The 461,373-nt window shown below is 57.7% G+C and carries 356 protein-coding genes, 2 tRNA genes, 1 other RNA gene, 15 pseudogenes and 1 riboswitch (2 of these 375 only partly in view); of the genes and pseudogenes, 140 read left to right on the top strand and 234 right to left on the bottom strand.

The genetic code is table 11. The features are described from left to right. Positions 1-218, bottom strand: partial view of a cupin domain-containing protein gene (locus BDD14_RS22755; RefSeq protein WP_130421504.1) — the beginning only. It extends 238 nt beyond the left edge of the window; the window shows 218 of its 456 coding nt (coding positions 1-218); the start codon lies at positions 216-218; the stop codon falls past the left edge of the window. 390 nt (positions 219-608) lie between these two features. On the opposite strand from BDD14_RS22755, the gene BDD14_RS22750 reads away from it, so the two are divergent. The 4 genes from BDD14_RS22750 to BDD14_RS22735 all read left to right on the top strand — a co-directional run bounded on the left by BDD14_RS22750 (position 609) and on the right by BDD14_RS22735 (position 4,153). Then, positions 609-1,472: a TatD family hydrolase gene (locus tag BDD14_RS22750; protein WP_130421502.1), complete on the top strand. Its 864-nt coding sequence runs from the start codon at positions 609-611 to the stop codon at positions 1,470-1,472. A 37-nt stretch (positions 1,473-1,509) separates the two neighbouring features. Further along, positions 1,510-2,010: a YajQ family cyclic di-GMP-binding protein gene (locus BDD14_RS22745; RefSeq protein ID WP_130421500.1), complete on the top strand. Its 501-nt coding sequence runs from the start codon at positions 1,510-1,512 to the stop codon at positions 2,008-2,010. A gap of 90 nt (positions 2,011-2,100) precedes the next feature. Further along, a complete protein-coding gene (locus tag BDD14_RS22740) occupies positions 2,101-3,102 on the top strand; it encodes a polyprenyl synthetase family protein (RefSeq protein WP_130421498.1) in 1,002 nt (333 codons plus the stop codon). A gap of 25 nt (positions 3,103-3,127) precedes the next feature. Then, positions 3,128-4,153 (top strand): VWA domain-containing protein, encoded by a 1,026-nt coding sequence (locus tag BDD14_RS22735; protein WP_165420204.1) that lies wholly within the window; start codon positions 3,128-3,130, stop codon positions 4,151-4,153. A 23-nt stretch (positions 4,154-4,176) separates the two neighbouring features. On the opposite strand, the gene xseB is transcribed toward BDD14_RS22735, so the two are convergent. Next, complete coding sequence (gene xseB, locus BDD14_RS22730; RefSeq protein WP_130421494.1) at positions 4,177-4,443, bottom strand: exodeoxyribonuclease VII small subunit; 267 nt, start codon at positions 4,441-4,443, stop codon at positions 4,177-4,179. Continuing rightward, the gene (locus tag BDD14_RS22725; RefSeq protein ID WP_130421492.1) at positions 4,444-6,366 is read right to left on the bottom strand and encodes a bifunctional homocysteine S-methyltransferase/methylenetetrahydrofolate reductase; all 1,923 of its coding nucleotides are present in this window, start codon (positions 6,364-6,366) and stop codon (positions 4,444-4,446) included. Positions 6,367-6,522: 156 nt separating this feature from the next. On the opposite strand from BDD14_RS22725, the gene BDD14_RS22720 reads away from it, so the two are divergent. Next, on the top strand, positions 6,523-7,986 hold the full coding sequence (locus tag BDD14_RS22720) for a hypothetical protein (protein ID WP_242618138.1): 1,464 nt from the start codon (positions 6,523-6,525) through the stop codon (positions 7,984-7,986). A gap of 79 nt (positions 7,987-8,065) precedes the next feature. Continuing rightward, a complete protein-coding gene (gene bshB1 / locus BDD14_RS22715; RefSeq protein WP_130421490.1) occupies positions 8,066-8,782 on the top strand; it encodes a bacillithiol biosynthesis deacetylase BshB1 in 717 nt (238 codons plus the stop codon). A 19-nt stretch (positions 8,783-8,801) separates the two neighbouring features. Here the strand turns inward: bshB1 and BDD14_RS22710 are convergent, their stop codons facing one another. From BDD14_RS22710 to dcd, 7 genes are all read right to left on the bottom strand, one after another. After that, positions 8,802-10,031 carry a GGDEF domain-containing protein gene (locus BDD14_RS22710; RefSeq protein ID WP_130421488.1) on the bottom strand — a complete coding sequence of 410 codons (1,230 nt, stop codon included), beginning with the start codon at positions 10,029-10,031 and terminating at the stop codon, positions 8,802-8,804. Positions 10,032-10,210: 179 nt separating this feature from the next. After that, a complete protein-coding gene (locus tag BDD14_RS22705; RefSeq protein ID WP_130421486.1) occupies positions 10,211-10,849 on the bottom strand; it encodes a hypothetical protein in 639 nt (212 codons plus the stop codon). Between the two features lie 14 nt (positions 10,850-10,863). Further along, the gene (lpxD, locus tag BDD14_RS22700; protein ID WP_130421484.1) at positions 10,864-11,817 is read right to left on the bottom strand and encodes a UDP-3-O-(3-hydroxymyristoyl)glucosamine N-acyltransferase; all 954 of its coding nucleotides are present in this window, start codon (positions 11,815-11,817) and stop codon (positions 10,864-10,866) included. A 1-nt stretch (position 11,818) separates the two neighbouring features. Continuing rightward, complete coding sequence (locus tag BDD14_RS22695; protein ID WP_130423517.1) at positions 11,819-12,682, bottom strand: lysophospholipid acyltransferase family protein; 864 nt, start codon at positions 12,680-12,682, stop codon at positions 11,819-11,821. 173 nt (positions 12,683-12,855) lie between these two features. Beyond that, on the bottom strand, positions 12,856-13,557 hold the full coding sequence (locus tag BDD14_RS22690; protein ID WP_130421482.1) for a lipid-binding SYLF domain-containing protein: 702 nt from the start codon (positions 13,555-13,557) through the stop codon (positions 12,856-12,858). 292 nt (positions 13,558-13,849) lie between these two features. Further along, entirely contained in the window at positions 13,850-14,494 is a 645-nt protein-coding gene (locus BDD14_RS22685) for a response regulator transcription factor (protein ID WP_242618137.1), read from the bottom strand. A gap of 97 nt (positions 14,495-14,591) precedes the next feature. After that, entirely contained in the window at positions 14,592-15,146 is a 555-nt protein-coding gene (dcd, locus tag BDD14_RS22680) for a dCTP deaminase (RefSeq protein ID WP_130421478.1), read from the bottom strand. Between the two features lie 258 nt (positions 15,147-15,404). Here dcd and BDD14_RS22675 point away from each other — a divergent pair, with 258 nt between their 5' ends. Beyond that, the gene (locus tag BDD14_RS22675; RefSeq protein WP_022844174.1) at positions 15,405-15,674 is read left to right on the top strand and encodes an HU family DNA-binding protein; all 270 of its coding nucleotides are present in this window, start codon (positions 15,405-15,407) and stop codon (positions 15,672-15,674) included. 145 nt (positions 15,675-15,819) lie between these two features. On the opposite strand, the gene priA is transcribed toward BDD14_RS22675, so the two are convergent. Continuing rightward, on the bottom strand, positions 15,820-18,312 hold the full coding sequence (gene priA / locus BDD14_RS22670) for a replication restart helicase PriA (RefSeq protein ID WP_130423515.1): 2,493 nt from the start codon (positions 18,310-18,312) through the stop codon (positions 15,820-15,822). A 56-nt stretch (positions 18,313-18,368) separates the two neighbouring features. Here priA and BDD14_RS22665 point away from each other — a divergent pair, with 56 nt between their 5' ends. Next, entirely contained in the window at positions 18,369-19,832 is a 1,464-nt protein-coding gene (locus BDD14_RS22665) for a serine hydrolase (protein ID WP_130421476.1), read from the top strand. 42 nt (positions 19,833-19,874) lie between these two features. Here the strand turns inward: BDD14_RS22665 and BDD14_RS22660 are convergent, their stop codons facing one another. Further along, a complete protein-coding gene (locus BDD14_RS22660; RefSeq protein ID WP_130421474.1) occupies positions 19,875-21,278 on the bottom strand; it encodes an esterase-like activity of phytase family protein in 1,404 nt (467 codons plus the stop codon). 146 nt (positions 21,279-21,424) lie between these two features. After that, entirely contained in the window at positions 21,425-21,949 is a 525-nt protein-coding gene (locus BDD14_RS22655; RefSeq protein ID WP_130421472.1) for a cupin domain-containing protein, read from the bottom strand. Here BDD14_RS22655 and BDD14_RS22650 point away from each other — a divergent pair. After that, positions 21,948-22,715, top strand: a complete 768-nt coding sequence (locus BDD14_RS22650) for a ribonuclease T2 family protein (protein WP_130421470.1) — start codon at positions 21,948-21,950, stop codon at positions 22,713-22,715. The genes BDD14_RS22655 and BDD14_RS22650 overlap by 2 nt on opposite strands. An 80-nt stretch (positions 22,716-22,795) precedes the next feature. After that, the gene (locus BDD14_RS22645; RefSeq protein ID WP_130421468.1) at positions 22,796-23,140 is read left to right on the top strand and encodes a PadR family transcriptional regulator; all 345 of its coding nucleotides are present in this window, start codon (positions 22,796-22,798) and stop codon (positions 23,138-23,140) included. A 422-nt stretch (positions 23,141-23,562) separates the two neighbouring features. Here BDD14_RS22645 and BDD14_RS22640 read toward each other — a convergent pair whose 3' ends face one another. The 10 genes from BDD14_RS22640 to BDD14_RS22595 form a co-directional block, all read right to left on the bottom strand. Continuing rightward, complete coding sequence (locus BDD14_RS22640) at positions 23,563-24,465, bottom strand: uracil-DNA glycosylase (RefSeq protein ID WP_130421466.1); 903 nt, start codon at positions 24,463-24,465, stop codon at positions 23,563-23,565. Between the two features lie 36 nt (positions 24,466-24,501). Further along, the gene (gene rpoZ / locus BDD14_RS22635) at positions 24,502-24,699 is read right to left on the bottom strand and encodes a DNA-directed RNA polymerase subunit omega (protein ID WP_130421464.1); all 198 of its coding nucleotides are present in this window, start codon (positions 24,697-24,699) and stop codon (positions 24,502-24,504) included. A gap of 80 nt (positions 24,700-24,779) precedes the next feature. Next, a complete protein-coding gene (gene gmk / locus BDD14_RS22630) occupies positions 24,780-25,436 on the bottom strand; it encodes a guanylate kinase (RefSeq protein WP_130421462.1) in 657 nt (218 codons plus the stop codon). 51 nt (positions 25,437-25,487) lie between these two features. Then, positions 25,488-26,393, bottom strand: coding sequence for a YicC/YloC family endoribonuclease (locus BDD14_RS22625; RefSeq protein WP_130421460.1), 906 nt, complete (start codon positions 26,391-26,393; stop codon positions 25,488-25,490). After that, entirely contained in the window at positions 26,390-28,267 is a 1,878-nt protein-coding gene (locus tag BDD14_RS22620) for an ABC transporter ATP-binding protein (RefSeq protein ID WP_165420203.1), read from the bottom strand. Before BDD14_RS22620 ends, BDD14_RS22625 begins: the two co-directional genes overlap by 4 nt. Positions 28,268-28,337: 70 nt before the next feature. Continuing rightward, positions 28,338-29,231 carry an RNase adapter RapZ gene (gene rapZ / locus BDD14_RS22615; RefSeq protein ID WP_130421458.1) on the bottom strand — a complete coding sequence of 298 codons (894 nt, stop codon included), beginning with the start codon at positions 29,229-29,231 and terminating at the stop codon, positions 28,338-28,340. Between the two features lie 43 nt (positions 29,232-29,274). Then, on the bottom strand, positions 29,275-29,910 hold the full coding sequence (hpf, locus tag BDD14_RS22610) for a ribosome hibernation-promoting factor, HPF/YfiA family (protein WP_130421456.1): 636 nt from the start codon (positions 29,908-29,910) through the stop codon (positions 29,275-29,277). 36 nt (positions 29,911-29,946) lie between these two features. Then, positions 29,947-31,650 (bottom strand): RNA polymerase factor sigma-54, encoded by a 1,704-nt coding sequence (gene rpoN, locus BDD14_RS22605; protein WP_130421454.1) that lies wholly within the window; start codon positions 31,648-31,650, stop codon positions 29,947-29,949. Positions 31,651-31,862: 212 nt separating this feature from the next. Then, positions 31,863-32,591 (bottom strand): LPS export ABC transporter ATP-binding protein, encoded by a 729-nt coding sequence (gene lptB / locus BDD14_RS22600; RefSeq protein ID WP_130421452.1) that lies wholly within the window; start codon positions 32,589-32,591, stop codon positions 31,863-31,865. Continuing rightward, positions 32,588-35,083 (bottom strand): LptA/OstA family protein, encoded by a 2,496-nt coding sequence (locus BDD14_RS22595; protein ID WP_130421450.1) that lies wholly within the window; start codon positions 35,081-35,083, stop codon positions 32,588-32,590. Before BDD14_RS22595 ends, lptB begins: the two co-directional genes overlap by 4 nt. A gap of 82 nt (positions 35,084-35,165) precedes the next feature. On the opposite strand from BDD14_RS22595, the gene BDD14_RS22590 reads away from it, so the two are divergent. Next, positions 35,166-35,819, top strand: a complete 654-nt coding sequence (locus BDD14_RS22590; RefSeq protein ID WP_130421448.1) for a hypothetical protein — start codon at positions 35,166-35,168, stop codon at positions 35,817-35,819. 43 nt (positions 35,820-35,862) lie between these two features. On the opposite strand, the gene glyS is transcribed toward BDD14_RS22590, so the two are convergent. Further along, positions 35,863-37,962 carry a glycine--tRNA ligase subunit beta gene (gene glyS / locus BDD14_RS22585; protein WP_130421446.1) on the bottom strand — a complete coding sequence of 700 codons (2,100 nt, stop codon included), beginning with the start codon at positions 37,960-37,962 and terminating at the stop codon, positions 35,863-35,865. 172 nt (positions 37,963-38,134) lie between these two features. Further along, positions 38,135-39,100, bottom strand: a complete 966-nt coding sequence (locus BDD14_RS22580) for a glycine--tRNA ligase subunit alpha (RefSeq protein WP_130421444.1) — start codon at positions 39,098-39,100, stop codon at positions 38,135-38,137. A 925-nt stretch (positions 39,101-40,025) separates the two neighbouring features. On the opposite strand from BDD14_RS22580, the gene BDD14_RS22575 reads away from it, so the two are divergent. The 3 genes from BDD14_RS22575 to ssrA all read left to right on the top strand — a co-directional run bounded on the left by BDD14_RS22575 (position 40,026) and on the right by ssrA (position 41,381). After that, on the top strand, positions 40,026-40,463 hold the full coding sequence (locus tag BDD14_RS22575; protein ID WP_130421442.1) for a CYCXC family (seleno)protein: 438 nt from the start codon (positions 40,026-40,028) through the stop codon (positions 40,461-40,463). Positions 40,464-40,507: 44 nt separating this feature from the next. After that, entirely contained in the window at positions 40,508-40,927 is a 420-nt protein-coding gene (locus tag BDD14_RS22570) for an EamA family transporter (RefSeq protein WP_130421440.1), read from the top strand. 101 nt (positions 40,928-41,028) lie between these two features. Beyond that, positions 41,029-41,381, top strand: a transfer-messenger RNA (tmRNA) gene (gene ssrA, locus BDD14_RS22565). Between the two features lie 430 nt (positions 41,382-41,811). On the opposite strand, the gene BDD14_RS22560 is transcribed toward ssrA, so the two are convergent. The 10 genes from BDD14_RS22560 to BDD14_RS22510 form a co-directional block, all read right to left on the bottom strand. Beyond that, positions 41,812-42,903: a hypothetical protein gene (locus tag BDD14_RS22560; protein WP_130421438.1), complete on the bottom strand. Its 1,092-nt coding sequence runs from the start codon at positions 42,901-42,903 to the stop codon at positions 41,812-41,814. Between the two features lie 834 nt (positions 42,904-43,737). Next, a complete protein-coding gene (locus BDD14_RS22550; protein ID WP_278045530.1) occupies positions 43,738-44,736 on the bottom strand; it encodes a radical SAM protein in 999 nt (332 codons plus the stop codon). 13 nt (positions 44,737-44,749) lie between these two features. Next, positions 44,750-46,714 (bottom strand): methyltransferase domain-containing protein, encoded by a 1,965-nt coding sequence (locus BDD14_RS22545; RefSeq protein WP_130421436.1) that lies wholly within the window; start codon positions 46,712-46,714, stop codon positions 44,750-44,752. Then, entirely contained in the window at positions 46,711-48,180 is a 1,470-nt protein-coding gene (locus tag BDD14_RS22540) for a B12-binding domain-containing radical SAM protein (protein ID WP_130421434.1), read from the bottom strand. The genes BDD14_RS22545 and BDD14_RS22540 overlap by 4 nt, the downstream gene beginning before the upstream one ends. Beyond that, positions 48,177-49,175, bottom strand: a complete 999-nt coding sequence (locus BDD14_RS22535) for a class I SAM-dependent methyltransferase (protein ID WP_242618135.1) — start codon at positions 49,173-49,175, stop codon at positions 48,177-48,179. The genes BDD14_RS22540 and BDD14_RS22535 overlap by 4 nt, the downstream gene beginning before the upstream one ends. 2 nt (positions 49,176-49,177) lie before the next feature. Beyond that, the gene (locus tag BDD14_RS22530; RefSeq protein WP_165420202.1) at positions 49,178-50,011 is read right to left on the bottom strand and encodes a class I SAM-dependent methyltransferase; all 834 of its coding nucleotides are present in this window, start codon (positions 50,009-50,011) and stop codon (positions 49,178-49,180) included. A 2-nt stretch (positions 50,012-50,013) separates the two neighbouring features. Further along, on the bottom strand, positions 50,014-51,423 hold the full coding sequence (locus tag BDD14_RS22525) for a B12-binding domain-containing radical SAM protein (RefSeq protein ID WP_130421428.1): 1,410 nt from the start codon (positions 51,421-51,423) through the stop codon (positions 50,014-50,016). Next, a complete protein-coding gene (locus BDD14_RS22520) occupies positions 51,423-52,922 on the bottom strand; it encodes a B12-binding domain-containing radical SAM protein (protein WP_165420201.1) in 1,500 nt (499 codons plus the stop codon). Before BDD14_RS22520 ends, BDD14_RS22525 begins: the two co-directional genes overlap by 1 nt. Before the next feature lie 24 nt (positions 52,923-52,946). Then, positions 52,947-54,446, bottom strand: a complete 1,500-nt coding sequence (locus BDD14_RS22515) for a B12-binding domain-containing radical SAM protein (protein ID WP_130421426.1) — start codon at positions 54,444-54,446, stop codon at positions 52,947-52,949. Beyond that, complete coding sequence (locus tag BDD14_RS22510) at positions 54,440-55,963, bottom strand: B12-binding domain-containing radical SAM protein (protein WP_130421424.1); 1,524 nt, start codon at positions 55,961-55,963, stop codon at positions 54,440-54,442. Before BDD14_RS22510 ends, BDD14_RS22515 begins: the two co-directional genes overlap by 7 nt. A 467-nt stretch (positions 55,964-56,430) precedes the next feature. Here BDD14_RS22510 and BDD14_RS22505 point away from each other — a divergent pair, with 467 nt between their 5' ends. Beyond that, a complete protein-coding gene (locus BDD14_RS22505; RefSeq protein ID WP_130421422.1) occupies positions 56,431-57,042 on the top strand; it encodes an IS6 family transposase in 612 nt (203 codons plus the stop codon). 622 nt (positions 57,043-57,664) lie between these two features. On the opposite strand, the gene BDD14_RS22500 is transcribed toward BDD14_RS22505, so the two are convergent. After that, entirely contained in the window at positions 57,665-60,151 is a 2,487-nt protein-coding gene (locus BDD14_RS22500; protein WP_242618134.1) for a TonB-dependent receptor, read from the bottom strand. Between the two features lie 149 nt (positions 60,152-60,300). Between BDD14_RS22500 and BDD14_RS22495 the strand changes: the two genes are divergently transcribed. After that, on the top strand, positions 60,301-60,789 hold the full coding sequence (locus tag BDD14_RS22495; protein ID WP_242618133.1) for a metal-dependent transcriptional regulator: 489 nt from the start codon (positions 60,301-60,303) through the stop codon (positions 60,787-60,789). 238 nt (positions 60,790-61,027) lie between these two features. Here the strand turns inward: BDD14_RS22495 and BDD14_RS22490 are convergent, their stop codons facing one another. The 3 genes from BDD14_RS22490 to BDD14_RS22480 form a co-directional block, all read right to left on the bottom strand. Then, a complete protein-coding gene (locus BDD14_RS22490; RefSeq protein ID WP_130421416.1) occupies positions 61,028-61,390 on the bottom strand; it encodes a hypothetical protein in 363 nt (120 codons plus the stop codon). Positions 61,391-61,527: 137 nt separating this feature from the next. Then, positions 61,528-62,148: a tyrosine-type recombinase/integrase gene (locus BDD14_RS22485; protein WP_207231801.1), complete on the bottom strand. Its 621-nt coding sequence runs from the start codon at positions 62,146-62,148 to the stop codon at positions 61,528-61,530. Between the two features lie 218 nt (positions 62,149-62,366). Continuing rightward, the gene (locus BDD14_RS22480; protein ID WP_130421414.1) at positions 62,367-63,281 is read right to left on the bottom strand and encodes a retropepsin-like aspartic protease; all 915 of its coding nucleotides are present in this window, start codon (positions 63,279-63,281) and stop codon (positions 62,367-62,369) included. Between the two features lie 125 nt (positions 63,282-63,406). Here BDD14_RS22480 and BDD14_RS22475 point away from each other — a divergent pair, with 125 nt between their 5' ends. After that, positions 63,407-65,644 (top strand): winged helix-turn-helix domain-containing protein, encoded by a 2,238-nt coding sequence (locus tag BDD14_RS22475; RefSeq protein ID WP_165420200.1) that lies wholly within the window; start codon positions 63,407-63,409, stop codon positions 65,642-65,644. Positions 65,645-66,047: 403 nt separating this feature from the next. Here the strand turns inward: BDD14_RS22475 and BDD14_RS22470 are convergent, their stop codons facing one another. Next, positions 66,048-66,326 carry a hypothetical protein gene (locus BDD14_RS22470; protein ID WP_130421410.1) on the bottom strand — a complete coding sequence of 93 codons (279 nt, stop codon included), beginning with the start codon at positions 66,324-66,326 and terminating at the stop codon, positions 66,048-66,050. Between the two features lie 720 nt (positions 66,327-67,046). On the opposite strand from BDD14_RS22470, the gene BDD14_RS22465 reads away from it, so the two are divergent. Further along, entirely contained in the window at positions 67,047-68,051 is a 1,005-nt protein-coding gene (locus tag BDD14_RS22465) for a LysR family transcriptional regulator (protein WP_130421408.1), read from the top strand. Positions 68,052-68,106: 55 nt separating this feature from the next. Beyond that, on the top strand, positions 68,107-69,138 hold the full coding sequence (locus BDD14_RS22460) for an NAD(P)/FAD-dependent oxidoreductase (RefSeq protein WP_130421406.1): 1,032 nt from the start codon (positions 68,107-68,109) through the stop codon (positions 69,136-69,138). On the opposite strand, the gene qhpE is transcribed toward BDD14_RS22460, so the two are convergent. The 6 genes from qhpE to peaA are packed head-to-tail and all read right to left on the bottom strand — an operon-like array spanning position 69,133 to position 76,304. Further along, the gene (gene qhpE / locus BDD14_RS22455; protein ID WP_130421404.1) at positions 69,133-69,816 is read right to left on the bottom strand and encodes a subtilisin-like serine protease QhpE; all 684 of its coding nucleotides are present in this window, start codon (positions 69,814-69,816) and stop codon (positions 69,133-69,135) included. The two genes, BDD14_RS22460 and qhpE, sit on opposite strands and share 6 nt — an antisense overlap. Then, entirely contained in the window at positions 69,813-71,618 is a 1,806-nt protein-coding gene (locus BDD14_RS22450) for an ABC transporter ATP-binding protein (protein WP_130421402.1), read from the bottom strand. The genes qhpE and BDD14_RS22450 overlap by 4 nt, the downstream gene beginning before the upstream one ends. 19 nt (positions 71,619-71,637) lie before the next feature. Then, positions 71,638-72,762, bottom strand: a complete 1,125-nt coding sequence (locus tag BDD14_RS22445; RefSeq protein WP_130421400.1) for a YncE family protein — start codon at positions 72,760-72,762, stop codon at positions 71,638-71,640. A 16-nt stretch (positions 72,763-72,778) separates the two neighbouring features. Beyond that, complete coding sequence (gene qhpC, locus BDD14_RS22440) at positions 72,779-73,114, bottom strand: quinohemoprotein amine dehydrogenase subunit gamma (protein ID WP_130421398.1); 336 nt, start codon at positions 73,112-73,114, stop codon at positions 72,779-72,781. Further along, entirely contained in the window at positions 73,111-74,538 is a 1,428-nt protein-coding gene (gene peaB / locus BDD14_RS22435) for a quinohemoprotein amine dehydrogenase maturation protein (protein ID WP_130421396.1), read from the bottom strand. Before peaB ends, qhpC begins: the two co-directional genes overlap by 4 nt. Continuing rightward, positions 74,535-76,304, bottom strand: coding sequence for a quinohemoprotein amine dehydrogenase subunit alpha (gene peaA / locus BDD14_RS22430; protein WP_130421394.1), 1,770 nt, complete (start codon positions 76,302-76,304; stop codon positions 74,535-74,537). The genes peaB and peaA overlap by 4 nt, the downstream gene beginning before the upstream one ends. Before the next feature lie 596 nt (positions 76,305-76,900). On the opposite strand from peaA, the gene BDD14_RS22425 reads away from it, so the two are divergent. Next, on the top strand, positions 76,901-80,320 hold the full coding sequence (locus BDD14_RS22425) for a TonB-dependent receptor (RefSeq protein ID WP_130421392.1): 3,420 nt from the start codon (positions 76,901-76,903) through the stop codon (positions 80,318-80,320). A 976-nt stretch (positions 80,321-81,296) separates the two neighbouring features. Here the strand turns inward: BDD14_RS22425 and BDD14_RS34640 are convergent. The 7 genes and pseudogenes from BDD14_RS34640 to BDD14_RS22390 form a co-directional block, all read right to left on the bottom strand. Further along, a complete protein-coding gene (locus BDD14_RS34640) occupies positions 81,297-81,458 on the bottom strand; it encodes an FAD-linked oxidase C-terminal domain-containing protein (protein WP_423201813.1) in 162 nt (53 codons plus the stop codon). 511 nt (positions 81,459-81,969) lie between these two features. After that, the gene (locus tag BDD14_RS34635; RefSeq protein WP_130421388.1) at positions 81,970-82,137 is read right to left on the bottom strand and encodes an FAD-binding protein; all 168 of its coding nucleotides are present in this window, start codon (positions 82,135-82,137) and stop codon (positions 81,970-81,972) included. Positions 82,138-82,433: 296 nt separating this feature from the next. Beyond that, a pseudogene (locus tag BDD14_RS34030) lies at positions 82,434-82,773 on the bottom strand (hypothetical protein). 209 nt (positions 82,774-82,982) lie between these two features. Continuing rightward, positions 82,983-83,270, bottom strand: a complete 288-nt coding sequence (locus tag BDD14_RS34025; protein WP_341273331.1) for a hypothetical protein — start codon at positions 83,268-83,270, stop codon at positions 82,983-82,985. 495 nt (positions 83,271-83,765) lie between these two features. Continuing rightward, the gene (locus tag BDD14_RS22400; RefSeq protein ID WP_242618132.1) at positions 83,766-87,026 is read right to left on the bottom strand and encodes a TonB-dependent receptor; all 3,261 of its coding nucleotides are present in this window, start codon (positions 87,024-87,026) and stop codon (positions 83,766-83,768) included. Between the two features lie 412 nt (positions 87,027-87,438). Further along, on the bottom strand, positions 87,439-88,950 hold the full coding sequence (locus BDD14_RS22395) for a glycosyl hydrolase family 39 (protein ID WP_130421386.1): 1,512 nt from the start codon (positions 88,948-88,950) through the stop codon (positions 87,439-87,441). A 146-nt stretch (positions 88,951-89,096) separates the two neighbouring features. Further along, entirely contained in the window at positions 89,097-90,533 is a 1,437-nt protein-coding gene (locus BDD14_RS22390; RefSeq protein ID WP_130421384.1) for an arabinose isomerase, read from the bottom strand. 255 nt (positions 90,534-90,788) lie between these two features. On the opposite strand from BDD14_RS22390, the gene BDD14_RS22385 reads away from it, so the two are divergent. Beyond that, the gene (locus BDD14_RS22385; RefSeq protein WP_130421382.1) at positions 90,789-91,967 is read left to right on the top strand and encodes a substrate-binding domain-containing protein; all 1,179 of its coding nucleotides are present in this window, start codon (positions 90,789-90,791) and stop codon (positions 91,965-91,967) included. Positions 91,968-92,127: 160 nt separating this feature from the next. Here BDD14_RS22385 and BDD14_RS33180 read toward each other — a convergent pair. From BDD14_RS33180 to BDD14_RS22370, 4 genes and pseudogenes are all read right to left on the bottom strand, one after another. Continuing rightward, positions 92,128-92,322, bottom strand: a pseudogene (locus tag BDD14_RS33180) (IS5-like element ISCARN85 family transposase); the annotation flags it as partial. 1,045 nt (positions 92,323-93,367) lie between these two features. Continuing rightward, entirely contained in the window at positions 93,368-96,178 is a 2,811-nt protein-coding gene (locus tag BDD14_RS22380) for a UPF0182 family protein (protein WP_242618131.1), read from the bottom strand. Positions 96,179-96,319: 141 nt separating this feature from the next. Beyond that, on the bottom strand, positions 96,320-97,015 hold the full coding sequence (locus BDD14_RS22375) for a response regulator transcription factor (RefSeq protein ID WP_130421380.1): 696 nt from the start codon (positions 97,013-97,015) through the stop codon (positions 96,320-96,322). A gap of 3 nt (positions 97,016-97,018) precedes the next feature. Continuing rightward, positions 97,019-98,461 (bottom strand): sensor histidine kinase, encoded by a 1,443-nt coding sequence (locus tag BDD14_RS22370; protein ID WP_130421378.1) that lies wholly within the window; start codon positions 98,459-98,461, stop codon positions 97,019-97,021. Between the two features lie 136 nt (positions 98,462-98,597). On the opposite strand from BDD14_RS22370, the gene BDD14_RS22365 reads away from it, so the two are divergent. From BDD14_RS22365 to BDD14_RS22355, 3 genes and pseudogenes are all read left to right on the top strand, one after another. After that, entirely contained in the window at positions 98,598-102,149 is a 3,552-nt protein-coding gene (locus BDD14_RS22365; protein WP_242618130.1) for a TonB-dependent receptor, read from the top strand. 946 nt (positions 102,150-103,095) lie between these two features. Next, positions 103,096-104,092, top strand: a pseudogene (locus tag BDD14_RS22360) (IS110 family RNA-guided transposase). A gap of 380 nt (positions 104,093-104,472) precedes the next feature. Then, positions 104,473-105,625: pseudogene (locus BDD14_RS22355) on the top strand (IS30 family transposase). Positions 105,626-106,225: 600 nt separating this feature from the next. Here BDD14_RS22355 and BDD14_RS22350 read toward each other — a convergent pair. From BDD14_RS22350 to BDD14_RS22325, 7 genes and pseudogenes are all read right to left on the bottom strand, one after another. Beyond that, a complete protein-coding gene (locus BDD14_RS22350) occupies positions 106,226-106,540 on the bottom strand; it encodes a sensor histidine kinase (RefSeq protein ID WP_130421374.1) in 315 nt (104 codons plus the stop codon). A 350-nt stretch (positions 106,541-106,890) separates the two neighbouring features. After that, positions 106,891-107,586 (bottom strand): two-component regulator propeller domain-containing protein, encoded by a 696-nt coding sequence (locus BDD14_RS34630; protein WP_423201812.1) that lies wholly within the window; start codon positions 107,584-107,586, stop codon positions 106,891-106,893. Continuing rightward, positions 107,502-108,251: a two-component regulator propeller domain-containing protein gene (locus BDD14_RS22340; protein ID WP_165420198.1), complete on the bottom strand. Its 750-nt coding sequence runs from the start codon at positions 108,249-108,251 to the stop codon at positions 107,502-107,504. Before BDD14_RS22340 ends, BDD14_RS34630 begins: the two co-directional genes overlap by 85 nt. A gap of 69 nt (positions 108,252-108,320) precedes the next feature. Then, positions 108,321-108,509 (bottom strand): annotated as a pseudogene (locus BDD14_RS34625) (hypothetical protein); the annotation flags it as partial. Between the two features lie 463 nt (positions 108,510-108,972). After that, a complete protein-coding gene (locus BDD14_RS22335; RefSeq protein ID WP_130421370.1) occupies positions 108,973-109,602 on the bottom strand; it encodes a response regulator in 630 nt (209 codons plus the stop codon). A gap of 264 nt (positions 109,603-109,866) precedes the next feature. After that, positions 109,867-112,074 carry a xanthine dehydrogenase family protein molybdopterin-binding subunit gene (locus BDD14_RS22330; RefSeq protein ID WP_165420197.1) on the bottom strand — a complete coding sequence of 736 codons (2,208 nt, stop codon included), beginning with the start codon at positions 112,072-112,074 and terminating at the stop codon, positions 109,867-109,869. Beyond that, complete coding sequence (locus BDD14_RS22325; protein ID WP_130421366.1) at positions 112,071-112,535, bottom strand: (2Fe-2S)-binding protein; 465 nt, start codon at positions 112,533-112,535, stop codon at positions 112,071-112,073. Before BDD14_RS22325 ends, BDD14_RS22330 begins: the two co-directional genes overlap by 4 nt. 247 nt (positions 112,536-112,782) lie before the next feature. Between BDD14_RS22325 and BDD14_RS22320 the strand changes: the two genes are divergently transcribed. The 4 genes from BDD14_RS22320 (at position 112,783) to BDD14_RS34620 (ending at position 115,299) form a co-directional block, all read left to right on the top strand. Then, the gene (locus BDD14_RS22320; protein ID WP_130421364.1) at positions 112,783-113,916 is read left to right on the top strand and encodes a sensor histidine kinase; all 1,134 of its coding nucleotides are present in this window, start codon (positions 112,783-112,785) and stop codon (positions 113,914-113,916) included. Continuing rightward, positions 113,913-114,689 carry a LytR/AlgR family response regulator transcription factor gene (locus BDD14_RS22315; protein WP_130421362.1) on the top strand — a complete coding sequence of 259 codons (777 nt, stop codon included), beginning with the start codon at positions 113,913-113,915 and terminating at the stop codon, positions 114,687-114,689. Before BDD14_RS22320 ends, BDD14_RS22315 begins: the two co-directional genes overlap by 4 nt. Before the next feature lie 77 nt (positions 114,690-114,766). Then, the gene (locus BDD14_RS22310; RefSeq protein ID WP_130421360.1) at positions 114,767-114,931 is read left to right on the top strand and encodes a transposase; all 165 of its coding nucleotides are present in this window, start codon (positions 114,767-114,769) and stop codon (positions 114,929-114,931) included. Then, entirely contained in the window at positions 114,862-115,299 is a 438-nt protein-coding gene (locus BDD14_RS34620) for a hypothetical protein (protein ID WP_207231799.1), read from the top strand. Before BDD14_RS22310 ends, BDD14_RS34620 begins: the two co-directional genes overlap by 70 nt. Here the strand turns inward: BDD14_RS34620 and BDD14_RS22300 are convergent. Further along, positions 115,265-115,894 carry a recombinase family protein gene (locus tag BDD14_RS22300; RefSeq protein WP_130421358.1) on the bottom strand — a complete coding sequence of 210 codons (630 nt, stop codon included), beginning with the start codon at positions 115,892-115,894 and terminating at the stop codon, positions 115,265-115,267. The genes BDD14_RS34620 and BDD14_RS22300 overlap by 35 nt on opposite strands. A 164-nt stretch (positions 115,895-116,058) precedes the next feature. Here BDD14_RS22300 and BDD14_RS22295 point away from each other — a divergent pair, with 164 nt between their 5' ends. Continuing rightward, a complete protein-coding gene (locus BDD14_RS22295) occupies positions 116,059-116,286 on the top strand; it encodes a hypothetical protein (protein ID WP_130421356.1) in 228 nt (75 codons plus the stop codon). A gap of 104 nt (positions 116,287-116,390) precedes the next feature. Here the strand turns inward: BDD14_RS22295 and BDD14_RS22290 are convergent, their stop codons facing one another. Next, a complete protein-coding gene (locus BDD14_RS22290; RefSeq protein ID WP_130421354.1) occupies positions 116,391-117,200 on the bottom strand; it encodes a glycerophosphodiester phosphodiesterase in 810 nt (269 codons plus the stop codon). A gap of 107 nt (positions 117,201-117,307) precedes the next feature. Then, complete coding sequence (locus BDD14_RS22285; RefSeq protein WP_130421352.1) at positions 117,308-120,838, bottom strand: TonB-dependent receptor; 3,531 nt, start codon at positions 120,836-120,838, stop codon at positions 117,308-117,310. A gap of 414 nt (positions 120,839-121,252) precedes the next feature. Here BDD14_RS22285 and BDD14_RS22280 point away from each other — a divergent pair, with 414 nt between their 5' ends. Continuing rightward, positions 121,253-122,581 (top strand): hypothetical protein, encoded by a 1,329-nt coding sequence (locus BDD14_RS22280; protein ID WP_130421350.1) that lies wholly within the window; start codon positions 121,253-121,255, stop codon positions 122,579-122,581. Positions 122,582-123,034: 453 nt separating this feature from the next. Here BDD14_RS22280 and BDD14_RS32525 read toward each other — a convergent pair whose 3' ends face one another. Beyond that, positions 123,035-123,229 (bottom strand): VOC family protein, encoded by a 195-nt coding sequence (locus tag BDD14_RS32525; protein WP_207231798.1) that lies wholly within the window; start codon positions 123,227-123,229, stop codon positions 123,035-123,037. A gap of 302 nt (positions 123,230-123,531) precedes the next feature. Here BDD14_RS32525 and BDD14_RS22270 point away from each other — a divergent pair, with 302 nt between their 5' ends. Both BDD14_RS22270 and BDD14_RS22265 read left to right on the top strand, forming a co-directional pair. Further along, the gene (locus BDD14_RS22270) at positions 123,532-123,699 is read left to right on the top strand and encodes an FmdB family zinc ribbon protein (RefSeq protein ID WP_130421348.1); all 168 of its coding nucleotides are present in this window, start codon (positions 123,532-123,534) and stop codon (positions 123,697-123,699) included. Between the two features lie 37 nt (positions 123,700-123,736). Then, a complete protein-coding gene (locus BDD14_RS22265) occupies positions 123,737-124,021 on the top strand; it encodes a hypothetical protein (RefSeq protein WP_207231797.1) in 285 nt (94 codons plus the stop codon). Positions 124,022-124,212: 191 nt separating this feature from the next. On the opposite strand, the gene BDD14_RS22260 is transcribed toward BDD14_RS22265, so the two are convergent. The 7 genes from BDD14_RS22260 to BDD14_RS22230 all read right to left on the bottom strand — a co-directional run bounded on the left by BDD14_RS22260 (position 124,213) and on the right by BDD14_RS22230 (position 132,101). Beyond that, positions 124,213-125,166 carry an oxygenase MpaB family protein gene (locus BDD14_RS22260; RefSeq protein ID WP_165420196.1) on the bottom strand — a complete coding sequence of 318 codons (954 nt, stop codon included), beginning with the start codon at positions 125,164-125,166 and terminating at the stop codon, positions 124,213-124,215. Next, positions 125,064-125,465: an erythromycin esterase family protein gene (locus BDD14_RS34615; protein WP_423201811.1), complete on the bottom strand. Its 402-nt coding sequence runs from the start codon at positions 125,463-125,465 to the stop codon at positions 125,064-125,066. The genes BDD14_RS22260 and BDD14_RS34615 overlap by 103 nt, the downstream gene beginning before the upstream one ends. A 746-nt stretch (positions 125,466-126,211) precedes the next feature. After that, positions 126,212-126,784, bottom strand: coding sequence for a CorA family divalent cation transporter (locus tag BDD14_RS22250; protein WP_130421344.1), 573 nt, complete (start codon positions 126,782-126,784; stop codon positions 126,212-126,214). 322 nt (positions 126,785-127,106) lie between these two features. Further along, positions 127,107-128,138: a VWA domain-containing protein gene (locus BDD14_RS22245; RefSeq protein WP_242618129.1), complete on the bottom strand. Its 1,032-nt coding sequence runs from the start codon at positions 128,136-128,138 to the stop codon at positions 127,107-127,109. Between the two features lie 884 nt (positions 128,139-129,022). Then, a complete protein-coding gene (locus tag BDD14_RS22240; RefSeq protein WP_130421342.1) occupies positions 129,023-130,195 on the bottom strand; it encodes a Gfo/Idh/MocA family protein in 1,173 nt (390 codons plus the stop codon). 445 nt (positions 130,196-130,640) lie between these two features. Continuing rightward, positions 130,641-131,543 carry a zf-HC2 domain-containing protein gene (locus BDD14_RS22235; RefSeq protein ID WP_130421340.1) on the bottom strand — a complete coding sequence of 301 codons (903 nt, stop codon included), beginning with the start codon at positions 131,541-131,543 and terminating at the stop codon, positions 130,641-130,643. Between the two features lie 6 nt (positions 131,544-131,549). Then, positions 131,550-132,101 (bottom strand): sigma-70 family RNA polymerase sigma factor, encoded by a 552-nt coding sequence (locus BDD14_RS22230; RefSeq protein WP_130421338.1) that lies wholly within the window; start codon positions 132,099-132,101, stop codon positions 131,550-131,552. Between the two features lie 1,225 nt (positions 132,102-133,326). On the opposite strand from BDD14_RS22230, the gene BDD14_RS34610 reads away from it, so the two are divergent. Together BDD14_RS34610 and BDD14_RS34605 are read left to right on the top strand one after the other, a co-directional pair. Further along, a complete protein-coding gene (locus BDD14_RS34610) occupies positions 133,327-133,605 on the top strand; it encodes a DUF5597 domain-containing protein (RefSeq protein ID WP_423201763.1) in 279 nt (92 codons plus the stop codon). Continuing rightward, positions 133,533-133,736, top strand: coding sequence for a DUF5597 domain-containing protein (locus BDD14_RS34605; RefSeq protein ID WP_423201810.1), 204 nt, complete (start codon positions 133,533-133,535; stop codon positions 133,734-133,736). Before BDD14_RS34610 ends, BDD14_RS34605 begins: the two co-directional genes overlap by 73 nt. A gap of 132 nt (positions 133,737-133,868) precedes the next feature. On the opposite strand, the gene BDD14_RS22220 is transcribed toward BDD14_RS34605, so the two are convergent. The 11 genes from BDD14_RS22220 to BDD14_RS22175 form a co-directional block, all read right to left on the bottom strand. Next, positions 133,869-135,125 carry a DUF4380 domain-containing protein gene (locus BDD14_RS22220; protein ID WP_242618127.1) on the bottom strand — a complete coding sequence of 419 codons (1,257 nt, stop codon included), beginning with the start codon at positions 135,123-135,125 and terminating at the stop codon, positions 133,869-133,871. A 230-nt stretch (positions 135,126-135,355) separates the two neighbouring features. Continuing rightward, complete coding sequence (locus BDD14_RS22215) at positions 135,356-138,835, bottom strand: outer membrane beta-barrel protein (protein ID WP_130421334.1); 3,480 nt, start codon at positions 138,833-138,835, stop codon at positions 135,356-135,358. Between the two features lie 308 nt (positions 138,836-139,143). Beyond that, on the bottom strand, positions 139,144-140,838 hold the full coding sequence (locus tag BDD14_RS22210) for a pyrroloquinoline quinone-dependent dehydrogenase (protein ID WP_242618126.1): 1,695 nt from the start codon (positions 140,836-140,838) through the stop codon (positions 139,144-139,146). Then, positions 140,835-141,821: an SMP-30/gluconolactonase/LRE family protein gene (locus tag BDD14_RS22205; protein WP_130421332.1), complete on the bottom strand. Its 987-nt coding sequence runs from the start codon at positions 141,819-141,821 to the stop codon at positions 140,835-140,837. The genes BDD14_RS22210 and BDD14_RS22205 overlap by 4 nt, the downstream gene beginning before the upstream one ends. Continuing rightward, complete coding sequence (locus BDD14_RS22200; RefSeq protein ID WP_165420194.1) at positions 141,818-142,624, bottom strand: c-type cytochrome; 807 nt, start codon at positions 142,622-142,624, stop codon at positions 141,818-141,820. Before BDD14_RS22200 ends, BDD14_RS22205 begins: the two co-directional genes overlap by 4 nt. 545 nt (positions 142,625-143,169) lie before the next feature. Continuing rightward, complete coding sequence (locus BDD14_RS22195) at positions 143,170-143,454, bottom strand: hypothetical protein (protein ID WP_242618273.1); 285 nt, start codon at positions 143,452-143,454, stop codon at positions 143,170-143,172. 338 nt (positions 143,455-143,792) lie between these two features. Then, the gene (locus BDD14_RS33175; RefSeq protein WP_242618125.1) at positions 143,793-143,999 is read right to left on the bottom strand and encodes a hypothetical protein; all 207 of its coding nucleotides are present in this window, start codon (positions 143,997-143,999) and stop codon (positions 143,793-143,795) included. A gap of 57 nt (positions 144,000-144,056) precedes the next feature. Continuing rightward, a complete protein-coding gene (locus tag BDD14_RS22190; protein WP_242618124.1) occupies positions 144,057-144,827 on the bottom strand; it encodes an HAD family hydrolase in 771 nt (256 codons plus the stop codon). A gap of 22 nt (positions 144,828-144,849) precedes the next feature. After that, entirely contained in the window at positions 144,850-146,121 is a 1,272-nt protein-coding gene (locus tag BDD14_RS22185) for a formylglycine-generating enzyme family protein (protein WP_242618123.1), read from the bottom strand. 32 nt (positions 146,122-146,153) lie between these two features. Further along, positions 146,154-148,526, bottom strand: a complete 2,373-nt coding sequence (locus BDD14_RS22180; protein WP_130421328.1) for a hypothetical protein — start codon at positions 148,524-148,526, stop codon at positions 146,154-146,156. 64 nt (positions 148,527-148,590) lie between these two features. Next, on the bottom strand, positions 148,591-149,535 hold the full coding sequence (locus tag BDD14_RS22175; protein WP_130421326.1) for a SphA family protein: 945 nt from the start codon (positions 149,533-149,535) through the stop codon (positions 148,591-148,593). Between the two features lie 217 nt (positions 149,536-149,752). Between BDD14_RS22175 and BDD14_RS22170 the strand changes: the two genes are divergently transcribed. The 4 genes from BDD14_RS22170 to BDD14_RS22155 all read left to right on the top strand — a co-directional run bounded on the left by BDD14_RS22170 (position 149,753) and on the right by BDD14_RS22155 (position 154,504). Next, the gene (locus BDD14_RS22170; RefSeq protein WP_165420193.1) at positions 149,753-150,853 is read left to right on the top strand and encodes a DUF481 domain-containing protein; all 1,101 of its coding nucleotides are present in this window, start codon (positions 149,753-149,755) and stop codon (positions 150,851-150,853) included. 315 nt (positions 150,854-151,168) lie between these two features. Further along, positions 151,169-151,495: a DUF2252 family protein gene (locus tag BDD14_RS34020; protein WP_130423487.1), complete on the top strand. Its 327-nt coding sequence runs from the start codon at positions 151,169-151,171 to the stop codon at positions 151,493-151,495. Between the two features lie 33 nt (positions 151,496-151,528). Continuing rightward, the gene (locus tag BDD14_RS22160; RefSeq protein WP_130421322.1) at positions 151,529-152,740 is read left to right on the top strand and encodes a hypothetical protein; all 1,212 of its coding nucleotides are present in this window, start codon (positions 151,529-151,531) and stop codon (positions 152,738-152,740) included. A gap of 51 nt (positions 152,741-152,791) precedes the next feature. Beyond that, positions 152,792-154,504: a mechanosensitive ion channel family protein gene (locus BDD14_RS22155; protein ID WP_130421320.1), complete on the top strand. Its 1,713-nt coding sequence runs from the start codon at positions 152,792-152,794 to the stop codon at positions 154,502-154,504. A gap of 18 nt (positions 154,505-154,522) precedes the next feature. On the opposite strand, the gene BDD14_RS22150 is transcribed toward BDD14_RS22155, so the two are convergent. The 5 genes and pseudogenes from BDD14_RS22150 to BDD14_RS34600 form a co-directional block, all read right to left on the bottom strand. Then, on the bottom strand, positions 154,523-157,102 hold the full coding sequence (locus BDD14_RS22150) for a fused MFS/spermidine synthase (protein WP_242618122.1): 2,580 nt from the start codon (positions 157,100-157,102) through the stop codon (positions 154,523-154,525). A gap of 141 nt (positions 157,103-157,243) precedes the next feature. Beyond that, positions 157,244-158,761, bottom strand: a complete 1,518-nt coding sequence (locus BDD14_RS22145; RefSeq protein WP_242618121.1) for an arylsulfatase — start codon at positions 158,759-158,761, stop codon at positions 157,244-157,246. Positions 158,762-159,623: 862 nt separating this feature from the next. Continuing rightward, positions 159,624-161,894, bottom strand: a complete 2,271-nt coding sequence (locus BDD14_RS22140) for a xanthine dehydrogenase family protein molybdopterin-binding subunit (RefSeq protein ID WP_165420192.1) — start codon at positions 161,892-161,894, stop codon at positions 159,624-159,626. Continuing rightward, entirely contained in the window at positions 161,887-162,375 is a 489-nt protein-coding gene (locus tag BDD14_RS22135) for a (2Fe-2S)-binding protein (protein ID WP_130421314.1), read from the bottom strand. The genes BDD14_RS22140 and BDD14_RS22135 overlap by 8 nt, the downstream gene beginning before the upstream one ends. Positions 162,376-162,582: 207 nt before the next feature. Then, positions 162,583-162,792, bottom strand: a pseudogene (locus BDD14_RS34600) (TolC family protein); the annotation flags it as partial. Positions 162,793-163,090: 298 nt separating this feature from the next. On the opposite strand from BDD14_RS34600, the gene BDD14_RS22125 reads away from it, so the two are divergent. Next, complete coding sequence (locus tag BDD14_RS22125; protein WP_130421312.1) at positions 163,091-163,741, top strand: response regulator; 651 nt, start codon at positions 163,091-163,093, stop codon at positions 163,739-163,741. An 85-nt stretch (positions 163,742-163,826) separates the two neighbouring features. Here BDD14_RS22125 and BDD14_RS22120 read toward each other — a convergent pair whose 3' ends face one another. Both BDD14_RS22120 and BDD14_RS33785 read right to left on the bottom strand, forming a co-directional pair. Next, positions 163,827-164,636, bottom strand: coding sequence for a DUF2252 family protein (locus tag BDD14_RS22120; protein ID WP_278045497.1), 810 nt, complete (start codon positions 164,634-164,636; stop codon positions 163,827-163,829). After that, a pseudogene (locus BDD14_RS33785) lies at positions 164,633-165,009 on the bottom strand (DUF2252 family protein). The gene BDD14_RS22120 and the pseudogene BDD14_RS33785 overlap by 4 nt, the downstream one beginning before the upstream one ends. Positions 165,010-165,791: 782 nt before the next feature. Between BDD14_RS33785 and BDD14_RS22115 the strand changes: the two are divergent. Further along, a complete protein-coding gene (locus BDD14_RS22115; protein ID WP_130421309.1) occupies positions 165,792-166,142 on the top strand; it encodes a hypothetical protein in 351 nt (116 codons plus the stop codon). A 437-nt stretch (positions 166,143-166,579) separates the two neighbouring features. Here BDD14_RS22115 and BDD14_RS34595 read toward each other — a convergent pair whose 3' ends face one another. From BDD14_RS34595 to BDD14_RS32515, 6 genes and pseudogenes are all read right to left on the bottom strand, one after another. Further along, on the bottom strand, positions 166,580-166,843 hold the full coding sequence (locus BDD14_RS34595; protein WP_423201809.1) for a DUF3455 domain-containing protein: 264 nt from the start codon (positions 166,841-166,843) through the stop codon (positions 166,580-166,582). A 601-nt stretch (positions 166,844-167,444) separates the two neighbouring features. Then, positions 167,445-168,407: a glycoside hydrolase family 130 protein gene (locus BDD14_RS22110; RefSeq protein WP_130421307.1), complete on the bottom strand. Its 963-nt coding sequence runs from the start codon at positions 168,405-168,407 to the stop codon at positions 167,445-167,447. 62 nt (positions 168,408-168,469) lie between these two features. Then, positions 168,470-170,806 (bottom strand): glycosyltransferase family 4 protein, encoded by a 2,337-nt coding sequence (locus BDD14_RS22105; RefSeq protein WP_165420191.1) that lies wholly within the window; start codon positions 170,804-170,806, stop codon positions 168,470-168,472. An 817-nt stretch (positions 170,807-171,623) separates the two neighbouring features. Continuing rightward, positions 171,624-171,752: pseudogene (locus BDD14_RS35065) on the bottom strand (IS91 family transposase); the annotation flags it as partial. A 258-nt stretch (positions 171,753-172,010) separates the two neighbouring features. Beyond that, a pseudogene (locus BDD14_RS35060) lies at positions 172,011-172,322 on the bottom strand (HAD family hydrolase); the annotation flags it as partial. A 44-nt stretch (positions 172,323-172,366) separates the two neighbouring features. Beyond that, a complete protein-coding gene (locus BDD14_RS32515) occupies positions 172,367-173,047 on the bottom strand; it encodes an HAD-IC family P-type ATPase (protein ID WP_207231792.1) in 681 nt (226 codons plus the stop codon). A gap of 297 nt (positions 173,048-173,344) precedes the next feature. Between BDD14_RS32515 and BDD14_RS34590 the strand changes: the two are divergent. The 4 genes and pseudogenes from BDD14_RS34590 to BDD14_RS33160 form a co-directional block, all read left to right on the top strand. Continuing rightward, positions 173,345-173,731, top strand: a pseudogene (locus BDD14_RS34590) (FAD-dependent monooxygenase); the annotation flags it as partial. A 53-nt stretch (positions 173,732-173,784) separates the two neighbouring features. Further along, positions 173,785-174,006: pseudogene (locus tag BDD14_RS32000) on the top strand (IS481 family transposase); the annotation flags it as partial. Positions 174,007-174,527: 521 nt separating this feature from the next. After that, the gene (locus tag BDD14_RS33165; protein WP_242618270.1) at positions 174,528-174,827 is read left to right on the top strand and encodes a helix-hairpin-helix domain-containing protein; all 300 of its coding nucleotides are present in this window, start codon (positions 174,528-174,530) and stop codon (positions 174,825-174,827) included. Positions 174,828-175,053: 226 nt separating this feature from the next. Further along, entirely contained in the window at positions 175,054-175,647 is a 594-nt protein-coding gene (locus BDD14_RS33160; RefSeq protein ID WP_242618120.1) for an SDR family oxidoreductase, read from the top strand. A 1,404-nt stretch (positions 175,648-177,051) separates the two neighbouring features. On the opposite strand, the gene BDD14_RS22080 is transcribed toward BDD14_RS33160, so the two are convergent. Further along, positions 177,052-177,672, bottom strand: a complete 621-nt coding sequence (locus BDD14_RS22080; RefSeq protein ID WP_130421301.1) for a TetR/AcrR family transcriptional regulator — start codon at positions 177,670-177,672, stop codon at positions 177,052-177,054. A 217-nt stretch (positions 177,673-177,889) separates the two neighbouring features. Between BDD14_RS22080 and BDD14_RS22075 the strand changes: the two genes are divergently transcribed. The 4 genes from BDD14_RS22075 (at position 177,890) to BDD14_RS22060 (ending at position 182,695) form a co-directional block, all read left to right on the top strand. Then, a complete protein-coding gene (locus tag BDD14_RS22075; protein ID WP_130421299.1) occupies positions 177,890-178,396 on the top strand; it encodes a cupin domain-containing protein in 507 nt (168 codons plus the stop codon). 122 nt (positions 178,397-178,518) lie between these two features. Next, a complete protein-coding gene (locus BDD14_RS22070) occupies positions 178,519-179,544 on the top strand; it encodes an aldo/keto reductase (protein ID WP_242618119.1) in 1,026 nt (341 codons plus the stop codon). Positions 179,545-179,602: 58 nt separating this feature from the next. Next, positions 179,603-180,499 carry an aldo/keto reductase gene (locus BDD14_RS22065; protein ID WP_130421297.1) on the top strand — a complete coding sequence of 299 codons (897 nt, stop codon included), beginning with the start codon at positions 179,603-179,605 and terminating at the stop codon, positions 180,497-180,499. Between the two features lie 216 nt (positions 180,500-180,715). Next, positions 180,716-182,695, top strand: coding sequence for a PQQ-dependent dehydrogenase, methanol/ethanol family (locus BDD14_RS22060; protein ID WP_165420190.1), 1,980 nt, complete (start codon positions 180,716-180,718; stop codon positions 182,693-182,695). 68 nt (positions 182,696-182,763) lie between these two features. On the opposite strand, the gene BDD14_RS22055 is transcribed toward BDD14_RS22060, so the two are convergent. Together BDD14_RS22055 and BDD14_RS34015 are read right to left on the bottom strand one after the other, a co-directional pair. Next, complete coding sequence (locus tag BDD14_RS22055; RefSeq protein ID WP_242618269.1) at positions 182,764-183,054, bottom strand: DUF5110 domain-containing protein; 291 nt, start codon at positions 183,052-183,054, stop codon at positions 182,764-182,766. A 516-nt stretch (positions 183,055-183,570) separates the two neighbouring features. Then, positions 183,571-183,935: pseudogene (locus tag BDD14_RS34015) on the bottom strand (hypothetical protein). A 738-nt stretch (positions 183,936-184,673) separates the two neighbouring features. On the opposite strand from BDD14_RS34015, the gene BDD14_RS22045 reads away from it, so the two are divergent. Further along, positions 184,674-185,759, top strand: coding sequence for a uroporphyrinogen decarboxylase/cobalamine-independent methonine synthase family protein (locus tag BDD14_RS22045; protein WP_165420189.1), 1,086 nt, complete (start codon positions 184,674-184,676; stop codon positions 185,757-185,759). Here the strand turns inward: BDD14_RS22045 and metH are convergent. The 6 genes from metH to BDD14_RS22015 form a co-directional block, all read right to left on the bottom strand. Next, complete coding sequence (gene metH, locus BDD14_RS22040; protein ID WP_130421287.1) at positions 185,756-188,494, bottom strand: methionine synthase; 2,739 nt, start codon at positions 188,492-188,494, stop codon at positions 185,756-185,758. The two genes, BDD14_RS22045 and metH, sit on opposite strands and share 4 nt — an antisense overlap. Continuing rightward, positions 188,491-189,621 (bottom strand): homocysteine S-methyltransferase family protein, encoded by a 1,131-nt coding sequence (locus tag BDD14_RS22035; protein ID WP_130421285.1) that lies wholly within the window; start codon positions 189,619-189,621, stop codon positions 188,491-188,493. The genes metH and BDD14_RS22035 overlap by 4 nt, the downstream gene beginning before the upstream one ends. A gap of 427 nt (positions 189,622-190,048) precedes the next feature. Then, a complete protein-coding gene (locus tag BDD14_RS22030) occupies positions 190,049-192,364 on the bottom strand; it encodes a xanthine dehydrogenase family protein molybdopterin-binding subunit (protein ID WP_130421283.1) in 2,316 nt (771 codons plus the stop codon). A 13-nt stretch (positions 192,365-192,377) separates the two neighbouring features. Further along, positions 192,378-192,899 (bottom strand): (2Fe-2S)-binding protein, encoded by a 522-nt coding sequence (locus BDD14_RS22025; RefSeq protein ID WP_130421281.1) that lies wholly within the window; start codon positions 192,897-192,899, stop codon positions 192,378-192,380. Further along, a complete protein-coding gene (locus BDD14_RS22020; protein ID WP_130421279.1) occupies positions 192,884-193,606 on the bottom strand; it encodes a hypothetical protein in 723 nt (240 codons plus the stop codon). Before BDD14_RS22020 ends, BDD14_RS22025 begins: the two co-directional genes overlap by 16 nt. Next, positions 193,603-193,932, bottom strand: coding sequence for a PadR family transcriptional regulator (locus BDD14_RS22015; RefSeq protein ID WP_130421277.1), 330 nt, complete (start codon positions 193,930-193,932; stop codon positions 193,603-193,605). Before BDD14_RS22015 ends, BDD14_RS22020 begins: the two co-directional genes overlap by 4 nt. 1,351 nt (positions 193,933-195,283) lie before the next feature. Between BDD14_RS22015 and BDD14_RS34585 the strand changes: the two genes are divergently transcribed. Next, positions 195,284-195,589 (top strand): tyrosine-type recombinase/integrase, encoded by a 306-nt coding sequence (locus BDD14_RS34585; RefSeq protein ID WP_130421275.1) that lies wholly within the window; start codon positions 195,284-195,286, stop codon positions 195,587-195,589. Between the two features lie 121 nt (positions 195,590-195,710). Here the strand turns inward: BDD14_RS34585 and BDD14_RS22000 are convergent. Further along, positions 195,711-195,799: transfer RNA gene (locus BDD14_RS22000), tRNA-Leu, on the bottom strand. A 117-nt stretch (positions 195,800-195,916) separates the two neighbouring features. Here BDD14_RS22000 and BDD14_RS21995 point away from each other — a divergent pair. Both BDD14_RS21995 and BDD14_RS21990 read left to right on the top strand, forming a co-directional pair. Beyond that, positions 195,917-197,173, top strand: a complete 1,257-nt coding sequence (locus BDD14_RS21995) for an ABC transporter permease (RefSeq protein ID WP_130421273.1) — start codon at positions 195,917-195,919, stop codon at positions 197,171-197,173. Positions 197,174-197,186: 13 nt separating this feature from the next. After that, entirely contained in the window at positions 197,187-198,434 is a 1,248-nt protein-coding gene (locus tag BDD14_RS21990; protein ID WP_242618268.1) for an ABC transporter permease, read from the top strand. A gap of 269 nt (positions 198,435-198,703) precedes the next feature. Here the strand turns inward: BDD14_RS21990 and BDD14_RS21985 are convergent, their stop codons facing one another. After that, on the bottom strand, positions 198,704-199,042 hold the full coding sequence (locus BDD14_RS21985) for a hypothetical protein (protein ID WP_242618118.1): 339 nt from the start codon (positions 199,040-199,042) through the stop codon (positions 198,704-198,706). 361 nt (positions 199,043-199,403) lie between these two features. Continuing rightward, positions 199,404-201,803 (bottom strand): lytic transglycosylase domain-containing protein, encoded by a 2,400-nt coding sequence (locus BDD14_RS21980; RefSeq protein WP_130421269.1) that lies wholly within the window; start codon positions 201,801-201,803, stop codon positions 199,404-199,406. A 222-nt stretch (positions 201,804-202,025) separates the two neighbouring features. On the opposite strand from BDD14_RS21980, the gene BDD14_RS21975 reads away from it, so the two are divergent. Both BDD14_RS21975 and BDD14_RS21970 read left to right on the top strand, forming a co-directional pair. Beyond that, complete coding sequence (locus tag BDD14_RS21975; protein WP_130421267.1) at positions 202,026-202,652, top strand: RNA polymerase sigma factor; 627 nt, start codon at positions 202,026-202,028, stop codon at positions 202,650-202,652. Then, on the top strand, positions 202,649-202,891 hold the full coding sequence (locus BDD14_RS21970) for an anti-sigma factor family protein (protein WP_130421265.1): 243 nt from the start codon (positions 202,649-202,651) through the stop codon (positions 202,889-202,891). The genes BDD14_RS21975 and BDD14_RS21970 overlap by 4 nt, the downstream gene beginning before the upstream one ends. A gap of 12 nt (positions 202,892-202,903) precedes the next feature. On the opposite strand, the gene BDD14_RS21965 is transcribed toward BDD14_RS21970, so the two are convergent. The 5 genes from BDD14_RS21965 to BDD14_RS21945 all read right to left on the bottom strand — a co-directional run bounded on the left by BDD14_RS21965 (position 202,904) and on the right by BDD14_RS21945 (position 207,708). Then, positions 202,904-203,290 carry a DUF779 domain-containing protein gene (locus BDD14_RS21965; protein WP_130421263.1) on the bottom strand — a complete coding sequence of 129 codons (387 nt, stop codon included), beginning with the start codon at positions 203,288-203,290 and terminating at the stop codon, positions 202,904-202,906. A 2-nt stretch (positions 203,291-203,292) separates the two neighbouring features. Further along, positions 203,293-204,822 carry an aldehyde dehydrogenase gene (gene adh, locus BDD14_RS21960; RefSeq protein WP_242618117.1) on the bottom strand — a complete coding sequence of 510 codons (1,530 nt, stop codon included), beginning with the start codon at positions 204,820-204,822 and terminating at the stop codon, positions 203,293-203,295. A 191-nt stretch (positions 204,823-205,013) separates the two neighbouring features. Then, the gene (locus BDD14_RS21955; RefSeq protein WP_130421261.1) at positions 205,014-205,709 is read right to left on the bottom strand and encodes a lipid-binding SYLF domain-containing protein; all 696 of its coding nucleotides are present in this window, start codon (positions 205,707-205,709) and stop codon (positions 205,014-205,016) included. Positions 205,710-206,058: 349 nt separating this feature from the next. Continuing rightward, positions 206,059-206,754 carry a lipid-binding SYLF domain-containing protein gene (locus BDD14_RS21950; protein ID WP_130421259.1) on the bottom strand — a complete coding sequence of 232 codons (696 nt, stop codon included), beginning with the start codon at positions 206,752-206,754 and terminating at the stop codon, positions 206,059-206,061. Positions 206,755-206,988: 234 nt separating this feature from the next. Further along, complete coding sequence (locus BDD14_RS21945; RefSeq protein WP_130421257.1) at positions 206,989-207,708, bottom strand: SDR family NAD(P)-dependent oxidoreductase; 720 nt, start codon at positions 207,706-207,708, stop codon at positions 206,989-206,991. 176 nt (positions 207,709-207,884) lie between these two features. Between BDD14_RS21945 and BDD14_RS21940 the strand changes: the two genes are divergently transcribed. Genes BDD14_RS21940 through BDD14_RS21925 form a run of 4 tightly spaced genes read left to right on the top strand, consistent with a single transcriptional unit; the run spans position 207,885 to position 211,394 of the window. Further along, positions 207,885-208,346, top strand: a complete 462-nt coding sequence (locus tag BDD14_RS21940) for a DUF4126 domain-containing protein (protein ID WP_130421255.1) — start codon at positions 207,885-207,887, stop codon at positions 208,344-208,346. Next, positions 208,343-209,728 carry an FAD-containing oxidoreductase gene (locus BDD14_RS21935; protein WP_130421253.1) on the top strand — a complete coding sequence of 462 codons (1,386 nt, stop codon included), beginning with the start codon at positions 208,343-208,345 and terminating at the stop codon, positions 209,726-209,728. The genes BDD14_RS21940 and BDD14_RS21935 overlap by 4 nt, the downstream gene beginning before the upstream one ends. 35 nt (positions 209,729-209,763) lie before the next feature. Beyond that, positions 209,764-210,714, top strand: a complete 951-nt coding sequence (locus BDD14_RS21930) for a ring-cleaving dioxygenase (protein WP_130421251.1) — start codon at positions 209,764-209,766, stop codon at positions 210,712-210,714. Beyond that, positions 210,711-211,394 carry an alpha/beta hydrolase gene (locus BDD14_RS21925; protein WP_130421249.1) on the top strand — a complete coding sequence of 228 codons (684 nt, stop codon included), beginning with the start codon at positions 210,711-210,713 and terminating at the stop codon, positions 211,392-211,394. The genes BDD14_RS21930 and BDD14_RS21925 overlap by 4 nt, the downstream gene beginning before the upstream one ends. Here BDD14_RS21925 and BDD14_RS21920 read toward each other — a convergent pair. Next, positions 211,290-212,795, bottom strand: coding sequence for a glycosyltransferase family 39 protein (locus BDD14_RS21920; protein ID WP_242618116.1), 1,506 nt, complete (start codon positions 212,793-212,795; stop codon positions 211,290-211,292). The two genes, BDD14_RS21925 and BDD14_RS21920, sit on opposite strands and share 105 nt — an antisense overlap. 116 nt (positions 212,796-212,911) lie before the next feature. Here BDD14_RS21920 and BDD14_RS21915 point away from each other — a divergent pair, with 116 nt between their 5' ends. The 4 genes from BDD14_RS21915 (at position 212,912) to pruA (ending at position 220,431) form a co-directional block, all read left to right on the top strand. Then, positions 212,912-216,448: a glycosyltransferase gene (locus tag BDD14_RS21915; RefSeq protein ID WP_130421247.1), complete on the top strand. Its 3,537-nt coding sequence runs from the start codon at positions 212,912-212,914 to the stop codon at positions 216,446-216,448. 21 nt (positions 216,449-216,469) lie between these two features. Next, the gene (locus tag BDD14_RS21910) at positions 216,470-217,339 is read left to right on the top strand and encodes an RHS repeat-associated core domain-containing protein (RefSeq protein WP_130421245.1); all 870 of its coding nucleotides are present in this window, start codon (positions 216,470-216,472) and stop codon (positions 217,337-217,339) included. Between the two features lie 104 nt (positions 217,340-217,443). Next, on the top strand, positions 217,444-218,049 hold the full coding sequence (locus BDD14_RS21905; RefSeq protein WP_130421243.1) for a hypothetical protein: 606 nt from the start codon (positions 217,444-217,446) through the stop codon (positions 218,047-218,049). 744 nt (positions 218,050-218,793) lie between these two features. Continuing rightward, entirely contained in the window at positions 218,794-220,431 is a 1,638-nt protein-coding gene (gene pruA, locus BDD14_RS21900; RefSeq protein ID WP_130421241.1) for an L-glutamate gamma-semialdehyde dehydrogenase, read from the top strand. 73 nt (positions 220,432-220,504) lie between these two features. On the opposite strand, the gene BDD14_RS21895 is transcribed toward pruA, so the two are convergent. Then, positions 220,505-221,161 (bottom strand): response regulator transcription factor, encoded by a 657-nt coding sequence (locus BDD14_RS21895; protein WP_130421239.1) that lies wholly within the window; start codon positions 221,159-221,161, stop codon positions 220,505-220,507. A 241-nt stretch (positions 221,162-221,402) separates the two neighbouring features. Between BDD14_RS21895 and BDD14_RS21890 the strand changes: the two genes are divergently transcribed. From BDD14_RS21890 to BDD14_RS21875, 4 genes are all read left to right on the top strand, one after another. Then, the gene (locus BDD14_RS21890) at positions 221,403-223,049 is read left to right on the top strand and encodes a response regulator (protein ID WP_130421237.1); all 1,647 of its coding nucleotides are present in this window, start codon (positions 221,403-221,405) and stop codon (positions 223,047-223,049) included. A gap of 22 nt (positions 223,050-223,071) precedes the next feature. Then, positions 223,072-224,541, top strand: a complete 1,470-nt coding sequence (locus tag BDD14_RS21885) for an ATP-binding protein (RefSeq protein ID WP_130421235.1) — start codon at positions 223,072-223,074, stop codon at positions 224,539-224,541. Positions 224,542-224,595: 54 nt separating this feature from the next. Then, positions 224,596-225,015 (top strand): VOC family protein, encoded by a 420-nt coding sequence (locus tag BDD14_RS21880; protein WP_130421233.1) that lies wholly within the window; start codon positions 224,596-224,598, stop codon positions 225,013-225,015. Positions 225,016-225,178: 163 nt separating this feature from the next. Next, complete coding sequence (locus tag BDD14_RS21875; RefSeq protein WP_130421231.1) at positions 225,179-227,722, top strand: glycoside hydrolase family 95 protein; 2,544 nt, start codon at positions 225,179-225,181, stop codon at positions 227,720-227,722. A gap of 3 nt (positions 227,723-227,725) precedes the next feature. Here the strand turns inward: BDD14_RS21875 and BDD14_RS21870 are convergent, their stop codons facing one another. Continuing rightward, positions 227,726-228,664: an alpha/beta fold hydrolase gene (locus tag BDD14_RS21870; protein WP_130421229.1), complete on the bottom strand. Its 939-nt coding sequence runs from the start codon at positions 228,662-228,664 to the stop codon at positions 227,726-227,728. A gap of 14 nt (positions 228,665-228,678) precedes the next feature. On the opposite strand from BDD14_RS21870, the gene BDD14_RS21865 reads away from it, so the two are divergent. Together BDD14_RS21865 and BDD14_RS21860 are read left to right on the top strand one after the other, a co-directional pair. Beyond that, positions 228,679-228,993 (top strand): hypothetical protein, encoded by a 315-nt coding sequence (locus tag BDD14_RS21865; protein ID WP_130421227.1) that lies wholly within the window; start codon positions 228,679-228,681, stop codon positions 228,991-228,993. A gap of 56 nt (positions 228,994-229,049) precedes the next feature. Next, positions 229,050-230,009: a quinone oxidoreductase family protein gene (locus BDD14_RS21860; RefSeq protein ID WP_130421225.1), complete on the top strand. Its 960-nt coding sequence runs from the start codon at positions 229,050-229,052 to the stop codon at positions 230,007-230,009. Between the two features lie 21 nt (positions 230,010-230,030). On the opposite strand, the gene BDD14_RS21855 is transcribed toward BDD14_RS21860, so the two are convergent. The 5 genes from BDD14_RS21855 to BDD14_RS21835 form a co-directional block, all read right to left on the bottom strand. Then, on the bottom strand, positions 230,031-231,092 hold the full coding sequence (locus BDD14_RS21855; protein ID WP_130421223.1) for a VWA domain-containing protein: 1,062 nt from the start codon (positions 231,090-231,092) through the stop codon (positions 230,031-230,033). Continuing rightward, positions 231,089-234,256, bottom strand: coding sequence for a hypothetical protein (locus BDD14_RS21850; RefSeq protein WP_207231790.1), 3,168 nt, complete (start codon positions 234,254-234,256; stop codon positions 231,089-231,091). Before BDD14_RS21850 ends, BDD14_RS21855 begins: the two co-directional genes overlap by 4 nt. 316 nt (positions 234,257-234,572) lie before the next feature. Beyond that, positions 234,573-235,253, bottom strand: coding sequence for a LutC/YkgG family protein (locus BDD14_RS21845; RefSeq protein ID WP_130421221.1), 681 nt, complete (start codon positions 235,251-235,253; stop codon positions 234,573-234,575). After that, positions 235,243-236,691, bottom strand: coding sequence for a LutB/LldF family L-lactate oxidation iron-sulfur protein (locus tag BDD14_RS21840; RefSeq protein WP_130421219.1), 1,449 nt, complete (start codon positions 236,689-236,691; stop codon positions 235,243-235,245). Before BDD14_RS21840 ends, BDD14_RS21845 begins: the two co-directional genes overlap by 11 nt. Further along, positions 236,688-237,428 carry a (Fe-S)-binding protein gene (locus BDD14_RS21835; RefSeq protein ID WP_130421217.1) on the bottom strand — a complete coding sequence of 247 codons (741 nt, stop codon included), beginning with the start codon at positions 237,426-237,428 and terminating at the stop codon, positions 236,688-236,690. Before BDD14_RS21835 ends, BDD14_RS21840 begins: the two co-directional genes overlap by 4 nt. 116 nt (positions 237,429-237,544) lie before the next feature. Between BDD14_RS21835 and BDD14_RS21830 the strand changes: the two genes are divergently transcribed. Further along, positions 237,545-238,738, top strand: a complete 1,194-nt coding sequence (locus BDD14_RS21830; protein ID WP_130421215.1) for an L-rhamnose/proton symporter RhaT — start codon at positions 237,545-237,547, stop codon at positions 238,736-238,738. An 8-nt stretch (positions 238,739-238,746) separates the two neighbouring features. Here BDD14_RS21830 and BDD14_RS21825 read toward each other — a convergent pair whose 3' ends face one another. From BDD14_RS21825 to BDD14_RS21805, 5 genes are all read right to left on the bottom strand, one after another. Continuing rightward, the gene (locus BDD14_RS21825; RefSeq protein ID WP_130421213.1) at positions 238,747-239,031 is read right to left on the bottom strand and encodes a hypothetical protein; all 285 of its coding nucleotides are present in this window, start codon (positions 239,029-239,031) and stop codon (positions 238,747-238,749) included. After that, positions 239,031-239,807, bottom strand: coding sequence for a DUF899 domain-containing protein (locus BDD14_RS21820; protein WP_165420188.1), 777 nt, complete (start codon positions 239,805-239,807; stop codon positions 239,031-239,033). The genes BDD14_RS21825 and BDD14_RS21820 overlap by 1 nt, the downstream gene beginning before the upstream one ends. Before the next feature lie 41 nt (positions 239,808-239,848). Further along, positions 239,849-240,556: a DUF899 domain-containing protein gene (locus BDD14_RS21815; protein ID WP_130421211.1), complete on the bottom strand. Its 708-nt coding sequence runs from the start codon at positions 240,554-240,556 to the stop codon at positions 239,849-239,851. Positions 240,557-240,585: 29 nt separating this feature from the next. Then, a complete protein-coding gene (locus tag BDD14_RS31995) occupies positions 240,586-241,566 on the bottom strand; it encodes a GyrI-like domain-containing protein (protein ID WP_165420187.1) in 981 nt (326 codons plus the stop codon). Positions 241,567-241,631: 65 nt separating this feature from the next. After that, complete coding sequence (locus BDD14_RS21805) at positions 241,632-242,018, bottom strand: ArsR/SmtB family transcription factor (protein ID WP_130421209.1); 387 nt, start codon at positions 242,016-242,018, stop codon at positions 241,632-241,634. Between the two features lie 230 nt (positions 242,019-242,248). On the opposite strand from BDD14_RS21805, the gene BDD14_RS21800 reads away from it, so the two are divergent. Further along, complete coding sequence (locus BDD14_RS21800; RefSeq protein WP_130421207.1) at positions 242,249-243,244, top strand: acyl-CoA desaturase; 996 nt, start codon at positions 242,249-242,251, stop codon at positions 243,242-243,244. A gap of 233 nt (positions 243,245-243,477) precedes the next feature. Then, positions 243,478-244,203 (top strand): DUF3011 domain-containing protein, encoded by a 726-nt coding sequence (locus tag BDD14_RS21795; protein WP_130421205.1) that lies wholly within the window; start codon positions 243,478-243,480, stop codon positions 244,201-244,203. Positions 244,204-244,267: 64 nt separating this feature from the next. Here BDD14_RS21795 and BDD14_RS21790 read toward each other — a convergent pair whose 3' ends face one another. After that, positions 244,268-244,705, bottom strand: a complete 438-nt coding sequence (locus tag BDD14_RS21790; RefSeq protein ID WP_207231789.1) for an NIPSNAP family protein — start codon at positions 244,703-244,705, stop codon at positions 244,268-244,270. A gap of 84 nt (positions 244,706-244,789) precedes the next feature. On the opposite strand from BDD14_RS21790, the gene BDD14_RS21785 reads away from it, so the two are divergent. The 8 genes from BDD14_RS21785 (at position 244,790) to BDD14_RS21750 (ending at position 256,037) form a co-directional block, all read left to right on the top strand. Beyond that, positions 244,790-245,689: a M28 family metallopeptidase gene (locus BDD14_RS21785; protein WP_130421203.1), complete on the top strand. Its 900-nt coding sequence runs from the start codon at positions 244,790-244,792 to the stop codon at positions 245,687-245,689. Positions 245,690-245,765: 76 nt separating this feature from the next. Beyond that, positions 245,766-246,740 carry a sensor histidine kinase gene (locus BDD14_RS21780; protein WP_130421201.1) on the top strand — a complete coding sequence of 325 codons (975 nt, stop codon included), beginning with the start codon at positions 245,766-245,768 and terminating at the stop codon, positions 246,738-246,740. Further along, positions 246,737-247,510, top strand: a complete 774-nt coding sequence (locus BDD14_RS21775) for a response regulator transcription factor (protein ID WP_130421199.1) — start codon at positions 246,737-246,739, stop codon at positions 247,508-247,510. Before BDD14_RS21780 ends, BDD14_RS21775 begins: the two co-directional genes overlap by 4 nt. A gap of 267 nt (positions 247,511-247,777) precedes the next feature. After that, on the top strand, positions 247,778-248,122 hold the full coding sequence (locus BDD14_RS21770) for a PadR family transcriptional regulator (RefSeq protein WP_130421197.1): 345 nt from the start codon (positions 247,778-247,780) through the stop codon (positions 248,120-248,122). After that, positions 248,119-250,767 (top strand): ABC transporter permease, encoded by a 2,649-nt coding sequence (locus BDD14_RS21765; protein WP_130421195.1) that lies wholly within the window; start codon positions 248,119-248,121, stop codon positions 250,765-250,767. The genes BDD14_RS21770 and BDD14_RS21765 overlap by 4 nt, the downstream gene beginning before the upstream one ends. Positions 250,768-250,836: 69 nt before the next feature. Further along, a complete protein-coding gene (gene lptF / locus BDD14_RS21760) occupies positions 250,837-253,209 on the top strand; it encodes an LPS export ABC transporter permease LptF (RefSeq protein WP_130423467.1) in 2,373 nt (790 codons plus the stop codon). A gap of 204 nt (positions 253,210-253,413) precedes the next feature. After that, on the top strand, positions 253,414-254,142 hold the full coding sequence (locus BDD14_RS21755) for an FKBP-type peptidyl-prolyl cis-trans isomerase (RefSeq protein WP_130421193.1): 729 nt from the start codon (positions 253,414-253,416) through the stop codon (positions 254,140-254,142). A gap of 89 nt (positions 254,143-254,231) precedes the next feature. Further along, complete coding sequence (locus tag BDD14_RS21750) at positions 254,232-256,037, top strand: ABC transporter ATP-binding protein (RefSeq protein ID WP_130423465.1); 1,806 nt, start codon at positions 254,232-254,234, stop codon at positions 256,035-256,037. Positions 256,038-256,223: 186 nt separating this feature from the next. Here BDD14_RS21750 and BDD14_RS21745 read toward each other — a convergent pair whose 3' ends face one another. The 4 genes from BDD14_RS21745 to moaD all read right to left on the bottom strand — a co-directional run bounded on the left by BDD14_RS21745 (position 256,224) and on the right by moaD (position 259,051). Next, positions 256,224-257,099, bottom strand: a complete 876-nt coding sequence (locus BDD14_RS21745) for an inositol monophosphatase family protein (protein ID WP_130421191.1) — start codon at positions 257,097-257,099, stop codon at positions 256,224-256,226. Between the two features lie 172 nt (positions 257,100-257,271). Next, positions 257,272-258,267, bottom strand: a complete 996-nt coding sequence (locus BDD14_RS21740) for a VWA domain-containing protein (protein WP_242618115.1) — start codon at positions 258,265-258,267, stop codon at positions 257,272-257,274. Further along, the gene (locus tag BDD14_RS21735) at positions 258,264-258,803 is read right to left on the bottom strand and encodes a molybdenum cofactor biosynthesis protein MoaE (RefSeq protein WP_130421189.1); all 540 of its coding nucleotides are present in this window, start codon (positions 258,801-258,803) and stop codon (positions 258,264-258,266) included. Before BDD14_RS21735 ends, BDD14_RS21740 begins: the two co-directional genes overlap by 4 nt. Then, a complete protein-coding gene (gene moaD, locus BDD14_RS21730; RefSeq protein WP_130421187.1) occupies positions 258,800-259,051 on the bottom strand; it encodes a molybdopterin converting factor subunit 1 in 252 nt (83 codons plus the stop codon). Before moaD ends, BDD14_RS21735 begins: the two co-directional genes overlap by 4 nt. A 185-nt stretch (positions 259,052-259,236) precedes the next feature. Between moaD and BDD14_RS21725 the strand changes: the two genes are divergently transcribed. Continuing rightward, positions 259,237-259,857: a hypothetical protein gene (locus tag BDD14_RS21725; RefSeq protein ID WP_130421185.1), complete on the top strand. Its 621-nt coding sequence runs from the start codon at positions 259,237-259,239 to the stop codon at positions 259,855-259,857. A gap of 82 nt (positions 259,858-259,939) precedes the next feature. On the opposite strand, the gene BDD14_RS21720 is transcribed toward BDD14_RS21725, so the two are convergent. Both BDD14_RS21720 and lon read right to left on the bottom strand, forming a co-directional pair. Further along, positions 259,940-260,476: a DUF488 domain-containing protein gene (locus BDD14_RS21720; protein WP_130421183.1), complete on the bottom strand. Its 537-nt coding sequence runs from the start codon at positions 260,474-260,476 to the stop codon at positions 259,940-259,942. A gap of 75 nt (positions 260,477-260,551) precedes the next feature. Beyond that, positions 260,552-262,999, bottom strand: coding sequence for an endopeptidase La (gene lon / locus BDD14_RS21715; protein WP_130421181.1), 2,448 nt, complete (start codon positions 262,997-262,999; stop codon positions 260,552-260,554). Between the two features lie 435 nt (positions 263,000-263,434). On the opposite strand from lon, the gene BDD14_RS21710 reads away from it, so the two are divergent. Further along, positions 263,435-264,259, top strand: a complete 825-nt coding sequence (locus BDD14_RS21710; RefSeq protein ID WP_242618114.1) for an SDR family NAD(P)-dependent oxidoreductase — start codon at positions 263,435-263,437, stop codon at positions 264,257-264,259. Between the two features lie 84 nt (positions 264,260-264,343). On the opposite strand, the gene dnaJ is transcribed toward BDD14_RS21710, so the two are convergent. The 5 genes from dnaJ to BDD14_RS21685 all read right to left on the bottom strand — a co-directional run bounded on the left by dnaJ (position 264,344) and on the right by BDD14_RS21685 (position 268,719). Then, positions 264,344-265,504: a molecular chaperone DnaJ gene (gene dnaJ / locus BDD14_RS21705; RefSeq protein WP_130421179.1), complete on the bottom strand. Its 1,161-nt coding sequence runs from the start codon at positions 265,502-265,504 to the stop codon at positions 264,344-264,346. Positions 265,505-265,534: 30 nt separating this feature from the next. After that, on the bottom strand, positions 265,535-266,104 hold the full coding sequence (locus BDD14_RS21700) for a nucleotide exchange factor GrpE (RefSeq protein ID WP_130421177.1): 570 nt from the start codon (positions 266,102-266,104) through the stop codon (positions 265,535-265,537). A gap of 102 nt (positions 266,105-266,206) precedes the next feature. Beyond that, complete coding sequence (hrcA, locus tag BDD14_RS21695) at positions 266,207-267,283, bottom strand: heat-inducible transcriptional repressor HrcA (protein WP_130423459.1); 1,077 nt, start codon at positions 267,281-267,283, stop codon at positions 266,207-266,209. 59 nt (positions 267,284-267,342) lie between these two features. Then, the gene (locus BDD14_RS21690) at positions 267,343-268,176 is read right to left on the bottom strand and encodes an Mrp/NBP35 family ATP-binding protein (RefSeq protein WP_130421175.1); all 834 of its coding nucleotides are present in this window, start codon (positions 268,174-268,176) and stop codon (positions 267,343-267,345) included. A 21-nt stretch (positions 268,177-268,197) separates the two neighbouring features. Further along, complete coding sequence (locus tag BDD14_RS21685; protein ID WP_130421173.1) at positions 268,198-268,719, bottom strand: acyl-CoA thioesterase; 522 nt, start codon at positions 268,717-268,719, stop codon at positions 268,198-268,200. A 63-nt stretch (positions 268,720-268,782) separates the two neighbouring features. Between BDD14_RS21685 and BDD14_RS21680 the strand changes: the two genes are divergently transcribed. The 5 genes from BDD14_RS21680 (at position 268,783) to BDD14_RS21660 (ending at position 277,160) form a co-directional block, all read left to right on the top strand. Then, a complete protein-coding gene (locus BDD14_RS21680) occupies positions 268,783-269,094 on the top strand; it encodes a tetratricopeptide repeat protein (protein WP_130421171.1) in 312 nt (103 codons plus the stop codon). A gap of 212 nt (positions 269,095-269,306) precedes the next feature. Continuing rightward, complete coding sequence (locus tag BDD14_RS21675; RefSeq protein ID WP_130421169.1) at positions 269,307-270,827, top strand: sigma 54-interacting transcriptional regulator; 1,521 nt, start codon at positions 269,307-269,309, stop codon at positions 270,825-270,827. Between the two features lie 88 nt (positions 270,828-270,915). Further along, entirely contained in the window at positions 270,916-272,157 is a 1,242-nt protein-coding gene (locus tag BDD14_RS21670; protein WP_130421167.1) for a vWA domain-containing protein, read from the top strand. A gap of 302 nt (positions 272,158-272,459) precedes the next feature. Then, entirely contained in the window at positions 272,460-276,212 is a 3,753-nt protein-coding gene (locus tag BDD14_RS21665; protein WP_130421165.1) for an alpha-amylase family protein, read from the top strand. 168 nt (positions 276,213-276,380) lie between these two features. Continuing rightward, a complete protein-coding gene (locus BDD14_RS21660; protein ID WP_130421163.1) occupies positions 276,381-277,160 on the top strand; it encodes a DUF2076 domain-containing protein in 780 nt (259 codons plus the stop codon). Between the two features lie 3 nt (positions 277,161-277,163). Here BDD14_RS21660 and BDD14_RS21655 read toward each other — a convergent pair whose 3' ends face one another. Beyond that, positions 277,164-278,810 (bottom strand): AsmA-like C-terminal region-containing protein, encoded by a 1,647-nt coding sequence (locus tag BDD14_RS21655; RefSeq protein WP_242618113.1) that lies wholly within the window; start codon positions 278,808-278,810, stop codon positions 277,164-277,166. 134 nt (positions 278,811-278,944) lie between these two features. On the opposite strand from BDD14_RS21655, the gene BDD14_RS21650 reads away from it, so the two are divergent. From BDD14_RS21650 to BDD14_RS21625, 6 genes are all read left to right on the top strand, one after another. Beyond that, positions 278,945-279,229: a hypothetical protein gene (locus BDD14_RS21650; RefSeq protein ID WP_130421161.1), complete on the top strand. Its 285-nt coding sequence runs from the start codon at positions 278,945-278,947 to the stop codon at positions 279,227-279,229. A 79-nt stretch (positions 279,230-279,308) separates the two neighbouring features. Beyond that, positions 279,309-280,172 carry an MNIO family bufferin maturase gene (gene bufB, locus BDD14_RS21645; protein ID WP_130421159.1) on the top strand — a complete coding sequence of 288 codons (864 nt, stop codon included), beginning with the start codon at positions 279,309-279,311 and terminating at the stop codon, positions 280,170-280,172. After that, on the top strand, positions 280,169-281,068 hold the full coding sequence (locus BDD14_RS21640; RefSeq protein ID WP_130421157.1) for an HvfC/BufC N-terminal domain-containing protein: 900 nt from the start codon (positions 280,169-280,171) through the stop codon (positions 281,066-281,068). Before bufB ends, BDD14_RS21640 begins: the two co-directional genes overlap by 4 nt. After that, complete coding sequence (locus BDD14_RS21635; RefSeq protein WP_130421155.1) at positions 281,065-281,583, top strand: DoxX family protein; 519 nt, start codon at positions 281,065-281,067, stop codon at positions 281,581-281,583. Before BDD14_RS21640 ends, BDD14_RS21635 begins: the two co-directional genes overlap by 4 nt. Then, entirely contained in the window at positions 281,567-282,184 is a 618-nt protein-coding gene (locus tag BDD14_RS21630; RefSeq protein ID WP_130421153.1) for a sigma-70 family RNA polymerase sigma factor, read from the top strand. Before BDD14_RS21635 ends, BDD14_RS21630 begins: the two co-directional genes overlap by 17 nt. Continuing rightward, the gene (locus BDD14_RS21625; protein WP_130421151.1) at positions 282,175-282,453 is read left to right on the top strand and encodes an anti-sigma factor family protein; all 279 of its coding nucleotides are present in this window, start codon (positions 282,175-282,177) and stop codon (positions 282,451-282,453) included. Before BDD14_RS21630 ends, BDD14_RS21625 begins: the two co-directional genes overlap by 10 nt. 7 nt (positions 282,454-282,460) lie before the next feature. Here the strand turns inward: BDD14_RS21625 and BDD14_RS21620 are convergent, their stop codons facing one another. The 6 genes from BDD14_RS21620 to BDD14_RS21595 form a co-directional block, all read right to left on the bottom strand. Beyond that, entirely contained in the window at positions 282,461-282,904 is a 444-nt protein-coding gene (locus BDD14_RS21620) for a hypothetical protein (protein WP_242618112.1), read from the bottom strand. Positions 282,905-282,926: 22 nt separating this feature from the next. Then, entirely contained in the window at positions 282,927-283,487 is a 561-nt protein-coding gene (locus BDD14_RS21615; RefSeq protein WP_130421149.1) for an NUDIX domain-containing protein, read from the bottom strand. Between the two features lie 23 nt (positions 283,488-283,510). Then, on the bottom strand, positions 283,511-285,670 hold the full coding sequence (locus tag BDD14_RS21610) for a CocE/NonD family hydrolase (protein WP_242618111.1): 2,160 nt from the start codon (positions 285,668-285,670) through the stop codon (positions 283,511-283,513). Between the two features lie 110 nt (positions 285,671-285,780). After that, positions 285,781-285,999, bottom strand: a complete 219-nt coding sequence (locus BDD14_RS21605; RefSeq protein ID WP_130421147.1) for a CDGSH iron-sulfur domain-containing protein — start codon at positions 285,997-285,999, stop codon at positions 285,781-285,783. An 82-nt stretch (positions 286,000-286,081) separates the two neighbouring features. After that, positions 286,082-286,342: a ubiquitin carboxyl-terminal hydrolase 14 gene (locus BDD14_RS21600; protein WP_130421145.1), complete on the bottom strand. Its 261-nt coding sequence runs from the start codon at positions 286,340-286,342 to the stop codon at positions 286,082-286,084. Between the two features lie 88 nt (positions 286,343-286,430). Continuing rightward, positions 286,431-287,858, bottom strand: a complete 1,428-nt coding sequence (locus BDD14_RS21595; protein WP_242618266.1) for a sigma-54-dependent transcriptional regulator — start codon at positions 287,856-287,858, stop codon at positions 286,431-286,433. A gap of 405 nt (positions 287,859-288,263) precedes the next feature. Between BDD14_RS21595 and rph the strand changes: the two genes are divergently transcribed. From rph to BDD14_RS21570, 5 genes are all read left to right on the top strand, one after another. After that, positions 288,264-289,010 carry a ribonuclease PH gene (rph, locus tag BDD14_RS21590; protein ID WP_130421143.1) on the top strand — a complete coding sequence of 249 codons (747 nt, stop codon included), beginning with the start codon at positions 288,264-288,266 and terminating at the stop codon, positions 289,008-289,010. A gap of 19 nt (positions 289,011-289,029) precedes the next feature. Beyond that, entirely contained in the window at positions 289,030-289,794 is a 765-nt protein-coding gene (gene lepB, locus BDD14_RS21585) for a signal peptidase I (RefSeq protein ID WP_242618110.1), read from the top strand. An 84-nt stretch (positions 289,795-289,878) separates the two neighbouring features. Next, on the top strand, positions 289,879-290,526 hold the full coding sequence (locus BDD14_RS21580; protein WP_130421139.1) for a hypothetical protein: 648 nt from the start codon (positions 289,879-289,881) through the stop codon (positions 290,524-290,526). 4 nt (positions 290,527-290,530) lie between these two features. Beyond that, a complete protein-coding gene (locus tag BDD14_RS21575) occupies positions 290,531-291,154 on the top strand; it encodes a hypothetical protein (RefSeq protein WP_130421137.1) in 624 nt (207 codons plus the stop codon). A 313-nt stretch (positions 291,155-291,467) separates the two neighbouring features. Further along, positions 291,468-293,108: a hypothetical protein gene (locus BDD14_RS21570; protein ID WP_130421135.1), complete on the top strand. Its 1,641-nt coding sequence runs from the start codon at positions 291,468-291,470 to the stop codon at positions 293,106-293,108. Between the two features lie 208 nt (positions 293,109-293,316). On the opposite strand, the gene BDD14_RS21565 is transcribed toward BDD14_RS21570, so the two are convergent. Both BDD14_RS21565 and BDD14_RS21560 read right to left on the bottom strand, forming a co-directional pair. After that, entirely contained in the window at positions 293,317-294,060 is a 744-nt protein-coding gene (locus BDD14_RS21565) for a hypothetical protein (RefSeq protein WP_130421133.1), read from the bottom strand. Continuing rightward, a complete protein-coding gene (locus BDD14_RS21560; RefSeq protein ID WP_130421131.1) occupies positions 294,047-294,259 on the bottom strand; it encodes a hypothetical protein in 213 nt (70 codons plus the stop codon). Before BDD14_RS21560 ends, BDD14_RS21565 begins: the two co-directional genes overlap by 14 nt. 301 nt (positions 294,260-294,560) lie before the next feature. Here BDD14_RS21560 and BDD14_RS21555 point away from each other — a divergent pair, with 301 nt between their 5' ends. Next, positions 294,561-295,571 (top strand): tagatose 1,6-diphosphate aldolase, encoded by a 1,011-nt coding sequence (locus BDD14_RS21555; protein WP_130421129.1) that lies wholly within the window; start codon positions 294,561-294,563, stop codon positions 295,569-295,571. A gap of 260 nt (positions 295,572-295,831) precedes the next feature. Here BDD14_RS21555 and BDD14_RS21550 read toward each other — a convergent pair whose 3' ends face one another. The 6 genes from BDD14_RS21550 to leuS form a co-directional block, all read right to left on the bottom strand. Further along, positions 295,832-297,376, bottom strand: coding sequence for a SulP family inorganic anion transporter (locus BDD14_RS21550; protein ID WP_130421127.1), 1,545 nt, complete (start codon positions 297,374-297,376; stop codon positions 295,832-295,834). A gap of 10 nt (positions 297,377-297,386) precedes the next feature. Beyond that, on the bottom strand, positions 297,387-298,067 hold the full coding sequence (locus tag BDD14_RS21545) for a carbonic anhydrase (RefSeq protein WP_130421125.1): 681 nt from the start codon (positions 298,065-298,067) through the stop codon (positions 297,387-297,389). A 172-nt stretch (positions 298,068-298,239) separates the two neighbouring features. Then, complete coding sequence (locus tag BDD14_RS21540; RefSeq protein ID WP_130421123.1) at positions 298,240-298,653, bottom strand: hypothetical protein; 414 nt, start codon at positions 298,651-298,653, stop codon at positions 298,240-298,242. A 184-nt stretch (positions 298,654-298,837) separates the two neighbouring features. Beyond that, positions 298,838-300,397, bottom strand: a complete 1,560-nt coding sequence (gene guaA, locus BDD14_RS21535) for a glutamine-hydrolyzing GMP synthase (RefSeq protein WP_130421121.1) — start codon at positions 300,395-300,397, stop codon at positions 298,838-298,840. A 61-nt stretch (positions 300,398-300,458) separates the two neighbouring features. After that, positions 300,459-301,409: a hypothetical protein gene (locus tag BDD14_RS21530; protein ID WP_130421119.1), complete on the bottom strand. Its 951-nt coding sequence runs from the start codon at positions 301,407-301,409 to the stop codon at positions 300,459-300,461. Beyond that, positions 301,409-304,051 (bottom strand): leucine--tRNA ligase, encoded by a 2,643-nt coding sequence (gene leuS / locus BDD14_RS21525; RefSeq protein ID WP_130421117.1) that lies wholly within the window; start codon positions 304,049-304,051, stop codon positions 301,409-301,411. The genes BDD14_RS21530 and leuS overlap by 1 nt, the downstream gene beginning before the upstream one ends. Positions 304,052-304,166: 115 nt before the next feature. On the opposite strand from leuS, the gene BDD14_RS21520 reads away from it, so the two are divergent. Further along, the gene (locus tag BDD14_RS21520; RefSeq protein ID WP_130421115.1) at positions 304,167-305,513 is read left to right on the top strand and encodes a D-arabinono-1,4-lactone oxidase; all 1,347 of its coding nucleotides are present in this window, start codon (positions 304,167-304,169) and stop codon (positions 305,511-305,513) included. Positions 305,514-305,735: 222 nt separating this feature from the next. Further along, a complete protein-coding gene (locus tag BDD14_RS21515; RefSeq protein ID WP_130421113.1) occupies positions 305,736-306,452 on the top strand; it encodes an SDR family oxidoreductase in 717 nt (238 codons plus the stop codon). Positions 306,453-306,497: 45 nt separating this feature from the next. Here BDD14_RS21515 and BDD14_RS21510 read toward each other — a convergent pair whose 3' ends face one another. From BDD14_RS21510 to BDD14_RS21500, 3 genes are all read right to left on the bottom strand, one after another. After that, positions 306,498-307,223 carry a hypothetical protein gene (locus BDD14_RS21510; protein ID WP_130421111.1) on the bottom strand — a complete coding sequence of 242 codons (726 nt, stop codon included), beginning with the start codon at positions 307,221-307,223 and terminating at the stop codon, positions 306,498-306,500. A 5-nt stretch (positions 307,224-307,228) separates the two neighbouring features. After that, a complete protein-coding gene (locus BDD14_RS21505; RefSeq protein ID WP_130421109.1) occupies positions 307,229-307,633 on the bottom strand; it encodes a hypothetical protein in 405 nt (134 codons plus the stop codon). Between the two features lie 103 nt (positions 307,634-307,736). Next, a complete protein-coding gene (locus BDD14_RS21500) occupies positions 307,737-308,603 on the bottom strand; it encodes a deoxyribonuclease IV (protein WP_130421107.1) in 867 nt (288 codons plus the stop codon). A gap of 80 nt (positions 308,604-308,683) precedes the next feature. Here BDD14_RS21500 and BDD14_RS21495 point away from each other — a divergent pair, with 80 nt between their 5' ends. Next, positions 308,684-309,130: a DUF6526 family protein gene (locus tag BDD14_RS21495; RefSeq protein ID WP_130421105.1), complete on the top strand. Its 447-nt coding sequence runs from the start codon at positions 308,684-308,686 to the stop codon at positions 309,128-309,130. Positions 309,131-309,416: 286 nt separating this feature from the next. On the opposite strand, the gene BDD14_RS21490 is transcribed toward BDD14_RS21495, so the two are convergent. The 5 genes from BDD14_RS21490 to BDD14_RS21470 all read right to left on the bottom strand — a co-directional run bounded on the left by BDD14_RS21490 (position 309,417) and on the right by BDD14_RS21470 (position 314,836). Next, the gene (locus BDD14_RS21490; RefSeq protein WP_130421103.1) at positions 309,417-310,046 is read right to left on the bottom strand and encodes an NAD(P)-dependent oxidoreductase; all 630 of its coding nucleotides are present in this window, start codon (positions 310,044-310,046) and stop codon (positions 309,417-309,419) included. A 380-nt stretch (positions 310,047-310,426) separates the two neighbouring features. Further along, positions 310,427-311,602 carry a diflavin oxidoreductase gene (locus tag BDD14_RS21485; RefSeq protein ID WP_130421101.1) on the bottom strand — a complete coding sequence of 392 codons (1,176 nt, stop codon included), beginning with the start codon at positions 311,600-311,602 and terminating at the stop codon, positions 310,427-310,429. 102 nt (positions 311,603-311,704) lie between these two features. Then, entirely contained in the window at positions 311,705-312,514 is an 810-nt protein-coding gene (locus tag BDD14_RS21480) for a sugar phosphate isomerase/epimerase family protein (protein WP_165420186.1), read from the bottom strand. Beyond that, positions 312,514-313,647, bottom strand: coding sequence for a dihydrodipicolinate synthase family protein (locus BDD14_RS21475; RefSeq protein ID WP_130421099.1), 1,134 nt, complete (start codon positions 313,645-313,647; stop codon positions 312,514-312,516). The genes BDD14_RS21480 and BDD14_RS21475 overlap by 1 nt, the downstream gene beginning before the upstream one ends. Before the next feature lie 40 nt (positions 313,648-313,687). Then, positions 313,688-314,836, bottom strand: a complete 1,149-nt coding sequence (locus BDD14_RS21470) for a Gfo/Idh/MocA family protein (protein ID WP_130421097.1) — start codon at positions 314,834-314,836, stop codon at positions 313,688-313,690. Positions 314,837-314,954: 118 nt separating this feature from the next. Here BDD14_RS21470 and BDD14_RS21465 point away from each other — a divergent pair, with 118 nt between their 5' ends. Beyond that, positions 314,955-317,333: a beta propeller repeat protein gene (locus BDD14_RS21465; protein ID WP_130421095.1), complete on the top strand. Its 2,379-nt coding sequence runs from the start codon at positions 314,955-314,957 to the stop codon at positions 317,331-317,333. A gap of 100 nt (positions 317,334-317,433) precedes the next feature. On the opposite strand, the pseudogene BDD14_RS35055 reads toward BDD14_RS21465, so the two are convergent. Further along, positions 317,434-319,121: pseudogene (locus BDD14_RS35055) on the bottom strand (outer membrane beta-barrel protein). 200 nt (positions 319,122-319,321) lie between these two features. Here BDD14_RS35055 and BDD14_RS21445 point away from each other — a divergent pair. Continuing rightward, positions 319,322-320,101 (top strand): GntR family transcriptional regulator, encoded by a 780-nt coding sequence (locus tag BDD14_RS21445; RefSeq protein ID WP_242618109.1) that lies wholly within the window; start codon positions 319,322-319,324, stop codon positions 320,099-320,101. 13 nt (positions 320,102-320,114) lie between these two features. Here the strand turns inward: BDD14_RS21445 and BDD14_RS21440 are convergent, their stop codons facing one another. From BDD14_RS21440 to BDD14_RS33150, 10 genes and pseudogenes are all read right to left on the bottom strand, one after another. Beyond that, complete coding sequence (locus BDD14_RS21440) at positions 320,115-320,819, bottom strand: N-acetylmannosamine-6-phosphate 2-epimerase (protein WP_242618108.1); 705 nt, start codon at positions 320,817-320,819, stop codon at positions 320,115-320,117. Positions 320,820-320,914: 95 nt separating this feature from the next. After that, on the bottom strand, positions 320,915-322,327 hold the full coding sequence (locus tag BDD14_RS21435; RefSeq protein ID WP_130421085.1) for an L-fucose/L-arabinose isomerase family protein: 1,413 nt from the start codon (positions 322,325-322,327) through the stop codon (positions 320,915-320,917). Between the two features lie 52 nt (positions 322,328-322,379). Further along, a complete protein-coding gene (locus BDD14_RS21430; RefSeq protein ID WP_130421083.1) occupies positions 322,380-322,604 on the bottom strand; it encodes a hypothetical protein in 225 nt (74 codons plus the stop codon). 11 nt (positions 322,605-322,615) lie between these two features. Next, the gene (locus BDD14_RS21425) at positions 322,616-324,352 is read right to left on the bottom strand and encodes a sodium:solute symporter family protein (protein ID WP_130421081.1); all 1,737 of its coding nucleotides are present in this window, start codon (positions 324,350-324,352) and stop codon (positions 322,616-322,618) included. 70 nt (positions 324,353-324,422) lie between these two features. Beyond that, on the bottom strand, positions 324,423-325,913 hold the full coding sequence (gene xylB, locus BDD14_RS21420; RefSeq protein WP_130421078.1) for a xylulokinase: 1,491 nt from the start codon (positions 325,911-325,913) through the stop codon (positions 324,423-324,425). Between the two features lie 111 nt (positions 325,914-326,024). After that, positions 326,025-327,203 (bottom strand): ROK family transcriptional regulator, encoded by a 1,179-nt coding sequence (locus BDD14_RS21415; RefSeq protein WP_242618107.1) that lies wholly within the window; start codon positions 327,201-327,203, stop codon positions 326,025-326,027. Positions 327,204-327,459: 256 nt separating this feature from the next. Then, positions 327,460-328,422 (bottom strand): sugar phosphate isomerase/epimerase family protein, encoded by a 963-nt coding sequence (locus tag BDD14_RS21410; RefSeq protein ID WP_130421074.1) that lies wholly within the window; start codon positions 328,420-328,422, stop codon positions 327,460-327,462. A gap of 94 nt (positions 328,423-328,516) precedes the next feature. Continuing rightward, a complete protein-coding gene (locus BDD14_RS21405; RefSeq protein WP_130421072.1) occupies positions 328,517-332,032 on the bottom strand; it encodes a TonB-dependent receptor in 3,516 nt (1,171 codons plus the stop codon). 200 nt (positions 332,033-332,232) lie between these two features. Further along, the gene (locus tag BDD14_RS33155; RefSeq protein ID WP_242618106.1) at positions 332,233-332,670 is read right to left on the bottom strand and encodes a hypothetical protein; all 438 of its coding nucleotides are present in this window, start codon (positions 332,668-332,670) and stop codon (positions 332,233-332,235) included. Positions 332,671-332,768: 98 nt separating this feature from the next. After that, positions 332,769-333,161 (bottom strand): annotated as a pseudogene (locus BDD14_RS33150) (uroporphyrinogen decarboxylase/cobalamine-independent methonine synthase family protein); the annotation flags it as partial. 15 nt (positions 333,162-333,176) lie between these two features. Next, positions 333,177-333,361, top strand: a riboswitch (cobalamin riboswitch). A gap of 96 nt (positions 333,362-333,457) precedes the next feature. Between BDD14_RS33150 and BDD14_RS32505 the strand changes: the two are divergent. Continuing rightward, entirely contained in the window at positions 333,458-334,537 is a 1,080-nt protein-coding gene (locus BDD14_RS32505; protein WP_242618105.1) for an ATP cone domain-containing protein, read from the top strand. After that, positions 334,492-335,313: pseudogene (locus BDD14_RS33145) on the top strand (hypothetical protein). Before BDD14_RS32505 ends, BDD14_RS33145 begins: the two are co-directional and overlap by 46 nt. Here BDD14_RS33145 and BDD14_RS21385 read toward each other — a convergent pair. After that, positions 335,308-336,045 (bottom strand): copper homeostasis protein CutC, encoded by a 738-nt coding sequence (locus tag BDD14_RS21385; protein ID WP_130421066.1) that lies wholly within the window; start codon positions 336,043-336,045, stop codon positions 335,308-335,310. The pseudogene BDD14_RS33145 and the gene BDD14_RS21385 sit on opposite strands and share 6 nt — an antisense overlap. Beyond that, on the bottom strand, positions 336,042-338,366 hold the full coding sequence (locus BDD14_RS21380) for a GH92 family glycosyl hydrolase (RefSeq protein ID WP_130421064.1): 2,325 nt from the start codon (positions 338,364-338,366) through the stop codon (positions 336,042-336,044). Before BDD14_RS21380 ends, BDD14_RS21385 begins: the two co-directional genes overlap by 4 nt. Positions 338,367-338,509: 143 nt before the next feature. Here BDD14_RS21380 and BDD14_RS21375 point away from each other — a divergent pair, with 143 nt between their 5' ends. Next, positions 338,510-339,994: a glycoside hydrolase family 125 protein gene (locus tag BDD14_RS21375; protein ID WP_130421062.1), complete on the top strand. Its 1,485-nt coding sequence runs from the start codon at positions 338,510-338,512 to the stop codon at positions 339,992-339,994. On the opposite strand, the gene BDD14_RS21370 is transcribed toward BDD14_RS21375, so the two are convergent. Beyond that, the gene (locus BDD14_RS21370) at positions 339,995-340,894 is read right to left on the bottom strand and encodes an N-acetylglucosamine kinase (protein WP_242618104.1); all 900 of its coding nucleotides are present in this window, start codon (positions 340,892-340,894) and stop codon (positions 339,995-339,997) included. 177 nt (positions 340,895-341,071) lie between these two features. Between BDD14_RS21370 and BDD14_RS21365 the strand changes: the two genes are divergently transcribed. Both BDD14_RS21365 and garD read left to right on the top strand, forming a co-directional pair. Beyond that, on the top strand, positions 341,072-341,962 hold the full coding sequence (locus BDD14_RS21365) for an amidohydrolase family protein (protein WP_130421058.1): 891 nt from the start codon (positions 341,072-341,074) through the stop codon (positions 341,960-341,962). Positions 341,963-341,993: 31 nt separating this feature from the next. After that, positions 341,994-343,541, top strand: coding sequence for a galactarate dehydratase (garD, locus tag BDD14_RS21360; protein ID WP_130421056.1), 1,548 nt, complete (start codon positions 341,994-341,996; stop codon positions 343,539-343,541). Positions 343,542-343,549: 8 nt separating this feature from the next. Here garD and BDD14_RS21355 read toward each other — a convergent pair whose 3' ends face one another. The 4 genes from BDD14_RS21355 to BDD14_RS21340 form a co-directional block, all read right to left on the bottom strand. Next, positions 343,550-344,890 carry an enolase C-terminal domain-like protein gene (locus BDD14_RS21355; RefSeq protein WP_130421054.1) on the bottom strand — a complete coding sequence of 447 codons (1,341 nt, stop codon included), beginning with the start codon at positions 344,888-344,890 and terminating at the stop codon, positions 343,550-343,552. Further along, positions 344,887-346,254: an MFS transporter gene (locus BDD14_RS21350; protein WP_130421052.1), complete on the bottom strand. Its 1,368-nt coding sequence runs from the start codon at positions 346,252-346,254 to the stop codon at positions 344,887-344,889. Before BDD14_RS21350 ends, BDD14_RS21355 begins: the two co-directional genes overlap by 4 nt. After that, entirely contained in the window at positions 346,254-347,159 is a 906-nt protein-coding gene (kdgD, locus tag BDD14_RS21345) for a 5-dehydro-4-deoxyglucarate dehydratase (RefSeq protein WP_242618103.1), read from the bottom strand. The genes BDD14_RS21350 and kdgD overlap by 1 nt, the downstream gene beginning before the upstream one ends. A gap of 125 nt (positions 347,160-347,284) precedes the next feature. After that, positions 347,285-348,268 (bottom strand): 2-keto-3-deoxygluconate permease, encoded by a 984-nt coding sequence (locus BDD14_RS21340; RefSeq protein WP_130421048.1) that lies wholly within the window; start codon positions 348,266-348,268, stop codon positions 347,285-347,287. Positions 348,269-348,447: 179 nt separating this feature from the next. Here BDD14_RS21340 and BDD14_RS21335 point away from each other — a divergent pair, with 179 nt between their 5' ends. Both BDD14_RS21335 and BDD14_RS21330 read left to right on the top strand, forming a co-directional pair. Then, positions 348,448-349,581, top strand: coding sequence for an iron-containing alcohol dehydrogenase (locus tag BDD14_RS21335; RefSeq protein WP_242618101.1), 1,134 nt, complete (start codon positions 348,448-348,450; stop codon positions 349,579-349,581). A 113-nt stretch (positions 349,582-349,694) separates the two neighbouring features. Then, positions 349,695-351,122: an MFS transporter gene (locus BDD14_RS21330; RefSeq protein ID WP_130421044.1), complete on the top strand. Its 1,428-nt coding sequence runs from the start codon at positions 349,695-349,697 to the stop codon at positions 351,120-351,122. A 73-nt stretch (positions 351,123-351,195) separates the two neighbouring features. On the opposite strand, the gene BDD14_RS21325 is transcribed toward BDD14_RS21330, so the two are convergent. Further along, a complete protein-coding gene (locus tag BDD14_RS21325) occupies positions 351,196-352,437 on the bottom strand; it encodes an MFS transporter (RefSeq protein WP_278045529.1) in 1,242 nt (413 codons plus the stop codon). Positions 352,438-353,187: 750 nt separating this feature from the next. Here BDD14_RS21325 and BDD14_RS21320 point away from each other — a divergent pair. Then, complete coding sequence (locus BDD14_RS21320) at positions 353,188-356,877, top strand: TonB-dependent receptor (protein ID WP_242618100.1); 3,690 nt, start codon at positions 353,188-353,190, stop codon at positions 356,875-356,877. Positions 356,878-356,998: 121 nt separating this feature from the next. Here the strand turns inward: BDD14_RS21320 and BDD14_RS21315 are convergent. The 5 genes from BDD14_RS21315 to BDD14_RS21295 form a co-directional block, all read right to left on the bottom strand. Beyond that, positions 356,999-357,074, bottom strand: a tRNA-Ala gene (locus BDD14_RS21315). A 58-nt stretch (positions 357,075-357,132) separates the two neighbouring features. Continuing rightward, positions 357,133-357,348 (bottom strand): hypothetical protein, encoded by a 216-nt coding sequence (locus BDD14_RS21310; protein WP_242618099.1) that lies wholly within the window; start codon positions 357,346-357,348, stop codon positions 357,133-357,135. Between the two features lie 71 nt (positions 357,349-357,419). Next, the gene (fbp, locus tag BDD14_RS21305) at positions 357,420-358,478 is read right to left on the bottom strand and encodes a class 1 fructose-bisphosphatase (RefSeq protein ID WP_242618098.1); all 1,059 of its coding nucleotides are present in this window, start codon (positions 358,476-358,478) and stop codon (positions 357,420-357,422) included. Between the two features lie 83 nt (positions 358,479-358,561). Continuing rightward, on the bottom strand, positions 358,562-359,869 hold the full coding sequence (locus tag BDD14_RS21300) for a M24 family metallopeptidase (protein WP_130421034.1): 1,308 nt from the start codon (positions 359,867-359,869) through the stop codon (positions 358,562-358,564). Between the two features lie 42 nt (positions 359,870-359,911). Next, the gene (locus tag BDD14_RS21295; protein ID WP_242618097.1) at positions 359,912-361,789 is read right to left on the bottom strand and encodes a M14 family metallopeptidase; all 1,878 of its coding nucleotides are present in this window, start codon (positions 361,787-361,789) and stop codon (positions 359,912-359,914) included. Between the two features lie 289 nt (positions 361,790-362,078). Here BDD14_RS21295 and BDD14_RS21290 point away from each other — a divergent pair, with 289 nt between their 5' ends. Next, entirely contained in the window at positions 362,079-362,747 is a 669-nt protein-coding gene (locus tag BDD14_RS21290; protein ID WP_130421032.1) for an O-methyltransferase, read from the top strand. A gap of 18 nt (positions 362,748-362,765) precedes the next feature. On the opposite strand, the gene ispF is transcribed toward BDD14_RS21290, so the two are convergent. Together ispF and ispD are read right to left on the bottom strand one after the other, a co-directional pair. Then, positions 362,766-363,383 carry a 2-C-methyl-D-erythritol 2,4-cyclodiphosphate synthase gene (gene ispF / locus BDD14_RS21285; protein ID WP_130421030.1) on the bottom strand — a complete coding sequence of 206 codons (618 nt, stop codon included), beginning with the start codon at positions 363,381-363,383 and terminating at the stop codon, positions 362,766-362,768. After that, positions 363,380-364,096, bottom strand: a complete 717-nt coding sequence (gene ispD / locus BDD14_RS21280; RefSeq protein WP_130421028.1) for a 2-C-methyl-D-erythritol 4-phosphate cytidylyltransferase — start codon at positions 364,094-364,096, stop codon at positions 363,380-363,382. The genes ispF and ispD overlap by 4 nt, the downstream gene beginning before the upstream one ends. An 83-nt stretch (positions 364,097-364,179) precedes the next feature. Here ispD and BDD14_RS21275 point away from each other — a divergent pair, with 83 nt between their 5' ends. The 4 genes from BDD14_RS21275 (at position 364,180) to ftsH (ending at position 370,002) form a co-directional block, all read left to right on the top strand. Further along, positions 364,180-365,961: a MutS-related protein gene (locus tag BDD14_RS21275; RefSeq protein ID WP_130421026.1), complete on the top strand. Its 1,782-nt coding sequence runs from the start codon at positions 364,180-364,182 to the stop codon at positions 365,959-365,961. A gap of 94 nt (positions 365,962-366,055) precedes the next feature. Continuing rightward, complete coding sequence (locus BDD14_RS21270) at positions 366,056-366,511, top strand: carboxypeptidase-like regulatory domain-containing protein (protein ID WP_165420185.1); 456 nt, start codon at positions 366,056-366,058, stop codon at positions 366,509-366,511. A 45-nt stretch (positions 366,512-366,556) separates the two neighbouring features. Continuing rightward, positions 366,557-367,666: a tRNA lysidine(34) synthetase TilS gene (gene tilS, locus BDD14_RS21265; protein ID WP_130421022.1), complete on the top strand. Its 1,110-nt coding sequence runs from the start codon at positions 366,557-366,559 to the stop codon at positions 367,664-367,666. A 416-nt stretch (positions 367,667-368,082) separates the two neighbouring features. Then, positions 368,083-370,002: an ATP-dependent zinc metalloprotease FtsH gene (gene ftsH / locus BDD14_RS21260; RefSeq protein WP_130421020.1), complete on the top strand. Its 1,920-nt coding sequence runs from the start codon at positions 368,083-368,085 to the stop codon at positions 370,000-370,002. A gap of 91 nt (positions 370,003-370,093) precedes the next feature. Here ftsH and BDD14_RS21255 read toward each other — a convergent pair whose 3' ends face one another. Next, the gene (locus BDD14_RS21255) at positions 370,094-370,972 is read right to left on the bottom strand and encodes a manganese catalase family protein (protein WP_130421018.1); all 879 of its coding nucleotides are present in this window, start codon (positions 370,970-370,972) and stop codon (positions 370,094-370,096) included. 111 nt (positions 370,973-371,083) lie between these two features. Here BDD14_RS21255 and lptE point away from each other — a divergent pair, with 111 nt between their 5' ends. The 13 genes from lptE (at position 371,084) to BDD14_RS21190 (ending at position 391,641) form a co-directional block, all read left to right on the top strand. Then, positions 371,084-371,605: an LPS assembly lipoprotein LptE gene (lptE, locus tag BDD14_RS21250; protein WP_130421016.1), complete on the top strand. Its 522-nt coding sequence runs from the start codon at positions 371,084-371,086 to the stop codon at positions 371,603-371,605. Beyond that, the gene (gene holA / locus BDD14_RS21245; protein ID WP_130421014.1) at positions 371,605-372,867 is read left to right on the top strand and encodes a DNA polymerase III subunit delta; all 1,263 of its coding nucleotides are present in this window, start codon (positions 371,605-371,607) and stop codon (positions 372,865-372,867) included. Before lptE ends, holA begins: the two co-directional genes overlap by 1 nt. Before the next feature lie 121 nt (positions 372,868-372,988). Then, complete coding sequence (locus BDD14_RS21240) at positions 372,989-374,068, top strand: sialidase family protein (protein WP_130421012.1); 1,080 nt, start codon at positions 372,989-372,991, stop codon at positions 374,066-374,068. A gap of 87 nt (positions 374,069-374,155) precedes the next feature. After that, positions 374,156-375,043, top strand: coding sequence for a helix-turn-helix domain-containing protein (locus BDD14_RS21235; RefSeq protein WP_130421010.1), 888 nt, complete (start codon positions 374,156-374,158; stop codon positions 375,041-375,043). Positions 375,044-375,118: 75 nt separating this feature from the next. After that, entirely contained in the window at positions 375,119-376,087 is a 969-nt protein-coding gene (locus BDD14_RS21230; RefSeq protein ID WP_130421008.1) for an alpha/beta fold hydrolase, read from the top strand. Between the two features lie 282 nt (positions 376,088-376,369). Then, a complete protein-coding gene (locus BDD14_RS21225) occupies positions 376,370-377,422 on the top strand; it encodes an AI-2E family transporter (protein WP_130421006.1) in 1,053 nt (350 codons plus the stop codon). 146 nt (positions 377,423-377,568) lie between these two features. After that, positions 377,569-379,419: a phosphoenolpyruvate carboxykinase (GTP) gene (locus BDD14_RS21220; RefSeq protein ID WP_130421004.1), complete on the top strand. Its 1,851-nt coding sequence runs from the start codon at positions 377,569-377,571 to the stop codon at positions 379,417-379,419. Between the two features lie 677 nt (positions 379,420-380,096). After that, the gene (locus tag BDD14_RS21215) at positions 380,097-381,188 is read left to right on the top strand and encodes a YeiH family protein (protein ID WP_130421002.1); all 1,092 of its coding nucleotides are present in this window, start codon (positions 380,097-380,099) and stop codon (positions 381,186-381,188) included. 135 nt (positions 381,189-381,323) lie between these two features. Next, the gene (locus BDD14_RS21210) at positions 381,324-384,599 is read left to right on the top strand and encodes a TonB-dependent receptor (RefSeq protein WP_130421000.1); all 3,276 of its coding nucleotides are present in this window, start codon (positions 381,324-381,326) and stop codon (positions 384,597-384,599) included. A gap of 128 nt (positions 384,600-384,727) precedes the next feature. Next, positions 384,728-386,446 (top strand): MFS transporter, encoded by a 1,719-nt coding sequence (locus BDD14_RS21205; protein WP_130420998.1) that lies wholly within the window; start codon positions 384,728-384,730, stop codon positions 386,444-386,446. After that, positions 386,443-387,378: a hypothetical protein gene (locus BDD14_RS21200; protein ID WP_130420996.1), complete on the top strand. Its 936-nt coding sequence runs from the start codon at positions 386,443-386,445 to the stop codon at positions 387,376-387,378. Before BDD14_RS21205 ends, BDD14_RS21200 begins: the two co-directional genes overlap by 4 nt. Before the next feature lie 136 nt (positions 387,379-387,514). Beyond that, entirely contained in the window at positions 387,515-389,026 is a 1,512-nt protein-coding gene (locus tag BDD14_RS21195; RefSeq protein WP_130420994.1) for a UxaA family hydrolase, read from the top strand. 122 nt (positions 389,027-389,148) lie between these two features. Continuing rightward, positions 389,149-391,641, top strand: coding sequence for a 2-oxoglutarate dehydrogenase E1 component (locus tag BDD14_RS21190; RefSeq protein WP_130420992.1), 2,493 nt, complete (start codon positions 389,149-389,151; stop codon positions 391,639-391,641). 381 nt (positions 391,642-392,022) lie between these two features. Here the strand turns inward: BDD14_RS21190 and BDD14_RS21185 are convergent, their stop codons facing one another. From BDD14_RS21185 to BDD14_RS21175, 3 genes are all read right to left on the bottom strand, one after another. After that, complete coding sequence (locus BDD14_RS21185) at positions 392,023-392,223, bottom strand: cold-shock protein (RefSeq protein ID WP_026386889.1); 201 nt, start codon at positions 392,221-392,223, stop codon at positions 392,023-392,025. A 285-nt stretch (positions 392,224-392,508) separates the two neighbouring features. After that, a complete protein-coding gene (gene cmk / locus BDD14_RS21180) occupies positions 392,509-393,297 on the bottom strand; it encodes a (d)CMP kinase (RefSeq protein ID WP_130420990.1) in 789 nt (262 codons plus the stop codon). A 66-nt stretch (positions 393,298-393,363) separates the two neighbouring features. Next, positions 393,364-395,454: a hypothetical protein gene (locus BDD14_RS21175; protein ID WP_130420988.1), complete on the bottom strand. Its 2,091-nt coding sequence runs from the start codon at positions 395,452-395,454 to the stop codon at positions 393,364-393,366. Positions 395,455-395,768: 314 nt separating this feature from the next. Here BDD14_RS21175 and BDD14_RS21170 point away from each other — a divergent pair, with 314 nt between their 5' ends. Then, positions 395,769-396,596 (top strand): hypothetical protein, encoded by an 828-nt coding sequence (locus tag BDD14_RS21170; RefSeq protein WP_130420986.1) that lies wholly within the window; start codon positions 395,769-395,771, stop codon positions 396,594-396,596. Between the two features lie 70 nt (positions 396,597-396,666). Here the strand turns inward: BDD14_RS21170 and mutL are convergent, their stop codons facing one another. Further along, positions 396,667-398,616, bottom strand: a complete 1,950-nt coding sequence (gene mutL / locus BDD14_RS21165; RefSeq protein ID WP_130420984.1) for a DNA mismatch repair endonuclease MutL — start codon at positions 398,614-398,616, stop codon at positions 396,667-396,669. Positions 398,617-398,888: 272 nt separating this feature from the next. On the opposite strand from mutL, the gene BDD14_RS21160 reads away from it, so the two are divergent. Next, entirely contained in the window at positions 398,889-399,437 is a 549-nt protein-coding gene (locus BDD14_RS21160; protein WP_130420982.1) for a methyltransferase family protein, read from the top strand. Between the two features lie 69 nt (positions 399,438-399,506). Here the strand turns inward: BDD14_RS21160 and BDD14_RS21155 are convergent, their stop codons facing one another. After that, a complete protein-coding gene (locus BDD14_RS21155; protein ID WP_130420980.1) occupies positions 399,507-400,049 on the bottom strand; it encodes a PEP-CTERM sorting domain-containing protein in 543 nt (180 codons plus the stop codon). A 326-nt stretch (positions 400,050-400,375) separates the two neighbouring features. On the opposite strand from BDD14_RS21155, the gene BDD14_RS21150 reads away from it, so the two are divergent. After that, the gene (locus tag BDD14_RS21150; protein ID WP_130420978.1) at positions 400,376-401,728 is read left to right on the top strand and encodes a Gfo/Idh/MocA family protein; all 1,353 of its coding nucleotides are present in this window, start codon (positions 400,376-400,378) and stop codon (positions 401,726-401,728) included. Further along, on the top strand, positions 401,721-402,764 hold the full coding sequence (locus tag BDD14_RS21145) for a DUF6807 domain-containing protein (RefSeq protein ID WP_130420976.1): 1,044 nt from the start codon (positions 401,721-401,723) through the stop codon (positions 402,762-402,764). The genes BDD14_RS21150 and BDD14_RS21145 overlap by 8 nt, the downstream gene beginning before the upstream one ends. A gap of 74 nt (positions 402,765-402,838) precedes the next feature. On the opposite strand, the gene BDD14_RS21140 is transcribed toward BDD14_RS21145, so the two are convergent. The 5 genes from BDD14_RS21140 to BDD14_RS21120 all read right to left on the bottom strand — a co-directional run bounded on the left by BDD14_RS21140 (position 402,839) and on the right by BDD14_RS21120 (position 408,623). Then, positions 402,839-404,041 (bottom strand): pyridoxal phosphate-dependent aminotransferase, encoded by a 1,203-nt coding sequence (locus BDD14_RS21140; protein ID WP_130420974.1) that lies wholly within the window; start codon positions 404,039-404,041, stop codon positions 402,839-402,841. Positions 404,042-404,230: 189 nt separating this feature from the next. Next, positions 404,231-405,790, bottom strand: a complete 1,560-nt coding sequence (gene pyk / locus BDD14_RS21135) for a pyruvate kinase (RefSeq protein WP_130420972.1) — start codon at positions 405,788-405,790, stop codon at positions 404,231-404,233. A gap of 114 nt (positions 405,791-405,904) precedes the next feature. Beyond that, complete coding sequence (locus BDD14_RS21130) at positions 405,905-406,813, bottom strand: YihY/virulence factor BrkB family protein (RefSeq protein WP_130420970.1); 909 nt, start codon at positions 406,811-406,813, stop codon at positions 405,905-405,907. Next, entirely contained in the window at positions 406,810-407,304 is a 495-nt protein-coding gene (locus BDD14_RS21125) for a thioredoxin family protein (protein WP_130420968.1), read from the bottom strand. Before BDD14_RS21125 ends, BDD14_RS21130 begins: the two co-directional genes overlap by 4 nt. Before the next feature lie 92 nt (positions 407,305-407,396). Beyond that, on the bottom strand, positions 407,397-408,623 hold the full coding sequence (locus tag BDD14_RS21120) for a VWA domain-containing protein (RefSeq protein WP_130420966.1): 1,227 nt from the start codon (positions 408,621-408,623) through the stop codon (positions 407,397-407,399). 329 nt (positions 408,624-408,952) lie between these two features. On the opposite strand from BDD14_RS21120, the gene BDD14_RS21115 reads away from it, so the two are divergent. Further along, on the top strand, positions 408,953-411,304 hold the full coding sequence (locus BDD14_RS21115; RefSeq protein ID WP_130420964.1) for a sensor domain-containing protein: 2,352 nt from the start codon (positions 408,953-408,955) through the stop codon (positions 411,302-411,304). 60 nt (positions 411,305-411,364) lie between these two features. Here BDD14_RS21115 and BDD14_RS21110 read toward each other — a convergent pair whose 3' ends face one another. The 3 genes from BDD14_RS21110 to BDD14_RS21100 all read right to left on the bottom strand — a co-directional run bounded on the left by BDD14_RS21110 (position 411,365) and on the right by BDD14_RS21100 (position 414,155). Next, complete coding sequence (locus BDD14_RS21110) at positions 411,365-411,622, bottom strand: GlsB/YeaQ/YmgE family stress response membrane protein (RefSeq protein ID WP_130420962.1); 258 nt, start codon at positions 411,620-411,622, stop codon at positions 411,365-411,367. Between the two features lie 181 nt (positions 411,623-411,803). Further along, positions 411,804-413,228, bottom strand: a complete 1,425-nt coding sequence (locus tag BDD14_RS21105; RefSeq protein WP_242618096.1) for an ATP-binding protein — start codon at positions 413,226-413,228, stop codon at positions 411,804-411,806. 201 nt (positions 413,229-413,429) lie between these two features. Continuing rightward, the gene (locus BDD14_RS21100; protein WP_242618095.1) at positions 413,430-414,155 is read right to left on the bottom strand and encodes an ROK family protein; all 726 of its coding nucleotides are present in this window, start codon (positions 414,153-414,155) and stop codon (positions 413,430-413,432) included. A gap of 231 nt (positions 414,156-414,386) precedes the next feature. Here BDD14_RS21100 and BDD14_RS21095 point away from each other — a divergent pair, with 231 nt between their 5' ends. Continuing rightward, positions 414,387-414,827: a TonB family protein gene (locus BDD14_RS21095; RefSeq protein ID WP_165420184.1), complete on the top strand. Its 441-nt coding sequence runs from the start codon at positions 414,387-414,389 to the stop codon at positions 414,825-414,827. 290 nt (positions 414,828-415,117) lie between these two features. Here the strand turns inward: BDD14_RS21095 and BDD14_RS21090 are convergent, their stop codons facing one another. Next, positions 415,118-415,435 (bottom strand): type II toxin-antitoxin system Phd/YefM family antitoxin, encoded by a 318-nt coding sequence (locus tag BDD14_RS21090; RefSeq protein WP_207231786.1) that lies wholly within the window; start codon positions 415,433-415,435, stop codon positions 415,118-415,120. A gap of 19 nt (positions 415,436-415,454) precedes the next feature. Between BDD14_RS21090 and BDD14_RS21085 the strand changes: the two genes are divergently transcribed. Continuing rightward, positions 415,455-416,659, top strand: a protein-coding gene (locus tag BDD14_RS21085) for an IS3 family transposase (protein WP_130420958.1) whose coding sequence is annotated in 2 segments (ribosomal slippage) — positions 415,455-415,722 and positions 415,722-416,659 — 1,206 coding nt in all. Because the reading frame shifts where the segments join, the coding sequence is not laid out codon by codon here. Positions 416,660-416,758: 99 nt separating this feature from the next. Here BDD14_RS21085 and BDD14_RS21080 read toward each other — a convergent pair. The 7 genes from BDD14_RS21080 to BDD14_RS21050 all read right to left on the bottom strand — a co-directional run bounded on the left by BDD14_RS21080 (position 416,759) and on the right by BDD14_RS21050 (position 430,293). After that, complete coding sequence (locus BDD14_RS21080; RefSeq protein WP_130420956.1) at positions 416,759-417,418, bottom strand: hypothetical protein; 660 nt, start codon at positions 417,416-417,418, stop codon at positions 416,759-416,761. Positions 417,419-418,012: 594 nt separating this feature from the next. Then, positions 418,013-422,203 (bottom strand): DNA-directed RNA polymerase subunit beta', encoded by a 4,191-nt coding sequence (gene rpoC, locus BDD14_RS21075; RefSeq protein ID WP_130420953.1) that lies wholly within the window; start codon positions 422,201-422,203, stop codon positions 418,013-418,015. Between the two features lie 193 nt (positions 422,204-422,396). Then, complete coding sequence (rpoB, locus tag BDD14_RS21070) at positions 422,397-426,869, bottom strand: DNA-directed RNA polymerase subunit beta (RefSeq protein ID WP_130420951.1); 4,473 nt, start codon at positions 426,867-426,869, stop codon at positions 422,397-422,399. Positions 426,870-427,533: 664 nt separating this feature from the next. Then, entirely contained in the window at positions 427,534-427,911 is a 378-nt protein-coding gene (gene rplL / locus BDD14_RS21065; RefSeq protein ID WP_130420949.1) for a 50S ribosomal protein L7/L12, read from the bottom strand. Positions 427,912-428,046: 135 nt separating this feature from the next. After that, complete coding sequence (gene rplJ / locus BDD14_RS21060) at positions 428,047-428,748, bottom strand: 50S ribosomal protein L10 (protein WP_130420947.1); 702 nt, start codon at positions 428,746-428,748, stop codon at positions 428,047-428,049. Positions 428,749-428,835: 87 nt separating this feature from the next. Further along, positions 428,836-429,546, bottom strand: coding sequence for a 50S ribosomal protein L1 (gene rplA, locus BDD14_RS21055; protein WP_130420945.1), 711 nt, complete (start codon positions 429,544-429,546; stop codon positions 428,836-428,838). A 150-nt stretch (positions 429,547-429,696) separates the two neighbouring features. After that, complete coding sequence (locus BDD14_RS21050; RefSeq protein WP_207231785.1) at positions 429,697-430,293, bottom strand: Uma2 family endonuclease; 597 nt, start codon at positions 430,291-430,293, stop codon at positions 429,697-429,699. A 141-nt stretch (positions 430,294-430,434) separates the two neighbouring features. Here BDD14_RS21050 and BDD14_RS21045 point away from each other — a divergent pair, with 141 nt between their 5' ends. Continuing rightward, positions 430,435-431,601, top strand: coding sequence for an SPL family radical SAM protein (locus BDD14_RS21045; RefSeq protein WP_130420943.1), 1,167 nt, complete (start codon positions 430,435-430,437; stop codon positions 431,599-431,601). A 28-nt stretch (positions 431,602-431,629) separates the two neighbouring features. Here BDD14_RS21045 and BDD14_RS21040 read toward each other — a convergent pair whose 3' ends face one another. Continuing rightward, positions 431,630-431,965 carry a hypothetical protein gene (locus BDD14_RS21040; RefSeq protein ID WP_130420941.1) on the bottom strand — a complete coding sequence of 112 codons (336 nt, stop codon included), beginning with the start codon at positions 431,963-431,965 and terminating at the stop codon, positions 431,630-431,632. A 72-nt stretch (positions 431,966-432,037) separates the two neighbouring features. Further along, complete coding sequence (locus BDD14_RS31985; protein ID WP_165420183.1) at positions 432,038-432,184, bottom strand: hypothetical protein; 147 nt, start codon at positions 432,182-432,184, stop codon at positions 432,038-432,040. 205 nt (positions 432,185-432,389) lie between these two features. On the opposite strand from BDD14_RS31985, the gene BDD14_RS21035 reads away from it, so the two are divergent. Then, entirely contained in the window at positions 432,390-432,698 is a 309-nt protein-coding gene (locus tag BDD14_RS21035; protein ID WP_130420939.1) for an SDR family oxidoreductase, read from the top strand. Positions 432,699-432,749: 51 nt separating this feature from the next. Here the strand turns inward: BDD14_RS21035 and tsaE are convergent, their stop codons facing one another. The 7 genes from tsaE to murC form a co-directional block, all read right to left on the bottom strand. After that, a complete protein-coding gene (gene tsaE / locus BDD14_RS21030; protein WP_130420937.1) occupies positions 432,750-433,199 on the bottom strand; it encodes a tRNA (adenosine(37)-N6)-threonylcarbamoyltransferase complex ATPase subunit type 1 TsaE in 450 nt (149 codons plus the stop codon). Between the two features lie 23 nt (positions 433,200-433,222). Then, a complete protein-coding gene (locus BDD14_RS21025) occupies positions 433,223-434,830 on the bottom strand; it encodes an NAD(P)H-hydrate dehydratase (RefSeq protein WP_130420935.1) in 1,608 nt (535 codons plus the stop codon). 126 nt (positions 434,831-434,956) lie between these two features. Next, positions 434,957-436,180, bottom strand: coding sequence for a penicillin-binding transpeptidase domain-containing protein (locus BDD14_RS21020; protein WP_242618094.1), 1,224 nt, complete (start codon positions 436,178-436,180; stop codon positions 434,957-434,959). Between the two features lie 146 nt (positions 436,181-436,326). Then, positions 436,327-437,817, bottom strand: a complete 1,491-nt coding sequence (ftsZ, locus tag BDD14_RS21015; RefSeq protein WP_130420933.1) for a cell division protein FtsZ — start codon at positions 437,815-437,817, stop codon at positions 436,327-436,329. 126 nt (positions 437,818-437,943) lie between these two features. Beyond that, positions 437,944-439,176, bottom strand: coding sequence for a cell division protein FtsA (ftsA, locus tag BDD14_RS21010; RefSeq protein ID WP_130420931.1), 1,233 nt, complete (start codon positions 439,174-439,176; stop codon positions 437,944-437,946). Then, entirely contained in the window at positions 439,173-440,486 is a 1,314-nt protein-coding gene (locus tag BDD14_RS21005; protein WP_242618093.1) for a cell division protein FtsQ/DivIB, read from the bottom strand. The genes ftsA and BDD14_RS21005 overlap by 4 nt, the downstream gene beginning before the upstream one ends. Positions 440,487-440,749: 263 nt before the next feature. Further along, positions 440,750-442,147 (bottom strand): UDP-N-acetylmuramate--L-alanine ligase, encoded by a 1,398-nt coding sequence (murC, locus tag BDD14_RS21000; RefSeq protein ID WP_130420929.1) that lies wholly within the window; start codon positions 442,145-442,147, stop codon positions 440,750-440,752. 398 nt (positions 442,148-442,545) lie between these two features. On the opposite strand from murC, the gene BDD14_RS20995 reads away from it, so the two are divergent. Together BDD14_RS20995 and BDD14_RS20990 are read left to right on the top strand one after the other, a co-directional pair. Further along, a complete protein-coding gene (locus BDD14_RS20995; protein WP_130420927.1) occupies positions 442,546-443,544 on the top strand; it encodes a YXWGXW repeat-containing protein in 999 nt (332 codons plus the stop codon). Between the two features lie 973 nt (positions 443,545-444,517). Beyond that, positions 444,518-445,501 (top strand): IS1595 family transposase, encoded by a 984-nt coding sequence (locus BDD14_RS20990; RefSeq protein ID WP_130420925.1) that lies wholly within the window; start codon positions 444,518-444,520, stop codon positions 445,499-445,501. A 30-nt stretch (positions 445,502-445,531) separates the two neighbouring features. Here BDD14_RS20990 and BDD14_RS20985 read toward each other — a convergent pair whose 3' ends face one another. The 13 genes from BDD14_RS20985 to dxs form a co-directional block, all read right to left on the bottom strand. Continuing rightward, entirely contained in the window at positions 445,532-446,452 is a 921-nt protein-coding gene (locus BDD14_RS20985; RefSeq protein ID WP_130420923.1) for a hypothetical protein, read from the bottom strand. A 240-nt stretch (positions 446,453-446,692) separates the two neighbouring features. Beyond that, entirely contained in the window at positions 446,693-447,757 is a 1,065-nt protein-coding gene (gene murG / locus BDD14_RS20980; RefSeq protein WP_341273316.1) for an undecaprenyldiphospho-muramoylpentapeptide beta-N-acetylglucosaminyltransferase, read from the bottom strand. Between the two features lie 19 nt (positions 447,758-447,776). After that, complete coding sequence (gene ftsW, locus BDD14_RS20975) at positions 447,777-448,868, bottom strand: putative lipid II flippase FtsW (RefSeq protein WP_130420921.1); 1,092 nt, start codon at positions 448,866-448,868, stop codon at positions 447,777-447,779. A gap of 17 nt (positions 448,869-448,885) precedes the next feature. Beyond that, positions 448,886-450,241, bottom strand: coding sequence for a UDP-N-acetylmuramoyl-L-alanine--D-glutamate ligase (gene murD / locus BDD14_RS20970; RefSeq protein ID WP_130420919.1), 1,356 nt, complete (start codon positions 450,239-450,241; stop codon positions 448,886-448,888). A 26-nt stretch (positions 450,242-450,267) separates the two neighbouring features. Beyond that, a complete protein-coding gene (gene mraY / locus BDD14_RS20965; protein ID WP_130420917.1) occupies positions 450,268-451,404 on the bottom strand; it encodes a phospho-N-acetylmuramoyl-pentapeptide-transferase in 1,137 nt (378 codons plus the stop codon). A gap of 130 nt (positions 451,405-451,534) precedes the next feature. Further along, positions 451,535-452,914, bottom strand: coding sequence for a UDP-N-acetylmuramoyl-tripeptide--D-alanyl-D-alanine ligase (locus tag BDD14_RS20960; protein ID WP_130420915.1), 1,380 nt, complete (start codon positions 452,912-452,914; stop codon positions 451,535-451,537). After that, positions 452,911-454,401, bottom strand: coding sequence for a UDP-N-acetylmuramoyl-L-alanyl-D-glutamate--2,6-diaminopimelate ligase (locus BDD14_RS20955; protein WP_130420913.1), 1,491 nt, complete (start codon positions 454,399-454,401; stop codon positions 452,911-452,913). Before BDD14_RS20955 ends, BDD14_RS20960 begins: the two co-directional genes overlap by 4 nt. A 32-nt stretch (positions 454,402-454,433) precedes the next feature. Continuing rightward, positions 454,434-456,797, bottom strand: a complete 2,364-nt coding sequence (locus tag BDD14_RS20950) for a penicillin-binding protein (RefSeq protein WP_130420911.1) — start codon at positions 456,795-456,797, stop codon at positions 454,434-454,436. Between the two features lie 56 nt (positions 456,798-456,853). Beyond that, complete coding sequence (locus BDD14_RS20945; RefSeq protein WP_130420909.1) at positions 456,854-457,381, bottom strand: septum formation initiator family protein; 528 nt, start codon at positions 457,379-457,381, stop codon at positions 456,854-456,856. Between the two features lie 181 nt (positions 457,382-457,562). Next, entirely contained in the window at positions 457,563-458,456 is an 894-nt protein-coding gene (gene rsmH / locus BDD14_RS20940) for a 16S rRNA (cytosine(1402)-N(4))-methyltransferase RsmH (RefSeq protein WP_130420907.1), read from the bottom strand. Between the two features lie 45 nt (positions 458,457-458,501). Further along, a complete protein-coding gene (locus BDD14_RS20935) occupies positions 458,502-458,942 on the bottom strand; it encodes a division/cell wall cluster transcriptional repressor MraZ (RefSeq protein WP_130420905.1) in 441 nt (146 codons plus the stop codon). Between the two features lie 371 nt (positions 458,943-459,313). After that, positions 459,314-459,850 (bottom strand): DUF2127 domain-containing protein, encoded by a 537-nt coding sequence (locus BDD14_RS20930; protein WP_130420903.1) that lies wholly within the window; start codon positions 459,848-459,850, stop codon positions 459,314-459,316. Positions 459,851-459,982: 132 nt separating this feature from the next. After that, positions 459,983-461,373: the 3' portion of a 1-deoxy-D-xylulose-5-phosphate synthase gene (gene dxs / locus BDD14_RS20925; protein WP_130423433.1), read on the bottom strand. It continues 508 nt past the right edge of the window; 1,391 of the gene's 1,899 nt are visible here — the last part of the coding sequence; its start codon lies beyond the right edge, outside the window — the gene reads right to left on this strand; it ends in the stop codon at positions 459,983-459,985.

Raw genomic sequence — 461,373 nt, 5'->3', positions numbered from 1 at the left:
TCGACCGGTTCACCGGTCGCCAGAACTCCTTGAACCACCGCCCGGCTGGCGCCGCCGTTTGCGTTATGCTTCACCGGCAGCGAGTCGAAGGTCCACGACTGCGACTTCGACAGCACCTCATTCGACTTCGCCTGCGCCTCTCCCTCCGACGTCAGACTCCCCGCTGCCGCCAGCGCCGACAGGGCAATACAAAGATCACGACGATTGAAATCTCTCATGCCCGCCATCCTAACCGAAAACCTGACCTTCCGCGCAGAACTCCCCTAGATCCTGCAGCTTCCGCAACCGTTAGCCCGCCATTCTGAGCGCTGCCCTGAGCGCAGCGAAGAATCCCAATATCACGCCGGTCGTGCCAAAGAACCACTGGAAAAACCTGTCAACCCCTCAAACCTGCTATCTCCGTGGAAACGAAACACATCCCCACTGCCGATTTACCCCACCGCCTCCGCTAAAATTAAAAGAGGGGCAGACACGGCAGCTGAAGAAAACGCCTCCCCCGCCATACTTTGCAGAAGGCCCGCGGACGCACTCCCCACCAGGTCCAAGGCTAACTTGCCTGAATCTAATACTTTGCGTACTTTAGTCCGGGGGGTACCCCAAACCACACCATGCTGATTGACTCTCACGCGCATCTCGACTTCTACACCACGCACCCCACCGAACGCGACGAGGTCCTCCGCCGCGCCTGGGACGCGGATGTCAGAACCATTCTAGCCATCGGAATCGGTGAAAACCCCTCCCAGATGCACCTCGCGCTTGACCTCGCCACAACCGTCACCGGCGACCATCAACCCAGCGTCTACGCCACCGCCGGAATCCACCCCGAGCAGGCCCACAACGCCACCCCCGACGCCCTGGCTGCGCTCTCCCGCCTCGCCGCCCACCCCCGCTGCGTAGCCGTCGGAGAGATCGGTCTCGACTACTACCACCTCGAAAACCCCGACATCCCCGTCCAGCATCAGGCTTTCCTCGCCCAGATGAAGATCGCCACCGAGGTGCGCAGGCCCATCATCATTCACTGCCGCACCTCCGAGCTGGCCACCCCGCAGGCCAGGCAGCGGTACGGCGCCGCCGACGCCTGGGCCGACACCCTTACCATCATCACGGAGCACTTCATGCCCTCAGGCCTGCCCGGCATCATGCACTGCTTCTCCGGCAACATCGAGGACGCCCGCCGTTCCCTCGATCTCGGCTTCTACCTCTCCTTCGCCGGCAACCTGACCTACCCGAAGGCCCAGGGCATCCGCGACGCCGCCGCCTTCGCCCCGGCCGACCGCATCCTCGTCGAGACCGACGCGCCCTTTCTCGCCCCCATCCCGCTCCGCGGCCAGCGCAACGAACCAGCTTACGTCGCTCACACCGCGGCAGCCCTCGCCGCCCTGCGCGGCATCTCACCTCAGGAACTGGCGGCCATCACAACGGAGAACTTCCACCACCTCTTCCCTTCCACTCGCGAACCTCAGCAGTCCTGACATAATAGAACCCGAGCAAATCAGAGAAGGAAAACACATGGCAACCGACAACAGCTTCGACGTAGTCAGCAAAGTAGAGATTCAAGAGGTCAAAAACGCGATCGACCAGGCCTCGAAGGAGGTTGGCGCGCGTTTCGATCTCAAGGACTCCAAGTCAAAGATTGAGCTCGAGGGAACCGACACCATCCAGCTCGCCTCGCAGGATGAATACAAGCTCGAGGCGGTCAAGGAGATCCTGTCCCAGAAGCTCGTCAAGCGCGGTATCTCGCTCAAGAACCTTGAGTACGAAAAGATCGAGCCTGCCTCTAACTCCTCCGTTCGTCAGAAGATCAAGCTAAAACAGGGCATCGCTTCCGAGAACGCCAAAAAGATCGTTGCCGCCATCAAGGACTCCAAGCTCAAGGCTCAGGCCAGCATCCAGGGAGACACCGTCCGCGTCGTCTCGAAGGATCGCGACATCCTCCAGCAGATCATGGGCAAGCTTCGTGCCGGCGACTATGGTGTTGAGCTCCAGTTCACTAACTACCGTTCGAACTAGACCCTGCATGGAAATCGGCTCGAAAATCTTCCGTGCGATTTTCGAGCCGGTCCGACTGTTCGATAAACATCCTGTTACTCTGATTCCAGAGTGAGTACTCTCTCCATTGCGACCGCCGCCGAGGTCTTCGAGCTTCTCCGCGAAGATCTTGCTGCCATCGAGCAGGAGTTTTCCCGCCAATCTGCCTCGAACGTCGCCGTCATCACCGACATTGCCCAGTACCTGATCGCCGGCGGTGGCAAGCGTATCCGCCCGCTGTTGCTGCTGCTCGCGGCCAAGGCACTCGGCTCGACCGGTCACAGCCGCATCCGTCTCGGCGCCGTCGTCGAGATGCTCCACACCGCGACCCTCGTCCACGACGACATCATCGACGAAGCCGACACCCGCCGCGGACGCCCATCGTCGAATACCACCTGGGGCAACTCCAAGTGCGTTCTGGCAGGCGACTGGCTCTACATGCAGGCCTTCTCCGCAGCCCTCGAGGAACGCAGCTTTCATGTCCTCGACCTGTTGATCTCACTGACCCAGCAGATGGTCGAAGGCGAACTGCTCCAGATTGAAAAGCTCGGACACCTCATCAATGAGGAAGAGTACTTCGATCTGATCTATCGCAAGACGGCCTGCCTCTTCAAAGTCTCGATGCAGCTCGGCGCGGCCATCACGCCGCACGACTTCGGCGACGCCGCGATCATCGAATCGCAGCTCGGCGAATACGGCCGCAACCTCGGGCTCGCCTTCCAGATCGTCGACGACGTGCTCGACCTGACTGCCGCCGAAGATGTTCTCGGCAAACCGGTCGCCAGTGATCTCCGCGAAGGCAAGGCCACGCTCGCCGTTATTCACGCGCTCGAACGCGGCACCGGAGCCGACCGCGAGGCCATCCGCACGGTCCTGGCCGACCGCAGCTTCACTTCGGTCTCGCATCCCCAGATTCTCGAGATTCTCCGTCGTCACGGTTCGCTCGAGTACGCAATGGATACGGCCTGCGCCTACGCCGAGGCAGCTCGGCAGTCCATCGCAGACCTGCCACCGTCCGACGCCAAACGGGCCCTGATGTGGGTCCCCGGATTCGTCACCAGCCGCGACCGCTAATCCAAAACTAGCTACAATGAAGCGCATGATGTGCAGGTCTCTGACGGCCGTCCTGTTTCTTGTAATTGCAGGAAGCTCGTTTGCACAGAGCACACTAGACACGTCAACCCTCCAGACGACCACAAGACTGGTCCTCGTCCCTACTCTGGTCCAGACTCCTTCGAACGAGATCGTCTACTCTCTTCACGCGGAAGACTTCCTGCTGACCGACAAAGGCGTCCCGCAGAAGGTCAGGCTGGATGACGAGACACACCAGCCCCTTTCTCTGGTGGTCCTGATGCAGACTGGGGGCTCCGCCGTCCACGAGTTCGACAAGTATCGCAACCTCGAAACCATGCTGGCCGCGATGCTCGGATCAGCGCCTAACCAGGTATCGATCGTCAACTTCGACAGCAGGCCCGAGGCTGCCTCACCCTTCACCTCCGACATCGCTCAATGGACCGACGCTATCAATCACCCCGATCCGGGCGACAGCGGAGCCGCGATTATGGACAGCCTCAAATTCGCGCTCGCTCTTTTGGCGAAACAGCCTGCAGCAAACCGACGTGCAATACTGCTGATCTCTCAACCGACGGACATTGGAAGCACGACGACCGCGAAGGAGATTCTGCAATTCTCAGGTGAGACCAACACTGCGATCTACACCCTAACCTTCTCTCCGCAAAAGACAAAGCTAAAGGATTCGTTGAGGGAAGGCGGCCATTCCCATCCACCCGTTACAGTTGGAAATGGAAGTTATGTAGCCTACTTCGATCTGGGCGAGCCGCTGGGAATGATTCTGGGTGCGATGAGAAAAAACGTTGCCGCCGAGATGGCTTCGCTTTCAGGAGGCGAAGCGGCTGGTTTCGACAACCAGCATCAACTCGACGATGGACTGTCCACTCTAAGCAGCCACATGCGCAACCGTTACACGCTCAGCTTTACACCGACTTCGGCTGAACCTGGCCTGCACCCGATCCAGGTCCGCCTTCCGAGTCATCCCGAACTCACCATCTCAGCCAGAACAAGCTATTGGCTCAGTGGCTCCGATGGAAGCTCTCAGCCTCAGTAAACTCGGCAACATCGCGACACATATTATTCTTCGTCGTCTGTCTGATCCAAATCAGCTTCTTCGTCGATTTCGGTCTCCACCTCAAGATCGCGAGCTTTGAGTTTGCCGCCTCCCTCTGTCATCAGAACCTGAATCCTGCCCTCGGCAGACTCAAGTTCCTGCTTGCAGCTCTCCGATAGCTTCATTCCCTCTTCAAACAGCCGCACGGACTCCTCGAGCGAGAGATCACCCTGCTCCAACCGCTCTACGATCGCCTCCAGGTCTGTCAGCTTGCGTTCGAAATCCGCCATCTACACACCTACGCCTTCCGTAAGCCCTAGCACCTGCGCCGCTGCCACATACTTATCCTTCCCGAACGGAGCGCTGACCTGGACTCCCTGTACCATCGGTCTTGCCTCGGCCAGCATCTCCTGGGCAATGCGAACACCCTCGGCGCGTGCGGCTTCGGGAGAGCCTGCCTGCGCCATCCTCGTCATCACCCCATCTGGCACAGCGAGACGCAGATCGTTCTTCATGAACTCAGCATTTCTGAGGCTCGTCAGCGGCCAGATGCCGGCGATGATCGGGATGCGGAAACTCTCAATGCGACGCAGGAACTCTTCGAGCACACGCAGGTCAAAGACCGGCTGCGTGATCGCAAACTCCGCCCCGGCCTCAACCTTATAAGCGAAGCGCCGAACCTCCTGGTCGATATCCGGCACGCCAGGATTCGCCGCGACCGAGATGGTGAAGCCCGTCGACTCTCCAATCGAGTTCTTCCCGATATCCAGCCCGCAGTTCAGATTGCGGACGATGTTCACCAGGCCGATCGCATCGACGTCAAAGACCGCCGTCGCGTCGGGATAGTTGCCGAGTTTCGGAGGATCACCCGTAAGACAGAGAATATTTTTGAGACCGATCGACGAAGCTCCCAGAAGATCGCTCTGAATGCTCAATACATTGCGATCACGGCAGGTGTAGTGCAGGATCGTCTCGATGCCAACGTGCTGCTGAATCTGGACACAGAGACTCTGTGCGCTCATTCGAGCGCTCGCACGGGGCGAGTCCGGCACGTTGATCGCATCGACGCCAAGCTTGTGCATCTGGGCCGCACCGTCAATCTCCTTCGAGCAGTTGATTCCCTTCGGCGGAACAATCTCGACCATCGACACGAACTCACCGGCCGCCACCATGGCGCCGACCTTCGACCGCTGGGCTAAAGGCGGTGGCGATATCTTAGGGGTCGTCGGTGCCTCGACGCGACGCTCCATCACTTCAGCTCCGCTCTCCATGGCATCGAGAGCGCGCAGTGCGCCTCGCATCGCGCGGGTGTAGCTGGGCGTGGTTCCGCAGCAGCCTCCAACCAGCGAAGCTCCGGCCTTCACCAGCTTGCGCGTGAAGCTTGCCATGTACTCCGGCGAGGTCAGATAAATCGTTCGGCCCTCGACCGCGCGAGGAATTCCTGCGTTCGGCATAGCGACCAAAGGCAGTTCCGTCAAGGGCCGCATCCGCTCAATCACACTCAGCACCGTGGCAGGCCCGGCGCTGCAGTTGCATCCTATGGCGTCAGCGCCGGTGTCGCTCAGTCGACGTGCAGCCATCTCGGCCGAGGTTCCGTCGAGACAATTGCCCTCTTCGTCCACCGTGACCATGACAATGACAGGAACGCCGGGAGCGACGGCACGGGCGGCAGCGACTGCCTGCTCCGCCTCGGTCAGCGAGGTCATGGTTTCGATCGACAGCAGGTCTACCCCCACGCCCGGGCCGCCTTCGGTCAACGCGGCGATCTGTTCGGAAAACGCCTCTCGTGCTTCATCGAGGCCTACCTTGCCAAGCGGCTCCAGTCGGATTCCGAGAGGACCGATCGCTCCAGCCACGAAGGCCTCCGCCGCCTGCTTGTCGCGGATCTGGTTGACCGCTTCACGAGCCAGTCGTGCGCCGGCCATGTTGATCTCGCGAACCTTGTCGCGAATCCCGAAATGTTCCAGGCGAAAGGCGTTGGCGCCGAAGGTATTGGTCTCAATGACTTCGGCGCCCGCTTGCAGATATTCGATATGGACTTCCCGTACCAGTTCGGGCTGCGAGAGATTTAACTCGTCGTAGCACCGATTGATAAACACCCCACGCGCGTAAAGCATGGTGCCCATTGCTCCGTCACAGAGCACCGGCACACCTTTAAACAAACGCTTTACTGCTGCCGAGCCTTCGCTCGCACCCTCTGTCTTCCGATCCATTCTGGTCACCGGCCTATCCGATTTATCTTAAGCCATACAGCAAAGCGCTCCAAATCTTGACGCATCGGCGCCGGACCGCTTCGCTTTGTTATACTTTGCCGTAGAGTCGTGGCCGCCCACCCCCACACTTGCAGCGCAGTTCGGAGTCAGTCACCGTTGAAGATCAGAAGTTCCCTTTCCCATTCGTTCTGCGCCCAGTTCTTCTGCGGCCTTGTCATCGCGATCGTTACTCTCGGCCTATCGTCCTGCGGAACGCGGTATTACAAGTTTCCGCAATATCCGTTTGCCAACCGGCCGGTTCCGCCCAGCAAGCTCGCCACACGGGTTCTGGTCAGCCTCACGGTCAATGGCACCCAGGGTGCCCTGCAGATGCTGGACGCGAACCGCGATATCCGCAACAGCATCTTCAACCCGAACTCGACCTTCCCGATCTCGGGTTATTCATCCGGGTATCCGAACATGATCTTCAACTTCCCGGAACAGGTGATCGGCTACGTCTACTCAAACTCCGATGGAAGCCTCACCAAGGTCAATTACAGCACGGAAGCAGTGGCGGGCTCGGGTGGCGCACTGCCGGGAAAGGCTGATTCCATCGCGGTTCCGGTCAGCTTCAGCCACGTGTACGCCGCGGTCTCTTCTCTCGGTGTTCTTACTGTGATCGACAACACAAACGGACAGACCTACTATCTGAATCTTCCGAATGTGTACCGCGTGGCCGCCAATTCGGGCGATTCGGTCATACTGGCGATGGTCCGCAATTCGAATACGTTGTATCGCCTAGTGCGGTTGAACCAGAATCAGGGCTTCATTCCTGGCGCGGCCGATTGCCAGCCCTATAACGTACCGGTCTGGTGCGCTCTCCCGGTTCCCGACAGCTCCACCAGCCCGAGTCTCGATCGTCCCGTGGGAGCGTACTTTTCGCTCGATGGCACAACCGCCTATGTGTTGAACTGCGGTCCCGAGTGTGGCGGCACCACTTCGAGCATCACCATGATGCCGCAGGGCAATCTGCGCGTCGACAGCTACCCCACCTCCACGCCATATCCATCGCCGGTTACAGGAAGCGTTCCCGTGCCGGGAGGCGCGACCGCCGTCCTTTCCGACGGAACGACGCTCTATATTTCCGGCCAGCAACTGCAGCCCGACGGGCTCTTCGCCGGCTTTCTCTCTACGATGGATCTGTCTTCGAACACGATCACGGGGCAATACTCCATCTCGGACGGAAATCACACCAAAATGCTCTTCGGAGACAACAACACGCTCTGGATTGGCTCGCAGGGTTGCGCTACCGGGGAGCGGGCCAAGCTCAACCAGAATTACAACTGCCTGACCCGTTATGACATCGGCGCCAAGAGCACCATGGTGGTGCCCAACGTCAACCCCGCTGATCCTACCTCCAGCGTGCCGTACCCGAACGCCAACGAGAACCAGTTTTACTATGGTGACCTCACGGGACTGTGCTGGGTACAGGGCTGGAACAAGATGTACACCGCCTACGGCGGGCAGGTTCACGCATTCAACACCGCTGACGGCTCGGAGATCAACAACTCCCAGATCACGGTCCAGGGCACCGCGCTGGATGTCGCCTTCATGGATGCGGCAACCAATGCGGCCAATTAGCTCACCGGGAACAAGACTGCAAGGGTAGCTCTGTGGGAGATCGTCTTCGATCTCCCACAATCGTTTCTTCCAATTTTCTATGCTCGATATTCTCGCCATTGCCGCGCACCGTGACGACGTGGAACAGACGTGCGGCGGCACCTTGCTGGCGATGCACGACAAGGGCTGGAAGACCGGCATCCTCGACCTGACTCAAGGGGAGTCAGGCACGCGGGGCACGGCGCAGGAACGTCAAGCCGAGGCCGAAGCCGCCGCGAGGATTCTGAAGGTAGAGCATCGCGAGGCCCTCGATCTTCCGGACGGCAACGTCGAGAACACGCAGTCCAACCGAATCAAGATCGCCGGGGTCCTCCGGCGGCTTCGCCCGCGCGTTGTTATTCTCCCCTACTGGCAGGGCCGCCATCCGGATCACTATACGACTGCCACGCTCGGCTATGAGGCCTGCTTCGCCAGCGGCCTGAGCAAGCTTGCGATCCCCGGGAGCACCCTCCCTCCGCATCGCCCGTACAAGATTCTCTACGCCTCCCTCTATGCCGATGTACGTCCATCCTTCGTCGTCGATATCACGCCGTACGTCGAGCAACGCCTGCAGTCGCTTCTCGCCTACCGTTCTCAGTATGCGAACCAGCCAGCGGGCGGGGGACTCTTCGTCCCCGAAGACGACATCCGCGAGCGCACCTTCTCGAGCGCGCGGCACTATGGCCTGCTCGCAGGTGTCCGCTACGCTGAGCCCTTCGTGCAGAAAGAAGTCGGTCTGGTCGACGACCTGATGCTGCTTCCCGTCCAGTCGATCTAAGGGGTTCTCTGCGCGTTGCCTAGATGGAATCGGAGTATCCCTTGTCTTGCTCTCCGGCAAATCTCTCCTGGATCATCTCCGGCATCCAGGCGGGAGCCGCCGCGATAACCTTGTTCTTCCCTTTGCGTTTCGCGTGATACAAGGCGGCGTCACTGTCATCGATCAGGCTTTGCCACTGCAGGCCGGAGATATCGGACGAAGCTACTCCCAGGCTGGCGCTGGTCTGGACCACGTCACCCCGAAATCGGATCACAAGATCGCTGATCTCCTCCTTCAGCCGTTCGGCTACCATCATCGCCTCCTCGAGAGAGCTCTTCGGCAGCAGGACGCAAAACTCGTCGCCTCCCATCCTCGCCACCGAATCACCGGCCCTCACGGTCTCCTGCAGCACGCCTGCCACGGCCTGCAGCACCACGTCCCCGCAGCTGTGTCCCTTGCTATCGTTGACAATCTTCAGCCCGTCGAGATCCATCATCACCACTGCCATCGAACTATTCGAGCGTCGACAGTTCTGAATCTCACGCAAAGCGGTCCGCTTCAACGCCCAGCGGTTCAGCAGTCCCGTCAGTTCATCCACCTGCGCCCTCCACAACAATTCCACCCGCAGCTTTGCCGTAGAGAGCGACATGAAACCGAAAGCCGTGGCGGCGCTGGTAATCAGGCATGCCATCAGCCATCCAGGGGCGGCACGTGCCCATTCGGCGACATATCCCGACCAGCTAAGATCGGCGCGCGCCACAGCCCGCACAAAGAGGATCAGCGCGTAACCTGCAAGCGCAAGACTCGTCAGCCAGCCTACGGGACCGACTTCTTCATCCGAGAAACGGAAGACCAGAACCGCCACCAGCGCATGCAACACTCCCAACGTTGCGCACAGCATGGCTCCTGGAAGCTGTGACTGCGTTGGAAACACCATGAAGTAGATGAGGGCGAGCGTTACAATTCCCGTGAGGCCAAACTGGACCACGCGCAGGATGGCTTTCCGCTCCAGTAATTCCGCGAAGCTTTGATGAAGCAGCAGGACCCCCGCCATGGCAAGGATGCCACTGATAGCCTCTCCGAATCGGGCTGATTCCAGATGCAGCCAGCTCATCCCTGCCACAAGCATCGAGGTTCCGCGGCATAGATTTGCACCAGCGAACCATACGGCGCCGCGCATGCCGCCCACCATTCGGGCATTCACTAACATGACAGCCGCGCATAACGCGAATAACAAAACGTTCGCCAGAACCAGTGTCGCCGTATCCATTGCGCCCGCCCCCGAACCGTAGCAGGACCCTCGCCATCGCTTCACAAATCGGCACTTACGCGTATACGACCCAGTTCACTGTTCAACCTGGGCTATTTTTGTTACAGAGGAATCTTTCTAGCAACTCACTGAAGGCAGAAGCATAAACCCCAACGGGCATAAATCCCAAGCACCGTTTTTTAAATCGATTGAAGTTTTTTACGTCGATTGAGCGAGGACTGAAGTTGTCGTTGAACAAATTCCAACATCTCAGCGGTGACATACTCCGGCGGCCGCATGGCCAGCACCGGAGTCCCTTGAATCAACTTCAGCGAAATTCCCTTCCACGCTGGACGGCCCAGCGCTCCGTCAGGAATAAGAACCGCATCCGCTCGATCAAGGTAAAGACGAGCCGAGTCCTTGAAATCGTCTACCTCCGGGTCCAGAACACTCAAGTAAAGGTCTGGCCGCAGAAACCTCAGGATGCTGTTGGACTCGATGACGGCGTTTTCAGCTTTCTCAAGCTCTTTGCGGATACGTGGCATCGCCTCTGCAAGATCGCCCATTCTCGTTCTTACCCACAGCGATCGGACTGCTCCCGCGGCCAGGTATCGTGACGAGTCCGTCCCGGTCGACGCATCTCTTTCCTCACTCACCGCAACTGCATGTTCGGCTGTCTCGCAATCGCAAGGCTCCCCATTGGCCGAGCACATTCCGTGGCCGAACTGCGTCACCTTGAAGGCCGTCCAATGCATCCACGGCATCCCACGAATCAGCCCCTCCATGACGCTGGTCTTACCGATGTTTCGTGAGTGTCCACCTACCACGACCACTGCCATGACACACCTTCCAACTACGCTCGCGGATCGCCACCACGCCTCAACCGCGCCAAATCACGAAGGTACTCCTTCAGGGGTCGCGCCGGCCTGCCCCAGAACACCCGTCCCGCACCCTGCATCTTTTTGCCGCTTAACACGCCCGCTCCCCCACCGAGGATAACTCCAGCGCCAACCGTCGCGTGCTCTCCGATTCCAACCTGTCCGCCCAGAACTGCACCATCTTCCACCACGCTGGAACCGGAGATGCCCGTCTGCGCAGCGATAACAACATTTCTTCCAATCCTGCAGTTATGGCCGATGTGCACAAGATTATCGATCTTCGTTCCGTAGCCGATTCGGGTCTCGCCAAGCGCGCCCCTGTCGATCGTCGTGTTCGCTCCAATCTCCACGCGATCTTCAATCACCAGGCGGCCCTGTTGCGGAAACAGCACGTACTCTCCCGTCTCGGGGCTGGCAGCATAACCGAAACCCGCTGAACCCAGCACTGCACCGGACTGCACAATCACTTCATCGCCCAGCACGGCCCCCGGATAAATGGTGACCCGAGCATCGATCCGGCATGCCCGCCCGATCTTCACCCGCTCGCCAAGCACCACACCGGGACCAATCGAAGTGTCTGGCCCGATCTCGACCTCCTCACCCACCATAGCCGTAGAATGAATCTCCGCACGGAACGAACCTTCAGCCAGCTTCTGCGCCAGAACCGCGAACCCATAGCGTGCATCCCGCACCCAGACGACCCGCTCGTCCGTAACCGCACGATCGGGATGATTCAGCCTGCTATTCGCAAGGATCAATCCAGCTCGCGAGGCGATGGCTGTCTTCAGAGCATTCTCGTCCAACGCGAAGACGGCAGCATCCCTCTCCGCATCCTCCATGGCCGAGACGCGAGTGATCTCGGCATTCGGCCGCGCCTCCTCTTTCGTCGAGCCTTTCACCCACTCCACGATCGCGCTTAGCTCCGCCATCTCAGTAGATCCCTCCCTCGTCCTCGGGCCGTGTCTTCCATCGCCTGTGCATCCACAGCCATTGCTCAGGATAGCGCCGGATGTATGCTTCGATCTCTGCGGTAAACCTTGCGGTATTCTCGAGCGCGTCCGCTTCCGCGTCGCCGGTGCGGACGACCGGCAGTTCCTCGCCAAAGTGAAGTACATAGCGCTGCTCCGCCTTCTCCCACAACAGAAACCCGGGCACGACAGCAGCTCCCGTCTTCGCAGCCACTCGCGCCATCCCGCTGGCCGTACATGCTTCTATGCCGAAGAATGGGACAAAGACTCCCTGGGGCGGCGTCATATTTGTGTCCATCAGGATTCCGACCGTCTCCCCTGCACGCATCGACGCAAGCAAGCCCCGCGCGAAGTCGTCCTTGTGCATGACCCGGTTGCCGTGGAGACACCGTATCCGGTTCACAAACCGATCGACCAGTGGATTATCGAGGCGGCGAATCACCATTCCCATCGGGTAGCCCCCCAGGGAGTGATAGAAGCTCGACAGCTCCCACGCTCCCAGATGGCCGGTCAATACCAGAACTCCTTTGCCCCCGCTGCGTGCCCGCAGATAATTCTCCAGGCCCTCGTAGCGGATAAACCGACTTGCCTTTGCCGGGGTGTAGCCCGCCATCAGGCAAAACTCCGCCAGCAGACAGCCGAGGTTACGATAGACCTCTTTCAAAATCTGCTGCCTGCGATCCGCCATGATCTCGGGAAAGGCCAATTCCAGGTTGCGTATTCCCACTCGCCGCAACCGGGACAATGCGTAGTAGGCGATCTCGCCGATTGCCGCTCCAGCCCCTCGTGCCACACCCCGCGGCAGCGCACCCAGCAGGCGGACCATCGTCCATACCGCTGCAAACTCCACTCGCTCGCGCAGGGTCGCCGTGGCTGGCGCGGGCTCTCTTTCTATCGCATCGTTCAAGCCTTCAGTCTAATGGAGCAGAAACCTTTTTCGTGCATTCCGGCAAAGACAAGGGCGGCCGCGATGGCCGCCCTTCTACAGACATCCTGCTTTTATTTGTTCTCTGCATGCGCCTCGACAAAATACTTCGCGACGGTACGGACAAAGGGCCGCGCCTCCTCGGGCGTCACCTGGTTGCCCTTCAGAATCGTCTCAAAAGGAATCGCATTGCCATACATCACGCGCGTGTCAGTTTCGTTTTGCGACAGCACCGTTCCATCCAGGTCAATCCCGGCGAACAGTCCCTTGCTTCGGGAGTAGGTCAGCAGCTCCGCGTTCATCTTCCAATCCGTCCCTGCCTGCGCATTGCGTCCAACCGGACCGGCAGAGGCCGCTGCATCGGCACCGATCTTGAACTTGTTCTTCAGCATGTCCTGAAGTCCCTGCTCGTTCATCGCGACGATGATCAGGTCGGTGGCCTGACCGCCAATCTGGAACCCAAAACTTCCTCCCGCAAGCTGTACGAAGGAAGGCGCACTCCAACCATGTGAGGTCCGGCAGGTGGCGACACCCTGACCGTACTGAGCGCCTACGACGAAAGCCGCCTTTTTGAAGCTTGGGATCACCGCGAGGCAGGTTGCTCCAGACAGAATGCTGGAAGGAATGCCCTTATCCGGCGCCGCCATAATCTGAGTAACCACGGCCTGAGCATCCTGCAATCGCTCGACCAGCTTGGCTTTATCCGTCGCTGCGGAGGCAACGGTCGAGCTGAAAATTAGCGCAACACTACATGCAACCCCAGATAAATACTTCATCCACATACTTAGGCCTACTTTCTCTTCCTCGGGCGAGGATCAATAAATACTTTGTTTACAATAAGATGTTTGATGTATTCCATCAAACGGACGTTGCTTGCTCTCTCAACGTTCCCCCACCCAAAAAAAATGGGGGTTGTAGAGAAGTGCCTGTATCGCCAGGCGCGCTCTCTACAACCCCTCTCCCAGGTCTGTGTTGCTTAGGAAAAGAGTGCCTGAAGCAGGAGGTAACTACAACGGTACGGAGGTATATAGACCTTCGCGCGGCCCTGCCCAAAAGGTAACCGCGGCCTTACTTCGCCACCAGGTTACGATTTACCGCCTGAACGCTCAGGGCAATGCGATTATCTACACCCATCTTTCGCATCAGGCGTCCCACATGGGCTTTCACTGTCGCCGCATCGATCCCAAGAGCCTCTGCAATCTCGCGGTTTGGCCGTCCCGCCACCAGCAGCTGCAACACCTGGGTCTCCCTGTCGGTGAACTTTGGCTCCGGAGCTACGTTTCTCCGTTCAACCGCGGAAGCCTCCAGCAAACGCGCCAGCACCTTCCGCGGAGCCCAGACGGACCCGTCCCGCACAATCTCAATCGCCAGCCGAATCTCGTTCTCTCGCGCCGTATGGGTCAGATAGCCCTTTGCTCCGGCACCGATCACCTTCTGGATATGTTCGTGACTCTCCTCGAGTCCAACCACCACCAGACGCAGATGCGGCCGTGACCGTCGAAAGGTCTCCAGCAGCTCAAACAGATGGTCCGTACAAGCTGCGTCGATCATGACCAGGGAGACTCCCGACGCGTCCAAAGCACCGGGCCCGGCTACCGAGACGACCTCCGACGCGCCACCTTCTGCGACGATCGTCTGCAATCCCAGCACCCGCAGCGGATCGGTAGCAATCAGACCGATACGAAACGGCTCGCCCTGCTTTATCTCTGTCATGGCCTCGAACGATTCGGGAACATCCAAAGAGCGCCAGATACGCGACCTTCAGATCCCGTACAGAAAATGTGTTTCCTTTTGTGCGTGGCCCAGTGCTCTAAAGCTTCGGGAGAACGATCCCTTGCTGTTTTTGATACTTGCCTTTTCGGTCCGCGTAACTGACCTCACAAGACTCGTCGGACTGAAAGAACAGGATCTGGCACAGTCCTTCGTTGGCATAGACACGCGCAGGCAGAGGCGTCGTGTTGGAGATCTCCAGCGTGACGTATCCCTCCCATTCCGGTTCGAAGGGAGTTACGTTCACGATGATTCCGCAGCGGGCATAGGTCGACTTGCCCACACAGATTGTGAGTACATCCCGCGGAATTTTGAAGTATTCAATAGACCGCGCCAGCGCAAACGAGTTCGGCGGAATGATGACGCTCTCTGACACCACCGTCACGAACGATCGCTCGTCAAAAGCCTTAGGATCGATAATCGCGCTGTTCACGTTCGTGAAGATCTTGAACTCGTCGGAAACCCGCAGGTCATATCCGTAGGAGGATAAGCCGTAGGAGATGACGCCCTCACGAACCTGTTTTTCGCTGAACGGGGAGATCATTCCGTTTTCCTTCGCCTGCTGGCGAATCCAACGGTCGCTTTTGATGGCCACTCGGCTCTACTTCCCTTCTTCTTCCTTCATTGGATGAATGTTTCGTCTAACAATTTATCGCGAGCGCTGCCCTGCTTGTGGCAAAATAGCCGGGCATTGAGCAAGGTACTCTTTGCGTCATTAGATTCTTCATCTTACGGCAGCGATCTGTCGTTGACAACCGGGTCATGAATTTCTACCATCACGTTACTAAACCAGGTCGATATCGATTTCATCAACATTTTCAAAAATCTACAGCCCAAAGGACGGCGGCCCATAATGATAAAGCAGGACTTAATACAGAGGGTTGTTGAGCGCACCGGCCTGCCACGCACGAAAGCAGAGGCTGCGGTGGACGCTATTTTCGAGAGCATGAAGCAGACGTTGGTCGCTGGCGACCGCATCGAACTTCGGGGATTTGGCGTCTTCACCGTCAAGCCGAGAAAGACAGGCATCGGTCGCAATCCGCGGACCGGGGCCGAGGTCACTATCGCGCCTGGCAAAGCAGTTCGCTTCAAGCCTGGAAAAGAACTGCATCTGCTGAACTAGCTCTGCCTAGGCCTCTGGCACCGTTGCGCATCGAAAGAGTCCCAGCCGGAAAAGATTTGCAAACCCGTGCCCGCACGGAACCCGGTTGTTTGTCGCCGTAACGTCGGCGACTGGCCGGACGCTTCTTTCACGCCTGCTGTGCTATCTACATCAGGTGAAGCGCGTCCACGTCCACAACCAGGTTCCGGCGCACGATCCCTTGTGCGTCGGCGAATCTGAGCATCGCCCGTAAAGCCTCACTCAGCGCCTTTCTACTCTCCCCTTTCAGCACAAAGTGATAGCGGTAGATTCGCTTCAGCCGCGAGATCGGCGCCGCTGCAGGACCGAGCACTCGAACCTTCTCCAAACGAGTAGAGGAAAACCATCTCCCCAACTGCGCGGACCATCCCGTCGCCTCTTCAAGCCTCTCGCTCTGCACCACCACATTTGCCAGCACACCGAACGGCGGATAGTGCATCCATCGCCGGTACTGCATCTCCTTGGCGACGAACCCCGGATAATCATGTCCCGCCGCGAACTTAACCGCGTAATGATCCGGATGATAGGTCTGTACCAGGACCTTGCCCGGCAACTCTCCCCGCCCCGCGCGCCCGGAGACCTGCGTGAGCAACTGAAACACCCTCTCCGCCGCCCGAAAGTCCGGGAGTCCCAGCGCGAAGTCCGCACCCACCACGCCGACCAGCGTCACACCGTGAATGTCGTGCCCCTTCGCGATCATCTGCGTGCCCACCAGGAGGTTGATCTCGCCGGCATGCAGCCGAGCCAGCATGCGCTCCATATCGCTGCGGCCCCGCACCGTATCCCGGTCCATTCTCCCGATCCGTGCCTGCGGAAAGATCTCCTGCAGCCGCTCTTCGCCCTGCTGCGATCCTGCACCCAGAAAGTAGAGGTGCTCGCTCTGACACTTCGGGCACTCCTTCGGAACCCCGCGCCGAAAGCCGCAATAATGGCATTCCAGCCGCTGCCCCGGCTGCGCGATAGCATCGTTGCCGCTGACCGGCTTGTGGTACGTCATCGAGATCGCGCAGTTCTCGCACTCGATCTTCTCGCCGCAGCTCCGGCACATCACCACGAACGAGTAGCCGCGCCGATTCAGCAGAATAATCGCCTGCTCGCCTCGAGCGATCGTCGCCTCGGTCTCCTCGATCAGCCGGCGCGAGAAGATCTGCTCCTGCCCCGTCTCGCGGAACTCATCTCGCATGTCCACAAGTTCGACCGCGGGCAGCGGCCGGTTCGCCACCCGCGTGCGCATCTCGATCCGTGCGTAACGCCCCTTCTCCGCGTTCGACCAGCTCTCGAGCGAAGGCGTCGCCGACCCCAGCACCACCACCGCATCCTTCAGCTTCGCCCGCATCACAGCCACGTCGCGGCCGTGGTAGCGCGGCGTCTCCTCCTGCTTGTAGCTTCCGTCATGCTCCTCATCGACGATAATCAGCCCCAGCTCCCGCACCGGCGCAAACACCGCAGACCTTGTCCCCACCACCACCCGCGCCTCGCCGCGTCGAATCCTGTGCCACTGCTCCGCGCGCTCATCCGGCGTAAGCTGCGAGTGCAACAGGGCCACCTCATCGCCAAAGGCGGCTACAAGCTGTCCTGTCATCGCGGGCGTCAAACCGATCTCCGGAACCATCAGCAGCGCCGACCTCCCCGCATCGAGCGCTCGCCGCATCGCCGCAAAGTACACCGCTGTCTTGCCGCTGCCCGTGACGCCGTACAGCAGATGCGGCGCGAAGCCACCCTTCGCCATCGCTGCTGCAATCGTTCCCAGCGCCTCCATCTGGGTCTCGTTCAGCGCATGCTCATGCGCATGCTTCTTGCCGTACGAACCCACGCCGCCAAAATGAAACGCCTCCGCGACCTCCTCCACACGGACCAGCTCCCGCTTCACCAGAGTACCCAGCGTGGACTCCGGCACCCCAGCGCGCCCCAGCGTCTCCTTCAGATCGCGCACACGCATCCTTCCGCCAACAGCCGCCAGCTCCGCCAGGATGGCCGTCTGGTTGGCATTCAGCTTCGGAAGCCGTGCATCCTCCACCAGCACAGCCACCTTCTCCAGCCGCCGTGCGTCGCGCTCCTCGGCGACTGCCTCCCGCACCAGCCACTTCTTCCGGACCATCCCTTCCAACAGAGCCTTATTCGCACTGGTCGCAGAGCGCAACGCCGACAGCTTCGCCTCTTCCCCACTCTCCAGATAATTCAGCACAGCATATTCCCGGTTCTGCTCCTCCGGACTCAACTTCGATCGCCGCGAGGCTCCCTTCGCCGCTCCCTCGTACAAGACCTTCCTGCCCGTTTCGGTGATGCGATACAGGAACTGCCGCTTCACCTCCGCGCTTAGAGGAAGCATCCCGCGCAGAACCTCGCCCAGCGGAGCGACATAATACTGAGCGATCCATCGGGCCAGCTCGATCAGCTCATCCGGCAGCACGGCCACATCGTCCAGAATCTGCTGGATTGGCTTGACCTCAAAATCTCCCTCGGGCGCATCGTTATGCACGCGCATCACGACACCCATCAGCCTCTGCCCGCTGAATGGAACCAGCACGCGTGCCCCCACCACCGGCACCACCCCATTCACCTCATAGGTGAACGTCTGGTCCAGGGGAACCGGAAGCGCGATATCAGCGTAACGAGACACAGTATTCAGAATAATCGCCCACAGCCTGACCGACACGCCGCCACCCCGGAGATCGCATGCCCCGCTCGTTCGCCATCGCTGTTCTCACCGTTACCTTTTGTCTCGCGACGAGGGCACATGCTAATCCGGATGCGGATGCAACCGCTGCACTCATGAAAGAGATTCCCTCGCTCATGCAGCAGACCGACATTCCTGGCCTCTCCATCGCCGTGGTCCGCCATGGCCGCACCGCATGGGTCCACAGCTTCGGCACGGTGGACCCTTCCACGAATCTCTCGGTTACCTATCACACCCGCTTCAGCGCGGCCTCTCTCAGCAAGACCATCTTTGCCTATGCCGTTCTTCAGCTCGTCGATCAGGGCAGGCTCGACCTCGACACGCCTCTTACCCACTATTGGCCCGAGCGCATCGTCGATCCCAAGGACGATCCGCGGCTTGATAAGATCGCCGCACGCATTGTCCTGAGTCACCGCACAGGGTTCCCAAACTGGCGTCCCGACGGCGGCCAACTCAAAATCTACTTCACTCCCGGAGAACGCTTCAGCTACTCCGGTGAGGGCTTCGTCTATCTCCAGCGCACCGTCGAGCACATCGAAGGCAAACCGCTCAACGACATCGTGCAACGACTCGTCTTCGCTCCACTCGGCATGAACGACTCAACCTACATCTCGGTGCCCGGTCCCAATATCACCCTCGGCTACACCGCCGGCGGCCAACAGCGTCCTCCTATCAGGAGCGACAAAGGAAACGCCGCCGCCAGCCTGCTTACCACGGCACACGACTACGCACTCTTCCTCGAAGCGATCCTCAGCGGCCGCAGCCTCAAACCCTCAACTCTCCGTCAAATGGAGACCCCACAGAGCGCCGTCGATCCCACCTGCACCAACTGCACCGACCACGCACCCGCGAAGCTCTCGACCGACCTCTTCTGGGGACTCGGCTGGGGCATCGAGCAGACCCCCACCGGCAAGTATCTCTGGCACTGGGGCGACAATAACGTCTACAAGGCCTTCGTCGCCGTCGATCTCAGGCATCGCAATGCGGTTGTCTTCTTCGCAAACGGCTACAACGGTCTTTCCATCGCGCCTGCAATCGTCCATGACGCCATCGGCGGCAGCCACCCCGCCTTCCGTTGGATTCACTACGACACCTACGACTCCCCTGGCGTTCGCTTTATCCACGACACGATTCACGACGGCGCTCAAACCCTTACGACGTATGCCGCGCAACTGAACGACGGCACCGTCACAGAGGAGAACATCAACTCCGCCGGCTACTTCCTGATGCGTCGAAAGAGATACGACGATGCCATTGCCGTCTTTACACGATGCCTGGAACTCCATCCCAAATCGGCAAACGCCTACAACAACCTCGGCGACACTTATGCGGAGACCGGAAAAACAGACCTGGCCATCGAAAACTATGAGCAGGCATTAAAGCTTGACCCCACTCGTCAGGACATCAAGACGGCATTAGAAAAATTGCGCACAGCATCTACAAAAAACGAAGCGGCTCACTAACCAGTAAGCCGCCTCTTCCTTCACTACGAAAGATGGAATCGCCTAAAAGTGGCCACCGTTACCAAACCAGCCGCCATGACCCTGCGGAACGTACTGCGATCCCTCCAGGTCAGCGTCCGTAAATCCAAAGACGAAGAACTGGTTGGGATTCGTTCCCGGACCGGCATAGTCCTGCAGAAAGTCGTTGTCATTCGCAACCCACAGCGTGTGAATGGTCTTTCCCTTCTCTTTTACATCCGGCCCGAACGCTAATCCCTCGATCTTCGCCGGAATCTGATCCACCGTCATCCCATTGGCCTTCAGGACATCCACAACGTCGAGAAACAGCGTCTTGCTCACGGCCACCTTGGCAGCCTGCGTGCCGTCCATACCCTGGATATCGGTCGCGTTGTTCAGATCGATCTTGAAGACCTGCTTTATCTTCGCCTTGCTTCCGTCGCCGAGACCCTTGCCGTCGCGCTCATCCACAAGAAGCTCGTGATCGTTCAGAGCCACAATGTCGCTGACTCCGCTCCCGGTCGTCAGCAGATAGCCGTACTCATGAAGCGTTTTGCCCGTCAGCACATCGATCACTGCCATACGCAACAGGTTGGCCGCATCGCCTCCCTCCGCCGTGTCCTGGATCGTCGCTGTCTGCAGAATCCCAACCAGCTTCCGTCCATCCGGAGTGATCGCAAGGCCTTCCATACCCTTGTTCGCGATCCTTCCAATCGAGTTCATCGAGATCTCCTGATCGGTCGTCGGAGCAGGATGCGCGACATAGAACTCGTCCGGAAGCTTGTAGCTCCGAATCCGCTCTCCAGTACGCAGAAACTGGTAAATATAGGGTCCGTACTCATCGGAGATAAAGAAGGTCAATCCATCGTTCGACAGCCGAATGCTCTCTGGATCGAAGCGCGCATCGCGTGGATCGCCCGAGTCGGCGTGCGCATCGAAGTTGTCCGAACGACCCGAGAAGTAAGAGCGGAAGAAGCTGTTCTGTTTCGGCTTCCCTGACCCGATGTTGAGTCCATCGCCGGTCCCATACACCAGCGGCAGAGGGCTCGAAAGCAGCGTGGTATCCACCAGCTTCGGAGTGATCTCGTAGGGCAGCCCGGCTCCGTGATTCGCCTCGAGGTTCATCCGAACCGTATGTACGCGCGGAATCCACGACACCGTGTCATCCACCAGCGAATTGAAGCTCACCGCATTCGGCCCACGGTCCGGAACTGCCAGAAACGTGTCGCCCGAAACGTAGGCGATGCCCGAGCCCAAGCCGCCCAGCAGATTGGCGGGAGCCCCATTCTCTAGCGTCCCCTTCAACCCCGAAAGGTCCTCATTCGGTCCGGCGGCCGAACCGGTCAATGTTCCCTTCGCAATCAAAGCCACCTGTGCCTGCGCGGGCTGGGATAGTGCGCCTCCACATACCAATGCGATAAAAGCCGTTTGCAGAAATGCGTGTTTCATACGGTCTGTTCTCCTGAGGTCCGCCGCTGGCGGACTCGCCGAGACTAAAAGACATCTCAAGTCACACGAATGAACAAACGATGAATTTGCCTTAAACGCAAAGAGCTGCGTACAAATGCAGCTCTTGTCCTCGCGCTCCTGCTGCCCTAAGCGGGCGTTTGCGCTGAAATCAGCAGCAGACTCACGCTTCCATCCGTCGTTCGCCGGTGCGGAGTCATTCGCGGAACGAACAGATAATCCCCCTTCTTCAGGATTACCGCCTTCGCGCCCTCGCTCTCCGGAGCCAGCCACTCGCCCGGCTTGGTCTGGTGCGCCCCCTTCGGCGTTCCGCCCAGGTCATACTTTGTCTCCCCATCCAGCACCTGGAAGACGTGGTCGCGCGTCGCGTGCCACTCAAACTCCTTGGCCGCCTTCTTCGTCTCCGCATTGAGAATCATCAGCGTCCCCGGCGAGGTCAGCAGGTTCTTCGTACCATGGTTCGCCTGCACTCCCTTCAACTCGCCTTCCATCTCGGCGGCAGGGAACACCTGAATCGCGCTTTCCTCCGCCGCCTGCCCCGCAGCGGAACCAGCAGTCGAAGCACGCATCATCGTATCGGCAAAGGGAGAGGCGACCGCTGCAGCAAGCGGAGCCGTCAGCAGAAAGTTACGGCGAGTCTGTATATTAGCCATGCCCAAAAGTGAATCACATCCGACCTTTCCCGCGCTACTGCGAAACTCTCTCGTCATCGCCGCCTGCTATTCTTCCCGCATGAAGAAGCAACTTCCCCTCCCCGCTCTGTCACTTCTTCTCCTGCTTACGGCCTGCAACACGCAGACGTCATCAACACACGAAGTCCCTTCGGCCGTCACCCCGACGTCCGCGCAGCCCCGAACCGCGGCACCAGCGGCGGCCTCGCGGCCCTTCGACTACTACCTGCTCAATCTCTCCTGGTCACCCGAGTACTGTCACTCGCACCCGTCCGACATCCAGTGCGCGCAACACTCCACCTTCGTCCTTCACGGCCTCTGGCCCGAGAACAACGACGGTACCTACCCTGAGAACTGCAGCAACGCTCCCGGCCCCTCCGACCCCTCGCAGTACAGCGACATCTACCCCGACGCCGGCCTGCTCCAGCACGAGTGGAAGACCCACGGCACCTGCTCCGGCCTCGCTCCCGACGCCTTCTTCCAACTGGCCCGCACGGCCTTCCACTCCGTGCAGATTCCGCCTACCTTCTCCACGCTCGACAAACAGATCTCCCTGCCACCGTCGAAGATCCTTGGTCTCTTCATCGCAGCCAATCCCTCGATTACTTCTTCCAGCCTCGCGATGAGATGTGGCAGCAACTACCTCACCGCCGTCGAAGTCTGCCTCGACAAACAGGCTCACCCGATCGCCTGCGGCAACCTCCGCTCCTGCCGCGCCAACAGCGTCCGCATCCCGCCGCCCCAGTAGGCATCTTGCCAAAAAATGACTTTCCTTGACAGTCTAGGAGAACCTCTCTAGTCTCCTAGACTGTCAAGGGGAGACCCTTTATGGCTCCAAAACAAGCGGACCTCATGCAGGGCACGCTCGACATGCTGATTCTCAAAGCTGTCTCGCTCGGCAAGCTGCATGGGTACGGCGTGCTCCTTCGCATCCAGCAGATCAGCGGCGAACAGCTTGTCATCCAGCAAGGCTCTCTGTATCCCGCCCTCTTCCGCCTCGAGCACGATGGCGCCCTGCGCGGCGAATGGGGCGAAAGCGAAAACAACCGTCGTGCCAAGTACTACACACTTACCGCCGTCGGTCGCCGCCTTCTCGCGCAAGAGACCGAAAAGTGGAATCGCATGGCCGGTATCATCGGCGACATCCTTCGTGTAACCGAGGTGCAGTCGTGAGCAGCATGGGTGTCTTCCTGGATGTTCACTGGTCTCGCCTCCGTTCGTGGCTGCCCGCACCGCTTCGTCTAGCTGTCTGACATTTGAAGGTGAGCATAAGGCGGTTAGATCGCATTTGGAGATCAACTGCGCAAAAACTGCATGCAGCCGAAGGCTCTATGTCCGATTCCTTCCAAAAACGTGTCAAGCCCCTAATCCTTGCACCGTATTGTTTTAGCGTGTCTAAGCTCATGAAAAATAGCCACTTGTAGCCAAGGAAAATACCTGGGCAAAGTGACCAAACACCAGCCGCGGTTTCGTAAAATGGAGGAAGGGAAATTTACCTTCGCTCCATGCGTCGTCGGATCGAGAACTTAGGCTCTGAAGTATCCCTCTAAGATCTTATATTTCAAGATTTTGTACAAAAAAGGCGGGAGAGGGCCCTATCCACGCGCAGGAGGCTTCAGGCCAAGCTCCTTCATCACCATCTGAAGATCCTTCCACGCCTCGCCTTTCTGGCGCGGGTCGCGCAGTAGAAAGGCCGGATGATACGTCACCACCATCTTCGCTCCACGGCAGCCATGCCAGCGGCCGCGTAACCCGCTCAGGGACTGCTTCACCCCCAGCAAATAGGTCGCCGCCGTGGAGCCCAGAGCCACAATCACCTCAGGCTGCACCACATCGATCTGTCTCAAAAGAAACTGCGAGCAGGTATTCGCCTCCACCGGCTCGGGAACGCGATTGCTCGGAGGCCTGCACTTCACAATATTCGCGATATAGACCTCCTCCCGCTTGAGCCCCATCGCGGAGATCATATTGTTCAGCAACTGCCCGGCCTTGCCGACAAACGGAAGCCCCTGAGTGTCCTCGTCCGCTCCCGGACCTTCGCCGACGAACATCAGGCGCGCATTCGGATCCCCGTCAGCGAATACGATGTTGCGACGCCCGGCATACGCCAGCGGACACCGCGTGCAATCCCCGATGTCTTCGCGGATCGCCTCCAGCGCGGCGGACCTTTGGGCAGCCGCGATTCGCACCTCCGGCAAAGGTGCAAGATTGTCAAAACTCACCAGCTTGGGAATCTCAGGCTCCGAAAAATCTATCTTGGGCAAGGGTGGCGCAGGCCTCTCGACCGGCGGAGCAGCCGCTATGATCTGCGGCTCCATCCTTACCTCCGTCGCGGCGACAGCCTCAGGGGCCACCACAGCGAGAGCGTCCACAGGCGAGCCAGGCAGCACCGGCTCTGCCTCGAAGACCGGATCGCCCCGGCGATAAAGATCGTACACGCCCATGTCGCGGAAGTACTCAACGTAGGCACGTAACTGCCGCTCAGCCTCTCCTGCCATACTCCTATGCTATCGCGTGCAATCCGTCTTGGGCACTTAGTGAATCTTTGGCTCAGACCCTTTAGCCAGAACGAACTTCACATAACCCTGCTTGATCTCTTCCTGCGCTACGCGGCAAGCCTTGGTCGACTTGGCGACGATGAGCGGAGGTGCTCCCGACTGCAGTTGTCGCGCCCGACGTGCCGCGCCCTTCACCAAGCTGTACTTGTTGTGGAATGCACTTTGATCCGTCATGGGTGGTCCTCCCTTGTGGTCTGAATGTATCGCAGCCCAGCGAAATGTACATCAGAAATTCACGGTGGAAAATCCGGGCCCTATTCTCCAAAGGCCTCAAGCACCGCCTTTAGCTTCGGAGACGCCGCATCGGTCCTGCAACTCTTTGCGAGCGCCTCGCACTCTCCATCCCCCCGCTCGAAGAGAACGATCGACCGCATCTCCGCAACGGCGTTTTCCAGGACATCGTTTACCAGAGCGTATTTATAGTCCCAAACTCTCTTGAGTTCGTTTTTCGCTTCCGCCAAACGCTTCTGAATGACCGTTTCGTCGGTCATCTTCTCGGCAGCGCTCCGGTTTTTCAGCCGCTGCTCCAGGACCTGTGGACTAGGAGGGAGGATAAAGATCGAAACCGCCTGCGGCATCTTTTGCATCACCTGCAAAGCTCCCTGCACATCGATGTCGAGCAGAAGATCCTTACCCAGCTCCTTTGCATGCCGGAGAGCAGCGACGGCCGTTCCATAATAGTTGCCAAACACCTCCGCCCATTCCAGGAAGTCTCCTGCTGCAACCATTCGCTCGAACTCTTCGCGTGTAGTGAAGAAATACTCGCGACCGGGCTGCTCTGAGCCACGACGATCGCGCGTGGTATAGGAGATAGAAAAATCCAATCCCTCCACCAGGGTTCGAAGCTGGCTCACCAGTGTCGACTTCCCTGAACCGGAGGGCGCTGAGATGATAAAAAGAATTCCCGCCATCTGCTCCCTGATCGTTCCGTTTGTTCGGATACCTGTCAGTGTAAACCGCGGTTACTCCAGATTTTGAACCTGCTCGCGAGCTTTTTCGATCTCCGCCTTGATCTCGAGGCCCAGTTCGGTAATACGCAGGCTATTCTCTCCCGATGCGGCGCTGGTCTTCGAGAGCATCGTATTCGCCTCCCGGTTCAGCTCCTGCAGGAGAAAATCCATTCGCTTGCCGAGCTCTCCTCCCTCATCCAGCATGGCGACGAATCGATCGATGTGCGTTCTCAGCCGCACGATCTCCTCCTCGATATCGCTCTTCTCAGCCAGCACTGCCGCTTCGGAGAGCAATCGCTCCTCGCTTACGACAAACCCGTCGGTCAAATCCCCCAGTCTCGCCCGCAGACGCTCAAACTGAGCCTCGCGCACGCCGTTCCGATGGCCCGCCATCTCTTCGGCGAAGGTCTTCAGACGCCCCATGGACGCGCGCAGCTCGGAGGCAAGCACCGCACCTTCCTGTGCTCTTGCCTCGTTCAGCTTCTCCACCAGAGCCGGCATTGCCGCCATCACCGCCTGGTCGAGCTCCGGGATTCCTTCGAGGCTGACGTTACTTTCCGTAGTCATCACGCCAGGGATGCGCAGCAACGAATTCAGATCCGGCTGATTCGGCAGACCGTAGAGCTCGGCGGCCCTGCCAAACGCTCCGACATAAGCATCGAGCAAATCGGCATTCAGTTGAATCTGGGCGCTCGCTCGGCGTTCTACCTGCAGCGTGACCTCGATGTGACCACGCTTCAGCATTTCTTTAAGGAGACGGCGCATCTGGATCTCCAGCGCGTCGCAGTAGGAGGGCAGCCGCAGGTGCAGGTCGAGAAAGCGATGGTTCACACTCTTGATCGCAAGCGAAAATCCAAGGCGGTCTTCCGCACTGCTTCGGGCACTCGCAAATCCTGTCATCGAAAAAATTGAACTCAAGCAAATCCCTCCAACTCAGCCGGCTGCAAAGCCGGCTCACTCTCCGCTACTGCCGGACCTTCCTCACCAAACTGCATATCGTAGAGCCGGCGATACATTCCCGATTTTCGCATCAGTTCCTCGTGAGTACCGGTCTCAGTGATCCGGCCACGCTCCAGCACCACGATCTTGGTCGCCCTGCGTACGGTCGAGAGGCGGTGCGCAATCACAAAGACGGTTCTCCCCTGCATCAGGTTGGCCAGCGCTGCCTGAACGAACTGCTCGCTCTCCGTGTCCAGTGCGCTGGTTGCCTCATCAAGAATCAGAATCGGCGCATTCTTCAGAATTGCGCGGGCGATCGCAAGCCGCTGCCGCTCGCCTCCACTCAGCCTCACCCCTTTTTCGCCGATCCTGGTGTCGTAGCCCTCAGGCATCTTCAGGATGAACTCATGCGCCAGCGCCATCCGAGCGGCCTCTTCGACCTTGCTGAGAGGAACATCAGGCTGCCCATAGGCAATGTTGTTCCTCACAGTATCGTTGAAGAGCACCGTCTCCTGCGTGACCTTTCCAATCTGCTCCCGCAATGACGCTATCGTGACATCGCGAAGGTCGTGACCATCAATCAACATCCGGCCCTCGTTCACATCGAAGAAGCGCGGAATCAAATTGACCAGCGAAGATTTGCCCGCCCCACTGGGTCCTACAAAGGCAATCACTTCGCCGGGCTTCACGTCGAGGCTGATGCCATGAAGCACCTGCGTGATGGTACCGTCATCCCCTGCATACCCAAACCCGACATTCTCGAACCGGATTTCCTGCTGAAAGCCCTTCAGCGGGACCGCACGGCGCTTCTCTCGCACGTCGTCCTGCGCATCCATAAATTTGAAGATGTCTTCGCTCGCCCCCAGGGCCTGCTGAAAGCTGTTGTAAAACAGCGCAAATTTCCGCACGGGATCATAGAGCGTAAAGACGGCGACAAGAAATGCAATAAACGATCCCGCCGTCATCTCGTGGTGAAGAATTCTTCCTCTTCCCAGCAGCAGCAGCAGCGCAATTCCCACCGACCCCAGTGCATCCATCAGCGGCGAGCTGATCGCCTGCACGCTGACCGATTTCAGATTCGCCCGAAACAGCCTGCGTGCTGCTCTGCGAAAGCGATTCATCTCCCACAGCTCCATCCCGAACGCCTTCACGATTCGGTTGCCCGTGATGGTCTCATGGAGAATGTTCTGAATCTCGGCGAGCTTATCCTGTCCCTTCCGCGTCGTCTGCCGCACCCTGCGGCCGATGCGGCGCGCCGATGAGATGACGACGGGAACGAAGAGGAGCAGCACCCATGCGAGCTTGCCGCCAACCACAACGACAACACACGCGGTAAACAGCAGTGTAAAGAACTGCTGCATGAAGTCACCGAGCACGCTCGACATCGCATACTGCACACGCTCGATGTCATTGATCAGCGTGGAGAGAAGCGTCCCGGTCGTATGCTTCTGGAAGAACGCAACCGAGCGCCGCAATACGGCGTTGTACAGATCGTTTCGAAGATCTGTGATCATGCCGAAGCCGGCATAGTTCACAAGATAGGTTCCCAGGTAGTCGCATACCGACTTCAGAACCGCCGAAACGATCAGCGCATACGCCACCACCGTCCATGCGTTATGGAAGTACCCCGGAACCAGAAACTGCAGGTTCAGCTCGCGATCGATGTGAGGAAGATGAAACCTCAGTACATCGCCCGTGGGAGCGTCCGGACTCAATACATTGTCGAAGATCGGCTTTACCAGAAGAATGCGCAGCGCAGCCATCGCGCCCACGGTTGCCATCAGAAACACGGAGCCCGCCAGTTGCAAGGCATAGGGCCGCACATACAGAAGCAATCGCCAGATGCGCTTCAAGCAGCCACTCTCCCAATCCTTACCATTGCTGGCATCTCTTTATTTTATTCGAGGCCCTCACTTGTCGCCGTTAGCGGGGCATATCGCGATGCAGCGTCTTCACGCGGTATCCCGCGGCCGCCAGTCTTTTTTTCATCTCCTCGGCGATAAACACCGACCGGTGCTGCCCTCCCGTGCATCCAAACGCGACCGTCAGATAGCTCTTGCCTTCCTTGATGTAATGCGGCAGAAGAAACTTCATCAGGTCCGTTGTCCTGTCCAGAAACTCCGCAGTCTGCGGAAAATCGCGCACATACTTTGCAACCTTGGGGTGCTTTCCGGTCAGCTTCCGAAACTCGGGCACAAAGTGTGGATTGGGAAGAAACCGAACGTCGAAGACGAGGTCCGCCTCCGCCGGAACACCATTCTTGAATCCGAAGCTGTTTGAAGAGATCGTCAGGTTGCGGTCGCTGGCCTCACGTTCAAACTGGGCGCCAATGTGCGCGCGCAGATCATGCACCGTGAACTTCGTCGTATCCAGCACAATATCGGCGACGTTGCGAATGGGATCCAGCCGCTTGCGCTCAGCCCGAATCGATTGCAGGACCGTATCGGCACGGCCCATGGGATGGGGGCGGCGCGTCTCAGAGAATCTCCGGATCAGGGCCTCATCGTTGGCTTCCAGATAGAGCACACGCGTAGGTAGGACCCTGCGGACCCTCTTGAGAATTGCGGGAAACTCGTCCAGCCGTATCCCTTCGCGCACATCCACGACCAGTGCGGCACGCTCGATCTCCACCGATTGACGAACCAGATCTGCAAAACGCGGAACCAATTCAAGCGGAAGATTATCGACTGAATAGAAACCAAGGTCCTCAAAGGTTTTTAGCGCGGACAGTTTTCCAGAGCCAGACAGTCCGGTCAGGATGACCAACTCCTTATCCGGCGGCCTCACTGACTTCTTCTTCGTTTGCTTCCGGGGCATGACTGGAATCCTAGCACCAGTCATGCCCCGAAAGGACATGCCGCTATGGAACCTCGATCAGTTCCATCTTGCCATCGCGCTTGCGGTGCAGCACCAATGCCTGACCGCCGTGATCCCGAAAGACGAAGACTTCGCGGTCGCGAAACGCCGCTTCCTTCACCGCTTCTTCAAGAGACATTGGACGCAGGGCTACACCGTCCCTGGAACGGACCAGGTGCGGTTCCACCAGCGGTGTCTCTGAAGGAAAGGAATGGACAAGCATGGGTACAGACTTGCGCGATGAGCCGTTCTTCGTGAGCGACACCTTGGGTGCCTGCTCTACTTCAACGGCAATCGCGCCGTTCTCGGGCTGCGCGAGTGCGACCTGCCGCACGCCCTCTTTCGCATTCCGCTTTATCGTCGTCTTTTTCTTCTTGTGCCGGATGGCCTGCTTTTCGATCGCAGCCAAAGCGTCGCGCAGAGCCATCTCCATATCGGTGGCTTCACAGGCCGCCACCAGCTTGAGGTTTCTCGTCTGCACAGTCAACTCCGCCGTGCGACGGTATTTCTCGGTTGTCAGGATTACGTGTACGCTGCCCGCATCTCCAATGATCTTGGCGATCCGGTCCAGCCCCGCCTCGGTCTGCGCCTTAAGTTTTTTGGTGATCGTTGTCTGTCTACCGGTGTAATCCACGTTCATCGGGGGTACCCTCTTGACGAACATCTTACGCCCGGTTCACCGTACCCGGCGCTGATGGGTACTCGGGATCTGCATATCCTCGCGATACTTCGCCACAGTCCGGCGCGTAACCTGGATTCCCTGCCGCTGCAGCTCCGCCGCAAGCTGGTCGTCCGTCAGGGGTTTGCGCGAATCTTCGTCCTCAATCAGCTTCTTCACCTTGCGCTTGAGCAGGACCAGCGGAAGATCGCCGCCCTCAGGTCCATTCACGCCTTCCGAGAAGAAAAAACGAAGCTCGTACACACCTTGCGGCGTATGCACGTATTTACTCGCCACCGCGCGGCTCACGGTCGACGGATGGACACCGATCTCCTCGGCGACCTCTTTGATCATCATCGGCTTAAGAGCCTCCACCCCGCGCTCCAGAAACTCCGTCTGCCGCCGCACGATCACCTCGCAGGTGCGCACAATCGTATTCTTCCGCTGCTCGATGTTGCGGAGAAGCTGAATCGCCGACTTGTAGCGCTCCTTCACATATTCCTTAACCTCTTTTTCCGTCTGTTTTTCCTGGAGCATTTTGCGGTAATTGTGATTCAGCCGCAGCGCAGGCATGTCTTCGTCATTCACGAGGACAATGAAGTGGTCGTCGCGCTTTACAAACGCCACATCCGGCTCGATCAGCCGCGTCTCCGTATGGTTGTAACGCTGACCGGGACGGGGGTCCAGAGATCGGATGAATTCCACAGCTGCGTTCACCTCCTCCGAGGACCGACCACAGCTGCGCGTCAGTTCGCGCATGTCCTTCTTCTGCAGCAGCGCCAGGCAATTCTCTACGATATGGGAAGCCGTGGTAAAAACATCGGTTCGCTCCATCGAAATTCCGTCCGCGTGGTCCGTGCCGGCCTCGTCTCTATTCCTTGCGCCCGCATCATGGCGCCTGCGCAGCATGATGGCGGCTTCATGGCGCTGGGCACCAATCTGGAGCAGCAAGCACTCCCGCAGATCGCGTGCACCCACTCCCACAGGGTCAAGATTATTGATGACTGAGCGTGCCTCGCGTACAACGGCGAGCAGGAACTCCCGTTCGTCCTCCGAAGAGGCAGCAGCAAGGTCGAGCTTCTGGGCTCCATCGTCCCCGGAATCGTCGTTCGCAGCGTCCGGCCGCCATCCTGAGGTACGGTTTCGCGAACCCTGCTCAAATGGAATAGGTGCCGGGAGGTCCACTATCTGCAGTTGAGAAAGGGAGTCCGCCAGCTCATCGTCCGTGGCTGTCAGGTATCCATTCTCGTTCAGGTTTCCAATCACAAGTTCCGCAGCGGCACGGACCTCGGCGCTCACCGTCAGCGAGCCCAGCTGCCACATCAGATGGTCGCTCAAAGTCCCTGGCTGCGACAGGAAGCTCTCCAGCGAAGGCTTGTCGTACTCCTCAAAGTTGGAGGCAGTTCGATAGCCCGGATCAAGATACTCCTGGAAATAGCTCCCAAAATCAATCTCATCGAAGGGATCCTTCTCCGCACGCTCCCCCTCGGCTGCGACCTCTTCGGCGGAACGCTCCCGGTCTCCCTCGATGCCCGCTCGCTCCTCAAGCGGGATGCCGTTGTCCTCTATCTCCTCCAGCACCGGATTTTCGATGATCTCGGTGTTGATCATCTCCTTGAGCTCAAGCTTGTTCAACGCCAGCACACTGACCATCTGCACCAGCCCAGGAGTAAGCACCTGGCGCTGCGAGACTCTCAGATTCAGCTTGGGTTGCAGGAGCACGTGAGCAGATCCTTGTCAGTTCCTTAAACGTAAGTGAGAGTTGAAAAATGCACCGTTTCAATATTCACGGTACATCGTAATGACTGGGGCGAACGCCTCCAGGCCACTAGTCTACACGTCTGAAAGTTTACTTGGCCTAGTCTACCGCGCCCTGCCTGATCCAGGTTCCTCACCTCCGGGCGCCTCGTTTACAACAGAAGTTGTACCACGGACTAATCCATGGAAAACTTCTCCCCAAGATAGACCTTTCGTACCTCTGGATCCCGGCCGAGATCCACCGGTGTACCCGCTCGAAAGATCTTCCCTTCATTGATGATGTAGGCTCGATCCGTTACCGACAATGTCTCGCGTACATTGTGGTCGGTAATCAGAACGCCGATTCCTGCTCGCTTCAGATCGAAGATAATCTCTTGTAGATCGATCACCGCGATCGGGTCGATGCCCGAAAAAGGCTCATCCAGCAGAATGAACGCCGGATTGATCGCCAGGCAGCGGGCGATCTCCACACGCCTGCGCTCGCCGCCGCTGAGGGCGTAACCGCGCGTCTTCCGCACATGCGAGAGATTCAGCTGCTCAATCAGTTTCTCCGTGCGGGTCCGTCTTCCCTCCCAGCTCTGGTGCTGCGTCTCAAGAACGGCCAGAATATTGTCCTCCACGGTGAGCTTGCGAAAGACGGAAGGCTCCTGCGGAAGATAGCTGATGCCATACTCGCGCGCACGAAGATACATCGGCAGTCGCGTAATGTCGTTTCCGTCAGCCAGGATGCGACCTCCATCCGGCCTCACCAGGCCGACGATCATATAGAAGCTGGTCGTTTTGCCTGCGCCGTTTGGACCCAGCAGACCGACCACCTCTCCCTGTTCGATCTTCAGGCTTACCCCTCGAACTACCTGGCGGCCGCTGTACGACTTCCCAATCTCCTCGGTCGAAAGCGTCCTCATCGTTCTCTCTTCACCCGCGTCTCCGTGCGAACTCTCTGGCCTTTACCGTTCGCATCTCCATTAGAAACCACGACGCTCGCGTCCTGCTCGCGGAAGCGAAGCTCCCGGCCCGTCACAGTGCCTCGGGTCGCATCCATCACCCGGGGCGGCTCCGCCTCAGTCCCGGTCAGGACAAAGACGCCATCGTCTGCCGTGTAGATCAATCGGTCGCCCGTAGCCCGGCGTCCGCTCTGTTCAATCTCGATCTCTCCCTCGACGGCCACGCGCTGCACACCGCCCCCCATAAACCCTGAGCCGGGGGCAGATACCGTGTCCTTTCTCGCCGGTGCTGACTGTAAATAGGCCGTTGCCCGCTGACCTCGCATCACCCCATCCGTGCTCTCCACCTTCACGCCGCCGGTAAACTGCGCCGTGTGAGCCTCATCGGAATAAATCATCTCCCGGCTCGCAATCCGGACCACTGCCGCCTTGTGTAGAAGCCCGGTCGTCGAGGAAGCCGCAGGCACACCTTGTTTCGTCGATCCAGCGCTCGGCAACACCGTCCGTACGGCCATCGCACTTCCATCGCCATGAGCCGTAAGCTGATTCTTCCCCCGGTCAAACTCGAGCACCGGAGCCTCAATCTGCGAACCCCCTTGCCAAAGCCGGGCCGGCTGGCCTTCCAACCCATAGAAGATCGCCATATTACTTGCCTTCTTCAAATCGGCCCGTCCAGCCAGCACGTGGAGAGCATCTCCCTGCGTCCCACTTCGATAGCTCGCCTTTACCGATCCGTCTGCGGCCGCATCTCCCGTCTTCTGCTCTACCGCAACATGGTCGGCCCACAACCTGCCGTCAGCGTTTTGCATCTCGACCAAGCCGCTCAGCATCATTCGCTGCGTTTTGCCGTCATACGTAAGCTTCTCCGCCATCGCACGGTCGCGTTCCATAGCTCCACTTCCCCCAGGCCTGGCAGGAGCCGTGCGCGTTGCAATCACATGACCTTGCTGAACCGCGGTATCAATCTCTCCGGGGACGTCAGAGGAAGACGATCCGCTCGAAGATCCCGATGACGGCCGGCGAATGGCCACATCGAGCCTGTCTCCTGAGCTCGTCTGCACGATGCCGTTCCCGCTCTTCTGTTCAAGTACCGTCGCGCCATTCCCGTGCACCCCATTCAGCCACGACCGTCCGTCCTCGTGAAGGAACTGAGCCGTCAGCACATCTCCCTGCATCGAGCTGGTCCGTACTCCCTTCCCATCTTTCTCCTGCTCCCTCACCACAAGACGAGCATTGCCATTCGCCTTCGCGTCCCTTATCCACGATCTTCCCTTCGCATCGCTGGCCAGAGCCATCTCGACCGTGGCGGCGGTCAGATCTCTTTCGCTTCCCGCACCCTTCGCCCCATTCGCCGGCGCAATACGCTCCTTAAGATGAACCGCCCCCGTAAGGACTGCCTTCTCCACATGTCCCTGCGCATTGAAGGCAGCCACCGCCTCCGCAGCCTCCCCATCTGCCTGCCGTGACGGATCGCTCGCGGTATAGCGCACGTCACCCTTCATCGTCATCGACTGTGGCTTATTCGCGGCGCTCAGCAACATCTCGCCATGCTGGGCTGCTACCTGAGAACCATCGCCTCCGGTCACCCGAACCCCGCCCTCGCCGATCATCCGCTCCGCCGAACCGTCAGGGCGCAGAAGCACCGTAGCCTCCAGAGCCTCTACCGTCTGCCTTGCCCCCTCGCCGTCTCCCTCGCCATTGACGGTCACAAGCTTCGCCTCCGACAGCAGAACACTGTGATTCGTCCGGTTCAGCCTCGCCTGCGATGCTGTCAGCAACAAAGGCCGCCCGTGATCAAGCCCACTCACCATCACCCGCGAGTGCAGCACAAGAATCCCGCTGTCCGCGTTGTAATCGGCGCCTGTCGCGTGTCCCGTCAGGCCGTTGTACTCGAACTCGATCTCCTGATCCGTTGCCGCCAAGCCCAGCTTTTGCTGATACACCAGGCCGCTGGTCTTTACATGGATCAGCGGCGAGTTCTTCAGATCTCCGGCATGCGTCTGGGTGCTGCCTGTCGCCTGCGTCTCCTCCGCAGCGCCAGGCGTCCCCGCCGGAACCTGAAGGTCGAGATGGACCTCCCCCATTGCTTTTACAATTCCCGCCGCCTGATCCAGCTGGAACTCTTTGCCGTAGATCCGATCGGTGCGGTCGCCCTCGCCCTGGCCCTTTCCATAAACCGCGATCGCCACATCGTGCATCGTGTACTGGCCATCCTGGTGCTGGATGGCCTTGGCGGCATGCACCGTGAAGATCGTTCGCCCCTTCACCGTCTGAGACCACGTGAAAGAGTTCGTCTCCTGGCGGATATCCGCGCCAAGCTTGTGTGGAAGCTCCGTAAGAAAGCGGTGAGCGCGATAATGCGCGTAGGCAAGCAGACCTGCAATCACCAAGATCAGGAGGCCCGCACCCGCGAGCAACCACTTCCGCAGCCTCTCTACCGAAACCCGCATCATTAAACCGTCTCTTCTATCTTCTCATTCCTGCAAACACAAATCGCCTAAGTTCGTTCCCACGACCCGCCTGTACACTATCCCCATGGCAGACCAGCTTTACCTCAGCCTCTGGTTCCCTAATTTTCGCTTCGAAGCACTTCCGGCTGCTCTCGTCTCCGTGCTGCGCCAGTTCGCGCTCGTCAGCGGCGAAAAGCGCGTCACCGCGGCCTCCGTCTATCCCATCAGCTTTACCGAGTCCCCCGTCTACCAACGAATCTACGTCAACGACGATCGCGCGCAATCCACAGAAGACTCCATCATCGAGAACGCCGTCGCCGAGGCCACCGAACAGCTCCACGACGACATGGCCTACGAGTTCGAGATGAAGTGGAACCTCTGGATGCCCGAAGGCAACGACACCCCAATCTCCGAGGCTGCTCTCGACACCCTCTGGCGTCCGCACCCGTCCACCGTGAAGATCCTCGGCTTCGGCCCGCACTTCGACCAGGCCACCTACGAGCAGAACGGACACATCCGCGTCGACTTTGGTCTCGATACGCCATGGGTCATGGATGAAGAACAGGAAGAAGTGCTCGACGAAGAGGCGCAGAAGCACGTCCAGCAGAATGTGGAGATGCTGCTCGCCTTTACCCTCTCGGTCGAAAAGAACTGCGGAATCTCCAGCCGTCTCCTCTGGACCGAGTCCGGCGAACCGCTGGCCGAGAAGCTGATCGCACGCCTGCAGCGTCTGAACTGAAACCGGCGCGACTCAAGCTCCCCGCAGTAAAGCCAGCGCGTCTTTATCCTGCCGTCACAATCTCCGAAAAGTCCGCGATCCCTGAGAAGCTCTTCACAATGGAAGCCAGCAGCGCCAGCCTGCTCCTGCGAACCTTCTCATCCGGATCCATCACCATCACCTGCTCGAAGAACGCATCCACCTGAGGCCGCAGCGTGGCCACCGACTCAAGCGCGGCGACGTATTGATGGCTGGCCCTCAGATGCTCGACCTTCTCGCCCACACGCGACGCCTCCAGCTTCAACGCTGCCTGCGCCGGATGGTCAGCCGCGAGCCCGTCCGCGACCGCACCCATGCCCAGTTCGCCCTTCGCCTGCGCCAGAATATTTTTTATCCGTTTGAACGCCGCGCTCACCGCCTCGAAGTCCGCCGAGCTGCGAACGGCCGTTACAGCCTCGGCCCGCGCCACGGCATCGCGCACATCATCGCTGCCGGCTGCGAGCACCGCCTTCACAACGTCGTAGGCCTGCCCCCTCGATTCGCGCAGATAGAACTCAAGCCGCTCGATCAGAAATGCGCGTACTCGCGTCTCCACGGCTTCATTTTCCGTCGCACGACCGGCGACCTCGCTCAAGGTCAGCGGCAGCGAGCTTTCCGCCAGAATCTTTACAATCCCATTCGCCGCCCGGCGCAGCGCAAAGGGATCCTTCGATCCCGTAGGCTCGATCCCCAGGCCAAACATGCCCGCAATCGTGTCCGCCTTATCCGCAATCGAAAGCAGCGAGCCCTCGACCGTACGCGGCACCGAATCTTCCATCGACTCCGGCAGGTACTGGTCATAGATCGCATCGCTCGCCGCAGCCGAAACCCCCTGCGCTCTTGCGTAAAGTCCACCCACCACACCCTGCAGCTCCGTGAACTCTTTCACCAGCTCCGTCGTCAGGTCCGTCTTCGCAAGCGTTGCCGCCTCATCCAGCGCCGCAGCATCCACCCTGCCGCCCCGCGCCGTCACAAGCTCTGCCAACCCCAGCGCAAGGCCACGGACACGTGTCGCCTTGGCTGCATAGCTTCCCAGCTCTTTTTGAAACGTGACGTTCTCCAGCAGCTTCGTCCGCTCCTTCAAAGGAACCCGCTGATCGAACTCCCAGAAGAACCGCGCGTCATTAAACCTCGCCCGCAACACGCGCTCATTTCCATGCCGGATCACCGCCAGCCCCTTATCCTCCGCCTCGGTATTCAGCACTGCGAGAAAGTGTGGTGCCAGCTTACCCGTCTTCTCCTCGACCGCGAGGTACTTCTGGTGGTCGCGCATCACCGTCACCAGCACCTCCTCCGGCAATGCAAGATACTCGGGCTCGAATCCGCCCAGAATCACCGACCGGTCCGAGGCCCACTCCGTCAGGTGCGTCAGCGTATCCACCAGCTCATGGTCTTCGCGCCAACGTGCGCCTTCCTTCGTGCGCGTCACGCGATCCAGCGCCTTGCGAATCTTCTGGCGTCTCGCCTCCACATCGGCGATCACATAGGCGGTGAGCAACGCTTCCTCGTACTTTACCGGAGCCTCCAGCGCAATCGCCGCGTCGCCAAAGAGCACGCGATGCCCGTACGTCACCTTGCCCGCTGCCTTACCGCCAAACGCTACGGGAACAACCTCACTCCCCAGCAGCGCAACCATCCAGCGCACTGGCCGAACAAACCGCTCCGGCTTGCCCGCGCGCCAGTACATGTTCTTCGACCAGTAGATCGCCGCAAGCTCCTTCGGCAGCTCCTCCGCAACGACCTCGGCAGCAGAGCGACCCGCCTTTAAGAGTGTGGCCGCAATGTAATCTCCCTTCGGGGTCGTCACCGTTCGCAGCGCCTCGACAGCCACACCTGCCTTCTTCGCAAAGGCAATGGCTGCAGCAGTTGCGGCACCATCCTTAAAGGCCACCTTCACCGGGGGGCCCATCAGTTCCTCGGCCGCATCCTCCTGCCGCTCGGCCACGTTCGAAACCAGCACCGCCAGCCGCCGCGGCGTCGAAAAGCTCTTCGCAGATGTCCCCGCCCCAACCAGACGCTCGCGCTCCAGCAGCGCACTCACGCGGCGCGCCAACTCCGCCTGAGCCCCGGCAATCATCCGCGCAGGAACCTCTTCCAACCCGATCTCAAAAAGAAAATCCGCCATCGTCTTCCTCAATCCTGTCCCGCTGCCTCTCCTCGAAACTCATTCCCCCAAAGATGAACTGTCATCCTGAGCGGAGCGACTCGCAACCTGCGAGTCGCAGAGTCGAAAGACCTGCGGTTGCTCTTCTCTTCCCGCCATCGCGGCCTCGCCCCGATAAGTGGGAATGAATCCGTCAACTCGCCACGACCACAGGCTCCGCCGCCAACAACTCACCCTGTTCCGCATATGCCTTCGCTACGCCCACCACCAGCGTGCGAATCCGAGCCATCACACCTACGCGCTCCGTCACCGAAATAGCCCCCCGGGCATCCAGCAGGTTGAAGACATGCGAGCACTTCAGCGCCAGCTCATAGGCTCCAAGCACTGGAAAGCGCTTCAGCGTAAGCGCATCCATCTTAGCCAGGCCTTTGGCCTTATCCAGCAACTGCAGGCACTCGGACTCGTAAAGCTTCAGGTGTTCCCACAGCTTCGAAACATCGGCGTAATCGAAGCTGTACGCCGAGAACTGTTCCTCTTCCGCCAGCCGCATCTCGCCATAGGTCACCCTGCGGCCCGTGTCCGGTTCAACCGCCCACACAATGTCGTAGATCGAATCGACATCCTGCAGAAACCCGGCGATCCGCTCGAGACCATACGTAATCTCGCCGCAGATCGGATCGAGATCCATGCCGCCGCACTGCTGAAAGTAGGTGAACTGGGTAATCTCGAGGCCGTCCAGCATCACCTGCCAGCCCACCCCCCAGGCGCCGCCCACCGGCCACTCCCAGTTATCCTCTTCGAACTTAATATCGTGCTCGCGCAGGTTGATTCCCACCGCTTCGAGCGACTCCAGGTACAGCTCCTGGATCCGTTCCGGCGGAGGCTTCAGAATCACCTGGAGCTGCGTATGCCGGAAGAGCCGATTGGGGTTCTCCCCGTATCGGCCGTCCGCCGGCCGCCGTGAGGGCTGTGCATACGCGATTCGAACCGGCTTGGGACCAAGAACCCGCAAAAACGTATCCGGGGACATGGTTCCCGCCCCCACCTCGACGTCATAGGGTTGCTGGAGCACACACCCCTGCTCGGCCCAGAATCTTTGCAGCCTGAACAGAAGCTCCTGAAACGTAAGCGGTTTCTTCACATCTTTGCCTGTAACCAAGCTCTTCTCACCACCATTGCAATCGGTTTTTCGATTCTAAATGGTTTGCATCGTACCCTTCCCGCCGACCCGGAAGAAGACTCCGAAAAATAAATCACTCTGGATCGAGGCTCAACCCTTCTTTATTCCTCCGCCCTCGCAGCCAAACCAGCTCCGAACGCCCCGAGGCTGTCAAGTCAAAATCCTCCCAAGTAAAACAAACTAAATGACATTTATGTGCCGTTTAGTTTTATCGGGCTTAGTAAAATGGAAACAGCAGCAAATGTTGGGGAGAATACGGGTGCGACCTTCCTTCCTGTGCAATTCTCAGCGAAGCTATCGTCTTTCCCTGCGTGCGCCAGATTTGTCGATCTGAAGCTGACAGATAAGGCCAGCTATCGTACAAACGGGTATTCAGACCACAAACTGCTCAAAATAAAGTTTTTATAAATAAAGTATTTGTTTTGAATATTTTACAAGAACATCTTGCGCGTAAACAACACATGATAAATACTTTATCGAAAATGATATGGGGGTGGGTACTGCGAGAAAGGTCGCTTCAACGAAGAGATTTATCCTAGGACTCTCTCCTTTAGATTGAAAATACAAAAAACTGGAAACTATATTTTTACAAGCTCGCGCGGATGGAGACCAAGGCACTTCTATACCTAAATTTGATCATATATAAAGACTTAGCCTCTAATTCTCGTGATGAGAAAAACGTTCGAAGAGTATTTTCCTATGGTTGAACATATTTTTCTAATTTCTCTTTCCATATTGTGGTATATTTCTCTTACGGGATGAAGGACAGGCAATCCCGGAGACATTAGCAGCCTCGAGAGCAACCCCCTCGGCTGACACAAGTTGCGTCACTGGCCTCCCGGCACGGACAATGTTCGTGCCGTCTTTTTTTGCTCGAAACGCCTCTATTGATTAACATGAACGCATGAAGCGGATTCTCGGACTGTTGGCACTTGGACTCATAACGATTGCAGCCTCTGCGCAGTGGAGTAATCCTGCGGCGGACATTCCCGCCTACAACGCAAAGCCTCCGGCGAAGCCGCTTCCCGCAATCCTCTCCGGAGAGCAGCTGACAGGACCATACTTCTCGCATCCGTATCAGGTCACCGTCTATAAGATGGCGGCGAAGATTCCCGCCGTTCTGCATCAGCAACCCTGCTACTGCCACTGCGATCGGGCCATGGGACATAACAGCCTGCACAGCTGCTTTGAGGGAACCCACGGCGCAGCATGCTCAACCTGCATGCAAGAGGCGGTCTACGCCTATCAACAGACCCGGAAGGGAAAGACTCCCGCGCAGATTCGCGCCGGAATTGAGCGCGGCGATTGGCAGGACGTCAAACTCGAAGACGCTTCCCTGTAAACGTCGCTGGAACAGCGCTCGATCGGACACGATATCCTCATTCCATGAGCTGGTTCGTCTGGGCAGTCCTTTCCGCCGTCTTCGCAGCCGCGACTGCCCTTCTGGCCAAGGTCGGCGTCACTGGAATTGATTCCAACCTTGCTACCGCCATACGCACAACGGTCATCGTTGCCTTTACCTGGGCCATCGCGCTCAGTCTTGAGTCACATCACGAGATCTCTCAGATCTCTCCGCGAAGTTGGGTTTTTCTGGTCCTCTCAGGAATCGCAACTGGATTGTCGTGGCTCTGCTACTTTCGAGCACTCCAGCTTGGCCCCGCGTCGAGCGTCGCGCCCGTCGATAAATTGAGCGTGGTTCTGGTCATCCTGGGAGCATGGATATTTCTGGGTGAGAGGCTAACACCGCTGAAGATCGGCGGAGCATCTCTCATCGCCATCGGAGCCGTGATCCTGGCCTTCGCTTGATGGACCTCGCCCAAACGCGGCCAAATCCCGTATTTTCGCGCGCGGTATAATGGAGATAGTTCTTTGCACGGCCCAATGCAATGTTGGTGCCAGCTCCAGATGGGGGCGTCACGGCTTCGACGGGATTGCTTGCGGCAGAGAGGCATGCCGGGGTGTGAACACCCGTAATCGCTCACAAAACTATAAGTGCCGAACCTCAATTCGCGCTTGCTGCTTAATTAACTAAGTAGCCGATCGCTCGGGCTTCGCCTACGGGCCCGTACCGATCGTCGCACAGTAGGCTGGCCAAACCTGCTCCGCCTGCGCGGGAATGGCGAGATCGATCAGGCTGGTCGTCGTCGCATCTTCGTCCGTTCTAAGCGACGATGACGAGACAAGATGAACTGGAAAAAGCATGAAGGCTCTCTGTTGAAGGTTTTTTCGGACGCGGGTTCGACTCCCGCCGCCTCCACCAAGTTTTTTATTATCATTAATTAACTGTTGCGATACAGAGATATATAGAACCGCACAGCGGCTTCGCACTTACGCTTCAGCAAATTCTTGATGGAAAAGGACTCAGGCCATTGCACGATTCGGCCTCTGTTTCCCTGCCATAAAAACCATTCACCTACAGCGATAGTCGAGATGCCGATCCTTTGTTGCGGCCCAGAGCGTTATAACTTGGAATCATCCAGGTGTTACGGGGTTCCGGGTGCCACGCAGCGCGAAAGACCCGAACTCTTCCCTGAAATAGCGTTAATGGCAATCATCTCCATCGTGTCCGACGATCCATGCCGCACCTAGTGAATGACACACCGCAGGCAATTGTTTACAAGACCGTAAGAGTGACGCTAGCAGTTACCGATGACGAAACGTAATCCACCGACTATAGCGCAATACTTGAGTCAAGCTTTGGAAACCTTAGAGTAGATCTTAAGCGACTTGAGCGCGGGCATCTTACCCCGCTTGCGAAGTAGTGGCTTCTTCGAAGCTGGCCGCACAGGAGCGGTAAGCGATTTCTTAGTAACGGCTGCCATTGACGCAGGGAGAGTGTAAGATACCGTGACTCCAGTGACGTCCGCGATCTTCGTCCTGATTTCCTCCAAGACCCTGTTCGTGTCGTCGGGAATAAGGTCGGGAGATTGTTTCACTTTCTTGCGGAAGCGCAGGTATGCCGATTGAATGATCGAGGCAGTCGCATTGTCATCGTTGATCGTGACGCTGAGTTCGCTATAAGCCTGCTGCAGATCCGCAACCTCGTACCAAGTCTGGTGCTCAGCGTTGTACTCTATGGTGAAGACGAAGTATGGATAGTCACGGATTGGCATGCCAGTGCTGTCATCGACCAATTGATCGTCGTTATCTACGCGGAACTTTGACTTGTCGACCGTGCTCGCATCAGCCCGGATCACCACGAAATAGCCAGTCGTGGGAGCATCGTAAGTTTTGACGAGACCGATCTCCAGGCGCGTGTCCTGGTCGGTGTCCGTAACCGCTTCAATGCCTTTCTTAAGAGTGTCAATGAAGGGTTTGACTGCAGCCACATAGGCTCCCTGGCCTGCAGCGGTGGCGACTGTAGACAGCATATCGAGGAACGGTCCCGACAGATCGGCGGACTTAATCGAGAAAAGGCCGATCTTTACGTTCAGGTCACCTCCCATATAAGGAACTGGCCCGAACAATGGGTAATTCAGGGAGATGATCCGATTCGCGTGCTTCGGATCGGCATTCTGCAGCTGGTTCGGTGACGTAAACATGCTGACATCGACACTTCCCCCGCCGAAGCGCGGAACCGAGATGTAGCCGTGCACTGCGCCGTAGAATTCGCTCCACCCTTCTCGGATGTTGTCGATGCGCCACGTCTTAAGAAAGATCCGAACATAGCCTGCCTTCGGGACGAGCGCTGTATGATCGAGGCCGCTCCTCGTCTTGTTACCAGGAATTTCTGCGTAGATGTAATCACTAGATTTCTTATCCCACAAGTCCCACCAAGACATAAATCCTCCACCACGTTAGGAATCGTTAGTTCCGGAAAATCGGAGAGATCAGAAAAATAGCCCACTTCCGTCCTGTGGTCAATCAAAGATTCCTGTGGCATGGGCCACGCGGAAAAAGCGGAACTCTTTCCGTGTTCTTCGAGCAAACTTCACTGCAGGATGCTCATCGAGAGCTGAATCAACGGCGCCTCGGTTTGACCGATCTAATCTTGTGCGAGATTTTGCAAGCAGTCCGTGCCGACTCAACCTTCACGCGCGTCAGGCGTAACCTGTCCAACTTCGAGGTATTCGACACTGGAGGTGAGGCGCTGGCAGTAGCCCCCCGCTCAGAACTATCGTTCCCTTCGATCACGCGGCCATACGGTCCGCACGACCATCGACTGCCTAAACGCGACTTTCTGTCTGACCGAGGGGCATTCCCTCCTCCATCGCGACCACGACTTCGACCCGTTCGAGAAGCACCTCGGCCTTAGAGTTGTTCACCCTTAAGGCTCGGGACGCCTCATGGGCCATCCACACAGCAAGTCTGGCCGTCCCTTCTTTCAACTATCCGTACACGCTTTTCTCTTTTCATCGCAGTCGCAGTCCAAAGACCTCCTGGTTCGCGAGTTCCCTTCTCCGTTCAAGAAATGGCGTTGATCGCTTTGCCGTCTCGAAAGAGATCCAGGAGGGACTGCAATCCAAAGGCAGAGGCCGAATGTACATGATTTGAACAGTTGCTGCTAGTTGATCGCTTTCACCGCTCTACCACTTTCAATCGTAAGCTAGCGCTCCGCCTCTGTGTATGACTGCCTGCGAGTGTGGAGTCTCCACAGACAGTGCCAAACGCGCTTGCTATCGCGGGTAGTTCAGGGAGCAAACGCACTGCTGGCAGGTGGGATTGCTGGCAATCTTCAGGCGGCTTCGGAAGGAGAGGCCCACTTCCGTATTGATCGCCTCTTCCAGCGTCAGTTGGTGTGCATTGCCAATCGGCGGATGAAAGAAGCAGGGACGAACACTCCCATCTACGTCGATTACCGCAGAGACCCACGGGGCATTGCAGATTGGAGACATCGGTGGCGTACCTTCAATTCGTTCTCGAAAGCGAGCCCCGATTTTCCGCAACTTCGCATTCCCTTCTTTGATGAAGCCCTTGTCGATATCTTCCTGATGCATCTGGATCAGAAGCTCGATCTCTTCATCCAGTTCGATCAACTCTGCTGGACTAAGCGAAATTTCGTCCTGCCTCTCCGCGGTCCATCGCTCCTCCCGGTTGAAAGCTGCCGATGAGATGTCCGCGGCGAGGAAGGAAATGCTATTGAGTTCAAGAGACCTGGCGGCTGAGACCGCGGCGCGAAGCTGTGTATGGTTTAGTTTTTGCACAGTTGTCCGGCAGGATATTGGTATCTCAGGCCGACGCTCGCGTATTTCCAACACGCCCTTCTGGATAGCCTGAAAGGCACCGGAGACACGACGAATCCGATCATGAACATCCGGCGGGCCATCGATAGAGATAATGATGTCGTCAATACCCGCTTCAACAATACTCGCCTTCTTTTGCAGCAAGAGCCCTGTCGTGAGTAATGTGATGCGAATGCCAAGATCGCGAAAGAACGTGCAGATCGCGTCCAACTCACGATTGAGCAGAGGTTCCCCTCCGGACAGTACAACATGCTGCACGCTGAGCCTGCGTATCGATTCTCGATGCCGTTCTAGGTCGGTGGCATGGCTCTCACGCCCATCCTTTCTCTGCCAGATATCGCACATCACGCAGCGGCAATTGCACTGACTATGAATATTAAGCAGCAGGATCGGAAGCCTGGCGAGGCGCGATCCCTCGAGATGTGTAGGCAGAGCAGGTTGAATACTATAGAGTTCCGAGATAACGCACCTCCCTTCCTGCGAGCAGCAGTTTCTCCGGGTGGAGAACGCTCTCTGCAGCTTCGAAAAGATCCTGCAAGGACGACCGAATCCAGCGTTGGTGACCAGCCACCTCGATAAGCTCCATACCGGAGCGGAGATCATACGGCAAGCGTGCGAACAGAGGAGGAGATGCCATCTGAACTCGCCCCTCGAGCAGAACCAACTCAACGTCGCTAAAGGCGAGGTTCGAGAGGGTGCGGGCAGGCGAACCATGTTGGACACGGACTGCGATTAGATCGGCCACGCCGGATTCCACGATGCGTCCCTGACCATCTTTCAAATGAAACATCTCAGCAGGGCCGGTGGTAATCATGCTGTAAATCAGGTTTGGATCGAGTCCGATCTCGGCATGAAGGGAGCGAACCTCATCGAGCAGATCGCCAGCGGCAGTGATCGGTGAGTCGCTCCCGAGCGCCACTCGCTCGATGGAAGTAAGCAACTCGCACGAAAGCGTCTCTGCGAAGAGGAAGCGGTTTGACGTGGGACAGACGACCACGGAAGCGCCACGCCGGTTGATCAACGCTATCTCCTCTGTCGTGCATGCCAGCCCATGAACGAGCACGGCGCGTTCATCCAGCACATGCATTGCGTTCAGTTGAGAGATTTCGTTCCGGCTTTCTTCATCTAGGCCCTCTGCCGCGTGCAGGATGAACGGGCGGTCCTGCGGCGTAGCCTGAAATTTCTGGGCCAGCTGTTGGTCGAATGCGAGTGAGTGCGACCAGCCGAAGTGATGGAGAACGCGCACAGGAAAGTCGGGACGAGTCAGTTCTGTGTGCAGAGGGTTGTGATGACAGACGGTTGTGATGCCGCAGAGTAGATTCCGAATCGCTCCCCACCGCAAATGGGTTGCCTGCGGGATCTGCCTGTACTGGGCGATGATGCTGGAGTGAACCCGATGAATCTCCTTAGCCCATTCTGTAGCGTTTCGATAGGGAGGACCAACTGCAGGGCGCCCAAGCTTTGGGAACAATCCAAACTCGAGATGTTCGTGCGCATTAATCAGCCCCGGAAGAAGGAAATAGCCAGCCAAATCGAGTTTCGGCGCTGACTCATCAACGGCTTCATGAAGAGACACAATGTGTCCATCTTCAATTAGGACCGCTCCATCTCTCCAGGCGACGGGGCTAAGGGCTATGGGCGCATTGGCAAGCTGAAGAGTGCTGCTTGCGCGAGGAGCTTGACCCGACAGAGATGGCATTCGTTTTTGCAATTTCAGGATGTAGATTGCAGGCACACCAGAGAGTTCTTCATACTTCGCCAACTTCCCTGCGCTTTCGAATACAGAGCCCTCACACGTTTCGAATGAGGGCTCATTGAGAACTCGTGGGTCGAAACCATGGCGGCGAAAGACCGCAATGATCTCGTCGATGGAACGAGAATGAGCTGCGATTTGGATCTTTTCCCCATCAAGATGAAAGCTCCGTGTCCAGCCTCGTTCCGCCGCTGTCAGGGGATGCATGTCGGAGATAAGCAGCCATCCATCTGGTCGAAGGATGCGCCTGCACTCGCGTGCGAATTGCTCCAGATCATCGAGATAGCTAAGTACAAAAGAGGCCAGGACAATGCCCCTGGAGCCATCCTCTCCCGGCAGCACGGAACACTGGCTGAGCTCAAGTGTCGTCGTGGGGCGGACTTTCGATCTGGCACGCTCCAGCATGATCGTGGAGCAATCGATCCCGATGAGCGAGCCCGGCTCGAGTACTTCCAGCCTTCTAAGCCAACGCCCCGTACCGCAGCCGACATCCAGCACGTCCTCGCCGCTCAGAGGTGGCAGCAGGGGTGTGACGCACCGCTCTTCAAGCATCAGCAGAGGGTTGGACTGTGCATCATATACCTGAGCCCAGAGATCGAAGATGTGGCTTTCCGGTTGAACCGGTGAGCGGGCCATCGTTTCAGTGGATGTCTTCACAGGCTCTCTCGTTTGGGTTTGCGCAGAGCGATGAACTGGCTGGCAAGATGAAGCTCGAAAGGAAATTTATAGATGTGCAAAGCATAACGCCACGCGCTAAGAACCTGCAGGAATATACGGCTCCAGCGCGGAGCGCGAATATCCTGAACCGTGGGCCAGCGCGAACCGATGACGATCTCGAAGTTGTCGATGAGTTTCTTGGTGCGGCGCTTCAGCCATGGAGCGTTGGTATCGATGCGCAGAGTAAAGTTCATCCACTCCTTCGTTGCCCACCCAGCCGGCGAATCAGGGAATGGGACGTCAACCTTGCCGTACATCTCGCCACCCGCAGCGTGTGGCTGAGGCGTGGGAGTGTAGTGCTGAATGATGATCTCCGAATCCGGATTGATACGTTTGATCCTGCGAATGAATCGTAGCGTCTCGCGTGTGTCCCGGTCCGGATCGTTGGGATTTCCAATGACAAAGGAAAACTCCGGAATGATGCCGAACTCACGGGTTCTTCTGGCGACTTCCAGGGTCTGTTGCGTAGTGATGCCCTTCTGCATTTCCTCGAGTACCCAGTCGGAGCCGGACTCGGCACCGAAGAAGATCATCGCGCATCCAGCCCGTTTAATCGCGGCAAATGTTTCGTCCGAATAGCGAGACATGATGTCGACACGAGCTTCACACCACCAGCGGAGGTTTAAATGCGCCATGCGATCGCAGAGTTCTCGAGCGTGATCTTCGCGTAGGAAGAAGTTCATATCGTAGAACTGAACCGAATCCGCTCCGTAACGTTCCACAAGATGAGTAAGAATAGCGACCGTACGTTCGGGCGACTCCATCTTTTCCTTGTTGCCGTAGGCCGCATGAACGCCACAAAAACTACAGTTGAAGGGACAGCCGATGCTCGCATGGTGAACGGCGGTACGTTTTCCGAAGAAGGACGGTCGCAAGTATTTTTCGACCGGAAGGCGATGGAATGGAGACCATGGAAACTCATTCGGTCCCTTCATGGGTCTCTCTCCGTTGTCATGACGCAGGCCAAACATATCCTTGTAGGAAAGACCTTTTACTGAGTCGAGAGAGCGCTTGCCGCGAAGGGCATCGAGAAGCTCAATGAGGGTGTCCTCTCCCTGCCCTCGAACGACGTAATCCACGTAACGTGCGTTGAGCGCAGCATCCGGGTAGATGGACGGGAAGTAACCGCCCCAGCAGATGGGGACCTCCGGATGAAGACGGCGAATCTCGCGAGACGTCTCCATCGCAGCTACCATCTGGGGCCCTGGCATCGTCGAGACGCCCAGCAGTTGAATCTTATGCTGTGCAATAAGTTGCAGGATGCGTGCGACCGGATCGTCCTCGAGGTTTCCATCAACAATCTCGTACTCTTCTCTGCCCTCGAGCACCGCGGCAAGCGCGAGAACGGCAAGAGGCAGCCTTCGGTTCCGAGGCCGGGTAGCACGTGGGTGATAGAGGATGATCATGCACTCACCGATGCAGCATATATGCGGAATTGAGATGGAGGACGACGGCCTGCGAGTCTTGCTCGGAGCGGCCGGAGGGACCAGCGAACTCCATAGAAGGGTCTTATGATGCTCCACTCCAACTCGAACCTGTCTTGCAGACGCCGCAGACGATCTGGAGTGAGATATTCGAGGCTCGGGATCGAGTCTGAGGAAAAACCGTATGTTGCGTTGAAATGCTTGTGCTTTTCCTCCACCATTCTCCTGCCGCTATCTTCCTCTGCGTACCATGGCGTGTCGGCAATTACGATGGTGCCGCCCGAGCGTGTGCAACGCGAAGCTTCCTCAAATGTGCGTTCGTAGTCCTCGGAGTAATGGAACGATGCGTTAAAGATCACGAGGTCGAAGGTGGATGATGCGAACGGGAGTCGGTCGAGCTCCGCCTGAACGCGAGGAAACAAGGGATGGATGCGTCCACTGTAGTGGATGGCCGCACCAAGACCGTCGCGATCGTTTGTCAAGAGATCGACCGCGACGGGAAGATGGCCCTGAAGCGCTAGCCGATAACTCATCCAACCGTTGCCCGCGCCCAGGTCGAGGATGCGAAGGGGGCGCTCATTGAGTTTGGCAAGGGGCGACAGGATGCATCGCTCAATCGTGCGAAAGGTGTGTGCTCGTATCATCCACTGATCGGCATTGCGGCCGGATACATCCTCGTACGGCAAGCTGAGATAGTACTCCGCTGCAGTGCTGCCCCGCCCTTCGGCTGCACGGATGAACTCATACTCCTCGATGAAGCTACGGAAGTTATCGGCTCGCTGAGGAGAGAGCGTTCGCCATATTCCGTCTCGATATTGCGTTGCAGTCGTACAACCAGGACACACACGGGTGCCGGAACCGCTCCGAGTCTGTAAGGTCATCTCCGCGAGCGAGCCGCCGCATTGCCAACACAGAAGTGTGATTGTCTGGTGCGCGTACGATTCTTCGGCCGGATCGCTTGCGTTTATTTGCTCCATGATCATCTGGACACCTTCTCGAAGCAGAGCAGGACATTGTCTCCCGTGCTGCGAAAAATAGGCATTGTGGCAAGCAGTTCTTCCAGACGGCGAAGTAAAGGAAAGATACGAGGATGGTTGCGAGCCCACGTCTCAAGATAGGAGGGCGGCACAGCTACTCCAATTCCAGTGCAGGAGTACAGGCGGAAATTAGGCGCGAAGGATTGGCGTATCTGACGAATGGTCGGGTAGTAGACCGCGAACTCCACACCGTCGAGGGTCACTTTGGTGTAGCCTTTGCAGCGTCTCAGGGCTTTCCGCCATTGTCCGAGCGCGAGGTAGTACAGGATTTCGATCAGGCAGAAGCGTGTTGAAAGGCACAGAACCAGCCTGCCATCCTGCTTTACCAGGTTCGCAAGCGAGGAGGCGACCGCGCGAAGATCGGAGATACAGTTCAAACCGGAGAAGTTTGAAAATGCACCGTCGAATTGCATCTCCGGACGAAGTTCTCCGATGCGTTCTGTCGGCAACTCACAGAAGACTACCGGAAGTCGAGGCGCAGTATGCTGAAGGCGCTGCTGGGCTCGGGCGATCATCTGCCGCGAAGCATCCAGAGCGAAAACAGAGATGCCATTGCCAGCGAGAAAGATGGCATCTTCGCCCGTACCACAGTTGAGTTCGAGAATGTTGTCGTTGGTTCGAAAGGTTCTCGTGAGGACCTTCCATACGGCTTCGCGTTGCGCTCGCCCAATGAGCGAATCGGTAAATCTCTGATCGTAGTCTTGCGCGATGCGATCGAAGGCTACGGCTGCGGCCGGTCCGGGGCAATCTGCTAGTGGAAGATAGGTACTTTCCATGCTCATGCCTCCACCTCGCTCTGTGTGGCGAGGAGTCCTTCGCGGGAGACTTGTATGCTGCTCCTTAGATCCTGCAGGAAAGATGAATTCTCTGCTTTGTTTTCCATTAGTTTGGCCAACTGAACTTCATCGCGGAGCAACTTGTCGGCATGCGCGTAGTAAGTTCGTGAGTGTCGACCGGCGATCTTGATCTCGCGATCGGAGGTCTCTGCCCATGGCTTCAGTTGCACGAGTTTGCTCTGAACCTGCTGGTAATACGGGGTGCCTTTTATTGGATAGGAGACGGTCGTGAAAAAGATGTCGGGCTTCGCCCTGCTGACATGACGGATGGTGGCCTCGATGTCCTCCATCTCCTCTCCTTCATAGCCCCACATCAGAAACATCCCGCTTTGGATCTTGCGCGCGCGGCTCATCTCAACAGCCTTCTGCACCTGCTCCACCTTCACGCCGCGGTCCATGGAATCGAGCAGTCGCTGCGATCCACTCTCAGAACCGATCCAGATACGAAAGCAACCAAGCTCTGCGAGAAGATCGAACATTTCGTCGTTGAGCCTGTCGGCGCGCGAGATGCATTCGAATGGGACATGAAGTCCACGCCGACGCATCTCCTCAGCATACTTGCGCAGCCAGTCATGGTTGATCGTGAACACATCGTCTGACACCCAGGCAATGTCCGGCGTGTACTCCTTAAGCAGCCACTCAAGTTCATCTATGACCTTGATAGGGTTCCGACGCCGGTGAGTTTGACCGTAGACCTGATGACTGCACCAGCGACATTTGTAGGGACATCCGCGCGCAGTAATGAAGTTGACCGAACCTTTTTGATGGTGGGTTCGCCAAGTCTCGACGTAACGGTGCAAATCGATCGCTTGACGGGCGGGCCAAGGTTGGGCATCGAGGTCGGCGATCTGGGCACGCGGCGGATTCTGATGAAATACTCCTTCGTCATCGAGATATGCTGTACCCGCGATCTTCGACTTCCACTGATTGCTGGACTTGTTGCATCCGTCGCGGATGGCTGTCAACAGTTCCTGCATCGTGGACTCTCCTTCGCCAAAGACGACGAACTCCGCCCCGGACTCCAGAAACTCCTGGGCATAAGCACCGGGCTCAGGTCCTCCGACGATAATGCGCCAGCCGGCCTCACGACCCACGCGAATAATTTCTACTACATTACCGCGAGTCATCAGGTTGGCATAGATCCCAAGCACGGACGGCTTCTCCGTCTGAAGGTGGCGAAAAAGCGACTCGCGGCTCGAGAAAGTTGTATCGAAGACCTCGACATCGAAGCCCTGCTGCCGCAGGTGTGAACAGAGATACAGGATTCCCAGAGGCGCATACGGCTTCATGATCTGCATCTCTTTGGGGTCTTCGTAGAGGAAATAACCGTGCGTAAGCAGCAAGTCCGGCATCAGGATCTCCTAGCCCCCACGATGAGATCTTCGAGTGGCATAAATGCGCTCTGCGTATCGCCATGAGACGATTCGGCAGGCAAAGACAGGATGTTAGTGTTTCGGCATACAGGCTCCATTTCGTATACCCGCGTCCATAGAGACTCGTACTCGGCCGCATCGGATGAGCCTGAGGACGCGTGCCATGATGCCACCTCGGCGTGCAATGCATCGCGAAGTGCATGGTAAAAGGGGTCGTTGTAGCTGGCAATGTGGATGGTACAGAGGTCGTCGCTGTCGATCCAATTACGCTTGCTTCCCAACTGCGCTTGAACGCGCTCGAAGAAGCGCGTACCCGGCAGAGGATAGGAGAGAGATACGCCAATATCATCTGGTCGCGTATCGCGCACCAATTTTACTGTCTCGCAGATTTCGGCCCAGCCCTCTCCGGGATAGCCAAACTGAAGGAAGTAGCATGCCCGTATGCCATTAGCAGCAAGCCTCTCTCTAGCGGCGTGAACGGCAGAGAGCTTCAGACCTTTTTTCATCGCGTCAAGGATGGTCTGTGAACCAGACTCGACGCCCATCCATACTTCGATACAGCCTGCTCGTCTGAGAGCCGAGACATTGGTATCACTCATCAGGTCTGCGCGAGACTGAATTTTGAAGGGGACAACTTCGCCATGGGCCTCGACGACGCTCGCAAACTTTTCTACCCAATGGCGATCCAACGCAAATACGTCATCGCCAAACCAGATATGCTGCACGCCGAAAAACGTCTTGAGTTCACGAATCTCCTCCGCAACCTCCTCAGGCGCTCGGAGTTGGTAGCGGTTGCCTGAAATAGGCTTTGCACACCACTCGCAACGGTATGGGCAGCCACGGCTCGCCACGATGTTTGTAGAGAAGTATCCATGTGCTTGCGTCCACGCACGCCGGTATGGCTCGAGGTCGATCAGTTCTCTAGCCGCGCGTGGCAGAGTAGCCCAGGAAGGATTCGTCGGCGCAGGCAACGAGCTCTCCAGGCTCCCATCCACAGCGGAGTAGTGCACAAGCCCGGACAGCTCCGGCAAATGCCGAGAATGCAAAAGAGCGTCACAAAGATCGGTCAGACTCTGCTCAGCTTCACCGTTCAGAACAAAATCGACACCATTGTCCAGATACTCCCGCGAGTGATCTGTAGCATCCGATCCGTGTGCAATCACGGTGATTCCCGCGAGGCGGGCCATGGTTGCCAGCTTGCTTGCCAGTTCGCGCATGTGCGTCAGGCACATCTTGGTCACGAAGTTGAAGTCATCCTCGTAGATTACGACGATCTGTGGCCTGTGTTCTTCGAGCGCCGCTTGGAAGCCGGTGACGGGCTCGGCGAACATTGTGTCATACACGGCGACCGAGATACCTGCGGAGCGCAGCGCCGTCGCCGCATAAAGCGTGCCAAGCGGAGGATACGGCCGCATCTTCTTAAATTGCTTGGAGTCGTGGGCAAGATGATAGGAGTGCGTCAGCAGTACATCCGCCATTGGCCACCTCCGAGCAAAAGCATTTCAGCAGACATTGGCTTGCTCCGCAGGCAAAGCCTGGCCGGTGACAAGAGAGCGGCGCTTGACAATATGCTCCGAGAGCTTTGCAAGCCAGATCTCCCATGGGAACGAGAAGAAGCTGGAGTCCAAGCGCCAGAGAATTGGGGCCTGGACAAGGAAGTTGGTGGTCTTTTGCAAGAGCGATGTCTTCCGCGGACGACGCATCTGGTCGAGCAGCAGGAAATATGCGAGCATACGATCGAGACGCATAAGTTCGCGGCCTCGCAGCCATGGCAACAGGTTGGCTCCGAGCGGCATCTCCATCCAATCCTCCAGGGTCTGTGGCTCGATTACGCCGAGTTCGCGGAGCTGAGGCCAGATAGGGATACCGGGGTACGGTGTGAAGATATTCGGCGAGAAGCGGACATTGCGGAACTGGCGCCCGATGTCGCTCATGGTTCTAAACGTGATGAGCCTGTCAGCCTCGGTTTCTCCGGGGTAGCCGAAGATGAGGTTAAAAGTGATGCGGATGCCGGCGAGATTGGCCTTGCGTGCGGTCTCGTACATCTCATCCACGCGCTGGTGACGCTTGTTCATCATCTTGAGCACGGACTGCGAAGTGGACTCGGTCCCAAATCCCATGTAGCTTACCCCGCTGTCGGCAAGCAACTGGACCTCCTCCTGACTCATGCGGCAGATGAAATCCGTCGATGCCTGGAAGGTCCATGTGAACTTCACACCGGAGTCTCGTATGCCCTTCGCGATGGCGATTGCCCGCTTCAAGTCCACGGGAAAGTTGGAATCAAGGAGGGCCACATTCGTGATGCGATAGCGTGCGACGAGTTCGGTCAACTCTGCGACGACATGCTCGGCCGCGTAAGCATTGAACCGGCGCTTGTACACGACCATGTCGGTACAGTAATTGCAGGCATAGGGGCATCCGATGCTCGTGGCATACGCCAACTCACGCTTGCCCGAGACCCGCTCGTACGCGTCAAAATCTGTCATGTCGAAGGCAGGAGGAGCGAAGGTGTCGACTGGTTGAACGCGCCGTTCGAAGTTTTGTATCAGCCTGCCCTGCTTCTTCCAGGAGATGCCCGCGATCAGATCCAGTGGTCGCTTGGTAGCGAGTGCAGTCGCGAGTTCGACGATGGTGACTTCACCTTGTCCGCGCACGACGACGTCCACATAGGGTTCGCGCAGGGTTGACTCAGGACACAGCGTGGGGTGCCATCCTCCAAAGATTACGCACACTCCAGGTGAGTGGTTCTTAATGAACGAGGCCGCTTCTATAGCCCCGCGGATCATAGGACCTGTCAGCACTGAGATGCCAATACAGAGTGCCGACTCGCACTCAACAGCTATGCGTTCCAGATATCGCGATTCAATCGCGGCATCAATGAGAACTACCTCAAAATTGGCTTCGCGCAGCGTGCCGGCCAACGACAACAACGAAAGCGGGGCGCCAAGTGGCGGCCCGTCGTATGGCGGGTAGAAGAGTACCACCTTGCCCCGTGTCAGCAAGCTGCCTCCGCTGGTGTGTTAGCAAGCCTCTTGGCATCGACTGCAGGCTTGCTGGAGGCCATCCGCTTCTTCAACTTGTTGTTCAGCCATACCTCGACGGGATACTTGTAAATGTCGTGATCGAGGCGCCAGCGGGCCGGCAGCGAGATGGACTTCTGAACGATTCGGGTAATGGGCCCCCGACTATCGGCCGCAATGGGAATTCTGTCGAAGGCAATTCGAAGATAATCACGCATAACCTGAAGCCGTTCATGGTCCCGCCCCTTGAGCCATGGAAGTTGGGTATAGCGCGGAAAGAAGTCGGCCCAAGCCTCGAGGCTTTTGGGTGGCTCAATGCCGTGTTCGGCACAGTGCTGGAAGATGGGGGAACCGGGATAGGGCGTGAAGATATTCGTCCAGAATTCGGCTCCAGGAAAGCGCCTGCAGACATCCATCATGAAGCTGACCGTCTCTCTGCGTTCCTTCGCACCCTCGCCGGGGAAGGCGAAAATGATATTGAACGATGGCCGTATATCGGCAGCAAGGCAGCGAGCAGCGCTCTCGTAGATCTGATCGAAGTCCTGAAAGGTCTTGTTCATCAATTGCAAAATCTTGGGCGATCCCGAGTCGACACCCTGGCATATCTGGTGCAGTCCTGCGCGTCGAAGCAGCTTAAGATCTTCAGGCGTGAGGCGCGCAACCATATTGGTCGTTGCCTGTATGCTCCACTTGAATTGGGAACCTGCACGTACTAGCCCTTCAGCGATGCCGCGCGCACGGTCGAGATCGACCATAAAGTTATCGTCGACCACCCAGAGCATCTCGAGACGGTAGCGCCTCGTGAGATCGACAGTCTCCTCGACGAACTGTTCGGGAGACAGGGCGTTCCACTTGCGTCCATAGACACCTGCGTTGGTGCAATAGGCACAGTTAAACGGGCATGCCAGGCTCGAGGTGTACATGGCCCATCTCTTGCCGCAGCCACGTTCATAGGCATCGAAGTCTGCAATGTGGTACGCCTTCGGAGGCATGTCTGCCAAAGGCTTCAGCGGCCGCTCCGGTGTGAGGATGAGCTTGCCGTCCCGCTTGAAGCCGATCCCCTGGATTAGGTCAGGCGCGGACCTCGTTTCGAGATGCTGAACCAGTTCCAGCAGAGCATCTTCGCCCTGCCCGCGCACGATGTAGTCGACACAATCAGCCTGCAAGGTCTGATCGGGAAGCAAGGAAGGATGCCACCCGCCAAGAATGATGGGGAAATCCGGGTTCCACTCTTTGACTGCTCGGGCAATCTCAACCGTCTCACGAATCATGGGCCCCGTGACAAGTGAGATGCCGAGACAGACTGCATCGCGGACCTCTTGGAGTACACGCTTCTTATAGTCTGGGCTAATCGTTGAATCAATGAGAGTAATCTGATAACCGGCACGTATCAGCGGCGTCGCAACTGCCAAAATACCGAGTGGGGCTGTCGCTTCGGAGCTGGCAAAGGACGGAAAGAAAAACACCACTTTTCTTGACGAACTGATCGGTTTCAACATCAGGTCTCCAGTGTGGTCGATTGAGGGTTTGGGGCGTGTCAAGCGATTGTTCGAATGTTGTCATTGGATTGTCTCTGGCTGGCGAAAAGGTGAATCGATCGCCAGATCGATCGTCTATCGCGACTCTCGACATGAGATACGGTGAAAAGTTCGGACCGAACTACCCGTTGGATATCAACGAACAGCAGGCTCCTGGGGCGCGATCTTGCGATACTTCCATAGAAACTTGGTTACTAAGTCGAACATTGAAAACGTCTCAACCGCTTTGTTTCGTTTACCGTGGTCGACCACGGCTCGGACACTGATGGAAAGTTTCGAAAGTGGCGAGTCTATGCCTGGACCTCCTCACTAGGACATAAGCACCAAGAAAAAGGGGCTCTGTTGCATTAACTAAGGCCGTGTATGGTGAGAGGTGAGTCGAGGAGTCCAGCAGATGTCCGTTCAAGCGCCGCCGATTTCCGGTCGAGATCATCCTGGTATGCGTGCGGTGGTATTGCAAGTACGGCATCACATATCGCGATCTCGCGGAGATGATGCAAGAGCGCGGAGTTGAGGTCGACGCCTCGACAATCTTCCGGTGGGTGCAGCGTTACGCGCCTGAGCTCGAAAAGCGCATCCGTTGGTATCAAGGCTACCGCTCGAGCTCCTGGCGAGTGGACGAAACATATGTTAAGGTCGGTGGACAGTGGAAGTACTTGTTCCGCGCCGTCGACAATCATGGCCGGTTGATCGACTTCATGCTGCTGGACCGCCGTAACGCGCGCGGGGCACACCGCTTCCTGGGCAAGGCACTAAAGACGATGCACAACTGGCCGCCGCACTCGATCACAACCGATAAGCTGGGCTCCTATCCCAAGGCGATTGGCCGGCTGCAGCACGAAGGCAAGTTGCCACAGGACACGAAGCACCGCACGTCGAAATATCTAAACAACATCATTGAGGCAGATCACGGTGGTCTCAAGCGGGTGATCCGTCCTACCCGCGGTTTTCAGACGATGAGAACAGCGTCGGCCACCATCAAGGGATTTGAGGTTATGCGTATGATCCGCCGCCGCCATTGCCTCCTCTGCAAAGCCTAAGGTCGCCGGCGAAATTCAATTCATCAACAAGCTGTTCGATGTTGCTGCCTGATCTGCAGCATCTGTACGAGCGAGTTGCGTCTGCGCCAGTTAATGCAACAGAGCCGCATTTTCCGCATGCGGAAGCAGGTGATCGTAAATCCACCCGGTGAAGATCGTCGCTACCATAGCGATCATGCGAGGTTGGGGAAGTGTCTTGATCCAACTGTCCAGTTCGCAACGCGTCGATCCGATTTTTGCCTTCCCGATGGATCTGACTGCCCGCGTCCTTCACGCAATAGCTGATCGTCTTCTTGTGAATGTCCAGTCCGATGTAATTCATATCGTCTCTGAGGAGCCTCCGAGGTCGTTCTGAATCAGCCTCATCGCTGAGTTCGGCGTTTGCAACACCTCGTGCTCTTGACCTGACTTACATTCAAACAAACCGAACCTTATACCCCTTTTGCCGACACCACATCGTCCGGAACGGGCCGAAGTCAGATCGTTGCGATTGACAAGTAGCCGAACGAACCGGGAGTAAAGTGACGAGAAGCGTATTTCCCGTTACTGATGCAGTTGGAACACGCATGGTCGGCACGATCGAACGGCTGGTCGCGAAATCGAGAAGCGGTGACGATCTGAGTCAGAATGTGTAGCGTATTCCTGCTGTTACAGCGCGAGGCGTAAGGAAGTGCGTTCCAGAAAAGGTCGAGAGATAGTTGTAGAGCGCGCTGGTGTTGTTGAGGTTCACCACCTCGACCCGAATGCCAATGCTCTGATTCTCATGGGAGATTAGGTTGTCCTCGCCGACCGCGAGATCGACGGTGTTCCGAACAGCAACGCGAGCCGGGTTCCTGTCGGCATCATAGGTTCCAGGAGCCGGGATACGGATACGCGTGGCACGGATCGGTCCGTCGCAGGAGCGGAGGGGCGCCGATACGGTCGCGAAGGTGTTCCCGCAATACAGACCCATCTGCTGCTGCTCGTCTCCTGTCAGCCGGAGAGCGGTCGCTATATCCGGTGTAGCGACGGAGACCAGGCCACCGTCGTACCGGTACGAGGCGTCGATCCATGGTCCGCGTTTCCCGAACTGATAGCGCAGGTTGAGGTTCATCGACAAACCTTGGTCATGATCTGGCCTTACGACATCGCTGTAGGGTGCGCTGAAGCTGACGCCACCCGTCTGAGGTCCGAACAGACGGGAGCGCGTGTGGCTCACAGTGAAGAATCCGCCGAGGCCATGGGATGGCAGGAGAGTGATCCGAACCAGACCGCCATCGATCTTTGACTTTTGAAACTGCGTCGGAAATGTGAGCGGGCTGTTGAGCAACACATCAAAGTCGTACGCCCCGTAGGTGAACTTCCAGAGATATTCGCCGCTGAAAGAAATGCGTTTGAGGGCAGTGGTGAAGCCGACGTTGAATTGGTTGCGATTCGCGGTGCTCAATATATGCGAGTCAGCTGCCCCCAATGAAGCAGAAGGCGACCCGGGGCCGTTCGAACTGGCGACGATCAGGTTCTCGTTATAAGGCGTCAGGAACACCCTGGAGTAGTCACCACGCAACGTCGTATGGAGTCGCGGCATGCTGTAGGTGAGACCGACTCGTGGTTGAAGACCGTGCGTCCCTACCAGGCCGTTGTACTTGTCATACCGCAGGCCCAGCTTGAATTGAAAATCCCCATATCGAATGAAGTCCTGTCCAAACAACGCGAACTGCTTAATATCCGTTTTGCCGCGGAAGGAATAGATGGTGCCGCCGCGAGTCAGATCGAGAGATAGAAGACCCGGCAGGTAGGCTGAATTGGGCGCGAGTCCGATCGTGGAACACTGCGAAGGATCTCGAACGGATGTGTTGGCCGAAGGAGCCCCCTCCTGGTCGAGGCAAGGGCTGTTGTAGGTCGGAGAAGTAAGTCCGGTCGCAAACTGCTCGGCCAGGAACGTGTGCTTGAACTCTCCCCCCACGTTCACGTTATGGCGTCTATGAACGTAGGTGAACTCTGGCCGTATTCCTGCATTGGTCAGACGACGAGCCTGTTCCAGATAGGCGGGTGTATCGGAAAAGATATTGTCCGAAGGCCGGTAGCGAATCTTGTCCTGCCGCAGCCAGAGATTGGTTCGCCCGAACGCACGGGAGTTGAAGGTATGGATCACCTGTGGAGCGATATTGAAACTGATGATGGTTTGCCGCTGATTCTGACTGAGCGCCTGCTGGTCGAAGGTGTTCGGTGTCTGGAACCACGAGTGACTGAGACTGGCGTTGAGCTGCAGACTCGTCTTATCCGTGAGGCGGTAATCCAGGCGCTCGAATATGTTCTCAGCATTGCCGTTTGCGTGAAGATTTATGGTTTCTGGCGTATCCAGAAAACGGGCACTGTTTACCGCATCCACCGCGCTGAACGAGCCGAAACGCTCGCTGCCGAATCCGAGGTTGGCGCTGACGTTCGAAGTCGCAAAGGTTCCACGGCCAAGATGGATGCTTCCAGCAGGTCTGCGCTGATCCAGTCCGGATCGCGTCTGCGCCACAATGACCATGCTGGTTTTATCTCCCACATCCGCACCCGGCGCGCCTTCCCGGATCTCGACCGATTGCAGCGTGTTGAGAGAGGGCTGCGTAGAGAAGGTGCGGCTCAGCTGATCCGTGATAGGTTGGCCATCCACAGAGAAGGACGATTCGGCGTGATCACCAAGAGGATGAAAGGAGCCGTTCGAATCAGCGGAGACGCCAGGCGCGGTCATCGTAATCAGCGAACTGAAGGGTGAACTCACGCTCTGGGACGGCATGCGGTCGATCTCGTCCGGTGTGATGAGGACATGTGCGGGTGTAGTCGTTTCCTCGACGTAGTCCGTCCCGGAGACCGTTACTTCGGAGCTTGCTGCGGCGGTGAGAGGAACGATGAGGCGGATCTCCGCGCCCTGGTAGGAGATTGCCTTCTGGCTAGCAGCAAACCCAGCAGATTCCACCTGCAGACGGTAGTCTCCGGTACTGAGCCGCAGGAACACGAACTCTCCCTCCGGACCCGAGACCTGTCTTCTCTCCGCACCGCTTCTGACGTACGTCAGGACTAGCTTCGCGCCCGGCACGGCTGCGCCGCTGATATCGACCACAACGCCCGAAAGGCCAGCTGACACGCCATTCTGCGCAGCGGATGAAGCACAGAGCAAGGCCGCGATAACGAGGAAAGCTAGGAAGACGGAAGTGGTTTTGCGAGCGCTCACTGTTTAGGTATACATAATCTTTAATTAGTGTACCCTAAATTTGGGTAGGAGGAATATTTCGCTTGAAAAAGACGAAGCGCACGCACTGGGATAGGAATACGGAATCGGTAGACGACTACCTCAAGGCCATCTACTCGCTGGGTGGGGATGAGCGGAGATGGGTAGGTGGGTCAGAACTGGCTAGTCGCCTGCGTGTTGCACCTGCCTCTGTGACGAACATGATGCAGAAGCTCTCGGGCGAACCCAAATCCCTGGTAGATTACAAGCGAGGTTCGGGCGTGCGGCTCTCAAGTGCGGGTCGAAGACGAGCGCTCGAGATTGTCCGTCATCACCGACTCATCGAAACCTTCCTCTTCGAGGTGCTGAATTACCCAATAAAAGAACTGCACGACGAAGCGGAACGATTAGAGCACTTTATCTCCGAGTCATTCGAAGAGCGGGTCGCGGCCAAGCTGGGCAACCCCACAACTGATCCGCACGGCCACTGCATCCCGGCGTTGGACGGATCCATGCCACCATCGCATGGCGTGACATGTAGGTGCGGTCTCTAATGAGCACGAGCTTTAGAGAAACAGCAGAAGCGCTAGTCGATACGCAACCATCGTCGAAGGCCCAGATTAGTCCTTAGAAGTCCGCTTGTAGGAAGTAATTCCAAAGCTCCCGCAAAGTCGCCTTCTCGGCAAGTTCGTGGAGGCCCTGGCACACTGCGTTTTTCGATACCGCCACCTGCGCACGAGCGATGGGCTATGCGTCGTTCATCTGCCTGTCCCTCGCGTCACGAGCCGTCTTTCAGATGGCCGAGGCTCTGCGAATAAGGTCGAGTTTCTCCTGTCCAAGCCCGTGCAAATCGTCTTCGGTTAGGCGGCCGTCGCGAAGTAGTTGGGCAAACACGAGTGGAAGGATGGAGTAATGGTAGTCATACCTTCGGTCAATCTCCCGCCGACGTTCCGTCAGCCAGCTTTCCAAATCCCACAGCTCCGACGGTTCCTCGATCCTCGCGGCTCGGCCTTTAGCTTCGTGGAGGAGAGCTTCCAATTCTTTGCCAAGCGCCAGGTCGAAGGCTCTGCGAGCAACTGTCTTCTCGGCATGAGACCACTTTAGTTCGTACATCGGGATGACGTTTTGAGCTGCCGAGTCCGGTGAGTTGGCCATTTCTGGGTCTCCCGCCCGCATTCTATCGCTTTCGGCGCTCTCTAGCTTCTGCATTGCAACGGCCATTCTGATATCCCCGTCCCGGCGCTTAGTCGCGGTGCAAGCAAGCGGTAGCACTTCCGGATATGCCGGAAAAGTCACTTATGAGTCGCCTGGCGGTTCGATCCCGAGGTGCTCGTTGACTGCCTGCACCAATCTCTGCCGCGAACCCAGGTATCGTTCTGTAGTTTCCACAGACCGGTGGCCGAGCAAAAACTGGATTTGTTCAAGTTCCCCTCCTGCGGAATGACACAGCCGTGCGCAGTCCTGCGCAAGTCGTGAGGCGCCAGATTATCAATGCCCACGAGTTTCGCGTATTCACGAACGACCCACCAGACCGCTTTCTCACTGAGGCGGTTACCCCAAACGTGGCCGGTCCTGCTGACACAGCGGAAGATGATTCCAGTGTCGATACCGGCGATAGCAAGCCATGAGTCAATAGCCACCTTCACCCAGGCCGGGACGGGAACGGTACGGACGTGCCCGCCCTTTCCGAACAGGTCGACGATCGCCCAGGGGCCGTCTCGTTGCTGAAGATGGCTTACGGTGAGCCGAGTGAGTTCCGATCGACGTAGACCGCAGCCCAGGAGCGCGGCCAACATCGCGTAGTTCCTTTTGCCTTTTACTGAAGCCCAGTCGGGAACGCCAAGCAGCTCTCTTCCCTGCGTGGACGTCAACCAGTTGCCGAGTCGAATACCGAGGCGCTTGGCACCTTTCACTTGCCGGATAAGGATGCCCTATAAACGACTTTCTCGGATCGTCTGGACATTTTCTATCCCCGGATTTGTCCTGATTTTCCGCGATGTCGAGTTTTTCAACACCCACGCCTGTTCTCATCACTTGAGATCAGGCCTAGCTTTAATTTGACTTCGCTTGTAGGTGGCGAAATCACAGCTCGTAATTCATTCACCAGAATCGAACATCGAATACTTCCGTCCTACCACGGCTCAAAGACAGCAAAGTGATGGGTGTGGCAGATGAAGACGCGCCGGAAGATCCCCAACGTCAGGAGTCCATCGTAAGCGCGGGAGACTCCTTCTGAGGAGTCTGCGTATGTGAAGAAGGACACCCTGGGGAATCCAAGAGAGCCGATCTGCAAGTCCTGCAGCGGCATGGTCGAAACTGGACGTTGTGCTCTATCAAAACCGCCTCCAAGCAACGAGGTCCTTTGTAATAGTTCCAGCGGCATATATCGAGCCGTGTAGAACAGGAAAGAGACGTTCGTGCCGGAGTCAAGCTTTAGGCGAACGGGTCGCGTCCCGTCAGATAGACGAGCCGCGATGATGAGCGACCTGAGCGCCGGCATGCCGTTAGCCGCCCGAGCCAGTGCCACCAGTCGGATATGCGGTCCTTTTACGTCGGCGGCCATGGCAGATGAGTCGTCGAGACAGAGCAGGTTGTGAGCATTGTCGATCAACATATCGAATTCGCCGAGAAAATCCTCGCCGAGGACACCGCGAAAAAGGTGGAGATCGACGGGATGGGAATTCTGGAAGTCAAACACGAGTACCTTCTGGTTGGCGACGGCATGGGAGCCGACTTCGAGCAGGTCGAGTTGCGCGAAGGGAGCGGATGTAAGAAATCCGACTCCTGCTACCCCGGCCGAGCCCTGAGTATTCAGATGGAGCTCAGCAGCCAAGGCGGGATCAACCATCGTCATCTGAGTGCCGGTGTCCAGCAGAAAGTTGTAGGGGCCGGAATGGTTTACGGATACCGCCACGATCATCTGGTAGCGGTTTACAAGACGGAAGGGTACACTGGCGACATTTCCGGGGCAATGCGGTTCTGCGTAAAAGGCCGGGACGATGGTTGCGGCCAGAACGAAGGAAGCGAACCACTTGAAGTTGGACATTGTGAGAGCTCCTCAGCCGGGCTGGCTGAAGACACTCTGGGCGCATGGTTCTCCTTGGTCTTGATGGGCTTGTTATCAGTTTCTCGACACGGATCAGGAATTTCTTAGGTCCGGATTGTGAATTTATGATGGGGAATAAGTCCTTTGTCTTCCGCTTCTCCGACGTTGAGGTTCGCGAGCGGGAGTTCTCGCTCACCAAGGCGGGCAAGGTGTTGGCGGTCGAGCCGAAGGCGTTTCGCGTCCTCTTGCTATTGCTGCGTACCCCCCAAAAGGTGATCTCGAAGGAAGAACTGCTGAATTCCGTCTGGGGAGATACCGCCGTTACAGAGGGTTCCCTTACGCGTTGCATCTGGCTGCTGCGCCGCCTGCTGGGCGACGACGTCAACGAGCCGCGTTTCATCGAAACCGTGGCCACGGTCGGATACCGGTTCGTGTGCAAGGTTGAGGTTTCTGAAATCGCCTTGGGAGATCTGCAAGCGACCGACAAGGCGATTGGCCTGAGCGAGGCTGATTTTGTCGAGACACCTGTGCAAAGCGCGCGAGATTTGTCGAGAGAGCTGAAGTGGATCTCCGGAGAAGTGGGCCTCACAAAGGCGTCTGAACCGGCGCCGCGCCGCCGGGAACAATTTGCGTGGGGAGTGGCGGCTCTGTGTATCGCCCTGTTGACCTGGCTCGGAGTTGCCCATTGGCGCAGCATACAGCCGGCGGAGAGCCGGAATCTTCGCCTTTCCTTACTTCCGCCGCCCTCTACTTCATTCGTCCCCCACAATTTCGCTATCTCGCCTGACGGCCGGCGGCTCGCCTTCGTGGCTGTCGCACAGGATGGTGGCACCGCCTTGTGGATCCGGTCCCTGGCCTCTGGAGCTGCGCAGCAATTGACTGGTACCGAAGGCGCCACGTTGCCGTTCTGGTCACCGGATAGTCGTCAGGTGGGCTTCTTCCAGGCGTCCAAGCTGAAGAGCGTTGATCCGAGCAGCGGTGCCGTCCAGGTCCTGTGCGACGCACCCGGTGGCTTTGGCGGGGCATGGAACGATCGAGGCACGATCATCTTCGCTTTCGGTGGATCTAATGGGCCCAGCGACATCGGCTCCAACTCGATACTCAAGGTATCAGCCTCGGGTGGTGAAACGCAGCTCGTCACGAAGGGCAACGCGCCGAACGCCCCGATAATTTGGCCGTCCGCTCTTCCGGATGGAGACCACTTTCTATATTTCCTTCGCGGGAGCTCGAAGCCCGCTCAGAAGCAGGGAATCTATGTCGGGTCTCTCAGTACGCAGGAAAGCAAATTGATCTCTTCCGAGATCATCGGCAATACTCAGTTCGCGTCCTCGCGCCTCTACTACGTCCGCAATAGCAGCCTCATGGCGCAGTCGTTCGATCTCAAACGGCTGCAGCTTACGGGTCGGCCGGAAGTTGTCTCGCGACAGGAACTGGAAGAGGCCCCGGCCTTTTCCCGTACCGGATTCTCGGTTTCGGACAACGGTGTGGTCGTCTTCCAGTCGGCAACTGAAAGCCTCTCCCGGCTCGCATGGTTTGACCGTTCCGGTAAAGAACTCGAAGAACTACCCAGAACCGGCTATCGCGATCCTGCTCTCTCCCGCGATGGCGCTCTGCTCGCAGTCTCCTCCGACGAGGAACACAACGGCAAGCGATACATCCATATTTACGATTTCGCCAGAGGTACAAGTACCCGCGTCTCAGAGGGAGGGAAAGATAGTTTGCCGGTTTTCTCCCCTGACGGCAAAAGGGTGGCTTATGCAGCCAATCATGACAGAACTTCTAAGTACATCGACGTTGCGGCTACCGATGGTTCCGGAAAATTGGAGCGACTGGTGGCGTCCGATCGTCTGGCTCTCAACGACTGGTCGGCCGACGGGCGTTTTCTCGTGTACATGAATTTTCAGAACGTTGTTGCGCCGGAGCTGGAGGTTCTTGACCTCAGGAACCATTCGCAGACAGCCTACGCAACGGGTGCGGAAGCCCAGTTTTCTCCCGATGGGAGATGGATCGCCTTCTCCGGATTTGGGTCGTCGGGCTCTGGAGACCCTGAAGTGTATGTAGGTCGTTTCCCCGGCTCCGGCCGACGAATCCAGATATCCAATCATGGCGGCTTACAAGCGCGCTGGCGTGCGGATGGAAAAGAACTCTTCTATATCTCCATGGATAAAAAGCTTATGGCGGTAGCAATCGACACCTCGCATGACGAGCCCGTGGCAGGTGTTCCCCATGTCCTCTTCCAAACGCGAATCATCGGACCGCGTCTCGTACTGTTCCAATATGCCGTCTCCCCCGATGGCAGCCGCTTCCTGATCAACTCGATGCCATCTGTCGGAGCCGCTCCCCTGACGGTGCTGATGAACTGACCTCGAATCCCGGTCCATCGCTTCGCTTTTGAACGGCGCACCTGGCGATTTCGCGAACTCCGGATCTGCCACCCTCAAACAGCCTCGTCGTCTGCAAGCGGCTAGCGATAGTATCCGCGACTATCAGGGGAGTGCATTGGTGGACTAAACTTCTCACCAAAAATAATCCCGGAACGCAAGGCTGTTGATATCTAAGTACTGGTTTCGGGCCGGGCGTTCAAGCTGGCATCCAATGATCAGGAAGCGGGCTCTGTCGTCTTCAACTTCACTCGAGATCAGGTTCGATATACCTCATCGATTCTCGTGGCTCGCATGATATGGTCGCCGGTCTCGCCCAATGGCATGAGCAGAATACGACCATGACCGGGGCGCGCCTGAATACTAGCGTCCGTCTTGAGTTCATCTAGACGAGGTTGACCGCGACTACCTGAGCGTCTACGCCATCTGCCGGCGTTGAGCCAACCCAACCGAGGGAATCGATGTAGAGCTTACGCTGGAGCGGCTCGACCATTTCGGCGGTAGCGGTGCCGCGCGTCCAGCCGCGAAAGAGTGCCCAAGGTTCCTTATGCACGTTCGTCAGACCGGCCATCTTCATCTGATTGACTGCCCATTTGATCGCCTTCTGCGCGGCAGGAGAGCCCGTAACTCGGCCGCCAACTGAGTCTGTCAGTCGGCGAGGCATGCGTATGCTCCGGAATCGAATAGACTCGCCGACGGCTTTGACCAAACCGGCCCTCGTACCATCCTCTTGAACACTGGGCATTGAAATCTGTCCCCCCAAAGGAAGAGATCCAAGGCAGAGCAGAGATGTGAACAGAGCATGGTTGAGTGTCGACATCGCGAACCTCCGGCGGGGAAGAGATGAATACACTTACGCACGCCGGATCGCGTATGTTCCCCGGAAAGGTGGATCACCAGGATCGGTTCCTTGCCGTATGGAGGCTGGTCAGTAGCGACAGGTGCTCTTCTCGGTATTTACTTCTGGTTTGTCGGCTAACCGCACCTTACTTGACGCCGGTCGTCTTTTCGGTTTCCGTTCTTCGTTCCTTGATTGCTCACACCATCCTTGCCGTCTCAACTCAGGAGTCGAGGTACACCCTGAACGCCGCCCTGCTTCTGATCGAACCGAAGAAGATTTCGATGAAAAGGTCAGGTGTGGTCTTGCCTGCCTGAGCAGGAATACGGTGCCGGCGACGGACAACGCAAATGTCGCAAGAAGCGCCATGAGTCTCATACGACGCAAGTGTAAGCCACAATATTGATGCGTTCCTCGCCAGTTTCGCGTTCCTTCGACGTTACATATTGCGGATCAGAGCCAGGTGCGCTAGTCTGGATTCGCTCCCCCGTCGCAGCAAGCACCCAATCAAAGACATATTCCATATTCCAGCTCAGGGATTAGGCGATGAACTATACCCTTCAGCAATTGAAGTACCTGATTGCAGTTGCAGATCACGGGAGCGTCTCCGCAGCTGCGCGGTCGTTGTATGTCTCGCAGCCGGGAGTTTCGGCAGCAATTTCGCACCTGGAAGAGGTCTTCGGGCTCCAGTGTTTCGTCCGGCATCATGCCAAGGGGGTTACGCTGACGGCCGCCGGCCAGGGCTTCATCTCGGAGGCCCGCGAGGTCCTGGCCAGGGCGACGAACCTCCAACGGCGAGCACGGGAGCTGACGGAGACAATCACGGGCAAACTGGACATCGGATGCTTTTCGACCATTGGTCCCTTCTTCCTTCCGCGCATTCTCGAGACATTTGAACAGGAGCACCCGGGAGTCGTGACGACGATCTTCGATGGCACTACGGAGAGCCTGACGCGGCGCCTCCGTTCCGGAAACATCGAGGTCTGTCTCATGTATGACCTCAATAATCTCGATTCCTCCTTCCGCAAGATTCCTCTGCTCGAACTGAAGCCTTACGTCCTGCTGCCAAAGACCCATCGCATGGCAAGCCGCTCTTATGTGAAGCTTCGCGACATGGTCGACGAACCGCTCGTCATCTTCGACAGGCCGCAGAACGACGAATACCTTCTTTCATTGTTTCAGAAGCAGGACCGCCCTCCGAGAATTGGACAGCGCGTAAAAAACTTCGAGCTTGTGCGCGGATTGGTCGCCGCGGGAACGGGCTATGCCATTCTGAACGTCCGCCCGGCACTGGATCACAGCTACGACGGCAAGAGCGTAATCTGTCTTCCCATCGCCGAAGATGTGCCGCCAGCCAACATTGTTCTGACCGTTCCCGGTACGGCCAGCATGACGCGGCGTGTCGAGGCCTTCATCAATTCGACCGTGGAGTCCATCAAGTCGTTCGATCCCGTAGCGTTTCGCTGGAGCAACGATGTCAAGGACGTAAGCTTCGAGCAGCCCTTCTCGATTGCCGACTCCCTTCGGTCGGAGATCGTGGGAACGGCGTGACGCTGAACCAGTTGCACTGGGGCCGCGGAGGAGATGCACTGAGCGGAGAAAAGCGATGAACGCCGCGGGCGTATCCGGCATTTCCATCGAGGGCGACGGCGTTGCAGCCCTCTGCTGCGCTCATCTCTTTTCGCGGAGCGAGATCGCCTGCTCCCTCTCATCGGGCCGAACCACGAAACAGCCGGCTATTCTGCTGGGGGCGCAGGCTGCTTCGTTACTGAGAGACGTCTGCCGATCGACCTCGCTTCTCGATAGCGGTTGGCGGATCAGAAAGAGGGTTGTGCTGTGGGGTGAGGCGACGAAACCGATCACAGTGGAGCACGATGGAATCGCGATCTCCGAAGAGATCCTTATCGCTGCGATGCGTTCCTCCCTGAGGAAGCACAGGCTGGCTGTTCCAATGAGCGCGAGTTGGCTGATTGCGACTCACAGCTCCGCTCACGACTCAGAGTTCAACATCTACGGCGAGAGGCGCGCGGTCTCTTATCGAGTGACAGTGCGAAATCTCGTCGATTCAACCAGCTGCTGGATGGAGTCGACGCCAGAGGGGTGGCTCTTTCTGCTTCCCTTCAATGGGAGCGAGGCCTCGCTGATCGCTTCGGGCACTGATCCGGAGTCAGCGTTGCGGCAGAGTCGACTGATCGTTTCCCGACTGTCGGATATCTCGTCCGCGTCAGCGACCGTATCGATCGCGCCGCGAATCGCGCGCACTCTGTGCAACGGCGGAGTTGTTCGTACGGGCAGTGCGGCTATGCGGTTTGATCCGCTGTGCGGCGAGGGCGCCGGCCATGCTGTACGGGAGGCCTACCTGGCTGTGGCATTGATTCGGGCTGCAATGCGAGGTGAGCCGGTTGAGGCTCTGCTGGCCCACTACACCTGCCGTTTGCAACAGGCGTTCCTCCAGCACCTGGTGATCTGCAGTTCTTTTTATAGCTCCGGCGGCAGCTCCGATTTTTGGCGCGCCGAGGACGCCGCTCTTAAAGCGGGCATTGCAGAATTGCGTTCTGGCCTCGCCACGTCGGCTCCTGCGCAGTTTCGTTTCCGTGGACTCGATCTCGAGGCGATCTCGCCGCTGGCTGCGTTATAGAAACTGCAGTGCGGGAGCATGGTCAGGTGAAGAAAGAATGGCCTCCCAGCTCTCGTCCTGCGTGCGCTGCGACCAGGAACGACCGATATACGCGGAGACACGCGCCACAGCGAAGCTGACGCCGTTGAGATTGGCCTCGCGGGGTACGCCGGGAATGTCGCGCGGATATGGAAGCGCACCGAAGATCGTCTTCTCTTCCTCGCGTTGGATGCTGTAGCCAGTGGGATCACAGCGGGCATCAGCGACAACGCCAACGATACCGGGCAGCGTTCCGGGGAGGAGACGTGTCGCCTCCATCGAGTGTGCAGAGACAACCACCGCATCGTGCAGCGCGACGCGGCTCCCCATCTGCTCGAAGGCTTCGCGGTGTTGCTCGTTCGTTGTGCCGAGACTCAGATTAATCACCTGAATATCGTTTTGCAGGCACCAGTCGACGGCGCGAAGAATGATCGCGAGGTTGGTCGCCAGCTGGTTGTCGAAGATCTTGACCGGTACGATCTCCACCTGCGGCGAGAGATGATGGATGACCGATGCCACGGCAGTACCGTGTCCCAGGCGGTCGAGCGTATCCTCCGACTCGCCCTGAGCTGTAATCTGGACTCCCTTGGCCAGGTTACCGACGTGGGGATGCGAAGGGTGGACTCCGCTGTCCAGAACTGCAACGCGAACACGGCTCATGCGAATGCCTTCTCCAATGCCTTCTCCACGGAGGCGTTGCTTTCGAGCTGTCGGAGTCCGGCATGGCTGGCCATGTGCTTTGCCACGTAGCCGCCGGAGCGAATCAAGTCATTCGGCGAGCCGCTTTCAATAACGCGCCCCTTGTCGAGGACGACGATCTGGTCGGCCATCTCGATCAGCGCATGACGATGGGTAATAAGAAGGGTCGTTCGTCCTTCGCTTACTCGTGCGAGCGCGACCGAGACAGCGGCCTCGGAGGCGGGATCGAGCGAGGCCGTGGGTTCGTCGAGGATCAGCAATGCGGGGTTACGCAGGAGAGCGCGGGCGATTGCGATCCGCTGACGCTCTCCTACCGAGAGAGTCGCGCCACGCTCGCCGACGATGGTGGCGTAACCATCGGGCAGACTCATGATGAAGGCGTCTATATTAGCGGCCTTCGCGCACTCGCGAATCTCAGGGAGACTGGCATCGGGTCGGCCGTAGGCTATGTTCTCTTCGATCGTGGCATGGAAGAGGTAGGGTACCTGTTCGACGATGGCAATCTGGCCGCGAAGTTCGGCGAGGCCAGCGAAGCGAAGGTCGACGCCATCGACCGTGATGGCTCCTGAGTCGGGATCGTAGTAGCGCAACAGCATGTCGGCCAGCGTCGATTTTCCTGAGCCGCTGGGACCGAGCAGGACGCAGAAGGAGCCCTTTGTAATCGTCAGGTTGATATTCTCAATCGCCGGCGCATCCTTGTAGGAAAAACTGACGTCCTTCAGCCTGAAGGTACCGAGTCTCGTGGGTAGAGGCGTTGGATGCTCCGGCTCCCTGACCTCTGCGGGAATGTCCATCAGCTCGAAGACACGGTCCAGCGCGACTCCGCCTGTGAGCAGATTGGTATAGAGCGCGAGCAGATTCTGTACGGGAGAGAGGAGCTTGGCCTGGTAGGCGATAAACGCCAGTAGTCCGCCGATGGTGAGCTTGCCAGCGAAGACCAGCCAGCCTCCGTACAGAAACATGAGCGAGGTTGCAAAGGTCAGCACGAGTGCGGGCAGCGCTCCGGCAAGGAACGAGGTCACCTGGGTCTTGAGGAGCGCCTGGATGAAGCCGTCGTTGAACCGGCGAAAACGAAACGCTTCGCGTTCTTCAGCGACGCAGGAAACGGTCATGCGCAAGCCCATCAAAGATTCGATCAGGAAGCTGCCGAGGTCGGAGCTTCTCTGGCGGATGTCCTTAGTCTGGAGTACGAGGCGGCCTTGATAGTGCCGCAGCGCAAATATCGAAATCGGCAGCAGAACGACGCTGACAATGGTTAGCTGCCAGTTAAGCCACAGCATCATTCCGATGCTTCCTACGAGGAAGAGGACGTTCGAGAGCAGGGAGAGGAGAGCATCCGACGCGACCCGCTGGACCTCGCCGATGTCGTTATTGATGCGTGAGACCAGGTCGCCGAGCTTTCTGCCCGCGAAGAACCGGGGGGAGAGGCGCTGCAGATGACGGTAGAGATCCAGCCGCATATCGAACAGGCTGCTGGTCGAGAGGCGAAGATAGGTGTAGCTGGAGGCGAACGAGATAGCAGAACTGAGGACTGCCACGGCAACCATCGCCGAGGCGATGATGAGAAGGGCGCGGCGGTTGTGGCCCAGCAGAGCATCGTCTACCAGGAAGCGAGACATGTAGGGCTGCGCGAGGCCGAGCGCCGTCGATATCAGTCCCAGGAGGATGAAGGCGACGAGCGAGGTGGTGTAAGGCCGCACGTAACGGACCGCGCGACGGTACTGCCGGAAGAGAGCCGGTCTAGACAGAGGCTCGCGACTCATTCTCGGTCCTTCATCCAACTCACTTTCCTGCGGTGGGCATTACCACAAGGTTCGACGTGGTATCGCCATGGAGATCGATCGTGCTCCGCATGGCGAGCGTCTTCGCGTCGTAGACTTCGATCTCAAAGCCGGCGTTGTAGATCAGCAGCTTCGTCCCGTCGGCGGTGAGGCCGAAGTTCAGACGGGTGCGGCCGACGAACTCGTGCTTGTTGAGCAGCTTTCTCGTCTTCATGTCGAAGACCCAGAACTCGGTGACGCGGTTTCCGTTGGTTCCGTAGATGGCGACCGTGTAGCCGTACTTGCGGTCCGGACTCATCAACAGTGGTTGAATACTGGTTGCAGAGGGACCGATGGGGGTGAGTTCGTAGTCTTGCGTTGCGAGGTCGACCTCAGCTATACCGAAGACGCGCTGGTGGACGTAAGGGTCAGAGGAGTTGAATATACCGGTCACCTTGCCGGGAACCGCATTGGGATCCTCGACGGGACTGAGTGACATGCTGGCTGTCTCCGGCGCCTCCGCCTTGCTCAACTCGATCTTCTTCACGAGCTTCAGGGTCGAGGTGTCGTAGACAAAGATCGACTGGCGGAACATGTAGAGAAGCTTGCCATCGGGCGAGACCTTCATGGAGGCGCGCTGCGAGGTGAAGGCATCGTCCTTGCCGAACTCCGCCGAGCGAGTGACCTTCTTCGCCGCGAGATCGATAACCATCAACTTCGGTTCGCCGATCTCGTAGTGGTCGATCTTCTTGTCGATTGCAGTGCCGACGGCGTAGAGAAGCCTTCCGCTGGGATCGGTGGTGAGGCCGCCTATCCTGAGACTGCTGGGGCCGTCGTTGAGAGAGAAGCAGTTTTCGATCTTCTTGGTCGCAAGGTCGATGGTGAGGATCGAGTTATCGCGCAGGGTCGAGACGATCAGCTTGGTCTTATCAGGCGAGAGCAGCATGGTGCGTGCGATGTCCGTCGGCAGATCGATCTTATCGACAACCTTCTCCTGATTCGCATCGACGACAAGGATGGTATGCGGCCATACGCCGAGGTACATCAACTCCGCGGGAGTAGACGTTACGGTTTTGGCCGGTGCGGCAACAGCAGAAATTGCGCAGAGACACATCGCCAGAACGGCGGAAAACGTTCGCATTTTCATTCCTCGCTCTTTAGTGTTATGGGAAGACGATGTCAATGTTGCGCCAGTCCTTGGTCGCAACCGCGCACTTGCTGGTCCAGTCGGGATAGTTGTTCAGGTGATCGGGAACCTGGGCAGGCCAGTAGCATGTGACATAGCAATCAAAGATATCTCGCTCCACCGGCTGACAGAGTCCGGCAGTGCCACCTGCAGAGTCGACCTCCCATCCTGGCGAGAAGACGATCGAGCAACCCATCGGCACGTGGGCATTCTGTACAGGTTGCTGCTGCAGACCAAGAATATCGTTCTCCTGAGCCGCATTCTGTTCCACGATACGCGCAGCCTTCTTGTTGATAGCTCGCAAGTGCTTCATGATGCCTTCCTTTCCGAAAAGTGCTCCAGAAATGTTGGGTTCTCCGCCGCAATCGCGCCATAGATGCCCAGACACGTGTGCGTCCAGCCGCGAATCCAGTCGCAGTAGTGAAGGTTCGCGTGGCCGGAGTCTCCATAGCGGACGAACGCCTCGTGATGGCAGCCGCCGGCGCAGAGCGGCCTCGCGAAGCAGCTATGGCAGTCGTACTTGCCGTCGATGCTTCCCTTCTTAAGGAATTCGCTCCGCTTTTCGATGTCGATACCGGTGTCGATGTGTCCGATCACATGTTCGTCGGAGTCGACGAAGCGATGACACGGAGCGATATCGCCGGAAGGACCGACTCCAACCATGCCGAGACCAGCACCACAGGGGAGAGACTTGTTGACGCCCTGGTGAAGCTCGGCGAGAGTATCGCTGACGTTCGAAAATCCATGATGCTCACCGCGCAGTGCACTTTTGAGATAGTCCTTCGCGAGCTCGGTGAACTGCTCGAGCACTTTGTCCATGCCGGGCTCGCCAATCGCGTACAGGCGGTCCGGTGAAGTAGTTACCGGGGCAAAGGCGACCTCGTGGAAGTTGAGCTCGTGCTTGAGGTGGTTGTATATCTTCAGCACGTCGTTCGCGCCAGAGGTCAGCGTAACTCGCGCAGCGATCGGACGAGTCTTGTGGCGCGCGATCAGCTCCTGGATCTTCGGCTTGATGACGTCATAGCTGCCCTTGCCATTGGAGAAGATGCGAAACTTGTCCTGCATCTCCTGGGGGCCGTCGATGCTGACCGTAACGCCGACTTCGTTGTCTGCGAGAAAATCGATGATCTTCGTCGTGAGTAGCGTTGCGTTGGTGGTTAAGCTGAAGCCGATTCTTATGCCTCGCTCTGCAGCCTGTCCCCGAGCATACTCGACTACCTTCTGCAACAGGGGGAAGTTCATCAGTGTCTCGCCGCCGAAGAAGGTTATGTGAATTGCGTCGCGGGATTTTGCACTCTCAAAGAGATAGTCGATCGACGTCTTCGCCGTATCCCAGCCCATAAACTTCGGCTTGCCGTCAGGTGTTGCGATCTTGTCTTCGCCAAACTCATAACAGTACGAACACGAGAGATTGCACTGGTTCGTGATGTTCAGCACGATGCTCTGCAGCGGAAACTCCTCCGGTAACGGCTGCGAGACGACCGGCTTCTTCATCCCGTCTGAGAGCGCGCCCAGCTGCCAGAGCTCGCGGACGGAACCGCGGGCCTCCTCTTTCGAGTGCCCTTCGCGCACCAACTCATCGACCAGATCGTCTGCGCTGAGCGATACCGACTCCAGCTTGCGCAGTGCGGCATCGGAGATCCCGTCCAGCGCGACGATTCCGCCGCTCCCAACCATATAGAGGAAGCTTTCGTCTCCTCCGCGAAAGCGATGAAACTCACCCAGGGACAGGTTCATTGTGCGGCCACCTCCGGCTGGTCGTACTGCAGGTACTGCGGAACGGTAACGATCATATAGCTGCGACCGGTGACAGGCTTCGACGCTCCCTCAGGGATGTACGAAGCGACGACCCAGACATCGCCATAGTTGTTTCGCATCGACCTACGCTTAGGGTTCGGGCCATCGGACGACGGCGAGAAGAGGCCAGTCTTGCTGTTCAGGGTTCCCACGTAGTCGACGTCGTCGTCACCATAGGAGGCGACAAACTCCTCCATCTTCCAAGTAGCAGGCACAACACCGAGAGGAATATCGTCGGGCGTCATGGCCTTGCCGTCAGGACCGAAGCTATAGGCCTCAGCCTCGAACTGCGCGTAGCCCTTGTTGTGGGTTTCGCTGCCAAGCCGTGCAATGGAGGTTCCCGGAGTGACCTTGAGGAAGTCGATGTGGTCATAGACTGCGACCGCTCCGGGCAGCGTGATGCCTTTGACGGAGATCGTCCGCTTCCCGGGTCGCGCGTCTGCGGCTACGTTGGCAGCCACCGTGATTGAGGTCGGGCTGGCTTCAACCGAGGTCACTGTCACACCTGCGCCAAAGTCGACGTCTGATGCAGCGATCTCCTTAGGAAGGTTGTCGCCGAAGATGGTGAGCTTCGTTCCGGTCGACCCGGCCTTGAGCGATGGGACGCTGACTCCGAGCAAGACGGGCGCACCCGTATCTCTCGTAAGCGTCACGTTCATGCCGAACTCCTGGTAGACGCCCCAGAACCAGCGGCCTTCGAGCTTACTGCCGTCGGGCGAGAGCATCATGACCTCGCGCACTCTTGCAGGAGCGGCCGGACCCGCGGCATCCGACGTGGCTTCAGAGCGGCCGCGCCACGCATAGCCGGTGTAGACGATCGACGCACCCTTCGCCGTGTAGGTTGAGCCATCAAGATACTTGACCGTCGTCTCGGTCACAAAGTCGCCCGGGGCTCCGCCAGCCTTGATAGTCATCTTGCCCTGGAAGGGACCCTTGCCGGGCTCTCGACCGCTGACGAGCCAGTTACCGTCAAGCTTTGGCTCCTGCATCATGCTCTGCCAGTTGGACCACTCAGGCGTGTGCAGAGGCGAGCTCTTCACAACCCATTCCAGCGCTTCGTCAACAGCCTTGATCGGCTTTCCATCCGGCCCCATGTGCGGAGGCGGAGGAGGACCTTCGTGTCCCGTCCGATAGGTTAATCCAGAAAAGGATGAGGACTCAACGGCCGGGAAGAACGCGATGTGCATGTTCTTCAGATATTTCCAATCGGCCGCCGTGCGATGCCAGGAGAGAGGCTTTGCAATCGCGTGGCAAGATCCGCAGGCTGCTTCCACGGTCTGATTCGGTACATCCTCATCAACCACACGACGCTCTGCGAAGTAAGCGGTCTTCTTCGCCTCCTGAGGAGAAAGGCCGTGGTCGTCGCTCAAATAGCGAAGAATGTGCCTGGCTTCATCCGGCGTCAACTGAAGACCGTTCAAGCGGATCATTCGCTTGATTGCCTCTTCCCATCCTTCCGGCGTCGTCCGGATATAGGAGATGCGGCTCATGTTTTCCTTCGCATCCTGCACGTGGCACGAACCGCATTTCTGCTGGACCAACGGATCCTTAACCGGAAAGCCCTCATCACCTGACGCAGGTATTCCCTTTACCTGCTGGTCTGGAGCCTGCTGAGATCGTATCGGCGCACTGTGCCACAGTAAGATCGAGGCCGCCGCAACCACTGAGAGCTTGTACCCTGCACTACGCCTTCCAGAACTCTTCATGCTGAGATTGTCCTTACTGGAATCGGTTCAAGAAGATAATGTCGTTTGTTTAGAGACGGCGACGCTTTAGGAATCCCAAATTAATGCAGAGATCCCAAATAAAAAGAAATAACGGAAAACGGCTAGAGATGTGAACTACACGAAATGTATGGCAGAGCAACAGTCCGCACAAATAGTTATAAGTTTTGTCCTAGATAAGAAGAATCTATGTAGCAGATCGCCCACCCTGGCGATACTCTTCGTCATGAAACGAGCCATCTCAGCAACAAGCAGTATTCTCTCACTGTACGAAGGCGGCCGATTGCTAACCAACCGCGCCTCCGATCGGCTAGATAACTTCAGCCTCTAAGTCGCATAAAAATTAATGAGCAATTCGGCATCGATGAGTGTTTGACTTTCGATCAACACAACGTTACTGTCTGCACATCGAAGCCATCCGACGCAACTCATCACGGCCTTCTCGCTAACCGAGATTGCCGCTGCAGGTGTCTTCTGCGAGCTCTCGCAGAAGCGGGTCACGTCAAGTTGAACTTTGCTCAAAACTAGCTTTTGAAGCTGCCGTTCATTTTCATCTCTTCACCTAGAAAGGGTTAAAGATGCGCCATCTTTACTCACAGCTGCCGCTGCGGCAGACACGCCCCTTTGCATCTCTTTTGAGACTGCTTTGCCTGCTGAGCCTGGTCATCTGTCCTGCGATTTCGCTCGCGCAGTCGACGTTTGGCTCGTTCGTCGGCTCCATCAAGGATCCTCAAGGTGCAGTCGTAGTGGGCGCCACCGTAAAGCTTTATCGCGTAGGCACGGCGTCCGTACAGACGGCGGTTACTGGCGCTGATGGTCAATACACGCTTCTGAACATTGAGGCGGGAAGTTACAGGGTGGTTGTCGAGTTCGCCGGCTTCCAGACGCTGCAGTTCACAGGGCTGACGTTGCAGGCGCGCGAGACACAGCGTGTCGATGGCACACTCAAGCTTGGCCAGCAGTCGGAGTCGGTCTCAGTTGAAGCCGCAGCAGCGGTGATCAATACGGACACTTCAAATCTATCGGAGACCCGCAGTGGTATCGAGCTGAACACGCTGCCTCTGGCCGTCAGCTCGCGAGGTTCTGGCTCGACGAGCCCGTACTCCACGCTGACCTCGCAGGCCGGCGTGCAGACTGACTCGGCCGGTAACATCTCTGTGGCAGGCGCAAAACCAAGCCTGCTATCGGTGACCGTCGACGGTATCAGCACAATGAACGTCCGCTCCAGTATTCCCGCGGCGGAGCTGTTCCCGTCGTTTAACACGATCGAAGAGATTCGCATCAGCCAGAACGCCAACGCCGCTGAGTTCGGTGGGATCAGCGACATCACCACCGTGACCCGAGGAGGCAACAACCACGGCCACGGCGGCGCCTTCGATAACTATGAGACCGCTGGATTCAACTCGAAGGATCCTTTCGCGGCCACAAAACCCAAGCTCGTTATGAACGATTTCGGAATCTTTTACGGCGGACCGGTCATGATCCCTCACCTCTATGATGGCCGCGATAAGACGTTTTACTTCCTGAGCTACGAAGGCCTGCGCTTGCCGCAGCAATCCAATGTCATCCAGAGTGTTCCGACAGCGGCGATGCGCAGTGGCGATCTTTCGGCATACGCTACGCAAGTGAATAATGCAGCCGGTGTGCCCTATGCCGGTAATAAGATCCCGGCCAGTGACATCAGCAGTGTGTCGCAAACCCTTTTGACGAGATATTATCCGCTGCCGAACTACGGCCCCTCGAATGCGACCAGCAACAACTACCAGCAGAACTTCTCGACGCCGATCACTTCGGACCAGGGCGACGCACGTATCGACCGAACACTGACTCCGCATCAGAATATCTACGCGCGCTACAGCTACAAACAGCGGAACGTATCGACCCCTCCCACATCAAATGCTTCGACCGGTGGATCGGCGCTGATTGGTGTCTTCAGAAAACCTGAAAAGGACACCAGCCTAGCGGTCGCCTACAACTACGTGATCACGCCGTCGCTCCTCAACGAGCTTCGCGGAGGCCTGAGTAAGTTCATCACCGAAACCAGTTTCAACGACAACTCCGCGGCATTTACGAGTATTGGAATTACGGGAATTCCGGACTTGATCAGCCCTACGGTAGCGGCCTCCCCCAACGTTCGCATCACCGGATTTACAGCTCCTGGGGGCACCGGTTCCTCAAAAGGAAGCAGCAATACCTATCAGATCATCGATAACGTTACGTGGTCTCGAAATCAGCACACCGTGAAGATGGGCGGCGATTGGCGACGCATGTATGCCTACGCTGGTAATGTCTTCGGCAGTTCCAGACTTGGCAGATATGTCTTCAACGGCAGCAGCACCGTCGGCAAGAAAGTTGGCGTTCCGTTCGCTTCCTTTCTGGTGGGGTATCCGGATTCGACGACCGTTTCGGATGTTCTGGCGCCTAACATGAATGGCCGCGGCAACGCGTATGCCGTTTATGTTCAGGATGACTGGAAGATCACCAGCAGCCTGACGCTGAACTTCGGGCTTCGATACGAGTACCACCCGATGCTGCGTGACAAGTACGAGAACAGCGCGCAGTTTCTTGCCAACTACTACTCCAACATAAACGGTACCAACGTGCGGGGTGCGGTCGTGGTTCCCACGCAATATGCTATCGACCACAACGTGCTCGAGGCTTTTCGAAGCGGGATCGCGCCCATGCCGATTCTGACGGCACAGCAGGCGGGAATTTCGACGGCGCTTGTGTCTGTCTCGAAGAACGACTTCGCTCCACGCTTCGGCTTTGCCTGGCGTCCACTTCATAACGACAAGACAGTCATCCGTGGTGGCTTCGGCCGCTTCATCGCCGGAGCGCTGGGCGGTAACGTGGTTGGCGGATGGGCTGTATCTGGCAGCGCAGTCAATACCTATTCCAATTCGTATGTAAACGGAAGACCGGCACTCTCGTTTCCATCGCCGTTTGGTATCGCCACATCAGCAGTGGGATCGCTTGACTTCGACTATGCCGTTAGTCCTACCTACAGAGACCCGACAGTCCAGCAATGGAACCTGACCGTAGAGCAAGATCTCGGCTTCAACACTGGCCTCCGCGCATCATATGCCGGAAGCCACGGCCAGAATCTCGGCATGTACTCTGACGTCAATCAGCTGCCCTATGGGACTGGCACTCCTTCTCTCTCCCAACGACCATTCCCAACGTTGAATTCAATCTACACAGTTCTGAACCTGGCATCGAGCAACTACAACGCCATGACGCTCGAAGCCAACCATCGCATGACCCGTGGCCTGCAGTTCCAGGGAAGTTATACGTTCGCTCGCAACCTGTCGGAGGAAGGTGGCATGAACCCCACCACGAATGCGAGCGAGATCGGTGGGTCACCAAGCGACGTCTATCATATAGGCAAAGACTACGGAAATGTTATCTACACGCGACGGAATCGCTTCATGGCTTCGTTTTTGTACGACCTGCCGTTTGGGCGTAACAGAATGTTCCTGGGCAGTTCCAGCTCCTTTGTGAATGCCCTGGTGAACGATTGGCAGCTTGCCGGCTACTACCTGCAGCAGAGCGGCCCGTTCCTTACGCCGATCACCTCTGCCGTCGATCCAACAGGCACAGGCATGATCTCGAAGGGAGTTCAGTCCTATGCCCGCCCTGACAAGGTACCCGGCATTTCCCCTTACACGACGGGACTGGGCGCGCGCAACGCTCTTAACAGCGGTGCCTTTGTCAATCCTGGGGCCAACATTGGCCGCCAGGGAACGGCGAGCGTCGGCAGCGTGGTCGGTCCCGGCACAAACACCTTCTCGACATCATTGATGAAGAGCGTGAGCTTTACGGAGCAGATCGAGCTTCAGGTAGGGGCACAGGTTCAGAACCTCTTCAACCACCACAACTACGATGTTCCGGCCTCGCTCGATATCGCGACCTCGAACTTCGGACAGATCACCAGCGTGCAGACCAAGGATAACGCCGGACCTCGAGCCGTTGCCCTTACTGCAAGGTTTTCGTTCTAATCCCCAAAATCCTTGATTCCTCCGCAACCACGTCCCCAAACCCGGTTTTGCACTCACTAACGCTTGAGCACAGGTTGCAAGTATTTTTTTGACCTTACGATCGCCAAAGCTCTTCGGCAGGATCAGGTCGCAAGATGTTATAGACTCCTGCGGAACCACAACAAAAGGCTGGGTTCCGCTATTTCTAGAATCTCAAGATGAGGAATGCTCCGAAGCAATGACCGGGGCTCAGCATAAATACCCTGAGCATGACGAAGGTGGCGAGCATCGTGATATGCCACGCGAAGCGGAAGCGGGTTTCGACGTTGCTGCATCGGCCTTGAGAGAAGAATTTCGGAGATGTCTCTACATTTAGAGGCGAATATCTTTGCCCGCTCGCGTCACACCGGCTCGTCACTAAGGAGATGACCATAGCCCTTCATGGTGGACCCACAACCGGCGGCGTTGATAATGACGTAATCGACATTAGCCATTTCAAATACTGCGTCACATGAGGGACAAAGACTCCATAGCTACAAAATGTTTTGGGAACAGCATAGGAAACGCAAGGACACGAAGACGCTTCGGATAAGGAAATATTGCAAATAGAAGTTTACGAAACGTCGAATCTGAGACCGAGCGAGGGATATTCCGTTCTATCTGAAAACGTGTGCCTTCAATCAGTCTGTCGTACTTTACTCCAGAGGGACAGGCAGTCATGCAGCCATGCAACCCAAACAATTGTCCATGTGCTGTTCGAATTGCTGATCGAGCTGAGCTTCCCCCTTGGGTTGCTTTTGCCATCATATAGATGCGGCCTCGAGGCGAGTCCATCTCCTCACGCCAAAGAACGTAGGTGGGGCAGGCGGGTAAGGCAGAAGCCGCAGTGAACGCCATCAGAGAGCAGGCTCTTCGATGGCGGGTTATTGGCATCGAAACTACCTTGTTTTGCAGAGCTACTGAATTCGTCCCATGAGTTAGATTGGCCATTACCTGTCTATATTCCCGCGAAGAGCTTTCCTGGATTCAAGATATTATAAGGATCGAATTGACGCTTAATTGACTGCATCACGGACAATGTAGCCACAGGTATATCGAATGCCGGAAGATTGAAGCCTGGGCCGCATTGCAACACTGACACAGTGTTCCCAGAATGCATGTCGTCCGCACTGAGCTTGTGAATGATGGCTTCAATCTTCCCCGATGAGCCACGAAGTGACATATAGTGCAGACCTAGAACCTGAGAGACGCATCGGATCTCAACTGCAGACTGAATGAGTTGCAGTTGATCCAGATATGCGCATATCTGGGTAGGAAGCGTAGAAGCACGGAGGATCGTTGAATCTGAGGTAAATAGGGCTTGCCTCACGGCCCAAGTCCCTTCGGCTGCATCTTCGAGAATTAATCCTTCCCTCTCCCCCTACGCGCGAGATCGATTTATGGTTCGCTTTAGGGTGAGCGTTCAACTTAACATCCAAATAGAACTTTTGTCCATTAAAGCGGGGCTGGACAGCTTGCGTTAGTAGATGGCTCCCCCGAATAGAAGCTAGGAGAGAAGCCAATTCAGAGGCTTTTGACGCAACGATCGTGAAGCTCTGTTCGTGTCGAGGCTGGGGGGTGTAACCGAAAGGTAGCTTCTGTGATCACTCCTAGGGTTCCATAACTACCTGTCAAGAGCTTACAAAGGTCGTCCCCTCGACATTCCTCACTATCTTGCCACCAGTATTAGCAATGGTTCCGTCCGATAGAACAAGAGTCATACCTATTACAAGATCTCTAAGACTACCGTATCCGTGGCGAAGAGCTCCAGAATCGTTTGTGGACAGGACGCCTCCCACGGTGGCTCAATTTTTAAATAAGGAGTCGAGTGCAATGAACTAGCCATGTCTTGCAAGACTTTGTTAGAGTGTCTGCCACCGACAACCTGCTTGTACCGTACAGGTGAGGTCCTGCCCTCGATGCTCGATTAGCTTATTAAGACGAGTGAGAGAGATGTAAATTCGAGGAGCCAACCGACCTCCCCAGTCCAGTTGGTACCGCTCCCCGCGGAGATATCATGAAATTATTATCTTTGCAAAAGAAAGAACGCCCGACACCTCCTTTGTCTCGGAGGGTGATCGTTAGGGTTTTAGGATTATCGACCACTACATGATCTGATCCCACAATCTCGGCGAGCCGCTGCCGAGCACGATCCGAGGCATTCATCAAAAAATCTCCGCGATTCCGCTCGCCTCGACAGGATGAGGAGCGTAGGCTCCACGGGTGCGGTTCGCCGCAAAGACGAGGTGTAGGAAAGCATAAGAAAATGTCGTTCCCTAGAACGAGCCTCCAAATGCGATTCCATCCTAGGATGGTAAAAATACGGACTGCTCCCTCGATTGAGCAGTTCCCTCGCATTCAAAAAAGTAAATATCAAAATCAAAGATGGAAGCATAGATAGGCTTCCCGTCAACTAAAACATGCTGCTCTTCCATGTGCCAGCCGCGAGGTCTTAGGAAAAGTACAGCGGCCTTGTCGTTCAGCTTATAGCTTTTCCCGGTCTGCTGATCTTCAAATGTGATCGTACGGCGAATTGCATCGCATAAATTGATCTGGACCTCTAGGAGATTTCTCCAGAGCAGAGTGGAGGAATCTTCGAAGTCTGCCATGAAGACGTTGGCTCCCGAATTGAGAGCATTTATGATCATCTTCCGATCGACAGGACCTGTGATTTCGACACGGCGGTCGTAGAGATCCCCTGGAAGTGGGCACAACGCCAATTTTCTTTTCGAACATGCCTCGTTTCGGGAAGAAAGTCCGGTTTTTCACCAGCATCCAACTTTCGTTGGCGCGCGATTCGCGCCGCTAACAACTTTTTTCGACGCTCACCAAATCTCCTCTGCAATTGAGTAAAAAAATCTATGGTGGCCGGCGATAAAAGATTGGTAAAGGCGGGTGTCATCGGTGCATTGATCTGCACTCCCGTTGGCATTTCGAGCACAATTGACTCCTGATGAAGAATCAGACGAAGGAGGCTTTCACGTGTAGGTCGAAGTTCGGCTAGTCATCGGAAGTTCCTAGCGTCAGTGCTTCCCAAGAATGGAAATAACTATATGAAACCGTACAGGGGTTTTGTCTACACACAGCCGGCGCAGAGACTTAAGTACTGAAGAGAGCTGGTGATGAAACGCGGAGAGCCTATGCGAATAAAACCACGTCAAACGGAAGTTCCCTGGTTGCCTTCGTAAACAATGACTTGGGATGCTCTTGAGGTTGGGACACAAGCGACTTCAATTCGTTCCGCAATTAAGGTCTTTCCGTGGGCACTCTCTACCAAGCAAGCCCGACGAAAATTTTCGCAGGGGTTCCGATCTAAAGAAGAGTCTGGTACTCCTCTATCACGACTTAAATCATCTTGCGAATAAAGACGAATAGCCTGACGGAGTGCTAAACCGTCAGGCCCTCGGAATACAATTTCTTGGTTCTGCTAGAACATTACCTTCACTGCAAGCTGAATGCTGCGATTGTCACCTGATGTGGCCGATATCTTGCCCACAGTACTCGTGGTGGAGATGTTCGCTTGCGGCTGCGCGAAGATGGGGTGATTGATGATGTTGTAAGCCTCTGCGCGGAACTGCGTGTTGATTCGCTCGAAGATCCGGAAACTCTTGATCGCCGAAAAATCAACCTGTGCAGTACCCGGTCCGCGAAGTACATTACGGGTCACGTTGCCCTGCAAGGTCGGTCCCGGATCGACAAAGGCCGATGGGTCAAACCAGTTGTTAGGGGAAGGATTGCGTCGGACGGCGCTCGCAATAGTCCGACCGGGTGCGAGGTTGACGCGCCCGGGGGTATACGTTCCGAACGTAGCACCGGAGCGGGAGACAGAGAACGGATAGCCGCTGCGGAGTTGAACGGCTGGTTGAATCGACCATCCTCCTGCGAGGACGTTGCCGACACCCTTCTGCAGCATGGCGTGGCCTCTACCGAATGGAAGTTCATATCCGCCGCTCATAACGGCGCGGTGCGGCACGTCAAAACGTGCATAGGAGTAGTCGAAGCCGAAGTCGGTAGCATACGAGGTATCGTTCGCCTCCACCTCGCCCGAGTTGTTGTCCAGGTTCTTTGACCATTGATAGCTGGAAAGAAAGTAGAAACCATTCTTGACGCGCTTTTCTGCTTTGACCGAAAGGCCATTGAAGTTAGCTGTCGCAGCATTGCGACTGGTGAGAACGCCGTGCTGGAATTGTGGGAATGGCCGGACACCTACATTAGTCGTATTGCTGCCTCCGGAGGAAGTGTAGCCGGGAAACAGTGAATCCATGTTCTGGTCATAGCGCTTCCAGAGCTTTCGGGTTGCGCTCGCAGTGTATGCAAGCTCGAAAATGAGGCCGTGACCAAGATCCTGCTGAACGCTTGCCGTCCACTCATAGGTGTAAGGCATGGAGTTATTAGGATTGATGGAGAACGGTGCAGGCAAACCGGCAGATCCGAGCGTAGGATCTGGGAATGCGTTCTGCACGAAGATATTGCTGAGAGATTGTTGATAGTAGAGCGGCGCTGCGTATCGGGTGAACTGCAGTTCGTTGGTGTTGGTATTGTCGAAAAAGATTCCACCGCCGACACGGAAGACAGTTCCCGGATGCGCTTCATAGGCTACGCCGAGACGGGGACCAAACCCTTTTCTCCTCGGCTGAAGGATGCCCGGGCTATAGGTGGAATCAGTGACCACATATGGCAGGAATGCCTGGGGAATGAAGGCTGGAACTTTGCTGTATTTAATCTTGCCAAGAGTAGGATCCAGCGTTCCCTCCAAGCCATTCTGCTCGACGAAGGGCGAGTTGTACTCCCAACGCAGACCGGCATTGACCGTTAAGCCATGACCTAACTGCCATACGTCGCTAATGAAGGCCCCATAGGTGTTGTCTCTGTAGTGACCACGAGTGGTGCCGTAGTTGCCGTTGCAACTGGCGGTGCAATATCCACGGCGATAGTTCTCTAAAGCGGTGTAAAGAAGGCCCGTCGCAGGATTGATCTTAAGCGCGGGATCACATGCACCATTGCTCGTCGAAGTTGCGGCGGTGCAGGGACCGAATGTAAACGCACCATTCCCATTGTTATCAGCGAGCAAGACCACGCGGCGATTTTGATACTGAAAACCAAACTTGAGTGTGTGTTTCCCTTTGACAAGGCTGAGCGAATCACCGACGCTGATGATGTTTTCGTTACCTCCTTGGTTCGTGATATTGTCGAATGTGTTGGTGAAGCCTTGAATCGTGACATTCGCGCGGCCGTATTGCGTGGGGTCTGTTAGACCGGTGACGAACTTCAAGCCTTCCAGCGCCGCGAAATTGGTGCCCGGCTGGTAACCGACTCCGTTTTCAAAGTTGAAGTACATATTGTAGCCGACACGTGCCTCATTCACGATGTTGGGAGTGACGAGGAATGTGTGCCCGAGGACAGCATTGCGGCCAATAAGGGTGTTATTAATCCCGCCCTGAACCGACGGAAGGAATTGATTGGAATTGAAATCAACATACCGCTCAAAAAGCTGGTTGCGCTGCGATAGTGACTGGTCCGCACGAATCGTATACTGGTCGTAATTGTCAGTCGTTGTCTGATAGTTGACGTAGTTGTTGCCGCCCGAGATGTTTGGGTCAATATTCGGAACCGGAATAGTAGGATTTGTGACCTGCGCGAGTGTGTTGCTCGGGTCCGGAGTTCCGAGCTGGGCAGGAGTTGGAAAATTGCCGAATTGCGGAGTGGAACGATTTGTACGTAGACCTTCGTAACCGCCAAAGACGAACAGCCTGTCCTTGATAATGGGAAAGCCAACTGTGCCGCCGTACTGATGACGAGTGAAGTCCGGCTTTGCGCCTGTGTTTGAGAAGTAGTTACGGGCGTCGAAGACGCTGTTGCGGGCAAACTCATACGCGCTGCCGTGGATCTGATTTGATCCCGACTTTGTCACCATCGAAACCACCGCTTGCCCTTGGCCGTACTCGGTGGAGAAGGAGTTGCGGAGCAGGTTGAACTCCTGAATTGTGTCCACATTCGGCTGAATTGACATATTGTTGAAGCGAACGGAACGGATATAGGTTCCGTCCAACACGTAATTGGTGGAACTGCCGCGGCCGCCATCCACAGTGATGAACAGACTGCGTGTACCGAAACGACCTGGGCTACCGGTCTGGCCGGTCTGCGGTGGCGAAACGCCCGGGGCAAGCGTCGCAAGCTGAAGCACGTTGCGGCCGTTCAGCGGCAAGTCGGTGATCTGCTTCTGATCGATAACCTGTCCGACGGTCGCCTCCGTTGTCTGCAACTGGGCAGGCAGTGTGCTCACTTCCACGGTCTCGGTTCTTTCGCCGACGCTCAACGTTACGGAACCGTTCGCGGTCTTGCCGATCTCCACGTCCAGCGAAGGAATCGTGCTGCTCTTGAAACCTTCCTTCTCCACTCGTAAACGGTAGTTTGCCGGCGGCAGGTTTGGAATCGACCAGTCACCGCCGTCGTTGGTTGTAGCACTACGATCGGCACCCGTGGCGTTATTCGTCAGGTGCACCGTCGCACCGGGAACCGTGGCGCCGGTCGAATCCGTTACCCGTCCGACCGCGTCAGAGCTGGAACTGGCCTGACCAAATGCGGGCAGCGTGACTAGACTGGACGTCACAACGGGCCCCGTCGCCATGATCAGAGTGACCGACGCCAGGCGCGCGATACGAAAGATCGCATTCTCATTCGCTGTCACTTTTCGATTCCACATTGATGCTTTGTTGCGCACGTCTGTACTCCTGCTTGTTGAGATATTCACGTTTGAAGCCTCCGAAGTGGCCCGATCAAAACGTCGGGTGTGCCTTGATCTGCCTGGCTGTCTTGGCACGGAATAGCATTTGGAAAACATTTTTTGAGACGTCTCATTTCGCCGGGAATCCTACCCATGGCATCTCAGCACTGTCAAGACAAATTCTTTCCTCGCTCATGTATGGGGGAAATTTCAAGGCCCTTTAAGCTACAAAGAAGCCCTCAACGCTCGTCAATGAGGCTAATCAATGTAATAAACAGCGTCACTGCAAAATGAGCAAAAACCTTCCCGTAAGCGCCTAAAGAAAACGACACTTCCGCCATGGGGCTTGAGCCGCGAGACACATTCGCGAGGAAGATTATTTAACCTGCACGACTGCAACTTCAAATGGCTCCAGCTGCACGTTGGCGCCGTGTAATGTTTTGATGGCAGGCTCCCCGTCCTTTGTTGAGGGCGCCACATAGGACTTCGAAGTCGCTAATGCATTGGTTGGCAGTTCGAGTTCCAGAGAAGTGGAACGCTTGTTAATAACCAGCAACTTCTTGCCTTTGGAAGTAGAAAATGCTTGAACAGCCAAATCGCGATTGCGTTCAGCAGTTTCCACCAAATGGTCACCGGGGCCGAAGTTATCTTTCAGCAACTTCAACACCCAGAAGCGTGGATTCGGTTCCGTGGTGTTGTAATTCATCATACTAACGCTGGGATACTGAGTGGGATAGCCTACAAGTTGTGATTCCCCAACGACATCGATGCCTAGCTTAGCTGCCTCTATGTAAAGGTAGGCATACATTGCACCCGCAAGATTCCAATAACCTTCAGGCTCAGGCTTTGCTTTATAAACTTGGATCCTGTTGCTCTTCGCATCCTCGGGAAGAATTACCCCAAGTTCATTCAAATCAGTCTTCATGTTTGGTGCAAGGCGGTGCTTCATCTGCTCAACATACCTGGCCGTTGCAAGAAAACCGTCCGCTTGGTCGAAAAAGGTGTACTGCATCGCCTCGAACGGCTCGGACTCTGATGGCGAAGCATAGAAGTGGTAGCTAAGAAAATCGAGGTGCGTACCGGGAACGTGGTTTCTGAGATTTAGGAAATATTCATACATTGAGCCATGCATGCGCGGGTACGCCGACGCAACTGCCATAAACCTGATATCCGGATCTACTTTAAGCATCTCAGACGTTACGACGTCGTAAAATTTTGTATAAGCTTCTGGTGCCCAATGGTGCTCTATGTCGACTTCGTTCAGGACTTCCCAATAAGCAAACTTATAGTGGTGCCCAGACTCATGCCACTTGCCGTTCTCGTCAGTAAGGCCTCCCTTTTCATACCAACTCAACAACCGAGCATAGTATTCCGCCGCTTCCTTCATCGTAGGATCCCGCAACTCGGTACCCTGTGTATAGTTCCAAAATACTTGATTTGGATCTTCAGGATAACCGACTGGTTTATCCGTCTTCCAGAGCCAGGCTGGCATCGTGCTGAAGTTCATCACGACAGAGTGGCCTTCCGTCGCTTTCATGAAATCTTCCAACGCGGGATCGATGTATTTGAACTCCCATGAGGTCTTTTCTTTCGTGGGTGGTTCTAATTCAGCAACGGCCTGCTTTGGATAAGGCAGCCAAGGTACATAGCGGACATACTCCGCCCCCAACATTTTTAGTGCGGCGAAGCTGCCATCGTGCATCTTTGAGCCACGAAGCAGCATGGGGTTCACAACAACTTGAAGAGTAGGTGTGGACTTGGATTCGAAAGTGGTCTTAGACCAATCAATTTTTAGATCTGGCTGAGTTGACCCTTGCGCGAATAGCAACGCAGGGGAAATAAAGCAGCCTAATCCTGTTGCTAACACTATAGCGTTCCAATTCTTCATGAATCTCCTCGGAACCACAAGATCTGACGTTCGGAATATCGTCGGGAGAGTAATGAGACAAAGTGAATCTTGGCAATCCATTTTCGACAGTAAATCCTATTCCATAGCATGAAATGACTACCTTCGCAGATCCTCACCGAGGCACCTCAGCAGACTTGGTGGAAGCCGAAGTTCATCAATTTTGCGATCTTGTTCAATTGGCTTCCCCAGTGCCCAATGCCGATCGCACAGTGATGCGCTGGACCTTGTGCATTCCAGGCTTCTACAAAGCCGCGCGCACCCAACGGAAAACGATAGCGACTGTTCGTATTTCCTATCTGCAGAATAGGTCCCGCCACACTCTCGCCTTCCGCCACCAGAAAGGAGAAGCCTTTATTCCTGTCTTCTACAACCGACAGAAGAGTGACCAGGCCATACTTCACTGCCATCTCGACCGAGAGGCCACGTCCCACCTTGCCATGATAGACCTGCAGCGGACGTACGCGAATTCGATCCTGTGCGATGTGTGGATGCCCTGGACCATCGTGTCCCATTAAGACAAGATCATCATTGAAATCCATCGCGTAATATTCCGTGAACGATCCGCCAGCGCCGAGCTCGTCCAGAATCTTCATAGCGAGGACATTCTTAACTTCGTATTCTCCGGCCGTTGTAACGCCGTTACCTGTGAGCAAAGACGTTGCCAGAATAATCGAGCTTAAAGTGTTCTCATTCTCTTCGATGCCCGATCCCATGTAGTAATACGCCAACATATTCAAGGTGTTCTTCGCCACGACCTTGTCCAACGCCACAGCCGTGATTGCGGCACGTTCAAGCTCCTCCTCAGAGCAGTCTTCATCAATCGAAAAGAATCGACGAAACTCTTCGAGCTTCGCCACAATCTCTTCCTTCGGCACATCACGACGCAGACGGCTTAACTGGTCTACCTCGATGACTTCGATGTGCGTGCCGAATCGTCCGCTTATTTGCGCTAAATCGGTCGCAACATCAAGCATCCCGCTGTAGTAATGTCCCATCAGGCCCATGCGGCTATGGCTCAATATCTTTGCGATTCGGGCGGCGGTCAACCACCCCTCAAGATCCTCCCAGCACACCGGATCTTTATGCAATACTCCAGTCACTTGGTGAAATGGAATATCCAATCGCCGAAGAACATTCGTAATCTCAGGTACTGGGCATGAACAGCAATAAGCCAGCCATTCGCTGGTCATCGCCGTGCGACTCGCCATTTGATTGATAGCACCGTAATCGATTGCTGGTTCCGGCTGCAGATTGAGCAGGATCACTGGTACCTTTGCACGTAGAATGACAGGAAGGATCGTTGAGGAAAGAGCATAAGTCGTTACATAAATCAGCAGAATGTCGATGTCCTCTTGCCTACACACATGACCCGCTTCCACCGCCTTCTGCGGACTATCCACAAGTCCCAAAGTAATAACGATTCGCTCTTCACTTTCCAACTTGTCTCGCACGATTGCTAGATAACCGCGTAATCGTTCTTCCAGCCCTTCAAACTGCGGCCAATAAGTCTCAAGTCCGAGTCCGACCAAACCAATACGAAGCCTCTTAAATCTGCTGTCCACTTCAGTCTCCTTTTGAATATTTCGGTCGCTAGTGCAGGTTATGTCTTCACGATCTCAGAAACAGTCTTTTCTCGCCTGACCCGCTAATTCCATGTTTTGGAAAACGAAGAGAGTGTTTCCACCCATTTTTTTTGAGAACCAATGGGCCTCAGGGCCTATCCGCCCATCAAGTTTTGGAAGGGCCGCGCTGAAACAATTCCGCAGCGTGAAATGATAGGATGTGTCCCTACGCAATCGGGCGCTTGGGGATGAAGCATGAAGAAGCACTCCTATGGGAACTCAAACCAAAAAGCGGCAGATTCTGCTTATAGCGTTCAAGCCGTGGAACGCGCATGCAGCATCCTAAAGTGCTTCCGGCAACGGTCACCGCTCACGCTTAGCGACATTGTCAAAGAGACGAAACTAAGCCGTACAACAGCATTTCGTCTACTGGCGACGCTTGTCGACCAGGGCATGTTGGAACGGCCCGCGAAGAACCAATATCGGGCGGCGAGTGACCTAAAGGGGCGAAATCGCCACCGCATCGGCTATGCGTCCCAGAGTGAAGAGTTCTCATTTTCCCGACTTGTCTCAGACAGTATTCGTAGCCAAGCCTATGAAGCAGGCATAGAACTATTGGAACTTAGTAACCGATATAGCCCCACGATAGCGGTTCGTAATGCCGAAATATTTGTTCGCGAACAAGTGGATCTTGTCATCGAGTTCCAGACGAACGAACAGAGTGCGTCAATCATAGCCTCCAAACTTATCGAAGCGGATATTCCTCTGATCGCAATCGACATTCCTCACCCTGGAGCCAACTATTATGGTGCAAATAACTATCGAGCTGGCTTGCTAGCGGGCCGCAGCTTAGCAGAAGCGGCAATTCAACAATGGCGAGGTCAAGTCGATGAAGTGCTATTACTCGAACTGCCTATGGCAGGCCCGCTTCCGCGCTCAAGACTTACAGGCGTACTGGCTGGTATTCGAGAAATTATCCCAAAATTCCAGGATCAAAAAGTTCGATTCCTCGATGGCAAGGGACGCTTTGAAAGCAGCCTTCAGGTCACACGCCGATATCTGCAACGTGTCAATACCAAACACGTACTAATAAGCGCGTTAAATGATCCAAGTTGTCTGGGTGCTCTGCACGCGTTCGAAGAAGCCGGAAGAGGCGCAAACTGTCTTGCCGTCGGGCACAATGCTTCAATTGAGGCTAGGCGAGAGATGCAGCGATCTGGCTCTCGTCTCATAGGATCTGTGGCGTACTTCCCGGAACGTTATGGCGATGCCGTCATAGCTTTAGCATTGGACAAACTTCAGGGCAAGGATATTCCTCCCGCAACATTCGTCCGACACCAGATGATTACCCCTAACAACGTCTCAACATGTTACCCAAATGACAAACTAATTCGAGGAGGAGATGGCGACTCATTGTTATATAGCTGGCATTGAGAATCTAACATCTCAAAATGATCGTCGTCTAATTTTTATTACGCTATCGTGAGATACCGAACGATGATCTCCATGCCAGGCGTTGATTATCTAATTTCATGCAGGGACATGACTTTAAAATATCTGCGTGAAAAATGCTTGAAACCAGGGTATGTTAACGCTAACGCAGCGCTTCGACGATGAGAGCGAAGTTGAGGAAGCCAAGGAAGATCACGTCGAGCTTCTCGAAGCAGCAGAAGATTCCGCGGAAGCCTTTTGAGGCGCCGGAAGAACCGCTCGATCTTGTTGCGTTTTTGTAGAGTGCTCGGTCATAGTCCCACCGCTCGACACGATTAGACCTAGATAGAAGTACCGGTCAAGTATCCTTGAGGCTGCAATATCGAACAGTTCGCTTGAATCTGTATCGCAGAAGCCTAGAGCCTCAAGGACATCAGCGTCTTTTGCGTGATTCTGACACAGTTTGACGAAAGAATAGGATAAGAACACAATTCCAACAAACGCGATGACGGTGAGAATCGTCGATACGAGCATGACACTAATACCACAGTGGTTCTAATCTCTGGTCGCCGTATTTGTTGGCGACACCTTCATATTTCAGGCCACAACCGCTAAAGAAAGCATAAAGACGACCAAAAGAAGAAGGGCGAAGCTCTTGAGCCTCGCCCTTCCCTGTATACCAATTCTCAGAAGTCGAGGCGAAGAGCTAATTTGCCCGTCCGATTACCGGCGTTATAAGCTGTGTGCACGGTTGTGATATGACCAAAAGAATCCGGCGCGGATACGTTGACGGGCGCTGGCGCAAAGTTCGAGTGGTTGGGCAGGTTAGTAAATGTAGCCTCGAAACGCATTCCCATCGACTCATGCAGTTGGGACGTCTTCGACCGCCGTCGTACCGGCCCGACAAGGCTACCTACAGCGCCGTTGCCAATTCGTCCCGCACCTGGTAGGACGTTGCTTCGTGTCGAGCGGCTATCTTTCCTCTCGTCCCCCTTTTACATGAAAGAAACAGCCATCCCCAGGCGAGAGGATGGCTGCAAGGAACATCGGGGCAAAAGTAGGGATATTTCTAAATAGCTTCAACACGCCATGTAAGCGCAAAGCTGAAACGGTTCTGGCGCACATTTGGTGATTTTCCGGCCGGTGTTTTGAGGGCGTAAGAAAGAGGTAGCTCTGGTGATCTTCGCTCCTGCTGATGAGGCATGGATGCTTGGTCCCGAACATGGCGGAAGTGACCCTGAATGGCGCGATCCAGTCGCTCGTCAGGCGGTGAGGTCTAAGTCAGTTTCTTGCGGACGTCCCTTTTGGAGGCTTTTTTTGCGCCCGTTGGTTGACTTAAAGAAGTTGCTCCTTTGCCATTCCTGCAAGACATCTTCAATTTCGATTGTCCTGCTCATCTGGGCTTACTTAGGACAGGTAGTTAATTCATCCAACGTGTGCTTCAGCTGTTCGAGCTTTGCGCCGGCGGCACCAAGCTTGCCTTCTGACGTCAACCGCTGATACTCGGAGAGATCTTTGGCGGCCTCGGGAATGCGAGCGCTACAGGGTGCCTTTGGGTCTGGCCGTTCCTCGGGGTTTCTGGAAGCCGCCGGTGACGGCGTGCCCGACTGCGTCTCCTGAGCAGCGCTGGTGGAGGACGCCGCCCCGCCAAAGAGCCCGGCCATCGCGGCCTCGAAGGTCGGTCCGTAGGCAAGGCGATCCTGCAGAGCGAGCACGACGAGACGCAGTTCGGGCATCGGGCTTCGCTCGGCCTGCAAGTAGATCGGCTCCGCGTAAAGCAAGGCATTTCCGACGGGAATGACCAGGAGATTGCCTCGGCGGACGCGCGAGCCCTGCTGGTTCCACAACGTCAATTGACCGGAAAGTTCGGCGTTCTGATCAATCCGGGCCTCAACCTGGAGAGGACCATCGACAAGTTTCGTCTTGGGAAAGTTGTAGACGACCGCGGAACCATAGTGCGCGCCATCGCTGCGTCCGGCGATCCAGCCGATGAGATTATTGCGGTTTGCCGGTGTAAACGGCAGGATGTTGACGAACTCGGTGCCGCTCTCACCCGGAAGCTTCATGAGCACGAAGTTCGGGGCAATGGGCTGGGTGCTGCGTTGACCCTGTGTATCTACGCTACTCTCGGAGGCGGGTGTCCAGAGGTCTTCGCGGTTGTAAAACATCTCCGGATCGGTCACGTGGTACAGGCCGTATACCTCTGCCTGCAGCTTCAACAGCAATTCGGAGTAGCGGACGTGCTTGCGCAGCGTCTCCGGCATTGCGCTGCCATCCTTGAACAGGCTCGGGAACATGCTCCGATAGGATCCAAGAATCGGATCCTGTGAGTCAAAGACGTAGAAGGTCGTCGTGCCATCGTAGGCGTCGATGACTACCTTGACGCTGTTCCGCACGTAGTTGATGGCGTCGCCGGCGAAGTTGAAGTGCCGCGAATAGGGAAAGGCATCTGATGTGGTAAAGGCGTCGATGATCCAAGACAGCCTGCCGTTGCCCCCGACCACGATGTACGGGTCGGAGTCGAAGGTTAGGAACGGCGCCAGCGCCGACGCGCGCGCCATGACGTTGCGCCGCATCAGCAAGCGGCTGTCAGGGCGGATGTCGTCGCTGAACGGCAGTTTAGCCAGGTCGCCGCGATCGAACGCGATGAGCAGACGTCGCAACCCTCCGCCAAGGACGATGCCCCCGCTGCCTTCGTAGGAGGTCAGATTGTTCGACTGCCCCTGCGGGTAGTTAAACTCTTTCTGGCCCGTCTTGACGTAGACGTCCTCGTCCGTCAGTTGACCGAAGTAGACCTCTGGACGCGTGAGCGTGAGTCCCGGAACGGTGCTCTGGACAGGCATGTTGCCCAGCGTCAGGATCGGCAGACCCTCTGCCGTGAAGCCGTTGACAGAGTTCATGGTTACACCGTAGCCGTGCGTGTAGATGAGCTTCTCGTTGATCCAGTTGCGACTGCTCTCGGGCAGCTTCTCGGTGTTGAGTTCTCGTGTAGAAATCATGACCTGGCGAGTTGTGCCATTAAGGTCGTAACGGTCGATGTCGATGTCGGGAAAGTCGTAGTAAGTCCGGATCTCCTGGATCTGGCGCAGGGTGTCCTGTAAGGCCTGCCAGTCCCAGAGGCGGATGTTTTTGAGGGTGTCCTGGTTGTTCACGGCGTCGGCTGACTCGACGGTCGTCTGGGCTGAAAACTCCCGCTGCGCGATGCGATCCAGCCCGTAGGCCTTGCGAGTGAAGTCGATGTTATAGCCGATGTACGGTCGCTCCCGGACCAGTTCATTCGGCTTGACAATGAAGCTGTTGACGTACCAGCTGAAGAGCTGCAGTGCCCCGAAGGAGATCACCGCAGGCAATACAGCCAGGCCGAGCCAGCGCCTGCCACGATCCGCAAAGGCACTGACCGTCGCGACAGCTGCACCCAGAAGCAGCGCAACACAGACGATCAGCAAGCCTCTAAGCATGACGTGCGCGTCCATGTACGTTGCGCCGGAGAAGACAGTATGCTCCTCAAGCATCCGGTCAAAACGGCCGATATACATCCGCACGGCCAGCATGAGCAACAGGAAGGCGGAGGCGAGGGAGAGGCCGCGCCAAGGCGGCTTGATGTAGTGTTCGCTCCTTCCTTCGAGAGCCCGGCTTCCGTTTGCGATGAAGAGAAAGAGGACCGCAATGCCGACGGCGAAGAACGCGAGCGTGGTGAGCCAGTCCGCCGTGAGCCTCCAGACTGGAAGTGTGAATAGGTAAAAGTTCAGCGGCTTGCTGAGGAGGGGATCAAGCGTGGCTCCGGCGACTTTTGGTGCGTACCAGAGGCGGGCCAGAACAGGCCAATCCGCAGAGATGGCCACGCCGCTGACGAGAGCGATGACGCCTGAAACGCCCACTGCCAACCAGCGCACGAGCGGGCCGAGCGGGATCGTGACCGGTTGGCGATTGAGGATGATGGTGTGGCTGCCGGGCAGGTCGTAGCGGTGTATCCGCCTCAAGCCGAAGAAGATTCCGTAGAGGAGGAGAAAGGTAGCCGTCGCGACTGCGGCGAATACACCCCATTGCATTCCCAGGGTCTTCCAGAAGACCTCTCCATAGCCGAGCGAGGAAAACCAGAGACTGTTTACGTAGCTCGAAAGAACCGTGTTCCCGAAGAGAAAAAGGACTGCGAACGGGACGACGACAAGCAAAACACGACGGCGACGTCCCGGGCTGTGAGGCAAATCGATCATATTGGGCATCATCCTACCCCACAAGCTGAAGCAAATCCGTTACGGACAACTAGTGCCTGGTGAGTCACCTAAGTGTACAGTCGCGGGGTTTTACGGATTGGTGATCCATATGAGAGGAGCTCTATCAGCAGACAGTTCACACTAAGCCTCGCGAAAGCGATAGCCAATATAACTATCCGTCAAGATGTAGGTGGGGTGTGCCGGATCATCTTCGATTTTTTTTCGAAGCTGGTTGATAAGGACGCGCAAATATTCGCGTTCGTTTCCATACTGTAATCCCCAGATGGCGATTAGCAAGCGACTGTGAGGTACAGGGCGACCTGCATGCTCCATCAGATAACGCAGCATCTCGAACTCTTTTGGAGTGAGGTGAACCTCCTGTCCCATTTTTTCGACACGACGACGATCGGGATCTAGCATCAAAGAGCCAACCACGATTGGAGAATCGGACGGAACTCCCGATGTTTTGGAACGACGGATTATCGACCGCAACCTCGCAGTTAGTTCCCGAATTTGAAACGGTTTCGTCACATAGTCATCGGCACCTGCATCGAGCGCCTCCACTTTGTCATCCTCTTCGTCTCGCACGGTAAGCATAATGATCGGAATATGGGGGTAACTGTGGTGAATTCTGCGACATGTTTCAATACCCCCCATTCCAGGCATATTGATATCAAGCAGGACTGCGTCGTAATCGATCATCCGCAGACGCATCAGGGCTTCTTCTCCGTTATCGGCCTCCCCGACCACGAATCTTAATGCAGTCAAAGTCTCAAACAAGCTTTGCCGAATTCCTGCATCATCCTCTACGATGAGCACATTACTTCGTTGGTCCATGCTTCACTTTTCCTTTGCCGTTCGGGGTAACGTAAGGAAGAAAGTAGTCCCAGTATGCTCGCCGCTATTCACCCATACGCGTCCCTGATGTGCTTCCGTTATCCGCTTGACTACCGATAGACCGATACCTGTGCCTGATGCCCTGCGATCCGAACCTGGGCTGCGATAGAAGCGCTTGAAGATCTTTTCTCTTTCGTCAGGGGGGATGAAGGAACCCTCGTTCCTGATACTGATGAGTGTCTCTGCCTGCTCTTCCTGAACGCCTATCGTGATGGAGGAGCCAGGGCTGCCATATTTGGCGGCATTATCTAAGACCTGAAAAAGCGCCATCTCGAGGAGTTGCCTGTCAGCCCACACCGTGCCGCGTTGCATCTTGGGCTGAAGATAGACGGGATGTGCGCCGAGTTCCTGCGAAGATGCTTCGATACTATTTTGTATGAACTGCGCGAGATCAATTTGTTCCCGTTTCAGCTTGAGGTCGGCATTGTCGATTCTCGCCGTGCGGAGCAGTCGTGTGGTGAGCTCATTGAGCTGATCGGCATGCTGATCGATCAGGGAGACAAGTCTTTTTTCGGTGCCGGACAAGGTATCCATTTCAAGCAGGCCGGAACTTGAGCTTCTGATCGTCGTCAACGGAGTTTTAAAGGCATGTGCGAGACCATCCAGTACGGCGGAACGAAGTTGCTCGCTTTGACGAGCTGCTTCAGCGCTGCTTTCCGCGGAGAAGGAGCGTGCTCTCTCAATTGCAACAGCCGTGAGCGAAGCGGTTGCATTGATCGAAGCATCATCGAGCGAATGGCCGCAGATGACCAGCGAGCCAATGGATCGTGTACCTGAGCGTAGGACGCGCCGCGAAGTTGCTGTTAGGGGGTCATCCTCGTTGTGTTCTGTAAAGCGGGTGGAACGCACTTCATCGTCTGTGACCTCACAGGTGCCGCTTCTGCATAGATGCAGGTCATAAGCGTTCCATAGTGCGACTCCCTTCACCTGCAGCGTGGTCTGAATCAGGCTCGCAAGCTGCTGATCGACTGGCTTCTGCCGGTCCAGAAGAAGAACATTCTGGCTCAGTTCATACAGCTTCTGCAGGTGTGACCGATGCATCTCGGATTCACGGGCATGGCGGCTGACCTGATTTGAAAGACGGCTCACGAGCAAGGCAACGCTTTCGAAGGTGACCAAAGCTATCCAGTCATGGGAGTCCGTCATATAAAACTTGAACAACGGTTGGGTGAAGAAATAATCGAGGCAAGCCACGGAGAGCAAAGACACGATGCTCGCCTCAAGAAAGCCCCACCGCAACGCAATAGCTGTTACGAGAAAGAGATGAACAGACGTCGCAGCGGACAGATTGAAATGAAATTGGGAAGCGACCCAGGTGATAAGCAGCGCTGCCGCGATTCCAAGGGCCATCCTGATAGCGACCTCGCGAATTGTTCTTTTGAGCATTCTTTCGCGACTGGCAACAGTTAGATTTTAGCTTTGAACCCGTTAAAAACTCATTAAAAATCCACTTATGCGTAATTGATGGATTTCACGATTCACTGGAATGGCCGGCAAATTCCGGTTCCACGAGGTGATTCAAATGAAATACATTAGAGGCCTTTTTCAATCTGATCCAATGGTCCTTGCTATACCAGAGATATGTTGCGAAGAGAGCAAGACAAGAATTCATGGCGATCAGCAGAACAAATCTAGAAACTTTTCGACCCCTTCAAACAGTTTGACGAAGCGGCTGCGCGTTTGTCTGCAGATGCTTCCGATCTTTATCTTTAGTCTGCTTCTGAGTGTCGTACCAGCAGTTGCTCAATCTACTTTTGGCAGTGTGCGCGGGATCGTGCAGGACAGCTCCGGGGCGGTTCTGACAGATACGCAGATGACGCTGCACAGTCTCGACGAAAATACGGACCGGAAGGTGAAGTCCGATACCGACGGCAACTTTACGTTTGAGAACGTGAAGGCCGGCCGCTATAGCTTGCAAGCGGACATCGACGGCTTTGCTGCGAAGGTGATCAGCGGTGTGACGGTGGCGGCGCGGCAAGATGTCCGGCTGACCGTGGTCATGACGGTCGCGGCTCAGACATCGTCGGTGGAAGTAAGCGCCGGGGGCGACCAATTGATCAACAGCGAGGATGCCAGTCTCGGCGACTCGAAGGACAATATCCAGATGACGCAGTTGCCCCTGAATAACCGGGCGACGACGACGAGTCCGCTGGGCGCTTTGGGGCTGTCGCCAAATGTGCAGACGGATAGCCAGGGCAATATCGCGCTGGGCGGTGCGAGCTCCTCGATGGTGAACTTCTCCGTTGACGGCATCTCGACGGCGAACGTGCGACAGAATGGCGCGCTGCAGGATGCCTATCCCTCGCAGGAGGGCATCTCGGCGGTGAAGGTGACGGCGTTCAACAACAGTGCGGAGTTCTCGCAGGTGGGCGACGTGACATTCACGACGAAGAATGGGACCAACAATATCCACGGCAGCCTCTTCGAGTATCTGCAGAACCAGGCGCTGGATGCCAGCCCCTATGGGTTCTCCGGCAAGGCTCCGAAGAAGTTCAACACGTTCGGCGGGTCGTTGAGCGGCCCGGTGGTTCTGCCGCATCTCTATAACGGTAAGGACAAGACGTTCTTCTTCTTCGACTACGAGGGGAACCGGCGTACGACGGCCGCACTGCAGCAGTTCCTGGTGCCGACGCAGGCAGAGCGCAACGGTGATTTGACGGCTCTAACACCCGTTTGCCAACCCACGCAGGCTAATCCGTGCACGCCGTCAGCTCCTCTAATAATTCCGCAATCGCAGATCAGCGCGACGGCGAAAGCGTTGCTGAACTTCTATCCGCTGCCCAATGTTGCGGGGCAAAGCGGGTACAACTACGAGAACTTTCAATCAACGCCGGCACGGACCGATGGTGCCGATGTCCGGATCGATCAGACCTTTGGGGCCAAGAACTCGGCCTATGCGCGATTCAGTCGCAAGAACATAACCTCGGACGTTGCCAACCCATTTCTTCCGAACGATGCGGACAGCATTCACAACCGAAGCTTTCTGGTCTCCGATACCTACACGATCACGCCGAGGCTTCTCAACGAGTTTCGCTTTGGCTTCACGAACGTGATTACGAGTGTTGGCTTCCCGATCTCGGGCGCGAGCGCGTTGCAGCAATTGGATCTGCAGGGTGTGGACATAAGCCAGCATCCAACGTCGAATGCCTTTCCGACGTTCAACTTCAGCGCGGGCACTGGTCTGACGCCGATTGGGCGAGACAAGACGGGCGTGACGAAGTCGAATACGATACAGTTCAGCGATAACGTGACATTCACGAAGGGTAAGCACACGTTGAAGGGCGGCATTGACGTCCGCAGGGTGCGGTATACCGATACAGAGCTGTTCCTGCCGTCGGATGACTTTGGGTCGTTCACATTTCAGCCGACGTTTACAGGGAACGCTTCCGCCAAACCCCCTGTGCTGCCGAATGCGTTTGGCGACTTTCTGATCGGTGCGCCGACCACGCTGTTCTTCGCGGTTTCGAGCCCCGACGTCTCTGGTTTGGCGACGCAGTACAGCCTGTTTGTACAGGATACGTACCAGCTAAACAGCAGGTTGACGTTGAGCTACGGTCTGCGCTGGCAGATGCTGCCGGGCTTCAACCTGGATGGTGGCAACGCGGCGAACTTCGATCAGAGGAACAACTCGATTGTGGTTCCAGATCAGTTAGCGGCGTATCTTGCAGCGAACAATCTTCAGAGCTCGAATCTGGCGTTCCAGCAGTCGTTCAATGCGTGCAACCTGGGTAACACCTCGATGCCCTGCACGAAGTATGTGACGGCCAGCCAGGACGGCCTGCCGAACAGCCTGCGGAATACATACAAAGGCAACTTCCAGCCGCGATTCTCCGTGGCGTACCGGCCGTTCAACGATACGAATACGGTGGTGCGTGCGGGCTTCGGCATCTATACGATGACGAACCTTGGGCCGCTCTCGTTCAACAACAGCGGCAATCCTACGTCGAATCTTCACACCTACTCCAACACCACGGTGACAGATGCAAACGGGACGCATCCGCTGATCCAGTTCCCCAACACGGCTCCACCCAGCGTTGGCGTACAGTACGGCGGCGGTGGTCTGGATCAGGGCGTCGATCCGAACTACCGCGATCCGCAGTCGAACCAGTGGAGCGTCACGGTGGAGCGTCAGTTGAGCAACTCTAGTTCGTTGCGTGTCAGCTATGTGGGGATGCATACCTACCGGCTGAGCGTGACGGAGGACCTGAACCAGCTAGCGGCAAGCACGGCGCCCTTTGGGACGAATCCGCTTCCCTATCCCAACTGGACGACGCTCTACAGCACTTTCAACGCAGGCAAGTCGAACTACAGCGCGCTGGAACTCGAGGCGACGCACAAGATGGCGCACGGTCTCTACTTCGACGCGAACTACACGCTGGCGAAGAACCAGGCGGATAACCAGGGCGACGCGCCGAGCGCCTTCGCCGGGGAGGTGAACTACGGAATTCCCATTGCAGACCGTTTCCACGTCACGCAGGACTACGGTAACGTTCAGGGCACGCGGCGTCACAGAATGCTGCTGACGGGTGTCTATCAGCTTCCGTTCGGCAAAGGCCGCACCTTCATGGCGGGTGGCGGATGGATGAATGAACTGCTGGGCGGCTGGGATCTGACCAACATCACGATGCTGGAAACGGGGCCGTGGCAGACGCCGAGCATCAGCGCTGCGGCGGATCAGTCGAATACAAACGTGGCGAACCGTGGAGCGATTATTCGGCCTGATGTAGTGTCGAATAACTTCTACGCGGGACAGTCGCGGGCGCAGTTCTTCAACCTCGCAGCGTTCGCACCGACACCGGCGGGAGCGGGGCGCTTCGGCAATGCCGGAGTCGGCATTTTGCAGGGCCCGGGGACTGCTGCGGTAAGTCTGGGCGTGGCCAAGTCGTTTCCCATCAGCGAGAGGGTTCACGCGAGATTTGAGTCGACCTTTACCAATGTGCTGAACCATACGAACTTCGCTCCGCCGGCGACGGTGGTGGATAGTCCGTCTACGTTCGGTAGGTTGATTGGGCCGCAGACGGCGGAGAACGCGGGGAACCGGACGGGACAGGTTGCGCTTCGGGTGGACTTCTAGGGTGCCGTTGGAGGCATAGCCTGTGTGTCGAGTTGGGCCGGAGTCACGAAATTCGATTCCGGTCCAGCCCTCACCGGCCATTCAAACATGGTTTTCGATCTGACTGAATGGATGCCACCCCAATTGCATGGTTACGGAATCGGGAGCAGCCAATGAAGCAGGACACCTCAGAACCCTGCAACGTCGTTCCCTTTGAATGAGGCTGGCGCTTCGATATCTCGACTTAGTGGCTTCCGACAAATAATAGAAAGAAATATCCAGTTGAATGAATTAGCAATCGTCCGGACCCAGTAATTGCTTGGCCATCTCATTACAACGAAATATTTTCGCGCAGCTAATTCGCCAACCTGTAGGCTTCTTCGCATATGGCATCCTGTCACACTCAATTCTTCCACCATCAAGGCAGCGATTGAGTCGATTAACAAAGGGCAACAATTAGAGCTTGTTAGTTGGGAGTCGCTGGATATCGGTGGCAAATACATCATCCACAAGATCTGCGACATGATCGACGAGTCTGATTATTTCTGCGCAGACATCACTACGATCAATCCTGACGTCATGTTTTCGAAATTGGGCTCGCGATCGCTCGTGACAAACGGGTTTGGCTTATACGCGACGACAGCTATGTCGATTCAACGGCCGAATTCAATCAACTCCAATTGCTAACCACAATCGCATATCGTTCTTACACCAACGTCGAGCAAATCATCAAAAACAGTGTTTAGTCCCGGCATTTGATGGTGCATACTTTTCCAGAGAGCGTCTGATCGTGACCAATATACTAGTGATGCCGCAAACTGCGCAATTTTTCACGCTTAGATCGGGTTCACGGGCGTATCCCCTCTGCAATTCTTCGAAATTTCCGCGAAGTCGCGTTTACTAAGATGGTCCGCCGCTTGATCTTCCCCGGAAGATCTTGTAGGCAGATTCAAGGAGGATCATCGACATGCAGATTCGATCGGTTGGTATTGACCTTGGCAAGACGACCTTTCACCTGGTGGCACTTGGTGATAACGGCAAGGTGCTGCTGAAGAAGAAGTTTACCCAGAAGCAGTTGATTGCCTTCACCGCGAACATGCAGACCTGCTTGATCGGGATGGAAGCATGTTCGGGGTCGCACTTCCTCGGCCGTGCTTTTACGGGAACAAGGTCATGATGTGAAGTTGATTCCAGCCCAGTTCGTGAAGCCGTTTGTGAAGTCGAACAAGAACGATTTCATCGACGCTGAAGCGATTGCTGAGGCCGTGGATCGCGAGAACATGCGCTTCGTGCCGATCAAGACAGATGATCAGCTCGACCTGCAAGCTCTCCATCGCGTGCGTGACCGGCTCATGGCGCGAAGAACCGCTCTGATCAACCAGATTCGTGCGTTTCTGCTGGTGCGAGGCACAGTGTTCGCCAAGAGCCCGATTCGGCTGAGGGAAGCTCTGCCTGAGGTGCTTGAGAACGTCAACGAGAACCTCACCCCGAGGATGCGGAACCTGGTTGCCATGCTGTGGAGCGAGTGGAAGGACCTGGAGCTTCAGATCGTGCAGATGAACGACGAAGTGGAACGGATCGCTTCGAGCGATGAAGCGTGTCGGAGACTGCGGCAGATTCCTGGTATCGGACCGCTGGTTGCAACCGCGATCGTGGCCTCCATCGGTAACGGCGCAGCCTTCCGCAAGGGACGAGAGTTCGCAGCCTGGATGGGGCTGCTGCCGAAGCAGCATTCGACCGGTGGCAAGGCGAGGCTGTATGGAATCAGCAAGCGCGGCAACTCTTACCTTCGCAAGATCCTGATTCATGGAGCACGCGCGGTCGTATTGCGATCCAAGCGGGACCGAATCGCGCCACGAAACGTATTGATCGTGGCAACAGCACACAAACTGGCGCGGATGGCGTGGGCAGTGCTCTCAACGGGCCAGGACTATCGAGCAGTACCCGAGGCACTGACGGCATAAGCAAGCTTAGAAACCAGCAACATCAAGTTCTCCACCGAGGTCTGCACCGGATAAGTGAAGATGAAAGAACAGTCAAAACGGCGCACCTGAAACCTGCTTGCCGAAATGGCCCATACGAGGCCGGCGCATTTTCTAAGGACAGGTACGCGGCGTATCTCATCAAGGCCAGGAGAAAACTCTCCACCTAAAAGGCCGAATACATTGACGCAGACTTTCCTTCATTCGAAACTTTTCCCTTGCATTCACACGGCGGACCATACATTGAGCAAGTTCACTCGGCCAGCGGGGTTCGGCGGGTCGAACTTGCCGATATCCATGGCGGTCTCAACCGGTCGATGCAACACCATCTGATATGAATTCATATTCTAAAGGTGGTGTTTATGGCACAAGGAAAACGGGACAGGCTTTCCACCGAGCAGCGGATCGACATGTGGCGCCGTTGGAAGTCGTGCGAGTCGTTGCATGAGATTGGCCGCGCCTTCGGTAAAGGCGATGGTTCCATTCGGTTCTTGTTGACGCAGCGCGGCGGGATAGTTCCTGATGCTCGTCGACGCTCGCTGCGAACGCTGACGCTGGGAAGACATCTCACGTGGAATTGCTTCCGGTTTGTCGATTCGGGAGATAGCCAACGGGTTGCAACGGGCTGTGTCGACAGTGAGCCGGGAGGTGGCGCGTCATGGCGGGCGTCCACTCTATCGAGCCAATGAAGCAGATCATCAGGCCTGGGAGTCGGCTCTGCGACCCAAGGTGTGCCTTCTTGCCATCGACCAGAAGCTGCGGACGATCGTGGCCAGTAAACTGATCCTGGACTGGTCGCCGGAACAGGTTTCGAAATGGCTGAAGGTCCACTATCCCAGCAACGAGAGCATGCGCGTGTCCCACGAAACCATCTACCGCAGCTTATTCATCCAGGCACGAGGAGTGTTGAAGAAAGAGCTGATTCAGCACCTGCGGTCCAAGCGGTGTATCCGCCGCTCACGGCACTCGCGGGCTGGCGGACAGTCCCGAGGTCAGATCGTCGATGCCATCTCTATTAGGGAAAGACCTGCGGAGGTTGAAGACCGCGCTATTCCCGGTCATTGGGAGGGCGACCTGCTTAGCGGCAGCAGCAATAGTCATGTCGCAACCCTGGTGGAACGACATTCGCGTTTTACCATGCTGGTCAAAGTGCCCAGCAAAGATACAGCGACGGTCGTCGCCGCGCTGAGCAAGCACGTGCGTAAACTGCCCGCGTCCCTGCGGCGCTCCTTGACCTGGGACCGGGGGCACGAGATGGCAAAACACAAGAGCTTCACGGTGGACACGAATGTGAAAGTCTACTTCTGTGATCCGCAGAGCCCCTGGCAGCGCGGCACCAATGAAAATACCAACGGCCTACTGAGACAATACTTCCCTAAGAAAACCAACTTATCCGGTAACTCTCAAGCCGATCTCAACAAGGTAGCTCTGCGCCTAAATCAACGCCCCCGAAAAACCTTGGGCTTTGAAACCCCGGCGAGTAAACTTCAAGCCAGTGTTGCATCGACCGGTTGAGACCGCCCGGGTTTTCGCGCAGTACGAGATGGGGTTTATCCTTCTGGCGCAATAAAGTTCCGCAGGATGGACTCGCTATGTCGCCCACAAAATGTTGTTCTGCTCGTCTCACTTCTTGCCATCGCTACCCACCCACTCCCGGCGCAGACACCTCTCAACACCGTATCCGCAGACGTACAAAAAGCATGTGATCCCAACTACAAACCCTCCACAGACGGTTTTATTTGTGGAGGGCTGATGCCGTTTTCGGTAACTCTCTGCGAGCCCGGCGTCGACGCATCGGAGCCGTCGCTCATCGCTGCACTCAAGAATAGTAATCCAGAAGTTCGATCGCTTGCAGCGGCCGAACTTGCCGAGAAGCACGAGGATCTGGCCAAACCGGCTATTGAGAACGCTCTCTCAGCAGAGACAAACACCAGGGCGAGAATAGACATTGCCGCGTCGTTAGTGAGCATGAGTGATCCGGTTGGAGCAAAGACCGGCATTTCCACCGCTGTTTTGCTACACATGAATGTGTGGCGCGAAAGCGAAGACTTGACGCTTCTATCGCCAGTCGTACTATCTCGCGATCAGCTTTTCCCAAGCGGTCCCAAATCAGGATCAATCCAGATTGGATTCTTCGTCCTTCAGTCGAAACAGAGCTCTTATCTTCGCAAACAGCCTCAGCCGAGGCGAGCTGCTCGTCGGGAAGATGACGCCTCCAGGGACGATCAGCTTAATTTCGGTCCCGGAGGCTGAAGTCATCAGCGCGAGTTTAGCGCCGATGCGAGCCGCGCGCTCTCGCATTCCCTGAAGTCCGAAATGCTCGTCCTTACCTTTATCTGCAATTGCCGGATCGAAACCTGTGCCGTTGTCATTGATACATAGGGTAAGGTCCTTCGAGTATCTGAGCTCGATCTCCAATAGGCTTGCCATGACGCATTCCTTCAGACTGTCCAAGGTAGCAAGTTCGGAGTCGTCGTATGGAAAAACGGAAAACGTCAGATTCTCACTGTCCGAAATGGCCTGCCTTGCGACAGCATCCACACACTCATCTCAGACGATCAAGGTGACCTATGGCTTTACGCACAATGTGGTCTCATCGAGATCGCAGATGCCGAGCTGCAACGATGGTGGGAGCGACCTGAAAGCAGGCTGAAACTGAAAGTTTTCGACGTGTCGGACGGAGTGCAGCCGGGGCGCGGTCACTTCAATACGAGCACAAGAACTCCCGACGGGCGATTGTGGTTTGCCAACGGCAGTGTGCTGCAAATGATCGATCCAGTTCACATGGCGGGGAATGTCGTAGCGCCCCCGGTAAGTGTTCCTAATATGGATCCATCGGAAGCCGCGATGAGCTCGTTGACTCGAGAACCAGGGTGGTGCGTGTAGGGGAAGATCTCTGTCTTGCCAGACCGATAACGAGCCAAATCACCATTCAAAAGGCCTAACCAGATCCCGCTTTGCGGATCAGCCGCAATTTTGCGGGCTAATGGCATCTGCGGCGCTGGGAACGTTTCTCGGACCTTCTGGTCCTGAATGCGAAGGAGCGTCCATGGCGGCCCCATGGTCTCAACCCATATGTTGTTCTCAGAATCTTCAGTCATCCCTGTCACGACTCCGACTGGGCTGCCGTCCTGCCTTTTGATCTGCCTGAATCTTCTCCCCTGATAGATCGTTAGAGTGTTGTCAATTCCGGCCCACAATCGTCCAATGCGATCTTCGAGAATAGATGTAACTTGATGTCCTTGCAAAGCATTCCCGGCCTGAGAAGGCATGCCACCCGGACCAAGGACGTCCAGCTTGCTCGCGTTTCCAATCCAGATAGTGCCATCCCGTGATGCCAAAACCGAATCGACTGCATCCGCGCTTAGTCCTTCGTGTGTGGAAAAGCTGCTCACCCGAAGGTCACGGAAGCAATCGAGGCCTTTCGCCGTAGCCACCCAGAGGTTGCCTTCACGATCTTCGTGAAACTCGAGTATGAAGTCACTCGATAAACCGTCTGCCGTTCGATAATGATCGACGTCAGCACCGTGAATTCTGTAGATACCCTGTTGCTGGTCCCGACCCAGAGGTTCTTCTCGTGATCTTCCAAGAGCTCTGTGACTTCGATGGTCTCGCCATTTAACTTGGGCGCGACAAATGATTTCAGCCCGCCATCGACCAGATGCTGCAACCCTCGTCCACTGCCGCTGAGAGCCATTCCAACCCAGAGAGAGCCATCTGCTGCGACTGACAAGGCCTCCACCCCGTCCACTCCCGCATTGGATTTCAATGCCTTAGGTCTATAAGCGTTAGATGATCCCGGTCGCCATCTGAGAAGTGTTGTATCGCCGCCGATCCAAAGATTGCTCGAAGCGTCCTGCACTAGAGGGCCTGCGAGGAACGCAGGCACCCCATCCTCGTTCCCGTAACAATGAACTCCTATGCCGATGACCTTGCAAAGCGGCTGGGTGTTATCGCCACTTCGATCACGCGCGATCCAGATTTCCCCGTTCACATCTTGAAGGATGGATGAGATGTACCCCTCTCCCTTTAGATAAGTGATCAAGTGCTGGTTTACCCGGTGCACCAGACCGGCATCAGTGCCGATCCAGAGGCTTCCGTCTCGTGCGCCCAACAGAGCAGTGATAGAGGTGGAAGGCATCTGTTCCACCTCCTGCGAACTTAATGAAACGAACCGGACCCCGTCAAATCTGAAAAGTCCGGCTTCGGTTCCTACCCAAATGTACCCATCCGTGGTCTGGGTAACGGTGCGTACCTGGCCACCAAAAAATCCGTCCTGTATTCTCCACGCGGTGTGTCCATACTGGGAGATGTGTCTGTCCGGGTTCAGTGCAAACACTGCACTTGCCAGGAATAGAACCAGCAAGAAGCAGCCGAAATACAACCGAGAGACGCGCATTCTCTCCGTATTTCTCATGCTTAGCCTGGTTAGAAGCAACAAATTATCCATGAGCTGAAGCCGCCAAAAGCCGACAGATCCACGAGAACACTCAAAGAGAATCAGGAAGAGAAGTCAAGCCTCTGATGATAGTGGGATCTTCTTGCGGTGGAATCTGAAAATCCCCAGTCAAAAGCTTGTGATTAACTTAACTATATGTCCTGTGGGGCCCAGATTTGCGTAATTCCGATCCATCCGGATTGACCGCCCTGCGCTGTTTTGTCAGCAGTGCGAATCCGTTTTAGACGGCGGCTCAAGTTGTCCCATCCCAGTTCCGAGCAAAGGTCGGCTCGTCTACTGGAAGGCCCTCGCGTTCGGAATAACCGGCATGCTCGTCATTTAAAAGCTTTGCGTCGCCACTTAAGTCGTCCAGAAATCTCATCTGGGAGCGCGCCATGAGGGATGAAGAGGTTCAGACGACTGGTCAGATGTGCAGCAAGCCGCGCCGAAGTGCAATGGTTACCGCATGAGTCCTGTCGTTGGCCCCCAGCTTACCCACGAGGTTCTTAATGTGGAAACTGACGGTGGTCTCCGCGATCATCAGTTGATCGGCAATTTGCTTGTTGCGATAGCCATCTCGAATCAGCCGGAGCACCTCGAGTTCCCGAGTCGTAAGATCTTCCTCGCCCAGATGCTCGGCGAGCCGGGCTGCCACCTCCGTTGGAGCATGCCGACGGCCAGCATGGACCAAACGCACTACCTCCAGCAATTCTTGCTGCGGCATGCTCTTAAGAATGTAACCCCAGGCGCCCGCCCGCATTGCCCGCTGGATATCGACATCGCCATCCGAACTCGTCAGCATAATGATGCGAGCGTCTGGATATTCTCCTCGAATCGTTATGAGGGCATCCGTCCCATTCGTGCCTGGAAGCCGAAGATCCATCAGGGTGATGTCGGGACGATGACGACGGAACTCTGTGAGTGCCTCCGCTGCATTTGCCGCCAGTCCAACCAAAAGCATGTCTGGCTCTGACCGAAGGATCGTGGTCAATCCTTCACGGAAGACCGGGTGATCCTCGACGGTCAGGATACGAATAGGTTTCCCCGGAGCCATAGTCAATTGTCTCGCCTCGGACAAATGCCAGGCAAGGTGTGTCGGTTGCTGGGCCTGTGACGCGGTTCATGCGGCGGCTCGCAAGTACAGGATCTGGGCTGGGTTCCGCCGGCAACCGCTATGCTGGCGCCTTCACGGAACTTCAACCTGCGCTCGTACCAGCCCCAGTGACTTCCGAAAAACGGTTCTTGCGAGATGACTATCGGCGGAACTGGGCCATGGAGAACGACGCAAACCCACACACTGACAGAGATGAGACCAGCTTCAAGAATCGACCTCGTCGAGTTGTAGCGGGAGCTTACGGAGACGTTTGCCGGTTGCTGCAAATATCGCATTGGCTACGCTGGGGCCGATGAGCGCCAACGGTGGTTCGCCGATGCCGCCGGGAGGACGTCCCCCTTCAACAAGATGAGTTTCGAGATACGGCGCATCGGGTATCCGCAGCACGTCATAGCTATTGAAGTTCTGTTGTTGAATCATCCCGTTCTTAACCGTGATCTTCTCCTTGAGAGTGGCACTGAGTCCCATAAGAATAGCGCCTTCGATCTGGGCGCGAATGCCATTCATGTTGATGACGCGCCCGGGGTCGACGACGGTCACCACGCGATCGACCTTGAGGTGTCCGTTCTTGACCGTGACCTCGGCTACCTGCGCAAGGTATGTGTTCTTGGAGAAAAAGCAGGAGATGCCTCGCCCACGATGAGGCCCAAGGGGTTTACCCCAACCAGCTTTCTCCGTGGCTAGGTCGAGTATCTGAATCATGCGTGCCCGATCGCCACCGAAGTTGGATTTTGGCGGTGTGGCACGCGCTAACGCGGTTTCCAACAGCCAGCGGCGGAAGAGATAGGGGTCCTTGCGAGTAAGGTGAGCGAGTTCGTCGACAAAGGACTCTATCGAGAAGACGTTGAACGATATTTCGACACCGCGCCAGGCTCCGCGCGTCGCGCCGCTATCGACCGGCACATAGGACATCCGAAAGTGCTCCACAGGATAAGGGTGATCGACAGCGCCCCCTAGTTCATAAAGCTGCGCCTGCCTGGGATTTCCCTGGCCAATAATGGTGGTATCGACGAGACGGTCCGTCCACGAAACAATATTCCCTTGCCGATCGATACCAGCTCGGAGACGATGCATACCAGCTGGACGGTAGCGATCATGGGTGAAGTCATCTTCCCGCGTCCAGACAAGTTGCACTGGTTGCTGAATTTTACGAGCGATCTGAAGTGCCTGATGATCGAACGGTACGCCGAAACGGCGGCCAAAGCCCCCGCCCATGAAGGTGACGTGGACGGTCACCTGGCCCTTGTCGATACCTAGGATTTTGGCGGCCGTCTCCTGAGACCCTCCACCATCCTGTGTTGGCGACCAGATCTCACACCGGCCACCATCGAGCCTCACCGTCATATTCATCGGCTCCATAGTGGCGTGCGCAAGAAAAGGAAATTCATAAACACTCTCAATGCGCTTTGCGGCCGGAACCGTGTCGGGATTCAGACCCGTGTTGGATGAATTCCAATATTCCTGAGCATCGAGCCCCGCTCGGATCTGTACAGTAAGAGACTCGGTAGACTCGTCCTGATACTGACCCGGCTTCCATTCGACGGCCAGCGCATTGCGGCCTTGAATCGCCGCCCATGTATTAGTGGCGACCACGGCGAGTTCACGGGTGTCTTTGTTGGCCGAATAAGGATCGGCTGGAATCTCGAAGACCTCGAGAACGCCCGGTACGGCTTTAGCTTTAGCAGCATCATAACGGAGAAGATCGCCGCGGAAGTACGGGCACTGGGCGACGACAGCATAGACCATTCCAGGGAGGCGAACGTCGAGACCGAATTGAGCTGCACCCTTTACCTTGTCGGGAATATCGAGATGGGGGATCGAACGGCCAAGAAGCGTGAAATCCTTAGGGTCCTTCAATGGCACAGTATTGGGGTCAGGAAGCGGAATCCTACGCGCATCCTTGACGAGTTCTGCGTATGGAAAAGTGCGACCAGAAGGCGTGTGTATGACCTGGCTGCTGCGAGCGTGACATTCAGTCGCAGGAACTCCCCACCTGCGGCCGGCCGAAGCAATCATAACCTCTCGAACCTGCGCACCCGCCTGCCGCAGCGGTGTGTATCCCTCCCAGACTGAGCCGCTCCCCCCGGTTCCGCCGGCGTTATCGGCCTGCATCACGGTGATCTTGGAGAAGTCGATCTCAGCCTCTTCGGCCAGAATCATGGGCAACGAGGTGAAGACGCCTTGCCCCATCTCAGATTTGTTGAGCACCAGTTGTGTTCTTCCATCCGGATGAATGCGAATCCAAGCGTTGAAAGGATCTTTAGTGTCCCCGGAAGAAGCCGAATGAAACCGACCGCGAAGTGTGAGACCCACAACAAGGGCTCCGCCCGCTGCCGCCGATGTCGCAAGAAATGTCCGACGCGAGATCTCGGAGGATTTCTCTGCAGGGGCGGGGCTGGGTTTGGTGCTCACGGCCGCACCTCTCCCGCAGCGCGGTGAATGGCGTTGCGAATGCGGAAATAGGTAGCACATCTACAGACATTGCCAGCCATCGCGTTGTCAATATCTGAGTCAGTGGGGTGAGCGTTCTGGGCAAGAAGTGCTGCAGCGGACATGATCTGCCCCGCTTGGCAGTAGCCGCATTGCGGGACTTGTTCGGCGATCCATGCGTCCTGTACCGGATGAAGACCAGTTATGCCTAGGCCCTCGATCGTGACGACGTGCTTTCCGGCCGCTGTCGCCACTCGAGTCTGACAGGAGCGCGTTGCAGAGCCATCGATATGAACAGTGCATGCACCGCAGAGTCCGATGCCGCAACCGTACTTCGTGCCAGTCAGGTTGAGAAGATCCCGGAGCACCCAGAGTAGGGGCATCTCCGGATCGGCATCGATCGTTTGCTGGTGACCGTTGATCTCGAGATTGAAGCGCGCCATCGTCAACTCCGGGATTCAGATTCTCCTCATTCGAGGAGTCGTGCCAGAGGTTTGCAGGGAACCGGCCCGCACACGCAGTGAAACCTGCCTCGCCTGCAGCAGGGATGCCGGTCGCAAGGCGGGTCCTGACCTGTCTTGAAACGTTCGCTGCATGATTTGCACTTTTCGCTGCAAAATAGCGTCGGATTTGTACACATCCGGGGAAACCGAGGAATAGCATTGAGGATGATTGAATGGGGAGGCCTGAATGGGCACTATGAGGGAGGCTATTGTCGCACCAAGTCTGCACGAGGCAGTGACTGCGCCGAACTCGTTCCATCCAAGAGGATTGAAAGACGTCCGTCCGAACTCTTACGCCATCATCTTTTCGATCTCCGGGGCTCTGTCGTTGGCAACCGCAAGCGAATGCAACTCCATCACGCATCTGCCGTCGCTACTGTATGGCGTGACGCTTTGGGGATGGTGGGGGCTGCTCGCCAGCGTCCTTTGGATGGTCGGACGGAAGCTCCCAGCTCTGAAGCTCTTTTCGCCCAAAATAGTAATCGTGCACCTCTGTTTGGCTCCGTTGCTAGCCTGGCTGCATCTTCTGTTGCTCTGGAGTATCAGCTTTACGGTGCCACTGGCTCAGCGCGCCGATGTCCCGCAGTCGGAATGGAATCGGCTGATCGAGATCAATCGTTTCGGGATCGAATTCCTGATCTACGGTTTCATCGTCGGGGCAATCGGCGCCGTTCAATACCATGTTCGGTCGCAATATGAAGCCATCAGATCATCAGACTTGCAAAGGCAACTCGCTGCTGCGCAGCTACAGGCTCTCCAGATGCAGCTCGAACCACACTTTCTGTTCAACACGCTCAACGCGATTACGACCCTGGTCGAACTCGGACGATCACAAGAAGCCGCTCGGATGCTGGCGCACCTAAACACCATTCTCAAGAGCACTCTGGCAAGCGCCACACCCCAGAAAGTGCCTCTTTCGAAGGAACTCGAAATCGTCGACAACTATCTGGCGATCGAGCAGGTGCGTTTCGCCGACCGGCTCACCGTCGAGTTGAAGGTCGATCAGGGAGCTCTCGGCGGACTGGTGCCCAGTTTCCTTTTACAGCCAATCGTGGAGAATGCCATTCGCCACGGGATAGCCCATTGTGAAGGCCGAGGACTGATCGAAGCATCCATCCGGCGAGACGGCGAGATGCTTCGTCTGAGAATACGCGATACCGGGCTTGGTACTAAGGCGCCGCCAGGAAACGGCAGCGGAATCGGTCTCAGGAACACCCGTGAGCGTCTCAATCACTTTTACGAGGACCGTTTCGAGATGAAAGCGGAGCCCATATTGACAGGCGGCTTCGAAGTGGCGATCTCGATTCCGTATGAACAATGAGACTACGTGCACTCATCGCCGATGATGAGCCCTTGGCTCGCGAACGACTGAGATACCTTCTCTCACTCGATACGGATATTGAGATAGGAGCAGAATGCCGGACCGGCAAAGAGGTGATCGCCGCGTTGAAGGAGTCTCCATTTGACGTTCTCTTTCTCGACATCCAGATGCCAGGTCGAGGCGGCTTCGAAATAATCGACCAGGTCGGCGCAGCGAATATGCCAATCACGGTCTTCGTTACGGCACATAACAAGTATGCGATTCAAGCGTTCGAAGTGAATGCCCTCGACTACCTCACGAAGCCCGTGGAGCCGGATCGTATCCAGAATACTCTCGTACGAATCCGTGAGAGGATCATGTCGCGTACTGCATTCAACACACAACATTACTGGATGTCTGCCCTCGCAGGACTTGAGCAACTACTCGCTCCCCAGGCAGCTTACCCCTCACGCATTCTTGTCCCGAACGGCGGTGGCAAAGAGTCTGTTGTCAACGTGGATGAGATCGACTGGATCGAGGCGGCGGATTATTACGCATGCCTTCATGTGGGACAGAAGCGTTATATGCTTCGGCAAACCATCAAAGACCTCGCACAAACTTTAGATCCGACCAAATTCGTCAGGATTCATCGGTGCGCGATAGTTCATATAGGCCGCGTTTCCGAAATCCTGCGTGAAGGCAGAACAGAGGGCTCCGTCATTCTGGCAAGTGGGCAACGCTTGCGAATGAGCAAGGCAGGATGGCAGGCTTTGCTGGCAATGCACCATCGTTAGCCACACTGAGTCCTGGAGTGCCCGGCGACTTTTGTGCCAGTGGAGAAAATAAGAGACAGGCATGAGAGGAGCCTGGAATGGCACGAGGCAAGAGGTATCAACCGGAGCAGGTAGTGAACCTGCTCCGGCAGACCGAAGTAGCCGTGGCGAACGGCGAGAGGACAGCGCAAGCATGCAAGGAAGCGGAGATCGTGGAGCAGACGTACTTCCGCTGGCGAAGGAGTATGGGGGGCTGCAGGTAGACCAGGCGAAGCGGCTGAAAGAACTGGAACAGGAGAACGCGAAGCTGAAGTCGATCCAGGCCTCTCGTGCGGCGATATCGATCGTGATGTCTCCCGATGTGCGCCTCGATCCCCGGCGCACTCGCCAGGATGCGGAGCCATTGTTCTTTGTAGAGCGTGACTGGAAACCGGCCCATGCCGTACAGAGAGAGCCCGCCGTTCGCGCTCACTTTCAAAGTGAGGCCACCCTTGTCTTTGCTCTTGAGCTGGGCATTCTCAGCCCGCAGGCGCTCCAACTCGGCTTGCATCTCAGATTCACTCATCGTTTCCCTCCTCCGATTCTCTTCACACATTTCATTTTGCAAGCCTCCCGGCGCGGCGCTTTTTGACCGGAACATACCGATATAGCGTATCCCGGCTGATGCCGAACTCACGAGCGAGCGCAGCCTTCGAGTCACCATCGGCAACTCGCCGTTGCAACTCGGCCGCCCGCGCGGGTGTCAGAGACGGCTTCCTGCCGCGGTACTTCCCTTCCCGCCTTGCGATCGCAATTCCCTCACGCTGGCGCTCGCGGATCAACTTTCTTTCGAACTGAGCAAACGCCCCCATGACACTCAGCAACAGATTTGACGTGGGCGAATCCTCGCCGGTGAAGATCAAGTTTTCCTTCACAAAGACGATATGAATGCCCTGCTCAGTCAGACCCAACACTATTCTGCGCAAGTCATCGAGGTTGCGGGCCAGCCGGTCCATCGAGTGACAAAACACTGTATCGCCTTTGCGGACGAAGCTCTGCATGGCCTCCAGTTGCGGCCGTTTCGTATCCTTGCCCGAGGCTTTGTCGGTAAATGTTTTGTCAAGAGCCTGGCGAACCGCGTTTTGATCCAGGAAGCTAACACGCAGGTAGCCGACCTGCTGGCCTCTGGACGGCTTGCGCGTTCGAGCGGGGCGAGGTGTCCGAATATACTCTTTGACCTTCGTCATTACCTGTACGACAACTCAGAAAGGGACCCTATGGCGACATTGGTTCGCCGGGTGTCGGACGTAGGGTTGGGCTATACCTATTTGCTACAGCCTCGTAGGCTAGCGCTCCGCGTTAGACTCACTTAATCTGTTCCTCTGAATCTCTGCTTTGGCCGAAGTGACGAATGATTGAATCAATTACCGTTCAAAGTGTTGCTACTTACAGCAGCATCTCCCCTCAAACGATGGCAACCCTAGCGGTCGCACAACCCGCAACCATGTTCGCCCCCGATTGGACGAAACCAGCGGCCGTACTCGTCTACAACGATGTTAACCATGACTCGCTTGGCTTCGACAGGATGTTTCCCGACCTCTCTGGCGTTCTCGAGAGCCATTTTGCACGCTGGGTTTAGGCGTTTTGGGCACAGGGGCGCCTATCGACCCACCTATAACCGAGGTGTGTGGAAGGACACGACCTGAGTTGAGGTAACCCAGATCGTTTTGGCAGACAACAAATTTAGCGCAGCCAGATATCGTAGGGGGAATCAATCTGGAAGTAAGTTACTCCCAGCTGACGTGCACGCTCAACGTCGGCATGTGCTGCTGCCATCGGATCGGGCTTCGCCGCATAGTGATATTCATTGATCGACACCACAACGGGAATTCCCGCACGCTTGGCAAGCTCCATGCTCTTCTCGTTGAGTGATGTTCCGTGCTCAAAGAGGAAGTAGGTCTTCGAGAGGTCCTCGCCCGAATCCAACTTCTTTACCAACTCGCCTTCGCTCATGCTGATCATGGCTTTGCCTTTGAAGTAGTCGCGTGTCTCAGCGGTCCCGATAAATAGAGCGTTCTTCAGAAGGCCGTTCTTCTTAAGAGTCTGTTCCATCGACTCGTAGTAAGCCTCCGAATGGCCCGGCTGTTTTGTGTCGATCATGAGCTGAATCTTGCCTTTGCAGAGAGCCGCAAATTCGCTGAACTCTAAAGGGTGGGACTGATCTGCGGGAGATGTCAGCTTGCTGATCTCGTCCATCGTCAACTGGCTCGGCAGCCGGGGAACGCCGAAATCTCTAAAAGACATGTGGTGCACGACGATGTGACCGTCCTTGGTCTCGTCGAGATCGATCTCCAGCATCCAGTAACCTCGGCTGATCGCTTCTTTCGCGGCTCCGGCGGAGTTTTCAGGATGGCGGTCATCTACAACGCCTCCACGGTGACCAATGATCTTGATAGGTTCCTTCGCGTAAGCGTCGGCCATGGTGAACGATGCAAGGATCAGAGCAATAGACCAGTGGGCGACAGTGGAGCGCAGTGCATTTCTTTTGAACATATGAATCCTCAGGGGCTGGATCGATCTTCAGATCAAAATGAAGAAGGTTGTGGGGAAGGCAGTTTTTGGCCCTCCTCATACTGGAATGGATCACTCTGAGAGATGGCCTAGAACATAATCTTCAGAGCAAGCTGGATCTGACGAGGTGCGTTGATCTGCGAAGAGATCACGCCGAAAGTTGCGCTGGAGACGCTGGTATCGGGAGCTCCAAACTGAGGTGTATTGAAGGCATTGAACGCTTCGGCTCTGAACTCCGTCTTGACGTTCTCGTTGACTGAGAACTGCTTGAAGATCGAGAAATCAAGATTACGCAGTCCGGGAGACCGTAGGTAACCCGATGTGCGCGACATGTTGCCGAAGGTGTAGATGGCAGGCTGAGAGAAGTTCGATGTCTTGAAATATCGATTCAGCTTGTCTTCCACTCGTCCGTCGATTCTTGCATCCTGACCATTAGTGTTCGGACGTTCGCCGGGATTCAAAATATTGGCAACGTTATTGGCAGAGAACGCCAAGGGATTTCCGTTGTGAGCCGATAGGATTCCATTCATCTGGTATCCACCCAGCAAGTTATCTACAAGGCGGTTCCAGGAACCACCGAAACGCTTGCCGCGACCGAAAGGAAGAGCGTAGACGCCGCTGATAACTAGGTTGCGAGAGACGTCAAAAGTAGAAAGTGAGTAAGAGTCCTGCTTGAGCGGGATGCTTGCATCCTGATATACGCCATTGGTGCCGTAGTTGCCCGCGAAACCAACGGAGTTGTCATCCAGAGATTTGCTTCCCGTGTAGGACAGAAGAAGCGTTGCACCCTGGCTGAATCTCTTCTCGACGCGGACCTGCAAAGAGTCGTAACGCGAGATGGCTCCTGCAACGACAATGCCCCCCACGCTTGTGAACTGAGGATAGGGGGACAGGAGATATCTTCGCTGAATCGTCGCGCCGGAGATGGGGCCAACGATCTGCACCTGCCCTTTAAGAGGATTGGGAACGGAGGTCAACAACTGACCGCCGAGCGCCAGGGCTGAATCGGGAAGCTGATTACAGATCGGAGCGTAAGGCAGTTGAAGCCCACGATTACCGACATACGACACGCCAACTAACCAGCTTTGCGGCAACTGATATTCAAGCCCGAGATTGTAGTTTTCCGTATAGGGCGAAGGCTGCTTGCGAATGCTGGCAGAGATACCTGCGCCGGTGCTTGTGAGAAGACCGAGCGAGCTTCCGGTTACCGGAGTAAAGACGCCTCCTGGGAATGGGTCCGAGAGGTAGTTGTTGGGTGTAGCTCCGTCAATTGTTCCCAGATAGGAGGTGCTTGTACGATAGCCAGTGTTCTGAATCGTCGACGCTGCCTGGTTGGGGTTGTTGGTGAAGAAGATGCCGTAGGCACCGCGAATCACGAGCGGGCGGAACAGATGGTAGGAGAAGCCCACACGGGGCGAGAAATTTGCATACTCCGGGTCGGTTACATTGCGTGGATTGCCATTTACACCGGCGTACTGCAAGCCTCCCTTCAGGCCGGATAGGCCTGAAGTCGCGGCGAGAGGAGAGGGTACATTGAGGTCGAGAAAGGTAGTTTGGTTGTGCCGCTCGGTTCTCGGGACGAAGAGATCGTACCTGAGCCCAAGGTTGAGCGTGAGCTTGTCGGTCGCAGTCCAATCATCTTGTAGATAACCCGCGAAGTAATGGCTGACCGTATTAACTACTTTGAAGTAGTGAACGACGGTTCCCGATCCAAGCCCTAGAAGGAATGAGGCGAATCCGTCTCCCGACGTGCTGGAAGCCGTCAGAGCATTGGGTCCCTGAGTAAAGTTCGTGCCGAAGCTGAAGTTGCCTGAGGCCTGCCCCACCTGGTTGTCGTTGTTGGCAAGAATTCGGAACTCGCCACCGAAGTTGAGAGTGTGGTGTCCTATGATCTTCGTATTATTGATAAGGAATGTATCGGCCAGATAACCCGCCGTACCGATGGAACCAAAGCTTCCAGCTCCAATCTGAAGATATCCAGCAGGGCTGATTGCCGGGAATGTGAGAGCACTCCTGGAAGTAGCAAGCGCCGAAGCTGCCAGATAGCCAGGAAAGCCCAGGGTGGTTGGATCAAATCCGCTGGAAGGAGCTACAGCGTTCTGATAGACGTGGCTGACACCAGCTCTCAACTCAAAAATATAGGTAGGACTTTTGGCAAAGCTATAGTCAAGGCCTGCTCCAATCGCCGGCTGCGAGCTGGTTGTAGAAGGCTGTGCAATTGCAATCTCGGGCGGCAGGAGCGGAGCGAATCCTGAGACAGGATTTCTCTTGGAGAGCCGGAACGACACACGCTGCCGGCTGGAAAGAATCTGATCGACCTTGATGTCGTACTGGTTGATGGTGTACGGAGCCGAACTATTCGCGAAGTAGTTGTTACGACCAAACGTTCCGGGCCGGTTAGGAAGAGGAAAATATTTAAGGATATTGACCGCAACGGGATCGAACCGAGAAGGATCGATCTTGTTTCCCGTAAAGGCCGTTCTGGAATAGCTGGTAGCGCCCGTGGGAGAAACGGTCGCTTTCGTCGTCTTGGGGTCGTAGACGATGATTGGCGCGCCGTTGTTCGTAACATCTGCCGAAAAATCTCCGGCGCGTTCCGCCAGGGTCGGTACGGTCGTCAAGACCGAGGTGGCTTTGCCCTGACGTAGGCCTTCATAGTCGACAAAGAAAAATGTCTTGTCGCGTCCGTGATACAGGCCGGGAATATAGACAGGTCCACCGAGGCTGAAGCCGAACTGGTTGCGCTTGAAACTTGCCAGCTTTACCCCTTGCTGATTGGAGAAGAAATCATTCGCATCCAGATATGAGTTTCGGACGTAGTCGTAGACACTTCCATGCAGATTGTTGGTTCCAGACTTGTAGACCACATTGATGATGCCGCCACCGGTATTCCCAAACTGTGCCGAGAAGTTGCTGGTCTGAACCTTGAACTCCTGCGTGGCGTCTACCGAAGGAAAGATCGCCAGCGAGTTAGAATCATCGGTCGGAGGAGCGGAAGGAACACCGTCGAGAAGCACATCGCTCGAGCCGGCTCGTCCTCCGTTTACGTTAAACTGCATACCGGTGAATGTGGAATTGACGGTTCCAGTCACTCCTGGAACCAGGAGTATCAGGCTGAATGGGTTCCTTTGATTCAGGGGAAGGTTTTCGATGCTTGTATTATTAATGACCTGGCCAACGTCCGATGTCTGGGTCTCGAGCAGCGGAGCCGCAGAGTTGACCTCAACCGTCTCCGCCGTCGAACCGATCTCCAGCGTGAGGTCTAGATGGACGGTTTGGTCCACGTCCAGGACAACACCAGACCGAACGAAGCGCTTAAATCCTGTCGCCTCCGCAAGGACGCTATAAGGGCCCGGAGGCAGGTTCGAGAAGACAAACTGTCCTTCGCCATCCGTCTTTACGGTTGTCGATGTGTGAGTACCTGTATTGGTCACCGTTACCGTCGCACCAGGTATCGTTGCGTCACTCGAATCGCGAGTTGTTCCTACGAGAGAGGCGGTAATTCTTTGCCCCATCGCCGATGACATGCTTCCGAGATAGATAAAGCCAACCACGAGCACGAATCGGATCACCGGGTAAAGTCGTTCAGGCAAGACAGACTTGAGTTTTCTTTGGTGCATACCATCCTCTGAATCAGGTCAAGAATCGTGGAGATGAAATTGTTTTTCACAGCGCATTAACATTTCTTCGAAAGTGGAAAGCACCGAGCCTCATCACACCTCGAAACGTCCCTTCCATCGGACACACTGCAGCGATCACCGCATGGCTCCTCGGTTCAGGCTTGCGGTTGGGATTGTTCGTAGAGTTTGAGGGATCGGCTTTCCTGAAATCAAACTAGGCAGTGCCAATCACAAAAACAAGGTGGCTTGACTGTACTTTTACTGTCGCAACGCATAAGTCCATTGGATATCTTCGATTGCATTGCAGTCTTTACCTGGTGAAATCCCCGGTTATAGACGCAAGCAGTCTGTCTTCATCATGTATTCACAAATTCCATAACGGTCCCTTCTATAATTTTTCTAAGTTCAAATGACATGACGCATGCAACCAAAGAGGCCGATTCTCCAACCCACTCCCTCGAAGGCGATCCGAGATGGCAGTTAGTTGAGAGAATCGTAGCGACTCCAGCATTCGCGCGGTCTGCGCGGCTTTCAAGCCTTCTGATGTATGTCTGTCGACAAAGCATCAGCGGCAGAGGCGCGGAACTTGGCGAACAGATCATCGGAGAGGTCGTCTTTGAACGCGCAGTAGGCTACGATCCCCGCGACGACAACATTGTCCGCTCGCATGCGAGCCGTTTAAGAATCCGGCTCGAATCTTACTTTCGCGAAGAAGGAGCTTTTGAGACGCTTCGTGTGAGCGTCCCGCGAGGTAGTTACGTTGCCGTGTTCGAAAGAGTGGCGCCTGAATCGCCGTTAGCTTCCTTTGATCTCGATTCGGCTAACTTAAAACGCTTAGAGACAGCTCCTCCTGTTGCAGTGCCGGAATCAACTGCACAAAAAAACTACAAAGCTCTGGCGATTTTCTTGACCCTCTGCGTGGTGGTAGAAGGTCTTGCATTCGCATTGGTCCATCTCCGCTCTGCTCATCTAGCCGTGCGGAATGAAACCCCAACGCACAAACTGTGGTCTCAGATGTTCCGCGACAATCAAAACACGCTCATCGTTCCAGCAGATGTCGCCCTGGTGATTGGAAACTTGATCGCAGGTCATTCCGTCGATCTGGCTGAATATGCCAGTGGTCGCTATAGAACAGATGCGATATGTAATAAGCCTTGCGATCGCCGCCTATTGCAGGAGGTTGAGAGTCGACGTTATACCTCAATGGCGGATCTGAAATTTGCAGCTGCGTTGGCTAGACTCCCTGAAGCCCTTCCAGATCGGACACAGATACGTTACGTTCGTGATCTTCAATTGGAAGATTTCAAGCAGTCCAACCTTATTCTTGCCGGGTCACTCATCGCCGACCCTTGGCTTCGTTTGATAGATCATCAGATGAATTTCATCCTGCATGACGACCCATCATTGGGGCCATTGCGTGTGGAGAATCTAAAGCCGAGAGATGGTGAAAAAAGAGAGTATTTTTTCAGAAACGACGATCCGCAAAAGCGCGGTCTAGCTGCAATCTCATTTCTTCCTAATTTAGGTAGAAACGGGAATATTCTGCTCGTCCAGGGGTTTACGCTTGCTGGCACAGATGCCGCGGCTGAGTTTGTTACGAGCGGAAAGGACTTCGACACCCTCTTCAGAGAGTTTTCGGGCAATAACTCTCGACTTCCACACTTTGAGATCTTGCTTCAGACGATGGATGTGAATGGGATGGCATCGCGTCCGATCGTCTTGGCATGGCGTACGTATCCTTAGCCCGCTGATGTAAGAGGGCGATTTGTTTGGTCTCCAATGGCAAGATGTTCGATTTGAGAAAGCTTTGATCGACATCCGAGGTCTCATTGGCACGATAAGATGCAATTCAAACAGCCCACGGATTGGGGTATTCGCCAGTCTGTGGACAGAGGTATTTTTCAACTGGCGATATCAGGTTCTTCATTCCTTGAACCAGCCTGCCGAGCACACTCTGCCCGTACCGCTGACGAAGGCCCCCTTAAGCACCTCGACCGACTCCAGCCCCCATGTATCGATTTTCCGATTCAGGCCCATTTGGATCGACCTAACGCTCGGATCATTATGATGGTCTCACCGGTGGGCTCTCCTTGCTACACCAAGAGTACTTTCCACACGATCGAGGCACAACCTCGGAGAGGCACGGCGCCTCTGACCGACCGTTGCCGCCAACACACTTCATCTGAGTACATTTCTTTATTTCTTTTGGCCAACTCTTTGCAGCGGCTGAGCAAACGACAGTTCGTGGCCGTCCTGATCGAGCATGTGGAAGTAGCGTTCGCCCCAGGACGCGTCGCGTGGGATTTCAAGATGGAATTCTCTCTCCTTCAGATGTGTCCAGAACGCATCCACATCCGTGACGTGGAAGATCAGCCGGCCCCACCGCGGCATCGTGTCACCTTGTTCGAGGTTTAGAATCGCAGATTCTGAATTGTTCGCTTGCAGCGAGGAGAAACTTGCCTCTTCTCCGCCGTAAAGCAGCTCATGCCGGGCACATTTCGGTAAAACTGCACCGACGCTTGCATGTTCAAGACGCGAAACGTGATCGCAGAGATCCTTTCAATTGTTGGCGCCATACGTCGGCAGTGTACGTCGAATTTACTTTTCGGAGGGCATCGGGTGACGATTGAACCTGCTCCAGCCACGGGTTTAGAATCCAGCTGCAGCCACTTCTTAGACTGCGGGAGGTCTGTATGCCCCACTATGAGTTCTTCTGCAAAGCCTGCAAAAAAACATTCGAGAAGATTCTCACCATGGCAGAGCATGACGCGGAAAAGACCGCCTGCCCGCACTGCGGCAGTCACGAGGTAGAACAGTGCTGGTCTGCCTTCTCTGCCGTCACTTCGAAGAAGAGCGCCTGAACACAGCAGCGCCCAAACACAGTACGGGGAGGTGCGTGTGCACTTCTACAAATTTTCCTTCGGCGCCCTCCGGATCGACGGCACCACGTACGAGCAGGACGTGGTGATCGACTGCGGGGAGATCCGCAAACGCAAGAAGTCGCCGTCCAAGAGATTCCGTGACGAGTTTGGACATACACCCTTGTCCATCGAAGAAAAGATACCCTGGAAATGCCACCGGCTTGTGATCGGCACCGGAGCGTGGGCGTTTGCCAATTATGAAAGAAGTGAAACGGGAGGCGGAACGCCGCCACGTCGAGTTGGTCATCGTACCGACCAGTGAGGCCATCCGGCTAATGGAAAAGGAGTCCGCGGCAAACGCCATTCTCCACGTGACCTGTTAGCCAGCGTGCGATAACTCATGGGGCGTCGGCAAACAGTAAGCTAAGCGGTTGCTTTCGGGTTTCCCGTCGGTTAGCGTTCCCTATTTTCCCAGGGACTTGACCGCAAGGTTTTGGCCTACGGGGATTACCGTCACTGCGAACGGGGTTCCGGCATCGTCCCCTTAGTATTGGTTTTGGGGAATAGCATTCTCGGCCGCCCCATCCAGAAGCGATTGCTCGCGCGGGTGAGAAGGCCAACGCTGCGGGCCTGAAGACGCGCACGCGCCTCCTGATATGGCCCGACATACCGGAGAGTACCGGGTATCCTTCGGTAAAAGAGCGGCAGCCAGCGCAGGGCACAAGCCGCGGCACGTTCTTCTCGCTCGCTGTACGGCAGCGCAAACGCTTCGCGGAGCCCATCAGGCATCCATGCAGCTGTGAGCGCACGGTACCAATGTGGAACCGGTACCCAGGATCCGCGGCCGTGGAGTATACGGTGCGCCATCTCTCGCGAAAGCTTGTTCACACCAAGCGTGTTCGATGCCCACATCGCTCGATTGTAGGCGTTGAAGGCAGACCAATCCGCAGGCAAGGCACTCGCTGGTATTCCGAACAGCGTCGCCAACGTTTTGCTCTCGTCGTAATACGCCTCCTGCTCAGCGAGTGAGAGTGGTGGCAGAACGCTTTCATATGCGAGCAAGGCGCTCTCTACCAGCGTCGCATAGACCCAGCGAAGTGCCTCGACTTCGTTTGCCTCATAATGCGAACCGCGCCCGTATACGGCGACGGATTCGGAAATCTCTCCCTGGACACGTGTATGCAATTGATAGAGGTAGCGGGAACTTGCTAGTGCCTGCTCGAGGGTGCCAAATATCATGGTGAACACAACACGGAAGGTGTTGTGAAATCTCCCAAGTGGATCTGACCTGAGGTTTGAGTGTTGATCGAGCGCTGCCGCAACCCAGGGATGCGCTAGTTGGAGCAACGCTGCCCGTCCGGCGCCTAAAAACAACGCTGATTCTCGATTGACCTTCCAGCCAATCGAGGATGGTCCGAAGATGCCAGTACGTGGGTCAGAGATACGATTTGCGACAGTAGTCCACAACTGGGAGATGTCTTCTCTGGATACGGGTGAACGACTAGTTTCCATACTCCCTTAGATTCAGAACGGCGTTCTATTGTACGGCGTTGTCTCCATGGCACCTCGCTAGCCTCCCGAGCTCCGGTAGGTTCGAATGGAATGAGCGCCATCGCCCTATCGATATGGATAAAAGCATCGAACTGCCCGGTCAGCCGGCCGTGAAAGCAACGACTGAGGCGTGCCGTTTCCGGCCGATAAATCACACCGATCGCCCGCTCAAAACGTGGCTTATTCAAAGCCTGAATCACGCCACCGTTGTGCAACAAAAGAAGAATATTTAGCTGGGTGAACTACGCGTCCTAGTCCTGCAAGACGTAAAGTTCCGGGCGGGAAAGCAACTCTGCTATGGTCCGAAAAAGGTGAGCCAGATCGTCAAGTGGACGGAACCAGCTTCGATGATGGGTCCAACGGTCTCCGATGTCACCTATACCTACGACGTGAAAGTTACTCGGGATTGGGCGCAGAAGCCGAAGATCCAAGCAGCATTTTCCCGACATCACAGCCCCGCTCGCAAATGCGAATAAGTCGCAGTTTCACTGCGGCTTTGATTCTTACAAACAAAGGCTGGGGAGTCGGCCACTCAAGAACCAAGAACTCAATAGGGCAGGTGCTGATTCAGCATCGGCTTTTTTCTCAATCGAGGACATCGAGGCAACGTGAAATTCACAACGTATCAATATGCCGATATCTCAAATGGTCTACGTAAGCGAAACCGATTGGGAGCTGATGACGAATCCGGCGGCTGCACACCATATGGCGGAGCATGATGACGGAATTACGTCGTTCTTCTTTTGTCCTCCAATCCGGAGGATGTTGAACGCTTTAAGAGGAACGCTGTCGCATTTGGTTTCAGCGAGCGATCATCGCCATCATGCTCGAGCTCTCACGGCCGGGCATCCCTTATGTTCGCTTCGACGCGGACGGTCAGGATATCGAGGCTTGTTCACGCTGCAGGACGGGCATGACGCGAGAAATGCTGTGAAGACTCTCGCGAGCCCGTGAAGCAAGATCACCGTTGCGCCCGATTCTCTTCAGGACGGCCTGCAGGTCCGTATTGGCATTGCCCTGGGTAATTGCTTCGTTCTGCGAGAAGCAGCTTTGCGGAAACCTCATCGAGCTCATCGCCAATCCCTTCTAAAATATCCACCACGCGACCGACGACTGCTTCCAACAAGCCAGACATAGCGGCATAGGAAGATGTCAGATACCCGCCTTCCTTCGCCGCACGCGCAACGAAGTTCTTGAATGGCGTTGGGTCTGCATATCTCAACGTGACCAACCTCGCTGGCGTAAGAATGAAGGTAGCGGCAATGAGTACAGGCGATGGCCTGGCGGTTACGCCCAGAATCCTTATGGTCATGATGATCGCATCGCCGTCGTGGTAGAGCTGACTGCTGCTTTCGACCTCACGCATCTCTTCGCGGCTCGGAACGTCAATCCCGATAAGTGCTTCTACCGCAAGCTCCTCTTTTTTCGTAGGCTCCATCATGTCGATCCAGACTGCATCCGCCAGTCGAGTGGGCTCGGCGGAGCCATCGAGCCTATGCAGGAGACCGTCCCGGGACGTGTAAATGTTCAGCATGTAACCCGCGGTATTTTCCGCAGCAAACGCTACGTTAGCACTGTCTTCACCCGCTAGACCTCTGTTGGATGTGGTGCGCTACATAAGGGAAGAATAGGTAGATGCAGGTTATGTCGTGTGAAGTTGGCCGTAGAATGGCCTGACCGTGCAAAAAGCATAAACAACAGGAAGCCGTTTCTGCCCATCATTTCTCTAATCAGAGTGGAAGGTTTTATTGTTTGGCTTCTGGCTATCTTCTATCCATCCCAGAATTTTGCGGCAAATCTGAGTACACGCCACTGGAAGAACACTGCGCTTGAGATGAGACCGATCGGGCAAGAAGTTACTCGGTGGGGCGGGGAGCGAAGTAGCCTGTGTGGACGCGGACCTTGTAGCGGCGGTCGAAGGCGTGGAGGTTAATGGTGCGGAAGGAACCGTCATTCTTGAAGGCCGCAGGGCGGTAGATCAAAGAGTATTGGCTCCGGAGCTCCTCTTCAATTTTGTTGAAGCCGGTGGCTACATCCTCGATGCGGACGGGGTAGAAGGCCTGACCACCGGTGGCGTCGGAGATGACGCGGAGTACCTCGTCGCCCCTATTTTTGCCGGGGCTAATGTTGGTGCTGATGGCGTAGACGAGGGTCTCAGCGCGCTGGCACATTTTGATAGCGTCGGACGCCTGGGAACGACTGTAGTTATCGTCGCCATCGGAAACAAGGACCAGGATGCGGCGGAAGGCACCTTCTTCTCGAAGGGTAAGCATCTGGTCTCGGCAGGCCTTGTGGAGGGCATCGAAGAGCGCTGTTCCGCCACCGGGGCGCAGCTTGCGGATGCCCTGATTGAGAAGGGCGATGTTGTCGGTGAAGCCCTGAGCCAAGTCGGCCTTGATGTCAAAGCCCTCTACGAAGGCGAGGTCGCCGCGATGCAGTATCTGATGCAGGAACTCGACGGCAGAGTCCTGCTCGAACTGGAAGCGCTGGCGGATGGAACTGGAGGTGTCCAGCATGATGCCGACGCGGAGAGGGAGATTAGTCTCTTGGGTGAAGCTGAGTACGGCGACCGGAGGACGGCCGTCGTCGAGCAGACCGAAGCTCTCGCGTTTGAGGCCAGTGATGAAGCGGCCCTTTTTGTCGGTGACGGTGAAGATGAGGTTTACTTCGTTGGCCTGAACTTTGATAGTCGTCATGGGCCCGATGGAGGAAGGTTTCGCGGGGTCAGGAGTTTGTAGAGGGGGCGAGGTCTGCCGAACAACTACAGGGGACTGCGAAACAGGGGCGGCCTGGGAGCCTGGAGGCGAGGCGCTGAGGAGGAGAGTAAGGACGATGGTAGTGGTTGCGCCTAGCCGGGGTGCAGGCTGGTTGCGGAAGGTGACTCTCACGCGGTTGATTCTACCGGAACGATGGGTAAACGGACCTGCTCCCGAGAACCCTTAGTAGTACAAGCTGGATCTGTCTTGTAATGGGCCTCCCCGGAAAGCGATCGGAGTCTTACCCACCAAATCAATCATCATCTCTGTTACACGCATCATTGAGGATGTTTCCCCCGGACCATTGAAACCCTTGCGCATTCGTCCCTGCCTCACCATTCCTGGCAGCATCGGCATTCACCCGCTCCGGGTCCGCACCGATATACTGCGCAATATCAGGCCGGTACAATCTTCGCAAAGTCTTTCGCGGAGTGCTCACGCTTGTGCACGAACACGTGCAAGTGGCATAGCCATCCGTGGCAACTGAAGGTCACGGTCTCGAGATGCCCTTTGTATTCTCGCTCAGGCAAGAGGTTGGGGATGGCTGTGGGTATGAATGTTTCGCCATGGCGAGAGAGGAGCAGGGCCGACATCCCTAACGACTGCTCGGTCGGTATCGGTAGAATCTAGCGTCGCAATTCATACGGCGGAAAGGGCAGAGGAAGATCAGCGTCAGAAGTCGATCCAATCCTCGGCGTCGCGAATGTCGAAGGTCCTGTCCATAACATTCTGGACATTTCATGCTAAACCACCTGGCAGAAAGAGTTACACAACCACAAAACAAACATGCGAATGCCTCAATTATGCGACTTCGAGCTAGAATTTGCTATTTTCAGCGTCCAGTATCTTTCATTTGGTCTGGTTAGCCATATCGACCCACGCACAACCTCGATTGCATATTCAAGAGCCTGGCAATCTTTCCCGCTTCTTGTCGGCGAAATAAAAGCGAAGCAACAAGAGAGTGTGGCTATGAAAACATCAGAAGTCCGTAAGAACCTAACAGCGAATTGGGGGACTTATTTCAGCGGCCACACTATTTTGCCGGCATGATGATAAGCCAGATTGGCAATATGGCCTGCTCTCGCGGCGGCAATTCCAGTTTCAACCGGCGCGTTCGGTTGTCTGCGCGTCTTGATGCAGTCAAAGAAATTTCTCATGTGTGGCGTCGTCCCGTCTTCAAAGCTCTCTTCCCTTGAAACGGGATTGCGATCTCCCTTCACATTCTCGCGAAAGATACTCATCCCCGCACGCGAGATCTTCAGTGTAGCCTCCGTACCTCGAAACTCGAGTCCGCCATCGTCAATGGAAGAACTCATCATCCCCTCGTACACCACACCAAATCCCGGATAGCGTAGCGCTGCCTGGATGGTGTCGGGACAGTCCCAGTCCTTGAAGATGTATTTGTCTCCAAGCATGAAGGCCGTGGTAGGTTCGTCGGCCTTCATCGCCCATTGCACCACATCGATCCAATGTGCGAACAGGTCTGTCATCGCGCCGCCTCCGAAGTCCCAATACCACCGCCAGCGGTTGTACTTCTCCAGGCTGAACGGCTGATCCGGAGCTCCGCCGAGCCATTGCTTCCAGTCGAGCTGGGCCACGTCGACCGGTTTCGGCGCCCAGCTGGAACCATAATTCTGCCACCAATAGGTCCGAACCTGTGTGATTCGGCCCAGAGAACCGCCCTGGATAAGATCGACCGCGTTGCGGAAGTGAACCCAGCTCCTTTGCTGCATGCCACACTGGAGGATCTGCTTGCTGGACCTTACTGCCCGGCCGAGGGTTGCTCCCTCCTCAATCGTGTGAGTCACCGGCTTCTCAAGATAGACGTCTTTACCTGCAGCCAGCGCGTCGACAGCGATACGGACGTGCCAATGGTCGGGTGTCGCGATGATGACGGCATCGACAGTGTTGTCGTCCAACACGTTGCGGTAATCCACGTGCGTGGCTGCCATTGCAGCGGATGGACGGGTTTTCACCTCATCGCGCCGCGGGGTATATACGTCGCTTATCGCTGCAATCTCGAACGGCAGCCCTGTATTTTCAGCCGAACTGAGCAGCGATTGCATTCGTCCACCGGCGCCAATCACGCCGATCCTGAGCCTGTCATTCGCACCAAAAGCTCTTGTAGAAGCAACCGCGGTTAATCCTCCAGCAATAAGAAAACTGCGACGATCTGTCTTATAATTCATGCCATTCCTATTGATCCGAGTTTTGAGGATAGTACCAAAGGTCCAGTCGAAATCAATTTACAAGAAGCGGCCCGCGAAGTGGGACCAAGAATGACTTGTCCGACGACAAATGCCGGTCAGATGCATGGGCGACGTGCTGTTCATGGTCGTGTCGAGCAGGTCCTTTTCCGTAAGATGAGCAACCATCACGAATCGCAGGCTGTTTCCTCGCTTCCGAAAAGTGCATAGCCAACCTCATCCTTTTTTGAGGATATTTGACAAGGAGTTCCCATAAAAGCCGTCTGCCGGACAGGAAAGAGAAGATGCAGGCATGATGTACCTGATCCCATCTGCGGATCCGATCTCCATCTTTACAATGGCTTCGTTCAGACACTCGAACAGGGAGATATTCCGCTATGTCTGGCTATTGGCGCACATTTACGTGGAGATGATGTTTGCGTTTCGGCTAATGCGATGGAGAACTCGCCCAGGATCTCGCGAGACGCGGGTATAACATTGCAGCTTCACTGGAGGACTCTTTCCCTGAGGTACGATCTTCGTGACAGAACGAACATTTGCGGGTGTTAACCATGGATTTGGAAGAGGTAAGAACGTAGCTGAGACCGCGATTGTTCCAAGTGACAACATGGAGAGAACCCTGTTCGTTGCTATGGAAGGTAATACCGTTCGATTGTATGGCCGTACCGCCTGAGGCAATAGAGAGGTGTTCCGGGCCGACGAGCATACTGACCACATCATGAGCCAAACGGAAAGACAACAGAGCGGCCTGCTCGTTCCCTACTGTGACGAGTCTACCGCCGGTGAGTTTGTATTTGGCTTTATCCTCAGCCGCCATGCCGGCATCCGCCATGCGAAACGGAAAGGGTAATCTGCTGGCAAACCACGAAGACACTACTTGTGAAGAGCCAGAAGTGACATCCAAAGGTATAACGTTTTGTTCGAGTTGCTGATGCGAGAGTACGGCTGCCTGGACCATCGTATCAATATTGTCTTTTCGGTGTCGGGAAAAGACGAACAATCCGATAACAACCATCACCAATACGGCGGCAACCACAGGTAGCATTTGAAGTTGAGCAGCCTTTGCGGGTTTGAGTGAAACCGATGTAGGGCCGACAGAGCTGCGTGTCTCCCGTATCCTGGTAAGCACCGCATTTCGCAGGGAGTGAGGTGCCGTTATTGAAGGACGGCAGGAGCGGATGTGCAAGGAGTAAGCTTCTGCATCCTCCAAAGACTGTCGGCAAATGACGCAAAGCTTCAGATGGGAGAACAGATCTTCCTTCTCCTCTTTCACGAGCTCTCCGTCTACATAAAGCTGAATTCGCGCGTAGTACTCTGTGCAGCTGCTCACGCTCTCCTACCTTCCAGATTCCTGGTGCATGCCATATCCTTCCATAAGAAGAACCCGCAGCTTAGCGCGTGCTCTACCGAGGCGCGACATCACAGTTCCGGCCGGACAATTCAGGACAGTGGCAATCTCCTGATAGGAGAGCTCCTCAAACTCACGCAGCACGAGGATCTCCTGAAACTCCGATGGCAATTTGCTAATGGCACCCCTGATGCGACTAGCATTTTCTTCGCTCTCCAAAATCTCATGAGCATCCCGCATGTTCCCCACTAGTCCTTCAACAAGATAACTATCGGCATCTACCTCGACAAGCTGAGGTCGAGTGCGATGCTTGCGCAGTTCATTCAACCAGAGATTGCGAAGAATGGTGAAAAGCCATCCTCTCACATTACTATTCTCCCTCAACCGGTTGAATGCTTCGATGGCGCGAACATACGTTTCCTGCACCAAGTCTTCGGCCTCAACCTTGCTACGTGTGAGCACGAGAGCATAGCGGTACAAACTATCTATGTGTTCAATCCCGAAAGCTTCAGTCGATGCCATTGTGTCCGTGATAAACATCTAGCATCATTTTCTATCTTGCAAAGGAATTCGCAAAACCTTGCAAAGCGAGACAATTCCGAGACAATTGCACTCCTCCGGTCTCCTATAATCTAACCTCCATACATCCACAGCAACTTCAGTTGCGGCAATCGCCTGAGATATCCAGCAGATGAAATAACGGCGCGAAGGAAATGCTGCCATTGTCCTGCGGCGCGACACATACTCCACTTCGGTCGAAGTCTTCTAACTATAAAGCCCGGTCTAGGCCGAACGAAGTTATTGCAGGTGTATGGTATGCACCACAGCAATTTCCCTTTCTTAGGAAGCGAAGGCTCGCCCCTTTGATTCTTTGCTTGCTTAGACGGTATTCAGGCTATTGAATAGAAGATGGCCAATACGTCAATAGCACTCCCTAATAATCGAAAACAAAATTTTAGCTGGCTCGGTGTCCTAACTCTTTTTTGTCTCGATAGCGTTTAATGGGCCGGTTGGCAGCCAAACGCCTGACTCTCATGCAGGACCGCCCCATCTCGAAAAGCGTGGGAGTGCGACGCAACTCATCGTCGAGGGCAGGCCCTTTCTGGTTCTTGGGGAGAATTGCATAATTCCAGTCCCTCCAGTATCGAGCATATGAAATCCGTCCGGCCGTAGCTTGCGGCGATGCATCTGAATACTGTGTTGTCGCTCGTTGCATGGGAGACGATCGAGCATGAAGAGGGAAGATTTGATTTCAAAGACGTGGATGGACTCCTTGAAGGAGCCCGTGAAAACAACCTCAAGCTTGTCGTTCTATGGTTTGGTCCTGGAAAAACCCTTACTCCAGCTAGGTGCCAGCGTGGGTGAAGATCAACACGCAGCGGTTCCCGCGTGTCCAGACCAGCGATGGTCGAGGTACAGAGCGCCTGTCGCCATTCAGTACGGCCGCTCGAGATGCGGACGCGCGCGCCTTCGCGAAAAACTGATGCATCACCTGCGGGAGGCGGATGGCGACACGCACACTGTCATCATGATGCAAGTCGAAAATGAGGTTGGGGGGAAGGTATACACGTCCTGACAATCCACTCTTCATTCCTGAGACGCAAGGGGGTGCAACAGGTGCCGCCAATGCGCTGTATGCCTTCGGACATCTATCGGCCATCGGCTTCTCTCCCGTTGGCATCGATGATCAAGGGAATGCTCCGCTCGATCTGGTGGGCATAACCAATCCTTCGGAGCGTTTGGATAATTCCGCCATAACTAATGTGTGTATTCCCATCTGTACAGACTGGCGCCGATGATCCTGGAAAAGCAAGAAGCAGGAGGCGTAACCGCCGCGCTCGTAGAGGGCGAAGCGCAGCGATCGGCAAGGCTGTCCACAGGCGGCTATATCGCCAATATTGTTCGGGCAGGAGGTTCATCTGGTGTGAGAGCTCGAATCGCTGCAATGTTTCTTCAAACAGGTCCGAACGAATTTATTGTTACTGGCAGCGGGATGCTCATATCACCTTCTCGACAAACCTGGGTCGCCCATCGTTGGCATTGAGAGTATTGATTGAAGAGTCCTTTGAGAACGGAGCCTGGGTGCCAAGAAGGCGGCTCAACGGCGACGAGAACTCTCAGGGACAGGCTTTGAGGCTTTATGACACTGATTTTTGGCCCAAGGTAGGGTTATAGAGTGCGCTTTATAGCTATCGCTAACTGAGCAGCGAAACTGGCAGAGCTTTCGACCGCTATTCAAGCGCAGGATTGCCTTGATGATTCGGCTTATCACAATAGATGGAGTCAGAGAATCTTTGACCGTCGGACCTAAGGGATTTTCGCCGGTTCGATCATCCCTTTCGCCAGAATTCCCTCGTCTTCGCCTGCCGCACCGATCATCATAAGATTTACCCGAGCAGCATCCTGCGTCATAGGCACTGTCGCGTCCAACACTACAGGTTTTATCGGATCCACTCTCTCAATTTCTTGCCTGGCAACTTCTAGACCATGCTCGTTGAAAAATAAAGCGACCAGCGTTCCCGGAACAAATACCGAGAAGCCGCCATGGAGATGCACTCCCTTCCCCTCATGTGTCGCATTCAATCGATCGACGACCACGCCCGATGAATGCATTTCCTGTGGCTTCGCCATGATTGCCATCGGATGCCAAACGGTATCGAGCGCATGGCTTTCTCCTGGCCGTAGTGTCACGATCGGCGAGTTGATCTCCGCCTCCATGTAGAACGGCGTTGTCGCCTGCGATACCGCTGCAATCGTTGCAGTACCGTTTGCATCAAAGTGGACCGATGGCCCGTTCTTGTAGAAGATCACCGTTGTCTTGCCCGGGTAGTTCCCACCTTGAGTGACTTCGAAGCTCTCCACCATACCGTAGTGGCTTGCCTTGTCGACGACGGCAAGCCACCCGGCCGTCGTATCGAGCCACACCTCGTTGCCGAAATGGGTCCAGTGAAGAAGAAACAGATCGTCCGAGACGGAGAATGCAGGATCCTCCGCCAGTCCGTAGCGAACGTGATATCCGTCCGGAAACGACGAAGCTGGATTGCGCGGCGTGATAGCCCAGAGGTCATGGTTATAATCCCCTGGCTTCGACGGATCCTCGAGATCATATTGCGACACTGACTGAATCGACCATGTAATAGGGTGCGCCGTCGCATTCTCCATCACTGCATGGAACTTTATCTCAGGAGTGGCGGCGCCCAGGCTGACCGTGCGAATAATCCTGAGACCCGTGATGTTGTCCGGTTGTCCCGTAAGCCGCACGACGCACTCCTTACCTTGAGAGAGAACCTCGAAGCGATACGGAAGATCATCGATCGCCGTCGACTGGATCACCCAGTGGTTCTCATCCTGCGAGCCTTCGGGCATAGGCCAGATCTTGTCTCCGCCATAGTTGATCCAATCACCCTTTGCCTCCGTCGGCGAGATATACTTGCCGCGAAAGCGCGGGTTCACGAAGAGATAGGGATGTCCGTTGAATTCGACCTGCATCAGGCGCCCGCCCAGGCCAGGAACGAAGGTCAGTGTCACCCAGCGGTTAGAGACCTTCTGGTCCGGCCATCCCATGTAAGATCCGGGACGAACCGAGCAGGGGCTGGGAGTATTGGCCGGCTGTGCGTGCACAGACATCGGAAGCGTAGCGAAAGCGATAAGCGCAACGGGAACAAGGCGGGATTTCATTGGCGACCAGGCCCTTTCGGCGGCATTACATGTGTCGATTTTCAATATCGACTGCACGAGCAAACCGGACGGGTTGGATACGCGACATTCGAATCCATATCCAACCCGACCGCTGTCTAGAAGTAGAGTTTTAGAGCGACCTGCATAATACGCGGATCGTTCGCCGACGTGATGTAGCCGAAGCCTCCGACACCCTGATTGTTCCAGAGGCCAGAGGGTGTGTTGAATTGAGCGTGATTGAAGACATTGAATGCTTCGGCGCGGAACTGCACATAGACCTCCTCGCGGATATCGAACTTACGCGAGAGTGCGAGGTCGGTGTTATTGAGACCCGGCCCATGGAAGAACCGTCGCCGCGAGCTTCCGAACTGTCCGAGCGGTTCCTGGGAGAAGAGATCAGTATTGAAGTAAGGTTGCCCGCTGCGCGGATTCTTGTTGTTGTACAACCGCCCCGGAGTATAGTCCGGGAGATCTGCGCTGGTCCCGGTCAACGATTGATCGTCGTTTTCAGACAACGTGATAGGAAGGCCAGTCGCAAGCGTTGTCACACCCGAGACAGACCATCCTTCGGCAATATATGCCACCACGCCATGCTGGTTCGGCGTGAGCAGATCGAAGGGCAGTTGCACCGTATAGCTGCCGACAAAGTTGTGGGTGGCGTCGTAGTTCGACAGTCCCCAGCTGAGCGAGGGGTTGAGGACGTTGGTGCGATCCGTCTGTGCCGACGCATTATCGAAGGAACGGGCGAAGGTATAGCCCAGCAGGAAGTCGTAACGCTTGCTCGAGTGCTGCAACGATGCCTGCAGGGAGTTGTAGTTGGATGAGGCCGTCGTTCGCATGTACGGATTCGACCCGAAGTCGAGACCCAACACCCTGGTTCCGTTGACGACGCTGCCGTTACTGAGGGTATAAAGATTTGTTTCGAGACCGGGCCCGCACGGCGTCTGGCCTGGAGCCAGCTTATCCTTCGTCAAAGAGAGACAGAGCGCAGCATCGCCGGGATTTGACTCTTCCTGGGTGATCAGCTTGCGGCCCTGGTTCCCCACGTAGTTCATGCTGAACACGGTCTTACTGCCGAGGCTGCGCTGGAAGCCCAGATAGTAGCTCTCGACATAAGGCAACACATTCTTCGAATCAAAGAGAGCCGAACCGGAGATCGGAAGCACCTGTGACCAGTCGAAGGTAGTATCGGGGTTGTTCTTCGACACGTTGGTAGGAGGGAAGTTAAAGGGGAAACGCTGGCCCTCGTTGTTTCCCGTCGCGCGATCGATGTATGGTGTCTCGAGCATCGGTTGCACGGGGCTGTAGTAGAACAGGCCATACGGCGCGTCACCGACCTCGATAAAGCCGGTCGCGTCCTGAATGTTCGTATAGAAGAGACCGAACCCACCTCGCATCGTGAAGTTTCCAGGGCCACCGGTGATCTTCGACAGCAGGCCATCGGTCTTACTGGGCGAGTAGTTGAAGCCGAAACGCGGAGCGAAGTTGTTCCATCGTACCGGTGCGAGCGTGCGCGGAACACCGGGATCGCCTGGCACCAAATAGCCTGGAGGAGCCCCCGGGAAGACGACCGACTGCACGCCGGGGACCAGCGTCTCCAACTTGTTCTGCGTGTCATACCAGGGAGTCGAGACCTCATATCGCAGACCGTAGTTCAATGTAAGGTTCGAAGTAACCCGCCACGAGTCCTGCGCGAATGCCCCGAAGTAGTGACTCCTCGAATCGAGAATCTGCGGACTCGCCTGAATGAAGTAGTTTGGCGCTCCAATCAGAAGGTCGGCGACGTCACTGCCGGTCTCCTGCCCGTTGAACCCAAATTGACCGTTGGGAGCATAGAAGTTCCGTTCGTTGATCTGATCGTAGTGATAGTTGATTCCGTAGTGGAGGTTGTGAGTCCCAATTGTCTTCGAGTAGCTCTCCAGTACCTGGAACATGTTGTTGTACTGCCCAAGCGTATCCGTGGGGGTCCCGAAGCTGAAGTTGTTCAGGCCGACGTTGGGAACGCCGCTGAGAGCGGGGTTGATGTTCGAAAAACCACCAGTAGGACCCCACGGTGTCGTAAACCCGAGGGAAGAGAGTGAGACCCCTGTGCCTCCCGATGGATTGCCCAGGTGATTGACAACGCGCATGTACGTGAAGCGGAGATCGTTGACAGCGGTGCCGTGGACGGTCGTCGTCAGACCAAGGTTGATCATCTGCGCACGGCCGTTGTTATCGGAGGTAAAACCAGGTACATTCACACCGCTGCCATACGGATCGCTCAGCGTGAAATTATCGACGAAGTAATAGCCAAAGAGATTTCCTAATCGCGTATTCAGGTCGCCCCGTATGCTGCCTTTGTAATCGGTCAGGTGCGCCGAAGCCGCCGAGGTTTCAAAGTAGCTATTCGCAGTGTTGCTTTGCGGAACATACTGCAGCAGGCCGGCAGCTGCCGGGGACCATGCCGAGCGAGGAATTACCGCATTCGGAAAGACACAGGTGGCGGTCGTACATCCCGCCGTGTAATAGGGTTCGCCGCTAGCGACCGTGTAGCCGAGTCTCTTCGACAACACTTGGGCCCATCCTGCACCCTGCACGGTCGAGTTCATCGGCGAATCACCCCCATTGAAAAAGTCACCGTTACGATTGTCTTCGGTCGGCACTTGAAAATTTTGTGTCGCTCCGCGTATCTGCTTGGTGCCCTGAAAATCCGCAAAAAAGAACGCCTTGTTCTTGCGGATCGGACCGCCGATCACACCACCGAATATGTTCTGAATGAAGGTGCCGCGCTGTGAGGAGAAGTAGTTGCGTGCATCAAGATCCGTATTGCGCAGAAAATTGAAAACATCGCCGTGAAAACCATTCGTGCCGGATTTGGTGACGACATTGACCTCTCCGCCACTGAAGTTACCGTACTCGGCGTCGAAGTTGTTGGTGATGATGCGGAACTCGGCGATGGAATCCAGGTTCGGGATTATGGCCGCTCCGTTATAAACGCCTTCATTAGCATCCGCTCCATTAATCATGTACCCGTTGGACGCCTCTCGGCCTCCATTCACGGACACGTTGCCCGGATTCAGATCGCCGGAGACAGTACGCCCGTTCTCCGAAGTTCCCTTATAAGGCGATACGCCCGGCTGAAGCGAAAGCAGATCAGTGAACGATCTACCGTTCAAGGGCATCGCGGTCATCTTGCTGCTCTCGATAACCTGACCGAGCTGCGTCGTCTGCGTCTCGACTACCAGTTCGTCGGCCCGCACCTCTTGAGTCTCGTTGTTCGATCCGATCTGCACAGTGAGCTCGATGCGGATCGCCGAGTTCGCGTCGACCTTTATTCCCGTTGCCTCGTAGGTCCGAAAGCCAGTGGGAGCGGTTGACACCGTGTAGGTTCCGACATTCAGGGCGGGGAAGGTGTAGAAGCCGGCGCCGTCGGCGGTCGCCATCTGACTGATGCCTGTTGCCTCGTTTCTAATGGTGACCTTAGCTCCTGAGATATAGGCGCCGGTAGGGTCCACAACGTGTCCTGAGATTGATCCCGTAATGGCTGCACGCAGTGTCGTAGTCCCCAGGACGAGGACGAGACATGCAAGCAGTATTCTGCGAATGTACTGAGGCATGATGATCTCCTTATTTTTTTGTTCTAACGGTGCGAATCGCGAGTTTTGCTTCCATTCTGTTGCTGTATACGAGAGGGGGTTCTATTGCTGTCGTCGTCAGTACAACTTGTTGCGGATGTGACTCATCCCCTCTTCATGTTTGTTTAGTCCTTTCACAAGCACTCTTGCAGAACACACGTCTCCGCACAGCCGGAATACAACGGCGGCACGTGCTTACCGATGGAGCAGTCGTGGCTCCTATGGTTTGGTTACGGGACTATCTCTGCAGGCGTCATGGCCTGCAGCATCGATCGATCATCGCGGAGCGATCAATGCGTTCTTGGCACAACCGGTACGCTGCGCGTCTTTCCGTCAGGGTGCGGCAGGGCAAAGGTGAAGAGGTCGTTTCCTGCCGCAATAGCGAAATACTGCTTACCATCTACCGCATAACTCATCGGCGAGGCATGAATCTGTTGACCGACATTGAAATGCCACAGCGAAGTGCCGCTCGATCCGTCGACTACCTCAAACTCGTCGGCATCATTGCCGAAAGCCACCAACCCGGTCGCCGTACTCATCGCCCCGGCGAAGGAATGGGCGTCGCCTGTCTGCGCGTATCGCCAGAGAAATTTACCTGTCGCCATGTCATAGGCGTTCAGGTACTTCTTATCGTGCTCGGTGGCCAGGTGCGCAGCTCCGGTCGAATAGTAGGCATGCCCCTCTTCAAAATCCTCCGTGTGCGCCTTGAAGACACTGCAGTCCTCGAGCGACATGAAGTAGAACAGATGCGTCGCCTCGCTATAGGTCGGGGAATACCAGTTCGTTCCCCCGGCATAGCTCGGGCACATCCGCGTCCCGTTCTCGCTCGGCATCAGGTCAGTGCGGATCGGCCGGCCCTTCGTATCGATGCCTTTGGCCCAGTTCTGCATCAGCGCAAACTGTGTCGCCGAAAGAAACTCTCCCGTCTCGCGGTCGAAAACGTAAACGAAGCCGTTGCGGTTGGCTTCGATAATCAGCTTGCGCGGCTTTCCTTTATAGACGTCGTTTACCAACACCGGCGTCTCGGTCGCGTCGTAGTCGTTCAGGTCGTGCGGCGTGAACTGGAAGTGCCATTTCAGCTTTCCCGTATCCGGGTCGAGCGCAAGGACACAGTTGGTATAGAGGTTGTCCCCCGCCCGCACGCTACCATCGAAGTCCGGTGACGGATTACTCGTTCCCCAATAAATCGTATTCAGCTCCGGATCGTAGGTCCCCGGCATCCATGTCGTTCCGCCGCCGTGCTGGTAGGCCGTTCCCTTCGGCCATGTCTCCGATCCAGGCTCGCCCGGCGCGGGAATCGTCCAGAATCTCCACGCCTCCTTGCCTGTCGTCGCGTCAAAGGCCGCCACGAAGCCGCGTACGCCGTCGTCGCCACCAGAGGTCCCCACGATCACCTTGTCCTTCACAACCAGCGGTGCACTTGTCGCGCCGTAGTTTTTGTTGCCCGGAGCGTATCCCACATCCCACAGAAGATTGCCCGAACGGGCATCCAGGCAGAGCAGATGTGCATTATCCGTCTCCATGTACAAACGCGTGCCGAGGATGGCGACGCCGCGATTGATATGTCCGGATGCGTCGTCGATCAACCCCTGCGTGACCGGTCGTGCGTGATGCCACAGCACCTTCCCCGTCGTCGCGTCCAGCGCGTAAGCGTCGTTCGATCCCGTCATGTACATAATTCCATCGACGACCAAGGGCGTCGCCTCAAGAATCCCCGCATTGCGGCTGTGAAACACCCACTGCGCTTGGAGCTGCGCAGCGTTGCGCGGCGTAACCTCCTTCAGGCTGCTGTAGCGGCGGCCCGTGTAGTCGCCGTTGTACGAGGGCCAGTTCTCGAGCAGGGTTGTCTTCCGCAACTCATCACTGGTTATAATGTCCTCGCCACGCTTGGTCGTTGTCTGCGCATGAGCGATAGCGCTAGAGCCACCGCCACAGACGAGGCTGCAGATCAGGCCACAGTACAAGGTGCGAAGATAACGGCTCACTTGGACTCCTTCGGATTGTTGTACGGAAGATACCCGGTCGCCTTCATTTTGAGGGCGTAGACGAAGTGACCAGCGGCGATGAATAACGTCGAGCGATCTTCCCCGCCCCACGTCAGGTTCGCGGGTACGCTAGGCAGCAGGATCCGTCCCAACCGCTGTCCTTCCTGGCTCCAGACCCAGATTCCACCAGGCCCGGTTACATAAAGATTCCCCTTCGTATCGACTTTCATGCCGTCAGGGACACCTGGCTCTCCCTCGCTCTTCTCCTCGGCAAAGAACACTCCATCGGACACACTACCGTCAGGATGGAAGCGATAGCGCCAGATCGTCCTTCGCTCCGTGTCATCCACGTAGAGATACCTTCCGTCCGGCGAGAAGGCTAATCCGTTCGGTTGCGCAAGATCGCGAACCAGCAAGGTCAACTCGCCTTTGCCGTCAAGCCGGTAGACACCCTGGAACGGTGTCTCCTGCCTCTCGCTCTTCACCAGGTCCAGTGTCGGATCGGTAAAGTAGAGAGCGCCGTCCGGCCCCAGCGTCACGTCGTTCGGACTGTTTAACCTCATCCCTCGATATCGGTCGGCCAGCACGCTGTAGCTTCGCTGGTCCGGTGACAAGCGGATAATCGCTCGCAGCACACTTGCGGTTACGATCAACCGCTGCCCGCCATCGCGCGTATTGCCATCCGGATCTCCGAGCTTCATCACGGTCTCATAATGTCCATCGGCGAACAGTCGACAGAGTTCGTTTTTCCCCTCGTCGCTTACCAGCACAGTCCCGCCCGGCTCCCACACTGGCCCCTCGGTAAAGCCGAAGCCCGAGCCCACGGTCTTCAGCGTTGCGTCCTTCGCCACCAGGCTCCAGAAGACCGGTGAATCCGGCTTGAGCGCAAACTCACCACTCATCTTCTTTTGTTGAGCCTCTATAGAACTCACCACTGCCAGCGCTCCAACCAGAAGAACCCGAACCAGGCCAGGGCAGCTCATTGGCTATCTCCAGTCTTCTCCCGCGGTGCGCTCGGCTCCATTGGCGCCGCCGATCGAACCAGATAGCTGACAAGGTCATCCAGCTCCTTAGGCGAGAGCCGGCTCTTATAGTCTCTGGGCATCAGTGACTGGCCAGTATGATGAACATCGGCCAATGAATCCTTCTTGAACCTGCGATAGCGGCCGTTCTCAAGCTGGATGACAAGGGTAAAGTTGTCCTCCGCCCGCAGCACCCCATGCAAGCTCTCTCCCTCGGCAGTCCTTACCTCGATCACCTCCGACTTCGGGCTCACCACCTTCTCCGGCTCGACAATTGCCGATCGAATGCGCTCCGGCGCGACGCCACTTCCATAGTCGGAGAGGTCGGAGGCGATAAAACCGCCCTCGCCATGCATCATGTGGCATCTCGAACATTCGGCGCTGCCGAAGAAGAGCACACGTCCCGCCGTCGCATCGCCGGTCACTTCCACCGCGTCGGTCTTTCCCTGCAGCACACGCAGATAGGCAATCACGTCCGGGACGCCGCGCTCGCCCAGGAAAGAGAATGCAGGCATCCCTGCCCCAGGAATACCATTGCGGACAAAATTGCCTAGCTCCGTATCCCTCAGCGAGGCGATGTTCCGCGCCGTCGCGATATTTGGAGCCCGCTCTCCACCGCGGCCATCCGACCCGTGGCAGCCCGCGCAGTTGGAAGAAAAGATTCGGCTGCCCGCCCCCGCGTCGCCACCCTGAGCATAGGCCCCATAAGCGCCACCAGCCAGAAGAGCGACAGCAACGAAACCGTAATACAGCGATCGTCTCATCAAAGTCTTATCCGTTGGACATCTTTGGTAGATCGTGCAATCGCTCGTCGCAAAGGGACAAGCTTGTCGCTTCATTCCCAGATCCGTAGACGCCGGCAGATCCAAGGCGCAATCATCGTGGAGCGACGGAATTATTGAATTAATTGATGCGGTCCATTGAATGTCATCTTTCGCTGGCCGACATCGGTCAGATGACGAAGTGTTTAGTAGGCCAAATAGCCTAACGCTCGACGCAGGCCGTACAGTATTCCGAATTCATATCGAAAGCAGTAATGGCGGTTCAGTACAGGGTAGGGCGACAGCTTGCCAGTGAACTGCCAAGGTGGAAGCCATCCCACCTCAATAAACGTACTCAGACCTTGCGCTCCTCAGCGATCAGTTGAAAGTTGCAAAGCCGCGACAGGCTTCTAGGCGTATTAGCTGCAAAGCAGAGCGCGAGGGCCGACGCCACCGTTGTCAGTCGGGATGTTCTACGTAATTTGCGCTCTATGGGATGATGACCGGTTTGATGATGGCGGAAAGTGCATCCAGGTCCCGGAGATCCATTACTTCGACGGGGAATGTGAGTTTCGTAGAGGCCCGCTGAGTGGCACGTCGGTTGTGCCATAGCGCTGAAACCCCGCATCATCGTTGCCGCCGCCGGTAGCGCCATATTGAATGGGTATGTTGTGTGCGTTTGCAATCGACCGAACCTGCGTTACGTAGGACCATGGCACGATGTTGGAGTTATCGATAGCACGAACGACAAAACCATTGCCAAGGATTCCGTCGGCGAAGCTGTGGGATTCGAGTGGCGAATCCGATGAAACAAACGTATCGTTCGCAAAGATCGCTGTCGCTTATGCCGAAGCAGCCCACAAGGCGGCCACAGTCCTTCAACCTTCTGCGCGTGACTGTAGCCGTGGCAAAGTACGAGAACGATAGAAGCCAAACGACGCATGGATTGCCTTCCAGGAAAGAGATAGCTTCGGGAAACATCTACCGCGATCACCCTTCCCACCGGCACTGCAATGGCTGTCTGTGCTAACCCTAACTTTGGGCTCATCTCTTCGACACGCTTTCCCGTCTGAGACCTCGGATCTTCACGTCAACTTCAAATCGTTGGCAAGAAACACAGAGTGATGCGAGCTAGTTCATCGTTTCTCCTATCTGATTCCTCATTGAGAAGCTATGGATTGCCACTGGATGGAAAGATCGCTTTCCAGTCAGATTTCATATCGATGACAAGCCGCTTGTTCTCACGAGCCTCATCGAGAGCCTTGTCCAGCCTGCCTACATTTGAGTCCCGGTCATAGCTGTACTCGCGGTCTGCGTCCGTGTGATGCACCAGAACCGCCAGCCGTGCCCCCGAGCCTCTTGCGGTGTACTCCAGCATCTGCTGATCGCCATCCGAGTTGCCGAAGGCTGCGATAGGGCGTTTTCCAATGAACCGCTAGATGTTGACAGGCTTGCCCGGGCCATCGTCCATCGAATCAAGCTGCGGCAGACGCATGATAGACGCGAGGCCGTCCTTCAATGCGAACGATGTCTTCATTTGAGTTCCTATCACCTGTTCGCGGGGAATACCATATGCCTTTTCCGTCCATGGCCTCATGAACTCCTGCTCGCCGCCCGAGACGATATACGTCTTGAATCCGTTCGCGCGCAGATAGTTCAGCACTTCTACCATCGGCTGGTAGATACATTGAGTAAACGGCCGCTTGAAGCGTGGATGCCGCGCCTGCGCGATCCAGTCCGACACGGTCTTATCGAACTCATCCGTCGTCATCCCTGTATGCGTCACGGCCAGGAGTTGCGCCACCGCGCCCTTCTCTTCGCTCGCCGCCAGCGCCTTCCTGTCATGGTTCAGCACGGCTGCGAAAGGTTGCTTTGTCTTCCACTCCGGATGCTGCGGTGCAAGCTGCTGGATGCGGTCGTTGGTAAAGATTGCCTCCGTATAGATCGGCTGCTCCACCCACAGCGTTCCATCATTGTCGAAGGTCGCGATGCGTTCGCCCTCCGGTACAAAGTCCGCGCTGCCTTTGTTCGTCACCCGCGCCACAAAGTCGGTGATCGCCTTCTTCGTCGGCCCGTCGTTCCACGACGGCAGCGGATCCACGATTGTTTCCTTAACTGCCTTCGCATCCGGCATGCTCTTGCATCCGGTCATTGCAAGATAGCAGCCCACTATCGCAATTATCAGGCTCTTCGACCACATCCTCATCTTCCAGCTCCGTCCCCGAGCTTTACTGCCCGGAGGCCGAACTTGCGTGTCCTGCTACTGTTGCTGTCTTTTCAGGCACGATCATCACGCAGCGAAACCCGAGATGATTCGTGCCGGTATCGGTCTCTCCCTTGCCTCGCGTGCCCACCATGTAGCGCGAGCAGTATTGGTCCGTGCACAAATACGATCCCCCGCGATGAACCTTCTTCTGAGTACCTGGCTCCGATGGATCGTATGCCGACTCCGGCCCCTGCGGATTGCGAGCCACACCTGCTGCATTGAGTTGCTTGTAGTAGTCCGGGCGATACCAGTCGCTCGTCCATTGCCACACATTCCCAGCCATGTCGTACAAGCCATATCCGTTCGCAGGAAACTGCGCCACCGGAGCGGCCCCAACATAGCCGTCCGCGCCCGTGTCCTTCATCGGGAACTGCCCTTCGTGCGTATTCGCCATCCACTTGCCGTGCGGCCGAAAGTCGTCGCCCCACACATAAGGTTTCCCGGCAAGGCCGCCGCGAGCTGCAAACTCCCACTCCGCCTCCGTCGGCAGACGCTTGCCCGCCCACTTCGCATAGGCCTGTGCATCTTCATAGGCGACATGCACCACCGGATAATCGCCCTTGCCCGCAATGCTGCTCTTCGGACCCTGCGGGTGACGCCAGTTGGCCCCCGCCACATAGCTCCACCACTGGAAATAGTTGTCCAGCGATACAGGATGATCGGGAGGCGAAAACACCACCGACCCCGCAACCAGGTTCTCTGGCGGAGCCCCTGGAAAGTCCTCGGCCCGTGGCTTACGCTCCGCCACCGTTACATAACCGGTCGCCTTCACAAATCTCTCGAACTCCGCGTTGGTCACGTCCGTCCTGTCCATGAAGAATCCATCCACATACACGCGATGCACCGGACGCGAATCGTAGGTCGCCTTCATACCCACGTCATCCATGCCCGGCGGATCCTGCGCGCCCATGGAAAATTCACCGCCCGAGATCCACACCATTCCTGCCGGCGCCTTCTTTGGAGGCGGCGCAGCGTTCGGCACTGTCGGACCGAACGCGACCTTATTGTTAGCGTCCCCCTCGTGATGCATTAAGTCATGCGCAGGCGAAGCCGGAGTGCTTGTTGCCGCCGCGGGAGTTGCATCTGTTGCAGCCGGACCGAACTTCATATTTCCCGGTCGCTTTACAACCAGTACCGCTGCAAGAATCGCTGCGGCCACCACGAGACATATCAAGAGCGTGGTCTTGGTCTGCTTTACCTCTGTCTCGGCGATCTTGGTGTTCGATCTCTTCATACGCTCCACGAATATTCGACGACAAGGAAGTCTTACCGCCGGAATCTTCCTCCTCCCCTGTGAAAGTTTTGGAACCGTCCTGTCTGTGCCTGTCCGCGGTATCGAGCACCGGCCGATCGATCAAGCCCCTGCAGTGTGCTGCTGTTGATCTGCGATGTCCCTCCGCTCGCCCCCCTATTCCCCGCATTCTGCCGCGCTGCCTGAGCGTTCTCTTGCGCGCTGGGATGGTTCGCCTGGAAAGTCTGCGCATTCTGCTGCGCATTCGGGTGGCTTGTCTGAAGGTTCTGCTGTGCCTGCTGCTTCGCCGCGGTTGTGTCGACCGTGTTCCAGCCACCGTTGTCGTACTTGCTCCAGCCACCACTGGAGTCTTTGCGGTAGACATTGCCATCGTTGCCCGCATAGACGGAGTTGTCCGAGCCGTGCACCACCGCGCCATTCGCTCCACGATAGGCTGTGCCCTGCTCGCCGGCGGATGTTCTATAGCCGGCTACGGTCCCGCTCGCCGTCGTCACATGACCCGTCTGCACCCAGTTGCCATTGCGGCTCGCGACAGAGCTTCCCCACTGCGAATATGCGTTATGTCCCTGCGAGGTCGCGCCGTAGCCTCCCGTCCACGGGTTGTATGCCTGTGCAACGGTCCTTCCCCCATACACCCCCTGTACGCTCGCAGAGCGGCCATATCTCCCGGTCGAAGGGTTGTACCACGCCGACGACCCAACAGCCCCGTATGGACCATAGGCCGCGTGGCCCGCGGCCCATCCTCCATTCCAGGGGTTGTACACGTAACCGGCTCCGTAGGTCACCGGCCAGGGACGATAGATCGGGTAGGCTCCGGGACCCCAGTAGATATACGGCGGATAGTAGTATCCCGAGCCGTATACGATTGCCGCGCCCACCGCCGCACCCAGGATAAACATGCCGAAGTAACCCGCCGTTGTGCTGCTCTGCACCGTCGTCGCCGTCGGGTTCGTCTGCGTCACGTAGGTCACGTTGTATACCGGTGAGCTCGGAGGAATCTCATAGATCTCCGGCGGAACCGAGCTTGCCGTCTTCCACGGTCCGCTCGGCGTCGTCGACATAAACCACACCCCCTGGAAGCACAGGTAGTAAATGTCGCCATCCTTGATCACCTTATCCTGCGTATTCGTCGCATACTGCAGCTTCGTTGTTTCGATCGGCTTGAACTGAGGCGGTCCATCGTACGTCACCTTCGCTTTCGCTTCAGCCTCTGCGCGGTTCACCGTTACCCTCGTTGGAATCTGCGCGAGCATCACGGCATCGGAAGCCTGAATTGTGCCCGGCACCGAAGCCAGTACCCTCCCCTTCGGCGAATCCTCGGGGATTTTCATGAAGTCCGGCGGTAGCTTATCGCTTGCATAGCTCCACGGCCCATCCAACGAAGCCGAACGAAACCACCGTCCCGACAGCAGGACGTAGTACTGCTTCGCCGCATCGTCCAGAAACACATCATTGTCTGTGTTCGTTACATACAGCAACCGCGTTCCCGAAATCCGCGTGTATACCGGGGCTCCCCGCAGCAGCAGAAGCTCTGCCGGTGTCTGGCTATACACGACACGCGGTGCCCTTCCTGTCGTCGCAGGCGGAGGGACATATCGCTTCACATCATCGAAGTTTTGCCCGGGGGGCAGCTTCGCCATGTCCTTTGGCAGCGTCTTCGTTGCCACCCAGGGTCCACCCAGGTTCTTCGATGTCAGCCACAGGTTGTTGTCCAGCAGGTAGTAGTCGCCCTTCGACTTTTCGAAGAACAAATCCCAGTTGGTGTTCACGACGAACTGCAGATCCGTCTTCTCAATGGGGCTCAGCACTGGCTGGCCCTGCACCATCAGCAGAATGGCCGGCGACGCGCTATAGAAGATCTGCGGAGGATCATTCTTCAGCGGAGCTGTCTTTAGAGGCATCTTCGTGGTATCGAGATCCGCCAGTAACCTGTCCAGCGCAACGGGCTCTCCCTCGGGTGGCACGATCGCGCGAAACGTCTGCTGCAACTGCGCTTCTGACGTCGCATCGATCCCTGAAAAACGCACGCTCGTATAGTTCAGGTCATGCAGATAGACCGTACGCGTGTTGTTATCAACCGTCGTGCCTGCTTCCACCGAAACAACACCCAGCGCAGCCTTCCCGCTCTGTGGCGTCAACGAAAACGCCATACGAGCCTTCAACAGCTGATACTTCTCCCAACTGTCCACCTGGGGCTGGTAATACACCAGCTTTACGCCGTTCTTTACGATCTGTCGCGGCCATCCTGGATCTCCGACTGCAGCCGGTGACGGCGCGGAGGCCGTGCTTCCTGGAGAGGCTTGTGCAGCCAATTGGGTCGGCGAGACGACCAGACAACTGATGCACATCTCAGCGGTCAATCTACGCAGCAATCGAACCAGCATCATAACCTCCTTCCATCAGCAATACGTCCGCGTGGAGGCGCGGAATCATACTCCCATCCTGGCGGCCCTAGGGGTGCGACGGAGGAAAGATATTCAGCCACGTGATACCTATCACATAAACATCGCCTTGCGTCTTCGCCTGCACGCCAAACTGGTGCTCGTACCGAAAATCAAAGGAGAAGTGCTTTACCGGATTCGTGTACTTGAACTCAGGCCCGATGCCAAACGATCGGTCGAGCGCCGTAGTGCCCAGCAGCGTGCTGTCGCTTCCCGAGTCCGGCGAAAGCTTGTGATAGAAGTATCCCGCCGCACCCAGGTTGATCTTGTACTGATCGAACCTGTGTCCCGCGCTGTACTCCACGTTCACCATCGGCCCCGGCGTCAGGTCCAGCCCCGACTTGCTCTGATTGATCTCCCACGTCGAGAGAGCCGAGGCGTTCCAAAGCTTCTTCTTGTCGAACGAATAGCCCATTCCCGCCTGGATCTGGTGCTCCCAGAAGCCAAGACCGGAATTGATGGACGTGTTGGGATCGAATTGACCTGACGGCGCGTAAAAACCGTAGTTCAGAAGATAGGTCGCCTTACCCTTCGCCCAACCAAGCACAATCGGCGCGAAATAGATATCCGAGACACCGGCATTTTGTACATTCGTGTTCAGAAAGTTCGCTGTCAGGCGTGTATTCACGATAGGAATGCTCACCGCCACGCCGTAATCGGCGCCGAGGATCTTCTTCGTCGTCGTCGCCTGGTAGACCACGTTGTCGGCTACGAGCGTCAGGTCGGGCTTTAGCAGCGTTGTCCCTTGCGGTCCCCGCAGCGAGTCGATGTCGTAGATGTATGGGAGGTAGGCAACATACACCCCAGGGGGTGCACCTGTTCCGTTGTCGAGGCCGGTGAATCCCTGTATGTAGTGACCGGACTGTTGAGCCGGAACTTGATCACCGAAAAACAAGACCACCAACAAGGCTGAGACAAAGTGGCGCAGAGCATGCGACGACGTTCTCTCGCGCATCAAGAAGTCACCTCGCAACCCGTTCTTTCGTCTTTCCGTCTTAGCCAGAACTAAAGAGAATAATGTTGGTGTCCTGGTCTTCTTATTGGAAAAGACATCGAGAAGCAAAAAACCCAAACTTGCTCGGAGCCTTTGACGCCTCAAACCTGGTGAGCAAATATAGCACAAAGCCTGAATGCTGCTTTTGGATCAAGATCGAGCCGGTAGGGGGGCCGCAATGATGCAAAGCGTCAATCGCTTCTTTCCTCTTATTAGGAACCTGCCTTCCCGGCAACGTGAAACGCGAGCCTCCTCGCTCCTCGCTATGCTTGCGCTGCTCTTGGCTCAGGCTGCCCTCGCCGACAGTCGTTCTAAGACCGACATCGTCTACATGAAGAACGGCGATAAGATCACCTGCGAGATCAAGTCGCTCGAAAAAGGTCAGTTCACCGTCAAACCCGACTACACCAGCTCCAACATCGTCCTCGACTGGGAGAAGGTCGATCACGTCGAAAGTAAACAGACCTTCGTTGTCACCGATCCCAAAGGTGATGTCTTCACCGGAAGAATCGAACGCGACAAAGACACCAAGGACCTCACCGTCATCGGAGACACAACCACAAGGCTCCCCAACCTCTCCGTCATCCAGGTCGAAGAGCTCGGCGAAAGCTTCTGGAAGAGAATGCGAGGAAACATCGATTTAGGCTTGAGCTTCGCAAAATCCAACAACCAGAAAAACATGTCGCTCCAGGGAGGACTCTCCTACCAGTCCCGCGAACACTACTTCTCCCTCGACTCCAACTCGCAGTTCACCAGCCAGCAGCAGACCAGCGACACCAACGAAACCAACATCAAAACCGCGCTCTACAAGCAGCTCCATCGGTCCAACTGGTACTACGGCGGCATCGCCAACTTCCTCTCCAGTACCGCCCAGCAGATCGACCTCCGGTCCACCATCGGCGGAGGCCTGGCCAAGCGTGTCATCTTCACCAACCGCACCAACCTCAACACCGTCGGCGGCCTTGCCCTCACCGTCGAGCGTGACGCTCCGGGCACGACCAGCACGGCCCGCAGCCAGGCGCTCGACTCCTCCTTCGCCGTCCAGTACTCCACCTTCCGCTTCGACTCCACCACCTTCAATACCGCGTTCTGGCTCTATCCCAGCCTCACCTCGCCGGGCCGCGTGCGCATGACGTTCAATCAGGACATCTATTACAAGTTCCTCGGCGACTTCTATATCCGCATGAGCTTCTACGATAACTACGACAATCAGCCCGTCGTCGGCGCGCCCACCAACAACCTCGGCGGCTCCACCACCGTAGGCTGGTCCTTTCACTAGAGCCGTCTTTGAGATGCTATCGAGTGATCGAGAACCACCGCCATTCTGATCAAACGAATCCCCTAAAACGACCGTCATTCTGACCCTCGAGCGAAGCGAAGGGGAAGAATCCCAGTAGTTGGCCTTTGCTTTGGCCGTTGCTTGTCTTTCGATCCTTGAACAAACTCCAGAACGGCTTTCACCCACTAGGCTAAGATGGTGCGCACCTGATTCTGACCGCTTCCGTGAGGAGATCATGGCAAAGTCAACGAAGAAGACTCCCGCTCCCGCCCAAAGCAAAAAGGTCCCGGCAAAGCGCCGCGCACTGTTGAGAGCATCATCCCCTTTCACGGCGAGCTTCCTCTCGCAGAACGCCGCGCCGCAGAAAAAGCCCTACGCACAAAACTCCCTCGAGAGGCCCACGGCGAGTGGTCGCGCCGCTCCGACTTCCCCGTCTGGGCATGCGGCGCCATCCTTGCACGAGCTCACGCCCGCACCACCGACATCGCCCTCATCGCCGGCTACTGCGGCAACTCGTCCGTCCTCGATGATGCACTGGCAAAATGGGCCGAGGCTTACGGCGATCAGACCGTGCTCGATCATGCCGCGCTCGTCCAGGCGGTCAGCAACGATCGCGCCGTCCAGAACATGATGGGCAAATAGCTTCGCACCGCAGAAACCTGAAAGGTGGAACCAGTGGAACCGAGCACGCATCGGCACATCGATCCGCTTACTTATCCAAAGACCCGCCCCCTCCTTCTCATGGAGGGCGGCCCCTTCTATCGCCTCGAACGGCGCGCCGGTCTCATCAAGGCCAACACTCCTTTCACCATACGTCGTGCCCTCCTGGCCGCCGGCCTCACCTGGTTTGTCCTTCTCATCCTCTCCGCTCTCCACGGCGATGCCTTCGGCAAGTCGGTGACAATGCCCTTCCTGTCCGACTTCAGCACCTACAGCCGCTTTCTCATCGCTGTTCCGTTGTTTCTTCTCGCCGAGGTGGTGCTCGGCCCGCGCATCGCTGACACCGCAGAACACTTGCTGCTGGCCAACATCGTCACCGAGAGCGATTACAACAAATTCGACGCCGCCGTCGAAAGAAGCCTGCGCCTCCGCGATTCCGTCTTCGCCGAGATCATCATCGTGGTTCTCGCTTACATCGTCTCCCTCACCGGCTTCCGGCAACTCGCCGTTCCCATCTCCACCTGGTACGCCACGCCGTCCGCAACCGGCGGCTTCGTCCTCACCTGGGCAGGCTGGTGGTTCATCCTCTTCTGCGTGCCCCTGCTGCAGTTCCTCCTCTTGCGCTGGGTCTGGAGAATCTTTCTGTGGTTCCGCTTTCTCAACGAAGTCAGCAACCTTAATCTACAATTGTTTCCCACGCACCCCGATCAGGAAGGCGGCCTCGGCTTCATCGGAGAGGCGCAGCGTTTCTTCGGCATCCTCTTCTTCGCCTACTCCTGCAGCATCACCGGCGTCTTCGCCGACGAGATCATCTACGGAAAGATTCCACTGCAGAACTTCGCCCCGGCCATCGCCGCCTATGTCATCTTCGTTGTGCTGCTCACTTCGGCCCCGCTCGTCGTCTTCACCAGGAAGCTACTCGTCACCAAACGCATAGGCCTGCGGGAGTACGGCGCGCTGGCCACCGCCTACACCGGCTCCTTCCACCACAAATGGGTCCAGGGTGACAATCCCGAACAGCAAAAACTCCTCGGCACCCCCGACATTCAATCGCTCGCCGATCTCAGCCACAGCTACGAGATCATCGAGCACATGAAACCCATCCCCATCGATCCGCGAACGCTCCTCCAGCTCGTCATCCTCACGCTTCTGCCCATGGCCACGCTCCTGTTGACCGTGATGCCCCTCAAGGATGTCCTCAAGCTGCTCATGAAAGTCGTGGTGTAAACCATACGGATAGCCGCAGCCGCCGGTCGTGACGGTGGAGGAGAGACACGCATGTTCGACCACATCCAGATCAAGGACGCTTCGGAACCGCGGCGTCTCCGTCTGCTCCCGCTGCTGCTCCTGCTGCTGCCGCTGCTCCTGGCAGCGCTCGCCGGCGCCAACGCGCAAACCTCGCCTCGAACGAAACGCGCTTCGAAGAAAGCCGCCGCCCCGCCACCCGCCGCCACCACCCCAGCCGCTGCTCCCGCGCCCGTTCAGCCGCCGCCGCCCGACCCCTTCGGCCGATCGACGCCCCGCGGCACCGTCCTCGGCTTTCTTCGCGCCGCCGAAAGCCAGGACTACGCCCGCGCAGCAAAGTTTCTCGACACCAAGCTCCCTGAGCAGCAAGCCGAGCAGCTCGCCTCACAGCTCAAGGCGCTTTTCGATCTCGGCCCCTCCACCGAGTTCGAGAAATTCTCCCGCCTCCCTGAGGGCAACCTCGAGGACGGACTCCCTGACTCCCGCGAAAAAGTCGGCGTCGTCACCACTCCCGCAGCAACGTTCGACATCCTCCTCGACCGCATCGCCCGCCCCAACGAGTCCTCCATCTGGCTCTTCTCCCGCGAGACCCTCGACCGCGTTCCCTCCGCCTACGCCAGCACCCGCCACACCGACTTCTCCCGCTACTTTCCCTCTTGGACCTCGCGCGTCCGCATCCTCTCCATCCCCCTCTGGCGATGGTCGGTGATTCTTCTCGCCCTGGTGATCGCGTTCGTCCTCGCCAGACTTCTATCCCGCCTCGTGCGCTGGATCCTGAGCATCTCGTTTCGCCGCAACATGACGCGGACCGTCGAGAGGGCCATCGCCAAGCTCAACGGTCCCACCTTCGGCCTGATGCTGGCGCTGCTGGAACGCATCGCCGCTGACTACGCCATTACCGCCCTGGCCCGTCGCTACTGGATCCTGGGCTCCATCCTCACCGCCATCGTCAGCACCGCGTGGATGCTCGTCCGCCTCACCGACATCTCCATCGCCTTCCTCACCCTGCGCCTTCTGCTCCTCGGGCAGATCGAGCGCATCACCCTCGTCGGCATGCTGGCGAAGATGCTCAAGATCCTCATCGTCCTCGTCCTCGTCATCGTCTTGCTCACCCTCGCCGGAGTCAATGTCTCCGCCCTCGTCACCGGTCTCGGCATCGGCGGTATCGCCCTCGCGCTCGCCTCGCAGAAGACTCTCGCGGACCTCTTCGGAGGAATCTCCATCGTCATGCGCGGCGCCGTCCGCGTCAACGACTACTGCACCGTAGCCGGGAAAACCGGAACCGTCGAAGAGATCGGCATCTCCTCCCTCCGCCTCCGCACCCTCGACCGCTCCGTCATCTCCATCCCCAACTCAAAAGTCGCCGAGATGGAGCTCGAAAACTTCTCCATGCGCGACCAGTTCTGGATCCACCAGACCTTCACCCTGCGCTTTGACACCTCGCACACCACCGTGCAGAAAGTCCTCGACGATATCTTCGCCATCCTCACTCATCGACCGGACATCGACGAAAGGACCGCGCGCATCCGCGTCGTCCGCCTCACCCCCGCAGGCCCCGAGATCGAGGTCTACGCCTACTACAACAAACCCGGCGGCGACTACAACTCCTTCCTCGCCGAGCAGGAAAAAGTCATCCTCGAGATGATGCGCATCGTCGAAGAGGCCGGCACCAGCATGACCACGCCGATCGGTGTCGTTCGTCTCGACGCGGAGAAGTCGCATCCAGTACGGCACCCCGACTCATAAAAAAGCAAAGATCCTCCCTCAATCCCTGCCGATAACCCACCCGTAGTAGGCGTTCCCTGGCTCAGCCTTCTTTACCCTGGCCACCGCCTGGCCCCACGCCTGCTGATCTCCGCCATAGGCCGCCAGCCCTGCCGTGTAGAAGTCCATCAGGGTCGCGCGTCGCCTCTCCACCTCTGCGCGAAGCGTAACATCCGCGGCCTCCACCGGAACCTCCGTCTTCAGCGACAACAGCTCCGGCAGCACCCGCGTAATCTCGCTTGGCTTCACCCACGCGCCATACTCGATCCCCGGCCTGTCGTCCGTCACTGGCTTCGCCCCGGCGGCAAACGTCTCCAGCCCCTCGCGCCCCGTCACCCACGTCGCCAATGCCGCCGCAGGCGACTCCACTCCCACCGCCTTCAAACTTGCTGTTACCGTCTCAGAGGCAAACCTCTGCGCCATCACCTGCGCATCCAGCCTGATCGGCGACTCCGACCCCACCAACAGCATCTCGTGCAGTTCAGTCGTCCACAGCGTGGCATGCGGAAACGCATCCAGAAAGCTGCGCACCAGCGATCGCGTCTCCTCCACATTCTGCGTAGCAATCGGCAGCCACTGCGCAAACAGTCCCTTCGGTGCGAGCCTGCTCTTCGCCAGCTCATAAAACTCCGTCGAATACAGATTCGCCACTCCCTGCGCCGACGGTGGCGGCGGCTCGAGCGCAATCACGTCGTACCGCTCCTTGCTCCGCATCAGCTCCTGCCGCCCATCGCGTATTCGTATCTGCATCCTCGGATCGCTCCACGCCTTGTAGTTCTCCGGAAACATCTCTCCCGACCGCACCACCGCCGGCAGCAGTTCCGCGCAAACCCGCGTCTCAAGCCCCGGATATCGCAGTATCTCCCCCGCCGTAATCCCCGTCCCAAATCCCACCACCAGCGCCGACTTCGGCTCGCCATCATGAATCAGCAGCGGCAGCATCGCCTGCAGCCGCATATACCGCATCGAAGGCATCGCATCGCCCGAGTTCGAAACCCCCTGGATGAACAGCCGCCGAAACACGTTGTCCTTCGCCCGCTGCTGCGCAACCGCCACCGTTGCTCCCCGGCCCTCCTCGTAGAACACCAGCACGCCCCCTCCCCGCGTCTCCAACAGCAGATTCGCCAGACGGTCCGGCGGCGTAAGAGATGCAGCCACCACCACCGCCACGCCCATCCCGCCGATCGCCCACGTCATCCCCCGCCTCACGCCCGCACCCAAGAGCGCAGCGATCAGCCCCACCGCCACCGCCGCAATCGCCAGCAGGCTCAACGTGCGCACCAGCCCAATCTGCGGAACCAGCACAAACCCCGTCACCAGCGTTCCCGCGATTCCTCCCGTGGTATTCGCCGCCACCACCGCACCCACATCGCGGCCCACATGCTTCGCGCCCACCATCAGGCGCAGCGCCACCGGAAACGCCGCGCCCAGCAGAAGCGTCGGCACAAACACCATTCCCATCCCCGCCACCGCGAAGCTCGCATACATCCGCATCGCCTGACTCCCCGTCGCCGCCAGCACCGCACCACCCACCACCGTCTGCAGCTCGACCAGCCACGGCCCCAGCGCCGCAAACTCCAGCATCGCCACCAGCCCCGCTCCCGCGATCAGCAGGCCAAACACTCCCCACGAGTCCCGCAATCTCCCCGCCAACCGCGACCCCACCCCGCTCCCCGCCGCAACCCCCGCAAGGTACACGGCCAGCACAATCGAAAATGCAAACGCCCGCGTGCTCACAAACTGACCCAGCGCCTGCGACCACACCACCTCGTAGCCCAGCGCGATTCCCCCCGCCACCGCATACAACGCCAGCGCCATCCCCGGAGCCACCGGCACACCGACCGCGCCCCGTTCCTCACCAACCTCCCGCGAAGCCTCGCGAGCCCTCTCGGCATCCTCACGCCGAGCCAGCGCCAACGCAATCCCCGCCGCAGCCATGTTCAGACAGCCCGCCGCCAACGCCGCGCCGCGCACCCCAAACCACGGCAGCAACGCAAAGCTCGCCACCAGCGCGCCCACAATTCCTCCCGCCGTATTCGCCGCGTAAAGCAGCCCGCCCTCTCTCGCCGCCTCTTGCCCACTCGCTCGCAGCGCACGCACCGCCACCGGAAGCGTCCCTCCCATCACGAACGCCGGCACCCCCACCAGCACAAACGGCAACACCCACGAGAGAACTCCAACATGCTCCTGCATCCACACAAACGGCATCGCAGCATGAGGCAGCACCAGCGTCGTGGCCACAGCACACAGCGCGACAGCAACCTCAAGCACGACATACAGCCGCAACGCAGACACCACGCGGTCGGCCACTCGCCCAAACATAGCGCCTCCCCCCGCCAACCCCGCAAAGAACGCGCTCACCGCCACCGTGATCGAGTACAGCTCGACGCCCACCACCAGCGAAAGCTGCCTCACCCAAAGCACCTGGTACACCAGCGCCGCAACTCCAGAAAGAAACAGCAGCGCACAATACAGCAGAGCCGCACCGCTATGGTCTCGCGCAACAGGTGCAACTTCTCTCGCGTTCTTTATCGCTGTCTTCTTCATCTTAGGGACCGAAAATACCTTTACCGGGTTCATTCCGCCTCTTGATCTTCCACCCATCAAAGCAAACCGGGTTCATCGTGGAATGAACCCGGCTGTTCAAAGCGATCGATCTTCAATTGCAAAGAGAGTCTGTGGATTTGAGAGTCTTTCTTCAGAACACTCCCTCTTCTGGACTCACTTTCCTCCTCCTGTTGCTGCCTTTTGACGCTCCAGCATCTTCAAAATACCGTCAGGATCGATACTGAAGCTCGCAGGAGCCTGACTGGGCGGGTAGGCTTTGAAGGTCTCCATGAACTCGATGGCGCGAATCTGACCCTGGATGGCCAGATAAACGTTGTGTCCCACCCAGTCGTAGTACTGATCGGACGTAATGTCTGCCCTCTCGAAGGGATCCATGCGAAGGTTATAAATCTTCGGAAGCCGCAGACAGGTGAACGGGTTTGCCCATATCAGCATATTCCCCGGTGCACGCTGTTCGCAGAAGACGAACTTCCAGTTTTCGTGCCGCATGGCTACCAGCTGGCCATCGTCGTCGAAGTAGTAAAAGTCCTTTCGCGGTGTATGTGCCACCTTGCCCTCAAGATAAGGAAGGATGTTGTACCCATCCAGATGGACCTTGTGCGCCATACCGCCCGGCCCCGTGCCATTCAACAGTTGCTCCGTGATGTTCGGATTTCCCGCTGCCGCCAGCAGCGTCGGGAACCAGTCCTGACCGGAGACGATCTCATTCGACCAGGCACCTGCCTTGATATGTCCGGGCCAGCGAACCATCGCCGGGACACGGAATGCGCCCTCCCAGTTCGAGTCCTTCTCGCTCCGGAAAGGAGTCATCGCTGCATCTGGCCAACTGAACATGTTGGGACCGTTATCCGTCGTATAGAGCACGATCGTGTCCTTCGCGATTCCAAGATCATCCAGTTGCTTCAGCAGCTTTCCGACATCCTGGTCGTGCTCCCACATGCCATCGGCATAATCGTTACCGGGCATGCCGCTCTTTTCGTGGAACTCAGGCCGGATGTGCGTAAAGACATGCATTCGCGTGAAGTTCATCCACACAAAGAAAGGCTTGTTTGCCTTCACCTGCTTGTCGATAAATCCCATCGCCGCGTTGGAGGTCTCGTCGTCGATCGTCTCCATGCGCTTGATATTCAGAGGACCCGTATCTTCGATCTTCCCATCGGCAAACGAGTGGATTACGCCACGAGGGTTGTACACCTTTAGAAAAGCGGGATCGTCTTTCGGCCAGTAAGGCATCTCCGGCTCCTGCTCCGCATTCAGGTGGTAGAGGTTGCCGAAGAACTCGTCGAAGCCGTGATTCGTGGGCAGATACTCATCGCGATCGCCGAGATGATTTTTTCCGAACTGCCCGGTGGCATATCCCAGCGGCTTAAGAGCCTCGGCGATCGTAATGTCGCGCTTCTGAAGACCAACCGGAGCGCCGGGCACACCCACCTTGGTGAGGCCGACTCGCATCGGCGACTGACCCGTGATAAACGACGAACGCCCCGCCGTGCAGCTGTTCTCCGCGTAGTAGTCGGTGAAAGTCATGCCTTCTTCGCCGACGCGGTCGATGTTCGGCGTCGAATAGCCTACTAAGCCATGCGTGTACCGGCTGATGTTCGTCTGGCCAATGTCGTCGCCGAAGATCACCAGGATGTTCGGCTTCTTCGCCTGCGCCCATGCACCTTTCACGGCCAGGCCACTCAAAAACGCAAGGCATATCAAAATCGAAATACGCCACAGGCGGAATTGTCCACGCAGATTCGTTCTTCGCATCATGCAAAGCATTAGAGGTTCCCCCTTCTCGTGCTGGCATAAACTGCAAAACTCTGTTTTTGAAACCGAAGAAAGGCAGCTCTATGGGAACTGCTCCTCTGTGTTCTTCGTGGCCCGCTCGTCGGCTGCGTGGATGCCGGGAGTTTCAGCTTCTTCACTTCGCGAACTGTTTCGCTTTCAGGAAGACTTTTGGGGGAAGTGCCACAAACTACAGAAAACAGGAGTATGGAACGAAAATCGTTTCCAAAGGTTGCGCCCGGTCGTGCCGGAAGTCAAGTCAATCGTGCATTGCAGTTGCTACAGTCATAAACTGTCAAGCCAGATCGAGGGGTAACTTGTTGCAATCAATAGAATTATCAGTTGCCGATTAGTTACAGTCGAATCGCTATTCTTAATAAAGAGGAGAGAGCATTAAGGAGAGGAGTGGGCGGGAGGTGATCAGAAGACAGAACACGCGTCTTGCCATGTGTCTTGATACGTGTCTTTGATACGAATCTCGGCAATACAAGCCCAATGTTTTGAATATCTTGCCCGCAAACCTTCTGTTTTCAATATTTTACAAACCACATCACCTGGCAAGTCTTTTGGAATGGAACATTTTACGCAAAAGAGGTAACCGGGGGGGGCCACACCTCGTCAGGCGCGGCGCCCCGTGCGCCATCCCGACATACCTGGGAAGTTCGACATCGCGCATACCATCGATCCGTGAATCATCGAGCAGCGACTCATGTGGATGAATCATTGCCAGATTGTTCCACGGCAAAGTGAGGCAGGAACCCTAGATCGTATACCCCGCTCGCTTGATTGGCATCGTCCGCACCCGCTCTCCGGTAGCTGCGAAGATTGCGTTGCCCAGCGCTGCGGCCAGAGGCGGCACACAAGGTTCACCCAGACCTGCGGGGCGGAAGTCCGACTGGATGAAATGAACTTCCACCTTCGGGGCGCTGCTCATCCTCAGAATCGGATAGTCACCGAAGTTGGTCTGCTGGACACGGCCCTTCTCGACCGCGATCTCCAACCCCATGGCGGTGGACAACCCATCGATGGCGCCGCCCTGGGCCTGGTTCTCGGCGCTGCTCATGTTAATGATGGGGCCGATGTCACCGACCACGGTGATCTTGTGGACAGTGATGTGCTTGTTCGCGTCGACGCTCAGCTCGACGGCCTCCGCGATATGACCACCATAGGAGAAGCCGAAGGCGATACCTAGCCCTCTTCCGGCAGGAAGCTTCTTGCCCCATCCGGACTTCTCCGCCGCCAGTTTGAGAACCCCGGCGGCACGGGTGGGATTGAAGGTACGGCTGAGATCGGGCGGAGGCCCCTGGGTCGAAGGCTTGGCCAGCGGCCGGGTAAACCAATTCATCAGAAACTCTACATGATCGCATTCCGCCGCCACAGACAGTTCATGCAGGAAACTTCCCACCACGAACATCTGGACGTTGTCCGTAGGGGCGCGCCACGGGCCACATGGAACCTGGAGCGGCATCATGCTGACGCCATAACGCACGTTCGGCGCCATGTCGGTGGGGAAGCTATTGTTGCTGCGACCACCGCCCGACACAGGACGTTTGCCGTCGGCCGAGAAGGTGACGAGATGGTTCTGGAAGGCCGACAGCTTACCGTCTTTGACCGCGCCCTTCAGGAAGTGATATCCGCCTGCGCGGAAGAAGTCGTACGCAAAGTCGTCTTCGCGCTTCCATTGCAGCTTGACCGGCGCATTGACCTTCATCGCAATGGCCGCGGCCTCGCACAGGTAGTCGTTCATCAGCCTGCGGCCGAAGCCGCCACCGGCGCGGGTCTGGTGGATGATGACCTTGTCCTCGGGCAGCTTGAGCATGCTGATGATCATGGCCAGACCACGGTCCGACTGCTGACTGGGCGTCCACATCTCCATGATGCCGTCGTGCCACCAGGCAGTGCTGTTCTGTGGTTCCAGCTGTTGATGCGAGACCATGGCGTAGTCGTAGGAGGCCTCGACAACCTTGGCACCGGAGGCAAACGCGGCATCGATGTCGCCCACGTTGGTCTCGGGAGCGGGCATCTGAGGGCCAAGCTCTTTGGCCTTGGCTGCAGCCTGGGTAAGCGAATCCTTGGACGCACCACTCTCGTCCCACTCCACCTTCAGCGCGGCCTTGGCCCGGAAGGCATCCCAGGTAGTTTTGGCGATGATGGCAACTCCCGGCATGACTTCGAGAGGATTGCCGGTGCCATCGAGTACAAAGGCATCGACAATGCCCGGCATCTTCTTGATCTCGTCCAGATTGGCGCTCTTGACCTTGCCGCCGGAGGCGGGGCACTTCGTGTAATTAGCGATCAGCATGCCGGGCATCTGTACGTCGATGCCGAACAGCGGCTGGCCGGTAACTATCTTCGAATTGTCGACCCCAGTAAAGCGCTTGCCCAGCAGCTTGTACTGAGCGCGTGTCTTCAACGGCACTTTGGCGACATCGGGCACGGGCTCTGCCGAAGCGTCCTTGGCCAACGCGCCATAGGTCAGCTTTCGCCCGGAGGGCGTGTGGATGACGACGCTGGAGGCGGCGGTGCATTCACTCACCGGCACCTTCCATCGCTTGGCCGCAGCGGCGATGAGCATGGCGCGCGCGGTGGCGCCTGCCTGGCGCAGCTGGTCCCAGCCACGCGGAATCGACGTCGAGCCGCCGGCTCCCTGATAGCCGTAGACCTTGGGATTGATCAGCGCCTGATCGACCCTCACCGTCTTCCAATCGGCGTCGAGCTCCTCGGCGATGATCAGGCCGAAGGCGGTCTTGATGCCCTGGCCGATCTCCGGACCTTTGGAAACGACCGTGACCGTATTGTCCGGCGCCACCCGCACGAAGGAATTGAGCGTGGTGGTCTCGTGCCCTCCTGCGTCCTCGGCGCGGGCGGAGCGGGTGTCGAGATGGAAGGCCAGCACCAGCCCGCCACCGGCAAAGCCCGCCAGCTTCAGAAAGGATCGACGTCCAATGGTTGCAACCGGAGGCGCGATCGTCTCCACCTCTGCGATGATTGCCTGAATCTCGGAATCGTACTTTGCGAATGTCTCACTCACCGGCATGGACTTCCCCCTTCGTCTCAGCTTGAGAGCCGGCAGCCTTATGAATCGCCGCCTTGATGCGGTTATAGGTGGCGCAGCGGCAGATATTGCCCGTCATCGCCGTTTCGATCTCAGCGTCAGTCGGCTTGGGATGCTGCGCCAGCAGCGACGCCGCGCTCAGAATCTGTCCGCCCTGGCAATAGCCGCACTGGGCAACGTCCAGGTCGACCCAGGCCTCTTGCAGCGCGTGCAGCTTGCCGTTTTCCGCCAGTCCTTCGATGGTGGTAATGTTGCCCTTCACCTGAGAGGCTGGAATCAGGCAGGACCGGATTGCCTTGCCGTCCATGAGCACCGTGCAGGCACCGCACATCCCTACCCCACAGCCGTACTTGGTACCTTTCATGTCGAGTACGTCGCGCAGCACCCATAGCAACGGCGTGTCGTCTGAGGCGTCGACCGTATGAGGTTTCCGATTGATGTTGAGTTGGAATGGCATTTAATCTCACCTCAAAAGAACATGAAAATGGAATAGTTCAAATCGCGCCCCCGTAGGAGTGATAGCTGACAACATATCACTTGTGACGGTATTTTTGCTCTGATTACGGCCGAATACCGTACTCAGCTACGGTGCCTGCTCTGATTTCCCTGGTCCTGAAATAGCCTTATAAGGCTCGGTTCGAGATGTAAGGGCCGCTCGAGTGGGCTACGGATTCCATCCGCCTCCCAGCGCTTGATAGAGCTGAACATAATTTTGCATCTCGGCATTCCACGCTTGAGCGAGAGCCAACTGCGAGATGAAATACTGCTGTTGCGTTACCAACACTTCAAGAAAGCTCGTCGATCCGTTCGTGAAACGAACATTGGCAAGCCGGGCCGTCTCCTTATAAGTATTCGTCTGTTCCTCTATCGAACGCGTTCTGGACTGTCTGCCTGTAACTCAGTTCGGCTTCAGTACGTTGCGCCCAGGCGAGGTTATAAGCACTGCGGATCGCGCCACCGGCAACGGGCCGAATTGGCTATCAACTATCAATGAACGACCCTTGGGATACTCGTCAGCCGAAAAGATGCCTTCCCGCGCCACCTCTATTTGCTATGATTAGGCCCCAATGCGCTTGGGACTAAGGGTCAAGGTGAATGAGGATCAATACATCTGCACCGTCAATATTGGGTCACACACGGGCACTTTGAAGTACCTATTCAGGAGGTCTACCGTGAGGGAACAACGACCAGCGGCACGCATTATCATCGCCGATGATCACCTACTTTTTGCTGACGCATGCAAGAGTCTTCTGGAACCTGAGTTTTCAGTGGTTGCCGTAGTCACAGACGGTCGTCAACTGGCAGATGCAGTAGGTCAGTTCAAGCCAGATATCATTATCCTCGATATCTACATGCCAGGTCTGAATGGCCTCGATGCAGGCGAACAAATCAAGCAGAAAATACCACGCATCAAACTGGTGTTCCTTACCATGACGTCGGCGGCTGACGTAGCGGCTGAAGCATTCCGTCGCGGCGCCTCAGGTTACGTGCTCAAGCAATCAACCGGAGAAGAGCTCCGGCTTGCGGTCCGCAAGGTCAACCGAGGAGAGTCTTACCTTTCGCCACTCATTGCAAAGGAAACGGTGAGCTCTCTTCTGAACAACGGACAACGTTTATCAGAACAAAAGCGAATCACGAAAAGGCAAACCGAAATTCTACAACTACTTGCCCAAGGATTATCGATGAAGCAAGTAGCTAGCGAAATCCATGTGAAGCCAGGCACAGTTGCTTTCCATAAGTACCGAATGATGGAGACTTTGAACATCAGTACCAACGCGGAGCTTTTGGGATACGCCATCAAACACCAGATGATTTCTCCCTAGCCGTACAGTTTCACCGACCTGTCATTTCTCTTTAGTTTCCCCGCTATCCGCGTTGCCCACGAGTCATTTCCCCATCAAGACAGAGTTAACTTTCGTTCCCTGACTCGACGTGTGGTTTGGTTTTCCCTCGCTTGATTGAATCAGCTAGCGTCGCGTGATCCTGTTCCGTCTGATCTCCGTAGCTCTCGGCCCACTCCGCCAATGCTCTATCCAGAACCGCGGAGTTGCCGCAGTAGCCGGCGATACGCGCCGCGTCTCCCACCCGCGCATGTGCGCGCGCCAGCAATGCTCCGCACGCCCAGGCATAGAAATTAAACGAGGCTCCCGTGAGCCATTCGACAGGTATCGAAGCCTTCAGATTCTTCATTTGTCGTACGTAGTAATGTCTCCCGTCGAGTCGGTATAGCCCAGCTTGGATTGTTCGAGGCTTGCAGTCCTTTCTGTCCCAACACCACCCGCTTGCCATTGTGGAGAAACTCTTTCGGGAGTTGCGGCAAGTAGGGGCATGTGCCGGCGCTGCGGCCTCCTTAACCTGCAGGAATAAGGGATCGTTATCTCCGTTACCGAAGAGCAGCGCCAGGTACGCACGGCTTCCTACCGAACCCACGCCTACCACCCGGTGAGCGACATCTGCTACGTGATAGCGGCACAACATGAAGCGACGCTCTCCCGGAAGTGTATCTGAGTAACGGTTCAGGGCATCAATCACCTTTGCCCTCGTGGAAGCGTTTCCCCGCGTCAACACAGGCGGATCGTCCGGGAACATCCAGGACCCGCCGTTCCTGCGCTCCGCAACCTTGGGCACAAGCGCTTTGTTGTCAGTAGCCAATGCTTTGGTCAGCGCTTTGCTAAAGACTGCTTGGGACTTCGGATCGATCTTGATCAGCGGATTCAAACGCCCAGGATAGGCATGGACCAGATTTCCAGCAATCCCATACTTTCCAGTTGTGTGAGATCGGCGCGGTAACCCTTGACGGCACGCTGCACGGCGGCGGCCCTTTCTGGGCGGTTCAGGCCATTCTCCCGCCCGGCCACGTTTACGCTTGCCACCAGGCGTTTCAGGTCCCACTCGCAGGGACCGACAGTAACCTCATCAAAATCGTTCATGTCGAAGACAACTTCTGCTGTGGCGTTCCATAAAAGCCAAAGTTGTTCAGGTGTGCGTCGCCATCGATGATCGCGGAAATTCCGCTGATGGGTGATGTGGACAGATCAGCCGCAATCACGCAGGCCGAGCCCCGCAAGAAGGTGAACGGCGAGGCTGCCATGCGCCCCATGCGCAACGGAATGAGAGCTTTTTGCCTGCCTTTATTGCTCTCAGCAATGAGCTACAGCGGGTCGGGACGATTGTTCGAGGGTACCCACGCCGCATGGACTCCCGTGGGACGGTGCGGCGCAAATCCTTGCCGTCAGCGTGTTGCTTCTGCCATGGAACTACCTTGTGGCCGAAATCACTTCTCGGCAGTGGTTCGATTTTGGCTATTGCCAGCGTGCCCTCCCCAGAATCTCATCGACTTTCTGTAACTCGCCGTCAGATCAGTTTCCGATTTTCCGTGTCTGCAGCCATCAATGACCTGCCGATAACGAAGCTAGCTGAGTTCTCGCACGACGAGAGTCCTTGAGCTTGATCAGGAAGTTGCCGACCACTGCCTGAGCGCGACAAGGGTGCAAAGCGATCAACTATCCACTTGCGCACCTGTGACTTGTCTAAGGCCGCTAAAATCTTCCGGCGCCGGAACGTGGAAAACTTCATTTGCTTGAAAGCACATATCAAGCCTCCTTCTACGGTCGCGCTCCGCGAGTTAATTCATGACCGTGGCGGCGCCCCTACAGGATTTGGGCGGATCTACTGATTTGGAGCCGTAGATTGGTCGGCCGGTTTGACCAACAGAGGTGGAAGCGCGGAGGCAATCTTCAAGTCAACCAAAAGATCTAGTCGATGCTCAAGCTGTAGAAACTTAGCGATGGTTAAAGATGAAAGTCCAGCCTTCTGGAATTCTTTGGCGTACTTCCTCTTAATGTTTGTGCGCTGGGATTCAAAGTCGAGGCTTTGATCGATCATGCCTTTTGCGTCGGCATCGGTTATGGAGGGGAACTTGTGAGCGTGAGAAGCGCGCGTCCTCAAGTAGAGGCGCCAGCAGTCCTGCGCGAAAAAATCATGAGCAACATGAGCAATCCCACCAATCAGTCGATGTCGGATCCTCTGGTACAAAAAAGATCTGCTGTTCGAGCCTATTGGAGGCCGGTTGCTGCTGCCGCTATGTTCTTGGTCGCGATTGGCGTTGTTTTATCCATTTCCTATCTCCGACGGGAATCACGCGCCATGAGCTTCGTCGAGGCAGCAATCGCCAAACACCGTATATCCGGCAACAGTAGATCGCTGGATGTGGAATCTAGTTGACCAGAGGTGGTTGCCGCGTGGTTTGCGCAGCGGGTCTCGTTCCCGTTTCGAATGCCCAACGCGGGCATCGCTGCAGATGACCGGGCGAAGTACACCCTTGCTGGCGGTCGTCTGGTGAAATTTGGCGGCGAACCCGCAGCTCTCGTGGAATTTCGGATGCCAAACAACCGTATCAGTCTGCTTGTTACCTCGGACAAACTAGCTTCTGCCACTGGCTCATCTCCTCGATTGCCATGACGAGCAGTCGCTCCTGCTCTTCTTGCCATAGGGATTCTCCTGCTGCCACCGCCGCTATGAAAAGCTCACACGATACGTTCTTGCGTCCGCAGTCTCTGCAGGAGATAAGCGCTAATCAAGTCAATCAGTTCCCATATTGATGTCCGCACGAGCGTATGTCCGGGTCAAAGCGGAGATCCGTCTAGTGTTTTCCTGCTTGACTAGCCCTCACAGTTCAGCGGTGGCTCTAGAATTCTTCGCTCTCTAACTTCACCAGTGTGAGCCACTTTAACTCTATGAGCTAAGGTGACTATTAGTGCGCCATAGAACAGATACGGAACCCGTAGTTCTGCTTTGCCCTTGCATGACGTGGATGGAGCCACGCCACCATGTGTGTCCCGGCGCTGGATAAACTTCCCGGCTTTGAACTCGCCCGTGCCCGAAGACGCCTCAGGAAGGAACCATGGCACAGACTGTGCATTCAGTGGAGCAGTCTAGGCGATTGTCTTTCCCATCACCAGACTCCCATCTGTCAGTTGCCATGTGGGGCCCTGCATAGTGCCTGCCGATCACATTTCCCTGCTCATTGAATAGTCTGGAACGGGACCGATCAGCATCCAGTTTCCCTCCACGCATCCATAGATCTGGACGCCTTTGCCTTGCGCCTTGAGCATGACCATGAGGTCTGCACAGGAACAGCAAGGACGAAAAGAACAGTCACAACGGCGTGTCTTCAACCTGATACCGAGAATGGTCTTCAACGACCGACCGACTTATAAGGACAGACGCGCGCGCAATTCATCATGGCCAGGAGAACTGATCTCCATCAAAACGCCGAATACATTTGCGCAGACTTGTCTCCTCGCTCCTCAGCTTTTCCCTTGCAGTCGTGCGGCGGACCATACATTCTCGTTACCGATGCGGGAGTGAAAGCCAACTGATTTCATAAACTACGTATTATTGAAGTCTTTGACGCGACCGCTCAACAATAATCAGGGCACTTAGTGGGGGGCCAACCTTGCGCGACAGTCTGGCCAAGGTCCAGCAACCTAGCGCAAGCGAAGAGAGCCTACGAGGAGGTTGAGATTAGAATCCCATTTCGTCGGCTGTGCCCGAATTCGAATCGAGCCATGAAAGAAGAGCACGTATGCTGCCGGTTGCCATCGCCATACAGGAGTCACCTGCACCGTAGTAGAGGTGAATCGTGTCTCCATCAGCTCCAATGGTTTGTCCGCAGGGAAATACGACGTCATTGACATCTCCTCCGCGCTCGTATGGAGCTTCAGGACCGAATATCCAGGAATCGCCTCGCTGGACGCAGACATCTGGCCTGTCCAGATCGAAGAGCGCAAGTCCCAGGCGATAGATGCTACCGGACGCCGTATGCCGGACGCCATGGTAGATCACCAACCAACCCTTTTCTGTCTCAATCGGCGGAGAGCAGAGACCTATCTTGTTGGCATCCCACCATCCACCGCGGCGTGCCTCAAGCATCACCTTGTGACTACCCCAATGCCGTAGATCTGGCGAATAGGAAATCCACATATGCGCACCGAGTGTCGTCACTGGTCGATGAATCATGGCCCAAAACCCGCCTATCCTTCGCGGTAGAAGAGCAGCATCCTTGTCCTCCGGCGGCATGATGACGCCATACCGCTCAAAGGTTCTGAAGTCCTTCGTCATCGCAAGTGAAACGCCGGGGCCACCCCGCGCAAACGAGGTGTAGGCAATGGCGTACTGCTGCAGTTCAGGAACATAGGTGATCCGTGGGTCTTCGATACCCCAGATCTCTTCAGGAAACTCACGCGGGCTCGCCATCAATGTTGGTTGAGCGTCTATGCGCCATCCGTCGACTCCATTCGCAGAGCGGGCAGCACAGAGATGCGAGAGACCTCGCCGGTCTTCTACTCGGCAAAGCAGCAACGTATCGCCGTCGGGAAGTTTCACGGCGCCCGCATTGAAAACGCTATTAATCGGATACGGCCAATCTTTACGGCTCAGGATCGGATTCGCGGCGTGACGAGTGAACAAGGAAATCTCTTCGCTCATGTTTGAACTCGGCTGTTTGGCGGAGCGATCTTCACGCGACACCGTCGGACGGGCAATTGCTGTCAAATGGAAACACTCGTTTCTTGGTTCAAGTTTTCTACGTTTGTGATTTCGATATTTTGCATCTCGAGAAGAGCCATCAGGAATGAAAGCGTCGATTCGGCTCCCTGGTTTTCATTCACGCGATCTGGATGAAGCCCATCTTTACAACCGCCGGTTACTGCGTCGTAGAGTGGAACTTGCAGGTCGTTCTCCCCAAGAAACCAACGAAAAGCACACCACGCCTCTTCGAGCCATTGCTGCTCATGGGTGATTTGGTACGCCAGAACACATGCTGCGATCGTCGCGCAAGCCTCTACTGGTTGCTGATCGAAACGCGCTTTAATACCGCCTGCAACAGCAAAGCCCCTGGAACCTATCGGAACGAAGACCACGTCATGGCCGCGATGCTGCTCAGCGACAAGCCATCGAAGGGACTCAAACCCTGCTTCTATCATCCGCGCGTTCTTACTGCGCCATCCTGCTATGAGCAACGCTTGTGACAATCTGGCGTTCGAGTAGGAAAGGCTCTTCTCAAACCACTGCCATGACTCTGACTGAGTATGCTCATAGGCAGTCAGCAATCGATTTGCGAGGACATTACGGGAGTCCTGAATCACTCTGTCTCCCGGAAACCAATCGAGATAGGCTTGCATACCTAGTATTGAGAACGCCCACGCTCGCGGGCTGGTAAACGTTAATGTGACTGAAGCGGAAGCTTCAAAGAGTCTGCCCGCTGCACCTCTGAGGCCCGCGTCCTCCGAATTCCCGAGCACCGTTCCCAAAGCCCATAGTGCGCGACCGTGACTGTCTTCTGAGCCGACTTCTTCCTGCCACTCCCGTCCGTAGCTTAGAAAGTTCCTAAATCTGCCCGTCTTGTCATGGAACGCGAGCCAGAGAAAAGCGAGGTAGCGATGGGACAGCGTTGCATGCTCATCGCTGCTGCCGGACGGAAGAGAATCTTTGAGCATTGTTGCGACAATTAGCGCACGGGCGTTGTCATCTGTTGTATAGCCCTCATTGCAGTTAGGTAGAGAGAAAATGGCATGCTGCAAGATGCCGGTGTCGTCTGTCATCTTCGAAAGATGGGCGGTACTCAGTTTCGGCAAACGGTCTGTAGCTTTAGGGACGAAAAGATCTTGCAGTGCAGGACGGGGACGGAGCATGCGTTCAATACGCGCACGTTGAAAGCTCGCCATATAAGCTTGCGCAGTTTTTTGCCATGTCGTGCCGCGGGAATGAAGATAGGCCCGCTTCCGCATCGCATGCCGCTCGGCGTCGTTATCCAGCAGTTTGATAGTTGCCTCTGCAATTGAATCCGGATCATTAAACGGAACAATCACGCCGCGGCCGTCAGCAAGAAGCTCTTTGGCATACCAGTACGGCGTAGAAATGATCGCTTTCCCAGCTCCGAGAGCAATAGCAAGTGTGCCTGAAACAACCTGTGCTTCTTGACGATAAGGGGTGATATAGATGTCTGCCGAGCCCACATGCTCGATTAGTTCTTCTGAACTTACAAAGCGATTGTTGAAGATCACATGCGAAGAGACGCCCAGTTCCTCCGCCAGCGCCTGCAATCCTTCTCTATATTTCTCGCCTTCGAACCGCCTGATATGTGGATGCGTTGCTCCGGAGACGATGTAAACCACGTCTTCATGCTCTTCAAGAATTCTTGGAAGGGCGCAGATCACATTTTCGATCCCCTTGTTTGGAGAAAGTAATCCGAACGTAAGTAGTACTGGTTTTCCCTGAGTTCCAAACAAATCTTTGAAATAATTGGGATCCGTGAATGGAAAATCCGGCACGCCGTGCGGTATCAGGTCGATTTTTCCAGAGGGCACGCCGTACACTTCCCGTAAGAGCGTTGAGGCGTGTTCACTCATTACAATCAATCGATCCGACAGATGCGCTATCTCTTCAAGGACAGCGCGTTGATTTGCATCCGGATCACTTAGAACCGTGTGAAGGGTTGTCACCAGGGGCATCTTCAGCTTCCGAAGTAAGGCCAGTACATGACTGCCGGCTGGCCCTCCGAAGATTCCGTATTCATGTTGTAAACAAACCAAGTCGTTTCCATTGAAGTTAAGAAACTCGGCGCCTCGCTCGTATGAAGATTTATCTTCCTGGGTTAGCTCGAGCCGCACCCGTTCGGGGTAATCGTATGTTGAATCCGGGTCGTTGACGGGAATCGCAAAGAGTCTCGCACTGCCGTATCGATCAGCAATTGCAGTGCAAAGGTCGGTAGTGAAGGTCGCGATTCCACATTGGCGCGGTAGGTAGTTGCCCACGAACGCTAGACGGGTTGGCAGTGGCAATACTGCCGAATCTTCCTCTGGTTCAGAAGATCTGGAAAAAGACATACGTGCCTGCTTTCATCACTGCTTCATAGAGCAGTGTCAAGAGTGAATGCGCGAAGGCATGTCAGACAAACTAAGCACTCGAAGTACGCTTGGCCTACGGACCCCTGAGAAGACTCGTGTCTCCAGCGTGAAGCAGAAAAACATTTGGCTATCATCTAGCTGGAGCGAAGGATGAGTCTAAAACTCGGCCTATCTCAGAAATCTCACCAGGTCGTATTCAGGCGAGATGAACGGACAGATCCGGTATAGGATCCTGTACTTATTGTCTACGCGAAAGGTGCGCGTCGGAGCTAAGCAATGGACAACCGAAGGCAAGAAGAATGGCCCTGCTTCTAGATCAACCATACGCCTGAAAAGCGTATCGTGCCGTTCAGTAGAAGTGAATCTGTAACTCATCCATTACCAACTCAACGAAAAGGCAAGCATTTCGATTTGGCTGTTGGAAAATAATGAGAATCTTTTACAGCAGGGCAACCATTCCCTTGTGGAAGAGATTGATGTGCCCCAAAGACTTGGGCATGGTGCGGAACACATTAGCGCGTAGACTTGCGTTATGCAGCGTTTTCTCATCAATACAGAAGTTCGTTTGGCGTCAATAAACTCGCAGATTGATTCGCTCCAGTCGAGACTAAGCGGATCCAAGATTGATGGCCGTAGACAATCTATCGGTCCTGTCGAAACATCGATGCTGGAAATAGAACTGGCCGAACTTCGAATAGAACATGCCAACATCATAGCCAAGCTTCCTATGTAGGAATTCGCTCGTCCTACCGCTCTATTCAACTTAAGCCCTTCGTCCACGAACGCTTGGGGTGTCAGTGCGGCAACGGACGATAGCGTCCATCACCTTGTGGTGCTGCAAGGCCAGGTGCGATCCGTGCCGTTCGGAGAATCCGCTGCCCGATGCGCGAATGATGTCGGTCACCTCGAGGGTGAGCCGGCTCATCGCTTCGCGCGTCTCCTGGAGTGTTTCACCTCTTCGGTTCTGGATACATCGATCGCCTCCAGCGGACTGGCAACCGCGTGCAGATGGCGTCGCGACAGATGCAGGTACACCGTAGTATCCGCGAGCTTGGCATGTCCGAGCAGCTGCCGTCAAAGTCTGTCCGGAGATGCTGTTGTTCTTCATCAACGCTGCGTTGCCAATCACCGTCAAATTGCCTTCGACAATGCCGACGACACCATGGCCCGTCTGCGATTCAAAGCTCTCCAACTGCGGCAGGTTCAGACCGTGCTGTTGAGCATAGCGAACTACAGCCGCAGCCAGAGGATGTTCGCTGGCGCGTTCGAGTGCAGCAACAATTCGAAGCACACGATCCTCAGAGGTAGGCGGATTGTCTCCGATGACGTCAATGCTGCTCTCTGGCGGGAGGAGAAGATGAGTGACCTCGGGGCGACCTGCCGTAATCGTGCCGGTTTTGTCGAGCACCACCGTGTCAACCTTCTCGGGCTTTTGGAGTGTCTCTCCACCTTTGATGACAAGCCCAAAAGTAGCTTCCCGCTCTTTTGCCACCATCACCGCAGTGGGGACGGCCAGGCCCATGGCGCAGGGGCAAGCGATCACGAGCACAGTGACCGCTGCGGTAAAGCCCTGCATAATTCCCAAGCCAGGTGCAAAGAAGTGCCATGCAAAGAACGTGACGATTGCGATGCCCAAAACGGTCGTACAGAGATCGCACTGATACTGTCAGCGAGTCTCTGAATCGGCGCATGCGATACCTGAGCTTCGCGCAACAGCCGGACGGTCTGTGCCAAGGTGCTGTCCGCACCGAGGGTCGTGGCACGATAATGGAAGGTCCCGGTCTGATTGAGAGTGCCACCCATGACCCGGTCGCTTGCAGTCTTTTCAACCGGCAAGGATTCTCCCGTGAGCATGGACTCATCCACACTGCTCTTTCCGTAGACAATTTCGCCGTCGGTCGGAATGCGTTCTCCTGGACGCACCAGGATGAGGTCGTCGCGCTGAATGGCCTCCAGAGGCAGGTCATATTCCGCGCCATCTCGCAGAACACGTGCAATTTGCGGTTGCATTTGCACGAGCTTCCGTAATGCGACGGCAGTCTGGCCTTTAGCGCGGCTCTCGAGGGTGTTGCCTGTCAGCACAAGGCCGATGATCAAAAATGCCTGCTTCGAAGTAAGTATCAGGGGCGATGCCGTGTGCCAGAAAGAAGTCTGGGCTATGGTTGTAACAGCTGGGTAAAGGAACGCGGTTCCGGTACCGAGGTCGACAAGCGTATTCATATCGGCCGTCCTTCATGCCGGGGCGGCACACCAGCCCACTATGCGTCTTCCTCGACGCCATGGCGTGATGATTGCCCTTACGGTGTCCGCACCGTTCATTGGTGCATTTCGTGTCCCAGTGATTCGCCATAAGGACACTTTTAAGACTTCGGCGGAATTGCGGCAATTCCCGGCAAAAACAGTAGTTGTTCGTTCCAAATCGTCCTGAGGTCGTGTACGCTAGCTCCTGTCCAGACAAAGGTTCCGAAATCGACCCCCCGACTTGAGGCACTATCGCCAAAGATTGGAGAGTACGGAATGAAGACCGATATTTTGATCGCTGGAGCAGGACCTGTAGGACTAACCATGGCGTCCGAGCTGGCCCGTTACGGATTGTCAACTCGAATCGTCGACAAAAATGATGCACGGACAGATAAATCGAAGGCTCTAGTGTTGTGGGCTCGTACTCTCGAACTTCTCGATCGTATGGAAGCCGACTTTGCGGACCAGTTTATTCGCGCTGGATTGAAAACCGAGAGCGTCAATATCTTGTCCGGCAACGATGAAATCGCCCACCTAGATATGACAGGTGTGGACTCCACCCATAAGTTCGTCTTGATGATTCCTCAGAGCGAAACGGAGCGGCTCTTGGAAGAACATCTTGCCCTCCTCGGCGTGAAGGTGGAACGCCAGACGGAATTGAAAACTTCCAAGAAAAGGCGGAGGGCGTGTCCTGCACTTTGGGACGCCCGGACGGGAACCGCACCATCAAGGAAGCCACGGTCAAACGCTTCTTCTACAACACCCACCAACAACACAAAGCGCACTTGTCCGACTTCATCGCAGCCTACAACTTCGCCAGACGACTCAAGACACTACGCGGCCTCACACCCTACGAAGCCATCTGCAAACTCTGGACCCACGACCCAGACAGATTTACACTCGACCCAATCCATCAAATGCCGGGACTAAACACCTAGGCTACGGGAATACGCCGCGATTTGTCCTTTATGCCCAACCTGAGAGCGTACCTCCGCGCTTGCTGGAAAAATACACCAAAATCGTTGAACCGATAGCGCGCATGCCATTCCACGCCGGTGGTCTTTGGATTGTCCGTCCGGATGGATATGTTGCTCTGTCTGCCAAGGCCGATAGTTGGCCTGCGGTTGAGTCTTATCTAGCCCAACTCGCTCAATAAACTTTTACTCGCCAGACAACGCTTTCTCGAGTCAAATGAAACCAGCCCGCCACTTGCCACGGAAACAGCGACTCCCGAGTCACTCCGCGAGCACGTCAGCTTCCAGCTACTGAGCTGTACCGGAACATCCGTTACACACATGGATCGAGGACATCCGACACCCCTACCCAGAATAATATTGTCCAAAATATCAGTTACTTTGCCCTTTATGGCTTTCCAGAGTCGCACGCGGCAAGCGCATCGGCGTATTTCAAGGTGAAGTATCTTGCAGCTTTTATCTGTGCCATCCTCAACAATCAGCCAATGGGCTTTTACTCATCTGCTGTGCTGGTGAAGGAAGCTCAACGGCATGGCCTGCGTGTGAAACCGATCGACGTTCAGACGTCGGATTGGCCTTGCACTATCGAATACGAATCAAACGGAACCTTGTCTTTGCGATTGGGACTGAGTTATGCGAAACGTCTGCGGAAGCGGTCGGCAGAAGCACTCGTAGGATCTCGCGCGCTGGATGGTCCCCCTTCTGCTCGGCGGAGGATCTTGCCGTGCGCGTCCCGCCGCTGGACAGGAAAGAACTCACGCTCCTTGCCCGAATCGGAGCGTTGAATAAGATCGAAGGAATTGCCCATCGCCGGGATGCTTTCTGGCCAGTGGAACGCGCCGGCAAGCTAGAGGGGCCTCTACTCAGACAGCAGAGCGACTGGTTGAAAGATGATTCTAAAACATTGCCGCTCCGACAGATGGACCTCGAAGAACGCCTTGTCGCTGACGATGCCGGAACTGGTCTCACGATCGACAGACACCCTATGTATCGCCGGCGCCCTGAGTTGCGATGACTGGAGCTTTGACGGCGGACGAGTTGCCGGAGTGCAAAGATGGGGTGTTCTGCGAACTGCCGGCTGCGTCATCGCTCGGCAGCGTCCTGGTACGGCCAAGGGGGTTCATTTTTATCTCAATGGAAGATGAAACCGGCATCGCCAATGTCATCGTCACACCGGATCTGTATGACCGAGATCGCTTGGTGGTCACTCGCAGTAAGTTTCTATTCGTCGAAGGAATACTTCAAAACCAAGACAATGTGCTCCATGTAAAAGCGGTTCGCTTTGCTGGAATTATCCAGCAGCGGGTTGGAACTGCAGTCGCACGATTTTCATTAACCTTTAAGAAGTTTGTTATTGCAGGAGCTTTATATTTTTCAGTGATGGCGTTAGAGTGTGCTCGCGATGTGCGACTAAATAAAGGAAAGCACGGCGCGCATGCATTCGTGATCACCTATGATCTTTCAAATCCGGCATCTGCGGAGAACCTCCATGCAGAGGTCTTAAGGCGTGGAATTAAAATTAATGCTCTCGTGAATAATGCAGGCTCCAGCTTCTACGGACCGTTTATCGAAACTGAGCTTGCTACTGGACATGGACATGATTAAGTGAATCTTACGAGTCTTGTGGTGCTCACAAAGCTTTTCTGTGCGACATGGTAAGTCGGCAAAGCGAGACGAATTCTGAATGTTGGATCGACAGCTTCTTTTGGACCCGGGCGGTCATTGAGCACGCAGAAATCCTCAAAGCCGCGATACGTATCGTAAGGACGCAGATCGAAGCGGTCGATGACAAGCGCGAGGGGTCTTCGGAGAGGCGGTTGGGCGGGACGTCGAGGCCGCATTTTGGGCTACCTTAAAGCAGAAGAATTCATTGGCAGCGAGCTGGGGTATTCGTTCTGTTCCCAGAATTTCACAATATGCGTGGCGCTCCCGGTAGCTCTTGGGAAGAGTCGATGCATAGCCTTGCCGAGCGCGACGGAGGCACTTTCGTCGCGCACCAGAATCTTCAGCTGCACGCTGTCCACGCGCTGCGTTGCACTCTGAGGAAACAGCCTGTCTGAGATGAAATCCGGCCATTATTGCCAGTAGCTCAGACTACCGGTCTCTCGTTTTAGCGGTTTCCGAAGCGATCTTTTCAATCACAAGTCCATGTGAGCCGTTACGCGCGTAGTCTCTACCAACAACCGTGATGCGCTCTCCTGCGAACGGCATCAATTTTGAGTTCTGTGAGGAAGAGGGCGTTCGGCTGTCGATCGGCAGAAAGATAGTGCCATCATCGCGCAGGATTACTAGAGGTGATCCGTTTCTAGCGCACGCCTTGGCACAAGCCGCTCCAATTGGCTTGTCGAGGCCCTTCGTATAGGCGCACGCGGAGTCAATCACCCAACCCGAGACTGTCACCTTACTACCAAGATCTGAGGCTGGTGCTGTACAGGACATAAACGCCATCATTATTTTCAGAAATCCTCGCGAATGCAAGACCATAACCATCCTCCCAAAAACCTCATTTGAGGCGAGCGCCCTAGGTGTTCCAGCGCCGCAACATGGTAACTCAGCGCTCGCCGAATTTTCCTCTCATTGCCTCGACGGATGGAGCGTAAAGATTTTCTTCTCTGATTCTTTGCAAGTAACCCTTCGGTCATCAACAGGATGGATAGCTGAAGACGCGCTCCACTTAGCGCGAAGGGGTTTTCAATGCTAAGCACTGTTCTCGACAAGTGAGATTCCGCTCGCGGATCGTGATGGGCAAGCCTGTCTCAGAAAAAAGAGCTTTCGGCTGAGAGTTTCTTGCTTCCGGCTGGACGCACGTTGACGCTCAGAACTTCGCGTTAGATGTTGACGCAGTCCCATCTCAACGACGACGTCGCGGCGGTCGGAAGCTGAGTAAGCCGCTTTCACGTAAGCGGGCTGCACGTCCCTGAGTGAGATAGCGATTTTCATCGATCGAGAATCCGAACCCAGGAAAATGGTTGATAGACAATACTCGACAGAGTCAGCGGAGGTATGCCCTTAAGGCACTTCGCTAAGAATGTTTCCGAAAATGACGTCGACGGCAGCGCAAGCCAATCGCTCGAGCTCGGCATCATTTTCATGCTTACCGACTCCCGCCAGCAGACGGTATAGGGTGTCTCCCGTCAATGAGTCGTGAAGCATCACGGCCATGCGTTCAATCGGAACCGTTGTTCTTCGCAGTTCGTCCCGATGACTTTCCAACACAGATCGTATGATCGAAGCCGTTCTGGCGGGACCGTGCGTGTACCACGCCTCTCCTACTTCGGGACAGTTCACGGCCTCGCCGATGGCGAGACGATGAAGCTCCACAGACCGTTTTGCGGTGATGAGCTTCAAGATGTGAAAAGAGAGTTTCTTTAGACTCCCTTCAAGGTTCAATCCTGTGTAATCGATCTTCGTGAGAGGTTCATTCGACTCGCGGCACAGGTTCTCGATACTGCTGATGAACAACCCACACTTCCCACCGAATTCGCTGTAGACCGTACTCTTCGAACCGCCAGCCAGCTCGACGATCTTGTCGACAGTGACGCCCTCATAGCCGCGTTTCAGAAACAAGTCTGCTGCGACTCTTTGAAGCTTGCCGTTTCGAACCTCTCCTCGCGACCTCTTTTTAGGCATTCATCCCCCAATGCATCAAAGAAATATTCAATGCGATCCACAGCTTGGATTCTCCCGTATCAACAGAATTTTATGCGACTTCTTTCTTCAGACCCCACTCTGGATTGCCGGCCTGTAGCGTTGTCGTTAAGTACTTTAGTGATGTACTGTACCGTACAGTACATTTTTGCTAGAATCAATAGCGAAGCATACGGAGAGTGCATGGAAAACATATCCAATGATTCGCTCGTCCACCCAATCGCTGACCGATGTGTTCGCGATTCAAAGGGAAATAGCTATGCGCGGATTACCTGAACCCAAAGCGCAATTAACGCTCAGCGTTGTGCATCCCGCTGAGCTGAGCAGCGAAACCCAGCAGACACCGGGGTCGCTGAGGTTGTCTGCCATTGCAGCAATGCATGGGATCGCCTCCTCGTTATGGGCAGGCATATTTGTGGTCGAGCCCTTAGCGAAGACCGGCATTCACCACCACGGCGAACAGGATACCGTCGTTTACGTCCTCGAAGGAGAGGCTTGCGTGCGGTGGGGCGACTTCGGAGAGCACTCGGCCACTGTTGAGGCGGGCGATTTTCTGCATGTGCCGAGTTGGTTGCCACATCAGGAACTCAACCCTTCGAAGGAGCACCCATTTCGATGGGTGGTGGTGCGAAGTACGCCAGAGCCGATCGTTGTTAATTTGCCTGACGATTTCTGGACGCCAACTAATTCAAAAGAGAGGAAATGATGAATACGAGAAGAGATTTCTTGAGCATTACTATCAAAGGATCGGCCATGGCGGTGGCGACAGCAGTTCTGCCCAGAGCCGCTTCTGCGTCAGGTGCATCAGAAATGATTGGGAGCAGCAGTATGGAGCAGGCTGTCAGCAGCAGCAACAAAGGGCACTATAAGCCGCCTTTCAGATTTGGTATAGGAGGGGTTCCGCTCGGAAATGAATTCGCGGTCGTTACCGATAAAGATGCGTATGCCACCATCGAAGCCGCCTGGAATGCCGGGGTTCGTTACTATGACATGGCTCCGTGGTACGGATTGGGTTTAGCTGAGCGTAGATACGGCAACTTTCTTCACAACAAAAATCGAAGTGAATACGTCCTCTCCTCGAAGGTCGGCAAGCTCCTCAAGGCATCGAAGACCGCGAAGAATAAGGAGTATTTCCCGTTTTCTCCCTCGCCGAACGATGTGGTCTACGATTACACGGCGTCTGGCGTGCGACGTTCCATTGAAGACAGTCTGCAAAGACTCGGTATTGACAGCCTCGACATCGCCTTCGTGCATGACATCTCGTCGGACAACAAGAATCTTCCGACACCCTGGCAGGAGCAGTACGAGATTGCCCGAAAGGGCGCATTTCCTGAACTCACCCGCATGCGGGAAGAGGGATTGATCAAAGGCTGGGGTATCGGCGTCAACACGCCAGAGCCAATTATGCGACTGCTTGAGGTCGCAGATCCGGATGTATGTCTTCTGGCCTCTCAGTATTCTCTGATCGACCACAAGAATGCCCTGGATCAAGTGTTTCCGGCGGCCAAGACCAAGAGCGTGTCTTTCGTGATCGGCTCATCACTCAACGCAGGGTTTATCACGGGAAGTCCACGCTACAACTACGGGAAGGAGTCATACAAGATTCCGCCTGCCTTTCTTGAAAAACGCAAGAGGCTTCGCGAGGTTGCAAGTAATCATGGAGTCGATCTCCGGACTGCGGCGCTTCAATTCTCTGCCGCGCCTGACAGCGCTGCAGCCCTGGTTGTAGGCGCCAGCAGCGAACAGCAGATCCTTGCGGATTACACCTCCATGCAAACCAAAATTCCTGCCGAGTTCTGGGCAGAACTCAAGGCTCAGAATCTGATCGAGCAAAATGCGCCGGTGCCAGCCTGAGGTCGGCGATAGGCTTGCCATACATTTCCAAATTCTCAACACGAAAAGGAGCAGTCTTATGAAGAAGGAACAGATTCTTTCAACCGCAGCTGCCGCAGCTGCCGGCACGTTCAACATCGGTGGGGATCTCACGGTCAACCGGATGGGCTATGGCGCGATGCGCATTACCGGGCCAGGCGTCTGGGGACCACCCGTAGACAAAACCGCTGCGCTTGCAACCCTGCGGCGGGCGATTGAACTCGGTGTGAATCTGATTGACACGGCCGACTCCTACGGCCCTGGCACCTCTGAAGAGCTGATCGCGGAAGCACTCTACCCATATCCAGTTGGATTAGTGATCGCAACCAAGGGCGGATGGGAGCGCCCGGGCCCGGGCCAATGGACGCACAATGCAAGCCCGAAACATCTCGCCGAAGCGCTGGAGGGGAGTCTGAAGCGTCTGCAATTGGGTCGTATCGACATCTATCAACTTCATGCTCCCGATAATGCTGTCGCTTTCGAGGCGTCTGTAGAAGCGTTGGCCAAGCTGCGTGAGCAGGGTAAAATTCGTCATGTCGCGCTCTCAAATGTGACTCGTGAACACATTGAGAGGGCACGCAAGATCGTTCCGATTGTCTCTGTGCAGAACCGCTACAGCTTTGCGGACCGGGAATCTGACTTCATCGTGGATTATTGCGAGGAACACAATATCGCGTTCCTTCCGTGGGCTCCCCTCGGTCAAGCGAAGGAGGCACATGACGCCATCAAGAAACTTGCGAACGACCTTGATGCAACTCCCTTGCAGGTTGCATTGGCATGGTTACTCAAACGTTCCAAAGTGATTCTGCCTATTCCCGGAACATCTTCGGTCAAGCACCTGGAGGAGAATATCGCTGCTGCGGGTCTTAAACTCCCGCAGGCTGCTTACGACCGGCTGTCCGCTGTAAGCCATGCACCTGCAAGTCTACGTGGCTGAAACTCATGCCAAACTTCGCGTTGTTGCTTCTTACGTAAGGCCACGCGTAATCAACCGTGCCTTTCTAAAAGTTTGCCGGTATCATGCTCCAAACGCGACATTTTGCGTGCTTATTCGGTTCAACTCTCAAAAGTCTGATTTTTTGAGTGGCCGTTATCATCATTGTCTAGGGTGGGGTAGATGCAAATAGGGTGCGGGACATTGAAAGCGGCTCTGTTGAGTGGCTTTCTGACGCTTCTTTTGGCAGGCGACGTTCAAGGGCAGAATTCTCCAACGGCAAAGATGGCATCGGAGTCGCAGACCGCGGGCGGCCAAGTCTTCGCGACACGATGTGCATCTTGCCATGGCACTACCGCGAATGGAGGCGAGTTCGCACCTTCGATTGTGGACCGCGTGCCCCTGCGTACAGACGACGAACTTGCAAGGTTACTGCATGATGGCCTGCCATCGGGCATGCCGGCTTTTCCGGACATCATAGGTCAGGAGCGTACAAGCCTGATCGGCTTCCTGCGAACCCTACAGCCATCTCACGGGGCGGCCATGGCAAGCGCCTCAGTGAGGCTACAGGATGGAAAGATGCTTCAAGGTATCGCGCTGAACCGCTCAGCAAGCGATATGCAACTGCTGGGGAATGACCATAAGCTTTATCTTCTGCGAAAAACGAGCTCTGGTCAGTACAGGACTGTAACCTCGCAGTCAGACTGGCCGAGCTACAACGGGCAGACTGTCGGCAGTCGTTACAGCGAACTGAAGCAGATAACCAACACGAATGCTTCTCAATTACAGGCAAAGTGGATCTTTACCTTGCGAAACACCAGGGAAGTTCAGTCGACCCCAATTGTCGTCGATGGAGTGATGTATGTAACCTCTGCCAACGAGTGCTACGCGCTCGATGCAGGCAGCGGCCGTCAGATATGGCATTATCAGCGCTCACGCACGCCGGGTATCACCGGTGTGGCTGCAGGAGGCGCGAACCGGGGCGCGGCGGTCGCTGGCGATAAAGTATTTATGGTCACTGATAATGCTCACCTGATCGCGCTGAACCGATTCACTGGAGCGCTCGTGTGGGAGACCGAGATGGTTGACTGGCATAACAATTACAACGCCACCGGTGCACCACTTGTGGTTGGCAAAATGGTGATATCCGGCATCGCTGGCGGAGATGAGGGCGCGCGGGGATTTGTGGCGGCATACGATCAAACGTCAGGCAAGGAGGCATGGCGTTTCTGGACCGTGCCGAAACGTGGTGAACCGGGTTCGGAAACATGGCAAGGAACAGGAATTGATCATCCGAGCGGTGCGACCTGGATGACGGGAACCTATGACAAGGATCTGAACACCCTCTACTGGCCTGTCGGCAATCCCGGTCCAGACCTGATCGGAGACGATCGAGCTGGCGATAACCTCTATACCGACTCGATCGTGGCGCTCGATCCAGAGACTGGCAAGTTGAAATGGTACTTCCAGTTCACCCCACATGACGTGCATGACTTCGACGCTATGGCGCCGCCGTCGCTGATCGATGCATTGTGGGAAGGTAAGCCGCGCAAGCTGATGGTTCAGGCCAATCGTAACGGCTTCTTCTACGTGCTGGACCGCACCAATGGCAAATTCTTGTTGGGACGCCCCTATACCAGTAAGCTGACCTGGGCAACAGGCCTTACTCCCGAAGGCCGCCCAATTATCGCTCCGGGTCACGAACCTACGCATGAAGGCGCACTGATCTGCCCATGGCTAAACGGTGCGTCAAACTGGTATTCGGCCTCCTACAATCCGCTTACCGCGCTGTACTACGTCCAGACCAATGATAAGTGTGGCATCTACACACGTACCGATATGCAGTATCAACAGGGCCGCGGCTTCATGGGGGGCTCATTCAGTTCCGATCCGGCCGACCCGGGACGACGTGTCTTGCGTGCATTCGATATCCATACGGGCAAGGCGGTGTGGGAGCTTCCCCAGACAGGCTCTGGAGATACTTTTGGCGGTGTGCTCAGCACAGCTGGCAACGTAGTTCTATACGGAGCCGACGACGATTCTTTTTCAGCTGCAGACGCAAGGACAGGCAAGTCACTTTGGAGGTTCCAGACCAGCCAGCCGCCGCATGCCTCGCCGATGACTTATTTATTCGACAACAAACAATACGTTGCTGTCGCAACCGGCTCGGACATAATAGCGTTCGGCCTGCCGAACTAGCGGCCACGCCAAAATATATTTGGGAGCCAATCTCTCTCGTTGGTGAATTGTGTTTAATGTCGATGGCTTCACGAGGAGGGGGGGCCGATTCCAACGCGCCGGACGCAAGCTTTCATTATTTGCGATGACGGACCAAAGACGCTTTTGCCGCGTAAGTCCCTACGTCTGCCGACATGCAGCATTAGTTGATCTCCATCCTGCGCGCAGCTGAACTCCATTCTGCGAAACCCTCCGCGCTCATAGGCGAAGGTCGTTCCATCGTCCTGATAGAGAGTTCCGCGGCAGTTGCCTCCGGGGTAGACTCGCAAGGTCAGTGGGCCATTTGGCACATCGTTCGTACTCTGTACCAGAGGCTGCATCGGCACAATAGCTCCTTCACGAACGAACACCGGCAAGACCTCGAGCTTCGGCTGGATCATGATCGAAGTCCCTTCTACTTTTTCCCGGTTTCATCTGCATGTCCGATGATTTTCTCTCCCGTCAGAAGTCGTACCAGCCAGTCGATGGTAACAACGCCGTGTAACTATCGAGCCTGTCCGGGAAAGGTGACGGCACCACCAACAGATCCCGCCCGAAGAGAAACTCGCCCTAAGTGTCGAGATCAATGGGATGAAGGTCAGTGGTTGCGCGTGGAAATTCAAAAACAGTGGCCCGAGCGCAGCCGGTTTGCAATCTCCAGCACGCGAGTCTCTAGAACATAACTGAATCGCGACTGCTGAAAGCCGAGCGACTATAGCGGTGGCAACGGTGTGGGACCCGTCAGCCACGCATAGTCCTCGAGAACCTGCTTCGCGTCCGGATCATAGAGCACGTAGTAATTAAGGGGACCATCTTCGGCGCCAAAAGAATATGCGGTATGGGATTACTTGCCGAAATCAAAACTGTCCTCCAGTGGTTGTGAATAAAGTTCCTACCGCTCTGCCCCGACAGACACTGAGGAAGAAAGGGATGCTTTTATAGATCGTGTCCGTCGATTCCGGAAAGCCGAACCAATCTGTGTTCCACATCGAGTATGCTCCGCCTCGACGGCCTAAGGATCGGGCTTATCCCCCAAGCCAAAATAATGCTCCTCGGGAGGCATCGTTTTGTAAATCCGAAAGGCGCTTCCATGAAATTCAATGGGGCGATTTGGATCGTCTTTTTGGACGACAGCTCCGTTCAGGTCCGTAATCGTAAGTTGCGACGTCTCCCAGTCCACTCGAACTCGTACCGCTTTGGTTCGAAAACCCGATACTTCCACTGTCCTGTTCCTGCGTGGTCGGTACACTGTTCGTCCGGGCTTCGGGAAGAACTTCCCCTTGCTATCCGGACTCGAAGAATGTCGTCCCTCAGAGCCGTGATCCGGATAATCAACCCTTCACTTCTAGCCTCAAGACATTGCTCAACACGGCGCTGCGGGTTAACTTGCTCGCAATGACGGTGGTAGACGATCTCCCTCCTTCAACGACAGGAGGTCGCTTCACTTGCTGAGGACGTGCAGTTATCGGAAAAAAGAGAGACATTTCCAATTTGGGTCATTGATTGAGTCATATCTTGATCGCGGTAACCCCGCGACGATGTTTGAGCCAGATCCTTTGTCGCCCGCGGAACGGAACGACGACATCAAGCCATCGTGGAGTCAGTCAGGTTGGCGGAGAGCCGAAAGGCTATCCCAATAGGTTGAGGAGAATGATCATTCCGCGTCGAATGCTAGATGTTTTCTGCTTATCTGGTTGTGTCAGCCGGCTGGCTTTGAAAAACTTATTCGACGAGCTTGCGAAAGCCGAGACGGCGGCAATCTCATAACCGAGTGTGGCGAAGTGGTATCTGCGGTATTTGACGAGATCGTGATACGGTGGAAATGTCACTGGCCCGACATGGGCTTTGGCAGATGTATGGTGTCACATCAACACCATCCGCTGCTGAAAGGGCGTATGGCATTCAATTTGTGCAATCTGGCTCTCAAAGCATTGACGGCAATGCTCTCTGGAAAGAAAGAGTGCGAGCAGTGATTCCATCACAGACGAATCGAATTCCTACTCGCCGAATGCCGTTTGATCCGGCTGCTGCGGTCACAGGTATCGGAAGTCTGCCACTCACCTCTATGGCAGCGGCAATTCAGTCAGTTGCCGAATTTTCGTCCGAGATTCCCTTCTGGCCGCAGATGCCGCGACTCTCAGAACAGGAGAGTGTTATCGGCCAAGGCCTGGGTGCTGTCGCAGATCTGATAGAGCCTCGCAACGAAGGCTACGGATATCAGGTAAAAGAGGGCCGGCTCGATTCAGTGATCGAGATCCTTCACCGGAATAGCGGAGAGTTGACGCCAGCGAACGCATCAGGCTTTGGTGCGTTCGAAGAAGCGTTGTCATCCGGCCTGTTCAAGTCTGCGACCGCCGTCAAGGGACAGATTGAGGGTCTAGTGACGCTGTCGGCCTATCTGTATTATCGGGGCCGGCCGTTTCTGTCTGATCCTGCGCTTTTTGCAGCAATCGCATTTCATGTCTCGCAAATCATCTGCTGGCAGATTGATCGCCTGAAATCTGCCGGCCTGCCTGTGCTGCGATTTGTCGATGAGCCTGCTTTGTGCCTCGAGGCATCCGCCGCAAACCCTATCGCAGAGGAACAGAGGCTCAACGCATTAGCGATCACACTGAATGACGCGCGAACTCACGGAGCCTACGCCGGACTTCATTGCTGCGCGGCGCGCCCGTTCGAGCGCATGTTCCGCGCAAAGCCGGATATCCTCTCGTTCGATGCTCATGAGGGACTTGAGTCGTTTTTGGCCGATCCGCATGCGCTCGACTTCGTGTATCAAGGAGGAACAGTCGCCTATGGATTGGTGCCCACAAGACCGCACCTGAACGCCGTCGATTCAGCAAGCATTTTTATCCGCTGGCTGGAAGCAGCATCTCTTACGGGCAATCCCCAGAAGCTTGCTGAGCGAGCCATCATCACAGCAACCTGTGGACTTGGCCTGCTCGATACTCCTTCTGTAGTGGAGTCCTTCAACGTCGCGCATGGTGTGAGCAAACTGATCAGACGCTTGGCTGGAACATCGGAAGAAAAATGCTTCGAGGATAGCTAACCTGCAGGATCGTAGTTTAGGTTAGGTCCAAGCCATCGCTCAACCTCTGCCACGCTCATCCCCTTACGTTCGTGATAGTCAGCGATCTGATCGCGGTCAATCTTGCCCAGACTAAAATAGCGTGATTCCGGATGGGCGAAGTAGAGCCCGCTCACGCTCGAGCCCGGCCACATCGCAAATGACTCCGTAATCAGCATTCCGGTGTTCGCCTGCACATCAAGCAAACGCCAGATCGTGCCCTTCTCCGTGTGATCCGGGCACGCTGGGTAACCCGGGGCCGGCCTTATCCCCCGATACTTCTCCTGGACGAGCTCGGCAGCGCTAAAGTTTTCTTCGCAGCCGTAACCCCACTCATCCCGCACCCGCTTGTGAAGGCATTCAGCGAAGGCTTCCGCGAGGCGATCGGCGATCGCTTCTGCCATGATCGCGTTGTAATCATCATGCTCGGTCCTGAAATGGTCGCACAGCTCCTTTAGGCCGACCCCACTGGTTACTGCGAAGGCCCCTATATAGTCCGCCAGCCCTGTTTCCTTTGGCGCAATGAAATCGGCGAGTGACCGACATGGCTCGCTGCCTTCCTTATTTGACTGCTGGCGAAGGAAGTGAAATCGCTCAGGTACCTTTCCGCCGTTGTCGTCAGCGTACAGTACGACATCATCGCCGACAGCGTTAGCAGGAAAGAATCCGTAGACGCCCCGCGCCGTGAGCAGCTTCTTCTCGATGATGCGATCCAGAAGAGCATTAGCCTCGGAAAAGAGTTGGCGCGCCTGCGCTCCCTGCTTCTCGTCATCGACGATGCGAGGATAAATACCTTTCAATCCCCAGGTATGGAAGAACGGTGTCCAGTCAATGAAGTCACGCAATGTCTCCAGAGGAAAGTCCGCAAGTACGCGCACGCCGGTGAATTCAGGTACAGGTATGTCCTCGGCACGCCACTCGATCGGGGTGCGCCTTTTGCGAGCAGTCTCTAGCGATACGACCTTCTGCCGAGGCGAAGAATGGGCCTTGCGGAGCGCCGCATAGTCGGCGCGGTGCTGCGCTACGAATTCCGCCTTGCCATCCTCACTCAGAAGTTTTGTCGTCACAGGCACTGCCCGGCTGGCATCGAGCACGTGGACCACAGGCTCGCTATAGTGCGGCGCAATCTTAATTGCCGTGTGCGCCCTGCTCGTGGTTGCTCCACCGATGAGAAGCGGTAATTTGAACCCCTGACGCTCCATCTCGCGGGCGACATGCACCATTTCATCGAGAGAGGGCGTGATCAGACCGCTAAGGCCAATCACGTCGGCATTCACCGCCTTCGCACGCTCAAGAATCTTTTCCGCTGGTACCATCACGCCCATATCGATGACTTCGTAGTTATTGCAGGCGAGGACGACCCCGACAATATTCTTGCCGATGTCGTGAACGTCGCCCTTGACCGTTGCAAGTACGATCTTTCCCTGCGTTCTGACCACCTGGCCAGCCGCGGCCATCGCGGCCTTTTCAGCCTCCATGAATGGCGTCAGGTACGCAACAGCCTTCTTCATGACGCGGGCAGACTTAACAACCTGTGGCAAGAACATCTTGCCGGCTCCGAACAGATCGCCTACCACGCTCATGCCTGCCATCAATGGACCTTCAATCACTAATAGAGGACGGCCCAGCTTGGCACGAGCCTCCTCGGTATCGGTGTCGATGTACGCGTCAATGCCTTTGACAAGCGCGTGAGAAAGGCGTTCCTCGACTGTGCCGTTACGCCACTCTTCGGTCTTCTTCTCACTGACGGCACCTCCAGCGCTTGCGGCCTTCAACCTCTCCCCAAAGTCCACCAGGCGCTCTGTCGCATCCGGACGGCGGTTGAGCAGCACGTCCTCGACCAGCATCTTCAACTCTGGCTCAATCTCCTCGTAGATCTCGAGCTGTCCGGCATTCACAATGCCCATGTCCATGCCCGCAGCAATAGCGTGATAGAGAAACGCGGAGTGCATAGCCTCGCGAACCTTGTTGTTGCCGCGAAAACTGAACGAGATGTTCGAGACACCACCGCTGACCTTCGCGTGTGGCAGGTTGGTCTTGATCCAGCGCGTGGCGTTGATGAAGTCTACCGCGTAGTTGTTGTGTTCCTCCATGCCGGTGGCAACAGTGAGGATGTTGGGGTCGAAGATAATGTCTTCGGGCGGAAAACCAACTTCGTCGACCAGGATCTGGTAGGCGCGCTCGCAGATGCGAATTTTATCCTCGGACGTCGCAGCCTGGCCCTTTTCGTCGAAAGCCATCACCACCACCGCAGCGCCATACTTGAGAATGGTCGCGGCGTTCCGGCGGAACTTCTCTTCCCCTTCCTTCAGCGAGATTGAGTTCACGATGCCCTTGCCCTGCAGGCACTTCAGCCCGGCCTCGATAACTTCCCATTTCGAGGAGTCCACCATGAAGGGCACTTTGGCGACCTCAGGTTCGCTCGCCAGCAACTGCAGAAAACGAGTCATCGCCGCAACGCCATCGATCATGCCCTCGTCCATGCAGATGTCGATCACGTTCGCCCCGTTCTCGACCTGCTGCCGAGCCACGTTCACCGCTTCCTCGTACTTGCCATCCTTGACCAGCTTCGCGAACTTTGGCGAGCCGGCGACATTGGTCCGCTCCCCGATCATGATGTAGACGCCCGGTTGTTGGGTGAACGGCTGTGACCCCGACAGACGGAGGGGTTTTATGTCTCTGGTCACCACCACGGGAACGCTCTCGAGGACGCTCATGCTACGCTCTCGCTCTCGGGCGCATAAGATTCGTCAGGTAACGCCACCTCCAGCCTTCGCGGAGGCTGGCCTTCGAGTGCTTTGGCGATCGCCGCTATGTGCTCAGGCGTATTGCCGCAGCAGCCGCCGGCGATGTTAATTAGCCCTCCCCGTGCGAAATCAGCCAGATATCGCGCCATGTCCTGCGGCTCCAGATCGAAACCGGTCGGCGAAAGCGGATTGGGCAAGCCAGCATTCGGATAGGCTGAGATCGCCACGTCCGCCTTCCCCGAGAGCTCCTCAAGGAACGGATACATCAGATCGGGTCCAAGAGAGCAGTTGAGCCCCACCGACAGTGGCTTCGCATGTTGAACCGCATTCCAGAATGCCTCAATCGTCTGCGCGGAGATCATCGTCTCTCCGCCACGCCCGACTGCCGCAGAGATCATCACTGGAAGCTCCTTACCACCTTCATCGAATACCTCACGGATGGCGACGAGCGCGGCCTTGGCGTTGAGCGAGTCAAAGATGGTCTCGACCAGCAGGAGGTCCGAACCACCGGCGATGAGGGCACGCACCTGCTGCGCATAGGCAACTTTTACCTGATCGAAGGTCATTACCCGGAAGCCCGGGTCATCGGCATCGGGAGAGTTCGAAAGAGAAACCGTCAGCGGTCCGATCGCCCCTGCTACGAATCGCTGACGCGAGGTCGCATTGCCAACACGATCCGCCCATTCGCGGCACTGGCGGGCCGACTGCTCATTGATCTCCCAGGCCAGGTCGTTGAGGAAAGGATCGTCGATGATCTTTTGATAGAACGCGGGATCCTTCCGGCCACCGTGCTCTCGCGGATCGTCCACGAAGAACTCACTCTGAGAGATGCTGGTCGCGCCGAAGGTGTTGGTCTCGATGATGTCCGCGCCGGCTTCCAGAAAACGGCGGTGAATATCACCAATCATCTTGGGCTGAGTAAGGGTGAAGAGATCGCCATTGTTCAACAGGTCCTTCCTCGCATCCCTGAACCGCTCCCCACGAATGTCAGCTTCTTTCATGTCATAGGTGCGGATGGTCGTGCCCATCGCCCCATCGATGATGGCGATGCGACTGTCGAGGATCTTTTGAAGAGGATGTTGGTGGGCTCTTGTCATGTCTCCCTGGTGGCCTTGAGCGTGGCTATGCTGCTTTTACAGCGGCATAGCCGCGCATTGTTGCTCCTGCCGCAATAAAGGGGCAGGCATTTCAGGTCAATCTCACGCCGGACACTTACCACTGTAGGCGCACACTCATCCGCGTTGTCCCGACGCATTTAGGTTTCTCTTTAGATTATCTCATTCCGGTTCAGGACTTTCGGTTAGGGATGCCCAAATCGCGGTTGGAATGTGGGAACTGAAGCTGGTCACCTACAGTGAACTCTCAGTCCAGTTCGCGGTAGGCACTGAGACTGGGCAAGCGGGATGGGTCAATAGGTGACATGGTCCCCCTTTTCCTTCTTTACAGTCATTATTTGTAGCAACTGATCCGTTGAGTGGATTCGAAAACCCGTTCATATGACTTCTTGTCGGAAATAACTGAGAGTCAAACACCTTTGAGTAGTTTCATCACGTACGCAGGTGTCAGTGGAATTCTGCGCGGATAAACCCCCGTAGCGTCGAAGAAAGCAGCAGCAATCGCAGGCGGACATATCCCATTCGCCGCCTCCGAGCCCCCGCCATACCCTTTATCGTCACGCGAGAGCTGCACCGTCTTCACCTCGGGCATCTCGGCCATTGTCAGAATTTTGTACCGGGTCCACATCGTACTTGTGATCTTCCCCGTGTCGAAGGTCACCTCTTCCTTCAGAGCTTCGCTCACTCCCATCACGACACCACTCTTCATGCAGCGTGTAAGCTGCCGCGGGTTGATAATCTTTCCACATTCGGCGCCAATCGTAAACTTCGTTACCTGCACCACGCCTGTATCCGGAGTTACCAAGACCTCCGCAATGCCCATCCAGTATGAGTTTTCGCGAACCATGATGTTCGCCCCTCGTCCGGCGACCGGTTCCGCCCCTGTACGGCGCGCCCCCGGATGCGGAAAGGAACGAGGCTCCCACGCAGCCTCCTTCGCAGTGGCGTTGATAATATCGATCAGCCGTTGGTCGGTAGTATGCCGCAGCCTGAACTCGATGGGATCGGCACCCGCAACGAAAGCGGCTTGGTTCATTAGTGATTCGAGTGCAAAATTTTGCTGCCGCTGTCCCGGCGTGCGCATGATCAAACCGCGTAACCCCATCGTAGATGAATCCGCCCCAAGGTTTGGCATGCCGTAGACCTCTTCCCGTCGGTGAGGAATCTTGTCGTACGGCCATTCTGTAGCAATCCATTGCCCCGGCTTCGGTACGCTGCACGGCATCCCGGCAAGAATAGCTCCGACAATACGAGCATCGTTTGACTGCGGCGAGTAGAAGGCGCTCTGCACCGAGGTTACACGACCATCCGCATCTAGGCCGCACTTGATGTCCTCCACCCAGCAGGGCGAGCAGGTCGACCATGCAAAGTCCTCCTGCAGCGTCCACTGCACGCGCACCGGCTTGCCAGTCATCTGCGAAAGAATGGCCGCATCGCCCTCTGCGCCATCCCCTCCAAAGGTTGTGCGTCCAAACTGACCTGCATGATCCATCCAACGAACGACCACTTTTTCTATAGGTACACTCAAAGTATTTGCGATCTGCGCTCGCAATCCCTGCGAGTTCGCCGAGTGCGTCCACACCGTTGTTGCGCCGTCGCTGCGCACATCGGCAACTGCAACAAACGGTCCAATAGGAGCATGCTTCACATACGGCTGCTCGTATGTCGCGGAGATCGTCTTTACGGAGCCCGCCATCGCCGCTGCCACCGCATCGGCATTCCCTCGGGCCTCCGAGGGTGCTCCCCACTTGTAGCCACGCAACCCCTGCGTCAGATTCTCGCTACCTGGTAACCCAACCCACTCTGTCCACTTCGTCTCTGCTGCGACAGCCTGCGCTGCATTGATCGATTCCCACTCGTTAGGAGAGACCACCGCCACCAGATTCTTCTTTACCACTACCTGCGCGCTAGGAAACATCGTCTTATCGAGCGTCCCAACGGAGATCAGCGTCGATCCCAGAGTCGCTGGACGCACCATCCGCGCATGAAGCATTTCCGGCAGTGTGACGTCACAGGTCCACTGCGTCTTTCCTGTGACCTTGTCCGGAGTGCCCGGCATCGGATGCGACTTGCCGACGAACCTGTACTGGCTCATTGGCTTCATCGGCGGATCTCCCAGCACTACCAGACCATCCAGGCCCGCCATCCCGTTCCACGACTTCGGATCGACCTTCGCAGCCTCACCCGAGACAGGGATCTTCAGATCGAGGTGCTGTTCCCGTACGAGTTCCCCGTACCGTATGCTCTTTCCACCGCCAGTCACAACTCCATCCACGACGGTGAGAGCTGTGACCGGCACACGCAGCTTCTTCGCGGCCAGGCCAAGCAGCGCTTGATACGTATAGGCGCCAACCTTGCGAAGATTGGCCGCTCCAGTACGGAACCCTGCCGAGTAACCGCCATCCGGGGTCTTATCGGTGTCGCCCATAATCAGCGTGATCGTCTCTGGGCGAACGTTCAGTTCTTCCGCAACCACCTGGGCATAAAACGCACTCATGCCTGTGCCGATCTCCGTCCGCCCAGTACGAACTACAACTGTGTTGTCATGTCTGATTTCGATCCATGATGCAAGCCCGGTCGTCATCGTCGGAACCTCGGCGGCAGTCGCAGCAAGATGAGGAAACGAGAATGACACCATCAACACACCGCCGCCCTTGATGAAGCCGCGACGAGAAAGCGTCGGTATAGCTGTGGAAGCGCTATCGCTCTTGATCTTCACCGTCATAATGTAGACCTCTTCAGCTCTTCATCGCCTGGGCCGCGCGTTGCACCGCATCGAGAATCGCGGCATAAGTGCCGCAGCGACAGAGATGCGGAGAAGGCGGTTTATTCGTATACGCATCTTTGATCTGTGCCACGGTCGGATTTGGATTGTTAGCAAGCAGTTCCACAGCGACGATCATCATCCCACTCTGGCAGTAGCCGCACTGTGGCACCTGCTCGTCAATCCACGCCTGCTGCACCGGATGTAGCACTGTATCGCCTGGAGCATGCAGCCCCTTCGCCGCTGCCCACATTGCGGGTAGCCCCTCGATCGTAGTCACCAGCTTCCCAGCGACTGCCGAGGCTGGCGTAATACACGAGCGCACCTCCACTCCATCCACCAGCACAGAGCACGCGCCGCACTGCGCCATCCCACAGCCATAGCGTGGGCCGGACAGCTTCAGATCGTTGCGCAGAACATACAGCAACGGTGTATCCGGCGTAGCCGATACCGAATGGTTCGAGCCATTCACAGATAGAGTCAACTGATTCGCCATCGCTTCTCCTCCTTGGAAGCCGCGCTTCTTGACGCCGTAGCGACCAAATACCACGCCGGCCAGCTCAGCGCCCAGTTAGGAATCCACGAACCGTTGCTGCTCCATGCAGGAATCGTCAGCACCGTAATTGTCGCCGCCAAAACCACAGCCGAGCGCAACCTGATCCGTGCAATCTGCAGACCGCGGCGGACTCCCCATGCCGCAGGAAGCAGAAATAGAAGCAGGCAAAATCGCGATAACGATTCCACATGGAACCTCGTCAGGCAAAACACGCATGGCGCGAACGAGAGCGCAATACTTACCCGTACTGTCCTCCGCGACATCGATCCCATCACAAACCCACCGGTCCACGACCACGCAACCAGCAAAAGAACGTTGCACAGGAGCAACGCACATCCGGGCCCCAGCACAATTCCACTGCCCTTGAAAAGGGTCGAGTTGATGAGTCCCTGATACGTCTGGCTGATCGACAGTGAAAATCCCATCAACAGCAGGCTGCATGGCAACGCCAGCCCAAACGACGCGAGCCATGGCCTCCAGTTCTTCCAAAGCATTAGTTGCCGTCGAACGGCCAGGCCAAGGATACCGAGCAGCCCCTCCCACTCTCCTTCCCTAGTCTCAACCAGATCACCCAGCACCGCCTCGCGTTCGTTTCGTTCCAGCAGTCGAGCGGCAACCTCCACAAGCGACCAGGCGATGCTCGTCATAGAATGCCTCCGCTACGATTCACGACCCATGACGCGCCACGGCTCACACGCATGACCACGTCGTAGAAATCCTTTCCCTCCTGGACGCCCTTAGGCGTTACTCGCACCATGCGCTTGGCGCGGCCTCCCCTCTCCGCCGTGGCCTCCCCCATCCACGTCATAAGCAATCCCTTCTTCTCCAGCCGGTCAATGGTCGTATAAAGCGCGCCGATAGAACATTTCCGCCCCGTCGTCGATTCGATCTCTTCCCGAATCGACGCACCATAAGCGTTCTCACCAAGTCCCGCCGCCGCTGTAATCAATAGATACTCGAATTCGCCTAGCATTAGAATCACATTGTGATACTAATAATGATCTTTGTCAACTGAGCCAGATCACACCAACGATAGACGTCATTATGGGCAATCAGATTCCATGCGACAGTCTATTGATAGGAAGACTTTATCTGCGCCAAATCGCCGCCATTCTTTCTGCAGAGTTTGGAGCAGGTCGGCGCAGATCGTGGGCGCCAAAGTGTTCAATCCCGATTTGCTTCGATGACTGTTCAACTACTGACCAGATCGCCCAGTCTCCCAGCTCGTCTCGCAGAATCCATTCGCTCTGAAAAATTTCCTGAACTTACCGATGCACACCGCCAGAATTCCTCCCGTGGATCCGGCTCCGGCGACCATTACTGCTGTGCTTGTGATGCATGCTGGGCACATATGTCCGCCAGGGAGAGGTCCCGGGATATTAAAGGGTGGTGGCTATGGACACCTCGCAAGCTCTTTCGTTGGTTGCAATCGGAAGAGCGAATCAAGCTTCGAGTCCGGTAGTTTCACGCATCCACAACCAATACAGTGCTCCGGCGCAACCGCGTCCCTATACCGCTGCAGAAATGAGTGCCCTTTGGGATCTCGCGCGGCAAAGCTGCAGTCCGGTAATCTTTTCACGTTTCTGCTTACCGTGTACGTAGTAATTGATCCACCAGATGTCTCAGCCCTTTGGTCGTTCAAAGACACCCCCGGGATCGCTGCACTTGTCGTCTGTTCTTCACTGAATCATGCTCGCCTTTTCGATTGGGGAGGAGTGTGGGCTACGTACCGGCGAGGTTGGCAAACTGCTTGTGCTGCCGCCCATTTTTGAGCCATGGCGAGGGATCAAGTTGCCGGAGCTCAGAACCCCAGGTTGACGCTTTCGGCCCTCATCGACGATGCACTGGCATATGCGAAGACGCTCAATCAAAGCGCTCGCGACTATGCATGCAAGGCATGCATCGTAGGAAAGGAAATGGGTTTTCGCATTGCGTCTGAAGTGACATCCCAGGACATCGATTCCTGGCCTCGCAAAGCGCAAGAGCAAGAGCAATGCAACTGCAAACCGCTATAAGGCGTTCTTCAGCCTCGTGTATAGGGAGGGTGTTCGCAATGGGAAGGTGCAGACCAACCCGGCTCGCCAGATTCGTCAAAGAAAGGAAGGTACAGGGAGAGTACGATTCCTGAGCCGCGAGGAATACGAAAAGCTTTGCGCTGTCATCTCAGATCGCTTTCCAGTACACCTGCCAGCCTTTCGTGGTTTCAGTCCGCGGGGTGTGAGCAAGCGAGCAGATCTTCCTGCATATGGGCCCAGGTTGATCTCGGTAGACAGATCGTCGATCTGACAAAGACAAGAATGGTAGTGCCAGGGTCGTGAGGCTCAATGCGACCGCGCTTGCTGCGATTGCCTCCCTCCCTCGGCTGGGCAGCCAAGGAACGTACCGGTATTTCCGCGCGTCCTTGCAAGACGAAGCTTCGACACCAAGTCTTGGTTCAGCCATCTTTAGCGGCCGCTTATATTACAGGCTGCGTCTGGCACTGCAACCGGCACACATTCTGTTCATGGCTTGCGATGTCAGGTGCGTCCATCAAGGGGATCCAGGAGGCGGCCAGCCACAAGACAATCACCATGACAGCTCGCTACAGCCATCTCTCTCCAGCACTCTGCAGTCTGTGGTGGAACGAATAGCAACGCCAGGTTCATGATGCCTCACGGCGTTCGGCTCGCAAACATGCACCAAAACCGGCACCCCAAAAAACGACCCCTCGCAGTTAGGTGGTCGGTTTCATCCATAAGCTATTTGGAATCATGGTGCCCGGAGGGGGACTTGAACCCCCACGACCGGTTAAGGTCTGCGGATTTTAAGTCCGCTGTGTCTGCCGATTTCACCATCCGGGCCAGAGCTGATTTCCCCCAACCTTTCTCATGCTACCGCATCAGTTCCAGGGAATGGGAACCGATCAGAAGCATCTTGCGTATGAAGCAGTGCGGCCGAGGAGGCTGGGAACCAAACTCATGCCTATTCGTGAGATTCTCAAGCAGACATTGTCCGCGCTTTGGGAGACCAAGCTCCGCAGCTTCCTCACTATGTTCGGCATCGTATGGGGCATCACCTCTGTCATCCTCCTCGTAGGCCTGGGCATCGGCTTCAATCTGGATCAGAAGGAGCATCTCAAGACAATCGGGACCGATATCGCAATCATCTTCGGCGGCAAAACTGGAATGCAGGCCGGAGGATATGCCGCGGGACGCGATATTCGGCTCACTGTGGATGATGCAATTGCCATTCAGCGACGGGCATCCCTGGTCAAAACAGTCAGTCCGGAATTGCGGCGCAGCGTCTCCGAGGTAAGCCAGTGGAATGCGGCCAGCCGCCCCATTCGCGGGGTCTGGCCGGAATATCAGCGATTCCGCTCGCTGACTGTAGAACAGGGTAGGCTGATGAATGAACGCGACGAGGCCGATGGAGCGCGTGTCGTTCTGCTGGGAGCTGAAGCGAACAGGCAGCTCTTTCCAGGAAAATCCGTTATCGGTCAGCCCCTGATGGTAAACGGCTATGAATATACCGTCATTGGCGTGCTCGCAAAGAAGAAGCAGAACGGCAGTTACGGCAGCGGCCCGGATAATACGCAACTGTTCACGACGTATTCAGCAATGGCTCGTGACTTCCCTCCCCCGGAGCGGCCCGGAATCACAAAAGGTTATGTGAACAATATCGTTCTCGAGCCTGTCTCTCCAGACCTGCACGAGAAGGCTCTCGACCAGGTAAAGCGCATCATCGCAGAACGACACCACTACAGCGCCAACGATAAGGAGGCGCTGTGGGTCTGGGACACGCTCGAAGGATCGAAGTTCACCGAGCGCATCTTCGGCGTCATGACGTTGTTCTTCGGCGCCGTCGCTCTGCTTACGCTCGCTCTCGGAGGCATTGGGGTCATGAACATCATGCTGGTTGCTGTCACCGAAAGAACCCGGGAGATCGGCGTCCGCAAGGCGCTGGGCGCGACCGCCACCGACATCAAAAGGCAGTTTCTTGTGGAGTCGGCCATCATCACTATCGTAAGTGGCATCGGTGGCCTCCTGTCCGGAGTCGGTGTTTGCCTGCTGATGCGCCTCATCCCACTGCCAGACTTCGTGCCGCACCCGGTCATTTCGCCGGTCGCGGTCTTCGCATCTCTGGCCACCCTCACCGCGATCACGCTCTTCGCTGGGACCTACCCGGCGATGCGTGCCGCCAATTTAAGTCCCATCGAATGCCTGCGATCGGAGTAGCGCCGTGAACCTAATGGAGATCGTTCGGCAGAGCATCGAGTCGCTCCTGCGAAATCGCCTGCGATCCGGCCTCACCATGCTGGGAATCGTCTGGGGTCTCGTAACCGTGGTGCTGCTCCTGAGCTACGGCAGCAGCCTCGGCAGAGAGGTATTGAACGGTTTTCTGGGGCTTGGCAACAACGTCATCATGATGTGGGGCGGACAGACCAGCATGCAGGCCGGAGGCGAGCGGTCCGGCAAGAAGATCAAGTTCCTCGACGGCGATACGGAGGCCGTCCGCGATGCGGTTCCCTTCCTCACCGCCGTGAGTTCCGAGAGCGATGACGGTTTCAGCTTCAAATACGGGCCGAAGGTCATCAACATCTCGACGAAGGCCGTCGAGCTTCCTTACGGAGGGATGCGCAAGCTGAACGTCGCAGAAGGACGATACTTCGAGGCGGCTGACTTCAGCGAGCATCGGCAGGTCGTCATCTTCGGTCCGCATGCGGCGCAGAAACTGTTCAACGGCTTCCCGCCGGTGGGCGAGTCGGTCCAGATCGAAGGACACGTCTTTCAGGTCATTGGCGTGCTTGCTACCAAGATCCAGGACTCCTCGAACAATGGACCGGACAACGAGAACGCCTTTGTGCCCTTCGGCATGATGCGCCTGCTTCGCGATGAGCGCGATCCTGGGAGCATCGTCTTTCAACCCAGTTCGCCCGACCTTCACGTCAAAGCCATCCAGGCGGTCCGCTCAGTGTTGGCAAGCCGGCATCACTTCGATCCCAAGGATGACAAGGCCACGCCAACCTGGGACACGGTTGAGGACTCGCAGGAGATCATGCAGTTCTCTACCGCCCTCCAGCTCCTGCTGGGGATCATCGGCGCCATGACCCTCGGTGTGGGAGGCGTCGGGGTCATGAACATCATGCTGGTCTCTGTCACCGAGCGTACCCGGGAGATCGGTCTGCTCAAGGCGCTCGGGGCGCGTCGTCGAGACATCCTCACCCAGTTCCTTCTCGAGAGTCTTACGCTGACCTTTCTTGCCGGGATCGTAGGGATGATCCTTGCGGTCGCGGTGGGCTATCTGATTCCGCCGATGCCTCTCTATTCGGACATCTATAAGACCGCCAATCACGAGGGCGACATCATCCTCAGGGCGTCGCCGACCATCATGCTGGCGGCGTTCGGGATTCTCGGAGCCGTCGGAGTGATCTCAGGGCTGCTGCCGGCGATGAGAGCGGCTCGCATGGACCCCGTCGTTGCCTTGCGCCACGAGTAGGATTCCCCCATACATTTTTGTGCAAAATCTTCAATTGACGAGGCTTAGCCTGGTACCTGCGGCGCAGAGCTTTTTCTGTAGCCAAGTCGCCTTCCGAATCTCGTCCGCTTAAACAGAATAGCTCATCCACGGGATCTGTTCGGCACTTTTATCCTGCTGATAAAAAGCAGCTTACAAGATTAATGACTTGACAGACCCGCACCTTCTCCTAGCCCGCAAATTCCATTGGGCGACGGACGAGGATACATATCCATGGCAATCGAAGGCGGTTAGTTCGGAGGGCGATAACAGATGTAACCGTCGGCCAGAAAGTATTCCGCCGAGCAGACCTCCGATCCACAGATCATCGCTTCCAGGCCCGCACACTGTTGACGGGTAATGAGTCCGAGGGCTCCGCAGGCGGGACATGCCAGGACAGCCCAGTAAGGGTTCTCGGCCTTTCCCAGTTCTCCAGCGCCATCCAACAGAAACATCGTTCCCGGCTCCATCTGCTCCGGAATCCACTCATCGAGGAAGTTCAAATCGGCGATCATAGGTATTACCCCTCTGTTCCCTACCATTGAGTTCGAGTTCACGATGGCGCGGGTTAGCGCCAGAATGGTATGCACTCCACCTTCCAGATCCTTCCTCCTGAACTGAAATTGCACTGTCTATGGTGCAAAGCATATCCAAATTCCGCGTCGTGTCAATGGCCCATATGACAGAAGATTCTGATTTGGTTCCGCGTTTTCCACAACATAGATCGTCGAAGGAACATGCGCGAACCCGGTAAAGGCGTCGCCGGCTGTTGGACCGGATTTAGACATACGCCTGGTCGGGTGGCATCGCTCAATTTATGGGCGACGCGGGGAACTACTGCGATTCTTCGCTTCGCTCAGAATGACGTGGAATCTATATTCCTACTCAAAAAAGCGAATCTATATCTCCTGCTCGAAAGAGTTTCTACCAGCAGGCACGACGGCGAATCGTTTACTGCTTGCTTCCATAGAGCGACTGGTAGAAACGACGGTTCCTCAGAATGGCCTGCACATACTCGCGGGTCTCCGTGTAGGGAATGGATTCGACGAACTCGGAGATGTCCTTGTAGTCGCCGGCCGCCATCCACTGCCGTACCGGAACGTCTCCGGCGTTGTAGGCGGCGAGGGCATACTCCGGCTGACCACCGTACCGTGCCAGAACCTCGCTGAGATTCAGGGTGCCGAGCTGAAGATTGGTGGAGGGATTCAAGAGCTGTGGCGTCTTGAATCCGCGGATACGTTGTTTTCTGGCCATCGATTTTCCTACCGAGGGCAGAAGCTGCATAAGGCCATAAGCGTTGGCTCGGCTGACGGCTCCGGCATTGAACTCGGATTCCTGCCGGATGAGGGAGGCGACAAGGAAAGGATCGACGTCATTTTTCTGAGAGTTGGCGACGAGTTCGCTCCAGTAGGGCCGCGGGAAGAGCAGCTGCCAGTAAAGGGTGGGGACCTGGTCCATGGGCAGCGCGAAGAAGGAGATTTTACTTCGCTTCAGCGACTGCAGGGTACGGGTGGTCTCGCCGTAGGAGTTGTAGATGCGCGCTTCGGCCAGGGCTCCCCACTCGGAGGAATCCGGTGCAGCCTGAATCTCGGGACCGATGTATTCGTTGAGCGCGGCATTGGCAAGCAAGCGAGCCTTGATAATGTGCGGCTCGTTTTCCGGCAGCTCGTCGGTCAGGGGCGGAACCTCGCGTTCCTGCACGGAGGCAAGTACGGGTGATGGGGGAACCGTGGGAGCCTGCGAGCCGAGTACCGCAAGGCGCTTCCGCGCCAGATCGGCGTAGTAGTAGTTGACGTAGCTTGAGATCAGAGTGCGATAGTAGTTTGCTGCCTGCCCTGCGTTATGTTCCTCGTCCTCATAGATACGGCCACGCCAGTAAAGCGCGGTTGGAGCTTCGATGCCGGCGGTGTAGTGCTGGATCTGGTCATCCATCAGGCGTGCGGCCTCGCCGTAGCGGCGCAACCGATAGTTCATCCAGGCAGCGCGCCAGTGTGCCGATGGAGCGTAGGTGCTGCGCGGAAACATCTGGACGAGCAGGGTGTAGTGATGGATCGCCTGCTCGGAGTCGCGCTTGATCAGGTACATGTTTCCACCGGAGTACAGCGCTTCTTCGAGCCAGCGGCTGACAGGAAACTGCTTGATCATCTGATCGAGAATTGCAGCGTGAGTCTGCTGGTCGTTCTCGTTGCGGGAGAGCTCGGCCAGCAGAAAGAGTTTGGCTGCCGCGGTATCGTCGCTGGTCTGGGGAAGGCGCTCGACATCGCGCCGGCTGATGCGCTTGAGCTTGTAATCGCAGACGGCGGCATAGATGGCAAGGGCGTCGCGGTCGGCGGGGGAGAGGCTGGAGTCGTTGCGAGCGATCTCGTGGTACTCCTGACCGGCTTCGTTGTACCGCTTCACATTGAAGAGAAAGTCGGCATGCGCTTTGCGCTCGACGGCATTCAAGGGCACGCTCATGGCATCGAGCTGCGCGCGGGCCTGCCCGGCCTCGGAGCTGAGCGGGAACTTTGCATAGACGCTGCGGTAGATGGGCGCGGCGTGTCCGGTATCTCCCGAAAGCTGATAGGCGCGCGCGAGCACATATTGGAAGTCGCTGTGGCCGCCGACCGGCGTGTCCTGAACCGGCTGAAGCGCGGCCAATGCTCCCTGGGGGTTGTTCTGTTGCAGGTATGCGTTTGCCAGAAGGACGGGGGCGTTGGCGACGAAGATGCTGTCGGGATGGCGCTCGGCGAAACGATCGAGAAGAGAGTACGCATCGGCGCCGCGGCTGGCCTGCAGGGCCGCCTGGGCGCCCAGATAGTCGGCGTAGTCGTCGAGGGCCTTACCGCTGGCTTTGGCCTGCTGGAAGGCGGTGTAGGCGTCGTTGTAGCGCCGATCGAGCATGTAGGCATGGCCCAGCGCGAGCCAGGCGGCGGCTGCTCCCTCGCCCGGATGCGCACGCGCATAGGACTGGACTCCGGCGTAGGCGGCTGAGGAGCGGCTGGCGATAAGCTGCTGCGCCATGGGCCGAAGCTGCTCCGTGGCGTGAAAGGCACTGGTCAGGCGGATGGTCTGCGCGGTGGGCTTTCGGGAGGAACGCTTTGCCGCGGCGCGCTTCTGGCTGCTGGCCTTGGAACCTTTCCTGGAGGCAGTCGATGCCCCGGTAGCCTTACGCCCAGCGGATTTGGACGGGGTCTTTTTGGCGGGGGAGCTTTTCTTGGTTGAGGAGCTCTTCGGGGAGGTCTTCCGGGGAGGGGTCTGGGAGGAGGTCTGGGCTTCGGGCGCTATCGTGTGCGCTCCGGCCCAGGACGAACCTGCCAGCAGAGAACCAAGGATTACAGCAGCTTGAAACCTAGTACAAACCTTCAACATTGCCTCTCTTCGCGGAAGCCCACCCCTTTACTGTAAGCTGCGAGCCTCGCTTAAGGATTGGACTGCGCACAGTGGAATCTGGACAGGTACATACGGTTCCTCCGCAAATGGCATCCGGCTTCGCTTTGCCCGGAGGGGTAACGGCATTTACTATGAAGGAAGCGTTAGAAATCGACAACTGAGCGGCATAGGCTCAGTCCCGATTTCGCGCACCTTTTGCTCATGCCCGCCATCCAATCTCCAGGAACGGAAGAGATCCACCCCGACGTAGCGCTGGTTGCGCGCGCCAGGGAGGGAGATACAGCCGCCTTCGAGCAGCTGGTCCGGCAGTACGAACGCCAGATCTTCCGGGTAGCGCAGCATATTACGCAGAACCGTGAAGACGCCGAAGACATCACGCAGGATACATTCCTCAAGGCTTACGAGAAGCTGGAGCAGTTCCAGGGAAACTCCAAGTTTTCGACCTGGCTGGTCCGGATCGCGGTCAACGAGAGCCTTATGCGGCTGCGCAAGCGCAAGACCAGCAAGACCGTCTCCATGGACGAAGACGTGCAGACCGACGAGGGCTCTATTCCCCGCGATTTCGCCGAATGGAGACCGAATCCCGAGCAGATCTTCGATCAGAACGAGCTCAACGACATTCTTCGACGGACGATCCAGGGGCTTCCTCCCGGATTCCGTACCGTCTTCACGCTCCGGGATATCGAGAACCTCTCTACAGAAGAGACTGCTGAGGCACTTGGTTTGAGCATACCCGCAGTCAAATCACGCCTGTTGCGCGCTAGGCTACAATTGCGCGAACGTCTGAGCAGGTACTTCCGGCAGCGGAAGGAAGGACAACCCGCATGAACTGCACCGATTTCCTGAGCCAGCTTACCGATTACTTCGACGGCCAGATCAGCCCCGAGCTTCTGGAAGAAGTTCGCACGCATCTGGCAGGCTGCAGCCACTGCGAGGTCGTCCTGAACACGACGCGTCAGACGATCGAGGTCTATCGCGGCACCGAGATTTACGAGATCTCCGATGACCTGCGGGAGAAGCTACACTCCGCCATCATGACGAAGTGCCTCGAGAAGAAGCGCGCCTGAACCGAACCAGCTTTAGATTCTTCCTGCCTCGCGCAGAGCGCCGATCTCCTCGTCCTGAAAGACCCTTGACCGGATAAGAAAGCGCACCCCTTCCGGTCCCTCCAGCGAAAACATCCCTCCCCTTCCCGGCACGACGTCCAGGATGAGTTGCGTGTGCTTCCAGTATTCGAACTGGGGACGGCTCATGTAGAAGGGTGTGCCCTCCAGTTCGCCCAGCAGAACGTCGCTGTCGCCGGTGAGGAACTCGCCGCGGGGATAGCACATGGGGGAGCTGCCGTCGCAGCAGCCTCCCGATTGATGGAACATCAGCTCCCCATATTTTGCCTTCAGCGTCTCCATGAGGGTGATCGCGGCCGGGGTCGCGATCACCTGAAGTGGAGTATTTGTCGTTTTCGTCATGTTTAGAAGAAGCCCATCGCCTTGGGGCTGTAGCTGACGAGCTGGTTCTTCGTCTGCTGGTAGTGGTCGAGCATGGCTTTGTGGTTCTCGCGGCCGATGCCGGACTGCTTGTAGCCACCGAAGGCAGCATGTGCCGGATAGAGGTGGTAGCAGTTGGTCCAGACGCGGCCGGCCTGGATGGCGCGGCCGAAGTGATAGGCGCGGTTGAGGTCGCGGGTCCAAATGCCGGCGCCGAGACCGTAGAGCGTGTCGTTGGCGATGGCGAGGGCTTCGTCGTCGTCCTTGAATGTCGTCACCGAGACGACGGGTCCGAAGATTTCTTCCTGGAAGACACGCATCTTGTTATGGCCCTTGAAGACTGTGGGCTCGATGTAGAAACCGTCGGCGAGGTCACCGTCGAGCTTCGCGCGCTTGCCGCCGGTGAGAACTTCTGCACCCTCCTGGCGGCCGATGTCGAGATAGGAGAGGATCTTCTCCATCTGCTCGGTGGAGGCCTGGGCTCCGATCATCGTGGACTTGTCGAGCGGATTGCCCTGCTTGATGGCCTTCACGCGCTTCAAGGCAGCTTCCATGAAGCGATCATAGATGGACTCCTGGACGAGCGCGCGAGAGGGGCAAGTGCAGACCTCGCCCTGATTAAGCGCGAACATGGCGAAGCCTTCGAGGGTCTTGTCGAAGTAGTCGTCGTCCTCGCGCATGGTGTCAGCAAAGAAGATGTTCGGCGACTTACCCCCAAGTTCGAGCGTGACCGGGATGATGTTCTGCGAAGCATACTGCATGATGAGGCGGCCGGTGGTGGTCTCGCCGGTGAAGGCGATCTTGGCGATGCGCGGGCTGGAGGCGAGCGGCTTGCCTGCCTCAAGGCCGAAGCCGTTGACGATGTTCAGGACGCCGGGAGGAAGGATGTCCTGGATCAGCTCCGCCAGAACAAGAATGCCAAGGGGCGTCTGCTCGGCGGGCTTGAGGACGACGGTGTTGCCAGCGGCCAGCGCAGGCGCGAGCTTCCACGTCGCCATCAGGATGGGGAAGTTCCACGGGATGATCTGGCCGACGACGCCGAGCGGCTCGTGGTAGTGATAGGCGATGGTCGACTCGTCGATCTCGCAGATCGAGCCTTCCTGCGCGCGGATGCACCCGGCAAAGTAACGGAAATGGTCGATCGCCAGCGGAAGATCGGCGGCCATGGTCTCGCGGATGGGCTTGCCGTTGTCCCAGGTCTCGACCGTCGCAAGCATCTCGAGGTTCTCTTCCATGCGCAGCGCAATCTTCTCGAGCATGCGTCCGCGTTCGGTGGTCGAGGTCTTGCCCCACGCGGCTTTTGCAGCATGTGCGGCGTCGAGAGCGCGGTCGATGTCGGCTGCATTCGAACGCGGAATCTCGCAGAGAACCTGTCCGGTAACAGGAGTTACGTTCTCGAAGTATTGTCCGGATGCGGGAGCCACCCACTCGCCGCCAATAAAATTGTCATACCTCGGCCGAATCGACACAGGGAACCCGTAGGCTCCTGGCCGTAGCGCAGTCATCGTTGCCATACTCGTCTACTCCTTCGCGTTTCGCCGATTCCCGGCGAGGGCGGAATTGTAGACCTCCTGAGCGACCTCTGTCACAGGCGAAGACCGAACCCCAATGGGTTAGCGGGACAAGTCAAAGGGCTTCAGCAGTTAGGGAAAGACCCCGACTGGCTGAAGCCCTCGAAGGAATGAACTATCTCAGCAGTTAAGCCTTAGGGCTTACGCTTCGGCGAGATCTTATGCAGTTCGGAAAGCAGCATGCTGGCCGAAGGAGGAGGCTGGACCTCATGCTTGAACACGATGTCCTGCGCAGTCAGTTCTTTTCCATACAGTTTTTTGTTTGCGTCATTATCGGCGCGCATCGTCGATCCCGTCAAAGATACACCCGCGAAAAGACCCTGGGCTCGCGACCATGAAAGAATCTCGGCCTTCATCACGATATCGGTCTCTGCAGTGGCGGAACGCCCAACCGGACCGGCCGCCGCCGAGGCATCGCCACCGATCTTCACCTTGCTGGAGAGCACAGACTTCGCGCCCTTTTCATTCATGACGAGCAGAATAAAGTCGGTTGCCTGACCACCGATTTGGAACCCAAAACTCGCACCTTCCAATGCCATCATCGCCGGTGCGCTCCAGGGTCCGGAGAAATTCTCTCCTGTGCGGCAGGTAATAATGCCACGGCCATAGCTTCCACCCACCACAAAGGCTGCCTTCTTCACGGATGGATATACAACCACGCATTCAGACTTATCCACCAGATCATGCGGGATTCCCTTGTCCGGCGATTCGAGGATGTCCCTCAAAACCTGGCCAGATTCCTTAACGCGATCGTCTTCCTTTTCTTGGGCATTGGCCGCCAGGGGTAGCACCAGCAGGAAGCCTAACGATAGACATGCAATCTTTTTCATCTTTTCTCTCCTCAACTCTCTTACGACCTTTGCTGTTCGCAATGCGGGAGATTCGAAACCTTCTCGCGGCCGGAGCCACCCACTCGCCGCCAATAAAATTGTCATACGTCGGCCGAATCGACACAGGGAACCCGTAGGCTCCTGGCCAGCGCAGTCATGGTTGCCATACTCGTCTACTCCTTCGCGTTCGCCGATTCCGGCGAGGGCAGAATTGTAGACCTCCTGAGGGGCATCTGTCACAGCGAACCCGACAGGTTTGCGGGTTAAGTCGAAAGGCTTCAGCAGTGCGGGAAACGATCCCGACTGGCTGAAGCCTCGATTGGAATGGAACTATCTCAGCCTCTAAGCCTTAGTTCTGATGGTGCGGTGAGACCTTGGTCAACTCCGAAAGCAGCGTGCTGGCCGAAGGAGGAGCCTCGACCTCATGCTTGGCCACGATGTCCGGCGCAGTCAGTTCTTTTCCATACAGTTTTTTGTTTGCGTCGTCATCGGTGCGCATCGTCGATCCCGTCAGAGACACGCCTGCAAAAAGACCCTGGGCTCGCGACCACGAAAGAATTTCGGCCTTCATGACAGCGTTCGTCTCAGCGGTAGCTGTGCGCCCAACCGGACCGGCAGCTGCCGAGGCATCGCCACCGATCTTCAACTTGCTCTTGAGTACAGACTTCGCGCCCTTTTCGTTCATGATGAGCAAAATAAAGTCAGTCGCCTGACCGCCAATCTGGAAACCGAAACTGGCGCCTTCCAGAGCCATCATGGTCGGGGGACTCCATGGTCCGCTGAAGTCCTCACCTGTGCGACAGGTCATGACACCACGGCCATAGCTTCCACCCACAACGAAGGCAGCCTTCTTGACGGAGGGATAGACAACGACGCATTCAGACTTATGCACCAGGTCATGTGGGATTCCCTTATCGGGCGATTCAAGGATATCCCTTAGAACGTCGCCTGATTCTTTAACACGGTCCTCTTCCTTGTCCTGAGCATTTGCCATCATCGGCAGCACCAGCAGGAAGCCTAGCGATAGACATGCAATCTTTTTCATCTTTCTCTCTCCTCAACCATTTTTCGAGCTGCTGTTCGCGATGCGGGAGATTCCGAAACCTTCTTGTGGCAGTAGCCGATAACGCTACCGTGTAGCGCTGCTAGTACGACGTGCCATCTTTTCTTACAGTTGCTCGGGATGGAACTCATTCCGGCAATGAAAATTCAAAGCGCAAGCGTTTGGAACCGCGAAATCCATGGCCTAATTCACCGCTTTCCACTGCACGACGGTGGGTTAGCTCTCCCCGTATACAGGTACGGAGGCTCCATGGACGACACGTGCCTCGTCGCTGGCGAGAAACAGGATGACACCTGCGATCTCCTCCGGCTTGGGCCATTTGGCGAATGGAGCGTCGGGCATGGCCTTTCGATTGGTCTCGGTGTCGATAATGCTGGGCAGAACGGTGTTCACCCTAACCCCCGTTCCCTTCACATCGGCCGCAAGGCACTCCATCAGGGCGACCGCAGCCGCCTTGGACGCCGCATAAGCCGAAGCCCCCGCTGCGTGGTCGAACGCGGCCTTCGCGGCGATATTAATCAGAACACCGCCTCCCTGCTTCAGCATCGCGGGAATAGCGGCGCGCGCAAGCACGAACCCGGTACGCAGATTAAGGTCGAGCATGCGCTCGAAGACCTTCGGCTCGAGCTCCCACAGCTTGATCCCTCCCGCGTAGCCCCCCACGGTGTTGACGAGCACGTCGAGGCGACCGTGCTTCGCCACGATCTCAGCCACCAGAGACGTCACCGAGGATTCGTCCGTCACATCCGTATTCGCTCCTTCCAGCAACTCAGCGTGTGTACCGGCTGCGGCCTTGAGCACAGCGAACTCCTCTTCGTTGCGGTACGTCGCGACTACCTTCGTACCCTCGGCGAGAAATGCGAGGCTGACACCGCGCCCCAACCCGCCTGTTCCACCTGCCACCAGCACAACTTTGCCTGCACAGCTGATCTGCATCTCTCCTCCTTCGCAAACACAGTCCGAGAATATGCTCACCCCGGATCAACTCTTGTGTGTTTATGAATCACCACCACACCCAGAGGGTCTTTCTCTCCCGACATTAATGATTGCCTCCCCGTCCGCGGCTCTCTATGATCGCCAAAACATCCACTCCACTGTAGACGAGGGCTCGCATGGCTATCCTTGTATCTGCGTTTCTGATCGGCATCATAGCTGGGCTACGCGCCGTCATGGCCCCTGCCCTGGTGAGCTGGGCCGCCGGACTGGGCTGGCTGAACCTCGAGGGCACATCGCTTCATTTCTTCAGCTCCGCCATCACTCGATGGCTGTTTTCTCTGGGCGCGCTGGGCGAGCTGGTCAATGACAAACTCCCGAAGACTCCCAGCCGTAAGATTCCGCCGCAGTTCATCACCCGTGTGGTCACGGGCGCTCTCTCTGGCGCAGCCATCGGCGCCTCCCGCGAGTCGCTGGTGGGCGGCCTGCTGGCTGGAGCGATTGGAGCCGTAGCCGGAACCCTCGGCGGAGCCGCATTCCGCGGCTGGCTCTCACGCACCATCAGCAACGATCTTCCCGCTGCCCTCATCGAAGACGCCATCGCCATCTTCGGCGGCCTGCTGATAGTCTCGCATCTATGACGACGCGAAAGGATTTCGACGCCATCATCGTCGGTGCCGGCCAGGCCGGTCCCTCCCTCGCCGGACGACTCGCGCAGGCAGGACGCAAGGTGGCCATCGTCGAGCGAAAACTCTTTGGCGGAACGTGCGTCAACACCGGCTGCACTCCGACCAAAACGCTGATCGCCAGTGCGTACGTCGCTCACAAGGCGCGTACCGCGAAGAGCTATGGCATCGACGTGGCCGGCCCGGTAACCGCGGACATGAAGGCCCTGAAGGCACGGAAAGACTCCGTGCTCCTGAAGTCGCGCAACAGCATCGAAAGCTGGCTTCGGGACATGGAAAACTGCACCGTCTTTACCGATCATGCGCGTTTCGAGTCGCCGACGGAGATCCGTGTGGGCGAAGAGGCGATCACGGCCCCACAGATCTTTCTGAACGTAGGCGGCCGCGCCTATGTGCCCGACATGCCGGGCGTGAAGGAGGTTCCTTTTCTCACGAACACCTCCCTGCTCGATCTTGAAACGCTTCCGCGCCATCTCGTGGTTGTGGGGGGAAGCTACATCGGAATCGAATTCGCGCAGGCCTTCCGCCGCTTCGGCAGCGAGGTCACCATCGTCGAGATGGCATCGCGCCTGACGCATCGCGAAGATGAGGACGTCTCCGCAACCATCAAAGAGATTCTCGAGAAGGAAGGAATTCACATCCGCCTCAACGCGGAATGCATCCAGCTGCACAGCGATCCTCAGGGCGTCTCTGTCCACGTGACCTGCGAGGAAGATGGGACCCCCACGACCGCCTCGCATGTCCTGCTTGCCGTAGGCCGCACGCCCAACACGGATGACCTCGGGCTGGAGAAAGCAGGGGTCGCCATCGACGACAAGGGCTATATCCAGGTCGACGATCAGCTCCGGACGAACGTCCCCGGCATCTGGGCCATGGGCGACTGCAATGGCAAGGGAGCCTTTACCCACACGGCGTATAACGACTTCGAGATCGTCGCGGCGAACCTGCTGGACAACGATCCCCGCCGCGTCTCGGACCGCATCACCACCTATGGCCTCTTCATGGATCCGCCGCTGGCACGCGTAGGCATGACCGAACGCGAAGTGCGAGAATCTGGAAAGCCTGCCCTGATCGGGACCCGGCCCATGACGAAGGTCAATCGCGCCGTCGAAAAAGGCGAGAGCGACGGCTTCATGAAGGTTCTGGTGGACTCCGAGAGCAAGCAGATTCTCGGGGCATCGATTCTTGGAGTCGGCGGCGACGAAGCCATCCACTGCATCACCGATGTCATGTATGCGCGCGCGCCATATACGACCATTCAGCGTGCGGTTCACATTCATCCCACCGTCTCCGAGTTGATTCCCACAGTTCTTGGGGATCTCAAGCCGCTGCAGTAGTCCGTTACGCTCTGCTTTCAGGAAAGGACAATGTCATGCCGAAGCCCATCGTTGGATTGCACCACGTCACCGCCATCGCCTCAGACCCCCAGACCAACCTGGACTTCTACACGGAGGTCCTCGGCCTTCGCTTCGTCAAGCGCACGGTCAACTTCGACGATCCCGGCAGCTACCACTTCTACTTCGGCGACGATTCCGGCACCCCCGGAACCATTCTGACCTTCTTCCCCTGGCCACGCACGCCGCGTGGAAGTGCGGGAGTCGGCGAGGTGACCCTTACGGCGTTTAGCGCTCCTTTGTCTTCCATCGACTTCTGGGAGAACCGGCTCTCCAGCTACAACCTGCCGGTCGAGCGCAGCGAGCGTTTCAAAGAAACCGTGCTGACCTTTCCCGATCCCGACGGCATGAAGATCGAGATCGTCGGGCATGCCCATGCCGAGTCCCCTCATCCTTCCCGCTTCAGCGCGATTCCTGCGGAGCACAGCCTGCGCGGGTTTTTTGGCGTGACTTTGTTTCTCAAGCAGGCGGAAGAGACCGCGGCAATCCTGAACATCATGGGCTTCACAAAGCGCGACGAACAGGGGAACCGCTTGCGCTTCTCGGCCGAGGGTTCGGCGCTGGGCAATCACATCGATCTGCTCGTGAACCCTGATGGCCATCATGGACGCAGCGGCTCGGGAACCGTACACCACATCGCATTTCGCGCCGCCGACGATGCCTCGCATTTGGAGTGGAGAGAGATCCTCGACCAGCACCTGGATGTAACTCCGGTGCTGGACCGCACCTACTTTCACTCCATCTACTTCCGTGAACCGGGAGGCGTGCTCTTCGAACTTGCGACAGATCCACCAGGCTTCGCGCTGGATGAGCCTCTCGATTCGCTGGGCGAGGCGCTGCGTATTCCAAGCTGGCTGGAGCAACATCGTCCCGTCATCGAGCAGCGACTTCCGCCGCTCGAGCTGCACAAGGAGAAAGTAACCGTATGACGGACGCTGCGCTTGAACCGAACGCTCTCGATCCGCACCGCGACCAGCCGGTACCCCATCTCGGCGAGACGCTCAAGCATGCACTGGGAGCAGTGATCCTGCTGCACGGACGCGGCGGGACTGCCGACGATATTCTCTCGCTCGCAGGCGAGATGTACCGGCCAGAGCTGGCCTATCTGGCGCCACAGGCCGCGGGCAACAGCTGGTATCCGTACTCCTTTCTCGCGCCCCGGGAACAGAACCAGCCATGGCTGAACTCCGCACTCGGCAAGGTGGCAGCCACGGTAAAGCAGGCGACCGACGCTGGAATCGACGCCGAAAATATCGTGCTCTGCGGCTTCTCGCAGGGTGCCTGCCTGGCGACGGAGTTTGTCGCCTCGCATCCGCACCGCTATGCCGGTCTCATCGCCTTCACCGGCGGGCTCATCGGTCCGCCCGACGAAGATCTGCGGCACACGGGCGACCTTGCAGGAACCCCCGCATTTTTCGGCTCGGGAGATCCCGATCCGCACGTCCCTTTTGCGCGGGTACAGGAGTCGGCCAACATTCTTGCTGGAATGGGGGCCGTCGTCACTCTACGGCGTTTTCCCGGCAGGCCCCATACTATCCTTCCGGAAGAGCTCGACGCCGCGCGACGCATCGTGCTGGACGCATTCGGCAACACGCCGATCAGAACCTGACCGAGGCTGGTGGCTCCCTGCGCCTTTGGCGCTGGGGCAAAAGAAAAGAGCACCTGCCCACAGCGTCAGCAGAGGGAAAAACTCCAGAGTATAGCGCGGCTCGGAGTTGTCGAGCGTCAACAGCAGCGCGCAACGGAGCAGAAGGAAAGCGACCGTCGACCAACCCAGCACGGCGTAGCCGTCCCATTGTCTGTGCCGCCATCGCCAGAGACCTGTTCCTCCCAGCGCGAAGTAGGCGAGATTCAGCAGCGCGTAGGCGCTCGAGAAGGCAGTCTTCGCAGGGTGTCTGCTCCACTTCCACCATTCGAGGGCGATCTCCATCATCTCCGTTCGAGGGCGAAGCACCATGTTCAACAACCGTGCAACGGGCAATGCAACGTAATACCGGATCGGGTCGTCGGCAATCCGCTCCTTCGCCAGCACGCCGAAGGCTGAATCCAGCTTTGCGGTCGCGTTAAAGGTCTCGTTGTGCTCGTTCAGCAACGCCGCCACGCGGTTGTATTGGTCCTCCGTGTCGAAGGCGCGTGTGGGAATGTCGTTGATATCGATCAGCGCGGTATTCCAGTTCCAATAAACGTCTTCGGTCGAAGCAAAATCGATCGCCCATGTGCGGTACCAGCGATTGAAGCCTCGGGGAACCAACTCGCCCGGATCGGTCGCGTCGCGAGGCACCAGCGGCTGGAACACATGGAATGTCCTCCAGTTCCGGGCCGTCCATGGAACCAGCGGCAGGACCACGCAAAGCGCCAGCGTCGCAACGGGCGCAGTCCCGTGAAAACCGCCCTCGCGCCGTACCGCGATCCAAACCATCGCGGGAACAATCGCCACGGCTAACAATCCCTGTTCGGGACGTAGCAGCACGGCGTAGGCCAGCGCCGCCGCAATCATCCACAGCCAGCGGTTCCATCCTGTCCGCTGCAGCCTCCAGCGCTCCAACCCATAGAACGCTACCGCGATACATGCCAGGCTCAGCGTCTCCGTCAGAGGAGACGCAACATAGTTTGCCGTGAAGGGACACAGGGCCCCCAACCACAGCACGACGAGAGCTGCACGCTGGCCAAAGACACACCGGGCGAGATCGGCCATCAGAACGCACGTCCCCAGGTCGATCAGGCACTGGACCAGCATCACCGCCGTGTACTGGTCATCGCCGAAGATCCGGAAGCACAGCGCGAGAAACAGTGGATACCCAGGCAGACGGATCAGGGTTGGGATCGGTCCCGCAGCCGACTCCGCGAAGCCGTAGACGTGGTATTGCATCCAGTTCTTCGCAATGTCTCCATAAATCAGCGTATCGCCTGCGATACGTGGGGCATGCAGCACAAAGACCAGCCGCAGGGCGAGTCCCAGGGCGAGCGCCAGCCAGAACTGCATCACCATCCTTCTCTTAATCACGGGCATGCAACTGCATCATACTGTGAACGTTCCATCGGCCAACCTCCTCGTTGACTCCGCCAGCGCACCTGCATAGGATGGAAGAAGGGCACCCCGCCCTCGCGTATGCATCGCACTCCCTGATGAGCAAACAAATCTTTTACGATCCGCAACGCAAACGCTGGAAGCGTCTTCGGGTCGCCTTTGACTCGCTCGCCCTGGGCGGTCTCATTCTCGGAATCATCTTTCTCGTCGGGCTCATCCGCATGCAGCCTCTGCCGGAGCTTTTGCTGTCCGCGCACAAGCGCAACTACCGGACGCTGGCGAACCAGCAAAACCTGAAGGGCCTCAAGTTCCGCCGGTCAGCCCACCGCAAGACCGATCTCAAGCCCGCCGACGTTCCCCTGAACTCCGGCGAAGGACTCCGCGCGGCCTACTACGTCGAGGACGATCCCGCCAGTTTCTCCTCCCTTCGTCAACACATCAGCCAGATCGATCTGCTCTTTCCCGAATGGCTGCATGTCGTCTCGCCCGATGGAGCCCTGACCGGCTTCTCTCTTGACAATCGTCCATACCCAATCGTGAACAAAGGCCGCATCGCGCCGGTGGATCACGACGGCAAAATCGGCGATCTCATCTCGTCCAGTCACGTCAATCTCGATGTCTTCCCGCTTGTAAACAACTACGACCCGGTCAAAGGCGTCTTCATGCCCGAGATCGGTCAGTTCCTCTCGAGCGAAACCGCTCGCGCCAACTTCATCCATCAGGTCGATCAGCTGCTCGCCGCCAACCCCACGTACCGCGGCCTTTCCGTTGACCTCGAAGAGATTCCTCTCGAAGCGCAGCCAGGCTTCAAGGCTCTCATCGCTGCCCTGTACGACGATTTTCATCCCCGCAACCTTCGCGTCTACGTCAACGTTCCCGCGCACGACGAAGACTTCGACATGAAGTTCCTCGCCGACCACTCCGACGGTCTGCTGTTGATGAACTACGACGAGCACGAGACCGGCAGCGGGCCCGGACCCATCGCCTCGCAGGACTGGTTCATCGACAACCTCAAATGGGCTCTGAAGGTCGTTCCGAAGGACAAGATCATCTGCGCCATCGGAAGCTACGGCTATGACTGGACCACGACGTCTCCGACCGTTCGGAAGAGAGGCAAAAAAAATGTCCCGAGCGTCCCGGAGAAGGTCCTCTCCGTAACCAGTATCTCGACACAGCAGGCATGGCAGCAGGCCTACGACTCCCACTCCCACATCGATCTGGACGACGACTCGCTCAACGTCCACTTCGCCTACGATGACGACGACGCCCATGTGCGTCACTACGTCTGGTTTCTCGACGCCGTCACCGTTATGAATGAGATGCGTGCAGCCCGCGCGCTGGGCATCCAGACGATTGCGCTCTGGCGTCTGGGACAGGAGGACAACTCTCTCTGGAAGATCTGGGACGCCCCGCTTCACGCCGATCCCGCCAAAGACCTGGCCCAGGTTCCGCCAGGCTACGACATCGATACCGAAGGGGAAGGCGACGTCCTGCGCATCACACGAAAGCCTCAGGATGGCTCGCGCGACCTCACCATGGATGACGACGATTCCGTCCCTTCGCAGTACCGCATGGTGCTGCAGGAATCGATGGAGTCCTACCCGCTCTCGTACACCGTGACGCAGTACGGTTACAACCCCAAAAAGGTAGCGATCTCGTTTGACGACGGTCCCGATGCCGAATGGACCCCAAAGATTCTCGATGTCCTGAAGCAGTACAACGTGAAGGGTGTCTTCCTCATGATCGGCGAGGAGGCGGAGAAGAACGTCGGCATCATGCAGCGCGTCTACCGCGAGGGTCATGAGATAGGCAACCACAGCTTCACTCATCCCGATATCGCCGAGATCTCCAAGGGGCAGGTCGATCTCGAGCTGAACCTCACCGAGCGCCTCTTCGCTTCGAAGATCGGCGTGCAGCCGCTCTACTTCCGTCCTCCCTACTCCATCGACCAGGAGCCCGACACCAACGATCAGGCTGCTCCCGTCGAACGCATCCAGAGCCGCGGCTACGTCATCCTCGGAAACAAGATCGATACCAACGACTGGAATGAAACCCCGCGCAAGACTCCGCAGGAGATCACCGACGACGTCTTTGCCCAGATCTCCGAGATGGACAAGCGCCCCTGGACACGCGGCTCCATCATCCTCATGCATGATGGGGGCGGAGATCGCGCCGCCACCGTCGCCGCACTGCCGATGCTCATCACCACGCTGCGCGAGCGCGGGTACCAGATCGTTCCCGTCTCCGAGCTGATCGGCAAAACCCGTGCCCAGGTCATGCCTCCGCTCACCCCGCACCAGCGCTGGCAGGCCCGCGCCGACTCCATCACCTTCTTCCTCTTCGGCTTCTTCAACAACTTCGTCGTCAGCCTCTTCTTTGTCGGCGACATCCTGATGAGCGCGCGGCTCATCCTCATCGGCATCTTCGCCGTCATCGACCGCCTCCGTACGCGCAAAAACTTCGCCGCGCCCGACTATGCTCCGCGCGTCGCCGTCCTCATTCCCGCCTATAACGAAGAGAAGGTCATCGTCCGCACCATCCGGTCGGTGATGATGTCCAACTACAAAAATCTCCGCATCATCGTCATCGACGACGGTTCAACCGACCGCACCTTCGAGGTCGCCCGCGACGCATACCCCGCCGATATCGCCGCCGGTCGCCTGACGGTGCTTACAAAGCCCAACGGCGGCAAGGCCGAGGCGCTCAACTTCGCCCTCAACCACACCGACGAGGAGATCTACATCGGCATCGACGCCGATGGCGTCATCGCCCACGACGCCATCACCCGCCTCGTCTGCCACTTCGCCAACCCGAAGATCGGCGCCGTCGCCGGCAACGCCAAGGTCGGCAATCGCGTGAACCTCTGGACCCGCTGGCAGGCACTCGAGTACATCACCTCGCAGAACTTCGAGCGCCGCGCCCTCGACCTCTTCGACGTCGTCATGGTCGTCCCCGGAGCCATCGGTGCCTGGCGCACCTCTACCGTGCGCGCCGGCGGAGGCTATCACCCCGACACCGTGGCCGAAGATGCCGACCTCACCATGAACGTGCTCGAGCAGGGCTACTCCGTCATCTACGAGGACCAGGCTCTCGCCTTCACCGAGGCTCCCGTCGACATGGACGGCCTCATGCGCCAGCGCTTCCGCTGGTCCTTCGGAATCCTTCAGGCCATCTTCAAACACCGCGGGGCCATCACGAAACATCGCGCCATGGGCCTCTTCGCGCTGCCCAACATCCTCATCTTCCAGATTCTGCTGCCGCTGGTCTCACCCCTGATCGACCTGATGTTCGTCGCCGGTGTGGTCCACTACTTCATCGACAAGCACTTCCACCCCGACACTACGTCAACCGCCAGCTTCCATAAGCTGCTCCTCTTCTTCCTTGCCTTCCTCGTCATCGATTTCCTCACCTCGGCCCTCGCCTTCGCGCTCGAGCGCAAACATCCCGCCAGCCGCGGCGACGCCTGGCTGCTCGTTCACATCTGGATCCAGCGCTTCACTTATCGCCAGGTCTTTTCGATCGTTCTGTTCAAGACGATTAAGCGTGCGATCGACGGCAAACCGTTCAGCTGGGACAAGCTCGAACGCACCGCGAAGATGTCCAAACAAACCGAGGCACTCGCCGAACACCAGTAAAGGGATTGCTCCATCACTACGATGCAGACCCACTTTATCTACGACCGGCCCCTGCGTTATGTGCATTCGTGCGTTTTGACCGAACCTCGTTATACCGGCAAAGAACGGGATACAGAAAGTGGACTCGATTACTTCGGGGCCAGATTCTACGGTTCGTCGATGGGTAGGTTCATGTCGCCCGACTGGAGCGCCAAAGTTGCGCCTGTACCGTATGCAAAGCTGGGCGATCCGCAGAGCCTGAATCTGTATGCCTATGTTGGGAACAATCCGCTTTCGAAATTCGATCCGGACGGGCACGTTGGAAAGTGCGAAGGCGACACGGCTCAATGTGGAGCTGATTTAGCTAAGCTAGTGCCGGGAACAAAGGTTGGGGCAGACGGCACAGTCATCAAGGCTGGACTGCTACAACGAATCTGGAATCATCTCGACGGTAACGGAGCGGGCACGTCCTTAGTCTCTTCCATCGTGAACACTTCGACGGTAATCCATATCTCAACCGATCCGGGAAGCCGAAACGGAAGCACTGCCGGGGACGCTGCGAATGTCTTCATAAAATACGACCCGACGGGAAGCACCAATCAGGCTCGAACAGGGCCGGGAAACAGCGCGATTGCCGCCGCAGATGAGCCGGGGCAGGTGACTCTTGGTCATGAGCTGATTCATGCGACCCACATCGCTAACGGCACAATCGATTACGGCTTAGGAGTCCACTCGTTCTCCGATCCCACTGGCAACTATCAAGAGCGTTGGCGAACCGAGGAATTCCGAACCGTTGGTTTTCAATGGTTCACGCAGCCAGGCGACATCACGGAGCAGAAGTTGAGACATCCGTTCGGCTTAAACGATAGGGCGACATATACCAACCCGGACAACTGGACTCCGCAGCCATGAAAACCCTAGTTCTACTTCTGCTCTTTGCATCGGCGTTGCGGATGTCGCCCCAAGGCGCATCCGCTTCGCAATCAACTCACATCGCTGAGGGAAAGTGCCAGTCCATGAATGCAAGCCTTGAAGTGAGTCTTCAGCGGGTCGAGGGGGAGAGCGCAGGGCAAGCGTTCAAGATCGTAGTCCGCAACGTCTCCGGCGAGGATGTGTACGTTGTCACAGATCCTAAGAGAACCGACGGCAGCAGTGGTCCGTACTGGTATCCCGATCCCAAAAACGAGAGGGTGCTTATAGCGGGGTTCGCCCTCTACGAACCTTCCCGCGATATCTTCTTCGACCATGATGATGCGTCCGCCAGACTGACGCTTTTGCATCCATCGGAGAGCTACTCAGCTCAGATCACGGCCACGCTCCCCATCCGAGAGACGGTGCCGCCGTATCGGGTGCATAATGTCCCCCGTGTCTTCGTTGCTTCCCAAATATCCGGGATGAAGGCCGAAGTCGGATACTTCCCCAGCTCTGACGAGCTGCGTAAGCTAGTCGCGTCGAAGCCACATGGGACAATGACCGGTGCAGACTTCGTTGCGTATGGAAACTCGTCGCGCTCAATCGCATCTTTTCAGTGCATCGCCTCCAGCCCTGTACTCGCCTTCGCTCCCGCTGCGACCACGTTGCTTCACGAGTCGGGCCATGCCGCTCCGACAAAGCCGCAGTGACCTAGAGGCTACCGGCCACGCTCGGAGTTCGTCCGGCTGGGTGGCCCACATCTAACCCACCACAAATCGGGTGCCCATCTTCGCCGCAGCTTCATCGCGGCTAAGGTGGGGCGGGTGGCCCATACATCCGAACCAACCCATTCTTCGGGTGCCCCATTCATGCGGTTTCATCGCATGAGTGGGCCATTCGAGCCAAGCTCGAACCGCCTCTGGGTACGCCAGGCCTTAAGGTTTGGCCTTCTTCCAGAAGGCACTACAAAAAGGGGCGTCAGGGCGGGTGGCCCACATTTGGAATCGGTTACCATCTTCGCCGAAAGCCTCATCGCGGCTAAGGTGGGTCATTGAGCGAAAGCGCGACCGGAATACCATCCTCCAGTCGTCTGCAGCATTTGGATTGGGCCTGTTGTTTCCGCGAGGAGCCCTTCGTGAAACCCGGTCACCAGCAGTGTCAAGAGAAAAACGCTGTAACATTATATAAATCAGTAACTTGCATGTGCCGAATCGATCCCCCGAACCTGCTAGACTTGAATCAGATGAAAAAGAGTGTCAAAGATCCGGCCCACGCCGGGTCTTTTCCTTTAAGCCATTTATTTTGAAGACCTTGCACTAATATCCTCCGAATTCAAAGGAGATTCAGATCACGGTCCAAAGCTAAGTCTTTATGTTAGAATATTTTACGCGAATTAACCGGGATTGGGAGGCATGTAACGCATCGCCCGCCCAGCGGAGCTAGAATGAACTGTTATGGCAACCGCTGATCTCACCTCCGCCGCCCCCTCGCGCACCGCAGAGACCCCCTTCGTCAACGAGCCTTTCATCGACTTCAACGACGCCGAAAACAAGCGGGCGATGAAGCAGGCTCTTGCCGATGTCGAAACCCAGCTCGGACGGGAGTACGACCTGGTCATCGGCGGCCGCCGCCTGAAGACCGACGGCAAGATCGTTTCGATCAACCCGGCACGCCCGACCCAGATCGTCGGAATTCACCAGCGCGCCGAAGCCGAGCTTGCAGGGAAAGCCGTCGCCGCCGCGCTCGCCGCCTTCCCTGCCTGGAGCCGGACCCCCGCGACCGAGCGCGCTGCTCTTCTCTTCCTGGCTGCCGACCTGATTCGAGAGCGCAAGTTCGAGTTCTGCGCCTGGCTCACCTTCGAGGTCGGAAAGAACTGGGGCGAGGCCGACGCCGACGTAGGCGAGACCATCGACTTTCTCGAGTTTTATGGCCGCGAAGCGCTCAAGCTGGACGCCGCGACCACGCCCATCCAGTTCCCCGGCGAGCACAACCAGCTCCGCTACATCCCGCTCGGCGTCGGAGCCGTCATCCCGCCCTGGAACTTTCCCTTCGCCATCATGGCCGGAATGACCGCAGCAGCGATTGTCTGCGGCAATACCGTCATCCTGAAGCCCTCGGTCGATGCTCCCACCATCGCCGCGCACTTCGTGAGCCTGCTGGAAGAGGCCGGCCTCCCCGATGGGGTCGTGAACCTCTGCCAGGGCGAGGGCCCCGGCTTCGGCTCCGCTGTCGTCGCGCATCCCCAGACCCGCTTCATCGCCTTCACCGGATCGAAGGCGGTCGGGCTTGAGATTCATGAGAGCGCCGCCCGCACCCAACCCGGACAGAAGTTCATCAAACGCACCATCCTCGAGATGGGCGGCAAGGACGCAATCATTGTCGCGGGTGATGCAGATCTCGATGCCGCGATTGAAGGCGTCGTCGCGAGCGCCTTTGGCTTCAATGGCCAAAAGTGCTCCGCCTGCTCGCGCGCCATCGTCGACGCCAGCATCTACGACACCTTCTGCGACCGGCTCCAGGCCCGTGTCGATCAGATCAAAACGGGAGATCCCGCGGAGAACGTCTACACCGGTCCCGTCATCAGTCCGAAGGCGTACAAGAAGGTTCTCGACTCCATCGAGATCGGCAAGGACGAGGGCAGGCTGCTCAATGGCGGCATAACCATTGAAACGCCCGACGGTGGTTACTACATCTCGCCGACCGTCATCGCCGATGTCAGCCCGACTGCTCGCATCGCCCAGGAGGAGATCTTCGGGCCGGTGCTGGCGGTAATCAAATCGCAGAGCTTCGACGAAGCGCTGGCGATCGCCAACAACACCGAGTATGGGCTCACCGGATCGGTCTACTCTTCTTCACGCGAAAAACTTGATCGCGCCCGCGAGGAGTTCCACGTGGGCAACCTGTACTTCAACCGCAAGTGCACCGGTGCGATGGTGGGAGCTCACCCTTTCGGCGGCTTCAACATGAGCGGAACCGACTCCAAGGCCGGCGGTCCGGACTACCTTCTGCTCTTCACCCAGGCAAAGAGCATCGGTGAAAAGATCGGCCACGCCAGCCCGGAGATCGAAAAGCAGACTGAGCAGGGGCTTTGATGAAAGCGCAGGCAAATACAGAAAAGACCCACTCGAGAGCGGACCTTTTCTGTATTTGCAGCCGTTCAGGCGGTCAAGCGGTCTTCATTTCAATCAGGTTTCCAGCCTTGGCCGCCGCTTCGGCGAGCACACGATGATGAATCGTGAACAGTGCCAGCTCCAGCCGATCCGAGACTCCGGTCTTGTCATAGATTCCACGCAGGTAGTTCTTGATCACCTGCTCCTTGGTTCCGAGCTGCAGGGCGATCTCCTTGTTCTTGCAGCCCTGCACAATCAGAGCCACGATCTGCATCTCCTTGGGTGTCAACCTGTCGCGAACCCGGGTGCCGACGCTGTCGGTTGAGTGGATCGCCGTGACGTTCGCCCGCTGCATGTACCTCTGGCCACGGGCCACCCGCCGAACCCCGTCGACAAGGTCGATTCCCCCAATGTTGCGGCATACGACTCCGTCGACCAGCGAGAGGATCTCATCGGGAACCTGTTCGGTGTTCTCGGCGATCAGGATGACGCGGCTGCCCATGATTCTGGCTCGTTCCGTCAGCGCCTGCGCCTCGGGGTGAAGACTTGAAGCTACCAGAAGGATTGCTCCACGAAGGCTCTCGAGTGCGCTCCACATCTTGGGAAGGTCCTCGCACTGGGCGACGATTCGCATGTCTTCCTCGAGCGCCAGAACCCGTGCGGCGCCGGCTCTGAAGATGACCTGGTTATCGGCGAGAATAATACGGTTCATAGGTTTCTCCTGCGATGGGGTCTTATGCCCCGTGTTCTTCTCATCGGCGCTTCCGCGTCCGCTAACCGCTGTGTCTTCAATTCGGACAAACTGCTCTGCTGGTCCGTGGCCATCCTGGATGGGGCGATCCTCTCCGAGATTTAGAAGCGAGATCCCTTTTTCTGAATCCAGGGCATACCTGACTTAATCAAATCACAGGTGGGGTGTGCATTGTCACCGGTCCGCGAAGTATAACAAGGGTATGCCGAAGCCAATTTTGCTAGCCATCGACGATGACACCAGCGTGCTTGAGGCAGTGGTGCAGGATCTCCGTCGCCATTATGGCCAGGATTACCGGATCGTCCGAGCGGCCTCAGGCGGAGCAGCCCTCGATATCTGCCGCCAGCTGAAGGAACGCAACGACACCGTAGCCCTCTTCCTCTCCGACCAGCGCATGCCCGGAATGACCGGTGTCGACTTCCTGCAACAGGCGCTCTGCATCTACCCCGACGCCAAACGTGTTCTGCTGACGGCGTACGCCGACACCGAAGCCGCCATCCGCGCCATCAACTCTGCCAAGATCCACTATTACCTCAACAAGCCCTGGGATCCCCCCGAAGAGAAGCTCTATCCGGTCCTGGACGATCTTCTTGAAGCCTGGAAGCAGGGATACAAGCCTCCATTCGAAGGGATCCGTGTGGTGGGGATGCGGTGGTCGGCAAAGGACCACGCGGTGCGAGACTTCCTCTCGCGCAACCGTATTCCCTACATCTGGCTGAACCCCGAACAGAATGCCGACGCACTGGCCCTTCTGAAGGAGAAGGGCGCGGACGATGGCAAGCTCCCCGTGGTCCTTTTCGGAGATGGAACGGCACTCGTGCAGCCCTCCTCGACGGATCTGGCGGCAAAGCTGGGCATGCCGACCCAGGCGCAGCAGAAGTTCTACGACATTGTCGTCGTCGGCGCGGGCCCGGCTGGCTTGGCTGCGGGAGTATACGGCGCCTCCGAAGGACTCCGCACGCTTATCGTCGAGCCCAATGCTCCGGGCGGTCAGGCGGGCTCGAGCTCGAAGATCGAAAACTACCTCGGCTTTCCTTCCGGCCTGAGCGGCGAAGAGCTGGCAAAGCGGGCCTTTCTGCAGGCGACGCGGCTTGGAGCCGAGTTTCTACTGCAGCGGGTTACCTGCATCCGGTCCGAAAACAACTACCAGATTGTCGTCATGAACGATGGGCAGGAGATTACCTGCCATGTCTGCCTGGTTGCCACCGGGGTCGATTACTGCATGCTGGACGTTCCAGGCGCGGAGCAGTACAGCGGTGCAGGCGTTTACTACGGCGCTGCGCTGAGCGAGGCGATGGGCTGCGCAAATGAGACCGTGTACATCGTAGGGGGAGCCAACTCCGCCGGACAGGCTGCGATGCACTTCTCCCGCTACGCCGATAAGGTACACATGGTCGTCCGTGCGGAGTCGCTGGCCAAGAGTATGTCGAAGTACCTGATCGACCAGATCGAGGCCACGCCCAACATCATTGTCGAAACGAAGACGGAGATCGTGTCCATGTCGGGCAACGATCACCTGGAGTATCTGACTCTCCGTACACCGCGAGGCGAGGAAGGACGCGAGACCAGCTCCCTGTTCATCTTCATCGGCGCGGCGCCGAAGACCGACTGGCTTCCGCAACAGGTCGCATGCGACAACAAGGGTTTCATCCTCGCAGGCCCGGATCTGAAGACCAGGTCTCCTGGAAGCTGGAAGCTCGAACGGGAGCCTTATCTGCTGGAGACCAGCGTACCGGGCATCTTTGTCGCCGGCGACGTTCGATACAACTCGGTCAAGCGGTGCGCCTCCGCAGTCGGAGAAGGGTCGATCGCGATCCAGTTCGTTCACCAATACCTTGCAACACTCTGAAAGGTCTGATTCCACCACAGCCATGAGCCAACAAACCCCAGTCGTCCAACAGCCTGCCGCAGCGCCCATCAGCGATGCTCTCTTTGCGAAGTTGAGAACAACGTCGATCTTTTCCTCTCTCAAAGAGGAGGAGTTGCGCTGCTTGAAGGGTCTGGAGGAGATCCAGCTCAAAAAAGGCGACCTTCTGGTGCGCCAGGGAGAGGTTGCTCACAACTTCTGGGTTCTGCTTGAAGGCAGCGTGCTGCTCTCGCAGACCATGCCGGACGGGCGCGAGATGGAGGTTACCTCGATTCCCAGCGGAAACGCCTTTGGCGAGCTTCCGCTTCTCGCGAATATCCCCAACGCGATTAACATGCGGGCGGAGGATTCCTGCCACCTGGTGCAGCTCAACGAAGAGGGCTTCTGGAGCCTGATGACCACGTGTCCGGATGTGCGCAAGGCTATTTTGGGGAACATGGCCAAACGCTTCCAGAGGATGCAGAGCGCGACGATTCAGCAGGAGAAGATGGCTTCGCTGGGCACACTTGCTGCCGGGCTGATGCATGAGCTGAATAACCCGGGCACTGCGGCTCGCAGGGCGGCTTCGCAGCTTCGCGCGAATTTAATGCGGATGCACGAGCTCTCCGCCAAGTTCAGCAAGATCGACTTGAGCCGGGAGCAGAAGGAATGCCTCCACGATCTGCAGGAGCATACGCTGCAGGCGAGGCAGCCCATCGTGATGAACTCGCTCGAGCAGAGCGATGCCGAAGAGGCGCTGGCCGAATGGATGGAGGGGGCAAACATCGAAAATGCATGGAAGATGGCTCCCACGCTGGTCTCGATTGGGCTGAAGGCAGAGGACCTTGAATGCGCCCGGTCGGAGTTTCCCGGTTCGACCCTCTCCGATGCGCTGAACTGGCTGGAAGCCATGGCTTCGAGCATGCAGCTGGTAGCAACGATCGAGGAGAGCATCGGTCGGGTCTCCGACCTGGTGATGGCGGTCAAGTCGTATGCGTACGAGGGCAAAGGCTTGAAACAGTCGGTCGATATCAACAGCAGCATTCATGCAACGCTGGTGATCCTGAGCCACAAGATGCGCGAAAAGGAGATCACGGTCGAGAAGGACTTTGCCGCCGACCTTCCTCCCCTTCAAAGCGAGTGCACCGGCCTGAACCAGATCTGGACCAATCTTCTGGACAACTCCATCGACGCGGTAGGTCCGCATGGAAAGATCAGCGTGAAGACCTGGGCGGAGAAGTCTCCCACCAACGACCAGCGCACCGACATCTGCATTCGCATTGCCGATGACGGCAGCGGAATCCCGCTCGACAGCCAGGCACACATCTTCGACACGTTTTATACGACCAAGCCGGTGGGCGTCGGCACTGGACTGGGGCTTGGGATCGTCCACCGCATCGTGGATCAGTACGGCGGCATTATCCGCTTCTCCTCGGTTCCCGGCAGCACGGAGTTTATCGTTCGTCTGCCGGCACAGGCCCCGCAGTCCGCCTGAAGGCGCGAACTCTCCGGGAGCGTCATCGTATGATGAACGCAAGGAGACATCAAGGTGCCGCTCACCCCTTTTCATATCGCCTTCCCGGTTAATGATCTTGACGCAGCACGTTCTTTCTACGGTGGCCTTCTGGGTTGCCCTGAAGGGCGAAGCTCCGCGCAGTGGATCGATTTTGATCTCTTCGGCCACCAGATCGTTGCCCATCTGAAGCCCTCCGCAGAGGAGAAGCAGCATCACAATCCAGTGGATGGTCACGATGTCCCGGTTCCGCACTTCGGCGTGGTGCTCTCCATGCAGGTCTGGGAGGCGCTGGCCGAGAGGCTGCAGTCTGCAAAGATCCGCTTCGTCATCGAGCCTTATATCCGGTTCAAGGGAGAGGTTGGCGAGCAGGCGACGATGTTCTTTCTTGACCCTGCAGGAAATGCCCTTGAGTTCAAGGCATTTGCCGACATGGGACAGCTGTTCGCGAAATAGCGAAGGTCCAGGGCCGGTCCGCAACGCGGATGCTGTGGTACGCACTAAAATGGTCGAGGAAATGAAGGTTGCACTTGAACGTTTTGCCACACTGACCACTCTTTTGCCTAAGAGATAACCCAGCCGGACCCTGTCGTCCGGATCCGCAAGGGAGCTTATTCTGATGTCGAATCGCCCGACGCGCCGCCGCTTCATCGCAACCTCCGCCGCCGCGGCCGCAGTGATTTCGCAACACAAGGCCCTTGCGCTGCCGTGGCAGGAGCCGATAACTCCCGACGACCCGACTCCCTACAAGCTGTTCTTCGATCAGCCGGCGGAAACCTGGCAGGACTCGCTTCCCGTGGGCAATGGCAGGCTGGGAGCCTGCGTCTTCGGTCAACCGGGCAAGGACCGAATCCAGCTCAATGAAGAGTCCATCTGGGATGGTGAACTGCGGGACCGCAATAATCCCCTGGCGGGCGAGACCGTGCAAAAGATGCGCCAGCTGCTCTTCGCCGGACAGGTGGCGGAAGCGGAAGCACTGGTGTTGACCGACTTCATCTCCGTTCCTCGCCGCCTTCCCTGTTATCAGACCCTGGGCGATCTGCATCTGGACTTCGGTCCAATGGAGGGCGTCACCGACTACCGTCTGGAATTGAATCTCGACACGGCGATAGCCGCGACGACCTTTGCCCATAATGGAGTGCGGTATCGGCGAGAGGTTTTCAGCTCGGCGCCCGACCAGGTCATCGTGATCCGGCTGACGTCGGACAAGATCGGCAAGATCAGCTTTGCGGCTACGCTCGACCGCCCAGCCAACTTCGAGACAGATGCGCTGGCGCAGAATCGGCTGAAGATCTTCGGTGAGGCGCTTCCTGTAAACGACGATCCAGGATTGCCGGTCAAGGAACGCCAGGTCGGAATTCGCTACTATGCGGAGCTGCTGGCCGTCTCGACCGATGGCATCACCTCGACGAAGAGCAATACACTCACCGTCACGAATGCGACCGCCATCACACTGTTTCTTGATTGCGCTACAAACTATCGATATCCGGCAGGGGACGCGATCATGCGCCAGGCGGTCGTCAGGAATATTCTTGCCGCGGCCTCGCGACCCTATGCCGAGCTGCGCATGCGGCACATCGTCGATCATCAGAGACTGTTCCGGCGTTCGGCGATCGTACTGGGGGATGCAGAGGACGCGAATGCCGCAGTTGCCACGGACAAGCGGCTTCAGAAGATCAAGGCAGGCGGCGAAGACCTGGGCCTGCTGGGGATCTACTTTCAGTTCGGCCGCTACATGCTGATCTCGAGCTCCCGGCCGGGAAACTTCGCGGCAAATCTCCAGGGAATCTGGAATGAATCCGTCGACCCGCCATGGGGATCGAAGTACACGATCAATATCAACATTCAGATGATCTACTGGCTGGCCGAACGCGGGAACCTCTCGGACCTGCACGCGCCGTTGTTTGACCTGATCGATCGCACCCGGAATCCGGGATACGTCACCGCGCAGAAGTACTATGGCGCGGGCGGCTATGTCGTCCATCACAACACCGATATCTGGGGGGACTCCTCACCGGTCGATGGGCTTGGCGGCGGGGTATGGCCCATGGGAGCTGCCTGGTTGTCGCTGCACCTGTGGGATCACTTCGATTACACCGGCAACATCTCCTTCCTTCGGGACAGGGCTTATCCCCGCCTGCGCGAGAATGCCCTGTTTCTTCTCGACTACCTGGTGACGGACCCGAAGACCGAGCGCATGGTGACGGGACCATCCTGCTCTCCGGAGAATAAGTACAAGTTGCCGGACGGGTCGGCGCACAACGTCTGCATGGCTCCGACGATGGACATCGAGATCGTGCGGGCAGTTCTCACGCGCCTGCTGCAGGCGGCCTCCGTCCTCGCTGCTTCCCCCAACTGGGACGCCACGACGGATGCGGAGCTACACAATCGCGCCCGGCTGGCTCTCATCAAACTGCCTTCCTTTCAGATTGGCAAAGCGGGAAATCTCCAGGAGTGGCAACAGGATTATGCGGAGAATGAACCGGGCCATCGCCATATTTCGCATCTGTTCGCACTCTTCCCGGACGACCAGATCACGCCTCAGCGAACCCCCGATCTTGCTCGGGCGGCGAGGGTAACGCTGGACCGCAGGCTTGTGAACGGCGGGGGCAGCACGGGATGGTCGAGGGCCTGGATTCTCTGCTGCATGGCGCGTCTTCACGATGGCGATGCCGCTTACACCAGCCTGTTGCGGCTGCTGTCAGACTCAACCCGCGGCAACATGTTCGATGTGTGTGGTACGAAGGCGGATTCTCCGTTCCAGCTTGACGGCAATATCGGTGGCTCGACCGGAATGATCGAGATGCTGCTGCAGTCCCATGCCAGCGGAGGAAGCAATGAGGTTGCCCAGATGCGCGGAATGGAATCGGCGGCCAATGTAATTCGTCTGCTGCCCGCCCTGCCCAAGGCATGGCCGAACGGATCTTTCCGTGGCCTGCGCGCCAGGGGCGGTCTGGAGATCGATCTTCAATGGCAGAATGGAAAGGCAACCCAGGCGACACTCAAGGCGCACCTCGATCTGACCCATCACATTCTTGCACCCAAGGGACAGCGGATCGCCTCTGTCTCGCCCCAGACGACGGAACCGATCCCCGGCACAGGACCGGACGAGCTGGTCCTGCCGGTGAAGGCCGGGGAGAGTTTTACGGTTCACTTCTCGTAAGAATCAGGGCCGTACCTGTTTTGTACCTCCGTTGGACCGTATGAAAACGAGCAGATCGGCGGTGAATCGCTCCGGCCGCTCCCAGTGCAGCGCATGGCCTGTCTCCGGATAGTCTTTGAGCAGGGCCTGTGGGATGTTTTTGAGGAGAGTCTCCTGATCCTCGCGGTGAAAGATGGAGTCTTTCTCTCCCCAGAACAAGAGCGTCGGAACCCGAATCTTCTTCAACTGGTCGAGAGAGTCTCCGGTACTGATGCTCGCACCAAGGCCGTGCCAGGTGGCTGCCGGTACACGCTGTGCCTCTCCCACCATCATCTCGAAGAACCATGCAGGAACCGGATAGTAGATTGTGCTTGCCTGGAAGTCGCGCGCGAAGGTGTACGGAACCGGGTCGGTCAGCCTGGCGAAGGGACTGGTGATCTCTTCTTCCGAAGATCCGGCCCGGTGCGTGCCAGGACCGGAGCCGATCAACACCAACCGGTCGAGGTGCCCGGTGTCCTGCTCTGCGACCTTCTGGGCGACAAAGCTTCCGAGCGAGTGGCCGACCAGTGTCGCGTGCTGAATATGCAATTGATCGAGAAAGTCGAGGATATCCCCGGCGAAGTCGGCGCGGGAGTAGCCGGAGTCAGGATGGTCCGACAGGCCATGACCGCGTAACGTAACCGCATAGACACGATAGCTCGCAGGAAGAAGCGGGAAGACACGAGCGTAAGAGTGCCATGAGTCTCCCGCTCCATGAAGCATCACGATTACAGGACCCTTCGGATCGCCCTGAACCGCGTAGTTCAGAGTGATGCCGTTCTTGAGCTTGATGACCTGCGAAGAGATGCGATCGTCGGGCCGCACCTCCGTGCGGGACTGGGCACTCAGCGAGCACGAAACCACAAACAAGGCGAAGAAAGAGATGAATTCACGCCGTGGGCGGGAAATATCCAATCGCTGCATAGGAGACCTTCCGTGTGGAGATTAGATCTTGCACAGCATGGAAACCACCGGGTATATATGTCCGGCAGGGGTTTGTCTCATCGATAACGCCACTCTACACCATCGACCGGCGCACGCAGGTGGACAGGCAGAGCGGCGAGCCAGGAGGGGACGTGAACCGGAAGACCGCACGAACGCTGCTGACGATCATGATGTACGCAGGCGTTGGAATCTTCCTGTTGCCCTATGCGGTCGGCAAGGCCTCGACGGCTCCTCTTCTCATGCTGTTGGGTGGGATCATCGCCGTAGTCTGTGGACTGCTGCGCTGCTATCTGACTGAAGACGAATAAACCGCGCATCGAAGCAGCCTGCAGTCTCATCTATGCTGGCATAAGGAGATTTGCGGATGAATGCAGCCGTCGTCGAGAGTTATACCCAGCCTCCACGTTACATGTCCTTCGCCGACCCAACGCCACAACAGGGCGAGCGTATCGTGAGAGTCACAGCCGCCGGCCTGCATCCCATCGTGAGGTCATTAGCAAATGGCACTCATTACGGCAGCACGGGCCAGTTTCCCTTTGTCGCGGGCGTGGACGGCGTCGGCAAGCTCGAGGATGGCACCTCCGTCTACTTCGGAGCAGCGCGTCCTCCATTCGGAACGTTCTCTGAACTGTCTGTCGCTGGAGATGCTCTTTTAGGTCCCGTTCCCAAAGAACTGGATGACGCGACGGCGGCCGCGATCGCAAACCCGGGAATGTCATCCTGGGTAGCCCTTAAAGCGCGCGCCCAGTTCAAGTCCGGCGAGAGCGTCCTGGTACTGGGTGCGACGGGATCCGCAGGCCGGCTGGCCATCCAGATTGCCAAGCGGCTGGGGGCACGCCACGTTATCGCGATGGCCAGGCATGTGGACGGCGATGAATTGAAGGCACTCGGTGCGGACTCGGTCCTCTCCTTGAGCCAGGATCGTGACGCAGCAATTGCCGCACTGCGTGAGGAATGGAGTAACAGCGGAGTGGATGTGGTGCTCGATTATCTCTGGGGTCAGCCCGCCGAGCTGGTCTTCGAGGCGATCGCGCGCAAGGGACTCAGCCATTCGGCTCCGCGAGTCCGCTTTATCCAGATTGGAGGAAGCGCGGGACCCTCCGTATCCCTTCCCGCAGCCACGCTTCGCAGTTCGGGTCTTGAGATTCTGGGCAGCGGCTTCGGCAGCGCGTCGATGGAACGAATTCGGGAGGCCATCGGTGAGTTTTTCGCGACTGCGGCGAAACAACCTTTCAAGGTAGAGATTCGGACGGCCCCTCTACGCGATGTAGAAGGCCGGTGGAACGCCTCAAACGAAGGCGCTCGACTGGTCTTTCAACCCTGAGCCGTTGCGGGGAGCCGCGGTCTACCTTGGCGCTGACTCGGAGGACGCGGCAGGGCTCGCTATCGTCGCGATCTGGGCCGGCTTCAAGACACGATATCCGTCGCGAGTGCGAATACGGTACTTCTTCGCGTTTTCGCCGATCAGCTGTACGTTGATGGTCCTCCATCCACGATTCGGGTTCGGTTGCGGATAGTAGCTCAGCGAGTAGAGGTGGGCCAGGTCTTCGCGGATGGAGGAAAAGGCATCCTTTTCATCTTTCCAGCTCTTCGCGAAGTAGGCCTTGCCCCCAGTTGCCTTGCTCATGCGTTCGAAGACGGCTGTAGATACGGGTTCTGCCTGAGCGTCGCGTGTACTGACCATATAGATGATGGTGCCGGTCGACTGCGCAAGCTCTGCAACGTCCTCGGGGGGAACCAGGCTCGCATTATCGGGGCCATTGGAAAACACGACAATGGCTTTGCGGCCTGTAAACTGCGCCGCATCCTTCACCGTCATCAAGAGGCAGTTGTAGAGCGCGGCGTCGTCTCCCGCTACTGTGCTGCGCACGCCACGCAGCACCGTCGAGCGGTCGCCTGTAAGCTGGACCCCGCGAGAGAGATCGCGGCTATAGGAGTAGAAGGCGAGGCGGGAGACACCTTCGAGCGAACGGATGAAGTCGGCGATCGCATCCTGGGCAAAGACAAAACCGCGATACATGTAATTGCTCGTATCGAAGAGAATAAAGACGTTGGCCCCGGTAATGGAAGGGATGGATACGGCAGAGGAATCGGCACCTTCCGCGGGTTGCATGACGGCCTGCTGTTTCATTTTGCCATCGGGCCCGCTCAGTACCAGGCGGCGTGTGGGCTCATTGCCCTCCTCGAAGGTTGCGATCTTCTCCGGGATCTTGTCCTCGGTGATCGCAAAATCTTCCGGCTTGAGGCCGCTGATGTAGTTCCCTTTGCGGTCAGTCACCGCAACATTCAACTGCACCAGAACCACATTGACCAGAATCCGGGAGTCATCCTGGGCGGCGGTCTTTCGTCCACCCCCAAGCACCAGCAACGAGGACATCAACAAAACTGAGAGAAGAGACTTCTTCACCGTACTCCTCCAATCGGGGTCTCCTGCGGCTGTCCACCAGGAGCCTGTAACGATCCAGCCGTTGCCGCCATCGGCAAGGGCGCAACCTTTCCCTGACGAAACTCCTCCCCGGCCTCCTGCATGGCTCGGTGCAGCGCCGGCCAGTCTTCAAGATCTGTGGCGAAGATCTTCGCGGTCATACGACGGGTAAGCTCTGGAACCAGCCGGTTCAAAGTCGCCGGCTGGTATCCCTTCTCATCTGCCAGACTGGCCCAGTACAGGTTGCTTGATTCCCACGACTCGCCGAAGAGCCGGCTCGACTCTCCACCGAAAGACGGAAATGGCTTCACATAAAGCAGCTTCGGGGCATAGCTGCGTGCGAGCACAGGATGGGGAACACCAAAGTCGCGGGAGAGCCGCTCGACGGAGGTGTCTGCTGGGTACTGTGCGGCAAGGGCATCCAGCTGCTGCATGTGCGATCCGGCAACAGCTGCACGGCCCGGATATCTGCGGCGAAACTCCGCAGCCAGATAGAAGGTGTCCGCTGGCATGGTCTGGGCGAGCACGGCAATGGCGTCCTCATTGTTCGCCAGAGCTTTATCAAGCGTCTCGAGACGTTGCGGTGCCATGCGATCCGCGAGAATCTGTGTGACCTGCGCACGGAGAGCGGGATCCTTTTCCGACGAAAGCAGCAACTCTTCGCCGGAACGCAGGTAGAGCGTTACAGCGTGGAGCTCCTGTGGGCTTACGCTCCACCAACGCGGGACTGTTGCACTGACCAGGAGGTCCGGAACCAGTTCCTTCCAGATGAGCGCCTGCACATTTTCAGGCGCGATGAAGTCCTGCTCGGTCGCCGCCAGCGCATAAGGAAGATCGGCAAGCGACCCCATGAGGTAGGCTCCTCCCCCCGCCGGAGTTCCGACGCCCATCAACTCCGGAGCCAGCCACGAGCGTTCCTCCGCTACCACCGAGAGACCCGAGAAGTCGTGTGCGCGCACAAAGAGGGAGTTGTTATGCAGTACCTGAGCTCCCGGTGGCTCGTAGTACGCGTAGTTCAACCCCACCAGAGCATCGCGCAGGAAGGGCGTCAATTGTCCCCTGGCAGCTTCCAGCTGCACCTTTGTGCCTGGCCCCTTGATCACTTTCGTTAGGTCGGTCTTGATCTGCAACTCGGCGTGATGCGTGGAGTAAACACCCGGGGCCCAGGAGATCTTTTCACTATTGGTGAAGATAGGCCGCGGCATCTCGAATTCGTGCAGCTCTCCTGCAAGGCCAAGCATGTTTGCCGGTGCAGCCGATCCCTGCGCCATCGAAGCCAGACCGTCGCTCAGCGAGAAGAGAGTGTTCAGCGAGACAAGTCTCTGGTCCTCGAACACATTTCGGATACGACCCGCGATCTCGTCTCTCGTCTGCTGCCCCTCCAGCGTCTGTTGTGGCGGCCCGGCCATTAAGGCGATTAACGCCTCCTGGGAGAGATTCTGTGCACCGGTAGCCCGGACTACATCTGCCAGCGAAGATCGCGCGGCATCGAAGAGCTGCATGGACGAGGTGATCTTTGCAAACGAGCCTACGGTATTCATCCAGGACGCATTGAGCTCGCTGACGGGAATCTCTTCCTGGCGTGCGAGAATCTGCCAGATACCGATATTCGCCTGGAAGGCTCCCACAGTGTTGCCGCGCAACGCGGCATTGGAGATGTCGCCGATGGATTCGGCCACATTGATAAAGCGAGCGATCGATTCGTCGGTCAGCTCAGGAAATTCGGAAAACAGAAGATACCATGTGCCAAACTTCTGAAAGCGTGCCGCAAGCAGGCGCGCGGCTTCGGGCGACAACTTCCGCCCCGCTGGCCGACGAGCGTCAATCTCGCTGAGGGTCAGATAGGTCTGCAGAGGGCCTGTGTCAGAGTCCAGCCGCGAAATTGAAGCCATCGCCTCCAGAAGCTGCTCAGGATCGTTCCAGTTGCGGGCATGCTTGCCCCAGGTGCGTACCACTTTGAAATCGGACTTCTGCGCGAGCTTCTCCTTCCAGACGTCAAGCCCCCCAGGAACGTGAGGTTTCCCGTCCGGATCCCATTCAACGCGTGTAAAGAGCACCAGGAGCCCCGGAGCCTTGCGGAACACGCTGGCCGTAGAGGCGGGTTCGAGTTGCGGCGAGCGGAAGGCCTCGTAGACATGCCTCATACGTGCCGGTTCCGTGAGATGCTCCTGTTGGGTCTGGCTCACGCGGGACAACGCGTCGTAATAGGCTGCGAGCCAGCCGTTATCTTTCGAGATCAGGTGCATGACAAACTCACCCGGGTTCTCCGGACTGGCACCGGCAAGGTCCTTCCATACGGGCTCCGCTCTGCTCCCTCCTGGCACCATCACCCGGCCTGAACGAATCGAAATCTGGCTTCCGTAGAAGTCCAGCACGGGAGCGAAGGCCGACATCTTCCATAGGCCGGGAGACTTCGCCAGCGCGAGGTTGGTCTCATCGTCATTACGCGACAGGGCCCAGTAAAGCCGTGCAATCCCAGGATCGCGAATCAGAAGATCGATCAGATTGGCAGCCGACCGCTTGCGATTGAGCGCCATCCAGTCGGATTCTTTCAGCAACACTGGAACTCGGGCAGACGGGAAGGGATAATGGAATTCCACCCCCTTCTGAAGCGACTCCTCAAGCGTGATCAATGGAAACCCCGAGTCGATCGTTAGAAAGGCACGGTCCGGATCCGAAGTCGCGAGGGTGAGGTTCTTTTCGTGGCAGTTGCCAACGACGCGATAGCCGAGGATCTGGATCAGGGTGCCGACATCGGCGCAACCCATAACATTGATCGTTCCGCTGGAGCCCGCGAGAATCTGCAGTTCCCGGGCCTGTTGGACGTAACGGTCCAGCAGGATCAGGAATTCGGTTGGCTTTTGCTGGCTGTACCCCTGCATGAAGACGTTTCGCGAGAGCAACGGCAGAACTTCGTCCGCCGGGATCTTCTGGCTGATTCCGGCCATTCGCAAAAACGACCGTAGTGGGCCGGGAATCACGACACCGTCTGCCGCTCGTGATACGGAACGACCGCCAGGCGTTGTTCTCGATAGCCTCCGCGGAGAGGCTGAGGAAGAGTTCTGCGTCCAGCCTGTCAGCGGACAGACCAGCAGACACAGGAGACCGAAGGAAAGGAGCGCAGGCCGCTGAGGAAGAAACTTCATCGCAGACACCTCAATCCAGAACCCTGAAACAAGCGACTGCTCACGTCTGCAGGCAGCATGCCTTAGAAAGGCGGGCCGGGGCGCTTGCTATAACGGCAACGTCATCGCGCTCCGGTTTCTAGCTGCCACTCGTGAATGTGTGTCTCTCGGTTCACATTGTCGGACAACTATATACATTGAGCCCAATCTGCACCAGTGTTTTCCGCCGGGGAACCGTAAAGGAAATGTAAAAAACTTCTCCGCAAGGAGAAACGCTGGTCCGATAGGATGCCATCTTCCCACAAGAGGCACACTTGGCTCGGCAACAACTTTTTTTCTAAGGTCGCTCTACCAGGATGATGTCCAGAAAACGGGGGCCGTGAACCCCCTTGATGCGGGTCATCTCGATGTCCGCCGTTGCAGATGGCCCCGCAAAGAAGGTGGTCGGCAAGGTCGACGTGGCAGCAAGACGATCAAGCGCCTCCGGAACCGTCTCAACCACATCCTCAACTCGAACAAGACAAAGGTGGTAGTCCGGAATCAGGGATACCGCCCGTCTGCCCTGTCCCGCTACACCTTGCAAAACCACAGATCCCGTGAGGGCGATCGCACATGTCGAAGCGGTCATGACACCTTCGAAACCATCCATCTCCGCCGAAGACGCGCCTTCATCCACAACGAAATCAAATCCCTCGGGCAGCCAGGTCTGCTCCATCCCTGGCGGGATCACTATCTTTCGCTTGCCTCGTTCGCTCAGCATCTTCCCAACGGTCAAGGCGATATCCGGGGCGGTAACACGGACCACATTCGCGTCGTAGTCGCGCAGGCGATCCTCCAGAAGGTCCAGGATCTCTTCGCGCGAGCGGGTTGCCGCCCGTCGATAGTTGCGCTCGATCGCATTCCACTGTCGGCTGGCCCTCTCGCCATCGGCTGCTCCGCCGTTGGCTGCGCGAATCCTCCGAAGTATCTCGGCGCGTGCGGACGAAGAATCGACAACTCCCCATATCTCACCTGCCACGGCTCCCCCTCTTCTCCCACCACTCCCGGAAGGTCTCCTTCGGCATCTCCTTGAGATCCCTCACCTGGGTCCAGCCGCCGAGCAGCCCCGGCAGCCAGCCGATCCAGCCCTCTCCGTTTCCGTCCTTGTGAACCAGCGGCGTCTCGGCGAACCGGCCAAGCCGCTGCGCGGCGCGGAACCTGCGCTCGGATCGGAAGATCGCTCCCGCAGTCTTCATCGCAAGTGCTTCCGGATTCAGAGCTCCCTTCTGCTTCACCACCTTGTTGCGCAGGTGAATCAGCACCTCGGGAATGTTGATCTTGACCGGGCAGACCTCGTAGCAAGCTCCGCAAAGCGAGGAAGCGTAAGGCAGCGACTGCGCGTAGTGAAGCTGTTGCAGCTGCGGCGTGAGGATCGCTCCGATCGGGCCCGCGTAAACCGAGCCGTAGGCGTGTCCCCCCGTCTGCCGGTAGACGGGACAGGCATTCTGGCAGGCGCCGCAGCGGATGCAGTTCAGCGTCTGCCTTCCCTCCGGGTCTGCGAGAACTTCGGTTCGCGCATTGTCCATTAGGACAACATGAAAGTTTCGCGGTCCGTCCCCCTCGTGCACTCCCGTCCAGATGGAGTTGTACGGGTTCATCCGCTCGCCCGTGGCAGATCGCGGCAGAAGCTGCAGCATCACCTCCAGATCCTGGAAACGCGGAAGAACCTTGTCGATTCCGGCGATCGTAATCAGCGTATCCGGCAGGGTGAGGCACATTCTCCCGTTGCCTTCGCTCTCCACAATGCACACGCCGCCAGTCTCGGCGATCAGGAAGTTCGCTCCGCTGACGGCCGTCTTCACCCGCAGAAACTTCTCGCGCAGAAATCTCCGTGCCGCGTCCGCAAGATCCTGCGGCTTCTCGCCCAGTTCCGGCAGATGCATCTCCCGCTGGAAGATCTCTCGAATCTGCTGACGGTTCTTGTGCAGCGCAGGGACGACGATGTGTGAAGGCTGGTCGTGTCCAAGCTGGATAATCAACTCCGCCAGGTCTGTCTCGTAGGCCTTGATACCAGCAGCCTCGAGCGAGACGTTCAAGTGGATCTCCTCTGTAGTCATCGACTTGATCTTGATGACCTCCGAAGAGCCGCTTGCCTTCACCAGCTCTGTGACGATGCGCTTGGCCTCTTCACCGTCACGTGCCCAGTGGACCTGTCCTCCCGCCTTGATGCACTTGCGCTCAAACTCTTCCAGGTAATAGGCGAGATTCGCCATCGCATGCTCGCGAATCTGTCTCCCGGTCTCGCGAAGCTGCTGCCAGTCCGGCATCTCGCCTACGACACGCGCACGCTTGTTCTGAATGACTTCGGTCGCGTGACGGACGTTCTTCCTCAATTGCGTGTCGCCGAGCGTCGCCCGGGCTGCGATCGGGAACGTGGGAGAGGTCTTGGGGTCGAGTGCGGTATCCGCTGTGCTCACAGGACCTCCCCTTCGCTGCCGGCCAGAATCTCGGCCAGATGCACGGTCCTGACGCCGGTACGCTGACGATGCAAGGCCCCCTGAATATGCATCAGGCAGCTGTTGTCGCAGGCGGTGCAGGCTTCCGCCCTTGTATTCAACACGGCCGTCGTCTTCTCGGCCAGCATCGCGCTTGAGACATCGGCGTTCTTCACGGCGAAGGTTCCGCCGAAGCCGCAGCACTGCTCCATGTTCTCAATCTCGACGAGGTCGATTCCCTTCACCGCCCGGAGCAGGCTCAGCGGACCGTCTCCCAACCCGAGGTTGCGCAACCCATGGCAGCTGGCGTGATAGGTCACGCGATGGGGGTAGTACGCGCCAACATCCTGAAGTCCAAGGCATTTGGTCAGGAACTCCGAAAACTCGTACACACGCGGAAGAAGCTCAGACACCTGCGCGATCAATCTGGCATCGCCGATCTCCTCCGCCATCTTCGGGTAATGGTCGCGAATCATCGCCACGCAGCTTGACGAGGGAACCACGACCACCTCGGCATGTCGAAACTGCTCAACGAAACGTCCCACCAACGGAAGGGCCTCGGCCTGATAGCCTGTATTCCAGTGCATCTGCCCGCAACAGGTCTGGCCTGCGGGAAAATCCACCGCATGACCCAGCCGCTCCAGCACCTTGACGACGGCCTTACCCGTCTCAGGAAACAGGGTGTCGTTATAACAGGTAATGAACAGGGAGACTTGCAGGACCTACCTCCGGTTGCAGTGCCAATACACTCTATTCAATAGAGAGTTTATTTCCAGATACAATAGTACGCGCTCCCAGGGAGCCCTTCTTTATCATTTCGCAAATCGGAGACTTCGTGGGACCAAATCCTTTCGTCGGCGTTATCTTCCATTGGATAGGCGGGTTCGCCTCCGCGACCAACTTCATTCCGTTCCGTGCCATCAAGCGCTGGTCATGGGAGATCTATTGGCTCATCCAGGGCTTCGCCGCGTGGATCGTAGCCCCTCTCCTGCTCGCGTGGATCTTCGTTCCCAATCTCTCCACCGTGCTTCACACGGCCTATCAGCAGGACCCATCCAGCATCCACTACGCCATCCTGTGGGGAGTTCTCTGGGGCATGGGAGGCCTTACCTTCGGCCTCGCCATCCGTTATCTCGGGATCGCCCTCGGTTATGCCATCGCGCTCGGTCTCTGCACCGCCTTCGGAACCCTTATCCCGCCCATCTACAGCGGCGAGATGTCGTCCATCCTGCATGAGCACTCGGGCCAGATCATTCTCGTGGGCGTAGCCGTCTGCTTGATCGCCGTGGCGGTTAATGGAGCGGCCGGCCTCTCCAAGGAGCGCGAGGTGACGCCGGAAGAAAAGGCCGAAGCCGGGGAAACGGACTACAACTTCAGCAAAGGTCTCTCCGTCGCCGTCTTTGCGGGCATCATGAGCTCCTTCTTCGCCTTCGGCCTCAAGGCGGGAGCACCCCTTGCCGCCATCGCCAAGCAACAGCTTCTGGCCCATAACCGGCTCGATCTCTGGCAGAATCTTCCGGTCCTGATCGTAGTTCTCTGGGGCGGCTTCCTTACCAACTTCGTCTGGTCGGTCATCCTGATCATCAAGAACAGCTCAGCCAAACAGTTTCTCGGCGAACCAGGCCTGAACCCCATGCGGGCCACTCATGCCTCCGGAGACACGATGGTTGACTTCGATCCGCTCGACCCCTCGACTTACGACCGCCTGTCGCCGCGCACCCTTACGGCCAACTACCTCTTTGCGGGCATGGCTGGAGTTATCTGGTACTTCCAGTTCTTCTTCTACTCCATGGGGCAGACCAAGATGGGCAAGTACGACTTCTCCTCCTGGACCCTGCACATGGCTTCGATCATCATCTTCGCCACCCTCTGGGGCCTTGCCCTCAAGGAATGGCGCGGAACCAGCATGCGCACCAAGGTGTTGGTCACGCTGGGACTTCTGCTGCTGATCGTCTCGACCGTCATCGTGGGATACGGAAACTACCTCAAAGCAGCGGAGGTGGCAGGCTCTACAGCCTTGCTACGTTAGTCTTGTTACTAACGAGCGGCGATCAGGCGATGCATGGAACGCGCAGCGAGCAGTATCATCGCCCCTGCGCATAGCACCATCACCGTTCCTCGCAGCCGAGCTGCTGTTTCGAAACTCATTCCAATGCCCGTAAGCATCGCCATATAAGCCGCAACGCACATTGGGCACTTTGGGAGCAGCATCAGGACCAGAGCGGGCGCTCCCCACTGAGCGGACCTTTTTACCGGCACCGATCTTCCCCGAACATAAAAGCTGCTGTGCCTGGTTTCGGCACAGCAGCTTCGTGCTTTCATCAGTGCCCTCCGCAGCAGGAATGTTCTGCGGGCTTCGCGTATTGGTCGTGGTGTTTTACCCAGTCCGTCAGGTCGTGCCGAGGACCAGTTTCGTTGCGTCCCTTCGGGGTGATATCCAGATAGCTGTACGCCATCAACTGCGCTTCGCCTCCACGCGCAAAGCTGGAGTACGTGTGAAAGACGTCGCCGTTCGCGTCCTTGAAGAAGACGCTCGTCCCCGGCATCTCTTCGCTGAAGAACGGCACAGTCCCGTAGTTGTACTCAATCTGCCCTTCCACGAACACATGACTCTCGGACGTGCCGTCGCCATCTTTCCTGAACGAGACGTGATAGTCGAAGTTGAAATCGCTTCCATAGGAAGAGACCCATTTGAACTTCCACCGCATGCGTTCCTTGAAGGACTTTATCTCGGCGAAGGGAGTACGAGAGACCGCCAGTAGAGTTACGTCGTGATTCTTTAGATGAATCTCCGCGCCGTCGATACCGTCTGCAAGGAAAGAGCAGAAAGGGCAGCCCTCTTTCCATCCCGGACCGAACATGAAGTGGTAGAGGATCAGCTGGCTATTCTCGCCGAAGAGATCGGCCAGGCTCTCCTTGCCGTTCGGCCCTTCGAAGACATAGTCCTTGTCTACCTTCTCCCACGGAAGCTCTCGCCTCAGCCGGCTTACCTCCTCCCTCTGTTGTGTGAGCTCCTTTTCCTTTTCCAGAAGCTTCTTTCGCGCTTCAATCCACTTTGCACTCGATACCACCTCGTGATCCATGATCGCTGTGCTCATCGCTCCTCCATCGTTCGACAACAGAATTCGATCTTTCGTGTCTAGGCGCTCTCGTAACGGTCATGGTGACGAACCCACGCCATCGGAAAGGGCAGCGCGTCCTCATCTCTTCCTCTTGGGGCCATGTCCAACAGTGGGTAAACTCCCAACAGCCCTTCGACGCCACGCGAGTAACTCGAATAGGTGTGGAAGATTTCGCCCGCTTCGTTTTTGTAAAAAGCGCTGATGCCAGGAGCCTCTTCGCTCGGAAAATCGCTCGTACCGAAGTTGTAGTAGGCCTTTCCCGCACGCTGTTCGGGAGTGAAGGACACTCCAAAATCCTGATTGAAATCGCTGGTGAACGAGGAAAGCCAGGGAAAGCTCCATCCCATCCGCTTACGAAAAGCCTCGATCTTATTAAGCGGCGCCCGCGAGACCACGGCCAGAGCTACATCACGCGAGGTCAGATGCGGGAGGTTGCTGTTGATGGTGTCCGAGACCAGCGAGCACGAAGGGCAACCCTGCTCCCACTCCGGCCCGAACATGAAGTGATAGATCAGCAGCTGGCTCTTGCTGCCGAACAGTTCTGCCAGCGTCTGTCTTCCCTGCGGGCCATCGAAGACATACTCTTTGTCTACCTTGACCCAGGGCAGGGCCAGCCTCTCCCGGCTCAGCGCATCCCGTCGCCGGGTAAGCTCTTTTTCCTTTGCGAGAAATGCCTTTCGCGCATCCAGCCACTCGCTTCGAGAAACAACTTTGTTCTCCTGCATGATCTGTCTCCTTTGTTTCCGCAATGTTCTTACTTCACCGGAACCCATAGCTCGATATCGCCGCTTCCGCTCCCGGGATCGAAGCGCTCGCCGTAACGTTCGATCAGCCCGGGCAGGCTTCTGTCGCGGCGCACCTCACGTTCATTCTTTGCCAACCATTCGTAGACTCTGCTCATGGTCTTCGGAATCTCCGAGACGTGACCGTGGTGCGCAAAGACCGCGAAGGCGGCCGGCGGAATACTCTCTTCGACCAGCTCCAGCGGCACGTCCTCTTCGCTGCGTACCTCCACGCCCGCCATGTAATCCAGTCCACCGTCCTCGAAGTTCCAGCAGACCCCGTAGGCTACACTCCCCACTTGACCGGGTACCTTGCCAAGATGAGGTACAAAGCGCGACCAGAGCGCCGCAATGGAGGGGTCGCCTCCAAATCGAAAGTGCCCTTTGAGTCCCACTACGGTCATCTGCCCACCATCTTCCATTCGCACCGGAGCGAAGCCGTTTACCGAAGCCGCATGAGACTCACCCCGCGCCGTGGTTCGCGCCCGGTCGTTCCGCCTGTCGTTCCGATTGAGAGCTCGCTCACGCAATCTCGTTAGTATGTGGTCCCAGCCGCGATTAACGCCCTCGGTCATCTCAGCAGGCATCCAGCCAATGGCACGATGGGCGAACTTCAGCCGGGTGATTCCGTCTTCTTCGCTCAGCCTGTACTGAACATTTGAAGTCGCCGGGTAAGACATAAAGAGGGGTCCGCAGATCTCAAGCAAGATGGGCGCCTTGATTGCCTGCACGTTTCCCCACCAGTGCCCGTTGTTCTCTCCCAGGTCGCGGTACCATCGACCGCCCGGCCACGGCTCGAGCTTCATCGGCAGCGGAACCTTGTCCGGCGTCTCGTTGTAGGGTCCCATCTGTTCGAGAAGAGTCTCGAAGACGACATCGATCGGTGCCGCAATCTCCTCTTCCCTCAAGATCTCAAGTGTCTGAATCGTCTGTTGTTGCTCTGTAACCGGCATCCTTATCCCTCCTGCTTGAATTCAGTGGCCGAGTGAGACAAGCGATCTGACTGAGGCAAATACAGTCATTCCTCGCCTCCCGGGGCTCCTGTCTCTGGTACGGCTCGTGCCCTTCCGATACGTTCGGCAGCCTTCTGCTCGGCCCGTTCCTTAATTCGTGAGATCTGGTGCGTCCAGTACTTCTCGAAGGTCTTTACCCAGTCATGCACGGGCTTCAACTCGGCGGCGTTCAGGCGATACATACGATGCTGTCCCCGCTTGACCACCGTAACCACGCCCACTCGACGCAGAACACCGAGATGCTTGGAGACGGTGGGCTGGGACATACGAACAACCTTGACGACATCGCCTACCGCACGCTCTTGCCCGTCCACCAGAACGCCAATGATCTCGCGCCGCCGAGGCTCGGCAATTGCGTTGAAGACATCGGCGGTGGTTGCAGCTCTTGCCATGGAGAGGACTGTATATTCCTATATAAGAATATGTCAAGCGGAGGCATGACTTTTTCTCGTTGTTTGATGATTTGTTTAGGCTGCTGCGACAGCACTCGATCGAGGTAAATCTGCACTGTTTTCCGGGCAAATTTCTCCGCTGCATAGCATTACAAAAGTCTTACATCCAGGCTCCACGCATCCTGTTAGCTTCGAAATAGAAGTTCTGGAAGGAAGCGAAACAGACCCTTATGAGCCCCTCTCTGATCCCCGCTGAAGAAATCGCCCAGGCCCCCGTCTCCACAGAGACGCGGTCGGCCGTCTCCCCCGCTGCTCATACTGCCCGCAAGGTTCGTGAGGATCTTCGCATGGGTCGCGAGCATCAGGAGGGCCGCATTAACTGGATTACCGCCATTGCAATGGCGCTCTTCCACGTCGGCGCTATCGCTGCGTTGTTCTTCTTCTCCTGGACGAATCTCGCCGTCGCCGTCGTGATGTACTTCTTCGCGATCAACGTCGGGATCGGCATGGCGTATCACCGCCTCTTGACGCACCGGGGTTACAAGACACCCAAGTGGGTCGAGTACTTCCTGACCACCTGCGGCACGATGGCGCTTGAGGGCGGACCCATCTTCTGGGTCGCTACCCACCGCGTCCATCATCAGAATTCAGACCACGAAGGCGATCCGCACACTCCGCACGACGGAACCTGGTGGGCTCACGCAGGTTGGATCGTCTCCGGCCGCGCCATGCACTCGGAGACCGCGCTGCTTGGCCGCTACGCCCCCGATCTAACCCGCGATCCGGTTCACGTCTGGCTCTCGAAGTTCCACTGGCTCCCTTTGACCATCGCCGGCTTCCTGCAGATTGCCCTTGGTGCCGCGCTTGCTGCCCCCGGCCATCGCATCGTCGGTGCCGTAGGCATGATGCTCTGGGGAACCTTCCTTCGCGTCACGCTCGGCCTGCATGCGACCTGGCTGGTCAACTCCGCCACTCATCTTTGGGGCAAGCGTCGCTTCGACACCCACGACGACTCGCGTAACAACTGGTGGGTCGCAATTCTTACGGGCGGCGAGGGCTGGCACAACAACCACCATGCCCACCCGGTCAGCGCCCGTCACGGATTGGCGTGGTATGAGTTCGATATCAATTACTACGGCATCTGGCTGCTGGAAAAGATCGGCCTGGCCAAGAAAGTCCAGGTCGCCAAGTTCGATCCGGCGAACCCCAAGCCTGCCGGCATGTAACCCTTTTTACACAGCTTTGAATCCACGGGTGCAGACTTCAGTCTGCACCCCGTTTTGTTTTATTCAGGCCTCCAGGCATCGCCAGGGAAACGTGTCTTGTCTGGTACATACTTGTTTCTACAAACCTGCATCCCATTCGACAGGCAAATGTTGTTGGAATATTGTCATGCGGCACGTATATAAGAACTCTGTAGTTTTGCAGTCGCAGTACCAACTTTTGAGGAGAGGCGTTAATGATTCTAAAGATTCGACTTCTGCCGCTCATCTTTCTTTCTCTACTTGCCTGCGCGGTCTTTGTGAAACCACCGTCTGCTCATGGGCAAAGCATCTATTGCGCCTCAGACGATGGTAAGCGTAACTACTGCAGCGCCAACACACGCGGCGGAGTTGAGATGACAAAGCAGCGGAGCGGCTCTGCGTGCATTCAGGGCCAGACCTGGGGCTGGGACAATCGCGGAATCTGGGTCGACCGTGGGTGTCGCGCCGAGTTCATCACTCGGGGAGGAAACGGCGGCGGGAACGGCAATAATGGTGGAGGACAGTCGGTTACTTGCTCCTCCGATGACGGTCGTCGACACTCCTGTAGCATGGACACGCGCGGTGGAGTTCGCCTGACTCGCCAGATCAGCGGTTCTTCCTGCGTTCAGGGACAGACCTGGGGATATGACAACGGCGGCGTGTGGGTTGATCGCGGCTGCCGCGCCGAGTTCGTAGCTGGCCGCGGAGGCAGTTGGAATGGGGGCGGAAACAACGGGGGTGGTGGAGGACAGACCTTCACCTGTTCGTCCGACAATGGCGGGCGCAACTACTGCTCGATCCCAGGCGGCGGCAATCCCAACAACGTAATCATGTCCCGCCAGATTAGCGGTTCTGCCTGCATTCAGGGACAGACCTGGGGAACCGATCGTCGTGGTCTGTGGGTAGACCGCGGCTGCCGTGCAGAGTTCCGCACACGCTAGTTGGAAACGCATCGGGGGCCGGCGATGAGGCGGAACACTTCTCGCCGGCCTTTTCATTTTTGGCTTAGAGAACGGGCGAGAAGCTCGTCAGCGACATAAACGTCGACTCGCTCTTCTCGACGAGACGCCCATCTTTTTCGCTCTCTGCTTTGACCTTCACCCACTCCGGATCCGCTCGAAACGCCTTCCAGTTCTCGTCGGCGATGGCGCGGCTCTTATGCCGAAGCATGTAGATCAGCGTTCTACCCTTCAACGGGTCATCGGTAGCGGTCCAGAATGCCACGCAATGCATGCCGAGCCGCTCGAAGATCTTCTTCTCAGGTCCACCGAACCGCGCCAACAAGGCGTCCAGCTTGCCCTCCGGCGTGTGATAGATCCTCAACTCGTACACCGTGTCCTTATCCACGGCTCCGCCGGAGGTCTTAGCCTCCGCTACGGCGCCACCCATGAACGGCAGAGCCCCTGCCGCTCCCAATCCCTGCAATAACGTGCGTCGATTCATGCCAGCCATCGTAGCCTATCGGTGCGGGTTCTTTCGCAATATGTCGTGCGATAACTCATTTTGTTGGATACGATACCGTGCAGAGTGACCGTTAGACGCCCCATCCTATTCTTCATCCCGATGCTCATTCCGGGCATCGTGCCTGCACAGATTTCCTTTAACTTCGTCAAACAGGACACTGTCAGACAGCGCTTGAGTCTGTATAAGGGAAACGACACAAAACGTGAAGCCGCGCTTAAGCAGATTTTTTCTGATGCGGGTTGTGGCTCGTCTTCCCTCACCGAGCAGGTGATCCCTCAGAAGAAACAACCCAATGTAATTTGTGTACTTCCAGGAATGACTGACCAGACGATCGTCGTTGGAGCACACTTCGATCATGTCGACCGGGGGGATGGCGTCGTCGACAATTGGAGCGGCGCTTCCCTGCTTCCCAGCCTCTTCCAGGGCCTCGCTACGCAGCCTCTAAAGCATACCTTTGTCTTTGTAGGGTTCAGTGGCGAGGAAGCAGGGCTCCTTGGTTCGCAGTTCTACGTAAAGCAGCTTTCAGAACCTCAACGTTCAAAGATTGAAGCCATGATCAATCTGGACACGTTAGGACTCGGTCCAACCGAGGTCTGGCTCAGTCAATCGGACCCTCGTCTTACAAAGCTACTCAATGGTCTTGCACTCAACATGCGCATACCTCTTAGCGGGATGGAGCTAAATGGATTCGGCGAATCCGACGAAGAATCCTTTATTCGCGAAAAGGTATGTACACTTGTCGTTCACACGCTTACTCCTTCCACGGCGCACATCTTGCACCAATCCACCGACAATGCTTCGGCGGTCCATTTCAGCGATTACTTCGATACCTACCGGCTCCTCTCCGCCTATCTCACGGTGCTCGATTCCCAACCCGTACCCGCAGGGCACGTCTGCACAGCGAAACCAGTCAGTCTGCTGCCTTCGCCGCGACCTCGGCTTGTTCCCGGCCGTCACCGCTGAGCTGCCTATCCTTAGTCGTAATCGAGCCAAGGCGACCGCTATACTTTCCCTGAGAAGGAATTTCTTTGGGCATCTCATGAACATCACTCGACGCCGCGGAACGATCGCCTTCTTCATCACTCTCGGTGTCCTTCTCGTCGGTCTTGCGGTCACGCTCAACATCGGCTGGGTAGTGCTTAACGAGCGCACGGTCGCTCTAGCCGTTCTCGGAATCATTCTCTTTGCCCTTCTGATCGCAGGGGTAGTCCTCAACACGGTCTTTCTTGTGCGCGAAGTCCGCCGCAATGAGCGTCAGGACTCATTCCTCAACGCCGTAACCCACGAGCTCAAAACTCCCATCGCAAGTATCCGGCTTTACCTGGAAACGCTTCAACGACGTCCTGTCGACGACGTCCAGCGCCAGCAGTTCTATGCCAACATGCTCGCGGACTCCGACCGGCTGCTCGCGACCGTCGAACAGGTTCTCAAGGCCGGTCAACTCGGACAGCGGCATCGCCAGCAAAGCCGGACCCTGATCGATCTTGAGCCGCTCGTGGCAGACTGCATCGCCATTACGCTCAAACGCCATCATCTTTCGCCCGAGAACATGGTTCTTGAACCGGTTTCGGGCGCCGTTCATCTTCGCGTCATGGGAATCGCGGAAGACCTCCGCACCGCCGTCCTCAATCTGCTCGACAATGCGGTCAAGTATTCTCCTGAAGGAGTCCGCGTACGCTGTTCGTTGTCCATCACGCACTACACCTGGGCCACCCTGAAGATCACCGATACCGGTCTCGGACTCCCGCCAAATCAGAACAAACGCATCTTCCGTCGCTTCTACCGCGTGCCCGGCCGCGCCATGACACGCATCAAGGGAACTGGTCTCGGCCTGTTTCTGGTCCGGGCGATCGCGCGTCAGCACGGAGGCAATGCCACCGCATCCAGCCCTGGCCCCAACCTCGGCACGACGATCACATTGACTCTTCCCCTGGCCAATCCAACGACCACGAGCGAGCCCTCGGCGGCATCTTTCAAAAACAAACAACAGAAAGGAGTCGAAGAGAGAGCATGAGCGAATCGCTGGAGAAGAACGAAGCTCCTCTCGTCGCCGTCATTGAAGACGAAGAACATCTTGCACAAGGACTTCTCTTCAATCTGCAGGCTGAGGGCTATCGGACTCATCATGAAGCTGACGGCGACGCGGCCCTTGAATACCTGCTTCATCCGCCCGATCCCGTCTCCATCGTAGTACTCGACTGCATGCTTCCAGGCACCGACGGCTTCGAGATTGTTCGAACTCTCCGCGAGTCGAAGTGCTTCACGCCCGTGCTGATGCTCACTGCGCGCTCGCGACCCGAGGAGATTCTTGAAGGCATCGAGGCTGGCGCGGATGACTATCTCCCCAAGCCCTTCGATCTGAACATCCTTCTTGTCCGCATCAAGTCCCTCCTTCGCCGCACGTCATGGCAACGCGGCCCAGCCGCAGCTCTTACCGAGACAGAATCACCGAGGTCGGCCGAATCCTCCGGTCAGCCGCCCGAGTACGCCTTCAACCACCGAACCATCCGCTTCGATGAACTCGAACTGATCGCTCCCAACCGAACCACGCAGCTCACCGTCATGGAAGCAGATCTTCTTCGCTATCTCACCGAGCGGGAGGGCCAGATCGTCTCCCGCAAAGAGATCCTCGAACAGGTCTGGCATGTCCACGAGGACACCGATACGCGCGCAATCGACAACTTCATCGTGCGCCTGCGCCGCTACATTGAAGATGATCCTGCGCGTCCTCAGCACCTGGTCACCGTGCGCGGCGTTGGCTATCGCTTCCTGGCAAATCCATGACGGAAGGGTCTTTGCTCGCACCACGCTGAGCGCAACAAGCTCTGACGCTGCAAAAGCCTGTAGCGCTCGGCGGCATTCAACAAAGCTGGTTTGCCACCTCCTATCTAGCAGGAGATCAGGCTCAACGCTACTGCCTCCTCTTTTCGCAGTAGCGAGATTCCCGCACGCTTCCCCTTCCTGCGCGGCGTTCGTCACATTTTTTATATCTCCTATTGCAATCCCATAGAGAAGCCGCCCATACTCCTATGGCAAGGCAATAGGAGATTTATGGGCGATAAGACCGACGTCTGGCAAGGCACACTGGCACTGATGGTCCTCAAGACTCTCGAGAGTATGGGGCCTCTTCACGGATACGGCATCGCGCGCCGCATCGAGCAGACCAGCGGCGACCTGCTCTCGCTGAACTACGGCACGCTCTACCCCGCGCTGCTTCGTCTCGAGCAGGAAGGAGCGATTGCCTCGGAGTGGGGTCAGTCCGAAAACAACCGCCGGGCCAAGTTCTACTCGCTCACCCGTTCCGGACGTCGCCTTCTGGACAAGGAAACCCGTAGTTGGGAGCAAACGACCGCGATTCTTGCCCGGTTTCTTGCTTCCTCGGAGGATCCATCATGAATCCATTTCGCGCATGGCTTCGCAGACTTGCAGGCATCGTTCCCACGCAGCAGCAGGAACTGGACTTCTCCGAAGAGCTGGAGAGTCATCTCCAGCTCCACATCGACGATAATCTCCGCGCGGGAATGACGCCGGAGGATGCCCGCCGCAATGCCATCCTCAAGCTGGGCGGCATGGAGCGAACCAAGCAGGCGCATCGGAACCGCCGCACCCTCCCGTTTCTTGCGACCATCCTTCAGGACGTCCGTTTCGCTCTGCGTCAGCTGCGTCGCAGTCCCGGCTTCACCGTAATCAGCATTCTCATGCTTGCCCTCGGCATTGGGGCCAGTATCTCCATCTTCGCCTTCGTCGATGCCGCGCTGCTCAAACCGCTGCCCTATGCGGATGCAAACCGACTTGCAGACGTCGCGGAGCATGGCGTGGCCTTCCCACGTTCCAATCTCTCTTATCAGGACTTCCTTGACTGGAGACGGCTCAACAAAGTCTTCTCCTCAGTCGACGCCTATACCGGCAGCGGCTATCTGCTTACCACCTCGTCCGGCGTGGAACCCATATCCGCAGCGCGTGTAAGCGATGGCTTCTTCCGAACCCTGGGAGTCCAGCCTTTACTGGGTCGGGATTTCCACGCTGGCGAAGACCAGCCGAACGCAGCTGCTTCCGCCATCCTGACCTACGGAATCTGGCAGCGCCGCTTCGGCGGCCGCAAAGACATCATCGGCCAAAGCATCACTCTCAATGGCACGCCCACCGTTGTCATAGCAGTGCTCCCTGAAGACTTCCAATTCGCGCCTCGTGGCAACGCCGAGCTCTGGACGACCCTTCACGAGCTCTCCAACTGCGAGAAGCGCCGTAGCTGCCATAATCTCTTCGCAGTCGGGCGACTCAAGGATGGCATCTCCTTCCAGACCGCACAGGCGGATATGGCGACGATCGCCAGGCAGCTTGAAACGCAGTATCCCGGCTCAAACCGCGACCAGGGTGCTCACATCGGCCCCCTCTCAGAGCTCATCGTCGGCGACATCCGTCCTATCCTGCTCGTCCTGCTCGCCGGCGCCTGCCTTCTTCTCATCATCGCCTGCGTCAACGTCGCCAGCCTTCTTTTGGTGCGTTCCGAAAGTCGACGCCGTGAGTTCGCTGTTCGAGGTGCTCTCGGAGCATCGACCTCTCGTCTTGTCCGTCAGTTCGCCACCGAAGGCATCGTGCTCGTCACTACCGGAACTCTCGCAGGACTTGCCGCCGGTTACGCAGCTATGCGGCTCATGCTGGGTCTCATCTCCAAAGACATGCTCGCCAGCATGCCGTACCTCAGCCGACTTAGCGTCAACTCGCATCTGCTGCTCTTTGCCGCTGCCATCGCTCTGCTGACGACAGCTATCTTTTCCCTTACCCCCCTGCTCCGCCTTCCAACCGCCGCCCTGCGCGAAGCCCTTAACGAAGGAGATCGCGGGTCTGCTGGAACTCTATGGCGGCGCCTGGGAGCGAACCTCGTTGTGCTTGAGCTCACCATCGCCGTCGTGCTCCTCGTCAGCGCGGGCCTGCTCGGCAAGAGCTTCTATCGCCTCCTCCATGTTGAGCTGGCGTTTGAGCCCAGCCATCTCGCCACCCTGCAGGCCTCCCTTCCAAGAGCGGCCTACGACAAAGACGAGAAGACCGTTGCCGTAGCGCGAAGCATCCTTGACCGCGTCTCTTCGCTCCCCGGTGTCGTCTCCGCAGGTATCACCAGCACGCTTCCCGTCAGCGGAAACGGAAACACTAATTGGATTCGCGTCGTCGGTCATCCCTTCCACGGCGAGCACAACGAAGTCAATGAGCGCGAGGTAAGCAGCAGCTACTTCCGAACCATTCAGGCTCGATTGCTTCGTGGCCGCTTCTTCACCGAGCAGGATGACAGCACTCGCCCCCACATCTCTGTCATCAATAAGGCATTCGCGGAGAAGTACTTTCCCGGCGAAGATCCCATCGGCAAGAAATACGGCGGTGGAGACCTGAGCCCCGACTCCATCAAAGAGATCATCGGCGTCGTCGACGACATTCGGGAAAGCTCACTCGACGAACAGATATGGCCCGCCGAATACATGCCCTTCAATCAGGCCACCACGTCCTACTTCGCCCTGGCAGTCCGCACCTCCGGTGATGAGAAGTCGCTCCTTCCCGCGCTCACCGCCGTCGTCCACGAGATCGATCCCGGCATTGGGACCTCAGATCCGGCGACCATGAGCCAGCGCATCAGCAGCTCGCAGACCGCCTATCTGCATCGATCCGCCGCCTGGCTCGTTGGTGGCTTCGCCGTTCTCGCGCTTCTCCTCGGCGTCATCGGCCTCTATGGAGTCATCGCCTACTCAGTCAGCCAGCGTACCCGCGAGATAGGCGTACGCATGGCTCTCGGCGCACAGCGAGGAACCGTCTATCAGCTCATCCTTCGTGAGGCCGGCATGCTCACCGCCCTCGGTATCTCTGCCGGAATCGTCTGCGCGCTCGGGGCCTCCACCCTGTTGCGCGGGATTCTCTTCCAGATCCATACCTGGGATCTCTCCACCCTTCTTTTCGTCGTCGTTGTTCTGGGTATCGCCGCTCTCATAGCCAGCTATATTCCCGCGCATCGCGCCGCATCCATCAATCCCGTGGAGGCCCTCCGGGCCGAGTAGCCACGCCGCCCTCCCACCCCCGTGGCTTCGTTCTCCGCTAAACTCAAAGAGGGAACGAACCCCACCGGCATGCGCATCCTCACCCGCTACATCCTTCGCGAAGTCACCACACACGCCCTGCTCGGCGGCGCCCTCTTTACCTTCGTACTGTTCATGCGCGATCTCGGGCACATCCTCGAGCTCGTGGTGCGCGATTCCGCATCGCTTACCGACATCCTTCGTATCCTTGCGTATCTTCTTCCGAACTTCCTGATCGTTACCATCCCGATGGCCGTTCTCGTCGGCATCCTGCTCGGACTTTCGCGGCTCGCCGCGGACTCCGAGATCACTGCCATGCGCGCCTCCGGAATGGGTGTTCTCGCCTTCGTCCGCATCGTATCGATCGTGTCTGCAGTCGCCGTCGCGCTTGGGCTGTTCAACTCCCTTTATCTTGCCCCCAGGTCCGCCGCCGCAACGCTCGCGCTCACTAACTCCCTCAAGTCCGCGCAGGCATCCTTCGAAGTGCAGCCCCGTGTCTTTTACGAGGACTTCCGCAACTACGTCCTCTATATCCAGGACGTGCGCCCTGCGGCAGGCGCAGCAGTCTGGCACAACATCTTTCTCGCAGATCTCACGCAGCCAGCCGATCCCAACATCACCACCGCCTCCCGGGCCGTGGTGGTCTCAAACGATCCCCGAAGTATTCGTCTGCATCTGATCGACGGCGGACAGCACCAGACCTCTCCTACCGATCCCAACCAGTACAATATCTCCACCTTTTCCTCGACCGACCTTCCCATCGAGACCGGCATGCAAGAAGATCCTCATCTGGGCCGATCCGATACCCCCATCCTCGCGCTTCCGCTTTCGGACCTCTGGCGCCTCGCCAACTCACCGGACAGCGCAGTTCCCGGCCATCGAGCAAGCATCTATCGCATCGAGTTTCATCGACGCTTCTCCTATCCCTTCGCCTGTCTTGTCCTCATGCTCATAGGAGTTCCTCTGGGCCTCTCTTCCAAGCGCGGAGGCAAATCCACCGGCTTTGTCCTCACCATCGTGCTTGTCTTCGTCTACTACTTCCTCTCCCAGATCGGCATCGCGCTCGCGAAGAATGGAAAGCTCTCGCCATTCGCCGGCGTCTGGGGAGCCAATCTCCTCTTCGCCACCGCGGGCATCCTGCTGCTCTACCAGATGTCTCGCGGAGGCATCGCTCTCGGCCTCGTCTCTTCGGCGGGAGTCTGGCTGAACAAGCTGCTTACGCGCTTTCCGCGCGGGCGCAGGTTCGCTGCTTCCAGCGGAGGCCTGAATCTTTCCACCGCGCTGCGCCGGTTTCGCAGCACCTTTCATATTCAGTTCCCTCTGCTCCTCGACGATTACGTCATGCGCGAGTACGCCACCAACTTCGCGCTCATCCTGTCTTCTTTTTCCGCGCTCTTCCTCATCTTCACCTTCTTTGAGCTCACCGGAGATATCATCCGCAACCGTACTCCGCTGGTGACGGTCGGAGACTATCTCATCAACCTGATCCCCTTCATCCTCTATAACGTCACCCCGCTCTGCGCGTTAGTCGCTGTGCTGGTCACCTTCGGCGCTCTCAGCCGCACCTCAGAGATTACGGCGATGAAGGCCACTGGCGTCAGCGTGTATCGAATCATCGCGCCTGTATTGTTCACAACGCTGGTCATCGCCGGCTGCCTCTTCACCTTCGACGAGCTTTATCTGCCCGCCGCCAACCGCCGCCAGGAAGCTCTACGCTCCATCATCAAGGACAAGCCCGCCCAGACCTTCCTCCGTCCCGACCGCAAATGGATCTCTGGACAGGCAGGCCCCTCGGGCTCTCCCAGCCGCATCTTCTTCTATCAGTTCTTCGACGCCTCCAAAAATATCTTCGCCAATCTGACCGTCTTCGAGTTTGACCCCGGCTCCTTTGTGCTCAAACGTCGCATCTTCGCCTCTTCGGCGCACTGGAACGAACGCGTCGGTCAATGGGTCTTTGAAAATGGCTGGCAGCGCACCTTTGAGGGAGATACCATCTCCTCGTATCAGCCCTTCACCGTTACCGCCTTTTCCGATATCCACGAGCAGCCGTCCTACTTCGTCAAGGAAGACCGTCCCGCCCAGGAGATGAGCTACAACGAGCTCTCCCGCTACATCTCCGATCTCAACCAGTCCGGCTTCGACACCAAGCGTCTCAGCGTACAGCTCAACCGCAAGCTGGCCTACCCGCTCATCACCCTGGTCATGGCGATCCTCGCGGTTCCTTTTGCGTTATCGATGGGCAAACGCGGATCTCTTGCCGGAATCGCCACCGCCATCGGTCTCGCAATCGCCTATTGGGTTGTCGATGCCCTATTCCAGGCCATGGGCAACGTCAACACGCTACCGGCGGTTCTCGCCGCATGGTCGCCGGATCTGCTCTTCGGAATCGCCGGAACCTATCTCCTCCTTCGCACTCAGACGTAGACTCTTCTCCCGGAGCCGCAGGAGCAGCCGAGAACGGCGGCTATCAAGCGTTATAGAGAAACCTACACCGGAAGTTGATCGGCCATGCGAGTCGAAGACCTCAGATCCCGGTTCTTCTTTTTGATCAACCATGCCAGGAAGTTACGCCATCCCTCGTCAGATCGCGCGCACGCAAGACCGCGTCTGGCCTACACTAAAGCCACGATGACACTTCGATCCTCCTTCGCCCTGGCGGCTCTCATCACGGCCACGGCTGCCGCTCAAACCACCACGAGTACTCCGCAGAAACAAACCACTCGACGCACCCCTTCCACGGCGTCCAAATCGACGGCAACCTCTGCAGCCAAGGCCACTGCCGAGCCCGCGGCGAATCCGACGGACAATCCACCGAACGTTCCCCCTGTGCAAGGGAGACCCAAGAATCTCTACGCCCTCCGCTATATCGACACGCAAGTCGGTACCGGGGAACCTGCCAAGCCTCGCCAGTACTACACCGTGCGTTATACCGGATGGCTCACCGACGGCACCAAATTCGACTCCTCTGACGACCATCCAGGCGCCGAGTCCTTCGTCTTCCCTTATGGTGCGCGCAGGGTCATTCCGGGCTGGGATACCGGCTTTGAGGGAATGCATGTAGGCGGCAAGCGCCGTCTCTACGTCCCCTACCAGCTCGCTTACGGTGAATCGGGCCGTCCCCCTGTCATCCCGGCCAAGGCCGATCTCATCTTCGACCTCGAGCTCGTCGCACAGTCCGACACGCCGCCGCAGGAAAAGCCGGAACCCGCTCCCGCTCCTCAACCCGGCGAGACAAACCCGGCCCAGGATGCACCCAAGCCCAAAGAAACTCCGGAGCCTTCCACCAGCAAGCCGCCCACTCCGCCGCCAGCCACCACGCCGGCGGGTCAGCCGCCTCAGAGCTCGCCGAATCCGTAATTCCTCCATACCGGGGACGGTGCAAATTCCCCGAACCCCCGCGCCGTTCCCGGTATCTAATCTCTACGGCTTAAACTATTCCTTACATGATGATGGACCGTCTCAAACCTCTTAATCCTTACCTCAGGCGCTACTGGAAGTCACTTGCCTGGGGCGGCGTCGCCGTCATCCTCTATAACGTCCTCAAGGTGCTGGTCCCCGTCGTCATCGGTCATGCCATCGACGATATGGGTCACGGCATCACGCAGCAGAAGATCCTCTTTCACGCGCTGCGGCTTCTTCTCGTCGCCGCCTGCTCTGCGGTCTTCCTCTATATCACCCGTCAGGTCATCATCGGGGCCTCTCGCGAGATCGAGTTCGACCTGCGCAACGACCTCTTCGCCAACCTTGAACGGCAGTCGCCCGGCTACTACAACACCCATCGCACCGGCGACATCATGGCCCGCACCACCAACGACCTGAACGCCGTCCGTCAACTCCTCGGCCCCGCGATCATGTACAGCGCCAACACGCTGGTCTTCACCTGTGCCGCGCTGCCCTTCATGTACCGCATCAGCCCTAAGCTGACCTTCTTCGCCTTCGTCCCCCTACCCGCCGCTTCCGTGATCGTCCAGTACTTCGGCAATCGGATTCACCGCCGCTTCGAGCGCATCCAGGCCATGTTCTCCGACATCTCCGCCAAGGCCCAGGAGAACTTCTCCGGCGCCCGTCTCATCCGCGCCTTCGCGCAGGAGGAAGCCGAGATCGCCTCCTTCGAGACTGCCAACCGCGAGTACATCCACCGCTCCCTCCATCTCGTCCGCCTGATGGCCATGCTGTGGCCCACGCTTGAGTTCGTCCTCGGCCTCTCGCTCATGATCACTCTGCTCATCGGAGGGCATGAGGTCGTCCAGCATCGCATTACGGTCGGCGAATTCACCAGCTTCAACGTCTACATGGTCCAGCTCATCTGGCCCATCATCGCCATCGGCTGGGTCGTCAATCTCTTCCAGCGCGGAACCGCCTCCGTCGTTCGCATCGACGAGCTGCTCAAGCAGCAGCCCTCCATCGTCGACGACCCCGCGCTTCTCTCCTGTCGACCCAACCCGAACACCTCCTGCGCCAACCTCTCCAACATTCCCGCCACCCTTCCCCAGTGTTCCATCCACGGCGACATCCGGTTTCAGAATCTCTCCTTCGCTTATCCCGGCGGCCTCGCCGTTCTCCACAACATCAATCTCAACATCCCCGCCGGCTCCTCCCTGGCCATCGTCGGCCCCACCGGTTCAGGAAAATCCACTCTCGTCTCTCTCATCGCCCGCCTCGAGGACGCTGACCCCGGCATGATCCACATCGACGGCATACCCATCCGCTCCTTCCCGCTGTCTGAGCTTCGCGCCAACATCGGCTTCGTTCCCCAGGAAACCTTCCTCTTCTCCGACACCATCCGCCACAACATCTCCTTCGGCGCCCCCAGGGCCACCGACCAGCAGATCGAAGACTCCGCCGCCATCGCGCACATCCGTACCGAGATCCTCGAGTTCCCCCGCGGCTTCGACACCATGGTCGGCGAGCGCGGCATCACCCTCTCCGGCGGCCAGAAGCAGCGCACCGCCATCGCCCGCGCCATCATTCGCGACCCGCGCGTCCTCATCCTCGACGACGCCCTCGCCTCTGTCGATACGTACACCGAAGAGCGAATCCTGCAGGGACTCGCCAGGGTCATGCAGGGCCGCACGACCATCTTCATCTCCCACCGCATCTCCACCGCGCGCAACGCCGACCAGATCGCCGTCCTCGTGCAGGGCCGCATCGCCGAGCTGGGAACCCACGACGAGCTCATCGCCCGCAACGGCTACTACACCAGCCTCTTCGAAAAGCAGCGCCTCGAAGAAGAGATCTCCGTCGCCACTTAGACATCAAAGCTCGTCATTCTGAGCCGAAGCATCGAATGGCCGTCATTCTGAGCGAAACGAAGAATCTCAGTATTCTGCCCGTGCCAGCAAAATTTCAGCCAGACAAACAAGCAGCCCAAACAGAATGGCCCACTCATGCGACTTCATCGCATGAGCGGACCATTCGTAAAGCACAACCCTCTTTCTTTACCGCCCTTCAGCCGCCCGCCGCGCCGCAAACTCTTGAGGCGTAGGGATCGCCTCCAGCTCCCGTCCGGCAAACAACTCGGTAAAGATGTGCACCATCTCGTCCTTGATCAACCCATTGGTCGCCAGCACCTCGCGGCTATCGAGCGTAAACGCGCCGCCATCGAAGTGCGACACCGTACCACCCGCCTCGCTCACCAGCAGAACGCCCGACGACGTATCCCACGGATTCAGATTGAACTCCCAGAACCCATCCAGTCTTCCGCACGCAACATAGGCCAGATCCAGCGCCGCCGAGCCCGCACGCCTCACCCCATGCGACCGCAGCGTGATCTGGTAGTAGAAATAGGCGTTCGGATTCAGATGTCGTTTATGGCTCGGAAATCCCGTGGCCGTCAGCGACTCCTGCAGCTTCTTCGTCTTCGATACCTGAATCGGCTTGCCATTCAGCCACGCGCCCTTGCCCTTCTCCGCCGTGAACATCTCATCGCGCAACGGATCGTAGACGACGCCCGCGATCATCGTGCCATCTTCGTCGGGCTTCAACCCCGCGGGCCGATGCTCCAGCCCCAGCACCACCGCGAAGGCCGGAAACCCATGCGCAAAGTTCGTCGTTCCATCCAGCGGGTCCACATACCAGCGATATTCACTGTCCAGCGCATCCCGTGTTCCTTCCTCGCCATAGATGCCATGCGTCGGAAACGCCGCTTGCAACCGCTCGCGAATCAGCTTCTCACTTGCCTTATCGGCCTCGGTAACCAGGTCTACGTCGCCCTTGTACTCCGCCTTGACGCCGTTCTCGTAAAAGCCCTTCAACAGCGCGCCGGCCTCGCGTGCAATCTCTTCTGCCTTATGTGCAAACTCGAATTGATTCACGAATCCCTCTCACCCTCTACTCTAAATCCCACAACACCACTGCCGTCATTCCGCCCTCTGAGCGCAGCGACAGGAACCCGCACATCTCTCTCCCACACGCCGTGTCATCCTGAGCGAAGCGCAGCGAAGTCGAAGGACCTGCGGTTCTAGTCCCATCCATCTCTACCAAACCTCAACGCGCCTCCGCGTAATATCCGGTGCGATGCCGCAACTGATACTTGCCCTGCAGCTCCGCATCTTTCATCCGCACCCGAACGGAGCGGAATACGCCGTCTCCCTTGCGCTGCGGGGCATAATACCCCAGCACATACTGGGTCCGCAGATCATCCGACACGCGCGCAAACGCCGGCTCCAGATCCTTCTTGTCTTCCACGTAGAAGTACTTTCCGCCCGTATCGGTCGCCATCTGGATCAGCGCATGTTCTCCGCCCGTGTTCCTTCCCGCATCCTCCCATACCGGCACGATAATGATCGAATAGATCATCGCTCCCGCCCTCTGCGCCGCTTCCAGGGCTTGGCCATAACGCGACCGCTTCGCCGTATCCACGCCATCCGTAATCACCACCACCACGCGTCTGCGTCCGGCTTCGATCTTCGTCTGCGACAGCCGCTCCGATGCCAGGAAGATCGCGTCATACAACGCCGTCTCATCGCCGGGCTGCAGGTCATTCAGCCCGCTCTCAATTCGCTTCTTCTGGTTCGTGAATGGAACGATCTCCCGAACCGAATCCGAAAAGTCCATCAGGTCCAGCTCGTCCTGATCCCGCAACAGCGCATTCACAAAGTGCTTCGCCGCGTCCTTCTCCAGCCGTGCATCCCCCAACACGCTCTTGCTTGCATCGATCGCCAGCACAATCGACAGCGGCGCCGACGACTCCTTCTCGAAGTAAGCGATCTTCTGCGGCTTCCCGTCTTCCGTAATCTCGAAATCTTCCTTACCCAGCCCGCCGATGGGAGCCCCATTCCTGTCGACCACGTTCACTGCAATATTCACCAGCCGCGACTCCACGCGTATCGTAGGAACCTGTCCCCCCTGCGCTGGAGCCTGCTGTTGCTGCTGATCGGCGTCCGGTTCGATTGGCTGCATCGGAGGCCGCCTCACAATCGGAGCCTGCGCCAACATCGTAGCCCCCAGCAGCCAGACCACGGCTGCAGCCCCAATTCTCACTGGTGCTCCTTGTTAACCGCATCCGGCTTCGTACCGGCAACGCCGATGCCTTCCGGAGACGGCTCGCCATCGGCCAATTGCCCTGCTGTCCCGGATGGCGGGACAACGCCGATGCCTTCCGGAAACGGCTCGCCATCGGCCCAGATTGCCCCATCCACAAACTGTTCTTTCTTCCAGATCGGCACCGTCCGCTTCAGCGAATCGATCAGCCACCGGCAAGCCTCAAACGCCACGCCGCGATGCGCCGAGGCAACCGCAATCAGCACGCTCGTCTCTCCCACCGTCAGGCGTCCCAGCCGATGCACCAGAGCCACATCGCGCACTCCAAACTTCGCCACCGCCTCCGCGGCAAGCGCGCGCATCTGCTCCAGCGCCATCTCGCGATACGCTTCGTAGTCCAGGTGCAGCGTCTTCCGACCGCGCGTGTTGTCCCGCACAATTCCATCGAAGACGCATACGGCCCCATCGGAGCCCGCCTTCAGCCCCTCCACAATCTCCGCCGCCGGAATCACCCCGTCCACAATCTCGACTCTCACCGCAACCCTCCACTTACCGGAGGCAGCAGCGCAATCTCATCTCCGTCATGCAAAACATCCTCTGCCTTCGCATATTGTTGATTCACAGCCACCGCGATTGAATCCCAAAACTCCCCGGAAGACCCTAGCTGTGCCGCATGACGTTCCACCAGTCCGGCTACCGACAAACCCTCCGGCAAGTCCATCTCGGAAGAGCGATGGCCGACCATATCCTTCAAGACCCCAAAATAAAGTACTGTTACCTGCATATCTCAAAAAGAATACGCGAGCCCGCCGGTTGGACGGCTCAACTTTGGAAAACATCACAAGCCCCTTCAAAGATTGCCCCGGCTTTTACAAAGATTTCCCGGCTTTTACAAAATGCGGACGATCCAATCGCATCCGGGGCCTTCGACATCCCTTATATAGTTGAGATAAGAGAAACGGGCATCCAATGGGCTTGCAGAAACGCCGATACCTTGAAGTTTTCAGAATTGCATCGTTGCTCATCCTGCTTTTTCCTGGGATGAGCTTCGGGCAACAAGTCGTACAGCGAGGACCTTTCGGTAAGCCGACGCAGGTTTTGGACGAAACCCAGCAATGGACCATCCCCCTCCTCGTCTCCTCCGACCGTGATGTGGAGATCTATATCCCTGACGTGACCACTACAACCTGGCTCAGTCGCAACTATTCCGATTTTCAAAACCGCGGCACCTACACGTTATCGACATTCACGCTATATAGGACCGTTAACGCCTGTCGTGCTAACCAGATAAGCTGGGGGATGGGAGATGCTGCGCATCTGGACGCCTGCAATGACATCGGTTACAGAGTTCGGCAGATCAGGATCGACCCAAACCAGAAATCGGCCCAGATTCTTATGGCGGCCATGGTCGATCAGGACGGACAGATCGATCCGGAATCGGTTCAGGAACCATCCACGTTCAGGACATGGGACCAGCTCGGTGCCACAACGCAAAATGCCATCCTGAAAACGAACGAAATCGTCACCAGACAAATGAGAATCTATGACGCCAAAATACACAACGATCATTCCCATGGTGCCATTCGATAGAAGCCGGTGATGCGACTTTCAGAGGTTCCCACCAATAGCCACTGCACTTCGTATCCGTCTCTTCGCCCTGGTTGTGAGCGACTCATCCAAACAACACGGGCTCCTTCGGATACCAGACTCGTCCCTCCCGAACCTGCGCAAACGCCGTCATCTCATGCGGCGTTCGTGAGCTCTCTCCATCCGGCTTCACAAAAATATTCTCTGCTCCCACTCCCCGCGCCAGCACCGCATCCGCAATCAGCGATCGATGACACCGCCACGGCAGCGCCTCCGCACACATTACAACCGTCTTCTCCATCTCCTTCAGCCCCGCCAGCCAGTCGATCTCCGCCCTGAAGGCCGCGGTCTGCATATAATCCGCATAGCCGCGAAAGCTCTCGTTTCTCCACCCCGTATTCACGCTATCCGGCAGCGCCGGTCGCCGCCCGCCCAGCCCTTCCCTCCACACTCCATGAATCCCCACGGCCTCCAGGGACGCGAACAGCGAGGCCTGGGAGAACTGGGGATGCCGCCGCGATCCCGGAAACCTCCGAACATCCACCAGCGTCCGCACCCCGTTCTCCGTAAGCGCCCCCAAAAACGCCTCGATGCTCAGCGTGGAATGCCCAATCGTCATCATCGCCAAACTCCTCCAACCCCAAAAAAAGAGGCGGCCCGGAGATCCCGAACCGCCTCTCGATCCAGCGACTGCCGATTACGCTGAGGCGTGAATCACCTCTTCGCGTACCGCCTCATCCTCGGCCTCTTCCTGCACCGTGTTTGGCAGTGCAATCGAAAGAACCTCTTCGATCCTCGTGGCATAGTGAATCTTCACGCCCTCGATCTGGTCGGCCGTCAGGTCTTCCTCCACCTGCGTCTTGCACTCCAGCGGCAGAATCACATCCCGCACGCCGGCGCGTTTCGCCGCAAGGAACTTCTCCTTGATCCCGCCAACCGGCAGTACATTGCCGCTCAGCGTGATCTCGCCGGTCATCGCCGTCAGCGGATGCACCGGCGTGTCCGTCAACAGACTCACCAGCGCCGTCGCCATCGTGACTCCCGCCGAAGGACCGTCCTTCGGGATCGCCCCCGCCGGAACGTGGATATGGATATCCGTGTCCTTCGTGAAGTCCTGCTCCAGGCCGAACTTCCCTGCGTTCGAGCGCACCCAGGTCAGCGCCGCCTGCATGCTCTCCTTCATCACATCGCCGATCTGGCCGGTGATCGTGAAGCCGCCCTTGCCCTTCATCTTGTTCGCCTCGATGAAGAGCACATCGCCTCCCGCAGGTGTCCACGCCAGGCCCACCACCACGCCCGCCCGCTTCGTCCGCTCGGCGATCTCCGTGTCCACGCGGACCTTGATACCGCCCAGGAACTCATGGATCACCTCCGGCGTGATCGTGATCTTCTCCGTCTGGCCTTCGGCGATCTTGCGAGCCACCTTGCGCGCAACCGTTCCGATTCTCTGTTCCAGCTTGCGAACTCCGGCCTCACGCGTGTAATGCCGCGCGATCATCGCCACGCTCTCCGTCGGGAACTCGATCATCGCTTCCTCGACGCCGTTCTCCTTGATCTGCCGCGGAACCAGATACCGTTCTGCGATGTTGACCTTCTCCTCCTCCGTATAACCCGTCAGCTCGATAATCTCCATGCGGTCCAGCAACGGCGCCGGAATCGTATCCAGCTGATTCGCCGTGCAGATAAACAGCACCTTCGACAGATCAAACGGCTGATCGAGATAGTTGTCGCGGAACGTGTTGTTCTGCTCCGGGTCCAGGGTCTCGAGCAACGCGCTCGCAGGGTCTCCCCGGAAGTCGCGTCCCAGCTTGTCGATCTCATCCAGCATGAAGACCGGGTCGTTCACCTCCACCCTCTTCAGGTGCTGGATAATCTGCCCCGGCAGCGCCCCGATGTACGTCCGGCGATGTCCACGGATCTCCGCCTCGTCGTGCATGCCGCCGAGCGAGATACGCGAAAACTTCCGTCCCAGAGCCCGCGCAATCGAACGTCCAAGCGAGGTCTTACCGACGCCCGGAGGCCCGACAAAGCACAGGATCGGCCCCTTCATATCCGGCTTCAACCGTCGGACCGAGAGGTAGTCCAGGATGCGCTCCTTTACCTTCTTTAGGCCATAGTGGTCCTCGTCGAGGAACTCCTTCGCCTTCTTGATATCGACCTCTGCGATAGCAGAACCCTTCGACCACGGCAGCACCGCCAGCCACTCGACATAATTGCGCGTCAGGCTGTAGTCCGCCGCCATCGGGCTCATCCGGCTCAACCGGCTCAGCTCCTTCAGCGCGTCTTTCTTCGTCTCCTCCGGCATCCCGGCGGCTTCAATCTTCTCCTTCAGCTCCGCGATATCCTTCTGGCTCTCGTCCACATCGCCAAGTTCCTTCTGGATCGCCTTCAGCTGCTCGCGCAGGTAGTAGTCCCGCTGCGACTGCTGCACCGAGTCCTGTACCTCGCTCTGGATCTTGTTTCTGAGTTGCTGGACATCCAGCTCCTTCGCCAGGTGCTGATTGATCCGCTCCAGGCGCTTGGTGATGTCTGGCATCTCCAGAAGATCCTGCTTGTCCGTCGTCGTCAGAAACGGAAGCGACGAAGCAATAAAGTCCGCCAGCCGGCCCGGCTCCTCGATGTTGATCGCGATCGTCTGCAGATCATCGGACAGCGTCGGCGACGAGGTTACGATCTGCTGGAACTGGCTCACCACGTTCCTCTGCAGAGCCTCCGTCTCCGGCGTCTTCTCCGGCTCGGTCTCGCCGATCACCTCGAACTCCGCAGTCATAAACGGCTGCAGCTGGGTAAATTCCCCCAGGTGCACACGCTCATTTCCCTCCGTAAACACAAAAAGACTCTGGTTCGGCATCTTCACAACCTTGTGAACGGTGGCGCGCGTGCCAATAGCGTAAAGATCCGACGCCTGCGGGGCGTCCTGGCGCGCATCGCGCTGAGCCACCACCAGGATCGACTTCTCCTCGCCCAGAGATTGAATCAGTTGAATGGAGCTTTCACGGCCCACCGTCAAAGGAAGTACCGCATGCGGAAAGAGAACCGTATCGCGAACTGGCAAGACCGGAACCGGCCGCTTGCCATTCGCGCCCTCGCTCCCCTCGGAGTTTTTCGCTGTCGGCTTGATTACACTAACGAAGTCGTTTGCCATTGAGTGTCCTTTTATCAAATTATCAGATATTCGATGCATCAGGTATGGGATAAGTCGCAAACCCCGGCTCCAATGCTCTATGCAAATGACGGATCAGGGGCCTACGACCTGATCTCAGGACGAGGCACAATTCGTTCGTTCTGTCTTTCTGTCTTTAAGACGACCCCTCGACCATCTTCGTCATCGGCAAATCCTCCCGTTTCCGAGATGAGCATTCAGCCATCGACCGCCCAAAGCGCTACCAAACCGGCAGCAACGAGCGAGGAGGGCTGGACAGGTCACGGTCAAACGCGGCAGTAGGTCGCCTCTCACCTGAACGTCCTAATCCTACGCTCACTGTCCCAAAATCGAACGCTCGCACCCCGCCTATCGGCTTTGAAGAGATGGAATATCTTGCGTGCCGACGTGTTCTCCTAAATGGAGGGTGTTTATTTGATGAGTAACTCCGATCTGCAGGAAGCAATGGAAACCGAAAAAGGTGTGGCAGTCGTTACCGGAGCCTCCTCCGGAATAGGGAAAATTTATGCGGACCGGCTGGCGGCACGGGGCTACGATCTTATGCTTGTGGCCCGTCGTGGCGACCGGCTCCAAGCCGTGGCCGACGAGCTGAAGCAAAATTATGAAATTCGCGTAGAAACCGTGATCGCCGACCTTGGAGATCCTGACGATCTGCAGCGTCTGGCCGAAAGAATCGGGAACGACGAGAACGTGACGATGCTGGTCAACAATGCCGGCATTGCCGTCGCAGCTCCCACCGTTCGCACCTCCTCGGAGGACATCGAGCGACTGATCAGTATTAACAACACTGCGTTGGCACGTCTCAGTCTCGCCGTGTTACCTGGCTTTGCAGCTCGCAATCACGGCACCCTGATCAACATCGGCTCTGTGCAATCGTTCTACAGCCGCTCCGCAAGCACCACCTACAGCGGGACCAAGGCCTTCGTCATGCTCTTCACCTCCGGTCTGCAGCAGGAGTTTGCGGCCACCGGGGTCCGGATTCAGCTCGTGCTCCCCGCAGGCACCGCCACGGAGATCTGGGAGCTCGCCGGGGTTGACCCGAAGATCATGAATCCCTCCATGATCATGAGCGCTGAGGACTGTGTCGACGCGGCGCTTGCAGGTCTGGACCTCGGAGAAGCGGTCACCTTGCCCTCACTCGAGGATGAGCAGTTGTGGGCTGAGTTCGATGCCCTACGAGAAAAGATGTTCCACGCCATGCAGACGAATGTGCCTGCATCCCGCTACAGCATCGCCCGGTGACGGAATCCCGTCCCACAAGAAAAATCCCCGAACGCTCAGTTCGGGGATTTTTCTTGGGAAAACATTCGTCCCGATGGAGATCCTCTAGTTGAACATCTCCTTGACCTTGTCCAGAATTCCCCGGGAGGTCGGCGTGTTCTCCACCTGCATCGTCTCCCCAAGCTCCCGAAGAAGATCTTTCTGGTGCCGGTTCAGTTTGGTCGGCGTCTGAACCCTGATCTCCACAATGAGATCCCCTTTGCCCCGTTCATTGAGGTGCGGAACGCCCTTGCCTCGCAGCTTGAACTCGCGTCCGCTCTGCACGCCTTCGGGAATCTTCAGGGTCTCAACGCCCTCAAGGGTCTGAATCTCGAGGTCTGTCCCAAGTGCCGCCTGCGGGTACGAGATCGGCATCACGCAATGCAGGTCGTCGCCATCGCGTTCGAAGAACTTGTGCGCCTTCACATTGAGAACGACGTAGAGGTCGCCTGAGGGACCGCCGAATTTACCTGCCTCGCCCTCGCCCTGGTAGCGGATGCGGGTATCCTGCTCCACGCCCGCCGGGACCTTGACCAGGATCTTATGCTCCGTCTGTACCCTGGTCTCGCCAACGCAGGTCGCACACGGGTCTACGATCAGGGTTCCGGTTCCACCACACACTGAGCAGGTCCGGGCTACCGAGAAGAAGCCCTGCTGGAACCGCTGCTGCCCGCGCCCCCCGCACTGCGTGCAGGTCACCGGCTGTTTCCCGCGCGCGGCTCCGTTTCCGTGGCAATCCGGGCAGACCTCACTGCGCCGGATCTTGATCTCGCGTTCGACCCCGAACGCAGCCTCCTCGAACTCGAGGGTCAGGTCGTAGCGCAGATCACGCCCACGCTGCACCCGTGAGGCATGGCCGCCACGGCCCGAGCCACCCATGTTGAACATCTCGCCGAAAAGATCGCCGAAGATATCCCCGAGGTCCTGGGCATTCCCGAAGCCGCCGCCTCCGAACGGACCGCCGCCGTTTCCGCTCGAGCTTCCATTGAACGCCGCGTGGCCGTAGCGATCGTAGGCCGCACGCTTATCCGCGTCACTCAGGACCTGGTAGGCCTCGCTGCACTCCTTGAACTTCTCTTCGGCCGCGGCATCGCCCGGATTGCGGTCAGGGTGATACTGCATCGCCAGTTTGCGGTACGCCGTCTTCAGCTCCTGATCGGAGGCATCCCGCGAGACGCTCAACACTTCATAGAAATCAACTTTGGTCACGTTTGCCGTCGCACTCATCCTTCAACTACCTCTGCCGCATCAAAAAAACTAATCGCTTACCACCGACGGATTCGAAGCAATCCTCACCAGCGCCGGACGGAGAAGCTTGTCGCGAACCTTGTATCCGCGGCGAATCTCCTCCAATACCTGATGATCCGGGAACTCCTTGGTTTCAACACTTCCCAAAGCTTCATGAACCCGTGGATCGAACTGCGCCCCTGCACTCTCCACCGGAACCACATTCAGGGCCCGCAGAGCGTCTTCCATCTGCTTTAGAATCAGTTCTACACCGGTTCGCAGCTGCTCAGCCGATCCGTCCGACTTCAGCGCTAGCTGGAAGTTGTCCATCACACCCAGAAACGGTTCGACGGTACTCGAAACCGTGTAATCGCGCACATCCTGGCGTTCCTTGGCTTCGCGCTTGCGGGCATTGTCGAACTCCGCCTGCAGCCGCGCCAGCCGATCCAGAAGCTGATCGCGCTCACCCTTTACCTGCTCCAGCTCCGCCTGCGCCGAAGCCACCTCCTGCACCGGCTCCTCCGGAAGGCGGGTGACAACTTCTCCCTCCTGCACGGCCTGTACAGTCGTCTCGTCCTGCATGGAATTATGTCTCCTCATTGTCGTTTCCTCATCTATTATCGCCGATCGCGCAAGCCTCGGGATACCGGCAAGGAGCCGGTTACAGCGGCAGCGACATCAAAGGTGACAAAGTCCTTCGATTCACCCCGATGCAGGGACAATCCGGTCGAAGACGCGGGAGAGGTAGCTTACCGCGTTCATCGTGTTTTCGTAATCCATCCTCTTGGAGCCGATCACGCCAATGGTTCCTCGGCTCTCACCCGCCATCCTCGCCGGAGCTGCGATCAGCACCAGGCCCGCCATCTCCGGCGCCTGTTCTTCCAGATCGAAGATGACCCGCACGCTCTGCTGGCGCGCATCGATATAGGCATTCAGCAGATCCACCAGGCGCTGCTTGGCTTCGAGTGCGGCAAGCATCTCCCGCAGACGTTCGCCGTCGGTATTCGCGCTTACCAGGTTTGCCACGCCTTCCACGTAAACCGGAGGCATCGAAGCGTCGGTCTCCCGAACCGCCTTCACCCAGAGCTGTTGCACGGAGTTCAGCAGCTGCTGATACTCGCTTCGTTCCCGGTCCACCAGCTTCGCCAGCTCCGAGCGCACCTGCTCGATGCTCCAGCCCCGAAAGTGCTCGTTCAGAAAATTGGATGCGGTCTCCAGTTCCACCAGACTCAGATCCCGGTCCAGCGCCAGTACGCGATCCCGAACCACTCCTGATTTGGTCACGACCACGGCAAGAATGCTTGCGGGAGCCAGCCTCGAGAAGTGCACGTGTTCCAGCAGATCTCCTTCCGCAGCCGTCGCGACCGCCACTCCGACTCCACTCGAAAGCATTGCCAGCACATGTGAAGTTCTTTCGAGCACCGCCTGCGTGCCCGCGACTCCCACAAAGCTGGAATCGATCTGCCGGCGCGACTGCGCCGTCAACCGTCGCGCGCCGCCCCTGGGATGGGCTCCGCTGCTCAACTGCTCCACATACATCCGAAACGCCATCGCGGTCGGAATTCGCCCTGCAGACGTATGTGGTTGTTCGAGGAGTCCCGCTTCGGCCAGCTCCACCATCTCGTTCCGGATGGTCGCCGGACTCATACCGGAGCCTTCCTGGATTCGCAGCCGGGCGATGGTCCCGGAGCCCACAGGTTCTCCGGTCTCGATATAGCTCTCAATGATGGCCGTCAGAATAGCTCGCTGCCGAGCTGTAATCCGCCATGCATCTGCCATCATTCCCTCCCCCGCTTGAAACCAGTCTATCGTTCGCGTCAAGCGTGTCGGAGTTTCAGTTAACTGATCTCGAACACATTCTCATTTTTAGACGCAACCTGCTTCGCTTTGTCGGCAACCCGCTGAGCCATCGTGTAGACCTCCGAAGCCAACTTTGAGTCCGGGCCCGCCAGCGCGATCGGCAACCCCTTGTCGCCGCCTTCACGGATCGCAGGATTCAGCTCCAGCGCACCCAGAAAAGCCAGACCGAACTGCGCCGCTGTGCGCTCGGTTCCGCCGGCTCCGAAGACGTCGATGACCTCCCCCGAAGGCAGCGTCATCTGGGACATATTCTCGACCATCCCCAGAACCTCGACCTTCACCTGATGAAACATCTCCAGGGCCTTGCGGGCATCCTCAAGGGCCACGTTCGACCCGGTAGAAACCACCACCGCGCCGGTCAGCGGAACCGTCTGGACCAGGGAGATCACCACATCGCCGGTTCCCGGAGGAAGGTCAACGATCAGGAAGTCGAGCTCGCCCCATTCCACCTGTTGCAGGAACTGGCGAATGATCTGGTGCAGCATGGGTCCGCGCATCACCAGAGGCTTGTCTCCCGGCGAAATCAGCCCGATCGAGATGAACTTCACTCCATGAGCCAGGATCGGCTCAATGCGGTTTTCGCCTACGACGTTCGGCTGGCGCGTCGTTCCCATCATCGTCGGGACGTTCGGCCCGTAGATATCCGCATCGATCAGCCCGACCTTGTACCCAAGTTTGGCCAGCGCCACCGAAAGATTGACCGCTACCGTCGTCTTTCCTACACCACCCTTGCCGCTACCGACCGCTACAACGTGCGCCACGCCCGGCAAAGGCTGCGGCGCCGGCGGAACTCCTGCTCCCATATGTCCCATAACGAATCCTTTCCTAAAGCTTCAAATGTGCCACTCGTCTCCGAGTGCGGCACGGATCTCTTTCTTGCGCTGCGTCTCGCCGGCGCGCATCTCGCGTCGGCGTCCTGCATCTTCGTACCGGCGCTTCTGGTGCTCGGTCTCCGGAATGACCTGGGGAACCACGATCCTGGTCCCGTCTTTCTCTACGGCTACATAGGTCAGATACGCCGACGAGACATGCCGCATCCGGTTGTGGCGTACATCTTCGACCATTGCCTTCACCCCAACCTCCATCGAGGTCCGGTAAGCGCGGTTTACGCTCGCCTTCAGGATCAGCAGGTCGCCCACGCGAACCGGGGCGACAAAGTCCAGATGGTCCATGCTCGCGGTCACCGTAATGGCCCGCGCATGCCGGCTTGCGGCCATCGCACCTACCAGATCGATGTATTGCATCAGCCTGCCTCCGAAGAGGTTGCCCAGCGCATTGGCATCTGACGGAAAGATGATCTCACTGCGTTCGGACCGCGATTCCGCCACCGTTCTTGCCACAACGACTTCGCTCATTCTTCCCAGTGTAAATCTTCAAGCGGCTTGCCAACTTGGCACAGTCCATCGCAACATCAACGCATGGACAGAATCGCCCTCCTCACCCAGGTGCTCGAACAGAACCCCTCCGACGCCTTCGCCCGCTACGGCCTCGCCATGGCCCATCTCTCTGACGGCAACATCGAAGATGCTCTCTCGGAGTTCTCCACAATCGTCCAGCAGAATCCTGACTACGTTCCCGCCTACCAGATGTCCGCCCAGACGCTTGCGAAGCAGGGCCGCACCGACGAGGCGATTGAGCGCCTGCACAGCGGCATCTCGGCCGCCAAGCGCACCGGCAATCCTCACGCGCTGGCCGAGATGGAGGGTCTGCGGGATGACCTAAGCCGCTGAATCCACATCGAACCCGCCATGCCAGTTACCCTCCGCTGGGAACAGATCGCAATTCGCATTCTGCTGGCGGCGGCAGGCGTCAAAGGACACATACAACCGGAGACACCTCACCTGGTACGCGAACTTACGGCCTACCTGCCTCTCTTCGCTCTGTCGCGGCTGAAATCACCCTGTCGAACCTTTCCCCACCTCCAAACATCTATACTTCCTGTATGGCGAACCCCCTTCCTGCGACCCTCGGCGCTCTCCGTAACAGCGAATACACCCCCGAACGGCTTGCCCGCAGCGTCAAGGATGAGCTTCGCGAGAATCTCATTGCGCGGCTGAGGGCCAAAGAGACCATCTTCCCCGGCATCGTCGGCTACGAGGATACGGTCATTCCCCAGATCGTCAACGCAATCCTGTCGCGCCACAACTTTATTCTGCTTGGCCTGCGAGGCCAGGCAAAGTCACGCATCCTCCGCGCGCTGACCACGCTGCTTGATGCCCACACACCGTACGTCGCAGGCTCAGAGATTCACGACAATCCCTACGCACCCATCAGCAAGTACTCCCGCGACCTGATCGCGAAGCTGGGTGACCAAACCCAGATTGCATGGCTTACGCCGGACGAGCGTTTCGTCGAAAAGCTCGCCACCCCTGACGTTACCGTGGCCGACCTCGTAGGCGATATCGACCCCATCAAAGCCGCACGCTCGAACCAGGACCTCGGCTCCGAGCTGACCATGCACTACGGCCTCCTGCCACGCGCCAACCGCGGCATCTTCGCGATCAACGAGGTGCCTGACCTCGCCGGCAAGATCCAGGTCGCCCTCTTCAACATCATGCAGGAAGGCGACGTGCAGATTAAGGGTTACCCCGTACGGCTTCCCCTCGACGTCGCCATCGTCTTCAGCGCAAATCCCGAGGACTATACCGCCCGCGGCAAGATCGTTACTCCCCTCAAAGATCGCATCGGCTCGGAGATCCGAACCCACTACCCCGAGGACATCGAGGAAGGCATCCGCATCACCACGCAGGAGGCATGGTCCGCCAGGCCGGCGTCCAACATCGAGATTCCTCACTACATTCGCCAGGTAATCGAGCAGATCGCCTTCACCGCCCGCGAGGACAAAAAGGTCGACAAGCGTTCCGGTGTCTCCCAACGGCTTCCCATCAGCACCATGGAACTCGTCCTGTCGAACGCGGAGCGCCGCGCCCTGGTTCACGGGGAGCAGATCGTGGTCCCGCGCATCGGCGATATCTACACGGCACTGCCCGGAATAACCGGAAAGATCGAGCTTGAGTACGAGGGCGAGATGCGAGGTGCCGACACCGTCGTCCGCGAGATCATCCGCGCGTCCGTCGCCACCGTCTTCGACAAGTACTTTGCCGGAACCGACACGCAGCAGATCGAGCAGTGGTTCAATCTTGGAGGCACGGTACAGCTCAACGACGTGCAACCTGCCGCGGCCTCGCTCGCCGAACTCCAGCAGATCCAGGGCCTGCTCGAAAAGCTCTCGCCGCTGAGCGTCAACGGCAAATCCTCTCCGGAGACCACGGTGAGCGCAGCCGAGTTTCTCCTGGAGGGCATGACCGCCCACAAGCGCATCAGCCGCGCCGAAGAGCGGGTCTTCACTGCCGCGGAGAAGAAGCAGCGCGTCGATCAGGCATCCCAGTACGCTGAGCGCGCGAGAGAGCGCGAACAGGAAGAATACAATCCGAGAAACCGCACCCGGCGCGGCTTCAACTAGTGGGTCGATCCTCCTTTACTCGTTGAAGTGCGGCATGAGTCGGACGGTGTGTTCCGCAGACGAACTAGAATAGAAGTAGAGGGCTCTTATGAAGCGCGTCCGCTATACCAAGTTCACCGGCGACCTCTCCTCCAGCTTCGGTCTCGAAGACCTCATGCAGGCCCTCTCCGATTTCCTGCTCGATTCCGGCTTCAACGACCCCTACTCAAACTTCAGCGAATTCAACGACCAGACCCTTGAAAACCTGCGCGATGCCATCCGTCAGGCGCTTGAATCCGGTGAGCTCTTCGATGAGGAAGCGCAGGAGAAGTACGACACACTTGCGGAGGACCAGGTCGAGGAGCTGATCGACAAGATCATCCAGAAGATGCAGGAGCAGAACTTCATCAACGCCGAGACGCCCGACCAGGGTCAGGGCGACTTCGGCCAGGCCAACGAAAACGCGCGCTTCGAGGTAACCGACAAAGGCATGGACTTTCTCGGTTACAAGGCGCTGCGCGACCTGCTCGGACCGCTCGGGAAATCCAACTTCGGGCGTCACGATACGCGTCACGAGGCTGCCGGAGTCGAGATCAACGGCTCCTCCAAGCTGTACGAGTTCGGCGACACGCTGAACCTCGACGTCACCGCCACATTCTCCAGCGTCTTCGCGCGCGAAGGCATCAGAACCGCCGTCGAAGGCGAAGAGCACACCCCGCTCCACATCGAATACTCCGATCTTCATGTGCATCAATCGGACTATCAGTCCTCCTGCGCGACCGTCGTTCTTCTCGACTGCTCGCATTCGATGATTCTCTACGGCGAAGACCGTTTTACCCCCGCCAAGCGGGTCGCGATGGCCCTCTCGCACCTCATCCGAACGCAGTTTCCAGGCGACACGCTCAACCTCGTCCTCTTTCACGATACGGCTGAGGAGGTCCCTGTTTCGCAGCTCTCCCGGGTGAAGGTTGGCCCGCATTACACCAATACCCGCGACGGCCTCCGGCTGGCCCAGCGCATCCTGGCGAAGCAGAACAAGGATATGAAGCAGATCGTCATGATCACCGACGGGAAGCCCTCTGCCCTCACGCTCCCCGACGGTCGCATCTACAAAAATGCCTTTGGACTCGATCCGCTGGTGATCGAAGAGACGCTCGAAGAGGTCGCGCGGTGCAAGCGCGCCGGAATCATGATCAACACCTTCATGCTCGCCAACGACTTCGCACTCATGCAGTTCGTCCAGAAGGTCAGCGCGATGTGCCGGGGTAAGGCTTACTTCACCACTCCCCAGACCCTCGGCAACTACCTGCTGATGGATTTCATGTCCCGCCGGATGAAGACCGTACACTGACAGAATTCAGTACGCGCATTTGCGCAGCAGTTCCATAAAGAAGCCATGAACTGAAGCCGCTTCACGCGATACGGGTATTCTTCAGTCCCGCTCAGAGTGACGATTTGCTCTTCTCCAACCCAGCCTTCTCAGTCACGATACATTGGTCAGGTTATCTTCGAGTCTGAAGGGTGGCCAGGTGCGGAAGAAAACCTGGACACTTCGTTCAGGAATGAATTGACTCAGCCGGAGACAACCGCGAGCATCTCAGAGAGGATGGGTCTGATTGTTCTTGGAACCTATGGCACCTGAAGGAGCATTGGATGGAGTTTCATATTTCAAGATCTGTCCGCGAGCGAATAGATCTGGACGACCTGCTATTCAGCTTTACGGGGAACGTCGTTTTTGCGAACGTCACCGCCAGCCGCAAACTGGCAGAACGTCTGAAAGCTCTTGACAGTGCGGAAGGTCTGCCTGAAAAGACTGTGAGTGGCGCCGCACTCTTCGCCATGGGTCTGATCGACGAATTGAGTCACGCCCTCGTCGCAAAGTACCGGCAGACCACCGACCCTCTCGTTCTGAAAGAAGGGCTCCGCTACCTGGCTGGTGAGATTGGTCCAGAGCAACTGGATCGACTTCTTCTCCGCTTCACCGAACAATTTCCTGCTGTCGCAGTCTTCCGCAAGGAATTGACGGCGGAGGAATGGCTGAGGGGGCAGACGGACGGCTTGCCCAATCGCGAGGCGGCTTTTGAAGAGATGCTTCTGCTCTGGCTGGCAAACACCAACCCTGCCTTTGCGGTCTTCGATCTCCTCTTTGGGGATAAGGCGCTGAAGAACGAAACCGCCTATTCTGCGGCCACGTCCACCCTACCCAATTACTTCCGAACCCGACCCCCCGTCGAACCGGCTTTGGGATCACTGCTCAACGCATTAAGAGCACCGATGCTTGCGTCACCCGACTCCCTGACCGGTCAACTGGATTACATCCGGGAACACTGGGCTCCTGTTCTTGGCAAGGATCTTGCCCGGGTCTTGTTGGCTATCGACGTCCTGCGCGAAGAGGAGATCGCCGTCTGGATGCGATTTCACCCCGCGGGGCCGGTGTGGCATCGCCATGGTGACCCAGGGCGCGCAGACGAAGGCTTCGTTGGTGACGAATTTATCGGCTTTGAAGACGAATTCACCACCTTGGCGGACGGCACCAGGCGTCGGCGTTACGCCGCTGACTACCAGGCTCCGCTGCATGAGTATGAAGCCTTCAGTGCCGACCAGGCATGGATGCCGACGGTTGTACTTATTGCAAAGAACACCTATGTCTGGCTGGAACAGCTGTCGAAGAAATATGGACGTCACATCTATCGTCTCGATCAGATTCCTGATGAAGAACTTCAGTTGCTGGTAGATCGAGGCATCACGGGTCTCTGGTTGATCGGCCTTTGGGAGCGCAGTACCGCCTCCAGGACAATCAAGCGATTGCGCGGCAACCGCGACGCGGTTGCTTCCGCCTATTCGCTGAAGAACTACACCATCGCTCAGGACCTCGGCGGAGAAGCAGCGTACATGCACCTCAGAGATCACGCAGCCGCTGTCGGACTCAGGCTCGCCAGCGACATGGTGCCTAACCATATGGGCATCGATTCCGATTGGGTCATCGACCATCCGGACTGGTTCCTTTCACGCTCGGAGAGTCCCTTCCCGGTGTATCGCTTTGAGGGTCCCGACGTCTCGACCGATAGTAGAGTCGAAATCAAGATCGAAGACCATTACTACGACCATTCAGACGCTGCCGTGGTCTTCCGCCTTCGGCATCACTACGACGGCGCGACGCGGTATGTGTATCACGGCAACGATGGAACCACCTTCGCCTGGAACGACACCGCACAACTCGACTATTCCAAAGCCCACGTGCGAGAAAGCGTCATTCAGACAATTCTCGATGTAGCCCGACGTTTTCCGATCATTCGCTTCGACGCAGCGATGGTTCTGGCAAAACGTCATGTGCAGCGTCTCTGGTTTCCATTGCCCGGCACCGGCGGGTCCATCCCCTCACGAGCGGAAAACGCGATGTCGCAAGAGGCCTTCGATGCTCTCATGCCAAACGAGTTCTGGCGCGAAGTGGTAGACCGGGTAGCGAGAGAGGTTCCTGGAACTCTCCTGCTGGCCGAGGCCTTCTGGCTGCTCGAAGGCTACTTCGTTCGCACACTGGGCATGCATCGTGTCTACAACAGTGCGTTTATGAACATGCTGCGTGATGAAGAGAACGCCAAGTATCGCTCCTATCTGAAGAAGACTGTGGAGTTCGATCCCGACATCCTCAAGCGTTATGTCAACTTCATGAGCAATCCCGACGAGCGCACCGCTATCGACCAGTTCGGTTCGGGCGACAAATACTTTGGCGTCTCCGTGCTGCTTGCTACCCTGCCCGGCCTTCCCATGTTTGGTCACGGACAGATCGAAGGCTTTACCGAGCGGTATGGTATGGACTTCAAACAGGCTCGGCTGGACGAGAACCCGAATGAGGACCTGGTTGCCAGGCACCAGCATCTGATCGCTCCGTTACTCAAGAACCGTGCTCTCTTTGCAGAGAGCACGCACTTCCTGCTCTATGACTTCTGGCGCGATAACGGTACGGTCGACGAGAACGTCTTCGCTTATTCAAATCGCCACGGGCAAGAACGCGGAGTGATTCTCTACAACAACAGCTATCAATCAACCCATGGCACCATTCACTTCTCCGTGGGATTTCTCGAAAAGGCCGCAGGCTCCATGCAGCAAAAGAGCCTCGCCTCCGGACTCGACCTTCCGGATGACGATTCCATTGTGATCGCCTACATGGACAACGTTCTCGGACTGGAATACCTGCGCCGCGCAAAGGATCTCCGCGATCATGGCTTGACCCTGGGTCTCCGAGGCTATCAACATGTCGCGCTGCTCAAGTGGCGCGAGCTTCGGTCGACGGCCGCGCAGCCGTGGGATCGTCTCTGCGATGCACTCCATGGTTCCGGGGTGTATAGCATTGAAGAAGCGTTGTCGAGACTCCAGGTCAGGCCTCTTCTCGAAGCCCTGCGTGAGGCCGTATCACAGGAGAACATCGATGTCTTTGCCCGCCTTTCACATGAACATGAAATAGAGATACCAGGCGATCAGATCTCTGAGAAAGCTTCCCCGGTCCAGGTCGACCTCCACACCCCTCTTCAGAAGCAGGTGGAAACTCCGGATGGGGCCGCTGTCGAAAAGACTGAGGAGCGCGGCACAGCGAAGGTTGACTCGCGTCTCAACGACTTCTTCGATCATGCGTATCTGTTCAGGGACCGTGTTATGGAGCTCTCCGAATTGAACGGCGGGAGTTCTCCCCATCGTGTCGAGGGATTCGAAACTGCTTCACCCGCGAAAGATCGCGAATCGAAGACAGAAGGACAGAAGCAGGATACCTGCTCCCTGCTCGCAGCAGCCGCGCTGCATCTTCCTATGCTGGTTTCCGAATTCCCTGAAAGCTTGCGACCTGCGGCCAGCGCTGTACTCCCAAGCACCGACCCGAGACTTTCGCCCACCCAGAACTGGGCTCCCGTCATGGCGTGGCTGGTGTTTCAGAGTCTTCCGCCCAGCTTCTCTCCGCTCGAGGTCTTCGAGAGTGTCAACCTGCGGTGGGCGCTCGCAGAAACCTTCTCCTCCGTGGGATTGGAAGGGGAGACCGCCTGGAAGGCGGCGGCACAGGTCAGGGTGCAGCTGAAATTTACCGGCGATGAAGACTCCCGGAAGATTCTCCGGACGAAAGAGTTCTGGAAGGATCCCGATGTCCGCTGGCTGACTGGCGTAAATCTTGCATCCGGCATTGAATACATGAATAAGGAAAGGTTTGAAGAGCTTCTGTGCTGGTTCGAACTGCCGGCGCTGGTTGGGATAGCGGCTTCCGCTCCCCTTTTGCTGGAGGACGTGGCTCCGATCACCTCCGCAGTAAGGGAGCTGACAGCCCTGCTCCAGCGGAGCGGCTTTGAGTATCAGAAGTTTCTCCGACTCCTGGGTTCAACGGAGGGTTCAACGAAATTAGAGCCCCGGACTGGGAAACACCCTTGAGGACTGCGCGCGTGAGCCTTCGAGCCTGGGACAATCAAGCCTGCGGATTCAGCCAGTTGCGATGAGAAGTGCCACCCCTTCACGGAGGAGCGGAACTCCCGCTCCTACCTTTCCGTACCTTTGTTGCGTCATACTTGCCAGCGCACGAGCGCATATCGAAGGAGCTCCATGACCCCACAGGAACAGCAAATGCTTGAGGGCCTGATTCAGCGCGTCAATCAGACCCAGCTTCAGGAGAAAGACTTTGACGCCGAAGAGATGCTGCGACAGACGCTGGGACGCAATCCTGACGCGCTCTACATCCTCGCGCAGACCGTACTCGTCCAGCAATATGCGCTCGAACAGGCACAGAAGCAGCTTGAACAGCTTCGCCAGCAGCCGCCACAGCGCGCGACCAGCTTTCTGGGATCTCTGCTGGGCAGGACCGAGGAACCCGCACGCCCTGCTCCGCCGCCTCCGCCACCCCAATACTCACAGCCCCAGTACGCACAGCCCCAATACATGCCTGCTCCCGCCTACGGAGCTCCCCCGTCTGGCCAGTCCGGAGGCTTCCTCCGCTCAGCCATGCAGACCGCAACAGGCGTGGCCGCGGGCGCACTTGCATTCCAGGGCATTGAGAGCCTGATGCACGGTTTTGGCAACTCGGCTGGTTACGGCCCGGGTTTCGGTAGTTTCGGAGATTCGGAACGTCCCGAGGTCATCAATAACTACTACGGCGACGGCAGCGAACATCACAGCGAAGGCCAGCTCTCACCCGATATCGAAGACCGCCGGGGGGAATCTGCCTTCTCCCAGGCCGTCGATAACAATGACCATGGCAACAAGTTCATGGACACCGGCAACTCAACCGATGACACCACCGATAACTTCGCCGACGACTCTAACTTTGACGACGGTTCCAACTTCGGCGATGACTTCGATTCGGGCGGCGACGACAGCAGCTTCTAGCCGTCAATTGCCTTCCTTGTCCTTATCTTTGTGCTTGAGTGCCAGGCCAAATTTAGGTGCCCCGCGGGAGCCGCTGATCTTCACCGGAATTTCGGCTCCCGCACCGTTCTTTCTGAAAAATGGGTCGACCGGCTTCAGCAGCCACGATTTCCACCAGGTAGCCACCATGTTCGATAACGCAGCCTTGGTTCTTACCTTGCCGTCGAAATCCAGCTCATTGCCATCCAGCGAATAAACACCCGCGAGATTGATGTCCGCTCCCGGCAGGGCATAAGCAAGACGGTTGAAGTGAAGCTTCCCTCTCCCCATCCCAAACTGCCCTGTCATCAAAGAGCTCACATCCTCCGCGCCCGGCTTCGCCTGCTTCGCCTCGCCCTGTGCGCGAAGGCTCATCATATCCACCTTGTCCTGCCACTCGGGATTTACGAAGTGAATGGAGCGAAGCGTGAAGTGGCCATTCAATCCGATCTTTTGGGTCACACTCTCCTTCCCAGGATGGATTGTCAGCTTCGTCTTCATGTTCAGTCGCCCGGTCATGATCGCTGGCTGAGCCTTGACCGCCAATTCGAGGAAGTCCTGAATCCTTCCATTCGGCACGTCCACATCCAGGTTGATCTGGTGTCCCTTCCCCTTGATGTTGATCACCTCGCCCCTGCAGGTGAACTCCGAATCCCCCAGCTTCGCCTCGACAGGCTGCAGATACGTATCGCCACTGGTGCCATCCACGATCGCATGAAATTTTGTGTGCAGGGGCATCGGATGATGAGCCGTGTCGAGCGAGAAGTCCGGCGTCTCCGTCGTTCCGTCCACAACGATCCGATTCAACTGTCCGTTGAATTCTCCAACCGATGACAGAATTCCGGCAATGCCCTTGATCGTGTTTAGATCGGCGCGATCGAAGGTATATTTGCCCGTTACCGCTGAATCTCCAGGACTCTCATTGACCCACGGGCCAAAGGTTCCAACCGCGTGGATATTCCCGGTCGGAACGGCGTTGACCAGCGTAGCGTCATACCGCCAGGGATCGTTCGGCCCCACGTTGTGCATCACAATGTGTTTCAGGGCGAACTTTTTGGGATCCTTATCCGGCTTCATCGTTCCGATGATCAGCTTGGAATCGTCAAAGTCAATCTGATCGACCACGATCTTGATCTTCCCGGCACGGCGATCGCGCTTCGGCCCCTGCTGGCGCATCTCGCGGGGAGGAATGCTGATCGTCATCCCCGAAACCTTCACGGTCCCCACATGCATCGGCTTCTGGAACAACCCCATGACGTTTACATGAAATGCAAAACGTTCGAGGGAGATCAATGGCGCCTTTGCTCCGGCATCCACGACACCATCGGGTGGGAAGATGCGCAATCCGTCACCCGCAACTTCGAGTCCGCTCAGCACCGACACATGCAACTTATCCATCTCCACCCGGCTGTCGAACCGCGTTGCGAGCGTCTCCACAATCCGTCCCCGCAGGATCGGTTCCGCGCGATGAAGCATCACTTCCAAGGTCGCTGCAAAGCCAATAACGACGAACAGCAGAGCGATTGCGATCCTGCCCCAGAAACCTCGCCGCTTGCTAGGCGCGGGGCCAGAGGTTTGTTTTGTGTCGTGCTTAACATCCTTCACATTCAGTTGGATGCATAGAATTAGCACACCGTTAGCCCTTAATTTGAGGGGCGATTTCTGTGACAAACGGTAGAAGGAAAACTGTTACCCTTCTCCACACCTCGTATCTAACGAGGCAGACAGAGGAGGCATCTTTGCCCCTCTCAAAATAAGGAGACTCCATGAAGAACTCTTTCAAGGCTATGATGTTGAGCGCTGCCGTCACGGGATTGCTCAGTGGTTCCACTACCCCCCTGCACGCTTCGAGCAGCCATGATGGCGCACAACTGGGACAGGCGGCGCTTGTCTCTTCCTCGATGATGGCGCAGGACACCGACAAGCACTCTTGTAAAGGCAAGAACGACTGTAAAGGCAAGGGCGGCTGCAAGGCCGGCGACAACGGCTGCAAGGGCAAGAACAGCTGCAAGGGCAAGGGTGGCTGCGCAACGGACGGCTCCAAGCACTAAGACGACATCGGCTGCGCTGTATCGCCGTGAGCCTCATCGCCGCGGCGATACAGCCTGCCTTCCTGTGGAGGACCAAGGAATGCCAGCAAATCGCTTCAACGCATTTACGGACTATGGCGTTGGCATCGGACTTCGCGTGCCGCATTATCGCCATATCCTCGAGAAGAAGCCGGTCGTCGACTGGTTCGAGATCATCTCCGAGAACTACATGGTCGATGCCGGTCGCCCGCTCACGGTTCTTGACAGCATCCTCGATCAATATCGTGTCGTGCAACACGGCGTCTCCATGTACTTCGGCTCTGCCGAGCCCCACTCGCGTGAGCATCTCCGCCGGCTGAAGGCCTTGGTTCGCCGCACCAACACTCCCTGGCTCTCTGACCATCTCTGCTGGGGCTCGGTCGATGGAACCTACACCCACGACCTTCTGCCTATGCCCTACACCTTCGAGGCCGCCCACCTCACCGCCGAAAAAATCCGCCAGGCCCAAGACTTCCTTGAGGTCCCCATCGCTGTCGAGAATGTCTCCAGCTATGCCGAATTTCACGTCTCCCAGATGACCGAATGGGAGTTCCTCAACGAGGTCGTCGAACAGGCCGACTGTGGCATTCTTCTCGACGTCAATAACATCTACGTCTCGTCGCAGAACCACAACTTCGACCCGCATACCTACGTCGACAGCGTGCCCGCCGAGCGCGTCGCACAGATCCACATCGCCGGACATTCGAAGTTCGAGAAATACATCCTCGACACTCACGATCATCCCGTGCTCGATCCTGTCTGGGGGCTCTACGCCCGCGCCATCGAGCGCTGCGGCCCCACCGCCACGCTGCTCGAGTGGGACGACTCCATTCCGTCCTTCGAGGAAGTTCACGCCGAAGCCCTCAAGGCGAACCGTTATCTCAATCCTCAGGCAGAGGCGGCGCCGCTGGCGGTGACGGCATGAACGCCCCCGAGCTGCATGCCCTGCAGCAGCGCATGGCCGCGGCCGTCATGCGTCCCCTCACCCGCAACGAACAGATGCGTCGCCGCGACGACGACAATCGCTCCCTTGCCGACGAGGCCTCTTCGTTCATCAAGCCGAACGACCGCCTCAGCTCCTTCGAACGCCTCGAAATCTACAACCGGCAGTATTGGTTCCGAGTCTTCTCCTCCTTCGACGAAGATTTTCCCGGCCTCAAGTCGATCGTCGGAACGCGCAAGTTCGAACGCCTCATGCGCGCCTATCTTGAAGCCCATCCTTCGCGCTCCTTTACACTGCGCAACCTCGGCTCTTCCCTCCCCGCATGGCTTCGCGACAATCCAAAATATACCCAGCCCCGAACCGCGGAAGCCATCGCCATGGCGGATCTTGAGTGGGCGCACATTGAAGCTTTTGATAGCGAGCGGCGACAGCCCCTCACAACCGAAGAGATAGCATTGCTTGACGATCTTTCTCTTCTCTCCCTGCAGCCTTACGTCAAGCTCGTCGAAGCTCCAGCCGCCGTTGACGACGCTCTGATCGCTGTACGTGACGCCTCTCAAGGAGCGGGAGCACAGGCTTCCAATGCAGTCGGCATTCATCTGGTTCGTCGCACGCGTTCCCGTAAACTCGTGCCCGGCCAGATCTATCTCGCCGTCCACCGTCACGAGGACTCGGTCTACTATAAGCGTCTGGCGCGCGAAGACTACCTTCTGCTCCGCGCCTTCGAAGACGGCGCAAACCTCGGAGAAGCCATTGAGGCTGCTTTCGCCAACAGCACCTTGTCCGAATCGGATCGTGCGGCCCACATTCAATCTTCGTTCCACTACCTTATGCAGATGGGCTGGCTCTGCACACCTCTCGCAACGGAGCCCCGATGAAGCCCCTTACCCGTCTCGCCTCCGCCCACGCCGCACTCTGCAACATCGCTGAGAAACTCTGCTCGCCGGTGTTGCTCTTCGTCCGTCTCTACTGGGGATGGCAGTTCGCCCAGACCGGCTGGGGCAAGCTGCACCATCAGGCGAAGGTAGTTGACTTCTTCACCTCGCTGAACATCCCTTTTCCCGCTCTGAACGCACATTTTGTCTCCGGCCTCGAGTTCTTCGGGGGTATTCTGCTTATCCTCGGGCTCTTCTCGCGTCCTATTGCTTTTTTGCTCAGCTGCTCAATGTTCGTAGCGTTTTGGACTGCGGAGCGCGAAGCATTCCTCGCCATCTTCAGCGACTCGGAAAAGTTCTATAAAGCAGACGCTTATACCTTCCTCGCTGCCGCGATCCTCATCTTTGCCTTCGGCCCCGGCCTCTTCTCGCTCGACGCTTTGATCGCCAGAAGATTCCGCCCTTACATGCACACCGTGGGCAAAACACACTGGGAAACGGATGCAGTCTCTGGATAACGAGAGAAACGAGGCGGCCATGATTGCGGAAGTCCTCGCTGGTCAAACCGAGGCCTTCCATGAGCTCATCCGCCCCTACGAGCGCAGCGTTTACCTTATGGCGCTCTCTCTTTTGCACAACGAAGCCGAGGCCGAAGACGCCGCGCAGGAGGCCTTCATCAAGGCCTATCGCAATCTCGCTCGCTTCCGCTCCGAGTCGCGCTTCAGCACCTGGCTCATCGCCATCGCCCTCAACGAGGCGCGAGCCCGTTTGCGCCGCAAGCAACCCGGCCTTACAGACTCCATCGACGACACCGAAGGTCCCGTCGTCCCGGCCCAGCTCACCGACTGGCGCGAGATTCCCTCCGAGACCCTCGAGCGCCAGGAAGTTCGTTCCCTCATTCGCCGCGCCCTCTCCGCTCTTCCGCTCGCCTATCGCGAGGTCTTCGTCCTCCGCGAGCTTGAAGAACGCAATGTGAAGGAGACAGCCGAAACCCTCGGCATCACCGTCGCGTCTGTCAAAATGAGACTTCACCGCGCCCGCATGATGCTGCAGAAGCAACTCGCTCCTCAGCTCCTCAGCACAGCTCCGCAGCGCCGAAGGAGGTTCCCATGGTTCTGAACTGCCGCCATGTCTGGGAATATATCTCCGGTTATCTGGACAACACCCTCGACGCCGAGATCCGCGCCGACGTAGAGCATCACCTCGAACACTGTGAGATCTGCTCGGCGATTCTCGATTCCACCCGCAACATCCTTATCCTTACCGCCGACGATCGCGTCTTCGAGCTCCCCCTCGGCTACAGCGAACGCCTTCACGCACGCCTGGCAGCCGCCATGCTTGAGATTCCGTCATCGACCGAATACGAGGAAGAAGAACCACCCTCGTAAATCATCGTCATACACGATGCATCATAGGATGCGTAACCAACTCTGCCGCGAGCAGCAGCAGCGTCACCCCTGCAAGAACAATCTGCAGCCGCTCCGAACGCAGCTTCTTACGCGAAACCGGTTGCACCCTCCACTGCGCCGCCGGGCGCGCCCGCAACGACCGCACCCTCCACACCGAATACAGGTTCGCCAGTGATCCAATCAGCGCCACCCACATCATCGGGATCCGAATGGCATCCTGATGAAAGCCCTTCGCCGGACCATAAACTCCGCTCGCCGCGGCCAGAGCACTCAACCCGATCAGCACACGAAATCCGCTAATGGCCAGCACCGCCGCGCACGCGCTCTGGATCAAGGCGAACAAAAAACTGCCCATGCTAGCCCAGCGCAGTCCCCGCTCCGTCCCTTCGGCCTGAGTTACAAGCTCTTGTCCCGCGTCACCAGCTTCCATGTCCTTCTCTTCATTCACAACATCACCTCGCAGGGCGCCCATGCTCCAGCCATACCTTGTATAGACCCCACGCCGCGACCGAACAGTTATCCACAATCTCTCCGTTCAGCAACATCCGCTCAAACTCCGCTACGCTCACTCGGCGCAGCACCAGGTCGTGTTCTTCCGCATCGGGATCAGCCTCACCGTGCGTCAGTCCCTCCGCAAGAAAGACATAGTGCTTCTGATTCATCACACCGTATGCGATCTGCAATGTACTCAGCAGCGTCAGACGTTCGGCCTCGATGCCTGTCTCCTCCCGCAGCTCCCCGCGCGCCAGCTCCTCCGGCACCACGTCGGCCCGTTCCCAACCACCCTGCGGAAACTCAGCGAACCGCCCGCCTACCGTATAGCGAAACTGCTCAATCAGGTAAACAAACTCGCCCTCCTCTGTCTTCTCCAGAGGAATGATGATCGAAGCCGGGTCTTTATCGACTACTCCATAGATGCCGCGCTGCCCGTTCGCGCGTTCAATCACATCCTCGCGCACGCTCGTCCATGGGTTGCGATAGACCTCGCGACTGCTGATCGTCCTGATCGTCAAGCACTCTCCTCTGCGGTCACCGATTACTCCGGCATCTCGAACTCCAGATGCGACGGATACTTCGCAGAACCGTAGATCGAGATCGTCTCCGCCTTGTACGCACTCGCCGGAGCGGTCATGATGTTCGGCACATAGGTCTGCGGATTCCGATCGTAGAGCGGGAACCAGCTCGATTGCACCTCAACCATGATCCTATGCCCCTTCAGAAAGGTGTGATCCGCTCCATGCAGGCTCCACTTGTACTTAGCCACTTCACCCGGCTTCACCGGCTCCGGTTTTTCGAAGCTCTTCCGATATCGCCCACGAAGAATCTCATCTGCAATCATCAGCTGGTAGCCGCCCATGCCGTTCGGCGCATCGTCGGGATACACATCGATCAGCTTCACCACCCAGTCGCCATCGCTCCCCGTCGTCGAAGCAAAGAGATCGGCAACCACATCTCCTGTCACCGTCACATCATGATCGAGCGGTGCAGTCGTGAAGTTCGCCAGGTCCTTGCGCCCGCTCACAAACCGCTGATCTTCCACCAGCCACGTCCTCCACTTCGACCCACTCCCATAGGTCGGCTGGATCGGCCTGTTTCGATAGGGCACGGGATTCGCCGGGTCAGCCACATACTCCGTCTTCGACTCATCCTTCGGCGCCTCGAAGCTGAGTCCATGATCGGCCGCAAGATACATCTTCGTCTGCCTGAACCCTGACTTCGGAGGCCAGGCATCATATCGTTTCCATTCGTCAACGCCCGTACGGAAGCTCGCAGTATCCTTCAGATCGAAGCCCGTACGATCCTTCAGGTATCTCTCAAAGAAAGGTGCCTCGATCGTCTTCCGATACACCTCCCCAGTCGCAGAGCCAAAGTCCACCGCTCCCAGATGTCTCGTCGTTGGAACCCATCCACCATGGTTCCACGGTCCCAGCACCAGATAAACCTCATGGTCTTTATCGTGCGGCTCCAGCGCAGCGTACTCGGCCTGGGGACCCCACATATCCTCCTGGTCCCACCAGCCCCCCACCTCGAGCGTCGGGACCTCCACCTTCGTCAGATGCGGTTCCACCGCCATCGCCTGCCAGAACTTCGTATACGCCGGCTGCGAAAGAAACGCCTTCGCCGTCGGCAGATCGCTCATTCCCGCGCTCTTCGCCGCTCCGGCAAAGTTCCCGTTCTTTAGAAAGAAATCGAACGTGTCCTCGCTCGATTCGACCCGCACATCCGTCTTTTGCCCCTCAAGCTGCTGCACATAGTCAAAGCCATACGTCTCGCGGAACGCCCCATTGTGAAAAAAGTCATCGCCGATCCAGATGTTCGTCATCGGCGCCTGCGGAGAGATTGCCTTCACCGCAGGATGGGCATCGATTCCTGCCATGATCGCCAGAAAGCCTGGATAGGAGATGCCGTAAACACCGACGCGACCATTATTGTTCGGCAGATTCTTCAGCAGCCAGTCGATCGTGTCATTGGTATCCGTCGTCTCGTCCACATCCTTCTTCGTCTTGTGCTCGACGACTGGCCGATTCATCACAAACTTCCCTTCCGACTTATAGCGCCCACGAATATCCCCAAAGACGAAGAGGTATCCGCTCGCCGCCAGCTCCGGCTTCGAGGCGTTCACGCTGAAAGACGTCTCCCCGTCCACCCCATAGGGCGTCCTCTGCAGCAGGAATGGAAGCGGCTCTCCCGTGCTCTCCGAACCCTTCGGTCGCAGGATGACGAGATGCAGCTTCACACCATCGCGCATCGGCACCATCGTCTCGCTGCGTGTGTACTCGCGGAAGTGATTCAGCTCCGCAGGCGTCTCGCTGAAGCGCACCATGCTCATCGACCCGCCGCTGCTTCGCGGTCCCGTCGCCGTCGTCGTCAGTCCCGTCACCTTCCCCGCGGCATCGCGCGTAAACGCGACGCGAGTCGGCGAGGCCGGCATAAAAAAGTGATCCTCCGACTCCGGCTTCAGCTCCAGGGTCGCCATGCGCTCGCCTTCTACATACAAAGCCCCGCCTCGAAGCGAGATCGATTGAATGACATCCGGCTCGACCGCGCCCCGGTACTGCCCCACATACTCGGCGAGCTTTCCCGCCGGCAACGTCACCGCCTGCGGGTCGGCTCCGCCCGTCTGCGACCAGGCCATTCCGGTTGAAAGCAACAGAACACCCGACAACATCCCCATCGACCAGGTCAAACGTCTCATCGAGCCTTCCTCACAATCAGAGCTGCCGGGATTGAAATCCACGGAGAAACAATGCTGCCGCTTCGACCGGCCCCCAGAAAGAGGCGGTCGAAGCGGCAATCTTAATCACACTACGTCAAGTTCGGCGAAGCCGCGCACTGAAAGCCCACCCTGTTATGCGAACCATCGCAGAAAGGCCGCTTCTCGCTCGCACCACACCGGCACAACGAGATCGCCGGCTTGCCCGTAAGATCCCAATGCCTTCCATCCGCATCCGTCAACGAGATCGGACCCTCCACCCGCAACGGACCATTCGGGCGAACCGTAATCTTTACTGCTTCTTCTGACATCGTGCTGCTCACTCTCTTTGCAAAGGATGAGCCCAGCATAGCAAACCGGTGTCGGCTTGGCTCTTCACCGCCGCGCAATATGTCAGCCGAAGTCCAACTCCACCTCGTCGACATAGCACCACCCCCACGTCTCCCCCGGCTCAATCGAGCGCATGATCGGATGCTTCGTCCCGTGAAAGTGCTTCGTCGCATGCTTGTTCGGCGACGAATCGCAACATCCTACGTGCCCGCAGATCTTGCACATCCGCAGATGAACCCACCAGCTTCCGCTCTTCAGACACTCCTCGCATCCCTTGGCCGAAGGCTTTACGTCCCGAATCTGATCCAGATGCTTACACCTCATCGGCGCCCTCTCTCTTCTCTCTGGTCCTTCTTCCTGGTCTAGGATGCGCCATCGAAGACTCCGGAGGCGAGTTCCAGGTTTAAATCCTTCACTCCGCAGGAACATCCGCAATCCCATATTCTTTCAGCTTGCGATAGAGCGTCGTCTTTCCGATTCCCAGCAGCTTGGCCGCCAGCAGCTTGTCTCCCTTGAGCTGGTGAATCGTATTCAGGATTGCCTGCTTCTCCATCTCCGCAATCGAGACGATCTCGCCATCTCTTGTCAGAACGCCGCGAACGCTTTCGACCGCAGCTATCTCCGCCGCCACCGGCTCGGAAACAGCCTCCGCCTTCCGCTGCATTCTCAGGTCCTGCAGCTGGGTCGGCATATCGCCCAGGTGCAGCACCGGCCCGCTCGACAACGCACAGGCACGCTCGATTGCGTTCTCAAGCTCCCGAACATTTCCCGGCCAGTCGTAGTCCGCCATCAGCCGCAGCGAATCGTCCGACAACGTCCTCTCCACTCCCGTCTCCTTCTCCATCCTCGCCAGAAAATGCATCGCCAGCAGCGGAATATCCCCTCTCCGCTCACGCAGGGGCGGAATCCTCAGGTTCACCACGTTCAGCCGGAAGAAGAGATCCTTGCGAAACTTGCCCTGTTCGACCATCGCCGTAAGATCCCGATTGGTCGCCGCCAGCACCCGCGCGGAGATTGGCTTTGCCTGGGTCGCTCCCACCGGCCGAACCTCCTTCTCCTGCAGTGCGCGCAGCAGCTTCGCCTGCAAATCCAGCGGAAGCTCGCCGATCTCATCCAGAAAAACCGTCCCGCCGCCCGCCGCCGCCAGCAGGCCCTCCTTCGCTCGATCCGCCCCGGTGAACGCCCCCTTCACATGGCCGAACAGCTCACTCTCGATCAGGCTCGGAACCAGGGAGCCGCAGTCCACCGGAACGAACGGCTTGTCCGCATTCGGCCCGTTAAAGTGAATCGAGCGCGCCACCACCTCTTTGCCGGTTCCGCTCTCGCCCAGAATCAACACCGGGTGCGTCGAAAACGCCACCTTCGACAGAATGCGGTACAGCTTCTCCATCTCCGGGGATCGCCCCACCAGCCCATCTGTATCCTTCTGAGACCGCAGCCTCTCGCGCAGCAACCGGCTCTCGTGGTCGAAGTGCACCCGCTGACCGGCGCGTTCCAGCACCGTCGTCATCTCTTCCAGCGCGAATGGCTTCGTCAGGTAGTCACGTGCTCCAATCCGCATCGCTTCTACCGCGGACGACACCGTCGCGAATGCCGTCATCACAACCACGGCTGTGTCCGGATAGAGCATCTTCACCTGCTCGAGCAGCGTCAGCCCCCCACCATCGGGAAGCTTCAGATCCAGCAGCAGAACATCGATCTTGCGATGCTTCAAAATCTGCCGCGCCTGCGCCACGCTATCGGCGCCTGCCACGGCGAACCCCATCTTCTCAGCGATCGAGCAGCATGCATGCCGCACCGAAGTATCATCGTCGACGACCAGCACATGCAGCTCCGGCATCTTCCCCGTCTCGTCCCTTACAGGCACGGCAAGCTTCGCCACACCGGTCTCTGTCTTCGAGCCAGTTTCCATATCTTCTTCCCGTGCCGTCCTGCTCTGCATCGCTACGGTCATCGCTCTCCACTCCTGTCCCGCGTCTCTGTGCAACGGGTTGCCTATCTATAATCACGTGCAGTGCCAAACTGGAACTTACACGCTAAGTGCTTGAAGACGAAGGAAAACTTCTCCCCACGCCAGCCTGCATACAGACAAACACGATCAGACCTCACCGCGCCATTCCCATTTCGGGCTACAAGCCATCGCGTCAGTCCCAAATTGCCTATTTCCCCGTTCGCAAGCACGTTCCAAAATGAAACAGCTTCCCAATTTGGGAGAAGCCCTCTCTTCGCCGTCTATAATCTCCGAATGTCCGCTGCTCCACCCCAACTCTTCCGCCCCGACGCCCGCACCGCCGACTCTCTCCGCCCCATACGCATCACCCCTGGTTTCATCGCGATGGCCGAGGGTTCCGTGCTCATCGAGGCCGGCAACACCCGTGTCCTCTGCAACGCCTCCGTCGAGCAGGGAGTTCCAACCTGGCTCCGCAACTCCGGCCGCGGCTGGGTCACCGCCGAGTACGGCATGCTTCCCCGCGCCACCCTCACCCGCTCTCCCCGCGAGGCCGAGCGAGGCAAGATCGGCGGGCGCACCCACGAGATTCAACGCCTCATCGGTCGAAGCCTGCGCTCTGTCGTCGACATGAAGGCCCTCGGCGAGCGCACCATCATCCTCGACTGCGACGTCCTCCAGGCCGACGGCGGAACCCGCACCGCTGCCATCACCGGAGCCTCCGTAGCCCTCGCCATCGCTCTTCAGAAGCTCGTCGCCGCCGGAACCCTCAAGACCTCACCCTTGCGCCAGATGGTCGCAGCCACCAGCGTCGGCATCGTCGACGGCAACGTCCTCCTCGACCTCTGCTACGAAGAGGACTCTCGCGCCACCGTCGATATGAACGTCGTCATGCTGGCCTCAGGCGGTCTCGTCGAAACCCAGGCCACGGCAGAGAAGGACTCCTACAGCCGCGCCCAGCTCAACGCCATGCTCGACTACGCAGAGAAGGGCATCCATGAGCTCTTTGCCGCTCAACAATCCGCACTCGCAGCCGGATTTTAATCTCACAGGAAAATCACTCATGACAAAGCAGAGCAGCGACAAGCACGGCACGAGCTTTCAGGAACTGGCCTCTCTCTGTTCCACCCTCGCCGTCGGAATCTTCGTCATGGGCTTTCTCTTCCAGAACTTCGTGATCCCCTCCGCTTCCATGGCCAGCACCCTGCTGGTAGGCGATCATGTTGTCGTTGAGCGCGTCACCCTTGCGCCTTCCTCTTCTTTGGTGCCTTTCGTTCACTATCACGAGCTCCGGCACGACGAACCCGTCGTCTTCTTCCGTCCCGCTCCCAACGCTCAGGGCGACCATGACATCCTCGTCAAACGAGTCATCGGACTCCCAGGCGATCATATCCATCTCCGTCACGGCGTTGTTTACCGCAACGGCATCGCTCTGCAAGAGCCTTACGCCGCCATGCCCACCGCGACCAACTACGACCCATACAACGATGACTTCCCCGCCCTCCCGGCAAGCCAGGGACGCGGCGTCCTCGCCACCTGGTCCGTCGATCTTCCCACTCACATCCAGGGCGAAGACCTCGTCGTTCCTCCCGGCGAGTACTTCATGATGGGCGACAACCGCACCAACAGCTTCGACAGCCGTTACTGGGGTCTCGTTCCACGCAGCAATCTCATCGGCCGTCCACTCTTCGTCTACTGGTCGTTCGAAATGCTGGACGATGACATCTACAAAACCTCCCTTACGGAGAGGGCTGAATCGACTCTGCATACCATGCTGCACTTCTTCGACGAAACACGATGGAGCCGCACCCTCCGCCGCATCGACTAAGATTCCCTCCTCCCCGCTCCGCTTGCGCCGGGTATCTCCTCCTGCGTACCATCACCATCAAATCATCGGGCAAGGGGTTCAGGCGTGAAACGTTACGCAACAGCTCTCCTTCTTCTGTCTCTCGGGCCCCTCAACTCGCAGCAGCCCTTGGCCGACGACGCCCAGATCGCGTCCAATATCTCCCAGACCGCCGCCGACTTCCAGGCGAGCACCCGCCGCTTCTCCAATCCCAAATGGAGCTACCCCGCAGGCGACCTCAACAGCGTTCTCGCCGTAACCCGCCAGCAACTCCTCGACGACCTCCCAAAAGAGGCCGCACCTCTCCGAGCCTATGTCCTGCAAAACTTTCCTGCCTCCCTAAAAGGAGTTCCGGCGAATAAAAAAGTCGACATGAAGATCTGCGGCCCCTATCTCACCAACGCCAACAATCTCCTCAACTCCCTCAAGAACGTCAGCGCCTATCGCCTCGATCTCATCCTCGACAGCAATCCCACCGGCGCTCTCTTTGAGATCACCCCTGTCGCGGGCGACAAACTCTCCCGTGCTTCGCGAGGAACCATCACCAACCTGTGGCGAGGAGTCTATAACTACACGGTCACTCGCGATGGCCAAAAGACCATCACCGGCACCATCGATCTCGTCCGCGAAAAAGGCAACGCCCTACACTGCACCTTCGTCCATCAGGGCAGCTCCGGCTCCTCGCTACCCTGCAACCTTCTCGCTGAACACTGATCCCATGACCGAAAACACACAAGGTCATCCCAATTCCGGCACGCCCGAGGCGAAGCTTCCACGCCTTGCCTCTTCCTGGGTTCGCTATCTCCTTGGTTTTTCCATCAGCGTCTCCGTCGGCCTCGCGCCTTATCTCGGCCTCGTCGGCGTCCCACTCTTCACACCGCTGCTCTCCCTCATTCCACATTCCGTCCAGAGCACTGCCATTCCCATCTCTATCGCCTCCATGGGAATCATCGCCGTCCTCGTTCAGTGGAGAAAGCGTGACCCTGCCGGTCCCATCGAGTTTCGAATCGCCGCGGCCCTGGCCGTCGTCACCCTCATCGTCTTCCTCGCACTCCAGATGCTCGCGGTCGCTCACATCGAAGTCCCCGCCGCGAACCAGACCGTCTCCTTCGCTGTTGGGCTCGGCTCACCCCATACTCCGCCCTGCGAAGGACTCTCCCGCGAGGCCTGCATCGCTCAACGCCTCGGCTTCAACGAGGCCGTCATCAACGGCTACTTCGGAGATACCCGGACCAGTCTCACCAAACTCGCCCTCGTCCTCGCCTACATCGGCTTCATGAGCTCGTTTGGCTGGATGGTCGGCCTCTTGCTCCTCCGCGAACGCAACCGAATCACAAGTTGATTCTGGCGTCAGCAGCCGCGCTCAAAGATGACTTCCAAAAGGTATCGCGATACCGACACGATCGATGCTGCCTCCATGTGTCGAGGTGTTTCAATCGGTTTCGAGATACGAACATTCCAATGATCGTTGTATTTGGTGCGTTGGATATGCACGCGGATACCTAAACAAGAAAAGCATCTTTGTTGACTGTGATGCTATGGCCTGCCTTTGAATTATTCATCAACCCTAGGTAGTCTTACCCTTGGCCATTGGCTACCAGCGAGCAAAAAGGAGCAACCGAATCAGAAGGGGAAATACATAAGTGCCTATCGAGGTGGCTTCCACAACAGAGCAGTACAAGGTCAATCCTCTCAGCGAAAGCGGCGTGAAGATCTTCGATCGCACCGTTCTTACGCTTTTTTCCATCTATGGCGAAGTGGCCTTAGTTGCACTCGCATTTGTGCCGTCTCGCTTCCTTCCAGCAGAAGACGCAATCATCTTGTTTCAATACAGCAGAAACCTCGCGGAGCATGGATCAATCACGTTCCTGGCCAATGGACCACATGTTGAGGGCGCGACGGATTTTGGTTGGATGTTATTGGTCGCTGCAGGCATTCGCCTTCATATCCCACCCTTATGGTTCTCTGCGGGCATGAATGTTTTGTCCCTGATCTTGCTGGCCGTAATCCTGTTGAAGATCGCTGAGGTGCAAGTCTCGCTTTTGCGGCTGCTGGCGATCGTGGGATCGATTGCCTTGATGCCTCAGATTCTTGCTGCAGCCTCTGGCTTCGCGGTGTTGCCAGACGCCGTTCTGCTCTCGACTTTCGTGCTTTTTGTGATGAGAGGCCAGCTAGAGCGAGCGTCGTTGGCTGCTTTCGTATTCTGCCTCTTCCGCCCGGATGCTGTGGTATTCACGATCCCGTTGCTCGCCTACCTCATTGTTCGTGGACCGCTGCGATGGAAGAATGCCGCTACGATAGGGGCATTGTTTGCGGCTCCGGGGATTATCTACTTTTCGTGGCGGTGGATATATTTCGGGGAACTATTTCCTCTTCCATTTCTGGTCAAGGCTGACACCCATCGGGTTCTAGGGCTATTCGTCCCTCATTCCCTGCACCAGAGCTTGATCTACCTCTTGTTCGCTATAGTCATGCTCGCGCCAATCATCCTTCGTGCCGAAGCGCGGCATCTTTGGCTTATAGTTCCGCTCGTCGCCGTTCCAACCTTTTTCTATTGGGCAATGAGACTGGATCAAAATGTCGCGGCCCGGTTCTTTTTCTACTTGCCACTGGCAACGGCGATAATCATCGCTGCGAATTGGGCGGCGCTTGGAGAACACAAAGTACTTGTTTTCAGGGTCGGATGCTTGGCTTGGTCAGTGCTTCTTATGTTGCCATTGTCCAGAGAGGTAAGGACCTTTCGGGATGAGCAGTTCGGAGAAGTTAAGAGCATCGCGGAAGAGTTAAGCCACGCTACCCGGCATGGAACAATTCTCACTTCTGAGGCTGGTTTCATCCCATATTTCTCAAACTGGACCACCTACGACGCGTGGGGGCTCAATACACCCGAGTTCGCCCACCGGCCCCTGCAAAGCTCAGATGTTGGACGGATCAGACCGGACCTGGTCGCCTTTCATCCCGACCGACCGGAAAGTTGTCTCGTGTTGCCCTCGTGGTCGTCGTCCAACTATGCCGAGCGCTCTTGGCCACATTTGACTCGTAACCTCACCATTGGTGCGCACGCGAACCATTATGAGCTCTGGCTTACATCGTTCGGATCGGAGTTTTACAGACAGCGAAAGCACTGGCAATATGGCGAGGGCGATCGCGAGTGTTGGCTAGTCCGCAAAGATTCGCCTCTCTACCCAGAAATAACTCAAGCTTTACGCAATCATCACGGCGTTACCCCAGACAAGGCTGTGGCCCTGGAAGAAGAACACGACAGACTCACTCCTGAAGCCAGGCCTGCAGGTTAGCGCGCTCTTTCGAGGTAAAATTTTTGGACAACGCGAAGATTTGTTTTCGAGCGCAAATTCAGGTGAGGCAAACACCTTACCTGAAAACATCCTCATCGACCGTCCTGCTCAGCTGGTAGGAATGTGAATCAGAGCGAAATTAGATCCACTGTCTGATTGTGTCAGACCGGCCGTTCCTCTGCTTGTCTCCGACTTCCGCAAAGCCCTGTCAATGACAGGCATCGACGTCCTGAAACTGCCCGCCCGGAATTGCAATCGCCGCCATTCCCTGCGCACAGGCCAGAATCTTCTGGTCCAGTGGATCGTTATCCAACGTGTCCGGGGAGACGTACGAAGCCGTTGTACGTAGCGCCAGAAACCGATCGCTGAGCTGTTGCATCATCGCCATCGCACTTTGCAAGAGAGGGAGCGCCTGGCGGTCTGCATCCGTCGTTGCCGACGCAGTCGCCATGCCCATCCTGCTCTGCGCGTTGCTCCGATATCCTGAAACCCAGCTCTGATCCACAGGGTTGTTCGTGCGAATCGCGTTCTCAATGGCGCTGCGCCACTCGCGAACCACGGTCATCTGTTCTACTCCCGCTCGCAGAAACTCCCGGGAGAATCCCCTCTCTTCCTTCGGCTGAGGTGCAGGCGCCACCGGCGCAGCAGCGGATGCGGGCGCCGTCGGCGTCGACAGCGTCAAGACCATACGAGTTCCCTGGAAGGCGATGCTCGCTCCAATCACTCGCGCCAGTCCTTCCACCTCCACATACGCCTGCCCGTCGCGATAGGTCAGTGGGGCTTGTCCATCGTAACCTCGCACCACCAGCCCGCTGCTCCGTCCCCCAGTCGGTGCGGATGCGCTCGCTGCACTCTGCGATGGCGCGTTCAAAGCTGCGCTTTGCGCGACTCCATTCTCCAGTACCGTAGCCATGACAAGCATCACCGTTGCCAGATCTCTAAACCTGTTCATACGCATCATCCTCATCCCAACCATCATGCACCCAATCTGCGTCCACAAGTATCATCCCACCTATGGTTCCCGAGACCGAAGCCGACAGTCTCGCCCAGCTCGCTTCCTGCTCGAGCAGCAGCGTTCCACGGGCGTACGAATCACCCGTCGTTCCGCACTCTGACGGCAGATACATCGGGATTGGCGAATTCTCTTCCATCAGGGGACTCTCTCAGAAGCTGGTCAACCCTCCATAGGCATCAACCCGCCGGGAATAAGCATCTTAGAAGTGCCGATCAGTTTCATCCCGGTCGGTAAAATAAATACAGAAGCAGAAACCATCCGGCCCCCGCGTTGCATCGCAACCATCCCAGGAAGTACCGACCTAAACCTAATTTTTTGAAGACTTTGCGCAAAATGTATCCGGAGGGGGTACAGTCAGACAACGGCTCTCAGCCAACTCTCTTCCGCGCTGTGTAAAATGGCCCTCTAAGACACCTAACCTCAGGAGAATACGAGCAATGTCGAAGCTGACCCCAGGGAAACTCGCCGGACTTAAATCTGTATCCGACCCTCGCGGCGTCATCGCCGCCGCCGCCATGGACCAGCGCGGCTCGCTCCAGAAATCTCTCGCGAAAGAGCGGGGGGCCGCCGCCAACGCCCAGGATCTCGAGGAGTTCAAGCTCCAGGTCACCGAGGTCCTCACCCGTCACGCCTCTGCCATCCTGCTCGACCCGGAGTACGGCCTCCCCGCCTCCAAGGTCCGCAACGGCAAGGGCTTGCTTCTGGCCTACGAGAAGACCGGCTACGACGCCGCAACTCCCGGCCGTCTTCCCGATCTGCTCGATGTCTGGAGCGTACGCCGCCTGAAGGAAGCAGGAGCCGACTGCATCAAGATCCTTCTCTACTACACCCCCTTTGCGACGACCGCCGTCAACGACCTCAAGCACGCCTGGATCGAGCGCATCGGCGACGAGTGCCTCGCCCACGACATCCCCTTCTTCCTCGAGTTTGTCGGCTACGACGCCGAGGGCGGCGACGAAAAATCCATCGCTTACGCCAAAAAGAAGCCTGAGATCGTCTCCGGCTCCATGGCCGAGTTCGGCAAGGCCCGCTACAACATCGACGTGCTCAAGGTCGAGGTCCCCGTGGAGATGGCCTTCGTCGAAGGCACAAAATCCTTCAAGGGCGAGAAGGCTTATACCCGCGCCGAGGCCCTGCAGCACTTCCGCGACGCCGAAACCATGACGCACAAGCCCTTCATCTATCTCTCCGCTGGCGTCTCAAACCCCGTCTTCATCGAAACCCTCGAGCTGGCGGGCGAGTCCGGAACCAAATTCAACGGCGTTCTCTGCGGCCGCGCCACCTGGAAGGAAGGTATTCCCATCTACGCCAAGCAGGGGACGAAGGCATTCCGTGACTGGCTGGAGACTACCGGCGTCGAGAACATCACCAACGTCAATAACGCCCTCAAGGCAGCCACACCCTGGTACTACAAGTTCGGAGTTAACAGCCTCGAAGCCCTCGGCTAGCCATTCCCGTCTGGGCCGGTGCCGGAAGAGTCCCTGTCTTCTTCCCGCCGGCCACTGACTCCGACGGAACACGGCATGGCAGCAACCGGCCCTCACAAGTAAAAGCGGCGGACCTTATCGGTCCGCCGCTTTCTTTGTTTTTACTTGAACTACCTTTGCATCGTCTGTAAATCTACTGCTCTCGTACAACCTCGGAAAATTTGAAAAAAGAAGAGCGGGGCCGACGGGATTGCAGCCCCGCTCCTGCGAAAAATCAATCTTTAGGTCACCGTCTCGCTCACCCGGGCGCGATAGCGCAGATGGAGCTTATCCATGTCGACGTACACAATCTGCCCGGTCTGCTCGAGACGCTCGGTCCATCCCTCGATCACCTCAATGCAGGCATGGTCGATATAGCGGAGATGGGCACAGTGAACATGGACAGCACCGTCCGTTTTCACCTGATCGAGTGCGTGGGTGATCTTCGGAATCGACATGAACGTACCGATTCCAGACAGATGAACATGCGTATCGCCACCCTCCTCCGTAACCTGAACCTCAAGGTGCGTGACGTTATACAGCAGGCGCATCACCGACAGCGCCACGCCGACCAGAACGCCCGTAAGCAGATCGGTCGCGACGATCGTAAGCATCGAGGCAAAGTAGATCAGCACAGGAGTCTTTCCGAAGCGTGCCAGCTTTCTAACCTCCGAGGGCTTCACCAGCTTGATGCCTACAAAGATCAGCACCGCCGCCAAACTTGCCGTCGGAATCAAGCGGAGCACCGAGGCGAATGCGAGAACCGAAAGCAGCATCCACAGCCCGTGCAGGATCGCCGAACGCTTCGTCTCCGCGCCCGCCTGTACATTGGTCGAGCTGCGAACAATAACCCCGGTCATCGGCAGAGCGCCCACCAAGCCGCAGAGCAGGTTGCCCACACCCTGCGCCGTCAGTTCGCGATCGTAGTTGGTCTTCCAGCGCGTCTGCATCTGCTCGACCGCCGCCGCCGACAGCAGCGTCTCCGCGCTCGCGATGAACGCCAGCGCCAGCGCCGTCCCGACGATGGTGGTGAGAGGAATTCCCTGAAGCGAGCTCAGACTCGGGAACGAGATCATCTGCACCAGGTTCTCCGGAACCTTAATGCGATTCACGCCAAGATGAAGCACTTGCGCCAGCACCGTCGCCGCGCCAATTCCAAGCAGCGCCCCCGGAAGCAGCTTCAGCTTCGCCGGGCGGAACTTCTCCCATAGAATCAGTATGGCCATCGTCACCAGCCCCACCAGAGCCGCGGCCTCCTCCTTGCTTCCGTTCAGCGGGAACAGGCCACCGAAGATCGCATCCCACATCCCGACGATGTTCTCCGGGCCACTGTGCTTGGGAGATCGATCGAGCACAACGTGAAACTGCTGGATCACGATCAGTACGCCGATTCCGGCCAGCATTCCATGGATTACCTCCGGCGAAATGGCTCGGAACCAGCGGCCCGCCTTCAGCAAACCTGCAACGAGCTGAATCGCTCCAGCAATCACCAGGAGCGGCCCCAGAGCGGCAATACCATGCTCACGAACGAGCTCAAAGACGATTACCGCCAGCCCCGCCGCCGGGCCACTGACCTGCAGCGGCTGTCCGGCAAGAAAACCAACCACTAGACCGCCGATAATACCCGTAACCAGCCCCGACGCCGCCGGCATACCCGACGCCAGAGCTATACCCATGCAAAGCGGAAGCGCAACCAGAAACACTACAAGTGACGCAGAAAAATCTCGCATTAACGAGCCACTCTTGACCTCCGCTCTATTCGCTACCTGACGAAGTTGGTTCGACATGACATCTCCCTTATGCAATCTTGCGTTCCTGTTCCGTGGATGTGGATACAGCCGCTCCGGCCTGACTCTCCAGTAACGGACGGAAGCAGCCTTGCGCCGGATCGAACTGTTCGATACCGCCGCTGCCGATGTCGTAGACCCAGCCGTGGACCCGGACCGAATTCTTCTTCAATGCCTCGTCCACTGCCGGATGCACCCGCAGATTCTGCACCTGCGCGATGACATTCGCCTCCGTCAGAAGCTGCAGCTTCTGCTCGAATGACATGGAGGTCGCGCCCTTCAAAAGCCTTGTGAGCCACTTCGATGACGGCCCCGCATGCTCTAGATAAGACCGCACCGCTGGCAGCAACTCGAGCTTCTCGTTCTCGAGGATGCCCTTCATCGCCCCGCAGTCAGAGTGTCCGCAGACGATAACGTCCGGGACCTTCAAAACGCGAACCGCATACTCGATCGTCGCGGCCACACCGCTCGAGGTTTCCGTTGGCGGAGGAACAAGATTCCCTACACTGCGAGAGGGAAACAGCACCCCCGGATCGCACTGCATCACCATCTCGGGGACGACGCGCGAATCCGAGCAGCAGATGAACAGAGCCTGCGGCTCCTGCCCCTTCGCCAGTCGCTCAAAGAGCTTGGAATGTTGCGGAAATACATTGGAACGGAATCGTGCGTAACCATCTATTAGTTGCTGCATACACCTCTCCACAGGCCGAGCCGCCAATAAGCGCGCACGCCATTTCGAATCGCGAAAACAGATACACCTGGGGATGGAAGCTGAGATCGATCCAATACGGAGACCTCCGCGGATGCAGAGCCCTTAGGAAAACAGGATCAGCAAACACCAGGCGAAGTTGTGCGAGGGAGATTTATGCAACAGGAGGGGCGCGACCCAGTCCAGGGGCGCGTGGGGCACAACCAAGCGCGAGCACATTTTCCTGTGCCAGCGGCTCTGTGATTCCTTCAGGTATCGGCAACTTGAACTTTGCCGGGGCCACCGCAACCAGCGGCATGACGGACGATCCGCCCTGTAGCGCCGTGATCGCCTGGCTGCTTGAAGGATGAACTACAACCGCATGCTCGACCACTGCATCCACCGATGCCACAAACCCGGCCTGCGCGCCTGAACGGCGTGAGCCCTGTGCTGGAATATGCGAGTAGTTGATTCGAGTTTGGTGAACGACCTTATGACCGTGCACCGCACCCAGAAAGCACAACAGGTTCAGTCCGGCGAAGATTACGCCGAAAAGCAACTTGTGCGAAATGGGTTTGTGTCGATTCATAAGCAATCTTAATCAGGAGTCTACAGCAGTAGACGCAGAAGTCAACTTAATGGTGCATTAAGTTTTCTATTTTCTGCATTAAACGGTTTCATTCCGTCCCAATCCTGCTCTGAGCTCGATAGCCTGCTCAGTGTCCATAGGATGCCGATTCTGCATGCGCCGGAAGCCCAGACGCAGCCAGAATCTATTCCCACTCGATCGTGCCCGGTGGCTTCGACGTGATGTCGTACACAACGCGGTTTATCCCACGTACCTCGCTCACAATCCGGCTTGAAATCGTTCGCAGCACCTCGTAGGGCAACGGCGCCCAGTCCGCCGTCATGCCGTCCTCGCTCTCCACAGCGCGGATCGCGCAGGTATACGCATATGTCCGTTGGTCGCCCATCACCCCTACGCTCTTCACCGGCAGCAGCACCGCAAAGCTCTGCCATACCTTGCGATAGAGGCCGGCAGCCTTGATCTCGGTCACAACAATCTCATCCGCCTCCTGCAGAAGCGCAACCCGATCTGCCGTCACCTCGCCGAGGATGCGCACTGCCAGCCCCGGCCCCGGGAACGGCTGCCGCTCCAGAATCTCCTCCGGCATCCCCAGATCGCGGCCGATCCGCCGCACCTCGTCCTTGAACAGATCGCGCAGCGGCTCAATCAGCTTCAGCTTCATGTTCTCAGGCAGGCCACCTACATTGTGATGGCTCTTGATTGTGTGCGACGGCCCATGCACGCTCGAAGATTCGATCACGTCCGGGTAAAGCGTGCCCTGCACCAGCCACGCCACCTCTTCCCCCGCACTCTTCTCCGCTTCGAAGATCTTTGTCGCCTCATCATCGAAGACCGCGATGAACTCGTTGCCGATAATCTTGCGCTTCTTCTCGGGATCGGTAACCCCGGCCAGCTTGGTCAGGAAGCGCTCTCCTGCATCGATGGCGACGACGTTCAGCCCCAGTCCTTCGCGCATATTGCGCTGCACCTTGGCGAACTCATCCTTCCGCAGCACTCCGTTATTCACGAAGATGCAGGTCAGCCGGTCTCCAATGGCACGCGCCACCAGTACGGCCGCGACCGAAGAATCGACGCCACCGCTCAGGCCGCAGATCGCATGGCCATCACCCACCTGCGCACGGATCTTCTCTACGGTGGATTGGATGAAGTGTTCCGGCGTCCAATCCTGTTTCGCGCCGCAGATATCGATGCAGAAGTTCTTCAGCAGCTCCATTCCCTGGCGTGTATGCGCCACCTCGGGGTGAAACTGGACCGCCCAGATGCGACGCGACTCGTCCGCGATTCCCGCAACCGCATTTGAGGTCTTCGCTGTCAGGTGAAACCCCTCGGGAAGAGACTTCGCCTCATCGCCGTGCGACATCCAGACGTCAAGTGTCTGGGGCAATCCGCGAAACAGCGTCGTCTCCGCAACCACGGTCACCTGGGCATGGCCGTACTCGCGCGCCGGGGCCGATTCCACCTTACCGCCGAGATGGTGCGTGATGAACTGCAGACCGTAACAGATGCCCAGCACCGGGGCTCCCATCGAGAGCACCGCGGGATCGGCCTTCGGAGCGTCGGCGTCGTAGACCGAGCTTGGCCCGCCTGAAAGAATCAGGCCCTTCGGCTTCAGCGCACGAACCTGCTCAAGAGAGGCCGTGCAGGGCAAAACCACCGAAAATACATTGAACTCGCGAATGCGCCGCGCGATCAGCTGGGTATATTGCGATCCAAAATCCAGGATGACGATCGTAGAGGTGTCCACATCCCTAGTGTAAATCGCGTGCCAGCGGATCACCCTGAGGAACGATCCGCAAGAGAGTGGGTCACTTCAAATCATTCGGCCCAGCCTCGTAGGCCCGCCAAAGCTTCAGGTACGCGACCGCACGGGCAACGTGGAAAAAATCCGACGCGATAAAGTAAGCGATCGCGACGAGCACCCACCACACGTTAAGGAAAGCTGCCGTCGCGATACTTTCAAACGGCAGCGGAGTAGCCGAGAAGACCATCGCCAGCACCAGCAGCGCAATCTTTACGATTCCCATCACGAGGTTGATCTCGACCAGCTTGCTCTTGAGCGTGCCCAGCCTGAGTGCCGCGGCGAGGCTCGCCCCAGGTCCCAGGTTGCGAAGCATCGACAGCAGCGGCGCAATGCTGAGGAACCAGCTGATAACAGCCCACAGGGCAAAAACCCCCAGCGTTGAGACAATCGCCAGAGCAAAGTAAATCACCAGGTTCGGATCTACGCCGCGCTCCAGCGGCCCCGTCACCGCTGTCGCAGCCGCCCTATGGAGGCATATGAGCCACAGGAGAAAAGCTGCGGCAAGTGCGAGTACGCGCAGGAGCTGCAGCACCATCATCGTCCAGAGCCTTGTATGCAGACTCTTATCCGCGCGATGCAGGACGAGGGTTCTTCCCGCCGAGGACCACACCACCCAGGCGAGCAACAGCAAAGGCGCCAGCCACAGCGCCTCACGGCTCACTGCCGGCAAAAGAACCGCCATGGCATCGGCCAGGGTCTGCGCGGCCTCCAGCGGCTTGGTCACGGTCATCGCCTGCAGCGCTCCCGTATCCAGCGCGCTCTTCGACAGGATTCGCTTCGCAACGCTCCAGACCAGTGCCAGCGCCGGAACCCCATAGGTCCAGCGCCACAGAATCTCAAGCGCCGTCAGCGAAGGCCGCGACCAGCACTCCGACAGCGTCCGTACAAAGGATTGCGTGCCCCGCACAGATCCATCGGCGGCAGAGACAAGCTCGCCCTCCTTCACGCGATCCATTACTTCACCACGAGATTAACAAGTTTGCCCGGAACCACAATCACCTTCACCACGGTCTTACCTACAATGCGTGCCATTACCTTTTCATCGGCCAGCGCCGCAACCTTGATCGCCTCTTCCTCACTTCCGGCAGCGACCTTGATCACGTTCACCAGCTTCCCATTCACCTGCACCGGGATCTCAATCTCGTCCTCACGCGCCAGCTCTTCATCCACCACCGGCCACGCCGTTCTGAAGACGATCCCCTCTCCACCGATCTGCTCCCACAACTCCGCCGCAAAGAACGGAGCGAAAGGCGCGAGCATCAGCACCAGATTGCGAACGATCTCAGCCACTGCCGCCGGCGAGGCCTTCCCTTCATCAATGGCTACCTCCGCCGCTACGATCTCGTTTACCAGAGACATGATGGCGGCGATCGACGTGTTGAAATGCCAGCGTCCGCTGAAGTCCAGCGTCATTTTGGCAATGGTCTGATGAAGCCTCCGCAGCAACGCCTGATCGATCTCTGTGCGATTGGCCGCCCGAGCTACGCCAGACTCCCGGGTAAGCTCCGCATACTTCGTCGTCAGCCGATACACGCGCCCCAGGAACCTGCTGATTCCGGCAACACCCTCTTCCTGCCACTCCAGGTCACGGTCCGGAGGCGCGGCGAACAGCGAATACATCCTCGTCGCATCCGCGCCATAACGCGCAATCATGTCGTCGGGAGAGACCACATTGCCCTTCGACTTCGACATCTTCGCGCCATCTTTGATCACCATTCCCTGAGTGAACAGCCGCTCCGCGGGCTCGTCACTCTTGATCATGCCAAGATCGCGCATCACCTTCGTCCAGAAGCGCGAGTAGATCAGGTGCAGAATCGCGTGCTCGACTCCGCCGATGTACTGGTCCATGGGGAACCAGTAGTTCGCCTTGTCACTCTCAAACGGCGCCGTCTCGTTCTTCGCGTCCGTGTAGCGGTAGAAGTACCAGCTCGAGTCCACGAAGGTATCCATCGTATCGGTCTCGCGCCGCGCAGGACCTCCGCACACCGGGCACATCGTATTCAGAAACTCCGCAACCCTGCCAAGCGGCGATCCACCCTCCTGCGTAATCTCAACCTGCGCAGGCAGCAGCACTGGCAAAGCACTCTCCGGAAGCGCAACAACTCCACCTGGCTCTAGCCCCGCGTGGCCGTTTTCGCAGTACACCATCGGGATCGGTGTGCCCCAGTAACGCTGGCGGCTCACCCCCCAGTCCTTCAAGCGGTAAGTCACGGTCGCGGACCCGAACCCGTTCTTCTCCGCGAACGCAGCCATCTTCTGCTGCGCCTCGACACAGCTCAGACCATCCCACTCGCGCGAGTTGATCAGCACAGCGTCCCCTTCCGCAGTAAACGGAAGCTCCGGTACCTCTGCTCCGCTCTCCGGCGCGATCACACGGCGAACCTCCAACCCATACTTCAGGGCAAACTCGAAGTCCCGCTCATCGTGCCCCGGAACGCTCATGATAGCCCCGGTCCCATAGTCGGCAAGGATGTAGTTCCCTACCCAGATCGGCACGCGTTCGCCATTGAACGGATTCACCGCAAACCGCCCGGTATTCACACCATGCTTTTCAATGGCGCCAAAGTCGTCGGCCTCGCGCGCCTTCTTCTGCTCGGCCAGCAACGCCTCAATCTTCTCCGCCAGCGCCGCGTCCTCCGTCGCAAAGGCCTTCGCCACAGCATGCTCAGGGGCCAGCTGCACCGAAGTCGCCCCGAAGATCGTATCCACCCGCGTCGTAAAGACCGTAATCACATCACAGGTGTCATCCTGAGCATTACGGATGTCATCCCGAGCGTTATAGGTGTCATCCTGAGCGGAGCGCAGCGAAGTCGAAGGACCTGCGGTTGCTTTTTTGCCGGGATCGCCGTCCACCGCGAAGTCCACCAGCGCACCCTCGCTCCGGCCGATCCAGTTCCGCTGCATCGTCCGAACCTTCTCGGGCCACCCTTCGAGCTTGTCCAGGCCATCCAGCAGCTCATCCGCGTACTTCGTAATCCGCAGGAACCACTGGGTCAGGTCGCGCAGCTCGACGAGCGTATCTTCATGACGCCAGCAACGGCCATTGATCACCTGTTCGTTCGCCAACACCGTCTGGCAGTCGGGACACCAGTTGACCTTGCTCTTCTTCCTGTACGCCAGCCCCTTCTCGAACATCTTCACGAAGAACCACTGGTTCCAGCGGTAATAGTCCGGCAGGCACGTCGTCACCTCGGTCGACCAGTCATAGCTCAAACCCATGCGCCGCATCTGCTTCTTCATCGCCGCAATGTTCTGAAGCGTCCACTCCCGCGGCGGCGTATTGTTCTTGAGCGCCGCGTTCTCCGCCGGCAGGCCGAAGGCATCCCATCCCATGGGGTGCAGCACGTTGTACCCGCGCATCCACATGTAGCGCGCCAGCGCATCGCCAATGGCATAGTTGCGCACATGGCCCATGTGCAGTTGTCCGCTGGGGTACGGCAACATCTCCAGGCAATAAAACTTCGGCTTGCCCGAATCATGGCCCTCCGCCGCATAAAGCGCTGGATCCGCGTCCCACCGCGCCTGCCACTTCGGCTCAATCTCCGCCGGGTTATACCTCGCCTGCCGTTCTGTCGCGTTCGTCTCGATCTCTGACATATTCTTTGATTGTAAAGAATTTCGTGCCGCCGGCAGCAGACACAATCCCGCTTCCCTCTCAACCGCAGAAGCCGTTACCATGGCCGCGTTCCGTTATCGCCCTCCAAGAGGAACCATGGATAAACGACAGTTTCTAAAAGTCTCCGGCGCATTCGCCACAACCGCCCTTTTACCCGGCTTCTCCACCGCTGAGCAGAAAACGATGACACACAGAACAAACTGGGCAGGAAACCTTACCTACCACACCGGCAATCTCTTCGAACCCTCCACCGTCGCCGAGCTTCAGCAGGTCGTCAAAGACCATCCCAGCATCCGTCCCCTCGGCACGCGCCACTCCTTCAACGCCCTCGCCGACAGCACCCACGCCCAGGTCTCCCTCAAAAACTTCACCCAGATCAAGCTCGACGAGCAGGCAAAGACCGTCACCGTTGGGGCCGGCGTCCGCTACGGCGACGTCGCCCCCGTCATCGACGCCAAGGGCTTCGCCCTCCACAACCTCGCCTCCCTGCCCCACATCTCCGTCCCCGGAGCCTGCGTCACCGGAACCCACGGCTCCGGCATCCACAACGGCAACCTCTCCACCTCCGTCGCCGCCATCGAGTTCGTCGCCGCCGACGGATCGCTCCAGACCCTCTCCCACGCCCACGACGGCGACAAGTTCTCGGGTGCCGTCGTCAACCTCGGTCTGCTTGGCGTCATCACCACCGTCACCCTCAACGTCGAACCCACCTTCGAGATCGCCCAGACCGTCTACACCGACATCCCCTTCGCCGAGCTCGAGCATCACTTTGACGACATCTTCGGCGCCGGCTACAGCGTCAGCATCTTCACCGACTGGCAGAAAGGCCGTGGCACCGAGCTCTGGCTCAAGCGCCGCGTCAAACCCGGCGAAAAGCTCGACACGCCGCCCCTGTTCTACAACGCCAAACTCGCCACCAAAAACCTCCACCCCATCCCTGCCCTCGACGCCATCAACTGCACCCCGCAGATGGGCGTCCCCGGCCCCTGGTACGAGCGCCTGCCCCACTTCCGCATGAACTTCACGCCCTCAAGCGGAGAAGAGCTCCAGACCGAATACTTCGTTCCCCGCGCCGACGGCTACAAGGCCATCCGCGCCGTCGAGACCCTCCGCGATCGCATCACCCCGCACCTGCTCACCACTGAGCTCCGCACCATCGCCGCCGACAACCTCTGGATGAGCATGGCCTACCAGCGCGACTCCCTCGCCATCCACTTCACCTGGAAGCGCGAGTGGCCCGAGGTCCAGAAGATCCTCCCGCTCATCGAAGCCCAGCTCGCTCCCTTCAACCCGCGCCCCCACTGGGCCAAACTCTCCACGCTCAAGCCCGCACAGCTCCGCGCCGCCTACCCAAAGCTGAACGACTTCAAGGCGCTCGTCCAGCAGTACGACCCCACGGGCAAGTTCCGCAACGAGTTCATCACCGCCGAACTCTACAGCTGAAACCCGCTCAACGATGTCGAAGCGGAGTGCGCAGTCAAAGCTCCGCCGCACTCCGCTCCCATCGGTTCTAAACCGTGGCGTAGCGCACGAGATGGCCCAGCCGCACCCATTCGTCATACCAACCTAACCCTCACCTTCAGAAAACTGTGTCATCCTGAGCGAAGCGACCAACGGAAGCGCAGTCGAAGGATCTGCGGTCCCTCTCCCCGCATCCAACCCCTCATGACAGAAGAACTCAAAGGACAGCTCGCAGTCGTCACAGGAGCCGCACGCGGCATCGGTGCTGCCATCGGCAAGCAACTCGCCTCCATGGGAGCCACCGTCATCCTCGCCGCGCGCGACAAAGCCCGCCTCGATCAGGTCCGGCAGGAGATCGAAGCCGCCGGAGGCACCGCCCACATCGCCCAGCTCGATCTCCTCGACGAGTCCTCCATCGCCTCGCTCGCCAAAACGATTCAGACCCGGCACGGCAGCCGCTGTGACATCCTCGTCAACAACGCCGCAATCGGCCTCATCGGCAAGCCCCTCATCGAGATGTCCCCGGCCGACTGGGACACGCTCATGAACACCAACCTTCGCGGCCCTTACCTGATGGTCCGCGCCCTGGCACCTCTGATGATCGCCGCAAAATCCGGCCACATCGTCAACATCTCCTCGCTGGCCGGCCGCAACCCTCTCCCCAACGGAGCGGCGTACTCGGCCTCCAAGTGGGGGCTCAACGGGCTCACCTACTCCATCGCCGAAGAGCTGCGCCCCCACAACATCCGCGTCTCCGTCATCGCTCCCGGCTCGGTCAACACCAGCTTCTCGCACAGCGACAAGAACGCCGACAAAAAGATCCAGCCCTCCGACGTAGCCCGCATCGTAGCCATGCTCGTCACCCAGGCTCCTCAATCCTTCGTCAGCGAAGTCCTGCTTCGCCCCACCCAAAAACCCTGACCGGAGTCCATACGGCGCGTCCTCAAGCGCGCCGTACACCAGCGATCACGGCTTCTTTGCGGCCTCTTCCCTCTCCGGATTCCCGTTCAGGTCCAGCCGCTTCACCCGTTGAAAGGCGACAATGTTCCCCTTCTGATCGCAGATCATCTGCCACACATCGCCCGTCTGCTGGTTCACCAGAAACGTATGCGCCTGCGTCCCATGCGCCGTCTTGTGTACCGCCGACTGCACCACCGTGAAGCGGCGCAAATCAGGCGTCGTCGCTGCACCTTCGTCATCACAGCACTTGTCTCTGCAATCCTTCTTACAGTCGTCCTTTGGCCTCTGCCCATAAACAACCTGGGCACAGAACGAGGTAATCCCGATCGCTCCGCCGAAAAGAAACGTCAGGATGAACGCCCAATACCAAAAAGCCTGTGTCCCTTTGGAGTCTTCCTCATCCTTCAGCAGCAGGACTTTTTCTTCCCTCAGCTTCTGTGTTCTTTGAGCGTCCGGAATAACAACCGGCGACGACATCTCTCTGTCGATCTCCGCAATGCGCTCCTTGCGCCTGCGAATCCTGTTCAGCCAGAGCAGGTACACCACGCCGCCCACGATGCTCGCACCCAGAAGCAGCAGCACCAGGACCAGCGAGACCTTCCCCCAAAACGACCAGCCGTTCGTCAGCTCCGGGTGCAGAAACACGCCCGCCAGCAGCGCGCTTGAGATCCCCACAATCCACTTCACCGCATCGATGTATCCCGCTGCCGCGTCTTGACCCGAATCGGCCATCGGACCTAGTATCCCGGCGGCGTTCCCATAAACGCCGCGGCAAGATCCTCCGGCATCAGCATCTTGCCCTGCCGGGCCGCAACATCCGCAATCAGGCTCTCCAGAATCTCCGGCCCATGCGCCTGCCAGTGCTGAAACATCGCCTCCCGCGACCTCTCGTTCACGTGCGCGGCCCGCATCAGCAGAACGCCCATCGTCTCGAACATTCGCCCCGTCACACCCTCGGCAAAACGAATCGTTCCCTCATCGCGCGCCCTCAGCAGCACATCCACGCACGACATCATCGTGCTCAACCCCGCCTCGATCTCCTCACGCCTGCCGACCTCAAGCCGAATGGCAGTCTCGCCTGTCAGGTCGAACTCCTGGAATCTATGACCGATCTTGGTGGGTGATTCGGGATCAGGGGCCATCGCCTTCTCCAGAGTTGAAGTCAATCCACAGCAGGCCCGCGTAGCTAGCTGCAAACGTTATCCCAACCGAACCGCTCAGGCAAGCAAAAACCCGCGCTATCGCTCACCCCGCCGCCAGCGCCCGCAACACTCCAACATTGCGGGCCTCGTCGCCGGGTGTATCCACAGGAGTCTCCGCAATAAAAGCGCAATGGCCAAACCGGCCATCGTGCAGCAGCCTCCGAAACGCCTCCGCCCCAATCGTTCCCTCGCCAATGTGCTCATGCCGGTCCAGCTTCGACCCCATCGCCGCCTTGGCGTCGTTGCAGTGCCACACCTTCACCGCCTCAAAGCCCACCGTCGACTCCACCAACTTCATCGTCTCGATATAGCCGTCCGTCGACACAATGTCGTATCCGGCTACATGGACGTGGCACGTATCCAGGCAAACCGCCACCGGCGCACAGGCCTTCAGGCACTCCACCAGCTCCGCCACCTGCTCCAGCTTCCCGCCCAGAGAAAACTCCGCCCCCGCCGTATTCTCAATCAGGATCTTGAAATTCTTTCCTGCAAAATCAATCCCATCGATCGCCCGCTCGATCGACTGCGCCGCAAACGTCAGCCCCTGCTCCCGCGTCAGTCCCTTCCAGCTCCCCGGATGCAGCACCAGGAACTCCGCCCCCAGCGCCAGGGCGCGCTCAACCTCTCCACGAAACGCCGTCGTAGAATTCTGCCTCACGCTATCCGTCTGGCTGCAAAGATTGATCAGGTAGCTCGCATGAATCGCCACCGGACTCACATCATGCTTCGCCCGCAGCTCCTGCATCTTCGCCGCATCGGCAGGCTTCACCGGCGAGGCCTTCCACATCCGCGGGCTCGCCGAGAAGATCTGAAACGTGTTCGCTCCCGCGGCCACCGCGCGTTCCACCGCCGTCCAGACCCCGCCGCCCGTCCCTACATGTACACCGATTCGCTTCTTCTTGATCGCCATCTCTCCAGCCTAACGCAGCCTGTCGCTCCGATTCTGCGTGCTATGCTGAGGCCGGTTTTCTCGCCCGAGAAAGGAACCGCATGTCCGCAGAGCAAAACTACAGCAATCATGGCCGCCTCGATCCGCCGATGCACTTATTTATCTTTCCTGTCCTTATCCTCAACGTAGGTCTAGCGATCTGGGTGACCGTCGAGCGCTGGCCCGAACATCAACACGCTTATCTTTACTTGTGGTGGATTGTCGTCTCTTTTGCCATGCTCCTCTTCGCGCTCAAAACCCGCATGAACGACGTCAAGCTCCAGGACCGCATCATTCGCCTCGAAGAACGTCTCCGCATCGCCTCCCTCGTGCCGGCCAACGAACTCGGCCATCTCCAGGAGCTCTCTGTAAAGCAATTAGTAGCGTTGCGCTTCGCTGCCGATGAGGAGCTGCCCGCTCTCGTCCACAAGACCCTCACTCAGGAGCTCGAACCGAAGGCAATCAAGCAAAGCATCACTCACTGGCGTGCCGACCATCACCGCGTCTAGCTCGCAAAAGATCTCACCGAGAGCAACGAAAGAAAACAGAAGATCCACGTAGAAATACGCCAGAAAACATACCGTCATTTCTGAAAACGTATCGTCATTCTGAAAAATATGCCGTCATTCTGAGCATAGCGAAGAATCCCCGTATTTCGCCGTACTCTCCAGAATGACAGTCGTAAGCCGCGTGCCGGGTGCCCCATTCATGCGGCTCTATCGCATGAGTGGGGCACCCGAGCGAAGCTCGAACCGCAGAGCCAAGCTGCCCCGAGCCCAAGCCCCGGCACTCCAATCAATACCCAACCGAAAAAGAGCCTCGCTCGTGCTTCGGTTTCTCGATCTCATCCACCAGCGCAATCGCATAATCCGCAAACGAGATCTTGCTCTCGCCTTTGGCATCCGTTACCAGCTCCTTTGTGCCCTGTCGGAACGTTCCCGTCCGCTCCCCTGGAATGAAGAATGCCGCCGGACTCAAATAAGTCCAATTAATGTCAGAGCCTCGCAAAACACCCAAAGCCTTCTCGTGCGAAGTCGCTATCGGAAGATACTCCGCAGGCAGATGCCCCGACTTGATCAGCGTCACCCCCGGCGCCACCTCCAGCAGACCCGCACCACCAACCACAAGCAGACGAGGCACTCCCGCCTTCTTTACCGCCTCAATCTGCCTCTTCGTTACATCCACCAGGGCATCCGTGTTATCCGCGGGCGGCTGGTAGGCACTCACCACCGCATCGGCTCCCTGGATGATCGACGCAATCGTATCCACATTCGACAGATCATCCGTCTTCGCAGTGATCCCAGGCTGAGACTTCAGAGAATCCACATTCCGTGCAACGCCGGTGGCCGTGTGTCCGCGCCGCAGAAGTTCCTTGACGATCTCCGACCCAGAGTTTCCCGTCGCTCCATAAATCACAATCTTCATCACATCCTCCTCACTACCTTTTTCGCTTACATAGATGACCCCATAGATGACCCGGCTGTTCGGTTGGACTCATATATTTACAACACTTGTCGCTTATATATTCAAAACGCAGACATAAGAAAAGGCTGTCAAGGGCCGTATGCCTTTAAACCACTAAGATTCAGATACATAAAAGTGCCGATAAGTTATCGCCGACCCGGTACAATTAACACAGAAAAGGAAAAGCCCGGAATCGTCTCCGGGCTTTTAGTCTGCTAAATCTTTTTATTTCAATATTTTAGCACTTAAACCCTTTGTCTTGAATATTTTAGACAATATCCAGTCGACTAAGCCTTTATTATTCAGCATTTTGCAAGACAAAGGGGGGGTACCCCTTCAGGCTAGTATACGTCTCGCTGGTACCGCTTCTGCTTCTTCATTGTCGCAAGGTACTCGGCTGCATGTTCCAGCGTGCCGTTCGAGCCCTTCGCAATCGCATCCAGCAGAGCGGTCTCAACGTCCTTCGCCATGCGCGTGGCATCGCCGCAGACGTAGAAGTAGGCTCCGCGCTCGAGCCACTCGAAGACCTCTTTCGCGTTCTCCTGGATGCGGTCCTGGACGTAGACCTTGTTGTGCTGATCGCGCGAAAACGCCGTATGCAGATGTGTCAGGACACCGGCCTTCACCATCCCCTGAAGCTGATCCTTGTACAGAAAGTCCATCTTCTCGCGCTGCTCTCCGAAGAACAGCCAGTTCTCTCCCGGCGCGCCGTCCGCCTGACGCTCCTCGAGAAACGCGCGGAAAGGAGCGATCCCCGTTCCGGGACCCACCATGATCACGGGAGCGGAAGCCTCTTCCGGAAGCCGGAAGTTATTGTTGGAGTGCAGGAAGATCGGCATCGCCGTGCCTTCGCCCGCTCGATCGCCGAGATGGCCGCTGGCTACGCCCTGCCGGTCGCGGCCGTGGGTCTCGTAGCGGATCACGCGAACCGTCGTATGCACACTGTCCGGATGAACCTTCTGGCTCGAAGAGATCGAATACATCCGCGGCGTCAGCCGCTGCAGCACGTTGAACAGCTGCTGAGGATCGGTGACCACGCCCGGGAAATCGGTCGCCAGGTCCACAAACTCGCGACCCCAGCAGTACTCCTCGGCGCGCGCACGGTTGTCCGGCCCGATCAGAACCTTCAAGCCGTCGAGGTTGGGAGCCAGCTTGGCATACTGGCCGATGCTGCCTCGCGACAGCTTGCCGATTCCAAGCCGCGTCCGCAGCGCCTCTTCGAGAGAGATCTCGACCTTGTAGTGATCAAGAACGCGTTCGTCACCCTTGTAGCCCAATGCCTTCAGCGCATCGTCCACGGCCTCGGCCCGGTTCTCCGGGATAATGCCCACGGCATCGCCGGGCGTATAAGTCATACCCTCTTCGAGCGCCAGCTCGACGTGGCGCGTCTCTTTTTCAGACCCCTCGGCGGTCAGAAGGTAGTTGACATTGACATTCGACGCGTATGGGCTGTTGCGCGTGTACTTCTGGGCGTGCCCCGCCCCAGTTTTCGCTTCCTGTTCCAGAACTTCGCTCATCTCTCTATGGTAAAACGCATCCCGGCAAATTGCATTGCCGGAACCGGTCAAATCTGCTCTTTTGAGCCAAAAGAAGAAGAATGGAAGGAGAAGAACCTACGCTTACACCCACTCCTGGAACCTCTTAGCCACTTCGCCTACGATCTCGTCTGCGGGCCGCGCCCACAGCGGTTCGTTGAAAATTTCCACCTCGATCGGTCCTCGATACCCTGCAGCTTCCACCGCCTGCCTCAGTCGCCGGATCTCGATCACTCCCTCGCCCATCAAACCGCGTCCCATCAGCGGATCGGGAAGCGGAACAATCCAGTCCGAGACATGAAAAGCAAAGATCCGCTCGCCCGCACGCGCGATCTCGCGATAGACCTCCGGGTCCCACCAGACATGATAGACATCGACCACCAGCCCAACCTGGCGGGACGGAAACTGCTCCGCGATCCGGTTGGCCTCGCCCAGGGTGACAATCACGCTTCGGTCGGCGGCAAACATGGGGTGAAGCGGTTCGACTCCAAGCCGTACACCGCTCTTCTCTGCGTGATCGGAAATTGCAGCGATCCCATCGACGACCATGCATCGCGCTGCATCAATGTCCTTGTCTGGTGCAGGTCCATTGACCAGCACCAGAAGATCCGTTCCTACAGCAGACGCCTCGTCGATTGCACGCAGATTGTCGTCGATCCTCTTCCGCCGATCCGCCGCAGTAGCCGCTGGAAACATCCCTCCGCGGCAGAGGCTCGAGACCCTCAGTCCCGCATCGCGCAGCTCCCTCCCCACGGCTGCCGGATCATCGCCAAGGGCGTGGCGCCAGGGACCGATCCACTCGATCCCGGATCTGCGGCATGCATCGATCACCTCGCGCAGTGTGGCTTTGCCTGCCGTCATCTGGTTGAAACTTAGCCTGTCGAGATCTGCCACTAAGCCTCCACTCCCGCCAGCTCGAGCACGAGCCGCATCCGATGAACGGCGAGAGCGGGATCTGCCAGCAGGTTTGCTTTGTCCGCCAGCACAAACAGCGCTGCAAGATGCGTGACGGAGCGTGCGCTCTCCTGCCCTCCGAGCATACGGAAGTGCCTCTGATGACCGTTCAGGTAAGCAAGAAAAGTGAGGCCGGTCTTGTAAAAGAAAGTCGGGGACTGGAAGATATGCCTCGAGAGAGGAACGGTCGGCGCAAGGATCTTTTCATACGTAGCGAGATCGCCCGCGTCCAGCGCGCGCAGCGCCATGGCCGCAGCCGGGGCGATTCCGTCGAAGATCCCGAGCAGCGCATCGCTATGACCGATCTCGTCGCCCCGGATCAACTCGGCGTAGTCGAAGTCGTCTCCTGTGTACATCCGCACACCCTCGGGTAACAGACGGCGCATCCGGATCTCCTGCTGCTTGTCCAGAAGCGAAATTTTGATTCCATCGATCTGCGAATGATTTTCCCGGATGACAGCGAGGCAGCTTTTCATGGCCTCCTCAACCGACGAGTCTCCCCAGTATCCTTTCAGCTGCGGGTCGAACGCCTCTCCCAGCCAGTGCAGGATCGCCGGCTGCCGCAATCCGCCAAGGAGACGGGCATACACCCTCATGTAATCCTCAGGCCCTTTGGCGCATCTCACCAGGGCGCGGCTGGCCATGAGGATCACCCTGCCGCCCGCCGATTCAATGGTCTCGCACTGCTCCTCGTAGGCAGCGATGACATCCTCGATCGTGACCGACGCTGCCGGATCGAGCTGATCTGTGTTCGCTCCGCAAGCAATCGCTCCGGCACGCTCGCCGGCCGAGATCTGGATAAGCTCCCTGGCCGCCGCCCAGTTCAACCCCATGCCTCGCTGCGCGGTGTCCATCGCCTCCGCCACTCCGAAACCGAGCGACCACAGATGATGTCGAAAGGCCATCGTGGCCTCCATGTCCAACGTCTCGGGATTGAGCGGATCGACGACAACATGGGCCGCAGCATACGCCACACGCGAACGCGGTGAAGGGCCTGGACTGACGTTCAAAGGCGCTTCTGCTGTCAATCTGTAGTCTGCTATTTCACCATCGAGCGGAAGTCGAATCTTCATGGTCCTGGTTTCTTTGTTGTGAGGTGATTAAACAACTTTGTTAATCCAACGCAAGCTCTGGAAGATCGATCCAGAGCCTTTCGGACCAGGAGCGCATCCCGGCTTCAGCAAGCTGCACTCCCTTTGCGGCCTCCAGAAAGGTGTGGGGGAAAGGTGCGTCTTCGAGAACGTGACGAAGGAACATCTCCCACTGGACCTTGAAGGCATTCTCTTCCGTGATGGTGGCCGGTATCGTCTGCCATGAATCCAGAAAGTGGATTGGGTTCGGAATATCGGGGTTCCATACAGCCTTCGGTGTCGCGACCCGTGGCTGAACTTTGCACTCCCGCAGGCCGGCGACCGCACTGCCATTGGTTCCATCCACGTGCAGTTCGAGAAGCTCATCGCGGTTCACGCGTGTCACCCAGGACGAATTGATATGTGCGATCGCCCCGCCTTCCAGCTCGAAGGTGGCATAGGCTGCGTCGTCCGCGGTACAGATATATGTCTTGCCTGCCTCGTCCACACGCTGTGGGATCGTTGTCCTGGCGGTGCAACTGACCGCCTTGACCTGACCGAACAGGTTCGCAAGAACATACTGCCAGTGAGGAAACATGTCGAGGATGATTCCTCCACCCTCCTCCTTCCTGTAGTTCCACGACGGCCTTTGGGCTGGTGGCACAGGGCCTTCAAATACCCAATAGCCGAATTCGCCTCGCACGGATAAGACTTTTCCCAGCAAGCCGGATGCGAGTACCTGTTTCAACTTGAGAATTCCGGGAAGAAACAGCTTGTCCTGGACGACGCCATTTTTGACACCGGCTTTCTTTGCCTCGCGAGCCAGTTCCAGGCTTTCCTGTAGGGTAGCCGCCAAAGGCTTTTCACAGTAAACATGCTTCTGCGCCTTTAGCGCGGCATGCACGCTCTCGGCTCGCACCTGGGTCAACTGCGCATCGAAGTAGATGATGTTTTCCCTGTCCGCCAGGCAAGCGTCGAGATTGGTAGACCAGCGATCGACACCCCAGGCACCGGCAAGCGCTTGAAGCTTCTCTTCGTTTCTTCCGAGTAGTACAGGTTCCGGCATCACGGTAGTCTGATCGCGAAGCCGGAGGCCGCCCTGCTTGCGAATTGCTACGATGGACCTCCCCAGGTGCTGATTTGTCCCCATGCGCCCCGTGACGCCATTCATGATGATGCCGATCTTTCGCATTCACAAAACCTCATTGAGAGTTGATGATGCCGTTTTTGAGAGCCGCAGAGTTGGACTGCACGCTGCACGAGAAAACGACGTCCACGGGATCATAATGAACGATGAGAAGAGAGGCAATTTGATTACAGAATTCGAAAGAACGATCTCGCATAGAAGGTATCGATTCTTCCTTGGGGCTGTCTCGCTGCTGTCGGGTATTTTTCTTTGCGCTCAAGAGCCTCGCATCGCAGGACCGGGCGGAGGTGGCGCGATGTTCCATGTGACCATCAACCCCAGAGATCCGAACGAGGTGCTCCTGTCCTGTGACATGACGGGAGCGTACATCAGCCATGATGCCGGCCATCACTGGAGAATGTTCAATCTGCGGGGAAGCATTCATTTCTTTGCCTTCGATCCCATTCGTCCAGGCGTTCTATATGCAGCAACGGATGTTCTCTGGCGAAGCACCGATGACGGAGAGACGTGGCGATTATTGTGGCCGCGACCGTCTGCTGTACGAGCGATTTTGATGGACTCCGACCATGCCGATGAGACCGCTGTGACCAGCCCGAATGCTGTCGGCAAAATCATGGCCCTTGCCGTGGATCCGGCAGACCCACACGTACTTTACGCCGCTTCGCTGGAAGGGTCTCATGCGAGGCTCGTGGTTTCACGCGACGGAGGGACGACGTGGCGAGTGCTTCTCTCTTTGGCCGATACTCCCCTTCACATCTGGATCGATCCAAGATCGCCCCGAAGCCATCGCGACCTGTATGTTGCGACCGCCGGCGGCATGCATGTTCGAATTCATGGTGTATGGCAGTGGCGAGCGGCACCTGCCGGTGTGACCTTCACCGACGTCTCCGCTGCCTTTCCAAGGGGACGCGGAATAAGCTCCGCCTTTTATGCAGTCACAGGAGGTCCAGGCTCGAGTGCGCACCTGCTTGTCACGAAGGATGGCGGTGCAACATGGGTTCCATCTCCGCTGCCGGGTATGGGAGCGCGCCTGCGAGCAGTAGCGACCGCGCTTCACCATCCTGAGGTCGCCTATGTGTCGTTCAAGGACATGCGGATCGATGGACAAAATTTTCAGGGCGTTGCACGCACGAATGATTTCGGCAGGCACTGGGACCTGGTGTGGCGATCGACTCTACATCGCGAATCAGCGAACGTTCACGACGCCTGGATCGCCGATGCGATGACACCGGAGTGGACCGAAGAGCCACTGAGCCTCACGGTGGATGATGATGATCCAAATCTTGTTTACGCCACGGATCTTGGGAGAACGGTGGCGACGGTTGATGGCGGACGCACCTGGACGGCTCGTTATTCGGAGGTTGCGGCGAACTCATCCCAAACGGATCGAGCCTGGGTCAGTACGGGTCTCGACGTGACGACAACGTATGGGTATCTGTTCGATCCATTCGATTCGAAGCGGCGCTTTATTCTGACTACGGATATCGGCCTCTTTCGCAGTGAGGACTCGGGCCGCTCATGGATGCGTTCCGTTGCAGGAGTGCCGGGACGCTGGCGAAACACAACCTACTCGCTCGTGTTCGATCCGAAGGTTCGCGGCAAGATGTGGGCCGCGATGAGCGAGATCCATGATCTTCCTCGACCCAAGATGTGGCGTCACCGATCCACCACCGATTACATCGGGGGCATTTGCGTGAGTGTCGACGGAGGCCGGACCTGGCAGCCTTCCGAGGGTATGCCGCCTACTGCACCCACTTCCATCCTTGTCGATCCTGACAGCCCGGTGGGTCGCCGCGTCTTATGGGCAGCAACGATGGGTTATGGCGTTTACCGATCTACGGATGATGGACGCACATGGTCGTCTGCGAATCATGGGATTGAGCAAGAGAACCTGCTGGCCTGGCGCCTCGCGCGCGCTTCGAACGGAACGCTGTATGTCTTGATCGCTCGCCGGAGCGAGGATGGAAGCATTGGCAACTCAGGCGACGGCGCGCTTTATCGCTCTACCGATGGCGGAGAGAATTGGGTACCGGTTCCATTGCCGTCAGGAGCCAATGGTCCGAACGGCATTGCGATCGATCCCGAAGATCCAGAGCGGCTTTATCTCGCCCTGTGGGCACGGGCGACACCCGAGGTGGATTCGAGGAAGCTAAGTGGGACACGCGCCGGAGCGAAACCAGATGCGAACGGCACCGCCATCTTCAATGGAGTTTATGGAGGAGTGGCGATCTCCACGGATGGTGGTCGTAACTGGCGATGGACTCTTGAACGAGATCGTCATATCTATGACGTCACCATCGAACCTCACGATCGCAAGGTTCTGTACGCCGCGGGCTTCGAATCCAACGCATGGATTTCGCGCGATCAGGGAGAACATTGGAATCGCATCCCAGCTTTTAATTTCAAATGGGGACACCGCGTTCAAGTCGATCCAGAAGATCCAGCGAAGGTGTACGTTTCCACCTTCGGCGGGGGTGTGTGGCATGTGCCGATTGAAGGTTCGAAGGCCAGCGATATCTCGACACCCGAAGTTGCTCCATAACGCCGCAGGTGCTGAATTTTGTTCACAAAGAGAGTAGAAAAAGCCCTTCCTTTCCGGACCGTGGAAAGGAAGGGCAAGGAAAGCTTGAGTGTCCCGAAGGCTAGAACGTCAGCTTGAGTGCGAGTTGAATCTGTCGCTCGGTTGAGACGGTCGATGTGATCTGACCGAAGTTCGTCGCCGAGATATTGTTGCTGGGAGGTGCAAGGTTAGTCGTGTTCAGGACGTTGAAGAAATCAGCCCGGAACGCCAACTGTTTTTCGCCAGTAATGGTGAATGCCTTGCTAAGTGCAGCGTCGAGATTGTGATAGCTCGGCGCCCGCTCAGCGCCGACGCGCGACGTTCCCAGTCCGATGGTGCTTTCCGGTCCGTAAGCGCAACCAAGGCCAACGGGGTTGTACTTGAGATCGGAGCAACCATTCACGACGGAAGTGCCATTCTGGTCTGAGGTAGTGACGGGAACGTACGCTGTCGTATCGGTTCCGAACCAGTTGTTTACGGACTGATTCCGGATATGAAGCGGGCGAAAGCGATCGGCACGATCGGTACGCTGGTTCACGAAGTAGTTGGTGTTCGAACTTATCGTGATGGGCATACCAGAGTGAAGGTTTGCAATTGCACCGACCTTCCATCCACCCAGTGCAACGTCGGCGAAACGGTTCATGTTGCCGCCGAACAGCCTGCCGCGACCGAACGGAAGGTCGTAGTAGCCGGCGAAAGAGAAGAGCTGAGTGGTGTCGAAGAATGCCGGACCGTAGTCCGCACCACCGTTGTAGGCATTCTGCCAGTATGGGCTTTGCGAAGCGGAAGCACCGCCACCGGCACCGTAGTAGCCGAGGTTGTTGGTGAGCGACTTGCTCCAGGTGTAATTCGTCAGGAACTCGAGACCATGGGTGAGACGACGGCGGCCCGTAATCTGAAGGGCGTGTAGTTCATCATGGATTCCGATTCCGTGAGGCTGACCTGCGTAACCTGACTAAGGCCCGGAAGCGAAGATACCGGAAGCGGGCAGGTCGGGCATAGGCGCTGGTTTGCTTCGCGCGGATCGATGAGATGGTTACCGCTCTGGCCGAGGTACGCGATGACCAAGGAAGTGTTGCGGTTAAGCTCCGTCTCCGTGGTCAGGTTGTATTGCTGGATCAGTGCGGGCTTGAGGTTTGGATCCCAGGCGCGAACATTTCCAGCGAAGGTTGTTGCATCGGCCGGACGCGGGAAGCCGCTCTGAACCTGGAAGTAGGCTTCGCCTTCGGTGTGCGTTCCCGAAGCGTCGGTAAAGAATGGGGGATTCAGAGGCAAGCGAAGGTTTGCACCCGTGCCTTCAAGGAAGTTCGTGATTCCATAGCCACCACGAACTATAAATTTGCCAGCGAAACTTTGCGGCGTATACGCAAAGCCGATACGTGGCATAACTCCGCCATAAAAGCTGTTGTAGAGCGCACGGCTGTTGCCGTCTTGGCCGGCAAAGAGGATCGCCCCCGTGGTCAGGTTGATATTGGTCTGCTTGTTGTTGACCTCGTAAAGAGGCTGATCCCACTCCCAGCGCATGCCGAGATTGATGGTGAGATTCGGGGTGACCTTCCAGTCATCCTGGAAGAAAATGGCGTCGCGCCATTGACACTGTCCCCACTCATCGCTGTAGGAGCCCTGTCCGTAAGAGACCGCCTGATTGAGAATGTGGTTCTCACCACGGCGGCGCCAATCATCAACACCGAGAATCCGACCACCGGGGATGCCATTACGTCGGCGCGAGCCAGCGAACTCCCGCTTCAGACGCGCAACCTTGTTATCCATCAGAAATGTGAAAGTTGACTCAATGTATAGACAACTGGACTGTAATGCAAGAAAAACATTCTTCTGCGAAGATACGAGCCTGCAGGGAACGGAAGCCCGATTTTCGTCGTAGTTGTAGACAAGTACCGGAAGATACAGATAGAACGGGACACGCACGCGAACCCGCCTCGCGGGCAACCACCAGGAGAGAGAACGATATCGTGTCGAAAAGTCAGGTACATGCCGCTCCGCCATCTGCCCACATGCTCGATAAAAATGGATTTATTCCGCTCTATTACCAGATTCAGCGTGCGTTGATGGAGAAGATCCATTCGGGGGAGCTGTTGGAGGGGGATCTGCTTGCGTCGGAGGAGGAGCTGGCCCGCTCGTACCAAGTCAGCAGAATGACTGCGAGACAGGCTCTGCATGGTCTTAAGACACGAGGCTATGCTCTAAGCCAAAAAGGACGTGGGACCTTCGTTACAAAACCGAAGCTAGAGAAGAACATCATGCACCTGCGTGGATTTACCGAGGACATGAAACAGCGCGGGATGCAGCCCAGCTCACAACTTCTCGAACAGACGGTCGTTACGGCTGGTGAAGATCTGGCCGATAGCCTGACGATCGGTTTAGGAAGCGATGTTATGAAATTGCGGCGCCTTCGGCTGGCAGATGGGATACCGATGGCCCTTGAAGACTCCTTCATCCCGCTGCGGCCGTTCCCAGGACTGGAACGAATCAATTTTGCGAAGCAGTCACTCTATTACGTTCTTCGTGAGAACTATGGGGTTCGCGTCGCCTGGGCGGATGAGATCATCGAGGCTCTTCCAGCGACACGCGAAGAATCCGACCTGCTTACGATACCCAAACGAGCCAGCGTGCTCTCGATCTCGCGCATCATTATGACGACGGAGCAGACCCCTATTGAAGTGGCCTGCTCGCGTTATCGCGGGGATCGTTATCGTGCGCTGATACGGATTCCAACCACGACGATCGAATAGCGGCCGGCCAGGATCAGACTTGTGTCGCCGCTGCAAACCGAGCCGTTATGGTCGCGGGACGCGTGATTGCAGACCCTACCAGTACGGCGTGCGCTCCAAGTTCCAAGGCAGTGCGAACATCTTCCGGCTGCTGGATGTGCCCCTCGGCGATAACGGGAATTGTCAGCACTGCGATGAGAGACCGCAGAAGGGGCCAGGACATCTGCCTGATCCCAGCGGTCTCTGCAGTGTAGCCATAGAGGGTCGTGGCGACGGCGTCTGCGCCTGCCTCCAGTGCCGCGAGTCCATCCTCCACGCTGGCTATGTCGGCCAGGACCGGCCTGCCGAGCTCTCCATGAATACGCTGGATCAGCTCAGGCCAAGGCTCTGCTTCACCTAAACGTCGATGCGTGCAATCCAGGGCGATGATATGGGCTCCGGCGACAGAGACGGTTTTGGCGGCAGCAAACGTCGGTGTAATGTAGACCTCACCCTTCGAATCTTTTGCCTTGACCATACCGATAACGGGAACTCGAGTTATCTCTCGAAATGCCTTGACGGTCTTCGACCCCTCCGCTCTGAGACCACCGGCTCCGCCTCGAAGCACTGCTCTCGCCATTCTGGTGATGGTATCGATGTCATCCATCGGATCACCGGGATCGGCCTGGCAGGAAACGATCAACTTGCCTTTTAGAGAAGAGAGAATGGCCTCACCTTCATGATCCGAGCTTAAGAACAATACGGCCTCCAGGCAAAGACATCACAGTTGTCTTAGTGATATCCAGCCTGAAGGTCGGAGTCAATCGCAACAAAGGAAATTGATTTCTGGAACGCCTAATTGTGCAGAAGCATCGGCCAGCCGAGATATTTCTGTGCGGCTTCTTTAACGGCTTCGCCAACATGCGAGAAGTTTGCGGCAACGTGATGCTCGAAGCCGTTTTCGCAGATGTAATGCAGGAGTTTCTGCATATTCGGAATCTCGACTACGCCCGCACCGCCAAAGGTCTGAAGCGGATCGTCCGTGAAGCTTCCCTGCCCGACGTAACCCTTGATGGTTCCGGCAAATTCGTCCGTCGAGAAGCGCACAAAGCTCATCGGGCCCGCCTTCACTCTTCCGTCCAGTGTGCCAAATGTATTTTCCTTGCCCACAGTTCCCGCGATGATCTGCTGGAAATCCATCTTTACGCCCTGGCGGAAGAAGTGCTTGGGAAGGTTGGAGCAGTGAAAACAGACCGCCTTGTCGGGATTTGCCCCGTAGTTATTGTTCCAGTCCAGCAGCGCAGACGGGGTCTCACTGGCAAGCGTAAGCGCATGCATCGAGAGTGTTCCCATCGTGTCGACTTCGCACGCACTTGGAATGAGCTTCTCGCTCATCATGCTCATGATGGTGCAAGGCACGACACCAAAGAACTCTTCCAGAGATGTCCAGCACTGCACCGACGTGACGTCCAGCGCATTGGACTTCATCCAACCATCGATCACAACGCCCAACTTTGACATCTTCAAGAGCGCAGCTTCGGGGACGTCATTAACCGGAATATAGCTCTTGATCGCGCCAAGCTTGTCCTGGACTTCATGCTCGCCATCCTGCAAACGCTGAATTCGTCCGAGCACCTCGCTGAGATCAAGCGTATCCACGGTAATCCCGCTCTTCTCTAAGAGCTTTTCTGAGTACCGCACGGTGTTGAAGGCCGCGGGGCGAGCGCCGATGGCTCCGATTCTGAGGTTCCGGAATCCGCGAACGATACGACAGGTGGCAGCGAAGACCTGAAGGTCGCTGGAGAACTGCTCGGAATCTGGCGCCTCGGTGTGCAGCGTTGTCAAAGTATAGGGGACGCCGTATTGGCGAAGATTGTTGCAGATGGACATCTTGCCGCAGAAGCTGTCACGTCGGAAAGCGATACTCATTTTGCCAGCATCGTCGGGGGTGGCCTGGATCAGGATAGGAACCTGAAGATTGGCCAGGCGGATTGCATCTGCGATGCCACGCTCTTCACCGAAGTTCGGCAGTGTCACAATGATGCCGTCGATTTCGCGGGCGTGACGCTGAAACAGCTCCGCACAGATCTTCGCTTCGGTATAACTTTCGACGGCTCCAAATGCGGTTTCCTCTGGAGTGACAACGATCGCCTTGTATCCCTGTCTCTCTAATGCGGCGATCATCTCCGTGCGGCCTGTCGCCGCCAGGTGGCTCGGGAAAAAACCGCGATTGCCTACAATGACGCCAAATGTCATCTGCCTACCCATACATCCCCCAGATACTTCTTTGTTCATGCCGCGGACGGCGTTTTTGAAGACCTCAGCCTTTGCCAGGCCGAAAACGAATCACATAGAAAGCTCCAAAGAGCAGGAGAAGGAGTCCCCACCACATGGTAGGGTGCAACTCGTGCAATGTCGTCGGAGCTTCATGCCCTAACGCCTCGTAGATGCCATATGGGAAAAGAATCAATCCATAGAGCAATGGTAGAACTCCCACAAAGAACCAGATGGAGAGTCGCTCTCCGCGCCCTGTTCCTTCAGCCATAATGCTCACTCCTACCAGAAGATCAGGTTCAAAATAAAGAACACCACGATTACGACACATGCCCAGAAGATCGGCTTTTGCCATAAGGATCTCGCGCCATCATCCGGAAGTTCCGTCGCACCATATACCAGCCCCGCCAACTGAGCAACAGGAGTCGGTTTCGTAAGAAAACTGACAACACACGTGATCAAAACGCAGATCAGAAAGCTCCACAGCGCGCGGTACAGATTTTCAGCCATTGGTTTCGCATCGGCTGAAAGGGCAATATAGTGCAATGCGGTTCCGTCACGCTGAACCCAGACCCACATTGCAATGGATGCGACGGTACCGGAGAGCAGCCCCCAGAATCCTCCTGCCCGGGTCGCCCTTTTCCAGAGCATACCAAGCACGACTGTGCCGAATAACGGAGCGATGAAGAAGCTGAATAATGCCTGCACGTAATCCATGATGCTGGCGGCATGCGCCACGAGGTAGGCGGTTCCTACAGAAAGCAGCATACCAACAACGGTCGACCAACGTCCCATGGCAACATAATGTCGATCGGGAGCGTTCTTCTTCATGTACGCTCCGTAAAGATCGTAGGTCCAGACAGTGGAGAAGGCGCTGACGTTGCCCGCCATACCGCTCATAAAACCAGCTACGAGTGCCGTAATTCCCAGCCCCAACAGGCCGGGGCCACAGTAACGGATCAGCATCAGCGGCAGTACTTCGTTGTAACTATGTTGGCCTGTAACCGCCGCGACATCTTCCCCGACCAGGTGCATAAGACTTCCATCCGGATTTTTGAGGACCGTCAATGCCAACAATCCAGGCACGATCACGATCAGCGGAACCGCCATCTTGAAGGCGGCACCGATGACGGGTGCCATCTTGGCTGCGCGAAGGTTATTTGCCGAGAGCACTCTCTGGACCACGAGAAAGTCCGTCGTCCAGTAACCGAAGCTGATTACGAAGCCCAGGCCGAAGACAATTCCAGTCCAGTGAACGCCCATTGGATTATCGCGAAAACTTCCGAGTGTGCTCCAGAGATGGGTGTAATCATTGGACCCGACATTGGCTGCGATCTGCGCCTTGAGATTTTGCCAGCCTCCCGCTTCAATCAACCCGAGAATCGGAATCAGCGCGGCGCCAGCCCAGATAAGGATGAACTGGAGAACTTCATTGATAATGGCTGACCGGAGCCCGCCCAGCATGACATAGATTGCAACCGTTACCGCCCCGACCCAGATCGAGAAACTGATGTTCCATCCAAGCACTACCTTCATAACCAGTGCCATGGAATACATGTTGACGCCGCTCATCAGAATCGTCATCAGCGCGAAGGAGACCGCGCTTACACCGCGCGCGCCCTCTCCAAAACGTAGCTTCAGATAACCTGGAACGGAGTGGGTCTTCGAGATGTAATAGAACGGCATCATTACGATGCCGAGAAAAAGCATCGCAGGGATCGCGCCAATCCAATACCAATGTGCCGCGAGGATTCCATACTGGTAGGCCGCTCCTGCCCACCCCATAAGCTCCAGTGAACCGAGGTTCGCCGACACAAAACTCAGGCCGGCAATCCAGGCTGACATCTCCCTGCCAGCGAGAAAAAATTCTTCGCTGGTGTTCGTAGAGCCCTTCACATAGAAGCCTATGAAGATCACCAGGACGAAATAGAGCGCGAGAACCGCGATATCGACAGGAGCCAAAGTCGTCAACTGGCGAGGAGCAAACAACAAAAGCAGATGTGGAGGTCCGAATGGCATCAGGCGAATCCTGGAGACGTCCTATGGAGTTTATTATTCGTCACGAAATAACTTTGACAGTCTATAGCCTCTACTGCTTCTTATGCAGATAAAGTTCCTCTAACTCCGAGCGATACGTCTCCATCGCCAGCCGATAGGGCTCGCGAAGATCCGGGCGCGGTGTTTGCCTTTCCTCTTGCGAGATACCCACGCAGCGGTCCGCAATGTCGGCCAGATCCATGGGAGCGCCAGTGACGCATCGAAAGGCATACATCGCCTGCATCGCGGCTCCCAGACACCCTGCCTCTTCTTCCATGGGAACCTGAATCGTTGCACCGGTTGCGTCGGCCAGAAGTTGACGCCACTCTTTCGAACGTGCGCCCCCTCCAATGGCAAAGATAACGCTGGGCTCTTTTCCGGCAAGGATCAGGTCCAGTCCACTTAAGACGCCGAAGGTTACGCCTTCGATGGCGGCACGAACCAGGTTTTCGCTCGTAAAGTTATTCGAGGACAGTCCGACGATCGACCCGCGGGCGCGCGGAAGATCCGGTGTGCGTTCTCCATTGAGAAACGGCAGAAACGTCATGCCGTCAGCACCGGGAAGGGTTTTGGCAAGGACCGAGTCCAGATCTCCTACCGTTTTACCGACCACGGTCAACGTCTGGGTTACGATATTGGTGGCATTCATGGTGCAAACCAAGGGCAACCATCCTCCTGAGGAAGAACAGAACGACGCCACAGACCCAGTAGCGTCAGCGATTGATTCCTTGCGAAAGGAATAAACCGTGGACGAAGTTCCCAGGCTCAGGGTTACAACTCCCTCCCTCACGTTTCCGGTCCCGATCGCGCCCATCATGTTGTCGCCTCCTCCGGAGGAGACAACGCAATCTGGCGAAAGTCCCAACTCCGCGGCTACTTCCGGACGAAGCGTGCCAACGATCTCCTCGGGCGAAAGAAGCTCCGGCAAAGCTTTTATAAGATGTCCCGTTCCCCCGTCGATCTGGGCGAGCACCTCCTTCGACCAGGTGCGCTGCCGCACATCGAAGAATGCGGTTCCGGAGGCATCGCCATACTCGGCGGCCAGCTTGCCTGTCAGCCAGAAGTTCAGATAATCATGCGGTAGAAGAATATGACGGATGCGGTTAAAGTTCTCCGGCTCATTTTCCTGCATCCACAATAGCTTCGAAGCCGTATAGCCAGTAAGCGGGACAATACCAATCTTTTCCAGACATCCTTGATTCCCACCCAGAGCCTTGACGAGAGTCTCGTTTTGCGGCGCCGTCTCTGTATCGTTCCAAAGCTTCGCGGGCCGAATTACCTTCCTATTCTCATCCAGCACCACCAGACCATGCTGTTGCCCGGAAACCCCCAAAGCAACTACCTTCGCTCCGGGCGCCTGGGCGAGGGCTTGCCGCACGGCTTCCCGTAAAGCATCCACCCACCACTGTGGCTCCTGCTCGCGCGCACCGTTTTCACGTTCAATCAAGGCATGCCGAGCATAGCCTCGTCCTAGAGGTCTTCCATTTTCATCAAGCAGCAACGCCTTGGTTCCCTGCGTTCCACAATCAATACCCAGATACATCGCTTCCTCCTTCAGGGTTCCTGGCCATTGCGACCCTCCTTCAAGCCATTTGAATGATGCAAATGACAATGCTTCGTCGGTAACTGGGTTCGCTGAAGCGATCCCGATTGATCAGGATCGGGTCCGCGTCCCCCGTCTAGGCTTTACCGTGCGCGAAACATGTGTCGACCGATGATAATGAGAATGCCTCTGCAAAAGCAGAGCGGCGCCGCCACTCAGACGGGCCAGGTATCCATCTCCGGCGGTTGTCAAACGAGGAGCCGCTCCCGCCAACATTCCCTCTTCGAGCTCTTGCTGAACCACAGGCCCGACCAGATCCCAACATGACGTTATCTCTCCCGTAATTAAGATCTGCTCGGGCGAGAGTGCGGCGGTAATAAGACGTAATCCTTGTCCGAGGGCCGTTGCCTGGGTCTTGACAGCCCGGATCGCGAGCGGGTCTCCATCCTGTACCAATCGCAAGAGGGATCTTATGTCCTGTACCTGGGATTTACGGGAGAGAGTTCGATAAATTCGAAGAGCAGCTCGAGAGGAGGCAAACATCTCCCAGCACCCCCGCCGTCCACACCCGCACATCGGTCCCTTTGGATCGATCGGAATGTGACCGAATTCGCCGGCAAGGCCATTAAAGCCTGAATGGAGTTGGCCACCAGCTAAAATCGCTGTACCCAACCCTTCCGAAACAGCCACGAGAACGGCATTTCGAACGCCTTCCAATCGTCCGAACCAGAGCTCCGAAAGAAGACAGGCGTTGGCGTCGTTATCTATCTCTACTTGGAGGTCCATCGCCTCCTCCAAAGCCGACCTGATATCAAATCCATCCCATTTAAGGTTCGGCGCCATCAACAATCGATGTGTGAGTGGATCCACTCGACCGGGAACGCTCACCCCAATTCCCTCGAAGGTCTTACCTTGATGCTTGCCTCTCAGCGATTGCATCTTCTTAACCAGTTTCGCAATCGCCGTTTGCGGATCTGTCGCGGTTGTAACCACTTCATGCGATAGAAAGCGTCCGGTAAGATCGACAACGGCAACGATCGCTTGACTCGGCCGTATATCCAGGGCAAGCGTAACGAGATCATCGTTGACCGAAAGCATGGTTGAGGGTCGACCGCGTCCCGCACGCACGACAGCACCTTCCCTAATCCATCCTTCATCCAGCAGGTCTTCCACAATTGCGGAGATCGTGCTGGGTTGCAGTCCGGAAAGTCTAGACAGGTCTACGCGAGATACAGGTTGTCGAAAGCGGATGAATTCCAGCACGATATCGCGGTTGATATCGCGAGCCATTTCGCTCGATGCGAGTTGGGCCGAGGATAGATCGATGCGCCGTATACCATACTGATGCGCAGGGACTGGCGAAATGGAATTTCTCCCGCGACCGATTGAGGGTTTTTTCATTAATTTCGACGATCATAATATCAATCGTCGCACTTGAACAATCTTCAACGTTTGAAATATGCACCAGGCACTGCGCGGTCGGACGGTAATTCGACCGCGCAGCAATCTATGAAAGAGGTGCGCTATGGAGAGGCGAACTGTCGTTCTACAGATTGCCGGAGTCTTGAAGGGCCTTTTTCATTCCGCTCCAGCTTACGCGAGTCGACTGTTCCGGCGTTCCACCCCCATGCCAATGCGTTTCAAGACTTACTGCATCGCGGTACCCCACTTTGGCAAGATCGCGGAACTGTGCCGTCCAATCGATGATCCCCTCGCCGGTCGGGGACCATACCACCTTCCCTTCGCTACCTTTCACCGCATTTTTGACATGACAATGGTGTATGCGCTCCTTCGGAAGCATTCTCCAGGCTACGGGATAGGCATCGAATTCCCCACGCATTACAGCATTGCCGGGATCCCAGTTCAATGCCAGGTGCGGTGACTTTACCGCACCGAGTAAGCGCGCGGACTCTCGACCTGTTGCAGTGTTGCAGGCGGGTTCATTTTCCAAAACCAGCAAAACTCCATGCTTTGCACACTTGTCGGCAGCCTCCGCCAACTTGCGATCGATCGCGTCGCGATAAGGCTTAACATCCTCGATCCTCCAGAAGTCGAAGCATCTGACCTTGTTCGTCTTGAACTGCTTCGCCAGCGCGATGCTTTTCTCCAGCACCTCATCCTGCTCCTTCAACACATCGCCCCCGCGGGTTCCGCCCTTAGGTCCCTCTGAGGATTGGGGCGCTCCCGGCCAGTATGCCTTGAACAGAGGACTCGCGATGTCGGTCACCTGCAGGTTGTACTTCGAGAGAATTTTTTGCGTCTCAGCGAGTTCGGCGTCCGTAAGCGCCAGCAAGCTCTTCTTCCACATCGCTCGCAGTTCTACCCACTGCATGCCAAACTCTTTCGAGGCCACGGCGCACGCGTGATCGAAGTCCTGCGAGATCTCATCGGTGATCACTCCCACCTTGAATGGTCCCGCTCCCGCAAAACCAAACGCTCGTCCAGCAAAGCCGCCCACACCCACCGCGGCCGAACCACGCAAAAATCCCCTTCGCGATATCCCTTCCATCCTCACTCCTCTTTCTTCTTAAGAAGAAGACCGGCTCTGCCATAGGAAGAGCCGGTTCTTCCAGGTCCAAGAACATTGAACCAGATTATCGTTGCTAGAACGTGATTCTTGCAGAGGCCTGCAGGCTGCGTCCACCGCCCACGCCGTTCACGCTCCCCTGACCGCTGCCCAGCGTGCTCGTGATGCGTCCAAAGCTTCCGGATGTAAACAGGTTGCCGCTGCCGGAGTTCGGAACTGCGAACTGCGGCGTATTGCTCAGCTGGAACGCATCGAGTTTCGTCTCAAGAGCAGCCTTCTCATGCCAGAGGGGGAAACTCTTGGAGATCGAAACATTGTTCTGAATAAAGCCCGGCCCACGGAACTGATTTCTTCCCGTATTGCCCAGCTGAACATTCGATGCATTGCAGCCCGTCGTCGGACATCCCCCCGGCTGCGAGAACGCCGACACATCCAGCCATGGATTGTTTGGACCAAGTCCACCCAGCACCTTATAGATGCCGGTCAGGTTCGCCAACTGTGCCGTTCCCGGAGTGTTCAAGGTACCGCCGTTCGCGTACACCGAGAACGGTAGACCGGAGACCGCCGAAATAGTTCCCGAAAGCTTCCAACCGCCCAGTACATAAGCGCCCACACCTGAATTCAGATATCGATGCCCACGTCCAGCTGGAAGCTCATACACAAAGCTCTGCTCAAAATTCAACTTGCGATCGAAATCGTTCGGCGCGTAGTTCCGGCGAAGGTTCGCAGTCGTCAGGAAGATAACGTTGCCGTCATCGCCCGTCACATATCCGAGGCCCTTACCCCACGTAAACGCTGAGGTAAATCCCAGCCCTCTTGCAAACCGTTTGGTCAGCTGCAACTGCAAGGACTGGAAGTTTGAAGAAAATCCCTGGAAGATCTTCGACGTCGTAGCTGTGCGATGGACCGCATTTGGTCCGGTTGTCACGCATCCCACACAGTTGTATTCCGGCTTCGAAGCATTGCCTCCGCCATAGATATCCGCGGGATTGTTGATGTCGATATTCGAAGGTATACCTGTGCCGTGGTTTCCGACATAGGCAATCTGCATCGACATGTCATAAGGAAGCGCCTGTTGGACCGCAACGTTCCACGATGCCACGTAGGGGTTCTTGTAATCCAGCGGAACATAAAACAGGTTTTGATTCGCAAGAGTCGCCGTAGTCACGGGGATGATGCCATTGTCAGGAATCGGAACCGGAACCGGGGCCGGGAACCCGGCCTGGAATGTCGCTACATTGCCATTTGCCAACACAGCTGCTGTATACGGACTGCCGCCCGTCGGGTTATAGGCGTTGTTCGAGCGTACGGGATAGTTGTACGCATAATTGTTGTCGGCATACGGCATGTAGCTCACACCGAAGCCACCGCGAATCACCGTGTCCTCGGTAGCGCGATACGCGAAGCCCGTGCGCGGGGCCCAGTAGCGATACCGCGTCTGCATCCCCAGGTTCGAGGGGTTGTTGCCTATACCGGCGATCACAAGATTGTTATTGACCGGGTCGTAGTTCGTGAATCCACTTGGGATCTTCGGTGTCGCAGGAGGATAAAACTCCCAGCGAACTCCCAGATCGAGAGTCAGCTTTGGCGTCACCTGCCACTTGTCGCTGACAAACGTGAAGAACCACCACTGGCGATAGGCCGGGAAGAACGTATTAACGTCGCGGCCAACCTGGCTTGGGCTATCGAGAAGGAAGCTTGCGACATTGTTGCCCAGATTCGTCCCTGAGCTCGTCGCGTCCGATGTCTGCTGATCGGCAAACCGGAAGATGCCGCGAGGGCTGAACGTCTGGTCCTGCAATAGATCGTCACGAACCCGGCGAAGGTCTCCTCCAAACTTGATCGTGTGGTTGCGAAGGATCTTCGTCCAGTTGTTTACGAAGTCGATGTTCGACTCACCTCGAATCCACGGTATGGAAGCGGAGTAACCTATCAACGGATTGTCTGCTCCTGACTGGCCGAAGCCCGTCAGAAAGATTCCCACCTGACCGCTTGAGAACTCATTGATGTTGACGCCCGGAATTCCCAGCGCATCGGCATCGTTCGACCCATAGTTGCTTGGCTGAGCATTGTTCCGCAGGTGAGCCACCCCGAACCGGGCCTGTGTAAACAGCGTGGGCGAAAAGACGTGATCGTAGTTCACGCCCGTGCTGTACGAGGTCTGTGTACCGACGCCCTGGAAACCACCACCAAAGGGTCCACCCAGGAACGCCCCAAAGGTCGGCGCCTGGAACGTATTCACCTTCTGCCAGCTGAACCGTCCGCTGACATGGTTCCGCTCGTTCAGGGTGTAATCGATCTTTGTATCCCAGCTATTCGTACTCTTGGTAAACGGCAAAATCGTCGTGTAGTTGTTCGCCGGCGTCAACAGCGATGTCGACGGCGTCAGCTTTCCATACTGCGCAGCCGCGGCATTTAATCTATTCAAAATATCCAGCGACACCGGATTTACGCGGCCTATCGGAATCTGATTATTCGCGAATGCTGTACGCGGAGTTCCACCTTGGGCCGCTGTCCGTCCGTCGCCGGTCGAAGGATCGAAGATCTGGCCCTGCCTGACTCCATTTGCACCTGCTGCTCCGAGCATAGAGCTCAGATCGATATTTCCCTGCGCATTCGGCGTAAAGTACCGAGAATCAGGAATCGTAAACGTGCCGCCTACCGTCTCGTGATCAGAGCTTCCCTGGTAGTCGCCAAAAAAGAACAGCTTGTCCTTGAAGATCGGACCGCCGATCGATCCGCCATAGTTGTTGTACGAAAGGTGTCCGAGCGGAGGCCCAAAGTAGCTCCGCGCGTTCACCGCATTGTTCTGGATGTACTCGAACGCAGAACCATGAAACTTGTTCGTCCCCGACTTCAGGATCACATTGGTCACCGCTCCAATTGCACGCCCTAGTTCGGCATCGAAATTATTCGTCGTGATGTCCACTGACTGAATCGCATCCGCTGGAGGAATGATGATCTGCAGCAGCCCCGTACGCTCATCGTCGTCAATACCTTCGATCTGGTACAGATTGCCCATGCGCGGTATTCCGTTCACGCGCGTTTGCAGCGAGCCCTGTGCGTTGAAGAACTGTGAGTGCTCGAAGGTCGCAGGCGTAGATCCCGGCACAAGATTCAGCAGCGACTGGAAGTTCCGATTCGTCGACATTGGCAGATTCTGCAGCTGCTGCGTCTCAAGCTTCGTGCTGATGTCCGCGCGGTCCGTCTGGAGCAGCGGAGGAGCCGTCGTCACCATCACCTCTTCCGTTACGCTGCCTGGAGCCACATTGAAGTCCACGCGAGTCGAGGTGTTGATCAACACATCGATGTTCTGGTGGGTCTCTTTTTTGAAGCCCGGCGCCGTTACCGTCACCGAGTACGTTCCGGGCGGAATGTTGGGAATTGTGAAGTTCCCGGCTTCGTTCGTGACTGATTCGTATACGGTCGAAGTGGCAGCAGCCGTCGCCGTGATCCTGGCGTTGGAAACTGTTGCTCCCGTTGAATCGGTGATCGTTCCCAGCAAGGTCGCGTTGACCGCCTGGCCGAACGAGGGCGAATGGATCGCCAGCAAACAGAAGACAATCCAGGTGAAAATCAGTTTCCGTCGCATTCTGTTGGTCCTCCCGAAAAGAAAGAGGCAAATTTTGCCTCTGGTGAAAACTATTGTTTGAATTGCGAACGAAAAGTATCAGCATCAATTCGAATGTGTCAACAGGAATTGACGCACTCTACTGTGGATTGGTCGGACAATCCGGCTTTGGACGACAACCTCGCTGAAGATGTGCAAGATTGTCGTCCAAAGCCTCGTAACTACACTGCGAATCGAGCGCGTAGTTCACCGGCAGCTTTGCACATGTTTTCGAGTGCGGAGATGGTCTCAGACCAGCCTCGTGTTTTGAGACCGCAGTCTGGATTCACCCAAAGTTGCTCCGGCTTCAAGACTTCGAGGGCTAAAGTCAGAAGATCCCGCATCTCCTCGACGGAGGGAACACACGGTGAATGGATGTCGTAGATGCCGGGCCCGATCTCGCTGGGATATTGATGGGAGTGGAACGCTTCCAGCAATTCCATGCGGGACCGTGCCGATTCCATTGAGATCACATCCGCATCTAAGGCAGCGATGGAAGGCAGGATATCTTCGAAGTCGCAGTAGCACATATGCTTATGAATCTGCGTTCCATCTTCTGTGGAACTCGTAGCGAGCCGGAATGCCTTGACTGCCCAATCGAGATAATATGGCCACTCCACGATGGAGCTACCACTACGCGTTCCAGCCCAAGCTGACCAGTCGCTTCTTTAAGCATTGACGAAATGACCGCGAAGTCGCTGAGCCAGATATTTCGACCATCGACGCATCCAATGCTCAGCACTTGCTCTGGATTCAATGCTGAAGCCACGGCCTTAACTTGATCCGCACCTCGCACTGCATCGATGTGAATACCTGCCATCCCAGGCTTCGCCGCCAGGGTCAGGTTGTCGGCGAGGGAGCCGAAGTAAGTTGTCAGCATCAGTTTTATGGGAATTTTCTCGAACCCCCTGTAGGTCTTCGCATACGCATCGGCGACGGGTTCTTCGAGATCCGTCACGAGGAAAGGCTCATCTATCTGTACCCAAGAAATGCGCTCAGCAGCAAGCAACTGCAGCATTTCACCATAAGCAGCGATGAGCTTAGGCAATAGAGTCATGGAATCGAAGTCGCCAACGTTCTTTCCCAACAAAAGAAGCGTCAACGGACCCACTAAGACAGGACGTGTTTCAATGCCAAGTTCCTGGGTCTCTCCAACACTGAGAGTGAAAAGGGAATCCGGTGTAAATCCGGAACTGCCCCGCAGCGGTAAACAGGTACGAAAGCCAAATTGACACTGGGTTGAACCTGGGAAGTCTGGCGATTAGGTATAAACCTGTAAGTCCGAAGACCTGCCTAGGAAAAATCGCTGATGCCTCCGAGGGGGGCGAGGTGGCAGTGGCTTGTCTTCGGTACGAAGAGTGTGCGCTGTTTTTCCTGCATTCCCGTTTGAGGCCAAAGGAGACTTCCATGGCCGCGTCGACAACTCACACCTTCGATACTCTTCCCTCCCCTCGAGTCGCCAGCTACTCTGGTGAGGCCAACATTGCTCCCAATACTCCTTCGGGTTTCCAGGTAATCCGAAGGAATGGTTCTTTCTCGCAATTCGATGCGGCCAAAATCTCTGTCGCAATCACCAAAGCATTCGTGGCGGTGGAAGGTACGGGAGCAACCACATCCCGCCGCATTCATGAAGCAGTTGAGTCACTCACTCGGCAGATCGTCGACGCTTTAAGCCGACGAGCTGACGCATCCCGCACCATCCATATCGAAGATATTCAGGACCAGGTAGAGCTTGTGCTCATGCGCAGCGGCGAGCATAAGGTCGCTCGCGCCTACGTTCTCTATCGGGAGAAACGAGCACAAGAGCGCCGTGAGCAGGCCGAGCAGGGATTGTTGCCGTCCCGACCTCGGATTCACGTCCGGCTAAAGGATGGCCGCGGCGAACCACTTGATGAAGGTCGACTTCAACAGGAGGTCAAAGCAGCCTGTGCGGGGCTTGATGGAGTCTCCGCAGATGCCGTAATGGTCGAAGTCCGCCGCAACCTCTATGACGGCATCCTCTTTCATGAAATCAGTTTGGCCCAAACGATGGCTGCCCGTTCGCTTATAGAGCAAGAGCCTAACTACGCCTACGTTAGCGCTCGGCTTCTCTTGTCTAGCTTGCGCGATGAAGCACTAGCCTTCGTACTTCCGAGCCTGGTATCCGCCAACCAAGGACACAGTGAAGTGCGATACGAAGGGTACTTCCCCGAATTCATCCATCGAGCCGTTCACCTTCAGATTCTGGACAAGGAACTTGCCACTTTCGATCTTTCCCGTCTGGCCGCAGTGCTCAAACCCGAGCGTGATAACAAGTTCCAGTTCCTTGGTCTGCAGACTCTCTATGATCGCTACTTTTTGCAGAAAGAAGGAGTCCGGTTCGAATTGCCGCAAGCATTTTTTATGAGGGTAGCCATGGGCCTGGTAATCCGGGAAATCGATCGCGACGATAGGGCAATCGAATTTTACGAGTTGCTCTACGACCACAGCTTTCCTCTTGCTTTCTAACTACGATTGCGGATGATCTGGAAGGCATCTTCAAAGCGATAAAAGATAATGCCTTGCTCTCCAAATATGCCGGGGGACTTGGGAATGATTGGAGCGCTATCCGCGGTCTTGGATCGCATATCCGTGGAACAAATGGTCAGTCACAAGGTGTAGTGCCGTTCTTGAAAGTGGCCAATGACACAGCGATTGCAGTAAATCAAGGAGGCAAACGTAAGGGAGCTGTGTGTGGCTATCTGGAAACATGGCATATCGACATAGAGGAGTTTCTTGATCTTCGAAAAAATACAGGCGATGATCGGCGTCGCACACATGATATGAATACGGCGAACTGGGTACCGGATCTCTTTATGGAACGGGGTTGAATCAGATGGCACTTGGACATTGTTTCTCCCGATGAAGTACCCGATCTGCACAATTTATACGACATCGCGTTTGCAGAGCGTTATGTTTTTTATGAGGCCAAAGCACACCGCGGGGAGATGCAAGTTAGTCGAACAATCCGCGCGCAGGATCTGTGGCGCAGGATGCTAACGATGCTCTTTGAAACTGGACATCCGTGGATTACGTTCAAGGTTCCGTGCAATCTGCGCTCCCCGCAACAGCACGCCGGAGTGGTTCACTCATCAAATCTTTGCACTGAAATTACACTGAACACAAATAGTCGAGAAATCGCTGTCTGTAACCTCGGTTCCGTTAATCTGGCGAATCACATTACGCAAGCCGGAATTGATGAGGTACGGCATCGCTGGCGATTCGCTAAGCAAATGAGCCTATAAAACTCTGAGATCTTGGATCATGGCGCGGATCTCCGCAGGGTCAACTGAGAATTGACCTGTCGTCGATGGGGTGAGGATTCCCCCTCGCTCTAGTACGCTTGCCCGATTCGTAGAACGTCGCACACTTCCATGAAAATGCGTGGCTCTACTGGTACGGGCAACCAGAGCTGCATTTTCAACCCGAAGCCCACCACCTGCCACGATCGCAATTCTATTCTTCGCAAGATCGACCAATGTCGCGAGATTCGCAGCCCCCACAACGACATCGCGTTCCCCGCCAGACGTTAGAATCCTATGGCATCCGGTCGCAATCACATCGTCTAACGCCTCATAAAGCGAAGGAACAAGGTCGAACGCGCGGTGAAAGGTTACTTCGAGAGGCGAAGCTAACTCTACCAGTGTCCGAGTCCGCTCGATATCGATGGTTGCATCGGCGCGAAGAACTCCTAGGGCGAACCCGCTTGCCCCCAATGCGCGCGCGTGGAGAAGGTCGTCGCGCATGAGCTCAAACTCTTCGTCGCTGTAGAAAAAATTACCAGCGCGTGGCCGCAACAGGACATGCACCGGTAACCCGCTGCGCTGAACCGCCGCATGGATAAGGCCATGGCTCGGCGTCAGCCCGTCTTCGCTGAGCGCCGAGCAAAGTTCAATGCGGTCTGCTCCGCCTTCCCCTGCAGCAAGACATGCCTGCAGGGTCTCGGCGCAGAGCTCGAAGGTAAACGCAGGCCTCACGAAAGACTAAGTGAGGGCGGGGCCACAGAGGCATCTGCTCCGAAGGATGGATTGGGCTCGGGTCCCATGGTGAAGACGAGCTTCCCGCCTTCCGCGATATCCGAATGGTGGAACCAGACTTTCGGCTGCTCCTTCCCGTTCAAGGAAAAGGACTGAATGTACTGGTGGGAAGGATCCTTCCGTTCGACGACCAACTCCAGTTTCTTCCCGTGGCCTAGATCGATCGTCGCGCTCTCGAACAACGGGGAGCCAAGGATGTAATTTCCGCTGACAGGATCGACCGGATAAAAGCCCAGCGAACTCAGGATGTACCAGGCCGACATCTGACCCACATCCTCGTTGCCCTGCATGCCGTCGGGTTTTGCCGCATACATGGTTTCAAGCAGACTGCGAACACGTGCCTGGGTCTTGTGCGGAGCGCCAGCATAGACGTAGAGATATGCGATGTGATGCGATGGCTCGTTGCCGTGCGCATATTGTCCTACCAGCCCTGCAATGTCGGGAGGGGCATCCTCTGGCAGGTCGCTTGGTGCGGTGAATAGCCCATCGAGCTTTGTAACGAAAGCTTCTCGGCCTCCACAAAGCTCAATCAAACCTGCCGGGTCATGCTGCACGCCAAAAGTCGTTTGCCAGGCGTTGGATTCGGTATAGTCACGCCACTTCTTCGAGTGGCCCATATCGATCGGCCGAAATGGCGTGGTCCAGCTGCCATCCTCGAGCTTCGGCCGCATGAAACCAACCGATTTGTCGTAGTAATTGCGATAGTTTGTCGACCGCTTAGCCAGCATCGCAGCATCATCGCTCTTGCCTAACTTGCGCGCGACATGTGCAATCGACCAATCGTCGTAACAATACTCGAAGGTCTTCGAGACTGACTCACCTTCTTTATCGGCTGGAATGTAGTGGAGCTTGCGGTAATACCCGAGACCACGGAAGTCATCCACCATGGCACGCTTCATCATCAGGCCATATGCCTTTTCATAGTCAATTCCAGTGAAGCCCTTACTGCACGCCTCAGAGATAACTGCCGCTGAGTGATATCCGGTCATTGTTCCTGTCTCGGTGGACATCAGGGGCCATACCGGCATCCCTTCCGGACTCTGTTCGGCCATGCGAATCAGCGCGTTCATGAACAGCGGAACGCGCTCCGGCTCAATAAGCGTGAAGGTCGGATGTGCGGCACGGAAGGTGTCCCATAGAGAGAACGTGGAGAAACTGTGCTGCCCCGCCGGAAGCGTATGGACCTGGTTGTCCATACCACGGTATCGACCGTCCACATCATCGAAGAGCGTCGGTCCAAGCGACAGGTGGTAGAGAGCGGTGTAGAAGATTCGCTTGTGGTCTTCGTTCGCGCTCGCAACCTGAATCTTCGAGATCTGCCGACGCCACGTCTCGCGCGCGGTCGTGCGTACCTTGTCGAACTCCCAGCCAGGTGCCTCGGCCGCGAGATTCTTTGCCGCGCCATCAGCATCGACCCCCGATATGCCTGTCTTCACCAGCACACGTTCGTTAGCCTTTGTCGTGAAGTACAAAACACACTTGAGATTCTTCCCCTTCAAATCTTCCCCGCTCGCAGGCGCTGGTACTTCCTTATCATCCGAGTAGAAGACGATACGTTCGGGGCGCTTTGAAACCTTCAGCGTGAAATAGGCGTGACGATTCTTGCCCCATGCTGACGTGCGTCTTCCGCCGGCCAGCGTATCGGGCGCAACCAGACGTAGTTCAGCTGAATCACAGGGTCCAGCATCCGGACCATAACCATGCTGCAGGTCAAGGATGAGGTAGGACTTGTCATTCGCGGGAAACGTGTAGCGATGCAGCCCGGTACGCTCGGTCGCAGTCAGCTCGGCACGTACCTTGTAGTCCTTCAGCACTACGGAGTAGTAGCCAGGCTCCGTCCGTTCATCAGCATGGTCGAAGCGTGAGCGGTATCCGCCATCTGGATTGCTGCGATCTCCAGGAACAATATGCGCCGTACCCGTTCCAGCCATCACCAGAAAGTCGAGAAGATCGCCACAGCCGGTGCCGCTCAGATGCGTGTGGCTAAAGCCCATGATGGAGCTATCGGAGACGTGATATCCCGAACACCAGTCCCAACCGTCGTTGAAGGTGTCCGGGCTGAGCTGCACCATCCCAAAGGGAAGCGCTGCGCCTGGATAACAGTGACCGTGACCGCCGGTGCCGATCCGCGGATCTACCCAGCGCAGGGGATCTTCGGTCTTCGCTTCGCCCGAAGCGGCGTAAACAAACTTATCCATGGGAAGTGCGCTCGCAGCGCATACAGCAGCGCTACGCTCCAGAAACCTTCTACGACTGATCATGCATTCTCCGATTGGCAGAGATTTGGGGAATAGCTGTTGCAACACACGCTACAGATCTAAGGGTTGACGATCTACATCATCACCATTCTTACGTAAGGGATATAGTACCGGCAACTATGACAAAATAACTCGAAGCGAAACCAATGAAGATTTCAGGTCCGATCACCACCAGACGCAGTTTTCTCCGCTCCGCGGCAGCCACCGCTCTCGCTCCTTCGATCTACCCCAGCTCTCAGGTTCCCGGCGGGGAACCCCAGTCTTCCGTCGAGGTTCCGCCGGTCAAAGCTCCGTGGGATATGTCCCAGGGTCGACCTAAACCATCGGAGCGCAAGTTTCACAGCGATGCCGTCGAAGCATTCTTGAAGGAGCGCAGCACCCGCATCGCCGATCCCGTACTTGCCTCTCTCTTCGTCTCCTGCTTTCCAAACACGCTCGACACGACCGTCGAGCCCGGCATGTTCGAGGGCAAGCCCGATACTGCGGTGCTGACAGGAGATATTGCCGCGATGTGGCTGCGCGACTCTTCCGCTCAGGTATGGCCCTACCTTCCACTGGCCAAGGAAGACCGTCGGCTGCGCAATCTTCTCGAAGGCGTCATCCGCCGCCAGGCGCGCTGTATCCTTATCGACCCTTACGCCAACGCTTTCATGGCAGACCTGAATGCGCCGGCGTTGCCCTGGAGTTTGAAGGATAAGACAGAGCTCCGTCAAGGTGTCGGCGAGCGCAAATGGGAGGTCGATTCCCTTTGCTACCCCATACGTCTCTCCCATGGCTATTGGCAACAGACCGGGGATGTTGGCCCCTTTGATGGTCGCTGGCACGACGCTATGCGGCTCATCGTGGATACATTCCGCATCCAACAGCGCAAACAGGGCGATGGCCCCTATCGCTTTCAGCGCGAATCCACCGCGTCAACCGAGACACTGCCTGCTGCCGGCGTGGGCAACCCGGTCCGCCCCATAGGTCTCATCGCCTCCGGCTTCCGGCCTTCCGATGATGCGTGCGTCTTTCCCTTTCTGGTCCCCTCAAATCTGTTCGCCGTTACGTCGATGCGACAGCTTGCAGAGATGGCGCGCTCCATCCTTCACGACGATACGCTTGCAAACAACGCCAGCTCGCTTGCCGAAGAAGTGGAACGCGCACTGCGCGAACACGCGATTGTCTCCACACCCGATGGAACCATCTGGGCCTACGAGATCGACGGCTTCGGCAGTCGGTTAATGATGGACGACGCGAATGTTCCCAGCCTGCTCGGTCTTCCCTATCTCGGCAGCTCTCCCGATGCTGCCCTCTATGCGCGGACCCGGGCCTTCAGCTGGAGCGAGCGTAACCCATGGTTCTTCCGGGGCAGCGCCGGCGAAGGCATCGGAGGACCGCACGTTGGCCGCAACATGATTTGGCCGATGTCGCAGATCATCTTTGCCCTGACCAGCACACGCGAGGACGAAATCCGCCGCTCTCTGGCAATGCTCAAAAATGCCGCCGCCGGATTCGGCTTCATGCACGAGAGCTACTTCAAGGACGACGCAAAGCGTTTCACCCGCGCCTGGTTCGCCTGGGCAAATACGCTGTTCGGCGAGCTGCTGGGCACCCTCGCAGGCACACGTCCGGAGATTCTCCATCCCTGACTACCCGTGGCGCGCCCGCCACAGGGCGCCAAGGGTCGGATCGACCATGCCCGGAACGACCTTCAGCGCGGGAAGTTCGCGGCGCAGACTCTCCACGATTCCCTCCCGTATTGGGGCCACATGCTCTAGGATGCTGCCCGTAAAGGCCAGGTCAGGCAGCCAGTCTGACCGAGTATCGACGCGTCGAAGCCTGTCGATCACCAATCGCGCCAGGTGTGCCAGCTCCTCGGCCTCCCGACGAAGCACCCCCTGTGCCACAGCATCGCCTGCGGCAGCGCAGGAAACCACTTCAGGAGCCAGCTTTGTAAAATCCGGAGCGGGAACCTGATTGGCGTAGGCCACCAGCTCATCGAAATCCCTCAGATTCCATAACTTCAGGATTGCGGGTAGAAGCGTTGTCTCGCGCTCCTCATCGACTGCCAGAGTAGTATCACGCAGCGCCTGCTGTCCGATTCGTGAACCCGATCCCTGGTCCGAGAGAGCCGGACCCCATCCGCCCGCTGTCGTCAGCTTTCCTGCTGCTGTACGTCCGGCGACATTCGAGCCGGTTCCAGACATCACCAGAACTCCCGGCCCGCCGAAGAAGGCACCGTCAAGGGCAATTTCCACATCCCCCACCAGGATCAGCGACCCTCCGATACGTTCGGCAAAGATCTTACGAATCCAATCGGTAACCAGAGCCACGGTCACTCCAGCTGCACCTACGCAGCTTCGAGTAATGTCGCGAACCGAAACCCCTGACATCTGCTCGAGCTCACGAATCGCCTGGGTGAAGTTCTCCTCGGCTGTGGTCGCGTCGGTACGCATCCGCTTGATTGTGCCTCCGCGAACGCGCGCAAGCTCGCGTGTCTCATCGGCTAATACATACTCAGTCTTGGTTCCGCCCAGATCTACTGCCAAATAAAACGCCAACGATCCCGTCCTCGTGCTTCCGGTCTATGCCCGCGCCCGCGTGTTGACGGGGGACGCTTCATCTTAAATGACAAGGGTGAAAATCGGAATCTCCTGCACTCGGAAATCTGCCTGGAAGATATGGGTTCTACTATGGGTGAAAGCTCCCTCTTTGAGGCTGATGGAATGGACCGTCGTTCTTTTCTTAGTGGCTCGCTCAAATACGCGCTCGTCGGACCCGGGTTCAGTCCCAGCCGTCGGACTGTCATGATCGATTCGCACGTCCACGTCTGGAAACATACTCCAGAGTTTCCATTCGCCGAGGGAGCAACGCCGCCCGATTTCGACATCACAGCAGAGGACCTGCTGAAGCTGATGGATTCTCACGGCGTAGCTCGTACCGTGCTGATCCAGGTGAGTCATTACCGCTGGGACAACCGCTATCTACTCGACGTGCTCCACCGCCATCCAGGCAAATTTCATGGAGTGTGCCGCGTTAACCCTGAAGACCCGGCTGCGCCCGATCACTTGAGTACGCTTACCGCGAGCGGGTGCCATGGCGTCAGGCTCAGTCCTGATGCCACGGTAAAGGGCGACTGGATTCGCGGACCTCTGATGGCTCCGCTGTGGCGGAGATGTGCCCAGCTTAGGATCCCGATGACACTCCTGCTGCCGGCATCCAGGCTGCCCGACGTCGCGCCCTGGATCGAGAAAAACCCGGATCTAACTGTGGTGATCGATCACATGGCGGATGTTCCCGCAGGCGACCTCCAGCAATTGCAGCTTTTACTGGCCATGGCACGTTACCCCCGCGTTTACGTGAAGATCTCTCACATGTGGTCTCTCTCTCAAAAGCCCTTTCCCTACCCTGACCTTACAGATCAGCTTCTAAGGTTGCGGGATGCCTTCGGCGCAAACCGCCTGATGTGGGGAACCGATTGGCCTATCCTTCGTGAGCGACTCTCCTATGACCAAAGAGTCGCGCTCTACCGTGACCATTTAGGATTTCTATCGAATCCAGAACGCGAAGAGATCTTACATAGAACCGTGCAGCGAGTATGGCCGTTTGGCCTTTAAACCAGTCAAAAAGAGACAAGGTAGACTCCCAATGCGAGACACCACCCAGGCGCTCTACATCCAGGTTCACCCCTCAGACAACGTCGCCATCGTCGTCAACGAAGGCGGTCTGCCTGCCGGAACGGTATTTGATTCGGGCTTGATCCTGAAGGACGCGGTGCCGGAAGCACATAAGGTTGCGCTCACAGCGATTTCCGAAGGCGCCGCCGTGGTCCGGTACGGCGTAATCATTGGTCACGCCCTAAAAGAGATTCCCGCGGGAAGCTGGGTGCATGAAGAAATCCTCACGCTTCCGCAACCACCAGAGCTCGACCAACTTCCACCTCCCGCGGCTCACCAGCACTGTATCGATCCGCTCGAAGGATTCACCTTTGAAGGCTACGTCAACGACGACGGCACCGTCGGGACAAAGAATATTCTCGGCATCAGCACCACCGTCCAATGCGTCTCGGCCACCGTCGAATATGCCGTAAAAAAGGTCAAGGCAGAGTTGCTGCCAAGATATCCCCACGTCGATGATGTCATCGCCATTACCCATCTCTATGGGTGTGGCGTAGCCATCGATGCACCGGGTGCGGAGATACCAATCCGTACTCTGCGCAACCTTAGCCTGAACCCTAACCTTGGCGGGGCTCCGATGGTCGTCAGTCTCGGTTGCGAGAAGCTGCAACCCGCCCGCATGCTCCCCAGCAGTACCTTGCCAGTCCTGACGTCGCAACCCTACATAGTTCGACTGCAGGATGAGGAGCACCACAGCTTCGGCGATATGGTCCAGGCGATTATGAAGATGGCCGAAGATCGTCTGGTGCATCTCAACCAGCGTCGCCGTGTCACTCGTCCGGCATCTGATCTTGTCGTGGGTCTTCAATGCGGCGGCAGCGATGCCTTTTCAGGGGTTACAGCAAACCCAGCCGTCGGATACGCGGCAGATCTGTTGGTTCGAGCTGGGGCCATCGTAATGTTCTCCGAGGTCACTGAAGTTCGCGATGCGATCGACCTGCTCGTCGCTCGCGCTGCCACTCCCGAAGTCGCAGAGGGCCTCGTCCGCGAGATGGAGTGGTATGACAGGTATCTGCAGCGCGGTGCCGTCGATCGAAGCGCCAACCCGACTCCCGGCAACAAGAGTGGAGGTCTCACGAATATCGTGGAGAAGGCGCTCGGATCCATCGTCAAATCGGGGACAAGCCCCATCAGCGGCGTCTTCGGGCCAGGTGAGCGCGTCACCACGAAAGGGCTCGTCTTTGCCGCCACGCCCGCAAGCGACTTCGTCTGCGGAACGCTCCAGCTCGCCGCATCGATGAATATGCACGTCTTCACCACCGGACGTGGAACGCCCTATGGATTGGCGATGGCACCGGTAATTAAGGTCGCCTCAAGAACAGCCCTCGCCGAACGCTGGTCCGATCTGATCGATATCGATGCAGGAACCATCGCCACTGGAAAGGCCAGCATTCAAGAGGTCGGAGAGCAGATCTTTCATCTCATTCTCGATGTGGCGAGCGGTCGCAAACAGACCTGTGCGGATCATTGGGGACTTCACAATGAGTTTGCGCTCTTCAATCCTGCACCAATCACATAGACGTCCACTCAGCAGAGGCAGGGGCGTTTCGGGTCGAACTTCCAGTTCGGTCTCAAGAACTGCATGGCAGCAGCGTCGTCTCGCGCTCCGAGGCCAACGTTGAGATACAGGCGGTGTGCCGCCTCGACCGCCTCCATATCCAGATCGATTCCAAGTCCAGGCCTCTCCGGAACAGATAACTTTCCATCCTCAATCTTCAAGGGATCCACCGTAAGGCGTTGCCCGTCCTGCCAAATCCAGTGCGTATCGATTGCTGTCACTCTTCCCGGGGCTGCGGCAGCGACATGCGTAAACATGGCAAGTGAGACGTCAAAATGATTGTTCGAGTGCGATCCCCACGTAAGCCCCCACTCGCGGCAGAATTGCGCCACCTGAACCGAGCCCTGCATCGTCCAGAAATGAGGATCGGCGAGCGGAATATCCACAGCATGTAGCTCCGCTGTATACCTCAACTGGCGCCAGTCGGTCGCAATCATGTTCGTCGCCGTCGGCAGCCCTGTCGCGCGACGAAACTCCGCCATAATCTCCCTGCCAGAGTATCCCCTCTCAGCGCCGCAAGGGTCTTCGGCATACGCGAGTACATTGCGTCTTCCGCTGCAAATCCTTACGGCCTCATCCAGCGACCATGCCCCATTCGGGTCGAGTGTGATGCGTGCCTCTGGAAAACGTTCAGCCAGCGCCGTGACAGTTTCCATCTCCTGTTCTCCCGTCAGCACGCCACCTTTTAGCTTGAAGTCGCGAAATCCATATCGCAGCTTCGCGGCTTCGGCCAGCCGCAGAACGGCCTCTGTCGTCAGGGCCTCCTCATGCCTGAGCCGCAGCCAGGCATCCTCGTTTATATCGTCACTCTCGTAAGGTAGATCGGTCTTCCTCCGATCTCCTATGTAGAACAGGTATCCGAGGACGTCGACTTTGCTGCGCTGCTGCCCTTCTCCCAGAAGTTCGGCGACGGGAACTCCGAGGAATTTTCCCAGCAGGTCAAGCAGTGCCGATTCGATTGCCGTCACTGCGTGAATTGTGATTCTCAGGTCGAAGGTCTGCAAACCTCGCCCACCAACGTCGCGGTCCGCAAAGCGCTCTCGTACGGTATTCAGGATGCGCTTATAGAAAGCGAGACTTTTGCCTTCTACCAGGGAGCGGCTCTCCTCGAGCACCTGCCGAATCTTTTCCCCACCGGGAACCTCACCTACGCCCACTGAGCCAGTGTCATCTGTGATGACCACCAGGTTGCGGGTAAAGTAGGGGGCGTGTGCACCGCTGAGATTCAGCAGCATCGAATCCCGTCCCGCCACCGGGATCACCCGCATGTTTTTTAACCGAGGAGATTCTCGTCCAGTCACTTCCTTCATGCCTTTGCGCTCTCAGGTTCGGGCAGCTTCAGATCGACGCGCTTGATCTCCCCTACGATCGGCAGATAGGCAACGATAGCCATCAGCGCCGTCGCGACCACAAAGATCAACGCATCGTGGAACGAGCCCGTTCGTTTGACGATATATCCAATGATGATGGGCGTGGTGATTCCCGCCAGATTGCCGATCAGGTTGAAGAGACCACCGTTCACACCGATCAGGGGCTTTGGAGAGGTATCCGCAATCACCGTCCATCCCAGCGCTCCAAAGCCTTTGCCGAAGAACGCCAGGGACATCAACACCATCACCACCCATTGAGCGTTGGCATAATTGCAACCAATCATCGTAACGGAGAGCAGCATGCCCGCAACGATAGGCGTCTTGCGCGCGAACGACAGCGAATGACCTGCCTGTAGCAGCTTGTCCGATACCACGCCCCCCAGAATGCCGCCTGCGAATCCGCAAAGTGCAGGGAGGGCCGCCATGATTCCAACCTTCGTGATGGACATGTGGCGCGCCTGGCTCAGATAAACCGGAAACCATGTAAGAAAAAACCACGTCAGCGTCGTAATACAGTATTGGCCAATGTAGATGCCTACCAGCATTCGATTGCTCAACAGCATCCTGATCGCCGCCCACGTCAACCTTGGCGCTTTCTGTGTTGAACCGTTGCTCGGATCGATGTTGACCAGTCCGCCGCCCTGTTCGATGTAATCGATCTCGCGTTGATTGATTCGCGGATGCGCCTTCACACCATAGACGACCTTGTACCAGACAAGGCTGAGCAGGATACCTGCCGTCCCCACAAACCAGAAGCACTGCTTCCAGCCCCAGAAGTTCGTAATCCATCCCAGGATGGGAGCAAACAAGACCAGCGAGAAATACTGCGACGCATTGAAGATCGCCGATGCGCGTCCGCGCTCCGCAGTTGGAAACCAGCTCGCTACGATACGACCATTCCCAGGAAATACCGGCGACTGCACAAGTCCGGATATCAGGCGCAGGCCAAAGATCGCAACGAAAGCAGCTGTGGCTGGCAGGTAGCCGGCGAAGCCCGCAAGAAAGGCACAGGCTGACCAGCCAATGATACTGATTCCGTACACGCGCTTCGATCCAAACCGATCGAGCAAACCGCCGGCTGGCAACTGCCCTACGACATACGCCCAGCTAAAGCCGGAGAAGAGATACCCCAGCTTCAGCGCATCCATGTGCAGGTCTTTGGAGAAGCTGATGCCAGCGATTGACAGCATCACACGGTCGCCATAGCTGAAGCAGCTCGCGACGAATAGCATCAACACGATCTGGTAGCGGATGCGTGTCGGTCTCTGCTCCGGTGCGGTCGATATGCCCGGGGCGTTTGCCATTAGTTGCGATTCCCGATCAGTTTTGTCAGTTCCTCAAGCTCTGCCTGGGTCAGCTCAACGAGAGGAGTACGTACCGGCCCGGCAGCTCGGCCAATTGCATTCATACCGGCCTTCACGATAGACACCGCATAACCTTTACGGCGGTTCCGAATTCCTATGTACGGCAGAACGAAGTCACGCAGCCCGGCATAAACCTTCTCCCGATCCCGCTTTCGAACCGCCGCATAGAACTCCTGCGCAAAGCCTGGAAGGAAATTGAAGATAGCAGACGAGTAGGTAGTTACCCCCATCTCGAGATACGGCAGCGCAAATGTCTCTGCCGTCGGCAGGCCGCCGATATAGATCAACCGGTCACCCAGCCGCGCATAGATTCGTGTCATCAGTTCAATATCGCCGTAACCGTCCTTAAAACCAATCAGGTTCGGACACCGTTCGCAGAGCTTCGCCAGCGTCACATCATCCATGATCGCGTTATCGCGGTTATAGAAGATGACACCGAGCTTTGTAGAAGCGCAAACCGCCTCGGCATGAGCGGCCAGGCCAGCCGCTTCCGAGTTCAACAGATATGGCGGAAGAAGCAGGATGCCGTCTGCTCCGGCATCCTCCGCAGCCTTCGCAAACTCCTTCGCCATCGCCGTTCCGTAGCCGCATCCTGCAAGCACCGGAACCCGTCCGGCGGTCTCATCCACCGCAGCCTTTACCACCGCTGAAAACTCACCTGGAGAGAGCGAAAAGAACTCTCCAGTGCCGCCGGCCGCAAACAATCCGGCCGGGTTGTGCTCCAGAAGCCAGGAGATGTGCTCGCGATAAGGTCTTTCATCGAAGGCGAGATCTTTGTTGAAATGCGTGACGGGAAAAGAAAGAAGACCCTCACCGATCTTCTTGGCCAGCTCAGACGGATTCATTTTGGACATCTGCACCTTGTACCCGAAATTGGTTTTCCCACTATACCGTACAGAAAGCTACCGATACGTTTCATACAGAGCAAATGGCCTGCCCCGACCCAAACAGTTGACCTGAGTCCCAAAATTTAACCAGGATGGCCGCTTTTTACTTGTCGAATCCGGCATTCTCGATTTGCCAACCTATACCACCATGCAGTGAGCAGAGGAGCCAGAAGACTGGTAACAATCACCGATGACGCCACCAATACCGTGGCCGACTTCGCGGCCTCTGCATATCGAGAATTAGCCGCTGCCACGAGCATAGGTACCGCGGCAGCATTGCCTGCCGTCGTCGCGGCGGCAATTCCGGCTGTCCCGTTACCGCCGATCAGTTTATCCACACCGACCATCACGACCGCCGAAGTCAGAAGCGTAGCCAACCCCAGGAACAACCCCAATAAACCGGCCCTCCAGAGAAGGTGGAGATCAAGACTCGCACCCAGCGCAAAGGCGAAAAACGGAATCAGCACCGGAGCAGCGCCGCCGAGGAAGGTTCTAAGCTCCGAGTCAAGATTCCCCAATAACATGCCCCCACAGAGCGGAAGAACGGCTCCCAACATCGTCTGCCAGGGAAAGGCGGACAAGCCTGCTACTCCAAGGGTCACCATCGTAATGAAAGGCCCAGACTCCAACGCCATCACCGAATAAGCCGCCGCATCTTCGACCGTGCCATAGCGTTTCATCAACGCCATGTAAAGACCACCGTTCGTATCGTTGATTGCCGCCACAACCGCAAGCGTAGACAGGCCGGCGAACCATCCGGACCGTACAGGCTGCGCACCCAGAAAATGCCCCAGGACCACACCGCAAAGCACACCGAGACCTATCTTGGTAGCCATCAAGGCCCCGCCTCGCCTCAATACCATTGGCAGCGAATCTACGGAGATCGTCGCACCCATGCAGACATAAAAAACGGCGAGGATCGGCAGCGCTCCGGTAAAAAGAGCACCCGTGAAGGAGCCGAAGAACTCTCCCATGTGCGGTGCTACTGTTGCAAGGAACGCCCCGCACCCAAGTGGCACTGTCATCAAGCCGCCGGGCACTCGCTCTACAGCTGCCTTTATCCTCATTTTGTTTGCGTTAAAGATAACGCCTGATCTGCTCCTCTGTCGCCATCTCTTTCAGTTAAGCAGGCAGTGGGACGCCATCAGTACAGAAACTTTGGTTTCACTCCCATATACTTGCCGTCGCAAGTCAAAGCCAGACGCGAGTCTTAACGAATATGCCGATAGAAATTGAAATCCCATCCATGATCAAGATCGGGGGTGGCTCCTTTGCTGAGATCCCGTCCCTTCTCAAGCAGCTGTTTTGTCAGCATCCGCTGATTGTGACCGACGCTTTCCTCATGAGCCAGGGCCTCCCAACGCGGCTGCAGAATATGGTTCAGCAATCCGGAATGGACTGCGCGATCTTCTCCGAAACGGTCTCTGATCCAACGACCGAAGCCGTAGATGCGGCCGTTCGTGTCTTTCAAGCCGGAGGTCACGACAGCCTTGTAAGTTTTGGCGGAGGAAGCTCAATTGACACGGCAAAAGCCATCGGCATGTTGGTCGCGAACAGCGGTCGTTGCCGTGATTACAAAGTCCCGAACCTCATTCCAAAGGCTGGCCCCGTTCATGTAGCAATTCCGACAACGGCGGGCACTGGATCTGAAGTTACTCGCTTCACAGTCATTACCGACTCAGCAAATGACGAGAAAATGCTGATCGCAGGGGGAGCGCTCTTACCCTCAGCCGCCGTAATCGACTATGAGCTTACCCTTTCGATGCCAGCTCGCTTAACTGCGGATACCGGAACAGACTCCCTCACCCATGCTATTGAGGCTTATGTTAGTCGCAAAGCAAATCGCTTCGCAGATGCCTTCGCGCTTACAGCCATGAAAACCATCTGGGAACAGCTGCCGGTAGCGTTTCATGAACCGGGGAATCATGGAGCACGGGAAGCCATGATGTTGGCAGCCACACAGGCGGGTATAGCATTTTCCAACTCGAGTGTAGCTTTGGTACATGGCATGAGCCGTCCTCTCGGCGCCTTCTTCCACGTTCCACATGGCCTGTCGAACGCTATGCTGCTGCCCGCAGTCACCGGGTTCTCTATACAATCAGCCCCCCATCGTTATGCTGACTGCGCCCGCGTCATGGGCATCGCCGCTCCAGCCGATTCGCCCATAAAAACTCTTGACCGATTTGTGGAAGCCCTCTTCAACAGAAACGCCGAACTGCAAGTACCTTCCCCCAAAAAGTACGGCATATCTGAAGACCGATTCTTTGAGGTCCTACCGACGATGGCAGCCCAGGCGCTGGCCTCCGGTTCGCCGCAGAACAATCCACGAGTGCCGACTGCGGCTGAAATCGAGCAGCTATATCGGGAAATATGGAATTAGCTGGTGGCTATACGCCAAGAAGAGAACTGAAAGGTTGATCTAAACAGGTTGTTCCGAAGACCTCAAAGATCACCCGTTTTTTGCGAGACCGCAAGGTCGTTTAAACTAGTCCCATGCGCACCACTCGCTCTCCCCTCTTCGTCACCACGCTCGTTGCGGGGTCTTTCTTCATGGAGAATTTAGACGGAACGATCATTGCCACAGCCCTTCCACAGATGGCACGCAGTCTCCACGTCAGCGCCGTTCGTCTCAACATCGGTATGACGGCCTACCTTATCACCTTGGCAGTCTTCATTCCCATCAGCGGCTGGGTCGCCGACCGCTTCGGCTCACGTTCCGTCTTCGCCTCCGCCATCGCCATCTTCACTATAGCGTCAGTGCTCTGTGGAGCATCACATACCCTCACGCAGTTCACTTTCATGCGCATTCTGCAGGGCATAGGCGGAGCCATGATGGTCCCTGTAGGCCGCCTTATCGTCTTGCGCAGCACCGCCAAGGAAAATCTCACCCAGGCCATCCTCTACATCACCTGGCCGGGACTAACAGCGCTCGTCGTTGGACCACCACTTGGCGGCTTTATTACGACCTTCGCGAGCTGGCATTGGATCTTCTTTCTCAATCTTCCACTCGGCATCATCGCCCTCATTCTTACCATGGCATGGGTGCCGAACTTCCGCACAGACGAGCTACATGCGTTTGACTGGCTAACCTTCATATGGGCGGGTATCGCTTCCACCTGTGCCGTTTATGCCATGGAAAAACTCGGGGGAGACGGCGCTCACTGGCAGTCTTCCGTCATCCTCTTCGCGTTCAGTGCTCTCAGTGCAATCTTCGCAATCGTCTGCGCGTATCGGAGGCCGGCTACTTCTCTGATCGACCTTGAATCTCTCAAGCTGAAGTCCTACTCCCTTTCGATCTTCGGTGCCAGCGGCTTCCGCATCTCGGTGGCTGTCCTACCGTTCCTCCTGCCGCTCATGTTCCAAATCGCATTCGGAATGAACGCATTTATCTCCGGCCTCTACCTGCTTGCGCTCTTCGCAGGCGATCTCAGTATGAAATCCTTCGTCATACGGATTCTTCGCCGTTTCGGATTCCGCCGTATCCTCATCGTCAACGGCGTTATTACTGCCGGTTCAATCGCCTTATGTGCGACCCTCAGCCCCTCAACGCATCCGGTAATCATCGTTGCCATACTCGCATTCCATGGAGCGTGCCGTTCGCTCGAATTCACCTGCATGACCACTCTTGCTTACACGGAAATACCGCCCGAGCGCATGTCGCGCGCCAACGGTTTTCTCTCAGCTGTCATGCAGCTTTCGATGGGCATGGGAGTCGCGGTCGGAGCAGTAACCCTGCGCCTCGTCGCCCACGCTCACGGTCACTCTGCAGCCTTACCCCAGCTGCGCGACTTCCACCTCGCCATCTTCCTCATCTCCCTGCTCTCGCTCGCGCCTGTTTTCGATAGCCTCGGTCTCGACCCATCGGCTGGAGCTGTCGCCAGCGGTCACCGCCATTCAGAGCTCCAGGCCGACCACGTCTAATCGGGAGCAGCAGATCGAGGCTGAACTTCATCAGGTTTGCTAAGCCAGCGAGGATGCATCTGTGAACCGAAACCTATTGGGGTACTGCGCGGTCCAGTTGCGCTTCGTCTTGCTCGGAAAGCTTGACTTGCCTCTTTTTCTCGGAGAAGGAAAAGAGGAAGAAAAGCAATACGAAGGCGGATATGATGCTCGAGAACAGCCATATGGATCTCCATTCGTAGGTAGCTGATCCCCGTGCGGCCGCGAGAGCATAGTGTTCCACTACGAAACCAGAGAGCCACGCGCCGACGAACATCCCCAATCCATAAGTGATGAAGGTAATGAGGCCCTGCGCAGCGGCACGCAATCCGACATTAGCCTTCTGGTCGATATAAATCTGTCCCGTTACGAAGAAGAAATCATAGCAAATGCCATGCAGAAGAATGCCTCCCCAAAACATCCACATGCCACTCCCAGCATTGCCATAGGCGAAGAATAAATATCGAAGCACCCATGCGGCCATCCCCGCCACCAGCATGTACTTCACACCCAATCTTCGAAAAAACAAAGGGATCAGCACCATCCCAAGCAGCTCGGACATCTGGCCGCCGGTCATCTTGCCGGCTGCATTCTGAACTCCTACCTGATTCAGAAAAAGATTGGTAAAGGCGTAGTAGAACTGCAACGGAATGCAGATCAAGAACGAGGCAATGACGAAGATCAACATGGAACGTTCTTTGATCAAAGCAATTGCCTCGCGGGGAAAGATGTCACCTACAGACATCCGATCGGTGCGACCAAGAGGCGGTGTTGAGGGCAACGTCAGACAGTACAAACCCATGATCAGCGAGGACAGTGCCGCGAGTTTCATCGGCATCGCTGTCGCTTCAACCTTCATCGAGCCAATCAGGAGACCCGCAACAATCCAACCGGCGGTACCGAGTACACGAATTGCACCAAACTCCTCCGTCGGGTCACTCATCTGCCGGAATGCAAGCGAATTTGTAAGCGCCAGCGTCGGCATAAAGCAAAGGCAATATAGGAGGAGCAGCGAATAGAAGATCGCGAAAGATGTCTGCGAAGATGCAGCAAACAACAATGCCGCACCCAGCAAATGTAATAACGCAAGGACTTTCTGCGTAGCGAATAGCCTGTCTGCGATCAACCCGACAAAGAATGGAGCAAGAATAGCCCCTACAGCCGTAGCTCCCGCCGCAAGACCAATCTGCTGCCCACTGAAATGGAGTGGCCCCGAAAGCCAGGTTCCCAAAGTGACGTACCAGGCCCCCCAGATGAAATATTCCAGAAACATCATCGCACTGAGGCGCGTTCTCATCTGCAGTTTCATCAATTCCTCTTCCTAATCCTCACCGTTGTACTTGCCCCATCTCATTTTTATCGCTAAATCGCGTCTCCATTTAGGACCATCTCAACGTCTTCCATATGCCGCTCAACTCCGCCAAATCAATTTTAGGATCGATTCAATCATCCGACAGGTCCGGTGCGCGCGTCCCGCGAAAATATACGGTCGACGGCCTGTCGCCTGTACTGTGGCGATCATCGATGTCGATAATCAGATTTAGAAGGCGTTCCAATTGTCCTGATAACATGCAGGTTCTTAGCATCCGAGTGGTTCCTTCCATAGGTATGCCATTTATACATCAATCAGGATGTCTTCCAATTGCTCAGGCGACCTCCGTAAGCGCTTAGGGACGTAATCGGACGGCCCTAGCCACACGGAGTTCCGCATAGCGAGTCTTACCGAGCATTTCGCTAGCTGCCGGCGCCAAAGAGACTCCGATTGAGTGAACAACTTCACGAGCTAGGTCATGAAATGATCGCGGGAACGTGCGAATTGCGGGCGATATCCGGTGCCTGCGGCGTCGCGTTCCCGGGGTGACTCGAAGGCCCGCTTTGGGTAAACGTTCCGAACCGATGACGGCACTACCTGAGAGATCTTTCGTCTTGCCTCTTGCACACTGAATGGTCATTCATGTAGAACATCGCGGCTGAACGTTTCACCGCCGCGCGGCTGCCTGTCTGCATCTCCTGGATGGCCCGCGGTGCGCGACATCGAGGTTGCGCTATGACTACGTCTCTGCTGCGGCTGCTCTCACCGAAGCTACTTGCCGCTCTTCTCCTTCTTCCTCCCTTGATGGTGGGTCTGACGGCGTTTTCGCAAACGGTCTCTACGGCGCAGCTCAGCGGCACGGTGCACGACCATACCGGCGCTGTGGTTCCTAATGCGAGCGTGAAGATCGATGATCCCTCGAAGGGCTTCAGCCGCAGCACGACCACCGATGGCCAGGGCGGCTACCATTTCCTTCTGCTGCCTCCGGGCACGTACGCCGTGACGGCGGCGGCGCCAGGATTCAATGCCATCACTGAGAGCAACGTGGTGCTGACCGTCGGCCAGTCGGTTGAGCTTGCCATCACGCTGCCGCTGGGAGAAGCGCGCGTGAGCATTATCGTGCAGTCCAACGCCGAGCTGATCGAGACGCAGCGCAGCTCGCAGGCCACGACGGTCGACCAGCAGCGCATCAACAACCTGCCCATCAACGGCCGCAACTACATCAACTTCACGCTGACCAACTCGCAGATCGCGCGCGATGCCGCGCCACCGATTGGCGCGATTCCGACCACTGGGCTCAACTTCGGCGGCATCCGCGCGCGCTCGAACTCGATCAACGTCGATGGCGCCGATGCAGGCGACTATATCTCCGGCGGCGCGCGCACCACGGTCTCGCAGGACGCCGTGCAGGAGTTCCAGATCATCACCAACGGTTTTTCGGCGCAGTACGGACGCGCTGCCGGTGGCGTGGTGAATATTGTGACCAAAACAGGCACAAATGCCACGCACGGCAGCGCCTTTGGCTTCCTTCGCAACCGCTACATCCAGGCGACGAACCCTTTTTCGACGGTCTATCAGCCGGCGTACACGCGCGTGCAGGCTGGCTTCAGCTTCGGCGGCGCGCTCAAGAAGAACCGCACATTTTACTTCTTTTCCACTGAGATCACGCGGCGGCAGGAGTCGGGCTTCTCGCAGATCGGCCGCGGCAACTTCGGCCTGACGAACATCGACGTCAGCAGATTCTACGGCGCGCCCGCGGGCTCGCTGATCGTGCAGGGGACCACGGCGCAGCAGGCCTTTCTAAGCGCGGCTCCGGCGGCGACTCCCGGAATTCAGCAGTATGTTGCGCTTGTGGGTTCGAGCTCGTCGCTGGCGCTGACCGGACGAAACCCGGCGTTTCTTGCGCCGACCATCGGCACCAATCGCTTCGTCACCTCGGGGCAGGCGACGCCGGGATCGTACACGCCGCTGAACTCGCTGATCGGCAACTTCCCCGTCACGGAGAAGACGGAGGTCTACTCGCTAAGGCTCGATCACAAGTTGACGGACAGGCAGCAGCTGATGCTGCGCGCGGCGGTGAGCCCGAGCTACGTGACCGGCATCCAGGAGAGCGCGGCCAATCAGAACCTGGGCGAGAACTCGTTCTCGCGCACGGCGTCCTCGAGCATCCACGACGTCGCCATCGTCGGCCAGCACACCTACTTGCTGAGCGACAACAAGGTGAACGAGCTGCGCTTCCAGTACGCGCGGCACCCCGTGCTCTTCGCGCCGTCGAGCGCGCCAGGAGGAACGGGCGTCGCGGTCAACATCCCCGGCTTCGCCTACTTCGGCAAGACTCCGTTCTCTGTCGTCGACCGCATCGAGAACCAGTTCCAGTTGATGGACTATTTCACCTACACGCGGGGAAGCCACACCTTCAAGTTTGGCGTCGACCTGCGCTATATTCCCATCGACATCAAGCAGGGCCAGCTCTACGGCGGCGGCAACTACTCCTTCGGCGCGCTCAACGCCACGGACATCTCACCGGCGCTGGCCGGGCTTCCGGGCTTTTCGCCGATCCAGGCGTATGGGCTCGGCGTTCCGCAGTCGTTCGCGCAGGGCATCGGGCTGACGCAGTTCCGCTACAACCTCAAGGTGCTGGGCGCGTTCGCCGAAGACAGCTGGCGCATCACGCGACGGGTGACGTTGAACGCCGGTGTGCGCTACGACCTGGAGGCGTTCCCCACGCAGCAGGCGCTGAACGCCAGCACCAACGCGGCGGAGCGCGCCTACGGGCTGCGCGAGGGGATCAAGCTGCAGACGAAGAACGTGGCTCCGCGCGTGGGCCTTGCCTTCGATGTCTTTGGCGACTCGAAGACGGTGCTGCGGGCGAACTATGGGTTGTTCTACGACCGCGCGCCGGGCAATCTCGAGGCGCAGTCGAGTATCTTCAACTCGACGACGGTGCCGCTGACGATCCTTGCCGGAGGCGCGCCGTGCACGGGGGCGAGCACGGTGAGCCCGCTGAATCTGAATGCGACCAACACCTTTCAGGGGACGCTGGCGAACGCGAACTGCCTTCCCGTGGCGAGCTTGAACTACCAGGCCTCGCAGCAGAGGTTCGACGCCAACAATACCAACTCGATCTTCATCAACCAGAACTATCTCGCGGCGGGGTTCCCGCTGGCGATCCTGCCCTCGGGGCTGCCTGCGGACCTGAACTATGCGACGCCGTACGTGCAGCAGATCTCCTTCGGCATCGAGCAGGACATGGGGCATAACATCTCGCTGAACATCGCGTACAACTCGACCGGCGGGCGGCACCTGAACCGGCCGATCAACGCGAACGCGGTGAACCCGACGCTGCTGGTGGCGAACTGGCGCGCGGCGGTGGCGGCGGTGAACGCGGGCACGGCGGCGGTGCGTCCGGGAACACCGGTGACGGCGGTGGCGGGGCCGCGGTCGAACCCGCTGACGGTAGCGACGGCGAGCGGAACGATCCCCTGCGGCTCGGGGCCGGGCGGACCTTACGTCGCTCCTCCGCTATTGAACTTCTTCCGGCAATCGGGCGTGAACACCTCGCTGGCGCCGTTCTTCACCGCGCAGGGAGCCGGGGCTTGCGTTGGACTGGCGCAGCAGCTGGTAACGGCGTACAGGCTGGGCGTGGGGGTTCCGGTGCCCTTCGGCGACATGACGCCCAACCGCACCAACGGCACCTCGAACTACAACGGTCTGAGCGTGAATGTTCGGAAGCGCTTCTCGGAGAGGTACGAGTTCCTGGGCAGCTACACGTGGTCGCACGCCATCGACGATTCGACGGACGTGGTGTCGAACTCGGACGCGCCGCAGAACAACTTCGCGGCCAACGCGGAGAGGTCGAAGTCGACCTTCGACCAGAGGCACCGCTTTGTGCTCTCGGGCGTGTACAACTCGGGCAAGCAGGGCCACGGGCTGCGGTCGGCGCTGCTGAGCTTCATCACGGTTGCCCCGATCATCGAGCTGGCCTCGGGGCGTCCGTTCAATATATTGACGGGCTCGGACACGAACTTCGACTTCAACCCGCTGACGGACCGGCCGAATGCGGTAGCTCCCGGCAGCGGGCCGACAAGCTGCGGGACCTCGCCGGTGCTGAGTAAGTACTCGCCGACGGGGGCGTTCAACCTGCCGTGCTACGCGGACGTTCCGGCGGGGTCGCCAGCGTCGGCTTATAACGGCAACTTTGCGCGCAATGTGGGCGTGAAGCCTTACGTGGTGTACACGGACCTGCGGATTGCGAAGTCGATCAGCTTCGGGGAGAAGGCCTCGCTGCAGCTGATGGCCGATGGATTCAACCTGATCAACAAGAACAACGTGCTGGACGTGAACCTGCTGTACACGCAGGCGGGGCAGCAGACGGCGGCCAGCGATCCGCGGCAGTTCCAGTTCGGAGCCCGAGTGTCGTTCTAAGGCTACCCTTCCCTTGCCGGGACTGAACTCGAAAAAAGTACAGTGATTTTAGGAGTAAACAGAGGGTCACAACACAGACGTACTGCTAGATTCGCTACACATGCCGCAAATTACGATTCTATGGTGGAGCTGAGCGGGATCGAACCGCTGACCTCCTCGTTGCGAACGAGGCGCTCTCCCAGCTGAGCTACAGCCCCAAGGTGACTTACCTATTGCTTCACAGAAGTTGTCTGCCGCAATAACTCATCAAGTGTATCAGGAAGCAGACGTCCCCTCAAACCGGATTGTACGATCTCTCCGTTCAACATAACCCGTCACGGCGGTTCCTGCCATCAACGGTTTTTCCACCTGCAGCCAGTTCTGTTCCTGCACATGGATCACTCCCAAAACAGGTATCAAAAGCCGCGTACCACTTCGTGCAATCGCTTCGAGCACTCCTGTATCCCCTGCTGAAAACTCGGTCTTCTCCAACAAAAGCTGCCAGCGCTGCTTCCCCGAACTCCGACCTTCTTCTCGGATATCCACGACTACGCTCGAGAAACTCACGCTGTCAGCACCCCGGTCAATGCACTCTGTAGAGCTTCCATCTCACGGCGCCCCCCAACGCAGAACGGCGTTCGTTGATGAATTCCCGTCGGCCTTATCTCCAGGATGCGTTCTGCTCCATTGGTAGCGACTCCCCCCCCCTGTTCCGCAATAAAGGCCAACGGGTTGGCCTCATACAAAAGGCGTAGCTTGCCCTTGGACTGCTTCTCCGTAGGAGGATAGAGAAAGACTCCTCCCTTCAGCAGCGTACGGTGGAAGTCCGCCACCAGGCTTCCGATATAACGAGAGCTATAGGTCTTCCCCAACCCGCCTTCGCGCAACATCGTCACATAGGAACGATACCCCTCCGGCCAACCGGCTGCATTCGCCTCGTTCACCGAGTAATAGATTCCCTGCTCCGGCATCTGCATCCGTTCGTTACTCAACACGAACGCACCGATCTTCGGATCAAGCGTGAATCCATGAACCCCGTTTCCGGTCGTGTACACCAGCACCGTCGAAGGCCCGTAAACCACATACCCCGCAGCTACCTGACGAAACCCCGGCTGCAGAATCGACTCTTCCAGCGTTCCGAGTTCCGCGGGCATGCGCCGCAGCACGCTGAAGATCGTCCCGACATTCACATTGACATCGATATTGCTCGAACCATCCAGAGGATCGAAGACCAGGATGTACTTGCCCGTCTCCGCATCGCGGTTGAACGTAACCGGCTCCTCATCTTCTTCGCTTACCAGCGCCGCCACACTATCCCTTAGCCCCAGACAATGCAGCATCGCCTGATTCGCATACACATCCAGCTTCTGCTGTTGCTCGCCCTGGACATTCTCCACGCCGACGGCACCCAGCACATCGCTCAGACCGGCAGATCGAATTTTCGCCTCAATCATTTTGGTGGCCAGCGTAATTCCGCTCAGCAACCAGCTAAAAGTTCCAGACGCCTCGCGGCCGGTTGACTTTAACAACTCCTGCTGCTGCTGCAGAATATGCTGCTGTACTGTCGTAATCATTGCCATACTGTCCACCTCGGTTAATAGCCGCGCTACAGCGTCGCCCATAGGGTCCGCCAAGTATCGAAGCTATCATCTGTACGATATTCCATCCAGCATGGCGTAGGATCGACCATTTCTATCCATCACGCCTAGGCTTTGGCAAAAGGCTCTTCAAGTGAAGGACTTTGCGGGGTAAACATCTCACCGCCGCTGGGAGTAACCACCCAATCGTCCTCAAGTCGAATTCCGAACTCACCTACGATGTAGATACCCGGCTCGTCAGAAAAGGTCATGCCCGATTCAAGCGGCAGATCGTTCCCCTTTACCAGGTACGGCCATTCATGTCCGTCCATGCCGATTCCGTGGCCCAGCCGATGTGTGAAATGTTTATAGCCGGGACCAAAGCCCGCGTCCGTGATCACTTTGCGAGCAGCATCGTCCACAGCATGGCAGGCAGCACCAGCCTTCCCCGCCGCGAGTGCTGCAGCCTGTGCCTTGTGGACAACATCGAAAACCTGCTTCTGTTTATCCGTTGCCTTGCCCAGCACAAACGACCTCGAGATATCAGACTGATACCCCTCCACCACACACCCGTCATCCAACAGGATGATCTGCCCCTCGCGAATCACCTGTGGCTGCAATGAGCCATGCGGAAGCGCCGTGTACTCCGCCACCTGGCACGAAGCGAATCCCGGAAATCCCGTGCGCTCGTAAGCCGCACTGATCAGGTCGGAGACATGGCGGTTCGTCATCCCCGGTTCAAGCGACTTCCACGCCGCCTCGTACACCTTCAAGGTGTTGTCATTAGCCAGCCTCATCAGCGCCAGTTCGGCGGGGGATTTGACGGCGCGGCAACCAGCCGTAACCGGGGTTCCACTGACGGCAGTCAGAGTAGGACTGGCATGGGCAATGCCGTCCGAAAAGGCAAACTGTGTGCGCTCCTCGACTCCAATCTTGCCTGTAGTGATGCCCGCATCCTTCAAAGCCTTCGCCAGCAGCGCGTAAGGACTCTCATCTTCATTCCACGTATAGACCCGCGTTACCGACGCCTGCGGTAACGTCGCCGGCGTCGCCTCCATGCGCTCACGCACCCTCCCTTCCTCAAAGACCGGGCACACAATAAACGGACTTCCCGTCGCCGGAAGAACCCACGCAAAGAAGCGTTCCGATTGCCCCCACCGCAAACCTGTGAAGTAGGCCAGCGAGGTTCCCGTGCAGATCACCAGCGCATTCAGCCTGCTCTTCGCCAGTAGCCCCCGAGCGCGCTCGATGCGGTGCTCGCGCTCTTCGAGGCTGATCGGCACAGCCTCGGAACGACGGCTCGTAAGCGCCGCGATGGCCGGCGGAAGCTGCTTGATTTCAGCAGAAGAACCGGATGGCCGCTGCGCCTGAAGCGTTAAAGACGGCGCTGCGGCTGCTGCGGATGCGGCGAGAAGAAAGCTTCGTCTGGATGGCATGAGCGGATTGTAACCAATAATGTTCGGCACGCATGCATTGAATCAATGCTCCACCGGAACACCGTCCAGGCTTCCCAGCCGTCCCACGGGATACAAACCAACCCGATTCGCGGCATACCACGGCGAGCGTTCATAAAAAAACTCCAGCCGCGCATACGAACTCGCCGCGAACGCCGGATCGCTCGACACCTTCCGCTCGAACTCCGCCTTCAGCTTCGGGTCTTTCGCCATCATCTCTCGCGCCAGTTCCTCCAGCACGTAGGCCTCGCCGTATTCCTTCTGCTCAAAGATCGCATCGAAGAATCCCCACTGCATCGCCGAATCGGGCGCCGCCGGCTCCAGCCATGCCATCGCCACACGCGACAGACGCTGATTCAGCTTCACGACCGCAGAACCCGCCGGAAAACTCAGCCGTTCTTGTACCAGCACACAGTTTCCGAACTTACCCGGATCGTGCTGCGCCTCACCGTTGAACGTCGGATGCCTGCCTTCGAACGGAGGTCCCTGCCACTCCATCCCCGCGCAGCGATAAGTCTCCACGACTCCACTCCATGCCGACGTCGTGCGCGTCATCGCCACCTGATGAGCAGCTAGCGCATCGATCACCTGCGTCCACTGCGCCGGAATGATATAAGCCGCGGGAGGCGTCGTCTCTGCTGCTACCGTGAAGCCCGTCCGGGCTGGCAGCGAAACATTCCACAGCTCATGCGTATACCTCACCCACATCGCCCCCGAAACCCCGCTCAGCTCTCGCGTGTATTTGTAACCCCGAAACAGGAACGGAGTCGTCTGCCCTCCCCACGCCAGCGCCAACGGATACTTCATATTGCTCAGGGGATGCGATCCCGTCGCTTCCGCTTCCTTATCCGCAGCCGCATTCAGTGCCAGCAGTTTATCCGCATCACGGTTGACCAGTTCCATGAGACCAGCCAGAATCTCGTAGTTTCCCGTCACCCGCGTCCGGTAATCCTTCAGCATATGCAACTCCACCAGCATTCCCGGACGGCCTTCAAGAATCACGTAGCCCGTCGAAAACCTCGGCGGATTGTCGTTGAATCCCAATCCCTCTGCAGGATCGTTGTCGTTCACAAGGTTGATATACGTAGGCGACGCCAGATGTCCATGCGCATCCACGTACCTCTCAAGCGACGGCGTAGCCACCTCATCGACCCACTTTGCCGTTCCCGCCGGAACATTTGGCCCATCGTCGATCGTGAAAGTCACGTCATATTGGTAATCCGCGCCATCCGTCACATGATCGTCGACAAAGAAGTCCGGCATCCACCGATGGAACATCGCCAGGAACGCCCGGGTCTCCGGTGCATCCGCCTTCAAGTAGTCGCGGTTCAGGTTCAGATTCGTCCCATTGCCGCGCCACCCCATCTCCGCCGGGCCGTCCTGATTGATGCGGTTATAGCGACCCCGGCGTTCGTGCCCATCGGCGTTGTACATCGGGATAAAAACAAACACCGCGCGCTCCAGCAGCGCCGCCTTCGACTTTGTAATCACCATGTCTCGCAGCAGCGCAAGACACGCATCCTTGCCATCCATCTCGCCCGCATGAATCGAGTTCTGCACCAGCACCACCGGGCGCTTCGCCGCATGAATCGCCACCGGATCAAATACTCCATCGCGTGAGACGACCACAACATCCAGCTCGCGGCCCTCACCCGTCTTCCCAAACGGCTCAATCTTCACCTCGCGAGGAGCTGCCGTCTCCACACGCCTCAAATAGTCCATCGTCCCGACATAGTCAGGTGTCGTTGCGTAGCAACTCTTCTCCGCCGGGGTAGCCCATTCGTTCTGCACCGTGCAAGGCGCTGTCGCCGGAGCGTCCATCAGCCGAGGCTGGGCCACCGTCTGTCCATACACCGCGCCACTGAAGACCATCATCGCCCACAAACTCAAGCCGATCCGCATTGCCACTCCCCTTACACACAGCCTGGAATCCCTATGCATCACGCTAGCACCTCGCCATCCACCGTCCTCTGTCATGCAGGCGTGGGCCTGGAATAAACCGTTTGGGCTATCGCGCCACGGCGAGAATCATGGCTAAACCATCGAACGAACCCTGGAACATATCGACGGAGACCGCCTTCCTGCTGTGTCAACGGGAGGCGTTTGCTGTCACGCAAGCGTACCGTCGACACCGTCGATCCAGCCCGAGGCTGTACACGGCATCTCCTAAAATCTATCCTTGGTTTTATCTATGGATCAGAATCTTTGGAACACCGTCGACCGCTACCTCGCAGATACACTCATCTCTCCGGATCAGCGCATCGAAGATGCTCTTGAGGCCAACGCGTGCGCCGGTCTTCCCGCGATCGACGTTGCTCCCAGCCAGGGGAAACTGCTCCACCTTCTTGCCCGCGTCCAGGGAGCGCGACGCATTCTCGAGATAGGTACCCTCGGCGGTTATTCCACCATCTGGCTCGCCCGTGCGCTTCCGTCTAACGGCCAACTCGTCACCCTCGAGCTCGAACCGAAACATGCCGCCGTAGCCAGTTCCAACATTCAACGGGCAGGCCTCTCTTCGCTGGTAGATATCCGCGTCGGCCCTGCCCTTGATTCTCTCGCGGCGCTTCACGCCGAAAAGCCCGCGCCCTTCGATTTCATCTTCCTCGACGCCGACAAGCCCAATAATCCCAACTATCTGGAATGGGCCGTCCAACTCTCTCGACCTGGCACTCTCATACTCGCCGACAACGTCGTCCGTGAAGGATCCATCGTGGAGGAGGCAAGCACCGATCCTCGCGTCGCCGGAACACGCACCTTCCTCGAAAACCTCGGCAACCACCCGCGCCTCGATGCCACAGCCATCCAGACCGTCGGGGTCAAAGGTTACGATGGCTTCGCGCTCGCCATCGTGAAGGCCTGAACTCTCGCCGCGGGCAAACTAGGTCAAGTCGTCCGTATCGAACGCAGGACGCTTCCGTCCCAACGCCGAGATATCCCGCGAGTCGCCCACCAGTCCCTTCACCACCTCGTCAATGTCGTCGTCGACCTCAGCAGTCGTAACCATCTGTACCGGAGTATCCGCCAACTTCACGCTCTCCAGCAGCACCGTCGCATGAGCTACCGCCACATGATCCTGGTTCAGCCCCTCCGGCGTCTTGGCCTTGATCCCGACCTCGCCGGGCTTTACGCCCAACAGTTCAGCCACACGCTCCCGGAGCTCACCGGCGATGGGAACAATCTTGGGCTGCGCCATCACCAGCACCGTATCCACGTTGACGATCTTGTATCCCGCCGTCGCCACCTCTTCCAGCGCCGTCTGAAGAAAGATGTGCGAGGCTGCGCCCTTCCATCGCGGATCGCTCGGCGGGAAAAACGTTCCGATATCCCCCGCAGACACTGCACCCAGCAGCGCATCGGTAATCGCGTGCAGCAGCACATCCCCGTCCGAATGCCCGGCCAATCCCTCCGGGTGCTCGATCGCCAGTCCGCCTATGACCAGTGGAACGCCCGGCTTGAATGCGTGCGAGTCGAACCCGTACCCGATCCTCATGCTCATCGCGCACCTGCCTGCTGCAGATAAAACTCTGCCAGTTCGATGTCGCCCGGCTGCGTAATCTTGAAATTCTTCGCCGAACCCGGCACCACCGCCACCTCGATTCCCGCTCGCTCCAGCAGGCTCGCCTCATCGGTTCCCGCAAATCCATCGGTCTCTGCCTCGGCAAAGGCCCTCCGTAGCAGCCCTACACGCGCACCCTGCGGAGTCTGCGCCAGCACAATTCTCTCTCGTGGAATCGTCGACGTAATGATCGCTCCCTCGGCCATCCGCTCTACCTGCTTGATCGTATCCACTGCAGGCAGGCCCACGATGGCAGCGCCATGCCGCTCTACCGCATCGATGGTCCGCTCGATCGTCGCTACATCGATCAGTGGACGCACCGCATCATGCACCAGAACGATATCGTCCTCATGGCTTTCCAGCGCCGCCAGTGCATTGCCAACGGACTCCTGCCGCGAATCGCCGCCCTCAACCACGTGAACCCGCGCCCCCAGCTCATACTCATCCATCTGAGCCTTAACCCGTTCCCGTTCCGAGGCGCGCACCGCAACACACACCGCATCCACACGCGGGACATCGAGGAACGCCTTTACCGAGCGCACCAGCACCGGAACGCCGCCAACACTCAAGAACTGCTTCGGGGCGGCTGCATGAGAACCGGCAGCCATTCGTGTGCCGATCCCCGCCGCGGGAAGAATGACAAAAACTCGCATAACCTGCGAAGTATACAAGATTATGGTGCGACTTCCCCCTTGGAGTGCTCCGCCAGCTTCCACCAACGGGTAATAATGGCTCTGTGCCGGATCCCACTCTTCCATCTGAGGAATACCTTCAGCGACAACGCGCACGCGAGCTTCGGGTCGCTCACTTCGAAGCAATTCATATCCGGCTGGGCAATCTTCGCCTTCTGCTGGTCCTGCTCGAAGTTGCCGCCATCTTTTTCTACCTCCGAACCCCTAGTTTTTCGGGGCGATGGCTTCTTGTTCCTCTAGTTCTCTTTATCGCCGTTGCGGTCTTTCACTCGAAAACTCTTCAGAGGCAATCTCTGGCGAAGCGCGCCGTGGACTTCTACCGCCACGGTCTGGCGCGGATCGAAGATCGTTGGCAAGGCATGGGCCAGCTCGGAGATCGCTTCGACATCTCCACCCATCTCTACGCCGCAGACCTCGATCTCTTCGGACACGGAAGCCTCTATCAGCTTCTCTCCGTCGCCCGCACTCGTATGGGCGAGGACACCCTCGCCAGTTGGTTGCTCCAGCCATCTCCCCTGCCCGCAATCCTCGAACGGCACACCTCCCTCGCCGACCTTCGCAGCCGCATCGACTACCGCGAAGATATGGCAATTCTGAGCGACAACCTACAGACCGGAGTTCATCCCGCGGAGCTCACGCAATGGGCTCAGTCTCCAAGGCAACTAAAGAGTCGGTTCGTCCGCTGGCTCGCTCTTCTGCTCACGATTCTCATGCTCGTGGCAGCTGCTTTCTGGATCGACTCAGGAGTCAAAGCTCCCTTCTTCACGGTTGTCTTCTTCGAAGGCATCCTCGTTCTTCTCCATCGCTCCAGGGTCGAATCCATCCTCCATCAGACGGAACACGCCCTGGATGATCTCCAGCTCCTCTCCTCCCTCCTTGCTCGCATGGAACAAGAGCCATTTGCAGCCCCCGCACTTCTTGCATTGAAGGAACGTCTTTCTACTTCCTCGTCGACGGCATCCCAGGCCATTGCCCGCCTCGACACAATCTGTCAGCACATCCAGTCACTGGAAAATCCGCTCATGCGGCTGCTCGACATTCCATTTCTTTACTCCGTCCAGCTCGCCTTCGTCGCCGACGCATGGCGCCACCGATACGGCTCGGCGGTAATCGCGTGGCTCGCCACTCTCGGCGAGATGGAAGCCCTCCTCTCGCTTGCAACCTACAGCTACGAACATCCCGCCTATCCCTTTCCTGACTTCCTCTCCGGCGAACCTGCCTTCCACGCGGTCTCCCTCGGACACCCCCTTATTCCGGATTCACGCTGCGTCCGTAACGATATCGCCCTCGGCGACCAACAAAGAGTTGTCCTCATCAGCGGCTCCAACATGTCCGGCAAGAGCACCCTCATGCGCGCGGTAGGCATCAACACCGTCCTCGCCATGGCTGGCGCCCCCGTCCATGCCGGATCGCTTCAGCTCACGCCTTTGCGCGTCGGTGCCAGCATCCTCGTCAACGACTCCCTGCAGAAAGGCAGCTCCCGCTTCTACGCGGAGATCACCAGGCTTCGCCACATCCACGATCTCGCCGATCAGGACCCGCCTCTCCTCTTTCTCCTCGACGAGCTCCTTCAGGGAACCAACTCCCGCGATCGCCTCATCGGAGCCGAAGGCATCGTCAACGCGCTGCTCAGCACCAATGCGATCGGCATCATCAGCACTCACGACCTCGCCCTCACCGCCCTCAAAGGCGACTCAATCCACAACATGCACTTTCAGGACGAGATCGAGGACGGCAAGATGAAGTTCGACTTCAAACTCCGGAACGGCCCCGTCACCCGCAGCAACGGAGTCGAACTGATGCGCCTCATAGGTCTCGACGTTTGAAATCAGACGTCAGAAAGCATTGCTTTTACCTCAGTGGAAACCTATATTCATTTCACTCTCGATGAGAACCGGGTGCAGAATGCGGAGATGTCTCATGAGCGGCTTGCTGGTGCTAATGGCAGGCATCCCTTCCGCCCAAGCCCAAACCCATTCGACTGCGGATCCATCGGTGACGATCTCCGGAACCGTATTGGACACATCAGGAGCAGTAATTCCCAACGCCGAAATCAAATTGACGGCGGTGGAAACAAGCGTCGCTACGACGGCTTCAGACCAGGGACAATTCTCAATCCACACAAAACCCGGCGACTATGTTCTAAAGGTCTCCAGCCTCGGTTTCAGGCCATATGAACTATCCATTCACGTGGCCTCCTCATCCGAGGAACAGCTTCGAGTCATCCTTCAGGTCGGCGGCGGCTGTTCGGTATGTTTTGAAGAGAACATACCGCCGGCCCCCATTCTGAATGCCTCGCTCTCCTCAACGATTCCGCTTCAGTCTCTCCCTCCATTACCTCTTCACAGGAAAAGCCTGAAGAGGCTCCCACGCTGAGATACAGCCCTTCGAGGAAGTGGCATAAAATCTACCCTTAGGCAGATGCCGCAAGCACCGACTCTTCCCTTCAATCGCGAACACATCCGCCCCGGAGACCGTATCTGCGTGGCCGTCTCGGGCGGTGCGGACTCCGTCGCGCTTCTTCTTGCCATCCACGAGGCCAACGCGGCCACCCGAGACTCGCTCGGCATCGGTCTCTCCGCTGTCCATGTCCACCACGGCATCCGCGATGCCGTCGAATCCGACGCCGACCTCGCCTTCGTCCAGGACCTCTGCATCCAGCTCGACGTCCCCTTGCATATCCATCACGCCGACGTCCCCGCTCGAGCCACCCAGAACCGCGAAACCCTCGAGGAAGCTGCCCGCGAAGTCCGCTACGCTTTCTTCCGCACCCTCATTGCCTCCGGCCACGCCGACTCCGTCCTCACCGCCCACACCCTCGACGATCAGGCCGAGACCGTCCTCATGAAGCTCCTCCGCGGCGCCTGGACCGAGGGTCTCTCCGCCATTCACCCCGTCCTCCTTATCGACACCCCCGTATCCGCACCTCAGGCCCCCACGCGCACCGGCCGCGTCCTTCGCCCTCTGCTCTCCACCACCCGCGCACAGATCGAGTCCTTCCTTCAATCGCGCAATCAAACCTGGCGCACCGACTCCACAAACGCCGACACAGCCTTCACCCGCAACCGCGTCCGGCATGAATTGCTCCCGCAGCTCCGTACCTTCAATCCCTCGATCGACCAGACCCTCGCCAATCTCGCCGAGCTGGCACGTGAGGAAGAGTCCCGCTGGCAGGCCGAGCTCTCCCGACTCCTCCCTCAGCTCCTCCTACCCGGGAAACCTGTTCGTGGAGGGGGACGCGCCGTCGCAACTACGCCCGGCACCGCTTCGGTCGGCATCGAGCTCGATCGCCTCCGTTCCCTCGACCCCGCCCTTCGCCGTCGGGTCCTCCGAGCCGCCGCCCGTCAGCTTGGCTTCCGGCTCAGCTTCGACGACACCACCCGCCTCCTGGCCCTGGCCGGGTTCGCCACCTTGCCCACCGTCGCCTCACGCTCAGGATCGTCCGTGCATCTGGCCAAGGGACTTCGCGCCCAACGATCCGCCCGCGAGCTTCGCCTTTCCTGCGAATCCAAAGCAGAGCAAGACTCCTAAGTCCATTCCTTTCATACGGCTCGTGATTCGAGTCGGCGTCCCGTCTTTGCTGTGCAGTTGGAATAAGGATCGAGCAAAATTCGAACAGGACTGACTTTTCGTCTCCCCACGTCTTGTGGTCCCCCAATCTCTCTTCGGGTAAACGGGGGCAAAATCGGTAGCCCCATAGTTGCAGCGAAAAACCACCTTTCCCACCCTGAATCCTTATCCCTAAGAGTAGAATCTTAACCATCTGACGGGGTAGGACCGTTACTGCGGTGCCGGGCAACGGAAGCCGGCCACCCACAGAACCTTCCTTCGCCGCTATCGTCTAACGATGTAGGCTCTCTATAAGGCTTTTGGCCCTCTTAGGGGGCCGGGTCTGACAAGCCGTCCAAGTATCACGGTGATGCAGACAGGAAAATGAGGAACACGCTTTGAACTCGACCGTCAAACAAATTCTGATCTGGGTCTTCATGATCACCTGCCTCGTGTTTCTGTGGCAGTTTGTCGTCAAGGGCACAGGCGCCGGCCAGGAAAAAAACATCAGTCTTACCCAGCTCCTTAACGACGCCGACCAGGGCAAAGTCGCCGACGTCATGGTCAATGGCTCCGACGTAACCGGGCACTGGAAGGACGATAAGACCCAGTTCCACACCACCATTCCGGCCAACTATCCGGACATGTACAAGACCCTGCGCGATCACGGCGTCAACATCAGCATCAAGGACCAGAACTCGAACGCGTGGCTCGGCTTCCTCATCCAGCTCGCGCCCTTCGCTCTACTCCTCGGTCTCTGGTTCTTCCTCCTTCGCCAGATGCAGTCCGGCGGCAACAAGGCGATGAGCTTCGGCAAATCGCGCGCCCGCCTGCTCTCCATGCAGCAGAAGAAGATCACCTTCAAGGATGTCGCCGGTGTTGACGAGGCCAAGGAAGAGCTCAAGGAGATCATCGAGTTCCTCCGCGAGGCCCAGAAGTTCCAGCGTCTCGGCGGTCGCATCCCCAAGGGTGTTCTGCTCGTCGGACCTCCAGGAACCGGCAAGACCCTCCTCGCCCGCGCCGTCGCCGGCGAAGCGAACGTTCCCTTCTTCTCCATCTCTGGCTCTGACTTCGTCGAGATGTTCGTAGGCGTAGGCGCCTCACGCGTCCGCGACCTCTTCGAGCAGGGCAAGAAGAATGCCCCCTGCATCATCTTCATCGACGAGATCGACGCAGTCGGCCGTCACCGCGGCGCTGGCCTCGGCGGTGGACACGACGAGCGCGAGCAGACCCTCAATCAGCTTCTTGTCGAGATGGACGGCTTCGAGTCCAACGACGGAGTCATTCTCGTCGCAGCCACCAACCGGCCCGACGTTCTCGACCCCGCCCTTCTCCGCCCCGGCCGCTTCGACCGTCGCGTCGTCGTCGACCGTCCGGACATCCGTGGCCGCGAAGAGGTCCTCAAGGTCCACTCCAAGAAGGTCCCCATGGCCGAAGACGTCGACCTGAACGTCCTCGCTCGTGGAACCCCGGGCTTCTCCGGAGCCGACCTGGCCAACATGGTCAACGAGGCCGCCCTCACCGCTGCCCGCTACAACCGCAAGTCGGTCCACATGTTCGACTTTGAAGTGGCGAAGGACAAGGTAATGATGGGCGCCGAGCGCAAGTCGATGCTCCTCACCGACCAGGAGAAGAAGGTCACCGCCTATCACGAGGCCGGCCACACCCTCGTCTCCGCGCTGCGTGAGCACTCCGACCCGCTCCACAAGGTCACCATCATCCCACGCGGCATGGCTCTCGGTGTTACCGTCTACCTCCCCGAGGAAGACCAGCACACCGTCACCAAGGAATATCTCGAGACCCGCCTCGCCACCCTCATGGGAGGCCGTTGCGCCGAAGAGATCTTCCTGGGCAAGATGACTACCGGGGCCGGCAACGACATCGAGCGCATCACCGAGCTAGCCCGCAAGATGGTCTGCGAGTTCGGCATGAGCGGGCTCGGTCCCATGACTTACGGCAAGAAGGAAGAGCAGATCTTCCTCGGCCGCGAGATCGCCCAGCACCGCGACTTCTCCGAGGAGACGGCCAAGCAGATCGACATCGAGGTCCGCAAGTTCGTCGACACGGCTTACCAGTCCGCCTACAACCTGCTCAACACCAACCAGGACATCATGCACAGGCTCGCCAGCGCCCTGCTTGAGCGCGAGACCCTAGACGCCGTCGAGATCAAGTTGATCATCGAAGGCAAAGAACTCCCGCCCATGAAGTCGGCGCTCGCAGGTGTGGATTCCGGTCCGGGAGGAGAAGCCCAGAAGGTTCTCAAGCCCGAAGCAGGTCGCAAGCCTGGCTTCAACGAGGGCCAGCCTTCCCCCGCATAACTCATAACCCAGCATCAAAAAGAAGAGGCAGCCGTCGAGGCTGCCTCTTCTTTTTGTCGTCAGTGGTCGCCCACTCGGGAGTAGGCATCCCCTAAAGGGCCCGTTTCGCCGCGGCCTTTCCGTTGCCTTTCACCTTGCCCGAAGACTTCTTTCCGATCGCCTCGTTGCCCGGAGACGTCGTCGCCTTTTGCGCCTCGTCCTGCTTGCCGCGTTCCTCGCCGTTGATCTTGCCGTTGATCGTCTGTACCGAGAGTCCTCCTCCCGGTGCGTCCATCTTCGGATCGACGACATGCAAACCATGCGAGGTCGTCCACGACCCACGCATGTCCGTATCGCCCTCGTCCCCATCTCCGGTCGAGCCATTGAAGTACTCGTCCACAATTCCCGGCGTCGGCTTGAGCAACCCGATCGAGAACTGCGGTTTCTCGATGCTCTCCAGAGCTGCCTGGAAAGCCTTCATGTGCGTAATCTCCCGCGTCATCAGAAACTGCAGCGCATCGATCGAACCCTGATCGTCCGTATGATCGATCAGACGTTCATAGACGATCTTTGCCCTGGCCTCCGCAGCAATATTGCTGCGCAAATCCACATCCATCTCACCGGTAATCTTCAGGTAGGTTGCGGTCCAGGGATTTCCCATGGAGTCAAACAGAGCCACACCGCCTCCACCTGCAATCGTAATCAGCGGGTCGGCCTCCGCAGCTTCCCGGTTGGTCTTCAACGGCGCTAGGTGCATTCGAATCAACGCACCGACAACCTCAAGATGACTGAGTTCCTCCGTCCCGATATCCAGCAACAGGTCGCGCCGCCCGAGATCATCGATACAGTTCCAGCCCTGAATCGTATACTGCATTGCGGCTGCCAGCTCCCCATTTGCCCCGCCGAACTGCTCCAGCAACATGTTTCCGAATCGTACGTCCGGCTCGCCAATATTGACGGTGTACATCAGTTTTTTTACGTGATGGCACATAAGAAACCTCTGTGGTGATTTACGTGCCGCGTACCAACCGTTCGATGCCGAATTTCCTGTGCTCGTTCAGCATTTTCGCCCTCGCTCAGATGCGACAATGAAACCAACAGCATGAAGCTCCGCACTGCACCTACTCTCCTCCTGTTCAGCATTCTTCTCACCGGTTGCGGCTATCACACTGCAGGGTCGGCCACTCACATCCCATCCAACGTTCGCACCCTCGCCGTTCCCATCTTTTCTACTCGTTCGCAGGCCTATCACACGGAGATGGCCTTTACCCAGGCCGTCATCCGCGAACTCAACACCCGCTCCCGCTATCGCATCCTCAACACCGACTCCCCCGACGCCGATGCCACTCTCCACGGCACCATCCTCACCCAGATCATCACCCCGCTCACCTACGACTCCACCTCCAGCCAGACCTCCAGCTATCTAGTCGCAGTCACCGCGCGGGTCATCCTCACAGCACATGACGGTACCGTACTTTATCGCAACGATGCCATCACATTCCGCGAACAGTATCAGTCCACTCAGGACGTCAACACCTTTATCCAGGAAGGTTCCCCCGCCATCTCGCGCATGTCACGGGACTTCGCCCAGACCGTCGTCAGCGATATGCTGGAGTCATTCTGATGGCCCCTGCCCTTCGAAGCTTCGCCTCCACCGACCGGTTCATCGCGGAGATCAGTTCGCCCGCCTCGCCGTCCATCCGCGCCGGCTACGTCCTCATCGGCGACGAGATCTTCCTCTACGACCGATGCCGCCGAGCCGTCCTCTCCACCCTCGTCCCTGAAGGCGCTCGCGACTTCGCCCTCCACGATCTCGACCTGGCCGAGACAAGCATCTTCGAAGCCCTCGACCGTGCTCAGACACCGTCGCTGATGGCGCCCTTCCAGGTCCTCTTCCTCCGCAATCTCAAGACTCTTTACGGTCGCGGCTCCAAAAAAGAAGAGTTCGCCGCCATCGAGGCCTACTTCCGCTCCCCCAACCCGCAGGCGCTGCTTCTCTTCGTCGCCGACCACATCCGCATCCCCACCGACCTCCGCCGCATGGACTACCAGGACAAGGAGCGCTTCGAGCGCATCCGCGAGACCCTCGGCGACTGGTGCGGCACCGTCGAGCTTGCCCGCGTCGACGAGAACGACGCCATCCGTTGGGTCACCGACACCGCCGAATCCCGCGGCGTCCGCTTCGACCCCGACGCCGCCCGCGAGCTTGTCGACTCCCTGGGAGCCGACATGATGCTCATCTCCAGTGAGTTCGAAAAGCTCCTCCTCTACGTCTCCGCGCCAGCCTCTAATGGCGTCATTCTGACCCTGAGCGAGCAAAGCGAGTCGAAGGGGGAGAATCTCAGTAGTCTCCCCGGCGCGCCACATCAATCCCCGGCAGAGCCACTCGCCCGCAACCGAGTCACCCTCGGCGACGTCGAGACCATGGTCCTCGCCGCCAAGCAACGTTCCCTCTACGAGCTCACCGACGCCATCAGCGCCAAGGACCGCCCCCGCGCTCTCGCACTTCTCCACGGTCTGCTCAACGCCTCCGACGGCGGCGAGGACGCCGCCATCGGCCACCTCTACATGCTCGCCCGAACCTTCCGACAGATGCTCATCATCCTCGAAAAGAACGTCCGCGACTCGCGCGCCATCTGGCAGGCGCTCTGGCAGGGCTTTCGCATGCCGCCCTTCGCCGCAGAAGATCTCATTCGTCAGGCCCGCCGCTACAAATCCCGTCGCGAGCTCACCCGCGCCCTGCGCCTGGTCGCCCGCGCAGACCTCGAGCTACGCAGCTCACCCGCCAATAAGCTCCTCGTTCTCGAGCGCCTCATCCTCGACCTCGCCACCGAGCCCAAACCCTCGGCCTACGAACCCTCCCACCAGTTCGCAATGGAACTCTGAGGGCCACTCAATCCACCACTAAGAGCCGGGTGCCCCACACATCGACTCTGATGTGTGGGACATCGTCCGAAGGACGACCATCGACCAATGCCGCCCAACCCCGTCACGTAAACTCTCTCCAATGCACAAGCCCAAACCGATCTCTTGGCATCTACCTCTTCTCCTGCTCGCCCTCTCACTTCCTCGCCTCCATGCCGAGACATCGCCAGCCTCGAAAGAGTTCGTCTACACCACCGCGCCCTTCCCCTCGGCGCACGCCTCCACTCTGGTGCAGTTGAAAAACGGCGACATCCTCGCCGCATGGTTTGGCGGAGCAAAAGAAGGCGCCACCGACGTGGCCATCTGGGGCTCCCGTCGAACCTCCTCCGGCTGGTCCGCTCCCTTCCTGCTCGTACGCGAACCCAACGTTCCCTGCTGGAATCCCGTCCTCTTTGAGACTCACGATGGCAAACTGTGGCTCTACTACAAGTACGGCCGCAACGTGCGCGAGTGGACCGGCGCCCGTCTCGTCAGCAGCGATCAGGGCCAGACATGGTCCTCACCCGAACATCTCCCCGCCGGCCTCCTCGGCCCCATCAAAGACAAGCCCCTCGTCCTCGACAACGGAACCATCGTCAGCGGAACCTCCGTCGAGAGCTACTCGTCCTGGGCAGTCTGGGTCGACCGCAGCACCGACGACGGCAAGACGTGGCACCGATCAGGCCCCATCACCGTGCCTGCCAGCCTCAAGCCCTCTCCGGCACCAGCTGAACCTCCTCTGAAGCCCGGCGCCGAGCATGTAACCGGAATCATCCAGCCCGCCGTCGTCCATCTCGGCAAAAAACACCTCCGCCTCTACGCCCGCTCCACCCGCGATATCGGTCGCATCTGCGCCGCCGACTCCTTCGACGACGGCATCACCTGGACCGACGCCCATCCCCTCGACCTGCCCAACCCGAACTCCGGAATCGACGCCGTCGGTCTTCGCGATGGCCGCGTCGTCCTGATCTACAACAACACCATCTCAGGCCGCACGCCGCTTAACCTCGCCGTAAGCAAGGACGGCGAACACTTCACCATGTTCCACACCCTCGAAGACGAGCCCGGGGAGTACTCCTACCCCGCCATCATCCAGGGCCGGGATTCAAACGTCTACGCGACCTACACATGGAACCGCAAGCGCATCTCCTTCGCGCGAATCCCACTATCCAGCATTCACTAAACTACGCGGCAGAGTTCATCCAAAGTTGCGCGCCATCTGGGATGAGCGCCCTTCCCCACCGCCGCAGAACCCTGAGAGACTATCTCCGTGCCTGCAAAATCGCAGCCTCGGAGAAGCATCGTATCGCCGGAGACCCCACAGGTCTTCTCTCAGGCGGAGACTGCTCACGGCGTCATCCTCCAGCATCGCCTCGATCCCATCGGCTCGCTCGATCTTCCCGGCATCGAAAAGACCATCCTCTGCTTTCACATCGGTCCGGCAGCCCGGCTCTCCTGCCGCCGCGATGGCAAGCAATACAGCGGCACCGCCGTCCACGGCGACATCGACATCATCCCCGCATGGACTCCCAGCCGCTGGGTCGCCCACGATCATAACGATCGCAACCTTCTTCTCAGCCTTCCTCAAACCCTCATCCACTCCGTCGCCCAGCAGGCCGGTCACGACTCCTCACGGCTCGAGATTCGCAACCGCTTCCAGGTTCGCGATCCCGAGCTCGAGCTCATCGCCAATGCTATTCATCGCGAGATCGACGACGGCCATCCCTCCGGCCCTCTCTACACCGAGGGTCTCGTCGCCGCGATGACCTCCCGCCTGCTCGCACAGCACAGCTCCATCTCCCAGCCTTCGCGTATGCCCCCCGCTACCCTCTCCGGTCGCCGGCTCAAACAGGTCCTCTCCTTCATCGAAGATCAGCTCGCCGAAGACCTCTCGCTCGACCAGATCGCCGCCGTTGCCGGCCTCAGTACCTCCCACCTCAAGCCGCTCTTCCGTCAGGCCATGGGGCTGCCGGTGCATCAGTTCGTCATACAGCGCCGCATCGAGCGTGCCAGGTCCCTTCTCACGCAGGACAGCCTCACCATGGCCGAGATCGCTGCCGCCACCGGCTTCGCTCACCAGAGTCACCTCGCTCGCCACATCCGACGCGCCACAGGCCTTGCGCCCAATGTCATTCGACGCAAATTCGCCGCCGACTGATCCCGCCCTCCGTTTGTGCTCTCTGCCGTCTGAATGTGCGCGTAAATCTTCGCGTAAATCTCGATACTCGCTTCCATGACCCGCCGAGACTTCCTCAAAACCTCCGCCGCCACCCTTCCCGCAGTCGTCGCCGTACCTCATCTCCAAACGAGATCGTCCATCCCCTTCGACGCCGCTTGGTACAGCCGCTCGCGCCGATTCGTCGATCTCCCCATGGCCCGCGTCGCCTACGTCGAAGCTGGCCACGGCCCGGCTGCTTTGTTCGTTCACGGCTATCCGCTCAACAGCTACCAGTGGCGGGGCGCCCTCGAACGCCTCCACCCCCATCGCCGCTGCATCGCACCCGACCTTATGAGCCTCGGCCTCACGGAGCCCCGCGAGGGCCAGACCATCTCACCGCACACCCAGGCTGCCATGCTCGCCGCCCTCCTCGACCATCTACGGATCGATACCGTCGACCTCGTCGCCAACGACAGCGGCGGACTCACTGCCCAGATCTTCCTCTCCAAATACCCCCACCGGGTTCGCTCGCTTCTGCTCACGAACTGCGACGTCGATAAGAACAGCCCGCCCGCAGGGTTTCTTCCTCTCGTCGATCTCGCACGCAAGGGTATCCTCGTCGACCGCTTCTTCGTTCCCCAGTTGAACGACAAGAATCTCGCCCGGTCCGACAAAGGTCTCGGAGGCCTGGCCTTCACCTATCCGGATCGGCTCACCGACGAAACCATTGAGATCTATCTCCGCCCTCTCACCCAGTCTCAGGTGCGAAGGTCTCAGCTTGATCAGTTCACCCTGGCTCTCGCCGTAAACGACCTCGTCGCGATCCGCGAGAATCTTCGGCAATGGAAAGGACCCGCCCGAATGGTCTGGGGCCTCAAGGACCCTCTCTTCGGCGTCCAGTGGGCCGAGTGGCTCGATCGCACCCTTCCCAACTCCCAGGGCATCCGCCGCGTCGCAGGAGCAAACCTCTTCTTCCCCGAAGAGATGCCCGAGCTCATCGCCGAAGAGGCCGCGAAGCTATGGAGCGTCGACACGCGCGCTTGACACCGCTGATAAACTTAAACCATGGAAGAAAGAAGAGCCCGGCACCCGCCGGGCCTTCCCTTTTAAAGCGGTAGAAATCCGGAGATACCAGCCTAAATCCTTTGCACTGAAGATTTTGCAACAAAATGTACGGGGAGGAGGTCGCCACAAAACACTCTGCCACAGGAATGGAAGAACCCGTTCTCTTACGAGTACAAGTTCCGCCCTTTCCCTGCAACTTCCTCGGCCCCGAACGCACCATAACGATGTAGGCTGACGGCACATCTTTTCCGACGAGGTCTCATGCAAGCAAGCACTGAAGCGTCTTTATGGAAGCAGATCGCATTCTTCCTGCTGACCCTTGGCGTCCTGATCGTCTGTGGTCTGCTTCTCAGGCCCTTTCTCGTAGCCATCGTCGGAGCCATCGTAATCGCTGTCGTAACCGAGCAACCCTATCTTTGGCTTGCAGCGCGTCTCCGCCAGCGCAATCTCTGCGCAACTATCGCTCTGCTCCTGGTAATCCTGAGCATCGTCCTTCCCATCTTCTTTCTGGCGCAGGACGTCGGAAAACAGGTCACCCATCTCATTACAAACCTGCGAAGCGAATCAACGCAGCAAGGTATTGCGGACTACTTCGGGCGCCATCCAGCACTCGCAGAGCGTATTCAGACCATCAGCGACAGTCTCGACCTGCATAACGCCGCGCAATCGACCGCAGCTTTCCTGGGAAGAAGGTTCGCGGCTCTCATTGGAAGCTCGATTGGAGCGATTACACAGATCGTCGCGATGCTTTTCATCCTCTTTTTCCTCTATCGCGATCGGGAGCTGGCAGGCCGCTTTGCCCGTTCCCTGCTGCCGATGGACAATCGGCAGGCAGATATCTTCCTCCAACGGCTGCGGGGAACCATCTATGCCACTGCGCTTGGCCGGATGGCGATCGCGGCCCTGCAGGGCACACTCGCAGGCTTAGCCTATTGGATCCTTGGCGTCCCCGACGTGCTCCTCTGGGCCATCCTCACAGGATTGATGGCGATGGTCCCCGCATTCGGGGCTTTTCTGGTCTGGGTCCCTGTAGCTCTTTACCTGGGCCTCTCGGGTCACTGGATCAAGGCTGCTCTACTGGCTATATGGGGCGGTTGCATCGTCAGCCTTGTCGATAATTTCCTCTATCCGGTTCTCGTCGGACCGCATCTCCGGCAGCATTCAGTCGCGGTTCTGCTCTCCATTCTTGGAGGAATCGCGTTATTCGGAATTACGGGCATCGTCCTCGGCCCCCTTACCATCACGGCGGCCTCGGTGCTGCTCGAGATCTGGAGGACCCGAGATAACGAGCTAAGGATTACCACCTCATCCTGATCATTTTTGAGCCAAAAGGGTAGAATTGGCCTGACCACTTAGCTTTACCTTATCGAAGCAGGGTAGAAGACTTTCTCTCGCCCTGTGGACAAGCAGTTGACAGCCCTTTGAAGCAGGCGAATCCTTAACTGGAGAACCGACTGGCCATGAAGAACGAAAAGACCCTCACTGCTGTCCTTCCTTCCGCGCCCCCCACGACGAATAAACACCTGGTCCGCTGGGTCGAAAAGATGGCCGATCTTACTCAGCCCGACGCCATTCACTGGGTCGATGGATCTAAGGCCGAGTACGACCTTCTGTGCCGTCAGCTGGTGGATGCCGGGACCTTTACCAGGCTGAACCAGAATCTGTGGCCAGGATGCTTCTACGCTCGCTCGGCTCCCAACGATGTGGCCCGAGTTGAAGATCGAACCTTCATCTGCTCCCTGTCGAAGGACAACGCGGGCCCCACCAACAACTGGGAAGATCCCTTCGTGATGCGGCGCAAGCTCAAGCAGCTCTTTCGCGGCTGCATGCGCGGACGCACCATGTACGTCCTGCCGTTTTCGATGGGCCCCCTTGGTTCACCCATGTCACAGATCGGGGTACAGCTGACCGATTCGCCGTATGCGGTCGTAAACATGCGCATCATGGCGCGTGTCGGAGCTCCGGTCTTCGCCGAGATCGATAAGGACATCAAACGAGTCGTTCCCTGTATGCACTCGGTCGGCGCACCGCTCGAGCCCGGTCAGCAGGACGTCTCCTGGCCCTGCAATGACGAGAAGTACATCGTGCACTTCCCGGAGACCCGCGAGATCTGGAGCTACGGCTCTGGTTACGGCGGCAACGCCCTCCTTGGCAAAAAGTGCTTTGCCCTTCGCATCGCCTCGAACATCGCCCGCGACGAGGGCTGGATGGCCGAGCACATGCTGATCCTCGGCGTCGAGTCGCCCACTCACGAGAAGACCTATGTTGCGGCGGCCTTCCCTTCAGCCTGTGGCAAGACCAACTTTGCCATGATGATTCCGCCGGCTGGATTCGAAGGCTGGAAGATCTGGACGGTCGGCGACGACATCGCGTGGATCAAGCCCGATGCAACAGGGCGGCTTCGTGCCATCAATCCGGAATCCGGCTTCTTCGGTGTCGCTCCCGGAACATCGGCCAAAACCAACCCCAACGCCATGGCAACGCTCGCGAAGAACACGATCTTTACCAACGTCGCACTTACTCCTGAGGGCGGCGTCTGGTGGGAGGGGATGACGGACGCTCCACCAAAGGAGTGCCTGGACTGGCGCGGCAACCTTTGGACACCGGAGATTGGAAAGCAGACAGGTCAGCCCGCCGCTCATCCCAACGGTCGTTTTACGGCGCCTGCCAGCCAATGCCCCACGATTGATCCCGATTGGGAGGCCCCAGAGGGGGTACCTATCTCGGCGATCATCTTCGGCGGCCGCCGTTCGACCACGATGCCGCTGGTCTACCAGGCCTTCAACTGGTCCGGCGGAGTCTACGCAGGCGCAACGATGGGTTCGGAGACGACAGCAGCTGCTGGAGGCGCGCTCGGCAAGGTCCGACGCGACCCGATGGCTATGCTGCCCTTCTGCGGATATCACATGGGCGACTACTTCCGCCATTGGATCAAGATGCAGCGCGCCCTGTCCTCAACTCCCCGCATCTTTCACGTGAATTGGTTCCGCAAGGATGAAGACGGCAGATTTCTCTGGCCGGGATACTCCGAGAACATGCGCGTGCTGAAGTGGATTGTCGACCGCGTTCGGGGTCGGGCGCAGGGCAAAGAGACCCCCATCGGGTGGACGCCCCATTACGAAGATATCCGATGGGAGGGATTGCAGATGTCCGAGGAGAGGCGCCGTGTCGTTTTTGAGGAGCTTCAAAGCGTCGATCGGACAGCATGGCGGCGAGAGGTGATGGACCATGAGGAGCTCTTCCTCGCCCTCCATGATCACCTGCCGCCTGAGATGATTTACGAGCGGGAGCTGCTGATCTGCCGTTTATAGCCCAACCGCCGGACCTCTCAGAGAAAACGAGAGCCATTATCCTCCAAGACTATGATTCTTATGGCTATAGTGAGAGGGAGGTCCGTAGAACGCCTGTGCGAAACGGAATGCAAAGCACGCCGAGCGACTCTTGACTCCTGCAAAAATTCTCGGTATCTTAACCGATGTGGCAGGACTCCCTTCGGGTTGAGTCGGTCATAACGAAGTCCACCCACTTCGTTGATTAACGGAACACCCACGCAACAGCCCCCACCGCGCTGCGTGGGTTTCCTTTTTAACTCAACATTTCCTGTGTCATTCGCTTGACGCATCTGCTGGAACCTTTTAACCTTGTTCCTAATGGGATCGATTTACATCGCGGCCTGTAGCTGTTGTCCTTGTTGTAAGGGCACCTGTTGCTGCTGCGCTGGACTCTCCCTCACCTAAGCCCCTTCTCAAAATTCCGGCTTAGAGGATCTCAGGAACCCACGTAGCAGCGCCCTTCGCGCACGTGGGTTTTTCCTTTGCCCGCGACAACTTCTAAAAGCTTATTCGCTGAATCGAGGCATCTATGGCATCACCCCACGTATCCAACAGCCGTATCAATATCGACCTGATTGCTGTTGCAATCGCCCTGACCCTTGCGGCGCTTATTCGCTTCAACGTGCTCCCGCCTGTGGGATTCTAAAAGTACCTCAGTGTCTACTCGCACAATTCCGATCGCAGCACCTGCATCTTCGCTAACCACACAGTTTCTCCGTGTGCTGCCCGGAGTTGGTTTGCTATTCGGCATCGGTCTTCTGGGCAAGCTCCTCGAACACATCTTCACCCACCTTCGCGCCAGCCATCCCGGCGTTCCCTTCCCTCATCTCGAATATGTTCTGTGGGCCATCCTGCTTGGGCTGGCAATCGGCAATACTGTCGGCGTCGCTCCATTTCTTCGGGCTGGAGTCGCCACCTACGAGCTCTGGCTGAAACTCGGAATCGTGCTGGTCGGCGCACGATTTCTCCTTCAGGACGTACTGCACATCGGTGGCCTCTCGCTGGCGCTGGTCGCGGTTGAACTCATCCTCTCGCTCTCGATGATGCATCTTCTCGGCCGACTCTTTCGCCTGCCACCAAAGCTCACGTCCTTGCTCGCCATCGGCTCCAGCATCTGCGGCGTCACAGCCATCATGGCCGCCCAGGGAGCTATTGAACCCGAGGAAGAAGATACCTCCACCGCAATCGCCGCCATCCTTACCCTGGGCGCGATCGCGCTCTTCACCTTTCCTGCTATCGGTCATGCTCTCCATATGAGCCAGCAGGGCTACGGAATGTGGGCCGGGCTTGCCGTCGACAACACAGCGGAATCGCTCGTCACCGGCGCTCTCTACGGCGAAGAGGCAGGCCGCTGGACTGTGCTCGCAAAGACTGCCCGTTCCGGCTTCATCGGCTTCGTCGTGCTTGCGTACGCGGTGTACTGGTCTTCCCGCGGGCTCGCGCCGGATGTGGAGCACAAGGGTGTATTCCTCTGGCGCAAGTTTCCGAAGTTCATTATCGGCTTCATCGCACTCTCGGTCCTCGCGACCTCGGGATTCTTCACCCACACGCAGCTCACCAGTCTCGCGAATCTCTCCCGCTGGGCCTTTCTTCCCGCCTTTGCCGGCGTCGGTCTCAGGACCAACCTCCGCGATCTCACCGGGCAGGGATGGCGTCCTCTGATCGTGGGCATTCTCGGAGAGATTGCGATCGCACTCATCACCCTGGGGCTCGTCTACTGGAGCTACAGTCACGGGGTCGCAAGATGATGCCCTCTCTGCGATTCTTTGCATCCACTTGTTGTCGCTCCTAGAGCACACACCGCCTTTCCCTACGAAAAATCTATCTTCATGCGACTCGCAGAGATGAATGCGAGAGCATCCCATGCCTCGTTGGAGCCCAAAATGCACGACCGTATTCGCAAATATCCATTCTTTAAAACCTCTCCCGCCGAACTCCTCCGTATCGTCGCAGTCTTTGTCGTCGTTGCTCTCACTGTCCTCAGCGCCCACTCGCAGGTTGTCGGCGGCACACTCTCCGGCGTCATTACCGACCCGACCGGCGCAGCGCTCTCCGAGGCTTCCGTTCACATCCACAACGATGAAACAGGCAACGAACGCAGCCTGGTCACAGGACCCGACGGACGCTTCTCCGCTCCATCCATTCCCATCGGGACCTACACCATCACCGTCCAGCATGCTGGCTTCACGGAACAACGCCGCACGGGGATTCCTCTCACCATCGGCCAGAGCAAACAGATCGACCTCGCACTCACCGTCGATTCCGTGCAACAGCAGGTCACCGTTGAAGACACGCCCTCTGTCGTCAATCTCTCCACCCAGCAGACCTCAGGCCTTGTCGACGAGCGCCAGATCAAGCAGCTTCCGCTCAACGGCCGAAGCTATGACCAGCTCATCACGCTCAACCCGGCAGTGGTCAACTACACCAACCAGCGTTCCGGAAGCATTGGAACCTCGAACTCCTCCGTCGGCAACATGTTCGCCATCTCGGGCCGCCGGCCTCAGGACAATCTCTTCCTGCTGAACGGAATCGAATACACCGGAGCGTCCCTGATCAACGTGACCCCGGGAGGCACCAGCGGCCAGCTTCTCGGCGTCGATGCCGTACGAGAATTCAACGTCGTCACGGATACCTACTCCGCGAGCTACGGCAAGCGCCAGGGCGCGCAGATCTCCATCGTGACAGCATCCGGCACCAACAATCTTCACGGCTCCGTCTACGAGTTCCTGCGTAACTCCGCATTCGATGCGCGTAACTACTTCGATCAGGCCCATATTCCTGAGTTCCAGCGCAACAACTTCGGAGGCTCGATCGGCGGTCCCATTCGCCACGACAAGCTCTTCCTCTTCGCGAACTACGAGGGCTACCGACAGAACCTCGGCCTCTCCGACGTCACCTTCGTCCCCGACGATCAGGCGCGCCAGGGCTACCTGCCCGATCCGGCCAATCCCTCCGGGCCGCGAAAAAATTACGGCGTCGCACCTGGAGTCGCTCCACTCTTCAACCTCTGGCCCGAGCAAAACGGTCCTGCCCTTCTGGATGCGAACGGTAACCAGACTGGCATCGCCCTTGCTTATTCCAATCCGATGCAGCATATCCGCGAGGACTTCGGGACAACACGCTTCGACTACAACATCAGTCCGCGCGATCTCTTCTTCGGCGTCTACACCGTCGATGACTCCACCGCCGACACCCCGACGCAGAACCCTCTCGCTTCCATCAATGAAGACCTCCGCGAACAAGTCGCCAGCCTGCAGGAGCAGCACGTCTTTTCTCCGCGCCTCCTCAACACCGCCCGTTTCGGATTCTCAAGAGCATCCTTCTTCTTCCTCGGCACCTCTTCTCCACTCGGAGGCGCCGATGTACCAGGATGGGTCGCAGGGCAGCCCGTCGGGGCCATCGTGATCGCGGGATCGACTGCCTCGAACGGCTCCTCACAGATCACTGGAGCGGGAGCCAACGTGGGATCGAATAACGCGACTACCCGCAATCTCTTCACCTTCGACGATCACATCTTCTGGACCCATGGCCGTCATCAGATCGAAGCTGGAGGCTGGCTGCAGCGGCTGCAATCGAATGACAACCTTGCGCAAAATCAGTTTGGCCAGGCATCCTTCGCTACTCTCACCACCTTCCTGCAGGGAACCGTGAAAACCTTCACTGTCGTCCCCAATCCCACGAGACTCGGCTGGCGCTCCTGGATGGGAGCCGGATATCTCGAAGACACCATCAAGCTCACACCTCGGGTTGAACTGCGTGCCGGCCTTCGCATCGAGTCCACCAACGGCTTCAACGAATCGCAAGGCCGAGCGTCCAACTACGCCTTCACGAACGGTGTAATCGACACCAACCCCTTCGTCGGTTCCTCTCCACTTACCCAAAACCGCGCGAAGTTCCTTCCAGCGCCTCGCCTCGGCCTGGCATGGGATGTACGCGGCGACGGCAAGACCAGTGTCCGCGCCGGCTTCGGCATCCACTACTCGCTGCTGGACAACCTGAACTACCGCCTCGATCAGGCCGCTCCGTTCAATACAACGTTGTCGCTGGCGAACGTCGCCGTCTCGAACCTGCACATCACATCCTCGACCCAGCCCTCGCCTGGCACGCTCGTCTCCCCTTCCAGCGTCCAGACCGATCTTGCAACCCCGACAGTCATGTCCTGGAGCCTGCAGATCGAGCAGCAGCTCACTCCGAACACCTCGCTCACCCTCGGCTACATCGGGTCTCACGGCTACAACCAGATCCTCTCCGCCGATCTCAACGAGCCCGAAGCAACCATCGTGAACGGGAGAATCTTCTATCCGACGACCACGAAGGTTAATCCGGCAGTCGCCAATACCACCTCATGGATCTCGCGCGGCATGAGCAACTACAACGGTCTGGTCGTCGACGTCCGTCGCAGCCTTACTCACGGCCTCCAGCTCCGCGGCAACTACACCTTCTCGAAGAACCTCGACAATGGCTCGGCCTGGAATACCAGCGTCAGCGCCAATACCCCAGCGTTCGTCTCTTACCCGGCCAATCCGAGTATCGACTACGGACCTGGCGCGACCGACCTGCGACACATAGCAGCAATCAATGGCACCTACGACCTGCCTTTCGGCCAGGGTCACATCCTCGCCTCGAACCTCCGAGGCATGGCGAATCGCGCTGTCTCTGGATGGACTCTCAGCTCCATCGTCGCCCTCCAGTCCGGTTTTCCCTTCTCGCCGCAGCTTGGCTACAATCCCACCGGTTCGGGGGATACTCGCAATCCCGTGCGTCCTGATATCAATCCCAATTTTCATGGCAATCTCTACCCGCGAACTCCACAGCAGTACTTCAACCCCGCGGCGTTTCTTGCGCCGGCGTACGGAACAGTCGGCAATCTTGGCCGTGACACGCTCACAGGCCCCGGCCTCGTCAACTTCGATCTCTCGCTGCTCAAGGTCACACAGGTCACTGAACGGATCCGCGCCCAGTTCCGTGCCGAGTTCTTTAATGCTCTGAACCACACCAACTTCGCAACACCCAACCCCGTGGTCTTCACCTCTGGCCCGACGCAGGGGACTCCAGCGAACCAGACCGCCGCCATCGTCGCAAGTCCTACCGCCGGCGTCATTACCGCAACGGCGACCACGTCGCGCCAGATCCAGTTCGGACTGAAGCTACTCTTCTAAGCTGCCGATAAGGGATACAACCGTTTGTTCCCTTTCAAGAGACGGAGGGCCACCCTGGCCCTCCGTCCATTTGTCCTTCTGCTTTCCGGCATGAATTCTTTCGGATGGGTACACTAGAGGTTGAGCGAATGCCTCTAGAGACTCCAAACTCCGGTCCGCTCGTCGCAGTCGCCAACCCCAACCCAAGCGGCTTCGCTCCGCTCCGTATCCGGCTCTTCCGCGACCGCTGGATCGCTTCCACAATCTCGTCGGTCGGAACCTGGATGCAGGACACCGCGGGAACCTGGCTGATGACGTCGCTCACGGCCTCGCCGCTGCTCATCGCACTCATGCAGACTGCGGCTTCGCTGCCCGTTCTCCTCCTGGGTCTGCTTGCCGGTGCGACCGCCGATATCTTCGATCGCCGGAAGCTACTCATCTTCTGGCAGGCATGGATGCTCTCTTCGGTCGCCGTGCTGGCTGTACTCACCTTCTTCGGCTACGTCTCCCCCTGGGCGCTGCTCGCCTTCACATTCCTGCTCAATATCGGCTCTGCCATGAACAATCCAGCCTGGCAGGCTATCGTTCCGGAGCTGGTTCCACGCGAGCTTATCCCCGACACGGTCTCGCTCAATGCTGCATCCAACAATCTCGCCCGCGCCGTCGGTCCTGCACTCGGCGGACTGATGGTGGCGGGCTTTGCCAGCGCGCATACAGGCGCAGGCTGGGTATTTCTTCTCAACGCAATCTCATTTGCGGCTGTCATCTGGGTGCTCGTCAACTGGAAGCGGACCCCGTTGTTCAAATCCGCTCTTCCCTCCGAGCGCATCGCCGGCTCCATCATGACCGGGCTGCGATACGTTCGCTATGCCCCTGACCTCCAGTCCTCCCTCGTACGGGCTTTCACCTTCACCTTCTTCGTCTCGGCCATCTGGTCTCTGCTCGCCGTAGTCGCGAAGCGCGATCTAAACCAGGGCGCGCTCGGATATGGCATCCTGAACGGCTCGCTCGGACTTGGAGCAGTGATCGCGGCCACACAGCTCCCTCGTATCCGTCGTCGTGTCCCCGCCGATACGATCATCGTCATCTCCACGTTCTACGACGTCATCACGTTGCTTGTCCTTGCCTACGCTCACTATCCGGCAATCATCATTCCGACGCTTATCCTGTCCGGCTTTGCCTGGACCAGCACCATGTCTACCCTGAATACCTCTGTCCAGCTTTCCGTTCCCGCATGGGTACAGGCGCGTGCACTTGGAACCTATCTGATGACCTTCCAGGGAGGAATGGTCTTCGGCTCTATCCTGTGGGGTCTTGTCGCCGAACACACCTCCACGTCCGTTGCGCTCACAGCCTCCGCCTGCGGGCTCGCCCTCAGCTATCCGGCAATTCGACGTTTCCATATCCTCCAGGGTCCCCTCCCCGATCACACTCCCTTCCGTTCCTCCCGATCCGCATCTCAGCCGAGTGTGTTTCAACTGGCCGATTCGGCCGCGCAGGCGGATGACCTGATCCACTCCGGACCAGTACGAATCTCGATTGAATATCGCATCCCCGCGGAGCGTTATGCGGAGTTCACCCACGCCATTCACCAGCTTCGCGGGGTTCGCCTCCGCGATGGAGCCATGCGCTGGGGAATCTACCGCGATGTCATCGATCCCGAACGCCTCAACGAAACCTTCGTCATGGAATCCTGGCTCGACTACCTGCGATCCCGCGAGCGCATTACTACAGCGGACGAAGCGATCCGTGCCCGCGTACGCGAGCTTCATCAGGGCGAGGAGCCACCAAAGATCTCCTATCAGATTTACGCTCGTGAAATCACCCCGCACGAAAGCCCGGAAGCACTGCACCCTGAATCACGATGAAACTTGCCGCGCTCAGTTCGCTCCTGCTCCTGGCCACACTCCTTGCGCGGCCCGCCGCTCCTGCACCGATCGCATCTCAACTCACCGAATCGGATCGCCCGCTTCCTGATATCCCAACCCTCATGCATGAGGTAGAAGAACACCAGAAAGCTGCCGAGGCCATCCAGAAGGACTATCTTTACCACGAGGTTGCCCAGGAACAACGCAGCAATGGCACGAAGTCACAGACCGAGGAGTTCGATGTCTTTTGGCTCAATGGCGTCCAGGTCCACAAGCTCACGCGAAAAGACGGGAAAGATCTCACCGCGGACGAGCAGCGGAAGGAGAGCGAGCGCATCGACAAGCAAGTCGCGAAGGCGACCGACCGCAAGAAAAAAGCCGAAGAAAAGGGTCAGCCAACCGACTCGCGTGGCAATGATGAAGTCACCGTCTCCCGTTTCCTCATGCTCGGAGCCTTTACCAATCCACGACGCGTCCAGCTGAAAGGTCGCGACACCATCGTCATCGACTATGCGGGAGACCCGAAAGCGAAGACGCGCAATCGCATGGAAGATGTCATTCGTGATCTCTCAGGAACGATCTGGGTCGACGAGCAGGACAGAACCATCACCCGGCTCGAAGGACACTTCGCAAAAGCATACAAAGTGGGAGCAGGCATCGTGATGTCCATCAAGGAAGGCACCAGCTTTTCGATGGAGCAGATGAAGATCAATGACGAGGTCTGGTTGCCCTCTCACATCGAAGGCCACGGCGCAGCGCGAGTCATGCTCTTTGTCAGCTTCACCGGCAGCATCCAGATCAACAATTCTGACTACCGCAAGTTCAAAGCGACCTCCACCATCCTGCCCGGAGTTGCAACCGTAAAAGATTCGTCTTCGGGAGACACCCAGGACGCGCCTCGCGAGCCTGAAAAGGCGCCGCCTCCGCCATAATTTCAATTGGCATCGATCATCCTGGGTCACCAAAGTCTGCTCTCGAATCCATTAGGCGCAAACCTGCCTTCGGGAGTACATTTGGTCATACCAATCTCGATACTGGTCGATGAACCAATAGATTTGATACTCTTCGATGTCCCTACTCCTCAAGCTCGGAAGCAGCGATGACGTCGTCGTTGCCCTCGAACCCGTAAAAGCCGGCGAGTTTCTCGCTGAACTGCAGATCATCGCGCTCTCCGATATTCCGCCCGGACATAAGCTGGCAACCCGCTCCATCGCCCCCGGCCATCCCATCCGGAAATTCAACCAGATCATTGGTTTTGCGACGCAGCCTATCGCGGTAGGAGAACATGTCCACACTCAGAATCTCGCCGTCGGTGATTTTGAACGGGACTACGCCATCGGCACCGAAGCATCTCGAACGAACCTGGTTGCCCCAGGAGAAGAAGCTGTCTTTCAAGGCTTTCGCCGACCTGATGGCCGTGTAGGAACAAGGAATTACGTCGGGGTTTTGCCGACCGTCAACTGTTCGGCTACCGTCGCCCGCCGTATCGCTGCGCACTTTACGCCGGACATCCTTCGCCAGTATCCCAGTGTTGACGGCGTCGTGGCGCTTACCCACGGGACCGGGTGCGGGATGGCCAGCCATGGCGAACCTGCCGATCTCCTCCGCCGGGTCTTCACCGGCTACGCGACTCACCCAAACTTCGCCTCCGTTCTCCTTCTTGGCCTGGGCTGCGAGACCAACCAGGTCGATCAGCTCGTCGCCCTCGCGGGCGATTCCGGTTCGATCCGTATCTCGACCATTCAGGAAGCGGGTGGAACCACAATAGCAATCAAGGACGGAATTACAACGGTTTACGAGATGCTGGAGAAAGCCAATCTTGCGGTCCGCGCATCCGCTTCGGCTGCAAATCTCTTGGTGGGTCTGCAGTGCGGCGGCTCGGATGCGTACTCGGGAATCAGCGCAAACCCTGCTCTCGGCATCGCCGTCGACCATCTCGTCCGCAATGGTGGAACCGCGATTCTGTCGGAGACGCCCGAGATCTACGGAGCGGAGCATCTGCTCACGCGACGCGCTTCACGGCCAGAGGTCGCCCAGCGCCTGCTCGATCGCATTCGCTGGTGGGAAAACTACACAGCTCACCATCAGGGTTCCATGGATAACAATCCTCAGCCCGGAAATAAGACCGGCGGCCTCACGACTATTCTTGAAAAGTCCCTCGGCGCCGTCTCCAAGGGTGGGTCGACCGATCTGAATGAGGTTTATCTCTATGCGGAGCAAGTACGTGCGCACGGACTCGTCTTCGTGGATTCCCCAGGCTTCGATCCGGTCTCCGCTACAGGTCAGGTGGCCAGTGGGGCAAATCTGATCTGCTTCACGACCGGACGCGGTTCGGTATTCGGCTGCAAGCCTACTCCTTCCATCAAGATCGCTTCGAATACCGCACTGTTTCATCGTATGTCCGACGATATGGATATCAACTGCGGTTCGATCCTCGATGGGGGTCAAAGTGTGGAAGACAGCGGAGCTGCGATCTTCAAAGAAATTCTCGAAATTGCCTCCGGAAAACTGACCCGAAGTGAGATTCACGGATTCGGCGAAGAGGAGTTCCAGCCCTGGCTTTTAGGTGCCACTCTTTAGTCCTGCGCCACGGAAGTTGCAGGAAACGGGATGCAGCCAAACGGCGAAAGGTCTAGCATAGAAAGTAGAAATGTTGGCGTTTCATCGCCACGAATTTGACTGTTTAGAAAATCGAGGAAGCAATGGCCACCAAGGCAGAGGCATTGACCCAGGCACCTGCGGTCACGGATCAACAGGAACGCGAAACGGTGTTCGATATCTTTCGCCGATGGGGGTATCTGCAAGCCTCGCTTGACCCTCTCGGGCAGTATCTCCCGCCAGAGCCTTTTCCAACACCGGCTCCTGAGGGAGAGTTGGCAGCAGAAGCTCGTAGCTACTACTGCGGCACCATCGCTGCCGAGTTCATGCACATCCCCAGCCCAGAGCATCGTCAATGGCTGCAGGAGAAGATGGAGCAGAAGCCTCCGAAGCCGAACCAGGCGCACATTCTTACCCAGTTGATTCATGCTGACCTGTTCGAGCAAGTGATCCAGTCGCGTTACCTTGGAACCAAGCGATTTTCACTCGAAGGCCTCACGGCGCTGATTCCGTTCCTCGATCGCATCTTCGAGGTTGGCTCTGGCCTCGGTGTCACCAAGAGCATATTAGCGATGGCTCATCGCGGACGCTTGAACGTAATGACAAATACGATCGGCCGCTCACCATCGGAGATCTTCACAAAGTTCGAAGACGTCGATCCGCGCAGCACGATGGGCGGCGGCGACGTGAAATATCACATGGGCGCAACCGGCGATTACACTGCGCCTGATGGCAAGATCGTCAGCCTTCACCTTGCATCGAATCCCAGCCACCTCGAAGCCGTAAATCCCGTCGTGATGGGCCGCACGCGAGCGAAGCAGGAGCGCATCGGCAAGGGAGGCAAGCAGCAGGTGCTTCCAATCATCATCCACGGCGATGCAGCATTCGCGGGACAGGGCATCGTTGCAGAAGCCCTGAACATGGCTACGCTACACGGCTACCACATCGGCGGAACCATTCACGTAATCGCGAATAATCTGCTGGGCTTCACCGCGATCCCTGAGGAGTCGAACTCCAGTCGGTTTTCTACCGATCTTTCGAAGCGCCTTCCGATACCGATCTTCCACGTGAATGCAGAAGACCCTGATGCCGTGGTTCGAGTCGCAGGCATCGCCATGGAATATCGCCAGCGCTTCCAATCCGACGTTGTCGTCGACCTGATTGGCTATCGCCGCCATGGACACAGCGAGGTAGACGATCCAACCGTTACACAACCCCGCCGCTACGCCGTCATCAAGGACCACAAGCCTCTGTATCAGATCTATGCCGAGAAAATCGGTGTGAATCCGGCCAAAGAGGCGGAGAAGATTCAGCAGGAGCTGCTTGACCAGCAGAAGGCGGCCACAAAGGCCGATCGCATCCCGAAGCTCTCCGAGCTTCCGGATTACTGGGACAAGTACAAGGGTTGCGAGTTCGATCCTGCGGATGAGGTGAACACGGGGCTTTCTGCGGAGCGTGTGGGCGAGCTCGTCCAACAGCTCACCACTGTTCCGAAGGACTTCCACATTCACCCAAAGGTGAAGAAGCTGTTTGAGCAGCGACAGGAGATGGGTTCTGGAGCGAAGCCCTTCGACTATGGAATGGCCGAGCTCGTCGCCTGCTCCTCCCTGCTCGAGGACGGTACTCTGGTCCGTTTGACCGGGCAGGACTCGCAGCGCGGAACGTTCAATCAGCGTCATGCTGTCGTTGTCGATACCGAAACCGAGCGTCGTTACTCGCCTCTCTCTCACCTGAGCGACAAGCAGGGACGTTTTGAGGTCTACAACTCCCTGCTCTCGGAAGCCGCTGTGCTTGGCTTTGAGTATGGATTCGCGCGCGACTACCCTGAAGCCCTGGTGATGTGGGAGGCGCAGTTCGGCGACTTCGCGAACGGCGCGCAGATCATCATCGACCAGTTCATTGCGGCCGGCGAGGCGAAGTGGGGTCTCCTCTCCGGCGTCGTGATGCTGCTGCCGCACGGCTATGAGGGACAGGGGCCGGAGCACTCGAGCGCGCGCATCGAACGCTACCTGCAGCTCGCCGCGAATGACAATCTTCAGATCTGCCAGCCTTCCACCGCAGCCCAATACTTCCATCTGCTGCGTCGGCAGGTGATGCGCTCGTGGCGTAAGCCACTGATCGTCTTCACGCCAAAGAGCATGCTCCGTCACCCGGACGCGTCCTCTCCCCTTGCGGATTTCGGCCGCGACCGTTTCCTGAATGTGCTGCCGGACAACGACGTGAAGGATCCGCGCCGCCTTCTGGTCTGCAGCGGCAAGATTGGGCATAACCTGCGCGTGGAGCGCGAGAAGCGGAAGGATTCCAGCGTCGGCATCATCTTCCTGGAGCAGATGTATCCCTGGCCTGAGGAAGAGTTGCAGGCTGCGCTCGATCAGCATCCGGGCGCGGAGGAGATCCTCTGGGTCCAGGAGGAGCCTGCCAACATGGGAGCCTTCTTCTATGTCATGCCGCTGTTACGACGTCTTGCCCGCGACCGCGCTGTTCTGAGCGTGAAGCGCAGCGCAAGCGCGACGCCTGCCACAGGGTCGGCGAAGGCACACGACATTGAGGAGAAGACTTTGATCGATATGGCGCTGGGGGCCGCTGGCGACCACTAGCCCTCCTACCGTTTTTGCGCAAAATATTCAATCGAGAAGGTTTAGGTCGGAACCTCGTGATTTGGGCCTTCTCGAGAGTGATTTTGCAAGCTCCAATCATGGATCTCATGGATCGCAAAAAGGATAAGGCCCCGAAGCGTCGGGGCCTTATCCTTACCTCTAGTATAACAAACGAGACGGCGCAAATAGGCACTTTAACCTATTCATATCAATAGGTTTACCAGATTTTCCTCTTGACAGGACAATTCCTCGACAGGAAAGCGCGTGGGCGTACAGGAAACTGCTATCGCAAGGTTACACATGAACCCCATGCGCAAAGGGACGCCCGTGGGCAGTCCCCTTTTGCAAAACCCGTTGTCGCTGGCCGAAAGCCGTTAAAGTTTACAGGGGCTGAACGTCCGAAGCCTGCCAACCCTTAGGGCCCTTTACTACGTTGAACTGGACTGCTTGGCCTTCCTGGAGGCTTTTGAAGCCGCTCGTGTTAATCGCCGAGTAGTGAACGAATACGTCCTCACCATTCTGGCGGCTAATGAAGCCAAACCCCTTTGCGTCATTAAACCACTTCACTGTTCCCTGTTCCATGTTGTTTCTTTCCTTCGTTTCCAACTGAATTGCCGTAGATACAAATCGGGGTTCGCGCAGACAATCATTGCAAGAAAACCAATCTGTTTCAAACGATGTGAGAAGGTTAGCATACTCGCCAAATTTTTTTCAGAAATCTTTCGGTTGCACTATTTCCAGTGCAATGAAAACGATGCGGGAAATGCAGCTGTATACCTGACATCAGACAGTTTGCAGGTTGGAAGACCAGTTGCTTAGCACTTCTGAGCGAAGCCAGCTCCGTGTGGTGCCAGTCGGTGCGCGCGCCTACGCGCCAGCAGCGAGATGAGAGCGCACGATATCCTCGGCCTGGGCCAGAACCTGATCGAGGGTTAGCGACGTGGAGTCCAGGATGACCGCATCTGGCGCGGGGCGCAGCGGGGATTCGGCCCGGTTTCGATCGCGTTCATCGCGATCGTTCATCTCACGCAGAATCTTCTGTTGAGCCCATGTCTGCTCAGGCGTAGATTCTGCAGGGATATTTTGCGGAGAAGATTCCTCCCCCGCGCGCCGTGGCACGATGACCTGACGGTATCGACGGTCGCCGCGAACTTCCGGTGAGGCATCGAGGAAGATCTTCACCTCTGCGTCGGGAAAGACCGCAGTACCAATATCACGACCCTCCATCACGACTCCTCCCTGGGCTCCCAGGGCGCGTTGTTGTTCGACCATCCATGCGCGGAGACGGGGGTGCACGGAGATGCGGGAGGCCGCGGCCGTGACATCGGTATCCCGGATGCGGCGGGAGACATCGATTTCGTCGAGGAAGACCCGGTTGCCTTCAGACTGGGGCTCCAGGCGGACACGAGTGTAAGCAGCAAGTTCGAGCAGAGGCTCCTCTTCATCGAATGCGAGGTCGTTTTCGATGGCTTTGAGGGCAAGTGCCCGATACATGGCTCCGGTCTCGAGGTTCAGAAAACCGAAGCGTCTCGCCAGATGAGCCGCCAGGGTGCTCTTCCCCGCGCCAGCAGGTCCATCGATTGCGATGATGGGGCGTTCACGCCGGGGAGCGGGAGCAGGAGTCGGGTTGAGATCGGCTTCGGTTCGATTCTTCATGCGCGGCTTATCTTATGCCTGTGCTGGCGGACTAAAGAGAAGAAGTTTTGAGGGTTTCCAAAACTGCTACTCCTCGCGATCCTTGATCTTGCGGGCTGGAGCTCCGCGTTTTCCGAAGGGCTTCTTGTTGCCCTTGAACTTGTCGAAGGGACCGGAGTTGCCTGCCGGTCTTCCGGAGGGGGGACCACCGGCTCGCTTCGCGAACGTTCCTCCGGAGGAACCGAAGGGCTTCTTCTTTGCAAAGCCCGGAGCTCCACCTGGACTGAAGCGTTTCGGCCGCTCCGAGGTCTGTTCCCCGGACGCCGCGAAGGACTTCTTTCCGCCAAAGCTCTTCTTGGGACCGAAGGACTTACCTGCTCCAAACGATTTACCTGCCCCAAACGATTTGCCCGCTCCGAAAGACTTTCGGGGTCCGGTTGCGCTATCACCACCGGAGAACGGCTTACCACCGGCAAAGGGCTTTCCGGCTCCAAAGGACTTTCCGGCTGCAAAGGGCTTCTTCCCGTCGAACGGCTTTTTCGGCCCGAAGCTGCCACTCCGGGGCGGACGCGATTCAAAGCCTCCGGAATCCCGAGAAGAGCCTTCTGGCCGCTGTGCACGGAAGCTGCTGCGCGGCGAGTCGAACTTGCGGAACGGCGGCCCTGAACGTCCGCTCTTCTGGCCACGGCCCTGGTCGTCGCGCTCGCGGGAGGGACGACGCTCCTCTGAGAAATCGCGGCGCGGACGCGGGGCGTTGTCGCCTTCGTTGCGGCGGAAGGCCGGCCTGTCTTGGGAGCTGCTACGAGGGGAACTGCTGCGAGGAAAGCTGCTGCGAGGCTTGTCGCTGAACGAACGAGGTGGTGGACCTGACGGGGAACGCCTGGCTTCTCCGTCGAAGCGAGGCTTGCGTGGCCCCGACTCCTCTCCCGTGGCGCGACCGGGACGCTTCTCAAAGGAGCCTGGGCGGTTCACCTCGCGGCCTCGTTTTTCTTCATCCCAGGGACGAGCAAAGTCGCGACGCGGCGGACGGGATTCGGTGCGGCGATCGTCCTCACGACGCTGAAAGGGACGGCGCTCTCGATCGGAGCTGCCTTCCGGCCGCGAAGGTCTGCGATTTGCGCCTTCGCGGGTTACAAATGTTGCTCCGCGTTCTCCATGTTCGGATCTACGCGGCGAAGGTGCCCGCCGCGTAGACGGGACAAACTTTGCAATGCGCTCGGTCGACTGCCCTTCGTTGGCGGCCCCTTCCGTCGTCACCACGATGGCGTCTACATCCTCCGGCAGGGGCTCGACAACAGGAGATGCAAATACGGGAAGCTCTCCCGGAACGTAGAGTTGGCTCTTGCCGTCGATGACGATGGTCTCGAGCTGACGCCCGGCAGTAAGGGCGCGCACCACTTCACGAATGCGTGAGCGCGAAGCCAGGGGCGAAAGGAAGGTTTCGATCTCCTCTTCGGTAGGCAGAATGGACTGTCCGAGGTAGAGAGAGACAAGCGCGGAGAGCGCGGAGGGCAGACCGGCATTTGTACCGGACTTGATCTGTTTCGTGTATCGGGTTGTAGCAAGCTCCCACAGAGTTCGTGTGCCGTCGGCCTGGGGCACGGGCAGCACGCGGAGATGATCCCAGAGCTCGGTAAGAGCGCGGAGCGCAGCGGCCTCCGTAACTTCGTTGCTGAGCTCGGTAGCGAGTTCAGAAGCGGTGAGACGCCCTTTTGCCGAGAGGAGGTTGTAGCTTGCGAGGGCAAGCGGCGAGACCTTGGCCGCACCGCTGGTGACGGGTGGCAGTTTCCATGCCTTGTCGCCGCGAAGAGTGAAGACGTAGGACAGCACCGCAGGCGAGGCGAGAAAGTCGGGAATCTCGGAGCCGGCGCCCGTCGGCGATCCGAACAGATGCAAGGGGACGACGGCGCCTTCGGCGACCAGACGCGCAAGAAGGGTACGAGGCTCCTCAAGCTGAGAGAGTGTGGGCGCGGGAGTGACCTCGCCAAGAACGACCTCGACAAAGCTGGGAGCCGGAATCGGAAGCTGCTGCGAGCGCGGGGTGTAAAGAACCAGGCCGGTCGTGTTAATCCATTCGCGCAGCAGATCGAGCGTAAGAAGAGGCTGGGCGTCATGGTGCCAGTGCGCGAGGCGTGTTGCGGCGAGCTGGCCGGCAGTGGGAGCTAAGGAGGTATTCAACGTAATGCCTTCCTGCCGGGCGCGGTGTTGGGCGCAACGGCAAATCCATAAGCCTGGGCTGACGGATGACGATCCCCGTTTTGAAGTGGGAGCGGCGTGCGACGGATGAGCGCAGAAAATCTCCGCTGCACGTCGTCTTCTAGGATACCGCATCCCAGGCACGATGTGGGTGATCGACGCGGAAGTTCAGCAGTATACTGCTTGCCCGGAAATGCCAGGCGAATTGCCCTTTAAAGCGGGCAACGTCGGTTGCGGTGCAGATCGTCTGAGGTTGGATGCAGGTTGCATGAACCTGCGTCGGAAAGGAGTTCGCTATGACAAAAACTCTGTCCCTTCTCTTGGTCGCTGCAATGTCCATAGCGCTCGAGGCGCAGACCCCGGCATCTCCTCAGGCTCCCGATCCCGCAATGACACCCGGAAGCACGCAGACAGGCTCACACCCGCCTGCGGCGACGGATGCCGCAACGCCACAGGCAAGCCAAAAGACGGCGCAGCTACAGGCGGCCAGCGTCCAGGCGGAGCTGACAAAGGAAATCGACAGCAAGAAGGCAAGGATTGGCGATGAGGTGCATGCGAAGACCGTCAGCGAAGCCAAGCTCCCCGATGGCACGCAGCTTCCCAAAGGAACGAAACTGGTAGGCAACGTCGTTGAGGTTAGGGCGAAATCAAAGCACCAGGATAGCTCTCACCTTGTGCTGGCGCTGAATCGCGCAGTCCTGAAGGATGGGCAAGAGATGCCGATTCGGTCTGCGGTCACATCGATGACCGCTCCTGCAGCCAGCGCAAATTTTGATATGGCCCGGGCAGGCGGTGCGATGGGCGGAGCACCCGCGGGAGGATCAGCAAATGCAGGCGGCTCGGCGACCGGTGCAGCTTCGCCGTCTACAACGGCTCCCGCGATGTCCGGCGGCGCAATGTCCAGCGGGATGAGTAACCCCCAGCAGTCAGCCACCGGAGAGATGCTGAAGAGCTCTCAGGATCGCGTAGCAGTCGGAAATAAACCGAAGGTTATGCTGAGTGCCCCGACAACGCCTGAGAGCGCGAGCGTACTGGATGCCCAGGGAGAGGATATCTCTCTGGAGAGCGGGACGAAGTTCACCGTTAATGTGGCTTCGACGAAAGGCTTGGGAGAGGGAGTCTAGAGCCGCAAATCTGAGTTGCGTTCTCTAACACCACAGGCGGCCTTCTTCGGCCGCCTGTGGTGCGTATGGATCAAATGCGGTGAAAGGCCTTTTGTATGTCCTTCAGGGAATATCGTAAGGCGATCGGGCGTCCATGGGGACAACTGGTGGGATGGTCGGTCTTCGCCAGCTCGGCAAGAAGCCAGTTGATCTTCACGGGATCGAGTGGAGTATTGATCTTGATCGCGGCGTGACAGGCGATGGAGGCGGCGATGCGGTGACGACGGCTCTCGGAGTTTTCCACCTGCTGCTCACGCTCCGGCACGGAAAGGACCTCTTCGAGCATACGCTCGAGCTCGCGCCCTTCGAGGCCCACCGGTGCCGCCTTGATTGCGATCGTCTGCGGGCCGAAGGGCTCCGCCTCAAAGCCATTGCGTTCGAGCTCCTCGGCCAGCCGGGTAAATGCGACCATCTGGGCAGGAAGAAGGTCGATGAGAAGGGGCATCAGGAGACGTTGACGCTGGACACGCTCAACCTCCCGATCACGCAGAATCTTCTCGAAGAGAACGCGCTCGTGCGCAACGTGCTGGTCGACGATCCAGAGGCCTTCATCGTTGATCGCAAGAATGAAGGAGTCGCGAAGCTGGCCGAGCGGCTTGAGGGTTGCCAACGCGTTGAGGGTACGGGCCTCGCTGTCGGGCTCGAGGCTGGCTCCAGAAGCTTGCAGATCGTAACCAACCGGAATTGGCGCGCCATCGAAGGCTAGTCGGCCGGGGGAGGCCGGTATTGGCGCGGTCTCCAGCGTGAAGGAGGTGACATCTGCATATGTAGGGGGAGGCTCGGAGCCGAAGCCTGCGGGCTCGCGGAGAGGGTCGAAGGTGGGCTGCTCTGGACCGCCGGGGAGAGGGCTGACGTCGACGAGGAGCGACGCGCTGGCAAGCGGCGAGTTGTTGAGCGCCTGCAGAAAATCCGCCGCTGGGCGCGCGTGCATCAGTGCCGTGCGCACCGTGTCCCGCACGAAGTCATGGACGAAGGCCGACTGGCGGAATCGAACCTCGGTCTTCGCTGGATGGACGTTGACATCGACCTCCTGGGGCGGCATCTCGAGGAACAGCAGGACCACCGGATAGGAGGTCGGCGGAATGATGTTCCGATAAGCCTCGGTGAGGGCGTGCAGGATGAGGCGATCGCGGATCAGGCGTCCGTTGACGAAGACATAGATTGAATTGCGATTGAGCTTCTGCAACTCGGGTTTCGAGATGAAGCCGGAGAGCCGGAGAAAGCCGGGTGCGGGCGGTTCATAGTGGGCCTCGCGCTTCCAGGGCGGAGGTTCGGGGAGGCCAGCGCGGGTGAAATCGATCTCGGCAGCGGCAGGAATCATGTGCGAGCTCGTCTCCCTGCCGAAGATCTGAAAGAGGCGATCGGAGGTGGTCGCCGCTGTGGGCGCGGTAAGGAGCGCCTGCGTCGAGGAGTGGAGCTCGAAGTGGCGCGTGGGGTTCGCCAGCGCATAGTGGGTGACGAGCGCGGCGATGTGGGAGAGTTCGGTCTGCTCGGAGCGAAGAAATTTGCGCCGGGCAGGTGTGTTGTAGAAGAGATCCCGGATGGTGATGGTCGTTCCAATAGGCAGGCCCGCGGGTTCGACGCGGAGAATATTTCCCCCGGCAATCTCGACGATGGTTCCGGCATCTTCCTCGGCGGCGCGCGTCTCGAGCGTGAGACGCGAGACAGAGGCGATCGATGGAAGTGCCTCGCCGCGAAAGCCAAGCGTCGCAATGGAGAGCAGATCGTCGGAGGTGCGGAGCTTCGACGTTGCGTGACGTTCGAAGGCAAGTAGAGCGTCGTCGGCCACCATGCCGTGGCCGTTGTCTGCAATGCGAATCAGCTTGCGGCCGCCGGCCTCTACCTCGACGCGAATACGCGTAGCTCCGGCGTCGAGTGAATTTTCAAGCAGTTCTTTCACCACGGAGGCGGGACGTTCGACCACTTCGCCGGCGGCGATCTGGTTAGCCACCAGGTCAGAGAGAATGCGAATGCGGCCCATGTCCTTGATTGTATGGCGATGTCTCCATGCGGAAAACAACAGAGAGACCGCGCCGCATCCTAGAGGAAGAGGTATAAGAAGATGATTCGTAAATTGAAGACAGGTGAGTTCCGGATTTATTCGCGTCATGTGGATCCAAGGACGAAAAAGCGAAAAAATCTGGGAACGTTTGCGACACGGGAGAAAGCTGAAGAGCGCGAACGTGCGATCCAGTACTTCAAGCAACATTCGTGAAGGCCTTAAATCGCTTTATCGCCCGGGGGGCATCCTAAATGGCTGTGCTTGGCTCACTTGTGATTGCCGCAGGAACCTTTCTTTGGCTGTTGCCGTTTTTGATCGCGAAGCGCGGCGCAGGCAGCGCCATCGCGGTAGACCGGCGCGCCCGCTGGGGTCTGCTGATTCAGGTAGTGGGATATGCCATGATGCTCCTCGGGGGATTCTGGACCGTAGACCATCTTTCCTGGCGGATCCTGGCAGGAGCGTGCTTCTTTGCGCTGGCGGCGCTGCTCTCATGGACGGCGACACAGGCGCTCGGAAGGCAGCTACGCTTTGATGCCGCAATCCACGTGGAGCATAAACTGGTGCGCACCGGACCCTACCGGGTCATCCGGCATCCGATCTACGGCTCCATGCTGTGCCTGCTGTGGGGAATAGGGTTAGTGACTGCGCCGGCGTGGTTGTTCCTGGCAGCAACGGCCGTGTTCCTTGTGGGGACGGAGATTCGGGTCCGCATCGAGGACGGGCTGCTCAAAAGGCGGTTCGGGAACGAGTTTGATCAGTTCAGACGCTCGGTCCCCGCCTATCTTCCACCCGTTCGGTAGCATTCGAAGAGGTGCGGTAGATCGCTCCCATTGCAAGAGAGATCTACCGCGTTTTCGAAGCTTTCGAGATTAGCTGGAGCGTGCGATACGGAAGCGACGGTAGAACTCGCCCCCTCCGCCACTGAGAAGCCCCAGCGCAAGAAGAGCCAATGAATCCGGCTCGGGAACGGGTGACGCACCGTTTGCCAGTGTTGCGGTGAATGTTCCGTAGGACGCGGCCTGACCGTCGTTGTAGTAAAAGGCATAACCACTTGTGGAATGGAAGGTAAAACGGTTGGGCGAAGCTCCAATTGTCTCCGCAAAGGTGATGTCGTTCAATTCTCCGTTCAAGAACCGAACAAGTGTGTTGCCGGTAGCGCCCGCAAGAGTGAAGGTTTGCCCGTCGATATCGAATATCACGTTATCGAGCTTTCCATTGGCGACTGTGTAGTCCGACACGCCCGTCGACGAAGGTGCCCCCTCAAGCGTTATCGACCCCGTTCCTCCATAGAGAGAACCGGACGACGGCGCAAGCACGAGGTTATAGGTGACTGTATCGGCAAGGAGGGTAGCTGGAGCGGAGAGAACCAGGGCGAGGGCAGAAAAGGCTAAAGTCTTGAAAAAAGAGTGCATTTATACCACCTGAGGAATGAGCTTCGTATATCGGTGAAGCAAGTCAGACGCCAAACGCACCTTCCCCTCTCTTTCCTTAGTTCGGGCTCAATTCGCTTAAACTTTGCACACACGGTCAATCCCATGGGAAAAGTTTTGCCTATTCACCCCGTGTTCAGGGCCGAAGGATGGCAAGAGTTTGCCCACCCGTGTTTTTGCAGAATTGGGGCCAACGATAAAAATTGGCCAGACCTCTCAGAAATTCTGTAAACTTCGCACGCCATCAGACAGCAGGCAACTTCAGCAGCGAAAGAGTGCGGTCATCCATAGAACCGAGGAGCGATCCAATGACATTGCAGGGTACGAACCGGCGTGAGTTTGTAAAGATGGGCGCGGCAGTAGCGGGAACGGTTGCGACATGGAATGCGACCAGCTACGCCAAAATTGTAGGTGCCAACGACCGCGTGCGGGTGGGCGTGGTGGGCTGTGGCGACCGAATGAAGCAAGCCTTGATTCCCTCCTTTCACATGCACCAGAAGGAGATGAACTTCGAGTTTGTCGCAGTGTCGGATATCTGGAATCGGCGACGCGAAGAGGGCGCGGCCTATATCGAGAAGGTGAGCGGCAACAAGGTCGATCCTGTGCGGAACAACGACGAGCTGTATGCGCGCAAGGACGTCGACGCGGTGCTGATTGCCACGGCGGACTTTCAACATGCACAGCATGGTGTGGAGGCAGTGAAGGCCGGACGCGACGCTTATGTTGAAAAGCCGCTGGCCCACACGATGCCGGACGCCTGCGCCATTCGAGACGCAGTCCACGCCAGCAAGCAGGTGGTGCAGATCGGAACCCAGCGGCGAAGCACGCCGAGTTATCAGAAGGCTTACGAGTACATCAAGTCAGGCAAGTTCGGCGACATCGTGATGGTGGAGATGACGTGGAACGTCAATCAGCCGGGGCGTTGGCGGAGACCGGATGTTGTGCCGCTGCTGAAGGAGCAGGACACGGACTGGAAGCGCTACCTGATGAATCTTCCGCATGAGCCGTTCGATGCGCGGAAGTATCTTGAGTTCCGGCTGTTCTGGCCCTACTCGTCGGGAATTCCGGACCAGTGGCTGGTCCACCAGATCGACACCGTGCACTGGTTCAGCGGGTATCCTCACCCGCGCAGCGTGGTTGCGAACGGCGGCAACTATCTGTGGCATGACGGTCGCAAGAACTGGGACACGATGACGGCAGTCTTCGACTACGGACCGGCGGACGATCTGACCAAAGGCTTCCAGGTGCAGTATTCGTCGCGATTCACAAACTCCGCCGGAGGGGTAAAGGAGCTCTACTACTCGAACGGCGGAATGCTGGATATGGACAAGCAGACGGTAACCCCGACGGGCGGCCTGACGGCGAAGTCGGCGGCGGAGATGAAGATGCAGGCCAATCAGCTGGAGCCCTTCTCGCTGAGCAAGGCCGTGGAGGAGACATCCACTTCGGCCAACACGGGAGCGGACAGCCAGACCTCGGCCAACATGCGCAACTGGATGGAGTGCGTGCGCTCGCGTAAGACGCCGAATGCGAGCGTCGATGCAGGTTACAGCCATTCCGTCGCTCTCTGCATGAACATTGCCGCAATCCAGACCGGACAGAAGGTCACCTTCAACGATAAGACCCAAGAGGTGATGGTTGGAGGCAAGGTCTATGCGTAAGCTGCTGGCGCTTTGCTGCCTTGCAGGGTTGTCGATAGGAGCGAATGCCTTTGCGAAGGATGGCAGTAAGGGGGTGAAGGTCGTTACAGATGAGGCGAACAAGCGCGTCGATATCACCATCGACGGCAAGCCGTTCACCGCATACGTGTGGCCTTCCACGTTGAAGAAGCCTGTCCTGTTTCCGCTGGTCGCACCAGACGGCGTAACGGTGACGCGCGGCTATCCACTCGCTCCGCGAGACACGGAGCGGGTGGATCATCCGCACCATGCGGGCCTGTGGTTCAACTACGGCAACGTAAATGGTTTCGACTTCTGGAACAACTCCGACGCCATCAAGCCGGAGAATCGCGTGAAGATGGGGACGATTCACCATGAGAAAGTCGTCTCCGTCAAAAGCGGAGAACACGGCGAACTCGTCGTGGATTCGGTGTGGGAGACAGGCGCGGGGCAGAAGATCTTCAAGCAGAGGACGAAGTATGTCTTCTCACAGAAGGGCGATGCCCGCACCATCGATATGACGGTCACCCTGCAGGCCCTCGACAAGGTCGTCTTTCACGACGATAAGGAAGGCGTGCTGGGAATCCGCGTCGCTCACTTTCTCGAGTCACCCACGGAGAAGGGCGGCACCTTTGCTGATGCGAGCGGACGGGAGACGAAGGTGGAAGGCAATACCGCAGGAGCCACCGGAGTCTATCGGACGAGCGAAGGAGTCGAGGGCGACGCTGTATGGTCGACCCGAGGACGCTGGTGCGAGTTGACGGGCCACACCCCGGATGGACACACCGAGACGATTGCAATCTTCGATCGCAAGAGTAATCCCGGATACCCGACATATTGGCACGCTCGCGGCTATGGGCTGTTCGCGGCCAATCCGCTGGGAAGGAAGATCTTCGACCCGAAGCAGCCGCAGTTCGACTACACGGTGGAGAAGGGCGATTCAACAACCTTTCATTACCGGATCACCATCTCCTCGCACTCGGTGATGCCGGAGGAGATGAACCAGGCTGCGGATGCGTTCGAGGCCGAGGTGAAGTAGGCATTTCGCATAACAAGGAAAGCCGCCTCGGCAGATGAGGCGGCTTTTGTTTGTCTGTTGCAAGCTGAACGGCGCTAAGCGTAGATGCCGTCGCGATGAATGCGTCCCAGCGGAGCGTCGTTGAAGGCGGCAGCGGGGGTATCCATAGCCTTCTTGAAGGAGGTCTGGAAGGCCTGCATCTCCGACGGCAGGCCGACAGTGACACGCACGTAGGTTGGCCATGCAGCCCAGCTTCTGCCGATGTGCACGCCGTCCTTCGCCATCAGGGCGCGAATCTGCGGGCCTGGCCGTTTGACGTCGATCATGAAGCAATTGCTCTCCGATGGAATGAAGGAGTAGTTATTCGCCTTCAGCCATGCAAAGGTGTTGTTTCGCGTGTCGGCGATCAGCTTCTTGCGCGTCGGTACCAGCTCGGGGTCCATAAGGCTTGCCTGCGCCGCAATCATGCCGGTGATCGGCATGGGCGACTGGCCGTAGGTCCCCAGCTTCTTGAGCAGGTCGGGCCGGGCGATCGCAAAGCCGCAGCGGATACCGGCCATGCCATAGATCTTCGAGAAGGTGCGCAGGATGATGACGTCCTTGCCCGCTTTGACGTGGTCGATGGCCGAGGTAGCGTCAGAGAGGTGAATATAGGCTTCGTCCACCAGGACAACGGTTCCCGCAGCCTTGTTGCCTATAACGTAGTCGATCTGTTCCTTGGTCGTGGTGGTTCCGGTGGGGTTGTTGGGATTGCAGATGTAGATGAGCCCCGCATTGGGATCGGCCTTCACCATGGCGGCAACGTCGTGCGAGTAATCCTTGGCGAGCGGCACGGCGTGAATCTTCGCACCGGCAATCTCGGCGGCGCGCTGGCCGGCCTCGTAGGTAGGATTGCCGCAGACAAAGCTGCGCGTCGACGAGGTAAACGCGAGAGAGGAGTAGTGAAGCGGCGGGCTGGAGCCGTCGTACACCATCACGTGATCGACGGGAACGCCCATCTGCTCGGCAAACATCTTCATCAGGCCGAAGTAAAGCGGTGGAGCGTACCGGCCGCCGTTGGGGATGATGTCTGTGATCGCCTTACGAGCCGAATCGGAAGGTCCGAGAGGATTCTCATTGGCGTCAAGGTAGATGCCATTCATCGAGAACTCGGGAACGGAGGCGGTTCCCCTGGCTGCGTGGGCGAAGTGGGCCTCGGTAAGAATGGGGGCAGCAACGAGGGTAGCGGAGGCAGACCGGAGGAAGGAACGGCGGGAGAGAGAACTACAACCGGAAAGATCGTTCGAAAGAGAAGGCATGACTGGCTCCTGACGTGAAAGCAGTTCGGATCGATAAGTTGTCTGACCGGGGAGAATGAGCGCGAGGAACGGACGGGGTTGCACTCGCTGCGGATAGCGTACCCCCACCAGACCTCTTTCACAAGAGATTCGTGACGAACGAAAGGCCGCCCGTGTGGGCGGCCTGCGAACCACGGAGAAACAGATGCTTCAGCGTTTCTTCTTCTTCGGGGACTTCTCTGCCGGTTCCTTCTCAGCTGCTTCCGCAGGTGGGTTCAGTGGATCCGTATCACGATCGCCGATCATGTGGAGCCTCATAAAGTTGGTAGCTCCCGACCGGGTGCGGGTTCCGGCGACGATGCCGACGATCTGGCGCGCCTGAACCCGGCCATGGCTTTCAAGAATCTCTTCCGCCATGTTCACGAGGGTGTCGGTATCGTGAAAGCGACCGCACAGAATGGGATACGTGCCCCACAAAAGCATGGAGCGATTGATGACCTTCTCGAAGGGAGAAAGTGCGTAGATGGGCGGGTCGGGACGGTACTTGGAGAGAAGCCGTGCCGTGCCTCCGGTCTCGGTGAAGATGGCGATGGCGGCGACATCGAGGTCGTCGGCGGCGTGCGCCATACACTCGCAGATCGTCTCGGCGACAGAGAGCCTCATCCCGCGTGGATGACGTGCTCCGGCAGGAGGGTCGAGATGAATCTGGTCCTCGGTCTCGGTAACAATCTTCGCCATCATCGCAACCGCTTCCACCGGGTATTTGCCGGCAGCACTTTCGGCAGAGAGCATCACCGCGTCCGTGCCGTCATAGATGGCATTGGCAACGTCCGATGCCTCGGCCCGGGTGGGGCGCGGGTTTTCGACCATCGACTCGAGCATCTGGGTCGCCGTAATGACAGGCTTGCGATACTCGGCGGCACGGCGAATGATGTGCTTCTGGATGGCGGGAACCTTCTCCGGAGGAACCTCTACACCGAGATCGCCGCGAGCCACCATGATGGCGTCAGTCGCCTCCAGAATCGAATCGAGATGCTCAATCGCCTGCGGCTTCTCCAGCTTGGCGACGATCCAGGCATCGGAGTTCAAGGCAGCCAGCCGGTTCTTGACGTGGCGAATGTCGTCGGCAGTCCGTACAAAGGAGACCGCGACCGTATCGACGCCTTCCCCAATCGCGAAGACCAGATCTTCCTCATCCTTTTCCGTAAGGGAAGGAACCTTGACCGGGATGCCTGGCAGATTGATGCCCTTGTTTTCGCCCAGCATTCCGCCGTTGATGATCTTGCAGACGACGTCGCCGCCCTTGATCTTTTCCACGCGCAACTCAATCAGGCCATCGGAGAGCAGGATGCGCGATCCTGGTTCGAGGTTCTCGGCCAGCGTCGTGAAGGTGGTTCCTACCTTCGAGGCGGTACCGGCGATCTCCTGCGGGGTAATGATGAGCTGTTTGCCGGTGACCAGTTGTACCGGCTTGTGGTCCTTGAGCTTGCCGGTACGAATCTTCGGTCCCTGCAGGTCGGCAAGGATGCAGATGGGCTTCCCTTCCTCCCGTGAAACCTGGCGGACCATGCGAATTAACTCAGACTTCTGAGCATGGGAGCCGTGCGAAAAGTTAAGACGAGCGACGTCGAGGCCCGCTCGCACGAGTTGGCGAAAGACGTCGATTGAACTGGAAGCAGGGCCGAGAGTTGCGACGATCTTGGCACGGCGGCCACGGCCGGTTCCGGACAAAAAGGCCTCGGTAAGGATTGGATTCGCGGAGGTAGTCATAGAAGCTGCTGGATCCTTTGTAAACCGTCGCGGATAGGTCCCCGATGGTATGACCAATAAATTTCGTATGTTCGCCATTCTAACCGTCAGCGGCTTGCTAGCGGTTAAAACGGTTCAGGAAGAAGGAGAAGAGGCGTGCTGCAGGTGAAAGACAAAGTTGAACTCCGCCCCAAACAAAACACTGAGCGAGATGATGTAAAGCCAGAATAGAAGCGCGATTCCGGCTCCCAGCGAGCCATAAACCTGGGAATAGTTGGCGAAACGGGTGACGTACCATCCAAAGGCAAGCGTCGTAACAAACCACATCGTCGTAGCGGCTACCGCGCCGGGCAGAACGCGGCGCCACGGCTGCCGGATAGGCGTCCCCATGTGATAGATCAACGCGATCAGCCCAACCGACCCCGTAAGAGCCACCGCCCAGCGAACGATCAACGCCACAATAAAAACCTCGGTTCGGATGGAAGCTACAACGTGGCTGGCCAGCCAGTGCGTGATGAAATGGCCGAAGACAATCAGAGAGCTGGCGATGGCAAGCGGGATGAGCGAGAGTGGAACCAGGGCATAGGCGCGAGCGCGGCGGCTCCAAAAGGTCCAGCAGTCCAGGGGAAGATCATTCGCTCTGCGGAATCCTTCCATGTACGTCGCGATCAGGCTCGATGCTCCCGTAAACGAAATCAGAAACGACAGAAAAAGGACGTGAGTCGATTTGCTCTTATGCGGCGTGGCGTCGAAGTAGCTCTGCAAAACAGGCATCACTTCGGAAGGAAGAACCCGATCGAAGAACGCTCCCAGCTGGAACCGCAAGGGGGCCGTATCAGGCAGCAGAGCGACGATGGCAGCCGCCACAAGAAGCGCGGGAAACAGTGCCACTATCGCCGAGTAGGCCGCCGACTGGGCCAGATTCGAAACATCGTGCTCCATGGCCCGCAAGGCGGCACGATGAGAGAGGACGGGGATGCGCAGCAGTCTCACGGATACAAGTCTATGCCCGCGAAGATTTCGCACGCCCGCAAGTGGGATCATGCCTTCCAGCGATTTAGAAATTCGGTCACGTCGCTCGATCGCATACTACGCATGTTCTCAAACTCCTTGTTCTCTTGGGAGTAAAGCAGCTTGCCGTTCGCATCGAGCACTGCCATCGCAGGAACTCCCTTCTGGATGGGAACCTTGTACTTCGCGGCCACATCCACATTGCGATCCATGCGGCCAATGTCAATGTGAACCACGACAAAATGCTTGCTCAACAACTCGGCGTTGGGGCTCTGGTGCATGTAGATATCCAGCACCTGGCAGTCGCCGCACCAGTCCCCTCCGAAGTCCAGAATGACGCGCTTCTTCTGGGTCTTCGCCTGCTTGAGTGCCGCGGCGATATCGGCCTTTGGGTCTGCCGTTGAAGAATAAAGATGCTTCTTGACGAACGGTGGCGCCATCTGCGCAGGAACCTGGCTCAGTGGCGCCATCGCAAACGCCAGAGTCACCAGTCCGGTGCAGAAGCGAGATGATCGTGGAAGCATACGGTATAGACCCTCCTGGTACGTCTTCGGGAAGCAGTGGCTCCCTCATCATGCATGACCCTTGCCGAGATCAGCAAGAAGCACCGCCCCCGCTACTTGCCCGCGTAGTAACCATCTCGCGTCTGAACGATGAGATCTTTGCGATGTGCTGTCAGATCAACCTGATGATACCCCTCGGCTGCCGTTGCCTGGTCAGGCGTATATCCCAGTCGATACTGCGCACGCAGCTCCTCTGCAATCTCGTTATAGATCTGGGCAACGGTCTGCTTCTTCGAGATCTCGAAGAGCCTTCCGCCCGTCTCCTCCGAGAGCTGGCGAAGAATCTTCTTTCCATCGACGTGGCTCGGAGCCTCTTGACCACCGCCGCTGCCTCCACGGCCGCCGCCAGGATACCCTCCTCCTGGATACCCTCCTCCGGGGTATCCTCCGCCGGGATACCCTCCTCCGCGGCCAGGGTAACCGCCGCCGGGATATCCCCCTCCCCCCTGATGCCTTCCCGAGTCCTGTTGCGGCGCTTCCCCCTTGAAGTAGATCGCGTAGATGATGGTGTCGGCACGCTGTGCGCTCTCCAGTGCATGGTTCAGAGTCTCCTTGCTGCCCCGGTCCACTCCATCGGAGAGGATGATGAGAGCTTTGCGTCCCTTTTGTTTTTTCATCAGCTCATCGGAGGCCAGAAAGGTTGCGTCGTACAGTGTCGTTCCCCCCGCATACGTCCGCCTGCCACCACGATGACCGTTTGTGTCGCTGCCACTGTTGCTGCCATTGTTGCTGCTGCTATCCGAATCTGGCGACGACGACCTGGGGGCGGGAGTATCGATCTCTTTGAGCGCAGCCTGGAGCTTCGGCCGCGAATTTGTCAGATCGCCCAGAAGTTCCACCTCTCGAGAAAACTGGACGACGAACGCCTGATCGTTTGGCGTTGTCAACATCTGATCGAGAAATGTGGAACTGGCGCTGCGCTCGTCATCCAGCACGCTCTTCTGGCTTAGGCTGGTATCGACTAGAAGACCAAGCGTCAGGGAAAGATTCGAATCGACGTCGAAGTAGCGGATGACCTGCGAATGGCCATCCACTGCAAGATTGAAATCGGACTTTGACAGATTGCGAATCAGCGCGCCTTTTTTATCACGGACGACAACTGGAAGATTGACCAACCGTGCATCAACGGAGAGTTGTGGGGTCGCAGGAGCCGGAGAATCCGTAGAAGTCTTTGCGACGTTGGATGAAGCTTCTTGCGCCAAAGAGGATGGGCATCCATTTCCCGCGAGAGAGGCAAAATAGACCAGAGAGAAGACGTACAGGACTAATCGTGTGCGCATGATGTTTTCTTAGACCAGCTTTTTTGTATTGTGTTTCGGTCTGACCCTGCCTGCCGGGCGCGGCAACCTCCACACAGAAGGAACCACAGGTCTGTAGACCTTAGTAACCCGACGAAGGTTTTCTCGAAAATTTGGCAGGTGCTAAGGTAAATTATCTTCAACAAAAGACGATCTTTGCGGCATCCCTGCGCACCTTCCGCAACTTTCTCCCGAAACGTGTTTCAAAACGTGCTTCCAGATGCTACTTTGCTTCATTGAAATAAATCAGGTGAAACCGGTTTACGCTAGTTGTGAGACCGGTAACAAATGCGCTATTCCCGGAGTGTTCCTTGAGGACTTGGGTGCTTGATCCTCCGACCCGGTTGCGGGCATGGAAGGTGAGTGTTTCTGCAGTACCCGTCTGCGCGGTCATAGGTGGCCTTTCGCGCACTCATCATGGTGTCGTCTACAGTGAGATTGTTGCGGCTGGGATTGCCGTGGCAGGTGTGGCCCTAGCCATATGGTCCCTCTTGCGCGAGCAGGAATACAAAGTCCTCCGCGCACAACTGGAAGAGGCGCAGTCGACGTTCCTCGCCGCGGCGGAAGTCAGCCTGGATGCCTTCTGTCTCCTGAACGCAATGCGCGACGCAGAAGGTCGTATCGTCGACTTCCGTATTCACTATCTCAATCACAACGCGGAACGGCTGATCGGGAAACCACGCGCCGAGCTGGTCTCGCAAAGCCTCTGCGATAAAGTTCCCACGGCGAAGAGTTCAGGCCGGTTCGGTCGATACTGCGAGGTCGTGGAGACAGGCATCTCCATGAGCCAGGAGTATGCGGTTCTCGAGGAGAACCCGTTGCAAGCCACCTGGGTTCGTTACCAGGCGGTGAAGCTTGGCGATGGCCTCGCCGTCACCTGCAGTGACATCAGTAGCATCAAGGCCGCGCAAGCGCGATCCGAACACCTCGTGGAGTTCAACGAATCGGTCTTTCAGAATGCTCCCTTCAGCATCGTCGCAACCGACGTGCAGGGCACGATTACCGCAATGAACTTCGCAGCCGAGAAACTTACCGGTTACACTCGTGACGAGTTGGTGGGCAAAGCTTCGCTCACCATGCTGCATGACGAGCGAGAACTTGCCGCTGCCGCGCGCGACTCCGCAGCTACGGATGATTCGATCGAGCGGGTCGGCTTCGAGATTCTCTCTGCCGGCGCCATGCAGGGCGAGATGGAAGAGAAGGAGTGGACGCTGGTTAAGCGGGACGGCAGCCGAATCCCCATCAATCTCGCTATGCGTGCGGTGGCTTCGGATTCAGGCGACATCAGTGGCTTTGTCGGTATCGCCTTCGACATCACGGAGCGTCGCCAGATGTTGCAATATGTCACCCATCTGGCCACGCACGATCAGCTGACCGGTCTGGTCGGACGCGCTCTTTTGCGCGACAAGACGGTCGAGGCCGTGGAGCGCGCGCGACGCTACGGAACCAAGGTCGCCGTCTTCGTGGTCGATCTGGATCAGTTCAAGCGAATCAATGATTCGCTGGGCCATACTTCCGGCGACCAGCTCCTCATTGAGACCGCCGCACGCCTGCGGCGATCCGTTCGCAGCACCGATGTCGTTGCGCGCGTTGGTGGCGACGAGTTTGTTGTCGTCATGCCGGACATCACAAGCGTGGCCGATGTGGAGCACTGTGCCCTCAACCTGCTGGCCAGAATGTCTCCGGAGATCCATATCGACGAGCAACTCGTCAACGTCACGACGAGCATTGGAGTCTGTATCTATCCGGATTTCGCCTCGGACGCCAAACACCTGCTCAAACGAGCCGATTCGGCAATGTATGTCGCCAAAGAGAGTGGCCGGAACCAGTACCAGATCTTCAGCGAAGACATGCTGAAGGAGACGGCGGATCGGCTCTCCATGGAGCATGGCCTACGGCATGCTCTGGCAAACAGTGAGCTCCGCCTGCACTATCAGCCGCAAATCTCGCTCACAACCGGTCTGATCACAGGGGTCGAGGCGCTGCTGCGGTGGAACCATCCAAAGCTCGGCAATGTTCCCCCGATACAGTTCATTGGAATAGCCGAAGAGACGGGTTTGATTGTCCCCATCGGAGAATGGGTCTTCATGACAGCCTGTCGCGAGGGGAAGGCCCTGCAGGACGAGCTGGGAACCGACCTGACCATCTCGGTCAATCTGTCGCCCCGGCAGTTTCAACAGCGCAACCTGGTGCAGGTCATCGAACATGCGCTCGCCGTAAGCGGGCTTCTGGCTCGGAATCTTGAGATCGAGATCACCGAAAACATCCTGATGGTGAACTCAACTGGAAACCTTGAAAAGCTGCAACGAATCAGGGAACTGGGAGTGCGCATCTCCATCGACGACTTCGGCACCGGATTCTGCAGCTTCTCATACCTTCTCCAGTACCAGGTCGACCGGCTGAAGATCGACCGCAGCTTCATCAAGCAGGCGGGAACCGATCCGAATGCGGCCGCAGTCGTCCGCACCATCATCGCGATGTCCCATGGACTGGCCATCCGGGTTGTCGCAGAGGGTGTCGAAACCGAAGAACAGCTTCGATTCCTGATGCGCCGCCGCTGCGACGAGGCGCAGGGCAACTACCTCGGCCTGCCGGTAGCGGCAGAAAACTTCAGCGCCGCTGTCCAAGGATATAGCGGAATCGGCGCCCTTCAGAATGTGTAGCCCCTGCGATCTGTCGTACGGCTGACACCAGCCTTAACACCCAGCAGAAACTCCCCTGCACTAAACCGCCTGGCGCCGCTTGAAGAAGTGATAGATCGCGAGCAGAAGGATGGCGCCGATCAGAGACATGATGAAACCTGCTGATTGTCCTTCCCGGTAGAGCCCCATAAGCCGCCCGAGAAACGTTCCGAGAAAAGAACCCGCAATTCCGATGATCATGGTTATCAGGATCCCTCCGGGATCCTTTCCGGGCATAATCAACTTGGCGAGCGCACCGACGACAAGACCGATGAGAGCGGTCCAAAGCAGGCTAAGCATAAAGCTCCTCCAGTGCTCGATTTTTCACGGGCTGGGCCCGCATGAATCCCGTGGTGCGGACAGCATACTCCACATCCGGGGATTGGGATTCATAAAATCATAAGGATACGAACATTATCCTGATCCCGAGCCAGTACACGCGTCCGCTCGACCTCAAGAAACTGCTCTCTGCCGCGATATCTCAGTAAGCCCGCAGGCGATTGATTGGAATGCGAACCTGGAAGCAGGTCGAGTGCGGTTTGGAATCCACCGCAACCGAGCCGGAGTGCTTGCTGACAATGCGCTGCACCGTGTCGAGCCCCAGTCCCATCGCGGTTCCAAGCGGCTTCGTCGTGAAGAAAGGCTCGAAGATGCGCGACTGAATCCCTTCTTCGATACCCGGACCATCATCGTGAAACTCGACAATCGCAGTCTGTCCGCTCACGCGGATGGAGATTGTCAGGGTGCCGTGATCGTGCATCGCGTCGAGCGCATTCTCAATCAGCGCCGACCAGGCCTGATTCAGCTCGCTCCCATAGGCGCTTACCAGTGGAAGATTCGACTCAAATTCGAGACGAATTTTTACATGAGCCATCCTCGACCGGAACATGGCCAGCGTATTTTCAATCGATACAGGAAGATCGATGTCCTGGATCGGTGCCTGGTCCATGAAGGAGTAACCCCGGATGGCGCTGATCAGCTCAAAGATACGCCCGCTCGAGTCCACAACCGTATCCGCCATTCGTTCGACCCGCAACGAACTTGCGAAGGTTGCGATCGCCGCCGATAACGTCTCTGTGTTGAGTGCAGCGGCCAGCGTGTCCAGCATCAGGATCGGTATGCGCATCTCGGCGAGCGTGGGGGCAATGTTCCAGGGTGTCGCAACCTCGTGCTTCTCCAGCCAGCGCAACATCTCCTCTTCGTAGTCACTCGCCTCAAGCGGGCTGCGGGGAATCAGGGAAAAACCCGCAGATGCGTGAATGTGGGATCGAGCGCTCGCAACCCAGGAGTTATATCGTTCCAGCTCTTCCTCAGAATGAAACAGGCGTCCAAGCCGGTACTTCGCTTGGTCCGTCTCGCGCAGCTCGGCAGAGAGACTGACAGCAGACCGCTGCGCTGCCGATGCAGGATTATTGAGCTCATGCGAGAGGTTCGCCGCGAGCTTTCCCAGCGCAAGAAGCTTTTCCGCCTGCTCATCCATCCGGGTGAAGTCGCGTACGCGATCCAACAACAGCGCCACGCAACGCCGCGCCATGGATGGAATCGCGCAGAGCATCTCGTCAAACAGATCTTCGTGGATATCCAGCACCCAGACCGGACCCACCGTGCGGCCGTCCGCGCCCCAGGTCTTCATGCGCGAAAACGGCAGCTTTCCCGTCAGCCGGGAGGTGCGGCCTACGAAGCGGGCGACGGACGCTGACTTACGCCGATGCGCAATCACGTCGCCGCTCAGGATGATGTTCATATGGTGCGAGGGCTCGTCTTCCCGGAAGATCAACGAGCCATCCGGACCCACCCGCTCCGTCGAGTGAGTCGCGAGCCACTCGTACTCCGGCGTCGACAGCCCATCCAGCGGGGAGATGAGACCGAGAGCCGCGACGATCTCCTCCACAGGCGTGGGTTCCACCGGCGCCGTCGCCACCAGCTCGGCGGGCGGAGCAACGCGGGTAAGGTCGAGACTGGATTGAGTGGCGATCTTGCCTCCTCTGCGGCTGACTGTTCTTCGATTAAAGCAGAGAAAGGCTTCGTACGGGATACGACAGGCTGGCCTATCCTTCGAAGACCTACCTTCCTCGTCCGGAAGAGATGCCGATGCAAGTCAAACGCATCACGCTCGATCTCCTTTTGCGGAGCGTTGCCCCCCATTGCGCGTTGTCGGCGATGGAACCTTCAGCTCCTCCGGAGCCTGCCACAATCGTATTCCGCCCTCGATCGCATTGCTGTTAGCGCCCAAAATAACGTGCGGTGGAAGCCCCTTCATCAACTTCGCGTTGCCTCCTCCCAGCAGGACGTATTCACACACGAACGCATTCTTCAATCGTTCGACGACATCGAGGACCGACCTTCGCCAGCGCTTCTTTCCGCGCAGTTCCAGTCCAGCGTTCCCCAGGTAGTCTTCGTACGTTCTCCCCTTTCGATAAGGCAGGTGAGCCAGCTCCAGAGGGACGACGACACCATCGAAGACCATCGTCGATCCCAGGCCGGTTCCAATTCCCAGGAAGAGCATTCGACCACCGCGATAGCCCCCGAGCGCCTGCATGGCAGCATCGTTTATAAATCGAATCGGTTTTTGAAACACCGTCTGGTACGGAAAGTCGATCCATCCGGGAGCGAGATTGTGAGGCTCGGCTAGAGGACGATCATGGGCGACCGGGCCCGGATAGCCAATGGAAATGTTGTCGTATTTCCATCCTCTTGTCCCCAGAATTACCTGGTCAGCCATCTGCTTCGCGGTCATGGAAGGTCCAGATGGAATCTTGAGTGGAACTCTCTCCGAGGTCGATCCGACCTTGACGTGGGTCCCGCCGACGTCGATGACGAGAACATTCTTCATCTCGAAAGCATACAGACACCCTCAAAATCTGCGAAACACCTGAACCCTAAGGCTTAAGCCTCGTATTGCCGTCAGAAAACAAACCGCAATTTTTCCCTCTCTTTGCCGATCATCCGCCCCGCAACTTATTGAAAAACAGGAAGAAAAATCTTACCGATAAAAATTGTTGACAGTCGTTATCGATTCTGACCATAATGGTGACGGGAACATCTAACTTGAATGGAGAAAATTATGCGTAAAGCGCTTCTGGCTACTTTCGTCCTCTCCCCCATCCTGCTTCACGCTCAGGCAAACTCTGCCCCGTCGCAGATCGCACTTGCCTCCAACCCCGCGGAACTCGCTTCCGCAGATCGTGGCACCACGGCCCTGAAGCCCCTGCGAATCTCTACCGGTGTTATTGCCCCCAAGCTTGTTCACTCCTTCCCCGTGAGCTCAGAAGATCTGGCGCCCTGGACAAACGTCCCCGAAAACCGTGAGGTCACCGTTGGCATGGTCGTCGATAAGAGCGGCAAGCCCACGGATCTGAAGATCATCAAGTCCGCTGGTCCCGTGGTCGACAGGAACGTTCTCGATGCAGTGAGCCAGTATCGTTATGCGCCGGGCACCGTCAGCAACCAGGCTGTACCGTTTCCAGTGAAGCTCGAAGTCAACCTCATCACCACCGCACAGTAAAAAGCTGTACCACGGCTAAAGGCCGACCAGAGTCGGCCTTCCATGCAGCCCTCCCCGTTGTAAGTTGATAAATATTTTGGAATGAGTCACTTGTGAGATTTCCTCAAGCCAAAATATTCGATTCAAAGGGGTTAGGCATCAAAATATTGATTTCATAAGAGATAAGGTCCGTAGAGTGGGACGCGCCTTATCTCTATCTCTTTTTGGGGCTGTATTCAGTTTACGAAATTGGGTGAAACTGATCGGCGCTTTTCCCGAGATAAATTTATCTCGCTCGAAGTCGCCTTCTTTCAGTGGTTTCCGGCTGGGAAGAATGATTTTTTGATCTGTGCAGCTCTTGACACGCTGATTTCCAAAGGATCTTCGCCCTCGAAGAGCTGCTGAAGATGCGTATCCGTCTTGGGAGAGAATGCGTCTTCTGCAATCCAGAGCTTACCAATTCCTGAACCGAACATGTCCTTGTGCGATTTGCGTGCGGGCCGCGTGGCCATCACCAGTTTGACGGCGGCCTTGCCAGTGCGCGTGATGATGACCTCTTCTCCGCTCTCGACTGAGGCGATGAGCTTGTGGAGTGCCCGGCTTGCTTTGTACCAGTGACTAAGAGACACACTGGAACGAGGAGAGCATATGGCACGAGGTAAGAGGTATCAGCCAGAGCAGGTGGTGAACCTGCTCCGTCAGATTGAAGTGGCAGTGGCGAACGGGAAGACGACAGCGCAGGCGTGCAAGGAAGCGGAAATCGTGGAGCAGACGTACTTCCGTTGGCGCAAGGAGTATGGCGGTCTGCAGGTGGATCAGGCGAAGCGGTTGAAGGAGCTTGAGCAGGAGAACGCGAAGCTGAAACGGTTGGTCGCTGAGTTGAGCCTGGACAAGCTTGTGTTGAAGGACATCGCCTCGGGAAACTTCTAAGCCCTGAACGACGGCGCAATGCGGTCAACCGTGCCTGCGAGCATGGAGTCAGTGAGCGGCATGCGTGCCTTCTGTTGGGGCAACCCAGGGGCACGCAGCGCTACCGGCCGACACAGCGTGAAGACGAGGATGCTCTGACTCGGGCCATTGTTACCCTTACCAGCCAGTATGGCCGCTATGGGTATCGCCGGATCACGGCGCTACTCCAGCGAGCCGGCTGGCAGGTCGGCAAGGACCGAGTCGAACGCATCTGGCGTCGTGAAGGGCTGAAGGTACCAAAGAAGCAGAAGGCGAGAGGGCGGTTATGGCTCAACGATGGCTCGTGTGTGCGGCTCAGGCCGACACACTCGAACCATGTCTGGAGCTACGACTTCGTGAGTGCGCGAACGCACGATGGCCGCAGTGTGCGCATCCTCAACCTGATCGACGAGCACAGCCGGGAGTGCCTGCTGATACGGGCCGAACGGCGCTGGAGTTCGGCCAAGGTCATCAGCGCTCTGGCTGACGTCATGGTCTGGAAAGGAGTTCCCGAGCACATACGTTCTGACAATGGGCCCGAGTTCGTGGCCAAAGACCTGCGCAAATGGCTGGCGAACACAGGAGCAAAGACACTGTATATCGAACCCGGCTCTCCCTGGGAGAACGGCTACTGTGAGAGCTTCAACTCGAAGCTGCGGGATGAGTTCCTCAACGGAGAGATCTTCTACTCCATCAAAGAGCTTCGCGTGCTGGCAGAACGCTGGCGCGTCCACTACAACACCGTCAGACCACACTCTTCGCTGGGATATACACCACCAGCTCCGGCGGCCCGGATGATCGCAACAAGCAAGGGGCATGGAGAAGTGGAAACCGCTACGCGCTTCCCACTTCTCCACACCCCAGACGGCGGCTATCTGAACTCAGAGATAAACGCGCTACACTAACTCCTCATTGGTACAAAACATCGGGCAAGCCAGCGATAAGACTGCGTCATGTATGGGGCACCCGGCTCTCTCAAATGGACACTTGAGACTCTCTTTCAATTACGCGCAACCGTCTTTGTCACCGAAATTGTTCGTCTTGTCAGTCCATCCCACGATTCCGTCAGGAAGTCGAACCTTCACCCACCAGATCGCTTCCTTTCTTTCCTTCGACGGCAAAAGCGTCTCGCCCCAGCAAGACTCCGAAGGACGGTAACAATATTTTGCATAACTCAAGTGCGTTTGGACCACGATCACCTTCCCGCGCGTGTACACGTGTCCGTATCCCTCGCCTACGTTATCGAGGATGAACGCGATGCTGTTCTTTGGCAGTTCGTCTGCAGTCAGCACGCCATCGGGCTCGGGTGCAGTCAGCACGACAACGGGCTCGGGCCTCAGATGCACCTCGCCCGTGAGACCAAATGCACGACTTCCTTTCCTGGTTCTGCCGACCACGCGGCTGCTGCCTGGGCTAGAAACCAAGTCCGTGTCTTCCAACACGGTCCAGTTGCCATACCGGCAGCACTCAAAAGGACAAGCGCCCTTGGCAATGTAATTGTCCGGCGGCTTTTCACTGGCAGGCATCCGACTCAGCGCTTCCTGAAACTTGATGCGCCTCTCATCCGATATGTTCTCAAGGCGCCTCATTTTCAATCCCAGGGGGGACGCACCAAATTCTTTGCTCTCGATGAATTTCACTATTTCCGGGAAATCCTCGCCCAAGAATGCGAGTTCGACGTCGAAACCGCGAGAGTCCATCTCTTGTAGAGCGCTCGATGCTTCTGCGGACCGATGAGCGCTAAGGAGTACGTTGACTAATCTGTACCATCTATACGGGATGTTGCACCCGTCGGCCCTGATGTGCTCCTTTGTCAGCACGACAGCTCGGTCCCACTTGTGGGCGCTCTCGGCGTCTTGAAGTTCCTTCGACACACGGAAATTTGGTTGGTCTTCACACGGGCCGCCTAGATCGTAACGTTCCTGGCCTGTCGATGCCGGAGACGCTAACACGAGATCGGCGCACAGAACGATCAGGCATGCTACCGAGATGATCGTCGCTCGCGCATAAACCACCTTGCGCACAGCTTGCCAGAGATTTTTAAGCTTTAAGCCGACCACTGTACGTTTGCTCATTCGTCGTCAAGCCAGAACAGACTTCGTAAAGAACATAGTACGGCAATGATCGGACGGTTACATTTGTAAAATGAATGAATCAGCTTACTTCGAAGAAGTTCGAAGAACAACCAAAAAGGCAGAGCCGAAGCTCTGCCTTTTTGGTTGCTTTTGCGCGAAGCGCATTTCGCTGGACGCGTAGTCCTACTCGGCGGCCATCTCTTCCTGCTCGCCTTCCATGCGCATCGCCTCGAGCTCGCGCTCTTCGGCGTCGTGGGCTTCCTGAACCTCGGCCTGAACCTGGGCTGCCACCTCTTCCAGCTCTGGGGAGAGCTGAACGTTGCGGTAGTACTCCATGCCCGTACCGGCCGGGATGAGGCGACCGACGATGACGTTTTCCTTGAGGCCGCGCAGCGTATCCACTGCACCGTTGATGGAAGCCTCGGTAAGAACGCGTGTCGTCTCCTGGAAGCTGGCGGCCGAGATGAAGCTGTCGGTCGAGAGCGATGCCTTGGTGATGCCGAGCAGAAGCGAACGGCCAATCGCCGGACGTCCACCCGTCATCAGCACGCGCTGGTTCTCCGCGTTGAAGCGGAAGCGATCGGTCTGCTGGTCGACGAGGAAGGTGGTATCCCCTACCTCTTCGATCTTGACCCAGCGCAGCATCTGCCGAACGATGACCTCGATGTGCTTGTCGGAGATCGCCACACCCTGCAGGCGGTAGACCTCCTGGATCTCGTTCACCAGGTACTGCTGCAGTGCGCGCTCGCCGAGCACCTCAAGGATGTCGTGCGGGTTACGCGGACCGTCGATGAGCGCGTCGCCGGCACGGAGGCGTTCGCCTTCCTGCACGTTGACATACACACCACGCGGAACCGAGTACTCCTCTTCCTGCCCGTTGTCAGCCGTAACATAGACCTTGCGCTGTCCCTTGGTGACATCGCCGAAGCGCACCACGCCGTCGATCTTCGAGATGATTGCGGGGTCACGCGGCTTGCGCGCCTCGAACAGCTCGACAACCCTCGGCAGACCGCCGGTGATGTCCTTGGTGCGGGTGGTTTCGCGCGGGATCTTCGCCAGGATGTCTCCCGGGTAGAGCTCGTCGCCATCGGCCACCATGAGGTGAGCACGGCTGGGCATCAGATAGCGCTTGTTACCCTGCGCGCTCTTGATGATGATCGTCGGCTGACGCTTTTCGTCGGGCGAGTCGGCAACTACGAGCCGGGAGAGGCCCGTGACCTCGTCGATCTCGTCGTGCAGGGTTACGCCTTCCTGCAGGTCCTTGAACTGAACCGTACCGGCGATCTCGGTCAGCAGCGAGAAGGTATAGGGGTCCCACTCGCCGAGCTTGTCGCCAAGCGCGACGGTAGCGCCTTCCTCGATCTTCAGCTTCGCGCCGTAGACGATTGCGTAGCGCTCCTTCTCACGGCCCTTCTCGTCGATGATCGCAATCGAACCGTTCCGGTTCATCGCGACCAGATCGCCGGTCTTCGAACGGACCGTAACCAGGTTGATGAAGCGGACCGCACCGGCGTTCTTCGCCTCAATGTGCGAGGCATCCGAGACGCGCGATGCCGTTCCACCGATGTGGAAGGTACGCATGGTGAGCTGCGTTCCTGGTTCGCCGATCGACTGAGCCGCAATGACGCCGACGGCTTCGCCCATCTCGACCATCTTGCCCGAGCCCAGGTTGCGGCCGTAGCAAAGGATGCAGGCGCCGCGCTTGGACTCGCAGGTCAGCACCGAGCGGATCTTCACCTTCTCGATACCGGCTGCCTGGATCGCGCTGGCAAGGTCCTCGTCGATCTCCTGGTTGATGTCGACGATGGTCTTGCCTTCGTAGTCTTTCAGCTTCTCGAGCGAGACGCGGCCGATGATGCGATCACGCAGAGGCTCGATCGTCTCGCCGGCTTCGATGATCGGCATCACGTAGATGCCTTCCACTGTTCCGCAGTCGTTCTGCGAGATGATGACGTCCTGCGCCACGTCCACCAGGCGGCGGGTCAGGTAGCCAGAGTCCGCAGTCTTGAGTGCCGTGTCCGCAAGGCCCTTACGAGCGCCGTGCGTCGAGATGAAGTACTGCAGCACGGTGAGACCTTCACGGAAGTTCGCCGTGATGGGGGTCTCGATGATTTCGCCCGAGGGCTTCGCCATCAGGCCGCGCATACCCGAGAGCTGACGGATCTGCTGCTTCGATCCGCGGGCGCCGGAGTCGGCCATGATGTAGATCGGGTTCATGGCTCCTTCCTTATCCGCCTTCTTCATGTTGTTGAACATCTCATCGGCGACCTTCTCGGTGACGCTCGACCACATCTGGATGACCTTGTTGTTGCGCTCACCGTTGGTGATGGCACCGTCAAGGTACTGCTGCTGCACGTTGATGACCTGCTTCTCAGCTTCGGCGACAACGGTGTACTTCGACTCCGGGATGACCATGTCGTCCAGACCGACCGACAGACCCGAGCGGGTCGCATAACGGAAGCCGAGGTCCTTGATCCGGTCCAGTGTCTTGACCGTCGTCTCGAGTCCGAGATTCAGGTAGCAGTAGTTCACCAGCTGGCCGATGCCCTTCTTCTTCAGCAGGCCGTTGATGTACGGCATGCCCTCGGGAAGAGCGTCGTTCAGAATGGCGCGGCCGACCGTCGTGTTGATGAACTGCTTGTTGAACTCGACCGGCTCCGTGTGCAGGATGTCCTGATCGTCATACGCCGTGGTCATGTCGAGCACAGGACCGGTGTGGCGAAGACGAATCGGCGTCAGGGTCTCGACCTGCTTGGCTTCGAGAGCCATCAGCACCTCTTCGATGTTGGCGAAGACGCGGCCTTCCCCCTTCGCATTCACCTTGGCCTTGGTCAGGTAATACAGACCAAGCACGAGGTCCTGCGTCGGCACCGTGATGGGGTGGCCGCTCGCGGGCGAGAGGATGTTGTGCGAAGCAAGCATCAGCACGCTGGCCTCGATCTGCGCCTCAGGCGACAGAGGAATGTGCACGGCCATCTGGTCGCCGTCGAAGTCCGCGTTGAAGGCGGTGCAGACCAGCGGGTGAATCTTGATGGCCTTGCCTTCCACCAGCACGGGCTCAAAGGCCTGAATGCCGAGACGGTGAAGTGTTGGAGCGCGGTTCAGAAGGACCGGGTGATCCTTGATGACCTCTTCGAGGATGTCCCAGACGATCGGGTCCTGCTGCTCGACCATCTCCTTGGCCTGCTTGATGGTGGTGCAGTGACCCGTCTGCTCCAGACGGTGATAGATGAAGGGCTTGAAGAGCTCGAGCGCCATCTTCTTGGGGAGACCGCATTGGTGCAGCTTCAGTTCCGGGCCGACGACGATGACCGAACGGCCGGAGTAATCGACGCGCTTGCCGAGAAGGTTCTGACGGAAGCGGCCCTGCTTGCCCTTGAGGGTGTCGGAGAGCGACTTCAGCGGACGGTTGTTCGCACCGCGCAGCACGCGGCCACGGCGGCCGTTGTCGAACAGAGCGTCGACGGCCTCCTGCAGCATGCGCTTTTCGTTGCGCACGATCACCTCAGGAGCATGGAGATCCATCAGCTTCTTGAGGCGGTTGTTGCGGTTGATCACGCGGCGATACAGGTCGTTCAGGTCCGAGGTCGCAAAGCGGCCGCCATCCAGCGGAACCAGCGGGCGAAGCTCAGGCGGAATGACGGGAATCACGTCAAGAATCATCCACTCCGGTTTGTTGTCGGACTTGCGGAAGGCCTCAACGATCTTCAGGCGCTTGGAGTACTTGAGCTTCTTCTGGAGCGACGACTCCTGCTTCATGCGCTCGCGCAGCTCGGTGGCAAGCTCGGTGATCTCGACGCGCTTCAGCAGCTCCTTGATCGCCTCTGCGCCCATCATGGCCTTGAAGCCGGTGGGACGGTACTGCTGGTCGAGCTCGCGGAAGCGATTCTCGTCCTTGATCACCTCGCGCTCTTTTACCGGAGCGTCGCCTGGATCAACGACTACGTAGCTCTCGAAGTAGAGAACGGCCTCGAGTTCGCGCAGCGAGATATCCAGCAGGTGACCGATACGCGAGGGCAGGCCCTTGAAGAACCACACGTGCGAGCAGGGGCTGGCGAGCTCGATGTGGCCGAGGCGCTCACGGCGGACCTTCGACAGCGTGACTTCAACGCCGCACTTGTCGCAGATCACTCCGCGGTGCTTCATGCGCTTGTACTTGCCGCACAGGCACTCCCAGTCGGTGATGGGTCCAAAGATGCGGGCGCAGAACAGACCGTCGCGTTCCGGCTTGAAGGTACGGTAGTTGATGGTTTCCGGCTTGGTGACTTCGCCGTGGGACCAGCTGCGGATCTTCTCAGGGCTGGCAAGCTGAATCTTGATCGCGTCGAAGTCAGCGATCGGTCCGGTTAGTTCGAAGGGGCTGGAGCGGAACATATTTTGCGTCTCCCTTGTTTCCTGCGCTTGCAGGTGCGCAGCATGTTGCTGCGGTTGCTAGATCTTCTCGGCGATGACTCTCGGCGCATCGCATTGCCGCTAGTTCTGAAGCTGAAGCTCGAATTCGATTGTCTTGCCACTCGGGAGAATGGCGCCCGGGGAGGACAAGTACAGCCTCCCCAGGCTTACTGCGTTAGTCTGCCGCTGCGATTGTGGGCACCGGCTGTTTCTTTTGATCGGCCTGCTTGACCAGCTCAACGTCAAGGCAGAGGGACTGGAGCTCACGAATCAGCACGTTGAACGACTCCGGCACGCCGGGTTCGATCGCAGCTTCACCCTTGACGATGGCCTCGTAGATCTTGGTACGGCCATAGACGTCGTCGGACTTGGCAGTGAGCAGCTCCTGCAGGATGTAGGCCGCGCCGTAGGCTTCCAGCGCCCAGACCTCCATCTCACCGAAGCGCTGTCCGCCGAACTGCGCCTTGCCTCCCAGCGGCTGCTGGGTGATCAGCGAGTACGGCCCGATCGAACGAGCGTGGATCTTGTCGTCGACAAGGTGCGAGAGCTTCAGCATGTAGATGTAGCCGACCGTGGCAGGCTGTTCGAACTCTTCGCCCGTCATGCCGTCATGCAGAAGGCTCTTGCCGGAGCTCGGAAGACCCGCCGAGGCAAGCAACGCCTTGATCTCGGTCTCGCGCGCACCGTCGAAGACTGCCGTGCCGAACCAGATGCCCCGCCTCATGCCTGCCGCAACGCGCATCGTCTGCTCGTCATCGAGTACGAGGAGCTGGTTGAGAGCTGCCGTTCCAGCGAAGCGTGCCTTGAAGAGCTCACGGACCTCGCTTGCCTCCTGCATCGTCGCAGCCAGTTCGGCCACCTGCTTGCCAAGCTCATGTGCAGCCCAGCCAAGGTGCGTCTCAAGAATCTGGCCCACGTTCATACGCGAAGGCACGCCCAGTGGATTCAGGACGATCTCGACCGGCGTTCCATCCGGGAGGTAAGGCATATCCTCTTCCGGCAGAATGCGGGCGATGACACCCTTGTTTCCGTGACGGCCGGCCATCTTGTCGCCGACCGAAAGCTTGCGCTTCATTGCGATGTAGACCTTCACCATCTTGATGACGCCAGGAGAAAGCTCGTCGCCCTTGGACATCTTGGCGATCTTCTCGTTCGTGATCTTGCGCAGAACGTCGATCTGGCGCGAGGTCATCTCTTCGATCTCGTCGATCTGCTCGTTCACGCGCGGATCCTTGTCGGCGTAACGGATACGCTTCAGGTTACGCGTCGAGATCAGCTCGATGGTGTCGCGGTTCAGAACCTCGCCCTTCGACAACAGCTTCTTGTTCGTGCGCTCGTCGTGCAGGTCGGCCTGAACCTCCTTGCCGCCCAGAATCGCCTCAAGGCGCTTCAGACGCTCGTCGGTCAGAATGCGGATCTCGTCGGCCAGGTTGCGCTCGAGCTTCTCGATCTGCTCCTGCTCAATCTGCTTGGCACGCTCGTCCTTCTCCTGTCCCTTGCGCGAGAAGATGCGGACGTCGACAACCGTTCCCTCGATTCCTGGAGGGCAGGTCAGCGAAGCGTCGCGAACGTCGCCGGCCTTCTCACCGAAGATGGCGCGAAGCAGCTTCTCTTCCGGAGTGAGCTGCGTCTCGCCCTTCGGCGTCACCTTACCCACAAGGATGTCGTTGTGCGCGATCTTGGCGCCAATGCGGATGATTCCGCTCTCGTCCAGATCGCGCAGAGCGTGCTCGGAGACGTTCGGGATATCGCGCGTGATCTCTTCCGGTCCCAGCTTCGTGTCACGAGCCTCGATCTCGAACTCCTCGATGTGGATCGAGGTGTAGTAGTCCTCGCGGACCAGCTTCTCCGAGATCAGGATCGCGTCCTCGAAGTTGTAACCGCGCCACGGCATGAACGCGACCAGAACGTTACGGCCGAGGCCGAGTTCGCCCTGCTCCGTGCACGGACCGTCGGCGATGACCTGTCCCTTCAGAACACGGTCGCCCTTGCGGACCACCGGCTTCTGATTGATGCAGGTGTTCTGGTTCGAACGCTTGAACTTCGTCAGCTGATAGATGTCGCTGCCGACTTCGCGCGAGAGCTGCGTCGGATGATGCTCACCTTCCACGCGGATGATGATGCGCTCGGAGTCGACCGAGTCCACGATACCGTTGCGCTTGGCAAGGATCACGGCGCCCGAGTCGCGAGCCGTCACGCCCTCCATACCGGTTCCGACAAAAGGGGCCTCGGAGACCAGCAGCGGAACCGACTGGCGCTGCATGTTCGCACCCATCAGGGCGCGGTTCGCGTCGTCGTGCTCGAGGAACGGAACCAGCGAGGCGGCAACCGAGACCAGCTGCTTCGGCGAGACGTCGACATAGTCGACCTCGGCCTTGTTCACCAGCACGAAGTTACCCTGACGGCGGGCGTCGACGATGTCCTGCACGATATTCAGCGCTTCGTCCAGCTCAACGTTCGCCTGCGCGATGGTATGGCGATCTTCCTCCCATGCCGAAAGATAGAAGCTGAATGGAGCCAGGTCCATCGTGCGCTTCTTATCCTTCTTCAACTGCTCGTTCAGCTTCTTCGACTCGTTTACCTCAAGGTAGTCGCCCTGGCGCAGACCGCTCTCCCCGGCATTCGTCACCGAGACGTAGTCCATCACCTTGCCGTCCTTCACGCGACGATACGGCGACTCGATGAAGCCGTACTCGTTGATACGCGCAAAGCAGCTCAGCGAAGAGATAAGACCGATGTTCGGACCTTCCGGCGTCTCGATCGGGCAGATACGGCCGTAGTGCGTCGGGTGCACGTCGCGAACCTCGAAGCCTGCGCGTTCACGCGACAGACCGCCAGGCCCAAGAGCCGACAGGCGGCGCTTGTGCGTGATCTCCGACAGCGGATTGGTCTGGTCCATGAACTGCGACAGCTGCGAGCTTCCGAAGAACTCGCGGATCGCCGCCATCACGGGCTTCGCGTTGATCAGGTCGTGCGGCATCGCCGTCGACATCTCCTGATACACGCTCATCTTCTCCTTGATCGCGCGCTCCATGCGAACCAGGCCGATGCGGAACTGGTTCTCCATCAGCTCGCCTACAGCGCGGACGCGGCGGTTGCCAAGGTGATCGATATCGTCCACCACGCCGATGTTCTTGCGCAGCTTCAGCAGGTACTTGATAGTGCCGTAGAAATCCTCAGGGGTCAGCGTGCGACGGTCAAGCCCGGTGGCCTCTGCATTCTCGTACAGCTTGATGTTGAACTTCAGACGGCCCACGCGCGAGAAGTCGTACTTGCGCGGATCGAAGAACATGCCCTCGAACAGTGCAGTCGCGGTATCGAGCGTCGGAGGATCGCCCGGACGAAGCTTGCGGTAGATCTCGATCAGGGCCTCTTCGGGCTTGCGAACCGAGTCGCGGCGCAGCGTGTTCGTGATGATGTTGCCTACATCGTCGCGCTCGGGGAAGAAGACCTGGAAGCTGGCCACGCCGGACTGCAGAATCTTGTGCAGCTTGTCGGCGGTCAGCTCCTGGTTGGCCTCATAGAGAAGCTCACCCGTCGTCAGGTCGACGACATCGGCCGCAGTCATCGCACCGTCGAACTCGCTGGTTTCGATCCCGACTTCCTCGACCTTGTGCGAGCGCAGACCCTTAAGCGAATGCGCCGAGATCTTGCGTGTCGCGGGAGCAACTTCCTCACCCTTCACCGTGACCACCGCCGCAGGACGCGTGCCCTGCAGGTTCGTTGGCGTACCCTCGGGAGCAACCTTCCACCCCAGCTTGCCATCTTTCACGTTGATCGTGTCGACCGTGTAGAAGGTCTTCAGAATCTCTTCATCCGTGCGCAGACCGAGAGCGCGAAGGAAGATCGTTCCGAGGAACTTGCGCTTGCGGTCGATGCGGACGTAGAGGGTGTTCTTCTGGTCGTACTCAAACTCCACCCAGCTGCCGCGGTACGGAATGATCTTGCCCAGGAAGTAGGTGCGGTTGTTCGCCGTCTCGAAGAAGACGCCGGGCGAACGGTGCAGCTGCGAGACGATAACGCGCTCAGTGCCGTTGACGATAAAGGTTCCGTTGGCGCTCATCAGAGGAATATCGCCAAAGAAGACCTCCTGCTCCTTCATGTCGCGCAGGGTCTTGACGCCAGTCTCCGGATCCTTGTCGTAGATCTTCAGGCGGATCGTAACCTTCAGAGGGGCAGAGTAGGTCATGCCGCGCTCTTCGCATTCCGCCTGGTCGTACTTCAGCTGCAGCCCCACGGGGTCGCCGCACTTAGTGCAGAAGTCAGGTGTGTTCTTGTTGTAGGTTCCGCAGAAGTTGCAGAGCACGTCGCCCGGATGGAAGGGGTCCGTTATGACCATGTGGCCGCAGTGGGTGCAGGCCGTGCGCAGATGGTTCAGCCCCTTAAGGTAGCCACACTTGCACTCCCAGTTGCCGATCGAATAGTCGACAAACTCCAGTTCGCTCACGTTGCGGAAGTCGGTAATCGGGAAGACAGAGGTAAAGACCGACTGCAGGCCATTGTCCTCGCGCTCCTGTGGAAGCTTATCCATCTGCAGAAAACGCTCATAGCTGCGGCGCTGCACTTCAATGAGGTTGGGAATTTCGATTGCGGTTGGAATCTTCGAAAAATCGAGACGGCTACGGATCGCGCGCATTTCGCTGGACATGCTCTCTCCCTGAATACTTACCTTCGAGGACCTTCGGATGGCGCCTATAGATCGCCTTCAAAGGGGAGAGTCCCGGTCCTGACTCTCCTGGTTAGTTCTGCCTTGCGCCTCTGGTCTCATCGGGTTCTGCCGTCCTCGATTACGGCCTGCCCGTGCGCAAAATGTCTCGTCGCCATGTACCCAGCGACTTCCTGCTTTGAAACTTCAAAAACTTTTCACAGCGTCCAACTCATTCGATACGGCTCGAATCTGCTATAACGAACGCGTGCTTCTGCCTAAAGCTCTGCCATGCAGAGCCGAAATATCTAAAAACGCGGCAAAGCGCTCGAAGGGACAGCGTGTCCCACGAGCGCAAAGGTCGACTTGTGCACTATTTCGATCGTGATGATATGAATGCCTGCCGCCATTTTGAGGCTCGCCTTGCCCCAAATTCGCTGCTGTCTGCCTGAAACCTGTGGCACCATGCACATCCGCCGCTAGAAACGCATGATGACCGGCCCCTTAACCTCTCCCCTCGAGAGGATGGACCGGATTACAACCGTATATCTATGATCTCACCGTTGCCGCTCAGACCGAGCCGCCAGCTTAGCACAACGAGGCGGAACGAATCTTCTCTAGTAATAAAGAATAGCTCGTTCCGCCAAGAAGTGCAACTGACCCAGAATTACTTGATCTCGACCGTCGCAACACCCTCGAACTTCTTCGCGATCGCAGCCGCGTCGTCCTTCGAGATGTTCTCCTTCAACGGCTTGGGGGCGCCGTCCACCAGATCCTTGGCTTCCTTCAGGCCAAGGGCGGTAACTTCGCGTACAGCCTTGATGGTGTTGATCTTGTTCGCGCCCGCGTCCTTCAGGATCACGGTGAACTCGGTCTTCTCTTCGACCGGGGCCGCTGCTGCCGCACCGCCGCCCGCTGCCGGAGCCGCCACAGCTGCCGCTGCGGCCGAGACGCCAAGACGCTCTTCAAGCTTCTTTACCAGAGCCGAAGCCTCGAGCAGGCTCAGGCTAACGATCGAATCTTCCAACTGCTGAATGTCCGCCATTTTTCTCTCCAATACCTTCTGAACTTGTACTGCCGATTACTTCTCCGAAGCTCTACTCCGCTCCGGTTGCCCAGCCCCTTCCGGGTTTCCGTTGCGCCCAGACCAGCGCACCCGAACAAGACCAGACGAAACCGTTTACCCCTCAACAGGCTCCGAACCCTCTGCCTCGCCAGCCTGTGATGCCGTCGCATTCTCCGGCTGCGCTGCCCCCGAAGGCTGCTCGCCAGCCGCTGACTCCTCAACATGCGCCGCCGCAACCTCGGTAGCCGCCTCAGCTGCCGGAGCTTCCGCGCTGGCCGCAGGAGCCGATCCCGAAAACTTCTCCTTCTCGACGCCCTGGTTGATCACCACGGCCAGATCGCGTCCGGTCGCATTGATCACCGTCGCCAGACGCTGCGCCGGGGCATTGATCAGGAACAGCAGCTTCGAGAACAGCTCATCCTTGCCCGGCATGTTCGCCAGCTCGGTGATCTCCTGAATATTGATCACCTTGCCATCCACGATGCCCAGCTTGAAGGTGAACTCCGAGTTGTCCTTTACCCAGGTCGAGAGAGCCTTGGCCAACGCCACCGGATCGCCCGAGGTATAGGCCACAGAATTGACGCCCTTGAGCCCCTTCAGCGCCGCCTCGATCTTCGTGCCCTCAGCCGAACGCTGGGCCAGCTTATTCTTCACCACGTGGTAGCTTCCGCCGACCGCGCGAACCACCTTGCGCAGGTTGAAGTCCTTCTCCGCCGTCAGCCCGGTAAACGTACCGATAATGGCCGAGGTCGAGGTCTCCAGCTCGCTCGCAAGCTTCTTTACCTTATCCGACTTCTGTGATCTGGACAGTGCCATAAAATCCTAGCCTTCACTGCTAGCCTCATTTGCTAGCTGAAATTGTGCGTCGCCTGTCGCGACAAACTCTCAAAATCGAACCGGCGATTACGCCTTGCCTGCAGCCTCAGCCGCCGCATAGTCCAGCTGGATCCCGGGTCCCATCGTCGAGCTGATCGTCACGCCCTTGATGTACTTCCCCTTTGCAGCGGAAGGCTTCGCCTTCACGACGCTCGTAATCACGGTCATCGCGTTGTCGATCAGCTTCTGCTGATCGAACGAGAGCTTACCCACGGGAACATGAACCAGGGCCGTCTTATCGGTGCGGAACTCCACCTTACCAGCCTTGATCTCCCTCACCGCGTCGGCCACGTTCGTGGTCACCGTCCCGGTCTTCGGGTTCGGCATCAGACCCTTCGGTCCAAGAACCTTACCCAGACGTCCGACCGACTTCATCATGTCGGGAGTCGCGATCAGTGCATCAAATGCCGTCCAACCCTCTTTCTGGATCTTCTCCACCAACTCTTCGCCGCCGAAGAACTCAGCGCCCGCCGCCTCGGCATCGCGAACCTTGTCGCCCGAAGCGATGACGGCCACAATCTTGGTCTTACCCAGACCGTGCGGCAGAACGACCGTGCCGCGGACCATCTGGTCGGCGTGCCGCGGATCTACGCCCAGACGCATCGTCAGATCGACGGTCTCGTCAAACTTTGCATATTTTGCTTTCTGGAGCAGCGGAACCGCGTCCGCCAGAACGTAAGGACGGGGCTCAACGAGCGCACGCGCCTTCGCCAGATTCTTCGAGATCTTCCTAGCCATCTTTCCTCATCTCCCACCCCTCTCGGATATCTTTCTCCGGGGCGTGGTCATCGACTGGTCTCAACGGCAAGTTGAGACGCTCCTATGAGTATGCCGGAAATTCCAGGATGACGCAACCTTTACAGGTGATATTGCTTCAAATCTGCTCGCTCAGGCCCATACCCTCGCCATCACCAGCTCGAAACCAGCGACCACACCGGTCCCTTGAACCGAACTGGGTAGAGAAAGCACCTCAGGCTCATCCCCAGGTCGATAGATCACCACGGTTTTTTGTTCCGGATTGATAAGCCATGCCACCTGCGCTCCGTTTGCGATCCACTGCTTCATCTTTGCCTCAAGATCGCTCAGTATGTCCGAAGGCGAACGAAGTTCAATGACAAAGTCGGGACAGAGGGGAGCATATCGCGCCTGATCTCTCTCACTCAGCGCATCCCATCTCTTTCGCTCAACCCAGGCCGCGTCCGCTGCCCGCATCGAGCCATCCGGCAGAGTAAAGCCTCCATTCGAATCAAAGGCAACGCCACGCCCATCTTTCTCGGCCCACTCATCCAGCAACCGCGTGACCCTGCTGTTCATCCGGCTGGTCTTGCTGCCTGCAGGCGTCATCACCAGAATCTCTCCGTTCGCATCCCGCTCCACCCGCAAAAAATCATTCGCCGCGCAAAAGCGCATCAACTCCTCGTCACTCATCGGCATCTCGGGCCGGAAGCGAAGCGGAAGCGGCATCGCTGCAAGGTTGAAGTTCACGGGCCCAGTGTACTAAACCCTGTCTGCCCACTCGCGCTTGAAACAGATCCCTCTTCCTCGAAAGAGAAACGCTCCCTGTTCAAAACTCTCTCTTGACGCCCTACCGGACCGCGCCTATTCTTGGTTCAGAAAGGCGAACAAATGGCGAAAATAATCGGCACCGCCGACTCGCTCTTCCCCATCCTCAACCAACCCTCCGCCTCGCCCATGATCGGCATCGCCCGCATGGCCTTCGAGTCCACTCACGCCGACGATGGCCACATGATCGAGTTCAAAACCCTCAAGGTAAGCAGCATCCTGAACCGCTCCGTCTCCAGGCGCATGACCTGGATGGCCTGGAGCATCAACCCCTATCGCGGCTGCGAGTTCGCCTGCCGCTACTGCTATGCCCGCTATACCCATGAGTTCATGGCGCCCAGCCCCGACCGCGAACCCGCCGCCACTGCCGCTGAGCCGGGTCAGCCCGACTTCCACGACCCCCTCACCTTCGAGCGCCTTATCTTCCTCAAGCAGAACGCCGCCTGGCTGCTCGAGCAGGAGCTGCGCCGATTCAACCCCTCCGACCAGATCGCCATCGGCACCGCCACCGATCCATGGCAGCCCATCGAGCGCCGCGCCCGCATCACCCGCAGCCTGCTGGAGGTCTTCGCCTCGCGCTCCGGCTATCGCATCGGAATCGTCACCAAGTCCCGCCTCATCCTCCGCGATACCGATCTGTTACAGGAGATCCACCGCCGCAATCACCTCGTCGTCCACATCACCATCACCACGCCCGATGCCGACCTCGCCCGCCTGCTCGAGCCTCGCGCCCCACGCCCCGATCTTCGCCTCGACACCGTTCGCCGCCTCCGCCAGGCCGGCATCACCACAGGCATCCTCTGCTCGCCGCTACTCCCCGGCATCACCGACACCGAAGAGGCCATCGACCGCATGGCCGCGCACGCCGCGCGTGCCAATGCCAGCTTCTTCGCCGCCAACCCTCTCTTCCTCAAGCCGTGCTCCCGTCCTACCTACCTGAGCTTTGTTCGGGAGCACTTCCCTGCCCTCCTCCCCGAGTACGAACGCCGCTTCGCCCATGCCGACTTCGCCTCGAAGAGCTACGCGCAGCACCTCAGCCACATCGTCTCCCAGGCCCGCGAGCGCCACGGCCTCAACCGCCGCTGGCGTGAAGACTACGACGATCTCGGAGATCACACGGAACCCGGGCCAGACGATCCACGCCCCCTCGCACCCGAGCGTGCCTCCTCTGGCCTGAAGAAACAGCCCGCATCTGTACGGTGGCCCGAGCAGCAAAGCCTCTTCGGCTGAGCTGCGCTCTCCCGGCGCAAACAAGTCTCTAACCCAGATCGATCGGAGTGAACGATGCAAACATGGTGGACGATTCGGCTAGATGGTTCAAAGGCACGATCTCGCAGACGGCGGCGTATCTCTCCCAGAGCTTCCTCACAACGGGGTTGGAGTGCGCCCGCTCCACACCGCCCGCAGCCCACTCGAAGGCCTCCACGATCGTGCCGTCCGCTGCTTGTGCTGCGATCACCGCACGGTCTGTAGCCAGTCCTTCCCTGCGAAGCAGCGGAACATGCTCCCGGGTCAGCTCCAGCAGCTCCGCTTCTTTGCCCGCCTTCGGCCTGTATGCCACTACCACCACCGTTGCACCGGACGCAGCTTGCATTGTCTTCCTCCCTGTAGCGGTTTCACTCCGAGCACCGTACGCCTCGAAGATAATCTATCTCCACCGCCGCAACTACAGTTCCTTCGCCAGCTCGAACACCTGTTGTCTCAGCCACGTGTGCGCTGGATCTCCCGAGAGCCGGGGATGCCACACCGCCTGAAAGGCAAATCCCGTAATCTCCTTCGGTGCATCGATCAAACGAAGATCCTTGCGCTTCATCGCTGCGCTGGCCACCCCCGAGGTCGCGGTGAGGATCAGGAGCTTTTCTATTTGCTACGCATGCGTTGGAACTGGGAATCGCCGAGTTCATCACGTTGAAAGCTACGCCATAAGGAAAGTCCATTTCAAAAATCTAGGCGCTTCTGGCGCGACAGATCTGGAGGTTTCTATGAAAAAACGCAAGACAGGAGTTGTATGAGGAGAGGTGCAGAAACAGGGCTGGAGCGTCACCGCCGCAGTCGCAGGGGCCATCGAATCGCTCACCCGCGGCCTCGCACTCGACTTTGCGCCCATCCGCGTCAATGCCGTCTGCGCTGGCGTAATCAAGACCCCGCTCTGGAGCGGGATGTCCGTCGAAGACCGCGAGGCCATGTACGCGGATACCGCGCAGAAGCTGCCCGTCGGCCGCGTCGGTAAGCCCGAAGACGTCGCCGAGACCTATCTCCACCTCATGCAATCCGGCTTCACCACCGGTCAGATCCTGGTCGTCGATGGAGGCGCCGTAATCTCCTGAGCCGCAGCTCCGCCGCGGGGATCGCTTTTGCTTCCCGCCGCGGGGTCTCGCCTATCCCCAGCGAACCATCATCCCGCGCTCGTCGCCCTCGCCGTGCTCCATCGCGATCTCGGCATCCATGCGCGACACTATGCTCTCGAACCGTTCTCCCCACTCCACCAGCACCAGGGCATCCGGTTCCGCGATCATCTCTTCCAGTCCCAGCGTGGCCAGCTCCCGCTCCGTCTCCAGGCGGTATAGATCCAGGTGATACAGCCTTACCTTCGGCCCTGCGTATTCATGCACCAGGGTAAAGGTCGGGCTGGTCACATCCTCCTCGGTCGCCGCCCCCAAAGAGGCGGCAATCCCCTTCACGAGGGTCGTCTTCCCCGCACCCACCTCACCGCGCAGCACCACCAGCTTGGGCGCAGGCAACAGGATCTCCGCGATCCGCTCCCCAAGCGCCAGCGTTCCCGCTACACTGCGCGTACGAAACCTCTTCTCCCGTGAAAAATTCTTCACTGCTCTCCTTTACATTCCTGCATTCACCGCAAGCCACAAATCCAGCTCAATCCATCCTCGTCTCGCACGCGGTAACGAAACGCATCCGACAGATGCATCACAGTGTCCGTCGCCAGCACCGTATGCTCGTCCATCGCGCGTGTCGCAAAGTCCGCGGCCAGCCCGTGGAGATAGACCGCCGCCTCTACCGCCCGGGCAACGTCGTCCGGGTATTGCCCCAGCATCGCGGCGATAATTCCAGTTAAAATGTCGCCGCTGCCGCCCTTCGACATCGCCGGATTCCCCGTCGTGTTCACCGCCACCCGGCCATCCGGATGCGCCACCAGCGTCCGCCATCCCTTCAGCACAAGAGTCAGTTGATGGTCGGTGGCGAATCTCCGTGCCAGCCTCACCCGATGAGCCTCCACCCCTTGCACCGTCAATCCCGTAAGCCGCGCCATCTCGCCAGGGTGCGGCGTCAGCACCAGAGTTCTCCCCGTACCATCGAGCAGGTCGGCCCGCCCATCGAACGCATTCAGGCCGTCGGCATCGACCACCATCGGAGTCTTCGTGCCTGCCACCAGCTGCCGCACGACTGCACCTGCTTCGCCGCGCTGCGAAAGTCCCGGCCCCACAGCCACGACCGTAATCCGCTTCAGCATGGCCTCCAGATGTTGACCTTGGACATTTGCCAGCGCGATCGCGCCTTCAGGACCCTCCTCCAGCGGCATCACCATCAGCTCCGGCGTCACACCGGCGACAACGTCCACCACGCTCCTCGGAACCCCGGCGGTCACCAGTCCTGCTCCCGTCCTCAACGCGGCCAACGAAGCCATTCCCGGCGCACCCGCCGTTCCATAGCTTCCTCCAATCACCAGCACATGCCCGAACTTTCCCTTGTTGGAGTTCGGTCCCCGCGGCTTCTCCGCAACCGCCTTCGAGCCTCCCGTCCAGCTCAGACCATCTCCCTCAGGAATCGCCTCCTCTGGCGATCCAATCTCAGCTACCACCACCGGCCCGGCGGTCATGTAGCCGAACACGTGGGCCAGCTTGGGAGCCGTAAACGTCACAACACCATCGGCTCGAAACGCCCCTTCCACCGTCTGCTCCGTCGAGTCCGCATCCCACCCGCTCGGTACATCCACCGCAATTACCGGAATCGAGAGCGGATTTACGAGGTTCCGCGCAGCAGCCGCAAGCCCCCGCAGCGGAGGACGGAATCCCGTCCCCACCAGTGCATCCAGCAAAAGGTCAGCGCCGGGCTTCGCTCCCGTCTGGATCACTCCAGTCTCCTCGAAGGCCCGCTTCAGCCCCTCCTCGTCCGTCACCTCGTGGACGACCACGCTGCTCTCCTCGCGCAGCCGAGCCAGCGCAGCGGCCGCCTCTCCCTTCACCTCTTCGGAGCGGCCCAGCAAAATCACACTCGCGGCGACTCCCGCAGCCGAGAGCACCCGGGCCGCGACCAACCCATCGCCGCCGTTATTTCCCTTGCCGCACAACCCCACAATCCGTTCCGCTTTTGGATATCGGCGCCTTGAGAACGTCGCGACAGCCTGCCCCGCGGCCTCCATTAACACGCCCAACGGAGTATTGAACTCCTGCACGGTTCGGCGATCCGTTTCACCCATCTGGGCGGCTGTGAGAACTCTCATTCCACCCTTCTACCCCATCGGGACCGCCCAGGCAAAACTCGTCGCCGCAGTTTTTCCCACAGAGTGCCCTCCAAAATGAAAAACCCTGCACACTCGCAGGGTCTCTCTTCGAATTTCAGATTCTGTCTACTCGGAGCCGCCCAGCGCTCCCGAAGCCTCCTGCGTCTTCGGGTGGAAATAGCTCTTGTCCCACAACGCGCGGTAGAACTGCCCCGTCAGCTCTGCGGCCTTGGGTCCAAAGGTTGGCCGTCCGCCCTCCAGGAAGAACACCGTCACAATCCGTCCATTGGGAGTGTCCGCATACGAGCCGAACCATCCAAACCGCGTTCCGTTGTTCGAGCAGGTCCCCGTCTTCCCCATCACAGGAAATTCGCTGAAGTTCGCTCGCAGCGACCGTGCCGTGCCATACATCACCGCGCCCTGCATCCCGTCGACAATCTCCGGAATCAGCGGAGCGATATTCAACTGGCGCTTCACCCGCGGCTGAAAGGCAGCAATGTCGATCCCGTTCTCCGGGTGCTGCAGATAATAGAGCGTTCCCCCGTTGGCAATCGCCGAGACAAGCGCACCCAGTTGCAGGGGGGTCATCGAAACGCTCTCGCCAAACGAGCACATCCTGCCTACGCCGCCCAGCTTCGCCGGCAGCACTTCGTCAGGATAAGTGCCCAGTTGCTCGCCCTGGATGTTGTATCCGGCCAGCTCACCCAGGCCAAACTGATTGGCGTAGTGCTTTACCCGCTCGAATCCAAGCGATCGGCCCAGCGTCTCAAAGTACGCATTGTTGGAATGAGCCAGGGCCTCTGTCAGGGTCAGCCGGTACCTTCCACCGAGATTGACCGGCGTATCCCGCTTGACGATTCCTTCTTCGAGAGCCGCCAGCGCGACCGTCAGCTTGATCGTCGAGCAGGGCTCGGCGCCACGCGAGAGAGCCAGTTTCTGGTTCACCATCGCCAGAATCCTCCCACTCGAAGGATCGATCGCCAGCGCGGTGCCGTTCATGTTCCCCAGCGCTTCGATCGCCGCCGCGCGAACAATCGGGTCTTCCCCGTCCGTCACATCTCCCAGCGTAAGGTTGTCGGCAAAGGAGCTCGCAGAGAAGCGTTCATAATAGCGGGTTCGGCGCACCGCAAGCTTGGTTCGTGCTCCACGCCGGCGTCCGGAGACAGTCTTCTTCACAACCTTCTTGCCGGCCCTCTTCGACGACGTGGTCGTCTTTTTCGCCGCCACACGGGTTGTCCCTGCGGAGTGATGCTTCACACTCCCCGAGGAGGTAATGGCCCACACCTCGCCCACTGAACCCATAACCAGGCTCAGAAGGACTCCACCGATAACCCTTACCCATTTAGACACCGGGCGCTCCTACACGTTCCAAACCGTAACCTGCAATCAAGTTGCCATCCTCTGGCAATAAACCTAAGAACATCTTAAAAGAATGCCCGTCACTCTAACATGCTACTTCCATGCTACGTCGCATCCGCAATCCTGCGGGGCAAAATCTAGTGTCCTCGCCTCAAAAAGGCGGGAATATCCAGCTCGTCCGGGTCCGCGGAATCGGCCTGCGCCACCACGGATCCACCGAACGGAGTGTGCGCGCCGGACTCCGCAACCGGAACATTTAATTGGGCGTTCTCCGACGGAGTGAAGTAGACACCTTCGCGCAGGCCCGTCTCCATTCGAACCGGTTCATGCGTTGCATGCGGAGCTGCCTGCCGCCCCTGCGTGCTCCGGAAGAAATCGTCGTCGAAGACCGACGCAGGAACCGGAACCAGCTGCGGCCTCTGCTCGGCGCCTGCTCCAGGCCCCCCTGCAACAGCCTCCGGTGCCGGGCTGGACTCACCACGCTCCGAGATCGCCGGGGCCGAAACCGGCCGCTGCACCTGATCGTCGCTCAGGAACCTCGCAGGGGTCGCACGCGACATCGAGATACGCGGCTCGATCGGAACATCGTACCGAACCGTAGGCAGGGTCGCCTCCGACAGCATCCGCTCGCGTCGCGCCGGCATCTCCTGCTGCTTGAACCCCGTAGCAATCACGGTGATCTTCACGTCTTCGCCCATCGTCTCGTCCTGCACGGCGCCGAAGATGATATTCGCATCCTCGTGCGCGGCGTTCTGGATGATCGTCGAGGCCTCGTTCACCTCGCTCAGCTTCAGATTGCTCGAGCCCGTGATGTTAATCAGAATTCCGCGCGCTCCATCGATCGCGCCCGACTCCAGCAGCGGCGAAGCCATGGCCGCCATCGCGGCTTCGACCGCACGGTTCTGCCCCGAGCGCATCGCCGTTCCCATCACGGCGTAGCCCATTCCCGCCATCGTCGTCTTCACGTCCGCGAAGTCGCGGTTGATCACGCCCGGAATCGTAATGATGTCCGAGATCCCCTGTACGCCCTGACGCAGCACGTCGTCGGCGATGCGGAAGCTCTCGAAGAACCCGGCGTCCTTTGCCACCGCCAGCAGCTTCTCGTTCGGGATCACGATGACCGTGTCCACCGATTCCAGCAGCTCCTGCATGCCGCGCTCGGCCTGCATCATGCGCCGCTTGCCCTCGAACCCGAACGGCCTCGTCACCACGGCAACCGTCAGCGCGCCCATCTCGCTGGCCAGCGAGGCGATCACCGGAGCCGCGCCCGTCCCTGTTCCTCCGCCCAGACCCGCCGTCACAAAGACCATGTCCGCGCCCTCGAGCGCCTCGATGATCTTGTCGGAATCCTCGAGCGCTGCCCGCCGGCCCACATCCGGATTCGCGCCCGCGCCCAGCCCGCTGGTCAGCTTCACCCCAAGCTGCAGCTTCACCGGGGCATTCGAGACCGTCAGCGCCTGCACATCCGTATTCGCCGCGATAAACTCGACGCCCTCGACCTTGGCCGCAATCATACGGTTGACAGCGTTGTTGCCGCCGCCGCCGACGCCAATCACCTTGATCTTCGCCCCGCGCGGGACCTCGTCGTGATAATGGATGCGGATGTCGTCTTCAGGCAGATTCGGCATAGATACAGTGCTCCTTCGCTAACCCAATTCTCACATCATCCCCACTTCGAAAACATCCACGTTTTCCACTCCCCGTACCATCGCTGGTTCAACTTCCGCGTGTCGCTCCTGCGAGCAGCCAGCAGTCTAGAAGCTTCCTGCAAAGATCGACTTCAGCTTCGACCGCAGCCCCTGTTCTTCGCTCGCCTTCCTCACCTGCGTCCGGTGGGTGTACAGCAGCATCCCGATCATCGCCGAGAACTCAGGCTTCGCCAGCTCCTCCGGCATGCGCGACAACGGCACCGGATATCCGATCCGCGCCGGGACCCGCAACAGACTCTCCGCGTTGTCCAGCAGACCGGAGATCAGCGAGCCTCCACCGGTGAAGACGCAGCCTGCTCCCAGCGCCTCCAGCACGCCTCCCTGCCGCAGGTTGTCGCGCATCATCGTAAACAGCTCTCTCGCCCGCGGCTCCAGGACCTCCGCCAGGAATCGCTGCCGCACCATCCGCGCCGGCTGCCCTCCCGAGATCGCAAGATCGCCGCCCACCTCGATCTCGTTCAGCTGGGGAACCGCCGTCACCACGCAATGGCCAAACGTCTTCTTCAGGTACTCGGCCTCTTCCACCGTCACATGCAGCCCAACCGCGAGATCGTTCGTGAAGTGATCGCCTCCGATCGGCAGCACCGCCGTGTGCGCCACCGAGCCCTCAAAGAACACCGCCAGCTCCGTCGTGCTCGATCCGATATCGGCGATGCACACACCCAGTTCGCGCTCATCGGCGGAGAGCACCGCCTCTGCCGACGCAATCCCCTCGTACACCGTGTCCGTCACCTCGAGCCCGGCGCGATTGGCGCACGTAATCACGCTCTGCGCCACGCCCCCCGAGCACGTGGACAGGTGCAGGTTCACCTCCAGCTTGTTCCCCACCATCCCGATCGGGTCATGAATCCCCGGCTGGTCGTCGAGGATGAACTCCTGCGGCAGAAGGTGCAGCACCTCACGATCCGCCGGAAGCGCCACGTTCCGCGCGCGGTCCACCGCCGCCCTCACCTCTTCGCGCGTGATCTCGCGCATCCGGCTTCCAAGGCTGATGCCTCCACGCGAGTTCATCCCGCGCACATGCGTCCCGCCAATCCCCACCACGGCCGTCTCAATCGCCGCCTTCGCCGTGCGCTCCGCCGTCAGCGCCGCGCGGTTGATCGCCTCGGCCGCCGGCCCCAGCTCCGCGATCAGCCCCTTGCGCATGCCCTTCGATGGCTCGACGCCGTGCCCGCGATAGCGCAGCACACCATCGTGCAGCTCCGCCACCAGCACGCAGCTCTTGGTGCTTCCTGCGTCCAGTACCGTTATCAGATTCTCCGGCTTCTGAGTCTTCATGAATGAGCCACCTGCGGCGGATGATACTTCACCTCTATACTCGAGCCCGGCCCTGCTTCCGTTGCTGATCTCTTCGGATGAACCCAAAACGACTCCCCATCTGCCTTCAACATCGGCGCCGGCGGTGCCGACGATTTGGTCTCCGTCACCCCACGCCTTACAGGAGCACCCGGCTTTGCAGCAGCACTCTTTTTCGCGGCCGGTTTCTTCCCTTTCGCGACTGGCTTTGCTACCGCCTTACTCTTCGGCGCACCATGCGTTCCCGCAGCCGTCCGGCTGCTCACCGCGCCCTTGTCATGCGGCGAACCTCCCGCTGCGGAGGCTATAGCAGGCTTGGCGACATCCGTCCCCGGAGCCTGCTGCTCTCCGACCACCGGAGCCGCCGTGCCCGGCTGCATCTCCAGAACCACCTGCCGCTCATACCGCATATCCACCGAGGCCAGGTGAGGATACAGCCTCCTCCACTCCGGAAGATGTTCCTCGAACTTCTTATACCGATCCAGGAAGTCGTCCTCGCCGAAGTGCACCATCACCTCGCCGCCCTTGTCCTGAACCACAGCCCGCACGTCCTCCGGGCTCGACAGGTCCACCTCGCTCAGCTTCTCCGAGATCTTCTCCCCGCCTCCGTCCAGATCGCTCGTGAACCGCTCATACAGCTTCATCCGCGCCGCCCGCAGCGACAACGGATCCTTCGCCTCCAGTCCCATCACCACCGGAAATGAGTAGTGCATCTTCCCGCGCGCATCCGTCGGCATGTCCAGCAGAACACCGCTCGTATCCACCAGCCCGATGCGATTTCCCTGCCGCACAAACGCTACCGGCGTCCGCTCCGTGACCGCCACGCGCAGCCGGTTCGGCAGCAGCCGCATCACCGTCGCATGCGCCACCCACGGCAGCTCCTCCAACTCGGCCTTCCGCTCCGTCAGCGGAACCCGAAAGATGTTGCGCTCAATATCCTCTCCAAAAAGGCTCACCAGCTGCCCCCGGCTCACATGCGCGTTGCCCTCGGTCTCGATAGCCGTCGCCGAGGAGATCATGAACCGCTCATCGTGCAGAATCGCGTTCCGAGCCAGCATCCACAGCGCCGCACATAGACCCGCAACCGTCAGCACTGCGGCAACCGCCGCGAACTTCCCTCCCCGCGATCGGGGAAGCCCACCGCGCAGCTTGACCCGCACGCCGTTCTGCCGCCTCCGTGCCGGCAGCGCGTCGTCTTCGAACTCGTCTTCGTAGTCTGTAAACTCGCGGGCCATCATCCTCTTCGGCGCAGACGATTCTCTTCGAGGCCGGACCTCCTCCGAAGCAGACAAAGGCTCCGGCGCCTCCAGCACCGCCGTTCCGCGCTTCGAAGATTCGTCACCACTTCGCAAACCCGAGCAGGGCCGCGAGAATCGCCATTTTGACTATATCCCGCAATCCCGCCCCTCTCGCCTGTCAAACTTTATGCTTGTACCCTTTCAGGAACTCACCCCGCTGTCTCTCCCACCTTTCTGCTATGCCGTGGGTAAGACCTGTGCTAAAAGCCAGCCACACCGGCTCGTTCCTGCAACCGAGGGCTACTCTCCCAACCGGGCTACTCTTCCAACCGCTCCAGCAGCATCCCGGCCGCCTGGGAGACACTGCCCGCGCCCATCGTCACGATCACGTCCCCCTCCCGTGCCTCCCGCGCCAACGCCTCCACTGCCTCCGCCATCGACCCCGCGTACTCCACACCCTCGCGCCCAACCGCATTTGCCAGCGCCTCTCCGCTCACACCCGCAATCGGCGCCTCGCTCGCCGCGTAAATATCCAGAATCTCCACCCGGTCCGCATCTCCAAACGAGTCCGCGAACTCCCGCATCAGCTCCCTGGTCCGCGAATAGCGATGCGGCTGAAACAGCACCAGAACCCTGCCGTAGCCGCACTCCCGGGCCGCCCTCAGCGTGGCCAGAACCTCCGTCGGATGATGTCCATAGTCGTCCACCACCGTCACCCCGCGCACGGTCCCCTTCACCTGAAATCTGCGCTCCACTCCGCGAAACCCGTCCAGTCCCACCACAATCTGCTCCGGCGCTACCCCCAGCAGCATTCCAATCGCCACCGCCGCCGTCGCGTTCATCACGTTGTGCTTTCCCGGAACATGCAGTGCAAACGGGCCCAGCACCGCCCCCCGGTACCCCACCTCAAAGCGCGAAAAGCCCTGCCCGTTTTTCTCCAGCATCGTCACGCGAAAGTCCGCCTCCCCGCTCTCTCCATACGTGTAGAGTCGCCGTCTCACCTTCGGCAGAACCCCTCGCAGCAAGCCGTCGTCCACGCAGGCCACCGCCGCCCCATAGAACGGAACCCTGTCCATGAACTCCACAAATGCGGACTCCACGTCCGCCATATCCCGGTAACAGTCCATGTGCTCCCGGTCCAGGTTCGTCACTACTCCCAGCACCGGCGACAGCTTCAGAAACGACCGGTCGCTCTCGTCGGCCTCCGCCACAAGGTAGCGGGAGTTTCCCAGCCGCGCATTCGACCCCAGCGCATTCACCCGTCCGCCCACCACCACCGTCGGGTCCAGCCCCCCTGCCGCCAGCACCGACGCCACCATGCTCGTCGTCGTCGTCTTGCCGTGCATGCCCGCCACGGCGATCCCATACTTCAGCCGCATCAGCTCCGCCAGCATCTCCGCCCGCTGGATCACCGGAATCTTCTGCGCCCGTGCCTCCAGAACCTCCGGGTTGCCGGCGCTCACCGCCGAGCTCGTCACCACCACATCGCTGCCCGCGGCATTTGCCGCCGCGTGCCCCTCGAAGACGCGCGCCCCCAGGCCCACCAGCCGCTCCGTCACCGCCGACCGCCGCAGGTCGCTCCCCGAGACCGTATACCCCATGGTCAGCAGAATCTCCGCGATCCCGCTCATCCCGATGCCGCCAATCCCAATAAAATGAATACGAAGCGAGGGCGCAAAGAAAAGAGGAGCAGGGGGAGCAACAGTGACAGTCATGAATCCACTCTAGCAGCGCGCCCTGCGCATCCAGCGAAGCCCTTCGGAACCCAAAACTACCCCCTCGACCACAAACTCTACCCCTTGGGGTGTCCTCCTGAGCGAAGCCACGCATCTACCCCCCTCGGGGTGTCATCCTGAGCGAAGCCACGCAGTGGCGGAGTCGAAGGATCTGCGGTTCCTCTCCATTCCGCAAATACGCCCCTGAGAAAACACCCCAGAATCATTAAAAGAAAGACACTGAATCCTCATTCACATGACGCAACCAAACCTTACAATTAGGGTCTAAACTACTGAGTGCCTGATCCGCATGGCAAAACGGGCAGGAACCTCAGCCGATCATCCGCGAAACCCCGCGCGTTTGGGCAAAAACGAAGGATCTTCGGCGAAGGCAGGCAATGAACCTCTCCCGCAAAATTCGAATCTCTCTTCGAAACTCTCTAGGAACGGCCGTACTCGGAACAGCAGTCTTCGCCGGCGCAGCATTCTTCTTCGCTACGCCCGCTCAGGCACGAGTCTTCGTCTCGGTTGCAATTGCTCCTCCCGCAATCCCCGTCTATGCTCAGCCTGCCATGCCAGGCGATGGTTACATCTGGACCCCGGGCTACTGGGCCTGGACCGGAGAGGGCTATGAATGGGTTCAAGGTGCCTGGGTTCAGCCGCCTTACGTCGGTGCGCTCTGGACTCCCGGCTACTGGGGTTATGGCACAGGCGGCTATCTCTGGAACGCCGGTTACTGGGGTCAGAATATCGGCTACTACGGCGGCATCAACTATGGCTTCGGCTACTTCGGCGTAGGCTTCTACGGCGGCTACTGGGGTGGCGGACGCTTCTGGTACAACCGCTGCTATAACACCTTCGGTCCTGGATTCCGTGGCGGCTACGTCTACAACCGGCCTTACGCCGGACACTTCGATGGACGCCCCGGCGGGTCGAGCTGGGCGAACCGCGGCAACTTCGCCGGAAATCGCGGCTCGTACTACAACAACCGTGGCAACAGCTTCGGACAAAGCAGCCGGAATGGCTTCGGAAACTTCCGCGGAGCCACAAACGTCTCGACGGGCCGCAGCAACTACGGCGGGATGGGTGCAAATGGCCGCGGCAACTTCCAGGGAGCCAACGGCGTCCAGCAGCGCAACTTTGCCGGTTCGAGCCAGAACCTCGGCAACCGCAGCTTCTCCAACCCCGGCCAGAGCTTTGGAAATCGTGGAGGCCTCTCCAGCGCCCAGGCCCGGCCCAGCTTCGGAGGTAACTCCGGTGGCTTCCGTGGCAACAGCGCCGGTAACTTCAGCGGCGGTTCCCGTGGCGGATTCCGTGGCGGCGGTGGCGGCGGATTCCGTGGCGGCGGTGGCGGCGGTGGATCCCGCGGCGGCGGCGGCGGTGGCGGACGTCGCTAAACCACGATCCTCCAGATAAATCCTTGCGGGCTGAGACAAAAATCTCAGCCCGCTTTCTTGGTCCGCCTTGCCTCCCCAAAACCTCCCCACGGCCGTCATTCTGAGCCGAAGGCGAAGAATCCCAGTATTTCTTTGCAGGATCTCAGAAGCGAAAGCTCAAACCGGCCTCGCGAAAGACACCGCTTTATCCTCTAGCCTGTATCTCCAGCCTTCGCCTACCCTTGCTCGCCACACTTTCGGAATGCGCCCATCTTCATCCGCGCATCGTTGGCTAAGCACGGGCAACCTGTCGGCCATGCGTCTCTCAACAACCCAAGCCCCCCAAAAGTGTCCTCTCGACCGAAGGCCCGCAGGGCCGAAGTGGAGAGACCTGCGTCTCACCACTCTCAATCCAGGCACTGAGAACGGGAGCGCCGTGTGCCCATCTTCGCGACAGTTTTATCGTCGCTAAGGGTGGGGCATTCGAGCGAAGCTCGACCCGCCTTGCCTCCCCAAAACCTCCCCCACGGCCGTCATTCTGAGCCGAAGGCGAAGAATCCCAGTATCTCTTTTGCAGGATCTCGGAAGCGAAAGCTCAAATCGGCCTTGGGAAAGACACCGCTCTATCCTCTAGCCAAGGTGCCTATCTCCAGCCCTTCGCCTACCTTTGCTCGCCACACTTTCGAATGCCCTCATCTTCATCCGTCCCACAAACGCATCGTTGGCTAAGCACGGCAACCTGTCGGCCTTGCGTCTCTCAACAACCAAGCCCCCAAAAGTGTCATCTCGACCGAAGGCCGGCAGGGCCGAAGTAGAGAGACCTGCGTCTCACCACGCTCAAACCGCGGAATACCCTTCCCAGGCAACAACTCGAGCCAGAAACGCGCCATAAAAACCTGTCAAGACCTTATCCCACGCAACTACCAGAAAACAGGACACATAAAGTGGTAATAAATCACTTGACGCACATGTTAATTTGGCGTAGGCTTTATTTATGAATGAGCTACGCACATTACAGCAAGCGATTGTGTACTTTAGCGATGCTGACCGTGCTTTTCAGTACGCTTTGAACTTCCGTTGGCCAGACGGTCTGGTTTCCTGCCCCCGTTGCGGTTCTGAGAAGCATTCCTTCATCAAAACTCGCCGGATTTGGTTCTGCTACGGCTGCGATAAGCAGTTCTCTCTCAAGGTTGGGACAATCTTTGAAGATTCCGCCATCACCCTTGATAAATGGATGCTGGCAATGTGGATGCTGGCGAACTGCCGTAATGGCGTTAGCTCCTATGAACTGGGAAGGACAATAGGCGTCACGCAGAGAAGTGCATGGTTTATGCTCCACCGCATCCGCGAAGCAATGAAGGACGATAAAGCCTCCAAGATGGGCAGCAATGAAGGCGGAGAGGTTGAAGTAGATGAGGCTTATGTCGGCGCAAAGGTGAAGAACATGCACCATAGCCGCAAGGTCAAAATACAGAACGAACTATCGAAAGTTCCGGCATGGAAAAATACGACTCGCTACGCTGGCAAGACGCCCGTGATGGGAATATTTGACCGCACCAGCCGTGAGGTTAGAGCTAAGGTTGTTCCCAACACCCGCCGCGAGACTTTGCAGAAAGAGATTCTTAACGGTATCAACTTCGGCTCACGTATCTATACCGATCAGGCTGTAGCGTATGACGGGCTGAAAGCCAAATACGTCCATGAAACGGTCAACCATGCTGACGAATACGTCCGTGGTCAGGTACATACAAACTGCCTTGAAAACTTCTGGTCGCTGATGAAGCGAAATCTGGCAGGAACCTATGTTGCAGTAGAACCGTTCCACCTTGACCGCTATTTGGATGAACAGATGTTCCGCTTCAACAATCGCCAGAACAAGACGGACGTACAGCGTTTCAACAAGGCCCTATCGCAGGTGGCAGGCAAGCGGCTTACATACGATGAGCTGACCGGCGCTGGCAGTGCTACCTCACACTGAGTGGCGGCAAGGACGCGGGAAACGTAAGCACTAGTCCTTGCTGGCTTTCTTCGCCTTACGCTCTGGCTTTGCCTTGGATTTAACGGTAGATTTAGGGGCACGAAATAGCTTAGTCGCCAACTTCTCGAATCGCTCTTTTGCTTCCGGGCCTTCGTGGTATTCGTGTTTCATAATGTCCTCAAAGAATAAGAATAAACAAGCTATAGATCCAACCAACAAGGCCGACGGTTGCGGCAATGGCACCGGCACGCTCTCTCCTGCACCTACGAAGGTTGAACCATCCCCAAGACAGACAGATGAACGAAGCAGCGGCAATGAAAATTCCACTCCAACGTGGAAGATATGGGTAGAGTCTTGACGCTTGCAGGGGTAGCTGTTGCTGCTGTTTGTGCTTCTGTTCAGGCTTCTCAATCTAAAGAGAGTGTTCAAGCGGTAAGGGATCAGACCGCTTCCCAAAATAGGCCTTGGGTTGGAGTTGACACAAAAGGATCGTCTTTCGACCAACCCATCGACGGGCAGCCACTTAAATGGCAGATTTACTTTCGCAATACCGGTGGAGGTCCTGCGCTTAATGCGCGTTGGCACCTTATCGTGGATGTCGCCGAGAATGATTCTTACAATATGAGTGCGTTCCAAAACAGAGTTGAGAATTTGGTCACCGATCAAACGCAATTCACCCTCTTCCCGGGAGAAGAACTCCCGAACATCGACAAGGGGGTTATGTTCCTTAAACTGGGTACGAACGAGCGTATTAAATCCTACGAGAATAGGGTCATCATTGGAGGAAAGGTTACCTACAAAGACCAATTTGGAAAACCTCACATCACCATATTCTGTCGCCTGTACAACCCGCCTCGTGCCAATTCGTCCGGCGGGTTGAGCACATGCAAGGACTTCAAAGAAACAGCAAACTAAAGCAAGAACACACACTGCCCTGTCACGGTAAGTCATACGTTACCGCCTCCATGCATGTGCGTCAAGTGATTTATTACCCATAAAGTTGCCGATTAGATCCACTCCATCGCGTACCCTGAAAGTAGGGCATTCAAAGTCGGCGACCAAAAGAAAACAAAATAAGCCCCATAGAATCAATATTTTGACCCTTAACCCATCTCTTATCAATATTTTGCGAGACGAAAAACGCTTAAGTCAATGAAAACAGAATACTTATAGAAACAAGGGGAGGGGGTCCTAGGAAGCCAGCCCAGCCGCGATTCCGGCGATCTCCCGAACTGCACCCGGGTGGGCCAGGGCCCGCGCCCGCTGTCCCATCTCGATGCGCCGCCGATCGTCTGCCAGCAGTCCGGAGAGCACCCCAAGCAGCCGCTCCTCGGTCAGCTCCGCCTCAACGATCAGCTCCGCGGCTCCCGCAGCCACAAACGCCTCGGCGTTCTTCCGTTGGTGATCGTCGGCAGCCTGGGGAAACGGAATCAGCACCGCCGCTCGTCCCGCAGCCGCAACCTCGGCGACCGAGCTCGCTCCGCCGCGACACAAGATCAGATCCGCCGCAGCAAACTCCGCCGCCATGTCGTCGAGATAAGGAGTCACAGTTAATCGTTCGAAGCCAATACCAGCGTGCACATACGCGGCAGAGGTGGTCTGTCCGTGTCGTGCGCCCGTCTGATGAACGACGGTCAACTCAGGAAACTTCTTGAGCAGTCGTCCCATGATCTTCGGCATCGTCTCATTCAGCACGCGTGCCCCCTGGCTCGCGCCGAAGACAAGCAGTCGCTTCGGCTGTCCCGCAATCTTCGGAGCGATTGCGAAAAACTCCGGCCGCACCGGCGTTCCCGTCACCCGGGCATTGCGAAAGTACTTCGTTGTCTCTTCAAGATTCACCGCCGCGGCGTTTACGTGCTTGCCCACCAGCCGGTTCGCTAATCCCGGAACCGCGTTCGGCTCAAAGGCCAGCGTCGGAACCCGCAGCAGGATCGCAGCCATCATCGCCGGCCCCGAGGCATACCCTCCAACCCCGACGACGACGTTCGGACGAAAACTTCGCAGCAGCTCGACACAGCGCAGAACTCCGAGTGGAAGATCGAAGATGGTCCGCGCCCGCGTCGCCAGGCTCACATTCTTGAGCTGACCGACCTTGATCAGCTCCAACGGAAAACCGGCCTCGGGAACCAGCCGGGTCTCAAGTCCTCGCGCCGTTCCGACGAAGCGCACCTCGGCGCCGTGGGTATCGCGAAGCTCCCGCGCAATCGCGAGAGCCGGAACCACGTGTCCTCCGGTTCCGCCTCCTGCAATCAGCACTCGCAGAGCCTCCGCCACCTCAGTCGATCTCGCGAGTGACGTTCAGCAGAACGCCCATACTCGCCAGCATCACGAACAGCGACGTTCCACCGAAGGAGATAAACGGAAGCGTAATGCCTTTGGTCGGAAGCAGAGCAATGACAACGCTCATATTGAAGAACGCCTGGATCAGCACCGTCGACGTAATTCCAAACGCCAGGAAACGCGCAAACGGATCGGTAGAGAGATAAGCCGCACGCAAACCGCGATATCCGAGAGCGATAAACAGCACGATGATCAGCACCGCGCCGATCAGACCAAGCTCTTCGCAGACGTTTGCGAAGATAAAGTCGGTGTGCGGCTCCGGAAGATAGAACAGCTTCTGTCGCCCTTCCATCAATCCCAGACCGTGCAGACCACCGGTTCCCACGGCGATCAGCGACTGCAGGATGTGGAAGCCGGTTCCGCGCGGATCGGCCTCGGGGTTCACGAACGCCAGCATTCGCGCCCTCCGCCACGGCACACGGAACAACATGTAGTAAAGAACCGGCGCCGAGCACAACAGGCCGATTCCAAGATACTTGACCTGCATCCCCGCCAGATACAGCATCAGCGCCGTCACCGCGGCGCAGACCATCGCGGTTCCCAGGTCAGGCTCCTTCAGGATCAGCGCAACGAACAGCAGCGGCGGAAGCGCAGCGCGAAGGATCGTGCCGCGCCAGTCTTCCATCTTGTGGATTCGCGTCTGCAGAAAGTACGCGAGAAACAACACCAGCGTAGGTTTCGCCAGTTCGGACGGCTGAAAGCTTGCAAACCCGAAGCGGAACCAGCGATGCGTATTATGCGAATCGCGCATCGCGAAGACGCCAAGCAGCAGCACCATGGTGACGGCCACCGCTGTAAAGACAAATTTGGAATTGTTATAGCGGCGATAGTCCACCCGCATCAACAGCGCCAGCGCGATCATCCCCATCACCGCCCACATGCCCTGCCTGAGCATGTAGGGATAAGGCGATCCCGTCTGCGCCTTCGCCATGACGGCCGACGCGGAAAAGACCATCACCAGGCCAAACAGCACCAGCAGCAGCACCACTCCGAAGAGCCACTTGTCCACTCCAACTCTCTTCGCCATGCCTGCACTTCCTGCTGCTAACTCAATTCGTGGACGAGCTTCCGGAAGGTTCGCCCACGGTGCTCATAGTTCTCAAACTGATCGAAGCTCGAACACGCCGGAGCCAGAAGAACCACATCACCGGGGACTGCAGCCTTTTGGGCCTCGCGAATGGCCACGTCCATCGTTCCCGCTCCCACCATCTTCACGACTCCGTGCAGCTCGCGCTCAATCTTTTCCGCGGCTGAACCAATCGTATAAACAGCCTTGACCCGTTGCCGGAGCAGCGGGCCGAGCAAGGTATAGTCCGAATCCTTGTCCTTCCCTCCGAGGATCAGGTGAATCCGTCCAGGAAACGCTTCAATCGCCTTCATCGCCGCGTCCACGTTCGTCGCCTTCGAATCGTTGAAATATTCGACTCCCTGTACGGTGCTGACGAACTCCAGCCGATGCTCGACTGCCTTGAAACCTGCAACCGAACGACGAATCGTCTCCGCGGGGACTCCGGCGAGACGAGCCGCACACACAGCGGCCAGCACATTCTCCACATTGTGCGCGCCCTTCAGCGATATCTCCGCGACCGGCATCACCGGCTCGGCCTTCGCCCCCTCACGAGGAACGAACACAATGCTCTCCCCGTGAACGAATGCTCCCTGCTTGATCGGCCTGCGCGAGCTGAACCAGAAGATCTGCGCCTTCGTCTTTGCCGCCACCATCTGCGTAGGCTTGTCCTCGGCATTCAGCACCAGAAAGTCCTCAGCCCGCTGCTGTTCCGTTATGCGAGCCTTCATCGCAGCATAGTTTTCGAAGTTTCCATGCCGGTCCAGATGATCGGGAGTAATGTTGAGTACCACTGCGATCCATGGCCGGAACTGCTCAATGGTCTCCAACTGAAAGCTCGAAATCTCGAGCACGCTCACGGTCTCGTCCGTGCTCTTCGAAACCAGCTCGATCAGGGGCGTTCCAATATTTCCACCGACTAATGTCTCTCGACCGCCTTCGGCAAGAATCCTGCCGACCAGCGTCGTTGTCGTGGTCTTCCCATTCGATCCGGTGATGGCAAGAATTCGTCCCTTCAGAAACCGGCTGGCGAGCTCGATCTCGCCGATCACAGGCATCCCGTAGCCGATGACCTGTTTCACCTCGGGTGTGTCGAGCGGAACGCCCGGAGAGATTACGATCAGGTCCTGACGGCGGAAGGTCAACAGGCCATGGCCTCCGCTCTCCACCATGATTCCAGCATCGAGCAGGGCGGGAATCTCGTTCGCCAACGCGACCGCGCTGCGCGCATCGCTGACTGTAACCCGCGCCCCCTGCTGGCGCAGAAACATTGCGGCAGCAATCCCTGACTTCCCCAGTCCCACCACCAGTACGCGTTTATTCTTCAGTTCCATAGGCGCTTCCAATCAGACCACAGCCGTTACCGCAACTTCAATGTTGTAAGCGCAAGCAGCGCGAAGATCAGCGCCACAATCCAGAACCGCGCAATCACCTTCGACTCGGACCAGCCAAGAAGCTCGAAGTGATGGTGTAACGGAGCCATCTTGAAGATGCGCTTCCCGTTGCGCAACTTGTAGCTGCCAACCTGCAGCATGACGCTAAGCGCCTCAAGAATGAACACACCGCCGATGAAGGGCAGAAGCAGCTCCTGCTTGATGGCAACCGCAACCGTTCCGATGGCGCCGCCCAGCGCAAGACTTCCCACATCGCCCATGAAGATCTCAGCCGGGTGCGCGTTGTACCAGAGGAATCCGATACTCGCGCCCACCATGGCCCCGCAGAAGACGGTCAGCTCACTCACCATGGGCATGCGCTGCAGTTCAAGATAGTCGGAGAAGACGACATGGCCGCTGACGTAGGTCAGCACGGTAAGGGCTCCCGCAGCGATGATGGTGCATCCGATGGCGAGCCCGTCGAGTCCGTCGGTCAGATTGACGGCGTTGCTCGCGCCAGCGATCACGATCATCACAAACACCACAAACGGCAGGAAGGCCAGCCAGTGCAGATGCGGAATCTGCCCCAGCCACTCCCAGACCAGGTCGGGGCGGAAACGCTTGAAAAACGGGAACATCAACTTGGTGGAGTAGTTACCATGGCTCTGTAGATGCAGCAGAGCGATCGCAACTCCTGCACTCACGAGCATCTGCAAGCTGAGCTTCGCCCGCGCGGTAAGACCGAGGTTGCGGCGATGAATCACCTTGATGTAGTCGTCCGCAAAGCCAATCGCGCCAAAGGCCAGCGTCGAAAGCATCACCAGCCACACAAACGGATTTGAAAGATCGGACCACAACAGCGTGGGCACCAGGATGGAAATGCAGATCAGCACGCCGCCCATGGTTGGCGTCCCGCTTTTTTTCTGATGCGATTGCGGTCCTTCTTCGCGGATGTATTGCCCAATCTGGAACTCGCGCAGCCTCTCAATGACATAAGGGCCGATCAGCAGGCCAATCAGCAGCGCCGTCAGGCTCGCAAACACTGTCCGAAACGTGAGATAGCGAAAGATGCGAAACAGGCGAAAGTAGGGGAAGAGCTTCTGATACAGCAGCCAATAGAGCAAAACGTCCGCCTTCGAGTGGAATCCGCAGGATAGGCACGACTGACCGCGGGCTAAACGTTATCTTAACAGGCTGTCCGCGCCGCTTCTGTAGTTTTTCGTGCGCGAACCAAACTCACTCCGTTTCGGCCTTTCAATCTCCCAATCGTGCCAGGGCCTTCTCCAGGCGGACGCCGCGGGAGGCCTTGAGCAACACGACATCTCCGGCTCGCAGGTTCGAACGCATCCACTCCCCTGCCTGCTCAGGAGTTGCAACAAAGCTTGCGTCCCCGCCTGCAGCCAGGGCTCCATCCACCAGCGCCTGAGCCACGCCTCTTACACCGACCACCGTCGAGACGCCCTTCTCGGCCATCCTTCGCCCGCAGGCTTCATGCAGCGTGGCCGCTTCGGGTCCAAGTTCGAGCATCTCGCCGGCAATCGCGATGTGACGTTCTCCCGGCATCGCCATCAGGGCATCTACCATCGCGTCGAGAGCGCGAGGATTCGAGTTGTAGGAGTCGTTGATGAGGGTTGCTCCCCTCCATGACAAAATCTCGCCACGTTTATCGGAGGCCTGCAGCCCTCCCACAGCCGCCGCACATTCGTCCAGCGACATTCCACTCCGCAACCCGACTGCGATCGCCGCCAGCGCATTCAGCACGTTGTGACGTCCCAGCAGCTTCAGACGCACATACGCCCGTTCTCCGCCCGCGACCACATCGAAGTGGATACCTTCGATGCCGGCTTCCACTATCTTCGCGGCGCGCACCTGCGCATTCTCTCCAAGGCCGTAGAACACGGCGCGATCTTCCATCCCGCGGCCGAACTCCCTGACATAGGGATCGTCTGCGTTCAACACCGCGATTCCATTTGGAGGCAGGGATTCGACCAGCTCGTACTTCGCCCTGGCGATTCCGGCAAGGCCGTCGGGGAAGAATTCGACATGAACCGGAGCGACATTGGAGACGACGGCCCAGTCCGGCTCCGCGATCTTCGCCAGTGCGGCGATCTCTCCGGCGTGATTCATTCCCATCTCGATGACCGCGACTTCATGCTCGCGCTCGAGCTTCAGCAACTGCAACGGCAGACCAAAGGCATTGTTCAGGTTCCCTGCGGATTTGAGCACGCGAAAGCGAGCCGAGAGCACCTGGGCCACCGCCTCCTTCGTCGTCGTCTTCCCGGCAGAACCAGTCACGCCGATGACGCGTCCGGCCCAATCGCGGCGAACCGCATTGGCGAGACGCTGGAGAGCACTCAGAACGCAGTCTTCGCAATCGGCAACCCGTAGCAGCTTCGTCTCGTCCACGTCCGCCGGAATCAACCACCGGTTGCCCACTACGGCCGCAATAGCGCCATCGGCCAGCGCCGCAGCCACGAAGTCGTGGCCATCGAGTCGCTCACCCTTGACGGCAAAGAAGAGATCGCCAGCACCGATGGTGCGTGAGTCGATCGAATAGCCCAATGCCTCGGCTATGGTGTCGAAGATACCTTCAGCGTGAATCCAATCCGCGATCTGACCCAGGGTCAACTTCATCTCTCTCCTCTCAAGACACGCGCTGCAACAGCAGAGTCATCGAAGGGCACGGCGCCGCTTCGCAGAATCTGCATCTTTTCGTGCCCCTTTCCTGCGATCAGAACGATGTCTCCCTTATCTGCGGATCGGATCGCAATCTCAATGGCCGCTGCACGATCTTCTTCCACGATGGACTCCGTCCCTGTCTCCCGCAAGCCCACAAGAGCCTCGGCAACGATCGCTCCCGGCTCTTCGCTACGCGGGTTGTCACTCGTGAGCACTACCAGATCGCTTCCCTCGCCCGCCGCCCGACCCATGCGCGGACGCTTGGTTCGATCGCGATCGCCTCCGCAGCCAAACAATGTAATCACGCGACCACTGTGCTCTTTTACCAGCTCGCGAGCCAGCACGATGAGGTTCCGCAAGGCATCGTCGGTATGGGCATAGTCCACCACAACCGTCACACCGGTATCGGTCGGAACCACCTCGAACCGCCCCGGCACTTGGGCGCCCGTCTCTGCGGCCTGAGCAATCTGATCCAAAGTAAGGCCACGCGCCCACGCGGCCGCAGACGCCGCCAGCAGGTTGTAGATGTTCACGCGACCGGTGAGAGGAGACCTCACTTCCACAGCGCCATGAGGAGTTCTCATGCGCAAACGAGTCTCGCCTGCACGCATCCTGATCTCCTCCGCAAAGAAGTCCGCCGCAACGTCAAGTCCATAGCGCACCAGCTGGGATCGCTCGATTCTTTCAGCGATTCTCTGTCCGTAAGGATCGTCGACGTTGACCACGGCTACTCGCGGAGGCGGCGCGCCCACGCCCTCAAACAAGCGTGTCTTCGCGGCAAAATACCGTTCCATCGTTCCGTGGAAGTCGAGGTGATCCTGCGTGAGATTGGTAAAGATCGCAACATCGACGGGAAGACCCCAGACACGCTCCTGCTCGAGCGCATGGCTCGACATCTCCATCACCGCCTCGGTCGCGCCTGCTTTCGCGCCTTCAGAAAACAGCTCGAGCACATCGCGTGACTCCGGCGTCGTGTGGGGAGACTCCCGCACTTCGCCGGCGATATGCGTCTCGATGGTTCCAATCAGAACGCAGCTGCGACCCACGCTCTTCAACATCGCTTCCAACAGGAATGCCGTCGTGGTCTTGCCGTTGGTTCCAGTCACTGCGCTCAAAGCAAGATGTCGCTGCGGGTGCCCGAAGATCGCAGCACTGGCCTCAGCGAGTGCACGGCGGCCATACTCGACCAACGCAGCACCTGTGCCAGCGTGCTTTTGACGAAGCTTCTCATAGGCCTCAGGAGAGTCCGTCACCACCGTCACGGCTCCCTGCGATATGGCTTTGTCGATGAATTGATTTCCGTCCGCGGAGCCGCCGCGCATTGCGACAAACAGATCACCGCTCACGACACGCCGCGAATCGTACTGAACCCCGCGCACCGGCACTTCGCCTTCGGCAGACTGTATTACGGCGATCTCCCGAAGCACCTCGTTCCAATCCATATGTAGAGATTCTAAGCGTCCAGAGACGATGACTATCGCGCGAACCGAACGACGATCTCGGTTCCCGCAGGAACCATCGTACCGGGCGCGGGAGCCTGATCATGCGCGAGCCCGCTGCCAACCGGCTGTACCCGCAGACCCGCCTGGTCCGCGCGTTCTACGACAGTGCGCAGGGACCCTCCTTCGAATGAGGGCACGGCGACCCGATGACTCGCGTCCACGACAACACCGCCATCTCCGCGCATCTGTACCGCCGGCATGATTTTGGGACTAGCCGAAAGCGAGGCCTCCTGTGCATCCGGCGAAGGCGCACTCTTCGAGCGGAAGGTGGCAAGAACCTTCGCTGGAAGCAGGTTGAGAAGAGTGGAATCCTTGCCCTTCGCTGCCACGGCCGGCGACTTCTTTTCGGCCTGAGCTTCCGCGGCCTTTGCTGTAATGGCGGACTTGTCATCCGCCGCAAAGGCAGGTAGCGCGCCCGCGTTTGCCTGAGCACGCAGCGGATCGTCGGCGGGAAGATCGTTGATGTCGGCAAACATCTGATTGAGATCGGCTCCGTTATCTTCGAGCGAATCGTCGGCGACATCGTTTGCGGTGAGCATCGTCTGCTGCTCTTTCTTCGTCTTTAGCGGCTGATCATGAGGCACGCCGAGATACTCAAGCACCTCCTGCGCGACTTCGGCGAAGACCGGCGCGCTGGTCTCGCCGCCGTAGCGTGTTCCTACTGTCGGCGTATCGATGACGACGGCAACCGAGATTGCGGGGTTGCTGACAGGCGCGAAGCCCGCAAAACTGGCCACCAGCTTGGTATGCGAGTAGGTGTGAGTCACCGGGTCGACCTTCTGCGCCGTACCCGTCTTTCCAGCTGAGCTGTAACCATTGAGCGCGGCTTTTTTACCCGTCCCCTCGGTCACAATTCCCTGCATCATCATCCGCATCTTCGCGGAGGTCATCTCCGTGATCACGCGATGGGCTCCGTCGGGCAGCGTAGACGGAAGCTGGTTCGCAGGCCGGAAGGCCACAGGCCTCAACCTCGGATCGCCCTTGACCTGATCGGTCGACTGCAGCAGAACGTGCGGCGGCATGTAGACGCCACCATTGGCAATCGTGCTCACCATAGTTACAAGCTGAACCGGAGTTACGCCGATCTCCTGACCGATCGCCATGGAAAGGATGCTGGTCGAACCCCACTTCTTCGGATTGCGAAGAATGCCGCGTGTCTCGCTGGGAAGCTCGATCCCCGAGCGATCGCCAAAGCCAAAGGAGCGAATGTAGTCATAGAACTTCTGATTGCCCAGCTTCAACGCCATCTTCGCGGCGCCCACGTCGCTTGAGTGCTCGAGAGCATATTGCACCGTTACGCGTCCGAAGCGATCGCTGTGGTCATCATGCAGCGTGCGGCCGTACATCGTCATCGCGCCGAACTGGCAGTCCACAATATCGGTGGGCTGCACCCCGGCCGCATCGAGCGCCGCCGCGTAGGTCACCAGCTTGAACGTCGATCCCGGCTCATAGATGTCGCTCACCGCCAGGTTCTGCAGGACACTGGCATCCATATGCCGCTGATCGTTGGGATTGAACCGTGGCGCAATCGCAAGCGCAAGAATCTGTCCTGTGTGAGGGTCCTGCACAACCACCGTTCCGTGCGCCGCCTTCATCTTCTCCATCTGCGCGTCCAGAGCGCGCTCTGCCATGTACTGAATGTTCGCGTCGATCGACAACACCAGGTTTTCGCCCGGCATCGGCTGGCTTTCTTCGCTGCCCAGAATGTGGCGCTTCGCATCGACGGCGGTCATCACATGCCCCGGCGTTCCGTGCATCTCGTCGTCGAAATGTCGTTCGAGTCCGCCCAGCCCGGTATCGTCCGTGCCTACGTACCCCAGAACCTGCGCAGCGAGGTCGTTGTTGGGATAGAAGCGCTTGAACTCCTTCTGAAAATAGACACCCTTCAGGTTGAGCTCACGCACGCGGGTGGCGGTCTCGGCATCCACGCGCCTTGCCACCCAGGCAAAGTTTCGCGATGCGTTGAAGCGAGCGAGCATCTGCGGCTCAGAGGTGAAGTTGTCGTGCTCGTTATGTACGATCTTCGCCAGAATGTCCGCGGTAGAGGCTCGATTCTCACCCAGCTCGTTCGGAACAGCGTAGATGCTGTCGACGAGCACCGTCATCGCCAGTTCTTTGAGGTTACGGTCGTATAGCACACCGCGCCTGGGAGCTACCTCAAAGGTGCGCTGCTGCTGGCGGGCGGCCCGCTCGACAAAATCACCATGCCGAACCACCTGCAACCAAATGAGTCTTACACCGATCGCGGCGGTCCAAAAGACAAAAAACAACGCCACGTTGACGAACCGTATCCTCCGGATAGGAGCGGTCAGTGTCTGCCGTGGCGCCTTGTTCATGACGAATCTTCCAATCTCAAATTCTGCTTGCTACTGTCTCGCGTCGATACGGTCCTCTATCGAGGGGCCATCGCGGGAGCGTTTGCTTCGGCCCACACGGGAGCATTGGTTTCGCTTCCATCCGGCCGAACAACCTGGCCGGGCTGCGGCGCATCGAGCCCGAGCTGTTTGGCGATCTTGTCGATCCTCTCCGGATCGGTCAACTGCGCTTCATTGAGCCGAAGCTGGTGATTCTGCTCCCGCAACTGCTCCACCTGCTGCTTCTGGGCCTCGACGCGATAACCGATCTCGATGGCGAGAAAGTGCTGCCACACGTAGACCATCACCAGCACGAACAGCATGCTCATGACCACCGCGAACTGACGCATCTCGCGACGGCGCTCCGGATCGTCCGCCTTCACCAGCCGCGTGTTATCGAGGTGCTTGGCAAAGAAAACCTCAGGCGTCGGCCCACGGCGCGCCTTGTGCTGCGCCTCAAGCAGCGCACGATTGCGTTCTGCCACGGACTCGGTGCGACGCCGCGGCCTTGCCGCTGCTGCACCCATCATCTCAATCTGTTGTCCTGCCATCGCCGACGCTGCCATCGCGCACCTCTCACTCGTCTTATTGCTCTGCCATCCTCAAGAACGAAACCGGGCCGGGATCGTTATTTAGAGGAAGGGACTTTTTGTTACTGGTTGTCTTTCGCCTGAAAGCACGGTGGGACAACCCCGGCCCGATCACTTGTCTGCTCCCTGCTCTGCTGCGTAGAACCAAACCTGCAATTCAAATCTTCACTACCGCCCGCATCTTCGCGCTTCGCGATCGCGGGTTGCGTCTTTCTTCTTCCTCGCCGGCTACAACCGGCTTCTTCGTCAACACTTCGTACACTCCGCTGCGCCCTGCCTCCCGGAATGCGTCCTTCACGAGCCTGTCCTCCAGGGAGTGGAAGCTGATCAAAACCAGCCTTCCTCCCGGCTTCAGCAGAGATGGCGCGCTCTCAAGCAGCGTCCTGATCTCTCCCAGCTCGTCATTCACTCGAATTCGAAGCGCCTGAAAGGTCCGCGTCGCGGGATGAATCTTGTCGCCTTTCATTGCTGGGGCCGCGGCCGATACGACTTTTGCCAGTTCCGCTGTCGTCGTAATCGGCCGGGCCCTCACAATGGCTCTGGCGATTCTCCGCGACCTCCTTTCCTCTCCGAATTCGTAAATCAGGTCGGCGAGTTCGTTTTCGTCTTCCTGATTTACCACTTGCTCGGCCGTCTCCCCTGTGCGCGTATCCATCCGCATATCCAAGGGTCCGTCGGTCCGAAAACTGAATCCTCTGTGCGCCTCGTCCAGTTGCAGGCTGCTTACGCCGAAATCCGCAAGCAAACCATCCAGGCTCCCGGGCTCGATCTCGCTGGCCGCCTCGGAGAATGCCTTCGGCACCAGCCGAATCTCCGGCATCTGGGAACCAAGCTCCCCGCGAAGCTCGTCGAGCCTCGCCTTCGCCAGCGCCAGCGCCTCAGGATCGCGATCGAAACCGATCAGCGTTCCCTTCGGTCCAAGCCTCCTCGCAATCTCCGAGGAGTGCCCGGCGAGCCCCAGCGTCGCGTCTGCATAGACGCCGCCGGGCCGCACATTGAAGTACTCCATTACCTCGTCTAAAAGAACCGGCACATGCTGCGGTTTCCTCATCTCTTTCCCGCCCTCTGTGCTGCCCCTGGGGGCCAACTTCACCTGCTATAAGCCAAACTCTGAAAGCGCCATCTGATCCGCCTCGGTCATCGGCTGGGCTTCCAGCTCGGCCTTGAACGAATCGTGGTTCACAACTTCGAGAAAGGTCTGCGAACCAAGCACGACCACATCTCCGGTAACCCTTGCCGACTCCCGCAAAATCTGCGGCATCAACAGCCGGCCCTGCGCATCCATCTCCGCCATCTGGCCGTAATAGTTCGTTACGTCCAGAAACTTCTTTCTTGCCGGGTTCATGGAAGGAATCGCGGCCAGCTTCTCCTCGATCTTTTCCCATTCCTTCAGCGGATAAATCTCCGCCCGCTTCCCGTCCTTGCTCGTGATGTAGAACTGAGGCCCGTACAGTTCATCCACCCTGCGCTTGAACTCAGCCGGCAGTTTCAGCCGGCCTTTCTCGTCCACGCGGGTTGGGTGATTTCCCCGAAACATGACAACCTCGATACCTGTTCCAACTCATTGCTATGGAAGGGGAAGGCCGCAGAGGTAGACTTTGTTCAAAATCTTGCCTGAACAAGTCCCTTTGACTCCACTTTTTACCACTTCCGTCCACATGGTCTCCCAGACGCATGGCGGTGTAAAGGATGGAATTGAAAGAAAAAGGGGCTATTCCCACAATGGGCTGTGGATAATCCAGCCTCTTGGGTTATCGAGTGTGACAACTACTACATATGGGGTTTACGAAGTCGGTTCATATCTAGTTCGTTACTTGCGGAGCCGAAGGGGCATTTGATAGGCGAAGTAAAAGCGAAGACAGTTCGCTCCCGCGATTTATTTAAGGGCACGGCAGCCAACAGGTTCGTTCAAAAGGCGTGAACGCGTGGCTGAACCTTCTTCCTTTTCAGAAGCCAGATCAGATACGCCAGCACTGCCAGGTTGATGAGAAGAAGGCTCAACCGGAACCAGTTGGGATGTTGACCTAGCTCAAACACCTCCCAGGGGAGAAAGGAGACGGTGAGGAGCAAGGTTAGATATTCTGCCCAGACCTTCTCCAGCATCAAACCGATGCCTTCTGTCAGCGCCAGAGCGGAGTAAGCGAAGGTAGCCAGGCTGATCTGCTTGAGCCGATGTGCGTCGATCAGATCGACCTTGTCCAGAAGCAAGGTGACGAACTTGCTCTCGGGATCGAATTTGAGTGCGGCGGCCAGCCGCATGACTTCGTCGCCGAGATCCTTGTGCAGCAGGTGAATGGCGCCGAATCCAAGCAGGAAGAAAAATACTGCCTTGCCCAGTTTGAAGAGGCCGATCGCCATCAGGCCGCGATCTCGATGCCGTTGTTCCGCTGCGCTGCTTGAGGTCGACGACATCCAGTTGCGATCGGTGGTTAGTTCGCTCTCCATCCTGATTCCCAGTTGACGGGCTCCCAGAGCAAATGTCAACGTCCCAATGGGAATCGAGAGCGCTCAGTTGCTATCTGCTTCATAAGGAAGACGCCGATGGGGCCGCTGTTTTTTGCGCTGCACCGACGGTAATCAGGAATGTCTGGCCAGCACGCGGTCCATCAAGCGACTCAGATAGGGCTTCGCCTTTTCGTGCGCAGCCTCGGCAGTGATGCCATACTTCGCACGCAGGGCTTCTGGCTTGCCGTGTTCGATGAAGGCATCGGGCCAGCCGATGCGGACGACGGGGACGTTCAGGTCCAGCTCGTTCAGAACCTCCATCACGGCCGAGCCGAAGCCTCCAGCGAGTACGTGATCTTCGAGGGTGATGACGAGTCCAGCGCGCGAGCCGAAGTCCGCGAGGCAGTCGCGATCGATGGGCTTGGCGAAGCGAGGGTTGATGACTGCGGCCGAGAAGCCATCGTGCTGAAGCATCTCCTTCAGCCGAACCGCTTCGGGCAGCATTGCTCCGAGGCCGAGGATGGCGACATCGGTGCGTCCCGGATCGTTGAGAACCTCAGCCTTTCCGATCTCAAGCGCGACCGGCTGGGCTTTGACCTCCACTCCCGGGCCTGTGCCGCGCGGATAACGGATCGCGGACGGACCCTCGTGGAGCATCGCGGTGTACATCATGTCCTGCAGCTCATCCTCATCCTTGGGAACCATGTGGATGATGTTGGGAACGCTGCGAAGGTAGCTGATATCGAACAGACCGTGATGCGTCGGGCCATCGTCTCCACTCAGACCGCCGCGATCCATGCAGAAGACAACCGGGAGGTTCTGCAGGCAAACATCGTGGACGATGGGGTCGAAGGCTCGTTGCAGGAAGGTCGAATAGATCGCGCAGAAGGGCTTGTAGCCTTTGGTCGCCATTCCTGCGGCGAAGATGACCGCGTGCTCTTCTGCGATTCCGACGTCGAAGTATCGCGACGGATGATGTGGACGGTAGAGGTCGAGCGCGGTTCCGTTGGGCATCGCGGCGGTGATGGCGACGACCTTTTCGTTCGCCCGGGCCAGCTTGGTCAGGCTCTCGGCGAAGATCTCCGAGTAGGTCTTCTGCCCGGCGGATTTGGTCTCGCCGGACTCGGGATCGTAGGGGCCGAGGCCGTGGAACTTCTTCTGCTTCTCGAGAGCAGGCTGGAAGCCGCGTCCCTTCTGGGTAATGGCGTGAAGGACGACGGGCTTGTTCTGCTGCTTGAGAAATTTGAAGGTTTCGATGAGCAGTGGCAGATTGTGGCCGTCGATGGGACCGTAGTAGCTGAGACCGAACTCTTCGAAGAGCATTCCGGGACCGATGAGGCCTTTGGCCGCTTCTTCTGCCTTGCGCACGACGTGGCGGGCGGCCTTGCCACCGAACTTTTCAATCAGCCCTGCGGCCTTGTCATGCAGGTTGCTGAAGGTGTTGTTCGCGGTGATCTTGTGGAAGTATTCGGCGATGGCGCCTACGTTCTTGTCGATGGACCAGTCGTTGTCGTTGAGGACGA

Origin of the sequence: Edaphobacter modestus (assembly GCF_004217555.1) — a bacterium.
Classification (GTDB): domain Bacteria; phylum Acidobacteriota; class Terriglobia; order Terriglobales; family Acidobacteriaceae; genus Edaphobacter; species Edaphobacter modestus.
Note: the sequence above shows the minus strand (reverse complement) of the source record. Positions and strands in the feature narration are given on the sequence as shown.

Excerpts from the sequence above, each read along its gene's own strand:
- BDD14_RS21860 (WP_130421225.1), top strand. The coding sequence starts at position 229,050 with ATGAATGCAGCCGTCGTCGAGAGTTATACCCAGCCTCCACGTTACATG.
- BDD14_RS21790 (WP_207231789.1), bottom strand. The coding sequence starts at position 244,705 with ATGAATCGACGCACGTTATTGCAGGGATTGGGAGCGGCAGGGGCTCTG.
- BDD14_RS22025 (WP_130421281.1), bottom strand. The coding sequence starts at position 192,899 with ATGGCGAATCAGTTGACTCTATCTGTGAATGGCTCGAACCATTCGGTA.
- BDD14_RS22055 (WP_242618269.1), bottom strand. The coding sequence starts at position 183,054 with ATGCAGCCTCTGGTACAGAGTACGAACGATGTGCCAAATGGCCCACTG.
- BDD14_RS21040 (WP_130420941.1), bottom strand. The coding sequence starts at position 431,965 with ATGCAAGCTGCGTCCGGTGCAACGGTGGTGGTAGTGGCATACAGGCCG.
- BDD14_RS21635 (WP_130421155.1), top strand. The coding sequence starts at position 281,065 with ATGAAGCCCCTTACCCGTCTCGCCTCCGCCCACGCCGCACTCTGCAAC.
- BDD14_RS22510 (WP_130421424.1), bottom strand. The coding sequence starts at position 55,963 with ATGTTGAAACCGATCAGTTCGTCAAGAAAAGTGGTGTTTTTCTTTCCG.
- BDD14_RS21485 (WP_130421101.1), bottom strand. The coding sequence starts at position 311,602 with ATGAGCGAAGTTCTGGAACAGGAAGCGAAAACTGGGGCGGGGCACGCC.
- BDD14_RS22150 (WP_242618122.1), bottom strand. The coding sequence starts at position 157,102 with ATGAACCCGGTAAAGGTATTTTCGGTCCCTAAGATGAAGAAGACAGCG.
- BDD14_RS21505 (WP_130421109.1), bottom strand. The coding sequence starts at position 307,633 with ATGGCCCCTGATCCCGAATCACCCACCAAGATCGGTCATAGATTCCAG.
- BDD14_RS20995 (WP_130420927.1), top strand. The coding sequence starts at position 442,546 with ATGAACCTCTCCCGCAAAATTCGAATCTCTCTTCGAAACTCTCTAGGA.
- rpoZ (WP_130421464.1), bottom strand. The coding sequence starts at position 24,699 with ATGACGGATCAAAGTGCATTCCACAACAAGTACAGCTTGGTGAAGGGC.
- BDD14_RS21430 (WP_130421083.1), bottom strand. The coding sequence starts at position 322,604 with ATGGCTGAAGGAACAGGGCGCGGAGAGCGACTCTCCATCTGGTTCTTT.
- BDD14_RS21410 (WP_130421074.1), bottom strand. The coding sequence starts at position 328,422 with ATGGAAGGGATATCGCGAAGGGGATTTTTGCGTGGTTCGGCCGCGGTG.
- BDD14_RS21540 (WP_130421123.1), bottom strand. The coding sequence starts at position 298,653 with ATGAATCGACACAAACCCATTTCGCACAAGTTGCTTTTCGGCGTAATC.
- BDD14_RS34640 (WP_423201813.1), bottom strand. The coding sequence starts at position 81,458 with ATGCATTCTGGGAACACTGTGTCAGTGTTGCAATGCGGCCCAGGCTTC.
- BDD14_RS22325 (WP_130421366.1), bottom strand. The coding sequence starts at position 112,535 with ATGGCGCGCTTCAATCTCGAGATCAACGGTCACCAGCAAACGATCGAT.
- bshB1 (WP_130421490.1), top strand. The coding sequence starts at position 8,066 with ATGCTCGATATTCTCGCCATTGCCGCGCACCGTGACGACGTGGAACAG.
- BDD14_RS22070 (WP_242618119.1), top strand. The coding sequence starts at position 178,519 with ATGGAGCAGGCTGTCAGCAGCAGCAACAAAGGGCACTATAAGCCGCCT.
- BDD14_RS21595 (WP_242618266.1), bottom strand. The coding sequence starts at position 287,858 with ATGCCGGAGCTGCATGTGCTGGTCGTCGACGATGATACTTCGGTGCGG.
- BDD14_RS21770 (WP_130421197.1), top strand. The coding sequence starts at position 247,778 with ATGGGCGATAAGACCGACGTCTGGCAAGGCACACTGGCACTGATGGTC.
- BDD14_RS20930 (WP_130420903.1), bottom strand. The coding sequence starts at position 459,850 with ATGGAGAGCGAACTAACCACCGATCGCAACTGGATGTCGTCGACCTCA.
- BDD14_RS32505 (WP_242618105.1), top strand. The coding sequence starts at position 333,458 with ATGGCCGCGTCGACAACTCACACCTTCGATACTCTTCCCTCCCCTCGA.
- BDD14_RS22655 (WP_130421472.1), bottom strand. The coding sequence starts at position 21,949 with ATGGCTAATATACAGACTCGCCGTAACTTTCTGCTGACGGCTCCGCTT.
- gmk (WP_130421462.1), bottom strand. The coding sequence starts at position 25,436 with ATGGCGGGAATTCTTTTTATCATCTCAGCGCCCTCCGGTTCAGGGAAG.
- BDD14_RS22560 (WP_130421438.1), bottom strand. The coding sequence starts at position 42,903 with ATGTCTTGGTGGGACTTGTGGGATAAGAAATCTAGTGATTACATCTAC.
- BDD14_RS21690 (WP_130421175.1), bottom strand. The coding sequence starts at position 268,176 with ATGGGACATATGGGAGCAGGAGTTCCGCCGGCGCCGCAGCCTTTGCCG.
- BDD14_RS21490 (WP_130421103.1), bottom strand. The coding sequence starts at position 310,046 with ATGAAGATTGTGATTTATGGAGCGACGGGAAACTCTGGGTCGGAGATC.
- rsmH (WP_130420907.1), bottom strand. The coding sequence starts at position 458,456 with ATGAGGAAACCGCAGCATGTGCCGGTTCTTTTAGACGAGGTAATGGAG.
- BDD14_RS22190 (WP_242618124.1), bottom strand. The coding sequence starts at position 144,827 with ATGAGGATGTGGTCGAAGAGCCTGATAATTGCGATAGTGGGCTGCTAT.
- BDD14_RS21660 (WP_130421163.1), top strand. The coding sequence starts at position 276,381 with ATGACCCCACAGGAACAGCAAATGCTTGAGGGCCTGATTCAGCGCGTC.
- BDD14_RS22215 (WP_130421334.1), bottom strand. The coding sequence starts at position 138,835 with ATGCCTCAGTACATTCGCAGAATACTGCTTGCATGTCTCGTCCTCGTC.
- BDD14_RS21100 (WP_242618095.1), bottom strand. The coding sequence starts at position 414,155 with ATGAAGAATGTTCTCGTCATCGACGTCGGCGGGACCCACGTCAAGGTC.
- rplA (WP_130420945.1), bottom strand. The coding sequence starts at position 429,546 with ATGGCTAGGAAGATCTCGAAGAATCTGGCGAAGGCGCGTGCGCTCGTT.
- BDD14_RS21955 (WP_130421261.1), bottom strand. The coding sequence starts at position 205,709 with ATGAAAAAGATTGCATGTCTATCGTTAGGCTTCCTGCTGGTGCTACCC.
- BDD14_RS21220 (WP_130421004.1), top strand. The coding sequence starts at position 377,569 with ATGAAGAACGAAAAGACCCTCACTGCTGTCCTTCCTTCCGCGCCCCCC.
- BDD14_RS22385 (WP_130421382.1), top strand. The coding sequence starts at position 90,789 with ATGAAGAAGCACTCCTATGGGAACTCAAACCAAAAAGCGGCAGATTCT.
- BDD14_RS21915 (WP_130421247.1), top strand. The coding sequence starts at position 212,912 with ATGAGCAAACAAATCTTTTACGATCCGCAACGCAAACGCTGGAAGCGT.
- BDD14_RS21755 (WP_130421193.1), top strand. The coding sequence starts at position 253,414 with ATGACACTTCGATCCTCCTTCGCCCTGGCGGCTCTCATCACGGCCACG.
- adh (WP_242618117.1), bottom strand. The coding sequence starts at position 204,822 with ATGGCAACGATGACTGCGCTACGGCCAGGAGCCTACGGGTTCCCTGTG.
- BDD14_RS21875 (WP_130421231.1), top strand. The coding sequence starts at position 225,179 with ATGTCGAATCGCCCGACGCGCCGCCGCTTCATCGCAACCTCCGCCGCC.
- BDD14_RS34025 (WP_341273331.1), bottom strand. The coding sequence starts at position 83,270 with ATGCCAACGGGAGTGCAGATCAATGCACCGATGACACCCGCCTTTACC.
- BDD14_RS22080 (WP_130421301.1), bottom strand. The coding sequence starts at position 177,672 with ATGCCTAAAAAGAGGTCGCGAGGAGAGGTTCGAAACGGCAAGCTTCAA.
- ftsA (WP_130420931.1), bottom strand. The coding sequence starts at position 439,176 with ATGAAGACTCAGAAGCCGGAGAATCTGATAACGGTACTGGACGCAGGA.
- rpoC (WP_130420953.1), bottom strand. The coding sequence starts at position 422,203 with ATGTTCCGCTCCAGCCCCTTCGAACTAACCGGACCGATCGCTGACTTC.
- BDD14_RS22425 (WP_130421392.1), top strand. The coding sequence starts at position 76,901 with ATGCGCCATCTTTACTCACAGCTGCCGCTGCGGCAGACACGCCCCTTT.
- BDD14_RS22465 (WP_130421408.1), top strand. The coding sequence starts at position 67,047 with ATGAACTATACCCTTCAGCAATTGAAGTACCTGATTGCAGTTGCAGAT.
- ftsW (WP_130420921.1), bottom strand. The coding sequence starts at position 448,868 with ATGGCGAAGAGAGTTGGAGTGGACAAGTGGCTCTTCGGAGTGGTGCTG.
- BDD14_RS21205 (WP_130420998.1), top strand. The coding sequence starts at position 384,728 with ATGCCTCTAGAGACTCCAAACTCCGGTCCGCTCGTCGCAGTCGCCAAC.
- BDD14_RS22590 (WP_130421448.1), top strand. The coding sequence starts at position 35,166 with ATGGCAGACCAGCTTTACCTCAGCCTCTGGTTCCCTAATTTTCGCTTC.
- BDD14_RS22535 (WP_242618135.1), bottom strand. The coding sequence starts at position 49,175 with ATGGAGCAAATAAACGCAAGCGATCCGGCCGAAGAATCGTACGCGCAC.
- BDD14_RS21870 (WP_130421229.1), bottom strand. The coding sequence starts at position 228,664 with ATGCAGCGATTGGATATTTCCCGCCCACGGCGTGAATTCATCTCTTTC.
- BDD14_RS21550 (WP_130421127.1), bottom strand. The coding sequence starts at position 297,376 with ATGTCGAACCAACTTCGTCAGGTAGCGAATAGAGCGGAGGTCAAGAGT.
- BDD14_RS21110 (WP_130420962.1), bottom strand. The coding sequence starts at position 411,622 with ATGCTTAGCCTGCTTTGGACCGCTCTCATCGGTCTTGTCGTCGGTGCG.
- fbp (WP_242618098.1), bottom strand. The coding sequence starts at position 358,478 with ATGGGCGACGCTGTAGCGCGGCTATTAACCGAGGTGGACAGTATGGCA.
- BDD14_RS22530 (WP_165420202.1), bottom strand. The coding sequence starts at position 50,011 with ATGGAAAGTACCTATCTTCCACTAGCAGATTGCCCCGGACCGGCCGCA.
- BDD14_RS22350 (WP_130421374.1), bottom strand. The coding sequence starts at position 106,540 with ATGGCAAGCCTATTGGAGATCGAGCTCAGATACTCGAAGGACCTTACC.
- BDD14_RS22695 (WP_130423517.1), bottom strand. The coding sequence starts at position 12,682 with ATGGTCCGCCTGCTGGGTGCGCTGCCGCGGGGTGTGGCACGAGGGGCT.
- BDD14_RS21365 (WP_130421058.1), top strand. The coding sequence starts at position 341,072 with ATGGACCGTCGTTCTTTTCTTAGTGGCTCGCTCAAATACGCGCTCGTC.
- BDD14_RS22490 (WP_130421416.1), bottom strand. The coding sequence starts at position 61,390 with ATGGCCAACTCACCGGACTCGGCAGCTCAAAACGTCATCCCGATGTAC.
- lepB (WP_242618110.1), top strand. The coding sequence starts at position 289,030 with ATGACAAAGCAGAGCAGCGACAAGCACGGCACGAGCTTTCAGGAACTG.
- BDD14_RS21935 (WP_130421253.1), top strand. The coding sequence starts at position 208,343 with ATGACGACGCGAAAGGATTTCGACGCCATCATCGTCGGTGCCGGCCAG.
- BDD14_RS22340 (WP_165420198.1), bottom strand. The coding sequence starts at position 108,251 with ATGCCTTCCACCTCTATCACTGCTCTGTTGGGCGCACGAGACGGAAGC.
- BDD14_RS33175 (WP_242618125.1), bottom strand. The coding sequence starts at position 143,999 with ATGCTGGAGTACACCGCAAGAGGCTCGGGGGCACGGCTGGCGGTTCTG.
- BDD14_RS22475 (WP_165420200.1), top strand. The coding sequence starts at position 63,407 with ATGATGGGGAATAAGTCCTTTGTCTTCCGCTTCTCCGACGTTGAGGTT.
- BDD14_RS21800 (WP_130421207.1), top strand. The coding sequence starts at position 242,249 with ATGAGCCCCTCTCTGATCCCCGCTGAAGAAATCGCCCAGGCCCCCGTC.
- xylB (WP_130421078.1), bottom strand. The coding sequence starts at position 325,913 with ATGTATCTGGGTATTGATTGTGGAACGCAGGGAACCAAGGCGTTGCTG.
- BDD14_RS22315 (WP_130421362.1), top strand. The coding sequence starts at position 113,913 with ATGAGACTACGTGCACTCATCGCCGATGATGAGCCCTTGGCTCGCGAA.
- metH (WP_130421287.1), bottom strand. The coding sequence starts at position 188,494 with ATGAGCGTCCTCGAGAGCGTTCCCGTGGTGGTGACCAGAGACATAAAA.
- BDD14_RS21825 (WP_130421213.1), bottom strand. The coding sequence starts at position 239,031 with ATGAAAGCACGAAGCTGCTGTGCCGAAACCAGGCACAGCAGCTTTTAT.
- peaA (WP_130421394.1), bottom strand. The coding sequence starts at position 76,304 with ATGAAGAGTTCTGGAAGGCGTAGTGCAGGGTACAAGCTCTCAGTGGTT.
- BDD14_RS21290 (WP_130421032.1), top strand. The coding sequence starts at position 362,079 with ATGGATCAGAATCTTTGGAACACCGTCGACCGCTACCTCGCAGATACA.
- BDD14_RS21240 (WP_130421012.1), top strand. The coding sequence starts at position 372,989 with ATGCACAAGCCCAAACCGATCTCTTGGCATCTACCTCTTCTCCTGCTC.
- rplL (WP_130420949.1), bottom strand. The coding sequence starts at position 427,911 with ATGGCGGACATTCAGCAGTTGGAAGATTCGATCGTTAGCCTGAGCCTG.
- BDD14_RS22180 (WP_130421328.1), bottom strand. The coding sequence starts at position 148,526 with ATGATGCTGGTTCGATTGCTGCGTAGATTGACCGCTGAGATGTGCATC.
- pruA (WP_130421241.1), top strand. The coding sequence starts at position 218,794 with ATGGCAACCGCTGATCTCACCTCCGCCGCCCCCTCGCGCACCGCAGAG.
- BDD14_RS22645 (WP_130421468.1), top strand. The coding sequence starts at position 22,796 with ATGGCTCCAAAACAAGCGGACCTCATGCAGGGCACGCTCGACATGCTG.
- glyS (WP_130421446.1), bottom strand. The coding sequence starts at position 37,962 with ATGGCGGATTTTCTTTTTGAGATCGGGTTGGAAGAGGTTCCTGCGCGG.
- BDD14_RS22450 (WP_130421402.1), bottom strand. The coding sequence starts at position 71,618 with ATGAGTCGCGAGCCTCTGTCTAGACCGGCTCTCTTCCGGCAGTACCGT.
- lon (WP_130421181.1), bottom strand. The coding sequence starts at position 262,999 with ATGGCAAACGACTTCGTTAGTGTAATCAAGCCGACAGCGAAAAACTCC.
- hrcA (WP_130423459.1), bottom strand. The coding sequence starts at position 267,283 with ATGGCAGATGCATGGCGGATTACAGCTCGGCAGCGAGCTATTCTGACG.
- BDD14_RS21160 (WP_130420982.1), top strand. The coding sequence starts at position 398,889 with ATGGCTGTGCTTGGCTCACTTGTGATTGCCGCAGGAACCTTTCTTTGG.
- BDD14_RS22395 (WP_130421386.1), bottom strand. The coding sequence starts at position 88,950 with ATGAAGAATTGGAACGCTATAGTGTTAGCAACAGGATTAGGCTGCTTT.
- BDD14_RS21355 (WP_130421054.1), bottom strand. The coding sequence starts at position 344,890 with ATGAAGGAAGTGACTGGACGAGAATCTCCTCGGTTAAAAAACATGCGG.
- rapZ (WP_130421458.1), bottom strand. The coding sequence starts at position 29,231 with ATGCCCCGGAAGCAAACGAAGAAGAAGTCAGTGAGGCCGCCGGATAAG.
- BDD14_RS21975 (WP_130421267.1), top strand. The coding sequence starts at position 202,026 with ATGCCCGCCATCCAATCTCCAGGAACGGAAGAGATCCACCCCGACGTA.
- BDD14_RS22480 (WP_130421414.1), bottom strand. The coding sequence starts at position 63,281 with ATGTCCAACTTCAAGTGGTTCGCTTCCTTCGTTCTGGCCGCAACCATC.
- lpxD (WP_130421484.1), bottom strand. The coding sequence starts at position 11,817 with ATGGCGGAGCTAAGCGCGATCGTGGAGTGGGTGAAAGGCTCGACGAAA.
- BDD14_RS21765 (WP_130421195.1), top strand. The coding sequence starts at position 248,119 with ATGAATCCATTTCGCGCATGGCTTCGCAGACTTGCAGGCATCGTTCCC.
- BDD14_RS21340 (WP_130421048.1), bottom strand. The coding sequence starts at position 348,268 with ATGAGGATAAAGGCAGCTGTAGAGCGAGTGCCCGGCGGCTTGATGACA.
- BDD14_RS22690 (WP_130421482.1), bottom strand. The coding sequence starts at position 13,557 with ATGAAGTATTTATCTGGGGTTGCATGTAGTGTTGCGCTAATTTTCAGC.
- BDD14_RS21700 (WP_130421177.1), bottom strand. The coding sequence starts at position 266,104 with ATGAGGAGACATAATTCCATGCAGGACGAGACGACTGTACAGGCCGTG.
- qhpE (WP_130421404.1), bottom strand. The coding sequence starts at position 69,816 with ATGAGCCGTGTTCGCGTTGCAGTTCTGGACAGCGGAGTCCACCCTTCG.
- BDD14_RS21805 (WP_130421209.1), bottom strand. The coding sequence starts at position 242,018 with ATGGCAAGAGCTGCAACCACCGCCGATGTCTTCAACGCAATTGCCGAG.
- BDD14_RS32525 (WP_207231798.1), bottom strand. The coding sequence starts at position 123,229 with ATGCCGCGGTGGGGCCGGCTGATCTTCCACGTCACGGATGTGGATGCG.
- mutL (WP_130420984.1), bottom strand. The coding sequence starts at position 398,616 with ATGGGCCGCATTCGCATTCTCTCTGACCTGGTGGCTAACCAGATCGCC.
- pyk (WP_130420972.1), bottom strand. The coding sequence starts at position 405,790 with ATGACTACCTCCGCGAATCCAATCCTTACCGAGGCCTTTTTGTCCGGA.
- BDD14_RS21145 (WP_130420976.1), top strand. The coding sequence starts at position 401,721 with ATGCGTAAGCTGCTGGCGCTTTGCTGCCTTGCAGGGTTGTCGATAGGA.
- lptF (WP_130423467.1), top strand. The coding sequence starts at position 250,837 with ATGCGCATCCTCACCCGCTACATCCTTCGCGAAGTCACCACACACGCC.
- BDD14_RS21125 (WP_130420968.1), bottom strand. The coding sequence starts at position 407,304 with ATGCTTCCACGATCATCTCGCTTCTGCACCGGACTGGTGACTCTGGCG.
- BDD14_RS21470 (WP_130421097.1), bottom strand. The coding sequence starts at position 314,836 with ATGCGAAAGATCGGCATCATCATGAATGGCGTCACGGGGCGCATGGGG.
- BDD14_RS21970 (WP_130421265.1), top strand. The coding sequence starts at position 202,649 with ATGAACTGCACCGATTTCCTGAGCCAGCTTACCGATTACTTCGACGGC.
- cmk (WP_130420990.1), bottom strand. The coding sequence starts at position 393,297 with ATGAAGAATCGAACCGAAGCCGATCTCAACCCGACTCCTGCTCCCGCT.
- BDD14_RS21520 (WP_130421115.1), top strand. The coding sequence starts at position 304,167 with ATGGATAAACGACAGTTTCTAAAAGTCTCCGGCGCATTCGCCACAACC.
- BDD14_RS21225 (WP_130421006.1), top strand. The coding sequence starts at position 376,370 with ATGCAAGCAAGCACTGAAGCGTCTTTATGGAAGCAGATCGCATTCTTC.
- BDD14_RS22175 (WP_130421326.1), bottom strand. The coding sequence starts at position 149,535 with ATGCGCGAGAGAACGTCGTCGCATGCTCTGCGCCACTTTGTCTCAGCC.
- BDD14_RS22705 (WP_130421486.1), bottom strand. The coding sequence starts at position 10,849 with ATGGCAGTGGTCGTGGTAGGTGGACACTCACGAAACATCGGTAAGACC.
- BDD14_RS21895 (WP_130421239.1), bottom strand. The coding sequence starts at position 221,161 with ATGAACCGTATTATTCTCGCCGATAACCAGGTCATCTTCAGAGCCGGC.
- BDD14_RS21270 (WP_165420185.1), top strand. The coding sequence starts at position 366,056 with ATGAGCGGCTTGCTGGTGCTAATGGCAGGCATCCCTTCCGCCCAAGCC.
- BDD14_RS22285 (WP_130421352.1), bottom strand. The coding sequence starts at position 120,838 with ATGCACCAAAGAAAACTCAAGTCTGTCTTGCCTGAACGACTTTACCCG.
- BDD14_RS21150 (WP_130420978.1), top strand. The coding sequence starts at position 400,376 with ATGACATTGCAGGGTACGAACCGGCGTGAGTTTGTAAAGATGGGCGCG.
- BDD14_RS22725 (WP_130421492.1), bottom strand. The coding sequence starts at position 6,366 with ATGGATCGGAAGACAGAGGGTGCGAGCGAAGGCTCGGCAGCAGTAAAG.
- BDD14_RS22365 (WP_242618130.1), top strand. The coding sequence starts at position 98,598 with ATGAAATACATTAGAGGCCTTTTTCAATCTGATCCAATGGTCCTTGCT.
- BDD14_RS21630 (WP_130421153.1), top strand. The coding sequence starts at position 281,567 with ATGCAGTCTCTGGATAACGAGAGAAACGAGGCGGCCATGATTGCGGAA.
- BDD14_RS31995 (WP_165420187.1), bottom strand. The coding sequence starts at position 241,566 with ATGCCGGTTACAGAGCAACAACAGACGATTCAGACACTTGAGATCTTG.
- BDD14_RS21940 (WP_130421255.1), top strand. The coding sequence starts at position 207,885 with ATGGCTATCCTTGTATCTGCGTTTCTGATCGGCATCATAGCTGGGCTA.
- BDD14_RS21620 (WP_242618112.1), bottom strand. The coding sequence starts at position 282,904 with ATGGAAGCTGGTGACGCGGGACAAGAGCTTGTAACTCAGGCCGAAGGG.
- BDD14_RS21025 (WP_130420935.1), bottom strand. The coding sequence starts at position 434,830 with ATGAGAGTTCTCACAGCCGCCCAGATGGGTGAAACGGATCGCCGAACC.
- BDD14_RS22660 (WP_130421474.1), bottom strand. The coding sequence starts at position 21,278 with ATGAAACACGCATTTCTGCAAACGGCTTTTATCGCATTGGTATGTGGA.
- dnaJ (WP_130421179.1), bottom strand. The coding sequence starts at position 265,504 with ATGAGTGCGACGGCAAACGTGACCAAAGTTGATTTCTATGAAGTGTTG.
- BDD14_RS22525 (WP_130421428.1), bottom strand. The coding sequence starts at position 51,423 with ATGCCGGACTTGCTGCTTACGCACGGTTATTTCCTCTACGAAGACCCC.
- BDD14_RS22030 (WP_130421283.1), bottom strand. The coding sequence starts at position 192,364 with ATGACGGTGAAGATCAAGAGCGATAGCGCTTCCACAGCTATACCGACG.
- BDD14_RS21650 (WP_130421161.1), top strand. The coding sequence starts at position 278,945 with ATGAAGAACTCTTTCAAGGCTATGATGTTGAGCGCTGCCGTCACGGGA.
- BDD14_RS21200 (WP_130420996.1), top strand. The coding sequence starts at position 386,443 with ATGAAACTTGCCGCGCTCAGTTCGCTCCTGCTCCTGGCCACACTCCTT.
- BDD14_RS22075 (WP_130421299.1), top strand. The coding sequence starts at position 177,890 with ATGATTCGCTCGTCCACCCAATCGCTGACCGATGTGTTCGCGATTCAA.
- BDD14_RS22520 (WP_165420201.1), bottom strand. The coding sequence starts at position 52,922 with ATGGCGGATGTACTGCTGACGCACTCCTATCATCTTGCCCACGACTCC.
- BDD14_RS21170 (WP_130420986.1), top strand. The coding sequence starts at position 395,769 with ATGACAAAAACTCTGTCCCTTCTCTTGGTCGCTGCAATGTCCATAGCG.
- BDD14_RS21380 (WP_130421064.1), bottom strand. The coding sequence starts at position 338,366 with ATGATCAGTCGTAGAAGGTTTCTGGAGCGTAGCGCTGCTGTATGCGCT.
- BDD14_RS33160 (WP_242618120.1), top strand. The coding sequence starts at position 175,054 with ATGACTGGAGCTTTGACGGCGGACGAGTTGCCGGAGTGCAAAGATGGG.
- BDD14_RS22035 (WP_130421285.1), bottom strand. The coding sequence starts at position 189,621 with ATGACAAGAGCCCACCAACATCCTCTTCAAAAGATCCTCGACAGTCGC.
- BDD14_RS21980 (WP_130421269.1), bottom strand. The coding sequence starts at position 201,803 with ATGTTGAAGGTTTGTACTAGGTTTCAAGCTGCTGTAATCCTTGGTTCT.
- BDD14_RS21565 (WP_130421133.1), bottom strand. The coding sequence starts at position 294,060 with ATGAACAGGTTTAGAGATCTGGCAACGGTGATGCTTGTCATGGCTACG.
- BDD14_RS33165 (WP_242618270.1), top strand. The coding sequence starts at position 174,528 with ATGGGCTTTTACTCATCTGCTGTGCTGGTGAAGGAAGCTCAACGGCAT.
- tilS (WP_130421022.1), top strand. The coding sequence starts at position 366,557 with ATGCCGCAAGCACCGACTCTTCCCTTCAATCGCGAACACATCCGCCCC.
- BDD14_RS21925 (WP_130421249.1), top strand. The coding sequence starts at position 210,711 with ATGACGGACGCTGCGCTTGAACCGAACGCTCTCGATCCGCACCGCGAC.
- BDD14_RS21670 (WP_130421167.1), top strand. The coding sequence starts at position 270,916 with ATGAAGCGCGTCCGCTATACCAAGTTCACCGGCGACCTCTCCTCCAGC.
- BDD14_RS22065 (WP_130421297.1), top strand. The coding sequence starts at position 179,603 with ATGAAGAAGGAACAGATTCTTTCAACCGCAGCTGCCGCAGCTGCCGGC.
- BDD14_RS20960 (WP_130420915.1), bottom strand. The coding sequence starts at position 452,914 with ATGAAGTTGACCCTGGGTCAGATCGCGGATTGGATTCACGCTGAAGGT.
- BDD14_RS21195 (WP_130420994.1), top strand. The coding sequence starts at position 387,515 with ATGTCCCTACTCCTCAAGCTCGGAAGCAGCGATGACGTCGTCGTTGCC.
- BDD14_RS21425 (WP_130421081.1), bottom strand. The coding sequence starts at position 324,352 with ATGCCATTCGGACCTCCACATCTGCTTTTGTTGTTTGCTCCTCGCCAG.
- BDD14_RS21945 (WP_130421257.1), bottom strand. The coding sequence starts at position 207,708 with ATGCAGATCAGCTGTGCAGGCAAAGTTGTGCTGGTGGCAGGTGGAACA.
- BDD14_RS21045 (WP_130420943.1), top strand. The coding sequence starts at position 430,435 with ATGGCGAAAATAATCGGCACCGCCGACTCGCTCTTCCCCATCCTCAAC.
- BDD14_RS22300 (WP_130421358.1), bottom strand. The coding sequence starts at position 115,894 with ATGACGAAGGTCAAAGAGTATATTCGGACACCTCGCCCCGCTCGAACG.
- BDD14_RS22320 (WP_130421364.1), top strand. The coding sequence starts at position 112,783 with ATGGGCACTATGAGGGAGGCTATTGTCGCACCAAGTCTGCACGAGGCA.
- BDD14_RS22380 (WP_242618131.1), bottom strand. The coding sequence starts at position 96,178 with ATGATCGATTTGCCTCACAGCCCGGGACGTCGCCGTCGTGTTTTGCTT.
- BDD14_RS22105 (WP_165420191.1), bottom strand. The coding sequence starts at position 170,806 with ATGTCTTTTTCCAGATCTTCTGAACCAGAGGAAGATTCGGCAGTATTG.
- BDD14_RS22665 (WP_130421476.1), top strand. The coding sequence starts at position 18,369 with ATGCCCCGCTCGTTCGCCATCGCTGTTCTCACCGTTACCTTTTGTCTC.
- BDD14_RS21820 (WP_165420188.1), bottom strand. The coding sequence starts at position 239,807 with ATGAGCACAGCGATCATGGATCACGAGGTGGTATCGAGTGCAAAGTGG.
- BDD14_RS22540 (WP_130421434.1), bottom strand. The coding sequence starts at position 48,180 with ATGATCATCCTCTATCACCCACGTGCTACCCGGCCTCGGAACCGAAGG.
- BDD14_RS21850 (WP_207231790.1), bottom strand. The coding sequence starts at position 234,256 with ATGAAGTTTCTTCCTCAGCGGCCTGCGCTCCTTTCCTTCGGTCTCCTG.
- BDD14_RS21475 (WP_130421099.1), bottom strand. The coding sequence starts at position 313,647 with ATGAAGATTCGACTTCCGCTCGATGGTGAAATAGCAGACTACAGATTG.
- BDD14_RS21775 (WP_130421199.1), top strand. The coding sequence starts at position 246,737 with ATGAGCGAATCGCTGGAGAAGAACGAAGCTCCTCTCGTCGCCGTCATT.
- BDD14_RS22335 (WP_130421370.1), bottom strand. The coding sequence starts at position 109,602 with ATGGCTCCGGGGAAACCTATTCGTATCCTGACCGTCGAGGATCACCCG.
- BDD14_RS21815 (WP_130421211.1), bottom strand. The coding sequence starts at position 240,556 with ATGCAGGAGAACAAAGTTGTTTCTCGAAGCGAGTGGCTGGATGCGCGA.
- BDD14_RS22205 (WP_130421332.1), bottom strand. The coding sequence starts at position 141,821 with ATGAGCTGCCCTGGCCTGGTTCGGGTTCTTCTGGTTGGAGCGCTGGCA.
- BDD14_RS31985 (WP_165420183.1), bottom strand. The coding sequence starts at position 432,184 with ATGAAGCGCAAGGATCTTCGTTTGATCGATGCACCGAAGGAGATTACG.
- BDD14_RS21990 (WP_242618268.1), top strand. The coding sequence starts at position 197,187 with ATGGAGATCGTTCGGCAGAGCATCGAGTCGCTCCTGCGAAATCGCCTG.
- BDD14_RS21255 (WP_130421018.1), bottom strand. The coding sequence starts at position 370,972 with ATGTGCCATCACGTAAAAAAACTGATGTACACCGTCAATATTGGCGAG.
- BDD14_RS21560 (WP_130421131.1), bottom strand. The coding sequence starts at position 294,259 with ATGGAAGAGAATTCGCCAATCCCGATGTATCTGCCGTCAGAGTGCGGA.
- BDD14_RS21210 (WP_130421000.1), top strand. The coding sequence starts at position 381,324 with ATGCACGACCGTATTCGCAAATATCCATTCTTTAAAACCTCTCCCGCC.
- BDD14_RS21335 (WP_242618101.1), top strand. The coding sequence starts at position 348,448 with ATGATCAAGATCGGGGGTGGCTCCTTTGCTGAGATCCCGTCCCTTCTC.
- BDD14_RS22310 (WP_130421360.1), top strand. The coding sequence starts at position 114,767 with ATGGCACGAGGCAAGAGGTATCAACCGGAGCAGGTAGTGAACCTGCTC.
- BDD14_RS21435 (WP_130421085.1), bottom strand. The coding sequence starts at position 322,327 with ATGGGTAGGCAGATGACATTTGGCGTCATTGTAGGCAATCGCGGTTTT.
- BDD14_RS21710 (WP_242618114.1), top strand. The coding sequence starts at position 263,435 with ATGAGTAACTCCGATCTGCAGGAAGCAATGGAAACCGAAAAAGGTGTG.
- BDD14_RS21610 (WP_242618111.1), bottom strand. The coding sequence starts at position 285,670 with ATGAGACGTTTGACCTGGTCGATGGGGATGTTGTCGGGTGTTCTGTTG.
- holA (WP_130421014.1), top strand. The coding sequence starts at position 371,605 with ATGGCCCCTGCCCTTCGAAGCTTCGCCTCCACCGACCGGTTCATCGCG.
- BDD14_RS21510 (WP_130421111.1), bottom strand. The coding sequence starts at position 307,223 with ATGGCCGATTCGGGTCAAGACGCGGCAGCGGGATACATCGATGCGGTG.
- BDD14_RS22370 (WP_130421378.1), bottom strand. The coding sequence starts at position 98,461 with ATGCTCAAAAGAACAATTCGCGAGGTCGCTATCAGGATGGCCCTTGGA.
- BDD14_RS20945 (WP_130420909.1), bottom strand. The coding sequence starts at position 457,381 with ATGGCAGCGTCGGCGATGGCAGGACAACAGATTGAGATGATGGGTGCA.
- BDD14_RS34585 (WP_130421275.1), top strand. The coding sequence starts at position 195,284 with ATGCGACCGCGCTTGCTGCGATTGCCTCCCTCCCTCGGCTGGGCAGCC.
- BDD14_RS20990 (WP_130420925.1), top strand. The coding sequence starts at position 444,518 with ATGAATGAGCTACGCACATTACAGCAAGCGATTGTGTACTTTAGCGAT.
- BDD14_RS22110 (WP_130421307.1), bottom strand. The coding sequence starts at position 168,407 with ATGAGCGAAGAGATTTCCTTGTTCACTCGTCACGCCGCGAATCCGATC.
- BDD14_RS21905 (WP_130421243.1), top strand. The coding sequence starts at position 217,444 with ATGAATGCAAGCCTTGAAGTGAGTCTTCAGCGGGTCGAGGGGGAGAGC.
- BDD14_RS21320 (WP_242618100.1), top strand. The coding sequence starts at position 353,188 with ATGACTACGTCTCTGCTGCGGCTGCTCTCACCGAAGCTACTTGCCGCT.
- BDD14_RS21575 (WP_130421137.1), top strand. The coding sequence starts at position 290,531 with ATGACCGAAAACACACAAGGTCATCCCAATTCCGGCACGCCCGAGGCG.
- BDD14_RS20955 (WP_130420913.1), bottom strand. The coding sequence starts at position 454,401 with ATGGATTGGAACGAGGTGCTTCGGGAGATCGCCGTAATACAGTCTGCC.
- BDD14_RS21965 (WP_130421263.1), bottom strand. The coding sequence starts at position 203,290 with ATGACGAAAACGACAAATACTCCACTTCAGGTGATCGCGACCCCGGCC.
- BDD14_RS21920 (WP_242618116.1), bottom strand. The coding sequence starts at position 212,795 with ATGCCCGTGATTAAGAGAAGGATGGTGATGCAGTTCTGGCTGGCGCTC.
- BDD14_RS22595 (WP_130421450.1), bottom strand. The coding sequence starts at position 35,083 with ATGATGCGGGTTTCGGTAGAGAGGCTGCGGAAGTGGTTGCTCGCGGGT.
- BDD14_RS21640 (WP_130421157.1), top strand. The coding sequence starts at position 280,169 with ATGAACGCCCCCGAGCTGCATGCCCTGCAGCAGCGCATGGCCGCGGCC.
- BDD14_RS22375 (WP_130421380.1), bottom strand. The coding sequence starts at position 97,015 with ATGGACCAACGAAGTAATGTGCTCATCGTAGAGGATGATGCAGGAATT.
- BDD14_RS21155 (WP_130420980.1), bottom strand. The coding sequence starts at position 400,049 with ATGCACTCTTTTTTCAAGACTTTAGCCTTTTCTGCCCTCGCCCTGGTT.
- kdgD (WP_242618103.1), bottom strand. The coding sequence starts at position 347,159 with ATGAATCCGTCTGAGCTGGCCAAGAAGATCGGTGAGGGTCTTCTTTCT.
- BDD14_RS22470 (WP_130421410.1), bottom strand. The coding sequence starts at position 66,326 with ATGCCTCGCCGACTGACAGACTCAGTTGGCGGCCGAGTTACGGGCTCT.
- BDD14_RS22675 (WP_022844174.1), top strand. The coding sequence starts at position 15,405 with ATGATAAAGCAGGACTTAATACAGAGGGTTGTTGAGCGCACCGGCCTG.
- BDD14_RS22445 (WP_130421400.1), bottom strand. The coding sequence starts at position 72,762 with ATGAAAATGCGAACGTTTTCCGCCGTTCTGGCGATGTGTCTCTGCGCA.
- BDD14_RS34620 (WP_207231799.1), top strand. The coding sequence starts at position 114,862 with ATGCAAGGAAGCGGAGATCGTGGAGCAGACGTACTTCCGCTGGCGAAG.
- BDD14_RS21190 (WP_130420992.1), top strand. The coding sequence starts at position 389,149 with ATGGCCACCAAGGCAGAGGCATTGACCCAGGCACCTGCGGTCACGGAT.
- BDD14_RS22240 (WP_130421342.1), bottom strand. The coding sequence starts at position 130,195 with ATGAATTATAAGACAGATCGTCGCAGTTTTCTTATTGCTGGAGGATTA.
- BDD14_RS20935 (WP_130420905.1), bottom strand. The coding sequence starts at position 458,942 with ATGTTTCGGGGAAATCACCCAACCCGCGTGGACGAGAAAGGCCGGCTG.
- BDD14_RS21685 (WP_130421173.1), bottom strand. The coding sequence starts at position 268,719 with ATGAGCGAAGTCGTTGTGGCAAGAACGGTGGCGGAATCGCGGTCCGAA.
- BDD14_RS21140 (WP_130420974.1), bottom strand. The coding sequence starts at position 404,041 with ATGCCTTCTCTTTCGAACGATCTTTCCGGTTGTAGTTCTCTCTCCCGC.
- BDD14_RS21500 (WP_130421107.1), bottom strand. The coding sequence starts at position 308,603 with ATGGCGATCAAGAAGAAGCGAATCGGTGTACATGTAGGGACGGGCGGC.
- BDD14_RS21230 (WP_130421008.1), top strand. The coding sequence starts at position 375,119 with ATGACCCGCCGAGACTTCCTCAAAACCTCCGCCGCCACCCTTCCCGCA.
- BDD14_RS21095 (WP_165420184.1), top strand. The coding sequence starts at position 414,387 with ATGCGTAAAGCGCTTCTGGCTACTTTCGTCCTCTCCCCCATCCTGCTT.
- BDD14_RS22685 (WP_242618137.1), bottom strand. The coding sequence starts at position 14,494 with ATGACAGAGATAAAGCAGGGCGAGCCGTTTCGTATCGGTCTGATTGCT.
- BDD14_RS21495 (WP_130421105.1), top strand. The coding sequence starts at position 308,684 with ATGTCCGCAGAGCAAAACTACAGCAATCATGGCCGCCTCGATCCGCCG.
- rph (WP_130421143.1), top strand. The coding sequence starts at position 288,264 with ATGTCCGCTGCTCCACCCCAACTCTTCCGCCCCGACGCCCGCACCGCC.
- BDD14_RS21350 (WP_130421052.1), bottom strand. The coding sequence starts at position 346,254 with ATGGCAAACGCCCCGGGCATATCGACCGCACCGGAGCAGAGACCGACA.
- BDD14_RS22735 (WP_165420204.1), top strand. The coding sequence starts at position 3,128 with ATGATGTGCAGGTCTCTGACGGCCGTCCTGTTTCTTGTAATTGCAGGA.
- hpf (WP_130421456.1), bottom strand. The coding sequence starts at position 29,910 with ATGAACGTGGATTACACCGGTAGACAGACAACGATCACCAAAAAACTT.
- BDD14_RS22290 (WP_130421354.1), bottom strand. The coding sequence starts at position 117,200 with ATGTTCAAAAGAAATGCACTGCGCTCCACTGTCGCCCACTGGTCTATT.
- moaD (WP_130421187.1), bottom strand. The coding sequence starts at position 259,051 with ATGCAGGTAACAGTACTTTATTTTGGGGTCTTGAAGGATATGGTCGGC.
- BDD14_RS22745 (WP_130421500.1), top strand. The coding sequence starts at position 1,510 with ATGGCAACCGACAACAGCTTCGACGTAGTCAGCAAAGTAGAGATTCAA.
- lptE (WP_130421016.1), top strand. The coding sequence starts at position 371,084 with ATGAAGCTCCGCACTGCACCTACTCTCCTCCTGTTCAGCATTCTTCTC.
- BDD14_RS21605 (WP_130421147.1), bottom strand. The coding sequence starts at position 285,999 with ATGTCAGAAGAAGCAGTAAAGATTACGGTTCGCCCGAATGGTCCGTTG.
- BDD14_RS20950 (WP_130420911.1), bottom strand. The coding sequence starts at position 456,797 with ATGAACAAGGCGCCACGGCAGACACTGACCGCTCCTATCCGGAGGATA.
- BDD14_RS22280 (WP_130421350.1), top strand. The coding sequence starts at position 121,253 with ATGACGCATGCAACCAAAGAGGCCGATTCTCCAACCCACTCCCTCGAA.
- murD (WP_130420919.1), bottom strand. The coding sequence starts at position 450,241 with ATGGAACTGAAGAATAAACGCGTACTGGTGGTGGGACTGGGGAAGTCA.
- BDD14_RS32515 (WP_207231792.1), bottom strand. The coding sequence starts at position 173,047 with ATGAATACGCTTGTCGACCTCGGTACCGGAACCGCGTTCCTTTACCCA.
- bufB (WP_130421159.1), top strand. The coding sequence starts at position 279,309 with ATGCCAGCAAATCGCTTCAACGCATTTACGGACTATGGCGTTGGCATC.
- BDD14_RS21750 (WP_130423465.1), top strand. The coding sequence starts at position 254,232 with ATGATGGACCGTCTCAAACCTCTTAATCCTTACCTCAGGCGCTACTGG.
- ftsZ (WP_130420933.1), bottom strand. The coding sequence starts at position 437,817 with ATGCCGAATCTGCCTGAAGACGACATCCGCATCCATTATCACGACGAG.
- BDD14_RS22220 (WP_242618127.1), bottom strand. The coding sequence starts at position 135,125 with ATGGGATGGCCGGACCAGAAGGTCTCTAACCGCTGGGTGACACTGACC.
- BDD14_RS22710 (WP_130421488.1), bottom strand. The coding sequence starts at position 10,031 with ATGGATACGGCGACACTGGTTCTGGCGAACGTTTTGTTATTCGCGTTA.
- BDD14_RS22295 (WP_130421356.1), top strand. The coding sequence starts at position 116,059 with ATGATTGAATCAATTACCGTTCAAAGTGTTGCTACTTACAGCAGCATC.
- BDD14_RS22135 (WP_130421314.1), bottom strand. The coding sequence starts at position 162,375 with ATGCCATTCCAACTCAACATCAATCGGAAACCTCATACGGTCGACGCC.
- leuS (WP_130421117.1), bottom strand. The coding sequence starts at position 304,051 with ATGTCAGAGATCGAGACGAACGCGACAGAACGGCAGGCGAGGTATAAC.
- BDD14_RS20985 (WP_130420923.1), bottom strand. The coding sequence starts at position 446,452 with ATGACTTACCGTGACAGGGCAGTGTGTGTTCTTGCTTTAGTTTGCTGT.
- BDD14_RS22460 (WP_130421406.1), top strand. The coding sequence starts at position 68,107 with ATGAACGCCGCGGGCGTATCCGGCATTTCCATCGAGGGCGACGGCGTT.
- BDD14_RS22575 (WP_130421442.1), top strand. The coding sequence starts at position 40,026 with ATGAAGCGGATTCTCGGACTGTTGGCACTTGGACTCATAACGATTGCA.
- BDD14_RS22570 (WP_130421440.1), top strand. The coding sequence starts at position 40,508 with ATGAGCTGGTTCGTCTGGGCAGTCCTTTCCGCCGTCTTCGCAGCCGCG.
- BDD14_RS21600 (WP_130421145.1), bottom strand. The coding sequence starts at position 286,342 with ATGAGGTGTAAGCATCTGGATCAGATTCGGGACGTAAAGCCTTCGGCC.
- lptB (WP_130421452.1), bottom strand. The coding sequence starts at position 32,591 with ATGAGGACGCTTTCGACCGAGGAGATTGGGAAGTCGTACAGCGGCCGC.
- BDD14_RS21545 (WP_130421125.1), bottom strand. The coding sequence starts at position 298,067 with ATGCAGCAACTAATAGATGGTTACGCACGATTCCGTTCCAATGTATTT.
- BDD14_RS21665 (WP_130421165.1), top strand. The coding sequence starts at position 272,460 with ATGGAGTTTCATATTTCAAGATCTGTCCGCGAGCGAATAGATCTGGAC.
- BDD14_RS22270 (WP_130421348.1), top strand. The coding sequence starts at position 123,532 with ATGCCCCACTATGAGTTCTTCTGCAAAGCCTGCAAAAAAACATTCGAG.
- BDD14_RS21725 (WP_130421185.1), top strand. The coding sequence starts at position 259,237 with ATGGGCTTGCAGAAACGCCGATACCTTGAAGTTTTCAGAATTGCATCG.
- BDD14_RS22185 (WP_242618123.1), bottom strand. The coding sequence starts at position 146,121 with ATGAAGAGATCGAACACCAAGATCGCCGAGACAGAGGTAAAGCAGACC.
- qhpC (WP_130421398.1), bottom strand. The coding sequence starts at position 73,114 with ATGAAGCACTTGCGAGCTATCAACAAGAAGGCTGCGCGTATCGTGGAA.
- BDD14_RS22170 (WP_165420193.1), top strand. The coding sequence starts at position 149,753 with ATGATGCAAAGCGTCAATCGCTTCTTTCCTCTTATTAGGAACCTGCCT.
- xseB (WP_130421494.1), bottom strand. The coding sequence starts at position 4,443 with ATGGCGGATTTCGAACGCAAGCTGACAGACCTGGAGGCGATCGTAGAG.
- BDD14_RS21375 (WP_130421062.1), top strand. The coding sequence starts at position 338,510 with ATGAAGATTTCAGGTCCGATCACCACCAGACGCAGTTTTCTCCGCTCC.
- garD (WP_130421056.1), top strand. The coding sequence starts at position 341,994 with ATGCGAGACACCACCCAGGCGCTCTACATCCAGGTTCACCCCTCAGAC.
- BDD14_RS21890 (WP_130421237.1), top strand. The coding sequence starts at position 221,403 with ATGCCGAAGCCAATTTTGCTAGCCATCGACGATGACACCAGCGTGCTT.
- BDD14_RS21780 (WP_130421201.1), top strand. The coding sequence starts at position 245,766 with ATGAACATCACTCGACGCCGCGGAACGATCGCCTTCTTCATCACTCTC.
- BDD14_RS21295 (WP_242618097.1), bottom strand. The coding sequence starts at position 361,789 with ATGCGGATCGGCTTGAGTTTGTGGGCGATGATGGTCTTCAGTGGCGCG.
- BDD14_RS22015 (WP_130421277.1), bottom strand. The coding sequence starts at position 193,932 with ATGCTAGGCGAATTCGAGTATCTATTGATTACAGCGGCGGCGGGACTT.
- rplJ (WP_130420947.1), bottom strand. The coding sequence starts at position 428,748 with ATGGCACTGTCCAGATCACAGAAGTCGGATAAGGTAAAGAAGCTTGCG.
- BDD14_RS21950 (WP_130421259.1), bottom strand. The coding sequence starts at position 206,754 with ATGAAAAAGATTGCATGTCTATCGCTAGGCTTCCTGCTGGTGCTGCCG.
- murC (WP_130420929.1), bottom strand. The coding sequence starts at position 442,147 with ATGACTGTCACTGTTGCTCCCCCTGCTCCTCTTTTCTTTGCGCCCTCG.
- BDD14_RS21795 (WP_130421205.1), top strand. The coding sequence starts at position 243,478 with ATGATTCTAAAGATTCGACTTCTGCCGCTCATCTTTCTTTCTCTACTT.
- BDD14_RS21325 (WP_278045529.1), bottom strand. The coding sequence starts at position 352,437 with ATGAGAACGCGCCTCAGTGCGATGATGTTTCTGGAATATTTCATCTGG.
- BDD14_RS22020 (WP_130421279.1), bottom strand. The coding sequence starts at position 193,606 with ATGACGAGCATCGCCTGGTCGCTTGTGGAGGTTGCCGCTCGACTGCTG.
- BDD14_RS21680 (WP_130421171.1), top strand. The coding sequence starts at position 268,783 with ATGGACAGAATCGCCCTCCTCACCCAGGTGCTCGAACAGAACCCCTCC.
- BDD14_RS21675 (WP_130421169.1), top strand. The coding sequence starts at position 269,307 with ATGGCGAACCCCCTTCCTGCGACCCTCGGCGCTCTCCGTAACAGCGAA.
- BDD14_RS21910 (WP_130421245.1), top strand. The coding sequence starts at position 216,470 with ATGCAGACCCACTTTATCTACGACCGGCCCCTGCGTTATGTGCATTCG.
- BDD14_RS21130 (WP_130420970.1), bottom strand. The coding sequence starts at position 406,813 with ATGATCCCACTTGCGGGCGTGCGAAATCTTCGCGGGCATAGACTTGTA.
- BDD14_RS21555 (WP_130421129.1), top strand. The coding sequence starts at position 294,561 with ATGTCGAAGCTGACCCCAGGGAAACTCGCCGGACTTAAATCTGTATCC.
- ispF (WP_130421030.1), bottom strand. The coding sequence starts at position 363,383 with ATGAGCATGAGGATCGGGTACGGGTTCGACTCGCACGCATTCAAGCCG.
- BDD14_RS21995 (WP_130421273.1), top strand. The coding sequence starts at position 195,917 with ATGCCTATTCGTGAGATTCTCAAGCAGACATTGTCCGCGCTTTGGGAG.
- BDD14_RS21330 (WP_130421044.1), top strand. The coding sequence starts at position 349,695 with ATGCGCACCACTCGCTCTCCCCTCTTCGTCACCACGCTCGTTGCGGGG.
- BDD14_RS21530 (WP_130421119.1), bottom strand. The coding sequence starts at position 301,409 with ATGGATCGCGTGAAGGAGGGCGAGCTTGTCTCTGCCGCCGATGGATCT.
- BDD14_RS22750 (WP_130421502.1), top strand. The coding sequence starts at position 609 with ATGCTGATTGACTCTCACGCGCATCTCGACTTCTACACCACGCACCCC.
- BDD14_RS22155 (WP_130421320.1), top strand. The coding sequence starts at position 152,792 with ATGTTCGACCACATCCAGATCAAGGACGCTTCGGAACCGCGGCGTCTC.
- BDD14_RS21515 (WP_130421113.1), top strand. The coding sequence starts at position 305,736 with ATGACAGAAGAACTCAAAGGACAGCTCGCAGTCGTCACAGGAGCCGCA.
- ispD (WP_130421028.1), bottom strand. The coding sequence starts at position 364,096 with ATGCGAGTTTTTGTCATTCTTCCCGCGGCGGGGATCGGCACACGAATG.
- BDD14_RS22250 (WP_130421344.1), bottom strand. The coding sequence starts at position 126,784 with ATGCTGAACATTTACACGTCCCGGGACGGTCTCCTGCATAGGCTCGAT.
- BDD14_RS21300 (WP_130421034.1), bottom strand. The coding sequence starts at position 359,869 with ATGCCATCCAGACGAAGCTTTCTTCTCGCCGCATCCGCAGCAGCCGCA.
- BDD14_RS22200 (WP_165420194.1), bottom strand. The coding sequence starts at position 142,624 with ATGAGACGATCGCTGTATTACGGTTTCGTTGCTGTCGCTCTTCTGGCT.
- rpoB (WP_130420951.1), bottom strand. The coding sequence starts at position 426,869 with ATGTCCAGCGAAATGCGCGCGATCCGTAGCCGTCTCGATTTTTCGAAG.
- BDD14_RS21885 (WP_130421235.1), top strand. The coding sequence starts at position 223,072 with ATGAGCCAACAAACCCCAGTCGTCCAACAGCCTGCCGCAGCGCCCATC.
- BDD14_RS22640 (WP_130421466.1), bottom strand. The coding sequence starts at position 24,465 with ATGGCAGGAGAGGCTGAGCGGCAGTTACGTGCCTACGTTGAGTACTTC.
- BDD14_RS21720 (WP_130421183.1), bottom strand. The coding sequence starts at position 260,476 with ATGATGACGATTGGGCATTCCACGCTGAGCATCGAGGCGTTTTTGGGG.
- BDD14_RS21120 (WP_130420966.1), bottom strand. The coding sequence starts at position 408,623 with ATGCGCACACGATTAGTCCTGTACGTCTTCTCTCTGGTCTATTTTGCC.
- BDD14_RS22230 (WP_130421338.1), bottom strand. The coding sequence starts at position 132,101 with ATGTTTATCACGGACACAATGGCATCGACTGAAGCTTTCGGGATTGAA.
- BDD14_RS21405 (WP_130421072.1), bottom strand. The coding sequence starts at position 332,032 with ATGCGACGGAAACTGATTTTCACCTGGATTGTCTTCTGTTTGCTGGCG.
- BDD14_RS22650 (WP_130421470.1), top strand. The coding sequence starts at position 21,948 with ATGCCCAAAAGTGAATCACATCCGACCTTTCCCGCGCTACTGCGAAAC.
- BDD14_RS21185 (WP_026386889.1), bottom strand. The coding sequence starts at position 392,223 with ATGGAACAGGGAACAGTGAAGTGGTTTAATGACGCAAAGGGGTTTGGC.
- BDD14_RS21930 (WP_130421251.1), top strand. The coding sequence starts at position 209,764 with ATGCCGAAGCCCATCGTTGGATTGCACCACGTCACCGCCATCGCCTCA.
- BDD14_RS21415 (WP_242618107.1), bottom strand. The coding sequence starts at position 327,203 with ATGGCTCGCGATATCAACCGCGATATCGTGCTGGAATTCATCCGCTTT.
- peaB (WP_130421396.1), bottom strand. The coding sequence starts at position 74,538 with ATGAACCTGTCCCTGGGTGAGTTTCATCGCTTTCGCGGAGGAGACGAA.
- BDD14_RS21625 (WP_130421151.1), top strand. The coding sequence starts at position 282,175 with ATGGTTCTGAACTGCCGCCATGTCTGGGAATATATCTCCGGTTATCTG.